The sequence below is a fragment of the Microbacterium phyllosphaerae genome (assembly GCF_050628115.1).
In the GTDB taxonomy this organism is placed as follows: domain Bacteria; phylum Actinomycetota; class Actinomycetes; order Actinomycetales; family Microbacteriaceae; genus Microbacterium; species Microbacterium phyllosphaerae_A.
Genome location: NZ_CP192502.1, coordinates 2,650,176 through 3,094,380 on the forward strand (window position 1 = coordinate 2,650,176; position 444,205 = coordinate 3,094,380).

Genomic DNA, 444,205 nt, shown 5'->3' on the forward strand with positions numbered 1-444,205 from the left:
AGCTCGAGGAGTGCTTCCTCGGTGAATGAGACCCAGGCGCGAAACGCCACTCTCAGCGCCGGGGTGTCCGGCGCGCCGAGCTCCTGGAACGCCTCGCGCAGGCGCGCGGCGTTCAACTCGCGCGATTCGTCGACGATCGCCCGGACCGCGGGGTCGCCGCTGGCCACACCCCGAACGAGCGACGAGAACGTGCCGCTGTGGTCTCTGACGAAGCCGGCGATGCGAAGAAGGGTGTCGCTGATCCGTTCGCGGGGTGGCAGGTCGAGGCGCGGTTCCGTGGCGAGGAGCAGGCTGTCCCGCGCGGTGGTGACGATCGCGCGTTCGACGCCCCGACGACTCTCGAAGTAGTGGAAGACGAGCGCCTTCGAGACGCCCGCTCGTACAGCGAGTTCGTCGATCGTGAGCTCTTCGAGCGGATGCTCAGCGAGGAAGCCCACGCCGATCGCGATCAGCTGCGCCCGGCGTTCTGCGGGGCTGAGGCGAGAGCGGCGCTCTGGGGGCATGTCTGAAGCCTACTGAGCGTCTAGGCGATGTCCCTGGGGTGGTCCAGACTGGGCGCATGAGCATCGAGGTGCGACCGGCGACCGAGTTCGGTGACGTGGCTGCTCTCGTCGGCCCGAAGAAGCCGACGTCGAACGTGTGCTTCTGCCTGAGCTATCGGATCGGCAGTAAAGAGAACAACGAGCTGCGGGGCTCCCAGCGCGCGGATCGGGTGCGTGAGCTCTGCCATCAGGACCCGCCTCCCGGCGTGATCGCCTACCTCGACGACGAACCGGTCGGGTGGGCGGCGGTGCATCCGCGCAGCGACACGAGTTTCGCTCGGAACAGACTGATCCCGAAGGTCGACGATCTCGACGTGTGGTCGCTGTGGTGCATCCGGGTCAGGCCGGGACACCGCAAGCAGGGCATCTCGCATGCGCTGATCGAGGGCGCCGTGGCCTACGCGACGAAGCGCGGTGCCCCGGCGATCGAGGGATATCCCGTCGACAACCGGGGTGAGAAGGTGAATCTCACCATGGCGTACGTCGGCACGCGAAGCCTGTTCGAGGCGGCGGGCTTCACCAGGGCCGCCGACACCGAGTCGGTGCTCGACGGCTTCCCCCGGGTGCTGATGAGACTCGATCTGACGAAGTCGAAGAAGTCGTCGAAGAAATCGTGAACCGCGTCGACGCTCAGAGGCAATACACAGTGTGAGCACAGACAGTGAGATCATCCGGCGGTCGCTGGATCAGCAGTCGGCCTTCGCCGAGCTGTTCGACCGACACGCCCGCGCGGTGAACGCTTTCGCGACCTATCGCATCGGTCGGAGTGCCGCCGAGGACGTGCTCAGTGAGACCTTTCTCGTGGCTTTCCGCCGCAGGGCGGACTTCGACGTGAGCAGGGAGTCGGCCCTGCCCTGGCTGCTCGGAATCGCCTCCACTCTGATCCGTCGGCACCGAGTGGTCGAGGCCAAGCACTGGCGGTCATTCGCCGCCGTGGCCGCCGGTGAGGAGCACGCGACGCTCGGCGGACTGGACGACGCGATGCGGCGGGTCGACGCGGAACGTGAAGTGCGTGCGCTCCGAGCGAGGATCGCTGCGCTCGCCCCCAAAGATCGGGAGACGCTGCTTCTGCACGCCTGGCACGGGTTGAGTTATGAGCAGGTCGCGGAGGTGCTGTCTGTGCCCGTCGGCACCGTGCGTTCGCGTCTGAACAGAGTACGCAGACGGTTGGATCCCGCTCGAAGGGTCCAGGCATTCGAGAAGCAGCAGAGCGGAGAAGTCCATGGACGTGTTTGAGAGGGTACAGCTGACCAAGCCTGTGAGAGAGGCCGAGGACCTCGATCTCAGTTCTGCACGCTTGCGCCTGATGAGCGCGATCGAGGCCGAGCGGCGTCCGGCGACGTCGCGGGCATCACGGCGGCCATGGATCATCGCGGGTGGGCTGGCGGGGGCGGCCGCCGCGGTGACCGTCGGGGTTCTCGTGGCGAACGGGTTGACGAGTCCGGCACCGACGATCGAAGCGGTACCGACGCGGGAGCCCGGAACGTCGCTGCAGCCGAGCGTGACGTCTGAGCCCTCTCCCGAGCCGCCGGCGGAGGAGACACCGGCCGAGGTGCTGCGTGGTGCGGCGGTGGCCGCGGCCGAGTTCGTGTCTCCGGCACTCGCGCCCGGCCAGTATCTCCGTCGTGAGTGGACGACTGAGGAGCTGTACGTGTATGAGGACGCCTTCGGTTCCTGGGCGACGCCTGGATGGGGAGGGTCGCGGGACACCGCGACAAGCGCGTGGCTGGTGGGTGCTCGCGGGACACAGTACATTCCTGCTGATCTGGCGAGCCGATGGTACGGGTCGATGGGGCGATCGGAGCTCCTGTCGAGCTTCGGCGACGGCGCAGAGGCCGAGGCAGGAGCTCAGGTGATCCCGGGGATGCTCGGATCGCGCCCTCAGGTCGAGCCCTATGACGTCTTCGCGCCGTGGTCCGTCGGCGGCGCAAGCGATCTCGCCTCCTTCTTCGCGGCGATGCCCGACGACCCAGAAGAAATGGTGAACTGGATCCGGGGTCAGGTGGAACCTGAGCGACCGGGAGGGGAGGACTTCGAGGTCGGCTGGACCCTCATCGGGTTGCTCTCGTACAACGCGGGTCCGCCGGAGGTCCGGGCCACGATGTACCGAGCGCTCAGTCTGCTCCCCGGATCAACTGTCGGCGAGGAACAGACGGGAGGAGCACGCACCCTCACGTTCGAGTCTCGTTTCGGGTGGGCGTCTGATCCCTCGGATTCCTCACTGACGCGGTTCACTGTGACGATCGACATGGCGACCGGCGACATCAGGGAGACGACGTACACGTCGGATGTGGGTGAGGGCATCGTTCCTGCCGAGGTCCCGAATTCTCGCATGATCTACGCGGTCAGCGTGGTGGACGGGCTCCCGTGATGACGATGCCGACATCGAGGCGGGCGGCGGACGCGCCGGCGCCCGATGTCGGACGCCGAAAGTAGAATCGAAGGCATGGCATCCGACTCCTTCGTCCACCTGCACGTGCACAGCGAGTACTCGATGCTCGACGGGGCGGCGAAGATCGCGGCGATGACCCAAGCCGCTGCGGATTACGACATGCCGGCCATCGCGGTGACCGATCACGGCAACACCTTCGCGGCCTTCGAGTTCTACAAGGCGGCCAACGCCGCGGGCGTCAAGCCGATCATCGGACTCGAGGCCTACGTCACCCCCGGCACGCACCGCAGTGACAAGACGCGCGTGCAGTGGGGGTCTCCCGATCAGAAGAGCGACGACGTGTCGGGTTCCGGCGCGTACACCCACATGACGATGTGGAGTGAGAGCACGCAGGGCATGCACAACCTGTTCCGGCTCAGCTCGCTGTCGAGCATGGAGGGCTACTACTTCAAGCCCCGAATGGATCGGGAGCTCCTCCAGACCTACGGCAAGGGACTGATCGCCACGACCGGATGCCCGTCTGGTGAGATCCAGACGAGGCTGCGACTCGGTCAGTACGACGCGGCTCGCGCGGCGGCAGCGGAGTTCCAGGATCTGTTCGGCAAGGAGAACTACTTCGCCGAGATCATGGATCACGGCCTCTCGATCGAGCGTCGGGTCATGACCGATCTGATCCGCCTCGCGAAAGACCTCAACATCCCGCTCGTCGGCACCAACGACTCTCACTACACCCACCAGCACGAGGCCGATGCGCACGCGGCGCTGCTGTGTGTGCAGTCCGGCTCGACGCTCGACGACCCGAACCGCTTCAAGTTCGACGGAGACGGGTACTACATCAAGACGGCCGCAGAGATGCGTCAGCTGTTCCGCGACCACCCCGAGGCCTGCGACAACACGCTGCTCATCGCCGAACGCTGCGAGGTCGAGTTCAACACCGCGGCGAACTACATGCCGCGCTTCCCGGTGCCGGACGGCGAGACGGAAGACAGCTGGCTCATCAAGGAGGTCGAAGCGGGTCTCCACTACCGGTACCCGAGCGGCATCCCCGACAAGGTGCGCAAGCAGGCCGAGTACGAGACCGACATCATCCTGCAGATGGGTTTCCCGGGCTACTTCCTCGTCGTCGCCGACTTCATCAACTGGGCGAAGGACAACGGCATCCGCGTCGGTCCCGGTCGTGGTTCCGGTGCCGGATCGATGGTCGCCTACGCCATGAAGATCACCGACCTCGACCCGCTCGAGCACGGCCTCATCTTCGAGCGTTTCCTCAACCCCGACCGCGTCTCGATGCCCGACTTCGACGTCGACTTCGATGATCGTCGTCGTGGCGAGGTCATCGACTACGTGACCAAGAAGTACGGCTCCGAGCGCGTCGCGCAGATCGTCACCTACGGCACGATCAAGTCGAAGCAGGCGCTGAAGGACGCCGGGCGAGTGCTCGGCTTCCCCTTCAGCATGGGTGAGCGACTGACCAAGGCCATGCCGCCGCCCGTGATGGGCAAGGACATGCCGCTCGACGGCATGTTCGACTCCGCGCACCCGCGCTACAAGGAGGCGAGCGAGTTCCGTGCGCTGATCGAGACCGACCCCGAGGCGAAGACGGTGTTCGATCGCGCCCTCGGGCTCGAGGGGCTGAAGCGGCAGTGGGGCGTCCACGCCGCCGGTGTGATCATGTCGTCCGAACCGCTGCTCGACATCATCCCGATCATGCGTCGCGAGCAGGACGGCCAGATCGTCACGCAGTTCGACTACCCGTCATGCGAGTCGCTCGGCCTGATCAAGATGGACTTCCTGGGGCTGCGCAACCTCACGATCATCTCGGACGCGCTCGACAACATCCGCACCAACAGGGGAGAGGAGCTCGACCTCGAGCACCTCGAGCTCGACGACCGCGGGGCCTACGATCTACTCGGTCGTGGTGAATCGCTCGGCGTCTTCCAGCTCGACGGCGGGCCCATGCGGTCGCTCATGCGTCTGATGCGTCCCGACAACTTCGGTGACATCTCGGCCCTCATCGCGCTCTATCGTCCAGGGCCCATGGGTGCGAACTCCCACACGAACTACGCGCTGCGAAAGAACGGCCAGCAGCCCATCACGCCGATCCATCCGGAGTTCACCGAATCGCTTGCGGACATCCTCGACGAGTCTTACGGCCTGATCATCTATCAAGAGCAGGTCATGGCCATCGCCCAGCGCGTGGCCGGATTCTCGCTCGGTCAGGCCGACATCCTCCGCCGAGCGATGGGCAAGAAGAAGAAGTCCGAGCTGGACAAGCAGTTCGAGGGCTTCCAGGCCGGCATGCACGCGAACGGCTACTCAGACGGAGCAGTCAACGCCATCTGGGAGATCCTGCTTCCGTTCTCGGACTACGCCTTCAACAAAGCCCACTCGGCCGCCTACGGCGTCGTGTCCTACTGGACCGCATACCTCAAGGCCCACTATCCCGCCGAGTACATGGCCGCACTGCTCACCAGCGTCGGCGACTCGAAAGACAAGATGGCGCTGTATCTGAACGAGTGCCGCCGGATGGGCATCAAGGTGCTCCCGCCTGACGTCTCCGAATCCATCAACTACTTCGCCGCCGTCGGCGACGACATCCGATTCGGGCTAGGCGCCGTGCGAAACGTCGGCAGCAACGTCGTCGAGGGCATCGTGAAGTCGCGCAAGGACGAGCGCTTCACCTCGTTCCACCACTTCCTCGACAAGGTGCCACTGCACGTCTCGAACAAGCGCACCGTCGAGTCGCTGATCAAGGCAGGCGCCTTCGACTCGATGGGCGACTCCCGCCGGGCACTGCTGGAGATCCACGAGGATGCCGTCGAAGCCGCCGTCGATCGCAAGCGGAACGAAGCGCAGGGCGCGATCGGCTTCGACTTCGACAGCCTGTACGACGGCATGGACGAAGTGGCGCCGGCCAAGGTTCCCGCGCGGCCGGAGTGGATCAAGAAGGACAAGCTCGCATTCGAGCGCGAGATGCTCGGCCTGTACGTCTCCGACCACCCGCTCGCAGGGCTCGAAGTGCCTCTCGCGAAGCATGCGTCGATCTCGATCCACAACCTCATCAATTCCGAGGAGATGCAGGACGGCGAACAGGTCACGGTCGCCGGGCTCGTCACCAGCGTCCAGCACCGCGTGGCGAAGGCGAGCGGCAACCCGTACGGCATGATCACCGTCGAGGACTTCAACGGCGAGGTGACGGTCATGTTCATGGGCAAGACCTACACCGAGTTCCAGCACATCCTCCAGCAGGACTCGATCCTGGCCGTCCGCGGACGCGTCTCGAAGCGCGACGACGGGCTCAACCTCCACGCGCAATCGGCATTCGCACCCGACGTCGGCTCATTCGATGCGGCAGGCCCGCTTGCACTCGTGTTGGCTGAGCAGAGAGCGACCGAGCGGGTCATGAACGAGCTCGCCGAGGTCCTGCGCCGGCACAACGGAGACACCGAGGTGGTGCTGCGCGTACATCGCGGCGGCACGGCGAAAGTGTTCGACGTGCCGATGCCCGTGAAGGTCTCCGCAGACCTGTTCGGTGATCTCAAGTCCCTCCTCGGACCGAGCTGTCTCGGCTGACCTGACCCCATACACGAGTCGCCCGATGACGTCCTCCCGGATGCACCGGGTAGTATCAGGACGCGTTCGGGTGCAGGGCGTCAGAGGCTCTGCACCGTGGCGAAAGGACCACCCCCATGAGCACGGAATCCCCCTTCCTGAACAATGACGGCTCGGATGCAGACGGCACAGTCGTGGCCTCCGAGTCCACGGTCGACGAGGTCTTCTCCGACGACGACGGCGTCCTCTACGACGACGAGGTGACGCCGGAGTTCGGCATCCTCGGGTTCACCCTGCGTGAGCTGCTGATCGTCGGCGTCTGGCTCATCGCATTCGTCTCCTCTTTCTTCCCACACGCCGTCGACGCCTCGATCTGGAGCACCGGCATCCAGTGGATCCTCCCGATCGGTGTGCCGACCGTCGCGGTCTTCCTGCTGATCCTGCGGCGCTTCTCGCCGGACGGCATCCGCCGGGTCGGATCCCTCGGGATCGACCAGTTCGCGTCCGTCGCCTTCTCCGTCGCAGCCGTCTTCTGGGTCGGAGCGCTGTGGAATGCAGTCGCCTTCGCCATCGAGTTCGGCATCTTCGCTCTCTCCTGGAGCGGCATCGTCCAGCTCATCGCGTCGCTGGCGCTCGTCACTCTCACAGTGTTCGCGCCACTGGTCCCTGGGCTCAGAGAAGACTTCCACGGCAGGCTCGTCACCCTCGCACACCGCAACGCGAACCCCGTGCGCCCGGTCATCCCGAGGCCGCGACCCGAGCCGGAACCGGTGGCGAACACGACCTCCGAGACGTTCTCGGAATCCGCCGGCGACTCCGCGGCGGGTGCGTCACTCGCCACGGCGGGGTACGCGTCCGACACGAACGCTCAGTATGCGTCCGATGAGACCGAGCAGTACGCGCCCGCATCGACCGAGCAGCACGCGCCCGCATCGACCGGGTACGAGCCAGACACGACCGGGTCACACGAAGCCGCCCCTCGCACCGAACCTGCGTCGCACACCACGCAGGCGTTCCCCGCGGGCGGCCTCGACGTCGAGCTCTCCGGGCAGCAGGCGACCGACGAGGTCGCCCGGCTCGACCTGGCCGACCACGTGCCCCTCGCCGCGCACGCATCCGGTGGCGGGACGGGCACCGAGCAGACGACGTCCGATGAGGACTACGCCCCGGCCTACTCTCGCAGCAGCCGAGGCCAGGAGCCCGAGATCGTCTCAGACACCGGAAGCATCGAGTCACTTCTGGGTGCGACGGCTCAGGACGTCTCATCTCCCGAGACCACAGCGTTCCCCGCCGTCGACGAACCCACCGACGTACCCGCGAACGACGCATACACTTCCCCTGCCGCGCAGCCGTTCTGGGTGCTCGCTCCGACCGAACGCGACGTGCACGACGAGCGAGGCGAGGCGATCTTCCAGATCGGTCCGAACGCCTGGGCTCTCGTCATCGAAGACCGTGGCGGTGCCTACGTCGTGCGACACGACGACGGTCGCATCGGCTACCTTCACGACATCGCAGACATCACGAAGGGCTGATCTTGCGCACGATCGATCTGCGGGGGCGCGAGCTCTCGCCGGCTGACATGCTCGCGGCCGTGCCGCGAGCCACCCAGGCACGTGCCGAGGCACTCGACACGGCGGCGCGGATCGTCGAGGACGTGCGTGCGCGCGGCGAAGAGGCGCTCCGCGAGCAGGCCGACAGGTTCGACCGCGTCTCCGGACACGAACTCCGAGTGCCGGCCCAGCACATCGCCGATGCCCTCGAGATCCTGGCACCGGAGGTCCGTGCTGCGCTCGAGGAGGCGATCCGTCGAGTGCGCATCGCCTCGGCCGCCCAGGTTCCCGCACCCCAGATCACCGAGATCGGTACCGGCGCCAAGATCACCCAGCGCTGGCAGCCCGTGCACCGTGCAGGCGTCTATATTCCCGGAGGCAAGGCGGTGTATCCGTCCAGCGTCATCATGAACGTGGTCCCGGCGCAGGTGGCCGGAGTCGAGCAGATTGCGCTCGCATCCCCTCCGCAGGAGGACCAGGACGGACGCGTCCACCCGACGATCCTCGCCGCGGCCGGACTTCTCGGCATCACGGAGGTCTATGCGATGGGCGGGGCGGGGGCCATCGGAGCATTCGCGCACGGTGTCGCCGGCATCGGTCTCGATCCGGTCGATGTGCTCTCGGGGCCGGGGAACAACTACGTCGCCTCGGCGAAGAGGGCTGTGGCCGGTGTCGTCGGCACCGATTCCGAGGCCGGGGCCACCGAGATCCTCGTCGTCGCGGACTCGGCCGCGGACCCGCGACTGATCGCCGCCGACCTCGTGAGCCAGGCGGAGCACGACGAGCAGGCGTCGGCGGTCCTCGTGACCGATTCGGAGGAGCTCGCAGACCGCGTGGTGTCCGAGGTCACCAGGCAGGCCGCCTCGACACGCCACGCCACCCGTGTGGCGGCAGCGCTCGACGGCCCGCAGTCCGCGGTCGTTCTCGTCGACGACCGAGCCATGGCCACCGCGTTCAGCAACGCATACGCGCCGGAGCACCTGGAGCTGCACCTCGACGATGCCGAGACCGCGGCCGCCGCGTTCACCAGCGCCGGTGCTGTCTTCGTGGGCGACCACACGCCCGTGAGCCTCGGGGACTACATGGCGGGCAGCAACCATGTCCTCCCCACCGGGGGACAGGCGCGCTATGCACCCGGCCTCGGCGCCTACACGTTCCTCCGCCCGCAGCAGGTGATCTCGTACGATCGCGCCGCCCTCGCCGAAGTCCGCGCCGGGGTCGTCGCACTCGCCAACACCGAAGTGCTTCCCGCGCACGGCGAGGCGATCGAGGCTCGTTTCACGGCGTAGGATCGGTCAGATGCACTGCCCCTTCTGCCGTCACTCGGACTCTCGGGTCATCGACTCCCGCACCAGCGACGACGGTCTGTCGATCCGCAGACGACGGCAGTGCCCCGAGTGCGGCGGTCGGTTCACGACGACCGAGACGGCGAGCCTCAACGTCATCAAGCGATCGGGCGTCATGGAGCCGTTCAGCCGCGAGAAGGTCATCTCCGGTGTGCGCAAGGCATGCCAGGGTCGGCCCGTGACCGAGGCCGACCTGGCCATCCTCGCTCAGAGGGTGGAGGAGGCCGTGCGGCAGACCGGCGTCTCGCAGCTCGACACGAACGAGATCGGCCTCGCGATCCTCGGTCCGCTCCGCGATCTCGACGAGGTCGCCTACCTGCGGTTCGCGAGCGTCTATCAGGCGTTCGACTCGCTCGAGGACTTCGAGAGCGCGATCACCGATCTCCGCGCCGACCACGTGAAGCCGGAGCCCGTCGACCGGTAATCTGGCAGGGATGTATCCGCTGCTCTTTCGCGCTGTCCTGTCGCGCTTCGACCCTGAGTTCGCCCACCACGCCGGGATGGCGGTGATCCGCGTACTCGGTGTGCCCCCGTTCTCCTGGGCGACGCGCGCGCTCACGAAGCCCGACCCGTCGCTGCGCGTCGAGGCGCTCGGGCTGACCTTCTCGTCGCCGTTCGGCATCGCCGCGGGCTTCGACAAGAACGCGATCGGTGTTCGCGGGCTCGCGGCGCTCGGATTCGGGCACGTCGAGGTCGGCACCGTGACGGCGATCCCGCAGGAGGGGAACCCCAAGCCTCGGCTCTTCCGGCTCGTCGCCGACCGGGCCGTCATCAACCGCATGGGCTTCAACAACGAGGGTGCGGATGCCGCCGCGCGGCGACTCGCGAAGTTGCGGAGGGGCGCCCCGGACACCGTGATCGGTGTCAACATCGGCAAGAGCAGGGTCGTCGACGTCGAGGATGCGACAGCCGATTACGTCGCGTCCGCGACCAGGCTCGCACCGCTCGCCGACTACCTCGCGGTCAACGTGTCGTCGCCCAACACGCCCGGCCTTCGAGGTCTGCAGGCCGTCGAGACCCTGGCTCCACTGCTGAGGGCCGTGCGCGCGGCATCGGGAGCCACGCCGCTGCTCGTCAAGATCGCCCCCGACCTCGCGGACGACGAGATCACGGCGATCGCGAAGCTCGCCGTCGACGAGGGACTTTCGGGGATCATCGCCCACAACACCACGATCAGCCGGGAAGGCCTCACCACCGACGCCGCGACGGTCGCGGCGGCGGGGGCCGGCGGCCTCTCCGGTGCGCCCCTCAAGGAGCGTTCGCTGCAGGTGCTCCGGCTCGTCCGTACCGCGGTCCCCGAGGACTTCTGTGTGATCGCCGTCGGGGGAGTGGAGACTCCCGCCGACGTGCAGGAGCGACTCGCCGCCGGGGCGACCCTCGTGCAGGGATACACGGCCTTCCTCTACCGGGGCCCGTTCTGGGGACGCGAGCTCAACAGGGGCCTGGTGCGCCGCTGAGATCACCGGAAACGCAGAAGAGGCGTCTCGTGCTCGTGAGAGCAGGAGACGCCTCTTCTGTATGAAGGGTGTCAGGCGGGGTAGTCGCCGCGCTTGACCTGAGCCTTCGGCAGGCGCATGAAGCGCATCTGCAGCGACCGCATTGCGGCGTACCAGCCGAGGCCGCGCTCCATGCGCTCCTGGCCGAACTTCGCAGCGATCTTGCGCTTGACGCGGAAGCCGAGGAGGACCATACCGCCGATCGCGAGGATCAGGTAGGCCATCATGACCAGGTAGGCCCAGCCGGCGATGGCGAAACCGCCGATCGCGAGGTTTGCGGGGAGCAGCGAGATGAGGATCACGAGCACCATCACGCCCATCACGAACTCCGCGGGGTGCCATCCGGCGTCCACGTAGTCACGCACCCAGCGGCGCTGCGGGCCCTTGTCGCGGGCGGGAAGGAACTTCTCCTCACCGGCGGCGAGACCTGCCTGCGCGCGGTTGCGCCGCTCGTTGAGCTCGGCGCGGGCTGCGGCCTTGGCCTCCTTGGTGTTCGCGACGAGAGGGCGTCGGCGTGCGGCCTCCTGCTCGGCCCGGGTCGGCGTCGGGCGTCCCTTACCCGAGCCTGGCGTCTCGGAGGCGTCGTCGTTCGTCGGAGGGGAGACAGGAGAAGTGGCCACGAGGTTCCTCGGTTCAGTGAAGGTGGATCACCTTAAGATTACTCGCATGACATCTCCTGCCCAGCCCGGTGACCAGAATCTGTCCAGCGACCGCGAACCCGCCGTCCTCGAAGCGGCATCGACAGGCTTCCCCGCGGCGCTGAGCGACCTCGGTCGGCTCGTGCGCATCCCCGGCATGGCCTGGCCGGCTTTCGACCAGACGCAGCTGGAGCGCAGCTCGGAGGCCGTCGCCGCTCTGGCGACCGACACCGGAGTGTTCGACGAGGTCCGCATCCTCCGGGCGGCTGTCCCCGGCACCGACGAGCACGGGCAGCCGGCGGTGCTCGCCACGCGTGCCGCGCGCAACGGCAAGCCCACCATCCTGCTCTATGCACACCACGACGTGCAGCCCCCCGGTGACGACGCGCTGTGGGAGACGCCGCCGTTCGAGCCGACCGTTCGCGACGGACGCCTGTACGGGCGCGGAGCGGCCGACGACAAGGCCGGGATCATGGCGCACATCGCCTCGATCCGCGCGGTCGCCGAGGTGATCGGCGACGACCTCGAACTGGGGATCGCGATGTTCATCGAAGGCGAAGAGGAGTACGGATCGCGTTCGTTCGCGCAATTCCTCGCGGACAACAAGGAGGCGCTCCGCGCAGACGCGATCGTGGTCGCCGACTCCGGCAACTGGGATTCGGTCACACCGGGTCTGACGGTGTCTCTTCGTGGGAACGCGCGGTTCACAGTGCGGGTGCGCACCCTCGATCACGCATCCCACTCGGGGATGTTCGGTGGAGCAGTGCCCGACGCGATGATGGCGACGGTCAAGATGCTCTCCACCCTGTGGAACGACGACGGATCGGTCGCGGTCGAGGGGATGACGGAGCGGGATGCTCCCACACCCGACTACGGCGAGGAGACCCTCCGCGATGAGGCTGGGCTCCTGCCGGGCACCTCGCCGATCGGAGGCGGTACGATCCTCAGCCGGATCTGGAACAAGCCGGCCGTCACCGTCATCGGCATCGACGCGACGAGCGTCGAGGCGGCGTCCAACACGCTCCTGCCCGAGGTGACGGTCGTCGTGAGCGCCCGAGTCGCCCCCGGCCAGTCCGGTGAGGAGGCCTACGCCGCCCTCGAGGCGCACCTGCGCGCGCACGCCCCGTTCGGCGCAGAGCTGACGTTCTCCGACGTCGACCTGGGCAACGGATTCCTGGTGGACACGAGCGGCTGGGCCGTCGCGCTCACGCGCGATGCGATGCGCGACGGCTACGGTGTCGCACCGATCGACCTCGGTGTCGGCGGATCGATCCCCTTCATCGCCGACCTCGTGCGGGAGTTCCCTGCCGCGCAGATCCTGGTCACCGGCGTCGAGGACCCCCACTCCAGGGCGCACAGCCCCAACGAATCCCTGCACCTCGACACCTTCCGCCACGCGGTCGCCACCGAGGCGCTTCTCCTCTCCCGCATGAACGACATCATCATCTGAGCCCGTTCCGCCCGCCGGAGGGTAAAATCGAGTCACCAGCCGTGCGAGCGCGGCCCGTCACAAGGAGCGACATGAGCGACACCACACTGACTGCAGCAGAGACCACCCAGGCGCACGGCGTGAAGCTGACCGACGCCGCGGCCACGAAGGTCAAGAACCTCCTCGAGCAGGAGGGCCGCGACGACCTGCGTCTGCGCGTCGCCGTCCAGCCCGGTGGATGCTCGGGCCTGATCTACCAGCTGTACTTCGACGAGCGCTACCTCGAGGGCGACGAGACTGTCGACTTCGACGGAGTCGAGGTCATCATCGACAACATGAGCGTTCCGTATCTCGACGGCGCATCGATCGACTTCAAGGACACGATCTCGGAGCAGGGCTTCACGATCGACAACCCGAACGCCGCGGGCAGCTGCGCCTGTGGAGACAGCTTCCACTGATCCGAACCCCTCCGCCAACCTGCGTGGTTGGCATGAATCAGGTGTGAGGTTGCCCTAGACTTGGGTGTGCCCTGTCCGCAATCTGAAAGGTGCATCGTGCCCTCGAAACGCCGCCTTCGTTGGGCCGCTCTTCCTCTGGGAGTAGCGGCAGCCGTGGCCCTGGCGGGATGTACTGCCACTGAGCTGAACGGTTACCTCCCTGGCTTCGTGGAGGGTGAGCCTGCGGCCACCAACCAGACCGAGCGCGTGTCCTCGCTCTGGGTGAACTCCTGGATCGTCCTCCTCGCCGTCGGCGTGATCACCTGGGGCCTGATGGCCTGGGCCGCGATCGCCTACCGTCGCCGCAAGGGACAGACCGGCCTGCCGGTGCAGATGCGCTACAACATGCCGATCGAGATCTTCTACACGATCGTGCCGCTCATCCTGGTGTTGGGGATGTTCTTCTTCACCGCTCGCGACCAGAGTGCGATCGAGGCGAAGTGGGATGACCCCGACGTCGAGATCACCGCGATCGCGAAGCAGTGGGCGTGGGACTTCCAGTACGACGGCGAAGAAGAGGACAACTCGGACGCCGTCTGGACCATGGGCATCCAGGCTCAGCCCGACGCCGCCGGCAACATCGACCAGGCGCAGCTTCCGACTCTGGTGCTGCCGGTGGACCAGAAGGTCACCATCAACCTGCAGTCGCGCGATGTCATCCACTCGTTCTGGATCATCGACTTCCTGTACAAGAAGGACATGTACATCGGGAAGGACAATTCCTGGTCCTTCATCCCGACGCGCGTCGGCGAGTACGCCGGCAAGTGCGCTGAGCTGTGCGGCGAGTACCACTCGATGATGCTGTTCAACGTGAAGGTCGTCGAGCAGGACGAGTACGACGCCTACCTCCAGTCGCTCGAGGAGGAAGGCAACACCGGCGACATCACGGATGCATACGACCGTCTGTCGAACTTCCCGGGCACCACCGCAACGACCGACTCCGAGGAAGGAGAGGAGTAAGCCATGTCGACAACTGAAGCCCCCCGCACCGACGAGGCGCCCCGCTCCCGACCCACGACTCTGCCCGCACGCCAGGCCGCTCTCATGAGCTCCTCGCGCGTCGAGCAGAAGGGCAACATCGTCGTCAAGTGGATCACCTCCACCGACCACAAGACGATCGGGTACATGTACCTCATCGCCTCGGTGCTGTTCTTCCTCCTCGGTGGTGTGATGGCCCTCGTCATCCGTGCAGAGCTGTTCGCTCCCGGGATGCAGATCATCCCGACGAAGGAGCAGTACAACCAGCTCTTCACGATGCACGGCACGATCATGCTGCTGATGTTCGCGACGCCGCTCTTCGCCGGCTTCGCGAACGCGATCCTGCCGCTGCAGCTCGGAGCGCCGGACGTCGCGTTCCCGCGTCTGAACGCCTTCGCATTCTGGCTCTTCCTCTTCGGCTCCACGATCGCCGTGGCCGGCTTCCTCACGCCTCAGGGTGCCGCGTCGTTCGGATGGTTCGCCTACCAGCCCCTCGCGAGCGCCTCGTTCTCGCCGGGTGTCGGTGGAAACCTGTGGATGGTCGGCCTCGGCATCTCGGGCTTCGGAACCATTCTCGGAGCGGTGAACTTCATCACCACCGTGATCACGATGCGTGCGCCCGGAATGACCATGTGGCGTATGCCGATCTTCTCGTGGAACACGCTCATCACGAGCCTCCTGATCCTGATGGCCTTCCCGGTGCTCGCCGCTGCGATCTTCGCCGCGGCAGCCGACCGAATCCTCGGCGCGCACATCTACGACCCGGCCAACGGCGGCGTCCTGCTCTGGCAGCACCTGTTCTGGTTCTTCGGTCACCCCGAGGTCTACATCATCGCGCTGCCGTTCTTCGGCATCGTGTCGGAGATCTTCCCGGTGTTCAGCCGCAAGCCGATCTTCGGATACAAGACCCTGGTCTACGCGACGATCGCCATCGCGGCGCTCTCGGTCGCGGTGTGGGCGCACCACATGTACGTCACGGGTTCCGTGCTGCTTCCGTTCTTCGCCCTGATGACGATGCTCATCGCGGTGCCGACGGGTGTGAAGATCTTCAACTGGATCGGAACGCTCTGGCGAGGGTCCGTGACGTTCGAGACGCCGATGGTGTTCGCGCTCGGCTTCCTCGTGTCGTTCGTCTTCGGTGGTCTGACCGGCGTCATCCTCGCGGCTCCGCCGCTGGACTTCGCGCTGTCCGACTCCTACTTCGTGGTCGCTCACTTCCACTACGTGGTCTTCGGCACGGTCGTGTTCGCGATGTTCGCCGGTTTCTACTTCTGGTGGCCGAAGTGGACCGGACGCATGCTCAACGAGCGCCTCGGCTACGTGCACTTCTGGATGCTGTTCATCGGCTTCCACATGACGTTCCTCATCCAGCACTGGCTGGGCGTCGACGGCATGGTCCGTCGCTACGCGGACTACTCGGCGGCAGACGGCTGGACCTGGCAGAACCAGGTGTCGACGATCGGTGCGATCATCCTCGGGGCCTCGATGCTGCCGTTCTTCCTGAACGTCTGGATCACGGCGCGCAAGGCGCCCAAGGTCACGGTCAACGACCCGTGGGGCTACGGGGCATCGCTCGAGTGGGCGACCTCGTGCCCGCCGCCGCGGCACAACTTCACGTCGATCCCGCGCATCCGCAGCGAGCGTCCTGCATTCGACCTGAACCACCCCGAGGCGGCGGAGTTCACGCCTGCCGCTCCCGGCGAGCGAGAGGGCCACTGAGCCATGCGCGACAACGTCATTCTCTGGTGGATCCTGACCGCGTTCTTCGCACTGGTCGGCGTCGTCTACACCGGCTGGCACATCCTGGCGACTCCGTCGGAGAACTTCGCCGAGCGGATCGAATGGGTCGGCACCGTCGCGCTGTTCTTCGCAGCCTTCATGGGCGCGCTGATCGCGTTCTACCTCGATCGCACGCACAAGGCGCAGAACGGTGAGCTGCCCGAAGACATCCTGACCAGCGACATCGATGACGGTGACCCTGAACTTGGCGAGTTCAGCCCGTGGTCCTGGTGGCCGATCGTGCTGGCCGGATCCGCTGCGGTGTTCGTCGTCGGACTCGCGGTCGGTCACTTCCTGCTCCCGATCGGCCTCGCGATCTTCGTGGTCGCGATCGTCGGCTGGGTGTACGAGTACTACCGCGGCAACTTCGCCCGCTGAGTGTCACGAAGAAGGCCCCTGGGATCCGTCCCAGGGGCCTTCTTCGTCGTATCCCCGCGCGCTGGCCCGCAGGTCGAGGGCCGGGCGATGTCTAGGCCTTCGTGCGCACCCGTGCCACGCCGGTGAGCGGATCGACCGGGCGGTGATGCACGCCGTCCGCGTCCTCCACCGGGTAGCCCTCGCGAACCCAGTACTCGAAGCCACCGATCATCTCGCGCACGTCGTACCCGAGAACGGCGAACTCCCTGGCGCCCTTCGCGCCTGCGTTGCACCCGGGGCTCCAGCAGTAGACGACGACAGAGGTGTGGGCGGGAATCTCGAGGGGTGCGCGGGTCGCGATCTCGCTGTAGTGCATGTGGATGGCTCCCGAGATGCGTCCCTGGCCCAGGCCTCGTCGGAGCGGACATCGATGACGACGACCTCCTCGCCGGCCTTCAGTGCGGCGTGGACGTCGCTGGCGTCGGTCTCGTAGGCGAGTTTGGCGGCGTAGTACTCAGCGCGTTCGATCATGATCCCAGCGTAGGGAGACGCCCTGGGGCGCGCCCTCATCATCCGGACGAAGGCGCATCGGATTCCGCCAATGTCTGAACGAGCGGTCAGAGTTCCACAGTCATCTGCAGGCGCCGCCCGTAACGATCGAGCGAGAGCGAGGCCTCTGTGTCCACGAGGCCGCGCTGGAACGGGGTCTCCGGGATGCTCTCGAGGAATCCGCACGAGGCGTAGAACGGAGCGTTCCAGGGGATCTCGGCATAGGTCCGCAATGACATCCGCGTGTAGCCGCGTTCGCGGGCTTCGTCGAGCGCGGCGTCGACGAGGCGGCGTCCATAGCCCTGTCGACCGGAGGAGGGGAGGACGGAGAGCTGCTCGAGGTGCGCGTGACCGTCGGCGTCGAGCACGTGCACGAAGCCGACGGGGGAGGAGTCTTCGGCGTCCTCGACCACCAGGACGAAACCGGGTGCACCGAGTCTCTCGGCGCCATCGCCGGCCGGTGGCCATTCGGGCGCCCCCAGGCTGTCGATCAGAAGCGCATCGGCGTGCGCTTCGATGGCGTGCAGGATCTCGGCATCCTCGGCGACGCCCGGCCGGATGACGCCGTTCATCGTGGGTCCTCCGCAACCGCTGCGATCGCTTCTATCTCGACCAGCTGGTGATCGTAGCCGAGTACCGTGACCCCCAGGAGGGTGCTCGGCACGTCGTGATCGCCGAAGGCGGCGTGTACGACGTCCCAGGCTGCCACCAGGTCCTTCTGGGACGACGAGGCCACCAGGACGCGTGTGCTGATGATGTCGGTGAGAGTCGCGCCGCTGGCGTGCAGCGCTGTGCGCAGCGTCTCGACGCAGCGTGCAGCCTGCGCGGCGTAGTCGCCGGGTGCTGTCGTGCTGCCGTCGTCTTCGAGTGGGCATGCGCCGGCGAGGAAGATCAGCCGGGATCCGGATGGTGCTGTGGCCGCGTAAGCATAGGGTGCTGCGGCGAGGTCGGCGGAACGGATGAGTTGGACTGCTGAGCTCATATACCGATCCTTCCACGCCCAGGTGGGAGCCTCCCGGACACGAAGAGGGCCCTGTCCGAAACGGACAGGGCCCACGCGGGGGAGCGGCGGTCTTACTCGCCGTCCTCCGACTTCTTCTTGCGGGGCTTCTTCACCGGCTCGGTCGAGATGACCGTGCTGGGGGTGTTCGGCGTCTCGTCGACGTGGGTCTCGCCCACGGTCAGAGGCGCGTCAGGGAAACCTGCACGCTCGTGAGCGCCCTGGATCTCTGCTGCCTCGGTCTCATCGTTGTGAGCCTCGACATGGTGCTGGTGAGCATCCGCGGCCTCGACCTCGGCCTGCGTGAGCGGGGCGAGACGGTCCTCGAAGAACCAGCGCGAGACGGAGGAGCGCAGGTTCTCGGTCCACGAGATGCGTCCCTTCGCATTCGGACGGACGACCAGCGGCTCGTAGCCGTCGACGTCGATGAGCTTCCAGCGGTCGTACTTGTCGACCGGCTGGTGCACCTCGATGAACTCGCCGCCGGGGAGGCGGACGATGCGGCCCGACTCGAAACCGTGCAGGACGATCTCGCGATCCTTCTTCTGCAGCGCGAGAGCGATGCGCTTCGTCACGAAGTACCCGAGCACGGGGCCGACGAACAGCAGTGCCTGGAGCGTGTGGATCACGCCTTCCATCGTGAGCATGAAGTGCGTCGCGATGAGGTCGGAGGAAGCCGCAGCCCACAGCACCGCGTAGAAGATGACGCCGGCCACGCCGATGGCGGTGCGGGTCGCCGCGTTGCGCGGACGCTGAGCGATGTGGTGCTCGCGCTTGTCGCCCGTGATCCACGCCTCGAGGAAGGGGTAGATCGCGACGAGCACGATGAACAACCCGAGCACCACCAGCGGCAGGAGGATCCCGAACGACCAGGTGTGGTCGAGGAACACGACGTCGAGGTTCGACGGCGCCAGTCGCAGCGCTCCGTCAGCGAATCCGATGTACCAGTCAGGCTGGGTACCGGCGGAGACGGGTGACGGGTCGTACGGGCCGTAGTTCCAGATCGGGTTGATCTGGAAGAACGTCGCGATCAGCACGATCGTGCCGAAGACGATGAACAGGTAGCCGCCCATCTTCGACATGTAAACCGGCATCATCGGGTAGCCCACGACGTTGTCGTTCGTGCGGCCGGGACCGGCGAACTGCGTGTGCTTGTTGACGATCATCAGCATCAGGTGCACGACGATCAGACCGATGACGAGCAGCGGCAGCAACAGGATGTGCAGCGTGTACAGGCGGCCGACGATGTCGGTGCCGGGGAACTCGCCGCCGAAGAGCAGGAAGGAGGTCCACGTGCCGATCAGGGGGATGCCCTTCACCATGCCGTCGATGATGCGGAGGCCGTTGCCCGACAGCAGGTCGTCAGGAAGCGAGTAGCCGGTGAAGCCCTCGGCCATCGCGAGGATGAACAGCACGAAGCCGATCACCCAGTTGAGCTCGCGGGGCTTGCGGAACGCACCGGTGAAGAAGACGCGCAGCATGTGCACGCCGATTCCGGCGACGAACACGAGCGCGGCCCAGTGGTGGATCTGGCGGACCAGCAGACCTCCGCGGAGGTCGAACGAGATGTGCAGCGATGACTCGAGGGCCGCCGACATCTCGATACCGCGCATCGGCGCGTAGGCACCGGTGTAGTGGGTCTCGACCATCGATGCCTGGAAGAAGAACGTCAGGAAGGTTCCGGAGAGGAACACCACCACGAAGCTCCACAGCGCGATCTCGCCGAGCATGAACGACCAGTGGTCGGGGAAGATCTTGCGTCCGAGCTCCTTGACGAAGCCGGAGATGCTGGTGCGCTCATCGATGTAGTTCGACGCGGCGCCGACGAATCGGCCGCCGAGAGGCGCCTTGTTGTCCTTGTCCTCTTTGGACAGCGTTGCGGTGCTCAATGGCGCTCCCAGAAGCTCGGGCCGACGGGCTCGGTGAAGTCACTGCGTGCGACGAGGTAGCCCTCGTCGTCGACGGTGATGGGCAGCTGCGGCAGCGGGCGTGCGGCCGGGCCGAAGATGACCTTGGCGTGATCCGTGACGTCGAACTGCGACTGGTGGCAGGGGCACAGAAGGTGGTGCGTCTGCTGCTCGTACAGAGCGACAGGGCAGCCGACGTGCGTGCAGACCTTGGAGTACGCGACGATGCCGTCGTAGGACCAGTCCTTGCGGTCCTCGGCCTCGATGAGCTGCTCGGGGCGGAGGCGCATCATCAGCACGATCGCCTTCGCCTTCTCCTCGAGGTAGCCGTCGTGGTGGCTGAGGTCTGCGAGGTCCTCCGGGATCACGTGGAACGCGGATCCGAGGGTGACGTCAGCGGCGCGGATGGGGGTTCCATCGGGGTCGCGCACGAGACGCTGACCCTTCTCCCACATCGTCTGCTTCAGCAGCACGACCGGGTCGCCCGCTGTGGGGTCGTCGGGAGTGCTGTGCGGAGCGAGGCCACGGAACAGGGTCACGCCCGGGATGATCGAGGCCACGATCGCTGCGAACAGCGAGTTGCGGATCATGGTGCGGCGGCCGAAGCCGGACTCCTCGTTGGCGGTCTCGAACGCCTCGATGACCGCTTCGCGCGTCGACTCCTTGCCACGGGTGGGGTGGCGGTACTCGATGTGCTCCTTGTCGCTCATGAGCGCCTTGGACCAGTGGATCGCCCCGATGCCGATCGAGAGCAGAGCCAGTGCGATGCCCAGACCGATGAAGAGGTTGTTCTGACGGATGTCGATGAGCGCGCCGCTCTCGATGGGGAAGAGCATGTAGGCGGCGACGGCCCAGATGCTTCCTGCCAGCGAGAGGTAGAACAGGGTGTAGACCGTGCGCTCCGCAGCCTTCTCAGCGCGCGGGTCCTTATCGGTCATCCGCTCGCGGTGCGGCGGCAGCCCGGGGTTCTGCACGGGATCGCTGACTGCGACACCCAGCCCCGGAGAGGGCTGGTAGGCCCTGTCAAGAGCCTGCGAGTCGTCGTCGTGTGCCATGGTGCTCCTCGTACGTTCCTCTTCGATGAATAAGCGTCAGTTGGACTTCGCCGTGATCCACACGGTGATGGCGACGAGCGCGCCGATGCCGAAGATCCAGACGAACAGGCCCTCGGAGACGGGACCCAGCGAACCGAGCGAGAATCCGCCGATCTGCACGGACTGCTGCTGGTAGAGCAGCGCCGAGATGATGTCGCGCTTGTCTTCGTCCGACAGGTTCATGTCGCCGAAGACGGGCATGTTCTGGGGACCGGTGACCATGGCCGCGTACATGTGCAGCGCGCTGGTCTCGGTCAGAGCCGGGGCGTACTTGCCCTCGGTGAGTGCACCACCGGCTGCCGCCACGTTGTGGCACATCGCGCAGTTGACGCGGAACAGCTCGGCGCCGTTCGCGACATCTCCGCCGCCGTCGAGGATGTGCTCCTCGGGGAAGGTCGGACCGGGAGCAGACTCCTGGACGAACGACGAGATCGCCAGGATCTGGTCCTCCGTGAACTGCGGCGTCTTCTGCGGGGCCTGGGGTCCCTGCATCTGCAGGGGCATGCGTCCGGTCGACAGCTGGAACTCGGTCGCGAGCTCGCCGACGCCGTAGAGGCTGGGCCCGTTCGCGGTTCCCTGCAGGTCGAGGCCGTGGCAGGTGGCGCAGTTCGCCGTGAACAGCTTCTCGCCGTCTTCGACGGTGAGGGTGCTCGCGGCGGTGGTCTGCGTGTCGGTCGCAGCGAAGGCTGCGGATGTTCCGGCGTACACGGCGCCGGTGATCATGAGGCCTGCTCCGATGAGTGCCACCGCAGCCAGGGGACTGCGACGGCCGTTCGAACGGCGCTTCTTCTCTCGTGCCATCTCGGGGATCAGCTCCGCTCTTATTTCAGGAAGTAGATAACGACGAACAGCACGATCCAGACGACGTCGACGAAGTGCCAGTAGTAGGACACCACGATCGAGGAGGTCGCCTCCTTGTGCCGGAAATTCTTGACGGCGTATGCGCGTCCGATGACGAGCAGGAACGCGATGAGGCCGCCGGTGACGTGCAGGGCGTGGAAGCCCGTCGTCAGGTAGAACGCGGATGCGTAGGAGTCGGCGCCGATCGGCATGCCCTCAGCCACGAGCTGTGCGTACTCCCACACCTGGCCGGAGACGAAGATCGCACCGAGCGCGAAGGTGAGGAAGAACCACTCGACCATGCCCCAGCCGAAGAGGCGACGGCGGCCGGCGCCGTTCTTCTGCCCCTTGGCGATGCGGTACGGCTGCAGGTCCTCTGCCGCGAACACGCCCATCTGGCACGTGAAAGAGGAGAACACCAGGATCGCCGTGTTGACGAACGCGAACGGGACGTTCAGCAGTTCGGTGCGGTCGGCCCAGAGCTCCGGTGAGGTGCTGCGGAGAGTGAAGTAGATCGCGAAGAGTCCCGCGAAGAACATCACCTCGCTGCCGAGCCACACAATGGTGCCGACAGCTACCGGGTTGGGGCGCTTGATCGTTCTTGCCGCCGGGGCATACGTCGCTGAGGTCGTCACCCTTCCATTATGGCCGATCCTCGGGCGTGATTCTCGCACCGGAGGCCCCCGATTCGCTGTCATGCGACTTAGGCAACCCTAAGAAAACGCTGCGAATCCTCGGTGAATCCGCGGGAAACTGGGGGTGCCGCGGGCGGGAGGGCCCGTGCGGAAGAGTCTGCACGTTTTCCCGGCGCCGATAGGATCGCACACATGGCTGATTCCCTGACCTGGTCCGACGTGCTCACCACTCTCCTGGAGCGCCGCGACCTCAGCGTCTGGGAGTCCACCTGGGCCATGCGTCAGATCATGCGCGGCGATGTGACCGAGGCGCAGCTCGCGGGATTCCTCGTCGCATTGCGGGCCAAGGGAGAGACCATCGATGAGATCGTCGGGTTCCGCGACGCGATCCTCGAGGCGGCTGTTCCGCTTCCCGTGTCGCCGAACGTTCTCGACATCGTCGGCACCGGCGGCGACCGGGTCGGCACGGTCAACGTCTCGACGACCGCAGCGGTGATCATCGGCGCGACAGGCGTTCCCGTCGTCAAGCACGGAAACAGGGCTGCCAGCTCCGCCTCCGGCTCATCGGATGTGCTGAGCGCGCTCGGGCTCGAACTCACCCTCGACCCTGCCGCGGTGTCGTCGATCCTCGATCGCACCGGCATCACCTTCGCCTGGGCGGGTGCCTTCCACCCCGGCTTCAAGCACGCGGGGGCCGTTCGCGCAGAGCTCGGAGTGCCGACGGTGTTCAACATGCTCGGTCCACTGTGCAACCCGGCCCGCGCCGAGGCGAACGCCGTCGGTGTGGCGCAACTCGAGCGCGTTCCGCTCATCACCGGTGTGTTCCGCACCCGCGGCGCGACGGCGCTGGTGTTCCGCGGCGATGACGGCCTGGACGAGCTGACCACCACCGGCCACAGTCGCATCTGGGAGGTCACGCGTGGAGACATCCACGAGCACGACCTCGATCCGCGCGACCTCGGCATCCCGGTCGCCGATCTCGCCGATCTGATAGGTGGCACCCCCGACCACAATGCGGAGATCCTGCGCAGGACGCTGGACGGCGAGATGGGCGCGGTGCGCGACATCGTGCTGCTGAACGCCGCGGCAGGGATCGTCGCGTTCGAGCTGTCGCAGGATGCCGCGCAGGTCCAGCGTCCGATCCTGGAGCGCCTGCGCGAGGGATACGAGCGTGCGGCCGCCGCGGTCGACGACGGCCGGGCCATCGCGAAGCTGGACGAATGGATCAGCGTGAGCCGAGAGCTCGCCTCCGCGTAGGGAAGACATATGGACCCCGTCGCCGCACTGCTCGAGATCGCGTCTCTGCTGGAGCGCGAACGGGCTTCGCGCTACCGGGCGAAGGCGTTCCGCCAGGCGGCGGCGACTCTGCAGCAGCTGCCAGAGGACGTCCGCGAGGACCCCACCCGGTTGCGCGCCGCCAAAGGCATAGGGGAGTCGACCTTCGGCGTCATCCGGCAGGCGCAGGCCGGAGAGGTTCCGGACTATCTCGTCGAGCTGCGCGGAGAGGTCGAGCCCGAGAAGGAGTCGCGACTGCGCGCCAGGCTCCGCGGTGACCTGCACGCCCACACGGACTGGTCAGACGGCACCACCCCCATCCCCGTCATGGCGGCGGCGGCGCGGGCGCTCGGGCATGAGTATCAGGCGATCACCGATCATTCGCCGCGTCTCCGGGTGGCCCGCGGGCTCTCCGCCGAGAGGCTCCGCGAGCAGATCCCGCTCGTGCGGGCGGAGTCAGGAGACGGGTTCACGCTGCTCGCGGGGATCGAGGTCGACATCCTCGAGGACGGCGCCCTCGACCAGGAGGACTCGCTGCTCGGCGAGCTCGACATCGTCGTCGCATCCGTCCATTCGAAGCTGCGCATGGAAGCGAGGCCGATGACGGCGCGGATGATCGCTGCCGTGTCGCACCCGCGAGTCAACGTGCTCGGCCATTGCACCGGCCGCCTCGTGCAGGGGGAGCGGGGCACTCGGCCGGAGTCGCAGTTCGACGCCCGCGCAGTCTTCTCGGCCTGCGCCGAGAACGGCGTCGCGGTCGAGATCAATTCCCGACCGGAGCGGCAGGACCCGCCTGACGAGCTGATCGCGATCGCCCTCGACGCCGGGTGCCTCTTCTCGATCGATTCGGATGCGCACGCGCCGGGTCAGCTCTCGCTGCTCGACCACGGCGCAGAACGCGCGGAGCGGGCCGGAGTGCCGACCTCCCGCATCATCACGACCTGGAGTCTCGATCGACTGCTCGCCTGGGCGAACTGACTCAGTCCTCTACGGTGGCCACTGCCGCGACGGCGCGGGCCATCGAAGATCCGAGGTTCCACTTCGCAGCGACCGCGGTCGCTGCATCCACCTCGGCCGGATCGAGCGGCCGCAGTGCCTCGGTCGGCGCCTCGATGTCGAGATCGGGGGCCACGGCGACGACGGTCGGGGCGACGTCGAGGTAGTCGGACGCTGCGAGTATCTTCGCTCGGACCCCGGCGCTCATGCCTTCTCCGGCTTCTGCCGCCGCGCGGATCCCGACGAGATCTCCGTGGGACTGCAGCAGGGTCGCTGCGGTCTTCTCGCCGACGCCGGCGACGCCGGGCAGACCGTCGGACGCATCGCCCCGCATCGTGGCGAAGTCGGCGTACTGCCCTGGGAGCACGCCGTACTTCGCGACGACCACGGCATCCGTCACGATCTCGAGGTTGCTCATGCCACGTGCCGTGTAGACGACACGGACATCCCTCGCGTCGTCGACGAGCTGGAACAGGTCGCGGTCGCCCGTGACGATGTCGACCGGCATGGTCGCGTGCGTGGCGAGGGTGCCGATGACGTCGTCCGCCTCGTGTTCGGCGACACCGATGATCGGGATGCCGAGGAGGCCGAGAGCCTCACGGATCAGCGGGATCTGGGCCTCGAGCGGGTCGGGCACCTCTTCGACGTCCGGCCCTGCCGCCACGACCTCGACCACTCGGTGCGACTTGTAGCTCGGGATCAGGTCGACCCTCCACTGCGGCCGCCAGTCGTCATCCCAGCAGGCGATCACGTGCGTCGGCTCGTACAGGGTGATGAGCTTCGCGATGATGTCGAGCAGGCCGCGGGCCGCGTTGATGGGGGAGCCGTCCGGCGCCGTCACCTTGTCGGGAACGCCGTAGAAGGCGCGGAAGTAGAGACTGGCGGTGTCGAGCAGAAGCAGCTTGTCGGCGCGTGGCATGCCGACAGTCTGTCAGCGCGCACGCCGCGCGTGGTATCTCATCCTTCGCACGGCCCCGAGATCTGATAGCCTTGACTGTCACTCGTGGCGTGCCTATGCATGCCCGGGCGGCAGAAACCAAATCAATCGCTGCAGAGCTCGTGATCGGCCGTGCGCGGCCGGAGCTTTCAGCCCGAGTCTCCATTCACAAGGACAACCCACTACATGACTACCGCAACGACCGCCCCGGCCACCAAGCAGGTCGCCATCAACGACATCGGATCTGCTGAGGACTTCCTGGCCGCGGTCGAGAAGACCCTGAAGTTCTTCAACGACGGCGACATCATCGAAGGAACGATCGTCAAGATCGACCGCGATGAGGTCCTGCTCGATGTCGGATACAAGACCGAGGGTGTCATCCCCTCGCGCGAGCTCTCGATCAAGCACGACGTCGACCCGAACGAGGTCGTCAAGGTCGGCGACGAGGTCGAGGCCCTGGTTCTCCAGAAGGAGGACAAGGAAGGCCGTCTGATCCTCTCCAAGAAGCGTGCTCAGTACGAGCGTGCCTGGGGAGACGTCGAGAAGATCAAGGAGAACGACGGAGTCGTCACCGGTACGGTCATCGAGGTCGTCAAGGGTGGACTCATCGTCGACATCGGCCTCCGTGGCTTCCTCCCGGCTTCGCTCATCGAGCTTCGCCGCGTCCGCGACCTCACGCCGTACCTCGGCCAGGAGATCGAGGCCAAGATCCTCGAGCTCGACAAGAACCGCAACAACGTCGTGCTCAGCCGCCGTGCGCTGCTCGAGCAGACGCAGTCGGAGTCGCGCACCACGTTCCTGAACAACCTGCACAAGGGTCAGGTCCGCAAGGGTGTCGTCTCGTCGATCGTCAACTTCGGTGCGTTCGTCGACCTGGGCGGCGTGGACGGCCTCGTGCACGTCTCCGAACTGTCCTGGAAGCACATCGAGCACGCCTCCGAGGTCGTCGAGGTCGGCCAGGAGGTCACCGTCGAGATCCTCGAGGTCGACCTCGACCGCGAGCGCGTCTCCCTGTCGCTGAAGGCGACGCAGGAGGACCCGTGGCAGGTCTTCGCCCGTACCCACGCGATCGGTCAGGTCACGCCGGGTAAGGTCACCAAGCTCGTTCCGTTCGGTGCGTTCGTGCGCGTCGCAGACGGCATCGAGGGCCTCGTCCACATCTCCGAGCTCTCCAGCAAGCACGTCGAGCTGGCCGAGCAGGTCGTGTCGGTCGGCGAAGAGGTCTTCGTCAAGGTCATCGACATCGACCTCGAGCGTCGCCGCATCTCGCTTTCGCTGAAGCAGGCGAACGAGGCCGTCGACGTCAACGGCACCGAGTTCGACCCGGCGCTCTACGGCATGCTCGCCGAGTACGACGAGGCCGGCGAGTACAAGTACCCGGAGGGCTTCGACCCCGAGACCGGTGCATGGAAGGAAGGCTTCGACACCCAGCGCGAGGCATGGGAGCAGGAGTACGCTGCGGCCCAGGCTCGCTGGGAGGCCCACAAGGCTCAGGTTGCCAAGGCAGCCGAGGCCGAGGCGGCCGCTGGCGACGACTTCGGTGGCCAGGTCTTCTCGAGCGAGGCCGCAGGCGCGGGCACGCTCGCTGACGACGAGGCTCTCGCGGCTCTCCGCGAGAAGCTCTCGGGCGGCAACGCTTAAGCATCACGCTCTGGAACGGGCCGTCATCCTTCGGGATGGCGGCCCGTTCCGCGTATGAGCCCGAGTTCGTGCGACGTGCCCGTCTACGTGACCGAACATTACGTCCGCATTCGTCACATTTCAGCGGGTTGGACAGCATGGGGGTATGACCTCTCTGCTCTCCGCGCCGGCCACGGCACGCGGCCCGGCGATCGCCGGCACCGCCCAGCCCGTGCGCCTGCGCGGGGTGGAGCGCAGCTTCCCCGTCGCCCGCGGTCGGCGTGATGTGCTCCGAGGGATCGACGTCGAGGTCGCAGCCGGCGAGATCGTCGCGATCGTCGGGCCGTCAGGATGCGGCAAGTCCACGCTCCTGCGTCTGGTCGGCGGGCTGGATGCGCCGACGAGCGGCAGCATCCTGCTCGACGACTCCGGCGTCGCCGATGTCGACGAGCGCACCGCGATCGCCTTCCAGGAGCCCAGGCTCCTGCCGTGGCGAACCATCGCGCAGAACGTCGAACTCGGGCTTCCCCGCGGTACCGCGCGGCGTGAGGGTCGCGAACGCGTACGCGAGCTGCTCGAACTCGTCGGTCTCGAGCAGGCCGCAGACCAGCGTCCGCGCGAGGTGTCGGGTGGAATGGCGCAGCGCGCCTCCCTCGCCCGCGCACTCGCCCGCAACCCCGGCGTCCTCCTCCTCGACGAGCCCTTCGGTGCGCTCGACGCGCTCACGCGACTGCGGATGCACGATCTCCTCCTGAAGATCCACGCCGCAGAGCCCACCACGGTCCTCTTCGTCACCCACGACGTCGAAGAGGCCCTGTACCTGGCCGATCGCGTGCTGCTGCTGCGCACGCTGGTCGGCGACGCCGAGACGCACGCGCCCTCCATCGCGCGCACGATCACGGTCCCCGGCATCCGCCCCCGCGACCGCGCCGATCGCGGCCTCGCGGACCTCCGCGCCGAGCTCCTCGAGGGACTCGGTGTCGACACCCACCACAGCACCGCCACCGAGGAGACCCGATGAGCACCATCACCCGCCGAATCATCCCCGCGATCGCCATCGCCGGGACGATGATGCTCGTAGCGTCCGGCTGCGTCGCCGGGGAGAACGCCACGGCCTCCGACACGTCGAGCGACGATGCCGCAGCGAGCGGCGAGTGGTCGTCCGACACACTGTCGATCGACTTCGCCACTTACAACCCGCTGAGCCTCGTGATCCGCGATCAGGGAATCCTCGAGGACATCCTGGGCGACGACGTCGACGTCGAATGGGTGCAGTCCGCCGGCTCCAACAAGGCGAATGAGCTGCTGCGCTCCGGGTCGATCGACGTGGGGTCGACGGCCGGCTCCGCCGCGCTCCTCGCCCGGGCGAACGGCTCGCCGATCCAGGTCATCGACATCTTCTCGCAGCCCGAGTGGTCGGCGATCGTCGTCGGCCCCGACAGCGACATCACCTCGGTCGAGGACCTCGCGGGCAAGTCGGTCGCCGCGACGAAGGGCACGGACCCCTACTTCTTCCTGCTGCAGTCGCTCGAGGAAGCCGGCCTCTCGGTCGACGACGTCGAGGTGCAGAACCTCCAGCACGCGGACGGGCGCGCAGCGCTCGACGGCGGCTCGGTCGACGCCTGGGCGGGCCTCGACCCGATCATGGCCGCGGCCGAGGTGGAGTCGGGCGACCAGCTCATCTACCGCAACGTCGACTTCAACACCTACGGATTCCTGAACGCCACCGAGGACTTCATCGAGAACCACGCGGACCTCGCGCAGGCGGTCGTCGACGCCTACGAGCAGGCGCGCGAGTGGGCCCTCGAGAACCCCGATGAGACGGCCGCGCTGCTGGCCGAGGTCGCGGGCATCGACATCGAGGTCGCGAAGACCGTCATCACCGAGCGCTCGAACCTCGACGTGAGCGGCATCCCGGGAGACGACCAGGTCGCGGTGCTCGAGAAGATCGCTCCCGTGCTCGTCGACTCCGGTGATGTCCAGGGCGGCAAGGACTCGGTCGACAAGGCGCTGGACTCGATCGTCAACGCCACCTTCGCAGAGAAGGCGGTCGGGGGCGAGTGAGTCTTCCCGACCAGCGCGTGGTGGTACCCGCGGACGCACGGGAGGCGCTCGACGCCGCTCGCGGCGTCCGTCGGCACGCGGAGGTGGGCGCGCGGCATGCGTGGGACCGTCCGGTGGTGCGCGTCATCGGCGGATTCTTGCTCCCCGCGGTCATCATCATCGCCTGGCAGGTCGTGACGACCACCGGACTCGTGGCGCCCTACCTCCTCCCGTCTCCGGAGTCCGTCTTCGCCGCCGGCGTCGAACTGGCCGATCGCGGTCTGCTCTGGACCCACATCGCGATCTCGGTGCAGCGCGTGCTGCTCGGCTTCGCGATCGGATCCGTGATCGGACTCGCGATCGCGGGGATCGTCGGGCTCTCGAGGATCGGCGACGTGCTGCTCAGTCCCACGCTCTCGGCGGTCCGTGCGGTCCCGTCTCTGGCCTGGGTGCCGCTCCTGATCCTCTGGATGCAGATCGGGGAGGAGTCCAAGGTGACGCTGATCGCCATCGGTGCGTTCTTTCCGGTCTACACGACCGTCGCATCGGCGCTCCGGCACGTCGATCCCCAGCTCGTCGAGGCAGGACGCTCGTTCAGCCTCCGCGGCTGGTCGCTGTTCCGCACCGTCCAGCTGCCTGCCGTCGTGCCGTCTGTGGTCGCGGGCCTCCGTCTCGCACTCGCGCAGGCCTGGCTGTTCCTCGTCGCCGCCGAGCTGATCGCCTCGTCGATGGGCCTCGGGTTCCTGCTCACGGACTCGCAGAACAGCGGACGTGTCGACAGGATCATCCTGTCGATCGTCCTGCTGGCACTTCTCGGCACGATCACCAACGCGCTTCTCGTGCTGGTCGAGAAGTATCTGCTCCGACGGTGGGTCTGACCGTGACGGAAGCACGTCTGCACGAGACCCGCACGTATCCGGCGTCCGCCGGCTTCGCCGCGACCGCGAACGTCACCGCCGAGGCGTACGCGCGGGCAGCGTCCGATCCGACCCTCTTCTGGGAGCAGGCGGCCGAGCGGCTCGACTGGGTCGAGTCGTGGCACACGGCTCACGAATGGGATCCCCCCGTGGGCGAGGCCGTTCCCGCAGCACGATGGTTCGTCGGCGGACGGCTCAACGTCGCGTACAACTGCGTCGACCGCCACGTCGAGGCCGGTCGCGGTGACAAGGTCGCGCTGCACTTCGAGGGCGAGCCGGGCGACCGCATGGCCGTGACGTACTCCGACCTCCAGGACAGGGTGTCGCGCGCGGCCAACGCGCTCATCGCACTCGGCATCCGGCCGGGCGACCGTGTCGTCATCTACCTCCCGGTGCTGATCGAGACGGTCGTGATCACCCTCGCCTGCGCGCGCGTCGGAGCCGTGCACTCACTGGTGTTCGGCGGCTTCTCCGCCGAGGCGGTGCGATTCCGGCTCGCCGACACCGGAGCCAAGCTGCTCGTGACGAGCGACGGCCAGTTCCGCCGGGGCAGCGCCACCGAGGTCAAATCGACGGCCGATATCGCGGCCGAGGACCTGCCCGATCTCGAGCACGTCCTCGTGCTCCGGCGCACCGGGCAGGATGTTCCCTGGACCGGGGGACGCGACGTCTGGTGGCACGATGTCGTCGACACCGCCTCGCCCCGGCATGAGCCCCAGGCGTTCGATGCCGAGCATCCGCTCTTCATCATCTACACGTCGGGAACCACCGGGAAGCCGAAGGGGCTCGTCCACACATCCGGTGGGTACCTCACGCATGCGAGCTGGGCGCATTGGGCGCATTTCGACGCGAAACCCGACGACGTGCACTGGTGCACCGCGGACCTCGCCTGGGTGACCGCCCACACCTACGAGATCTACGGTCCTCTCTCGAACGGCCTGACGCAGGTCATCTACGAGGGGACGCCGGACACACCGAACCGCGAGCGGCACCTCGAGATCATCGAGCGCTACGGCGTGACCGTGTACTACACCGCGCCCACGCTCATCCGCACGTTCATGACCTGGTTCGGCGCAGAGCTGCCGCAGGGGCACGACCTGTCGACGCTGCGTCTGCTCGGGACGGTCGGGGAGGCGATCAACCCGGAAGCCTGGATCTGGTTCCGCCGCAACTTCGGGCGCGACGAGCTCCCGGTGATCGACACCTGGTGGCAGTCCGAGACCGGGGCGGCGATGATCGCGCCGCTTCCGGGAGTGACGATGCTCAAGCCCGGCTCCGCATCCGTGCCGCTGCCCGGTATCGACGCGACCGTGGTCGACGCGAACGGCGATGAGGTCGCGCCCGGAGGATCGGGAACGCTCGTGGTGCGGCGCCCGTGGCCGGGGATGGCGCGCACCGTGTGGGGGAACCCGCAGCGATACCGTGATGCGTACTGGTCTGCCTACGCCGGACACGGCGAGCACGGCGGATACTACGTCGCCGGTGATGGGGCGACGCGCGATGCAGACGGCTACATCTGGATCCTCGGCCGCCTCGACGACGTCGTGAATGTGTCCGGCCACAGGCTCTCGACGATCGAGATCGAATCGGCGCTCGTGGCGCACGACACGGTGGGGGAAGCTGGCACCGCGGGCGTCGCAGACCCCGTCACCGGACAGGCCGTCGTCGCATTCGTCACCGCGTCAGGACGCGCAGAGGTCTCGACCTCGCAGCTGCGAGGACAGGTCGCCACGGCGATCGGACCCGTCGCCAAGCCGAAGCACATCGTCGTGGTCCCGGATCTGCCCAAGACCCGCTCCGGCAAGATCATGCGGCGACTGCTCGCACAGCTGTGGGAGGCGGAGCAGGACCGTCGCGCAGGACGCGCACCAGCACCCCTCGGGGACACGACATCTCTGCAGAATCCGTGGGCCGTCGACGACATCGCCGCCGTGCTCGAGACCACCGAACTGAGGACGCAATGACGGAAGAACACCGCTTCGGGTTTCGCACGAGGGCACTCCATGCCGGGGGAACACCGGATGCCGCGACGGGTGCGCGCGCCGTGCCGATCTACCAGACGACGTCATTCGTGTTCGAGGATGCGACGGATGCCGGCAACCTCTTCGCGCTGCAGAAGTACGGCAACATCTACTCGCGCATCGGCAACCCCACCGTCGCCGCGCTCGAGGAACGGCTGGCATCGCTCGAGGGCGGGATCGGCGCCGTCGCGACCGCGTCGGGCATGAGCGCCGAGTTCATCACGTTCGCCGCGCTCGTCGGCGCGGGCGACCACGTCGTCGCCTCGGCGCAGCTCTACGGCGGCACAGTGACCCAGCTGGACGTGACGCTGCGTCGGTTCGGCGTCGAGACGACGTTCGTCGCCTCCACGGATCCGGCCGACTACGCGGCGGCGATCCGCCCCGAGACGAAGGTCGTCTACGTCGAGATGATCGGAAACCCGTCGGGTGAGATCGCCGACATCGAGGGCCTCGCGGAGGTCGCGCATGCCGCCGGTGTGCCGCTTGTCGTCGACGCGACACTGGCCACGCCGTATCTCGCGCGTCCGCTCGAGCACGGCGCCGACATCGTCATCCACTCGGTGACGAAGTTCCTCGGCGGTCACGGGACGACGCTCGGAGGCGTCGTGATCGAGAAGGGCACGTTCGACTGGGGCAACGGGCGCTTCCCGCAGATGACGGAGCCCGTCGAGTCGTACGGAGGGATCAAGTGGTGGGACAACTTCGGCGAGTACGGGTTCCTCACCAAACTCCGCACCGAGCAGCTGCGCGACATCGGGCCGGCGCTGAGTGCGCAGTCCGCCTTCAACCTGCTGCAGGGTGTCGAGACTCTTCCGCAGCGCATCGACGCCCATCTCGCCAACGCGCGCATCGTCGCTGACTGGCTGGCGTCCGACCCCCGCGTGGAATACGTGACCTGGGCGGGGCTCGAGGGTCACCCGCATCACGAGCGCGCCGCGAAGTACCTGCCGCTCGGGCCGGGGTCGGTCTTCGCCTTCGGAGTCAAGGCCGAAGACGGTCGCGCGGCGGGGGAGACGCTGATCGAGAACCTCCAGCTGGCATCGCACCTCGCGAACATCGGTGACGCGCGCACGCTCGTCATCCACCCGGCATCCACCACCCATCGACAGCTCACGGAGTCGCAACTGGTGGCAGCCGGAGTGCGCCCCGACCTCATCCGGATCTCGGTGGGCCTCGAGGACGCGGACGACATCATCTGGGACCTGGACCAGGCACTCAGCACGGCGACGGGAGCGAACCGATGAGCGACACGGACATCGCGGGGGCAGACGCCTGCACGCTCCCCGCGCCTCAGGAGGCCGCAGCATGCGCGCTTCCCGGAGCCGCCCCGCTGCACCCTGAGCGCACGTGGGAAGGACCGAGCCAGCAGCAGCGATTCGGCATCCTCCGACGTGCGAAGTCCGTCGCCATCGTCGGCGCATCGAACAACCCCGCCCGCGCGTCGTACTTCGTCGCGACCTATCTGCTCTCGAGCACCGCTTACCACGTCTACCTCGTCAATCCGCGTGAGTCGTCCATCCTCGGGCAGCCCGTCTATGCGTCGCTCGCCGACCTTCCCGTCGTCCCCGACATCGTCGACGTGTTCCGTCGGCACGCGGATCTTCCCGGCGTCGCGCAGGAGGCGATCGACCTCGGCGCGCAGACGCTCTGGCTGCAGCTGGGGTCGTGGAATGAGGAGGCGGCCGCCCTTGCGGAAGACGCAGGGCTCTCAGTCGTGATGGATCGCTGCATCAAGATCGAGCACGCGCGGTTCCATGGCGGACTCCACCTCGCCGGGTTCGACACGGGCGTGATCAGCTCTCGGCGTCAGCTTCTCGGACGCTGAGCAGGGCCGGGTCGGAGCCTAGACTTGCCGCATGGCTCTCATCGCGCTCACCGGCGGCATCGCCTCCGGGAAGTCGACCATCGCACGACGACTGGCGGAGAGAGGAGCAGTCGTCGTCGACGCCGATCAGATCGTCCGCGACGTGCAGGCACCGGGGACTCCGGTGCTCGCAGCCATCGCCGAGACGTTCGGCGCAGAGGTCATCGCCGCTGACGACTCGCTCGATCGCGCCGCCCTCGGTGCGAAGGTCTTCGGGGACGCCGATCACCTGGCGCGACTGAACGCGATCGTGCACCCTGCGGTCCGCGCCGAGTCTCAGCGCCGGTTCGACGAGGCGATGTCGGCCGACCCCGAGGCGGTCGTCGTGTACGACGTGCCGCTCCTGGTCGAAGCGCGGGTCGACGATCCGTGGGACCTGATCGTCGTCGCGCACGCGCCCGTGGAAGAGCGCAGGCGTCGGCTCGTGGAGATCCGCGGGATGGCAGAACGGGCCGCACAGGAGCGGATCGACGCGCAGGTCTCCGATGAGCGCCGCCTGGCGATCGCCGACGTGGTCATCGACACGTCCGGATCGCTGGATCAGACGCTCGCGCAGACGGATGATCTCTGGGAGCGGATCAGCACGTCGTGACCTTCACCGGTCACGCCCCCGGATCGCCCGTATACCGACGCCTGATCGTCGGTCTGTTCTTCGCGGGCATCGCGACCTTCGCGCAGCTCTATTCGCCCCAGGCCGTGCTGCCGCAGCTGTCCACAGCTCTCGGGATCTCGCCGGCGAGCGCCGCGCTCAGCGTGTCGGCGGCGACGCTCGGGCTGGCGGCCGCCGTCATCCCGTGGTCGATGGTCGCCGACCGCATCGGGCGGGTGCAGGCGATGGCGATCGGCGTGCTCACGGCGACGGTGCTGGGGCTCCTGGCCCCACTCAGCGCGGGGATGGAGATGCTCCTGACGCTGCGCCTGCTCGAAGGAATCGCGCTCGGGGCTGTCCCTGCGGTCGCGCTCGCGTACCTGAGCGAAGAGGTCAGTCCGCGAAACGCCGCCGCCGCAGCGGGCAGCTATATCGCGGGAACGACGGTGGGCGGGCTCGTCGGCCGGATCGTGTCCGGCATCATCGGCGAGCAGGCGGGGTGGCGAGAGGGCATGTGGACGGTCGCGGGGCTGTGCGCGGTGGCGGCCGTGCTGTTCCTGTGGCTGACCCCGAAGGCGCAGGGATTCGTACCCGGACGATTCCGTGACGACGCCGGACCGGGGATGCTCACTCGTCTGCTGGCGCCGCTCCGCTCGGGGCGACAGCTCGCACTGTACGCCCAGGGCTTCCTGCTCATGGGAGCGTTCGTGGCCGTGTACAACTACCTCGGATTCCACCTCGCCGAGCCGCCCTTCGAGCTGCCGGCCTGGGTGGTCACATTGCTCTTCCTCGCCTATCTCGCCGGCACCGTCTCGTCGCCCTGGGCCGGTTCTCTGGCCTCTCGCTTCGGGCGATACCCCGTGCTGCTGGGGGCGATCGCCGTGATGGCCGCGGGAGCGGCCGCGATGCTCGCTCATGCCACTCCGATCGTGCTGATCGGGCTGCTTCTCTTCACCGGGGGGTTCTTCGGTGCGCACGCGGTGGCATCGGGGTGGGCACCGGCGGCGGCAGGCCCCGACAGCAGAGCGCAGGCCTCCTCGCTCTACTACTTCGGTTACTACGCGGGATCGAGCCTGTTCGGCTGGGCGCTCGGCATCGTCTTCGGCCAGATGGACTGGGTGTGGTTCATCGTCGTGGTCCTCGCCATGTGCGGCCTCGCAGCGGCCTCAGCGGTCGCGAAGCTGCGCGGATCGCCAGCCGCCGGTTCCTCGTGAGCACGGGCGGCGCCGCGGAAGCCTGAGGAGGAGGCAGCGTCCCTGAGAGGATGGGCGCATGCCTCTGAATCTCCTCGCCGCCTACGACGGACAGCTTCGGACCGATGCCGAGACCGCTCACGCACTCGCCGTCTCATCGCTCGGACCCCTCCGTCTCGCGGTGTTCCCGGGCGGACGCGGCTTCGTGTCGTACGCGGACCTGGACGGAGCGGATGCCGCGCGCGCGGCCGAGCTGGTCGACGCCGCGCTGGAGCGCTTCCGCGGCATGGCGGACATCACGAGCGTGGAGTGGAAGACGCGCGGCCACGACCATGCTCCTGGTCTGCACGATGCGCTCATCGCGCGAGGGTTCGTGCCGGAGGACACCGAGTCGATCATGATCGGCGAGGCGGCGCTGCTCGCCGAGGAGGTCGCGGCTCCCGACGGAGTGGAGCTGCGCCGCGCCCGCACCGAGGTGGAGGTGCTGGCCATGGAGGAGATGCAGGGCGCCGTCTTCGAGGATCCGCACTGGCGTGCACGGGCGGAGACGACTCTGCAGCGCATCCGCTCGGATGACACGGTGGAGCTGTGGATCGCCGTCGCGGACGGGGCGGTGATCAGCGCAGGCCGCCTCGAACCCGTGGCGGCGACGGACTTCGCGGGGCTCTGGGGCGGTGCGACGATCGCGTCGTGGCGCGGCCGGGGGATCTACCGCGCACTCACCGCGCGACGCGCACGCTCCGCTCTCGCTCGCGGCAAGCGGTACCTCCAGTCCGACTCGACGGAGTTCTCCCGGCCGATACTCGAGCGCGCAGGGCTGATCAAGGTGTCGACCACCACTCCCTACGTCTGGGCGCCGGAAGCGGACTGAGCAGCTCTCCGTTCGCTGCTGACGGACGCGCGACCCCGGTGTCGGTGGCCCGGCATACGCTGGAGGTATGCAACCCACGCGCAGTGTCCGTCCCTTCGAGGTCATCAGCGAGTACGAGCCCGCCGGCGACCAGCCGAAGGCCATCGCCGAGCTGGCGTCACGCATCAACGCCGGCGAGACAGACATCGTGCTGCTCGGTGCGACGGGTACCGGCAAGTCGGCCACCACCGCCTGGCTTGTCGAGCAGGTGCAGCGCCCGACGCTCGTTCTCGCGCACAACAAGACGCTCGCCGCCCAGCTCGCCAACGAGTTCCGCGAGCTGATGCCCAACAACGCGGTCGAGTACTTCGTCTCGTACTACGACTACTACCAGCCCGAGGCGTACGTCCCGCAGACAGACACCTTCATCGAGAAGGACTCGTCGATCAACTCCGAGGTCGAGCGTCTTCGTCACTCGACCACGAACTCACTGCTCAGCCGTCGCGACGTGATCGTCGTCTCGACCGTCTCCTGCATCTACGGTCTCGGTGCGCCTGAAGAGTACCTTCGCGCCATGGTCGCCCTCCAGGTGGGGGAGAGATACGACAGGGATGCGCTCATCCGGCAGTTCATCGCGATGCAGTACAACCGCAACGACGTCGACTTCTCGCGGGGCAACTTCCGCGTGCGCGGCGACACGATCGAGATCATCCCGGTGTACGAGGAGCACGCGATCCGCATCGAGTTGTTCGGCGACGAGATCGAGGCGCTGTACTCCCTGCATCCGCTCACCGGCGAGGTCATCGAGAAGCTCGACGCGGTCCCGATCTTCCCCGCTTCGCACTATGTCGCGGGAACCGACGTGATCCAGCGCTCCATCGGCACCATCGAGCACGAGCTGGAAGCGCGGCTCAAGGAGTTCGAGCGTCAGGGCAAGCTGCTCGAGGCGCAGCGTCTGCGGATGCGCACGACGTTCGACCTCGAGATGCTGCAGCAGCTGGGGTTCTGCTCGGGGATCGAGAACTACTCCCGGCACATGGACGGCCGTCAGCCCGGCGAGCCGCCGCACACGCTGCTCGACTTCTTCCCCGACGACTTCATGCTCGTGATCGACGAGTCGCACGTCACGGTGCCGCAGATCGGTGCGATGTACGAGGGTGATGCGTCGCGCAAGCGCACGCTCGTGGAGCATGGATTCCGTCTGCCGAGCGCGATGGACAACCGACCGCTGCGCTGGGACGAGTTCAAGAACCGCATCGGTCAGACGGTGTACCTGTCGGCAACCCCCGGCAAGTACGAGATGGGCATCGCCGACGGCGTGGTCGAACAGATCATCCGTCCGACCGGCCTCGTCGATCCGCACATCATCGTGAAGCCGTCGAAGGGGCAGATCGACGATCTCCTCGAAGAGATCCGGGTTCGCGTGGGTCGTGACGAGCGCGTACTCGTCACGACGCTCACGAAGAAGATGTCCGAAGAGCTGACCGACTTCCTCGGAGAGCACGGCGTGCGGGTGCGCTACCTCCACTCCGATGTCGACACGCTCCGTCGTGTCGAGTTGCTCAGCGAGCTGCGGGCGGGCGTCTACGACGTGCTCGTCGGCATCAACCTGCTCCGCGAAGGTCTCGATCTGCCCGAGGTGTCGCTGGTCGCGATCCTCGACGCCGACAAAGAGGGCTTCCTGCGCTCCGGCACGTCGCTGATCCAGACGATCGGTCGCGCGGCGCGAAACGTGTCGGGTGAAGTCCACATGTATGCCGACAAGATCACCGATTCGATGGCCAAGGCCATCGAGGAGACAGACCGTCGTCGCGAGAAGCAGGTGGCCTACAACCTCGAGCACGGCATCGACCCCCAGCCGCTGCGCAAGCGAATCGCCGACATCACCGAGGTGCTCGCTCGAGAGGGCGCGGACACAGCCGAGATGATGTCAGGGCGCGGCCGCGCGACCGGCAAGGGCAAGTCGCCGACACCGAACCTGCGTCGTACGGGAATCGCTGCCGAGGGTGCTCAGCAGCTCGAAGCCGTCATCCAGGACCTGTCCGACCAGATGCTCGCGGCCGCGGCCGAGCTGAAGTTCGAGCTCGCCGGGCGTCTGCGCGACGAGGTGCAGGACATGAAGAAGGAGCTGCGTGCCATGGAGAAGGCCGGGCACGCCTGAGTCCCAGGAGACGACGATGGATGCGTCAGGAGAAGAGCTCGCCGACCGAGTGCGCGCGCTGCTGACCCTAGACGGAGAGGTCGAGGAGAAGCGGATGTTCGGCACCCGCGCCTTCCTTCTCGACGGACACATCCTGGTCGGAGCCCGTAGTGGTGGCGTGCTCCTCGTTCGAGTGGATGAAGAGCACGGCGCGGCGCTGATCACCAGACCGGGCGTCGATACGGCGGTCATGGGACCCCGGACGATGGGAACCGGATGGCTCGATGTGTCGCCAGGAGCGCTGGTCGGCGATGACGATCTGGCGTTCTGGCTCGACGTCGCGCGCGAGGACGCAGCCCGCGAGGGCTGACCGCTCGATTTTCAGGGGCAGTGGACGAGCGTCTTCGGGCCTGAGCGATCGATCTCGTGCTCACTCATCGGGGCCCCGCAGAGCGGGCAGGCCCGTTCCGCTCTCTCGGCAGCGCTCGGGGGAGGCGTCTTCTCGTAGGGTCCGACCGACGCCGGGCCGGCGAACCGGATCAGATTCGAGTTGATCCAGGAGTACAGGCCACCCGCCTCGCGGATGCGCGAGCGAAGAGAAGGGCGATCACTGGAGCGTGCCATGTTGCTTAGTGTACTAACTATTAGTGCCGTTGTATAGTCGAGCCGTGACCGCTACGGATGATCTGCTCAAGCTGGACAACCAGCTCTGCTTCGCTCTGGTGACGGCCGCGCGCAACGTCGTCGCGATCTACCGGCCGATCCTGGAGCCGCTCGGACTCACGCATCCGCAATACCTGGTGATGCTCGCGCTGTGGGAGCGCGCGCCGCGCCAGCTCAATGATCTCGCCGCTGATCTCGCTCTCGAGCCGGCCACCGCGTCGCCGCTGGTCAAGCGCCTCGAGGCCGACGGGCTGGTCGCCCGGCAGCGCAGCTCGGAGGACGAGCGCCGCCTCGACATCACCCTCACGGATGCCGGACGTGCGCTCCGCGAGCGGGCGCTCGACGTTCCTCGTCAGGTGATGGCGGCGGTGGGCATGGATCTCGAGCAGATCGCGACCCTGCGCGACGGGTTGTCGGCTTTCGCGGGTCGCCGCCCGACCCCGGAGTGACCGCGTCATAGGGTGTGGGCATGCCGAGTGACCGCCCGACAACCGACGCGCGTCGGGGTGTTCGTCGGCTCGGGCTCGTGAGCGCCGTCGCCGCACTCTTTCTCATCGTGATGATCGCCGCGGCGATCCAGGGGGCGCCGACATTCCGTCCCTCGGAGCCGGTGCCGCCCGCGTCGGAACCGCCGGTTCCCACGACTGCGCCGGGCGCGACGGGGCTTCCGGAAGAGGTCGAGATCGATCCCACGAGTGCCGCGGTGGTGCAGGTGTTCGCAGTGATCCTGATGCTCCTCGTGGTCGCCGGTGTCATCGCGCTCCTCGTGATCATCGTTCGAGCGCTGCTGCGGGCCTGGCGCAACAGGCCGACGGAACGGCGCGATGGGGCAGACGTCGCGGCAGAGGTCGCCGAGGTGGCTGCGGTTCCCGAACCTGAGGTGGTGGTCGAAGCCATCCGGCGCGGCATCGCCGGGGCGCTGCAGGCCATCGACGAACGCGCGCTGCCCACGGACGCCGTGATCGCCGCATGGGTCGGCCTCGAAGAGAGTGCGGCGGATGCGGGGGTCACACGAGCTCCGAGCGAGACGCCGGGGGAGTTCGCACTCAGGGTCATCACGCGGCGCTCCGGCATCGACGACGACGCCTCGGAGCTGCTGACCTTGTTCGAGCGGGTGCGCTTCGGCGCCCACCAGGCCACCGAATCCGAGAGGCACGCCGCCCGCGCTGCGCTCCGCCGGATCGACGAGGTGTGGCGATGAGGTGGGGGCGCACCGTCACCGCCGCCGTGGCCGCGGTGGTCGCGGCACTGGTGCTCACCGGTTTCGGTTTCACCTGGCCTTTCGTGATCGGGTGGAGTCTTCTCGTGAGCGCGATCGCGCTTCTCGCGCAGCTCGTGGTGCCGCCAGAACCCAGCGTCGACGCCCCGCACATCGCCGTGGAGCCCGACCGTCGGCCGACCGAGATCTCCCGCATGGCCTGGGCGCTGAACACGCACACGGGGCTCGCCGGCACGCAGATCACGCGCCGCGTGCGGGAAGCCCTCCGGCAGCGCCTCCAGCGCCGCGGAGCAGACCCGGCGGACCCCGCGAAACGGTCGCTGGTCTCAGCGCTGATCGGCCCCGATCTCTGGGCTCGACTTGAAGGGCCTGGGACCACAATCGGCGACATCGAGCGAGCGCTCGACGTGATCGACGCTCTCAGCCCGGGTCCGTCCGCAGAGGTCACGACGACACCGGGCACACCGCCTTCATCCGGCGGCCGCGCGTCGCTGTAACCGAGACACAGGAGATGACATGACAACATCCACCGAGATCGCCGAGGCCGGCGCTCGAATCCTCGCCGCCGTGCGCACCGTCGTGGTCGGGATGGATGACCCGCTCGAGATCGCGCTCGCCTCGATCCTGGCCGGGGGGCATGTGCTCTTCGAAGACGTGCCGGGGCTCGGCAAGACCCTTGCGGCACGCAGCCTCGCTTCGGCGCTGGGGCTCTCGTTCCGCCGGCTCCAGTGCACCCCGGACATGCTCCCGGGAGATGTCACCGGGTCGTACGTGTACGCACCCGACTCCTCGGACTTCGTCTTTCGACCTGGGCCGATCTTCACCGGTCTCCTCCTGGCCGACGAGATCAACCGCACGACGCCGAAGACGCAGTCGGCGATGCTCGAGGCGATGGCCGAGCGGCAGGTCACAGTAGAGGGCAACAGCTTTCCGCTGCCCGCGCCGTTCCACGTGATCGCCACGTCGAACCCCATCGAGTACGAGGGCACCTACGCACTTCCTGAGGCGCAGCTCGACAGGTTCATGGTCAGGCTCTCAGTGGGGTATCCGGATGTGACAGGTGAGGCGCAGATCCTGCACAATCGCGTCGGTCGGCGGCAGGAGGCCACCCACGTCCCCGCCGTCATCGATGCGGAACGGCTGATCGCGCTCCAGGCCGTGGTCGAGGCCATACATGTCGACGGGGACATCGCGCGCTACTGCGTCGAGATCGCCCGCGCGACACGGACCGCGCCGAACGTCGAGGTCGGGGCCTCCCCGCGCGGCTCGCTCGGTCTGCTGCTGCTGGGTCGTGCCCTGGCCGCCCTGGACGGTCGGGACTTCGTGCGACCGGATGACATCAAGCGGATCGCCGTGCCCGTGCTCGCCCATCGCCTCACGCTGACTCCGCAGGCCTGGGCGCAGGGCGCATCGGCCGCCGAGGTCGTGCGAGCCGTCGTGGGTCAGGTGCCCGTTCCTCCGACAGTGAAGGAGCGCGTGTGACGAGACCATCGGTGCACGGTCGTTGGAGTCCGACGTTGGCCGTCGCCATCGCCGGGGCGATAGTGCTCGCCGTCACCGGGCTGCTGTTCTCGCGTCCTGACGTCGTCGCCATGGGGCTTCCCGTCGCGCTGTGGAGCGCCCTCGCCCTCGGCCGAGGAACCTCGGGTGTCGGGGCCGAGCCGAGCGTCTCTTCGCGTCCGAGCGCCGCTGGAGAACTGCTCACCGAGATCTCGGTGCAGAGCGACGCCGAGATGGTCGAGCTGCTCGTGGTGCAGTCCGAGCGCAGGACTCGCCGCGCGATCCTTCCCGGGGCCGGCGCCGGGGCCACGGTCCTCGCACGGAGCCGCGTCCTCCACTCGGGCCCCGCGCTCCCTGTGCAGGTCTCGACGCGCGGTCTCGCTCTCGAGGGCGCCGTGCTCTCGGAGCCCTCCGAGATCGTCAGGAGCAGACGCCAGGTCGCTCCGACACCCCGAGCGGTCGGGATGCTGCCGCTGCCGAGAAGTCTGACCGGTCTGCACGGTTCGCACGAGGGGCGGCGTCCGGGGCAGGGCGGCGACTTCCGAGACATCCATGCGTTCGCGCCCGGAGATGAGCTGCGTCGCGTCGACTGGCGCGCGACGGCGCGGATGGCGCGGAGGCCGGGTGATCTGCTGGTGCGACGCACGCACACGCTCAGCGACGCGTCCGTGGTGATCGCGATGGACACCTCGGAGGACCTCGGCGCGGTCGTGTCATCGTGGGGGAGCGGGGACTTCGAGCGCAGCGGCGTGACGTCGCTCGACAACGCCCGTGAGGCCGCTCGGGGACTCGCCGGCAGCGCCATCGGTGCCGGCGACCGCGTCGCCCTGCACGTCCTCGTGCATGGCGGACGATCGCTGCGCAGTGGCGGAGGCTCTCGTCATCTCGCACGTCTTGAGGCGGCGATCGCCGCGACGGGGCAGGCTCGCGACGATGCGGCCTTCCGCAGAACCCCGCATGTGCCGCACGGCTCGGTCGTCCTCGTGCTGTCGACGTTCTTCCAGGGGGCGGCCGCGCAGACCGCGCTGATGTGGCGGGCGAGCGGGCACCGCGTCGTCGCGATCGACGTGCTGCCGCGGCTCGATCATTCCCGCCTCACTCGTCCTCAGCTCATCGGTCTGCGGACGGTGCTGGCGGAGCGGGAGAATGTGTTCGCCGACCTGCACGGTGCGGGCATCGACGTGGTGACCTGGGCGGACGATCCGTCCTCCGCGCTGCGCGAGATCGCGAGGGCCAGGCGATGAGAACGCCGAATGACACGTTGCAGACCGCGCCCGCCATCTCCTGGATCGTGGTGCGGGTCGTGTTGATCGCGGTCGTCGCGGTCGGGGCGTTCGTGCTCAACCCCTTCGTGGGGTGGCAGTGGGTGGCGGTCATCCTGGCCGTGACCGCCGCGGTGGTCCCGCAGACGCTCGCCGCGTGGGGCGGGGCCGCGTGCATCATGATCGGGATGCTCCTGTCCGAGCCGGATCTCGGTCGGGCGATGCTGGCGGTGCTCGTCGTGCACGCGATCCACGTCTTGACGTCGCTGACCCTCGTGATCCCTCGCGGCTCACGGGTCGTGCTCGCCGCGCTGCGCCCGACCGCCATCCGTTTCGTCCTGGTGCAGGCGATCGCCCAGCCGCTGACGATCGCCGTCATGCTCGGCGTCGACGGAGTCGAGGGCACCGCGCCGTGGGCGGTCGTCGCCGGCGGCGGCGCGGTCGTCGCGGTCGCGGTGCTGCTGCTCGTGAAGGCGAATCCGCGCCGGTCAGACGTGCGGCGGCGGGTGTGAGGGCGTTCCTGTGAGCCCTCACGGAGCCAATGTCCGTGGCCCCTCGTAGACTTGATCAGTGCCTATCGTCCCGGTTGCAACCCCAGGAAAACTCAGTGTTCGCGGTGCCCGCGTCCACAATCTCAAGAACGTCGACATCGACATCCCACGCGACTCTCTCGTCGTGTTCACCGGCCTGTCCGGTTCGGGAAAGTCCAGTCTCGCGTTCGACACGATCTTCGCCGAAGGGCAGCGTCGCTACGTCGAATCGCTGAGCGCCTACGCGCGGCAGTTCCTCGGCCAGGTCGACCGACCGGACGTCGACTTCATCGAGGGGTTGAGCCCTGCCGTGTCGATCGACCAGAAGTCGACCAACCGCAATCCGCGGTCGACGGTCGGAACGATCACCGAGATCTACGACTACATGCGCCTGCTCTGGGCCCGCATCGGCATCCCGCACTGCCCCGAGTGCGGTGAGCGAATCCAGCGCCAGACCGTTCAGCAGATCGCCGACCAGCTCATGGAGCTGCCTGAGCGCACCCGGTACCAGATCGTCGCGCCCATCGTCTCGCAGAAGAAAGGCGAGTTCGTCGACCTCTTCCGTGAGCTCGGGGCCAAGGGATACTCGCGTGCGATCGTCGACGGCGACCTGATCCAGCTCGCCGAGCCTCCCACGCTCAAGAAGAGCTACAAGCACGACATCGCGGTCGTCGTCGACCGTCTCGTGGCTGCTGACGACATCCTCGGTCGCGTCACCGACTCGGTCGAGACGGCACTGGGGTTGGCCGGTGGCGTGGTGCAGGTGAACTTCGTCGACGAAGAGGGCGACGACGCCTGGCAGTCCTTCTCCGAGAAGCTCGCATGCCCGAACGGGCACGCGCTCTCGCTGACCGAGATCGAGCCGCGCACCTTCTCTTTCAACGCGCCGTTCGGCGCATGCCCGGCGTGCTCCGGCCTCGGCACGCGCATGTCGGTCGACATCGACCTGATGCTCGGCGATGAGGAGCTCTCCATCCGCGAGGGCGCGATCGTTCCGTGGACCACCCAGGGCAAGGGGCTCTTCCAGTACTACGAGCGGCTGCTCGAGGGTCTGGCCGACGACCTCAAGTTCTCGCTCGACACCCCCTGGCAAGACCTCAGGGTAGATGTGCAGGACGCGATCCTCCGCGGCGACAACTATAAGGTCACCGTCAAGTTCAAGAACCGGTACGGGCGCGAGATGCGCTACGCCTCCGGCTTCGAGGGCGTCGTCCCCTACATCGAGCGGCAGTACGCGCAGGCCGAGTCCGACACGCAGCGTTCGCGCTGGGGCGAGTACCTCCGCGAGGTACCGTGCCCGGTGTGCGACGGCAACAGGCTCAAGCCCGAGGTGCTCGCGGTGCAGGTGCACGGCCACTCCATCGCCGAGGTGTCGCACCTCAGCCTCGCCGACGCCCGTTCCTTCATGGAGACGCTGACGCTCACCGATCGTGAGGCCAAGATCGCGGCGCAGGTGCTGCGCGAGATCCGCCTGCGACTCGACTTCCTGCTGCAGGTCGGTCTGTCGTACCTCAATCTCAGCCGCTCGGCCGGTTCGCTCTCCGGCGGAGAGGCCCAGCGCATCCGCTTGGCCACCCAGATCGGATCCGGGCTCACCGGCGTGCTCTACGTGCTCGACGAGCCCTCGATCGGTCTCCATCAGCGCGACAACCGGCGTTTGATCGACACTCTGCTCAAGCTCCGTGATCTGGGCAACACGCTCATCGTCGTCGAGCACGATGAAGAGACCATCGAGGCGGCCGACTGGGTCGTCGACATCGGCCCCGGCGCCGGCGTCAACGGCGGCGAGGTCGTGCATTCTGGGCCGTATTCGGCTCTGCTCGACGCGCCGGACTCGATGACGGGGGAGTACCTTTCCGGTCGTCGCGAGATCCCCACCCCCGCGAAGCGTCGCAAGCTCGACAAGAAGCGCATGCTGAGCGTCGTCGGCGCCCGCGAGAACAACCTCAAGAACGTGAGCGTCAACTTCCCGCTCGGCGTCCTGACGGCCGTGACAGGGGTGTCCGGATCGGGCAAGTCCTCGCTGGTCAACGACATCCTCTACCAGGTGCTCGCGTCGCGGCTCAACGGTGCGCGCACCGTGCCCGGAAAGCACACGAGAGTCTCGGGGCTCGACAACCTCGACAAGGTCGTGCACGTCGACCAGGCGCCGATCGGCCGCACCCCGCGCTCCAACCCCGCGACATACACCGGTGTGTTCGACCGCATCCGCTCGCTGTTCAGCGAGACGCCCGAGGCGAAGGTCCGCGGCTACCAGCCGGGGCGCTTCAGCTTCAACGTCAAGGGCGGTCGCTGCGAGGCGTGCTCGGGAGACGGCACGATCAAGATCGAGATGAACTTCCTCCCCGACGTGTACGTCGACTGCGAGGTGTGCCATGGCAAGCGCTACAACCGCGACACGCTCTCGGTGCACTACAAGGGCAAGAACATCGCCGAGGTGCTCGAGATGCCGATCGCGGAGGCCGCGGAGTTCTTCGAGCCCATCCAGGCCATCCACCGGTATATGAAGACCCTCGTCGACGTGGGCCTGGGGTACGTGCGTCTCGGTCAGTCGGCGACGACTCTCTCCGGCGGTGAGGCGCAGCGCGTCAAGCTCGCCACCGAGCTCCAGCGCCGCAGCAACGGTCGCAGCATCTACGTGCTCGACGAGCCGACGACCGGTCTGCACTTCGAAGATGTGCGCAAGCTGCTCGAGGTGCTCAACGGTCTTGTCGACAAGGGCAACACGGTGATCGTCATCGAGCACAATCTCGATGTGATCAAGTCCGCGGACTGGGTCATCGATCTCGGACCGGAGGGCGGTTCCGGTGGCGGTGAGATCCTGGCGACCGGCACTCCCGAGCAGATCGCCCGGGTCGAGGACAGCCACACGGGTCAGTTCCTCGCCGAGATCCTGGGTGAGGGGCGCGCCGCGAAGAAGGCCAGCTGATGGCCGACGTGCTGCCGTACAAGCCGAGGGCCGGTGAGATTCCGACCAACCCCGGCGTGTACCGGTTCCGCGATGCCGACGGTCGCGTGCTGTACGTCGGCAAAGCCAAGAACCTGCGCCAGCGACTGTCGAACTACTTCGCTCCGCTGCGCACGCTCCACGAGCGCACCCGACGGATGGTGACGACGGCATCGTCTGTCGAGTGGACGGTCGTGTCGACCGACGTCGACTCGCTGCAGTTGGAGTACATGTGGATCAAGGAGTTCGATCCGCCGTTCAACGTGCGCTACAAGGACGACAAGTCGTACCCGTTCATGGCGGTCACCCTGGGAGATGAGGCACCTCGGGTGATCGTCACCAGAAATCGCAAGATCCCCGGTGCGCGGTACTTCGGCCCCTATCCCAAGGTCTGGGCGGTGCACGAGACGATCGATCTGATGGTCAAGGCCTTCCCCATCCGCACCTGCAGCGACTCGAGCTACAAGCGGGCCATGCAGACGGGGCGGCCATGCTTTCCCGGGCAGATCGGCAAGTGCGGCGGGCCGTGCTCGATGACCGTGACGATCGAAGAGCACCGCGCGATGGTCGACGACTTCGTCGCGTTCATGGCCGGTGGTGACGAGCGCTTCACGCGCGAGCTGACCACCAGGATGCTCGCGGCGTCCGCTGCAATGGACTACGAGGCCGCGGCCAAGTACCGCGACAAGCTCTCGGCGATCGAGGCCGTGCTCGGCAAGAGCGCGCTGGTGTTGGCGACCGACGAGGACGCGGATCTGTTCGGCATCGCGGAAGACGAACTCGCCGCCGCCGTGCAGCACTTCGTGATCCGCGGCGGCCGCGTGCGCGGTGTCCGCGCGATGACGATCGAGAAGGAGATCGACATCTCCGGTGCCGAGCTCGTCGACCAGGTGCTGCAGCGCGCGTACGGCGATGCGCAGGACGTGCCTCGGCGCATCCTCGTGCCGTCGCTTCCCGACGACGCGGCCGAACTCGAGGTGTGGCTCCGAGAGCGACGGGGCAAGAAGGTCGAGATCGCGGTCGCCCAGCGCGGTCAGCGCGCGGATCTGATGCGCACGGCGACGCTCAACGCCCAGCAGGCGCTGATCCGCTACAAGACCCGACGCACGAGTGACTACGTCGCGCGCACCCAGGCATTGACCGACCTGCAGGATGCGCTGGGCCTGACCGAGGCGCCCCTGCGCATCGAATGCTTCGACATCTCGCACCTCGGCGGCACCAACGTGGTCGCCTCGATGGTCGTCTTCGAAGACGGCCTTCCGCGCAAAGACCAGTACCGATCGTTCAACATCCCCGAGACGACCGACGACACCGACTCGATGTACCAGGTGCTCCGTCGACGCCTGGCATACCTCGATCGCCCCGAGGAGGCCGACGAGCCCGCAGCAGTCGTGGCGGTCGCGGGCGAGACCGACGACGGCCTCGAGGAGGTCGTCGTCGAGGTCAAGCGCAGACCGCGCTTCGCCTATCCACCCCAGCTGCTGCTCGTCGACGGCGGTCAGCCGCAGGTCGAGGCCGCAGCGCGGGCCCTCCGCGATGCCGGGCATACCGAGATCGCTGTGTGCGGCATCGCGAAGCGGCTCGAGGAGATCTGGCTTCCGGGCGAGGACTTCCCGGTCATCCTGCCGCGCACCAGCGAATCCCTCTACCTGCTCCAGCGGCTGCGCGATGAGGCCCACCGTTTCGCGATCACGCACCAGCGCAAGCGACGAAGGAACGACATCTCGTCGGTGCTCTCCGAGGTCCCGGGTCTCGGTGCATCCCGGATCAAGATACTCCTGAAGCACTTCGGATCCGTCACCGCACTCCGGGCCGCGGCGCCAGGAGAGATCGAAGAGGTGCAGGGGATCGGCCCCGTGCTCGCTCAGAACATCCATACGCATCTCTCCACTCGCTAGGCTGTGCATGCGGGGGAGAAGGAGTAACCATGGCTGACGGGGAAAAGGGCGAGTTCCTCATCGTCACGGGCATGTCGGGCGCTGGACGCACGACGGTGGCGAACGCACTCGAGGACCTCGGCTGGTATGTCGTCGACAACCTGCCGCCGCAGATCCTCCGCCCGCTGCTCGACCTCACCGACATGGGCGGCAATGCGCTGCCCAAGGTCGCCGCAGTGGTCGATGTCCGAGGACGCAATCTCTTCGACGACTTCCCCGGAGTCGCTCGCGCCCTGCGATCACGGGGGTCCGTTCGGGTGCTGTTCCTCGATGCCTCCGATGACGTGCTCGTCCGGCGGTTCGAGTCGGTGCGCAGGCCCCACCCCCTCCAGGGAGACGGCACGCTTCTCGACGGGATCCGCATCGAGCGGCACAAACTCGCTCCGATCAGGGAATCCGCTGATCTGGTCATCGACACATCTGCGCTAAACATCCATCAGCTCGCCACCCAGGTCTCCGATCTGTTCTCGGAAGAGGGTGCTGCTCGCCATCGCGTGACGCTGATGAGCTTCGGCTTCAAGTACGGGCTGCCGACGGACGTCGATCTGGTCGCAGACATGCGGTTCCTCCCGAACCCGTTCTGGAATGAGGAGCTGCGCGGACTCACCGGCAAAGACGAGCCCGTCAGGGACTATGTGCTGTCCCGCGAGGGCGCCACAGAGTTCCTCGACGCCTACACGGCAGCTCTCACTCCGGTGCTCGAGGGATATCAGCGCGAGAACAAGAGCCACTCGACGATCGCGATCGGCTGCACCGGCGGCAAACACCGCTCGGTCGCCATGGTGGAGGAGCTGGCTCGTCGGCTCGCCGCCGTCCCCGGCGTGGCCGTGAACGTGCGTCATCGAGACCTCGGCAGGGAATAGCAGGAGCCTCCGTCAGAGTAGGCTGGAGGTTTGCGTCGCGATCCGGCGCGTGAGCGTAGAGGAGTGTCGTGGCACTAACCACCGACGTCAAGGCTGAGCTGGTCAGCATCCGCAATGCACCCCCGACGGTGCGTGTCGCGGAGGTCACCTCGATCCTCCGGTTCGCCGGCGGATTGCACTCGATCGCCGGACGGGTCGCCGTCGAGGCGGAGGTGGATGCCGAGATCCTCGCGCAGCGCGTCGCCCGCGACCTCGCCGAGATCTACGGTGTTCGGCCCGAGATCGCCCAGGTGCAGTCAAGCACCGCCAACGACGGCGCCCGCTGGGCCGTCAGGGTCATCGCGTCGGGAGAGACCCTCGCACGCCAGACAGGGCTGCTCGACCAGCGTCGTCGCCCCGTCCGTGGCCTGCCCAACCGCCTGACCACCGGGTCTCGCGCCGAGATCGCCGGCCTCTGGCGTGGTGCGTTCCTCGCTGCAGGAACCCTCAGCGAGCCTGGTCGATCGGCCATGCTCGAGGTCGCCTGCCCCTCCTCCGAGGCTGCCATGGCGCTCGTGGGTGCCGCGCACCGTCTCGGCGTGGCCGCGAAGGCCCGCGAGGTACGCGGCATGCCGCGCGTCGTCGTCCGCGAGGGCGAGGCGATCCGCACGATCCTCAGCGAGATGGGCGCGCAGAAGACCGCCGTCACGTGGGAGGAGATGCGCCAGCGCCGCGAGGTCCGCGCTGGTGTCAACCGCCTGGTGAACTTCGACGACGCGAACCTGCGTCGCTCCGCGCAGGCCGCTGTCGCAGCCTGCGCGCGGGTCGAGCGAGCGCTCGAGATCCTCGCCGACGAGGTGCCCGACCACCTCAAGGTCGCCGGCGAGCTCCGTCTCGCGCACCGCGACGCGAGCCTCGACGAGCTGGGCCACCACGCCGACCCGCCCATGACCAAGGATGCCGTCGCCGGACGCATCCGTCGACTTCTCGCCATGGCGGACAAGCGTGCGCAGCAGGAGGGCATCCCCGGCACTGAGGCGGCGGTGCCCGCCGGACTCGACGTCTGAGCCCGTCCGTCGACATCAGCGAGGCGATCCCTGTCAAGGGGTCGCCTCGCTTCGTCATATGAGGGAAGGATCAGGGTCGGCGGCACGTTGTCGTCACTAGGATGAGTTAAGTCCGCTCTACGCCGCACCTCGGCGGCGCAGAGGATCGGCAAGCGCCGCGGCGCGGCGCGGATTGGATGAAAGCGACATGGCGATTTACACGCTCCCCGACCTTCCCTACGACTTCGCAGCCCTCGAGCCGCACATCAGCGGCAAGATCATGGAGCTGCACCATGACAAGCACCACGCGACCTACGTCGCCGGCGCGAACACCGCCCTCGAGCAGCTCGCCGAGGCCCGTGACAGCGGCAACCTCGCCAACGTGAACAAGCTCGAGAAGGACCTCGCGTTCAACCTCGGCGGTCACGTCAACCACTCGATCTTCTGGACGAACCTCTCGCCCACCGGCGGCGGACAGCCCGAGGGCGAGCTCAAGGCCGCCATCGACGAGTTCTTCGGCTCGTTCGAGAAGTTCCAGGCGCACTTCACCGCCAACGCCCTCGGCATCCAGGGCTCCGGATGGTCCGTCCTCAGCTGGGACTCGATCGGCCAGCGCCTGATCATCCAGCAGCTGTTCGACCAGCAGTCGAACACGGCAGCGGGCACCGTGCCGCTGTTCCAGCTCGACATGTGGGAGCACGCCTTCTACCTCGACTACCTCAACGTGAAGGCCGACTACGTCAAGGCCGCGTGGAACATCGCCAACTGGGAGAACGTCGCCCAGCGCTTCGAGGCAGCCCGCGAGAAGACGAACGGCCTGCTGGTACTGTCGTAATCGGGTCGCGTCCCGACGTGCCAAGTCTCGTCGGGACGCCATCTCAGCCAAAAACCCCCGCGCACCGCGCACGCACGATTGCTGCGCACAGCGCATGAGAAACAGGGAGACCTGAGTGTCTGTCAAGATCGGTATCAACGGCTTCGGCCGTATCGGACGCAACTACTTCCGCGCGGCTCTCGCGCAGGGAGCGGACATCGAGATCGTCGCTGTCAACGACCTCACCGACAACAAGACCCTTGCCCACCTTCTGAAGTACGACTCGGTGGGCGGCGTCCTCGATGCTGACATCAGCTACGACGACGAGAGCATCACGGTCAACGGCAAGGCCATCAAGGCGTTCGCAGAGCGCGACCCCGCCGGCCTCCCGTGGGGCGAGCTGGGTGTCGACATCGTCATCGAGTCGACCGGCTTCTTCACCAAGGCCGAGCTCGCCAAGAAGCACATCGAGGCAGGCGCCAAGAAGGTCCTCATCTCGGCACCGGGAACCGGCGTCGACGGCACGTTCGTCATGGGCGTGAACGAGGACACGTACAACCCGGAGACCGATCACATCATCTCCAACGCCTCGTGCACGACCAACTGCCTCGCACCGCTGGCCCAGGTCTTCAACGACGCGTTCGGCATCGACCGCGGCTTCATGATGACGGCTCACGCGTACACCGCAGACCAGAACCTGCAGGACGGCCCGCACAGCGACCTGCGTCGTGCCCGCGCCGCCGCCATCAACATCACCCCGGCATCCACCGGCGCTGCCAAGGCGATCGGCGAGGTCCTCCCCGAACTCCAGGGCAAGCTGAGCGGCTCGTCGTACCGCGTGCCGGTTCCCACCGGCTCGATCGTCGACCTCACGCTGATCACCGACCGTGAGAACCTCACGGTCGAAGAGGTCAACGAGGCGTACAAGAAGGCTGCAGCCGACGGCCGCCTCGCCGGCTTCCTGCAGTACAACGAAGACCAGATCGTCTCGAGCGACATCGTGCACAACCCGCACTCGTCGATCTTCGACGCCACGCTGACCAACGTCAGCGGCAACCTGGTCAAGGTCTCCAGCTGGTACGACAACGAGTGGGGCTACTCCAACCGCCTCGTCGACCTGACCGAGTACGTGGCCGAGCGTCTCTGAGACACCTCCCATGACTCTGCGCACCCTGGATTCACTGGGTTCGCTCGAGGGCAAGCGCGTCATCGTCCGTTGTGATCTCAACGTCCCCCTGCGGGATGCGATCATCACGGACGATGGCCGTGTCCGTGCCTCGTTGCCGACCCTCAATGCACTGATCAACGCGGGCGCCCGCGTCGTCGTGTGCTCGCACCTCGGACGACCCGACGGTGCGCCTGACCCGCAGTACAGCCTCGCGCCGGTCGCCCAGCGACTTTCGGAGCTGCTCGGCAAGCCGGTCGCGTTCGCGCGCGACACCGTCGGCGAGTCGGCGCAGGAGGCAGTCGCCTCGCTCGAGGACGGCGGCATCGTCGTCATCGAGAACCTGCGGTTCAACCCGGGGGAGACCTCGAAGGACGACGCCGAGCGCGGCGCCTTCGCGGCTCAGCTCGCAGAGCTCGGCGACGTCCTCGTCTCCGACGGCTTCGGTGTCGTGCACCGCAAGCAGGCGAGCGTCTACGACCTCGCCGAGCGGCTGCCGTCGGCTGCCGGACTGCTCATCGCAGCGGAGCTCGACGTGCTCGACCGCCTCACCGAGAACCCCGAGCGCCCGTACGCGGTCGTGCTCGGCGGGTCGAAGGTGAGCGACAAGCTCGGGGTCATCTCGCACCTGCTGCCGCGCGTGGATCGCATCCTCGTCGGCGGCGGGATGCTGTTCACCTTCCTGAAGGCACAGGGCCATGCCGTGGCATCCAGCCTCCTCGAAGAGGACCAGCTCGAGACCGTCCGCGGCTACATCGCCGAGGCCGAGAAGCGCGGCGTGGAGCTCGTACTCCCGACCGACGTGGTGGTCGCATCGTCGTTCGCGGCCGACGCCGACCACGAGGTCACGGCCGCCGATGCCATCGAGAGCACCGCTTTCGGTGCGTCGGGCATCGGTCTGGACATCGGTCCGGAGACGGCCGCTCGGTTCGCCGAGGTCATCCGCGGATCCAAGACCGTGTTCTGGAACGGCCCGATGGGCGTGTTCGAGTTCCCGGCCTTCGCGGGTGGCACCAAGGCCGTCGCGCAGGCGCTCACCGAGGTCGACGGTCTCAGTGTCGTCGGCGGTGGCGACTCGGCTGCGGCCGTGCGTCAGCTCGGCTTCACCGACGACCAGTTCGGTCACATCTCGACCGGCGGCGGCGCCAGCCTCGAGTTCCTCGAGGGAAAGAAACTACCCGGCCTGGAGGTGCTCGGATGGGCCTGAACGCCCGTACCCCGCTGATCGCGGGAAACTGGAAGATGAATCTCGACCACCTGCAGGCGGTCGCATTCGTGCAGAAGCTGCACTGGACGCTCAAGGATGCCAAGCACGAGGACGGCTCGGTCGAGGTCGCGGTGTTCCCGCCCTTCACCGACATCCGCAGCGTGCAGACGCTGATCGACGCGGACAAGATCCCCTTCGCGCTCGGTGCGCAGGACATCTCGGCACACGATTCCGGTGCATACACCGGTGAGGTGTCGGGAGCGTTCCTCGCGAAGCTCGACGCGAAGTACGTCATCATCGGCCACTCGGAGCGCCGCGAGTACCACGCGGAATCCGACGAGGTCGTCGCGGCGAAGACGAAGGCCGCGCTCAAGCACGGCCTCTCGCCGGTGATCTGCGTGGGCGAGACCGCGGAGGACCTCGAGAAGTTCGGCGCGAGCGCGGTTCCGGCCGGACAGCTCGAGGCTGCTCTGCAGGGGCTCTCCAAGGATGCCGACATCGTCGTGGCGTACGAGCCGGTCTGGGCCATCGGCTCCGGCCAGGCCGCCACGCCGCAGCAGGCGCAGGATGTCTGCGCTGCGCTGCGCACGGTGATCGCCAAGGTTCTCGGTGATGACGCTGCGGCGCGCACCCGGATCCTCTACGGCGGATCGGTCAAGTCGGCGAACATCGCGAGCTACATGCGTGAGCCCGATGTCGACGGCGCACTCGTCGGAGGCGCGAGCCTCGTGGTCGACGAATTCGCCGCGATCATCCGGTTCGAGAAGCACGTCGGCGTGTGAGTGTGGCGGGGCTCCGGCCCCGCCGCACCGTATACTTGACCGTTACCGGGGCAATCCTGCCCCAGCGAAAGGCTCTTCCTCGTGGAAATTCTCGAGTTCGTCCTGCAGGTGGTGCTGGGCATAACCAGCGTCCTGCTGACTCTCCTCATCCTCCTCCACAAGGGTCGCGGTGGCGGCCTGTCCGACATGTTCGGTGGCGGAATGACGTCGGCTGTCGGCTCGTCGGGTCTCGCTGAGCGCAATCTCAATCGTTTCACCGTGATCCTCGCTCTGGCGTGGTTCGTGTCGATCGTCGCGCTCGGTCTCATCACGAAGTTCGAGGTGATCTGATGGCTACCGGCGGCAATGCGATCCGAGGGACCCGTGTCGGTTCCGGCCCCATGGGCGAGCAGGACCACGGCTACCATGCCGACCGCATCGCGGTGTCCTACTGGGACGGACTCGGCAACGAGACGGTCCGCTACTTCGCGGCAGGTCTTCCTGAAGAGGAGATCCCCGAGACCATCGACCACCCGCAGTCCGGGCTGCCTGCCGGGCGCGACAAGGCCAACCCGCCTGCGCTGGCGAAGGCGGAGCCGTACAAGACGCACCTCGCGTACGTGAAGGAGCGTCGTACCGACGAAGAAGCAGTCCAGCTTCTCGAAGACGCGCTCACCCAGCTGCGTGAGCGTCGGGGCCAGTGACCTCGAGCTGATCTCAGAGAAGAAGCCGTCGCGATCTGATCGCGACGGCTTCTTCCGTATCCGGCGGCGGTCTCAGCGGCATCCGGCTGCGGCGTCGATGTAGGACTGCGGCGGGTACCCGTACGCCCAGACGCCGTTCGCGTCGTCCGTGAACCCCATGCCGATCGCCCACGCGGTGGCCCACTTCTCGATGCTGTCCTGCGTCGACGAGTCGTACATGTCCTCGCACTTGACGCTGATCGCGTGGCCGACCTCATGCGCGACGAGTGCCTTGCTGCGATCGGCAGGCCACTGCTCGGCCACCGAGTTCGAGAGCTCGATCACCGCGCGGTCGGGTTCATCCCACCACCAGGTCGTCAGACCGCCCATGCTCCCGTTCTCGCCGGCGCCGTTGACGATCTGGTTCCAGTCGAACTCGAGCAGGACACCGGGTGCCAGCGACCGGGCATACGCCTCGATCTCGAGCCGCACGCCCTGCAGAGGACCGGCCTTCTCGCTCAGCTCCGCGTTCTCGGAGGCGACGACCTGTGCAGCGGCATCCTGGAGAGCCACGAACGTGGTGACGGCGGAGTCGTCGAGAGCTGAGGCGCCGGCGGCAGTGGAGGCGGCATCACGCAGAGCGATGACGTCGTCGTTCTTGGCGGAGACGTGCGCGGCCTCGAACGAAGCGGCAGCGGTCGCGGCGGAGCCGAGGAACGCGAGACCGGCACCCGTCACCAGCGTCTCGGCCTCAGCGAGTGCGGGGGATTCCACGGCGAGCTCGGAGTCGAGATCCTCGAGATCCTGGATGTCGAGCCGGAGCGCCTCGGATGCGCCGAACAGCTCCCAGAAGAAGACGGGTTTCGATCCTTCATCCGGCAGCGCGGTGTCGAGCACCTGATCGGCGGACGCCGAGGTGTCGGCGGCCTCGGTGATCGACGCCGCCAGTGCCTCCTTCGCGGTCGGGTCTGCGAGCACACCCGAATCGCTGTTCAGCAGGAGGGTCGCGGTGTCAGAGGTCGAGACGAGCCGGTCGGAGGAGAGCGTGACCTCTGCGATCGTGTCCTGGGCCGCGGCTTTGGTGCCGTCGAAATCCGCGCGCGTGTCGTCGTACCCGAGATTCGCGGTGATCTGCACCGCTCCGACGGCAGCGACGGCGACGAGTGCGCCGAAGACGCCGATGAGGGGCCCCGTCCTCCTCCTGCGCGGCCGCGGTGCCTGCGGGAACGCGCTGACGATGTGCGCGGGGAGGACATGCCCTCCAGGTGAGTGCTCGAAGAATCCGAGGGGAGCAGACATTCGGTGGGGACCTCCGGTCGGGACCTGCGTATCTCGACTCTGCCAGAAGAAAGCCCGCTGAACGGGAAAACGTCGAAGGCCCCCGCGTCTGCGGGGGCCTTCGGAGTGAGGGGCTGACGAGAATCGAACTCGCATCATCTGTTTGGAAGACAGAGGCTTTACCACTAAGCTACAGCCCCGATATCGGCGTGGTCCGGGAGGACTGTGCCGACTCATCGATCATAGCGGACTGACGGAGGTGCTCGTGTCCGTTAGACTCGGTGGGGCTGAATCTGCATGCGGATTCCCCGGGGCGTAGCTCAGTTTGGTAGAGCGCCCGCTTTGGGAGCGGGAGGTCGCAGGTTCAACTCCTGTCGCCCCGACATGGCTTCAACGGCCTGACAGCCGCGATTCAGCGCGGAAATCACAAGGAGAGCACACCAGAATGGCGAACAGCACCGTCGAGAAGCTGACCCCGACCCGGGTCAAGCTCAGCATCACGGTCACCCCCGACGACCTCAAGCCCAGCATCGCGCACGCCTACGAGCACATCGCTCAGGACGTTCAGATCCCCGGCTTCCGCAAGGGCAAGGTCCCCGCTCCGATCATCGACCAGCGAATCGGTCGCGGCGCGGTCATCGAGCACGCGGTCAACGAGGGCCTCGACAAGTTCTTCCGCGACGCGACCGTCGAGCACAAGCTCCGCGTCGTCGGCCGTCCCGCCGCCGACATCACGCAGTGGCCGAATGAGAAGGACTTCTCGGGCGACCTGCTCGTCGACATCGAGGTGGACGTCCGCCCCGAGATCGAGATCCCCGCCTACGACGGCATCACCCTGACGGTCGACGCCGTCGAGGCCGACGAGGCTGCGCTCGACGCAGAACTCGAGAACATGCGCGCCCGCTTCGGCACGCTCGTTCCCGTCGACCGCCCCGCAGCGAAGGGCGACTTCGTCGAGCTCGACCTCGTCGCCACCATCGACGGCGCCGAGATCGATCGCGCCGAGGGCGTCTCCTACGAGGTCGGCTCCGGCGAGCTGCTCGAGGGCATCGACGATGCGATCGAGTCGCTCACCGCCGGTGAGGACACCACGTTCCGCTCCGCACTCGTGGGCGGCGACCACGCCGGCTCCGAGGCTGAGGTCTCCGTCACCGTCAAGGCCGTCAAGGAGCGCGAGCTGCCCGAGGCCGACGATGACTTCGCTCAGATCGCCAGCGAGTTCGACACGATCGCCGAGCTCCGCGCGAGCCTCGCCGAGCGCGTCTCGCAGCAGGGTGTCTTCACGCAGGGTTCCGCGGCGCGCGACAAGCTCGTCGAGACGCTGCTCGAGCAGATCGACATCCCCGTTCCGCCGAAGCTCATCGAAGACGAGGTGCACAACCACCTCGAGGGTGAGAACCGCCTCGAGGACGACGTGCACCGCGCCGAAGTCACCGAGGCCAGCGAGAAGCAGTTCCGCACGCAGGTGCTGCTCGACACGATCGCCGAGCAGGCCGACGTGCAGGTCTCGCAGGAGGAGCTCTCGCAGTACCTCATCCAGTCCGCGTCGCAGTACGGCATGGCTCCCCAGGAGTTCGTCGAGGCGCTGCAGTCGTCGAACCAGCTTCCCGCGCTGGTCGGCGAGGTCGCCCGCAACAAGGCCCTCGCGATCGCGCTCGGCAAGGTCAAGGTCGTCGACACGAACGGCAAGTCCGTCGATCTGTCGGACTTCGTCGTGACCGACGACGAGGCTGCGGCCGAGACCGAGGCTGTGGCCGACGAGAAGCCCGCGAAGAAGGCTCCGGCCAAGAAGGCGGCCGCGAAGAAGGCTGACGACACGGACGCTGCTGAGAAGCCGGCCGCGAAGAAGCCCGCTGCGAAGAAGGCCCCTGCCAAGAAGGCCGACGACGCCGAGGCTGCTGAGAAGCCGGCCGCGAAGAAGCCCGCTGCCAAGAAGGCTCCGGCCAAGAAGGCAGCCGATAAGGCTGAGTGATCGAACACGATCTCTGAGAAAGGGGCGGATGCTGCGGCATCCGCCCCTTTCTCGTGAACGGACGAGATGAGGAGCGAGGACATGACGAAGACCTGGGATGAGCGCATCGACGAGGTGTGGGCCGATGCGACGGGCGAAGAGGTCGGCGACGAGACCATCGCCCGAATCGACGCACTCGCTGCCGAGCGCGGTGCCGACGATGCGCGTGCGGAGTTCGAGCGGGCTGGCGCCAGGGACTCCGCCGGTCGCCCGGCGGAAGCGGTCCGGCTGTACCGTCGTGCACTCGCTCTGGGCCTCGACGACGAGCACCGTCCGCAGTGCGTGATCCAGCTGGCCAGTTCGCTGCGCAACCTCGGTGAGTTCGAGGAGGCTCTCTCGGTGATCCGCGCCGAGGAGGAGCTGTCCTCCCACGGCCCCTATCGCGATGCCGTGGCCACCGTCCACGCGCTGATCCTGGCGAGCTCTGGGCGGCCGGCGCACGGTCTGTCCGTCGCGCTGCTGGCTCTCGTCCCTCACCTGCCTCGGTACCACCGCTCGATGACCGCCTACGCGCACGAGATCGCGGAACTCGACGCCTGATATGCCGACGGCGAACACGGCCTGAGCGCTGCGTTGTCGCCGGTAGATTCGAATCACTGAAACACGGAATCAGGAGCTGACATGGCTGCAGAACCCCTCCTCGCTACGAGCGTCTTCGACCGACTGTTGAAAGACCGCATCATCTGGCTGGGATCGGAGGTGCGCGACGACAATGCGAACGAGATCTGCGCGAAGATCCTCCTTCTCGCCGCAGAGGACTCCGAGAAGGACATCTACCTCTACATCAACTCGCCCGGCGGATCGATCACCGCGGGCATGGCGATCTACGACACGATGCAGTTCGTCCCGAACGACATCGTCACCGTCGGAATCGGCATGGCCGCATCGATGGGTCAGCTGCTGCTGACCGCAGGCACGAAGGGCAAGCGCTACATCACCCCGAATGCCCGAGTGCTGCTGCACCAGCCGCACGGCGGCTTCGGCGGCACGTCGAGCGACATCCAGACGCAGGCGCAGTTGATCACCTCGATGAAGAACCGCCTCGCCGAGATCACTGCGGCGCAGACCGGCAAGTCGGTCGAGCAGATCAACGAAGACGGTGACCGCGACCGCTGGTTCACCGCCGATGAAGCGCTCGAGTACGGCTTCGTCGACCACATCCGCGACTCGGCCACCGACGTCGTCGGTGGCGGCGGAACCGACCAGGACATCAAGTAACGGAAAGCGAAAGGACTCTCATGTACGCACCCACCTTCCGCTCTGCCGGCGATCTGCCCTCCAGCCGCTACGTGCTTCCTCAGTTCGAGGAGCGCACGGCTTACGGCTTCAAGCGCCAGGACCCCTATAACAAGCTGTTCGAAGATCGCGTGATCTTCCTCGGCGTCCAGGTCGACGACGCGTCGGCCGACGACGTCATGGCCCAGCTGCTCGTTCTCGAGAGCCAGGACTCCGAGCGCGACATCACGATGTACATCAACTCACCCGGTGGCTCGTTCACCGCGATGACGGCGATCTACGACACGATGCAGTACGTCGCGCCGCAGATCCAGACCGTGGTGCTCGGTCAGGCGGCATCCGCCGCCTCCGTGCTGCTCGCGGGCGGCCACCCCGGAAAGCGTCTCGCTCTGCCCAACGCCCGAGTGCTCATGCACCAGCCGGCGATGGGCGAGGCCGGACACGGTCAGGCATCCGACATCGAGATCCAGGCGGCGGAGATCCTGCGCATGCGCACCTGGCTCGAGGAGACGATGGCCCGCCACACCGGCAAGCCGGTCGAGCAGGTCAACCGCGACATCGACCGCGACAAGATCCTGTCCGCCGCCGAGGCGCTGGACTACGGCATCGTCGACCAGGTGCTCACCTCGCGCAAGCGCGTGTGACCTCCTGCTGTTCTGAAAGGACGTCGGCCCCTCGGGGCCGGCGTCTTTTCTCGTGTACGCGGCGAATGTGCGACGCTTCAGCAGAAGAGTGCGCATATGAGCACACGGGTGCGCGAACGGTGATCGCGCCGTAAGCTGGACGCGGAAGGAGGATGCTGTGGAAGAAGAACTCACCATGGTCCGCGTCGCCGAGCTGTACTACGACGAAGACAAGACCCAGGACGAGATCGGCGCGCTCCTGAAGCTCTCCCGCTGGAAGGTGGGCCGTCTGCTCACTCAGGCGCGTGAGCGCGGCATCGTCCGGATCGAGATCGTGCATCCGCGAGCTCGGCGCCTCGGACTCGAGCGGCAGCTCGTCGAACGCCACGGTCTGAGGGCCGCCGTCGTCGTCCCCTCTCCCGACGGCGACGACGGAACGCTCGAACGCGTCGCTCAGGCCGCCGCCGACTTCCTCACCGCCATGCGTCCGGTTCCGCGCACCCTCGGCGTCAGCTGGGGGCGCACGCTCCGTGCCGTCGCCGAGGCGCTGCCCGACGGCTGGGCCACCGGCGTCACGGTCGTGCAGCTCAACGGGGGAGTGAGTCTCAACCGTCGCTCGGGCGGAGCCGCAGGCCTCGCCGTCACGATCGCCCAGCGCGCCTCCGGACATGTGTCCCTTCTGCCGAGCCCGGCGATCCTCGAACGGGTCGAGACCAAACAGGCGATCGAGGCCGACCGCACGGTCGCTGCCGTCCTCGAAGAGGCTGCCGAGGCACAGGCGTTCCTGTTCACGGCCGGTCCCTGCGACGCCACCTCGGCCCACGTCGAGAACGGTTACCTCTCGGCATCCGACGTCGAGGAGCTCGCCCGCCGCGGCGCCGTGGGCGACGTGCTCGGGCGTTACATCGACGCGGACGGCAACATCGTCGACCCGCAGCTCGACGCCCGGACGGTCGGAGTCGACCTCGGTCGACTGCGCGCCGCGAAGCGCTCGATCTTCGTCACCGCGGGTGACGCCAAGCATGACATCGCGCGTACAGTCGTGACCAGCGGCCTGTGCAGCGTCCTGGTGACAGATGAGACCACAGCACGAGCATTGTTGGAGGAACAATGACGACCCAAGAACTCAGCCGCAGAGCGGCGGTGGATGTCCTCGGCGGTGAGCCGGATGACGCCACGCTCCGCCGCTTCCTGCATGGACTCCCCGGCGTCGACGCCGTCGGCCTCGAGCAGCGCGCTGCCGGTCTCGGCACGCGATCGATCAAGACGACGTCGAAGGCCTGGGCCCTCGACACGATCATCAAGCTGATCGACCTCACGACCCTCGAAGGCTCGGACACGCCCGGCAAGGTGCGCTCGCTCGTCGCGAAGGCCAAGAACCCCGATGCCGCAGATCCGACGACCCCCAAGGTCGCCGCCGTCTGCGTGTACGGCGACATGGTCGGCGACGCGGTCGAGGCGCTCGGCGCACTGCACGGGGATCCGGACGACGGTCTGATCTCGGTCGCCGCGGTCGCCACGGCCTTCCCGAGCGGACGCTCGTCGCTGGCCATCAAGCTCGCCGACACGGCAGAGGCCGTCGCGGCGGGTGCGGACGAGATCGACATGGTCATCGACCGCGGGGCGTTCCTCTCCGGTCGCTACGGACTCGTGTACGACCAGATCGCCCAGGTGAAGGAGGCGTGCCGTCGTGCGGACGGCTCGTACGCCTCGCTCAAGGTCATCCTCGAGACCGGTGAGCTGAACACCTACGACAACATCAAGCGCGCGTCGTGGCTCGGCATCCTCGCCGGCGGCGACTTCATCAAGACGTCCACCGGCAAGGTGCAGCCCGCGGCCACCCTGCCGACGACGCTGCTGATGCTCGAGACGGTGCGCGACTGGCACCGCGGCACGGGAGAGCGCATCGGCGTGAAGCCCGCCGGCGGCATCCGCGCCTCCAAGGACGCGGTCAAGTACCTCGTCACCGTGGCCGAGACCGTGGGTGAGGAGTGGCTTCAGCCGCACCTCTTCCGCTTCGGCGCCTCGAGCCTGCTGAATGACGTGCTGCTTCAGCGTCAGAAGCTCACCACCGGCCACTACTCCGGCCCCGACTACGTCACGATCGACTAGGAGCCCCCGAATATGTCATTCCTGGAATACGCTCCGGCACCGGAGTCGAAGGCGGTCTTGAACCTCAAGGACAGCTACGGGCTGTTCATCGACGGCGAGTTCGTCGACGGCTCGGGCCCGAGCTTCACCACCATCTCGCCCTCCGACGAGACCCGCATCGCCGAGATCGCGTCCGCGAGCGATGAGGACATCGATCGGGCGGTCGCCGCCGCGCGTCGCGCCTACGACAAGACCTGGTCGAAGATGAGCGGTCGCGATCGGGGCAAGTACCTGTTCCGCATCGCCCGCCTCGTGCAGGAGCGGGCTCGTGAACTCGCCGTCGCCGAGAGCCTCGACAACGGCAAGCCGATCAAGGAGAGCCGCGACGTCGACGTTCCACTCGTCGCATCCTGGTTCTTCTACTACGCGGGCTGGGCCGACAAGCTCGACCACGCAGGGCTCGGAGCGAATCCGCGCGCGCTCGGCGTCGCCGGGCAGATCATCCCCTGGAACTTCCCGCTGCTGATGCTCGCCTGGAAGCTCGCCCCCGCCCTTGCCGCTGGGAACACCGTCGTGCTGAAGCCTGCCGAGACCACGCCGCTCACGGCGCTGATCTTCGCAGAGATCCTGCAGCAGGCCGATCTTCCCGCGGGTGTGGTCAACATCGTCACGGGCGCGGGTGCGACCGGCGCCTCTCTCGTGCGCCACCCGGATGTCGACAAGGTGGCCTTCACCGGCTCGACCGGAGTCGGTCGCGACATCGCCCGTGCTGTCGCCGGAACGAACAAGAAGCTCACGCTCGAGCTGGGAGGCAAGGCAGCGAACATCGTGTTCGACGACGCGCCCATCGACCAGGCCGTCGAAGGAATCGTCAACGGCATCTTCTTCAACCAGGGGCACGTGTGCTGCGCCGGAAGCCGACTGCTCGTGCAGGAGTCGATCCACGACGAGGTCATCGACCGCCTGAAGAACCGCCTCTCGACCCTGCGTCTCGGCGACCCGCTCGACAAGAACACCGACATCGGTGCGATCAACTCGGCGGCCCAGCTCGCCCGCATCCGGGAGCTCAGCGACATCGGCGAGGCCGAGGGCGCGGAGCGCTGGACGGCGGACTGCGCGATCCCCGACAAGGGATTCTGGTTCGCCCCGACGATCTTCACCGGAGTCGAGGCGTCGCATCGCATCGCCCGTGACGAGGTCTTCGGGCCCGTCCTGTCGGTGCTTACGTTCCGAACGCCGGCCGAGGCGATCGCGAAGGCGAACAACACCCCGTACGGTCTCTCCGCGGGCATCTGGTCCGACAAGGGCTCCCGTATCCTGGCGGTCGCCGACCGGCTCCGTGCCGGCGTGATCTGGGCCAACACGTTCAACCGTTTCGACCCGTCGAGCCCGTTCGGCGGTTACAAGGAGTCCGGATACGGCCGTGAGGGCGGACGTCAGGGTCTCACCGCGTACCTGAAGGGGGCCGCAGCATGAGCAAGCGACACGGTGCCAATGACCGACTCAGTGTTCCGAAGACGTACAAGCTGGCCATCGGCGGCGCGTTCCCCCGCAGCGAGTCGGGTCGCACCTACGAGGTGCTCTCGGCGAAGGGGGCGTTCCTGGCGAACGCCGCTCAGGGATCCCGCAAGGATGCCCGCGATGCCGTCGTCGCCGCCCGCGCAGCCGTCAAGGGCTGGTCGGGAGCGACCGCCTACAACCGGGGACAGGTGCTCTACCGTGTAGCTGAGGTGCTCGAGGGGCGCCGTGCGCAGTTCATCGACGAGATCGCCGCGCAGGAGGGCGTCTCGACGTCCGCAGCCGCCGCGCAGGTCGACGAGGCGATCGACCTCTGGGTCTGGTACGCCGGCTGGTGCGACAAGTACGCACAGGTCGCGGGCAACGCGAATCCCGTCTCCGGTCCGTATTTCAACATCTCGGTGCCGGAGCCGACCGGTGTGGTCGCGATCGTCGCACCGCAGGACTCCGCCCTGCTCGGTCTCGTCTCGGTCGTGGCTCCCGCGCTCGTCGCGGGCAACACGGTCGTCGTGATCGCGAGCGAACGGCATCCGCTCTCCGCCATCAGCCTCGCCGAGGTGCTCGCGACGAGCGACGTGCCGGGGGGAGTGGTGAACGTCCTCACCGGGTCTCCGGCCGAGATGGCGCCGTGGCTCGCCTCGCACCAGGACGTCAACGCCCTCGATCTGGCCGGTGCAGGGGATCTCGAGTGGATCGACATGCAGATCGCGGCGGCCGACACGCTGAAGCGCGTCCTCGCCCCTGGCGAGGTGGTGGCTTCGCCCGAGCGCATCGGAGCCTTCACCGAGGTGAAGACCGTCTGGCACACCAAGAGCATGGTCTGAACCCACCCGGAAGGCCCGCCCAGCGCATCGTTCGGGCGGGCCTTTCGCGTGCGAGTCGATACGGACTCGAGATGTCCTCCGCCGCGCCAATGCGTCCCGGTGTCGGATGCAGCGGTTAGGCTCAGTAGACGATCTCTGGATCCCCCCTAGGAGGACGCGCATGGCCCGTATCGGTGAAAGCGCTGACCTGTTCAAGTGCTCGTTCTGCGGAAAGAGTCAGAAGCAGGTGCAGCAGCTCATCGCTGGCCCCGGTGTGTACATCTGCGACGAGTGCGTCGAGCTGTGCAACGAGATCATCGAGGAGCGGATGGCGGAATCCTCCGCCGAGGGCAGTGCGGACTTCGAGCTGCCGAAGCCCCGCGAGATCTTCTCCTTCCTCGAGGAGTACGTCGTCGGTCAGGAGCCCGCGAAGAAGGCTCTCGCCGTCGCGGTGTACAACCACTACAAGCGCATCCGTGCACACGGCACGCTTCAGACAGCCGAGCAGAAGGCCGAGAGCGTCGAGATCGCGAAGAGCAACATTCTGCTCATCGGGCCGACCGGCTGCGGCAAGACCTACCTGGCTCAGACCCTCGCGAAGAAGCTCAACGTGCCATTCGCGGTCGCGGACGCCACGGCGCTCACCGAGGCGGGGTACGTCGGCGAGGATGTCGAGAACATCCTGCTCAAGCTCATCCAGGCAGCTGACTACGACGTCAAGCGCGCGGAGCAGGGCATCATCTACATCGACGAGGTCGACAAGATCGCCCGCAAGGCCGAGAACCCCTCGATCACCCGCGACGTGTCGGGCGAGGGCGTGCAGCAGGCGCTGCTCAAGATCATCGAGGGCACGGTCGCATCGGTACCCCCGCAGGGCGGGCGCAAGCACCCGCACCAGGAGTTCCTGCAGATCGACACGTCGAATGTGCTGTTCATCGTCGCCGGCGCGTTCGCGGGCCTCGAGGACATCGTGTCGGCGCGCGTCGGCAAGCACGGCATCGGCTTCGGTGCTCCGCTGCACGACAAGGGCAAGGACCTCGATCTGTTCAGCGAGGTGCTCCCCGAAGATCTGCACAAGTTCGGACTGATCCCCGAGTTCATCGGCCGTCTTCCCGTCGTGACATCTGTGTCGCCTCTCGACCAGGATGCTCTCATCGACATCCTCACCGGTCCCCGCAATGCGCTCGTCAAGCAGTACCAGCGCATGTTCGAACTCGACGGCGTTCAGCTCGAGTTCGAAGAGGGCGCGCTCCGCTCGATCGCCGATCTGGCCGTCGAGCGCAAGACCGGCGCTCGCGGACTGCGTGCCATCCTCGAAGACGTGCTGGGCCCGATCATGTTCGAGATCCCCTCGGCCGAAGACGTTGCGAAGGTCATCGTGACTCAGGCGGCCGTCGACGAGGGGGCACCTCCCACGATCGTGATGGAGCGCAAGCGCAAGAGCGCGTGAGTTCCGCTCCCTCGCCCTGGCGGGTGGTCGACAGCGAGACCGTCGTCGCCGACCGATGGATCCGTGTGCGCGCGGACGACTGCCGTGATGCGGGCGATCGTCGGATCGCGCCCTATTACGTGCTCGAGTACGGGGACTGGATCTCAGTGCTCGCGCTGGATGCCGACGGTGAAGCGATCATCGTCGAGGAGTACCGCCACGGAGCGGGGATCGTCGCGATGGGGACGATCGGAGGCGGCGTCGAACCTGGCGAAGCTCCGATCGAGGCAGCAGCCCGGGAACTCCGCGAGGAGACGGGCTACGAGCCGGGTGAGATCGTCGAACTCGGATCGACCTGGGCGAACTTCGGCAATCACACCAACCGCGTGCATCACTTCCTCGCCCGCGGCTGCGTCCGCGTCGCAGAGCAGGCGCTCGACGACAGCGAGGCGATCGCCGTGCACGTGGTGTCTCTCGACGGTCTAGGAGACCACCTCGCTCAGAGCTATCACCAGCTCACCTGGTACAAGGCGATGGAGCTGCTCGCCCGCTGAGACGAGGTGGATCGAGGTGGATCGAGGTGATCCTGCTCAGGTATCGAGCCCTCGACGCTTCAGCAGAGGGGCGATCTCGGCGTCGCGGCCACGGAACTCGCGGTACGCGTCGAGAGGGTCCTTCGATCCGCCGACCCCGAGGAGGCGCGCGCGGAATCGATCGCCGTTCTCGCGCGTGAGCCCGCCGTTCTCTCGGAACCAGTCGACGGTGTCGGCGTCGAGCACCTCGCTCCAGATGTAGGAGTAGTAGCCAGCGCTGTACCCGCCCGAGAACACGTGGGCGAAGTAGGTCGATGAATAGCGGGTCGGCACCACAGGGTCGTCAAGACCGATGTCGGCGAGCGCCGCGCTCTCGAACGAGGAGACGTCGGTGATCTCGGCGTCGGGCCCCACCCGATGCCACGCCTGATCGAGCCAGGCGGCCGCGAGGTACTCGCTCGTGTCGTGGCCCTGGTTGAAAGCCTCGGTCGCGCGCAGCCGCGCGACGATCGTCGGGTCGAGGGGCTCGTCGGTCTCGTGGTGATGCGCGTAGTTGTCGAGCACCTCGGGCCAGAGGATCCACATCTCGTTCACCTGGCTGGGGAACTCGACGAAATCACGGAAGACATTGGTGCCGGCGAAGTGCGGATACGTCACCACGGCGAAGAGGCCGTGCAGGGCGTGCCCGAACTCGTGGAAGAGCGTGGTGACCTCATCGAGGGTCAGCAGGGTCGGCTCTCCGTCGCCGGGAAGCGGCACGTTGAGGTTGTTGACCACGACCGGCAGCGTGCCGCGAAGATGCGACTGGCTCACGATGGGGTTCATCCATGCGCCGCCGCGCTTCGAGTCGCGCGTGTAGAGATCGAGCACGTACAGTCCGAGGGCGGCGCCGTCGGCGTTGTGCACCTCGAACACGCGCGCCCCCGGGTGGTAGGCCACCAGATCGTGCCGTTCGGTGAAGGTGACGCCGTAGAGCCGGTTGGCGGCGAAGAATACGCCGTCCTGCAGCACCCGCTCCGCCTCGAACCACGGTCGGAGGGCGCTCGTGTCGATGTCGTAGCGCGCGGTGCGCACCTTCTCGGTGTAGAACGCCCAATCGTGCGCCTCGACGGGGAAGGGGTCGCTCTCGGTCTCGTCGACGATCGTCTGCAGGGCTTGCCGCTCGGCACGGGCGTTGCGCGCGGCCGGGGCGGCGAGCTCACGCAGCATCCGCTCGACCGCCTCGGGAGTGCCTGCAGTCTCGTCGGCCGTGACGTATGCCGCGTGCGATGCGTAGCCGAGCAGTTCAGCGCGCTCTGCGCGGAGCCGCACGATCTCGCGCAGGACCGGGCGGTTGTCGTTGCCGTTGTCACGCGATGCGCGCATGCGGGACGCATCCATGATCCGTCGCCGCGCCTCGCGTTCACGCAGCTGCGCGAGATACGGGTGCCCCGTGAACAGGGGCAGCGAGATCAGGAATCTGCCGCCGAGGCCGCACTCCTCTGCGGAGCGAGAGGCGGCCGAGAGCTCTCCCGTGCTGAGACCGGCGAGCTCCTCGGCGGAGTCGAACACCACGGCCAGGTCGTTGGTATCGTTCAGCAGGTTGCGTTCGAACGTGTTGTTGAGCGTCGAGAGCTGCTGATTGAGCAGGGTGAGCCGCTCCTTCGCAGCGTCATCGAGGGCGGCACCCGCGTGCGTCATCTCACGGTGGTGCCGTTCGACGAGGTAGCGCTGCTCGTCGTCGAGGTCGAGCTCGGCGAGTTGCGCGTGCACCTGCTGCACGCGCCAGTACAGGGCGCCGTCGAGGGTGATCGCGTCCTGATGCGCGGCCATCAGGGGAGCGAGGTGCTCGTCGATCTCCTGGATCTCGGGCGTCGCATCGGCCGAGGTCACCGTGTAGAACGCATGCGCGACTCGGTCGAGCAGGTCGCCGGAGCGCTCGAGCGCTTCGATCGTGTTCTCGAAGGTGGGCATCGAGCGCACCATCGTGATCCGCGAGATCTCGCGAAGGTGCTCATCGAATGCGGCCTGAAACGCCGGAAGGTAGTGCTCGGGCCTGATCGCGGCGAAGTCGGGAAGACCGTAGGGGAGCGTGGACGGCTGCAGCAGCGGGTTCGAGGCGTCGGTCATCCTCTGAGCCTAGCCATCACCCGCTGGAGGGCCTCGACGACGAGGCGGACCGACTGCCGCCTCAGATTCTCGGGCCGCGCGAGCACGTCGATCATCCGGTGGGTGCTGACTCCTCGCAGCGGGAGCCGGACGATGTCGCGATCGTCGACCGTGCGGGTCGTGTAGCGCGGCAGCATCCCCAGCACTCCGCCGGCGGCGACGACAGCGGCGATCGCCCCGTAGTCGTTGATCCTGTGGCGGATCTCGACGGGGCGGCCGGCCACGGCGGACACCGCGCGCAGCACGTCGTCGGGGGAGTATCCGACACGGCTCGTGACCCACGGGCTGTCGACCACGTCGAAGGATGTCACCTGGCCACGCGCGGCGAGGGGATGGGATGCCGAGACGGCGACGTCGAGCGGCTCCCGCACGAGCGCCAGGCTGCGCACCCCGTCGGTGGGCCAGGGAGGCGAGTGCTCCATGCGGTGGGCGAGCACGAGGTCGTAGCGGGCGGTGAGAGCCGGGAAGTCGCTCTGCGCCACGTCCTCGTCTGTGAGCTGCACGGTCGGCGGCGCATCCGCCGCGTCGAGTTCTCGGATCAGCGGGCCGAAGAGCGCCTGTCCCACGCTGTGGAATCCGCTGACCGTGACGGTGCCGCTGCTGTCGCCCTCGAAGTCGTCCACCGCGCTGCGCGCTGCAGCCATGGCATCGATCGCGTCGGCGCCGGCCGTGGCGAGCACTTCGCCTGCGGCGGTCAGCGCCAGGCGACGCCCGTCTCTCCGCGTGAGCGGCGTGCGAAAGCTCCGCTGCAGCGCCGCGAGGTGCTGCGACACGGCCGAGGGGGTGACGTGCAGGTTGTCGGCGACGGCGGCGACGCTGCCCAGCGCGCCGAGCTCTCTGAGGATCTGCAGTTGATGGAGTTCCATGCTCACAGATTAGCGATTGCTACATTATCGATGCAGAGCTTCGGGATTGCTCTACATCGTCGCTCGCGATGGGATCGACGTATGAAGGCACTGTTCAAAGCGGAACGCGCAGCGGGCCTCGAGCTCGTCGATCGTCCTGAGCCCACAGCGGCGGCCGACGAGGTGGTGATCCGCGTGCTGCGCACGGGGATCTGCGGAACCGACCTCCACATCCGCCGGTGGGATGACTGGGCCGCATCTGCGATCGAGGCTCCGCTGATCCCCGGCCACGAGTTCTACGGAGAGGTCGTCGAGGTCGGACCGCTCGTGAATGACATCGCGGTCGGCGACCGCGTCTCCGGCGAGGGGCACATCGTCTGCGGCACGTGCCGCAACTGCCGGGCGGGGCGACGGCAGATGTGCATCCGCACGATCGGCCTCGGGCTGCAGCGAGACGGCGCTTTCGCCGAGTTCCTCGCCCTGCCGGCGACCAATGTCTGGGTGCATCACGCCGACGTCACGCCGGAGCTCGGCGCGATCTTCGACCCGCTCGGAAACGCCGTCCACACGGCCCTCGCCTTCCCGCTCGTCGGCGAGGACGTGCTCGTGACGGGATGCGGGCCGATCGGTCTGATGGCGATCGCCGTCGCCCGGCATGCCGGCGCACGGTTCATCGCGGCGACGGACGTGAGTGCTCCCCGTCTCGAGATGGCGCGTCTGATGGGCGCCGACGAGGTCGTCGACGTCTCGGTCCGCGACATCCGTGATGCCCAGCGCTGTCTCGGACTGCGCGAGGGATTCGACATCGGGTTCGAGATGAGCGGTGCGGCGTCGGCGCTGCCCGCGATGATCGACAACATGAACCACGGTGGGCGGATCGCGATGCTCGGTCTGCCCAGGGCCGGGTTCGACATCGACTGGGGCAAGCTCGTCACCCACATGCTCACGATCAAGGGCATCTACGGACGCGAGATGTTCGAGACATGGAACGCGATGGGGGCGATGCTGCAGACCAGCGCGACTCTGCGCGACTCGATCGGACGGGTGATCTCCGACGTGATCCCCGCCAGGGATTGGGAACAGGGTTTCGCCGCGGCAGAGTCCGCGGGAACGGGAAAGATCATCCTCGATTGGACGGAGCTGTGATGTACGGGACATTCAGGAAGCATGTGGCGGACGAACTCGACGGCATCGAGGCTGCGGGCCTCATGAAGCACGAGCGCGGCATCCGTGGACCGCAGAGCGCCGAGATCACGGCGGACGGCGCGGAGGTGCTCAACTTCTGCGCCAACAACTATCTGGGGCTCGCGGACGATCCTCGAATCCTCGAATCAGCGACCATGGCGCTGCAGGAGTGGGGCTACGGGCTCGCCAGCGTCCGCTTCATCTGCGGCACCCAGGAGCAGCACCTGGAACTGGAGCGCCGACTCGCGGGGTTCCTCGGAACGGACGATGCGATCCTGTACTCCTCGTGCTTCGACGCCAACGGGGGAGTCTTCGAGACGCTGTTCGGCGCCGAGGACGCGATCATCTCGGACGAGCTCAACCACGCGTCGATCATCGACGGGATCCGTCTCTCCAAGGCCCGTCGACTGCGGTACCGAAACCGCGACATGGCGGATCTCGAGGCGCAGCTGGCGGCGGCATCCGATGCCCGTTTCCGGGTGGTCGTCACGGACGGCGTCTTCTCGATGGACGGCTACATCGCACCCCTCGCCGAGATCTGCGACCTGGCCGAGCGCTACGACGCTCTCGTGTTCGTCGACGACTCTCATGCCGTCGGCTTCGTGGGGGAGGACGGCCGGGGCACGCCCGAGTTCTGTGGGGTCGCGGATCGGGTGGACATCTACACGGGCACGTTCGGCAAGGCGCTCGGTGGAGCATCCGGCGGCTACGTCGCCTCGCACGCCGACATCGTCGCTCTGCTGCGTCAGCGCTCCCGACCGTATCTGTTCTCGAACACGCTCGCGCCCGCGATCGTGGCAGGAACTCTGACCGCTCTCGACCTGGTCGAGGGATCGGCCGACCTCCGAGCGCGTCTGCGCGACAACGCCGCCCTGTTCCGCGAGCGGATGACGGCAGAGGGCTTCGACCTGCTGCCGGGGGAGCATCCGATCGTCCCGGTCATGTTCGGCGATGCGGCGCTCACGGCGCGAATCGCGACGGAGATGCAGGCGCAGGGCATTTACGTGACCGCGTTCAGCTTTCCTGTCGTGCCCCGCGGACTGGCGCGGATCCGCGTGCAGCTGTCGGCGGCGCACACGACCGAGCAGATCGAGAGATGCGTGTCCGCGTTCGTCGCCGCGCGAGCCGTCGTGAGCTGACGGATCCAAGGCAAAGACTTCTTTGCAAAAGAATGCTTGCAAAGAAGTCTTTGCAAGAGTATCTTTGCAGGCATGGCAGAAGAAGAGCAGTTGCGACGACTCGACTCCGGGGCGCTCAAGGCCCTGGCTCACCCGCTGCGTGTGCGGATCTTCGATCTTCTCAGCGCGCACGGGCCGCAGACGGCGAGTTCGCTCGCGTCGATGCTGGGGGAGACCTCCGGGTCCACCAGCTACCACCTGCGCACGCTCTCGGCGCATGACCTGATCCACGAGGTCGAGGGGCGGGGCACCGCTCGAGAGCGCTGGTGGGAGCTGCCCGAGGGACGCATCGACATCCCCGGTCCGAGCCAGAGCATGTCGCCCGCGAACCGGGCAGCGGCGCAGATCGTGTCGTCGGAGTTCTTCCGCCTGCGGCACGAGACCCTGATGTCCTACGTCAACCGGCCGGACACCGAGGTGCCGGAAGGCTGGAAGGACGCGGGCCTGATCGCCACGACCCTGCTCGAGATGACCCCCACGCAGATGGAGGATCTCAAGGACGAGCTCATGGGAGTCATCGAGAGTGCCGTCGGGCGATATCGCGGCCAGACCGGGCCAGACGTGCGCCGGGTGTCGATGCGCACAGAGCTCTTCGACCTTCCGGCGACCGGGCCGGTGCTCTCCGTTGCCGCTGAATCGAACGAGGGGGAATCATGACCAGCGCGACCATCCGCCTCGTCGCTCCGACGCAGGCGGAGCGACAGCTCCTCGGCCTCGCCGATCGCCTCACGGGATTCGTCGAGCGACGCATCACTCGTCGGGCCCAGAAGCGTGCCCTCGCGCTCGACCTCCTGCGCGAGCAGCAGACCAGGCGACAGGATCCCCGGGCGGTCGATCACATGCTCGCCCAGATCGGACTCCCTCGGCGCTGAGGCGTTCCGACCACAGCGAAGCCCCCTGCCGCAGGCGCAAGCAGGGGGCTTCGTCGTCAGAGCTCGGTCAGTCCTCGAATGGGCGGGCGATCACGTCACCGGAGCCGGTCTGCACGACCTCCCAGCCCGCATCGAGCTCGGCGGTCGCGCGGCCCTCGAGCCAAGTGAGCGTCCAGTGCCCCGTGAGACCGCGCGATTCGACCTCGGAGATCGCCGGCCGGAGCGCGGCGGGAACGGATGCCGGCGGCTCGGAGCCGGTGGCCCACCGCGTGCCCAGCTGCATCAGGCGCCCTCGACCGGGGCGAGCTCGATCGCGGTGACCGCGAACTCGTCACCCACGGCGAGTCCCAGCTCTGCGATGCGCCCGACGGCCGACAGGTCGGCGGCGGCTGCTCGCAGCGCCTCGTACTTCTCCGCCGGAGCCGTGATCATGGCGCTGGCGACCGGGGTCTTCTGCGATGCCTTGGCCTCGGTCTTCGCGCGACGGATGCTGATCAGAGCCTCGCTGGCCACGGACAGCACGGCGGGGTCGCCCTCGATGCCGAGCGGCTCGGGCCAGGATGCCGTGTGCACCGAGCCCTCTTCGAACCACGACCACACCTCTTCGGTCGCGAACGAGAGGATCGGTGCGAGCAGGCGCAGCAGCGTCGAAAGCGCGAGCCGCAGCGCGAGCGCGGCGGATGCCTGACCCACGTCGTTCTGGTTGTAGGCGCGCTCCTTCACGAGCTCGAGGTAGTCGTCGCAGAAGGTCCAGAAGAACGCCTCGGTGACTTCGAGCGCCTTCGCCTGGTCGTAGTTCTCGAACGCCCTGGTGGCCTCCGCGATCACGGCGTCGAGCCCGGTGAGCATCGAGGCGTCGAGAGCGTGGGTGACCTGCGCACCCTCGGGCACGGGGAACGACAGCACGAACTTCGCGGCGTTCAGCACCTTGATCGCCAGGCGGCGACCGATCTTGACCTGCGTCGGGTTCTGCGGGTCGAAGGCGGCATCCATACCCAGGCGGCTGGAGGCGGCCCAGTAGCGCACCGCATCCGATCCGTGGGTCTCGAGGATGTCCGCCGGCGTCACGACGTTGCCCTTCGACTTCGACATCTTCTTGCGGTCGGGGTCGACGATGAAGCCCGAGATGGCGGCGTTGCGCCACGGCGAGCGGCCGTCTTCGAGAGTCGAACGCAGCATGGTCGAGAACAGCCAGGTGCGGATGATGTCCTGACCCTGCGGGCGCAGGTCGAACGGGGCGGTGAGCTGCCAGAGCTCTTCATCGCGCTGCCATCCGCCGGCGAGCTGCGGGGTCAGAGACGAGGTCGCCCAGGTGTCGAGGATGTCGGCCTCGGCCTCGAAGCCGCCGGCCACTCCACGCTGATCCTCGGTGTATCCCGCAGGCACATCGGTCGTCGGATCGATGGGGAGGATCGCGTGATCGGGGGCGAGCACCCGGTCGTAGTCGCGGTCGCCGTTCTCATCGAGTCCGTACCAGAGCGGGATCGGCACGCCGAAGAAACGCTGCCGGGACACGAGCCAGTCGCCGGTCAGGCCGCCGACCCAGTTCTCGTAGCGCACCCGCATGAACTCCGGATGCCAGTCGAGCTCGGTGCCGTGCGCGAGCAGCTCATCACGGAGCTTCGCATCGCGGGCGCCGTTGCGGATGTACCACTGCCGCGTCGACACGATCTCGAGCGGACGGTCGCCCTTCTCGAAGAACTTCACCGCGTGGGTGAAGGGCTTGCCGACCGCAGTCATGTCGCCGGTCTGCTGCAGTTTATCGACGATCGCCTTGCGGGCCGAGAACACGGTCTTGCCGGCCAGCTCGGCCGTGTACCAGTCGATGGCCTCGGGGCTCGCCACGATCGACGGTGCGGTGGGCAGGAAGCGCCCGTCCAGACCGATGGTCGTCATGTTCGGCAGGTCGGCGCCGGTGGTGGTGCGCAACTCACGCCACCAGATGATGTCTGTCACGTCGCCGAAGGTGCAGACCATGGCCGCACCCGTGCCCTTGTCGGGCTGCGCGAGGTGGTGTCCGTGGATCTCGATCTCGGCACCGAAGAAGGGCGTCCGCACCTTCGTGCCGATCAGGTGCTTGTGCGGCCCCTCGGGGTGCGTCACGATCGCGACACAGGCGGGGAGCAGCTCCGGACGGGTGGTCTCGATCGTGATCGAGCCCGAACCGTCGGCGAAGGGGAAATCGATGGTGTGGTATGCGGCCTGCTGGTCGCGGTCCTCGAGCTCCGCCTGAGCGATGGCCGAGCGGAAGTCGATGTCCCACAGGGTCGGCGCGAGCGACTGGTAGGCCTCGCCGCGCTCGAGGTTGCGCAGGAATGCGAGCTGGCTCTGACGGATCGTGTCGTCGGAGATCGTGCGGTACGTCTGAGTCCAGTCGACGCTGAGGCCGAGCTGGCGGAACAGGGCCTCGAACTGCTTCTCATCTTCGAGGGTCAGGCGCTCGCACAGCTCGATGAAGTTGCGGCGGCTGATCGGCACCTGGTCGGCCGCGCGGCTGGACTTGTTGTCGCCACCCTCGAACGGCGGGGTGAAGTCGGTCTGGTACGGGAGGGTCGGGTCGCACCGCACGCCGTAGTAGTTCTGCACCCGGCGCTCGGTGGGCAGGCCGTTGTCGTCCCACCCCATCGGGTAGAAGACGTTCTTGCCGCGCATGCGCTCGAAGCGCGCCTTGACGTCGGTGTGCGTGTACGAGAACACGTGGCCGATGTGCAGACTGCCGGACGCCGTGGGAGGGGGAGTGTCGATCGAGTACACGCCCTCACGGCCGGACTGTGCGGCGCGGAGTCGGTCGAACAGGTAGGTGCCCTGCTCGGACCACGACTCACCCCACTTCGCTTCGAGGCCTTCGAGTACGGGCTTGTCGGGTATCACGGACATGGAGGTCTCCTCGAGCGATGTATGCGGCACTGTGTGAGCGTGCCTGAGTGTGGGTTGTGCCCACAGTCTAATCGCCCCGAACAGGTGGGGAATCCGTCACTCGCCCCAGACGGCCTCGACGATCGTGCGCGCATCATCGTCGTCGAGGATCAGCGTGGTCTCGGACGACCCGAAGAGCTCCAGGGTGGGGCTCGCCTGCACCGCGATCTGTTCGAGGTCGATGAAGTCGCCGTCGGCGTTCTGCACAGACATCCGGATCTCGTCGGTCGGGAGGTCGTTCTCGGTCAGGATGACGCGCAGGAAGGCCGCAAGGTCGTCCTCGTCGATGGTCTCCCTGTCGACGTCGATGCCCACGTTGAGGTAGAAGGTGAAACCGTCGAGGCCCTTGGCGGCGAACGAGTCGGTCACGCCACGACCGGATGCGGCGAGTTCTGCGGGAATGGTCTCCGCGAAGTCGCCGTCGGCGAGCTCCTTCGTGATGACGCCGCACCCCACGAGCGCGATTCCCACTGCGGCGATCAGAGCGATTCCGAGGACGCGCAGCCGGCGTGACGCAGAGCGATCACTCACCCCAGACGGCCTCGACGATCGCTGCCGCCTGGTCGTTCGTGACCGCCAGGTCGCCGTAGCTGGCCGCTCGCGTCTCGAGGTCCGGGCTGATCTGCTCCACCACCTCTTTCACGTCGATGGGTTCGCCGTCGACATCGTTCACGGAGAGCTTGATCTGATCGCTCGGCACATCGTTGTTCTGGAGCACGATCGTGAGTATCCCGGCGAGATCATCGGCCGTGAGCTCAGCGTGGTCGAGGTCCACCCCGACGATGAGGTTGAAGGTGAAGCCGTCGATTCCTTTCGCCGCGAACGAGTCGGTCACGCCGATGTCGGATTCGGCCAGGGCAGCGGGAATCGTCTCGGCGAAGTCTCCGTCGGAGAGTTCTTTCGTGATCGCTCCGCACCCGCTCAGCGCGACCATGGCGGCGCCGAAGGCGAGGATCGCGACTCCGCGGACGAGTCGGGTGACGCCGGTGGTGCTCATGTCAGCGTTCCACTCCTTGATAGACCTGGTGATCGACGACCGTACCACCGAGCCCGGCCAGATCCCATGGATCGGTGCCGTCGTTGGCCGCGTGGTAGCCACTTTCCCACTCGCTCACGGAGAGCGCGTACTCCTCGTTGTTGTGCGCACCGAAGCCGTGCAGCCCATCCGGATCCGGGAGCGTGATCTGATGAATGTTCGGCGGGAGGACGGTCACGGGTGTGTTCGGGATGTCGAACGGGGACTGGCCCGGCAGCCCTGGCACGCCGAGGAGGCTCCCATCCAGCATCGGCACGACGTCCGTGGCGTGCTGGAACGCGTAGACCGGTACGTTCGGCGGCACATGGAAGTTGTCGACGGGGGAGCCGTTGGTCACGACCCCGATCGGGTTGTAGGGGAAGGACGAGTCCGCGGCGAGGTTCGCCGCCATGATTCCGCCCTGACTGAAGCCGGTCAGCACGACGTCGGATCCCGCGGGGATCCCCGCCTGCTGCATCGCATCCAGCACCGCGCGCTCGTACTGAGTGCGGAAGAGCGGGTTGTCGAGCATCAGTGCGAGGTTGTTGTCTCGGTCGTTCATCGCGCCGCTCGAAGGACCGAACTCCCATGCCTGTGTCGACGGGAGCGATACAACCCAGTGCGTCGAGCCGTCGGGACCGACGACCTCTTTGATGTCGATCGCCGTGGAGCTCTCGCCGCCCATCGCGTCGGTCGTGCCGTTCACCGACACGAGATCCGACAGCGAGTCGAGCGAGGTGACCCCATGAGCCTCGTTCCATGCGAGGAGTTGCTCCTCGTTCAACGTCGACGGATCGATCTCGTTCACGCGCGCGTCATCGGTCAGGAAGTCGTGCAGGACGTTGCCGAACACCAACCCGAGCGGTCCACCGGTGAGCGCTCCGACCAGAGGCAGCATGTCCACGAGGAGGTCTCGGAGCGTCGCCAGTGCGTCTCCGATGAGGGGGACCAGCTTATACAGCAGCTGAGCGAGCGAGACGACGGCGCCCGTGAGGCTCTTGACCAGAGCGCCCGCAGAGGTGATGAAGTCGGCGGCCGACGACGCGAAGCGCTTGATGTCATCGATCTTCTTCAGCGGGTTGAGGCTGAAGCTGAAGAGATCGTCGGCGAATCGACTGAGGCTCCCGAGGAAGTCGCAGATCAGGACCCTCGTGGATTCGATGATCTGGCTGACCAGGCGCACGGCGCTTGCGGTGGCCCCGGTCCACTGCGCGGCGTCCTCGGCGACGGACAGCAGGTCGTCGTAGCGGGCCCGGAGCGCGCGGACCGTTCGTCCATCCATGTCCGCGAGTCTCGGCTCGGCGTCCCGCAGGGTCTCGACGACCCGGCGGAGGGACTTCTCGGCGTCCTCCCATCGCGAAGCGAATCCGCCGACCGTCCCCGGGTCGCCGAGGAGGTCGTCGAACCACTCGCGCAGCGGGGCGATGTACTGGATCAGCATCCCTGCGAAACCCGGGATGCTCGCGCAGTCCGCCTGCGATGCACTGGGCCCGGGCGCCCCGGTGGCCCAGGATCCGGAGCGCACCTGGCTGCTGATGCCGGCGATCGCGCTCACAGCTCGCCCTCGATCGAGCCGAACGCCTTGACGGCGCCGTCCTCGATCTCGCCGAACGCATCGACGATGCCTTTGAGTCCTGTGCCGGTCGCGTCGGCGAGCTCGGTGGCCGCCGTGAGCGTGGACTCGGATGCATCGGCGAGCGCGTCGATGGCCGGGCCGAGTAGCGGCCCGCACATCGCGCCGAAGGCCGACTGCCCGACGCCTCCTGCGGCCGTCTTCGCTGCGGCGCCGAGGAGTTCGGCGGCGGTGGTGAGTGACCTCACGTGTGCGCGAAGCTCATCCTCGTCGATGATGATCTGCTGGTTGGCTGCGGTCATCGTGATCGGTTCCCCCCGAATATGTGTCTGGTGTGGTCCGGCGTCAGCTGCCGCCGAGGACGCGCTGGCCGGCCAGGTCCGCGTCCGAGTACTGAGTCGCGAGGTCTCCGAGCGCGTCGGAGATCGCGACGACGAGCGCGGTGCGTTCGCGCATGAGTCCGTCGAACCTGCCCTGCGCCGAGTCGAACGCGAGCTGGGCCTCACCCGACCACGATCGACGAAGGATCCCCGCGTGGGCGGTGAGTTCCTCGAGCGCGGCGTCGATGCTGCGCGAGGCGACGCTGATCGCCTTTGCCGCCTTCGCCACCTGCGCCGGATTGACCTCGATGACGCCCATCAGCGGTACTCGATCGTGCTGCCGCCTGCCTGCGGGAAGGCGGTGTCGATGTCGTTGCGCACGGCCGCGACGAGCGGCGAGCTCTCGCCGAGAGTCAGGCTCATCGACGCGAGCACCTGCTCTGCGGCCGCGCGCTGCGCCTTCGCGATCGTCGCGGTGATGAGTCCGCCGAGTGCCGCGGCGTCGGTCGCCGTGCTGATCGATGACAGCTGCACGGATTCGATCCCGCCCGTGGGGCGCGCGGTGACCGTGACGCGACCATCCGCAGACGAGACCGTCGCCGTGGTCTCCTCGACCTCGTCCTCGAGCTTCGCCGACTCCGCCGCCAGGTCCTGCGCATGGGCGATCTGGGCATCGATCTTCGCGTTCAGCGCGGCGATCGTGTCCGAAAGTTCCTCGGTTGACACTGCTACCCCCTCCTCCGGTGTCCTCGCAGTATATGAGGAGGTGGTGAAGTGGTGAAGGCCGCGGAGCGCTCGTGTCGCCGAGGACGTCTTAGAATTGGATCGAGTCCAAGAACTGATGCATCCGCGTCGTCTCCCGCATTCCCTCCCGAGGAACAGCATGCCCATCTCCCTCCTGCGCCGCGCGATCCCGCTCGGTGCCACCGTCGCCGTAAGCGCTCTCCTGCTCAGCTCTTGCGCCGCTCCCTCCTCCGAATCCGACGGCGGAGAGCTCGTCTGGTCGATCGAGGGTGCAAACCTCTCGGCCGGTCACATGGACCCGCAGGTGAGCCAGCTCGACGTGTCGGGCATGGTGCAGCGCGCCGTGCTCGACTCTCTCGTGTTCCAGGAGGACGACGGCTCGTTCACCCCGTGGCTCGCGAAGGAGTGGACCGTCTCGGACGACAGCACCGAGTACACCTTCGTCCTCCGCGACGATGTGACGTTCACCGACGGCGAGCCCTTCGACGCCGAGGCGGTCAAGGCGAACTTCGACCGCATCGTCGACCCGGAGACCGAGTCGGCCCAGGCGGCGTCGATGCTCGGCGCCGACTTCTACGCAGGCACGGAGGTCGTCGACGACCACACCGTGAAGGTGAGCTTCACCCAGCCGTACGCGCCGTTCCTGCAGGCCGCCAGCACCCCGCAGCTCGGGTTCTATTCGCCTGCCGTGCTCGAGGAGTCCGCTGATCAGCTGAAGGCCGGAGGGCCCGACGTCACGGTCGGCACCGGGCCGTTCGTGCTCACGGAGTACACGCCCGACCAGGAGCTCGTGTACACCCGCAACGACGACTACGCCTGGGGCCCGCACGGCGAGGACGCACCGAAGGTCGAGACGCTGCGCGTCGAGATCCAGCCGGAGGCCTCCGTGCGCACCGGCGTGGTGCAGAGCGGCGAGGCGGATCTCGCGAGCAACATCCCGCCGAACCTCGCGGGGGATCTCGGAGACGGCATCACCGTCGATTCGATCGAGTACCCCGGCCTGCCCTATTCGCTGTACCTCAACGAGAAGTACGGCGTCTTCGCCGACGAGAAGGTCCGCCAGGCATTCGCTCGGGGCATCGACGTCGACGCGGCTGTCGATGAGATCTTCTTCGGACAGTTCCCACGGGCGTGGAGTGTGCTCGGGTCGACGACCCCCGGCTACGACGCCTCGCTCGAGGACAGCTGGCCGTTCGATGCCGCCGCAGCGAGCGCACTGCTCGACGAGGCGGGCTGGACCGAGCGCGACAGCGACGGCATCCGCATGAAGGACGGCCAGCGCCTGTCGGCGCGGTGGATCGCGTGGACTCCGGTGCCGGACGATCGCGCGGCGCTGGCGAACGCCATCCAGTCGGACCTCAAGGGCATCGGCTTCGAGGTCGTTCGCGAGGTGCTCGAACCGGGCGCCTACAACGAGCAGTACGGTCCGAAGACCTTCGATCTGACCGACTGGGGATTCTCGGGCGTCGACCCGGACTTCCTGCGCGCGCATCTGCACACGGACGGATTCCAGAACGCCTCGCAGGTCACGGATCCTGAGATCGATGCCCTGCTCGACCAGGCTGTCGCGTCCAGCGACCAGGATCAGCGCGACAGCATCTACACGCAGCTGCAGGAGTGGAACGCGGAGTACACGGCGATCGTGCCGCTGTACAGCCCGTCGGCCATCACCGCCGTCGGTGAGCGCGTCAGCGGTCTCGACTACGACCTATACGGGCGGCCCCTGTTCTTCGACGTGAGCGTCGGCTGACGCCTGGGTCGTCGAGCCTCCTCCGGTATTTTGCTGCGGTATCGTTCGTGAGCGAGCGCCGCGTACCGGAGGGTGCTCAGGAACTGTCGAGAGGGCGCGAACGGTGAAGGCAGCGCTCCTCCGCATCGCCGGCCTCGCGGCATCCGTCGTGATCGTGCTCTGGGGCGCGGCGACGCTGGTGTTCCTGGCGTTCCGCATCATTCCGGGTGATCCGGTCTCGGTGATGCTCGGACCGCAGGCCCAGGTCAGCGAGGCGGTGAAAGACGGCATCCGCGCAGAGCTCGGCCTCGACCGGCCGCCGCTCGAGCAGTATCTGAGCTTCATCGGTCAACTCGCCAGGGGAGACTTGGGGGAGTCGTACCAACTGCGGATGCCGGTGGCCGAGGTCATCGGCCGTCAGCTCGGGCCGACACTGCAGCTCTCGGCGCTCGCTCTCGTGATCGCGGTGCTGCTCGCGCTGGCCGTGGCCCTGCTGGTGCGCGGTCAGGCAGGGCGAGCCGTCGCGGCGGGCATCGAACTCGTCATCCTCTCGTCGCCGGTGTTCTGGATCGGTCTGATCCTGCTCAGCGTCTTCGCGTTCGGACTCGGGTGGTTCCCCGTCTCGGGTGCGCGGAATCCGGCGACGATCGTGCTGCCGGCCATCACGCTCGCGCTGCCGGTCGCGGCGCTTCTCAGTCAGGTCCTGCGCGACGGACTCGTGCAGGCCGAGCGGATGCCGTTCGCAGAGACCGTCCGGGCCCGGGGCGCGGGCCCGTCGTGGTTCACCCTGCGGCACGGGCTGAGGCACGGTGCCGCGAATGCGGTGACGCTGGCGGCCTACCTGACCGGATCGGTGCTCGGCGGGGCCGTGCTCGTCGAGACGGTCTTCGCCCGTGCGGGCCTCGGGCGGGTCACGCTCGCAGCCATCACCAACCGCGATCTGCCGGTGATCACGGGGATCATCCTGCTCAGCGCCATCGTGTTCGTGATCGTGAACCTCGTGATCGAGCTCCTGCATCCGCTCATCGACCCGCGTCTTCGCAAGGAACGCGGGGGTGCGCGATGAAGCGCGCGCAGGTCGTGCTGCTGTGGTGCGCGGTGGCCGTGCTGCTGGTTCTCGCGTTCGCCGCGGCCTTCCCCGGAGTCCTCGCCACGCACGACCCGCTCCAGACGGACGTGCGGGCATCGCTGCTGCCGCCGAGTGCCGAGCACCTGTTCGGCACCGATCAGAGCGGCCGCGACGTGTACTCGCGGGTGATCCACGGAGCCGGGCGCTCGATCGGGATCGGTCTGCTCGCGACCGGCATCGCGCTCGCTGCAGGACTCCTCATCGGCGCGCTCGCCGGACTCGCTCCACGGGGAGTCGACGCGGCGCTCATGCGGGTCAACGACGTGCTCATGGCCTTCCCCGAGTTCCTGGTAGCACTCGTCGTCGTGGCAGTGCTCGGACCAGGGCCGGTCAACATCGCGATCGCGGTGACGCTCGCCGCCGTCCCCGTCTACATCCGTCTCGCCCGCGTGCAGACCCGCACGCTTCGCGGCGCCGAGCACGTCGAGGCCGCACGCATCCTCGGGGTTCCTCCCGTGCCCGCCTTCGTCCGTCACGTGGTGCCGGGGGTGCTCGGCTCGTTGAGCGTGCTCGCGACGATCGGCATCGGATCGAGCATCCTCGCCGCGGCCGGACTCAGCTTTCTCGGCCTCGGTCCCTCGGAGCCGACACCCGAGTGGGGACTCATGCTCGCGGGTGGGCGCAACGTGCTGGGCCAGGCCTGGTGGATCGCCGTGTTCCCCGGCATCGCGATCACCGTGACCGTGATCGCGGCGACCGTCGTCGGCCGGGTCCTGCGTGCCAGAGCAGAGGGGCGGACCTCATGACCGCGGCGCTGGAGCTGACGGGCCTCCGCATCGACTTCGGTGGGGCGCCCGTGGTCGACGGGGTGTCGATGACCGTGTCGCGTGGTGAGTGCGTCGCCATCGTGGGCGAGTCGGGGGCAGGCAAGTCGCTCACCGCCCGGGCGCTGCTCGGACTGACACCCGCAGAAGCCCGCGTGCGCGTCGAGCGGCTGGTGGTCGACGGAACGGATGTCGCACGCTTCGGCGAGCGCCGCTGGCGGTCCCTGCGCGGCTCCGGCATCGCGCTCGTCTCGCAGGACGCTCTCGTCTCGCTCGACCCGCTGCAGCGGGTGGGATCGGAGATCGCCGAACCTCTGCGTCTCCATGGTCTCGTCTCCGGTCGGGTGGCGCTGCGCGACAGGGTCCAGGAACTGCTGCACCGGGTGTGGATGCCGGATGCCGTCCGCAGAGCGCGGCAGTATCCGCACGAGCTCTCCGGGGGTCTCAGACAGCGAGCGCTGATCGCCTCGGCCATCGCCGCGGAACCTGCGATCCTCGTCGCTGACGAGCCGACCACGGCTCTCGATGCGACCGTGCAGGCGAGGATCCTCGGACTTCTCCGCGAGATCGCGGACGCCGGCACGGCGATCGTATTCATCAGCCACGACTTCGCGGCCGTCCGTCGGATCGCTGACCGGGTGCTGGTCATGCGCGACGGCGCGGTGGTCGAGTCAGGGTCGGTGGCCGAGGTGATGGAGGCTCCGCAGCACGAGTACACGCGGCAGCTGATCGCCGCGACGATCCACGAGCCGAGAGCGCCCTCCAAAGGCGACCCCTCGCCCGTGCTCGTGGTGACAGGTGCGACAAGGACGTTCGGCGAGATCGCAGCGGTGAGCGCTGCGTCATTCGCCGTGCATGAGGGTCGCACGCTCGGGATCGTCGGGGAGTCCGGCTCGGGCAAGACGACGCTCGCTCGGATGATCGTCGGCGTCGAGCGGCCGGATGACGGGGGCCTGCGCTGGATCGGAGAGCGCCGCGTGCAGCTCGTCCATCAGAACCCGCTCGGCGCGTTCGACCCTCGGTGGACGATCGGTCGTTCGCTGAGGGAGGCGCTCGCCGCGGGCGGCGTCCCGCGCACACTGCGGGCCCGGCGTGTGTCCGAGCTTCTGGCCGAAGTCGACCTCGACCCCGTGCTGGCGAACCGCCGGCCCGCCGCCCTGTCGGGCGGGCAGCGTCAGCGCGCGGCCATCGCACGGGCGCTGGCGGCCGAGCCCGAGGTGCTGGTGTTGGACGAGCCGGTGTCGGCGCTCGATCCGTCCGTGCGCGAACGCGTGCTCCAGCTGCTGCTACGACTGCAGCGCGAGCGTCGGCTGACCATGATCTTCGTGTCCCACGATCTGGACGTCGTTGGAGCGGTCGCCGACGACGTGCTCGTGATGCAGGACGGCGTCATCGTCGAGCAGGGCGCGGTCGCCGATGTGTTTGCTTCGCCGCAGCATCCGTTCACGCAGGAGCTGCTCGAGGCGAACGGCCCCGTCAGTCCTTGACCTGGATGCCGATGCCCGCAGCGAGCACCGGGGCGAGCTGCTGCACCTGGAAGCTGCTCAGCGTCGTCCCGCGGAGGCTGTTCGCATCGAGGAACGCCGAGGCGTCGAGCCCGCGCAGGTCCACATGCGTGGCGCGCATGCCTCGCGGGTCGACCTCGTCGGCGCGCGTGTCGGTGAAGCGCACACGCGCGAGCTCGGCCTGGGGCATGTCGATCGTCCGGATGCTGCACGCGGTGATCTCGATGTCGGCCGCCCGCGCCCCGCCGAGGTTGAGATAGTCGATGCGCACGTCGCGGAGCTCCAGCTCGTCGATGCGCGCGCTGCTCAGATCGAGTGTGCCGATGCGGCCTCCGCTGATGCGGACACGGCGCACGCCGGCATCCCGCATCTTGAGCGAGGCGATGCGGACGTCCGTCATGTCGACGTCGATGAGCGTCGCTCCGGTCAGGTCGACGCTGTCGGCATCGGCCGTGATCGTGCACTGCTCGAGTGAGGCGTGGGCGAGATCTCCCGTGACCTCGAGATCGAGCCGGGCCGCGAGCAGATCGGCGCCACGCCGAGCCGTCGCGGGCTCGAACTCGAGTGGAAGGTCGGGAGGCGATACGCGGGGAGCCGCAGGGGATTCGGGGGAGCGGGCCATGCTTCGAGGGTAGGGGGTGGGGCAGACACTCCCTGGCTCGGCCGCTTCTTGCCTCGGCCGGCTGCACTTCGGAAGTCCATGTGCGCTCCGCGAGTCCGTCTGGATCGCAAACGGACCAGGGAGGCGCAGAAAGACTTCCGAAGCGTTCGGCTCTCGGCTCCTGCACGGACGGAGCACCGGAGGCGGCTGTCCACTGATCTCGCGTGATGGGTGCGCGATCGCGGATGCCAGCCTCGGGAGGCGCACGCCCCACACCGCGCGTACAATGGGAGCCAAGAGCTGTGATCCGGACATCACCGGGGAGCTCTCGGAAGAACGGTCGGCCTCGCAAGGGCCGACTCAGTAGAACCGAGCGGGGCAGGCCCGTCACAGCCGCAGTGAGAGTGGCTCCGCCGAGAGGCGCGGCACGCGAGGTGGTACCGCGGTCCCCGGAACGACAAGCCGGACGGATCGTCCTCGCAGCAGCATCCGCCACGACTCCTGCGAGACGACATGACCTACCCGCGCTCCTCCTTCGGCCCCGCCGCCGACCAGGCTGCCTCCGTCGCCCCGAGCCCTCGGTTCCCCCAGATCGAGCGCGACGTGCTCGACTTCTGGGAGACCGACCAGACCTTCCGCGCCTCGATCGAGCAGCGCGAGGGCGCTGACGAGTGGGTCTTCTACGACGGCCCGCCGTTCGCCAACGGGCTGCCGCACTACGGGCACCTGCTCACCGGCTATGCCAAGGACGTCTTCCCGCGATTCCAGACCATGATCGGCAAGAAGGTCGATCGCGTCTTCGGCTGGGACACCCACGGTCTGCCTGCCGAGCTCGAGGCCATGAAGCAGCTCGGCATCACCGAGAAGAGCGAGATCGAGGCCATGGGCATCGACGTCTTCAACGCGAAGGCGAAGGACTCGGTGCTCAAGTACACGCACGAGTGGCAGGACTACGTCACGCGTCAGGCCCGCTGGGTCGACTTCGAGCGCGGGTACAAGACCCTCGATCTCGGCTACATGGAGAGTGTGCTGTGGGCGTTCAAGACCCTGTTCGACAAGGGCCTCGCCTATGAGGGATACCGCGTGCTGCCGTACTGCTGGCGCGACGAGACCCCGCTGTCGGCGCACGAGCTGCGCATGGACGACGACGTGTACCAGAACCGACAGGATCCGTCGGTCACGGTCACGTTCCCCCTGACGGGCGCCAAGGCCGAGGCCCTCGGACTCACCGCCGTGCGCGCACTGGCCTGGACCACCACGCCCTGGACCCTCCCCACGAACCTCGCCCTCGCCGTCGGCCCCGACATCGAGTACGTCGTGCTCCCCGCCGGCCCCGGCGGAGCGGCCGACGTGCACCAGATCGCAGGAACGACGGATGCCGCGGTCGAGGCCTCGGCGCACCGCTACCTCCTCGCGCGCGAACTGCTCGGCGGCTACGTCAAGGACCTCGGCTATGAGAGCCTCGACGACGCGCTCGCCGCGGTCGACGCGACCGTGCGGGGCGCCGAGCTCGAAGACGTCACCTACGACCGCCTCTTCGACTACTACGCCGACGCCGAGACCTACGGCACCGAGAATGCCTGGCGCATCCTCGTCGACGACTACGTCACGGTCAGCGACGGCACCGGCATCGTCCACCAGGCCCCGGCCTACGGTGAGGACGACCAGCGGGTCGCCGGTGCCGCCGGCATCCCGACGATCCTGTCGCTCGACGACGGCGGACGCTTCCTGCCCAACGTCACCGACGTCGCCGGTCAGCTCTGGATGGACGCGAACACGCCGCTCATCCGTCTGCTGCGCTCCGAGGGCCGCCTCCTGCGGGAGCAGAGCTACGTGCACTCGTACCCGCACTGCTGGCGTTGCCGGAACCCCCTGATCTACAAGGCCGTGTCGAGCTGGTTCATCCGTGTCACCGACATCAAGGACGACCTGCTCGCCAACAACGAGCAGATCACCTGGGTCCCCGAGAACGTCAAGCACGGCCAGTTCGGCAAGTGGCTCGAAGGCGCACGCGACTGGTCGATCAGCCGCAACCGCTACTGGGGCTCGCCGATCCCGATCTGGAAGAGCGACGACCCCGAGTACCCGCGTGTCGATGCCTACGGCTCGCTCGAGGAGATGGAGCGCGACTTCGGCACGCTGCCGCGCAACCCCGAGGGCGAGATCGACCTGCACCGCCCGTACATCGACGATCTGACGCGTCCGAACCCCGACGACCCGACCGGCAAGAGCACCATGCGCCGCATCGAGGACGTCTTCGACGTGTGGTTCGACTCGGGCTCGATGCCCTACGCCCAGGTGCACTACCCGTTCGAGAACCAGGAGTGGTTCGACACGCATGCACCGGCCGACTTCATCGTCGAGTACATCGGGCAGACGCGCGGCTGGTTCTACGTCATGCACGTGCTGTCGACCGCGCTGTTCGACCGTCCGGCGTTCACCGGCGTCAGCTGCCACGGCATCGTCCTCGGCAACGACGGCTACAAGATGTCGAAGTCGCTGCGCAACTACCCGGACGTCTCCGAGGTGCTCGACCGTGACGGCTCCGACGCCATGCGCTGGTTCCTCATGTCGAGCTCGGTGCTCCGCGGAGGCAACCTCGCGGTGACCGAAGAGGGCATCCGCTCAGGCGTGCGCGAGTTCCTGCTTCCGCTGTGGAACTCGTGGTACTTCTTCGCGACGTATGCGAACGCGGCGAAGCCCGGCGGGTATGAGGCGACGTGGCGCACGGATTCCACCGATGTGCTCGACCGCTACATCCTGGCTCGTCTCGGCGACCTCGTGCGGGAGGTGCGAGCCGACCTCGAGGGACTCGACTCCACCACGGCCTCCGCGCGTCTGCGCGACTTCGCCGAGGTGCTCACCAACTGGTACATCCGCCGCTCGCGCGACCGGTTCTGGGAGGGATCGAACGCCGATGCGTTCGACACCCTCTATACGGTGCTCGAGACGCTGACCCGCGTCGCCGCGCCTCTCGTGCCGCTCATCAGCGAGCGCGTGTGGCAGGGACTCACGGGCGGGCGAAGCGTGCATCTGCAGGACTGGCCGGACGCCAGCGCGTTCCCTGCAGCGGACGAGATCCGTGACGCGATGGATGCCGTGCGCGAGCTGTCGAGCGTGGCCAACGCGCTGCGCAAGAAGGAGAAGCTGCGCGTACGGCTGCCTCTCGCCCGACTCACGGTCGTGTCGCCGCTCGCGGCGACGCTCGGCCAGTTCGAGGACATCCTGCGCGAGGAGCTCAACGTCAAGTCGGTCGAGCTCGTCGAGCAGTCCGACACGACCGCGGTGGACTACGGCATCAGCCATCGGCTCAGCGTCAACGCCCGTGCCGCAGGCCCGCGCCTCGGCAAGAACGTGCAGACCGTGATCAAAGCCGCGAAGGCGGGCGACTGGTCGGAGAGCGACGGAGTCGTCACCGCAGGCGGCATCGCGCTCGAGTCGTCGGAGTACGAGCTCGCTCTCGAGACCACCGGGCGTCCGGCGGGCGAGGCGCTCGCTCTCGTGCCGGCGGGCGGCTTCGTGCTGTTGGACACGCAGACCACGCCGGAGCTCGAAGCCGAGGGCCTGGCGCGCGACGCGATCCGAGTCGTGCAGGAGGCGCGCAAGAACGCCGATCTCGACGTGAGCGACCGCATCGTGCTCGCGCTCAACGTGAGTGCTGCCGACGCCGAGGCTCTGCAGACGCACGCCGAGCTGATCGCGGGGGAAACCCTCGCGGTGGGCTTCGCGGTGCACGCGACCGACGAGATCGCCGCACTGGTGCAGGAGGTGACGAGTCCGGGTGACGGTGTGTTCCGCAGCGGCGCCACTGCCCTCGGTGCCGACAAGCGCCCGATCATCGTCACGATCGACACGAACATCGAGGAGCCGAGCGCATGAGCGCACGAGACAGGGCGGATGCCGTCTACGAGACGCTCTTGGGCCGCGCCGGAGAGCGCTGGGTGCAGCCGCGCAAGGAGCGCACCGCACGCATCCTCGCGTTCCTCGACGATCCGCAGCGCACGTACCGCGTCGTGCACATCACGGGGACGAACGGCAAGACGTCGACGGCCCGGATGATCGAGAGCCTGCTCAGGGCGCACGGCCTGCGCACCGGACTCTTCACGAGCCCGCACCTCGAGCGCTTCACCGAGCGCATCATGATCGACGGTCAGCCGATCGACGATGCCGCGGTCGCCGATGCGTGGGATGAGATCGAGCCGTTCGTCGGGATCGTCGACGCCGAGCTCGAAGCCGCAGGCGAGGAGCCTCTCACGTTCTTCGAGCTGCTCACCGTGCTGGCCTTCGTCGCGGTTGCCGATGCCCCGGTCGACGTCCTCGTCCTCGAAGTCGGCATGGGCGGCGAGTGGGACTCGACCAACACCGCCGACGGCGACGTGGCGGTGTTCGCGCCGATCGACATCGACCACGCCGACCGCCTCGGTGGCACGATCGCCGAGATCGCCACGGTGAAGGCGGGGATCATCAAGGAGGGCGCAGCCGTCGTCTCGGCGCAGCAGCCGGACGAGGCCGCTGACGTGCTTCGGCGCGTGGCTGCGGAGAAGAACGCCACGATCGCCTTCGAGGGCGATGAGTTCGGTCTCACCGACCAGAAGCTCGCGGTCGGAGGGCAGCTCATCTCGATCCGCGGGCTCGCGGGGGAGTACCTCGAGGAGTACCTGCCGCAGTACGGCGCGCATCAGGGGCACAACGCCGCTCTCGCGGTCGCCGCAGTGGAGGCGCTCATCGGCGGTGGGCAGCAGCAGATCGCGGCCGACATCGTCTCGGAGGGGCTGCAGGGTGCGACGTCGCCCGGTCGCCTTCAGCTGCTCGGCATCTCGCCCACGGTGATCGTCGATGCGGCGCACAACCCGCACGGCGCCGCAGCCCTCGCACAGGCGATGGATGACAGCTTCGACTTCGACGAGTGGGGCGTCGTCCTCGGAGTTCTCGGCGACAAGGATGCGGCGGGCATCGTGACGAAGCTCGCACCGGCGGCGGCCCACGTCTTCGCCACGGCACCCGATTCGGATCGGGCGAGCGATGCCGATGCGATCGCCGATCTCGTCGAAGCCGCAGGGCAGCGAGCGACCGTGCATCCGACGCTCGCCGAGGCTGCTGATGCCGCCCGCGAGTGGGCGGCATCGTCGGACCGCCGCGCCGTGGTCATCGCCGGATCCGTCGTGCTGGCAGGCGAGGCCATCTCTCTCGCGGAGGAAGAGGATTGGAAGTCGGGGTGGCGCGCATGAGTGCGGCGTCGGCATCTTCTCGGCCGCCTCGTGCACCGCGTCCGCCTCGGACTCTGGTGCAGAAGCTCGCGCCGATCGTGCTCGGATTCGAGTCGATCGTCGTGTTCCTCGCCGGGCTCACGGTCTTCGGCCTGAAGACGCTTCCACCGGGCATCCCGCAGTGGTGGGGGATCGTCGGCGGAGGGATCGTCGGGCTCGCCTGCATCGCTGTCGCGGGGATGATCACGAAGCCCTGGGCGATCACCGCGGGCTGGGTGATCCAGGTCGTCATCGCGCTGGGCGCGATCCTCGTTCCCGCCATCCTGTTCGTCGTCGTGATTTTCGGCGGCATGTGGGGATATGCGACGATCATGGGGGCTCGATTGGACGCACGACGTCCTGCCGTGCCCGCGACCGAGACTCAGACAGAGAGTGAATGACATGGCCACCGAAGAAACCCTCGTCCTCGTCAAGCCCGATGGTGTCGCTCGCGGCCTCACCGGTGCGATCCTGGCGCGCATCGAGTCGAAGGGCTACGCGCTCGTCGACATCCGTCTGGTCGAACCCGACCGCGACCTCCTCGCCGAGCACTATGCGGAGCACGAGGGAAAGCCGTTCTACGAGCCGCTCCTCGAGTTCATGCTCTCGGGTCCGTCGGTGGCGATCCGCCTCGCAGGCAACCGTGTGATCGAGGGCTTCCGCTCGCTCGCGGGCACCACCGACCCGACGACCGCGGCACCCGGTACGATCCGCGGCGACTTCGGCCGCGACTGGGGACTCAAGGTCCAGCAGAACCTCGTGCACGGCTCGGACAGCCCCGAGTCCGCCGCACGCGAGCTCGGCATCTGGTTCGACTGACTTCCGCGCAACGATGAAGCCCGCCGCGCGTTCCCGTGCGGCGGGCTTCATCGTTGCGGCAACGGCGGATCAGAAGATGATGCGCGCCATCTCGCCGAGGAAGTCGAGACCCTGCAGCTGGGCCATCATGATGATGACGGCATACGCGAGGATCGTGGCGAGCGGGACCCAGACCATGAGCTTGTCGGCGCGTTCCTGAGCCTTCTCGCTCTTCGTGAAGGTGCCGTTGCGGGTCAGATGCAGCATGGTCGCGAAGAACGTCGGGATCGTGACGGCCCAGGTGACCATGCACCAGGGGCACAGCACGCCGAGGTTGGGCGCGTAGAGGCTCTGCCCGATCAACCAGCACACCAGGCCGAAGGCGAACGTGATGCCGGCGCCGAAGGCGCCCCAGAACCAGCGGGGGAAGCGCGCACCCGCCAGGATGGCGACGCCGACGACGAGCGGTGCGATCCATCCGGAGAGCCCCATGAGAGGGTTCGGGAATCCGAACACCTCGCCCTGCCAGGAGCCGAGGTTCTTGCTGCACTGGATGAACGGACTGACATCGCAGGCGAGTGCGTCGGTCGGGTTCTCGAGCAGCACGAACTTCTCGACCGTGAGCTGGAAGGCGGCGAACCAGCCGACGACGCTCGCGATGATCAGCCAGACGGCATAGATGACGGGGCGGGTGCGCTGCTCGCTCATATGTGGATTATCCCAGTGATCACTATGGATCGGGCGTGAGACGAGCCGGAGAAAACGACGCGAGCACGCGACGATGCCGCGAACCGGCCCACTTGGTGCGATAATGCCGGTTTTGCCGAAAAGGCCCTCGTAATTCTGAAATTGGAGAACTCTCCCGGGCCAACAGTACCAAGGGTGGTCCACAGATCGTGGCCCACTCCATGGCCCACTGACACGGTTGACGTCATCAGCTAGAGCGCGGGCGTCGCGCTCGCTGTGAAGCCGCAGGCCGGACAGAGCTGGACGATCACATCGTCCACCAGGGAGCCCTCCAACGGCGTGCCATCAGTTGGGCAGGTGTAGCGATCCTCGTACGGGCGCTTTACGTTCTTCCTCAGGATCGAGACGAACCGATCCGCGAAGCTCCCGAGGACCTGATAGTCCCGGATCAGGTCCAGGATCTCCTGGTAGGAGAACCTGTCGTATTCGACGTGACGTTCGCCCGGCTTCATGGATCGCTTCATCACCATGACGGCGTCGTCCCGCCACATCCAGACGCCGTGCACGAGATGATTCCGCGTTTCAACCAGAGCCGCTAGGCGATCTGCTAGTTGCTCTGTGACCGGGGGGTAGACAGTAATCCCTCGTACGGCGGCGACTAGCCGTTTCCCACTCGCCGCCCAGTCCGGGGTTGACTGCCCGAGATGGGTCGCGTCCGGGTTGGCCAACACCACAGCCTCCCCGAGCACGTCGTCCAACCATGCGGAGTAGAACGTCAAGCGACCGAGGAGCACGGCGACCGCATCGGGCAGCGGAATCCACTCGTCCGGAACAGCAGGTTCGACCATGACTAGACGCTATCGGCAGAGGTCCTCGACCTGGCCGACTAGTCGTCGGACATGATCTTTCCGTTGTCTTCCATCCACACGCGCTTGCCCAGGCTCACCCGCGTGGCGACGTTGGTGAGATCCGGATCAGTCACGTTGGCACCGTTCCCCACTGCGGCCCAGCGGGCGCTCAGCGCGTTCTTGATGACCTCAACGTCCTGACCGGAGTACTCGGTGGAGATCCCATCGAGCACCGCCTTCAGCTTGTTCAGTTGCTCCTGCATCTGGCGCGGGAAGTCGGGGTTCATCTGGAAGTCCATGGGGGCCGCCTCTCTGTGTAGCCCGGACGTTACTCCCAGCCACCGGCAACCGTGCGAGACCCGCCGCGAGCGCGGATCTGGGGATAACCCTGTGGACATCTAGCGCGTATGCAGCAGTAAATTCGAATTACTACGAAGTACGCGCTAACCTGGGATTTTCGTCCTTCCGAGCGGGTCGATCAGCAGGTAGTCTCAGCGTGAACCCGTCCAGAGGCAGGCATGGAAATGCCGCCTCAGTCCTGGCAGACACGAGGCGGCAGAGAATTGGATTTCCGATGTCCAGCGTACCCGCCGACGCCGACCCCCGCACCCCTCGAAGGGTGCCCATCCTGTACAGGTCCGATGACCCCAGGTTCGGAGGTCAGCACCCGCAGCCGCGCAAGCTGACCCTCTTGGAGATGCAGCGCGACGTTAGCGCGACCACGTCAAATAAGGTGCGGGCGCGCGTCGAGCTGACAGGCATGCAGAGCACGTCAGATAACCCCTCTTCCCAGGGGGAAGGTAGAGCTACCGACGCGGGGACGCTCTGGACCTTCTCTGCGTTGTCCACGAGAGCCCGCACAGCCGGACGGCAGCAGCGGCGAGCGCTCCGGTTCCCCGCTCTCCGTCCCATGTACGCGAAAGAACGCCGCGACCTGAACGGCTTCGTAGCGCGCAAGGCGAAGAGCTACCGCGGTGATGTGTGGGCGTACCTGACCAACTGGGGCTACCGGACCTTGAACGATCTCGACGGCGCTGGATTCGCACCACCGTCGCATGCTGACCTGGCCGACCTCTTCGAACGCCGAGTTCTGGAACGCGGGAGAACCTTCTACCCGCTGTACTCCAACCGCGGTCGCGGCATCAGCACCCCCGACGTCGAGACGATGGCCGAAGCCGCAGCGACAGCGGTCCTGAGGGACTGGTCGCCTGACTGGATTCGCGAAATGAGGGAACGCGGACGGCGCGGGGGCAAGAAGTCGAAACGACCACCGACGTGGACCAACGAGGACCTCGACAGACTCGCATCACTGGAGGGCATGACTGTCGCTGAGCAGGCGTCAGAGATGAGCGTCTCGATGAGCACCGTGGACCGCATGCGGCGGGCGCTCCGGCAGCGTTAGCGCGACCGAGCAAATAAGCGCGGCGGCATCCGTCGTTCGAATCACTCGGAGCACGGTGCGGCCGATACTCGGGATGTCATGAGTACTTCAGCGATCACCCCAGCTCGGCCCCGTCGCGGGCGTCCCTGTGGTGTATGCAGCCTTCCCGCTGAGCAGCGCACTGCGCTGGAGAGTGCTCTCGCCGCGGGGGCCTCGATTTCCAGCATTGCCAGGCAGCCATGGGCTCCTGGCCGAGACAGCATCCGCGGGCACATCGCAGCCGGTCACCTTCCCCAGCAGCTCCAGGGTGCCGTGGAACGTCAGTACGGCTTGGACTCCAGCAGCATCGCGGCTCGCGTCGTGGACGCAGCACAGCGAGCGCGAGAGACGGCCCTCGAAGCTCTGGAGAGCAACAACCACACCATCGTGCTCCGAGCCGGTGACGCCGAGGTGCGAGCCCTGAGCATGTTGTCGGCCATGGGCGAGACCAGCGAGCAGGAGATCCAGCTCCGAACGATGTTCCGTGACGTCGCCACCGCAGTCATTCGAGTGGCGCGTCGAGACCCGGCGACGGCGGAGATCATCGCCGCAGAGCTGGATCGGATGCACCGTCCGGCCATCGCGGACGACATCCGCGATCAGTTCCCCGATTCGGAAAATGAGGTTAGCGCGTGACGAACACATATGAGACTGAGCCCGCTGGAGTCGCCCGACTCCGTGAGGCCCGTGAACGACTGGCCGCAGCCCGCGAGCAGACCGAGGCGGCGAGCGCAGCAGCACCGCTTCCCGTTGTGCCCGGTGACACCTTCCACGCCGTCCTGGGCGGGTGCACGATCTCGACCGGCGCGGGATTCATGGCTTCTGCTCACATCACCCGTGCAGGCGAGAACATCATCGTCACTCAGAAGATGATCGATGCGAGTTTCAGTGCGTCCGGTCGCTCCTGGATGGCGCTCCTGGGCGACGACGGCGCACAGGTCGAGCGCTGGGGAGCTGTCCGCTTCCGTCTTGGCCAGGCACCCGCTGACGCGCCCACGTGGAACAACCATGGCGACGTCGAATGGACCCGAGCACGCAAGGCAGCGAAGGCCGAAGCGTGGGCGCACCCGACCGCAGAGGCCCGTGCAGCCGCTCTCGCAGCCGTGAACGAACGGTTCGGCCCCCTTGCATCGACAGCTACCTACTGGGTGCAGGAAGACCCGTTTGCCGCAGCAGCCGCAGCGCAGCAGAAGGCCCTGGATGAGGGCGGGATCAGATTCTCCCAGCACGTCGAAGCACGAGAGGCCGGAGTCAAGGGGGAACGACGATGAGCGGCCCGGCATATGGCAACAAGAACCGAGCCATCCACCGCGCCGTCGTGGACCTCGCAGCGTCCTACCTCGATGCCGAGGGCATCACGGCAATCACGAAGCGTCGTGCATCGACCATCTCGGATGCCCTAGCCGACGACATCGTCTTCGCGCCGGATCTCGCCGTCGAAGGCGTTCACCTCGACGTGTCCAGCAAGCTCACCCACAAGCTCGCGGAGGATCTGGAGAGCGCCCAGAGGGCCGCAGCGATCAACGGCACCCTCGCGGCTGGATTCGTGCAGTGGCGGGGTGACAAGGAGATCGATCAGGCGTACGTCGTGACCTCCCTGGCTCATTTCGCGAAACTCATCCGCGGCGACCATCTGACGCCGCCCTAACCTCGATCTCCTCATCGCCGGTTCCTTGGACCTTGCTCGGACCTTCGCCAGCGATGAGGCGCGGATACGGGTGACTCGAAACACCCCCGCACAAGGGGACCGCCCGACCGCGTCGCGAACGGCGGTCCCCGCCCCCTCAACTCCGACCGGCCCGCATACAGCACGGGACCGCCCGCGGGCCGGTCGGACTCTGAACCCCGACCCCCGCGTGTTTCACACACCAACAACTAGGTGGGCTGACAGGAAGGCGCGCGGGGGCCGGTCCAATCCCACTTCTCGGAGGACGCCATGACCAGCCGTCACGGACGCAAGATCCACCCGTTTCGCACATCGGGTGTCAATGAACCCGGGTACTCTCGTCCAGCTCAGCAGCCCACGCAGCAGCCCGCACGTGAGCCTGAGAGGCCGAAGAGTCACTTCCTCACGATTGGGCACGGCCACAACGCTCAGCGCGTCCAGGCGCGTCTAGACGCCGCCACTGACGTCACTCTGGGCGATCCGCCCCGCATCGCCGCAGCGCACCCCGCGGTGACCGTACATCTCGACAGCGTGCCGTTCCGTCTGCCCCTCGGCTGGGCGTTCTCCGCCAGCTCACCACGGGGCAAAGATGTGCTGTACGCCCTCGATGACAAGCGCGTGTTGCACGTGCTCATCGTGGATGGAAACGGCGACGTTCGCGAGATCCAGGGCATGCCCGCGGATCTCATTGCAGACCTCATCGCCTACCGCTTCCCAAGGCGTGGACGATGAGCGCGTCCGGGGGCCGCATGGGCGGCGCTCCAGGCAGCGCTGGCTTCGGCGTGCCACCGGACGCCAACGTCGCGGCGTTCGACCATGCGATTCTCCCGTCCTGTAGATAGCCGAGCCGATAAGGTCGGCGCATGAAAGAAACGCCGCTCGACATCGCCCCTGGCGACATCGTCTACCTCGCTCTCGCTAACCCCCTGAGGTTGGACGATGATGGCGGGGGTGAAGACCTTCGCTATGAGATCCGTGTGCAGGTTGATTCGGCGACGGTGCTTGGTCTCACGTGCCGGAACTCGTGGATCGAGCCCGGACCAATCGTGCCCTCAGCGTTCGAAGACGCCGAGTACATGGGTGGCGGCGGAAAATTGGAGTTCTTCCCGTGGTCGGCGGTTGTCCGCATGAGCTTGCTCTACACGTTTGCGGAGTACGAAGAGAAGTGGGATGGGCGGCGGTAGCTGTCCGATGTCCTGATTTCGGACAGTCGTTCCATCGGCACAGAATCGAGTCCCCGCAGGTCCTCGAAAGTGTCGCAGAAGTATGTCCGAAAAATATCTGTCCACTATTGACGAATGCGCCGAATATCGGACAGACTGATTCCATGACCACTTCTAGCACCGCTCGCACCTTCGGCTACGTTCGCGTCTCCACTCGTCGCCAGACGGTCGATCAGCAGATGGACGCGCTCCTAGCCGCTGGCGTTCCCGCCGACAACATCTACGGCGACGTCATCTCGGGGGCCAAGTGGGATAGAGACGGCCTGTCCTCCCTGCGCAAGCTGATGCGCTCCGGCGACACCCTCGTCGTCGTCGCTCTCGACCGACTGGGCCGCTCGCTCTCCGAGATGGTCAAGCTCTTGGAGTGGATCGTGTCCGAGGGCATCGAGCTTCGCTCTCTCCGCGAGGGGATCGACCTCACCACGCCCACGGGCCGCATGCTCGCAGGGATCTTCGCCAGCCTGGCCGAGTACGAGCGAGCCCTCATTCTGGAGCGGGCTGAGGCCGCACGGGATGCAGCTCGTGCCCGTGGGCGTCAGGTGGGACGCCCGAAGAGCATGACCGCTGAGCAGATCGAGAAGGCGCGCGCGCTCCTCGCCGCCGACTGGAGCCGCGTCCGTGTCGCCAAGGAACTGGGCGTCTCTCGCGCCAGTCTCTACAGGGAGATCCCGGCCTGATCGCGATGAGTCACTATGCCGTGACTAGCTCGCATTTGTCGATCCATCGAGCGAGGATGCTCAGCGTCGCGAGTTGCTCCAGAGCCTCCTGCTTGGGCAGGTCCTCCGTCGAGTGGGTCGCTGTGTTCCTGATTGCAGCGAAGGCACCCTGCGCCATGTTGAGCATCCCGACCCGCATGGACTTCACTGTCAGATCCTCATCCTTCCCAGGCCATCGGAGGCGTGGCTTTCCTTCCTGGGCGGGAGAGAGCGAGAAGGCCTGTGCGACAAGCTCACCGTCTCCCAGCTCGTAACGCCCCGTGAGGTCCTTCACGTGCCCGCTCAGGGCGGTAGCGGCCCGCTGGACGGCATCCGAGTAGTGGCCGGACTCCCAGCGCCCTGAGGCAGCTTTCCAGATCGTCGGATGCAGCGCGTCGGCCTTCATCGAAGGGGCCGTCGTACCCAGCTTCGCGCGAGTCTCGGCACGTGTCTTCACTACGGCGAGCGCGTGCTCAGCGAACTCGATACCCTCCTCCAGCCAATACGCCTTATCGGATCGCTTCATCAGGCTCGGAACGTCGGTGCGACCTAGAACGCGCTTGATGATCGCGTGCACCTGGGGGGAGGCGTCTCGCAGCTCGCCATAGTGCTGGTCAGACTCGCGCGTGAATCCGTACGTCGTGTTCGCCCCGTTGTAGAAGCCGCGAATCCTTGCCGCGCGAGCGGTCTCGATCCACCACTCCAGGCGTTCCTTTACCCACTGCTCATCCATGTTCTGGTTGCTCCTCAGCGACGACGCCGGATGAACGCCTTCAGGGCGGCCTCATAGCGCTTGCTCACGGCTTTTGTGATCTCGAACTCGATACGCATGGTCAAGTTGACGTTCTCACCTGCCAACAGCCGAGCCGAGATCCCGTCCATGTTCTGGTGGTATGACGCCACGAAGGCGTAGATGGCCTCGATGGGTTGGCTCGCGTATTCCGCCAGCGCCTGAAGCAGCTCGCGTCCGTCATCGCTCTGCGCCGCGGTGCTCCGAATCCGATGCGACCAGTCCAGGAGAGCCTGGTAGACCGCGATCATCCGGGACGCCAAGTGTTTGATGAGGCCGGGGTCGCCCTGCACTCCTGGCGGACCGAAGGCCGCGACCTGAGCTGGACCGAGTAGAAGATCCTCGATGCTCTGCGCCAGGGCGAGCAATTGAGCCTGTTGCGACTGAACGAACGCGACTAAAGAGTCTTCGGGGATGGTGTTCGTGGGCAGCGCGAATCGAATGCGGTGATCGTTGAAGGCGTCCTGGCGTGCATCGACTCCATCGCGCAGCCAATACGCGAGAGCCATGTACTCCCACGCCGGGGGCCGCTCGCCCAACATCGTCGCGAACTCTGTATCCGTCCGCGGAACGCGACCGTTGAACTTCCGCTCGCCGGAGGTCGCAGGAACACCCAGCTTCGCCTTCAGCGCGTTGGCCACGCCCGTGGGCGTCTCTCTGAGCCCGTCCAGATAGCCGATGGTGGATCTCACACCGGGGAGTTCGGTCGAGTCCAGGCGGACGGGTAGAAGATACGGCGATGATGCCTGCATGGCCCGTGCGAGCACGCTCCGGCGTTCCAACCGAGTCCACGGTTTGGCGGCGTAGTGCACAGAGACGAACATCATCGCGTATCGCGCACGGCGCTCGTAGATGTCCGCAAAGAACTCCGGTAGATCCGCGCCCCACATCTCCGACTTCGCGTCCTCGTCGTAGAAGACGGTGAAGCCGGACGCTTTGATCTGTGCAACTACCGCCTCCACGAAGGCGCGGTCTTCTCCGGCGAACGTGACCGCAACGTCGTAGTCGTGAGACATATGTGATTCCCCCTTGTGCGTATCCCGAGGCTACTAGGCGGCACGTTGGGGGCTGATCTCAGTGTTCGCGTCGAGCACGAGGCCGAGCATTGGACTCAATCGTCGGCGGACGCCTCCAAGATCGCCAAAGCCTTGATGCGCACCTTCCGACGTCGCTCGATTGCTCGTCGCATGCGCGCGGCATCCTCGGGATCTGTTGCCGGATCGAGTGCAGCGCGCTCCTCCTCATGATGCCGCTCTGCTTGCTCATGGGCTTCGCTGGCAGCACGAGCAAGCTCGATCAGCAGTTCCACGTCGTGCCGCAGCGCGTAGTTGAACTCCAGCTCCAGCTCGTCGCAGATGGCCTGCGCGCGTTCGGCGCTCGTCATTGCTTCTCGTCGGATGATCTCGTCAAAGTCCAAGGGCGCGCTCATGCGAATGCCGCCTCCATCGCCTTGACCACGGCGCGGTCCCGATCACGAGAAGCGTGCTGATAGCGCAACGCCGTCCTCATGTCGCTGTGTCCACCCCTCTGCATGATCTCAGCGAGGGTAGCGCCGTACTGGCCGAACGTCGTGAGCGCGAGGTGTCGGACGTCGTGGATAGTCATGGCCTCTAGCCCGCGGGATTCTCGGATGCTCTTAAACAACCGCCGCGCGAAGTCATAGTGCATGCGACCTCCGCGGCTGTGAACAAAAAGAGGCTGATCTCCCACCCGGTTCGAGCTGGCGATGTGCACCTGGATGGCCTCCAGGGCCTTCTGGGGGAGCGCAAGGATGCGCACCTGGTCCGGGTGGGCCTTCGTGCCTTCCATGCGCGTGGTGCCGACCATGTGACTCTTGATCGTCACGTCTCCGTGGTTCAAGTCGATGTCCTCGACGTTGAGCGCCAGGGCTTCGCCGACTCGACAACCAGAGCCCACCAAGAGCCACAGGAAGGCACGTTCCTGATCGGTTGCCGCCGCGTCGTGGAGGACGTGGAAGTCCGCCATCGACCATGTCGGCCTCCGCTTCGACTTGGCAGCGCTCACCTTCTCAACCACGCACGGGTTGGAGTCGATCTCACCCATGATGACCGCGCGCCGCATGATGAGCGAGAGCACGGAGTACCGCTGTGCGTTGCTCGGGGAGTCCACCGGCAAGACAGTGTTGAACCATCGGTCCACGTCTCTGGACTTGATGTCTCGGAGCTTGGTCTGGCCGAAGGTCGGGATGATCCATCGCTGGAGCATCAGGTTGTAGTTCTTCCACGTGTTGTGGGTGACTCGGCGCTTCCGGTCCAGGAGAGTCCGCTCAGCGAAGGTGACGAAGAGTTCACCGCCTCGGGTGCGGTCCTCGATGATCTTGGGCTTCTGGCCTCGGGAGATCTCCAGCTTCGCCTGGGCGACGGCCAGGTCTCGCTCTTCCTTGGTGTCGAAGTACCCCAGGTCGATGCGCTTCTTCTGTGTCGGGTCCCAGACCCTCCCGCGGGGCTTTTCTGTGCTCATAATGTTGCTCCTCTCTGACCGTGCTACGCCGTTGAGAGAGCTGCGAGACACCTTCTGCGCCACCGACTTTGGTCCACCCGCTGTGGCCCACCGCCCCGACATGCCATGAGATGACTGGGAAGTAGGACGAACGGGTGCAGCGTGCGATAATGGCCTGTGATGCATCGCTCGACGTTGTCGTTGTGGGCATCGACGCAGACTTCGGGGCCGTATGCCCCTCGCGACCAGAGCCATGAGCCGGTCGCACACCGAATGAGTTCGCGGCACCTGTAGGAGCCGCATGAGATTTGGCGGACACGAAGTGTCCGCCACGAGGAGCACGCCAGAGATGGCCGACGAGAACAATGACTACGACGCCCCTACCCTCGATTTCTCTGCGGATGCTGACGCACCCGAAGAGGTAGTCGCCGACGCTCCGGAGGCTGGCGGCACGCCGGACGCCGCGGAGAGCGGCGAGGGCGAGGCATCCGCCGCGGAGGAAGTTCCTGCTGTGGAGGATGCTCCTGCTGTGGAGGACGCTCCTGCTGTCGAGGACGCTCCTGCTGTCGAGGACGCTCCTGCTGCTGAGGAAGCTCCTGCTGCGGAGGAAGCCCCTGCTGCTGAGGAAGCTCCTGCCGCGGAGGACGCTCCCGCTGCTGAGGATGTTCCCGCAGCGGACGAGAAGCCCGCGGGCGAGAAGGCTCCCGAGCCCGAGGCGCCCCAGGTGATCACCGCGGTGTCGCTGGGGCTCCTCCCCGAGGTCTTCGTCTCGCAGGTCTCGACCCAGCTCCACTTCTACGCGCCCGAGGTCGTGCCGCTGCCGGCACGCCCCGGTCGCGAGCGCGTGTTCGACCGCATCGCCGAGCGCGAGCCCGACGACTCCGCATCCGGCCGTCGTGGCCGTCGCCGTCGCGGAGGCTCGGACGACGCAGACCAGCGCGAGCCGCGCGAACAGCGTGACGAGCCCCGCCAGCCGCGTCAGCGCGTCGTCGAGTACATCACCGAGCCGAAGGCGATCAAGGGTTCGACCCGTCTCGAGGCCAAGAAGCAGCGCCGTCGTGACGGTCGTGACGCCGGTCGTCGTCGACCGGTCGTGACCGAGGCCGAATTCCTGGCTCGCCGCGAGTCGGTCGACCGCAAGATGGTCGTCCGATCGAAGAACGGTCGCACGCAGATCGGCGTGCTCGAAGACGGTGTGCTCGTCGAGCACTACGTCGCCCGCAACCAGGACGCGTCGCTGATCGGCAACGTCTACCTCGGCCGCGTGCAGAACGTCCTCCCGAGCATGGAGGCCGCGTTCGTCGACATCGGTCGCGGCCGCAACGCCGTGCTGTACTCGGGCGAGGTCGACTGGGACGGCGTGGAGACCGGGAACCAGCCCCGTCGCATCGAGCTGGCCCTCAAGGCCGGCGACCGCGTCCTCGTGCAGGTCACCAAGGATCCGGTGGGCCACAAGGGTGCGCGTCTGACCAGCCAGATCTCGCTCCCCGGCCGCTACCTCGTGTACGTGCCCGGCGGTTCGATGAACGGCATCAGCCGCAAGCTGCCGGACAACGAGCGCACGCGCCTGAAGCGCATCCTCAAAGAGGTCCTGCCCGAGTCCTCCGGCGTGATCGTCCGCACGGCGGCCGAGGGTGCCACCGAAGACCAGCTGACTCGCGACGTGCAGCGACTGACCTCCCAGTGGGAGCACATCCGCAAGCAGGTCGAGAACCAGCAGGCCCCAGCACTGCTGCACGCCGAGCCGGATCTCCTGGTCAAGATCGTGCGTGACGTCTTCAACGAGGACTTCACGAAGATGCTGATCCAGGGCGAGGAATCGCAGCGCACGATCCGCGCGTACCTCGAGAGCGTCGCCCCCGACCTGCTCGAGCGCGTGGAGTCGTACGAAGAGGAGACAGACCCGTTCGACGCGTTCCGCATCACGGAGCAGATCGAGAAGGCCCTCGACCGCAAGGTCTGGCTGCCCTCGGGCGGCTCGCTGGTCATCGACCGCACCGAGGCCATGACGGTCGTCGACGTCAACACGGGCAAGTTCGTCGGCTCTGGGGGAAACCTCGAGGAGACCGTCACCAAGAACAACCTCGAAGCCGCAGAGGAGATCGTCCGCCAGCTCCGGCTGCGCGACATCGGCGGCATCATCGTCGTCGACTTCATCGACATGGTGCTCGAGTCGAACCGCGACCTCGTGCTGCGCCGCCTGATCGAGTGCCTGAGTCGAGATAGGACCAAGCACCAGGTGGCCGAGGTCACCTCGCTCGGTCTCGTGCAGATGACCCGCAAGAAGCTCGGTCTCGGCCTGCTCGAGACCTTCAGCGAGGCATGCGACGTGTGCGCCGGTCGCGGTGTCATCGTGCACCACGACCCCGTCGTGAAGCACCGGACGAGCAGCAACGGCAACGGCAACGGCAGCAGTGGTTCCTCGTCGAACCGTCGCCAGCGCGGTGGCAACGGGCAGAACCAGAGCCAGAGTCAGAACCAGGCCCCGGCCGCGGTGACGACCCACAGCATTCCCGAAGGCGCGAAGTCAGCCCTCGCGCAGATCGCAGCGTCGACTCGTGCTCCCAGCGCCGAGGAAGAGGCTGCAGCCGATGTCGTAGCCGCGGCTCCGGTCGAGGCGTCCGCTCCGCAGGAACGCGCGAAGAAGCCCCGCAAGAAGCGGGGTGCCGATCGCAACTCTCCGAAGTCCCCGGCTGAGGCGCTGCTCGACTCGGTGCTGGACGCGCTTCCGGAGCCGAAGGCTCCTGGGCAGGGACGCGGTCGTCGCCGCGTCTCGACGGCTGCTCTCACCGGAACGCCGGTCTCGGTGAACTCCGAGCCGTCAGCGCCGGTCGCGGGCGGGGATACGCAGTCCTGACGCGATGAGTCTGCGCACCAGCTCCTTGCCGCCGACGTGTTGCGCGCCGGCGGCGATGAGCCGGGGGACGAGCTCTTCCGGCACGTCGTAGTGGTCGAGGTCGAATGCCCGCGCAGGCACGTCGTGCGACCTCGCGAAGGAGTGGAGCTCGTCCAGGTTGTCGTCGCTGACGAGGTGAGCCCACAGCCGCCCGTGCGCGGGCCAACGGGGGTCATCGACGAGAACGGTCATCTCGTCAGCCTATGGCCGGACACACCGGACGGCGCGTTTTGCCACAGTGTCCCGGATCCGGTAAAGTAGTCCCTTGGTGCGTATGCCGCGTCGTCCTGGACGGTCGATGCGGAGAGTCTTGCGTTCGTACCCGTCGCCCCCCGCGACGCATGCAAGCAACAGTCTTCCCGTGAGATCTCGGAGCTGCGAGCTCCCCAACGAAACAGGTATGAAGTGGTTTACGCAGTAGTGCGCGCCGGTGGGCGGCAGGAGAAGGTCGAGGTCGGCACGATCGTTCAGCTCGACCGTGTCAAGGCTGCCCAGGGCGAGAAGATCGAGCTGGCCGCAGTGCTGCTCGTCGACGGCGCCACGGTGACCACCGACGCTGACTCGCTGGCGAAGGTCAAGGTCACGGCTGAGGTCATCGGCAACCTCCGCGGCCCGAAGATCATCATCCAGAAGTACAAGAACAAGACCGGCTACAAGAAGCGCCAGGGCCACCGTCAGGAGCTCACGCGCGTCAAGATCACCGGCATCAAGTAAAGACCGAGGAGACCAGGACATGGCACATAAAAAGGGCGCAAGCTCCACCCGTAACGGTCGTGACTCCAACGCTCAGCGACTTGGCGTCAAGCGTTTCGGTGGACAGCAGGTTCTCGCCGGCGAGATCATCGTCCGCCAGCGCGGCACGCACTTCCACCCCGGCGTGAACGTCGGCCGTGGTGGCGACGACACGCTGTTCGCTCTGGCCGCCGGTGCGGTCCAGTTCGGCGCGAAGGGCGGCCGCAAGGTCGTCAACATCGTCGCCGCTGCTGAGTGATCACAGCACGACAGTAGACATCCGATTCGGGGCGGGCTTCGGCCCGTCCCGAATTTCTGTTTGAGGCCGAATTTCTGTTTCAGGCCGACTTCGGTTCTAGGCCGAAATCATCATTGAGGAGTGGGACATGGTCAGTTTCGTCGACACCGTGACGCTGCATCTGCGCGCGGGCAAGGGCGGCAACGGCTGTGTCTCGGTGCACCGCGAGAAGTTCAAGCCGCTGGGTGGCCCCGACGGCGGTAACGGCGGCGACGGCGGCGACGTCGTCCTCGTCGCTGACACCCAGACGGGAACGCTTCTCTCTTACCACCACTCGCCGCACCGCAGCTCCGGCAACGGCGGGCCCGGCATGGGCGACCACCGCGCGGGATTCATGGGCGAGGACCTCGAGCTTCCCGTTCCCGTCGGCACCGTGGTGAAGAACCCGGCCGGTGAAGTGCTGATCGACATGATCGAGCCCGGTGAGCGGTTCGTCGTCGCGAAGGGCGGATACGGCGGCCTCGGCAATGCGGCTCTCGCGACTCCGAAGCGCAAGGCGCCCGGATTCGCACTGCTCGGCACACCCGGCACCGAGGGCGATGTCATCCTCGAGCTCAAGACGGTCGCCGACGTGGCCCTGGTGGGCTACCCCTCGGCCGGCAAGTCGAGCCTGATCGGCGCGATCTCTGCCGCTCGTCCGAAGATCGCCGACTACCCGTTCACCACGCTCCATCCGAACCTCGGAGTCGTCCAGGCGGGAGACTCGCGCTACACCGTCGCTGACGTCCCCGGTCTGATCGAAGGCGCGAGCGAAGGACGAGGCCTCGGTCTCGAGTTCCTGCGCCATGTCGAGCGCTGCACGGCTCTCCTGCACGTGCTCGACTGCGCGACGCTCGAGCCGGGACGCGACCCGATCTCCGACCTCGACGTGATCCTCGGCGAGCTCGCGGCGTACGAGGTCCCTGAAGGTCAGACGCCTCTGCTCGAGCGCCCTCAGCTCATCGCGCTGAACAAGATCGATGTGCCTGAGGCCCGTGACCTCGCCGACCTCGTGCGCCCCGACCTCGAGGCACGCGGCTTCCGAGTGTTCGACATCTCCACCGTCTCGCATGAGGGGCTGCGTCCGTTGACCTTCGCGCTCGGCGACATCGTCGACGCGCACCGTGCCGAGCTCGCGGCCAACGAGACGCCGCGCGAGCGTGTCGTCCTCCGCCCGAGGGGCCCCAAGAAGGGGTTCGAGATCCGTGTCGAGGGCGGCACCTATGGCAACCTCTACCGCATCCTCGGTGAGAAGCCGGTGCGCTGGGTCCAGCAGACCGACTTCCAGAACGAGGAAGCCGTCGGATTCCTCGCCGACCGTCTCGAGAAGCTCGGCGTCGAGGATGAGCTGTTCCGCCTCGGTGCGGTACAGGGATCGACCGTCGTCATCGGCGAGGGCGACAGCATCGTCTTCGATTGGGAGCCGACCATGACCTCCGCTGCAGAGCTCATGGCCGCTCCGCGAGGCACCGACCCTCGTCTGGCACCGAACAGCCGTCGCACCACCTCCGAGCGTCGCGAGACCTACTACGAGCGCATGGACGCCAAAGCCGAGGCCCGCGCCGAGGTCGAGGCTCAGCGCGTCGCGGCGTACCGCGAGGACGGGGAGTGACCGCTCGCACCAGGGCGGACCTCGCCACCGCCTCGCGCATCGTCGTGAAGGTGGGGTCGTCCTCCATCAGCGGAGAGTCGTCCTGGCGCATCCCCGTGCTGGTGGAGGCGCTGGCCGCGGCTCATGCGCGCGGCGCCGAGGTCATCCTGGTGTCGTCCGGAGCGATCGCCACCGGCATCCCGTTCCTGCGTCTCGACGCGCGACCCACCGATCTCGCGACGCAGCAGGCCGCGGCAGCCGTCGGCCAGAACATCCTCGTCTACCGCTATCAGGAGTCGCTTCGTCCCTTCGACATCGTCGCGGGGCAGGTGCTGCTCACCACCGGCGACCTCGAGAATCCGACTTCGCGTTCGAATGCGCGTCGGGCCATGGAGAGGCTGCTCGGTCTGCGCATCCTCCCGATCGTGAACGAGAACGACACGGTCGCGACTCAGGAGATCCGCTTCGGAGACAATGACCGCCTGGGCGCGCTCGTCGCGCAGCTCATCGAGGCTGACGCTCTCGTGCTGCTCAGCGACATCGAGTCGCTCTACACGAAGCCTCCGTCCGATCCGACGGCCGAGCCGATCGACGTCGTCGCACCGGATGCCGACCTCTCGGGCCTCGAGTTCGGCTCGACGGTCGTCAACAGCGTCGGCACCGGGGGAGCGGCCACCAAGGTGTCGGCTGCGCGGCTCGCCGCGGCCTCCGGGATCGGCGTGCTCGTGACCAGCGCAGACCTGGTCGATCAGGCTCTCTCGGGTGCCGACATAGGGACCTGGTTCGAGCCGGCGCTCTCCTAGACTGGGCGGATGACCGACCAGACTCCGCAGGTGCGCCTGGAGCGCGCCAAAGAGGCGTCCCGCGCCACCGCCGCGCTTACCAGCGACGACAAGGCGCGCGCTCTCGAGGCGATCGCCGTCGCCCTCGAACACAGCGCGCTCAGGATCATCGAGGCCAACGCACTCGACATCTCGCGGGGTCGGGCCGACGGCATCGGAGATTCGCTGATCGACCGGCTGCGCCTCGACGAGAAGCGCGTCACAGCCCTCGCCTCGGCGGTGCGTGACGTCGCTGCGCTGCCGGACCCCGTCGGACGAGTGGTCGGCGGACACAGGATGCCGAACGGCGTCGCGCTCGAGCAGGTCAGGGTGCCGTTCGGGGTCGTGGGAGCGATCTACGAGGCGCGCCCCAACGTCACGGTGGACATCGCCGCGCTCGCGCTGCGGTCGGGCAACGCCGTCGTGCTGCGCGGAGGCAGCGCCGCGCGCGACTCGAACACCGTGCTCGTGCAGATCATGCGGGATGCTCTGGAGAGTGCGGGTGTCACAGCCGAGGCCGTGCAGACGGTCGACGACTTCGGGCGCGACGGCGCCAAGGCGCTCATGCACGGGCGGGGATTCATCGACGTGCTCATCCCTCGCGGCAGTGCAGGACTCATCGAGACGGTCGTCACGGAGTCGACGGTGCCCGTCATCGAGACCGGTGCAGGCAATGTGCACATCGTGCTCGACGAGAGCGCGCCGGAGGACTGGGCCAGCGACATCGTCGTGAACGCCAAGGTGCAGCGTCCCAGCGTCTGCAATGCGGTCGAGACGGTACTCGTGCTGCGCCAGGCCGCTCCTCGGCTGGTGCCTTTGGTCGCGAGCGCCCTGCAGAGCGAGGGCGTCGCGATCCACGGCGACGACATGGTCGCCGGACTCGTCTCGAACGTGATCCCCGCGACCGAGGAGGACTGGGAGACGGAGTACCTCAGCCTCGACATCGCGATCAAGGTCGTCGACACGCTCGACGACGCGATCGCGCACATCCGTCGATACAGCACCGGGCACACGGAGTCGATCGTGACCACGGACACACGCAATGCGGAGCGCTTCCTCGCCGAGGTCGACTCCGCCGTGGTGATGGTCAACACCTCGACCCGCTTCACCGACGGAGGCGAGTTCGGGTTCGGCGCTGAGGTGGGCATCTCGACCCAGAAGCTGCATGCGAGAGGGCCGATGGGGCTTTCCGAGCTGACCAGCACGAAATGGCTGGCGCGCGGGTCGGGGCAGATCCGCGGCTGAGGGCTAGACTAGGGGACGCTGTGGCTCCTCGTGAGTCATGCCCGCCAGCCACGAAACGGAGTCAGGATGAACCTCGTCGCACAGATCGCGATGGCCGCTGCCGAAACCGAGCATCACGGCAATGTCCAGCTGGAGACGCTGATCTTCGGCGTGATCGCGATCATCGCGTTCGCTTTCCTCGGCCTCGTCACGCTGTCGTACAAGAACGTCGCCAACCGTCACTCCGCCAAGGCCGAGGCCTGGGCGGCGAAGCACGGCAAGGACGGCCACGAGGCAGGGCACGGCCACTAGGCCCCTATGGACGACACGACCTCGCGTCCCGCGCGCATCGGTGTGATGGGCGGAACTTTCGACCCCATCCACCACGGGCACCTGGTCGCCGCCAGCGAGGTCGCGCACTCCTTCGATCTCGACGAGGTCGTCTTCGTCCCGACGGGACGCCCCTGGCAGAAGCCCGAGGTCACCCCGAGCGAGCACCGCTACCTCATGACGGTCATCGCCACGGCATCCAACCCGCAGTTCACCGTCAGCCGGGTCGACGTCGACCGCGAGGGCCCCACCTACACGATCGACACTCTGCGCGATCTGAAGAAGAGCCGGCCCGACGCCGAGCTGTTCTTCATCACCGGGGCCGACGCCGTAGCGCAAATTCTCAGTTGGAGGGACCATGATGAACTGTGGGAGTTGGCCCACTTCGTCGCGGTCTCACGTCCAGGACACGTCCTGAGCACTGACGGCCTCCCGAGCGACAATGTCAGCCAGCTTGAGGTGCCGGCGCTGTCCATCTCGTCGACGGCCTGCCGTGCGCGGGTCCGTGAGGACGAGCCGGTCTGGTACCTCGTCCCCGACGGAGTCGTTCAATACATCGCGAAGCATCATCTGTATCGGAGCAAGGCATGAGTACATCGGATCGGCAGGATCAGGGTCCGCTGACGCGCAAGCAGCTGCGTGAGATCCGGTTGACTGGTTCCACGCCTGTCATCACCCCGGAGGAGGCTGCGGCGGCCGCCGTCGCGGCACCGCCCGCTCCGCCGCTGCCCAGCGCAGACGAGCCGGTCGAGCAGGACGAAGCGTCGAGCGCTCCCGTCGCAGATGCTGTGGCTCACGACGAAGCGGTTGTCGCCTCCGGCGAAGCGGTTGCGACGTCAGGCGAAGGCGCTGCCACGTCGGACGAAGCGGGTGCCGTTCCGCTGACGCGACGTCAGGTTCGCGAGCGCGAGCTCGCCAAGACAGGTTCCGTTCCGGTCGACGGTGGAGATGAGACCGATGGCGCGGCCGCGGAGGATGCCCCCGCCGATGACGCTCCGGCAGAGACCGCCGCCACGGCAGAGCCTCTGCTCGACAATCCGGCTCTCGCGGCCGCGGTACCCGTGTATACCCCGACCGTGCCGGCAGACGACATCGACGATGCTGATGACGAGGTCGACGACGAGGTCGCTCACACCCCGGTAAGCGCCTCGACGAGTGTCGACTCCTCCGGAGAGATCCCTCTCGCTCCCGCTGCGGGAGAGCCGGCCGACGAGACGGACTCCGAAGCGGATGCCGCGGCCGCCGTCGCAGAGCTCGGCATCGAGGTCGACTCTGCGGACGAGCACGACGAGATCGACCCCGATGATGTCCTCGCTGACGTCGACCGCAAGGATGACGCCGACCTCTCGGACGGCGAGCACCCGACGGTGAACCCGGCGTTCGGCCAGGGTCTCCTCAGCGAGGAGGCCGACATCCGCAAGCCCTTCTCGCCGTCGTTCGACGAGCTGCTCACGGTCGGCGACTCGACCGGTTCGCAGCACCTCGCTCCGAACACGCTGATCTTCAATCCCTCCCCGGGCGACGGCTCGCTGTCCGGTCCTGTCGCCTCGACCGGTGAGATCCTCGTGACCGGCTCCTATGAACTTCCCAAGGGCCTCGGCTCGCAGGGCCACGCGCACGGCACCACCGACGGCAAGGACGTCGACGCCGTGCTCATCGACGGCGAACTGCCTCCGGCATCCTCGCCCACGCCGATCGCCGCCAGCGCGGCCGTCAGCACCATCAAGCCCGCAGGCGAGGTCATCCGCCCACCCGCCCCCGAAAAGGGCAACAAGCTCATGCTCATCCTCGCGATCGTGGCGGGTGGTCTTGCGCTCGCGCTGGGCGTGTCCCTGATCGTCGCCTTCACCACGAATGTGTTCTGATGCAGTCACCTGAAAACGCCGTTGAGATGCTCCAGCTCGCGGCAGACGCCGCCGTCTCGAAGGGCGGTGAGGATCTCGTCGCGCTGAACGTGTCGGAGCCGCTGCCCCTCGTCGACATCTTCCTGCTCGTCACCGGAAACAGCGAGCGCAACGTCGCCGCTATCGCCGATGAGATCGAGGACAAGCTGATCGAGGCAGGGCACAAGCGTGTCCGTCGCGAGGGTCGTGCGGAGGCCCGTTGGGTGCTCCTCGACTTCGGCGACCTGATCGTGCATGTCTTCCACCAGGAGGAGCGGGTCTACTACGGCCTCGAGCGCCTGTGGAAGGACTGCCCCGTGGTCCCCTTCGAGCTCGCCGACCCCGCCGCTGCAGACCGCAGCTGACATGAGCGTCCACCTGATCACCGGTGCCGGGTCCGGCATCGGTGCCGTACTGGCGCGCCGTCTGCTCGACCGGGGTGATCAGGTCGTGGTGCTCGCACGCGATGCGGGTCGCGCCAAAGAGATCACCGCTGCGCTTCCTGGGTCCTCTGCGATCGTCGGCGACCTCGCTCAGCCGGGTCGGTTGTCGTGGGCGTTGTCCAAGCAGGCGGCTCTTCCCGAGCGCATCGACTCACTCGTACATGCGGCGGGAGTCGTCGACCTCGGATCGGTGGCAGACCTGCCGGCGAACCTGTGGGAGCGTCAGCTCGCGGTGAACCTCGTGGGACCGGCAGAGCTCACGCGGCTGCTGCTGCCCGTGCTGCGCGTCTCGCGCGGCCGTGTGGTCTTCGTAAACTCGGGTGCCGGTCTGCACGCGCATGCGGGCTGGTCGGCCTACGCGGCTTCGAAGCATGGTCTCAAGGCGCTGGCAGACTCGCTACGCGCCGAAGAGGCCGAGCACGGAGTCCGAGTGACCTCGATCTACCCTGGGCGCACGGCGACCCCCATGCAGGAACGGGTGCATCAGCAGGAAGGTCGTGATTACGACCCGAAGCGTTTCATATCGGCGGATTCGGTTGCGACGACCATCCTGACCGCGCTCGATCTTCCCGATGACGCCGCCCTGACAGACCTGACGATTCGCCCGACGGGCTGACCTCGAGGCTGGTTCCGCCTTCCGACCCTGTCAAGGGGGTATCCGCCACAGCGTCCACGATGGATGATCTGCTGGGGGAGAGAAGTCTTGGAGGGCTGTTGAATGTCTGGAGATCCAGAGCCTAGATATGTGCTGCGTCGTGTCACCGCATCGGAATGGGTGATCAACGACCGGCGGTACGACACAGATGATCCACGGCACGTCGTTGCCTGCGTCTACGAGGCGGATGGCGGGGTCGAGGTCGTTCGACTGCGCGACCTGCCACTCGAGGCCCGCTATGCGAACGCGTCAGAGGTGCTCGAAGCCGTCGCGCGCGCCAAGGATCCGAGCAGAGCGACGCGGCCGATCGTCATTCCGTCTCATCCTCCGCTCTTCGCGAGCTGAAGGCGTCGAGCGGCGGGATCCGGTAGCGAACCCCGCCGCGCGCTGAGTTCAGGCTCCGTCGTCGGACGCCGGTCGTTCTGCAGCGAGGCGATCGGCCTCGGCGCCGTCGACCTGATCGGCATCGACGTCCGTGTCGAGGACGGCTTCGCCGTCGACCTCGCGCTCGGGAACGCCTGTGGGGTCGCCGTCGTCAGGCAACGGGACCAGTGGTGGGGTCGGTGTGGACATGATGGACTCCTCTCGTGTCATCGTGACCACACGCTAGGGCGCCCGGTGCTTGACCAGGGAGCGGGTTGACCACGCAGCTCACGAGGAGTAAGTCAGCGCCGAATGACGCCGCGGTGCAGGACGCTCCGGGGCGTCCCGATCAGACCTCTTCCGGGCGCTTCTTCCGGAACGGGCGGGCCGGGGTGTGCGGGCCGTCCCACACGGTGATGATCCCCCAGGCGACAGCGGCGATCGGCACCGAGAGGACGGCACCGACGATTCCGCCGAGGATCGTCCCCGTGGTCAGGGCGAGCAGGATGACGAGGGCGTGGAGTTTGAGCGAACGAGCCATCACGACGGGCTGCAGGAAGTTGCCCTCGAGTTGATTCACGAGCACGACGATTCCGACGACGATGAGGGCCGCGACAGGGCCGTGCGTGACGAGGGCGACGAGAGCCGCGAGGATCCCGGCGGCCGTCGCACCGACGAGCGGGATGAACGCCGTCAGGAAGACGATCACGGCGAGCGGGATCGCCAGCGGGATCTGAAGGATGGCGAGGCCGATCCCGATGCCGAGGGCGTCGGCGGCCGCGACGATGGACGTCCCGCGGATGTAGCCGCCGAACACGTCGACCGTCTTGTCACCGATGCGGCGGGCCCGCTCGTAGGACTCTCCGGTGAAGGGGCGGAGCAGGAACTCCCAGATGCGCGGTCCGTCTTTGAGGAAGAAGAAGAGCACGACGATCATCAGGGCCAGGCCCGTGAAGAAGCTCGCGGTCGCCGAGACGCCTGCGAGGGCTCCGCGCCCGAAGGAGGCGCTGGTGAGGAACTCTCCGGCGCTCGCCCAGACGTCGTCGAGATCGATCGCCGAGATGTCGAAGGGCAACGTGCCCAGCCACGCCGTCACCTGGGCGATGCCGTCGGTGGTGGATTCGACGAGGTCATCCCACTGGGAGCGAACGGTGAGGACGATCACCCACACGATGCCCCCGAGGATCGCGAGGATGCCGATCAGTGCGATCCACGTCGCCAGGATCGACGGGACTCCCTTGCGTCGCATCAGAGCGACGAGAGGATGGATCGCGGAGGCGAGGATCAGCGCGATCGTGACCGGGATGAAGACCAGCGACAGCTGGGTGATCACCAGGACGCCGACGGCGACGAGCGCGAGCACCGCCAGCGTCTGCAGACTGCGGGTCGCGGCGAGCCCAAGGCCTCTGGACCAGAGGCCGGGCTCTCGGGGCGCTGCGACGCGGTCTGGCAGGGGCTCAGGTCGTCGAAAAAGTCCCAGCACTCGTGTTCTCCCGCTCTTCAGGGATCGCCGCTTCGGCGATCGATGGCCTCGTATGTCTATCCGGGACGCCCGGGGGAAGACAAGCCCCTGGCGTTCGGGTGCACACCCCAGTCTGTCGCGTTCACCGGGCGACACTGCACGCGACGACGCCGTATGGCGCAATTCGCATCGAGTCGTCGCGTAACAGAAGCCCGGTTCGCGACTCTCTATAGATGTGAGGGCGATATGACGCGCGGTCGTGCGTCGTCGTCGGATGAGAGGAGTGCCGCCGATGAGTGTGCTGACCAGGACGCGGTTACGGCATCGATTCCGTGCGGAGGCGATCATGCGGTCGGCGGTCAGGGACTTCGCAACGGTCGGCCTGCCAGTCGACCCGCTCGTCGCTGGCATAGAGCTGGGGGAGGAGGGCGCGTTGGCCGCCCACCTCGATGTCGCCGATCGAACGCTGCGTGTCTGCGCCGAGCAGCATCAGCGGCTCGCTGTCGCAGTCGCGTCGTTCCTGCAGGAGGGCGAGTTCCTCCGCGGGAATCGGTGGCCGACCATTCCCGGGTTGGGTCTGCTCCGGCCGATGGTGCAGGGGGACCGCGCCGTCTGGGCTCTGCCGGACGGGGACGTCCTCTGCGACATCGGCGAGCTGTTCGAGCCCGTTCCGTAAAGCGGACCTGCCGGCTGCGGCACGGCACGGCGCGGCACGGGCGCAACCGCGTGCGGATACAAGAAAACCCGCGATCTCTCGCGGGTTTCGTTGTGGACCTGGGGGGACTCGAACCCCCGACCCCCTGCATGCCATGCAGGTGCGCTACCAGCTGCGCCACAGGCCCAGAACTGCTTCCTGACTGCTCGAAGCAACTTGAACAGAGTACTACACGGATCGCGCGCAACACCAATCGGGGCCTGGCTCCCGGGCGCGTCGCCTTAGGGTGGACGGCATGATGAAGATCACCGCTGTCACTCGAGACGACTTCAAGGAATGGTCCTCGCTCTGGGGCGGCTACCTGACGTTCTACGGAGCGGATATCGCCGACGCTGTCACGAGGCACACTTTCGACCGCATCGTCGGCGACCGCGAGATCCACGGCGCCATCGCGCGTGACGACGCTGGCCACGCGATCGGCATCGTGCACTGGCTCACCCACTCGGCCACGTGGAGCGACGTGGACTACTGCTATCTCGAGGACCTGTTCGTCGCCCCAGAGTCGCGCGGGTCGGGCGCCGGACGGGCGTTGATCGCCCACGTGCGCGACTGGGCGGAGGCGCAGGGCTGCGCCAAGGTCTACTGGCTCACGCAGGAGGGCAACACCACGGCGCGGACGCTCTACGAACGCGTGGCGACGCACACCGGCTACACGCACTACCAGATCGCGCTCTGACAGCGTCGGAACAACCATGCGCCCCCAGGCGTTGACATCACCGTGAGCATCCTGGACAGCGTCGTGATCGGCGCCGGTCAGGCCGGTCTGTCGGCCTCCTTCCATCTGACCCGTCTCGGCATCTCCCACGTCGTGCTCGACTCCGACGCCGAGCCCGGCGGTGCCTGGCGGCATCGGTGGGATGCCCTGACGATGCGCGACGTGCACGGTGTGGCCGAGTTGCCGGACGATGCGCCCCCTCCGCGCGACGCGCAGCGGGCGAACATCGCGGTTCCGGCATACTTCGCCGCATATGAGCGTGAGCATCACCTCCCGGTGGTGCGCCCCGTGCGCGTCGACCGGGTGACGGACGAGGACGGGATCCTCGTGGTGCACGCGGGGGACCGGCAGTGGCGCGCGCGCACGATCGTGAATGCCACGGGCACCTGGACGCATCCGTTCCTGCCGCACTACCCGGGAATGGAGACATTCCTCGGGGAGCAGCTGCACACCGTCGACTACCCGGGGCCCGCGCACTTCGTGGGTAAGAGGGTGCTCGTCGTCGGCGGCGGGGCCTCAGCAGTCCAGTTCCTCGGAGCGCTGGCCCCGCTCACCGACACCCTGTGGGTGACCCGCACGGAGCCTGTCTGGCGAGGTGACGACTTCACCCCGGAAGCCGGGGCGGCGGCGGTGGCTCTCGTCGAGAAACGGGTGGCGCAGGGCCTCCCGCCCCAGAGCGTGGTGAGCGTGACGGGCCTGATGCTGCGGCCGCAGGAACGCGAGGCCGAGCGTCTGGGGGCCTACGCCGCACGTCGCCCGATGTTCGCGCGCATCGAGCCGGACGGCGTCCGCTGGGCCGACGGGTCGTTCGAGCGCGTCGACGTGATCCTGTGGGCGACCGGGTTCCGTCCCGCGATCGCCCACCTCGCGCCGCTGTACCTGCGCAGTGCGGCGGGCGGCATCCAGCTCGACCGCGAAGGACGCGGAACGACTGCGGTGCGGGACCCTCGCATCCAGCTCGTCGGCTACGGTCCGTCCGCGAGCACGATCGGAGCGAACAGGGCGGGGCGCTCGGCGGCGAAGGGCGTGCAGCGCGCGCTGGCCGGGGCATCCGTCCGCACCGTGTGATCAGACGGGATCCTCGGCGCCCATTGCGCGATCCGTCGGCAGGTCCTCGCTACGCTGAGGGCATGATCCGCATCGTCGTCCTGGTCATCTGGCTGCTGCTGTCGGCATGGCTCGTCATCTGGACCGGCGAGGGCCTGTTCGGCATCGATCAGCGCGACTCGATCCTGCCCTTCTCCGGCGAGGACACGCTGGGTGGGCCGATCATCATCGGCGTCGCCTGGGGGCTGATCCTCACCTTCGGAGGCACGATGTCGGGCCTCGGTCGCCGCAAGCGGGTGCGGGGGGAGTCGCAGGTCGGCGTGGGCCGCATCGTCGAGATCTCCCGCACCGGTCTCACCGTCAACGATGTGCCGCAGTACGACCTGTTCATCCGGGTGACGCCGAAATCGGGCGAGGACTTCGTCGGACAGCTGCGGATGCTCGTCGACCCCGGTGATCTCTCCTCTCTCCAGATCGGACAGCCGATCCCCGTGAGGTACAGCGTCACCGACCAGGACACGGTCGAACTCGCCGACGTCACCGATGCGGCTGTGCGCGACGCGTTGCTGCAGTGGCGGATCGATCGCGGGCTCATCGACCCTCGTCTGGTGAAGGCGCGAACGACGGGCACGCAGGTGCCCGCGTCGGTGCTGGCGGTGCGACCGACCGGGCGGCGCCTCGAGGGCCAGAGCGAGCTCGAGCTCAGGGTGCTCATGGCGCCAGAGGGTGCCTCGACGTGGGAGACCGACACGACGGTGTTCGCGTACCCCGAGGCGATCTCGCGTTTCCAGGTCGGCGCGCCGATCTGGGCGTTCTACCGCCGGGAGGATCCGCAGACCGTGGCCGTGACGATCGAGAAGGAAGCCGGACGATGAATATCCTCGACACACTGATCTGGCTTATCAACTTCCCCGCGGCGCATGGATACGCGATGGTGTTCATCGCGGGCTTCTCCATTCTCGGTCTCTTCGCCATGTCCTTCTCAGGTTCGGCGCCCGGAGTGTCGTTGCGGCGTGTCCGCGAGCGCGAAGGGCTGCTCCACGGCGAGGTCGCCACACGGGGGCAGGCGGCGGGCACCGCGCGGCGCATCGTGTTCCGCACCCTCGCCTTCATCATGCTGGCGAACCTCGTGGTCGGCATCCTCAGTCTCACGGGGGTGCCGATCACGCGCGCCTACATCCACGAGCACGGTCAGCCGACGACCGGCACCGTCGACGGCGACTGGGTGACGTTCACGACCCCGAACGGAGTGGAGTACACGATCGAGAGCAACTTCTTCACTCCGGCCGTGTACCCCGATCGTGATGCGTACCTGCCCTCCGGAGAGCCGGTCGTGGTCCGCTACCTCCCCGGGCACCCGCAGGCCTTCGTCATCGACAGCTCGCAGGGCCCTCGCTGACCGCATCCCCGAGCCGGTGTCGACAGAGGCGCGTAGGGTGAAGGCATGTCGCGAATCATCGTCTTCGGCGGCCACGGCCGCATCGCCCTGCTGCTCGCTCCTCTCCTCGTCGCCCGCGGTGATGAGGTCACATCGGTCATCCGCAACCCGGATCACGTCGCCGAGGTCGAAGAGACGGGAGCCCGGGCGCTGGTCGCAGACGTCGAGACCCTCGGCACGGCCGAGCTCGCGGACATCATCCGAGGTCACGACGCCGTGGTCTGGTCAGCGGGTGCCGGCGGCGGATCCGCGGAACGCACCTATGCGGTCGACCGCGATGCCGCGATCCGCACGATGGATGCTTCGGCCGAGGCCGGAACCGGACGCTATGTCATGGTGTCGTGGATCGGCTCGAAAGCCGACCACGGTGTCGCGGAGGACGCGGACTTCTTCCCCTATGCGGACGCGAAGTGGGCGGCCGACGAGCATCTGCGCAGCACCGAACTCGACGGCACGATCCTCGGACCCGGAACCCTCACGTTCGACGAGCCGACCGGCCGCATCGTCCTCGATCCCGAGGGCAAGGGAGAGGTCTCCCGTGCCGACGTGGCGGCCGTGATCGCCGAGTCCGTCGGCAACCCGTCGACCTTCGGTCGCACGATCCGGTTCGGGAACGGCTCCGCCGAGTCGGCTGTGCTGATCGCCGACGCTCTCAGCGCCTGACGCCATGTTCCGGCGACGCGCCTGGGCGGTCGGAGCAGTGGCGGTCGCGGGGCTCTGCGCACTGACGGCCTCTTCGACAGCATCCGCCCAGGTCGCGGGCGTCACCGAGGTGGCAGTCGCGGCGACGGTGCCCATGGTGGCCGCCGATGCAGCCGGGCCTGAGGAGCGCGCCGAGACGCTGGTCGGGCGGATGACGACGGCCGAGCAGGCGGCGAGCATCGTGATGGGGCACATTCCGACGACGGATGCGGCGGCCGTGAACGCCTACATGGCGCAGGGCCTGGGTGGATTCATCCTGATGGGCGCCAACATCCCGGCGACGGATGCCGAGCTCGCGACACTCACCGCATCTCTGACGGTCGACCCCGGGCTTCCTCCGCTCATCGCGATCGACCAGGAGGGCGGCATCGTCTCGCGTCTGCCTGCCGACGACTACGCCGCGTCGACGACTCTGAAGTCGCTGCCTGTCGCCGACACCGCTGCAGCGTTCTCGGCCCGGGCGGCGCTGGTCGCGAAGTCGGGGATCACTGTCGACTTCGGGACGGTCGCGGATGTGACCGCCGATCCGTCGTCGTTCATCTACGGCCGGGCGCTCGGCACGGATCCGCAGTCGTCGGCCGAGAGGGTCGCCGCCGCCACCGCTGCCCAGGAACCCGTCGTGGCGTCGACGCTCAAGCACTTTCCCGGGCACGGTGCGGCTCCGGGCGACTCGCACCATGCGATCCCCTCGACGGCCGAGACGCTCGACGAATGGCGCGCGAAGGATGCCGTGCCGTTCGTGGCCGGTATCGACGCCGGGGCGTCTCTGCTGATGTTCGGCCATCTCGCGTACACGTCGGTGGATCCGGCACCCGCGTCGCTCTCCGCACGGTGGCACGAGATCGCCCGCGACGAACTGGGGTTCGACGGAGTGATCGTCACCGACGACCTCGGGATGCTGCAGTCCTCAGGGCTTCCTGAGTATGCCGACCCGGTGGCCAACGCCATCGCGGCGGTCGCGGCGGGCAACGATCTCGTTCTCATGATCGCCGGGTCGACAGCTGACACGGCGGGGCAGATCGTCGCGGGGATCACCGCGGCGGTCGACTCGGGAACGCTCCCGGCCGAACGGCTCTCCGACGCCGCGACAAGGGTGATGGCGCTCAGGCTGCAGTCCAGTGCGGCGAGCGCTGAGTGGACGCTGTGCGCGGAGTGCGAGCCCGCCGGCTGACGTCAGGCGCTGACTGCCACGGGATGGGCTGAGCCGAGCCAGGCCTGCAGGAGCTCGGCGCGAAGGCGCGTGCCGCGCACGGCGAACCCGCGCTGCTGTCGCACGTACTCGGCTTTGCCTTCGGCGGTTTCGATGGGCACCGGCACCACCTCCCAGGCGGACAGATCGTAGGGGGCGGCCTGCATGTCGAGCAGCCGGATGTCGCGAGCGAGCTCGAACGCGTCGAGGAGCAGCTCCCCGGGGACGAGGGGACCGAGCTTCAGAGCCCATTTGTACAGGTCCATACCGGCGTGCAGGCAGCCGGGCTGCTCGAACAGGGGCTGATCTTCGCGTGTCAGCTCGGTGCGGTTGCGGGGTACGGCCTCGGGCGTGAAGAAGCGGAACGCGTCGAAATGCGTGCACCGCAGGTCGTGGTTCTCTACGACCGCGTCCGTGGCGGCCTGTCCGAGCCGCAGGGGAACGGGATGCCGGTGCTCGTCGGCCCGGTACACCATTGCCCACTCGTGCAGACCGAAGCAGCCGAACTGTCCGGGGCGCGAGGCGGTGCGCCGCAGCATCCGCTCGATGAGGGCTGCGAGTTCGGACTTCTCATTCGCGAACATCGAGGCATCCGGGATCGCGCTGTCGGCGTCGGCACCGGGGGAGTACCAGCGCCAGCTCAGCCGCTCGGCGGCCTGCTCGAGCTGCACGCCTGCACCGGGGTGCCACCGCCGCAGCTGGGCGGGCTTGTAGTTGTAGTACGTGAAGAGGAAGTCCCAGACCGGGTGCTTCTCGCGCCGGGATGCTCGCTCCCGGTGCGCTGAGGTGAGAGCATCCGCCCGAAGCAGGTGCGCGTGCTCACGCTCCAGCCACTCGTGTCGGGGGAGAGAGACGGTCATGTCAGCGGAGGATGCCGGCTTCGCCGAGCAGATCGCGCAGCCCTGCGCCGTCCTCGGCGCTCACCCAGGGGGCGACGTCTTCGGAGTGCGGCTCGTGGCCAGCGCGTCCACCGGCGAGCACGGCCTCGGCGGGCAGCAGGCGACGGATCGCGACACCGGCCACCGAGTCGGGATGCTCGTCCATGAACTCCGAGTAGATCGACTCGTCGTGCTGCCCGTCGTCGCCGATGAGCAGCCACTTGACGTGCGGGAACTCCGACGCGAGGCGTCGCAGGTTGGTGAGTTTGTGCTCGCGTCCGCTGCGGAACCAGCGGTCGTGCGTGGGGCCCCAGTCGGTGAGGAGCATGGAGCCTGCCGGGAACAGGTGGCGTCCGAGGAAGCGACGGAGCGTCGGGGCGACGTTCCATGCTCCGGTGGAGAGGTAGATCATCGGGGCGCCGGGGTGCTCGCGCAGCACCTGGTCGAGGAGCACGGCCATACCGGGAACCGGGATGCGGGCGTGTTCGTCGACGACGAAGGAGTTCCAGGCGGCGATGAAAGGACGAGGGAGGGCCGTCACCATGACGGTGTCGTCGACATCAGAGACGATTCCGAAGTGCGTCGACGCCGCGACGATGAACGCCGTGGCCTCGACGGGCTCCTGCCCCTCGACGGAGAAGGTGAACGTCTGCCATCCGGGCTCGAGATCCACGTGGACCACAGAGTCGATCACACCGCCGCGGTCGGCGACGACGTCGTGCACCGAATCGCCGATCCGCACGGCCACCTTCGCGAAGCTGACAGGGATCCCGACGAAGCTCCGCCAGCCGCGCACGCTCGCCGGTTCTCCGTCTTTCGTGCTGCGCTGCGGCGGCACGATCAGCACGCGTCCCACGACGCGCACCCATCCGGGGCCGCCGTAGCCGGGGAACGGAAGGATGGTCGCGGTGCGACCGCGACGGCGCGCTCGCTTCTCACGCCACACGTGGAGGCGGTGTTCGAGACGCGCGAACCAGTGGATCCGGGGCGCCGGGGGTGACGAAGCCATTGCTTCAGTCTTTCACGTCGGTCGCGTCCTCCGTGTCGGAGATGTCGAGGTGACGCGCCTCGAGCCGGGAGAGGACCTTCTTGGCGACGAAGACCGCGAGCAGGAACAGGGCGATGATGCCCACGAAGATGTAGCCCGCGTAGTGCACGCGGTCGGCGAGCTCGTCGAAGCTCCCGGCGGCGAGAGACGTGATGCTCACGTATGCCGTCGCCCAGATCAGGCAGGCAGGCGCCGTCCACGCGAGGAAGCGGCGATACGAGTAGTGGCTCATGCCCACAGTGAGGGGGACGAGCGAATGCAGCACGGGGAGGAATCGCGAGAGGAAGATGGCGATGCCGCCTCGGCGGGCGAGATACCGCTCGGCGCGTATCCAGTTCGCCTCACCGACCCGACGCCCGACCCAGGATGCGCGGATGTGCGGACCGATCCAGCGTCCCAGCCAGAACCCTATGCTCTCGCCGATCAGAGCACCGACCACGACGGCGATGACCATCGCCACCGCCTCGGGCAGGCTGGTGATGCCGATCGATGCGACGAGGACGACCGTGTCGCCGGGGAACACCAGGCCGATGAGGACGCTGGTCTCCAGCAGGACTGCGAACCCGGCCACGAGAGTCCGAGCGACCGGGTCGATCGATCGCATGAACTCGATCAGCCACGGCACCAGGTCGTCCACCCCTTGAGAATACGGGAGACGCCGCGGCCTAGGCTGAGAACGTGCCTGAACGTCTGAGCACCCGCGTCCTGGCGGACGGGGTGGACCCCGCAGCGCTCTTCCTCGCGCTCGAGCGGGTGGAGGCGGACGTCTTCTGGCTCGACGCCGGTGCATCCGCATCCGAGGGGTGGAGTTTCATCGGAACGGGCGAGCCGTCCGCGTTCCCCGAAGATGTTCGGCTGGATGCCTCCGCGGCGGACCGGTCTGCCGCGGTCGGAGATGTCGCGCATCCTCCGCTGCGAGGCGGCTGGGTCGGCTGGTACGACTACGAGACCGGTGCCCGAACCGCGGGTGCCCCGGCATCCGAACCCGACCAGTCCGCAGGAGGCGCCTGGGTACGCATCACCCGCTTCGCCGCCTTCGACCACTCGACAGGGCGCATCTGGGCCTGCGCAGCGGAGGCGGATCTGGACGAATGGGCGGCGTTCGTCACGGAGCAGGGCTCCACGGACCTGCAGGACGCCTCCGCGCTCGCCGCGGAACCGCGACGAGTGGACGCCAGACACACTCCGGACGAATACGCGGCCATCATCGAACGGTGTCGCGAACTGATCCGAGCGGGGATCGCCTACCAGCTCTGTCTGACCACCCGGTTCACGGTTCCCGGGGAGCACGATCCCGTATCCGTCTACCGTCGGCTGAGATCCGCGACGCCCGCGCACCACGGAGGTTTCGTGAGGATCGGCGGACGCGCCCTGCTCAGCGCGAGCCCGGAGCAGTTCCTGCACGCCGACGGCGGAATCATCCGCACCCGTCCCATCAAGGGGACGCGACCGCGCAGTGACGACCCGGAGCAGGATGCCGCGCTCGCCGCGGAGCTCGCGACAGACGTCAAGGAGCGCGCCGAGAACGTCATGATCGTCGATCTCATGCGCAACGACCTCTCACGGGTGTGCGAGCCGGGGTCGATCCGCGTCGACGCGCTGTGGGCGGTCGAGAGCTATCCGGCCGTCCACCAGCTCGTCAGCACCGTGAGCGGCACGGCGGCAGTCGGCACCACGGCGGGCGCGCTGTTCGCGGCCTCCTTCCCCGCCGGGAGCATGACCGGCGCCCCCAAGCTGTCGGCGATGACCCGGCTGCACGAACTCGAGGGCGGGCCCCGAGGGGTCTATGCCGGATGCTTCGGATACATCGGCGACGACGGCTCGCTCGATCTGGCGATGGTCATCCGCAGCATCGTCATCGACGCGGGGAGCGCGGTGATCGGAGCGGGCGGCGGGATCACGTGGCGCTCGGTCGCGGCATCCGAGGTCTCAGAGGTGGCGACCAAGGCGCGAGCACCCCTTGCGGCCCTCGGCGCGGAAATGCCTGCGGCCTGGGCTTCCGATATCCTGAACTGATCCCCTTTTCCCTTCAGATTGGTCGTGCGTTCGTTGTCTGAGAACCTGTCCACCTCTCCCGTCGACGAGGAGACCTCCTCGGCGCACGCTATCCAGGCCAAGTGGCAGAAGTACTGGGCGGAGAACGAGACGTTCCTCACCGGCGGCGACGACGACAAGCGGCCCCGCCGCTACGTGCTGGCGATGTTCCCGTACCCGTCCGGCGACCTGCACATGGGGCACGCCGAGAACTACCTGTACTCCGACATCGTGGCCCGTTTCTGGCGCCACCGCGGGCACAACGTGCTCAACCCGATCGGGTGGGACTCCTTCGGGCTGCCGGCCGAGAACGCGGCGATTCGCCAGGGAGCCGACCCGCGCGAGTGGACGTACCAGAACATCGCCCAGCAGAAGCAGGCGTTCCAGAACTACGGCGTCTCGTTCGACTGGTCGCGCGTGCTGCACACCTCCGACCCCGAGTACTACCGCTGGAACCAGTGGCTGTTCCTGAAGCTGCACGAGCGCGGCCTGGCCTATCGCAAGAAGAGCGCCGTCAACTGGTGCCCGAACGATCAGACGGTGCTCGCGAACGAGCAGGTCGTCGACGGACGCTGCGATCGCTGCGGCGCCGAGGTCGTGAAGAAGAAGCTCACCCAGTGGTACTTCAAGATCACGGACTACGCCGACCGACTGCTCGACGACCTGAACCAGCTCGAGGGCTTCTGGCCGCACAAGGTGCTGCAGATGCAGCGCAACTGGATCGGCCGCTCGGTCGGCGCCGACGTGGACTTCCGCATCGAAGGCCGCGATGAGCCGGTCACGGTGTTCTCGACGCGTCCCGACACGCTGCACGGTGCGACGTTCTTCGTCGTGGCGCCCGACTCCGACCTCGCGAGCGAACTCGCCAGGGATGCTTCTGTCGAGGCGCGCGAGCGGTTCGAGAAGTACCTGGGTGATGTGCAGAAGACCACCGATGTCGACCGTCAGGCGACCGACCGTCCGAAGACCGGTGTCTTCCTCGAGCGGTTCGCGATCAACCCGGTCAACGGCGAGAAGCTGCCGGTGTGGGCTGCGGACTACGTGCTCGCCGACTACGGTCACGGCGCGGTGATGGCCGTGCCCGCACACGACCAGCGCGACCTCGACTTCGCCCGTGCCTTCGACCTGCCGGTCAAGGTCGTCGTCGACACGACGGCGCCGATCACCGGTGCGATGCCGGTCATCGAGGTCGACGATGAGGGTGTGCCGATCGACACGGGGGCCGCTCTCGACGAGCAGAACCCGGCATCCACCGGCATCGCCCTGACGGGTGAGGGCCGGATGATCAACTCCGGCGCCCTGAACGGTCTCTCCAAGCGCAACGCGATCGCCCGTGCGATCGAGCAGCTCGAAGCCTCGGGGACGGGTCGCGCGGCGAAGAACTATCGCCTCCGCGACTGGCTGATCTCGCGCCAGCGCTTCTGGGGCACGCCCATCCCTATGCTGCATGCCGAGGATGGCCGGATCATCCCGGTGCCCGAGGACCAGCTGCCGGTGAAGCTGCCCAGTGTCGAAGGGCTCGACCTGAAGCCCAAGGGCTCGTCGCCGCTGGGCGCAGCCGAGAGCTGGGTGCGCACGGTCGACGCCGCGAGCGGCGACCCCGTGCTGCGCGACCCCGACACCATGGACACATTCGTGGACAGCTCGTGGTACTTCCTGCGCTTCCTCTCCCCGAACAGTGACACCGTGGCGTTCGACCCGGCTCAGGCCGCCCGCTGGTCGCCGGTCGACTCGTACATCGGCGGGGTCGAGCATGCGATCCTGCACCTGTTGTACGCGCGCTTCATCACCAAGGTCCTGTTCGACATGGGTCTGATCGACTTCACGGAGCCGTTCTCGAACCTCATCAACCAGGGGATGGTCCTGCTCGACGGCGCGAAGATGTCGAAGAGTAAGGGCAACCTGGTGCTGTTCGAGGAAGAGCTCGACGCGTACGGCGCTGACGCGCTGCGCGTGGGTCTCGCGTTCGCAGGGCCGGTGGAAGACGACAAGGACTGGGCCGACGTCTCGACGACCGGCGCGCAGAAGTTCCTCGCCCGCGCGCTGCGGATCGCCCGTGAGGTGGCGTCTCCCGTCGACGTGGTGTTCGCCGGGGGAGATGCGGCGCTGCGTCGGGCCACGCACAAGCTGCTCGCCGATGCGCCCGCACTCGTCGAGCAGACGAAGTTCAACGTGCTGGTCGCCCGCCTGATGGAGCTGGTGAACATCACCCGCAAGACCATCGACGGTAGTGCGGGTGCTGCGGATCCGGCTGTCCGCGAGGCCGCCGAGACCGTCGCCGTGATGCTCGACCTGATCGCGCCGCACACCGCGGAGGAGATCTGGGAGATCCTCGGTCACGAGCCTTCCGTGGGCCTCGTCACCTGGCGTTCGGCCGACCCCGCTCTGCTCGTCGAAGACACCGTGACGGCTGTCGTGCAGGTGGGCGGCAAGGTCCGCGCCCAGCTGGAGGTGCCCGCGCGCATCGGCGAGGCCGAGCTCGAGGCGCTGGCACGCGCCGACGAGCGCGTCATCCGTTCGATCGGTGACCGCGAGATCGTCAAGGTGGTCGTGCGCGCTCCCAAGATCGTCAGCATCGTCGTCAAGGGCTGACCGCCCGCGTCGTCGCACACGACGCACCGGCTCTGCACATCAGGCCGCCCGCGGGGGTTCTCCCCGTCGGGCGGCCTGATGCATGAGAGGCCCCCGATCACTCGCCTAGCGTTGCGGGATGCCCGAATCCGCCGCTCCGTCGCCTCCGCCGCGTCGGTTGCGATTGGGCGTCGGCGCGGCGATCGTGCTGGCACTCGTCGTGCTGTCGGCGGCCGTCGGACTCGGGCTGATGCGAGGTCAGGCGGCGCCGACCGAATCAGTGCCGCTGGCCACCGAAGGAGCGGCGGGCGGGGGCTCGTCGGGGGAGCTCTACGTGCATGTGCTCGGCGCCGTGGAGCATCCGGGCCTCTACGTCCTCGATCTCGATTCTCGGTTGGTCGATGCGGTGGCGGCTGCGGGGGGAACGACCGACGTCGCCGACCTGACTGCGATCAACCTCGCGCGTGTGCTCGCGGACGGCGAGCAGATCATCGTGCCGACTGTCGGCGCGGTGGTGGACGGGCCGGGGGCTGTGACGCCCTCCGACGACAGGGTCGACCTGAACACGGCGGATCAGGCAGCGCTCGAGACGCTGCCGCGCATCGGCCCCGCCCTGGCCGAGCGGATCATCGCCTGGCGCGACGAGAATGGGAGGTTCCAGTCCGTCGACGACCTCCTCGCCGTGCCGGGGATCGGCGAGAAGCTGCTCGCCGGCATCCGCGACGGCGTCCGAGTGTGAAGCGCGACCTGCGTCAGTGTCGGACGAGCCGTGGATGAGCGCTTCGATAGGCTCCGCCTATGACACTGCATCGAACTCGTGCATTCTCTCGCCATGCCGCCCTCGTGGTCGGCGCTCTCCTCGTGCTCGTCGGAGTCACCGCGTGCGCGGCCGACGGCGGACCTGGCGATGGCGGCTCGAGTGCGGAGCCCGCAGCGTCGGAGACGCCCACCACGGCCCCGACAGCCGAACCCTCGAGCGCCGCGGACGATGAGGTGACGTGCAATGCGTTCGGTGACGTGCAGACGATCCTGCACAACGCTCAGGCAGCGTTCTACGACGAGCGCATGACCGAGCGAGAGCTGGACGGCTGGACTGCGCTCGCATCGCGCGTTCTCGGCAACATCCCCGCTGCAGAAGAGGGGCGCGTCGCCACGGCATTGACGGCTGTCCAAGATGCGGTGCCCGCCGTGCAGGCACCCCTGGGGCCGAGCAACATCCTTTCGCGCGAGTGGGATGTCCCGGGCGCTGAACTGCTGGCAGCCTGCGAAGCCGCAGGATTCCCCGTCATCACCAACGGGTTCATCGGAGGCTGAGCCACCACCGCCTGCACCACAGGACGCCGAGGGTGCGACACGCTGCGAGTGACTGCGAGCCGCGACTTCATGGCATCGTCAGCGACGAAGCGGTGTGGCGCTACTCGAATATCCTGCGTCACTCAAGACCGCGTGTGCGGCACGTTCGCCCGATGCGAGGGCGCCTTGAATCGACGCGGTGTCGCGGTGGTCGCCGGCGACGTACAGCCGTTCCGCGTAACGCGGCGACCGTGCTGCACCGAGGGGCGCCGGTTGGGCCGGGAGCGCGTCGGTGATGTCGTCGCGCCGGATCAGCTCCCATTCGCTGATGTCCGAACCCCAGATCCCACTCAGGTGGCGGCGGACCTCGAGCTCCTCGGCGGGATCGCCACCGCGTGGCAGCAGGCAGGTCGCGGCGATGAGGTGGCGTCCGGCCGGGGCGTACGAGGGTACGGTGTGCGTCATCACGACGGTGTTCACGACGGGGCCGTGGCCCCGGCCGTCGACGGTCAGCAACGCGGATGCGGTCGGAGGTTCGGCGGCGGCGAACCACCACGTCTGCAGACCGTTCGTCGCCGGCCGGGCGAGCTCGGTGAGGTCGGTGACCGCATCGGGGCCGACCGCGACGACCACCCGAGCTGCGCTGACGGAGTCGCCCTCGCTCACCTCGACCCTGATCTGCTCTCCGAGCGCTGTAATACGCCCCGCTCTGACGCTGAGACGGACGTCGGTGCCCGTCGTGCGGGCATGCGCGGCAAGCTGCTCGGGGACCGCAGCGATCCCTTGTGCGGGTAGGCCTGGGCAGCCGAGCACGAAGTACCGCACTAGCAGCCGGGCGAATGTGTTCGACGTCTCTCCGCGGCTCTCCGCCAGAACCCCGGAGAGGAACGGCTCGAGCACCGCGGTGCGGAGCGGACCGCGGAGGCCCACGGCATCCCATCCCTCGCGCACGGCGACATCGTTGCGGGCGAGACGCGAGAGCGGATGCACCAACGCCGGCGTGGCCCAGCGGGCGAGCGCGACGGCATCCCGAGTGTTCACGAGGCCGCTGCGCAGCGAAGCGGCGATCGACTGGGGGTATCGGAGCGGATGCCGCAGCTCGGCCATGCCCTCCGCCGTGCGGACCCGCACACCCACAGGGAAGCTTCCCAGGGCGAGCGCGTCGAGATCGACGCTGCGCCGGAGCGCGGGATAGGCCGGGTTGAGCACCTGGAACCCGCGGTCCAGCCGAAACCCATCGACGATGTCCGTGCGCTGGCGCCCTCCGACCGCATCCGCGGCCTCGAGGACGACGACATCGAGCCCGCGTGCCGAGAGCAACCCGGCGCAGCGGAGCCCCGCGAGTCCGGCGCCGATCACGATCACGTCAGGCATTCGCGACGACCTCCCTCGTCGGATCGCCCGCGTCGTGAGGATCCCGAAGCGTCGACTCCATGCGACCAGCGTACGACGGGATGCCGGGCGAGCGGACGCCCGCACCGAGTCAGCCCGCGCACCGAGCTGTGACACATCAAGAGCCTCGCCCGCCGCTTCTGCACATCGGGCCGTCGATGCACTCTGTCCACAGTGAGAGTGTCTGCATCCGAGGGGGCGCGTGCCCTGACCATATGTTCTTCTGATGCGAGGATCCGCGAAGAGCATGTGCATCCGGTGGAAAGGCGCCGTCATCATCCGTGACGGCGAGGCCGGATGACGCGTGATCTGCGCCTCTTGCCCGTGGCCGGATGCGTGTGGGTGTCGGCACTCCTGTGCGTGTTCGTCCCTGCTTCGGCGGGGTGGTGCGCGCTTGCGGGTGCGGTCGGTGCGGTGACCGTGGGTGTGGTCGTTCTGAGAAGGGCAGACCGTGTCGCGTCACGGGCGGCTCTGCTGGTGGTCGTGCTTGCGGCGACCGCGGCGGTCTCATTCAGTGCGATGGCGTCGCTGCCCGGGCGTGACGACGCAGCATCGTGGGACGGTCGCGTGGTCGAGCTGACCGGGGAGGTCGCCTCGTCGGCGTCGGTCGGTCGGGACGGGCGCCTGTGGGCGGAGGTGCAGCTCACGGGGATCGGGTCGCCGGGGTCGGTGCGGGCGGCCTCGGCGCCGGTGCGGATCGGCATCGACCCGGCTGACGGCTTCGATCTCGGCGCGACCGTCAGGGTCACGGGCGAGGCGGCGGCGACGGAGCCGGGGGAGAGATCGGCGCTCGTCGTGTTCGGGAATACCGCGGCGGTCGAGGCCGCCGCATCGGGGGTGTTCGCGGTGGCGGCCGATGCTCGAGGAGCGTTCATCGAGCGCTCGTCACGGCTGCCCGAGCCTGGAGCCGGGCTGCTTCCCGGCCTCGCTGTGGGCGACACCCGCGCGGTGTCTACCGAGCTCAACGACGATATGCGCACCAGCGGGCTCAGCCACCTGACGGCGGTCTCCGGGGCGAACTGCGCGATCGTCGTCGGTGCCGCGTTCTGGTTCGCGGCGTTGTGCGGAGCGGGCCGTGCATGCAGAGTGGTCTTCGCTGCCCTCGTGCTCGCCGGGTTCGTCGTGCTCGTCACACCGGAGCCGAGCGTGATCCGCGCCGCGGTGATGGCCGGAGTCGCGATGCTTTCGCTGTTGCTCGGGCGGCCGAGTGCGGGGGCCGGGATGCTCGCGCTCAGTGCTGTCGGCATTCTGATCGCCGATCCCTGGCTCGCCTCGACGCCGGGGTTCGCGCTGTCGGTCGCCGCCTCAGGGGCGCTGATCATGCTCTCGCCGTCGCTGACTCGAGGCCTCGCGCGGTGGATGCCGCAGCCACTGGCACTCGCGATCGCCGTGCCGACCGCCGCACAGCTTGTCTGCGGACCGGTGATCGCTCTGTTCGCAGAACAGCAGTCGCTCGTCGGACTCGTGGCGAACCTGCTGGCTGCGCCGGCTGCGCCTATCGCCACGATCATCGGACTGCTTGCGTGTCTCGCGGCACCCGTTCCGGTGATCGCCGAACTTCTGGCGGCGTCCGCGTGGCTGCCCGCGGCGTGGATCGCCGAGACCGCGACCCTCGCGGCCGGGCTGCCGTTCGCGCAGATCATGATGGAGCCGGGCATAGGCAGTGCCGTGCTCGTCTCTGTCGTGAGCGGAGCGATCGGAGTCATCCTCGTGGACGGGTTCCGCAGGGCAAAGATCGTCCGGGGCGTGGCTTCAGGGGTTCTCGCGGTGGTGCTCGCCCTGGCCGGCGCCCACGTCGTTCTGAACGGACCGCTGGCGAGTGCGACCAACCCGGACGGCTGGTCGGTGGCCGCGTGCGATGTCGGTCAGGGGGATGCTCTCGTCATCAGATCCGAGGGGCGCATCGCGCTGATCGACACCGGCCCCGCCCCCGAGCCCGTGGCCGCCTGCCTTCAGGCGCTCGGCATCGACCGGATCGATCTACTCGTTCTCACACACTTCGACCTCGACCACGTGGGTGGCGTCGACGCCGTGCATGGGCGAGTCGACACGGTTCTGCACGGACCCACGGGTGAGAGCGGCGACGAGAGGATGCTGCAGCGCCTTGCCGAGGGTGGGGCGACGGTGACGGCGGCGGCGGCAGGGCTTCATGGCGAGCTCGGAGCGGCATCCTGGCAGGTGCTCTGGCCGCAGCGTGGATCCGCGGCCTTCCCGCCGGGAAACGACCAGAGCGTGGTGCTCGAAGTCGGAGGTGGCGAGGTACCGCGATCGCTCTTCCTCGGAGACCTGTCGGCAGAAGCGCAGCGGATGCTGTCGCGCACCGCGCACATTCGCGGGAGCTACGCGGTGGTCAAGGTCGCGCATCACGGGAGCGCCGATCAGGATGCCCAGCTCTACGACGACCTGCATCCGCTCGTGGCGCTGTTCAGTGCGGGCGTGGACAACGACTACGGCCATCCGCGCGATGAGACGCTCGCCTCGCTCGCGGCCACCGGTGCGCGCGTGCTGAGGACCGATCGACAGGGGCGACTCCTCGTCGGTCTCGAAGACGGCGCACTGCAGCTCTGGACCGAGAAGCAGCCGCCATGACCGCGAGATCGACGTCGGCGGCCCCCGGTAGGCTGAGAACATGGCTGCTTCTCGTACCCCCTCCCGCGGCGGTGCGAAGTCGGCCAAGGTCGCTCAGGTCTCGTGGCGAGATCCGCGCCCCGCACCCGTCGTCCTGGTCTTCGGGCCCGAAGAGGTCTGTGCGGAGCGCGCGATCGCCGGGATCCGCGACTACCTGCGCACCGAAGATCCGGCGCTCGAGATCACCGACGTCCGCGCTGACGATTACGCGCCGGGCACGCTTCTCTCGCTCACCTCGCCGTCACTCTTCGGCGAGCCACGTCTCGTGCGTGTGTCGGGAGTCGAGAAGTGCTCGGACGCCTTCCTCCAGGAGGCCGTGTCGTACCTCGATCACCCGCAGGAGGGCGCCACCGTCATCCTGCGGCACACCGGTGCGAGCGTCCGCGGCAAGAAGCTGCTCGACGCGCTGCGCGCCGGCACGGGCGACGGGATCGAGATCCCGTGCCCCGCGATCAAACGCGACGGCGATCGTGTCGACTTCGCGGCGGGGGAGTTCTCAGCGGCCAAGAAGCGCATCGCGCCCCCTGCGCTGCGCGCCCTGGTCTCAGCTTTCGCCGACGACCTCACCGAACTCGCGGCCGCGTGTCAGCAGCTGATCAACGACGTCGAGGGTGACATCACCGAAGACGTCGTCACCAAGTACTATGGCGGGCGTGTCGAGGTGTCGGCGTTCGTCGTCGCCGACACGGCGATCGCGGGGCGCTACGGCGAGGCCCTCGTCGCGCTGCGGCATGCACTCGCCTCAGGAGCCGATCCCGTGCCGATGGTGGCGGCCTTCGCGATGAAGCTGCGCACCATGGCTCGCGTGGCCGGCAATCGCGAGCCGAGCAGACAGCTCGCGCAGCGTCTCGGCATGAAGGACTGGCAGGTCGATCGCGCGAAGCGCGACCTCGCCGGATGGAACGAACGCTCCCTCGGAATGGCCATCCAGGCGACGGCCCGCGCAGACGCCGAGGTCAAGGGCGCATCGCGCGACCCCATCTTCGCCCTCGAGCGCATGCTCACGGTCATCGCCACTCGGCAGCCGTTCGGAGAGTGAACGTCCTCGCCCTCCGGGGCGACAGGGTCGCGACCGACACAGCTCGGCCAAAAGCTCGCCGCATGCCCTGGGTGCGCGAAAGAGCCCGCCCCGCGAACGGGACGGGCTCTTGTCACACCCTCAAACGGGGATCGGCTCAGAGAGCGGAAACCTGCTTGGCGATGGAGGACTTGCGGTTCGCAGCCTGGTTCTGGTGGATGACACCCTTGCTGACGGCCTTGTCGAGCTTGCGGGAAGCAGCCTTCAGAGCAGCCTCGGCTGCGGCCTTGTCGCCGGAGACGACAGCGGCGCGCGTCGCGCGGATGTGCGTCTTCAGCTCGCTCTTCACGGCCTTGTTGCGCTCGTGAGCCTTGTCGTTGGTCTTGTTGCGCTTGATCTGCGACTTGATGTTTGCCACGTGTGGACGCTTTCTGTACGGAGTTGTTAGGAAATGCCGGCAGAAGAAGAGGGCTTCCACGCGGCGGTCGTGAGGGAAGAACCCACACGCAAGCCAAGAACCAACTCTACCAGCAACTGGCCGATTCGCCCTAAACGGTGCTCGGTCCATGCGTGACGACGGAAACGACATGCGGCGGAGATATCGAGACTCGGTCGCGCACAGCACGGCACCGGGTGCACAATCATCAATATCCCGACATTCTCGTCGTGACATCGACGTCAAGGAGCGCCATGAGTTCTGCCCTCCCGCCCTGTTCCCGCGCGATAGCGACGACCCCGCAGGCAGCGCAGGGGTGAGCGCCCTGAAGAAGGTCGGCGCGCGATGGATGACGGTGTTCACCCTCGCGTGGCTGGCGATCTGGACGGTGCAGCTGACTCCCGTGCAGCTGCTCCTTCCGCTGCAGCTCAACACCTCGGATGACGACTGGATCAGCGGAGTCGTCTCGTCCGGTTTCGTGCTCGGTATCGGGGGACTCGCGGGCATCATCGCCGGGCCCGTCGCGGGTGCGCTGTCCGACCGTGCAGGCGTCGGCAGGCGTCGTCGGCGTCCGTGGGCGATCGGCGGAGTACTCCTCACGGCCGTGTTCCTCGTCGTCACCGGATTCAGTGAGGGCGCCTGGGCCGTCGGAGGAGCCTGGGTCGGGGTGACGATCGGCGTGGCCGTGTCATCGGCCGCGTTCACCGCCTTGATCGCCGACCAGCTTCCCGCGACGCAGCGCGGCGCGGCATCCGCAGCCGTGGGCTCGAGCCAGGCGGTGGGAATCGTGCTCGGCGTCGGACTCGTCGTGCTCCTCGGCCTCGGGATCCGCGACGGCTATCTGCTGCTCGCCGCGGTGATCGCGGTGATCGGCACAGGTGCCGCCCTGATCCTGCCGGATCCGCCCGCTCCTGTCGGGGCAACGGCGATCAGCCCTGCAGTGATCGAGAAGGACCGTCGATTGCTGGCATCCCTTCGCGATCGGGATTTCTCGTGGATGCTGTGGGGGCGCCTGGTCACCAACATCGGCAACGCGCTCGGCACCGCTCTGTTCCTCTTCTTCCTGCTCCACGGCCTGCACCAGGAGACGGTCGTCGCGCAGGACAACCTGCTGCTGCTGATCGTCGTGTACACGCTGTTCGTCGTCCTCGCGTCGGTGCTCACCGGCATCGTGTCCGACCGCACCGGCAACCGACGCACCCTCACGGTCCTGGCCACGCTCGTGCAGGCGGCGTCTGGAGTCGTGATCGCCGTCGTGCCGACCTTCGAGGCGACCATGATCGCCGCCGCGCTCATGGGACTCGGCTACGGGGCGTTCTCGACCGTCGGCCTGGCCTTCGCCGCCGACCTGCTGCCGGACGAGAAGGACCACGCCCGAGACCTCGGGATCGTCAACGTGACGGCCGCGCTCGGCCAGCTGATCGGCCCTGTCCTCGGTGCGGGTCTCGTGGCGCTCGTCGGCGGCTTCTGGCTCGTCTTCGTCGCAGCCGCAGTGCTGTCGCTCGTCGGCGGCGCACTCACCGCTCTGGCGCGACAGCCTGCTCGTCAGAACCAGGATCACCGTCTGCCTCAGGACCAGACTCCGTCGCAGGACCAGGCGCCGTCTCGGGAGCCGTGAGTCGGGCTTCTATCGTCGCGACGGCCAGCCGCACGACGGCATTGAAGATCTCCGGCCGCATCGCCGTCACGAGATGCGTCGTGCGAGGAACGATGATGAGCTCGGCGTGGGGCGCGAGCCGCTGGAACAGCGCCTCGTTGACCCGCAGCTGGTCCCACTGGCCGTTGACGAACCACAGCGGCACCCTGATGCGGCCGACCGCTGTCGCGAGGTCCAGTGCCGAGAGGTTGCGCAGCGCGGTGTCCTGCGTGTCGAGCGCATAGCCGCCGGCCGCGAAGTCGGAGCGCGTCGCTTCGGGGATCGTCGCCTCGAGGATCCGCTCGGTGAGCCACATCCCCCGGTCGGGCAGGCGATCGACTGCTCTGGCGATGACGCGGTAGGCGGCGAGACCGGCGCCACGGGGGAGCGAGGTGCATGACGCCGCGATGAGCCCCGCCACCTGTGGTGTCTGCGCGCCGCCGACATAGGCGAGCGACAGCAGACCACCCATCGAGTGCCCCACGAGCAGCACGGGGCCGCGCGTCGCGGCATCGCGCACGGCGGCGTCGATCGTGTGCAGCGCCTCGTGCAAAGTGAAGTCCTCCGCCATCCGGGTGCCGTGCCCTGGCAGATCGACGGCGACCGCCGCAATGCCCTGCTCCTCGAGGAACGCGAGCTGCGATCGCCACATGGTCGCAGACGTGCGGATGCCGTGCACGAAGACGATCTGGACGCTCACGCGTTCAGCATAGAGAAAGCGGGGCCGGTGGATGAACCACCGACCCCGCATCCCGAAGAACTGATCGAGTCAGTCTTCGCAGGAATTACTTCTCGTATCCCACGTTCTCCACCGGCGTGATGCCGAAGAGGTCGAGACCCACGTAGGGCTCGGGCGTGAGGTTGGCGAGGCCTTCCTTGACGGTCCAGATCTCCGGACCGTTGAGGACCGGGATGATGCCCCAGGTCTTCGCAAAGATCTCGGACTCCATCTCCATGGCCTTCTTGGTCTGCTCGACCGGGTCGGAGATCGTCTCGAGCTCCTCGTGGATCATCGTGTCGATCTCCTCGGTGCCGGTTCCCGACAGGTTCAGGCCGCTGTCCGAGCAGTACAGCTGGCAGAACCAGGCGGCACCGAACGGGTCGGACGACGTGAAGTTGAGGAAGAAGATGTCACCGTTCTGCGTGGTGTAGTCCTCGGCGAAGTCAGCGGACGGACGGGTGTCGATCGTCACCTCGACGCCGACCTCCTTCAGCTGCTGCTGCACGGCGAGTGAACGGGCCCGGGCGGTCTCCGTGTCGGAGTGAACCGGGAAGACGAGCGACAGGCGCACGCCGTCCTTCTCGCGGACGCCGTCGGAACCTGCGACCCAGCCGGCGTCATCGAGGAGCTTGTTGGCACCCTCGGTGTCGCCGTCCTTGCGGCCCGCCTCTTCCAGCGCGTTGACGTAGTTCGGCTGGAACGAGAACAGCGTGAGGGACCCGGCGGGCTCCTCGGTGTAGTTCAGACCGTTGAAGACGATGTCCTTGACCTGCTCGATGTTGATCGCCTCAAAGACGGCCTTGCGCACGTCGAGATCCGCGAGTGCGGGGTTCGAGGAGTTGAGCGTGAAGATCGCGTTCGCGGTCGCCTGACCCTTGTAGGTCTTGACGCCCTCGAGGCCCTCGACCTGAGCGAGCAGCTCGGCGCTGCCGGTCTCGGCCATGTCGACCTCGCCGTTGCGCAGAGCGTTGACCGCAGCGGTCGGCTCCATCTGGATGAAGGAGACCTTGTCGAGCAGCGGAGCGTTGCCCCACCACTTCTCGTTCGGGACGAGAGTGACGACGCCACCGGTCTTGTCGAAGTTGTCGACCGTGTAGGGGCCAGCGCCCCACTCCGGGTGCCAGTCGCCGAGGAACGCCGTGTTGAAGAGCTCAGGCGTGTTGACGGCGGGGTGCAGGAGCTGCGAGTAGACCATCTCGGGCCAGGCGAACTCGCCCTTGAAGGTGACGATGACGTCGCGGTCGTTCTCGCCGGCCTCGACGGACTCGATCTCCTTCCAGCCGTCGGTCGCGTTCGGCTGGTACTCCTCGTTCTCGCCGTTCTGGGCTTCCCAGGTGGCCTTGAACGCGGTGACGTCGATCGGCGTGCCGTCGTTCCAGACAGCCTTCTCGTTGACCTTGAAGTGCAGGACGGTCTTGCCGTCTTCGACACCGAAGGAGTAGTCGTCGAGGTACGCGTCGTTCTTCTTGACCGTGCCGTCAGGATCCATCAGCAGGATCTGCGGGCGGAACCACGTGCCGACCTGGGTGACGCGAGCGTCGCCGTCGCTGTGGAAGTAGTTCAGCTGCTCGGCGATGTTCGAGATCGGGATGCGGAGTTCGCCACCCTCTGCGAGGTTCTCGCGGGGCTGCGGGTTGTAGTCCGCGCCCTCGACCGTCTGAGGGGTGTCGCCCTCGCCGTTGCCGCCGCCGTTACCTGCCGGTGCACACCCGCTCATGACGAGTGCGAAGGCGGCGCCGAGAGCAGCGATGCCCATCAGCTTCTGATGCCGTTTCATGGTACTCCTTAGTGCCTGTCGGCCTTACTTGGGATAGGGGCAGACTAACCCCGCATGTCGCGGGCGAAACCCCAGGGACACGGAACCGTTATCGGACTGTGCACAATTGTGCGCAGGTCAGCTGACGGCGACGGCCTCGGCGTCGAAACCCTCGACGGGGAGGATGATCCGCTCACGCGTGCGCTCGATGTCGGGATCCGGAATCGGGATCGCCGACAGCAGCGCCTTCGTGTACGGATGCTGCGGATCGTCGAACACCTGATCGACATCGCCGTGCTCGACGAACGATCCCTTGTACATGACCGCGACGCGATCGGCGATGTGGCGGACCACGGCCAGATCGTGGGCGACGAAGAGGTACGACAGGCCGAGCTTGGCCTTGAGCTCGTCGAGCAGGTTGATGACACCGGCCTGGATCGAGACGTCCAGAGCCGACACCGGCTCGTCGAGCACGACGATCTTGGGGTTCGTCGACAGTGCGCGGGCGATGCCGATGCGCTGCCGCTGTCCACCTGAGAAAGCCTGCGGGAAGCGGTCGCTGTGTGCCGGGTCGAGACCGACGAGTCCCATGAGCTCCTCGACGCGGTCGAACACGTCATCCTTGCTCATGCCGATCGCGAACATCGGCTCGGCGATGATGTCCCAGACCGTCATGCGGGGGTCGAGCGCGCCCATCGGGTCCTGGAACACGATCTGCAGGTCACGGCGGAGCTTGCGCTCCTCCGAACGGCTCTTGATGTCTGCGACGCTCGTGCCGCCGATACGGATGTCGCCGTCCTCCTGGGCGACGAGATCCATGATCTGGAGCAGGGTGGTGGTCTTGCCACTGCCGGACTCGCCGACGATCGCGAGCGTCTCTCCCTGACGGATGTCGAAGCTGATGCCCTTGACCGCTCGCACCTCGCCGACCTTGCGCTTGAAGAAGGCGCCCTTCATCAACGGGAACGTCTTGTTCAGATTGACGGCCTCGAGAGTGATCGGTCGTTCCTCGCGCGGCACCTTGGCGAGCGAGCTCTCGGGGATCTCCGGGACGGGGAACACCGGCAGTCCGCCGATCTTCCCGTCGTCATCGATGTCGTTCGCACGGATGCACGCGACGGAGTGATTCGCATGGCCACTCGTGGTGACGGGCAGCAGTTCGGGCTCGCGCTCACGGCACGCGTCGATGGCGATCGGGCAGCGCGCAGCGAACGGGCACGCATCCGGCAGGTTGATCAGCAGAGGCGGGTTGCCCTTGATCGGGATCAGCGGCACCTTCTCGGTCTTGTCGACGCGAGGGATCGCTCCGAGAAGACCGATCGAGTAGGGCATCCGGGTGCGGTAGAACAGCTCGCGCACCGGGGCCTGCTCGACGGGCTTGCCCGCGTACATCACGAGCACGTCGTCGGCGGTCTTCGCGACCACGCCCATATCGTGGGTGATGATCATCATCGCGGCGCCCGTTTCGGCCTGCGCCTTCTCCATGAGCTCGAGGATCTGCGCCTGGATGGTGACATCGAGCGCGGTGGTCGGCTCGTCGGCGATGATCAGCTTCGGGTCGTTGGCCATCGCGATCGCAATCACGACGCGCTGGCGCATTCCGCCGGAGAACTCGTGCGGGAACGCCTTCATGCGGCGCTCGGCCTCGGGGATACCGACGAGCTTCAGCAGCTCGACTGAGCGGTCCCAGGCCTCCTTCTTCGACAGTCGGCGGTGCACGGTGAGCGCCTCGATCAGCTGGTCGCCGATCGTGAACACCGGGGTGAGCGAGGTGAGCGGATCCTGGAAGACCATCGCCATGCCGTTGCCGCGGATCACCGAGAGCTGCTTGTCGGTCTTGCCGAGCAGCTCCTGGCCGTCGTAGACGATGGAGCCGGTGACCTTGGCGTTATCGTCGAGCAGGCCCATGATCGCGAGTGACGTGACGGACTTGCCCGAGCCGGATTCGCCGACGATGCCGAGCGTCTTTCCCGCTTCGAGGTCGAACGAGACCCCGCGCACGGCGTCGACACGGCCCGCCTCGGACGGGAAGCTGACCTTGAGGTCGCGGACAGACAGGACAGTACTCATGCGCGACCTCCAGCCGCCGAGGTCGGATCGAGGGCGTCGCGCAGACCGTCGGCGATGAGAGCCATCGAGACGGTGAGCAGCGTCAGCGCCGCCGCGGGGAAGTAGAACAGCCACGGCGCGCTCACGAGCGTGCTCGAGCCGTAGCCGATGAGGGCACCGAGCGAGACATCCGGCAGCTTCACGCCGAAGCCGAGGAACGAGAGCGCGGTCTCGGTGAGCACGGCCGAGACGACGCCGAGCGTGAAGTTGATCACGAGCAGCGAGCCGATGTTCGGCAGCATGTGACGGACGACGATGCGCATGCCCGAGAGCCCGGCGTACCGAGCGGCGTGCACGTACTCGCGCTCGCGGATCGAGAGCGAGAGCGTCCAGATGATGCGCGCGGGGAAGAACCAGCCGACGACGAAGATCATCACGAGCGAGATCACGAGCCAGTTTCCGCCGGCGTCGTTCGAGATCATCGCGAGGATCAGGAAGTTGGGTACCACCATCATGAAGTGGATGATCGCGAGCATGATCCGCTCGTACCGGCCGCCGAAGTAGGCGGCAGTGGCGCCGATGAGCGCGGAGACGACGGTGGTGCCGATCGCGACGAGCGCGGCGATCATCATGGACCGCTGGAGGCCGACGGCCACCTGGGCGAAGTTGTCGTTGCCCGAACCGTTCGTTCCGAACCAGTGCTCGGACGAGGGGGCCTGGCGCAGTGCGAGGAAGTCGAGGTCGGTGTGCGAATAGGGAGCGATGAGAGGCCCGACGATCGCGAACACCACCAGCAGAGCCAGGATCACGACGCCGATCAGCGCGCCGCGGTTACGCATGAACCGACGCGTGTACAGCGTCATCATGGAGGTCCGCTTGCGGTTCTTCGGACGTTCGGGCTTCTCCGCGATGTCGGGGGAGACCCCGATGCTTTCCAGAGCCATCAGCTCACCCGCACTCTCGGATCGAGGACGACGACGGCGATGTCCGCGAGGATCGCGCCGATCGCCGTCATCAGGGCGCCGAATGCCGCGACCGCGACCACGCCGTGGATGTCGTTGTTGTTGAGGGTCTGGATGAAGTAGCGACCCATACCGTTCCAATTGAAGATCGTCTCCGTCAGCACCGCGCCGGTGAAGACCGCGGGGATCGTGAACGCGACCTGCGTCGTGACCGGGATCAGCGATGTCCGCAGCGCGTGCTTGCGGATCGCCTGCTGCTTGGTCAGGCCCTTCGCCCGTGCGGTGCGCACGTAGTCGGCCTTGATGTTGTCGAGCAGCAGCGAGCGCTGCAGGAAGTGGATGCCTGCATACCCGGTGAGCACGAGGCCCAATGTGGGGAGCGTCAGATGCTGCAGCACATCTATGAGGACGGGGAAGAAGCCCTCCACCCCCTGACTGGACGAACCCACCACGTAGAAGACCGTCGTGCCGACGGCGTTGTTGAAGTTGATCGCCAGGAGTACCAGAGCGAAGCCGGCGACCACCGTCGGGATGTTCATCGTGATGATGCTGGTGCCCTGACCGATCCGGTCGGCGAGCTTGTACTGCCGCGAGGCGGTGTACACGCCGAGGGCGATGCCGAGGATCGTCGTGATGATCGTCGCACCGAGCACGAGCTCGGCACTGATCCAGACGCGGTAGGCGACCTGCTCGTTGACCGACTCACCTGTGGGGCTGAGGCCCCAGTTCCAGTGGAAGAGGATGTTGGAGAACCAGGTCCACCACCGCTCGATGAGAGGTACCGACTCGCTCAGGTTGCGAGGACGCAGCAGGCTGTCGATCTGGTCGGCCGACAGGGGAGGACGCCGCCCGACGTAGTTGTTCTCCGGGTCGAGATAGAGCCACGCGAGGAAGTAGGTGATGTTCGTCGCGATGACGATCATCAGCACCCAACCGAACAGGCGGCGCAACAGATACTTGATCAAGGTGATGATTCTTTCTCTTCTACAGACGCGCGCGGGATCCGCCGACGCAACGCTGAGCCGGGAAGACAGTCAATCACCATCTGCCGATCTGCGCGACACGACGCCTGCACTTGGTCTGTGACGGAGTCTTATCGCTCACGGGATCCGGTGTCACGGATGGCTCCCGGGCAACCTCGGCAGAATATCACCGGATCGGGCGAAGCGAGCATAAGCCTCGCCTCACCGTAGAATCGACGGGACATGTCACCACGCGCCCTCACTCCTCTTCAGCCTGCCGCGACGCCTGCGAAGCAGATCCGCAATTTCTGCATCATCGCGCACATCGATCACGGCAAGTCGACCCTCGCCGACCGCATGCTCCAGATCACCGGCGTGGTCTCGGACCGTGACATGCGCGCCCAGTACCTCGACCGCATGGACATCGAGCGCGAGCGCGGCATCACCATCAAGAGCCAGGCCGTGCGGATGCCGTGGGAGATCGATGGGCAGACCTTCGCGCTCAACATGATCGACACCCCCGGCCACGTCGACTTCACCTATGAGGTGTCACGCTCTCTCGCCGCATGCGAGGGAGCCATCCTGCTCGTCGACGCCGCACAGGGCATCGAGGCGCAGACCCTTGCGAATCTCTATCTGGCGCTCGAGAACGATCTGCACATCATCCCGGTGCTCAACAAGATCGATCTGCCGGCCGCTGACCCCGACAAGTACGCCAAGGAACTGGCATCCCTCATCGGTGGCAAGCCCGAAGACGTGCTGCGCGTCTCGGGCAAGACCGGTGTAGGGGTCGAGGAGCTGCTCGACCGCCTGGTCAAGGAGATCCCCGCGCCCGTCGGCGACGCCGAGGCGCCTGCCAGAGCCATGATCTTCGACTCCGTCTACGACGCCTACCGCGGTGTCGTCACCTACGTCCGCATGATCGACGGCAGCCTGTCGCCCCGCGAGCGCATCCAGATGATGTCCACGGGCGCCACCCACGAGGCGCTCGAGGTCGGCGTGTCGAGTCCCGAGCCGGTGCCCACCAAAGGGCTGGGCGTCGGCGAGGTCGGCTACCTCATCACCGGCGTGAAGGACGTGCGGCTCTCCAAAGTCGGCGACACCGTCACGACGGCACGCAAGCCCGCGACCGAGGCCCTCGACGGCTACACCGATCCGAAGCCGATGGTGTTCTCGGGGGTCTACCCGATCGACGGCAGCGACTACGCGGAGCTCCGCGAGGCGCTCGACAAACTCAAGCTCTCCGACGCCTCGCTGCAGTACGAGCCTGAGACGTCGGTCGCCCTCGGGTTCGGCTTCCGCTGCGGTTTCCTGGGACTCCTGCACCTCGAGATCATCACCGAGCGGCTCGAGCGCGAGTTCGGCCTCGACCTCATCACCACTGCACCCAGCGTGATCTACGAGGTGCTCACGAGCGACACGGGCGAGACCGTGACGGTCACGAACCCGAGCGAGTACCCCGACGGGCGCATCGGCTCGGTGTCGGAGCCCATGGTCAAGACGGCCATCCTGCTGCCCAAGGACTACGTCGGCACTGTGATGGAGCTGTGCCAGTCGCGTCGCGGAGCGCTGCTGGGCATGGAGTACTTCTCCGAGGAGCGCGTCGAGCTCCGCTACATGATGCCGCTCGGTGAGATCGTCTTCGACTTCTTCGACCAGCTCAAGTCCAAGACCCAGGGCTACGCCTCGCTCGACTACGAGCCCGCCGGACAGCAGGAGGCCGACCTCGTCAAGGTCGACATCCTCCTGCAGGGTGACAAGGTCGACGCGTTCAGCTCGATCGTGCACCGCGACAAGGCCTACGCCTACGGCACGCTGATGACGGAGCGACTGCGCAAGCTGATCCCTCGCCAGAACTTCGAGGTGCCGATCCAGGCCGCCATCGGCGCCAGGATCATCGCCCGCGAGACGATCAGGGCGCTGCGCAAGGACGTGCTCGCGAAGTGCTACGGCGGTGACATCAGCCGCAAGCGCAAGCTCCTCGAGAAGCAGAAAGAGGGCAAGAAGCGCATGAAGATGGTGGGCCGTGTCGAGGTGCCGCAGGAGGCGTTCATCGCCGCGCTCTCCGGCGACGTCGAGGGCAAGGACAAGAAGTAGGACCCTGCGGGTCGGGGTGTTCCCGGCGCGTGGACGGTGATCGTCCAGGAAACGGGAAGTAGGCTGGAAATCATGCGGCGCGGGACTTTCCGAGACGACACGGTGGACTATGCGGCCGTGGGTGCGACCCACGCGCCCGATCTGATGCAGTACCCGCCGGAGCGCAGCCTCCCGGCGGAGAACTCCTGGCGGATCGGCAGCGGCATCGAACGCTTCCAGTCCGCCGGCGAATCGCTCCTGACCTGGACGGCGCAGCGCGCCTCGGGCTTGAGCATCGAGGATGTCCGTCCGGCTCCGGGCCCCGCGTACGCCGGGGTGAGCTTCGATGCGGAGGGCAATCCGATCGCCCCGAGCAAGACCGACGTCGAGCAGCGCTTCGATGCCGAGGGCACTCCGTTCGCAGGGCCGGGGATGACCCTTCGTCTGCACGGACGCGTGAGCGGGATGCGCGCGGATGCCGAACTCCGTGTGATCTCGGTCACCGAAGAGAAGCGCCGCATCGGATTCGTGCTGGGCACGGTCGGCGGCTCCGTGGTGCGCGGTGAGGAATCCTTCGACATCGACTGGCGCGAGGACAACGACGAGGTGTGGTTCTCGGTGCGCGCATTCGATGCGCCGAACTCCCTGCTGTACCGCGTCGTCCCCGCGCTCGTGAAGCGCCGTCGCCGCGAGCTGTTCGCACGCTATCTGCGGGCGATCTCGCCGCTCTACGCGACTCCGGTCTGATGGCCACGGTTCTCTGATGGCCACGATTCTCTGATGGTCACGGTTCTCTGATGGCCGGTCCCCTTCCGCTGGGCGATCCGGCACCGGCAGACGGGCGCCTTCCGTCCGATCTCGCGATCGACCCGGCTGCGCCGTTCTCGGCCTATCTGCACGTCCCCTTCTGCCGGGTGCGCTGCGGCTACTGCGACTTCAACACCTATACGTCCGGCGAGCTTCGCGGTGCGAAGCAGGAGGACTACGCCTCGACGCTGATCACCGAGATCGACCTGGCGAAGCGCGTTCTCGCGAATGCGGGCGCGCTGCGCCCCATGGACACCGTGTTCTTCGGCGGAGGCACGCCGACTCTCCTGCCAGCGGGAGATCTCGCCCGGATGCTCGGTGCGGCGACCGACGCATTCGGTCTGACGGACGGCGCCGAGGTCACGGTCGAGGCGAACCCCGACACGGTGACGCCCGAGGTCGCCCGCACACTCGCGGATGCCGGTGTGACGAGGCTTTCGATCGGCATGCAGTCGGCAGTGCCGCATGTGCTCGCCGCTCTCGACCGCACCCATCGCCCCGAGAATGTGACGACGGCGGTCGCCGCGGCGAAGGATGCAGGCCTCGCCGTGAGCGTGGACCTCATCTACGGCGCCCCCGGTGAGTCGCTCGGTGATTGGGAGGCGTCGCTCGATGCGGCGCTCGCACTCGAGTCGGACCACATCTCGGCCTACGCGCTGATCATCGAGGACGGCACGAAGCTCGCGCGACAGATCCGCCGAGGCGAGGTGCCGACGCCGGACGACGACCTGCAGGCCGACATGTATGAGCTCGCCGATGCGCGTCTCGCAGCGGCGGGCTTCGACTGGTACGAGATCAGCAACTGGTCGCGCACCGTCGAACAGCGCTCGCGACACAACCTCGCGTACTGGCGGGGGAGCGACTGGTGGGGCTTCGGCCCCGGCGCGCACAGCCACGTCGCAGGGCTCCGGTGGTGGAACGTGAAGCACCCGGCCGCCTATGCGCAGCGTCTCGCCGCCGAGGAGTCGCCGGCCGCCGGAACCGAGCGTCCTGATGCGGAATCGAGGACCCTCGAGCGAGTTCTGCTGCTGAGCCGCATCCGCGAGGGGATCGCGGTCATCGACCTGCAGCCGGACAAGCGCGCGCGTGTCGCCGGCCTGATCGCGGACGGCCTCGTCGACCCCGCCGCCGCGGTGCGCGGGCGCGTGCAGCTCACAATTCGTGGGCGTCTGCTCGCTGACGCCGTGGTGCGAGAGCTCACGGACTGACCGCGGGTCGGGTCGCTACGGCAGCAGGTCGAGTGCCGCTGTGCGTCGCTGTGCGACGGTGGAGGTCTGGGTGTCGAACAGTCGCGTCATCCGTTCGGAGTCGAACCGCGGCCACCCCGGGTCACCGGTCTTGATGAAGGCGATCCACGCCGAGTGCATCTCGTCTGCGAGGTCCTGCGGCGCATCGGCACCGGCGAGCCGTTGTGCTTCTGGGTCGCCGAGGCGGTCGAACACGAAGCCCAGCTCGAGAGCGTGGGCTGCACGCAGGTCGCGGACGGCGCTCTGCCAGGCGAATTCGTAGACATAGGTCGGCGCCGTCCGCGCGTGGGCCAGTCGGGTCAGCGGCGCGCGCAGCATGATGTCCGTGGCGAGCTGGCCGAAGATCTCGCCCGTGGAGGCTCCGGGGAAGGCCGCACGGTAGGCCGCGACGGCCGCCCTCGGGATCCGCAAGGCGAGTCGCGCGAGCAGCAGCTTCGCCGGACTGACTCCGGCGAGAGCCGCCGGAGGGAACCAGAGGCGATATTCGTCTGTGTTGCTCCCGATGAGCAGCGGGACGTCGGCGTCGGCGAGGCCCTCGTGCGGCGAGTGGGGAAGGGACTCGGCATCCACTGCGAACTGGAATCCCGGGGCCCCGCCCAGCGGCGACGAGCCGGCGGCCTGTCGCCTGCGCGCATGGAGCAGCTTCGCGGGAGATGCTCCGAGGAAGCCAGCGCGGTCGGCTCTGATGCCGAGCCGCTTCGCCAGCTGCGCCGTGACGCGGCCCGCCTTCTTCGCGGTCTGGGCCTCGAGCGGTCCGGATTCGATGATCGCCCGCGCGATCAGCGAGCGCGACGAGGGGTTCGCGAGGAGACCGGCGACGATCGCGCCCCCGGCGGACTCGCCCATGGCCGTGATCTGCGACGGATCGCCGCCGAACGAGGCTATCTCGCCGTGCACCCAGGCGAGCGCCGCCGCGGCGTCCTGCAGTCCGAGATTCCGCGGAGCGCCGTCGAGCACCGAGAAGCCCTCGGAGCCCAGACGGTAGTTGATGGACGCGAAGACGATCCCGGCCCGGGCGAATGCTGCCCCGTCATAGAGGGGGAGTGCGGCGGCTCCCCGTTCGAGCGCGCCGCCGTGGATCCAGAGGACGACCGGTGCGCCCGCGGCGTCCTCCGGTGCCCAGATGTTGACCGAGAGGATCTCGTCTCCCGGGATCTCGACCGAACCCAGGAGCTCGCCGATCGCCCCGGGGTACGGATGCTGAGGGGCCGTGGGGCCAAATGCAGTGGCGTCGCGCACGCCCTCCCACGCGGGAGCGGGCTGCGGTGCGCGGAAGCGGTTCGGCCCGAACGGGGCAGACGCGTACGGAATGCCCAGATAGCGATGCACTCCGTCGAGCGCTTCGCCCCGCACGATTCCGGCGGAGACGGTGGCCTGCGGCGCGACACTCATACCCGTCATCGTAGGGGGATCAGCGCGGCGCCCGCCTCGGCGGGTAGAATTGGCACTCGTACCCAGTGAGTGCCAGAGGGAGGGAGTTGCGATGGTCAGTGAAAGAGGCCTCCAGGTTCTCCGCGCGATCGTGCAGGACTACGTCGAGACGCATGAGCCCGTCGGCAGTCGATCGATCGTCGACCGCTACTCGTTCGGTGTGTCCGCGGCGACGATCCGCAACGACATGGCACTGCTCGAAGACGAAGAGCTCATCGCGGCACCGCACACGTCATCGGGTCGAGTGCCGACCGACAAGGGCTACCGCGTCTTCGTCGACCATCTCGCGCAGCTGCGTCCGCTCACGGTCGCACAGCGCACGGCGATCGAGTCGTTCCTGACTGCGCCCTCCGACCTCGACGACCTGATGGTGCGCACCGTCCGTGTGCTCACTCAGCTCACGGGCCAGGTCGCACTCGCTCAGTACCCGTCGTTCGCGCGGGCGCACCTCACGCACCTCGAGCTCGTCGCGTTGTCGCCCAACCGGCTGCTGATCGTCCTCGTCACCGATGCGGGTGGGGTCTCTCAGCGCATGGCGCCGCTGCCGGTCGACGTCGACGAAGCCGACATGGCGATCCTCCGTGCGCGACTGTCGGCGCTCATCACCGGGCAGGCGGTGAGCGATGCGGCCGAGCGGCTGCAGAATCTGCTCGCCGCGGACGAGCACCCGAACGATGTGGCACTCCGTACGCTCGCGAGCATCATCATCGATGAGCTGGGTGCGTTCCGCCAGGAGCGCCTGGTGATGGCGGGAGCTGCGACCCTCGCCCGCCGCGAGCAGGACTTCCGCGGCAGCATCCACCCTCTGCTCGAGGCGATCGAAGAGCAGGTCACCCTGCTGCGCCTGATGAGCGAGATGGAGGCGGACTCTCACGGCCTCGCGGCCAGCATCGGAACGGAGAACGCCTCGTTCGGCCTCGGTGAGGCATCGATCGTGGCCAGTGACTACGCCGCGCCCAGCGGCATGGCGCGTGTCGGCGTGATGGGGCCGACGCGCATGGACTATCCGAGCAATCTCGCGGCTGCGCGGGCTGTGGCCCGCTATCTCTCGCGAATGCTCGATGAAGACGAGGCGTCCCGCTGACGCGGACGCCCAGAGAACAGCACACGCAGAAGGGCCATTGTGGCAGACCACTACGAGGTACTCGGCGTCTCCCGTGACGCCTCCACCGACGAGATCAAGAAGGCGTACCGACGCCTCGCTCGCCAGCTCCACCCGGACGTGAACCCGGGTGAAGACGCAGCGGAGAAGTTCAAACTCGTGACGCACGCGTACGACGTGCTCAGCGACGACGATTCGCGTCGTCGCTACGACATGGGCGGCGGAGACGGCGCGGCCGGGAACTTCGGCGGGTTCGGCGGCTTCGGCGACATCTTCGAGACCTTCTTCGGCGCGGGTCAGGGCGGCGGCAGGGGAGCGCGACCGCGTTCCCGCCGTGAGCGCGGGCAGGACGCCCTCGTTCGGGTGTCGCTCGAACTGGGCGACGTCGTGTTCGGTGCGCATCGCGACATCGAGGTCGACACTGCGGTCCTGTGTGAGACATGCAACGGATCGTGCTGCCAAGAGGCAACCTCTCCCGTGACCTGCGACATCTGCGGAGGGTCCGGTCACGTGCAGCGCCAGGTGCGCAGCCTGCTCGGCAACGTCGTGACGTCCCAGCCGTGCGGCACCTGCGAGGGCTACGGGACGACCATTCCCTACCCCTGCGGCACCTGTGGTGGGCAGGGGCGGGTGCGCTCGCGTCGCACGGTCTCGCTCGACATCCCTGCCGGTGTCGAGACGGGGCTGCGTCTGCAGCTTCCCGGCTCCGGCGAGGTGGGCAAGGCCGGCGGCCCCAACGGCGACCTGTACGTCGAGGTCACCGTCAATCCGCATCCGTCCTTCAGCCGTGACGGCGACGACCTGCTGGCGACGCTCGAGGTCTCGATGCCCGACGCGATCCTCGGCACCGAGACCACGATCCAGGGACTCGACGGCGAGGTCGACCTCGAAGTCCGCTCGGGCGTGCAGTCGGGCGACGTCCTGACGATCAAGGGCCGCGGCATCACTCCGCTGCGAGGCAGCCAGCGCGGCGATCTGCGGGTCGGCGTCCAGGTGGTCACCCCGACCAAGCTCGATTCCGCGCAGCGGGCGCTCATCGAGGACTTCGCGAAGAAGACGAAGGCGCCAGGCCCCCAGCTGGCGCAGTTCCAGCAGGGACTCTTCTCGAAGCTCCGCGACCGCTTCCGTTCGCACTGACCCGGACGGCGCTCATGGCTCTGCACTTCCTCGTCGAATCGTCATCGGATGCGGCGGTCGGCGACCTCGTGTCGCTCACCGGAGCCGAAGCCAAGCATGCCGCGGTGGTCCGCCGTCTCCGCGTCGGTGAGGCGGTGACCGTCGGCGACGGCGCGGGGGTGTGGCTCACCGGTGTCGCCGAGGAGGTCTCGCCCTCCCGTGTCGACGTGCGTGTGTCCGAGCGATCGGCAGACCCTGCGCCGACGCCTCGCCTCGTGCTCGTGCAGGCGCTGGCCAAGGGCGACCGCGACGAGCTCGCGGTGCAGGCCGCCTGCGAGCTCGGCGTCGACGAGATCGTGCCGTGGCAGGCGGGCCGCAGCATTTCGCGGTGGGAGGGCGCCAAGGCGGTCAAAGGCCGAGAGCGCTGGGCGACCATCGTCCGCGAGGCAGCCAAGCAGGCGCATCGTGCATGGGTTCCTGAGGTGTCGGCTCCGGCATCGACCGCAGATCTCGTGAAGCGTGCGTCGTCCGAGCGCGTGCTGCTGCTCGACCCGGGGGCGACCAGGCGGTTGTCGGAGCTCGCGCCCGACGGCCGCGACCTCGTGCTCGTGGTCGGACCGGAAGGCGGCATCTCGGACGACGAGCTGACGAAGCTGTCCGACGCCGGTGCCGAGCGCGTGCTGCTCGGGGACACGGTGCTGCGCACCTCGACAGCGGGCCCGGCGGCCATCGCGGTCCTGTCCGTGGCACTCGGTCGCTGGTGAAGACGGGCCCGTCCGCGTTGCGATCAGTAGACTGGGAGCATGTCCGAGCCCTCGATCTTCACGCGCATCCTGAACGGTGACATCCCCGGCGAGATCCTGCTCGACACCGGTCGGGTGTTCGCGATCCGTGACATCAACCCGCAGGCGCCGCTGCATGCGCTCGTGATCCCCAAGACCGAGGACTATCGCGACGTCACCGAGCTCGCGGCGGGCGACCCCGGTCTGCTTGCGGAGATCGTCGCAGCGGCCGCGCAGCTCGCGTCCGAGCACGCGAACGGCGAGTACCGCCTCATCTTCAACAACGGCGCGAGCGCCGCCCAGTCCGTCTTCCACGTGCACGCCCATGTGCTCGGCAACATCGAGGAGAACAAGCTCGTTGGCTTCTGACGAAAACGATTCCGTGACCGCATCCGACACCGCCGTCGAGAAGATCTACGCCGACGGTGTCGCCATGGTGCAGCTCCTCGGCCCCCAGGACCGACTGCTGCGGATGCTCGAGAAGGAGCACCGAGACGTCCAGGTGCTCGTACGCGGCAACGAGATCACGCTCACGGGCGCGGCTGACGCCGTCGCGAAGGCGAAGACACTCGTCGACGAGCTGATGACCATGACGAAGGCCGGCCACGACCTCGCTCCGAGCGATGTGACCAGCTCGGCGCGCCTCCTGCGCAACGACGGCGGTCCCCGCCCGAGCGAGGTGCTCGGCGAGGCCATCCTGTCGACCAGGGGCAAGGTCATCCGCCCCAAGACCCTCGGCCAGAAGGAGTACGTCGACGCGATCGAGGAGAACACGATCGTCTTCGGCATCGGCCCGGCCGGTACCGGAAAGACCTATCTCGCTATGGCGAAGGCCGTCCAGGCGCTGCAGCGCAAGGAGGTCACCAGGATCATCCTCACGCGTCCTGCCGTCGAGGCCGGCGAGCGTCTGGGATTCCTGCCCGGCACTCTCACCGACAAGATCGACCCGTACCTGCGCCCGCTCTACGATGCGCTGAACGAGATGATGGACCCCGAGATCGTCCCTCGCCTGATGGCGACGGGGACGATCGAGGTGGCACCGCTCGCGTACATGCGCGGTCGCACGCTCAACGACTCGTTCGTCGTGCTCGACGAGGCGCAGAACACGACGCCCGAGCAGATGAAGATGTTCCTGACGCGTCTCGGCTTCGGCTCGAAGATGGTCGTCACGGGTGACATCACCCAGGTGGATCTTCCCCAGGGCTCGTCGGGACTGCGTCTCGTGACGCGTGTGCTCGACGGCATCGACGACATCCACTTCGCCCGCCTCACGAGTGAGGACGTGGTGCGTCACTCTCTCGTCGGCCGCATCGTCGACGCGTACAGCGAGTACGACGAACGCCGCACCGCTCAGCGCTTCGAGCGCGAGCAGGCTGCCGAGTTCGCCAATCGCGCCGACCGCCGAGGCGCACAACGACCAGGACCCCGGGACCGGATGCCGAAACGCGGCCTCTCCTGATGAAACGAGCACAGCCATGATCGAGATCAACAACGAGTCGGCCATCGACGTCGACGAGACGGTGCTGCAGCGACTGACCGACTTCAACCTCGCGCAGATGCATGTCAGCCCTGACGCCGAGGTCGCGATCGTACTCGTCGACGAGGGTGCCATGGAAGCCCTCCACGTGCAGTGGATGGACGAGCCCGGCCCCACGGACGTGCTCAGCTTCCCCATGGACGAGCTGCGCCCCGGCACCGAGGATCGCCCGACGGCGCCCGGACTGCTCGGAGACATCGTGCTGTGCCCTCAGGTCGCCGAGGCACAGGCCCAGGCTGCCGGCCACACGCTGATGGACGAGCTGATCCTGCTCACCACTCATGGGCTGCTCCACCTGCTCGGCTTCGACCACGCGGAGCCCGACGAGGAGCGCGAGATGTTCGGACTGCAGAAGGAGCTCATCCAGGGCTTCGCCGCGGCTGAACGTCGACGATGACCGCGGCCCTCCTTCTCGCCGGCGCTGTTCTGCTGGTCGCGTTCGGCGGCCTCATGGCAGCGATCGATGCGGCCTTCGGCGTCACATCGCGCTCCGACATCGCCGAGATGGGCACAGAAGGGCGCAACTCCCGGCAGCTCGCCCGTATCGCTGCCGACCCTGATGCTCACGTCAATGCCGTCGCGTTCATCCGCGTTCTCGCCGAGACGGCGGCAGCGGTGCTCGTCACGGTCGCCTTCAGCATCCTGTTCGACAACATCTGGTGGGCGATGCTCGCCGCGGCGCTGCTGATGACGGGCATCAGCTTCGTGCTGGTCGGGGCGAGTCCCCGATCCTTCGGCCGTCACCATGCCGAGGGGATGCTGCGCGCGAATGCGCCGGTGGTCCGCGGGCTGCGCGTCATCCTCGGGCCGCTCGCCCAGGGGCTCGTCGTGCTCGGCAACCGGGTGACCCCAGGGCGCGGGCGCAGCTCGTTCACGTCGGAGGAGCAGTTGCTGAGCATGGTCGACGAGGCTGCCTCGAACGACCTGATCGAGGCGGACGACCGCGATCTCATCCACTCCGTCTTCGACTTCACCGACCAGTTCGTGCGTGCGGTGATGGTGCCCCGAACCGAGATGGTGACAGTCGACGCGACCGCGACGACGAGTGAGGCCATGGCGCTGTTCCTGCAGCGCGGCGTCTCGCGCATGCCCGTGGTCGACGATGACGCCGATGACGTCGTCGGAGTGCTCTATCTCAAGGACCTCGTGCTGTTCGCCTTCCGCGACGAGAACGCCTGGCGAGCGGCATCGATCCGTCCGATCTCGCGGCCGGCGACCTTCGTCCCCGAGTCCATGCGCGCGGAGACGCTCCTGCAGCAGATGAAGCGGGATGCCGTGCACGTGTGCCTGGTGATCGACGAACATGGCGGAATCTCGGGACTCGTGACGCTCGAGGACCTCATCGAGGAACTCGTGGGCGAGATCTCCGACGAGTACGATCAGGTGTCGGCGGAAGTCGTCGAACTCGGCGACGGACGCTACCGCGTGAGCGCGAGACTCTCGCTGGAGGACGTCGGCGATCTCTTCGGCCTCGAGCTCGAGGACGAGGACGTCGACTCCATCGGCGGTCTGCTCGGCAAGGCGCTCGGACAGGTTCCGCAGCCGGGAGCCACGGCGACGGTCGACGGACTGACGCTCACCGGCGGAGCCTCCAGAGGGCGAGGCCGTGGAATCGCGACGGTCTTCGTCGAACGAGCAGAGCACGATGCGGAATCGACCGCAGATGAGAGAGATGACGACGATGACTGAGCAGACGCGAAGCGGATTCGTGACCTTCGTGGGGCGGCCGAACGTCGGGAAGTCGACTCTCACGAACGCGCTGGTCGGCGAGAAGATCGCGATCACGAGCGAGAAGCCCCAGACCACACGACGGGCGATCCGCGGGATCGTGAACCGCCCGGAGGGGCAGCTCGTCATCGTGGACACCCCCGGCATCCACAAGCCCCGCACCCTGCTGGGCGAGCGGCTCAACGATCTCGTCGAGCAGGTTCTCGGCGACGTCGACGTGATCGGATTCTGTGTGCCCGCGACCGAGAAGGTCGGCCCTGGCGATCGTCGCATCGCCGCGTCGCTCGACGGATATCGCCGTGCCAAGAAGATCGCGATCGTCACGAAGACCGATGCGGCCAGCCGCGATGACATCACCGAACGGCTCATGGAGGTCGATGCGCTTCGCGAGGACTGGGACGCCGTGATCCCGATCTCCGCGCTCACGAACGACCAGCTCGAGGTGCTCGCCGACGAGGTGCTCTCACTCATGCCCGAGGGCCCGGCGCTCTATGGCGAGGGCGTCACCACCGACGAGTCGGAGGAGGACCGGATCGCGGAGATGATCCGCGAGGCGGCGCTCGACGGCGTCCGTGACGAGCTTCCGCACTCGATCGCTGTCGTGATCGACGACATCGCGGCGCGCGAGGGCACCGACCTGACGGACGTGCACGCATCGATCGTCGTCGAGCGCGACAGCCAGAAGGCGATCATCATCGGCCACAAGGGCAAGCGCCTCGCCGACGTGGGGCGTCGCGCACGCGTCGGCATCGAGGAGCTTCTCGGTACTCGGGTCTTCCTGGGACTGCACGTGAAGGTCGCGAAGGAATGGCAGCGCGACCCGAAGCAGCTGGGTCGTCTCGGCTTCTGATGGCGCGCCACTGGATCGCCACCTCGTGGGGCTCGCCGGACACCTGGCAGTTCGTCGAATATGAGGTGCCGCGTCCGGGCCGCGGCGAGGTCTCCATCCGGGTGCACGCTGCCGGAGTGAACCCGGCGGACGCGAAGCACGTCGCCGCGGCCAGGCCAGGCGCCGAACTGCCCGTGCCGATCGGCTACGAGATCTCGGGTGAGATCACGGCGCTCGGACCGGACACGAGGATCGGGTCGGGTGACGCCGCGGTCGGCGACGAGGTCATCGCGTTCCGCGTGACGGGCGGGTACGCCACCGAACTGACGATCCCGGCAGGGAAGGCGTTCGCGAAGCCGACCACTCTGACGCATCCCGAGGCGGCCAACCTGCTGCTCGCCGGCACCACGGCGGCAGAGATGCTGGCCGTGACGGATGTCGTTCCTGGCGAGACGATCCTCTTGCACGGCGCATCCGGCGCCGTCGGAGTGAGCGTCCTGCAGCAGTCGGCGCGTGGTGGCATCCGCGTGATCGGCACCGCCAGCGCCGGCAGATTCGACGTCGTCGAACGATTCGGCGGCATTCCCGTGAGCTACGGATCCGGCCTCGCAAACCGGGTCAGGGATGCCGCTGCCGGCGCCCCCATCTCTGCGGGTCTCGATGCCGTAGGTACTGACGAAGCGGTCGACGTGTCGCTCGAACTCGTCGCCGACCCGCGCCGCATCGTGACGATCGCCGCATTCGCGCGTGCGCAGGCCGACGGCATCCTGGCGATCGCCGGCTCGATGCCCGACAGCGCGCGGTTCCGGGATGCCGTGCGAGGAGAGCTGGTGGCGCTCGCGCAGGCGGGAGAACTGGTCGTCCCGCTGGCGAGGACCTTCCCGCTCGAGGATGCACCGGCGGCGCTCGCGCTCCTCGCCGACGAGCATCCCGGCGGCAAGCTCGCGCTGATCCCGCCGGGATAGACGGACACGTGCAGCAATCCTGCTACGATGGCCGCATGCCTTTCGGCGGTCTGCTTCTTCTTAGCTGCCGCGACGAGTCCTAAAGCTAGGGCCTTCCTCGTCGCGGCGCTTGTGTTGGCCCGTTCACATTTCTGACGAAGAGAAGAAGCCCCATCATGCAGAACACTCAGCGCCCGTCTGCGATGCCGATCCACAAGTATCGGCCGTACCACGAGCAGATCGCGGTCAACCTGCCTGACCGCACCTGGCCCGATGCCCGCATCACCGAGGCCCCGCGCTGGTGTGCGGTCGACCTCCGCGACGGCAACCAGGCGCTCATCGACCCGATGTCGCCCGAGCGCAAGCGCGTGATGTTCGAGCTGCTCGTCAGCATGGGCTACAAGGAGATCGAGGTCGGGTTCCCGTCGGCGAGCCAGACCGACTTCGACTTCGTCCGCCAGCTCATCGAAGAGAACCTGATCCCGGACGACGTCACGATCCAGGTCCTGACGCAGGCGCGTGAGCACCTGATCGCCCGCACCTACGAGTCGATCGCCGGGGCCAAGCAGGCCATCGTGCACCTGTACAACTCGACGAGCGTCCTGCAGCGCGAGGTCGTGTTCCGCACCGACAAGCAGGGCATCATCGACATCGCCCTCGAGGGCGCACGCCTGTGCCGTCAGTACGAGAAGACGGTCCCCGACACGAAGGTGTACTACGAGTACTCGCCCGAGAGCTACACCGGCACTGAACTCGAGTTCGCCGTCGACGTCTGCAACCAGGTGATCGAGATCTTCGAGCCCACCGCGGATCGCAAGGTCATCATCAACCTCCCCGCCACCGTCGAGATGGCCTCGCCGAACGTCTACGCCGACTCGATCGAGTGGATGAGCCGCAACCTCGCTCACCGCGAGAACGTCATCCTGTCGCTGCACCCGCACAACGACCGCGGCACGGCGATCGCGGCGGCCGAGCTCGGCTACATGGCCGGCGCCGACCGCATCGAGGGCTGCCTGTTCGGCAACGGAGAGCGCACAGGCAACGTCGACATCGTGGCGCTGGGCATCAACCTCTTCACGCAGGGCATCGACCCGCAGATCGACTTCAGCGACATCGACCAGGTCAAGCGCACGGTCGAGTACTGCAACCAGCTGCCGGTGCCCGAGCGCAGTCCGTGGGCCGGTGACCTCGTCTTCACCGCTTTCAGCGGATCGCACCAGGACGCGATCAAGAAGGGCTTCGAAGCGATGGCTGCCCGTGCCGAGGCCGAGGGCGTCACGGTCGACGACATCGAGTGGGCCGTTCCCTACCTGCCCGTCGATCCCAAGGATCTCGGTCGTTCCTACGAGGCTGTGATCCGCGTGAACTCGCAGTCCGGCAAGGGTGGCGTCGCCTACCTGCTCAAGGCCGACCATGCGATCGACCTGCCGCGGAAGCTCCAGATCGAGTTCTCGGGAGTCGTGCAGACCAAGACCGATGCCGAGGGCGGCGAGGTCACGAGTGAGCAGATCTGGTCGATCTTCACTGACGAGTACCTGCCCGCCGCCGACACCGAGGCCAAGTGGGGTCGGTTCGAGCTGCTCTCGACGCAGACCCGCAGCGACATGTCGGGTGACGTGGTGCTCGACGTGACCCTGCGGGACGACGACCAGCAGGTGGCCGTCGCCGGGAACGGCAACGGGCCGATCGCGGCGTTCATCGAGGTTCTGCGCGGTCAGGGCTTCGACATCACGCTCTACGACTACGTCGAGCACGCTCTCAGCGCCGGTGGCGACGCGCAGGCCGCGGCCTATGTCGAACTGCAGGTCGGCGACCAGCGCCTGTGGGGCGTCGGCATCGACGGCGACATCTCGACCGCGTCGCTCAAGGCGATCGTGTCATGCGTCAACCGCTCCATCCGCACTCGTGAGCAGGAGCTCGCGGCGGTCTGATCTCCCTTGCAGGCGCCCCCTCGGTCAGCGACCGAGGGGGCGCCTCGTCGTCCGCGGGATGCTTCGGGTCACTCAGCGCTGGGCTTGATGATGGGGATCACACCCGTCTCGGCCGCCACCTTGCGACGGTAGATGCGACGCTGTTCGGGAAGCGAGACGTCGAAGGTGACGGCGAGGATGCGGATGACGCTCGTCACCGCGATGCCGATGACCGCTGCGAGGGTGATGGGCATGCCCAGTGCGACTGCGATGACGATGAACGTGCACCCGGCGCCGGCTGCGACCGCGTAGAGCGAGCCGACGTGCATGATGGCGGTCGGCAGACCCATCAGCATGTCGCGGAGCACGCTGCCGCCGACGGCCGCACAGACGCCGATGAACACGGCTGGGACCTCGGGGATGCCGAACGCGAGCGCCTTGCTCGTCCCGAAGGCGCCGAACATCCCGATCACGACAGCGTCGAGCACGACGATCGCCGTGTTCAGCCGCGTGAACAGCCCGGCAAGGAGCATGCCGAGCAGCGCCGCTCCGCCCGCGGTCACCAGGTACCACTGGTTCTGCAGCGTCGCCGGAGTCTGACCGAGCAGGATGTCGCGGATAAGACCGCCGCCCATCCCGATCATGATCCCGATGATCGAGACGCCGAGCCAGTCGAGTCGTCGCTGCCCCTGGAATCCCGAGGCGAACATCGCGCCCTGCACGCCTCCGAGGCCGACGCCGAGCAGGTCCGCCCAGAGCGGAATGATGAAGAGCGGTTCGGTCACGCCCCTATTCTCCCGCACGGAGGATAATCGAACGGTGCCCACTTACCGAGACGAAGCGGTGATCCTGCGCACCCACAAGCTGGGTGAGGCGGATCGCATCGTCACGATGCTCTCGCGGCGTCACGGCAAGATCCGAGCCGTGGCGAAGGGAGTGCGCCGCACGTCATCGAAGTTCGGCTCGCGCCTCGAGCCGTTCATGGTCGCCGATGTGCAGCTTTACCAGGGCCGCACCCTCGACATCGTGCAGCAGGCGGAGTCTCTCGGATCCTACGGATCCGACATCGCGGCGCACTACGACCGGTTCACGTCGGCCAACGCGATGGTCGAGACCGCCGATCGTCTGAGCGACTCCGAGGCGACGCCGGACCAGTATCTGCTCCTGGTCGGTGGTCTCCGGGCGCTGTCCCGCGGGGAGCACTCTCCGCGCAGCATCCTCGACTCGTATCTGCTGCGCGTGATGGCGCTGTCGGGGTGGGCGCCGTCGCTGGGCGACTGTGCCCGGTGCGCCGCTCCCGGCCCACACGCCCACTTCGTCGGCCAGCTCGGCGGGGCGGTGTGCGTGAACTGCGCGCCCGCCGGCAGCCCGAAGGTCGCCGAGAAGACCCTGTCGTTGCTCCGATCGCTGATGGCCGGCGATTGGGAGACGATCGATGCCGCGCCTCACGCCGACAACGCAGCCGCCTCAGGTCTCGTCGCGGCATACGCCCAATGGCACCTGGAGCGCGGCATCCGCTCGCTCGCGCACCTCGTGGCCGACATCCCCCGAGAAGGAGCACGGTGAGCCCGAAGCCCTACACCCACAAGGATGCAGTGGCGTACCGCCCGCTCGACTGGACGGGCGTGTATCCGCCGGCCTTCCGTGCAGTGCCCGAGCACGTCGCGATCGTCATGGACGGCAACGGACGCTGGGCGAACCGCCGCGGTCTCAATCGCGTCGAGGGGCACAAGGCGGGGGAGGAGGTGCTCCTCGATGTGGTCGCCGGAGCGATCCAGGCCGGTGTGAAGCACCTCTCCGTGTACGCGTTCTCGACCGAGAACTGGGCGCGATCCCCTGAAGAGGTGCGCTTCCTGATGGGGTACAACCGCGATGTGCTTCATCGCCGACGCGATCAGCTCAACGAATGGGGTGTGCGTGTCCGCTGGGCCGGCCGAAAGCCGCGTCTCTGGGGCAGCGTCATCAAGGAGCTGCAGTATGCCGAGCAGCTGACCAAGGACAACGACGTGCTCACGCTCACCATGTGCGTGAACTATGGCGGGCGGGTGGAGCTCGTCGACGCGATGCGGTCGATCGCCGCCGACGTCGCGGCCGGCAAGGTCAAGCCGAATGCGATCAGCGAGAAGATGATCCGCCGCAACCTCTACGTGCCCGACATGCCGGACGTCGACCTGTTCTTGCGCAGCTCGGGTGAGCAGCGCACTTCGAACTTCCTGCTGTGGCAGGCGGCCTATGCCGAGATGGTGTTCCTCGACACGCTCTGGCCCGACTTCTCCCGCGAGGAGCTGTGGCGCTCGATCGGCATCTACCTGTCACGCGACCGTCGCTTCGGGGGCGCGATCGACACGCCTGACGCGCCTGCCTGAGCGCGCAGCCACCGTTCTGTCTCTCGAGGGTGGCGCAGCCTGACTATCGTCAGATGCGGGTGGTCGCCTGTGACGTCCGGCATCCGTTCCGCCCACTTGTGCAGGGTCTTGGTCTGCCACGCGATGATGTTCTCTTCGGGGTCTCCGGAGAACATCCTCCAGATCGGCTTCTCGACATTGTCGTTCCACATCCGGGTGCGCAGGATGCTGCGCCCGATCGTCCGCCGCAGCAGGCGCGTGCGGACCACCCGGTACGGGTAGTCCAGCCAGATCACGAGTTGCGCACGCGGGGCGAGGATCGCGTCTGTGCCCTTGCTCGTGTACTGCCACTCGGTGACCCAGCGATCCTCTGCGGCGAAGGCGCGCACGTCGTCGATGAACGACGGACGCGGTGTCCAGTTCTCGCCGTGGAACAGCCCGTCGATCTCGACGTGGCGCAGATCCCACATCTCGGCCGCGCGTCGAGCGAGCGTCGTCTTGCCCGATCCTGTCACCCCGGCGATGAGGACGCGCTCTGGGCGGCGAGGCAGCGGATCGTCGGCGGAGAGCATCCGAGAATCCTACCGACGGAATAGCCCATAGGTGCATGCGGTTGGATGTCAGTGTGAGTGAAGCCATCTCGATTGACATCTGGTCCGACATCGCCTGCCCCTGGTGCTACATCGGCAAGCGCAACCTCGAGAAGGGACTCGAAGCCGTAGCAGGCGACGACGACGCCCCGCAGGTGAACATCACCTTCCACTCGTTCGAGCTCTCGCCCGACACCCCCGTCGACTTCGACGGCGACGAGATCGACTTCCTCGCCGGCCACAAGGGGATGCCGCGTGAGCAGGTCGAGCAGATGCTCTCTCACGTCACAGGAGTCGCCGAGGGCGCAGGGCTCGCGTACCGTTTCGACCTGCTGCAGCACACGAACACGGTCAAAGCCCATGAGCTGCTGCACTTCGCGAAGGCTCAGGGCGTGCAGCACGAGATGGAAGAGCGCCTCATGTCGGCCTACTTCACCGAGGGCAAGCACGTCGGCCGCATCGACGACCTGGTCGAGCTCGCGGTCGAGGTCGGGCTCAACCCCGACGACACCCGCGAGGCACTCGTCTCAGCGCGCCACCTCGCGGATGTCCGCCAGGATCAGGCGCAGGCACAGGCCTACGGCATCCAGGGCGTCCCGTTTTTCGTGATCGACGGGCAGTACGGCATCAGCGGAGCGCAGCCGCCCGCAGCGTTCGAGAACGTCCTGCGTGACCTCTGGGCCAAGCGCGGCGAGGCTGAGGCCGAGCCTGAGGCTGCAACAGCCGTCTAGCGGGTCAGCGCGTCGAGCCAGACGGCTCGGTGCGCGCCCACGTAGTCGACGACAGCGGCCCAGTGCGTGCCGTGGCCATCCGCGAACATGGATGCCCACGGCTCGCGGCGCTGCTGGTGGCGGTGGTGAGCAGATCGAGCATCGCCTCGGCTCGCTGACGCATCGCAGATGGCAGTCTTCTGCGGAGATCCAGGTCGGCGCCGTAGCCGTCCACGAACGCCCGCAGGCAGGTCGCCGCCCGCGCGGGGGAAGCATCGGTGGCCGACAGCGTGAAGCTCTGCGCCGCATATGCGAGGTCCCAGAGACGAGTGCTCGGTGCGGCGGCATCCCAGTCGATGAAGACCCACCGGTCTCCGACGACGAGGTTCCAGGGCGCGAGGTCGTTGTGGCACACGAGATCCGCACCGGGAGCAGCGATCGCCGTCTCCCACGTGATGTCGGCCGGAGGGGAGAAGTCCGCGCTCGCGTCATGCATTGCCCGGATCATCGCCCCGACTCTGCGCAATTCGTCGCAGGACAGCGGGGGCGCATCGATTGCGAGGCGTCCTGGCACGTACTCGATGATCTGACGTGCGGCGGCGTCCCGGCCGAGGGGCGAGGGAGCATCGACGCCGCGCTCGCGCACGTGCACCATCAACGCATGGACGCCGGGCGTCGCAGCGGTCCAGATCTTGCGGACCGTATCGCCGACTCTCACGACGGGGCCGCTCGCGTTGCCACCCGAGAGTTCGTGCTCGTGATCCACGTCCCGCTACCGCCCGTCCGGATCGCGAGTGACGCCGCGGTCGTCTAACGGGTCAGCGCGGCTTCGATCGCGCCGACGATCTCGGGGTCGTTCGGCTTCTGCTTCGGGCGGAACCGGACGACCTCGCCGTCGGGCAGCACGAGGAACTTCTCGAAGTTCCACTCGACACGGCCTGCCTTGCCGCCGGCATCCGGAGTCTCCTTCAGGGACTTGTAGAGCTCCGTGGCGTTCTTGCCGTTGACCTTCACCTTGTCGTTGATGGGGAAGGTCACTCCATAGGTGGTGGAGCAGAACTCGAGGATCTGGTCGACCGAGCCGGGCTCCTGACCGAAGAACTGGTTGCACGGGAACCCGACGACGCTGAACCCGCGGTCGCTGTAGAGGCGCTGCAGTTCTTCGAGCTGCTCGTACTGCGGGGTGAGCCCGCACTTCGAGGCGACGTTGACGACGAGCACCACATCGGCGCCGAGATCATCGAGCGTCTTCTCGTTGCCGTCGGCGTCTGTGAAGGGGATGGAACGGACTGCGGGATCGGTCATATTCACAGCTTAGGTCGATGCGCCGAGACGGGCTCCGTGTCTGGGAGAATGGGAGGGACATGACTCTCGCCACCGCTTCCGCTCGCACCCTCAACATCGGTCCGATCGCCCTCGACGTACCGGTCGTCCTCGCACCCATGGCGGGTATCACCAACACCGCGTTCCGTCGGCTCTGCCGCGAATACGGCGCAGGGCTCTACGTGAGCGAGATGATCACCTCTCGTGCGCTCGTCGAGCGCAACGAGACGACGATGCGCCTGATCCGCCACCACGAGTCCGAGACGCCGCGCTCGATCCAGCTCTACGGCGTCGATCCGCACACCATCTCCGAGGCGGTCCGCATCATCGTCGCCGAGGATCACGCCGACCACATCGACCTGAACTTCGGGTGCCCCGTTCCCAAGGTCACGCGCAAGGGCGGGGGAGCGGCGCTGCCTTGGAAGAGCTCCCTCTTCTCGCAGATCGTCACGCAGGCCGTGAAGGCCGCAGGCGACGTGCCGTTGACCATCAAGATGCGCAAGGGCATCGACCCCGACCACCTGACTTTCCTCGACGCCGGCCGCGCAGCCGAAGACGCGGGCGTCTCCGCGATCGCGCTGCACGCCCGCACCGCGAGCGAGTTCTACTCCGGCTTCGCCGACTGGAACGCGATCGGCGAGCTCAAGCAGGCCGTCACCAGTGTCCCTGTGCTCGGCAACGGAGACATCTGGTCCGCTGACGACGCGGTGCGCATGATGCAGCAGACTGACTGCGACGGCGTGGTCGTCGGACGCGGATGCCTCGGCAGGCCCTGGCTCTTCGGCGAGCTCGCCGAAGCATTCGGCGCCGAATCGCACCCGGTCGACGCGACGCTCGGCTTCGTCGCCGACGCCTTCCGCCGCCACGCCGAGCTGCTCGTCGAGTTCTTCGAAGACGAGGACCGCGGATGCCGTGATGTCCGCAAGCACGTCGCCTGGTACTTCAAGGGCTATCCGGTCGGGGGAGACATCCGCACCGGGCTCGCGACGGCATCCAGTCTCGCCGAGATCGACGAGCTGCTCGGTCAGCTCGATCACACGGCACCCTACCCGGGTGCGGATGCCGAGGGGCAGCGTGGCCGTTCGGGTCGTCCGAAGCGTCCGGCGTTGCCGGACAAGTGGCTGGAGTCGCGCGAGCTCGCGGCGTCGGCATCCGAGATGATGCGAGGGGCGGAGATCGAGAACAGTGGCGGTTGATCCTCAGGACTCGGCGCGCGGGCGCTCGGACGGATACGACCCGCGCGACGCCGAGCGATTCTTCGCCGAGACGCATCGATCCGAACGCGACGATTTCGCCCGCGACCGCGCGCGTGTGCTGCACTCCGCCGCGCTGCGCCGCCTGGCCGCCAAGACGCAGGTTCTCAGCCCCGCCAGCACGGCTGACTTCGCTCGCAACCGCCTCACCCACTCGCTCGAGGTCGCCCAGGTCGGCCGCGAGCTCGCGACCGCGCTCGGCGTCTCCGCTGACGTGGTCGACACCGCATGCCTCAGTCATGACCTCGGACACCCGCCCTTCGGGCACAACGGCGAGCGGGCGCTCAACGAGTGGGCGGAGCCCATCGGCGGTTTCGAGGGCAACGCGCAGTCGCTGCGCATCCTCAGCCGTCTCGAGGCTAAGGCCATCGACGATGACGGGCGCTCGGTCGGGCTCAACCTGACCAGGGCCAGCCTCGATGCGACCTGCAAGTACCCGTGGACGGTCGACAGCCCCGTGCCCGACCCCGGCGGTCGGCTCAAGTTCGGCGTGTACCCCGAAGATGAAGAGGTCTTCCGGTGGATGCGCGACGGCGTCCCCGGACGACGTCGGTGCATCGAGGCCGAGATCATGGATCTCTCCGACGACATCGCCTACTCGGTGCACGATTTCGAGGATGCGATCGTCAACGGCTACGTCGACGTCGCGCAGCTCTCCGACCCTGGCCAGCACGAGGCGCTGATCGACCGCATCCAGCAGTGGGTGGGCTACGACTTCACGCGAGACGAGCTGGCCGATGCGCTGTACCGCCTCGCCTCCCAGCCGATGTGGCTGCAGTCGTTCGACCGCTCGCGTCACGACCTCGCGCGGCTCAAGAACCTCACGAGCGACTTCATCGGTCGCTTCGCCCGCGCCGCCGTCTCCGCCACCCGCGAGGCGTACGCCGGGCCGACGCTCGTGCGCTACAACGCGCATGTCGTGGTGCCGCGGGTGATCGAAGCCGAGATCGCTGTGCTCAAGGGCATCATGGGGCAGGCCATCGTCACGATCGACGCGCGCAAGGGCGTCTACAAGGAGCAGCGACGCGTGCTCAAGCGGCTCGCCGACGCGCTGTGGTCGACCGATACGCTCTGGTCCGCCGGAGCGGATGTGCTCGAGCCCGCGTTCTCTGCCGACTTCCGCGCCGCGACGACCGACGGCGAACGCGCGCGAGTCATCGTCGATCAGATCGCGAGTCTCACCGACCAGAGTGCGATCGACTGGCACAACAGGCTCGTCGGCGAGATCGATCCCGCGGAGGTGGGCATCTGGACGCCGCGTCATGCGCGACCGGGTGCTCGTCAGCATACGCCGCGGCAGGCGGTCGTCGAAGGGGCCGGCTGATGCCCCGCATCCGCCAGGCCGACGTCGACGAGGTCAAGGCCCGCACCAACATCGCCGACATCGTCGGAGAGCGCGTCGCGCTCAAATCGGCCGGAGTCGGATCCCTCAAGGGGCTCTGCCCTTTCCACGATGAGAAGAGTCCGAGCTTCCATGTGCGGCCCCAGGTCGGCTACTACCACTGCTTCGGATGCGGTGAGTCCGGCGACGTGTACTCGTTCCTCCGCGAGATGGACCACGTCAGCTTCACCGAGGCGGTCGAGCGCCTCGCGGGCCGCATCGGCTACGCCCTGCACTACGAGGACGGCGGTTCGGCTCCCGAGACGAGCGGGCGCAGTCGTCTGTACGCCGCGAACACCGCCGCCGCGGAGTATTTCCGCGGACAGCTGCTGACGGCGGATGCCGAGGCAGGACGCCGCTTCCTCGGGGAGCGCGGCTTCGATGCCGGCGCTGCTGCGCACTTCGGCGTGGGATTCGCACCTCGAGGCTGGGACAAGATGCTGAAGGCGCTCACGGCGCAGGGTTTCACTCGCGATGAGCTGAGCGCCGCAGGGCTGGTCTCGACCGGCCAGCGCGGTGTCTACGACCGATTCCGCGGGCGTCTCGTCTGGCCCATCCGCGATGTGTCCGGTCAGACGATCGGGTTCGGCGCGCGCAAGCTCTTCGACGACGACCAGGGCCCGAAGTACCTGAACACCCCCGAGACGCCGATCTACAAGAAGGCGCAGGTGCTGTACGGGCTCGACCTCGCCAAGCGCGACATCTCGCGTGGTGACCCGCGCCGCGTGGTGGTGGTCGAGGGGTACACCGACGTCATGGCCTGTCACCTCGCCGGTCTCACGACCGCGATCGCGACCTGCGGCACGGCGTTCGGCACCGACCACATCAAGGTGCTGCGTCGGGTCATGGGCGACGACAACGCCTCGGGTGAGGTCGTCTTCACGTTCGACGGTGACGAGGCGGGACAGAAGGCCGCGTTGCGCGCGTTCACCGAGGACGACCGCTTCAATGCGCAGACCTTCGTCGCGGTCGCCCCTGACGGCCTCGATCCCTGTGATCTCCGACTCCAGCGTGGCGATGCCGCCGTGCGGTCTCTGATGGAGACGAAGCAACCGATGTTCGAGTTCGCGATCGACCGCAAGCTCTCGGGCTTCGATCTCTCGACGGTCGAAGGACGCGTGGGCGCGCTGCGCGCTGCGGCGCCGATCGTCGCCGAGATCCGCGATCGGCTGCTTCGCCCCGGGTACGAGCGGGTGCTGGCCAGGCGACTCGGTATGGACCCGACCGAGGTGCACAACGAGGTCGAGCGCGCGTCGCGTGGCGGATCGCAGACGGCGCGTCACGAGTCGACCCGGCACGAGGTGACGATCGACCCCACGACCGGTGCGCCGGCCGTCGCCCCTGTGACGCTGGCCAGCCTGCCGCGCACGGCCGATGTCGCCGTCGAGCGGGATGCGTTGATGGGCGCCCTCCAGTACGGGCATCAGATCGACCAGGCGCTGCTCGGCCGCGCGCTCGGCAGTCCATTCCGCACACCCGGGCTCGACGCAGTGCGTGAGGCTGTCGCAGCCGCACCCGACCGCACTCGCGCAGGCTGGGTGACCGACGCCGTGAACTCGGTGCGTGAACCGTATCGGTCACTGGCGGGTGAGCTGCTCATGACGCCGTTCCCCGCGCGGAACGAAGCCGGAGCCGTCGCATCGACCACGGATCTCGCGCGCAGGCTCATCATGCGCAGCCTCGAACACGAGAAGCAGGAACTCCTCGGTGCGGTGCAGCGGGTCCCCGCGGATTCCGACGGCGGGCGTGCGCTGCGAATGCGGCTGCGTGACATCGACGTGGAGCGTCAGCGGTTCGCCGAGTCGTAACGGCAGCTGCCCAGCACGGCAGGGCAGGATGGAGGAATGTTCTCCCGGCCCGAATCGACCAACGCGATCGACAGCTCCGACCTGGTCATCGACCGCATCGGGCACAGCGGTGCGACCCGTGCGATCGATGGTGTGAGCTTCTCGCTCGCACCCGGCGAGCTCATCTGCGTCGCGGGGCCCACAGGGTCCGGAAAGTCCACGCTGGTCGCTGCCCTTGCCGGATCCACGGATCCTTCCGTGCGCGTCGTCGGAGGCAGCGCCCAGGTCTGCGGCGTCGACATCCGTCGTCCAGGGCGCAAGCACCGCCTGCTGACCTATCGCACCGGGTTCGTGCCGCAGGGTGCGGGAGCCGATCTGCCGCCGCAGCTCACGGTGAACGAGGTCATCGCCGAGCCGATCCTCATTCGCGAGAAGCGCGTCAACACCAAGGCGCTGTCGATCAGGGTGGCGACGCTGCTCGACGAGCTGCACCTGCCGCTGGGCACCGCCGCGAAATTCCCCTACGAGCTCAGCGCGGGGATGCGGCAGCGCGTCGCGATCGCGAGATCGTTCGTGCTCGAACCCCGCGTGCTCATCGCCGACGAGATCCTCGCCAACCTCGACCTGGAGGTTCGTCCCGTCGTCTTCGATGCGATCACACGGCGCCGCAAGGAGCAGGGGATGGGTGCGTTGCTCGTCACCAACGACGCCGACTTCATCCGAGAGCTGAACGCCGAGACGCTCATGCTCCGCGGTGGCCACGTCGTCGCTCGCGGGGTCGGAAAAGACCTCCTGTGGGCGCCGAACGCGGAGGCGGATTCGCAGCACTGAGGGTGCCTGCGGGCGACACGCCCGATGTGCGGCCCGTGTCACGAGCACGCTCCGGAGTTTGCTAGGATTGACGAGTTGCCCGCGCAGCGGAGCACATTCCTCGGTAGCTCAATTGGCAGAGCAGCCGGCTGTTAACCGGCAGGTTCTTGGTTCGAGTCCAAGCCGGGGAGCCAATGAAAAGCCCCTCTTCGGAGGGGCTTTTCCCTTTCCCTCGCCGTCGTGCGTGGGACGGATCGCACACTGCGGCGGGCAGTCGCCCTCTGACACGAAAGAAGGCCCCGTCGATGACGGGGCCTTCTTTCGTGTCAGCGTCGGATCAGCGAGCTGCGCCCTTGAGCGAGCCAGTGGTCTGACCGGCCGGGTCCGAGATGACGCACTGCACGATGCGGTCGTTCAGCTCGTCCCAGGTCTGCTGGGTCGGCGTGATCGGATAGACCTCGAGCACGGAGTCGTTGAACGCGATCCCGACGAAGCTCGTGTAGGCATCTCCGATGCACTCCTGTGAGGCTGCGTCGACGCTCTCCTCGGAGAACTCGCCGTCGTCCATCGTGATCTCGTAGTAGACCTCTTCGTCGTGCGGCTGGTCGCACGGGACGACGTCCGCATCTTCGATCAGGCCGGTGGCGCTGGCCATCTTGCAGTCGCCCAGCTTGAGCGCGAAGATGTCGATGTTCGAGCTTTCGGTGACCTGCCCGGTGTCCTCGTCGCGGTCGGCGTCTCCCGAACCGCCACCCAGGATCCCGTTCAGCGCGCTACATCCGGTCAGTGCGACCGACAGCGCCACAGCAGAACCTGCAAGCGCCAGTGCGCGTCGCGTGCGCAGTTTCATCATGATTTCCCCTCCCAGAGCCTCTTGGTGCGTGGTATGTCGGAATACCACCTCAAGCACGCTATCCGGCTCGGAGTCTGTGATGCAACTCCGAGAAGCCTTTGATTGGGCTGAAAGGTTAGGTCAGCCTTCCAGGTCATCGACTCCGGGCATCCAGCTGGCGCCGCCCTTGCCCCAGCCGCGCTTCTTCGCGATCTTCTGCACGGTCTTCCAATCGCCGTCCGAGAGACGATCGATGTAGAGGATGCCGTCGAGGTGATCGAACTCGTGCTGCATGATCCGCGCGCGCCAGCCGTCGACCGCGATCTCGACCGGTGCACCGTCCAGATCCACACCTGTGACGCGCACACGCTCGGAGCGGCGCAACGGGAATCGCTCACCCGGGAATGAGAGGCACCCTTCCGACTCGAGGTCGTCGTCCGGCTCTCCCGGCTCCAGCGGCACCATCCAGAGCTCGGGGTTGATGATGACGCCGCGCCACGGCTGGTCGTCATCGTCGACGTAGGCATACGTGTAGAGGCGCAGCGGCACTCCGACCTGGGGCGCCGCCAGACCGACGCCGGGAGCCGTGTCCATCGTCTCGAACATGTCGGCCACGAGTGTGCGGATGTCGTCGGAGATCTCCTCGACGACGGAAGCGGGGGAGTGCAGGACGGGATCGCCCATGATGCGAATAGGAAGAACAGCCACGCCATAACCCTACTCGGCGCACATCGCCGGGTAGGGTCGTAGGGTGAGCATCTCCGTATGGACAGCTGGGGCGGAAGACGTCACCGACCAGCTGGTAGGCGCGTTCCAGAACCCGGGACTGCTCCTCGGCATCCCCCTCGCACTCGCAGGCGCGGTCTTCATGTCGCTCGGCGCTCAGTATCAGCACCGCGGCGTCGAGAAGATGGAGCGGCTGAGCGGTGCGGACGGAGCATCGGGTCTGTCGATGGCCCAGGTGCGCGGGCTGCTGACGAGGCCCTCCTGGCTCGTCGGCACTCTGATGCTGGGCCTCGCCATCGTCTGTCAGCTCGCAGCTCTGACCGTCGCGCCTCTGATCGTCGTGCAGCCGCTCGGTGCGATCGCGCTGGTCATCACCACCCTGCTCAACGCTCGCATCTCGGGGCACTCACCGACCAAGCAGTCCATCACGGCGATCATCTGCTGCGTCGGGGGAATCTTCCTCTTCGTCTTCTTCGCGGCGATATTCGCCACAGAGAAGGACGTCACCGACACCGAGCTGTTCACGATCCTCGCGATCCTGCTCGTCGTGATCATCATCCTCGGCGCCTGCTGGCTCGTGCTCCGTCACCGGATGCGCGCGCTCTTCTACATCGTCGGCGCCGGAATCCTCTACGGCTTCGTCGCGACACTCGCGAAGGTCGTGATCAAGCGCGTCCAGGCCGGTGACTTCGAGTGGATCACGCTCGTCTGCGTGATCGCACTGATCGCCGCAAGCGCCGTCGGCGCCTACTTCGTGCAGACGGCGTACAGCTCTGGTCCGCCCGACCTCGTCATCGCCGGGCTCACCGTCGTCGACCCGCTGGTCGCCGTGCTGATCGGCATGGTCGTGCTCGGCGAAGCCGCAGCCGCGCCGCCGTGGGTTCTCGTCATCTTCGGCATCGCCGGTGCGATCGCGGTGTGGGGCGTCGTCGGGCTGGCTCGATATCACCCACAGGTCCTCAGCGACAGCCAGGACCTCGGCATCATCCGCGGAAGCGATGAGCATGCGAAAGGCCCCGAGGCGAAGAACCCCGAGGCCTGATCACATCGGCTCAATAGGCCGGATCGATGAGATCCGGTGAGACCTCCGAGGCTGCCGCCTCGTCGACGAAGAACACCGTGCGCTTGCGCCCCTTGGCGCCCGCTGCGGGGACGTTCGTGTAGCTGGCCCCGGCGAGAGCCAGACCCAGCGCTGATGCCTTGTCGGCGCCCGTGAGCACGAGCCAGACGCGCTTGGAGGAGTTGAGTACCGGGCGGGTCAGCGTCACACGCTCCGGCGGAGGCTTGGGGGAGTCGCGCACGGGCAACGCCGCGGCATCCGTCACGGTGACCTCGATGCGGTCAGGGAACAGCGACGCGATGTGGCCGTCGGGACCCACGCCGAGGAAACACACGGCGAACGAAGGCCACGGATGCTCGTCGGTGCCGAATCTCGCGAGCTCAGCGGCATACGCGTCGGCGGCCTGGTCGAGGGTCAGTCCCTCGCCTGCGGCCGCGACCTCGTGCACGTTGTCGACGGGGACGGGGATGTGGTCGAGCAATGCCTCACGCGACTGCAGCGCGTTGCGATCGGCATCGTCACGGGCGACGAACCGCTCGTCACCCCACCAGAAGTGAACGAGCGACCAGTCGATCTGCGAAGCCCGCGGATCATCGCGGGTGGCGCGCAGGACCGCACCACCCATCGAGCCGCCCGTGAGGGCGACATGGGCGATGCGGCCGTTGCGCGTGCGCGCACGTAGACGCGTGAGGAATCTGTCCGCCACCCTCGCGGCGAGTGCTGCGGGGGTGGATTCGACCACGACCCGCTTCTCTGCGGACGCTGTCTGCGACGACATCATTCTCCTGTCTCGGGCGGACCCAGCTTCTCCCAGCCCTCGGTGATCACTCGACCGTACAGGACGTCGGGGTCAAGGCGACGCAGCTCCTCGGCGAGGCATTCCCGCAGAGTGCGGCGAGGGAGGTGCAGATCGTGGTCCGGCTGATCCGGCTGGGTGAGCACGGCGACACCAGGGGTCGGGCGCTCGAGCAGTATGTCGCCCGAGGCGCGGCGGAGACGCACCGACTTGATGCCCTCCTGCCAATGCTCCGGGTCTTCGTACGACCACTCGACCGGAATCTCGAGAGCCATCTGCAGCCAGGCGGCGAGCAGGGCTGTCGACGGTGAGGCGGACCCGCCACGCACCTCGACACCGGTGACCTCTTCGAACGGAGGCTGGTCGAGCACAGCGGCGAGCTGCTCGCGCCAGTGCGTGAGGCGCGTCCAGGCGAGATCGGTGTCGCCGGGTGCGTGCGAATCACCGAGTGCCGCGAGACGCTCTCGCACATCGGGCGCCGTGGCGGCATCCGTGATCCGGCGTTGCGCGATCTTGCCCAGCGGTGAGTCGGCAGGAGAGGTCGGAGCCTCTTCCGGCCACCAGGCCACCACGGGAGCATCCGGAAGGAGGAGCCCGGTGACGAGGCTCTCTTCGTTGCTGGCCGCGTCGCCGTAGGCGCGGAGCACGACGACCTCGCTCGCTCCGGCGTCACCGCCGACGCGGATCTGCGCGTCGAGGCGAGCGTCGCCTTCGCCGGTGGTGAGCACGATGACACGCATCGGGTGCTCGCGAGAGGCGTCGTTGGCCGCATCGATCGCCGCCTCGGCGACGCCGTTGCGCGCCGAGATGATCAGAGTGAGAACGCGGCCGAGGGCGACAGCGCCGCCCTCTTCGCGGACCTTGACCAGCTGCTTGGCGACCTGGCTGACCGTCGTGTCGGGAAGGTCGATGATCACGGGCGTCTCCAGACTCGTCCATCACGGGCAAGGAGGTCGTCGGCGGATGCCGGACCCCACGAGCCGGGTGCGTACTGATCGACCGGACCGCCGACGGCAGCCCAGTACTTCTCCACCGGGTCGAGGATCTTCCAGGAGAGCTCGACCTCTTCGTGGCGCGGGAACAGTGGCGGGTCGCCGAGCAGGACGTCGAGGATGAGTCGCTCGTAGGCCTCGGGGCTCGCCTCGGTGAACGCATGGCCGTAGCCGAAGTCCATCGTGACGTCGCGCACGTTGGTCCCATTGCCTGGGACCTTGGATCCGAAGCGGATCGTGACACCCTCGTCGGGCTGCACGCGGATCACCAGGGCGTTCTGGCCCAGCTCCGACGTGTTCGAGCGACCGAAGAGGTGCTCGGGCGCCTTCTTGAAGACGACCGCGACCTCGGTGACACGGCGTCCGAGTCGCTTGCCGGTGCGCAGATAGAACGGCACGCCTGACCAGCGGCGGGTGTCGATCTCGAGCTTGATCGCGGCATACGTCTCGGTCGCGGACTCGGGGTTCATGCCGTCTTCGTCGAGGAAGCCGGTGACCTGCTCGCCACCCTGCCATCCGCCGGCGTACTGGCCGCGGGCAGTCGCGAGGGAGAGATCGTCGGGCACGTGCACCGCGGCGAGGACCTTCTCCTTCTCAGCGCGTAGGTGCTCGGCCGAGAGGCTGATCGGCTCTTCCATGGCTGTGAGAGCAAGCAGTTGCAGCAGGTGATTCTGGATGACATCGCGAGCGGCGCCGACACCGTCGTAATAGCCGGCACGGCCGCCGACGCCGATGTCCTCGGCCATCGTGATCTGTACGTGGTCGACGTAGTTGCGGTTCCAGATCGGCTCGTACAGCTCGTTCGCGAAGCGCAGCGCGAGGATGTTCTGGACCGTCTCCTTGCCGAGGTAGTGGTCGATGCGGAAGATCGAGTCCGCTGAGAACGCGACCTCGAGGGCGGCGTTGAGCTCGCGCGCGGATTCGAGGTCGTGCCCGAACGGCTTCTCGATGACGACGCGACGCCAGCGCTCGTCGTCATCGTCGTTCTCACCGACGAGACCCGAGTCCTTGAGCTGCTTCGCGACCAGCGGGAAGTCCTTCGGCGGGATCGACAGGTAGAACGCATGGTTCCCCATGGTGCCGCGCTCGACGTCGAGCTGGTCGACCGTCTCGCGGAGCTTGCGGAACGAGTCGGCGTTGTCGAACTCTCCCGAGACGAACCGGATGCCCTGCAGCAGCTGCGCCCACGTCTCCTCGCGGAAAGGGGTGCGCGCGTACTGCTTCACGGCGTCGTAGACGACCTGAGCGAAGTCCTGGTCCTCCCAGTCCCGACGGGCGAAGCCGACGAGAGCGAATCCGGGCGGCAGGAGTCCGCGGTTGGCGAGGTCGTAGACCGCGGGCATGAGCTTCTTGCGTGACAGGTCTCCGGTCACACCGAAGATCACGAGCGCGCTGGGCCCCGCGATCCGGTTGAGACGGCGATCATCGGGGTCACGCAGCGGGTTGTGCCCGCGCGAGATGGGAACAGACATCGGTGGGGGATTCTCCTGGCTGTTACTTCTGTGCTGCTTCGAAGAGGGTGAGGACGTCGGCCGACGAATCGGTGATCGTCAGGGAGACGACCGGACGGCCGTGCTCGGCGAGGACACCGGCATCGCCGGCGGCCTGCGCTTCGATGAGCTGCCCGAACGTGAAGGGCCTCTCGGGGATCTCGAGGTCGACCTCGGTGCGCTCCAGGATCTGCAGGAACACCCCCTGAGCGGGTCCGCCCTTGTGATACTGACCCGTGGAGTGCAGGAAGCGCGGTCCCCATCCGAACGTCGTGGGGCGACCGGAATCGGCGGCCACGAGTTCGCGGAGGCCCTGCAGCTGGGGGACGTCGAGCCGGTTCACGTACGCCTGGATCGAGACGTAGCCGTCTGCCGGCAGCTGAGCCCAGAGCGCATCGAGCACGCCTTCGACGGTGCCGGATGCCGCGAGAGCGGGATCGGACACGCGCACCTCGACACCGTTCTCGACGAACGCGGGCACGGTCGGCTCGGGGCGTGCGTCCAGCAGGCCGCGAGCCGCCACCTTGGCGGACTCGACGTCGGGCTGGTCGAACGGGTTGATGCCGAGCAGATACCCCGCGATCGCCGTGGCGTATTCCCACACGACGAGCTGAGCGCCCAGCGATCCGCTGACCAGGATCTCTCCCTCGTGCCTCTCGCGGAGGTGGAACTCGTTCGCGTCGTCGACCAGACGCACGATCTGCAGGTCCGACGGCTTCGAATCGAGCTCCGGTGACACAGGAAGGAGGACGACGGGCAGGATGCCGGTGCTGTCCTTGCCCGTGGACTCGGCGATGAGCTGCTCGATCCAGTCGGGCAGACCGTTGATGTGCGTGCCGTCGGTGATCAGACCCAGCTTGTCGCGGCGGGGCGACGTGGCGGAGATCGCCGCAGCGAGCCGCAGCGCCGGGTTGTCGGCGGAGTCGATCGCGACCTCGAGAAGCGAGGCGTCGGCTTCGTTCAGGAGCTCGTCGATGTCGGCTCCGGCGAGCCCGGACGGGACGAGACCGAAGGCGGTGAGCGCCGAGTAGCGCCCTCCGACGTTCGGGTCGGCGTTGAAGACGCGGTACCCCGCCTCGCGAGCCGAGACGTCGAGCGGTGAACCGGGGTCGGTGACGACGACGATGCGCTCGACCGGATCGATGCCCACATCGCGGAACGCGGCTTCGAACGTGCGACGCTGCGAGTCGGTCTCCACCGTGGAGCCGGACTTCGAGGACACCACGAGCACGGTGCCTTCGAGGCCCTCGTCCAGTGCGGCGAGCACCTGGCTCGGCGCGGTGGAGTCGAGGATCGTGAGCGGGACGCCGGCGGTCTGGGCGATCACCTCAGGCGCGAGCGACGATCCGCCCATGCCGGCGAGCACGACTCGCGTCACGCCCTTCGCATGGAGATCGGCGCGAAGGGCCGCGATCTCGGCGACCAGCGGGCGCGAGACCGAGACCGCGTCGATCCATCCGAGGCGGATCGACGCCTCGGACTCGGCTGCCGGACCCCAGAGGGTCGCATCGCCGCCGGTGACGCGGGAGGCGATGAGGTCGTGGACGAGAGCGGGAACCGTCTCGTCGATCGCGACCCGAGCCGCGCCCGAAGCGTGGATCGCGAATGTCATCGCTGCGCCTCGAGGCCCTCTGCCACCTGCGTGAGCAGGTCGTGCCAGGAGTCGATGAACTTGGCGACGCCCTCGTCTTCGAGCACCTGGGTCACGTCGGTGAAGTCGATTCCGAGGTCGGCGAGGCCGGCGAAGACGGCGCGTGCCTCTTCGTAGCCACCCGTGATGGTGTCACCCGTGACCACGCCGTGGTCGAAGGTCGCCTCGAGCGTCTTCTCGGGCATCGTGTTGACGACGTCCTTCGCGACGAGCTCGGTGACGTAGAGGGTGTCAGGCAGAGCCGGGTCCTTGACGCCGGTCGATGCCCAGAGCGGACGCTGGGCGTTCGCGCCGGCCGCAATCAGGTCCTGAGCACGCTTCTCGGCGAACTTCTGCTCGAAGAGCTCGTAAGCCAGGCGCGCGTTGGCGAGCCCTGCCTTGCTCTTGAGCGCCTCGGCCTGGTCGGTGCCGATCGCGGAGAGACGCTTGTCGGTCTCGGTGTCGACGCGCGACACGAAGAACGAGGCGACCGAGTGGATGGTCGACAGGTCGATGCCCGCGCTGTGTGCGCGCTCGAGACCGGACAGGTACGCCTCGATGACCTCGGCGTAGCGCTCCAGGCTGAAGATCAGGGTCACGTTGACGCTGATGCCCGATGCGATCGCCTCGGTGATGGCCGGAAGCCCTGCCTTCGTCGCGGGGATCTTGACGAGGAGGTTCGGACGGTCGACCTTGGCCCAGAGCTGCTTGGCCTGTGCGACGGTGCCCTCGGTGTCGTGCGCGAGGTCGGGGGAGACCTCGATCGAGACCCGGCCGTCGGCGTGGCCGGAGGCCTCCCAGACGGGGCGGAAGACGTCGAGCGCTGCCGCGACGTCCTGAGTGGTCGCGGCGAAGACGGCCTCTTCGGCCGTCGCGCCGGACGCGGCGAGCTCGGTGACCTGCGCGTCGTACGACGTGTTGTTCTTGTCGGTGATCGCGTTCGCGAAGATCGTCGGGTTGGTGGTGACGCCGACGACGTTGCGGGTCTCGATCAGCTCGGCCAGGTTGCCGGAAGAGATGCGGGTGCGCGACAGGTCGTCGAGCCAGATGCTGACACCGGCTGCTGCGAGGTCTGCGGTGGGGGTGCTCATGCGTTCTCCTTGATGGTCTCGCGTGCGGCCGCGATGACGGCCTCTGTGGTGATGCCGAACTTCTCGAACAGGGTCTTGTAGTCGGCGGAGGCACCGAAGTGGTCGATGCCGACCGAACGGCCGCGGTCGCCCACGATGCCGCGCCAGCTGAGGACGGAACCCGCCTCGACAGAGACGCGGGCGGTGACGGACTTCGGCAGGACCGACTCGCGGTACGCCTCGTCCTGCTCGTCGAACCACTCCAGCGACGGAGCGGAGACGACGCGGACGCCCACGCCCTCCTCGGCCAGGGCCGCACGGGCGTCGACCGCCAGCTGGACCTCGGAGCCGGTCGCGATGATGATCACGTCGGGGGTGCCGTTCGGAGCCTCGGCGAGCACGTATGCGCCCTTCGAGACGCCGTCGGTCGAGGCGAAGACGTCGCCGTCGGCCGCACCCTGGCCGCGCTCGAACACCGGGATGTTCTGACGGGTCAGGGCGATGCCGGCCGGGCCCTCGTGGCGGCGCAGGATCTCGAGCCAGGCGGCCGAGGTCTCGTTGGCGTCGGCGGGGCGCACCAGCGTGAAGTTCGGGATGGCGCGGAGCGTGGCGATCTGCTCGACCGGCTGGTGCGTCGGGCCGTCCTCGCCGAGCGCGACGGAGTCGTGCGTCCAGACGAAGATGCTGGGGACGTTCATCAGCGCTGCCAGACGCACCGGCGGGCGCATGTAGTCGCTGAAGATGAGGAATGTGCCGCCGAAGGCGCGGGTCGGGCCGTGCAGCACGATGCCGTTGACGATCGCGCCCATGGCGTGCTCGCGGATGCCGAAGTGCAGCACGCGTCCGTAGGGGTCACCCGACCATTCGTGGGTGGACCACTCGGCGGGGATGAAGGACTTCGAGTCCTTGATCGTGGTGAGGTTCGACTCGGCGAGGTCGGCCGATCCACCCCAGAGCTCGGGGAGCTCTGCGGCGAGTGCGTTGATGACCTGGCCGGATGCCGCGCGGGTCGAGACGTCCTTGCCGCTGGCGAAGACGGGGAGAGCCGATGCGATGTCGGCCGGGAGCTCCTTGGCCTCGAGGCGGTCGAGGAGCGCCTTGCGCTCGGGATTGGCCGCGGCCCACGCATCGAACGACGTCTGCCATGCGGCACGCGTCTCGGCTGCGCGGTCGGCGAGAGACCGGGTGCGGGCGATCACGTCGTCGGCGATGGCGAAGTGCTCTTCGGGGTCGAAGCCAAGGACCTTCTTGGTCGCTGCCAGCTCGTCGCCACCGAGGGCCGAACCGTGGATCTTGCCCGAGTTCTGCTTGCCGGGCGACGGCCAGCCGATGATCGTCTTGAGGATGATGAGCGACGGCTTCGAGGTCTCGCCCTTCGCGGCCTCGATGGCGGCGTTCAGCTCGGCCACGTCTTCGACGTACTCGCCGGTCTTCTTCCAGTCGACGGTCTGGACCTGCCAGCCGTAGGCCTCGTAGCGCTTCGCGACGTCTTCGGTGAAGGCGACGTTGGTGTCGTCCTCGATCGAGATCTGGTTGGAGTCGTAGATCGCGATCAGGTTTCCGAGCTCCTGGTGTCCGGCGAGCGAGGAGGCCTCGCTCGTGACACCCTCCTGAAGGTCACCATCGCCGGCGATCACGTAGACGAAGTGGTCGAACGGGCTCGTGCCCGCAGCGGCCTCGGGGTCGAACAGACCGCGCTCGTAGCGGGCGGCGTATGCGAAGCCGACCGCCGAAGCGAGACCCTGGCCGAGCGGGCCCGTGGTGATCTCGACGCCCTTGGTGTGGCCGTACTCGGGGTGTCCGGGAGTGAGCGAGCCCCAGGTGCGAAGCGCCTTGAGATCGTCGAGCTCGAGACCGAAGCCCCCGAGGTAGAGCTGCACGTACTGCGTGAGAGAGGAGTGCCCGACCGAGAGGATGAAACGGTCACGACCCAGCCAGTCGGTGTCGGTCGGGTCGTGGCGGAGAACCCGCTGGTAGAGGAGATACGCGGCTGGAGCGAGGCTCATCGCGGTGCCGGGGTGGCCGTTCCCGACCTTCTCCACGGCATCCGCTGCCAGAAGACGCGCGGTGTCCACCGCACGTCGGTCGATCTCATCCCACTGCAATTCCGACACTGTGAAGCCCTTCTGCAACTGTTCGAGAGCGTCCGGAGTGCACATTCGCAGACCGCAACGTTACGGAGGGGTGTGTGATGTGCGCCGGGCGCGCGAGTCATTTCAGCATAGCGCCGTGGTGTGACCCGTTACCCAGTCTTACAACGCGCCACCGGCCCAGGAATTCCATGGCGGAGAGGGTGTGTCGCCCACTCCTGGGACCGGGGATCAATGTGTGCGGAACGCGGTCTCGCCACGTCCCGCGCGAGTCCCCGGGGCGGGGCGAGGCGGGCCGCCGACGTGCCCTAGACTGGGAAACGCTGTCGTGACGCGTGTGGAGGAGGCGATCGAGATCTCGACGATGTCTGATCAGACCGTTGTGAAGAAGTCCATCGGTCGTACCGTGAAGGCGTACGTCGCCCTCACCAAGCCGCGTGTCCTCGAGCTGTTGCTGGTGTCGACCGTCCCGGTGATGTTCCTCGCCCAGGGGGGACTGCCCGACATGTGGCTGGTGCTCGCCACGGTGATCGGCGGCTCGCTGAGTGCCGGTTCGGCAGCGGCGTTCAACATGTACCTCGATCGAGACATCGACGCGCACATGCACCGCACGGAGAACCGTCCGCTCGTGACGGGAGAGATCACCCCTCGGGGCGCTCTGATCTTCTCCTGGACCCTCGCCGTGCTCTCGACGGTCTGGCTCTGGTTCACGACGAACTGGCTGGCGGCCACTCTGTCGGCAGTCGCGATCTTCTTCTACGTCGTGATCTACACGATGATCCTCAAGCGCCGCACCGAGCAGAACATCATCTGGGGCGGCATCGCCGGATGCTTCCCGGTTCTCATCGGCTGGGCGGCCGTCACCGGTTCGCTCGACTGGCCGGCGTTCATCCTCTTCGCCCTGATCTTCCTCTGGACGCCGCCCCACTACTGGCCGCTCTCGATGAAGTACAAGGACGACTACGACGACGTCGACGTGCCCATGCTCGGAGTGACCCGCAACGCCTCGCAGGTCGGCCTCCAGGTCATCCTGTACGCCTGGGCGACCATCGCCTGCTCGCTGCTGCTGATCCCCATCGCGAACATGGGGCTCGTCTATACCGTCTCCGCCCTCGTGTTCGGCGGGTGGTTCATCTACGAGTCGCACCGCCTGTATAACCAGGCTGTGCGGGGGAACGAGGCGCGGCCGATGCGAGTCTTCCACGCCTCGATCACCTACTTGACGCTGATCTTCGTGGCCGTCGCGGTCGACCCGCTGCTTCCGTTCTGAGGCTCGTCGTTCTCGACGATCGTCTCGTCCTCCGACGAGACGAGGGTGGGGTCGTCATCCGCGGCCGGCTCGATCGCCTCGTCGGCGTCAGCCTCTGACGTCCAGTCGATGGGCTCGACGACCACCGGCGCGGTCGCGGGCATGAGTGCCTGCACCGCCGTGAGAGCGATCGCGATCAGGAGTCCGATGACTCCGGCGCCCAGGAGTGCCGCGCCGACCACGACGAGCGACTGGCCGACATAGACCTCGATGCCCGTGGCTGTGCCGTCGAGGAGAGTACTCGTCATCGTGCCGACCTGCCCGGCGATCAGCCATCCGCCGACGCCCGCCGAGGCGAGCGAGAGCACGAGGAGGAGCCAGAAGCCGATGCTGCGTGTCAGTGACTTGTTCATGTCTGCCACGGTGCACGACGAACTGATGAGCCTCTGATGTCGGAGCTATGCATCCACTGTGCCGGTCGCCCGGCCGGCGGCCGTCGTCACTCCCGAGCGGAGACCGGCTTCTTCAGGTGCAGCACCACGACCGTGTAGGCGGCGGCCGACAGTGAAGCGAGCACCATGTGGATGCCGACGAGCAGCGGGGGGAGCCCCTCACGCGCCTGCCAGATGCCGACGCCCACCTGCACGAGGATCGCGAGCACGAGGACGAGCAGCCACTTGCGAGGTTCGAGCCGAAGCGCCCACGCCGAGATCGTCAGAGCGGCGACGAGAGCGGCGAGGATGTATCCGGGCCACGAGTGCACGTGGGCGAGGATCGTGGCGTCGAATCCGTGCCGCAGCACGTCGGCGTCACCGGAGTGCGGCCCGGAGCCCGTCGTCAGAACACCGAACACGATCGTGACGGCCAGTGCCAGACCGGTGACGTGGCTGAGGATGGCGAACCACTTCGGGACGGCGCTCACCCTGGGTCCGGCTGCAGCGTAGAGCCGCACCAGGAACGCAGCCGTGACGCACACGAGCAGCAGTGACGAGACGTAGTGGAACCCGACGATGAAGGGGTTCAGGCCGGTGAGGACGGTGATTCCGCCCACGAGCGCCTGTGCCACGACTCCGACGAGGACGACCCAGGCGAGGACGACGAGATCACGGCGCTCCGACGCGAGCCTGAGTGAACGGATCATCGCGGCGATCACCGTGACGAGCAGAGCGCCCATGGCGAAGGGCGTCGCGGGAAGGGAGAACAGAGAGACCAGCCCGAAGACGACCGCCGCGGCGACGATGCCACTCGCGGCGAAGCGCAGAGCGGAGAACACGAGGCGTCTGCCGCCGACACGCGCCAGCACGAGCAGGAGCACTGCGAGTGCGATGATGCCGACGACGCCCGTCATCACGCGATTGCCGAACTCGATGATCCCGTGTATTCCCTGATCGGCATAGATCGGCACCAGGGACTCAGGAGTGCACAGAGGCCACTCCGAGCATCCGAGCCCGGAGCCGGTGAGGCGCACCGCGCCTCCGGTGCCGATGATGATGGTCTGCGCGAGGAACGAGAGCCAGGCGCACACGCGCAGCATCCGTCCCCACAGGAGCGCGGCCGTCGAGGTCGTCTGCGGTGCATTCGTGGAGGAGGAGATCGTCGTCTCGGGCATAAGTCTCTCCGAACCGCGCCGGACACGGCGAGCGGCCCTGTCTTCAGGCGGAACCTGTAGAATCGGATTGTTGTGATGAGCGCTGACCGCGCTGAAGCATCGCTAACAGTTTAGGCGCGATGGATGCGCCGGTGATGAGGGCCCACCAACGGCACCCGCTCCCGCAGACTCGACGGGGATCAGGTGTGTCGGGGCGGATGACACCGTTTTGGGACCTGTGAGGAGAGTGTGTGATGTCGGATGTGCTGATCGACCGCCCGGAGCTTGACGGCCTGGGGGTGTACGAATTCGGGTGGCATGACGAAGATGCTGCCGGAGCCATCGCCAAGCGCGGTATCTCCGAAGAGGTGGTCCGTGGGATCTCGGCGCTCAAGCATGAGCCCGAATGGATGCTGAAGACCCGTCTCAAGGGATACCAGCTCTTCGGACGCAAGCCGATGCCGACCTGGGGTGCAGACCTCAGCGAGATCGACTTCGACAACATCAAGTACTTCGTGCGCTCCACCGAGAAGCAGGCGCAGTCGTGGGAAGACCTTCCCGCCGAGATCCGTGAGACCTACGAGCGTCTCGGCATCCCCGAGGCCGAGCGTCAGCGTCTCGTGGCCGGCGTCGCGGCTCAGTACGAGTCCGAGGTCGTCTACCACCAGATCCGCGAGGACCTGGAGGAGCAGGGTGTCATCTTCATGGACACCGACACGGCGCTTCGCGAGCACCCCGAGTTCTTCGAGGAGTACTTCGGCACCGTGATCCCGGCCGGCGACAACAAGTTCGCGGCCCTGAACACCGCCGTGTGGTCGGGCGGATCGTTCGTCTACGTCCCCAAGGGCGTGCACGTCGAGATCCCGCTGCAGGCGTACTTCCGCATCAACACCGAGAACATGGGCCAGTTCGAGCGGACCCTGATCATCGCCGACGAGGACAGCTACGTCCACTACATCGAGGGCTGCACGGCCCCGATCTACAAGTCGGACTCCCTGCACTCGGCCGTCGTCGAGATCATCGTGAAGAAGAACGCCCGCGTTCGCTACACGACGATCCAGAACTGGTCGAACAACGTCTACAACCTCGTCACCAAGCGTGCGGTCGCGCACGAGGGAGCGACGATGGAGTGGGTCGACGGCAACATCGGCTCCAAGGTGACGATGAAGTACCCGTCGATCTACCTGATGGGCGAGCACGCCAAGGGCGAGACCCTCTCGGTCGCGTTCGCGGGCCCCGGCCAGCACCAGGACGCCGGCGCGAAGATGATCCACATGGCTCCCTACACGCAGTCGTCGATCGTCTCGAAGTCGATCGCGCGTGGCGGCGGGCGTGCCGGGTACCGTGGCGAGGTGCGAGTGGACGCCAACGCGCACCACTCCGCGAACACCGTGCGCTGCGACGCCCTGCTCGTCGACACCAAGTCGCGCTCCGACACCTACCCGGCGATCGACATCCGTGTCGACGACGTGCAGCTGGGCCACGAGGCCACGGTCTCGAAGGTCAGCGAAGAGCAGCTCTTCTACCTCCAGTCCCGCGGCATGCCCGAGGACGAGGCGATGGCGATGATCGTGCGCGGCTTCATCGAGCCGATCGCACGGGAGCTGCCGATGGAGTACGCGATGGAATTGAACAAGCTCATCGAGATGGGCATGGAAGGATCGGTCGGCTGAGATGACGGCCCAGACGACGACGCCCACGGCGTCGCATCATTCGAGCGCGCATGTCGACCCGGCCGCGCAGGTCGCGGACGCCGGATTCGTTCCGGTTCAGACGCGTTCCGAGCGCCCGCATTCGTTCGAGCCGGCGGACTTCGGTGCGCCTACCGGCCGCGAGGTCAACTGGAAGCACACGCCCGTCGCGAAGCTCTCGCCCCTCTTCGAGGTCGCGGGCTCCGCTGACGGAGTGAGCTACACGTTCGGCGCAGGAGAGCAGTATGTCTCCGCTCCGCTCGCCGCCGGCCACGCTCCCCGTGGCGAGGTCTTCCTCGCCGAGGACATCACCGCGGCCATCGCGTGGCAGGGCTCGCCCGAAGCGCTGCACATCCGCATCCCTCGCGAAGAGGAGGTCGCAGAGCCGATCCTCGTGTCGATCGACGGTCTCGGTGCAGAACTGCGCGCCGATGCCCACATCGTGATCGAGGCGCTCGAGCACAGCTCAGCGACCGTCGTGCTCCAGCACACCGGAGTCGCGCAGTACTCGCAGAACGTCGAGATCATCGTGCGCGACGGAGCGAAGCTCACCGTCATCAGCCTGCAGCAGTGGCAGGATGCGGCGGTGCACACCTCGTCGCATCAGGCGCGAGTCGACGCGGATGCCACCCTCAAGCACTTCGTCATCAGCTTCGGCGGCGGCGTCGTGCGCGTGAACCCGAGCGTCGAGCTCGCGGGTGCCGGATCGGAGGGCTACCTCTACGGTCTGTCGTACGCCGATGCGGGTCAGCACCTCGAGAGCCAGGTGTATCTGCACCACAAGGGCGCGCACACCAAGGGCGACGTGCTCTACAAGGGTGCGCTCCAGGGCGAGGGCGCGCACAGCGTCTGGATCGGCGACGTGCTGATCGGCGCCGACGCGACGGGCACCGACTCGTACGAGGCGAACCGCAACCTGGTGCTCACCGAGGGCGCTCGTGCCGACTCGATCCCGAACCTCGAGATCGAGACCGGAGACATCCTCGGTGCCGGCCACGCCAGCGCCACAGGTCGTTTCGACGACGAGCAGCTGTTCTACCTGCAGGCTCGTGGCATCAGCGAAGAGGAAGCCCGCCGTCTCGTGGTGCTCGGATTCCTCACCGACATCGTCCAGCGCCTGGGCATCCCGGCTCTGGAGACCGAGCTGCTCGACGCTATCGAGACGGAGCTCGCCGAGGTGAACGCGTGAGCGCCGAGCGCGTGTGCGGCGTCGCGGAACTCGAGCAGGACATGCCGATCCGTGTCGAGCCGAACGGCGTGCCGATCACCGTGATCAAGGACTCCGAAGGCGTCATCCACGCCATCGGAGACACCTGCACGCACGGCGACATCTCTCTCGCCGAGGGCTTCGTCGAGGGTGACACGGTGGAATGCTGGGCCCACGGCTCGGCGTTCTCGCTGCTCACCGGCAAGCCCCAGAATCTCCCCGCTTATGAGCCCGTTCCGGTCTACGTCGTCGAGATCGACGGCGACGACGTGCTCATCGACCCGACTGTGACGAAGGAAGTCTGAATGTCTGTTCTTGAAATCCGCGACCTGTACGTGACGGTCGAGACGGATGCTGGCACCACCCCGATCCTCAACGGCATCAACCTCACCATGAACACCGGTGAGACGCACGCGATCATGGGCCCCAACGGCTCGGGCAAGTCGACGCTCGCTTACACGATCGCCGGACACCCGAAGTACACGGTGGCCTCGGGCTCGATCACCTTCGACGGCCAGGACGTGCTCGAGATGAGCGTCGACGAGCGCGCTCGCGCCGGACTGTTCCTCGCCATGCAGTACCCGGTCGAGATCCCTGGCGTCACGGTGACGAACTTCCTCCGCACCGCCAAGACGGCTCTCGACGGCGAAGCGCCCGCGATCCGCGGCTGGACCAAGGACGTCAAGGCGGCCATGGCGAACCTCCGTATGGACCCGAAGTTCGCGCAGCGCAACGTCAACGAGGGCTTCTCGGGTGGCGAGAAGAAGCGTCACGAGATCCTCCAGCTCGAGGTGCTCAAGCCGAAGTTCGCGATCCTCGACGAGACCGACTCCGGTCTCGACGTCGACGCGCTGAAGATCGTCTCCGAGGGCGTCAACCGTGCCAAGGAGTCGACCGGCCTCGGCGTCCTGCTGATCACGCACTACACGCGCATCCTCCGCTACATCCGTCCCGATTTCGTGCATGTCGTCGTCGCGGGCAAGATCGTCGAAGAGGGCGGCCCTGAGCTCGCAGACCGGCTCGAGGACGAGGGATACGACCGTTTCCTCGACCCCGCAGCCCCCATCGAGGCGTAGGCTGATCGGCATGACAGCCACCCTCACGGACCAGAAGTACGACGAGGTCACCGAGGCACTCAAAGACGTCATGGACCCGGAGCTCGGGATCAACGTCGTCGACCTCGGCCTCATCTACGACCTCGCGTGGGATGACGAGAACGACGCTCTCGTCATCCACATGACGTTGACCAGTGCCGGCTGCCCCCTGACCGACGTCCTCGAAGACCAGACCGCACAGGCTCTGGACAGCGTCGTCGACCGCTTCCGCATCAATTGGGTGTGGATGCCGCCGTGGGGTCCGGAGAAGATCACCGACGACGGCCGCGACATGATGCGCGCCCTCGGCTTCGCCATCTGAGGATGCTCGAGGTCAAGGCTCTGCCTCTGGCCGAGCTCCGCGAGCGGAGCAGCGAGAAGTGGCGGGAGTATCCCGCCGATGTGCTTCCGCTGTTCGTCGCGGAGACCGACTTTGCCCTCGCACCCGAGATCTCGGCGGCGCTCCACCGCGCCGTCGAGACGGGGGACACCGGGTACATCGCGTCGCGGACGCCGTTGCCTTCCGCCTACGCGGCATTCGCCCGGCGACGCTTCGGATGGGACGTCGATCCTGCGCGCATGCGCAGTACCGCTGACGTCAGCATGGGCATCGTGGAGATCCTCCGTCGCGTCACCCAGCCCGGGGAGCGCGTCGTCGTCACTCCTCCCGTGTATCCGCCGTTCTACGATCTGGTCTCCGAGGCCGGCGCCGAGGTGTCGCGTGTTCCGCTGCGTGACACGGGCACGGCGTGGGAGCTCGACCTCGACGGCATCCGTGCCGCGTTCGAGGACGGCGCGACCGCGATGCTGCTCTGCAACCCGCACAACCCGACGGGGACGGTCCACAGCCGCGACTCTCTCGCCGCGCTGGCCGAGATCGCCGACGAGTTCGGCGCGTCCGTGATCTCCGACGAGATCCACGCGCCGCTCGCGCAGCCCGGCACCGGCTTCACGCCGTTCCTCGACACCGGCGAGGCGGCCGAGCGGGTCGGATTCGCGGTCGTCAGCGCCAGCAAGGCGTTCAATCTCGCCGGCCTCAAATGCGCCCTGATGGTGACGGCTTCCGACGCCACGAGCGAGGTCGTGCGCGGCCTGCCGATCGAGGTCGTCTGGCGTACCGGGCAGTTCGGTCTTCTGGCCGCGGTCGCCGCGTTCTCGGAGGAGAGCGACGAGTGGCTCGACGGACTGCTGAGGACGCTCGATGCGAATCGAGTGCTTCTCGAGGATCTGCTGGCATCGACCCTGCCCGAGGCGCGCTATCGGATTCCGGATGCGGGCTACCTCGCCTGGATCGACCTCTCCGGCCTCGGATGGGGTGAGAATCCGGCGCGCCGAATCCTCAAGGAGGCCAGGGTCGCGCTGCACTTCGGCCCGGCCTTCGGAGACGAAGGAGCGGGCTATGTGCGTCTGAACTTCGGTACGAGCCCCGAGATCATCACCGAAGCCGTCGAGCGCATCGCGGCGCTCGTTCAGAGGTGATCGCGCGGAGGTGAAGACGCGGTAGGCGACGGCGTCACTTGAGCCGTCGGTCGCCCGCCTCGTGGTCGACCGTGCCTCTCGCCAGCGCTGTCACTCCGAGGTCGAAGATCCGATCCAGCCCCGCGGTGACGTCGACCGCGTCGCCTGCGGGGAGCGCGCCGTGGCTGTCGGCGTGCATGCGCTGCTGCACGAGCGTCGCGTGACCGAGGATGAAGTGCAGGAGGGCGACCGCCCGCTCGTGGGAGTCCTCGGCTCCGACGCGGTGCAGGGAGTCCTCGAGCGCGGTCTGCGCCTGCGAGGAGCCGAGCTGCAGTGCGTAGGTGCTGAGTACGAGCTCTGCGCCGTCGCGATAGGTGAACAGGGCATCACGGATGCTGCGCGCTGTGGTCAGCACATCGGCGTCATCCCGCGGGATGGTCGACGTGATGCGGTCGGCGAGATCGGCGAGCAGCTCCTGCTTGCTCGTGAAGTGCCAGTAGAGCGCGCTCGGCTGGACATCCAGCCTGCTCGCGATCCTGCGCATCGAGAGGTCGGCGAGACCGACCTCGTCGAGGAGCGCCAGGGCCGCCCGGGCGACGCCATCGCGATCATGGCGGGTCGAGTTGTGATCGGGGCTCATCTTCTCACTATAGTGAACACCGTTCAGGTGAACAGTGTTCAGGAAGGTGTCGGATATGACGCAGCAGCGAGGCGACCTCGGTCGCGAATTGGCCAGAGCAGCGATCTTCGCCGCCCTCATCGTGGTTCTCGGGATGGTGACGATACCGATCCCCGGTGGTGTGCCCATCACCGCGCAGACTCTCGGGGTGATGCTCGCCGGTGCCGTCCTCGGTCCTCGGCTCGCTCCGCTCTCGATCCTGCTCGTGCTCGCTCTCGCGGCCGTGGGTCTTCCGGTACTCGCCGGAGGGCGCGGAGGCCTCGGGGTGTTCGTCGGTCCGACGGCCGGGTACCTGCTCGGATGGGTGGCCGGAGTCGTCGTGATCGGACTGATCGTGCGCCGAGGCAGGCTCACATGGTGGCGCATCGCACTCGGCACAGTGATCGGCGGCATCCTGGTCGTGTATCTGTGCGGGATCCCGGTCACCGCGCTGGTCCTCGGCCTCGACCTCACGTCGACCGCCGTGGCGGCCCTGGTGTTCCTGCCCGGCGATCTGCTCAAGGCCGCGGCGGCTGTGGCGCTGACGCTCGCGCTGCGGCGCGCATACCCGAGGGCTTTCGGCGCTCACAGAGCTCTCGTGGCGGCGCCCGCCCGTGCGGCCTGACGCGAGCGTCGCACGCATCGCGCTCGACGGGGTGACCGTCGAGCGCGAGGGCCGACGGATCCTTCGCGATATCAGCGTCGATCTCACGGCGCCGCGCATCGCGGTCGTCGGCGCGAACGGATCGGGCAAGTCGACCTTCGCGCGGCTTCTGAACGGTCTCGTCGTGCCCACGTCGGGGCAGGTGAGCGTGCACGGATTCGATACGCGACGTGACGTCGCGGCGCTACGTCGCCGCGTGGGCTTCGTGTTCACCGACCCGCAGGCCCAGATACTGATGCCGACGCCCGCCGAGGATCTCGCGCTGTCACTGCGTGGCCTGCCCAGGGCGGAGATCGATGCGCGGGTGGCCGATGCGCTCGCTGAGCACGGACTCGCGGATCGGGCGCTCGTCGCGGCATCGGACCTCTCCGGTGGTCAGAGACAGCTCCTCGCACTCGCATCGGTGCTGATCGCCCAACCGCAGCTGATCGTCGCCGACGAGCCGACGACCCTGCTCGATCTGCGCAATGCCCGGCGCATCGCAGACCTCCTGCTCGCTCAGACGGCGCAGGTCGTGATCGTCACCCACGATCTCGACCTCGCGGCACGCTGCGACCACGCGGTGCTGTTCGACGACGGCGCTGTCGTGGCCGCAGGCGAGCCGGGTGCCGTGATCGCCGAGTATCGGCACCTGTGCCGATGATCCAGACGTACAGGCCGGGCGCGAGCGTCGTCCATCGGATGTCTGCGGGAGCCAAGCTCGCGATCTTCGCCGCACTCGCGATCGGTCTGTCCGCCTATCCGCATGATGTCTGGAGCATCGGCGTCACGGTGATCGGCGTCTGCGCGCTCTTCGCCCTCGCCCGCCTGCCGATGCGCGTGCTGGCCGCTGAGGCGTGGCGCCTCCGCTGGTTCGTGCTCGTCCTCGGAGCAGCACTGTGGATCTTCGTCTCACCGCTCGCGGCCTGGATCAGCACTGCACGCGTCATCTCGCTCGTGCTGCTCGCCTCTCTGCTCACGATCACGACGCGAATGGGTGATCTCCTCGGCGTGCTGCACCGGATGCTCCTTCCGCTGCGCCGTCTCGGGGTCGATGCTGACGCCGTCTCGATGGCGATCTCGCTCACGATCACGATGATTCCGGTGGTGGCATCCTTCGCCCACGAGGTCAGTGACACGCAGCGGGCGCGAGGTGCTCGGCTGGGCATCCGGGGCGTCGTGCCCCTTCTCGTCCGCACGCTACGGCACGCGGACGACGTGGGCGACGCTCTTGCCGCGCGCGGTCTCGTGTGAGCGCCGAGCCAGTCGAAGTGCCCAGAGCATCCCGCAGACGGCGACGGTCGCGGTCAGCACGGTCGTTCCGATCAGCAGTAGCAGGACGACAGCGGTGAGTCCCACTGTCACGGCGCCGAGCACGCGGCGAGGCGACTCCGTCAGCACGGGAGACGGCCGGGTCTCGACACGGGTGAGCGCGACCGCGACCGCGGCGGTGAGGGTGAGCGCGGTCGCGAGCCAGAGCGGACGGGAGAGCCACCATCCGATGCTGCTCGGCTCAGGGAGCGCCAGGCCCGTCGTCAGCGCCGCGACAGCCGAGAGGCCGGCCATGCCGAGAAGCACCGGCATGTGCCAGAGGTAGATCGTCATGGTGCGCCGGTTGACGAACGCGGCGAAAGCCGCCGCTCGCGGGCGTCGACTGAACGCCTCGATGCGGCCGCGGAACAGCGACACAGCGCTCAGGTGCACGACGCCGACGAGCAGGAGCGCGCCGGTGGGCGGGTTGATGTTCGCGATGAGGTCGGGGGAGTAGGTGCCGCTCATGAACGTCGCGACGAGCACGGTCGCCGCCACTGCGCCACAGGCGGCTCTGCAGTGCCTGCTCAGCCGCTCGATCGTTCCGTCCGCGAGGAAGAATCCGATCTGCTGCAGGGCGAGCCACACGAAGGCGAGGTTGAGGAACCCCAGGCCGTCGACACCTGTCAGTGCTCGGAGCCCGTCGACCGCGAGTGATGCAGCCACCAGCGCCGCCAGAGCCGACTTCGGTGCCCTGTCATGGGCACTCGCGAGCATCGGGAGCAGTGCCTGGCAGAGCAGGAAGACGCCGAGGAACCAGAGTGGCTGACCGTAGCGGAACCCGGCGACCGTCACGAACTCGGCGGGTACACCGGCGAGACTCAGCACTGCGAGCGCTATGCCCACGATAGCGATCGCGAACACGGCCGGCCGGAGAAGCCGGTGCACACGGGCGGCCACGAAGCCGGATGCGGTGCCGCCACGCTCTCGCTGCCGCCGCTGGGCGAGGAAGCCCGCGAACCCGCCGATGATGAAGAACAACGGCATGACCTGCAGCATCCAGCTCACCGGCACGATCCACCCGGCGCCGTCGCTGGCATTCTCGAAGACGGGGGCGCCGTCGACGACGGTGACACCCACCATGATCGCGTGCAGCAGAACGACGCCGACGACGCAGACTGCGCGCAGGAAGTCGATCGCGGAGTCTCGACCACTCGGCAGCGGGGCCTGCAGAGCGGTGAGCGGGGGTGCCTCGACGATGGCCATCGTTCCTCCTCGGATGGGGTGTCCGAGGAGCGTATGAAGACGGTGTCGGGTGCCGGATCACCCCGTGGGGCTGTTCGCACCCCTACCGCGGGGTGATCTCTCCGTGGTGTTCACGACGCGGGCTCGACGAGCCCGGTGTCGTACGCGAGGATCACGGCGTGCACGCGGTCGCGCAGCCCGAGTTTGGCGAGTACCTTGCCGACGTGAGTCTTGACCGTCTGCTCGGCGATGAAGAGGTCTCCTGCGATCTCGCTGTTGGATCGACCGCGGCCGATCAGCACCAGCACCTCGCGTTCGCGTTCGGTGAGGTCGGCCAGAGCGGCGGCTGCACGAGGCGTGCGCGGCCGGCGGCCGGCGAACTGCTCGATCATCCGCCGGGTCACGCTCGGCGCGAGCAGTGCGTCGCCGCCTGCGACCACTCGCACGGCGTGGACGAGCTCTTCGGGGAGAGCGTCCTTCAGCAGGAATCCGCTTGCGCCGGCCTCCAGGGCGTCATAGACGTAGTCGTCGATGTCGAAGGTCGTGAGCATGAGGATCCGGGGCACGTGGGCAGCGGGGTACCCGGGGCCGAGGATGCGCCGCGTCGCCTCGATGCCGTCGAGCTCCGGCATCCGCACGTCCATGAGGATGACGTCGGGGTCGAGCCGGGCGGCGAGGGTGACGACCTCGGCGCCGTTGGCCGCCTGGCCTGACACGCGGATGCCCTCGTGGGCGTCGAGGAGTGCCGCGAAGCCCGCTCTGACCATGGCCTGGTCGTCGGCGATGAGGACGTTGATCGTCACGGGGTCTCCTCAGGAGATGCAGTCGTTTCAGTGTGCGGATCAGGGTCGCGGAGTGGCAATGACGCCGCCACCTCCCACCCGCCGTCGGCGGTCGGCTCGGCCGCGAAGGAGCCTCCGAGCAGCTCGACGCGCTCGCGCATACCGCGAAGTCCGTATCCGCCGCCGGTCGCTGCAGGGGAAGCGGCGGCGCGCCCGTTGCGCACGCGGATGCGGACCGCGTCGGCATCCGCCTGCACCCGGACGGTCACCGGCGCGCCCGATGCGTGCCGCACGGCGTTGCTCAGAGCCTCCTGTGCGATCCGGAACGCGGCGATCTGCACGGCCTGCGGTGCGTCTGCGACGGCGCCCGTGATCTCCAGCCCGACTGTGACTCCTGCGCGTCGAATGGTGTCGACGAGCGCGGGGATGTCGTCGATGCGCTGCTGCGGGGCGAGCTCGGCTGTCTGATCCTCGGTGCGCAGGACGCCGAGCATCCGTCGCATCTCGGTGAGGGACTCCCGTGCGGTCGCTGCGATGCTGTCGAACTCGGTGGACGCGGCGTCGCCGATCTCGGGAAGGCGGTATCGCGCAGTGGAGGCCTGCACCTGGATCACCGACATGCTGTGCGCGATCACGTCATGGAGCTCACGCGCGATCCGGGTGCGCTCCTCGACGAGTCCGCGGCGGGATTCCTCGAGCGCGGAGTGCTCGCGCTCCCGCGTGAGCTCGGCCGACACGCGCATCCGGCCGGCGACCAGGATGGCGACCAGGAACATCGCCGCGGTCACGGAGGTGGTGACGATGAGGTCGGCGGTCACGCTGCCGGCCGTGGGCGCTGTGGCGACGGTCTCGGGGCGCAGCAGTGGAGCCGTGAGAGAGAGGACGACGCCGACCACGAGAGGGAAGGCGCCGAACCTGGCGCCGTGGATGAAGGTCACGACGCCGACGAAGAGCACGAAGGTCAACAGCGCGGGAACCGACCACGGCCACGGTGACTCGGTCGCGAGCGTCGGAACGACGAGCAGGGGAAGCGTGAAGGCGGACGCGCAGAACGCCGCGATCGCCCATCGGGGGTGGGCCAGCGCCAGCAGCGGCGACCCGCAGAGGGCCGCGCCCAGGATGAAGGACAGCGGGAGAGGAGTGCCGGAGAGAACGGTCTGGATCGGCACCAGCACGGCGAACAGCGCGAGGCACGCAGCGCCGAGTGCCGCCAGAGCGGCGGTGCGGCGGCTGATGCGGGGAGCGCGCTGGGTGCGCGATCGACGACGTGCCATGCCTGTCATCCTGCCAGTTGCGCCACGGGTGCACGTCGCCGACGGGCGGCCGTGACCCGGTCGATGATCAGTCCGATGACGAGTGCGACGACGATCCCGATCCCGGCGCTGAGAAGCGGCTGCTCCTTGACCCACGCGCCGGCGAGCATTCCGATGGTGAGGCTCAACGCACTCCAGCTGATGCCGGCCACGACGCTCAGGGGCAGAAACCGCCGCCATGAGAATCGGAGGGCGCCGGCGGACATGTTCACGGCGACCCGACCGACCGGGATGTAGCGGGCACCCAGGATGAGGGCGGCGCTGCGCTGCTCGAGTGCGCGTTCGGCGTGAGTGAATGCGGCCGCCACCCGGGGGCGACGCATCCAGGCCCATCGCGTGGTGCCGAGGCGCCGTCCGAGCGCGAAGGCGATGTTGTCGCCGATCGCGGCGCCCAGTGCAGCGACCAGACCCAGGGGGATCAGAGCCCAGAGTTCGCCCGTCGACGCCAGCACCGCCGCTGCGGCGACCAGGACGGTCTCGCTCGGCACCGGTGGGAAGAACCCGTCGATGACGGTCACCGCGAGCAGCACGACGTACAGCCAGGGCGAGGCGACGGTCTGCATGATGAGCTCGTTGATAACATCCACCCCAGAAGGCTAGGAAGCAGGTGGCACGTGGGGCATCACCCTGAGGTATCGACCGCATCCACCCTGAGAGGTAGATCAGTCGACCGCCCGATACGCGTCGGCGGGATCACGGTGCATGGGCTCGTGGTCGATGGCGAGACGCGCTGCGAGCACTATCGCGGTGCGCTCGACGTCATCGCGATCGAGTTCGCCTGCTGCGGTGAGTGGTATCCGTGCCATCTCTGCCACGAGGCGGTCGCCGGTCATGAGGCGCGGCAGTGGGGACGCCGTGAGCGCGCGTCGCAGGCGGTCCTGTGCGGTGTGTGCGGGTCGCTGCTGAGTATTCACGCCTATCTCGACGCGCAGGGGTGTCCCGAGTGCTCAGCCGGGTTCAATCCGGGATGCCATCTGCACCACGGTCTCTACTTCGACTGAACGCCGTGCGTCGACTGAACACCCAGCCGAGCGATCTATACTGGGAGTTTGGCCGCTCGGCCGATTCCCCCTGAACGAACGGACATCCTGCTGTGCTTGCCGTGCACGAACTCGAGATCCGCGTGGGCGCACGCCTCCTGATGGAGAATGTGTCGTTCCGTGTGAGCGACGGAGACAAGATCGGTCTCGTCGGCCGCAACGGCGCAGGCAAGACCACGCTCACCAAGGTGCTCGCGGGTGACGTGCTCCCGTCGGGCGGCAGCGTGACCCGGTCGGGCGAGCTCGGCTACCTGCCGCAGGATCCCCGTTCGGGCAACCCCGAAGACCTCGCACGTACCCGCATCCTCGACGCGCGCGGACTCGGTCAGCTCAACCTCGGGATGAACGAAGCGGCACTCGCGATGGGATCAGACGACCCCGCGGTCGCCGAGAAGGCGATGAAGCGCTATGCGCGCCTGACCGAGGAGTTCGAGGGGCAGGGCGGGTACGCGGCTGAGGCTGAGGCGGCATCCATCGCGAACAACCTGTCGCTGCCCGACCGCATCCTCGACCAGCCGCTGTCGACGCTGTCCGGTGGTCAGCGCCGTCGCATCGAGCTGGCCCGCATCCTGTTCTCCGATGCCGAGACGATGATCCTCGACGAGCCGACCAACCACCTCGACGCCGACAGTGTGGTGTGGCTGCGTGAGTTCCTCAAGAACTACAAGGGCGGGCTGATCGTGATCAGTCACGATGTCGAACTCGTCGGCGAGACCGTCAACCGCGTCTTCTACCTCGACGCGAACCGCCAGATCATCGACACCTACAACATGAACTGGAAGAACTACCTGCGTCAGCGGGTGGCCGACGAAGAGCGCCGCAAGAAGGAACGCGCCAACGCTGAGAAGAAGGCCACGACCCTGCAGCTGCAGGCGGCCCGCTTCGGTGCGAAGGCGTCGAAGGCCGCTGCCGCTCATCAGATGATCGCGCGTGCCGACAAGCTGCTCGCAGGCCTCGATGACGTCCGCCAGGAAGACCGGGTGGCGAAGCTGCGCTTCCCGAAGCCGGCTCCCTGCGGCAAGACCCCGATGATGGCGACCGGACTCTCGAAGTCCTACGGGTCGCTCGAGATCTTCACCGACGTCGACCTCGCGATCGACCGCGGCTCCAAGGTCGTCGTACTCGGACTCAACGGTGCCGGAAAGACGACCCTGCTGCGCATGCTCGCGGGCGTCGACCAGCCCGACACCGGTCAGCTCGAGCCGGGATACGGCCTGAAGGTCGGGTACTACGCGCAGGAGCACGAGAACCTCGATGTGAATCGATCGGTCCTCGAGAACATGGTGTCGGCCGCACCGCACATCACCGAGATGGAAGCGCGCAGGGTGCTCGGCTCGTTCCTGTTCACGGGCGATGACGTGCTGAAGCCCGCCGGCGTGCTCTCCGGAGGCGAGAAGACCCGTCTCTCCCTGGCGACCCTCGTGGTCTCATCCGCGAACCTGCTGCTGCTCGACGAGCCCACGAACAACCTCGACCCCGCGTCGCGCGAGGAGATCCTCGGTGCTCTCGCGCATTACGAGGGCGCTGTCGTGCTCGTGTCGCACGACCCGGGAGCGGTGCAGTCGCTCAATCCCGAGCGCGTGCTGATCCTGCCGGACGGCGTCGAGGATCTCTGGAGCCAGGAGTACCAGGACCTCATCGAGCTCGCCTGACCTGCGCCGTCCTCGGTCGGTGGCATAGTCGATAGCGTGACGGACGAACAGGAACTGGACCTTCTCGCGCTCAATGAGTGGTTGAAAGGCAGGCACGCTCTCACCGGGGTCGCCCCGGTCTGGGATCTCGGTGCGCTGCCCGATGAACCGAGCGCGCTCTTCGCCAGCTGGCTGCGCGAGGCATCCGACGCCGGAGTGGCGGAGCCGCACACCGTCACCCTCGCGACCGTGGATGCGGACGGCGTTCCCGATGCCCGCACGCTCATCCTGAAGGGGATCGACGAGCGCGGGTGGGCTTTCGCCAGCACGAGATCTTCCCGAAAGGGCGCGCAGCTCGCCGCCGTACCCGCGGCGGCGTTGAACTTCTGGTGGCAGCCCCAGGTGCGTGCTGTACGAGTGCGCGGACGCGTCGAAGAGGCCACGGCCGAGGAGAGCGCGGCCGATCTCGCCGCGCGCTCCGCATCCGCGCGTGCCGACATCGCGGCCGGCGACTGGACGCTCTGGCGACTGATCCCGAGCAGGGTCGAGTTCTGGCAGGGATCGAGAGACCGACGTCATACACGTGTCGTCTACGACGCGACGGAGGGGAGTTGGACGCGAACGCTCATCGCCGGAGCCGCGGAACAGCTGACGGAGGGCTGTGGAGCGTGAAGGGCTTCGAGGTCGTCGAGATCGGTGCCCTCGACGAGTGGCGCCAGCATCATGGAGGGTTCGACGCGGCGCGTTCGCGTGACGGACGCCGGGTCGTCGATCACGAGCTGACGATGCAGTACATCGGCCTCACCGCGAACGCTCTGGCCCCTGGCGAAGAGGCCGGCTACTGGCACGTCCACTCACGCGTCGAAGAGCTCTACGTCTTCCTCGACGGTCGAGGACAGATGGGACTTGACGACGAAGTGGTCGAAGTCGGTCCGGGCACCGTGATCCGCGTCGGCCAAGGCGTCGCCCGTACCTGGCGTGCTCGAGCCGACAGCGCCGGCGAACTGCGCTGGCTCTGCATCCGAGCAGGCGGGGCGGAGCTCCCGCACCTGCCTGATGACAGTTCTCGTCTGCCCGAGAAGCCGATGCCGTGGGACTGAGGCGTGTCAGCGCGCGTCGAGGAGCTCGTCCTCGACATCCGCATCCTTGTCGCGGCGCCGAGACTTCGTGATCGGAGCGGGCACGCCCTCGACCTCTTCACGGTGCTTCACGATCTCGGTGCGGATGATGTAGCCGATGAACACGAAGCCCATGAGCGCGAACAGGATCCATTGGATCGCGTAGGACAGGTGCGGACCCGGGTCGTCGGTGGGGGAGTCGAAGCCGCCCAGCGTGCCTTCTCCTGCCGGCTTCTCGCTGACGATCTGCCCGTAAGCGCTGGTGATCACGTCGCCGTCGACCAGCTCGGCGATCGATGGCAGGTTGATCGTCGGCACCTGGCCCTCGGGCGCGCCTCGTCCGGATGCCGGAAGCTGTTCGCCCGGACGCAGTCGCACGATGACCTCGACCTCGCCCGCCGGGGGAGCAGGAACCGCGTCGGGGGAGTCACCGTCGCCTGGAGGCACCCACCCTCGGTCGACGATGAACACGCGGCCATCGACGTCGCGGAACGGCACCAGCACTTCGAAAGCGCTCGTGCCGCCGTGCGGGCGGTTGCGGACGAGGAGCTGCTCGTCGGCGACGTACTCGCCGGTGAGAACGATCGGGTGCCACACATCATCGGGGTCGAGTGATCCATCGGTGCCGATGAGATCGGCGAGCGGTACGGGATCCGCGTCGTAGTTCTTCTCGACCAGAGCGATCTGCTCGGATCTGGTCTCGTTCCGGTCGAACTGCCAGTTGGACAGGACAGCGCAGGCGATCGCGAAGCCGATCGCGATCAGCACGTACACGGTCCATCGACCCATTCGGGCACTCATGAGGGGACACCATCTCTCACGGTCACGGGGAAATCCCTTGCTGCCAGGTAATCGCGAAGGAAGCCGACGTGCTCGGCGCAGGCGAGCCAGATTTTCTCGCGGTCAGCGGCGTGGATGCGCGGATTGCGCCACACCACCTGCATGGTCGCGGCGTTCCGGCATCCGGCCCGCGAACACTCCAGTCCACTCACTCGCGATCCTGGCGGCTTTCGTGAATGGTGAACACACCGGGGGCGGCCTCCGGTGCGACCGGGAGCGTCTCGGCCGGCGCGGGAGCTTCGAGCTCCTGCACCGGCGACTCTGCGGTGGTGTCGGTGCTGTCGCTGCCGGCGTTCGCGAAGACGACCGCGATATAGGGCAGCACGGCCGCAGCGAGAGCGAAGACCCAGGTGTACCAGCCGTAGGGCTGGACGAACATCATCAATGCGAAGCACACGATTCTGATCGCCATCGTGAGGACGTACCGGCGCACACGATGGTCTGCCTCGTCCTGCGGCGACTGCGGCAGGGAGGTGACAGCAGGGACCGGGTGCTTGCTCTTCACGATGACACCAGCCTACGCCGGTGCGGGCACGACGGCGCGCCCTGTCGCGCCTCGAGCGAGAGTCAGGAGGAGAAGATGAACGGCAGCGTGAAGGCGCCGAAGAACACGAAGCTGATGATGGTCATGACGATCGTGATGACCAGGAAGCCGACCATTATGTAGCCCATGATCAGACCGGCGAAGGCCATTCCGCGACCACCGATCGCCGGGTTCGCCTTGGTCTGGCGCAGCGCCATGTGGCCGGTGATGACGGCGACGATCGACGCGAGCAGCGGGATGAGCGCCCAGAAGAGGACGACGCCCGCGATGCCGCAGATGAGGGAGGTGACGGCGAGCCCGCTCGCCGGGCGCGCGGGGGGATAGACCGGAGCGGCATAGGTCGGATATCCGGCACCGGGCTGACCGGACGCAGGAGCACCGTACTGCTGCGGGGCTGCACCGTAGGGCTGGATGGCTGCGGCGCCGTAGGCCTGCTGTGCCGGAGCCGCGCCGTAGGCCTGTGGTGCCGGTGCCGGTGCCGCGCCGTAGGCCTGCTGTCCCGATGCGAACGACGGAGCAGCCCCGGGGTAGGACTGCGTCGGCTGCGTGGCACCGGGGTACGACGGAGACTGTGGAGCCGCGGGGCCCGAACGGTAGGGCGCTGCGGGCGGCGCGGGGGCGAGGGGCGGAGCCGGGGGCGGCGTCGGCTGCTGTCCGCCCGGAGGGGTGGAGATGCTGTTGTCGCTCACGGTGATGCCTTTCGTCGAGATCAGCGTCCCAGTCGGGGCCGGGACTGTCAAACGCGAACACGGTCGGGTCACGGCATCATCGGTAGGATCGATGACGACCCGGCCCCGACCCTCACCGGCCAGATCAGGAGTGGAAAATGAGTTCTCGCGTCGTCCTCGTCACCGGCGGCAACCGTGGCATCGGCCGTGCGATCGCCGAACGATTCGTCCGCGACGGATACCGCGTCGCCGTGACGGCGCGCAGCGGTGAAGGCCCCGAAGGCACGCTGACGGTCCGCGCTGATGTCACGGACGCCGCAGCTCTCGACGCCGCGTTCACCGAGGTCGAGCAGCAGCTCGGACCGGTCGAGGTCGTCGTCGCGAACGCGGGCATCACCAAGGACACCCTTCTGCTGCGGATGAGCGAGGACGACTTCGACAGCGTCGTCGCGACCAACCTCGGCGGCACCTTCCGCGTCGTCAAGCGCGCCTCTAAGGGGATGCTCCGTGCGCGCTTCGGCCGCGTGATCCTGATTTCCAGCGTCGTCGGCTTGTACGGCTCGGCGGGCCAGGTGAACTACTCGGCGTCGAAGAGCGCGCTCGTGGGCTTCGCCCGCTCGCTCACGCGCGAGCTCGGCGGGCGTGGCATCACGGCGAATGTCGTCGCGCCCGGGTTCATCGAGACCGACATGACGGCGGAGCTCCCCGAAGAGACGCAGAAGCAGTACAAGGCGAACATCCCGGCTGGCCGCTTCGCGACTCCCGACGAGGTCGCCGGCGTCGTCACCTGGCTCGCCGGGGACGACGCGGGCTACATCTCCGGCGCCGTCATCCCGGTGGACGGCGGACTCGGGATGGGGCACTGAGTCGAGCGCAGGGCACTGCCTCAGCGGCGCGTGACCGCCGCATCGATGAGGTCGGCCAGCCTGCTCGGCACCGAGAACTGCGGCCAGTGACCTGAGCCGATGCGCACGACCTCGGCGTCGGCGATCGCCCGGAACTCATCGGCGTACGGGCCCCACTGCTCGAGCTCTGATTCGAGCGTCTCTCGGTCCATGCCGCCCATGAGCAGCGTCACGGCGACGGAATGCCGAGCCCCGGGGCCGAGCGTGATCTCGTCTGTGGGCACCCTGGCCGGCACGCTTCGGGTGAGGGGCGCGGTGCGAGCGCGAGTCTCTTCGTCGAGATCGTCGACGTCTTCGGCCGGGAAGTAGTCCCAGCCGGGGAAGGGGATGACGCCGTCGACCACCTCGAACTCGCTGATGCCGAACCCTGACGGCGGCGGCACGGTGTCGACGAACACGGCTCGGGTCACGACGTCGGGGCGCGCGTCGGCGACGCCCCAGGCGACGTTGCCGCCACCGCTGTGCCCGACCACCACGACAGGCCCGCCGACCGCGTCGACCGCGGTCACGGCGGCGTCGACCCACTCGGAGATGCCGATCTCGGATGAGTCGGCGGCAGAGGCACCGACGCCGGGCATCGTCAACCGATGCACGGTGTGACCGGCGCGCTCGAGATCTGCGGCCACGTCGCTCCAACTGGAGGCATCGAGCCAGAGGCCCGGGATGAGGATGATGTCCATGTCCCGACGCTAGACCGGGCCACGGACATACGCTACGGAAGCAGTGCGATGACCTCGGACAGATCCTGGGGGCCGATGACCAGACTCGCGGCGGCACGCACGGCCGGCTTCGCGTTGAACGCGAGTCCGAGCCCGGCGACCGACATCATCTGCAGATCGTTGGCGCCGTCGCCGATCGCTATCGTCGCGTGGCGCGGTACTCCGAGCTCGTCCGCCCAGGCCTGCAGCGACGCGGCCTTGGCGGCGGCGTCGACGATCTCACCGTCGACTCGGCCGGAGAGGGCACCGTCTGCGACCTCGAGGCGGTTCGCGCGCCAGCGGTCGACGCCGAGCTCCGGGGCGACGTCATCGAGGATCTCGTGGAAGCCGCCCGAGACGACGCCGACGACACCGCCGCGCTCATGGACGGCGGCCGTGAGCGCGCGCACGCCGGGGGTCGGCTCGATGCGGGCGCGTACCCGGGCGAGACCGGACACGGGCACGCCCGCGAGAGCGGCCACGCGTGAGCGCAGGCTCGCCGCGAAGTCGATCTCGCCGCGCATGGCGGCCTCGGTCGCGGCCTGCACCTCTGCACGTCGTCCGGCCTCGTCGGCGATCAGTTCGATCACCTCGTTGCGGATGAGGGTGGAATCGGCATCGAGTACGACGAGGAAGCGCGCGGAAGTCACGCCTCAGAGCCTATCGACAGCCGTGACGGTCGACGCGCGGCGCGATTCGCGACGGCGCGGTCAGCGTTCGATGAACAGGCCCTTGCCGACCACAGTGATGCCGGATTCCGTCACGGTGAAGCCTCGGGCGAGATCTCGCTCTCGATCGACGCCCACTGTCGCGCCGTCGGCGAGGACCACGTTCTTGTCGAGGATCGCACGATGGACGCGAGAGCCCGCACCGACTCTCACCCCGTCGAAGACCACGGAGTCGGTGATGGTCGAGCCGCCGCCGGCGAGCGTCCAGGGGCCCACGACGCTGCGCTCCAGGTGGGTGCCCGAGAGCACGGATCCGAGCGACACGATCGAGTCGATCGCGTTTCCGATGCGGCCCACCGAATCGCGCACGAACTTGGCGGGCGGTGAGTTCACCGCCTGCGAGTGGATCGGCCACTCCATGTTGTAGAGGTTGAAGATCGGAAGCGTGGAGATCAGATCCATGTGGGCGTCGAAGAAGGAGTCGATCGTGCCCACGTCCCGCCAGTACGAGCGATCGCGGGGAGAGGAACCGGGGACGTCGTTCTGCTTCATGTCGTAGTACCCGGCCTCGCCGCGGTCGACGAAGTACGGCACGATGTCGCCACCCATGTCGTGCCCGGAGGTCGGCGATTCGCCGTCGGCTTCGACGGCGGCGATCAGAGCGTCTGCGTCGAAGATGTAGTTGCCCATCGAGGCGAGCACCTCGTGAGGCGAGTCCTCGAGGCCCGCGATGTCGGTCGGCTTCTCGAGGAACTGCTTGATGCGTCCTGTCTCGGTGTCCGCATCGATCACACCGAACTGCGAGGCCATCGCGAGGGGCTGACGGATGCCGGCAACCGTGGCCTTCGCGCCGGATTCGATATGGGCTTCGAGCATCTGGCGGAAGTCCATGCGGTAGACGTGATCGGCACCGATCACGACCACGATGTCGGGCTTCTCGTCGTTGATCAGGTTGAGGCTCTGAAGGATCGCGTCGGCGGAGCCGGAGAACCAGCGCTTGCCGAGTCGCTGCTGTGCGGGAACTGACGTCACGTACGAGTCGAGCAGAGCCGACATGCGCCACGTCTGCGAGATGTGGCGGTCGAGGCTGTGCGACTTGTACTGCGTGAGGACGACGATCTGGCGAAGGCCGGAGTTTATGAGGTTCGAGATCGCGAAATCGATCAATCGGTACTGTCCGCCGAAGGGCACTGCAGGTTTCGCGCGATCAGCCGTGAGAGGCATGAGACGCTTTCCCTCGCCGCCGGCGAGGATGATGCCGAAGATCTTCTTTGGTGCGGACATGCACCAACCATAGAGGCGAATCGGCCCGGCGAACTAGCATCTGGACAACTGAGTCACTACCGTCTAGACATGCGCGTCGAGATGATCACGAAGGAATACCCGCCGGAGATCTACGGGGGCGCCGGCGTCCACGTCGCCGAGCTCGTCACGGCGCTGCGGCAGAATATCGATGTACAGGTTCGAGCCTTCGGTTCTCCTCGCGACGAGGTGGGCACCTTCGCCTATCGGACCCCTTCTGAACTCGCCTCCGCGAACGCCGCGCTGCAGACGCTCGGCACCGATCTCGAGATCGTCGCGGCGATCTCCGACGCCGACCTCGTGCACAGCCACACCTGGTACGCGAACTTCGCCGGGCACATCGCCTCGCAGCTCCACGGGATTCCTCATGTGCTCACCGCGCACAGCCTCGAGCCGCTGCGCCCGTGGAAGGCCGAGCAGCTCGGCGGGGGATACGCGGTGTCGAGCGGCATCGAGAAGCTCGCCTACGAGAACGCGGCAGCGGTCATCGCGGTCAGTGCGGGGATGCGCGCCGACATTCTCCGCAGCTACCCCTCAGTCGACCCGGCCAAGGTGCGCGTGATCCACAACGGGATCGACGTCGAGCGGTGGCGCCCGGTGCACAACCCCGCCTTCCTGGAATCCGTCGGGATCGACCCAGCGCGCCCGTCCGTCGTCTTCGTCGGGCGCATCACCCGGCAGAAGGGGCTGCCCTATCTGCTGCAGGCCGCTCGTCTGCTCCCGCCCGAGGTGCAGCTCGTCCTGTGCGCCGGAGCCCCGGACACCCCCGAGATCATGGCGGAGGTGCAGGAGGGTGTGAAGCTCCTGCAGCAGACCCGCGACGGTGTCGTCTGGATCGAACGGATGCTGCCGCGCGACGAGCTCTCGGCGATCCTCACCGCCGCGACCACCTTCGTGTGCCCGTCGGTCTACGAGCCGCTCGGCATCGTGAACCTCGAGGCGATGGCCTGCGGGGCCGCGGTCGTCGGCACGGCGACCGGCGGCATCCCCGAGGTCGTCGCCGACGGCGTCACCGGACGGCTCGTGCCGATCGAGCAGCTGCAGGACGGCACGGGTACGCCCGTCGACCCCGAACGCTACATCGCCGATCTGGCCGGAGTGCTGACGGAGGTGACCTCCGACCCGGAGCGTGCGCGGGCGTACGGCGAAGCCGGGCGAGAGCGTGCGCGGGACGAGTTCAGCTGGGGGGCGATCGCCGACACCACGCGCGCGCTGTACGCGGAGCTGACCTCCTGAGCCGATAGGCTGGAGGCATGTCGAGCGCTCTGGAATTCACCGACGTCGTCGTGCGCCGTGAGGGCCGCAACATCATCGATCACGTGACCTGGCAGGTCGACGACGATCAGCGATGGGTGATCCTCGGACCCAACGGCGCCGGCAAGACGACACTGCTTCAGTTGGCCGACACGCTCATGCACCCGACCTCCGGAACCGTGACGGTGCTGGGGGAGACCCTCGGTCGAACCGACGTGTTCGAGGTGCGTCCGCGCATCGGCTTCGCCTCGTCGGCGATGGCGAAGCGCGTACCCCGCGACGAGACGGTGCTGAACACCGTCCTCACCGCCGCGTACTCGGTGCTCGGCCGCTGGAACGAGAACTACGAGGACATCGACGAGCGCCGCGCACTGCGCGTGCTGGGCGACTGGCGTCTCGAGCACCTGGCGGACCGCACGTTCGGCACGCTGAGCGACGGCGAGCAGAAGCGCGTGCAGATCGCCAGGGCCGTCATGACGGACCCCGAGCTGCTCCTCCTCGATGAGCCGACCGCTTCGCTCGACCTGGGGTCGCGCGAAGAGCTGCTGGCTCTGCTGAGCGGCTACGCCTCGTCGCCGACCACCCCCGCGATGCTGATGGTCACCCATCACGTCGAGGAGATCCCCGTGGGCTTCACGCACGTGCTGCTGATGCGCGAGGGGCGCATCGTCGCCGCCGGCCCCGTCGCCGAGACGCTCACGGCCGAAACGCTGACCGAGACGTTCGGCATGCCCATCGTGCTCACCGGCGAAGACGGCCGCTACGCCGCGCGCGCGGCATCCTGATCACGATCTGATAGAATCGATCCTTGGTGCTCTCTGCACCGCAGACTTCCCTCGTCCCTGGCACAATCCAGGGCAGCAACTAAGGAATCCCATGAAGACTGACATTCACCCCGAGTACAAGGCTGTCGTGTTCCGCGACCTGGGCTCGGGAGAGACGTTCCTCACCCGTTCGACCGTGACGGGCGACAAGACCATCGAGCTCGACGGCGTCGAGTACCCCGTCATCGACGTCGAGATCTCGTCGGCTTCGCACCCGTTCTACACGGGCAAGCAGCGCATCATGGACTCGGCCGGCCGTGTCGAGAAGTTCAACCAGCGCTTCAAGGGCTTCGGCGGATCGACCAAGTAACGATCGCCGCACTCGAAGGCCCCGTGTTCCTCGGAACATGGGGCCTTCGTCGTACGGTGGCGAGCGTCAGATGTCGATCACGATGCGTTCGCCGTCGATTCTGCTGTGAGGGTCGCCGGCAGAGGGCGCGGGAGCAGTACGCGTGGTCTGCCGGTCGCGTTCCAGGCCGGCCTCATGCGCCGAGGGCATCCAGACCGCCTCGAACGATCCGCCCATCCCGCCGCCGGCACTCTCGTACTTCTTCTCGAGAGGTGCTTTCGCGTAGGTCGCCACGATCACGACGACGATCGCGATCACGACGACGAGGAGGATCGCGATCGTGAGGAGCATCCCGAGGGTGTCGGCCATGAGTCCAGGCTATTCGGCGCGTGCCGCGTGGGCATCCGCCTGCAGGATGATTCCGGAAGAGGAGCCTCAGCGGATGCGGCGACCGTGCGCGAGGTCGAAGAGGTGGGTCAGCACAGGACCGGAGCGCACACCGTTGTGCTCGTGCTCGCTGGTCACCCAGAGCTTCACGCCGGGCAGCAGCTGAGCGGTCTCGAGCGAGTACTCCATCGGCACGTAGACGTCGTTCACGTACACCGCGGCAGCACCCGTCGCACCGGAGGTGGCGATGGCGACGTCGTCGTAGATCCGCGGCCACTCGAACTCCGCCAGCGCGAGCGTGACGTCACGCCACGGCTGGAATGCCGGCACCGTCTCGGTCCATTCGCGTCGGATGTGCTCGCCCGTGAACAGGGTGACGTCGTCGCGGAAGTCCTGGGGCTCGGTGCGTTCCGCCGACCACTGTGTGGCGTGCCCGCTCGCGTAGCTCGACTCGTGGAAGGCGAAGTAGAGAGGGTTGCGGCCGCCGTACGGCATCGCGTGCATCAGGTCGTGGCGGAAGGCGTTCGACGCGGGATCGCGCTCGAGCAGCGACCACACGGTCTGCCACCCGTCGTTCGTACCGAGCGCGGAACCCACGGAACGCAGCCGTGACGGGGAGACCACTTCACCGTCGGGGAGCACGATATCGCCCGCCCCTGCACGATCGACCAGGCGGCGCATGGCGTCGCGGTGCTCGGGGAACCGACGGTAGTACCGCTCGGAGGCCGAGCGCATCTTGTCGTAGCAGAGCGCGTAGACCTCGTCGGGGTGCCGGTCGACCGTGCTGAGTCCACCGGTGATGAAGACGTCGGCGATCGAGTCCGCGTCGGTGGACAGGTAGGCCAGGGTCGTGAAGCCCCCGAAGGATTGGCCCAGAACGCTCCACGTCTCGGCCGCGAGGTGCTCGCGCATCGCCTCGCAGTCGCGGACGATCGAATCCGCGCGCAGATGGGTGAGGTACTCGGCGACCTCGGCGGAGCCTCGTTCGAGGTCGGCGTCTCCGACCGGCGTCGACAGCCCGGTGCCTCGCTGATCGAGCATCACGACCCGATAGTGCGCGAGTGCCTCATCGAGCCAGGCCGGGGAGGTGGACGAGTGGAACGGGCGCGGAGCCTCGTGACCGGGGCCGCCCTGCAGGAAGACCAGATAGGGGAGTCGCTCGCCGCCCTCGCGTGCGACGACGCGGGCGAAGACATCGATCGTGCGGGTGTCGGCCGGATCTCCCCAGACGAGAGGGACGGTGAGCGTGTGCTCTTCGACGGTGAGGTCGAGCAGGCGGCGGATGGTGGTGGTCATGTCACATCACATTCCCGATATAGGAGTACTTGACGAACACCTCGGAGGCGATGCCCGCCTCCTGGAGCACGCCCTGCACCGCGTTCATCATGTAGTTCGAGTCCCACCCCATGTACAGGTGGTGGGATTCGTCGAGCTGGTCCCACTGGCCCTTCCACGCCATCCCGTCGTAGACGGGTCCGCCGTGGGAGGCGCAGTACGAGACGGCGGCAGCACGCGTGTCTGTCCACGCGCGACGGAAGACCCGATTGAAGAGATACCGGACGTCGAAGACCTCCCACCGCTCGCCGCGGTACTCGACGTACTCGAACTCCCGTTCCCAGCCCGCCGGCCAGCCGCGCCGGCGGACGGCATCGAGGATGGGGGTCAATCCGTCGTCGTCGATCTCGGGCAGGGCCGGACGCGCCCAGATGCGCAGCAGATCGGCGGTGAGGCGGACAGTGCGGTCCGAGATCGCCGCAGTTCCCCAGGTCTCGATGCGCTCGAGCGCCCTCGTCTCGGAGACCGTGCTGCGTGCGTACGCCGAGTCGCGCTTGACCGCGAACGACTCGCCGAACACGCGCTCCGCGAGGTGCTGCTCGAGCAGGGTGAGGTTGCCGAGAGTGGGGGCGAGTGCCCTGTGAGCGTTGCGCTCGTCGTCCGAGTAGTCGATCCAGGGGCGCACGACGTCGCCCGACCAACTGTCGCTCGGCACGGTCGGAACGATGTGCTCGACGTCGAAGTCGAGCACATCGTCGACGCCCTCCAAGCGCCCGAGCACATAGGCGGGATGCGGCAGCTCGCTGTACTTCAGCACCGCACTCACCCGCTCGTCCGACGGAGTTATACGGGCGAAGGCCCGGGCCAGCGCGTCCCGGCCGTCGGAACGGGCCCGGCAGAGACGCGCGACGAGTCGCTCGTTGGGAAGGTTCACGAGCGTGCGACGCAGATACATGGTCTGGATCCACTCGAGCGTCTCGATGAGCTCGTCGCGTCCGATGAGCCCGCGCGAATGGTCGCTGTACACGCTCAGCACGAGGGGGTAGGACGCGCGGCCGAAGGTGTTCACGAACCGCAGCTGCCGCGCGATCTCGAAGTCCTTCTCGAGAGAGGGATCGAGCAGGATGCCGTAGATCTCGGCGTAGTGCCGCCAGACCTCGGCATCCGCCTGCAGATGATCGAGATCGACGCGCGGGAACGAGTGCCGGAATGCGCTGTACACGCCGTGCTCGCCGTTCGCGGCGACCTCGCGGCCCGTCGTCATGACGAGGTAGTGCCGCCAGAAGGCGCCGATGGTCTCTCCGGTGTGGCGTTCTATCGGCAGCCAGAACCGCGTCTCGACATCGAGCTGCTCGGCGTGGGTGAGGCCCATCAGGATGTAGTTGTGGATCAGTTCGTGATCACGCAGCGGTTCGCCGGTGGAGTTCAGGCTCTCGAAGATCTGCTGCGCGTTCGCCTCTGCGCCCAGGGTGATCGACACATGCTCGAGCCTCTGCAGCCCCCGCCAGATCAGCGGAGCCTCGTCGGCGTGCACCTGGCTGCGGAAGAAGGCGTAGTTGTCGTCGAAGCGCGACTCGCGGTCGGCGTTGTCGCCTCGCTCGAGCACCACCGACTCGTACAGCTCCGCCCAGGCGTCGTGGGGGCGCAGCTTGGTGCGGGTGGAATCGTCGGGGCGCACGAGAACGCGATCGAGTTCTGCGGCGAGCTCGGGGGAGGAGTCCTGCACCGCGTGCCGCAGCGCCGCGACGAGCAGCATGAGCGTCGTGATGCGCTGCTGGCCGTCGATCAGCACGAGGTCGGTGTCGGCGTCGGAGTCGTCCGCGGCCGACAGGATCGAACCGATGAAGTGTCGATGGGACTCGTCTTCGCGGGCGACGGCTCGGACATCCGAGAGCAGCTGCTCGCATCCGCCGATGTCCCACCGGTACTGACGCTGATACACCGGTACGACGATGGTCGTGGAGTCCTCTGCGAGCCACTCGATCGTGTTGACAGCTGTCGCCTCGACGTTGGTCGCAGTGCTCATGCTGGTGTCTCGTCCTCCCGTAACGCCCGGCGCCGAGGAGTCGCCAGGCGCCCGGTTCAGTCTATTCGCTTATTCACGGCGGCCCCCGGCGGCGCTCCAGAGGCGCCCTGTTAGGCTTGCCTTATCAGGGCCTGTTAAAACGTGCTGGCCCCCGATGAAAGGACATGACCTAGATCATGGGATACATCAAATCGAAGGCGCTCGAAGACAAGGGCTTCGTCGTTCTCGACAGCTACGACCAGGAGCTCGACCCCAAGGAGTGGCTCGACATCGAGTACAACGACTGGAAGTCGTCGGGGGACACCCGCTTCGCGCCTCTCGCCAGCGCCAAGGGCGAGATCGAGTGCAACGGCTTCTGGAACCACAAGCCGCCGCGCACCGACAAGGACGGCGTCTGGATCGACGAGCAGACCTCCAAGGCCCCGAACCTGACGCGTCGCGCGCAGGAGCCGGGTGCCAACGTCGGTCGCTGCCGCGTGATCGAGCTGCAGCCGACCCCTTACGGCGAGTGCCTCTACAACCTCCACCAGGACGACAACAACCGTCTGAACCCCGACGGCACCGGCTGGGTCGTCCGCGGCTTCTTCAACCTCAGCGACGACAAGGACAGCTTCTTCGTCCTCCGCGAGAACCGCACCGACCCGAGCATCGAGTACCGCATCGCTCTGCCGGCCGGAGCGCAGCTGATCGTCGACACGCAGCGTCTGTGGCACGCGGCGACCCACGTCGGCACCGAGCCCCGGTACTGCCTCATCACGTCGTGGACGTCGGGCCCCGAGCTCGACGCCTACATCGAGAAGTACAACGGCACCCAGGACGTCCCGAACGTCGAGGTCCCGCAGGACGTGCTCGAGGCCGGATACGCCGAGCAGGCTCGTCGTGACGCCGCCCGTGCCGCGTACTACGCGGCCAAGGGCCAGCAGGTCAAGCAGGCGATGAGCGAGGCCTGAGCCTCATCCGATCGAGGACCGGCGACGGTCCGAAGGCCCCGGTCTCACGACCGGGGCCTTCTCCGTGGAATCACATGCTTGTGATTTCGCCTGGTCTGGGCGAGAATAGCCCCATAACCGCATATTCACGCCAGTTCTCGTTGTTTCAGGTCGTTGGGGAAGACGCACCTGATGAAACGGAGAGATCATGGCGACGGCTTACGCACGCGGAGTGGTTTTCGTCCACTCTGCACCTCGCGCGCTCTGCCCGCACCTGGAATGGGCGGTAGGACGCGCCATCGGTCGCGCGGTGAACTTCGACTGGAGCGACCAGCCGGTGCTCGACGGTGCACGCCGTGCCGAGTTCTACTGGGACGGTCCGGTCGGCACCGGCGCGGCACTCGCCACTGCGATCCGCGGCTGGGAGCACCTCCGCTTCGAGGTGACCGAGGATCCCACCCCCGGCAGCGACGGCGGACGCTGGCTGCACACTCCGGATCTCGGGATCCACTATGCGCAGACCGACATGGCGGGCAACATCGTCATCGGTGAGGACCGCATCCGCTACGCGATGGAGATCGCCGCGGGAAGTGCCACTGAGCTGCAACGGGAACTCGACATCGCCCTCGGCTCGGCCTGGGACGAGGAGCTCGAACCGTTCCGTCACGCCAGCGACGACGCCAGGGTCGTCTGGCTGCACAAGGTGGGCTAGCCCCGATACCGCACAGACCTGGAGCGGGAAGGCGCGAGTATCGGATGCCGGTGAGTGATCCCGGACGCTGAGAAGGCGAATTCCTGTTCCACATGACGAGGACCCCGCCCCTGGATCAGGGACGGGGTCCTCGTCTGCACTCAGATGACGGCCGTGCTCGCCATCTCCCGGCGCGCGGATGGTCCACCGGCCATGACGTCGTTCCAGGCGAGCTGCAGCCGCCGCATCGCATCGGCCGTCCGCTCGGGGGGAAGCGTGATCGGAATGCGCAGTCGTCTCTCCAGGACTCCTCCGGTCGAGAATCGGGGGCCAGGCGGCAGGATGAGCCGGTGGTCGCGCGCGGCGAGGGAGAGCGCCGTCGAGATCGGCGCTCCGAGATCGAGCCAGGTGGAGAGCCCGCCGTGCGTCGGAGGCGCCGACAGACCGCCGACGGATGCGAGGCCGTGCATGACTGCTTCTCGCCCCGCCCGCAGCCTCGTCGCGACGTGAGCGGTGAGCGCCGGCATGTCCTGGAGCAGCTCGACCGCGATGCACTGCTCGAGGAGCGCGGTGCCCAGCTCGAAGGAGGGCCGGGTCGCGAGCAGCCGTGTGATGAGTGAGCGCTCGGCGCGGATCCAGCCGATGCGGAGTCCGCCCCAGGCGATCTTGGACATCGATCCGATCGTGATGATCTGCGGACCGTACGCGGCCATCGGCAGGGGTGACCACCCTCGATCGATGTCGAGCTCGGCGGTGGTCTCGTCTACGACGACGTGCGTCCCCGAGTTCCGGGCGGTCGTCGCGATGCGGGATCGTGCGGCGTCGCTCAGAGTCGCCCCGGTGGGGTTGTGGAAGTCGGGGATGAGGTACGCGACGTGCGGGCGGCTGCGCAGGAGGGTGTCGCTGAGGTGGCGCTCGTCCCAGCCCGTGACGTCCACAGGTGTGGGGAGCAGCCGGTACCCGTGCCGGTGGAGGGCTTCGAGAGCGTGGGGAAACGTCGGCTGCTCCACCAGGGCTCGTTCTCCCCGTCGGCCGATCGTGGCGAGGACGAGGTGGAACGCATTGAGCGCGCCTGACGTGATGATGATCTCGTCGGCATCCGTCTCCACCCCGCGTTCGGTGAAGCGCCGCGCGACCGCCTCGCGCAGTTCGGGGAGCCCCCGCAGCGAATAGCCGCTCGTGCCTCGGAGCGCGGCGAGCCGGGGGAGTGACCTCACCGTGGCGTCGTACAGGCCCGGCGTCGAGTCCATCGAGGCGATGGAGAGGTCGATGGCGTCGTCGTCGTCCGTGCTCGGGGAGGCGGGTGTCGAGTGCGGCAGGGCGACCCGCGTGCTGCCGCCGTGCAGCCGGGACACATAGCCGTCCTCTTCGAGGAGGCCGTAGACCCGGGTCGTGGTCGACCTTGAGCGGCGTAGTTCCAGCGCGAGAGCCCGCTCGCTGGGCAATCGCTCGCCGACGGTGAGTCGACCGTCGAGGATCAGAGCGCGGATCTGCCCGGCGAGCGACGTGGCCGTGGCCCCGGCGACGTTCCGCGCGCCCAGCTGCTCGACCAAACGTGATGTCATCACTCCAGCATGCCGCAAAGTGGACTGGTTGGAGCAGGCCACTTTTCACCGACTGGCCTCGGCGTCGCGCAGAGCGACGGGGCCACCATGGAACAATGCGCTTCCGTTCCGCCTTCCTCCCTATCGCCGCCACCAGCCGGCGCGACATCGTCGAGCGGGTCGTCCAGCTGCTCGTGGGCCTCTTTCTCTACGGCGTCGCCCTCGGGCTGATGGTGCGCGGCGGCATCGGCGTCGCACCGTGGGACGTGCTCGCGCTCGGGATCTCCGGGCAGTCCGGTATCGGGTACGGCGTCGTCACCGTGCTCGTGTCGGTGCTCGTGCTGGCGCTGTGGATCCCGCTCCGCCAGCGCGTCGGCCTCGGCACGCTGCTGAATGCACTGCTCGTGGGGCCGAGCGCCGACCTGGCCCTCTTCGTGATCCCCGCACCCTCGTCGATCTGGATCGGCGCGCCGATGTTCGTGGCAGGGCTGCTCCTGCTCGCGTTCGCGACGGGCCTCTACATCGCCGCGGACTTCGGGCCAGGGCCGCGGGACGGGCTCATGACCGGACTCGTGGCGCGCACGGGCCGCCCGGTCTGGCTGGTGCGCACCCTCATCGAGGGCAGCGTGCTGCTGATCGGCTTCCTTCTCGGCGGCCCGGTCGGCGTGGGAACGGTTCTCTTCGCCTTCGGGGTCGGTCCGCTCGTCGGCTGGTTCCTGCCCTGGACCACACGTCTGCGCGCGGCTCGATCACGGCAGCTCGCGCGCACATAGCTGCGACAGGGCGAAGACGAGAAAGGCCCCCGGGATCACCCGGGGGCCTTTCTCTCGTGTCTGCGAGTCAGTCGACGCTCGCGAAGACCGCGACGGCATTGTGCCCGCCGAAGCCGAACGAGTTGCTGATCGCGTAGAGCTTGCCGTCGCCGAGGGGCTGCGCCTCGCCCGAGAGCTTGAACGGCACGGCCGGGTCGGGTTCGGTCATGTTGATCGTCGGCGGAGCGACGCGGTCACGGAGCGCGAGGAGCGAGAAGATCGCCTCGAGAGCTCCCGTGCCACCGAGCAGGTGACCCGTCGACGCCTTCGTGGCCGACACCGGGATCTCATCGATCCGGTCGCCGAAGACCTTCTTGAGTGCGACGTACTCGTTGGGGTCGCCGACCGGCGTCGATGTCGCGTGAGCGTTGATGTGAGCGACCTGGTCGGCGGTGATGCCGGCCTCCTCGAGGGCCTGGGTGACCGCGCGTGCCGCCCCGTTGCCCTCGGGGTCGTTGCCCGTGATGTGGTACGCGTCGGCGGTCACTCCACCGCCGAGGACGTAGCCGTAGATCTTGGCGCCGCGAGCCTCGGCATGCTCCTCGGTCTCGAGGATCAGCACCGCGGCGCCCTCGCCCATGACGAAGCCGTCACGGTCGATCGCGCCGGGGCGGGATGCGGTGGCAGGGTCGTCGTTGCGGCGCGACAGCGCCTGCGCGGAGGCGAAGGAAGCCATGGTGATCGGGTGGATCGCCGATTCCGTGCCACCCGCGATCACGACGTCCGCGAGACCGTCCTGCAGGTGGTGGAACGCGTGGATGATCGACTCGGTGCTGGAGGCGCACGCGCTCACGACGGTCTGGGCGTAGGCACGAGCCTGGAACTGCAGCGACAGGTTGCCTGCTGCGGCGTTCGGCATCAGCATGGGCACGGTCAGCGGCATCACTCGGCGGGGGCCCTTCTCGCGCAGGGTGTCCCATGCGTCGAGGAGGGTCCAGAGACCGCCGATTCCGGTGGCGAAGTCGACGCCGAGGCGCTCGGGAGCGACCTCGGGGGATCCTGCGTCCGCCCAGGCCTCACGCGCGGCGATGAGGGCGAACTGGGAGGAGGGGTCGAGCCGCTTCGCCTCGTGGCGGGGCAGGACCTCTTCGGGGCGGACGATCGCCTCAGCGGCGAAGGTGACGGGCAGTTCATACTGCTGAACCCAGTCGTGTTCGAGGGTGCGGGTTCCGGACTGTCCTGCGAGCAGGTTGGTCCAGTTGTCGGGAGCTGTCCCGCCGATGGCGGACGTGGCGCCGATGCCGGTGACGACGATGCGCTTGGTCATGTGTGGTTCCTTGTCAGGCGGGTCGAGCAGAAGGCGGGCAAGGCGGAGGATGCCACGCCCCGCATGCGCGGGGGTGGCATCCTGCGTGGATTACTCCTGGCCGGCGACGATGAAGTTGACGGCGTCTCCGACGGTCTTGAGGTTCTTGACCTCGTCGTCGGGGATGGTGACGCCGAACTTCTCCTCGGCGTTGACGACGATCGTCATCATCGAGATCGAGTCGATGTCGAGGTCGTCGGTGAACGACTTCTCGAGGGCGACCTCGGAAGCGTTGATGCCGGTCTCGTCGGTGATCAGCTCTGCGAGGCCAGCGAGGACCTCATCGTTGGTGAAAGCCATGTGGTCTTCCTCTTTCTTACGGGTTGTGTATCGGAACCGTGGAACAGTCTAGGGAAGGTCGGCGCGTTCTCAGGGGAGGACGACGACCTGAGCGGCGAACACGAGGCCCGCGCCGAAGCCGATCTGCAGCGCGAGGCCACCCGAGAGCTCGGGGTGCTCGGCCATGAGGCGGTGGCTGGCGAGCGGAATCGACGCAGCCGAGGTGTTGCCGGTGGTCTCGATGTCGCGTGCGATGACCGTGGACTCCGGCAGCTTGAGCTGTTTGGCGAACTCGTCGATGATGCGCATGTTCGCCTGGTGCGGGATGAACGCCGCGATATCGGTCGGCTCGACGCCGGCCTTGTCGAGCGCCTCGCGAGCGACCTTGGCCATCTCCCATACCGCCCAGCGGAAGACCGTCTGACCCTCCTGGCGCAGCGTCGGCCACGGCACCTCGCCGTCGCGGAACTCGGTGAGAGTGCCGTTCATGCCGACGGCGTCAGCCTTCGATCCGTCAGAGCCCCAGACCGCAGGGGCGATCCCCGGCGTGTCGCTCGGACCGATGAGCGCGGCACCCGCGCCATCTCCGAGCAGGAACGAGATGCTGCGGTCGGCGGGGTCGACGATGTCCGAGAGCTTCTCGGTGCCGATCACGAGGGCGTAGCGCGCGGCGCCCGACCTGATCAGCGCATCGGCCTGGGTGACCGCATAGGCGTATCCGGCACAGGCGGCGTTGACGTCGTAGGCGGCCGCCGGGTTCGCGCCCACGCGGTCGGCGACGATCGCGGAGACCGAGGGCGACTGCTTGGGGTTGCTGATGGTGGCGACGATGACGAGATCGACCTGGTCGGCCGAGATGCCGGACTTCTCGATCGCCTCAGTGGCCGCGGTGGTCGCGAGATCGATCGCATCCGTGCCCTTGTCGGCCCGGACACGGGTCACGATGCCGGTGCGCTGGCGGATCCACTCGTCGCTCGAGTCGATCGGGCCGATGAGGTCGTCGTTCGGGACCGCGTTCTCACCACGGGCTGCGCCGTAGGAGTAGATCCGGGTGTACGCGGGACCGGTGACCTGGTTCAGGGTGGGGCTCATGCGGCTTCTCCGTTCAGCAGCGCGACGGCCGCATCGAGGTCATCGGGGGTCTTGACGGCGACTGTCGGCACGCCGCGCAGGCCGCGCTTGGCGAGCCCGGTCAGCGCACCCGCAGGAGCGAGCTCGATCAGGCCGGTGATGCCGTGATCGGCGAAGGAGGCCATGCACAGGTCCCAGCGCACGGGCGAGGAGACCTGGTCGACGAGGTAGCTCAGCGCCTGCGCACCCTCGGTGACGACCGAGCCGTCGCGGTTCGTCCACAGGGCGATGTCGGGGTCGGAGGGGGTCACTGTCGACACGGCGTCTCGCAGGGCTGCGACCGCCGGCCCCATGAACGACGTGTGGAACGCGCCGGCCACCTGAAGGGGGATGACGCGGGTGCCCTTGACTGGCTCGGTGGCGAGGGCGTCGAGCCCTGCGAGCTCACCGGCAACCACGAGCTGGCCGCCGCCGTTGTAGTTCGCAGGGGAGAGACCGAGCTCGCTCAGGCGCGTGAGGATCGTCTCCTCGTCGCCGCCGAGGACGGCGCTCATACCGGTCGGGGTCTGCGCTGCGGCATCCGCCATGGCTCGTCCGCGGATGCCGACGAGCCGCATCCCCGTCTCGGCGTCGATCACGCCGCTGCCCACGAGCGCGGCGATCTCGCCGACCGAGTGGCCCGCGATACCGTCTGCACGCCGGCCCGCACGGGCCGTCAGGGCGTTCGCGGCGATGAGCGAGGCGGCGACGATCAGCGGCTGGGCGACGCGCGTGTCGCGAATCGTGTCAGCATCCGATACTGTCCCGTGCTGCTGGAGGTCGACCTCCGCGGCCTCGGAGTAGGCGGCGAGGGCCTCCGTCACGCCGTCCAGCTCGAGCCAGGGGGAGAGGAAACCGGGGGTCTGCGAGCCCTGTCCTGGGCATACGACGACAATCACCACCCCAGTCTGCCAACGATCTGCGCGAAGTGGTGGATGATCCATCACAAGATTCCGAAGATCCCTTGTGTGTGGCGTACAGCAGATCGGTGTATGCCGCCCCGATCAGCGGGAGGGGCGCCGCATCGGCGGGCGACGGCGGACCTGATCGGCCGCGCCGATGGAGCCGAGGATGAGGGCCGTCTGCAGGATCAGAGCCTCGCGCGGACCCGTGGCATCCCAGCCGATGACCTCGCTGACGCGCTTCAGGCGGTAGCGGACGGTGTTGGGGTGCACGAACAGCTCGCGTGCGGTGGCCTCGAGCGATCGGCCGTTGTCGAGGTAGCTCCACAGCGTCGTGACGAGATCGGTCGAGTGCGCCTGCAGCGGGCGATAGATCCGCTCGATCAACGTCTGCTTCGCGAGGGGATCGCCCGCGAGTGCGCGCTCGGGCAGGAGGTCGTCTGCGTCGACAGGTCGTGGAGCGCTGCGCCAGGCCCGGGCGACGGCGAAACCTGCGAGTGCGGCACGCGCGCTCTGGCTCGCATCGACGAGCGCCGCGACGGCGGGACCGAGGACGACGTATCCGGGACCGAACGAAGGCTCGAGCCGGGACGCGATCTCCTCGAAGCCGAGTTCCTCCTCTTCACCCTCGGACGGCTCTTGGCCCGCGATGCGGGCTCGACCGATGACGAGAACGAGGCGTGAGCCCTGCACCCCGATGAGAACGTCCACCGCGAGCTTGCGCGCCGTGCGACGAACGAGGTCGACGTCGAACTGCGGGGGAGTCGTGCCGACCAGCACCGCGACCTCGCCGTGGCCGTGCCAGCCGAGAGCGGCGATCCGGCTCGGCAGCTCTTCGTCGGCTTCACCCGTGAGGATCGAGTCGACCACGAGCGCTTCGAGTCGCGCATCCCACAGGCCGCGGGCCTCTGCGGCACGGGCGTAGACGTCCGCGGCGGCGAAGGCGACGTCGCGCGAATACAGCAGGATCGCCTCTCGGAGGTCGTTGCCTCGACCGGCGACCCGTTCTTCCGTCACCTCGACCGTGACGCGGATGAGCTGCAGAGTCTGCTGCAGGCTGACACTGCGCAGAAGCTCGCGTGGTGCCGCGGCGAAGATGTCCGCGGCGATCCAGGGGGTCGAGGTCGGATCCTCGTACCACTGGATGAAAGAGGTGATGCCGGCCTGAGCCACCAGCCCGACCGCAGAGCGGCGGGCTGGTGGCATGTCGGCGTACCAGGGAAGGGTGTCCTCGAGGCGCTTGATCGTCACCGAGGCGATGTCACCGGAGATCCGGCGCAGCCAGGTGAGCGTCGCGGTCTTGTCCATACCGCGCGAAGAGGAACCCGTCACCGATGGCTCAGCTTTCGCCGCCCGCGTTGCCGCTGGTGCCGGCGTTCACGTCGTGCAGGCTGTACTTCTGGATGGCCTGCGCGGCGAGAGAACGGTCGACGACCCCGTCTTCCGCGAGCGACTGCAGCGTGCGGACGACGATCGAGGGACCGTCGATCTTGAAGAAGCGACGGGCTGCCGCACGAGTGTCGGAGAATCCGAATCCGTCGGCACCGAGCGTCGCGAAACGCTGCGGGACCCATGGGCGGATCTGGTCCTGCACGGCGTGCATGAAGTCGCTCACGGCGACGACGGGACCTTCGGCGCCCTGCAGCTTCTGCGTGAGGTACGCGGTGCGGGGCTCTTCTTCGGGGTGCAGGAAGTTGTGCTCGTCGGCGGCCAGGCCGTCGCGGCGCAGCTCGGTCCAGGAGGTGACCGACCAGACGTCGGCGATCACACCCCAGTCGTTCTTCAGCAGCTGCTGCGCCTCGAGGGCCCAGGGGAGTCCGACGCCCGACGCGAAGAGCTGTGCACGGGGCCCCTCGCCCTCGCCGACCGAGACGCGATGGATGCCACGCACGATGCCGTCGACGTCCACGTTCTCGGGTTCGGCGGGCATCACCATCGGCTCGTTGTAGAGCGTGATGTAGTACATGACGTTCGGGTCTTCGTGATCGCCGCCGTACATGCGCTCGAGACCTGAGCGCATGATGTGCGCGATCTCGTAGCCGTAGGCCGGGTCGTACGATACCGTCGCCGGGTTGGTGGCGGCGAGCAGGTGCGAGTGGCCGTCGGCGTGCTGCAGGCCCTCACCCGTGAGGGTGGTGCGGCCGGCGGTGGCGCCCATGATGAACCCGCGGGCCATCTGGTCGCCGGCGGCCCACTGGGCGTCGCCGGTGCGCTGGAATCCGAACATCGAGTAGAAGAGGTAGATCGGGATCAGCGGCTCGCCGTGCGTGGCGTAGGAGGTGCCCGCCGCGGTGAACGCCGCGAGAGCGCCCGCCTCGTTGATGCCGACGTGCACGATCTGGCCCTGCGGGCTCTCCTTGTAGGCGAGGAGGAGCTCACGGTCGACCGACGTGTAGTGCTGGCCGTTCGGGTTGTAGATCTTCGCCGACGGGAAGTAGGCGTCCATTCCGAACGTACGAGCCTCGTCCGGGATGATCGGGACGATGCGGTGGCCGAAGTCCTTCGAGCGCAGCAGGTCCTTCAGCAGACGGACGAACGCCATGGTCGTGGCGATCTCCTGCGTACCGGAGCCCTTCTTGGGCAGCGCGTATGCGGTGTCGTCGGGGAGCGAGAGCCCGACATGCGTGGAACGGCGCTCCGGCAGGTAACCGCCGAGAGCCTGACGGCGCTCGAGCATGTACTGGATCGTCTCGTCCTGCGGACCCGGGTTGTAGTACGGGGGCAGGTACGGGTTCTCCTCGAGCTGCGAATCCGTGATCGGGATGTGCATCGCGTCACGGAACGTCTTGAGGTTGTCCAGCGTCATCTTCTTCATCTGGTGGGTCGCGTTGCGGCCCTCGAAGTGCGGACCGAGGCCATAGCCCTTGACGGTCTTCGCGAGGATGACGGTGGGCTTGCCCTTGTGCTCGGTCGCGGCCTTGAACGCGGCATAGACCTTGCGGTAGTCGTGGCCACCGCGCTTCAGGTTCCAGATGTCGTCGTCGGAGTAGTCCTTGACGAGGGCTGCGGCGCGCTCGTCGCGGCCGAAGAAGTGCTCGCGGACGTACGCACCGGACTCGGCCTTGTACGTCTGGTAGTCGCCGTCGGGGGTGACGTTCATGAGGTTGAGGAGCGCGCCCTCGCTGTCGCGGGCGAGCAGGTCGTCCCATTCGCGACCCCAGACGACCTTGATGACGTTCCAACCGGCACCGCGGAAGAACGACTCGAGCTCCTGGACGATCTTGCCGTTGCCGCGCACAGGGCCGTCGAGGCGCTGCAGGTTGCAGTTGACGATGAACGTGAGGTTGTCGAGGCCCTCGTTGGCTGCGACCTGCAGCTGGCCGCGGCTCTCGACCTCGTCCATCTCGCCGTCACCGAGGAATGCCCAGATGTGCGACTGCGACGTGTCCTTGATACCGCGGTTCTCGAGGTACTTGTTCGACATCGCCTGGTAGATGGCGTTGATCGGGCCGAGACCCATCGAGACCGTCGGGAACTGCCAGTACTCCGGCATCAGACGCGGGTGCGGGTACGACGGGATGCCGTGCGGTGCGTGGGACTTCTCCTGGCGGAAGCCGTCGAGCTGGTCTTCGCTCAGGCGGCCCTCGAGGAAGGAGCGCGCGTAGGTTCCGGGGGAGGCATGACCCTGGATGAAGATCTGGTCGGCGCCACCGGGGTTGTCGGCGCCCTTGAAGAAGTGGTTGAAGCCGACCTCGTAGAGAGCGGCCGACGACGCGTACGTCGAGATGTGGCCACCGACGCCGATGCCGGGGCGCTGGGCGCGGTGCACCGTGATCGCGGCGTTCCAGCGGATCCACGCCCGGTAGCGGCGCTCGATCTCTTCGTCACCGGGGAACTCGGGCTCGTTCTCGGCAGCGATCGTGTTGATGTAGTCGGTGGTCGGGACCATCGGCACGCCCAGGTGCAGCTCCTTCGAGCGCTTGAGCAGGCTGAGCATGATCTCGCGGCCACGACCGTGGCCCTTGGCGTCGACGAGCTCGTCGAGCGACTGCTGCCACTCGCCCGTCTCTTCCGGATCGCTGTCGAGGGGGCCCTGGGAATACGGATCCTGGTCGTGCACAGTCACGGGGGAGCCTTTCGTCAAGCTGGCAGGTCATGCCATTGAAACGGGAAGCGACGCGGGCAGCCTTGTCGGCTGTGCACAACGCGTGCCTCCCTCACCCTATCCCCCTTCCACGGCATCAGCGCGCACCGGGGCATCTGTAGACTGGGACGCACCAGGGCCTTTAGCTCAGCTGGTAGAGCGCCACGTTTACACCGTGGATGTCGTCGGTTCGATCCCGGCAGGGCCCACCGTCACCTGATCGTCCGTCGGACGTTCCCCGTGCCCCGCGCAGATGACGACGGCGCACCCGGACGCTGAGCCCGGATACGCCGTCGAAGATGCTGACGCGGTTACTGCTGGATGAAGGCCAGGATGTCGGGGTTGATCACATCGGCATGCGTCGTCAGCATGCCGTGGGGGAACCCGGGGTAGATCTTCAGAGTCGAGTCGCTCAGCAGCTCGGCCTGCTTCACCGATGCGTCCTTGTAGGGCACGACCTGGTCGTCGTCGCCCTGGATGACGAGGACCGGCACGGTGATCGCCTTGAGGTCTTCTGTCTGGTCGGTCTCGGAGAAGGCCTTGATCCCCTCGTAGTGGGCGAGGGCGCTGCCCGTCATCCCCTGACGCCACCAGTTGTCGACGACAGGCTGCGACAGCGTGACACCCTCTCGGTTGAACCCGTAGAAGGGTCCTGCGGCGACCGCCTGGAAGAACTCGGCACGGTTCGCCGCCAGAGCCTCGCGGAAGCCGTCGAAGACCGCGATCGGGGTGCCCTCGGGGTTGGCGTCCGTCTGCACCATCAGCGGGGGGACGGACGACACGAGCACGGCTTTGGCGACGCGGCCCTGGGGCTGTCCGTACTGGGCGACGTAACGCGCGACCTGGCCTCCGCCGGTCGAGTGCCCGATGTGGATGACGTCGCGAAGGTCGAGGTGCTCGACGACGGCAGAGGCATCGCTGGCGTAGTGGTCCATGTCGTGGCCGGTGCCGATCTGCGACGACCGCCCGTGCCCGCGCCGATCGCTGGCGATGACGCGGTAGCCCTTGTCGAGGAAGTACAGCATCTGCGCGTCCCAGTCGTCCGACGAGAGCGGCCATCCGTGGTGGAACATGATGGGCTGCGCGTCGGGGCTGCCCCAGTCCTTGTAGTAGATCTCTGCGCCATCATCCGTGGTCACGAACGCCATGATCAGCCTCCAGGTTTCCGCCGTCCGGAGAGTCGGACGACTGTCGATCGCCCCACGTCTGCTTCGTGGGAGCGCGACCACGCTAACCCGCGCGACCACGCTGCCGGCTCGACATCTGTCCAGGATCCGTCCGGGACTCTTCGACATCTGTCCGGTGCCGATCCGTGTTCTCTCGATAGCCTCTCCACCATGTCGAACTCTCGCATCTCGCACGGTGCGGGATTCTGGGTGGTCGCCTACGCGTTCCTGCTCGTGATGGCGTATGCGACGGTGCCCACACCGCTCTACCCGCTCTACCAGGAGGCCGACGGCTTTCCGGTCTCGGTGATCACGCTGATCTTCGCGGCCTTCGCCGTGGGCGTCGTGCTCAGCCTCTTCCTGCTCGGGCACGTCAGCGACTGGATGGGTCGGCGGCGGATGCTGGTGATCGCGATCCTGATCGCGGCTCTCAGCGCGGTGCTCTTCTTGCTGTGGCACGAGGTGCCCGGTCTTCTCGTAGCGCGGCTGGTGAACGGCGCGAGCGTAGGCATCCTCACCGCCACCGCCACCGCGCATCTCGGCGAACTGCGCGCACATGCCAGACCGACCGAGAACGTCATCGTCGCAGCGTCCGTCGCCGGTGCCGCGAATCTCGGGGGATTGGCGCTCGGGCCGCTGATCGGAGGGCTGTTCGCCGAGTTCCTCCCCGCGCCGCTCGTACTGCCGCACGCGGTCTTCCTCGTCGTGCTCATCGCAGCCGCGATCGCCGTCGCGTGCGTTCCCGAGACCGTGGCACCCCCGAGCGAGCCACGGCGATACCGGCCTCAGCCGATCGCCGCGCCGCCGAGCTCGAGAACCGCGTTCGTGGCCGCCGGGTTCGGCGCGTTCGCCGGCTTCGCCCTCTTCGGGTTGTTCACCTCGCTCGCACCGACCATCCTCATCAGCACGTTCGGCGAGCACGACCACCTTCTCGCTGGGGTCACGGCGTGCTCGGTGTTCGCCTCCGCGGCATCCGGGCAGGTGGCGCTGGCACGCGTGCCACTGCGGATCCAACTGACCGTCGCAGCGGTCTGCTGTGCGCTCGGCCTCATCGCTGTCGCGGCGGGAACGTTGCTGCCGTCACTGCCGATGTTCCTCGGAGGAGGCGTCGTGGCAGGCGTGGGCGTCGGGCTGTTGTTCAGATCGGCGGTCGCCACAGCATCCGGTCTTGCAGAGCCGGGGCGCCGTGGCGAGACGCTCGCGCTGATCTTCCTGATCGCATACTGCGGGCTCGCACTGCCGGTGCTCGCCATCGGAGTCATCCTCACCTTCGTGCCGCAGACGACCGTGCTGCTCGTGTTCATCTCCATCGTCCTGCTGGCGACGGTCTCAGCAGCGATGGTCATGCGCCGCGCGATCGTCCGTCCGGCGTCTCGCGCGCTGGATTGATCGCCCGGACCGATCGACGACGAAACCGCCCTGTAACCGGCGCGCCATCATCGCGACGAGAAGACCTGCCAAGCTGACATCAGCGAAAGGCGGACGTCGTGACCGAACCCTCACCCTTCGGGCTGCTGCTGCGGTCGCTGCGAGTGGGCCATGACCTGACCCTCGAAGCGCTCGCCGCGCAGTCCGGCGTGAGTGTGCGCACGATCGGCGACCTCGAACGAGGCGCGAGCTCCTCTCCGCAAAGTCGCACGGTCGACGCTCTGGCTGATGGACTCGGCCTGGATGCGGCCGAACGTCATGCCTTCCTGCGTGCGGCGCGTGCCCGTCCCCGGGCCGCCCTCGCGACCGACGGCCCTGGCGCGATCTCCCCGCACAGGGTGTTCGACTTCTCGGGGCGCGATGCCGAGATCGATGAAGCGCTCGAGATCCTGTACGGACCGCTGGCCTCCGACACCCAGCGCCCGGCCCTGATCATCAGCGGGGCTCCGGGAATCGGCAAGACGACCGTGGCGATCGAGATACTCGAGCGCGGGCGGTCGAGCGGCCACCCCGCGGTCTTCCTCGGGCTGGACGGCTTCAGTTCGTCGCCCCTCAGTCCGCTTCAGGTGATGACCGCCATGTTGCGCCAGCTTCCCGGGGCCGAGCAGAAACCGCCCGCGGATCTCGGCGAGGCGCGAGCACGATGGCGGGCAGCCGTCGAGACCGCCCCGGTCACGGTGCTCCTCGACAACGTCGCGAACGAGGCGCAGATCCGTCCGATCCTGTCGATCTGCGCCGGCGATGTCGTCGTCGTGACCTCTCGTCGCAGTCTCGCCGGCCTCGAGGGCGTGCGGCGACTGCGTCTCGGACCGCTTCGACGGGAGGAGAGCACAGCGTTCCTGCATCGGCTGATCCCGCAGGCTGCGAGCCGCGATGATGCTCTGGGCGAGGTGGCGGGCCTCTGCGACGACATCCCCCTGGCGCTGCGCGTGGTCGGCAATCGCATCGCCAGTCGGCCCGCATGGACGGTCGACGACCTGCTCGGTCGGTTGCGCACGTCGGAGGACCGGCTGCGCCTTCTCGTCGCCGGCGATCTGGCGGTGGAAGCGGCCATCTCGCTCTCCTACGACGAGCTCGACCCTCGCACCGCCGCCCTGTTCCGCTGGATCTCCCTCATCGACGGCCGGACGTTCGGCGCACATCTCGCCGCTGCGGCGGTGCGTTCGTCTGATCTCGCGGAGGTCGAATCGCGATTGGACGATCTCACGGATCTGGGGATGCTCGAAGCGCGCGGCGGCGATCGCTACCGGCTGCACGACCTGATGCGGCTCTTCGGGCGGAGCAAGCTGCGCGCATCGGTCGGACCGGACGAGATCGCGCGTCGCGGTGACCACATACGCTCCTGGCTTCTCGGAACCCTGGAGCGCGCGGGCGCCTGGTACGAGCCGCAGAGAGAGCCGACCGCGCTCGGGCGCACCGGCCGCGGGTTCGTCGACGCAGAGGCTGCCGCAGAGTGGATCCGCACCGAAGCCGAGCACTGGTGGCCGGCATACACGGAGGCCGCCGAGGTCGGAGAAGACGAGACGGTCTGCGACGTCGCCGATGCGCTGCACTGGTACTCGGACATCTGGATGACGTGGGGCAACTGGCACCGGTTCTACTCCCTCGCGGCGAGCGCCGCGCAGAGCCTGGGGGATCCGTTGAAGGAAGCCGCCCAGCTCGGGTATCTCGCGTGGGCCGAGATCGTCGAGGTCGGCGATCGGGAGAAGGCGGTCATCACCGCACGCACGGCGCTGGCCGCAGCGCTGCGGGCCGGCGACTCTGCTCAGAAGGGATGGGCGCAGTATTACATCGGATGGGCGAGTTGGACTCTGGATCGTCTCGTCGACGCGGATGCGGCTGCCGTCGCCGCCATCGACGAGTTCAGCGCCGCGCACGAGACCACGGGGCTGGAGAATGCCCAGGTGCTGTCTTCCATGATCAAGGGCAAGCGCGGTCAGTTCCTCGAGTCCATCGCGGCGACGGAGGCCACCCTCGCCCGAGTCCGGTCCGCTGAGACCACTGACAGCATCACCAGCATCGTCACCCAGTACGCGGCGTGTCTCGACCTGATCGATGCCTACGTCGCCGTCGGACGATTCGAGGATGCGATCCGGATCGGCGAGCTGGGCATCGCCATCGCTCGCGCTCTGAAGGACGACACCCGGGTGCTGCTGATGATGCGCCGACACATCCGGGCACTCATCCACGCGGGCGAGGGAGAGGCGGCCATCGCCGAGGCGGATGAGGCCCTGCGCCTTCTCGGGCCGGGCAGCAGTGAGGCCTTCATCTTCGCCAGAGTGCGCCGGGAGGTGTCGCTGATCGGCATGCCGGAATCATCCGGATCGGCCCCGGATCCGGTGTGACCGCCGGATGCGAGATCGGCATCACAGTCGACCGGTGGATTCCCAGAGCCGTATGAGCTTGAGCGCCAGGTGCAGGGTGCTGCGCTTCACCCCGTCCTCGAGCGCATCCTTGACCACCGGCGGCATGCGCTCGAGACGGTAGTAGAGGGTCGTGCGGTGGACGAAGAGGATCTGGCACGCGGCGACCACGTTGGCACCGACGTCGAGGTACGTCTCGACGGTGAGGCGCTGGCTGTCGTCTGTCTGGGAGTACAGGACGTGCGCGGCCGGCGAGATGATCCTGAGGGCGTCGGGATCTGCGGATGCGGAGGCGAGCAGCCGCCAGCCACCGAGCTCGCTCGCATCGACGGACGGGTGGAACTGGGGGAGGGCTGCGGCGAGAGAGGCGGCGACCGCCGCCTCGTCGGCGGCGCTGCGGAGATCTGTCGCACCTCGCGCAGGCGATGCCGATCCGATTCCGAGGATCCTCAGTCCGCGTCGGGCGGCTTCCTGCAGGATAACGTCGGCGAGGTCGCTGTCGGCCGGCTGCCCGACCAGCACGACCACACCGCCTTCGAGCGTGATGAAGTGGGCGGGGACAGGACGCAGATGGGCGAGGTGGCGGCCGAAGGCGATGCGGTCGACGTCTGTGACGGCGGAATCGATCAGGATCGCGCGCACCACGGTCCCCGCGTCGCGGTTCACCCACCTCTGCCCGAGTGCGCGCGAATAGGCGTCTCGGCGCACTGACGCCTCGGCGTCCAGCAGGTCACGCAGGATGGACTCGCGATCCGCCCTCGAGGAGCCGAGGTCACGACGAAGGGTGATCCGGACGAGCGCGGATGCCGCATCGACGGATTCGAAATCGCTCGCCGTGAGGGCAGACCCCGCGCCCAGATCGATCAGGATGAACGCGATGGCAGCACCGTCGTCCTGCACCGGGACGGAGAGGAGCGACACCGAGGCTTCGTCCGCAGGTGCAGCCGCACCGGGCTCGTGGATGACCACCCGACGGCTCAGGGATGCTCCGAGCTGGAGCGCGATCTCATGGAGAGCCGCGGAGTGGGCGTCGGTCGTCGTGTCGCTGATCGTCATGGGTTCGCTCCTGTGCGGGGGATGGGCTCACCGTGTCGCTCTGCATCGATGGGGGACTTCCGTCATCGAACTCGAGTACGTCTCATGCAACTCCCCTGCGCGCGTACACACCAGGCGGAAAGCAGGCAGAAGTGGAGATGCCCGGTATTCGACTCCTGTCGCACGGTCGTCGCCGCCTCAGTTCTTAGATTCGTCTCACACGGACGAACGACCGCGAGGAGGCGAGATGACGGCGACCAGCACGGTCGTGCTCGTGCACGGCGCCTTCCTGGACGCCTCTGGGTGGTGGCCGGTCGTGCTCCGTCTGCTCGACGCTGGACACCGGGTGCTCGCCCCGGCCGTGGTCGGTCGCAGCTTCCACGGCGATTGCGACTACATCCGGGCGTTCGTCGAGCGCGTCGACGGAGAGGTCCTACTCGTCGGGCACGGCTACGGCGCAGCGGTGATCACCGTGGCGGGCGAGGCGAACAACGTCACCGGACTGCTCTTCATCGCGGGCTTCGCGCTCGATCGCGGAGAGAGCATCGACGAGCTGTGCAGCCTGTTCGCCCCGACCGAGGCATCAGCGCATCTTGCACCTGCTCTGTTCCCGGATGACGGCGGAACCGTCCGCACTGAGCTCACCGTCGCCCCTGATCGCTTCGCCCATCTGCTCGCCGAGGGCCTGCCCTCCGACGAGTCGGGAGTTCTCGCCGTGTCGCAGCGGCCGATCGCCGACTCGGTCTTCGCCGAGCGCGCCCTGCAGGCCGCCTGGAGGACGAAGCCCAGCTGGGGTGTGGTGGCGACCGAGGATCGCATGGTCGACCCGCAGGTGCAGCGCTTCGGATATCGGAGGGCGGGCTGTCGAACGGTGATGGCACTCGACGGGCCGCACCTGGTCATGCAGACCCACGCCGCGGACATCGTGGGGCTCATCGACGGCATCCTTCGGGAGGTCGCGACCCATGGCTGAGCTGCTGGTGGCATCGGCGGACGGCCGCATCGGATGGCGCGCGGGTTTCGCCCCTCTCGCCGAGCCCATCTTCCGTTTTCGATCAACCCCACGCACGAGCAGAGAAAGGTCTTCACATGGTTCCCGACGATCAGCCCACCCCTCGTCCCGAGGTCCCCTCACTGGGCAACCCTGATCTGCCGCAGGAGGGTGAAGTGAACATCGCCGACCGCCCGCAGAGCAACACGATGACCGGCCGCAGAACGAGGTCATCGAGTCGCAGTTCCCGAACCAGATGCACGCGCCGGCCACCGACATCAGCACGCAGCCGTTCTTCTGGTCGTCTTTCAACATCTCACCCCGCCGGGTGCAGCGCGGCGGCTGGGCGCGGGAGCTGACCAAGCAGGACTTCCACATCTCCGACGAGATCGCCGGAGTGAACATGTATCTCGAGCCGGGCGGTATCCGCGAACTGCACTGGCACCAGACCGCCGAATGGGCCGTGATGACCCGCGGCAAGGCACGGGTCACCACCCTCAGCCGCTCGGGTCTCCCTGCGGTGGAGGACGTGGAGGAAGGCGATCTGTGGTTCTTCCCCGCCGGCACCCCGCACTCCCTGCAGGGACTCGGCCCCGACGGCGCGGAGTTCGTGCTCGCGTTCGACGACGGCGACCAGTCCGAATCGAACACGCTGCTGCTCACCGACTGGTTCGCCCACACCCCACCCGAGGTGCTCGCCAAGAACTTCGGCGTCGCCCAGGAAGTCTTCTCCGACGTCCCCCTGCACAACCTCTGGATCTTCCCCGGCGAAGAGCCACCCGCGCTCGACGTCGACCAGGCCGCCGCGGGCGTCGAGTGGGGCATGGAACCCGTCATCTTCCGCCTCTCGCGGTCGAAGCCGCTGTACGAGAACTCCGGCGGCAGCATCCAGATCGCCGACTCCACCAACTACGCCTACTCCAGCACCGTCGCCGCGGCGCTGGTGACGGTCGAGCCGGGATCGATGCGGGAACTGCACTGGCACCCGAACGCCGACGAGTGGCAGTACTACCTGCGCGGATCCGCCCGCATGACCGTGTTCAACACCGGCCCGCACGCGAACACGACCGATTTCCGGGCGGGCGATGTGGGTGTGGTGCGCAAGAATCTCGGCCACTACATCGAGAACACCGGTGACGACGTGCTGCAGTTCCTCGAGGTGTTCCGCACCGATAAGTATGAGGAGATCTCGCTCGCGAACTGGCTCTCGCACGTGCCACCGCAGCTCGTCTCCGCGCACCTGAACATCGATCCCGCGGTGCTGGCGACGTTCCCCCGCGGAGCTCAGGGCATCACGCCTCTGCGCTGATCAGAGCGCAGCGACCTCGGCCAGGTATCGGTGGATGAGGGTGACCGCCATCGCGCCTTCGCCCACCGCCGATGCGACGCGCTTGACGGAGTTGGCTCGGACGTCGCCGGCGGCGAAGACCCCGGGAACGGACGTCTCGAGATAGTAGGGCGCGCGCTCGAGGGCCCATCGATCCAGGTCGCCGGGGGAGAGGTCGACGCCGGTGAGCAGGAAACCGCGCGCGTCGAGCCGCACATCGGTGGTCTGCGCCCATTCCGTGTTGGGCGCTCCTCCGATGCAGACGAACAGGTGCGTGGCCGCCACCCGCGCGGTCACACCGGCCCGGTCGAGGGTGATCTCGCGCAGGTGGTCGTCTCCATCGACGGCGACGACCCGGGTGTTCACGAGGACGGTGACGTTCGGCTGCACGGCGAGTCGGTTGAGCAGATACGCCGACATGGTCGACGAGAGCGACGGCCCGCGCACGAGCACCGTGACGTGCGCGGCGTGCGCTGCGAGATTCATCGCGGCCTGCCCTGCGGAGTTCGCGCCGCCGACGACGTAGACGTGAAGACCGATGCAGGCGGAGGCCTCGCTGGTGCCGGCACCGTAGTAGACCCCCGCGCCCTCGAGATCGTGCGCCCGAGGCAGATCGAGTCGACGCCACTGCACCCCGGTCGCGCACAGGGCCGCGCGGGCGTGGATCTCGGAGCCGTCGGCCAGCCGCGCCCGCACATCGTGGTCCGTGAACGTGCGGTCGACCCCGTGACGCATGAGCACGAGGTCAGCCCCGAACGAGACTGCCTGCCGGCGTGCACGTTCGGCGAGATCTGCCCCGGAGATTCCTCCGGGGAAGCCGAGGTAGTTCTCGATGAGGCTGCTGAAGCCCGCTTGTCCGCCCACGGCATCTCGTTCGATCACCGCGACGGAGAGACCCTCCGACGCCGCGTAGACCGCAGCCGAGAGTCCTGCAGGACCCGCGCCGTGGATGATCAGGTCGTACGTCGAGCGGGACGGCGGGTTCACCCAGCCCAGAGCCGCCGCGACCTGGTCAGGGGTCGGGTCCTCGAGAATCGTGCCATCAGAGAGGACCACGAGAGGGAGAGCCCTGCCGGCGAGATCGACACCCGCCGCTGCTGCGGATCCTGGCGGCACCATGATCGAGAGGAACGGGACCTCGCTGCGGGTCAGATAGTCGCGCAGGGCGTAAGCATCCGGCCCGTCGGCATCCGCGACGACGCGAAGAGGCTGTGTGCCGTCTCCGGGCGCGGTCATGCGTTCCCGGCGAGCTGCTCTTCCCAGTCCGCCGGCACCCGCTCAGCGGGTCCGGGGGTGGTCTGCGACCGCGGATGGCTGCGAGGGGGAGCGAGGACAGGACCGTCGAAGACGGTCTCGGTGCCGAAGTCCCAGAACCAGTCCTCGCCGGGCTCGAAGCTCTGGATGACTCGATGGCCGCTCGTATGCGCGTGCGTGGTGCCGTGCTTGTGCAAGGAGTCGTCGCAGCATCCGACGTGCCCGCAGAAGGCGCACCGGCGCAGGTGCAGCCACCACGAGCCGATCTTCTCGCAATCCACGCAACCCGGCCCCGAGGGGGGAACGTCCACCCGGATGAAGTCGTCGACGTCGCTCATGGGTGCATCTCCTGTCGTCGGTATGTCGTCGGGGTCATGATGTCGGGATTCCGTGCCGTACTCAAGGGTGCCCGACGGAACGCCCCTGCTCCTTCGACACCAGTCGAAGCCCTGCTCGTCGACATCCTCTACGTTCGTGGGGGTGAGCACCTCTTCCTCCCATCGGGTCCCGATCGAATCGCAGAAGGTCGATGCGCCGCTGACCTCCAGCGCGACCTTCCTCGTGCTGCAGATCGCAGACGGAGCGGATGCCGCCTCGGCCGTGCGTGACGCGATCAGCGGCATCGACGACATCGTGAAGAACGTGGGATTCCGTGATCTCGATGCGATGCTGTCGTGCACGGTCGGCATCGGCGCCGCAGCATGGCCGCGACTCACCGCGCGCCGGGCTCCGGCCGAGCTGCACCCCTTCGCACCCGTGGTGGGTCCTGTGCACACCGCGCCGGGCACCCCCGGGGATCTCCTCTTCCATATCCGTGCGAACCGCCAGGATCTCGTCTTCGAGTTCGAGCGCCAGCTGCTCGACGTGCTGGGCGACGCCGTGACCGTGGTCGACGAGACCTCGGGGTTCCGGTACTTCGACGTGCGCGACCTGCTCGGATTCGTCGACGGGACGGCGAACCCGGTCGGCAACGCCGTCGTCGAGTCGACGCTCATCGGCGCCGAGGACGGAGACAACGCGGGCGGCAGCTATGTCGTGGTCCAGAAGTACCTGCACGATCTCGGTCAGTGGCAGTCGCTGGCGACCGAGCAGCAGGAGGCGATCATCGGTCGGCGTAAGGCGGACAACGTCGAGCTCGACGATGCGGCCGTCGGGCAGAAATCCCACAAGACCCTGGCCACCATCGTGGTCGACGGTGTCGAACACGACATCCTGCGCGACAACATGCCTTTCGGCAGCCCGGGCTCGTCGTCGTTCGGCACCTACTTCATCGGATACTCGCGCTACCTCTGGGTCATCGAGAAGATGCTCGAGAACATGTTCATCGGCGACCCGTCCGGCGCGTACGACCGACTCCTGGACTTCTCCCGGGCCACGACCGGCAGCACCTTCTTCGCGCCGTCCGCGGACTTCCTCGGCGGGCTCGCCGACGAGCCGTCGCCCGCGTAGCATCGCGGACCGCCCCGTCTGCCGGGCGAAGGGCCCCTCCCATCTCCCGCCGCACGCGCGTACCGTTGATACATGGGAAGACTCTTCTACGGAGCCGCTCAGCCGCCGATCCTCATCGAGGACCGTGCGTTGGCTCACCTCAAGATCGTGCTGACGACGAAGCTGCGCCGCAACGAGAGCTTCACCCTGTCGTGGATCCACAAGGACGGCGAGGCTCCCGGTCGATCAACCATCTGGCTGCATCCGTCGATCCCGCTGCGCTTCGTGTTCGACGAGACGGAGGCGCCGACGCTGAACCGTCGGTGGATCGAGGAGCTCTCTCAGACGCTCAGCAGCACGGGCGGCGTCTGTCTGACTGCAGAGATCATCGATCCCACCGAGCATGAAGGTGCAGCCGAGATAGGCAGGTGACAGGCACGCTCACAGGGTGAGTCGTCGATCGACGATCTGCTGTGCGACGTCGTGCAGACGCGCGCCGACAGAGCGGGCGTGTCTTCTGAGGATGGTGAACGCGTCGTCGATCGAAACGCTCCGCTGAAAGGACAGCGCGCCCTTCGCCTGCTCTATCACGATCCTGCTGTCGAGCGCGTGCTGAAGCTGCACGGCGCGGTCGGCATGCGCGCGGAGCGTGCGATGCTGCACAAGACCGATGGTCGCGAACTCACCGAGCGCTTGAGCGACGGCCGCGTCCTGGTCGGTGAGCACACCGACCCTGTCGAAGAAGAGGTTCAGCGCACCGAGGTGCTGACCGCGCAGGGTGAGCGGCACCGCGTAGCCGGCGCGCAGGCCGCGCCCTGCCGCGAGGGGAGCGAACTCGGGCCACCGATCGGCACTGGACAGCAGATCAGCGGTCTCCACGATTCGTCCTGACCGGAAGCTGTCGAGGCAGGGCCCCTGCTCGATGCCGAGCTCCGCCTCCTCCACATCGCTCGCTCGCTCGCTCGTTGACCCCAGTACGTGAAGCCGCCCTCCGGCATCGGCGAGGACGATGCCCGCGTCGACCGCGGGGGTGAAGCTCGTCGCAGACTCGACCAGGAGGTCCATCGTGTCGATGACGTCGTAGTCCGGGTCCAACGCGTCCGCCAAGCGGCGGAACACTGTGGTCAGGTCGTTGCGAGAGCGCGGGTCGGCGTTCATCTCGAACGGCATTCGAATCCGCTCCTCAGCGCGCGCCCGCGCCCGCGCCCACGGCCTGGCCCTGCGCTGCGCTGACGTTCTCGGGTTCGTGAACGAGGTAGAGCCCGGACGGCGCGTTCGCGGTGAATGCGAGGGCATCGATCCAGTGCCGATTGAGGTCCGGAACCCCGCCGCCGGCATATTTGAAGACCAGGTTGCAGCCCGCATGCATCCAGACGGAGGTGCGCCCGCCCCCGACGCTGGCATCTTCCCGCCAGGTGAACAGGAACGGTTCACCGCGTCGCAGCTTGGTCGTGATGACGACCTGCAGATGATGAAGAGCGCGGTCATCGACCTCGACCTTCTGGTCTCCCTCGTACAGGAACCTGCCCATGATCGGACATCCTTTCTTCGATCTCCTTCTGAACCCAGAGGTAGTGCCGGGCGGCGTGAGTTGCAAGGCCCTTGCAGACCGCAGTGGAACGACATCCACGACCTGCTCGTTGTCGACTCGCCTTCGTGGGTGCGCGGGCTCGCCTCGCATCGGCAGATGGGACGCCTGACGTACGACAGCACGCTCGACCCGATCATCGTCGACGACGTGACCCTCGCTCACATGAGGATCATCGTCGGAACGAAACTGCCGCGACAGGAGAGCTTCGTGATGTCCTGGACACCGGGAAGCGATTCCCGCGACGGTCGTCTGACCGCGTGGATCCATCCGAGCAACCCGCTCGGTCTGGCATTCGACAGCGCTGAGCCGATCCGAGTGGATGCCGGGCGCGTTGCCGCGATGATGAACAGCCTCAACGCTCACGGAGAACTGCCGATCGAGGAGATGTAGCGGCGCGATCGTTTCCGCTACAGGGCGATCATTCGGGTGTCAAGAGAGGCGAAGTTCTCTGCACGATCCTGAGAATGAACCGCATGAACCCCACATCCCCAGGCTCGACCGCATTTCTCTCATCCTCCGAAGCCAGACTTGCGCAGACCCTCCGCAGCATCGACTATCCGGCCACCAAAGACGATCTGCTGAGGATCGCGGTCGTCGATCATCTCGACGTGTCGACCATCGACGCAATCCACGAACTCCCTGCTCGCGACTACCACGGGGTGTCGGAGGTACTGAAGACACTCGACGCCATCTGACAGCCTCGGCACGGGCTCGAAACCGGGGAAGCCGAGTTGTCAATACCCTGCAAGCTGTTCCGCCGCTTTTCTAGCCTGGCAGCATGTCCGAGCTCACCGGTGCGCCACTGACGCTCACGTGGCCGCACGAAGCCGATACTTCGTCGCCGTCTCGAGTCGTCGAGCCTGAATCGCAGGGGGTGAATGATGGGCAGGTTCACTTATGAAGGCTTGATCCGGGTCGAGATCGAGGACCGTGCCCTGACCCATCTGCAGCTGGTGATCACCGCGAAGCTCCGCCGTGGTGAGGCCTTCAACTTCAGCTGGCGCGAGGATCAGAGCACCGAGAGAGGGCGTACAACCGTGTGGTTGCACCCTGGCAGCACGCTCGTGTATCGGTTCCTGGGCAGCAGACAGCCGTCGATCAACCGGCGATGGGTCGACGCGCTCGCATTCACTGCGAATGCCTCGACCGGGCTGTACCTGGTCGCGGAGCCGGACGATCTGGCATCGGGCGAGAAGCTCGGCGTGCCCGCCGACCTGTAGCTGAGGCAGGGATGACTCGGGCGCGGGAAGAGGTGAGGACGATGGAGATGGAAGCATGGATACTGGCTGCCAGCGCGGCGCTGTTCATCGGCGGCGTGTTGAAGGTGGTGATCCTGATGACGATCCGAGAGCGGAGAGACCGGCACGAGAATCGCCACGTCTCGTCACCCTGACTCCGGTAACCTCATGCGCATGGCCACCGCAACGACGCAGACCCCGAAACGCGAGGCATTCGGCTCGCGCAACGTCTTCATCCTCTCGGCGATCGGATCCGCCGTCGGGTTAGGGAACATCTGGCGGTTCCCCTATGTGGCGTACGAAGGCGGCGGTGGTGCTTTTCTCATCCCGTACCTCTGCGCGCTGCTGACCGCGGGAATCCCGCTCCTCTTCTTCGACTACGCGATCGGCCACCGCTTCCGTGGATCCGCTCCTCTCGCGTTCCGTCGTCTGCACCGCAGGGCAGAGCCGCTCGGCTGGTGGCAGGTGCTCATCTGCGTCGTCATCGCGGTCTACTACGCGGTGATCATCGCGTGGGCGGCCATGTACACCTGGTTCTCCGCACAGCTGACGTGGGGGCCAGGCAACGAGAACGACTTCTTCTTCATCGACTTCCTGCGGTCGGCAGACGTCGCCGATGTGGGCATCTCGACGGACTTCGTGCCGCAGGTCGGCATCCCGCTCATCGTGGTCTGGTTGATCGTGATCGTGATCATGGCGCTGGGCGTGAAGCGCGGCATCGGCCGGGCGAACATGATCCTGATGCCGCTGCTCACCGTGATGTTCGCGATCCTCGTGGTGCAGTCGCTGTTCCTGCCGGGCGCGATGGACGGTCTGAACGCCTTCTTCACCCCGAACTGGGAGGCGCTGGGCGACCCGGCCGTCTGGGCATCGGCCTACGGCCACATCTTCTTCTCGCTGTCGGTGGCCTTCGGCATCATGGTGACCTACTCGTCGTACCTGAAGCGCAAGACCGACCTCACCGGTTCCGGTCTGGTCGTCGCGTTCGCCAACTCGGGCTTCGAGATCCTTGCAGGAATCGGCGTGTTCGCGGCCCTCGGCTTCATGGCGCAGGCGCAGGGCACCGAGGTTGCAGGTGTCGCGTCGTCGGGCATCGGATTGGCCTTCATCGCCTTCCCGACGATCGTCTCGCAAGCGGCGGGTGGCTCGATCATCGGCGTCCTCTTCTTCGGAGCGCTGGTCTTCGCGGGTGTCACGTCGCTCATCTCGATCCTCGAAGTGATCGTCGCCGCACTGCAGGACAAGCTGGGCTGGGCGCGCATCCGTACGACCCTCACGGTGTCGATCCCGCTCGCCGTCATCTCGATGGCGCTGTTCTCGACGACCACAGCGCTCTCCGTGCTCGACACGGCCGATGCGTTCGTCAACGCCTTCGGGATCATGGCTGTAGCCCTCGTCGCGGTGATCGTCGTCGCGTGGCTGCTGCACAAGCTGCCGGCCCTCGTCGATCACCTCGATCGCCGATCGAGCTTCCGGGTCGGTCGGGTGTGGATGCTGCTCGTCGGCGTGCTCGCGCCGCTGGTGCTCGGCTACCTGCTCGTCACCGAGCTGATCTCGAAGATCTCCGAGCCGTACGGAGGCTATCCGGGCTGGTTCATCGGTGTGTTCGGCTGGGGCATGGTCATCGCGCTCGTCGTGATCGCACTGGTCCTGTCCGCCCTGCCCTGGAGCGGGCGCTCGCATGCCAAGGACGATCCCGAGTACGACGAGTTCCTCACCGAGGAAGAGTACGAACCGGATGCCGAGACGTCGTCGATCCCGCTGATCACGGCCCCGGAACCGGACGCGACGGCGAAGGGAGCGGGCGCATGACCACGACAGCGATCGTCATGATGATCATCGCGATGGTCACGATCTGGGGCGGCCTCGTCGCCGCCGTCGTGAACCTCGCTCGTCACCCCGAGGCAGCGGATTCGGAGCCGGCGCCGCCCGTCGAGCTCTGACCGGCTTACCCGCACGGGGAGCGGGAATCAACCCGCTCCTCACGTTCCTCGATCCTGACTACTTTCTCTTCCAGAAGCACTGGCGACGGAAGAGGAGCCCATGAGCAGGACGCGGCCGAGATTCGATATCGACGAGTGGAGCATCGGTGCCGACGGCATCGACGTCGAGAACCTCGCCCATGAGGAGTCCGTCTTCGGACTCTCGAACGGTCATGTGGGCTGGCGGGGGAACCTCGACGAAGGCGACCCGCGCGGCGTCGCGGGAAGCTATCTGAACGGTCTGTTCGAAGAGCATCCGATGCCGTATGCCGAAGAGGGATACGGCTACCCCGAGTGCGGTCAGAGCGTGATCAACGCGGCCAACGGCCAGCTCGTCCGGCTGATCGTCGGGGACGAGCCGTTCGATGTTCGACGCGGAATCCTCACGTCGCACACCCGTCGTCTCGACTTCCGTGCGGGAACTCTCGAACGCGAAGTCGACTGGACCAGTCCGACCGGCCAGCGGGTGCGGATCCGCTCGACGAGGATCGTCTCTTTCGTGCACCGCTCCGTCGCAGCGGTGCACTACCGTGTGCAGGCGCTCGGCGGTCCGACGGACGTCACCGTCATCTCCGAGCTGCTGGCGAACGAGCCGCTGCCGATCACCCACGATGACCCCAGGGTCCAGGAGCTGCTGAGCGAGCCGCTCGAGGGGGTGGCCTCGGCCGCCGACGCGGGTGCCGCCACCCTCGTGCACCGCACGAGGAAGAGCGGGCTCACGACCGCTGTCGCGATGGACCATCGCGTGAGCGGTTCTCCCCGAGGCGAGCCGAGCGTCGAGACGGACGTCGATGCGACGGGCGACCGTGCGCGCACCACGGTTCACGCATCCCTGGCTGCCGGAGAGACGCTAGAGATCGTCAAGATCGTCGGTCATGAGTTCTCGTCCGACCTGTCGACCGCCGCCCTGCGCGACCGGGCCGAGACGGCGGTCGGCGGCGCCCTGCGGGCCGGATGGGAAGCACTGGTCGCCGATCAACGGGCGCGGCTGGACGACTTCTGGGAGTGCGCCGATGTGCGGGTCGACGGCCCGGCACGGCTGCAGCAGGCTGTTCGATTCGCGCTCTTCCAGGTCTTCCAGGCGTCCGACCGCATGGAACTGCGATCCGTTCCGGGCAAGGGGCTGACCGGTTCCGGCTACGAGGGGCACACCTTCTGGGACTTCGAGGCGTTCGTGCTCCCCGTCCTCACCTCGACCCTCCCGCACGCCGCCGCACAGGCGCTGCGGTGGCGACACTCCGTGCTCGACCGCGCTCGTGACAGGGCGGCGCAATTGCATCTGAAGGGTGCCGCATTGCCGTGGCGAACCATCGACGGCAGAGAGTCGTCGGGGTACTGGCCGGCGAGCACGGCCGCGTTCCACATCAACGCCGATGTGGCCGGAGCGGTTCTGCACTACGTGAGGGCGACGGGCGATGTCGACTTCGAACGGGAGGCCGGCCTCGAGATGCTCGTCGAGACCGCTCGGCTCTGGGTCTCGCTCGGCCGGTGGGACGCGCACGGCGGCTTCCACATCGACGGCGTGACGGGCCCGGACGAGTACTCGGCCATCGCGAACGACAACGTCTTCACGAACCTCGCGGCTCAGAGGAATCTTCGAGGGGCGGCGGCCGCTGCCCGACAGCATCCGGAGGTCGCGTCGGAGCTCGAGATCGCAGACGGTGAGATCGCGCGGTGGGAACTCGCTGCCGCGGCGATGACGGTGCCCTTTGATGACGAAAAGGGCGTGCATCCGCAATCCGCCGGCTTCACCGACCTCGAACGGTGGGACTTCGAGTCGACCGCCCCGGACGAGTACCTGCTGCACGACCACTTCCCGTACTTCGATCTCTACCGCAAGCAGGTCGTGAAGCAGGCCGATCTGGTGCTCGCCCTGTTCTTCTCGCATGAGTCGTTCACCGCGGAGCAGAAGGAGCGTGCGTTCGAGTACTACGAGGCGATCACCGTGCGAGATTCATCGCTGTCGGCGGCGGCGCAGGCCGTGGTCGCCGCAGAGGTCGGCCACCTGGAACTTGCGCTGGACTATCTCGCCGAGGTTGCGACTCTCGATCTCGACGACCTTCATGGCAACACCGGTCAGGGGCTTCATGTCGCCGCACTCGCGGGAGTCTGGACGGCCATCACCGCGGGCTTCGGCGGGATGCGCGACAGCGACAGCGGCCTGCGGTTCTGCCCGCGTCTTCCGTCCGAGATCGACGGGCTCGAGTTCGGGGTGCGCATCCACGGCTGCATCCTGCGTGTCGATGTCCGCCAGGCGGAGGCCACCTATCGGCTCGCCTCGGGCGACCCGCTCACCATCACCCACTACGACGAGCAGGTGACGCTCGACGCCGGACATCCCGTCACCAGAGGGATTCCACCACTGCAGTCGCGGGGGCCGCAGCCACGGCAGCCTCGAGGACGAGCGCCCCGACCGGCGCTCGAAGCGTTCAGTGGCTGACGTGGCACAGAGAGAGGAGACAATCATGTCGGATCGAACCATCGGTCGCGCATCGATGCGAATGGCGTTCTGGTCATGGACGCTCATCATCGTGGGCGGGCTGGCGACCATGATCGCCCTGCCTGTGACGGGGAGGTGAACGAGCTGCGTCGCTTCGTCAGAGACGGGGGACTCAGCCTCGTCTTCCTCGCGATCTTCGCGCTCAGCCTGATCGGGCAGTCGATCGCAGGACACGCCTACAACAACCAGGAGCTGGCTCAGCATGGCCAGCCGCCCACCCCGTATCTGGAGTTCATCACCTCGTCGGACTTCCTCGTCGATGTGGCGGAGAACTGGCAGTCGGAGTTCCTGCAGTTCTTCCTCTTCATCCTCGCGACCATCTGGTTCATCCAGCGAGGATCACCTGAGTCCAAGAAGCCGGGCGACGAGGGAGTGGGGTCGGACGCCGATCAGCTCGTCGGAGAGCACGCGCACGTCGACTCTCCGCGCTGGGCGAAGGTGCACGGACTGCGCGGGTGGATCTACTCCAACTCGCTTCTGCTCGCGATGGGAACGATCTTCCTGCTCTCGTGGCTCGCCCAGTCGCTCGCCGGGCATGTCGTCGCCAACGAGCAGAACGCGCAGCACGGCCTGCCACCGGAGACGTGGATCGACTATGTCGTCTCGGCGGAGTTCTGGAACCGCACGCTGCAGAACTGGCAGTCGGAGTTCCTGGCCGTCGGCGCGATGGTCGCCTTCTCGATCTACCTGCGTCAGCGCGGCTCCAGCGAGTCGAAGCCCGTCGGGGTGCCGCATCACGTGAGCAGCGTCGAGTCCGAGTAGCGAGGGCCTTCTCTCGTCGATCGTCAAGCCCCTGTCTGCAGCGAAGTCGCAAGGGTTTCCTGGCACGAAACCGATCGACAGGAGCGGATGATGAAGCACGTGAAGTATGCCGAGAAGTCGGTTCTCGTGGGTGATGACGCGGCGGACACGCTGATGGACTACGCGCGAGTGCTGGCGAGCGAGGGGAGCGCCGACACGGTGACCCTGCGGGTCGTCAGCCCGGACGGGAACATCGTCGACGCATCTTTCCTGCTCACGCCGAGCACTGAGCTCATGGTCGAGTCGACCAACTCCCAGCTCGAGGAGCCGGACAACTGGGAGCCCGTGCAGGAGATGCGCGACCGCATCGCGTCGTCGCGCTCCACCGTCGTGACCGAGACGGAGCCCCCGTGGCTCCTCGAGAGCAGCGAGGAGATCTAGCCGCGCGGGGGTCAGGCCTTCCGCCACTCGTGCGACTCGATGCTCGCGCCGGCCTGCGGCCCCATCTGCAGCATCCCTCCGTCGATCACCACCGACGCCCCGGAGATGTAGGCGGCCGGAGGCGACGTGAGGAACGCGATCAGCGCAGCGACCTCGCGCGCGTCCCCCGGGCGTCCCAGCGGGATGCCGGGGCGGTCCTGCGTGTGAGGATCCACATCCGTCTGCCCGGTCATCGGGGTCGCGATCTCGCCGGGGGCGACGCTGACCGCGCTGATCCCCGCCGAGCCCAGCTCGAGGGCGAGGTTCTTCATAAGTCCGTCGAGTCCGTGCTTCGCGGCGTCGTACGCGCTCGACCCGACCATCGGCTGATGCGCGTGCACGCTGGTCACGGCGATCAGACGGCCGCCGTTGCCCGCCGCGACCATCGCGCGCGCGGCGCGCTGCAGGCAGACGAAGGCACCGGTGAGGTCGGTGTCGATGACGTGCTTCCAGTCATCCAACGCGAGGTCGAGGAACGGGGTCGACGTCCCGGTCCCCGCATTGTTCACGAAGACGTCGAGGCCGCCCAGCTCCGCGATCAGGCCGTCGATCAGGTCGCCGCACGCAGGGATGTCGGCGACGTCGAGCTGCCCTGTGATCGCGCGCGCCCCGTGGGTGCGCACCTCCTCGGCGGTCTGCTCGGCGCCCGCCTGATCGGAATGCCACGTGATCGCCACGTCCATCCCGGCGGTGGCGAGCGCCACCGCCGTGGCGCGGCCGATTCCCGAATCGCCGGCCGTGACGATCGCCCTGCGGGGTGTGTGGTCAGTCATGTCGACTCCTCTCGTCGATGAATCATCCAGGTCGCGGTCAGCCCGCCGTCTTCTCGTATGCGCGCATCGCCGCGTCCTGCGCGTCAGCCAGGGCATCCTCGATGGACTTGTCGCCGAGCAGCGCCGCAGTGATGGCGTTGTTCAGCTCGTTCTGGATCTCCTGACCGGCAGGCGACGAGCCGAACGACTCTCCGTACTCGACTACGTCGTAGTAGGTCGAGATCACCTGATCGAATCCGGCGTTGCCGCTCTCGGCGACCCACTGATCGCGGATCTCCTGGTCAGATGCCGGCGACCCGGTGAAGAGGCCGGTGTTGATGCCGCCATCCTGCTCGCGGACCTCGGCGCGCGCCTCGCCGGCCGCGTTCCAGGCCTCGTCGGAGGTGAGTTCCACCATCCAGGCGCAGGCAGCTGCGGGGTTCTCCGCACCGACCGGGATCACGAACGCCGTGCCTGACGCGACCGAGAAGGGCTCGCCGTCCGATGAGCGGAACGGGACCGCTTCGAGCTCGAGCTGGTCGACATACGGGGAGAGCACGTTGGGGTACCACTGGGCGTTGACCTGCCCGCCGACCTGCCCCGCCACGTACTGGTTGTTGTCGCCGAAGGTGTCGAAGGAGTCGGTGAAGCTCTTCACCGACGCGAATCCGCCCTGGGCGTCCGTGATCTCCTTCAGCATCTCGAGACCTGCGACGTTGCTCGGATCGTCGAGCGTGGGAGCTCCGTCTTCATCGTTGAGCTGCCCGCCCATCGCCAGCACCCAGAGCCCGCCCTGGCCGGTCGCGACCGGGTCGAAGCCCAGGCGGGTCGGCACTCCGCCCGACTCCTGGTAGATCTTCTCGATCGCTCCCATCAGGGCATCCGGCTTCGACGTATCGAACTCCTCGGCCGAGACACCGGCCTCGGCGAGCACCGCCTTGTTCAGCAGGATCGCCGGCGGCTGGTAGAACTGCGGCACGGCCCACACGCCGTCCTCGTACGTCACGTCGTCGACGACGAAGGGATACCAGTGATCCCGTGGCGAGACATTGTGCGCCTCGAAGCACGCGTCCAACGGCATGATCAGATCCTGTGCCGCATACGTCGTGACGTAGCGTCGGTCCATCTGCACGACATCGGGCACATCGCCGCTCGCGATGCGGGTGGTGAACTTCTGCGCGTCGAACGCCGTGGCGTCGAGGTCGACCTCGACATCCGAGAGCTGCTCGGCGGCATAGTCCATGCGCGAGGTGCCGACGTCATCGGCGTTCTCGAAGCCCCAGGCCTTCAGGGTTCCGGTGGCGTCCGCGCCGAAGTCGACCGACTCTGCGGCGCTCTCGCCGCTTCCCCCACCGCACCCGCTGAGCAGCAGAGCGGATGCCGTCACGGCTGCGGCGGCTCCGAGGATTCGTGTCTTCATGTCGTTCTCCATTCATGTGGGGGCGGATACCCGCCCTGCGAGATCGGGATCAGCCCTTGCGCCCCTGCGTCGCGACGCCCTCGATGAAATACCGCTGGGCGAAGGCGAAGAGCAGCAGCATCGGCAGGGTCACGATGAGCGATGCCACCATCACGTACTGGTAGTCGCCGTGACCGCCGGCGGTCGGGCTGTACTTCGTCATCGCGTAGGCGATGCCGAGAGGCGCGGTGAACTCGTCGACGGACCCGGCGTTGAGGTAGATCAGCGAAGCCTGCAGGTTGTTCCAGCTGGCCTGGAACTCGAAGAGGAACACGATCACGAACGACGGGATCGAGAGCGGCATCGCGATGCGCCAGAACAGGCCCCAGGCGCTCGCTCCGTCGAGTCGCGCAGCCTCGAACAGCTCTCGGGGAAGTCCGAGGAAGAACTGGCGCTGCAGGAAGATGTAGAAGGCGGAGCCGAACAGGTTCATACCCCACAGCGGAACCCAGGTGCCGAGCATGCCGGTCTGCTTCCAGATGAGGTAGACCGGGATCATCGTCACCGCTCCCGGCAGCATCATCGTCGCCAGCACCAGTCCGAACAGCAGCTTGCGGCCCGGGAATCGGAAGTAGGCGAACCCGAAGGCCACGATCGAGCTCGAGATGGCGACGGTGCCCGCAGCGAGCAGGGCGATGGCGACGCTGTTCCACACCCAGCTCAGCAACGGCAGCTGATTCCACACCTCGATGTAGTTCTCGGGAACGAAGGTGCGCGGGAAGAGACTGTTGTCGAACACCTCTCCCCGGGGCTTCAGGCTCGCGGCGATCAACCAGACGAAGGGGTAGAGGAACAGCAGGCCGAAGCCGATCAGAACGATCGTGAGCAGGATGCGTGCGAGCAGGCTCTTCGGTCGTGCGAGGCGTCGACGTCTGCGCGGCTGCCCGGGGGTCGTGACCGAGACCGTGTCGGTGCGGGGCTCCGGCCCGGGAGGCGGGGTGAGCGGGACAGGTCGGATCGTCGTCGACATCAGCGGTCTCCCTCGTAGTAGACGAAGCGGTTGCCGACCTTCACCTGGATGAGCGTGATCAGCATGATGATCACGAACAGCAGCCAGGCCATCGCGGCCGCGAAGCCGAAGTCGAACTGGCGGAAGGCCTGCTGGAACAGGTAGATGGCATAGAACAGCGACGCCTCGGGGGAGGCGTTGCTCTGATCTCGCCAGAAGAGCAGATAGGCCTGGTCGAAGATCTGGAAGGCCGCGATCGAGAGGACGATGACGTTGAAGAACATGGCTCCCGAGATCATTGGCAGAGTGATCGAGAAGAACCGGCGGATGGGCCCGGCCCCGTCGAGCGACGCCACCTCGTAGAGCTCGATCGGCACGTTCTTGAGCGCGGCGAGGAAGATCACCATCGTTCCGGCGACCGTCCAGAGCGTCATGATGACGATGCTCGGTTTGACCCATGCCGGGTCGACCAGCCACTGCGGCCCCGAGATGCCGAACACGCGGAGAAACTGGTTGATCGCCCCCGAGTTGCCGTTGAGCAGGAGGAAGAAGACGGCGGCCGTGGCGACGGCGGGGGTCATCTTGGGCAGGTAGTAGAGCACCCGGAAGAAGCCGGCACCGCGGCCCACCCGATTGAGCAGCAGCGCGAGGACGAGCGCGAAGATGATCTCGAGAGGCACGGCCATCACGACGTAGAACAGCGTGTTGGCGAGCGAGAGCCCGACCCGAGGGTCGTCGAAGAGCTCGGCGTAGTTGGCGATGCCGATCGGACGTGCCGAGTTGGTGGCGAGGTTGTAGTTGCTGAACGAGATGTAGAGGCTGTACGCCATCGCACCCGCCGTGAAGATCAGGAATCCCAGGATCCATGGCGAGATGAACAGGTATCCGGCCAGGACCTCACGCCTGTTGTACGGATCGCGTTGCGCGCGCTGCCGGGATGCGGTCTTCATGAGAGGAGAAGTTAGACGCGCAGGGAGAAACCGGCCCGGGGCTTGTCACCGAACGGTTGTTGTGCAACTCTCGGACTTCGTAGATGCCTCCATCGCGCCGCCCGTCGGCTGGCGGTATCGTGAAGAGCATTATGAGTGAGTCATTCGACGATGCGCTGAGCGATCTGGAGCGCTCCGGTCGTCAGCTGGACGCGCTCAGTGGTTTCTTCATCGATCGGTTCCCGGTCACGGGTGCCGCGGTCTCGACCGTAGGGGACGTGCTCGGGAGCGAGACGATCTCCGCGACCGACGACGTGGCGGCACGCCTGGATGAGCTCCAGTTCGACCTCGGTGAAGGCCCGTGCTGGGAGGCCATGCGCACCTCTGCCGCTGTCCTCGAGCCCGACTTCCGGCACCGCGGCGTCTCTCGGTGGCCCGCCTTCGCGTCGGCTGTGGAGGACGACGCGGAGGTCGCGTCGATGTTCGCCTTCCCGCTGTCGGTCGGCGAGATCAAGATGGGGGCGGTCGATCTCTACTCGGCAGAGCCGGTCGCTCTCACCCCGGGCGAGTGCACTCAGGCGCGCGCCATGGCCGACGTGGTGAGCCGGCATGTGCTGAGGGACGCTCTGTCGGCCTTCGCGGACAACGACGCGCAGACGGGAATCTACTCTCGGCGAACCGTGCACCAGGCCACGGGCATCGTCCTCGCACAGCTCGACATCGGTCCGGACGACGCGCTGCTCATGCTCCAGGCGCGGGCTTTCTCGACCGGAAAGCGCGTCATGGAGGTCGCGCAGGCGGTGGTCGACGGTACTCTCCGCTTCTCGCGCACGTCAGGCGGAATCGAGGCGGGGTCATGACCGCGCCCACGCGCGAGGCTCGGCTGCTGGAGCTCTTCGCCATGCTCGCGGACACGATGGTCGACGACTACGACGTCGTGGACCTGCTGCAGACACTCGTGGATGCGTGTCAGGAGCTGCTGGACGCGAGTGACGCCGGCATCCTTCTCGCCGACCCCGCGGGTGATCTCGAACTCGTCGCATCCACGAGCGAGGCGACGGAACTCGTCGAGGTGATCCAACTCGGTGCGGAGGCGGGACCCTGTGTCGAGTGCTTCGTGACGGGGACGGCGGTATCGGTTCCCGACATAGCCGCCGGTTCAGGGAAGTGGCCGGTGTTCCGCCAGGCGGCGCTGGAGAACGGCTTCGCGGCTATCGAGGCGATACCGATGCGGCTGCGGAACACGACGATCGGCACCCTCAACCTTCTCCGATCCGACACCGGGTCGCCGCCCGCGGAAGACCTCTCCGCGGCGCGAGCGTTCGCTGATGTGGCCACGATCGGGATCCTGCACGAGCGGAGCCTGCGAGAGCAGGAATCGCTCTCGTCCCAGCTGCAGACCGCACTGAACAGCCGGGTGATGATCGAGCAGGCCAAGGGCGTGGTCTCGTTCACTGCGGGGGTGTCGATCCCCGACGCCTTCACGCTCATGCGCACCTTCGCCCGTGATCACGGCCTGCGTCTGAGCGAGGTGGCTGAGCGCATCGTGCGCCGCGACATCAGGTTTGAATCACCCGAAGCCTGAAAACGCAAGGGGGGTCGACCTCGCGGAGGAACGGGCCTAGCGTGGAATCGCTGCCCCGGACCCGGTAGCGAATGCAACCGTCAACAGTTCCGGGAGTGATCATGAAGTCCCTCATCACCCAGGTCGGCACCTACCTGACCGGCGACGCGACCGCAGACGCGGTGCTGGAGTACTGGAAGGCCCTGGCGGAGGAGCGGCGATCGGATGTGGTCGAGATTCCGATCGGCGGCCCCGCGGGCGGTCGGTCGAGTGTGCGGGTGACGCTCGGAGCCATGCTGCCGATCGCCGTGGTGCACGCGGAGCTCTCACCGCAGATCGACGACGACGATAAGGCAGCCGCCGGGATCCGGGCTCGCGCGCACGCGCTCACGCCGACTGCGACGAGCGCATTCGACTCCGCTGACGTGCCCCAGGTGTTCGACCCGGAGTGCGAATCGGACCTGGTCTGAGCCCGCGCACGCGAGCGAGCTAGTCGCCGTCGGAGGCCCACTCCAGGCGGGAGAGAGCGCCAACATCGAGCGAGTATCGCCCGTCGATCAGAAGACAGGTCAACAGGGTGTGTCCGCATCCGCGACACAAGAGGATCACGCCGGCCGGATCCAGTTCTGCGACGGCGTCGCCGAGCACGGCTTTGCGATCGCAGCGCGTGCAAGTGGCCCGAGCACCGGTCATGTCCCTGCCGAACAGTTCGAGCAGGATCCCGCCGGCGGCGTTGCCGTCGACTCTCGTGCGATGGCCGGGGTGGGCAGCGTCCATCAGGCACCTCCGAAACGCTCGGTACGGATGCGGTCGGGCGGATGCCCCACAGCGACCAGCAGATCTGCGACCGCCTCGACGAAGCCGGTCGGCCCGCAGACGTACACCGAGGGGCGCTGCGCAGCGGGGATGGTCGAGGCCTCGAGCGTCGCGGCATCCACCCTGCCCGCGGGGCGAGCGAAGCCGACCGGTGCCGAGCGGCTGTACGCCCAGTCGACGCTGAAGGCGTCGTCGGCGAGATCGCCCAGTTCGGCCGCGTAGAACGCGTCGTCCGCGGAGCGCACCGCGTACAGGAGCCGCATCGGTGCGGAGCTGGCCGAGCGCGCATGTTCCCGGGCCATCGCGAGGAGGGGCACTATCCCTGACCCGCCCGCGATGAGCTGAACGGGCTCATGCTGGGCCGGGGTCCACACGAAGTAGGCGCCGATCGGACCGCGGACCTCCAGCTCGTCGCCGGGCCGGACATCCTCGACGAGATACGGAGAGACCTCGCCCTCCGGCACCTCGTCGACGGCCAGCTCGAGCACGTGGCCCTCCCCGGACGATGCGAGCGAGTACGACCGCACGGCCTGATAGCCGTCCTCAGCGGTCAGGCGCACATCGACGTGCTGGCCGGCGAGGTTCCCCGGCCAACCGTCGACCCGCAGGGAGAGCACCCGGCCATGCGGGGTGGCTCGTCGGACCTCGATGACACTGGCGACAAGCCACAGCGACGACGAGGTCACCAGTAACGCTCCTCTTTCCACGGATCGCCGTACATGTTGTACCCGTTCTGCTCCCAGAATCCGGGTTCGTCGTTCTCGAGCAGATCCACGCCGTGGACCCACTTCGCGGATTTCCAGAAGTAGAGGTGCGGGACGAGAAGTCGGGCGGGGCCGCCGTGCTCTGCTGCGAGGGGCTCACCCTCGAACTCGAATGCGATCCACGCCCTGCCGCCGGTCAGGTCGGCGCGGGGAACATTCGTCGTGTACCCGCCGTAGGAGAAGACCCGGGTGAAGTCGCCTTCTCCGGCACCCTGCAGCAGATGATCGAGCGAGACTCCGCGCCACTGCGTGCCCAGCTTCGACCACCGCGTCACGCAGTGGATGTCGGTGGTGATCGTATCGATCGGGAGCGCCTGCAGGTCATCCCACGACCAGGTGCGGCGAATGCCGTCGAGCCCGACGACCGCGAACTCCCAGGTGTCGGTCGCGACTCGGGGTGTCGGTCCGGCCGAGAGCACCGGGAAGTCCTCGGTGAGGTACTGACCCGGGGGGAGCCGGTCATCCGACTCGCGTCGCCGGGCGCCGAAGCCGCGGGAGATCACAGCCATGATCGCCTTCTTTCGTTGGTCCCACTCATTCCACCCGATCGATCGGGCGGTCGCCTCCTGCAGGTGTCGAACGCGGCACGCGCGGGTCGCCCCGAGTCTAGGACCGTCGGGCGCGGTGTCGCACCTGTCGTGGACGACTGGCGCACGAGAAGATGGTCGGCATGACGGCGAACGCAGATCCCGAACGGCTCTGAGCAGTGCGCGGGTCGCAGAGTCGACGATCCGGAGAACGCAGGCTGACCGTGCGCGGGATGCGGTTCCGCGTGATCGAGAGCCGGGCGGATGACGCGACCGAGACGATCGTGCTGATCCACGGCATCGGGATGTCTCACCGTTACTTCGCGCGACTGCACCACGTACTCGCTCGGTCGGTTCGCGTCGTCTCCCTCGACCTGCCGGGTTTCGGGGGCCTTCCCAAGCCCGCCCACGACATCACCGTGGAAGAGATGGCCGACGCCATCGGAGAGCTCATGCCCGAAGTGAGCGGCGGCCCGGTGATTCTCGTCGGCCACTCGATGGGAGTCCAGTGGGCAGTCGAGACCGCGGTTCGCCATCCGGCGCGGATCGCCCGAGTGGTCGCGATCGGGCCGGTCGTCGACGACGCGCATCGCAGCCTCGGCGCACAGGCGCGTGCGCTGGCTGTCGACACGTTGGGGGAGACCCCGGCCACGAACGTCATCGTCTTCAGCGACTACGTGAGGTGCGGCCCGCGCTGGTATCTGCGACAAGCTGCTCACATGCTGCGTTATCCCACCGAGGATCGGGTTGGGAGTCTCACCGTGCCGCTGCTCGTCCTCCGCGGAGCGAAGGACCCGATCGCCGGTGCCGCATGGTGCGATCGCCTCGCGTCCAACGCCCGCGACGCGGACATCGTCGCGATTCCCGGCAGACATCACGTCGTACAGCGATCTGCGCCGGATGCGGTTGCAGACAGCATTCTGGAACCGACACCGGGATGGCGGTCGGGGCGACCGCCGGGGTCGCCGCGCCGATAGCGCTCCTTCGATCAGCGCGATGTCAAGACCGTCTCCGACGAGAGTCGGGATTCGTAGCGTGGCCGCATGAATCGCACTCGATCCTTCACGGAGGTGGCACCCGGCTTCTTCTGCGTATCGGTCGCCGAGGTGAACTGCTACCTGATCAAGGCAGTCGATGGGCTCACGCTCGTCGACGCAGGACTGCCCGGCAGTCGACGACCGCTGCACGCGCTGCTCGAACACCTGGGCGCCCGCGAGTCGGACATCGACGCGGTGATGCTGACCCACGGGCACTTCGATCACGTAGGAGTCGCGTCGAGCATCCGCGCTCACGGGGCGACGGTGCTCGTGCATTCCGCGGACGCGCGCCTCGCCCGGCATCCGTACAGCTATCGACCTGCGAGTCCGCGGGTGCCGTATCTGCTCTCGCACCCGCGCGGCATCCCCGTGATCGCTCGGATGGCGGCGCACGGGGCGCTCGGCGTGCGCGGCGTGGACGCCCTCGGTCGGATCCACCACGGGCAGCCCGTCGACGCCCCCGGTGCGCCGACCGCGCTCTGGACTCCCGGTCACACGGCAGGGCACTGCGCCGTGTTCTTCGAGGACGAGGGGATCCTGCTCTCGGGCGACGCGCTCGTGACCCTCGATCCCTACACCGGCGAGGCAGGTCCCCAGATCATCGCGCGCGCCGCGACCGCCGACACCGCACGGGCGCTCGCCTCGCTCGACACACTCGCCGAGACGTCGGCTCAGCTCGTGCTGCCCGGACACGGCGTGCCCTGGCGCGACGGGATCGCGGCGGCGGTCGCGGAAGCCGCACGACGCGGCGCCCACTGAAGACGGGCGCCGCGCCATCCGTGCTCAGCGCGATCGACGGGCGCGCTGCACCGCTGCCGCAGTCGCCGCGACGGTGAGGATCCACGGGCTGGCGACGATCTCGCTGAACCGGTCATAGGCGAATCGACGGGTCACGCCGAGACCCCGTGCAGCGGCTGGGCGGTGCCGAACACGGGAGGGAGCAGGAGGGCGTCCTCGGAGCTCAGCCAGTCGGGGACGACGGAAGGGCCCACGTCTGCGAACGGGTCGCGCACGAACTCCGCCGCGTTCGGATTCACGTTGTGGCAGTTCGAGAAGAGCCCGCGACTGCAGAAGAAGCACGAGCCGCAGCAGATTGAAAGGAACCATGACCCGATCGCCGCGCTCCAGGGTCTGGACCGAGGAGCCCACCTCTTCGACGACGCCGACGATCTCATGCCCGAAGGTGTGACCGCTGCGCGTGTCAGGCATCATGCTGTCGAAGTACGCTCCTCCGACTCGCTATCTGGTTCTCCGTCGGCCCCACCGGTCGGGGTCGGCCCGCAGCGCCGACCCCGACCGGATGTCGTGGCCTCACTCCTTGTTCGTCATGTCGTGAACCGCTCCCGCCACCTTCTCAACCACGTTGGGCAGCTCGGTCGTGCCGTAGAAGCGCGAGTCGGGGTGCGTGGGCGGAGGCATCGGCGCGGTGGTCGTCGGACCCTCGTGATAGCTGAACTCGCCGTGGCCGTCAGGGGTGGGTCCGCTCGCCCAACTGCCCTCTGCGGCTGCGGGACCGTCACTGAAGTTCAAGTACTGGTACGAGACGTCGCGATGCTCCTTCGACAGGGGGAAGTTGCTCGGGACGGGAAGGGTCTCGGCGCCTTCGGCCTTGAGCTCCTCGACAGCAGCGAGCCACTGGTTCTGGTGCATGGTGTCTCTCGCGAGCAGGAAGCTCAGAAGATCGCGCACTCCGTGATCGTCCGTCATGTGGTACAGCCGGGCGACCTGTACGCGGCCCTGCATCTCGGCGTTCGCGTTGGCGGTGAAGTCCGCGAGCAGATTCCCGCTCGACGTGATGTACGAGCCCTGCCATGGATTGCCGTTGCTGTCGACGGGTCGCGCTCCCGCGCCCGCGACGATGCCCTGCTGGACGTCGGTGCCTCCGATGATCGCGGCGACCGTCGGGTCGTCCTGGACGGCATCCTCGGTGATACCGAGCGGCGACTTCTCGAGCAGCTGCGCGATCATGATCGCGAGCATCTCGACGTGACCCATCTCTTCGGCACCGATGCCGAAGACCAGGTCGCGGTACTTGCCGGGGATATGCATGTTCCACGCCTGGAACTGATACTGCATGGCCACCGTGATCTCGCCGTACTGACCACCCAGGACCTCCTGCAGTTTTCGGGCGTAGACGGCATCCGGGGCTTCGGGTGTGGCGGTGAACTGAAGTTCTTGACGATGGAAGAACATGGCTGCCTTTCTGGTCGGATCGTGATGGGTGCCCATGAGACGCGTTCGCGTCGGCCGAGGAACACGGGCTTCACAGACCGCCGGACGGCGAGGATAATCCGGCAGCCGATGATCCGATTCGCCGAATCTTCGAAAATTGGTTCGTGCGTTTTTTACTCATAAACGTGATGTTCGTGCTAGCTTCACTCGTAAAACAGTTGATCAAGCCACGGAGTCACATTGCTGAGTAATTCTGGTGTTTTCGCTGATCTCAGCACCATTGCCGACGCACCCCCCACCCCCGATCGGCTCGCGCGTGAGAACATGCCTCTCGCCACCTTCCTCGCGGTCGAGAAGGCGCGGTCGGCGACCCACGTCGATCTCGACGATCTGCTCTCCGCCGCACGACTGGGCCTCGCCCGCGCGGCGATGACGTACGATCCGTCCCGCGGCATTCCGTTCGGAGCCTTCGCCAGCAGTCAGATCAACTGGGCGATGCTCTCGGAGATGCGGCGAGCAGATCCCGCCGGCGAACGCGGCCGCGACAAGATCGAACGGGTGCGCGTGGCTGCAGAGACCGTGCTCGCCCGCACCGGGCGTACGGCTACCCTTGCCGAGCTCGCAAAGGAGTCCGGACTCGAGGTCGATGCCGTCGCCGAGATGATGCAGCTCGACGAGATGGTGCGAACCGCCATCAGCTTCGAGGAGCACTTCGATGCCGAGACCGGTCGCCAGGCGGTGGATCTGACCGACAGCGTGATCCTCCCCGAGCACGCGGTCGAGCAGTCCGAGACGCGCGCGATGGTCAATCGCGTGGTCGACGCTCTTCCTGCGGCGATGCAGCAGGTCGTGCGCGGCATCTATCTCGAGGATCGGATGGTCAAGGACATCGCCGAGGAGCTCGCAGTCAGCCACGCCTACGTGTCGAAGCTGCGCTCGCGCGGCCTCGCCCTCGTGCGCGAGGCGATGGAGGCCTGGGAGAACGGCACGACGGGTGACCGCTCGACCAAGGCGAAGACCGAGTTCTTCGAGGCGCTGTTCGGCCCCGCCCGCGTCGACGCGCGCGATCGATCGAGTGAGCTCCTCGTCGCGAGCTGAGCCGACGTCAGAATCTTGACGATCCGTGGTTACGCCGGCGGCGCATGTCGCGAATATCGGTTGTGCAGGTCCACGGATGGACCCGCATTCGGTCCCATAACCACGGAGGAATTCTCATGGGTCTTCAGATCGCAACCAACGTCGGTGCACTCAACGCGTACCGCAACCTGTCCGTCAACCAGAACGACGTCTCGAAGTCGCTCGAGAAGCTCTCGAGCGGTCTGCGCATCAACCGCGCAGCCGATGACGCCGCCGGCCTCGCCATCTCCGAGGGCCTGCGTTCGCAGGTCAACGGCCTGAACGTCGCGGCCCGCAACGCCCAGGACGGCATCTCGGTCATCCAGACCGCAGAAGGCGCCCTGACAGAGGTCCACTCGATCCTGCAGCGTGTCCGCGACCTCGCTGTGCAGGCGGGTTCGGACTCGAACAACGTCGAGTCGCGTGACGCCATCAAGACCGAGATCAACACGCTCGGCGAGGAGCTCACCCGCGTCGCGGCCAGCACGAACTTCAACGGGATCAAGCTGCTCGACAGCGCGAGCACGCTGACGTTCCAGGTCGGCGCAGGCTCGGAGGCCGCAGAGGACCAGATCGCGGTCACCCTGACCAACTTCTCGGGCCTCGGTGCGACGATCAGCGGCCTGACCGTCGATTCCGCAGCCACCGCTCTCGCGGCGATCGCTACGGTCGACACGCAGATCACGGGTGTCTCGACGGCTCGCGCCGGTCTCGGTGCGGTGCAGAACCGCTTCGAGTCGACGATCAACTCGCTGCAGGTCTCGGCCGAGAACCTCGCGGCAGCGAAGAGCCGCATCGCGGACACCGACATGGCCGCCGAGATGGTCAAGTACACCGCCTCGAACATCCTGCAGCAGGCCGGCACCGCCATGCTCGCGCAGGCGAACCAGTCGGGCCAGGGCGTCCTGCAGCTTCTCCGTTGAGTCGCTGCGCCTGAGGCGCATCGGGCGCCCGGGCGGAGTCACCTCCGCTCGGGCGCCTTCCTGTAGGACACCTTGACCGCATCGCACGGAAGACGACCGGGATGAAACTCGACGGACTGGTATCAGGGCTCAAGACCGAAGAGCTCATCAAGGCGCTGATGGACGTCTCGGCGATCCCGAAGACGCTGATCACGAACAAGATCACAGACCGCAACTCGATCATCACGAACCTCCAGTCGCTCAACACCACGCTGCAGGACCTCGTCACGAAGGCGAAGACCGCAGCGGGTGCGACGTCGCTGGCCTCCTTCACCGCGTCCTCCTCATCGGACACCGTCACGGTCACGGCCGGCGAGAAGGCCAGCGCGTTCTCGACCGCGGTTGTCGTCGATGCCGTCGCCACCGCACACTCGGTCGTGACCGCCGCGGGAGGATCCACCGCATGGGGTGGCACGTTCACGCTCGTCGGATCCGACGGCGAGTCCGTCGAAGTGACTCCGGTGGGCACCGGCCCGCAGGATCTCGCCAAGGCGATCAACGCCTCGAAGGCTGGAGTCAGCGCCACTGTCGTCCCGGCCGGGACGGATGCCGACGGCAAGCCGCTGTCGCGCATCCAGCTGACGTCGATCGAGACCGGGGCTGCCGGCGAGTTCACCGTGCACAGGGGCACGGCCGCCGAGGTCGCCGCGGGGACCTCGACGGACCTCGGGAAGGCGCCGGGTGCCGCAACCATCACGCAGGGCGCTGACGCCCGCATCCGTCTGTTCGCCGGCACGGCCGCCGAGCAGACGCTGAACAGCGCCAGCAACACGATCAGCGTGGGCGAGGGCATCGAGGTCACGGTGACGACCGCGAGCGCCGACCCCGTGACGGTGACCGTGGCGCGGGATGCGAAGAAGCAGACCACGACGGCGGAGACGTTCGTCAAAGAGATCGCGGCGCTCCTGACTCGCATCGACAAAGGATCGACGGCGACGGTCGGAGCAATCGGGGAGACCACCACACTGGGCGTCTTCACCGGCGACAGCACGGTCCGAAATCTTCGCGGTGCACTCACGAGCGCGATGCAGCATCCGGTCGACGGCGTCTCGCCGTCGACGATCGGAATCTCGATCAGCGACAAGGGCGTGCTCTCCTTCGATGCCGAGAAGTTCGCGAAAGCGCTGGCTGAGGATCCGGAGAAGACACAGGAGCTGTTCTCGTCGATCGCCGGTCGTGTGGAGGGCGTGACGACGCAGTACTCCGACAAGTACGACGGTCTGCTCACCCAGCGAATCACCGGCCAGGAGGCCGAGGTCAAGACGCTCAAGACCCAGGTCGAGCGGTGGGACATCCGACTCGAGCAGCGCCAGGCCACTCTCGAGCGCACCTACGCGCAGCTGGAGGTCCAGCTCTCGAAGCTGCAGTCGCAGTCGTCCTGGCTGACCAGCCAGCTCGCCGGACTCTCGTCGTCCTCGGACTCCTGACCCCCTCCGGCACCCAGACCCCGTCTTCCTGACACCCCACCGAATCGGAGCTCGCACTCATGGCACTCACCTCCCTCGACCGGGCCAAGCAGCAGTACCTGGAGCAACAGGTGGCCTCGGCGACGCCTGAGCGTCTGCTCACCCTGCTCTACGATCGGCTGCTGGTCGACATCGACCGCGCGGCATCCGCGCAGGATGCCGAGGACTGGCCGGGCGCGGGCCCGCACCTCACTCACGCGCAATGGATCGTGTCTGAGCTCAACGGCTCGCTCACCGACGTCTGGGACGGTGCAGAGGAACTGCGCGGTGTCTACACCTACCTCACCGGCCGCCTGATCACGGCGAACATCTCGCGCGACCGAGCCGCGACCGCGGAGTGCCGGGACCTCGTCGCACCTCTGCGTGACGCGTGGCACGCGGCGGCCGAGATCACGACCGCGGCCGCGCCACGCGTCTCGGCTCTGGGCTGAGACGACGTGCCCGACAACCTGACCGAGTGGCTCGTGGTTCTCGAGCAGTTCGAGCGTGCGCTCGATGCCGCAGACGAGACGCTCGACCCGCAGGCCTTCGAACCGCCGTCCGGCCCGATACCCGATGAGCTCAGGGCCCGTGCCGAGGCGGTGCTGACCCGACAGCAGCTCATGATCAGCGGACTCACCGCGTCGCGCGCCCACGTGGCGCGCGAGATCGCTGCGCTGCGCCGCGTCCCCAGCGGACGAGACGACGTCCCGATCTACCTCGACGTCGAGGGGTGAGCGTTCGCGGTTACGGCGAGCACCGACTGTCGCGATAGTCCACACAGAGCACGGATCGCTCGACGATTGGCCAGGGATCGGCCTCTCCACCAACATCCGGAGTGCCCCCGTGCTCGAATCCGTCACCTCTTCCGCGCTGATCAGCGCTCTCGACGGGCTGGCGTTGCGCCAACGCTCGATCGCCGAGAACATCGCCAACATCAACACCCCCGACTATCAGTCCAAGCGCGTCCAGTTCGAGGACGAGCTGCGATCCGCTGTCGAGAACGGATCCGGCACGGTCGCCGCCACCGTCGAGCGGTCGCTCGAGCCGACCAGACTGAACGGCAACAACGTCAATCTCGACACCGAGACGCTGTCGAACATCGACACGGTGCTGCGCTTCCAGTTCGCCAGTCAGGCGATCGGCGGCCAAGCCGCATCGATCACGAAGGCGATCGGGCAGGCCTCCGCATGACGTTCGACGCCATCGGCATCGCCGGCACGGGCCTGACAGCGCACCGCAAGTGGCTCGATGCGCTCAGCGACAACATCGCCAACGTCAACACCGCGACCCCCGCAGGCCAGGAGGCCTTCCGCGAGAAGTTCGTCACGGTGCAGGCGGGCACCGACAGCCCCGGCGTCTATGTCGCGGGCGTCGTCGAGTCGGAGGCCGAGGGCAAGCTCGTCTACGACCCCGAGCACCCGTACGCGAACGAGGACGGATACGTGCAGTACCCCAATGTCGAGCTCGGAGACCAGATGAGCATGCTCATCCTCGCGCAGCGCGGGTACGAGGCGAACGCAGCCGTCGTGGATCGCGCCAAGACGACCTACGAGGCCGCGCTGCAGATCGGACGCAACTGATGAGCGGCGCCGTCGAGGCGGTCTCAGCCGCAGGCGTCACCCCGCTCGCACCCCTCAGCTTCGAGACCGGTCCCGAGGTCGCGGGCGCGTCGTCGGCGGCGGGTGCCTTCGCGACCTCCCTCACGGGTGCCGTCGAGAACCTGCAGCAGCTGCAATCGACATCGAACGAACTGGCCGTGCAGGCCGTCACAGGCGATCTGCAGGACATCCACCAGGCGATGATCGCCTCCACCCGGGCGTCGGTGACACTCGACCTCGTGGTCGCCGTCCGTGACCGCAGCGTGTCGGCGTTCAACGAGATCATGAGGATGCAGGCCTGATGCCGAAGATGCTCACGGGATACTACGACCGCGCGAAGCAGGTCGTAGGAGGATTCTCGCTCGCTCAGCGCACGATCGCCATCATCGGCGTCGCGCTGCTCGTCATGGGAGCGATCGCGCTGGGGTCGTGGCTGACCAAGCCGCAGATGAGCCCTCTGTTCACCGGCCTGAGCGCGGGCGATGCCTCGGCCGTCGTCGAGCAGCTGAAGTCCGCCGGCGTCGGCTATGAGCTCACCGAGGGCGGCGCGACCATCCTCGTCCCGGACGATCAGGTCTACGCGCAGCGGCTCGCTGCGGCATCCGCCGGTCTTCCCGGCGACACCAGTGAGGGGTACACGCTGCTCGACAAGATGGGCGTGACCGCGAGCGAGTTCCAGCAGTCGGTCACCTACAAGCGGGCGATCGAGGGGGAGCTGGCCGGCACCATCGGCGCGATGGAGGGAATCTCCACCGCATCCGTGCAGCTGGCGATCCCCGAAGAGAGCGTCTTCGTGTCGGAGCGGCAGAGCCCGACGGCATCGGTCTTCGTGAAGACCCGCAGCGGGGCGACTCTCAGCGATGAGAAGATCGAGGCGATCGTGCACCTCACCAGTGCCGCGGTGCCGGGCATGACGCCCGAAGACGTGGCGGTCACCGATCAGGACGGCAGGGTGCTGTCGGCTGTGGGGACGGGGCTCACGGGCTCCTCGTCGAAGCAGGCCACCGAGCACGAGGCGAAGGTCGCTGCATCCGTCAGCAAGATGCTCGAGACGATCGTCGGCGCGGGCAACGCCACGGTCACGGTGTCGGCCGACGTCGCGAACTCGACCTCTGAGCGCATGGATGAGACCTATTCCGCACCCGAGGGAGATCTGAGCGCGTCCGAGCAGACCAAGACCGAGACGTACACCGGCGGTCAGGGCGGCGGCACCGGCGTGCTCGGCCCCGACAACATCGCGGTACCCAACGGCGCGGACGGGAACGGCGCCTACGAGTTCGAGGAGACCTCGCGCAGCAACGCCGTCAACAAGTCGACCGAGAAGACGATCACCCCGGCCGGCGAGGTCACGAGGCAGACGGTCAGCATCGCGCTGAACCGCGGAACCGTCACGGGTGTGACGGCGAACCAGATCGAGTCCCTCGTCGCATCGGCCGCCGGGATCGACGTCGAGCGCGGCGACGAGATCGCGGTCGAGTTCGTCGAGTTCAACGAGTCGGGAGCGACGGCTGCGCAGACCGCTCTCGCGGCTGCGGAGGCCGAGCGCGACTCGCAGTTCCAGCAGGAGCTGCTGAAGTCGGCGATCATCGGCGGCTCGATACTCCTCGCGGTGATCATCCTGATCGTCTTCCTGGTCGTGCGCCGTCGGATGAAGCGACGGGTGCTGTACACCGACGAGGGGCCGATCGAGTACTTCGCCACCGTGACCGAGAGCGAGGAGCAGAAGCTCAAGTCGCTTCGTGGTCTGAAGGATGCCGATGCGATCGCTCCGACGGCACCGACGAACCTGCTCCCGTCGGCGACGGTGGACCTCGACGACGAGCCGGAGCCAGACAAGGTTCTCGTCGAGCGTCGGCGGCGCGAGATCGACGACCTCGCCAAGCGCGAGCCTGACTCGATCGCCAGCGCCCTGGCCGAGCTGATGGATGAGGCGAGGGTATGAGCCTGCTGACCGATGTGCTGGACGCCCAGGCCGACACGGTCGAGGTCTCGACCGCCGCCGACACAGTCACCGTCCCGGTTCAGGAGATGAGCGGACTGCGCAAGGCCGCGATCGTCCTGATGAACATGGACCGCGCAGCCAGTGCGGATGTGCTGCGTCATCTCGGTGAGGAGCGCTCCGAAATGCTGGCCGCTGAGCTGACGCAACTCGGCGGAGTGGACGTCGCCTCGACCGCGCGCGCACTCAGCGAGTTCCGACGCATCGCCATCGGCGGGGCGGTGCCGTCTCGCGGCGGACAGGAGCTCGCCACAGGCCTGCTCGAGACCGCCTTCGGGCGCGAGAAGGCTGTGGGAATGGTCGGACGAGTGATGTCGCAGGGGTCGGTCTCGTTCGACTTCCTGAACGCCGCCGACCCGGCGCAGCTCGCGACGGTCATCGAGGGGGAGCTCCCGACGACGGTCGCGGTGGTCCTCGCGAACCTCCGGGCCGATCGGGCGGCGGCCGTGCTCGCGGCTCTGCAGGATCCGCTGCGCACCGACGTCGCCCAGGCGATCGCCACGATGGGCACGGCCACGCAGGAGGCGATCTCGATCGTGGCGGACTCGCTGCGTTCGCGTACCGGCGTGTTCGCCATGCGCGACAACCACGAGTCGATCGGGGGGGTGCAGCCGCTGGTCGAGATCATCAACCGCTCGGACACCGCCCTCGAGAAGTCCCTGCTCGCGAGCCTGGAGGGGCGGGATCTGGCACTGGCCGAGGACATCCGCAGCCGCATGGTGACGTTCGCCGACATCGCCCGCCTCGAGGATCGTGACGCTCAGCGGGTGCTGCGCGGCATCGACCTGCGCATGCTCGCCCTGGCGCTGAAGGGTGCGGACGAGCAGATCACCGACAAGGTGAAGGGCAACATGACCGAGCGCAACCAGGAGAACCTGGCGGAGGAGACGCGTGTGCTCGGTCCTGTGCGGATGCGCCAGGTCGACGAGGCCCGCGCCGAGATCGTGCGCATCATCCGTGAGCTCGAGGCCGCGGAGGAGATCACGATCTCTCGCGAGGACGAGGATGAGCTCATCGAGTGATCGCGCGGCCCCGAGCGATTCAGCGCACCTGGTTACCGCCGCGAAGCACTGTCGCGATAGTCGGCAGAGAGCACGGATAGCTCGCCCTTCGGGCCACGGACAGGCCTCGTCATCTGATCCCGAGGTGTCCACCGTGCTCGATTCCGCCTTCACACCCCTGGTGGTGCCGCGCGTGGGCGAGACGCCGATCGACATTCGCAGCGAGGCCGATCGTGCACGGACTCGCGGATACGCGGACGGGTTCGCGGAGGGACGCCGACTCGCGCTCGACGAGGCAGAGCTGGCGCAGCACGCGCATCAGCAGCGTATGCAGGAGCTGCAAGAGCTGTACCTGCATGAGCGAGGCTCCGCGTTGCGGGCGCTGGAAGCCGCGCAGGCACTCCTGAACCACCGGATCGACGAGGTGAGCCTGCTCACGGCGGATCGGATCGAAGAGCTCGCCGTGGAGCTCGCCACGACCATCCTCGGGGCCGAGCTCTCGGATCCGGCACGATCGGCAGCACACGCGGTGCGACGCGCGATCGCGGAGATGCCACTCGACCGATGGACTCGCGTGTCGTTCAGCGAGCAGGACGTGCAGACGCTCCAGTCGGATCCTCCGTCGATCGATCCGTTGCGGGGGATCGACATCGTCGGCTCCCACGCGGTGGACCCGGGAGGCGCGATCGTCGAGATCGAGCACGGCGCGGTCGACACGAGGATCACGGAGGCCCTCGCCCGCGCTGCGGCAGCACATCGCGGCGCTGATGAGCTCGGTGACGAGGTGATCGTGTGACCACCACCACGACGAGGTCATGGCAGCGGGTCCTCGACGCCGCAGAGCCCGAACGCTCAGGCACGGTGAAGGCCGTGCGAGGGCTCGGCGTCGAGGTGCTCGGCATCGATGCTGCCGTGGGCGACCGCATCCGCATCGATGCGGCGCACGGCCGATCGGTCGATGCGGAGATCGTCGCCGTCGACGGCGCTTCTGCACGATGCATGCCGCTCGGCCGCCTCGACGGCATCACGGCCCGCGCCCGCGTGCGCCACGGAGGAGCACCGCTGCAGGTACCGACCGGTCGCGCTCTGCTTGGGCGCGTGCTGGACGGTCTCGGTCGCCCCATCGACGGCAAGGGGCCGCTCGAGCGGACGACGACTCTCGTCTCGCTCGACCATGACGCTCCGAGCATCATGGATCGTCAGCGCATCGACAGCCAGCTCGGCCTGGGCGTGCGGGTGCTCGACACCATGACGCCGGTGGGCACAGGACAGCGACTCGGACTCTTCGCCGGTTCCGGTGTGGGAAAGTCGTCGCTCATGTCGATGATCGCCCGCGGCTCGACCGCAGACGTCAACGTCATCGCTCTCGTGGGCGAGCGCGGCCGCGAGGTGCGGGAGTTCCTCGAAGACGATCTGGGCACTGCAGGACTCGCCCGCTCGGTCGTGGTGGTGGCGACGTCAGACCAGCCGGCCATGGCTCGACTGCGGTCCGCGTTCGTCGCGACGCGCATCGCCGAGGGTTTCCGGGACGACGGGCTCGACGTCGTGCTCATGATGGATTCGCTGACCCGTGTCGCGATGGCTCAGCGCGAGATCGGCCTGAGCGCAGGTGAACCACCCGCGACACGCGGCTACCCGCCGTCGACGTTCTCGGTTCTCGCCCGACTGCTGGAGCGCGCAGGAACTGGGCAGGTCGGATCGATCACGGGTCTCTACACGGTTCTCGTCGACGGTGACGACCACAACGAACCGATCGCGGATGCCGCGAGGGGAATCCTCGACGGTCACGTCGTGCTCGATCGAGCGCTGGCCATCCGCGGACACTTCCCTGCCGTCGACGTGCTGGGTTCCGTCTCGCGCGTCGTCTCGAAGATCACCACCGCCGAGCAGCGTCAGGACGCCGTGACGCTGCGGAGCGTGCTGGCCGCCCGCCGCAGCGCCAACGACCTGATCGACATCGGCGCCTATCGGCCGGGGGCGAATCCGCTGGTGGATGCCGCGCTCACGCATGAAGCCGCAATCTCGCGCTTCCTCATGCAGCGGATGGACGATCTCACGGCATCCGACGATTCCTGGCGGCAGCTCGCCGCCCTCACCACCGATTTCGGAGGACTCACCCCATGACCTTCCCCCTGGCCGGTCTTCTCCGGGTGCGCGGCGCCCAGGAGCGTGTCGCCGCCGAGCGGCTCTCCCGCGCGAGTGCCGAGCGAGCGCAGGCCGAGGCCGCAGAGCAGAACGCGGTCTCGAGCCTCGCCGACATCAGCGCGCAGATCGACGACCCCCGAGCGCTGATGGCCATGGCCGCTGCCAGAGCCGCCGGTCGCAGCACCCTCAGCGACCTGCAGGCACTCGTCGACATGAGGCGAGACGCCGAGACCGAGGCGAAGTCCGCCCACGTCGATGCCCGCCGCGAGCTCAAGGGTCTCGAGCGCCTCGAGAGCACGCACCGGGTCGAATCCGCCAAGGCGGACCTTGCCGCTGAGCAGACGGCTCTCGACGAGATCGCCGTGGTGCGCACCTCGGCCTCACGCCGAGAGGGGAGCGCAGCATGAGCGGCCTCGCGTCCGTGATCGCGCGCGTCGACGCGATCGAGAGCCAGATCGTCTCCCTCGACCCCGCGGCTCGGGCGGCGCCCGCGACCGCGACCGAGTCGACCGCGGAGACCAGTGCAGCGAACGCGGCGACGTTCTCCGGCGTGCTCGAAGCGGCGAAGGCGGTCGCGTCCTCCGAGACGACGACCCCCGCATCTGTGGCGGGTGCTGCGAAGGATGTCACGACGAGTGCCGAGAACGCCGAGCTCGTCTCCGCTCTGCAGACGCTGTTCTCTGCGAACACATCGGGCTCGGCCGGATCTGCGGCGTCGATGCAGAAGCTCATCGAGATGCTCGGATGACCGCGGTGAGCCTGTTCGCGGTCTCGCTCGGCGCCCCGACCGACGGTGACGCCGCAGGGCGCACCGCCGGAGACTCCGGATCGCTGTTCGGAGAAGCGCTGACCGCCGCAGGGCAGACGCTCGTCGGTGCCGAAGCCGAATCCGCGACGTCTCCGGGTGTCGAGGGGCAGAGCGACGCGGCTCCAGGCGACGGACGGCCGGATGCTGCATCTGACACCTCGCTCGAGGGGGATGCCGCATCCACGGCCCTGCTCCAGCTCACGGCCCAGCTGCGTCCCGTCGAGCCGGGCGCACAGTCGACGGTGGACTCGGATGAGCCCGAGGAAGGCTCCGACGATTCGCTGCTCGCAGCGGTCGCGGGCGTCGAGGTGTCCACGGCGCCGGCAACGGAGCAGTCGCTCGTCTCGGTGCAGGCGGAGGGCGAGCCCGTACCCGCAGCCGTAGTCGCAGTCGCAGCCGCAGTCGCAGCCGTGGCCGCAACCCCGACCGCCGGGGCCGTTGCCGTGCCGGTCGGCGGTACCGACGGCGACGCCGCATCCTCTGCTCCGGCACTCGCATCCTCCACGTCAGCCCCCGACGCACCCGGGGCGCAGCCCTCGCCCGGAGCGCAGCCCCCGGGCGCGTCCGCTGAGCGGCATGCTCCGGCTCCCTCTCCTGACGTCGCGGTGGCGTCCTCCGGGGTCGCCGGAGCCGGGAACAACGCGTCGGCGACCAACGCGCCGTCGACCGAGACCTCCGCGCGGATCGAGTCCGTTGAGCGCGTACCGCCGAGCCAGCCCGCCCCGAGCACCGCACCCGTCGCTCCGCCCCAGACCTCCGTGACCTCCGCGCCCCCGGCGCCTGCTCCGGAGGCAGCGCCCGCGAACCGCGCCGTCGCCACCCAGGTCTCGCCGGTGGTCGTGAGTGTCGCACAGCGACCGATGGGCACCCATCACCTCACCATGACGGTGAACCCCGAAAGCCTCGGACCGGTCACCGTGCGTGCGCACATCAGCGCGAGCGGTGAGGTGCAGGTCGAGCTCAGCGGTGCCACTGATGCCGGACGCGATGCCCTGCGCGGCATCCTCGTCGATCTGCGCCGGGACCTGGCCGCAGTGATGCCGCACGCCACGCTGAGCGTCACTCAGAGCTCCGCGACTGATGCGAACGGCGACCGCAACGGCCAAGGCGCGGGCGCCGCCGGAGACCAGGGCAGCGGCGACCGCGATGCTCATCGCGGACGTTCGGAACAGCGCCCCGATGCCGAGCGAGGCCCCGACCTTCCCCACCTCATCCAGACCACCACATCCCACGCCGGCGTCGGCGCGGGCCTCGACATCTTCGCCTGAGAGGACGACCCCATGACCGTCGACGCAGTGAGCGCTCCGAGCTCGATCTACACAGGAGGCACGACCGACCCCGCCGCGCGCAAGCAGGTGCTGGACGGCGAGGTCTTCCTCAAGCTCCTGGTGACCCAGCTCACCCACCAGGATCCGTCGAGTCCGATGGACACCAACGAGATGATCTCGCAGACCACCCAGCTGGCCATGATGGAACAGCTCACCGCCCTCGCCGACAACGGCGCCGAGGCCTTCGCCCTGAACATGCGTCAGGCCGCGAGCGCGCTCATCGGCCAGGAGGCGAGCTACAAGGATGCCGACGGCAAGACCCTCTCGGGCGTCGTCACCAAGGTGTCGTTCGACGGCCCGATCCCGCAGGTGACCATCGGCGACAAGACCGTCGCCCTCGACGCCATCACCGGCGTCACCTCCCCGACCACCCCTGTCGTGCCGAACCCGGCCGCAGCCTGACCTCCGTCTCACCCAGGAAGAGAGAATCACATGCTTCGCTCGCTCTACTCCGGCATCTCCGGACTCCGCTCGCACCAGACCATGCTCGACGTGACCGGCAACAACATCGCCAACGTCAACACGGCGGGCTTCAAGGGGTCGTCCGTGCTGTTCCAGGACTCGCTGTCTCAGCTCATCGGCAATCCGGGCATCCCCGACGACGAGGTCGGCGGCCGCAACCCCGCGCAGGTCGGCCTCGGTGTGCAGGTCGCCGGAGTGCGCACCAACTTCGCGCAGGGTTCGGCGCAGGCCACCGGACGCGGGGGAGACCTGATGATCTCGGGTGACGGCTTCTTCGCCGTCCGTTCGGGCGGAGAGACGCTGTACACCCGTGCAGGCGGCTTCTCGTTCGACCCCACGGGCAAGATGGTCACCGCCGACGGCGCCGTCGTCCAGGGCTGGTCGGCGCAGAACGGCGTCGTCAACACCGGTCAGGCGACGGGGAACATCGTGCTGCCGCTCGACGCGGTCTCACCGGCGAAGGCGACGACCGGCGCCACCGTCACCGGCAACCTCCCCTCGACCGCAGCCGACGGTGACGAACTCGTCCGCGACGTGACCGTGTACGACGCACAGGGCACCCCGTCGACGCTGAGCCTGACGTTCACGAAGACCGCGACCGGTTGGGATGTCACCGAGCCCGTGAGCGGAGCGACCGGTTCGCTGACGTTCACCGACGGCAAGCAGGCAGGAGCCGGTCTCACGCTGGCGGCCGGCGCCGTGAGCGTCGACCTCGGTGCGGTCACCGGGTACGCCAGCATGTCGACCGTCGCCGTCTCGGAGCAGAACGGCTCGGCGGCAGGCTCGCTGAAGTCATACAGCATCACGGGTGACGGATCGATCGTCGGCACGTTCAGCAACGGCGCCACCCAGACGCTCGGAAAGATCGCGATGGCGACCTTCGCGAATCCCGAGGGACTCGAGAAGGCCGGAGGCACGGCATACCGGGTCTCCGTGAACTCAGGAGCCGCGCGCATGGGAGAGCCGGGGCAGGCAGGTTTCGGCAATCTGGTGTCTGGCGCGCTGGAGATGAGCAACGTGGATCTCTCGCAGGAGTTCACCAACCTCATCGTCGCGCAGCGCGGCTTCCAGGCCAACGCGCGCATCATCACCACGAGCGACGAGGTCCTGCAGGAGCTCACCCAGCTGAAGCGCTGACTTCGACGAGCATTCAGAAACTCCGTGCTCGACGCCGTTTCCGGCAGGCTCCCCGCCGCGTGCGGGGGCCTTCGGAAACGGCGTCGCCGGGCCGTCGCGAGCGGAGACGTCAGGGGAGCATCTCGGCCTGGATTCGCCGATCGAGGTCGTCCAACTCGGCGAGAAGCTCCGCGGCCACCCAGACACGGTCTCGCTTGCGGCCGGTGATCTCCTGGATGAAGCCCCTGTCCGCAAGCTGAGCTATAGCCCTGTAGGTCTGCTGTTCAGAAGATCCCGAACGTCGATCTATCTCGGCTGCCGACATCACGGGATGGTCGTAGAACGCGGGGATCAACGCGGCGACAGCGGATCCGGCGCGCGGGCGGAGCTCGGCATCCCACTCTGCAGGCAGCGCCTTGATGCGGGCGATGGACTCACGTGAGCACAGGGCAGCGGCGCGCACCGACCTTGCGAAGAGATCGATGAGAGGCGTGGGATCGCCGCGCCGGTAGGCACCGAGGGCTGCGAAGTAGTCATCGCGTCTTGCGAGAAGCCCGCTCGCGAGAGGGACCACGGCGTTGCGGGTGACCCCGCGACGGTGCAGCGCCGCCGATACGAGTGCTCGGCCGATGCGTCCGTTGCCGTCGGTGAACGCGTGAATGGATTCGAACTGCGCATGTGCGATCGCGGCCTGGACCATCACGGGGATGTCATCTCTGTTGAGGTAGACGATCAGGTCATCCATCAGCGCGGGAACGCGTTCAGGCGCCGGTGGGACGTGCAGTGCATCGCGCGGCGAGTGGTCGCTTCCGCCGATCCAGTTCTGCGTGTCGCGGAGGCGACCCGCATAGGTCCGTTCGAGCGGGTCGTCCTGCATCAGGGCACGATGGGCGTCCAGAAGATCATCGAGCCCGAATCGACCGCGTTCAGCGACTCCCGAGACGAGACTGTGCAGCGCTGTGCTCGCGGCGACCATGCTCGTAGCCGAGGCGTTCGACCGATTTCCGGCCAGCGCCCTGGCGTAGTCGGTGGCGGTCGCCGTGATTCGCTCGATCTTCGACGAGGCCACTGATTCGGTGTGCATCATGAAACGGCTCAGCGCCGCGGAATGTCCTTCGGCGTCGGTGTCGGCCTGCGCGACGGCGAGGAGCGATTGCTCCGACAGGACGAGAGTCGACATGGGGGGAACGAATTCGAGCTCCCCGATCATTGGAGGGATCGAGGCGTCGATCGATGCCATCGTCCGATCAGCGCGCGTACCGCCCCGCGTGCGCTGATGCCAAGCCAGCGTCTCGAAGCCATGTGCAGGCCACGTCGGCGCGGGCACGGGGGATTCAGTGTTCACAACACCGATCATCGCACTTCTTACTAAGGTTTAGGCCCGCTAAACACGAATAGATGCGGCGTGCTCGTCTACGGCACCGTCGAGGGACGCGGCCCGCCCCTGGTTACCGGGGGCGGGCCGCGTCGCGATAGTCGGGGCAGACTTCCCCCTCTCGTCCGAAGCCCGGAGACCCTGCGATGATCATCGTCACCCGCCTCGACCGCACCCGGTTCGCGGTGAACCCCGACCTGATCGAGCGCATCCACTCGTCGCCGGACACGACTCTGCACATGGTCGACGGCAAGGTCTACGTGATCGAGGAGACGCTGGACGCCGTGATCGACCTGATCGTCGCGTACCGGGCACGCGTCCTCGGCGCGGCCCACGCGCTGACCCCGCAGACGGGGGCGTGACAATGGATCCCGCGTTCATCATCGGCGTCATCCTGGCGTTCGGCGCCCTCGTCGCGATGATCACGATGGAGGGCGCGAGCTTCGAGGCGCTGCTCATCCCCGCCCCGATGATCCTGGTGCTCGGCTCCACCATCGGCGTGGGAATCGCGAGCCATACGCTGCGCGACACCATCCTCGCGGTGAAGAGCCTCGGGCGCATGGTGCGCGGGCCGAAGATGACTCCGGAGGCGGTGATCCCGTTCCTGGTCGGCTACGCCGAGAAGGCACGTGGCGAGGGCCTCCTCGCGCTCGAGCAGGAGCTCGACGGTGCCCCGGACGCGTTCACCCGCCAGGCGCTGCAGGCGCTCGCTGACGGCACGGATGCCGAGGATCTGCAGATGGTGATGGACGACGAGATCGCGGCCACCTCGTCTCGCAACCGAGTCGCCTCGAAGTTCTTCGGTTCTCTGGGAGGCTACGCGCCGACCATCGGCATCGTCGGCACGGTCGTCTCGCTCACCCACGTGCTCGAGAAGCTCGACGAGCCCGACCACCTCGGCCCCATGATCGCCGCCGCGTTCGTGGCCACGCTGTGGGGTCTGCTGTCGGCCAACTTCATCTGGAACCCGATCGCCGGTCGACTCAATCGCATCGGTGCGGTCGAGCTCGAGCGGATGACGCTCGTGTCCGAGGGCATGCTGGCCATCCAGGCGGGAAGCGCACCGCACCTGCTGCAGGAGCGCCTCGAGGCGCTGTCGAGCGTCAAGCCGAAAGCCAAGAAGCAGAAGCGGGAGCAGGAGTCTTCCGTGGAGGACATCCTGTGAGCCCGGCCCGCCGCGCGCGTGGCCGCGGGCATGAGGACGACTCGCACGACGAGCCGGATGAGCGCTGGGCCGTGTCGTATGCCGACATGGTGACGGTACTGATGTGCCTGTTCATCGTGCTGTTCGCAGTCTCGAACGTCGACAAGACGAAGTTCGAACTGCTCGCCAACAGTCTCGCGACGGGATTCGGCCAGGAGAGCACCGAGGGCGGAGCCGACAGCGCTGAGGGACTGATCGTCCCGCCCGAGCTGCAGGATGACGACGGCGTGGTCGACCTCGCCGCCCGCGCCGCGGCCGAGTACGAGTCGCTGGAAGATCTGCGTGATCGCATGAGCGCCGCGCTGGCCGCCCAGGGGCTCCAGGACACCGTCTCGTTCGTCATCGACGACCGCGGGCTGCAGGTCGGGCTGGTGGGCGCTGAGACGTTCTTCGCCGACAACAGCACCGAGCTCTCGGCGAAGGCGGATGCCGTGCTCAACGCGATCGGCGACGTGCTGGTCACGGTCGACAACCAGGTCAGTGTCGAAGGGCACGCCGACCACCGGGTGTCGGCCGCCCCGTTCGCGACCAACTGGGAGCTTTCGGGCGGACGCGCCACGCAGGTGGCGCGATTCCTCGTCGAGCACGAGGGCGTCGGTGGGCCGCGGGTGAAGGCGACCGCGTTCTCTGACACGCGCCCCATCGTGCAGGGCGACAGTCCGCAGGCCCTGGCCAGCAACAGGCGCGTCGACATCGTCGTCGAGTCCACCGAGGAAGAGCAGGTGCGAGCGCTGATCCCGGCCCTCGCGGCCGCCGCAGGGGCGAGCTGAGCACCCGTGAACACCACCGTCGAGGAGACCCCCATGACCGCACCCGCCGTGCTCGATGACCCGGCCATGCGCTACCCCGCGTACGATTTCGGCCGCCCCGCCCAGCTCGGACGCGAGAGCACGCGGCACCTGGAGGCGGCATTCGAGTCGTTCGCGCGCCTCTGGTCGTCGCAGCTGACGGCGAAGATCCGCGTGCGCGCCCACCTGACGCTCGAGTCCGTCGACCTGGTGTCGTACGAGGAGTACGCCGATACGCTGCCCGGCACGACCGCCATGGTGGCGGGTGCCTTCGCGGATCGCGAAGAGCCGTGCGTGGTGCAGTTCGGTCTCGACAGTGCGCTCCTGTGGGTCGTGCAGATGATGGGCGGTCGCAGCACCTCGCTGCCCGAGGCGCGGACGTTCACCCCGATCGAGCTGGCACTCGTGCGCAACCTGATGGAGGGCACGTTCGAGCACCTCCACGCGAGTCTCGACGCGCTGCTCCCCGGGGCACCGCGGTTCAGCGCCGTGCACTACAACCCGCAGTACATGCAGGTGATCGCAGGGACCGCCGCGGTCATCGTCGCGCGGTACACGATGCGGCTGGGCGATGCCGAGACGACGGCGACGGTCATGCTCCCGGCATCCGCTGTCGTCGACCGCCTCGCCGCGACGGGCTCGGATGCGAGCGCCGCCCACACTGCGCAGCAGACCCTGGAGCAGCTGCGCAGCACGCCGATGGAGATCACGCTGCGCCTTGCGCCCATCACGATCGGCACGGGTGAGGTGCTCGACCTCGCTCCCGGCGATCTGCTGCGCCTGCCGCATCCTGAGACCAGACCGTACGAACTCGTGGCAGGGGGCACCCCGATCGCCCTCGCCACCCCTGGGAGCAGAGGCTCGCGCCTCACCTGCAAGATCACGACCACCCCTGAGGAGACCCACTGATGAGCACCTTCCACGAGACCGCCATCGCCGCGGCTGTCGCCGGCAAGCTGCCGTTCGGCTACCCCGTCATCCCCGCGCCCTCGACCGACCCCGGCGCCTCCGGTGAGGCGATCGCTGTCACCTTCGCGGGGAGCCCCGGGGCCCGCCTCGCGATCCAGGTCGTCGATCCGTCGCAGCTCGAGGACGGCTCGAAGGACGCACCCCTGGCAGATCGCCTGCATCCGATCTTCGAGGCGGCCGTCGCCGTGCTCGGCAGCGGCGCCCTCGGCGACGGTGAACTGGTCGACGCCGGAGAGGTCTTCACCGACGCCGGCACCCAGGTGTTCGACATGATCGACGCCGCGGGCAGCGTCGTCGCACGGGCCGCGGTGAGGATCGACGGAGCTCGCGCCGCCGCCGCATCATCCGGACCGCAGCGTCTGAGCCGCATCGCCGGTGTCGAGATGGAGCTGGTGGTCGAGATCGGTCGCACACGGATGCCGGTGCGCGACGTGCTGTCGCTCGAACCCGGCCGTGTCGTCGAGCTCGACCGTGCGGCGGGATCACCTGCCGACATCAAGCTCAACGGTCGCCTGATCGGGCACGGCACCGTCGTGGTCGCCGAGGGTGACTTCGCCATCCGCGTCGAGCGCATCCTCGACGGCGCAGAGGCCGTCTGACCCATGGACGACATCCTCGTCGCGCTGCGTGCGATCGTCGCCCTGGGGGCGGTGCTCGGCCTGCTGCTGTTCCTCAGCCGTCGACTGCAGAAGTCACAGGCGAAGGGCGTGAGCCCGCTTGCGGGGCTGATGCCGAAGAAGCTCGCGAGACTCACCGAGCTCAGGCCGTCTCGCCCGGCGGCGGGCCCGAAGTCGCGGCCCGAGAAGATCACAGTCGTCGCGCGGTCGGGCATCGGCGGGAAGGCGCAGCTCGTGGTCGCCGAGTTCGGGGGCATCCGCTACGTCCTCGGTGTGACCGAGCACGGGATCAACGTCGTCGACACCCAGGAGGCACCTCCCGTCGAGGAGGAATCGACGGTGGCCGAGTCACCGGTCGCCGACGACCTGTCGAACGACATCGTCGACAGGGCGCTGAAGTCCGTCGCCTGACGCCGACCGGCTCTGCGCGACCGCTTCACGGTTACGGGCACGCCGTCGTGTCGCGATAGTCGGCTGAGAGCACGGATCGCTCGAACCCCTGGCTACGGATCGGCCACGTCACCCATCTTCGGAGTGCCGCCGTGCCCGTATCCGCCGCCGCTGCCACCACGCCGCTCGCGCGTGCGCCGCGCCTGCCGCGACGCGCGTGGATGCTGATCGCGGCAGCCCTCGGTGTCGCGGCCGTCCTGCTGGTGCTCGACGCGACGGGCGCGCACGCGGCATCCGCTCTGGTCCCCATGGAGACCGGTGACGGCGAGGGGGTGACGATCAACGGCATCAACGGAACGCCGTCCGACAGCATCATGACGCTGCTCGGGATCACGGTCCTCAGCGTGGCCCCTGCGCTGCTGCTCATGATGTCGAGCTTCACCAAGATCTTCGTGGTGCTCGCTCTCACCCGCAACGCGCTCTCGCTGCCCTCGATCCCCCCGAACCAGGTGCTGGCGGGTCTCAGTCTCTTCCTGACCCTGTTCATCATGTGGCCGGTGCTGACCGACATCAACGCCGTCGCCGTCAGCCCCTTCACGGAAGGGCAGATCGATTTCGGCCGCGCGTTCGAGCTCGCGCAGGAACCGCTGCGCGAGTGGATGCTCTCCTACACGCGTGAAGAGGACATCGCCCTGATGTACCGGGCCGCGCAGATGGACAACCCGACCGACCCCGCCAGCATCCCGCTGCAGACCCTCGTGCCGGCCTTCATGATCAGCGAGCTGCGGGCCGCCTTCCTGATCGGGTTCATCATCTTCGTCCCGTTCCTCGTCATCGATCTGGTCGTCGCCAGTGCGCTGATGTCGATGGGAATGATGATGCTCCCGCCCGTGATGATCTCGCTGCCGTTCAAGATCCTGCTGTTCCTGCTCATCGACGGCTGGGGCATGGTCATCACCGCACTCGTGCAGTCCTACAACGGGGGCGGCTGATGAACCCGGAAGCAGTCATCGACATCGGACAGGCGGCGCTCATCGTCGGCGCGAAGCTCTGCGCCCCGCTTCTGATCACGGCGCTCGTGGTCGGGTTCGCGATCTCGCTGCTGCAGTCGATCACCCAGGTGCAGGAGATGACCATCTCGTTCGTGCCCAAGCTCGTCGCCGTGGGCATCGCGCTGCTGATCAGCGGGCACTGGATGATCGCCGAGATGATCGCCTTCTCGAACGAGATGTTCGCGCGGATACCGTCGCTGCTGAACGGCGGCTGATGAACATCCCCATCGACTTCACCTGGCTCGAGGCCACGTCGCTCGCGTGCGTGCGCATCACGGCCTTCCTGGTGCTCGCGCCGCCGTTCAGCCACGGCACGATCCCGATGAGGGTCAGGGCGATGCTGGGCGTCGGGCTCGCCCTCGCCGTGTCGCCGGTGGTGACCGCGGGCTACGAGCGTCTCGACACCGGGGGATTCATGCTCGCTCTGGCAGGCCAGGCCCTCACGGGGGCGCTGCTCGGATTCCTGGTGATGGTGCTCTTCAGCGCCATCCAGGGCGCCGGCCATCTGGTCGACACGTTCGGCGGTTTCCAGATGGCGCAGGCGTTCGACCCGGGCATGGCCATCAACGGCGCCCAGTTCACGCGGCTCTTCCAGATGACCGCGATCATGCTGCTCTTCGCATCCGACGGGTACCAGCTCGTGCTCGGCGGTCTGTTCCGCTCGTTCGATGCCGTGCCGGTGACCGGGATGATCGACCTGGGCAAGCCTGCGGAGGCGCTGGTGGGAGCCGCCGGGCAGATGATGCTCAGCGCCGTGCAGATCGCGGGTCCCCTGCTGATCGTGCTCTTCCTCGCCGACGTGGGCCTCGGTCTCGTCAGCCGGGTCGCACCCGCACTGAACGCGTTCGCGATGGGCTTCCCGGTCAAGATCGGTCTGACGCTGCTGCTCGTGGGCTTCGTCTACGCCGCGCTTCCCAGTGTCGTCGCGGTCATCGCCGAGGACGCGGCGAAGCTCCTGCTGGGGGTGACCAGATGAGCGAGACCGACAGCGGCGAGCGCACCGAGAAGGCGACCGACCGTCGCCTCAAGGAGGCACGCAGGAAGGGCCAGATCGGCCGAAGCCAGGACTTCACCGCGTGGGTGTGCATCGCCGCCGCCGCGGTGATGATGGTGCCGACGATCTCGTCGGGCACGCAGGTGCTCACGGAGCTGTTCCTGGCCGTGACCCCGGTGGCGAGGAACCCCACAGACGGGGCCGCACTGGATGTACTGGGTTCTGCGATCTCCTCGCTCGGCGGCATCCTGCTGCCGATGCTGGTGGTCGTGCTGCTCGCCACCACGGCGACGGCTGTCGCCCAGGGCGGCATCCACCTGCGCGGCGTGACGATGCGCACCGAGCAGTTCGACATCGTGTCGGGTCTCAAGCGCGTGTTCGGCCAGCAGGCTCTGTGGGAGGGCGCGAAGGCGCTCCTCAAGACGGCGGCCATCGGCGTCGCACTGTGGATCGTCGTATCGGGTCTCGTGCCCGTGCTGATGGCGAGCGGCAGCCACAACATCACCTGGCTCCTCGAGCAGGCCGCCGGGGGAGCGGTGGCGCTGCTGCAGGTCGCCGTGGCCGTGGGCATCCTGTTGGCGGCGATCGATGTCGCCGTGGTCATGCGACGCAATCGCAAGCACACGCACATGACCAGGAACGAGGCGAAGGACGAGCACAAGAAGAGCGAGGGAGATCCGCTCGTGCGCTCCCAGCGCCGGTCGCGGCAGCTCGCGATGAGCCGCAACCGGATGATCGCCGCGGTCGGCGACAGCGACGTCGTGTTGGTGAACCCCACGCACGTGGCTGTGGCGCTGCGATACGAGCCGGGCAAGTCCGCCCCGCGGGTCGTGGCGAAGGGCGCGGGCATCGTCGCGCAGAAGATCCGCGAGAAGGCCGAGGAGGCCGGTGTCCCGATGGTCCGCGACATCCCGCTGGCGCGCGCCCTGCACTCGGCATGCGACATCGGTCGCGAGATCCCCGAGGAGCTGTACACCGCCGTGGCGCAGGTACTCGCCTTCATCGAGCACCTCAAGCGTCGCGGATCGGCGCGGGGCACTCACACGATGCCCTTCGACAGCACCAGGGATCGCGGCCTCTGAGTCGCCGGATCCGCACCTGAACGAGTAGAGAGAAAGAGAACACGCATGATCGGTCAGATCCTGTCCAAGGGTGCGGTGCCCGTGGGTGTCGTGGGCATCATCCTCCTGCTCATCATCCCGATCCCGACGGGACTGCTCGACGTCCTCATCGTGCTCAACATCTCGTTCGCACTGCTGATCCTCCTCACTGCGATGTTCGTGAAGAAGCCGCTCGATTTCTCGGTGTTCCCGAGCCTGCTGCTGGTCGCCACCCTGTTCCGCCTCGGCCTCAACGTCGCCTCCACCCGTCTCGTGCTCAGCGAGGCGCACGCAGGCCAGGTGATCCAGGCGTTCGGACAGATCACGATCAGCGGATCGCTCGTGATCGGTGCGGTGATCTTCCTGATCCTCACCGTCATCCAGTTCGTCGTGGTGACGAAGGGTGCCGAGCGTGTCGCCGAGGTCGGCGCGCGCTTCACCCTCGACGCCATGCCCGGCAAGCAGATGGCCATCGACGCCGACCTCAATGCCGGGCTCATCACCGATACCGAGGCGCGTCGGCGTCGGGCCGAGGTGGCCGCAGAGGCCGACTTCTACGGCGCGATGGACGGCGCGTCGAAGTTCGTGAAGGGCGACGCGATCGCGGGCATCGTGATCGTCGTCATCAACTTCGTCGGCGGCATCATCATCGGCATGGTCCAGCACGGCATGGAGATGGGGGACGCGCTCGAGACCTACAGCATCCTCACCATCGGCGACGGCCTGGTCACGCAGATCCCCGCGCTGCTGATGGCGGTGTCGACCGGCATGATCGTGACCCGCGAGAACGCGGAGAGCGAGATGGGGCAGGCCGCGGGCCGGCAGCTCATGCAGTCTCGCAACGCGCTGGTCATCACGGGTCTCGCGGCCATCGCGATGGGGTTCATCCCTGGGATGCCGCTGGTGGTGTTCCTGGCGATCGGCTGCGTACTGCTGTTCGCCGCATCCCGGGTCAAGGCGAATGAGGATCGCGACGCCGCGCTCGAAGCCGACGCGCTGCAGCAGGAGGCCGTCGAGGCTGGCGTCGAGGGGCCCGAAGAGCTGATGGACCGGATGCGCGTGCACGCCCTCGAGATCTCGCTTTCGCCCGACATCGTCGATCTGGCCTCCGGGGGAGCGGGTGACCTGCTCACTCGAGTGAAGTCGCTGCGGCGAAAGCTCGCCCTCGACATCGGCATCCTGATGCCGCCGGTGCGCACGAGAGACAACATCGACCTGCCTGCTCAGACCTACTCGATCCTGATCGCAGGGGTCGAAGCGGGCCGCGGATCCGTGCCGCGGGGTCACGTGCTCGCGATCGGCACGGGGCTGGAGCAGCTGCCGGGGTCCGCGGTCGTCGATCCGGTCTTCGGTCTCGAGGGCAAATGGGTGCCCGCCGAGATGTCGCACGCCGCCGACATGGCCGGCGCCACGGTGATCGACCGCGCGAGCGTCATCATCACCCACCTCTCCGACATCGTGCAGAGCCAGGCCGACCGACTGCTCTCGCTCGAGGACGTGCGTCAGCTGACCGAGCATCTCAAGCAGTCGAGCCCTGCGACGGTCGAAGAGCTGACGCCGGCCGTGCTGTCGCTCGCCGGCATCCAGCGGGTCCTCGCAGGCCTTCTGGCCGAGAGGGTGCCGATCAACGACCTCGCCCGCATCTATGAGGCTCTCGCTCTGCGCGGAAAGACATCGACCGAGACGGCGGGCCTGATCGATGCGGCACGAGCGGCTCTGGGTCCCGCGATCGCCGCACGATTCGCCGAAGACGGACGCATCCGTGTGGTGATGTTCGAGCCGATGCTCGAGCAGCAGATGCTCGAGGGGATGCGCGTGATCGACGGGAACCCGCAGATCGTGCTGACGCCGGAGGCGACGATGCACGTGCTCGAGAACGTGCGCCGAACGGTCGCCGAGCTCGAACAGGTCGGGCCGGAACCGGTGCTCGTCTGCGCGCCGTCGCTGCGCCAGGCCGTGCGCCGGATGGTCTCGTCGCAGGTGAGTGGACTCCCCGTGCTCTCGTACGACGAGGCTGCAGCAGGAGGACTCGCCACCGATGTGGTCGGGGTGGTCCGGATGACACAGTCCGCTCTGCCGAGTGCCGCTGTGTAGCACCAGAATCTGCTCATTTACGAGCCGAGTGCGATACGTTTGTGAGCAGAGGGCGCACGGGCGCTCACGCCATGGAAGGCAGACGACGCATGCTGGTACTCACGAGACGCGCCAACGAGAGCATCGTGATCGGTGATGACATCACCGTGACGATCCTGGCGGTGACGCCGAGCGGAGTCCGCGTCGGCATCGACGCCCCGCGCGACAAGCGCATCAACCGCGCCGAGATCGTCATCGCGGTGAGCGACGCGAACCAGGAAGCCCTCCAGGCGTCGTCGGGCGACTCCGCCGAGTCGCAGCTGTTGGGCGCGCTCGGGCGCGCCGGCACCGCGTCCTGACCCGTCCTCTCGCCGTTCTCCCTCACGCTCGGAGTTACTGCGCAGGGGGTTGTCGCGATAGTCGTGGATGTGACGGGCGATCCCGTCACGGAAACCGTGACATGACGAGGTGACGAATCGTGGCCGCTCACGACCTGAGCATGCAACTGATGCGAGAGCGCGATCTGCTGGAGGTGCTGCTCTTCAAGCTCGACGAACAGCAGATGCTGCTGGCGACCGGGCGCAACCGCTGGATCCATCATGCGGCGAACGAGATCGAGCGCGTGCTCGCGGCGATGCCGACGGTCGCACTCTCGCGTGACACGCTCGTCATCTCCGTGGCGGACGAATGGGGAGTGCCCGAGGCGACGACGCTTCGCGAGCTGATCGACGCCGCACCGACCGATGCATGGCGCGAGGTGCTCTCCGGCCACCTGGACGCCATGACCGCCCTCGCCGACGAGATCGGCGACATGAAGAAGGTCAACGAGCAGCGTCTGCGCACAGCCATCCGGGTCACGCAGGAGACCATCGCCGGGCTCGGCGTGCCCACCGGCGAGTACGACCCCCAGGGTGGCGTCGTCCGAGACGGTGACGCCCGACTCCTCGACACGAGGCTGTGAGGCGCCGTGTCTTCGTTCGCAGGGCTCCGTCTCGCCGAATCCGCTCTCTCCGCCGCCCGCGCGGGGATGACCGTCACCGGGCAGAACATCGCCAATCAGACCACCCCCGGCTACACCCGTCAGCGAGTCGACCAGGTTCCGATCTCGGCCCCGGGCCAGACCGGACTGTGGCCGTCCGGGCTCGGCATCGGCGGCGGTGTCAGCGTCACCGGCATCGCCCGGCTCGGGGATGACATCCTCGACGCCCGGGTGCGCGACGCTCTGTCCACCTCCGGGTTCTGGGCGGCGAGGGCGACGGCCGCCGGTCAGGCGGAGGCCGTGATGGCCGAACCCACCAAGGACGGCCTCGCCGCGAATCTGAACCGGTTCTGGGCCGGTTGGTCCGACCTCACCAACACCCCGGATTCGGCGGCCGCGCAGGTCGTGCTCACCAACGCGAACGTGCTCATCGGGCAGATCGCGGCCGGATACCAGTCGATCGCGGGGCAATGGGCCGACCAGCGTGGTCAGGTCGACAGTCAGATCGCCGACGTCAACGCCATGGCAGGGCAGGTGGCCACCCTCAACGGCCAGATCCGAGACGCGCTGCAGTCTGGCCGCAACGCCAACGAGCTGATCGATCAGCGCAACGTCCTCGCTCAGCAGCTGTCGACCGCGGTCGGAGCCAAGGGCAACGTCGAAGCCGACGGAACCCTCACCCTCCGCATCGACGGGAACGCGCTCGTCAGCGCGGACCGCAGTCGCGCGCTCGTCGCGAGCGGGCCACGGGACATCGCGGACGCCGGACGCGTCAGTGTGGCGTGGGCTGATCGCCCCGGTCTGCCGGTGACGATCACGGGTGGGCTGGTCGGCGGCACCATCAGCGCGCTGGCTCCTGCGGCCGACGGCGGCACGCTTGCCGGAGTCGCCGCGGCGTACAACGAGACAGCCACCGCTCTCGCGACCGCCGTGAACGACGTCCACCGTACGGGTGTCACCCCGTCGGGCGCCGCAGGCGGGGACTTCTTCTCGATGAGCGGCACCGGACCCGCAGCCCTCGGGCTGGGCGTGGTTCCCACAGGCCTCGACGACCTCGCTCTCGCCGCGCCTGGCGCGGGCGCGAAGGACACCACGATCGCCGACCGCATCAGTGCTCTGGGTGCATCCGCGACGGGACCGAGCAAGACGTGGTCGAGCTTCGTCACGGGCTTCGCGGTCGCGGTCGCGGGTGACGTACAGCGCGCCGATATCGCCGACATGGGTGCCGTGGCCGCCGTCACCGCCCAGCAGTCGAACGCCTCGGTAGACGGCGACGAGGAGACGATCAACCTCCTGACCTACCAGACCGCCTACCAGGCAGCGGCTCGCGTGCTCACTGCCGTGGACGAGGCGCTGGACCTTCTGATCAACCGCACCGGCCTCGTCGGCCGCTGACTCTGGGGAGAGCCATCATGATCGGTCGCATCACGAGCAACACCATGACGCAGCAGTCGCTGCGGACATTGCAGACGAACCTCGCGGATCGCGAGAGGCTGCAGAACCAGGCCGCCTCGCAGCGCGCCTTCCGCTCGCCGAGCGAGGATCCGGCCGCGGCCGCGACGGCGCTCGGCGTGCACGGCGACCAGTCGCGAGTCGCGCAGTTCGCGCGCAATCTCAGCGACGGGATGGCGTGGGTCACCACGGTGGACACCGCTCTCGGAGCGAGCGCCGACCTGCTCAACCGTGCCAGGGACCTCACCGCGCAGGGCGCGAACTCGGGTGCGCTCAGCCCGACGGCTCGCGAGTCCATCGCGCAGGAACTGGAGTCGATCAGTGCCGAGCTGCTGGCGAAGGCGAACACCACCGTCCTCGGTCGCAGCGTCTTCGCCGGCACCAGCGATTCGGGCGCGGCGTTCGATCCGGGGACCTTCACCTTCAATGGCAGTCCGGGAGCCGGAGTGCAGCGGCGCATCAGCGATAACGAGACGGTCCGCGTCGACTTCGACGGCTCGCAGGCGTTCGGCGACGGGGCGAACAGCGCGTTCGCGCTGCTCAACGACATCGCTGCCGAACTGCGCGGTGGTGGGGAGGTCGGCCCCCGCCTCGCCGACATCGACGGACGTCTGAAGGACGTCATCGCGGCCAGGGGCGCGACCGGCGCACGCCAGGTGCAGCTCGAGCGGGCCTCGTCTCAGAACCTCGCGACATCGATCGACCTCGAAGCGCGACGCGCCGAGGTGGAGAACGTGGACAGCCTCGAGGTTCTCGTGCGGCTGCAGTCGGCCGAGCTCGTGTTCCAATCCGCGCTGCAGGTGACCGCGAAATCGCTGCAGACCAACCTCCTGGAGTTCATCCGATGACCGCGACGACCATTGAGACGACGGGCTCCGCCGTCGAGTTCACCACTCCGATGCACGGCCTGAGCCCGTATAGGGCGTTCACGCTCGATCAGATCGCCGGCGCGCAAGGGCTGTATGCGTTGCGTGCCGCGGATGCCGACGTGCGACTGTTCCTCCTGGATCCGCTCTCGGGCGACTACGGGTATGCACCTGCTCTGCCGGCCGATGTGCTGTCCGAGCTCGGCGCCGCCGACGACTCGGAGATCCGCGTCTTCGTGGTGGCTAATCCCGCCGACGACGGGGTCTACATCAATCTCCGAGCGCCGGTCCTGGTGCACCGCGAGACAGGTCGGGCCGCGCAGGTCATCCTGGACGACCAGGCGTACCCGATCCGCGCGCTCCTCGGCGACTGAGACCGCAGCGCGAACACCCAGTGATCGGCGTGCCACGACGAGCCGCCGACCAGAACGCACAGGAGAGATGACGTGGTCGATCTGCGATCCAAGATCCATGGTGCCGGGGCGACCCAGGCGGTGAACCTCGTGGTGATGGCCTTTCACGGCCGCGTCGCGTCCGACGCCGAGGGCGTGGTCACCGCGCACTACCTCGACGCTCGGGTGCACCCGGGCGATCGCAGGGCTCCCGGGCAGACGAGTCTCGCGCTCGTGTCGAAGAAGGGTGCGAGCTCGACGACGGGCTTCGCGAACTCGACACGGTACACACCGCTGCAGCTGGCGTCGATCGAGCAGGCGGCGGCCGACAACGTCACCGACCTGACCGATGCGTCGGGGGAGGTGGTCGGCAGAGCATTCGGTGTCAGGGCGGACCTGCTCATCAACAGCGGAGAGGTCGTCGTGAACACGAGGACGCTGGCACCCACTGAGCTGTCTGTCGGGGAGGATGCGGACGGTCGCGACATCCGCGCGCAGATCACCGACTCGGTGGCGGCTGCGCGGCGGGCCCGCGATGCTGCGCGTACGCTCGTGAGCGAGCCGGAGGGTGCTGCACTCTCGCGCGGATAGCCGAGGGAGAGCGGTGATCGTCGCAAAAGCAAAGAAAACCGAGATTCACCGCATATACCAAGGAAGAGCCTTTAGGCTCTGAGAGCACAGGCTGGGGTACTGGCAGATCCCGGCGTCGTCGCAGGAGATGGGAAACCTGCGCGCGCCGCGGATGCGGCTGGTAGGGGTACAGCGCAAGAAGCCCGGTGACGGGCGACATTCCATGGGACGGAAGACGACATGAGCACATCAAGGACGCTCGAGACGAACAGGGTCAGCAAGCGCGAGTTCGTGCAGCGATTCGCGCGACGAGGGGGCATCTCGGTCCCGGCCGCGCAGACGGCGTACAACGCCATGATCGACGAGCTGCTCGACCTGGTCGGCCGGGGGAACACGGTGACTCTCACCAACTTCGGCAAGTTCTACCCGCAGACGCACAAGGGGCATCGCGTGCAGTTCGCGAAGGACGAAGGAGACGCTGAGGTCAATGACTACACGGTGTTGAAGTTCTCCGCGACGCGAGAAGTGAACCGACGCGTGAAGGTGAACGACTAGCCATCGTTATCTGAACGTAAACGAGAATCCCCGAAGGTTTCGGCCTTCGGGGATCTTTCTTGCCCATCGCGCCCCTAGCATGTAGTTGAATGTAGTTCTGGCCGCTGGGGAGGGGCCTCGCTGTGAGTCGCTGGGGAGGGCTTGCTCTTACAGTGGAAGAGACGGAATTCGATGCCGATGCGCGCACGGAACCAGCTCGTGGTCGACCACCTGCACATCGTCGGTGCGGCGACGGCATTTGTGGCGTCCCGCCTCACCCAGGTCTCTCGTGATGACCTCGCCTCGGCCGGTGCGTTCGCGCTCGTCCGCGCGGCGGAGAAGTTCGATGCGACTCTCGGTGTCCCGTTCGGCGCCTTCGCACGCGGGCGCGTCAACTGGGCGCTGAAAGACGAGCTGCGGTCGATGGACTGGGCCCCGCGCGACATCCGCGTGCGCGCGAGGGAGACGACGAAGGTGCGCCAGACGCTGTCGGCGGCTCTCGGGCGCACTCCCACCGTCGCGGAGATCGCGGCGGCCATGGGGGTGGACACGGGATCCGTGCGCGAGGGACTGGCCGATGCCGAGCGTATGCTCCTGAGCCTCGACGCCCCGGATGCGCCCGAGATCGTCTGGACCGGATATCTCCCCGAGGAGCAGGCGATCGCATCCGAGCGTGACCAGTTCCTCCGGCGAGCCGTCGACGCGCTCCCGGAGCGCAAGCGCGAGATCATCCGCGCGATCTATTTCGAGGACCGCAGCGTGAAGGAGCTGGCGGACGAGTTCGGCGTCTCGCATGCCGCCGTGTCGCAGCAGCGCGCCGAGGCGGTGCGGATGCTCCGTGATGCCCTTGACCGTCACTACGCCGATGCGCCTCTCGGCGAGACCGCGCCGACGTCACGCTCCTCCGCGTCGGCGCTCGAGGCGTATTTCGAGCGGCTCGCGAGCGGAGGTCAGCGTTTCACGCGGGCGATCCTGTCGCACGCCGTCGGCGCCTGACCGCCCGCGCCGCGCGATCCTCGGCATCCGCCTTTCGGCCTCCGTTCAGAGACCGAAGCCGTAGCTGGCCTGCCCGACCAGGATGAGGCTGACGGTGGTCGGGTAGACCTCGGGCTCCTCGTCTTCGTCGTCGAGCAGGTCGAGCTTGTGGATCGGCACGAAGATGCTGCCGTCCGGCTCGAAGATGAGGTCCTTGGGCACGAACGAGGCGAAGATCGAGCGCGTCGAGTTGCGCAGTTCGTAGGTGCGCCCCACGTCGCCGCGCTCGAAGAGGTTCATCTCGACCTCGTCCGACCAGACCTTTCCGTCAGGGAACCGGGCTTCGATCCGGTAGGTGCTCGGCTCGACCGACTTGATGTTCAGGTCCTCGACGATCTCCGAGAACAGCGTGTCGGGCTGCTCGAGCTCGAACGCGATGGCGCGGAGGTGGTCGTAGTTCAGCCGCGCTCGGCGGGAGAACAGCGCCACGTTCTCGATCTCGTCGGGGTCGGCGTTCGGGGCCTGGTCGATCAGGTACTGCCTGACCTCGTCGGGCCCGGGGTACTCGAAGCGCATGTGGTAGTGGAATCGTCCTGGCCGGTTGACGATGTAGGTGCTGACGTCGGCTATGTCGTTCACCGTGAGGCAGTAGATGCGCTTCACCGACGAGAGTCCGTCGAACAGCGACAGGAACTGGTTCTGTCTGTTGCTTCCGTCTCCGACGCCACGGCGCCCGGCGGGGAAGATCTTCTCGAACTCGTCGAAGATGATCAGACACTCGTCGAGCGTGTCGAGGAAGTCGACGATGCCGTCGTTGTCCTCCGAGACGATCACGACCGGGAGGCACTGCTCACGCGCCTCCTCGGCGACCATGCGCAGGAAGAGCGTCTTGCCGATGCCCTTGTCGCCCGACAGCATCACTCCCAGACTGCGGTCGGTGAGCGCGTAGGAGCGGAAGATCTTGTCGACCTTCCTGTCGCGACCGCCGTAGATGCGCTCTGTGCCGACGGTGAGGTCGTCGATCTTGATGAGGCTGAAGCCCTCTTTCGAGGTGAAGTGCACCCGATAGGTGCCGAGAGGGAACACCTGATGCGTGCGGACGGCGTCGTCGTAGACGCGGACGTGTCCACCCGTCTCGATGTAGGTGCTGGTCAAGGTCCTCCTCCTTCGCTCCCCGTTGTACATATCGGTCGAGATCTGCGCGTCGTAAGGCGATCGGGGAGAGATTTTCGCAGTAGCCTGAGCGGATAGCTGGCGTGGGGACGTCCGGGGTCTGGGGGCCGTCATGGGTGGGTACGCAGGGGTGGAGCAGCCGGTCGACGGTTCGATCGTCATCATGGTCGAGGCGGCGCCGCAGGGATTGATGCAGTACACGCTCGATCCGGATGCGCGACAGCCCGTGTGGAGGGCCATCCTCATCGCTCATGACGATGCCGTCATCGGCGCTGCGACGTCTCCGGAGCAGACAGCCGACCTGCTCGTGCGCGGCAGTGTCGAGTGCATCCGACGGAGCATTCCCAGCCTCGATGTCGGCGGGTTGACCATGCGCCCCGAGGTCGGGCCGAACGACAACGCCCAGATCGTGGCCGCGGGTGATGCGAGGTTCCTACGATCCGAGTGGGATGCGGTGGTCCGCGAGGCCGAGCAAGAGGTCGACGAAGCGTAGCGAGCGCGCCTCAGCGCTCGACGAGGTAGGCGTCGACCATCAGCGACCCGCGGATGTCACGCAGCGCCCCGATCACGCGTTCCACGCCGCGCGCAGTGACTGACGGCATCTGCAGGTCGTGAGGCCCCAGGGGTTCGAGCTTTCCGGTGCGGATGCGGATGACCTCCCAACCGGCGGCTCGCAGGGCGCGATCCTTGCGCAGGTCGGCGTCCTGGCGCTTTCCGACGTGCTCGAGTCCGTGTCGGCCGACCGTGTCGTATTCGATCGCGACCCGCAGCTCGGGCAGGAGGATGTCGGGCCAGACCTCGGTGTGCCGGAAGAACGGCCGGGAGACCTTGACGGCATTGAAGCCGGTGGCGACGCGGAGCCGGGACTCGAGCGCCGCGCGCAGCTTCGCCTCGGCGGCCGACGCCGGTGCCGGGGCGCACACGCTCAGAAACGCCTCGCCGACGGGGAGGTCGGGGGTCTTCGCGCACAGCGTCGTGGGCGGCTTGGGTCGCCTCGGGATCGCGCGCGCTTCGCCGAGGACCACCGGCTTCGGCCGGGCGAGAGCCGAGCACTCCGGGCACCAGGACGACTGCCGTCGCACTCGCCCTGGGCGCTCGCGCTGTTCGGTGGGCGTGGCTGCGAAGCGGTGCCCCATCCGGCATTCCCAGCACAGCAGCACGTCGGCCGCGAGCGGCACCTGCGACAGCGCGATCCCGTGGTTGAGCTCGGGGTGGTACTGGCGGATCAGCTCGGGATACGCCGCCCAGGCCGCACGGTAGGTGCCCTTCTCATAGGGCACGTCGCGTCCGCGCGAGAACTGGCGTCTCGCCCACCACGATTGCACGGGTTCGGTCACGCGAGGACGCTACCCGCGGCCGCCGACATCGCGAGGAAAGACCGGACGTGGCAGACTCGCGGAGACGGACGAGTCCGGGACACGGACAGAGGGAGCAGCCATGGCACAGCGGATCGTGATCAGCGGTGCATCGGGTCTGATCGGCACAGCGCTCGCTTCATCGCTCCGGGCCGATGGCGCGGACGTGACGACTCTCGTGCGCCGAACGCCTCGTGCGCCTTCCGAGGTCGAATGGTCGCCCGGCGAGCGCGAGCTCGACCCGGACGTCCTGGCGGGGGCGGACGCCGTCGTCGCGCTCGGCGGCGCGAGCGTCGGCCGACTTCCCTGGACGCGCCGGTATCGCCGCGAGCTCGTGGAATCCCGCCTCACGACGACTCGCACACTCGCGACAGCCGTCCGCACGCTGCGTGACGACGCTCCGGCGTTCGTATCTGCATCCGCCGTCGGCTACTACGGTTCCGCGCCGGGGGAGACCCTGACCGAGGAGTCGCTCGCGGGTGACACGTTCCTCGCACAGCTCTGCGTCAGGTGGGAGCAGGAGGCGCGGCGCGCGGGGGAGCAGACCAGGGTCGCGCTGCTGCGCACCGCCCCGATCATCCACCGTCAGGGCGTGCTGAAGCCGCTGATCCAACTGACCCGATTCGGTGTGGCCGGCCCGATCGGTCCTGGCACCCAGATCTGGCCGTGGATCTCGCTCGACGACGAGGTGCGCGGCATCCGGCATGTGATCGACGCTCGTCTCGAGGGACCGATCAACTTCACCGGCCCCACGCGGGCGTCGGCGGACGACATCGGTCGGGCGCTCGCGAAGAGGATGCATCGCCCGTACTGGATCCCCGCGCCCAGCTTCGCGCTCCGTCTCGCGCTGAGCAGGTCCGCCGCCGACTCGCTGCTCCTGTCGGACGCGGACGTGCGGCCGACGGCGCTCGAGCGATCGGGCTTCGAGTTCACGCACACGACCGCGCAGCAGGCGGTCGACGCGGCGCTCTGATCGCACCCGCTCGACCGCCCTGCCGGATCAGTGCCCGTGCGGGTCGCGTCGGTTGAGTGTCTCCACGACCTGGTCGTAGTCGCCCCGCGCTTCGCCGTAGCGCAGGAACTTCACGTTCTCGACCTGGATCTCGGTCGCCTCCGGTCGCGTCTCGATCAGCCCGACGACCTCGTCGACGAAGTCATCGAGAGGCATCGCGAAGTCGCTGGACTCCTGGCCGGGCATCAGCGACGTGCGCACGGCCGGCGGCTCGAGCTCGAGCACCTTCACGGTGCTGCCGTCGAGCTGCAGGCGCAGCGACTCGCTGAGCATGTGGATGGCCGCCTTCGTGGCGTTGTACGTCGGCGTCACTCGCAGCGGCGCAAAGGCCAGGCCTGACGAGACCGTCATGATCGTCGCGTCGGGAACGGTGTGCAGGTGCTCGATGAACGCAGCGATCAGGCGGATCGGGCCGAGCAGATTGGTGGTCACTGTCGCCTCCGCGGTCTCGAGGAACCCGGCCGGTGTCGTCCAGTCCTCGGTGCGCATGATGCCCGCCATCGTGATGACCACGTTGAGGGTCGGATGGTCGGCGAGCACGGTCTGCGCCGCGGCGCGGATGCTGTCGGCGTCCGCCGTGTCGATCGTGACCGTGTCGATGCCGGGGTTCTCGGTGGCGATCCGATCGAGCAGCTCGGTACGGCGTCCGCCGACGATGACCGTGTTGCCGCGCTCGGCGAACTTCTGGGCGAGAGCGAGCCCTATGCCGCTGGTCGCCCCGGGGATGAAGATGGTGTTTCCGCTGATGTTCATGACTCCACTCTTCGGCGGAGGGGGTCGGCTCGCCAGAGAGCGCTCATCCAGGGATCCGCGATCCCTGGATGAGCGCCGGCGCACACGGGATACTCGAGAGGTGGACAGAGAAGCGCTGGCAGAATTCCTCGTGAGCCGCAGGGAGCAGCTGAAGCCGGCGGATGTCGGTCTCGGCGCCGGAGCGCGACGTCGCACACCGGGCCTGCGTCGAGAAGAGGTCGCGCAGCTGGCGGCGATGTCCACCGACTACTACGCCCGTCTCGAACAGCAGCGAGGGCCGCAGCCGAGTGTGCAGATCCTCGCATCGCTGGCGAGGGCGCTGCGGCTCACTCCGGATGAGCGCGACTACCTGCACCGCATCTGCGGGCACAGTGCACCTGACCGCACGATGTTCACCGACTACGTGCACCCCGGCATGCTGCGGGTGCTGGATCGCCTCGACGACACACCGGCCTTCGTGGTGTCCGTGCTCGACGAGGTGCTCATCCAGAACGACGCCGCGCGTGCTCTGCTCGGCGACTCGAGCGGCTTGGAGGGACTCGAGCGCAGCGGGATCTACCGGTGGTTCGCCCACCCCGATGACGAGCGCGGCCGTTACCCGCTCGCTGACCACCCTCGGCACAGCCGCGTGCTCGTCGCCTCGCTGCGGGCGGCCTATGGGGCGCTCGGCGAGCACTCGCGTGCCGGCGACATCGTCCGGGAACTCGCTTCCCGGAGCGCCGAGTTCGCGGAGCTCTGGGACGTGCACGAGGTGCGCAGGCGGTTCGAGGACCACAAGGTGCTCATCCACCCCGAGATCGGCCCGATCGAGGTCGACTGCCAGGCGCTCTTCACCGAGGACGAGTCTCAGGCACTCATCGTGCTGACCGCCGCGCCTGGCAGCGATGCTGCGAGCAAGCTCGAGCTTCTCAGAGTGCTCGGGACGCAACGGGTCTGATGGGCACCCAGCACGCCACACGGCTGCGGTAGGTGGCGAACTCGGACCCGAAGCGGGACTCGAGATCGGCCTCCTCGAGCGGTCGGACGACCGTGTTCCAGAGGATCGAGCCGAACAGCGAGTAGGCGACGACCATCCACGACCCGAGCAGGAGGCCGACTGCGACCCCCTGCGCGATGCCGGCCACGGCCATCGGGTTGCGTACGCACCGGTAGGGTCCGGTGATCACGAGTCGGTGCGCCATCTGCGACGGAAGCGGTGTCCCCTCGCCCTTCACCGACATCGACACCGCAGACCAGATCCCGAGTGCCGTCGCGCAGACGAGCAGCACGCCCCCGGCGATCCGCACGCCGAGAGGGAGGTCGATGCGGAGCATCCAGCGCGCCTCGACCAGCGACACGACGACGGGGATCGCCAGGAGGAAGGTTCCCCAGAAGAACAGCGTCTGCAGGCCTGTGCGGGCGAGCAGCCGACCGGTGCCGACCCGATCGGCGGATCGGAACGCGAGCGGGCCTATGACCATCCACTCCACCGGAGCCCTGCCGAGGAGCAGGATGATCCCCGACACGGCGCTCGCTCCGGCGGCGACGACCATCAGCAGGGCGCCCCACCCGGCGAGCGAGGTGAGCGTGGCATAGACGCACATCGCGGCTGCGACCAGTGCCGCCCAGGGCGCGACCACCCAGAGCGCCCAGCGGAACCCGGCGGCGACGAGCGCTGACGCGACGACGAAGAGCGGGATGTCGAGCATCGCCACGGGTGCGACCGGAAGGTCTCCGAGCGTGGCTCGACGGACGGCGTCCGACAGCGGGACTGCGATCCACCACAGTGCTCCCGCGACGGCCTGGAGGGCGAAATACACCCGTGCCGTCATCGGAGTGATGCGGCTACCTGCGATGACGGGCATGGGGCCAGTCTACGAGCGGGTTTCGATCACGACTCCTCGTGCGTGGCCGGGTCGGCGTCGAAGAGGCGGCCGTCGGGGCGACCGAGCGCGGTGATCGCCTCGACCTCGGCGGCGGAGAGCACGATCCCGCCCGCCGCGAGGTTCGACGCCTGATGCTCGAGAGACGTCGCCTTCGGGATCGCGACGGTCTCGCGGGCGACATGCCAGGCGAGGACTGTCTGCGCGGGGGAGATCCCGTGCGCGGCGGCGACCTCGCCGATCACCCGCTCCTGGATCAGCTCCTTGGCTCGTCCCAGCGGACTCCAGGCCTCTGTGATGATCCCGTGCTCGCGGTGATACGCCAGCTGCTCGTCCTGCGGGAAGTAGGGGTGGACTTCGATCTGGTTCACGACCGGGCGCACGCCGGTCTCGCGCTCGATGCGCTCCAGGTGCTCGGGGAGGAAGTTCGACACGCCGATCTGCTTCACAGTGCCGCGCTCCTGTGCCTCGATCAGTGCCTCCCAGGCCTGCACGTATTCGTCCTGGTGCGGGTTCGGCCAGTGGATCAGGTGCAGGTCGATCGCGTCGACGCCGAGACGCGAGCGGCTCTCCTCGATGCTGGCACGTGCCTTCTCGCGCGGGTGATGACGACCGGGAAGCTTCGTCGTGATGATGATCTCGGCACGTTCGACGTCGGCCGCGCGCACTCCGCGGCCGACGGACCCCTCGTTCTCGTAGTTGAAGGCCGAGTCGAGAAGGCGGTAGCCGGCACCGATCGCCGTGGCCACGGAGTCCGCCCCCGCATCGCCTTCAAGGGCGTAGGTGCCGAAGCCGAGCGCGGGAAGAGCGAAGCCGTTGTGTGCGGTGAATCGAGGAAGAGCCGTCATGCCGCCAGCGTACGCTTGTGGCATGACGGGAGTGCGAAGTGCGGCGGTCGATGACGACGGTGTCCCCGGTGACATGAGCCGGTGTCCGTGCGGTTCGGGTGACGTCTTCGGCGGATGCTGCGGTCCGCTGCTCGCAGGGTCTCCCGCCCCGACGGCCGAGCGTCTGATGCGGTCTCGATTCACGGCCTTCGCACTGCACGATGCGTCGTATCTCCGCGCCAGCTGGCATGCGTCGACACGCCCGGCGGCGATCGACTTCGACGACGACCTGGTCTGGAAGCGGCTCGTGATCGTCGATCGCGTCGCAGGCGGTCCCTTCGACCGTGAGGGCGTCGTCGAGTTCGAGGCGTTCTTCCGAGAGGGCGCGGAGCGCGGTTCTCTGCACGAGCGCAGCCGCTTCGTGCGGGAGGGTCGATCGTGGCTGTACCTCGACGGGGAGGTCGGGTGATGCACGCGACCGCGCAGCGACTAGATTTGAGAGCGTGAACGCCAGCCCAGAACACCAGCGCATCCTGCTCGACGTCGCCGACCTGGACCGGCGCATCGCGCAGGCGGAGCGCGCGCGCACCAAGCCCACGCAGGCGGCTCGGATCACCGAGCTCGTCGCGATCCGCCAGGAGCAGCTCCGCGAGCTGACGAGCCTGACCGGCGCGCGTGACGACGTGCGCACCGAGCTGACTCGACTCGAATCCGATGTGAAGCTCGTCGAGCAGCGCCGGGCCCGCGACGCGGACCGTCTCGCCGTCGCGACCAACCCCAAGGACGCACAGGCGCTCGAGCACGAGATCGCCAGCCTCACGAAGCGCCAGAGCGACCTCGAGGACATCGAGCTCGACGTCATGGGACGAGTCGAGGACGCCGATGCGGCGGTCGCCGCCCAGCAGGCTCTGCTCGCGACGACCACTGCCGAGGGCTCGGCGCTCACCGCGCAGGCCAAGGCCGACGTCGCATCGGCCACCGAGCTCGGCGCGCAGCTGACGCGCGACCGTGAGGCCGTGACCGCGGGGCTCCCCGCACCGCTGCTCGCCGAGTACACGCGCCGTGCCGCCAACAGCGCGGGCGCCGCTCTTCTCACGCGCGGCACCTGCGAGGGCTGCCGCATGTTCCTTCCGGGAACCGACCTGAACGACATCCGCAACGCGGCGGACGACCTCGTCGTCTCATGCCCCGAGTGCGGCTGCATCCTCGTCCGCACCGAGGAATCCGGGCTGTGATCTCCGCGCCGCGCGCGCGACGGCGGTGAGCTCGCAGCGGCACACCGAACGGCGTGTGGCGTTGCTGGCCCGAGCCGGCGGATACACGGCGGTGGAACTCGCCGCCGACGATTCCGAGGTCGGACGCGTCGAGCTCGCGGCGTCCGACATGCCGCGGTGGGTGTCCGATCAGGAGGCGACGAATCCGCCGCGCTGGGTGATCCGCAGCGCGAGAGAGATCTATCCCGTGCTGCTCGAAGCGGGCGTTCTCCTCGGCCGCTCGCATGACCTGCTGCTCTGCCACGCCATCCTCCGCGACACCGACAAAGTGGCGAGACCGCTCGCACCCTCCTCGTCGTGGGTGCGGCGTGAGCCTGTCGACGAAGCGCCGGCTCTCTTCGACGTCGTAGAGGAGAGCGAGTCCGGCGACCCCGTGGGCGACGCGCTCGAGCAGTACCGAGAGCAGCGCCGCGTGCTCCGCGACGGCAAGGACGGGCGGCTGACGCTGCTGACCTCTGCGGAATCGGCGGGGGGACTGATCGCCGAGGAGATGCGCGCCGCGGGTCTGCCGTGGAACGAGGCGGCGCACGACGCGATCCTCACCGAGATCCTCGGCACGCGCCCTGCCGCAGGGGGCCTGCCCAGCCGGATGGTGGCGCAGGGAGAGCGGGTGCGTGCGATCCTCAGCGACCCAACCCTGAATCTCGAGAGCCAGCCCAAACTGCTCCGCGCACTGCACCGGGTGGGCGTGCAGGTCGAGTCCACCGGCCGATGGGAGCTCGCCCAGCACAGCCATGCGGTCATCGAGCCGTTGCTCGCGTACAAGAAGCTCTCGCGGCTCCTCAGCGCCAACGGGTGGGCCTGGCTCGCCGAGTGGGTTCACGAGGGCCGCTTCCGGCCGATCTACATCACCGGCGGTGTCGTGACCGGGCGCTGGGCGTCTGCCGGCGGCGGTGCGCTCCAGCTGCCGCGCAACCTCCGCGCTGCAGTGCGGGCGGATGAGGGATGGACGCTCGTCATCGCCGATGTCGCGCAGCTGGAGCCGCGGATGCTCGCGGGCATGGCGGGCGACCGGGCGATGGCGAAGGCCGCCCAGGGCAAGGACCTCTACGCCGGCGTCGTGGAGTCCGGAGCCGTCGCCACTCGTGAAGAGGCGAAGTACGCCGTGCTCGGTGCGATGTACGGAGCGACCACGGGCGACAGCGGCCGCCTCGTGCCGCGCCTGCGCAAGGTGTATCCGCGGGCCATGGCCCTCGTCGACAAGGCCGCACGCTTCGGAGAGGACGGCGGAGTCGTCTCGACCTGGCTCGGACGATCCTCGCCTCGTCCGTCCACGCAATGGGAGGCGATGCAGGCACGGGCGACCGATGCCGACGCCGATCCGGCAGACATTGCCCTCGCGCGACGTCGCGCGCGCGACTGGGGCCGGTTCACCCGCAACTTCGTGGTGCAGGGGACGGCGGCCGAGTGGTCGCTGATCTGGCTCGCCGAGATCAGACACCGCCTGCAGTCGCTGCCCGATGCGGAGCGGCCGGCGACGGCATCCGGAGTCTTCCGCTCGCGCGCTCATCTCGCCTTCTTCCTGCACGACGAGGTGATCCTGCACGTTCCGACCGATCAGGCGGAGGCGGCGGCCGATGCCGTGCGCGAGGCCGCGGCGGTCGCCACCCGACGCCTCTTCGGTGGCTTCCCGATCGACGTGCCGCTCGATCTCCGCATCGCGGAGTCGGCTGAGAAGTAGTCGCGCCCCGACGTAGACTGGGACTGCGAATGGGTCGACTGGACGGCCGCGTGGCGGGTGACCGCACCGAGGAACGTCCGGGCTCCTCAGGGCAGGACGGTGGGTAACGCCCACCCGGAGCAATCCGCGAGAAAGTGCCACAGAGAGCAGACCGCCCCGCAAGGGGTAAGGGTGAAAGGGTGGTGTAAGAGACCACCGGGGGCCATGGTGACATGGCCCGCCAGGTAAACCTCGTCCGGAGCAAGGTCAGACAGAGGATGTTGACGCGGCTCGCCGAGTCCTCGGGTAGACCGCTAGAGTGCCACGGCAACGTGTCGCCGAGAGAGATGGCCGTCGAAGGGGCGAAGAACCCCGGAACAGAACCCGGCGTACAGGTCGGCCCATTCGCCCAGACATGCAGAAGGCCCCGCTGATGCAGCGGGGCCTTCTGCGCGGTCGAGGGCCTTCAGTCGCCGGCGAGGGACGCCGCGCCGATGATGCCCGAGTTGTTGCGGTGGATCGCCGGGACGATCGGCGTCTTGAGGTCGAGCAGCGGCAGGAAGTCCCCTGCGTTCTTCGACACGCCGCCGCCGACCACGAACAGGTCAGGGCTGAACAGGAATTCGATGTGCGAGTAGAACTTCTGCAGACGCTCGGCCCAGTCCGCCCAGCTGAGTCCTTCGCGCTCGCGGGCCGAGGTGGCCGCGTAGGTCTCGACGGACTCGTACTCGCCGAAGTTCAGGTGACCGAGCTCGGTGTTCGGAAGCAGCACGCCGTCGTAGAGGAACGCCGACCCGATGCCGGTGCCGAGGGTCGTGAGAAGGGTGAAGCCGCGAACGTCGCGCGCCGCGCCGTGGCGGGCCTCGGCGACGCCGGCCGCGTCCGCGTCGTTCACGAAGACGATGTTGCGCCCGAGCCCGTCGCGGAAGAACCGCTCAGCGTCGAAATCGACCCATTCCTTCGAGACGTTGGCGGCGGAGAGCGTCTTTCCGCGCTTGACGATGGCGGGGAACGCCACGCCGAGGGGGAGAGTCGAGTCGTGCACGTCGAGCGTCTTCAGAACAGTCTTCACGGCCTCGAGGACGTCTTGGGGAGATGCGCCCTCAGGAGTGGGGACACGCACCCTGTCGGAGGCCATGATGCCGTGCTCGAGGTCGACCAGACCTGCCTTGATACCCGTGCCGCCGATGTCGACGCCGATCGCTTTTGCCATGCTCGATAGCTTAGCGACCGACGCCAGCGCAGATAGGATCGATGACACCACGTGATGAAGGGGATCTGCCATGTCGAACGGCGATGAGAAGTACTGGTACAACCTGGAGACCGGTCAGGTGGAGTTCGGCATGATCTCGCCGTCCGCCGATCGGGTCGGTCCTTTCGACACCGAGCATGAGGCCGCCCATGCCCCGGAGAAGATGCAGGAGCGCTCGCGCGCCTGGGCCGACGAGGAAGCAGCCGAGAGCGGCTGGGACGCCGGCATCGGCAAGGGCGCAGAGTAACCGTGGACAAGCAGAGGGATTTCGTCCTCCGGACGATCGAGGAGCGCGGCGTCAAGTTCGTGCGCCTGTGGTTCACCGATGTCATCGGCACGCTCAAGTCGGTCGCGATCGCCCCGGCCGAGGTCGAGGGAGCGTTCGCCGAGGGAATCGGCTTCGACGGTTCGGCCATCGAGGGACTCACCCGCAGCTACGAGTCCGACCTGCTCGCGCAGCCGGACCCCACCACCTTCCAGACACTGCCGTGGCGCGGAGAGATCGACCCCACCGCCCGGATGTTCTGCGACATCACCACACCAGACGGTCGCCCTGCGGTCTCCGACCCCCGGCACGTCCTCAAGCGCACGCTCGCCAAGGCAGCCGATGCAGGGTTCACGTTCTACACGCATCCCGAGATCGAGTTCTATCTGCTGAAGTCCTCGTCGTTCGGTCCTGAGGGCCCTGTTCCGGTCGACTCGGCCGGCTACTTCGACAACGTTCCGGGCGGAACCGCGCACGACTTCCGTCGTCGTTCGGTGCGGATGCTCGAGGACCTCGGCATCTCGGTGGAGTTCAGCCACCACGAGGGCGGCCCCGGTCAGAACGAGATCGACCTCCGCTACGCGGATGCGCTGACGATGGCCGACAACGTGATGACCTTCCGCACGGTCATCAAAGAGGTCGCGATCGAGCAGGGCGTCTACGCCACCTTCATGCCCAAGCCACTGAGCGGACACCCGGGAAGCGGCATGCACACGCACATGTCGCTGTTCGAGGGCGAGCGCAACGCGTTCTACGAAGAGGGCGCCAAGTACCAGCTCTCGAAGACCGGCCGTCACTTCATCGCCGGGCTCCTGCGTCACGCGAACGAGATGGCGGCGGTCACGAACCAGTTCGTGAACTCGTACAAGCGTCTCTGGGGCGGCGATGAGGCTCCGAGCTTCGTCACGTGGGGCCACAACAACCGTTCGGCCCTCGTGCGCGTTCCGATGTACAAGCCGAACAAGGGCGGCTCGTCTCGCGTGGAGTACCGCGCGCTCGACTCCGCGGCCAACCCCTATCTCGCCTACGCTCTCATGCTCGCGGCCGGCCTCAAGGGCATCGAGGAGGAGTACGAACTGCCTCCCGAGGCCGAGGACAACGTGTGGTCGCTCAGCGACGCCGAGCGCCGTGCTCTGGGCTATTCGGCACTGCCGGCGAGCCTCGACCACGCGCTCGAGTACATGGAGAGCTCCGAGCTCGTCGCCGAGACACTGGGGGAGTCGGTCTTCAATTACGTGCTGCTCAACAAGCGCAAGGAGTGGGAGGCGTACCGTGGCCAGGTCACGCCGTTGGAGCTGAAGAACAACCTCGAGCTTCTCTGAGCGTCGCGCATGGCCCGTTCGGACGACTCCGTCTCTCTCTCCGCGCTGGCCAGGCTCGGGTTCGCCGAACTCAGTGAGGCCGCGGCCAACCTCGCGGAGCTGGCGACCCTGCTGGGCGTCGAGCGATCGCTCCTGCTCGGTGAGGCCGACGGTGCCGACCCCGATGCCGCGGTCGAGGGGATGCTGCGCGTGGCGCGGCGCGACCCCGCCCCGCTGGCCACGTTGTTCGACGATGCGCAGTCGCGTCGACGGGTCTGGCGGGTGTTCGGCGCATCTCAGGGTTTCGCGGACTTCTTCCTGAGGCACCCGGATGAGATCACGGTGCTGGGAGAGGCCACGAGCGAGCTGCCGTCGGCAGACCAGCTGCGCGAGCGGTTGCTGGACGCGGTGGGGGCGCACGACGGGTTCGCCGAGTCCGCAGACGATGCGGCGGTGGTGACGCTGCGCGTCGCGTACCGGCGCAATCTTGCCGAGATCGCCGCTTTCGACCTCACGGCGCACAGTCCCGTGCGAATCGTGGGCGACGTGGCATCGGCGCTGGCCGACATCGCGGGGGCGGCGCTCGAGGCCGCACTCGCGGTCGCCCGCCGGCGTCTCGCAGACACCCTGAGCCGGGAGCAGGTCGCGGCCACGCAGCTCGCGATCATCGGCATGGGCAAGGCGGGTGCGCGCGAGCTGAACTACGTCAGCGACGTGGATGTCATCTTCGTCGGTGGCACGACCGACGAAGAGATCGTGTCCGAGGCGCGGGCGATCGACATCGCGACGCGCCTCGCCCGAGAGACGATGCGCGGGCTCAGCGGCATCGAGGTCGAGCCGCCGCTGTGGGAGGTCGACGCGGCGCTGCGCCCCGAGGGCAAGCAGGGCGCTCTGGTGCGGTCGCTCGCTTCGCACCTGGCCTATTACGACCGCTGGGCCAAGAGCTGGGAATTCCAGGCCCTGCTGAAGGCTCGGCCCCTCGCGGGCGACCCCGACCTGGGCGCGGACTACATCGCCGCCGTACAGCCCAAGGTCTTCTCCAGCGCCGCTCGAGAGAACTTCGTCGACAGCGTGCAGCGCATGCGCGAGCGCGTCATGGAGCACATCGATCCGGAGGACGCCCCTTACCAGCTCAAACTCGGTTCGGGCGGGCTGAGGGACATCGAGTTCACCGTGCAGCTCCTGCAGCTCGTGCACGGTCTCACAGACCCCCGGCTGCGGACGAGGGGAACCCTCGAGAGCATCGATGCCCTGGTCGAAGGCGGCTACATCGGTCGAGCAGATGCCGCGTCGTTCGCCGACGACTACTGCATCCTGCGGCTCATGGAGCACCGTCTGCAGCTCCGAGAGCTCAGCCGCACCCACCTGATGCCGCGGACGCCTGCGGGGCTCCGCGTGCTGGCGCGCAGCACGGGGCTGGGCGAATCAGGTGAGGCGATCTGGGCGCGGTGGGAAAGCGTGCGCCGTGAGGTTCGCGACATCCATACCCGGCTGTTCTACCGCCCCCTGCTCAGCGCCGTCGCTGCGCTTCCCGAAGAGGAGCGCACTCTGTCCACCGCGCAGGCGCACGACCGGCTGATGGCCATCGGGTTCCGCGACCCGGCCGGTGCCCTCCGCCATATCGGAGCGCTGACCACCGGTCTCAGCCGGAAGGCGACCATCCAGCGACACCTGATGCCCGTCATGGTTCGCTGGTTCGCCGACGGCAGCGATCCCGACTACGCCCTCATCGCCTTCCGCCGGATCAGCGAGCGACTCGGCGACACGCCCTGGTTTCTCCGGATGCTCCGCGACTCCTCCGGCGCCGCGGAGAGTCTCACCAGGCTCCTGTCGTCGTCGCGGTACGTCGGCGAGCTCATGGAGTGGATCCCCGAATCCGTCGCGTGGCTCGACAGCAGCGATCTGCTTCGTCCGCGCAGCGGTGCCGCGATCGACGAGGAGGCGCGCGCGATCCAGACCCGCCACGAGAGCGTCGGCGACGCGTTGCAGGCTGTCCGCGCCCTCCGTCGCCGCGAGCTGCTGCGCACGGCCATGGGCGGCGTGCTCGACGTGCTCTCGATCGAGCAGGTGGCGACCTCGCTCACCGAGATCACCGACGCCACCATCCAGGCTGCGCTCCGCGCCGTCCGCCGCGAGCTGGTTCCGCCGGAGGACGAGGCGCTCGACTTCGCCGTGATCGGCATGGGGCGTTTCGGCGGCGCGGAGCTGGGTTTCGGGTCGGATGCCGACATCCTCTACGTCTACGACTCCAACGGCGTCGACCCGCAGCGTGCCCAGACTCTCGCGACACGCATCGTCTCCGGGCTGCGCGAACACCTCACGGATCACCGGGTGCCGCTGGATCTCGATGCGGATCTGCGCCCTGAAGGACGCAACGGGCCGGTCGTGCGATCTATCGACGCCTACGCCGAGTACTACCGGCGCTGGTCGCTGTCGTGGGAGGCGCAGGCGCTGCTGCGCGCACGCGGTGTGGCAGGCAGCGCGACGCTCATCGAGAAGTTCACGGCCCTCGCCGACAGCATCCGGTATCCCGCTGAGGTGGATCTGCAGGGCACCAGGGAGATCAAGCGCATCAAGGCGCGCGTCGAGGGAGAGCGGCTGCCCCAGGGCGTCGATCCGCGGCGACATCTGAAGTTGGGCCCCGGCACCCTGAGCGACGTCGAGTGGTTGGTCCAGCTGCTCCAGCTGCAGCATGCGCACGAGGTGCCCGAGTTGCGGACGACATCGACGCTCGGCGCACTCGAGGCGACGGTCGCCGCGGGGTTCGTTCCTGCCGAGTCGGCTGATCTGCTTCGCGACGCGTGGCTCCTGTCGAGCCGACTGCGTTCGGCCATCACTCTGTACACGGGCAAGACGAGCGACGTGCTGCCGACCGACCCGCGTGAGCTCGACGCGATCGGCCGGCTGCTCGGCTATCCCGACCGCTCGGCGAGTGTGCTCGACGACGACTACCTCGGCGTCACCCGCCGTGCGCGAAGGGCGTTCGAGCACCTCTTCTACGGCTAGGCAGGCGGTGCGGGTCAGGGGTGGGCGCGTCATTTGCTTTTCGCCTGCTCGTCGCTCAGGCTGAGCGCATGACGATCTCGAAGCTCGGTGTGATCTGGAACCCCTCGAAAATCGATGAGGGCAAGCTGCGCACCGCCGTGTCCGACACATTCACCTCGGATGTCGAGTGGTGGGAGACGAGCGTCGAAGACCCCGGTCGCGGAATGGCGGCTCAGGCCGTCGAGGCCGGCTGCGACGTCGTGGTCGCGGTCGGGGGCGACGGCACGGTCCGAGCGGTGGCCGAAGCGCTCGCGGGCACCGAGACGGCGCTCGGAATCGTCCCGCAGGGGACCGGCAATCTCCTGGCACGCAACCTCGAGATCCCTCTCAACAACATCCCTGCGGCGCTGAAGCGCGTCCGCGACGGCGAACCGCGGAAGATCGACATCGGCTGGGTCGACCTGGACGGCACCGAACATGTGTTTGTCGTGATGGTCGGCTTCGGGATCGATGCGCAGATGCTCGTCGAGACCGATGACGACCTCAAGGACAGAGCGGGCTGGCTCGCCTACGTCGAGGCGATGGGTCGTGCCCTCGCCGGCACAGAGATGACCGACATCACGGTGACGCTCGACGACGGCGACGCGCAGGAACTACGTGGCCACACCATGCTGATCGGGAACTGCGGGATGGTGCAGGGCGGCATTCGCCTGCTTCCCGATGCCGTGCTCGACGACGGACTGCTCGACATGTTGCTCGTGAGCGCAGACGGACCGCTGCAGTGGCTCGACACTGTGCGGACGTTCGTCTGGGAGAACGGTATCCGTCGCATCCTCGGAAGCGTCGACGAGGCCGTCAGCAGCGAGTCCACGCGTCACATCTCTGCAGAGAAGGCGACGGTCGTGCTGTCGTCGCCGCTGGCCTTCGAGATCGATGGCGAAGAGGTCGGCGAGGTTTCGAAGTTCTCCGTGCGGGTTCAGCCCGCAGCCCTCATCGTTCGCTGAGCGTTCCCGGAGGCACGACCTTGCGGTCCTGCGTCGGGAACACGACCTTCTGCACGATGATGATGACGCTCGCTGCGACCGGGATCGCGACCAGCGCGCCCAGGATGCCGCCGAGCGCTCCGCCGGCGACCGCCGCGATCACGACGAGCGCGCCGGGCACGGCCACAGCCTTGTTCATGATCCGAGGGGACAGGATGTATGCCTCGATCTGCATGTAGACCAGGTAGTAGATGAAGGCGATCAGTGCGGTGACCGGGCTCACGATCAGGCAGATCAGCGAGTTGATGATCGACGCACTCAGCGTTCCGACGAGGGGGATCATCGAGCCGATGAAAGCGATCAGGGCAAGCAGCGCCGGCACCGGTGCGCCGATGATGCTCAACACGATCAGGCTCAGGACGCCGTTGACCAGCGCGAGGCTCGCCTGGCCGATCACATAGCGCCCGACAGCACCCGACACGTCGTCGAGGAGGCCGCTGAACGTGTCGCGCTGGTAGGCGGGGACGAAGCGCGCTGCCACCTTCTTGATGCTGCGCAGCGACGCCATGAAATAGAGCGTGAGGATGAGCACGATCGTCACGCCCGTGAACCCTCCCGCGATGCCGGCGCCTACGGCGAAGACGCCGCCGCCGATGTCTGCTAGGTTGCCTGGATCCTGCAGGAACGACAGGATGCCGTTCGCGGCGTCCTCGAAGGTCGAGCCGAACTGGTCGTTGAGGTCCTTGAACCAGGCCGAGGCCATGATGTCCTTGACCATCTGCGGACCGTTCTCGATCAGGTTCGCGATCTGCTCCACGAGGATCGGGACGATGGCGAGGATGATGCCTGCGAACGCGAGCACGACTCCCGCCACCACGATGGCGACGGCTGCGGGCCGGGGGAGCTTGCGCTCGAGGAACGAGACGATCGGATCGAGTCCGAGCGCGAGGAAGATCGCGACGCCGATGTAGACCAGCACCGTGGCGAGCTGATTGACGATGCCACCGAGCATGAGCGCGACGAGAACACCGAGCGCTCCGAGCAGGCCGTACATGAAAGGGTTGATGCGTGCGATAGCGGCGGCCGCCGTCTTCGGCTGCGCCGGGGGAGTCTCGGTCGTGTGCCTCAGCAGCTGCTTCTCGGTCTTCCGGCGCATGGCGTCGTCCCCTCTGTAGTTCCCGACCTCTCAGTGCACCACCCGCAGCCCTTCGAAGCAAGCGCGACACGGTCACGGACGCGGCCGGGAAACGGGTGCGGGATGTCCGAGGTGCGTGGGATCGTTCGGACATGCAGAACCTCACGCTCAGACGGTGGTCCGCCGACGACCTCGGTCTGCTCCGCATCGCGAACACCCCCGAGATGACGGCGCACCTGAACGGGGTGGAGACCGAAGAACAGCTGGTCGAGCGCAACGAGCGATATCTGCGCCTGTGGCGAGCAGGCGAGGCGAGGATGTTCGTCATCCAAGACGAGCATCATCGCGAGCTGGGCTCCATCGGATTCTGGCATGCCGACTGGCGAGGCGAGCCAGCGTTCGAGGCCGGCTGGTTCGTGGTTCCCGAAGCCCAGGGCAGGGGAGTCGCCTCGCGCGCACTGCAGCTTCTCACCGAGGATGTCCGAGCGCACCGTGGCGATCGGCGGTTGCTCGTCGCCTTCCCGTCCGTCACGAACCCCGGCTCGAACGGCGTCTGCAGGCGCAACGGTTTCACGCTGGCAGGCACGTTCAGCGCGCCGTTCCGCGGCGCCGAGCTGACGATGAACGAGTGGGTCCTACTCCTCGAGGCATGAGCGCGCCGAGCCCGAGTCTCATATCCGCATCGTACGATGCCTCGGGCGAGAGCCTTCGTACGGTGGGTGGTACGACGTATCGCAAGTGCCAGTAGCCCACCACGGCGTCGCGCTACGAATCCGCTCGCCCCTGGGGTGCGCTGTCCTCCGAATGGCTGACAGCGCTCAGTGGATGTTCTTCCATACGATGTGCGTATGAAAAGCGTTCGAGGAATATGTGTGTCGGCGATGTGTGTGGCCGCGGTCGCCGTGCTGATCTCGGGGTGTGCGACGACGTCTGAGACTGACACGGCTCCGAGCTCATCGTCCTCGCCACAGTCATCAGAGACCGCGGAACCGACTCCGAGCGCGACGGCGACCGAAGAGTCACGGTTCACGGATGCCGAACTCGCTCAGACCTGCATCGATGCGACGGTCAGCGTGTTCGCGCCCGACGTGGAGTTCGACATCGATGCCACCCGAATCGAGCACCGTATCGTAGAGCCGGAATGGCTTGTTCTGGTTCCGGCCTCTACGGGCGGACAAATCGCAGAATCGCAATGCACCATCGGCGGGACCCCGTTGGCGCCGGTCATCGAGATGTCATCGGGATCCATCGATCCACTTCCAGAGGAGCAGATCCAGCGTCTGATCCGCGGTGAGAACGAAGGCGGCACCGAATAGACCTTCGCCGCGACATGAGAAGAGCCCGCCAGGACGGACCTGGCGGGCTCTCTGTGTGTCTGAGGGTCAGACGCCGAAGTACAGCTCGTACTCGAACGGGTGCGGGCGCTGAGCCATCGGCAGGATCTCGTTCTCGTACTTGTACGAGATCCAGGTCTCGATGAGCTCCTCGGTGAAGACGCCGCCCTCGAGGAGGAACTGGTGGTCTTCCTTCAGGGCCTCGAGCGAATCCAGCAGAGAGTTCGGAACCTGGGGGATGTTCTTGGCCTCCTCGGGAGGAAGCTCGTAGAGGTCCTTATCGACGGGCTCGTGCGGCTCGATGCGGTTCTTGATTCCGTCGAGGCCGGCCATGAGCTGCGCGGCGAAGGCGAGGTACGGGTTGCCCGAGGCGTCAGGCGCGCGGAACTCGATGCGCTTGGCCTTGGGGTTCGAGCCCGTGATCGGGATGCGGATCGCAGCCGAGCGGTTTCCTGCCGAGTAGACCAGGTTGACCGGCGCCTCGAATCCCTTGACCAGACGGTGGTAGCTGTTCAGGGTCGGGTTCGTGAAGGCGAGCACTGCGGGGGCGTGCGCGAGCAGACCGCCGATGTACCAGCGAGCGATGTCGCTGAGCTGGCCGTAGCCGGCCTCGTCGTAGAAGAGCGGCTTGCCGTCGTTCCACAGCGACTGGTGCGTGTGCATGCCCGACCCGTTGTCGCCGTACAGCGGCTTCGGCATGAAGGTGGCGACCTTGCCCCACTCTTCAGCGGTGTTCTTGACGATGTACTTGAACTTCAGGATGTCGTCCGCCGAGTGCACCATCGTGTCGAAGCGGTAGTTGATCTCCTGCTGGCCCGCGGTGCCGACCTCGTGGTGCGAGCGCTCGAGGATGAATCCGGCGTCGATCAGCTTCAGGGTGATGTCGTCGCGCAGGTCAGCGGTCTTGTCGACCGGGCTGACGGGGAAGTAGCCGCCCTTGTACGGGGTCTTGTTGGCGAGGTTTCCGCCTTCTTCCTCGCGACCGGTGTTCCACGCGGCCTCTTCGGAGTCGACCTTGTAGAAGCTCTCGCCGGCGGTGACCGAGTAGCGCACGTCGTCGAAGATGTAGAACTCTGCCTCGGGGGCGAAGACCGCGGTGTCGGCGATGCCGGTCGAGGCGAGGTACTTCTCTGCCTTCTTGGCGACCTGACGCGGGTCCTTCGAGTAGATCTCACCCGTGCGCGGGTTGTAGATGTCGAAGACCATCACGAGGGTGCTCGCCTCGCGGAAGGGGTCGACGTAGGCCGTGGTCACGTCCGGGATGAGCTGCATGTCGGATTCGTGGATGCTCGCGAAGCCTCGGATCGAGGATCCGTCGAACAGCTGACCGTTGACGAAGAAGTCTTCGTCGACGGTGGAGGCGGGGATGTTGAAGTGCTGCTGGACACCAGGGAGATCAGTGAATCGGATGTCAAGGAACTTGACGTCGTTCTCCTTGATGTAGGACAGCACCTCGGACGAATCTTTGAACATGTACGACTCCTGGATTGCGGATCGATGGCTTCACGGCCATTGTGCACAGTACGTGCGGGGCGTTACCCCACGGTATCCGCTTTGTTTCCGGCATGTTACGCGCCGGTAGGCTTGATACGTGACGGATGCTGTGAACACGTACCCCGGAGAACGACTCGGAATGCCGCAGACGGGGACCGGCAGCATCGCCCGCCCCGGACGGCGGATCGGTGCTCTGCTGATCGACTACCTCGCGGCGACGATCATCGCGACGGGCTTTCTCGGATACGACCAGTTCGCGCTTCCCGGTGAGGCGGGGCTGACACAGTTCGCCCCCATGGCGGTCTTCGCCGTGCTGCAGATCCTGTTCATACCGACAGCCGGTGGAAGCCCCGGACACCGCATCCTCGGCATGCGGGTCGTGCGTCTTGACGGCGGATGGGTGGGGCTGTGGCGTCCGCTCGTGCGCACGCTGCTGCTCGTGGTCGTGATTCCGGCCGTCATCTGGGATGCCGATCAGCGTGGTCTTCACGACAAAGCGGCAGCGCTCGCGCTCATCCGCGCCTGAGCGCAGTCATTCCCTGCCGCGGTTGCGGCGTCTGGCCTCGCGAGGCGCGCGTCCTCCGAGGAACGAGCGCGCGGGGTCCACGACGTAGCCCTGGCGGAGCGCTTCGCGGCCGATGAGCATCCGGAATCCCATCTCATCGCGATTGCTGAGCGTCACCTCGGCGAGCACCTCGCGGTCGTGCAGTCTGATGAGCATCTCGACCACGAGTCGTTCCTGCGCGTGTCCGGACGAGCTGCGGATCGCACGGCGATCATGCACGGGGGATTCGACGACAACCGCGTCCTCCTGGCTGTCCTGCCAAGGCTTCACCCGGAAGCGAACCCACGACACGCCGTCGCGCTCGAACTCCTCGATCTCGAACGCATGCAGTGAAGAGGTGCGCGCGCCGGTGTCGATCTTGGCTTTCAGCCAATCGACGCCGAGATCGGGCAGGCTCACCCATTCTCGCCACCCGATAAGAGTGTTTGAATGGGATGACTTACTCACCCGACCATCCTGGCAGGAAATCCCCCGTGAAGATCGCAGTGCTCTCCCGTGCGCCGCAGGCGTACTCCACCCAACGACTGCGTGCTGCCGCGCTCCAGCGTGGTCACACCGTCAAGGTGCTGAACACGCTGCGCTTCGCGATCGATCTCACGGCCGATGAGCCGGATCTGCACTACCGCGGGCGTCAGCTCAGCGACTACGACGCGATCCTGCCGCGCATCGGCAACTCGATCACCTACTTCGGCACCGCTGTGGTTCGCCAGTTCGAGCAGATGGACGTGTACACGCCCAACACCGCGAACGGCATCTCGAGCGCGCGAGACAAGCTCCGCGCCAACCAGATCCTCTCTCGCCACAACATCGCGATGCCGCCCACCGCGTTCGTGCGCAACCGCGCCGATGTGCGTCCGGCGATCGAGCGCGTCGGCGGTGCCCCCGTCGTCATCAAGCTGCTCGAGGGCACGCAGGGGATCGGCGTGATTCTCGCGCCGCAGGTCAAGGTGGCCGAGGCGATCATCGAGACGCTGCACTCCACGAAGCAGAACGTGCTCATCCAGAAGTTCATCTCGGAGAGCCGCGGACGCGACATCCGTGCACTCGTCGTGGGGGATCGCGTCGTCGCGGCGATGCGTCGCTCGGCGGCGGGAGACGAGTTCCGCTCCAATGTCCACCGCGGCGGATCCGTCGAGGCCGTCGAACTCGATCCGATCTATGAGCGCGCGGCTGTGCGATCCGCCCAGATCATGGGACTGCGCGTCGCGGGTGTCGACATGCTCGAGGGCGACGACGGTCCTCTGGTCATGGAGGTCAACTCCTCTCCGGGTCTGCAGGGCATCGAGACCGCGACCAAGCTCGACGTCGCCGGAGCGATCATCGACTACATCGCCGGTCAGGTCGCCTTCCCCGAGATCGATGTGCGTCAGCGCCTCACGGTGTCCACGGGCTACGGCGTCGCCGAGCTCATGGTGCATGGCGCGGTCGACCTCGTCGGCAAGACGCTCGGTGAGGCGGGTCTGTGGGAGCGCGACATCACGGTGCTCACGCTCCACCGTGGGGTCTCGGTCATCCCGAACCCGCGTAAGCACGTCGTCCTCGAGGCGGATGATCGCCTGTTCTGCTTCGGCAAGCTCGACGAGATGCGCTCGATGGTTCCGGAGCGCCGCCGTCGCCGCGCCAAGGTGCGCAGGCTTCCGCGCCAGCCGCTCTCGGAGTGAACGAAGAAGCGCGGCCGCTCCTCATCCGAGGCGCGGCCGCGCTTCTGTCGTCTGCCGGGTGGATCAGCGAGGGCGCTGCGCCCTGACTTTGGTCGGGTCGATCCCCTTGGGGATCGGCAGCGACGAGATCGACTGCGACACCGACTCGATGCGCCGGATGACGGCACCCATCGTCGCCTTGTCGATCACCTTGGGAAGCTTCTTGATGGTCTTGGCGAGGTCGGCGATCGCCACGTCGTCATCGCCGTGCCCGACGTAGATAACGGTCACGGGAACCCCGTGGGCCACTCGGGCGGCCTTGCTGCGCTCATCGTTGACCAGGCGCGTCAGGCGTCCGCGAGAGCCTTCGCCGACCACCACGACGCCGCCGCGGCCGACGGTGCGGTACACCGCATCCTGCGTCTTCGGGTTGATGCCGACCGGGGTCTCAGAGCCCTGCCAGTTGCGCCCGAGGCTGGTGCTGATCACGTGCCCCGTGGCGCCGGGCATGCCGTCGATCTTCTGGTACATCGCCGAGGTCGACAGGCGGGTCATCAGGAACATCGCGCCGAGGATGCCGAGCATCAGGCCCGAGATGCCCCAGAGGATGAGCGTCCACACCTGGAACGGCGGGATGAGGTAGCCGACGATGAGTCCGATCAGGACACCGAGCACCAGCAGCGCGATCTGCGCCCAGGGAAGCCAGGGGTAGATCTCTCTCGTGAACTTGAAGAGGGACTTGATCTGGGAGAAGAACCCCGGACGCTTCTCGGGCGCGGACGAACGGTTTGCCATGTCCATAAGAATACCGACTCCGGGCTGCGCTCATGTCGTCGTTCGCGTCAGGCGGATTCGTGTACCGCGCACCCGTCCTGCACCGTGGGGAAAGAACTCGGATCCGTTCACATCGCCCACTTCGAACCCACGGTCGTCGAGCGATGCGATGACATGGGGGCATGACAGTCGCAGAAGTGCCCGTTCGCGGAGCGTCGTCGGTGCCCGGAGCGCATCGGGTGATCAGACAGCTCGACGCCGATGAAGGCCCGTATGCAGGAGCGCTGGTCACGCGCGGTGAGTCTGTGGCGGTGCAGATCCATTGCGAGACGCTCGCGGGATGGGCGGGCTGGGAGCACGCAGGTGACGAGCATGTCGCGGGGCCGGTCGACATCGTGCGGCGCCAGGACGGCCACGACGTCCTGCTTCCCTGGTGCACGGAGCGGATCGGCGCCTTTCTCGGGCGCAGAGCAGCCGCCGACGTCGCGTTCGCCGCTGGTGAGTTGACCACTGTGGTGGCGAGTCTTCTGCGAGGTCTCGGTGAACTCGCTCGCGCCGACGGGCCGGCGGTCACCGGAGAATGGTGGTTGACGCAAGACGGGCGTCCGATGTTCGTGATCGGAGCGGGAGACGATGCGCGGTCCGCCTCGTCGCGTCTCATCGACCGGATGCAGCGCGATTGCGCCGACCGTTCGCTGAGCCGTCTGCTGGGTGAGATCAGAGACGGGCTGCACAAGAGCGGTGAACGTCCGTCGATGCCGGCTCGACAGCTCGAGCGGTGGGAGGCGGAGCTGTTCGCGACCGCAGCCTCGCGGCCGCTCAAGCGCGACGTGCATGCGCCCGAGAAGGCGCGTGGTCTCGACGTCGCACACCGGGTCGCACCATCGATGCCCGGGACGAGGCGCGAGGCGCGTGGAGGGGGGTCGCACCACACGATGGATCGCGGATCCCGTGGTGCGATCGATCGCGTGAGCGAGTGGGCGAGGCGACGGCTGGAGGAGGTCCGGACTGCGCTTGAGGACCGAGTGATCCGGCGGGATGTGAAGAAGGGAGGGGGCACGTCGTCCACGCGCGAGAAGAAGCCCTCAGAGGGCGCATCCGGCGTTGTCGCGCCTCGGCCCCGGCGCCTCGGACGCAGACTGGTCGTGGCGGGCGCAGCAGCAGCGGTCGTGCTCGGTGGAGGTCTGCTCTGGCCGGGCGGTGCGACTGGGGAGCCGGCGGCCGGGAGAAGCCGACCGTCACCGGCGGCGAGTCGGAGTTCTACCGCTCCGCAGACGACGGGGCCGGTATCTCCGATCCCGTCCCCAGAATCGACAGATCAGTCCACACGAGCCGAGGATCCTGTGGCGGCGGCGCGGGCGCTTCTGCTCGCCATCGGGCGCTGCGCCGAGACGGGCGACCTGGCGTGCTCCGGCGCGGTGGCTGCCGGTTCGTCCGGGATCGTAGAGGCGCTCACAGGGGCGGCATCGGCGGAGAAGGTGCCGGAGCTGGCCGCGGTCGACGAGTACGGTGATGTCGCGGTGATCCGTGTCTCGTCGATCGCGGTGGTGGGTGAGGGGGCGGAGCCGCGGCGGATCGAGCAGATGGTCGTGGTCGTGCGGGTCAATGAGAAATGGCTGGTCCGCGACGCCTACGACGTCGCGGACCAGCCAGGGTGATGCTGTGGTCAGGCTCCGAGCTGAGCGGCGAACTGAGCCGACTCGAGGCGGGCCTTGACGGCGCCCAGGAAGCGGGCGGCGTCGGCACCGTCGATGATGCGGTGGTCGTACGAGAGCGCGAGGTACACGTACGAGCGCACGGCGATCGCGTCTGCGCCGCCGACCTTGACCAGACCGGGGCGCTTGACGACCGTTCCGGTGCCGAGGATCGCGGACTGCGGCAGGAAGACGACGGGGGTGTCGAACAGCGCGCCGCGCGAACCGGTGTTGGTCAGCGTGAACGTTCCGCCGGCGAGCTCGTCGGGCTTCAGCTTGTTGTCACGCGTGCGAGCGGCGAGGTCAGCGATCTCGTGGGCGATCTCTGCGATGTTCTTCGACGCGGCATCGCGCAGAACCGGCGTGAGCAGGCCGCGCTCGGTGTCGACCGCGATCGACACGTTCTCCGACTCCGGGTAGACGATGTTCTCCCCGTCGACCGTGGCGTTCACGATCGGGAAGGCGCGCAGCGCCTCGGCGGCGGCAAGAGCGAAGAACGGCAGGAAGGAGAGCTTGTCGCCGGTCTTCTCGAGGAACGAGCCCTTGACGCTGTCGCGGTACTCCGCGAGAGCGGTGACATCGACCTCGACCACGGTGGTGAGCTGAGCGGTCTGCTGCATCGACTCGACGGCGCGCTTGGCGAGGACCTTGCGCAGCCGCGACATCGGCTGTGTGGTGCCACGCAGCGGCGAGACCTCGAGCGGAGCCGGCGCGGCAGGTGCGGCGGCCGCAGCGGGTGCGGACGAGGCGCTTTCGGCGGCCTTGAGGACGTCTTCCTTGCGGATGCGTCCTCCGACGCCGGTACCGGTGACGCTGGCGAGGTCGACACCCTGCTGCGAGGCCAGGCGGCGAACGAGCGGGGTCACGTACAGGTTGTCGCTCTCCGTGGGAAGGGAGAGCTTCGGCTCGGCTGGTGCCGAAGCCGCAGCGGGTGCGGGCTCCGACGGTGCGGCCGGAGGAGCCGGGGCGACAGGTGCGGCGGCAGCCTCGGCAGCGGGAGCCTGAGTCACGGGGGCCTCAGCCGCCGGCGCGGCCGGAGCCTCGGCGGGGGCGGAAGGAGTCTCTGCGGGAGCGGCCGGAGCCTCTGCCGCGGGAGCAGGAGTCTCGGCGGCCGCCGCGGGAGCAGCACCGGAGCCGACACGGGCGAGCACGGCGCCGACGGCGACCGTCTCGTCTTCAGCGGCCACGATCTCCTGAAGCACGCCGGCGACGGGCGAGGGGATCTCGGTGTCGACCTTGTCGGTGGAGATCTCCAGCAGGGCCTCGTCGACCTCGACCGTGTCACCGATCTGCTTGAGCCAGCGGGTGACGGTGCCCTCGGTCACGCTCTCGCCCAGCTCGGGGAGGACGATGTCGGTGGCGTCGCCCGCCGGAGCGGCGGCCGGTGCGGCCTCGGCGGGAGCAGCAGGTGCGGGCTCTGCCTGGGCGGCGGGTGCCTCGGCCTGCGGCGCGGCGGGCTCCGGTGCCTGCTCGGCCTCCGGAGCGGCAGCGGCAGGAGCATCATCGGTAGGAGCCGAATTGCTGCCGTCGCCGATGCGCGCGAGCAGCGCGCCGACCTCGACGGTCTCGTCTTCGGCGACGAGGATCTCTTCGATCACACCGGTGATGGGCGAGGGGATCTCGGTGTCGACCTTGTCGGTCGAGATCTCGAGCAGGCCCTCATCCGCCTGAACGGTGTCTCCCACCTGCTTGAGCCAGCGGGTGACCGTACCCTCTGTGACGCTCTCGCCGAGAGGGGGGAGGACGACGGATGTGCTCATGACTGAGTCTCCTTCAAGAAGTTAAATGACGCGTGTCTAGCTTAGTGAACTGTTCACCGGTTGGTGTTCAGAGGGCGTGCAGTGGCTTTCCGGCGAGAGCGAGGAAGGCTTCGCCGAGTGCTTCGCTCTGAGTGGGATGAGCGTGGATCAGGGGTGCGATGTCCTCGGGGTGGGCTTCCCACGCGACAGCCAGCTGACCCTCGGTGATGAGTTCGCCCACACGGTCGCCGAGCAGGTGGACGCCGACGACAGGACCATCCTTGAGGCGCACGACCTTGACCAGACCGCTCGTTCCGATGATCTCGCTCTTGCCGTTGCCGGCGAGGTTGTACTCGTATGCGACGACGGCATTCGCACCGTGCTCGGCGACGGCTGCCTCCTCGGTCACGCCGACCGACGCGACCTCGGGGCTCGAGTAGGTGACCTTCGGGATCTGGATGTCGGGGATGTTCGCGGGGGAGAGGCCTGCGATCCGCTCCGCGACTGCGATGCCCTGCTGGAAGCCGCGATGTGCCAGCTGCAGACCCGGCGTGATGTCGCCCACGGCCCACACTCCGGGGACGCCGGTGCGCAGATCCTGATCGACCGTGACGAATCCGCGGTCCAGGTCGACGCCTGCCTCTTCGAAGCCCAGGTCAGCCGTGACAGGACCGCGGCCGACCGCGACCAGGAGATAGTCCGCGGAGAACTCCTTGCCGTCTTCGAGCGTGACCGTGACCGATCCGTCGTCCTGCGTGGCGGTCTGGAACCGGATGCCGAGCGAGTACTGGATTCCGCGGCGGCGGAAGGCACGCTCGAGGCCCTTGCTCATCGCGATGTCCTCGTTGGGGACGAGATGCGGGAGTGCTTCGATGATCGTGACCTCGGAGCCGAACGAGCGCCATACGCTCGCGAACTCGACACCGATGACACCGCCGCCGAGGATCAGCACGCGCTCGGGGATGACGTCCAGAGCAAGCGCCTGCTCACTCGTCAGGATCCGCCCACCGATCTCCAGGCCGGGAAGGGTGCGGCTGTAGGACCCTGTGGCGAGGATCACGTCCGTGCCGATGTAGACGTCGTCTCCCACGCTGACCGAGCGGTCGGTGTTGAGGCGGCCCATGCCGGCGACTGTCGTGATGCCGCGGGCCTTGACGAGACCTTCGAGGCCCTTGTACTTCTTCGCGACGATGCCCTCGCGGTAGGCGCGCACGCCGGCGGGGTCGATCCCCTCGAGCGTCGCGGAGATGCCGACGTGAGCGGCGTCCCGGACGTGCTCCGCCACCTCTGCGGCGTGGAGAAGCGCCTTGGTGGGGATGCATCCCCGGTGCAGGCAGGTGCCGCCGACCTTGTCCTTCTCGATCAGTGCGACGGACTTGCCGAGTTCGCTCGCTCGCAGTGCTGCGGCGTATCCGCCGCTTCCGCCGCCCAGGACGACGATGTCGAAGGTGTGGGTGGTCATGATCATGCCTCCGTGTGGGATGCTTCGGCGAACGCGATGATCGATCGGACCATCGCGCCCGTGGGGCCCTTGTCGGTGAAGCCGTACGGCGCACCGTTGTGCTCGCCGGATCCGGCGATGTCGAGGTGCACCCAGGGGATGCGAGGGGCGTCCTTCTCGTCGGCGACGCGTCCGACGAAGCGTCGCAGGAAGAGCCCTGCATACGATGCGCCGCCCATGCGGTCGCTCATGTTCGCGTTCTGCATGTCTGCGATGGGGGAGTCGAGCGAGTCCTCCATGTGCTCCGGCAGAGGCATGTGCCAGGCGAGCTCGTCTGCGGCCCGTGCGGCGCTCAGGAACTCGGCGACCGCGTCATCGGCGCCGAACACACCGGTGTGACGGTGGCCCAGCGCCATGACGATCGCGCCGGTGAGCGTCGCGACGTCGATGATCACGTCGGGGTTCTCGCGGCTCGCGGCGACCAGGCCGTCCGCCATGACCAGTCGCCCCTCGGCATCCGTGTTCGGGACCTCGACGGTGGTGCCGTCGAGCATTCGGATGACGTCGCCGGGGCGCAGCGCGCGACCGGACGGCATGTTGTCGGTGATGCAGAGCCAGGCCGTGACGTGCACGGGAAGACCGAGCGCGGCGATCGCACGCAGCGCGGCGACGCTCGTCGCCGCGCCTGCCATGTCGAACTTCATGCCCACCATCGATGCCGCGGGCTTGAGCGAGAGCCCGCCGGTGTCGAACGTGATCCCCTTGCCGACCAGCGCGATGTGGCGGGTGGCGTTCGCGGGTGCGTAGTCGAGTCGTACGAGACGCGGAGGACGGTCCGACCCCTGGGCGACGCCGAGGATTCCGCCGAAGCCCTGCGCGGCGAGTGCATCCTCATCGAGGATCTCGACGGTGACGTCGAGGCCCTCGACGCTGTCCGCCGCGCTCTGCGCGAGCTGGGTGGGGCTCTGCCACTCGGCAGGCACGAACACGAGATCCTTCACGAGGGCGACGGCCTCGCCGACCGCGACTGCTCGAGAGAGTTCCTCATCGTCGAGATCCGCATGCAGCACGACCGACGAGGCACGGCTCTTGCCGGCCTCGCGTCGGTAACTGTCGAATCGGTAGCCGCCGAGCACAGCGCCTTCTGCCGCCGCGGAGGCGAACTCCTCGAGTCCGGGAGCGAGCCCGAGTGAGACGTTCTCGAAACCGGTGAGCGAGCGAAGTGCTGCGCCGACCGCGTTCCGGACGGCAGCGGCATCGGCGGTGCGTCCGACACCGACGACGGCGAACGGCAGGTCTGTGACCTCCGGGGCGTACACGCGGGCGAACGCCGACGGCGAGCCCGTGAAGCCGATGCCCTTCAGAGAGGCGGCGAGTCCCGGGTGGTCCGACAACGACTCTGTGGAGTCGGAGATGTCGGGGATGACGAGCACTGCGGCGTCTGCAGCGCTTCCGGGGAACTGATCTGAGGTGCGCGAGAGCGCGGGAAGCGTCATGACTCCATCCTAGGGAAGCCTGCAGGGGGAGACGCGGAGCGAGTGTTCGCTCTCAGCATGACGGCCACCGCCCGCCCGTCGGAACCTGCTCGTAGCATGGACTCATGCCCTTCTCCGGAGAGATCCATGAACGTGTAGCGAACGCGCCGGCGGTGCCGCGCGGGCTGCCCCTTGTCCTGCTCCTGACGGGTTTCACCGATGCGGGCAGCGCTGTCACAGGTCTCATCGAGCACCTTCGCGAAACGACCTCTCCCGAGCCGATCGCGGTGTTCGACAACGACGTGCTCCTCGACTACCGCGCGCGCCGCCCCGTGATCTCGTTCGATCAGGATCACCTCACGGAGTTCCGTCCCGCACGGCTCGAGCTGTCGCTCGCGACCGATGCCCTCGGCCAGAAGTTCCTGCTCCTCGCGGGCTACGAGCCCGATTTCGCCTGGAACGAGTTCGCCCGCACCGTGCTCGACCTCGCCGACGAGTTCGAGGTCTCGGGTCTCAACTGGGTCCACTCCATCGCGATGCCCGTGCCCCACACCCGTCCGATCGGCACCACGGTCAGCGGCAACCGTCGCGAGCTCACGGTCGCGCACTCCGTGTGGCGTCCGCGCACGCAGGTGCCGGCGACCGCAGGGCATCTGCTCGAGTTCCGCTTCGCCGAGCACGGCGCCCGCGTCGTCGGCTTCGTCCTGCTCGTGCCGCACTACCTCGCAGAGACCGAGAACCCGGAAGCCGTGATCGCGGCCGCCGAGAAGCTCATGGCCGCCACCGGCCTCGTGATCCTGCTCGACGAGGTGCAGGAGCGACGCCAGGACTATCTGACGAGGGTCGACGAGCAGGTGCTCGGCAACGACGAGCTGCAGCAGATGGTGCAGGGCCTCGAGCGCCGCTACGACGCGTACATGGCCGGCCGCGACCCGGAGGACGGCTCGTACGACGAGGGTGGATTCAACGAGCGCGACCTTCCGAGCGCCGACGAACTGGCCGCCGAACTCGAGCGCTATCTCGCCTCGCGTCCCAGCGGCGATGAGGACAAGCCCGGCCGAGGCTGACGTCGGGGTCGACATCGGGTCGTGAACTTCGGCCGAATGCACCGGCATGTCCACACGTGTGCGATACTAGGACTCTGACCCGTTGTCAATCGATCTTTCCGGAGATCTGACTTGACAAGGGTCTTACTAGTGTCCGAAATGCTCCGGGGCCTGCGAGCGGCCCCGTGAAAGGCGAAACGTGACTCCTGCCACGACGAAGAAGACCCGGACGACGAAGAAGACCGCCGACGCTCCCGAGGTCGACGCCCCGGTCGAGGAGGCCGCTGAGAAGCCGGTTCCCAAGACCGCCGCGCAGCGGGCCGCTGCCAAGCGCGCGCCCGCCAAGAAGAAGAAGGCCGATGACATCGTCGAAGACGACGAGACTCCTCCGCCCGCAGAACCCGATGAGGACGACGAGGACTCGAAGCCCAAGTTCACCGAGCCTCTGCCGACCGGCGCCATCGTCATCTCGTCGAACGACGACGAGGACGTGCCGGTCTACTCCACACAGATCACCGGTGCGACGGCCGATCCTGTCAAGGACTACCTGAAGCAGATCGGAAAGGTCGCCCTGCTGAACGCGGCCGAAGAGGTCGAGCTCGCGATGCGCATCGAAGCCGGTCTGTTCGCCGAGGAGAAGCTCTCGACGATGACCGCCGCCGAGAAGGCCGGTCAGCTCGGACTCGACCTGCAGTGGGTCGCCCGTGACGGCCAGCGCGCGAAGAGCCACCTGCTCGGAGCCAACCTGCGTCTCGTCGTCTCTCTCGCCAAGCGCTACACCGGTCGCGGCATGCAGTTCCTGGATCTGATCCAGGAGGGCAACCTCGGTCTGATCCGTGCAGTAGAGAAGTTCGACTACACCAAGGGTTTCAAGTTCTCGACGTACGCCACCTGGTGGATCCGCCAGGCGATCACGCGCGCCATGGCCGACCAGGCCCGCACGATCCGCATCCCGGTGCACATGGTCGAGGTCATCAACAAGCTGGCCCGCGTGCAGCGCCAGATGCTGCAGGACCTGGGCCGTGAGCCCACGCCGGAAGAGCTCAGCCGCGAGCTGGATATGACGCCCGAGAAGGTCGTCGAGGTTCAGAAGTACGGTCGCGAGCCCATCTCGCTGCACACGCCCCTCGGTGAGGACGGCGACAGCGAGTTCGGTGACCTCATCGAGGACACCGAGGCCGTCGTCCCTGCGGACGCGGTCGGCTTCACGATGCTGCAGCGCCAGCTCGAGCAGCTGCTCGACTCGCTCTCCGAGCGTGAGGCCGGTGTCATCCGGATGCGCTTCGGACTCGGCGACGGTCAGCCCAAGACGCTGGACCAGATCGGCGACACATTCGGCGTCACGCGCGAGCGCATCCGTCAGATCGAGTCGAAGACGATGGCGAAGCTGCGCCACCCGAGCCGCTCGCAGTCGCTGCGGGACTACCTCGAGTGATGCAGGCGAACGAGGGCAAGGCGCTCGAGACGAGCGTCGACGGCAAGAGCTACGCACGTATCCCGCTGCGCACCCGCGTCGTCATGCCTGATGACGACCTCGACTCCGTCATCACGGAGTACGCGAAGGATGCCGTGCAGCCGGGAGACCTGCTGTTCGTGACCGAGAAGATCGTGGCGATCACGCAGGGACGCTCATACCGTCTCGACGAGATCACTCCGCGTCCGCTCGCGCGCTTCCTCTCGCGGTACGTCGTACGCACGTCCTACGGCATCGGTCTCGGCATGCCGGAGACCATGGAGATGGCGCTGCGAGAGTGCGGCACCCTGCGCATCCTCTTCGCGGCCGGTGTCTCGGTGATCACGAAGGCCTTCGGCCGTCGCGGCGACTTCTATCGCATCGCGGGAGACAAGGCCCGCGCGATCGACGGACCCACGAAGAACACGATCCCGCCCTACAACCAGGCGGTCGTGCTCGGGCCGAAGAACCCGCGCGAGGTCGCTCTCCGCGTCCAGAAGCTGGTCGGCGGACAGGTGGATGTCGCGGTCGTCGACATCAACGACATCGGTGGCAACATCCTGGGCTCTACCCTCGACCGGGCGGGTGAGCGCCGGCTCGTGCAGATTCTGGGCGACAATCCACTCGGACAGGCGACGCAGTCGACGCCGATGGGAATCGTCCGCGAGGTCTGATCTTCGCTCGTGGTACTGACAGCAAGAAGGCCCGGATGCTCAGCATCCGGGCCTTCTTCGCACCTGAGTCGGTCAGAACCCGATCGCGGCCTGGTAGCGAGGCTTGTGGCCCGTGCGGATGCCCGTGACGCTCGGCTTGTTCTCGTACACGCCGGCTCCCCAGTTGCCCTCGACCAGGACAGGCCCTTCGGGGGTGACCACGACGTCCCACCCGACGTACTGCACCTGTGGCACGACGCGAGCCACCTGGTCGACGAACTCCCTGACCTCGTCCATCATCGGCAGCTGGAAGTCGGCGATCGGGAAGCCCGAGTCGGGGTGCGTCACGTGCACGTGACCGTGCGAGTCGTAGCCCGAACCGACGGAGTGCCCGTTCTCGTCGAGCATCGTGTAGAAACCGCCGAAGCTCATCTGGTCGCTCACCGCTCCGCGCCCGAACTTCTGCGCCATGGCGAGGATGTGCGTCTTCTCGCCGTCGAAGAACGCGGTGATGCGCGTGGTGTTCACCGTGCCGGGGCAGACGGCCGCGAGGTCGGCGTGCTGACGGATGACCTCTTCGACCAGCACCTGCTTCTTCGACAGCAGCTCCGCGTGGAAGGCACTCCAATCGGTCACGTCTGCTGCGTGGTAGCGGTGCACCCCGGTGCCGGCCTGACCGTGCGTCTCCTTGACGACGATCGTGCCCTGGCGCTCCGTGAAGGCGCGCAGCTCGTCGGAATTGCCCTCCGTGATGAGCATCCACTCACGCTTGAGGAACGCGTCGAAGACGGCGTTGAACTCGGCCTTGTCGTGGAAGAGGTGCCGGTAGTCGGGGTGGTCGTACTTCTGCGAGATCTCGTTGGAGACCGGGTGCGTCATGAAGGTGTCGCGCTCGGCCCTGGTGAGGATCGCGAAGTCGTAGTCGATGTAGTCCTGGAATCCGACGTTGTGCCGACCCGCCGACCACAGCATGTCGACCACCACGAGAGGCACCGCCTTGCCGTGCTGGGCGGATGACTCCTTGGCCCTCTCGATCACCGAGGCGACGTCGATGCGGCGGGCGCGCGTCACCAGATAGCGGACGCGGGGCACGAGGGAAAAGCGTGACATGGATCTCCAAGGTCGGGGTCTCCTCCAGTCTACGGGGGGCACGCAGGGCATCCTGAGAAGGCGGAGCTAGGCTGGAACCGTGTGTGAGAAGACATCCAGCTCCCGTCCGCGGGCGATGATCTCGCGGTCGGCCCTGGCCACGTCCGCGTCCGCAGCTGTCGATGCCGGAGGCCGAATCGCGGATCTCCGCAGGGATGCCTGGGGTCATGGAGTGCTCGCGATCGCGCACGCCGTGACGGGGGCCGGCGCTGCCGCCGTGCTGGTGGACCACGCCGAAGAGGTCGAGATACTGCGACTCGAGGGCATCGAGGCGGTCACGGACGGCGCGGCCGACATCGATCCGTTCCTGCTCTACGGACTGCCCGATGCCGAGGGGACGCTGCGCACGACCCCCGTGATGCGCCTCGCCGGACGGATCCTCTCGACGAAGCCGCTGAAGGCCGGAGACGCGGTCTCGTACGGCTACACGCATCGGGCATCGCGCGACACCACAGCGGCACTCATCACCGGCGGATATGCGCAGGGGATCGTGCGGGCGCTCGGCAACGCGGCCCACGTCGAGGTCGAAGGCGTGCAACGGCCGATCATCGGGCGCATTGCGATGGATGTCTGCGTGATCGATCTGCAGAGTGCCGCCGACTCCCGGCCCGGCGTCGACGCCACCTACTTCGGCGGGCTGGGACCTGCCGGCCCGGGGCTCGCGCGCTGGAGCGCTGTGACCGGACTCACGATCGCCGAGCTCATCACCGTGGCCGGATCGCACGCGGAGCGGGGGTGGGAGGCATGAGCCGCCCGGAACTCCGCATCCGCACCGATCGGTTCGTGTCGAACATCGCCGCCGTGCGCGAGCGCATCGCTCCGTCGGCACTGATGGTGGTCCTCAAGGACGACGCGTACGGACACGGGCTCCGCTGGGCGGTCGAGGCAGCACAGAGCGCAGGCGTCGAATGGTACGGCTCCTATGACGTCGGCAGCGGTGTCGAGGCGCGGCGCGTACTGGGCGAGAGCGGGCGCGTGCTCGCCTGGGTCACGTCGACCGATCCCGAGATCGCCGAGGCGCTGCGTCAGCGGATCGACCTCGGCGTCGGCAGCGCCGAGTATCTCGAGCGCGTCGTCGCGCGGGCCCAGCACCTCGGCCTCCGCGCCCGGATCCATCTCAAGATCGACACGGGGCTGCACCGCAACGGACTGCTTCCGCAGGAGTGGGCGCAGACGATCGCGCGCGTCCGTGCCGGCGAGGACGCAGGGCAGCTCGAGCTCGTCGGAATCTGGAGCCATCTGGCCGAAGCCAGCGACGCCGAGGACGATGAGGCGCAAGCGGCGTTCCTCGAGGCGGTCCGCGTGGTCGAGGAATCCGGAGACACCCCCGAGGCGCTGCACCTGACGGCATCCGCGGCATCCTGGTGGCGCCCCGAGCTGCGCGGTTCCGTCTCTCGGATCGGCGCGTTCTGCTACGGCGTCCGCTCGGCCGACGGCCCGGACCTCGAGGGGATCCTGCCCGTGGCCGAGCTCGTGGCGACGGTCATCGAGGTGAGCGAGCAGCACGCGGTGATCGCGATCGGCTCTTTCGACGGCATCCCGTCCACGCTCGTGGGTGTGAATGTGGGCACGCCGGACGGACCGCGCGAGCTGATCCGCATCGACATGACGACGTCGGTGGTCGCCTCATGGCCTGGCATGCAGGTGGGTGACACCGTGCGGCTCTTCGGGGCGGGGGAGCAGGGGGAATCCAGCGCGACCACCCTCGCCGAGAGGATCGACACGGTCGGGGAGGAGATCCTCACCCGGCTCACTCCTCGCGTGCGACGTGTCGTCATCGATTGAGGACGCGTCGAGTATCGGCGAGCTGGACCGCTCAACGAAAGCGGAGCCCGTCGCATGACGGGCTCCGAGGCGGATCAGACCGAATGGCTCAGTCGATCAGACGAGCGGTCTCGTCGTGCCAGCTCGTGGCGATGCTGCGGAGCTTCTCTTCGTACTTGCGTCCGTGGTGGGCGCAGAAGAGCAGTTCGGAGCCGTTGACCTCGGCCGCGATGTAGGCCTGAGCGCCACACGAATCACAGCGATCCATGGCGGTCAGGCGGAACTCGACGGCGGAGGTCTCACGTTCAGTCGTTGCGTTCATCTCGGTGCCTCCTTGAGAGTGTCGGGTTCGCTGGTTGGGCGTGATCAATGTAACCACGCTGTGGCTGTAGTAATGCCCGGTTTGCGGCGTGTTTCGCTCAGCGCGTACGCGCTGCAGTCGCAGTGTCCCCTGCGGGGAGTGTCTGCGGGCACAGGGGATGCATCGCGAATAGACTCGGAGATTGTGACCGCCGAGTATTCCGCCCATCATCTCCAGGTGCTCGAAGGGCTCGAGGCCGTCCGCAAGCGTCCCGGTATGTACATCGGTTCGAACGGATCCCCGGGCCTGATGCACTGCCTCTGGGAGATCATCGACAACGCCGTCGACGAGGCCGTCGCGGGCAACGGTTCGAAGATCGACATCATCCTGCACGAGGACGGCAGCGTCGAGGTCCATGACCGCGGCCGCGGAATCCCCGTCGATGTCGAACCCCGGACCGGTCTCACCGGCGTCGAGGTCGTGTTCACGAAGCTGCACGCCGGCGGCAAGTTCGGCGGCGGATCGTACGCCGCATCCGGTGGTCTGCATGGTGTCGGTGCCTCGGTGGTCAACGCGCTGTCCGAGCGTCTCGACGTCGAGGTCGACCGCGGCGGCAAGACGTACGCGATGTCGTTCCATCGCGGCGAGCCTGGACTCTTCGCCGACTCAGGGGAGAAGCGACCGGACGCGAAGTTCACGCCGTTCCAGGACAAGAGCGAGCTCAGGGTCGTCGGCAAGGCGCCGCGCGGTACCAGCGGCACGCGCATCCGTTACTGGGCTGATCACCAGATCTTCACGAAGGATGCGGCGTTCCAGCTCAACGATCTGGTGAACCGCGCTCGACAGACCGCGTTCCTCGTCCCCGGCCTCGAGCTCGTCATCCGCGACGAGCGTGCGGCGAACGGATCCGAGGTCGAGGGCCAGGCGATCGAGACCTCGTACCGGTACGACGGCGGCATCTCGGAGTTCGTCGAGTACCTCGCGAACGACGCTCCCGTCACCGACACCTGGCGCATTCAGGGCGAAGGCACCTTCAAGGAGACCGTCCCCGTTCTGCAGGCCGACGGCCACATGATCGCGACAGAGGTCGAGCGCGTCTGCGCCGTCGACATCGCGATGCGTTGGGGAACGGGCTACGACACGACCACACGGTCATTCGTCAACATCATCGCCACCCCCAAGGGCGGCACGCACCAGCAGGGATTCGAGCAGGAGCTGCTCAAGGTGCTGCGCGCACAGGTCGATCAGAACGCGCGACGGCTCAAGGTCGGCAGCAACGACAAGCTCGAGAAAGACGACGTCCTCGCCGGCCTCACCGCGGTGCTCACGGTGAACGTCCCCGAGCCGCAGTTCGAGGGGCAGACGAAGGAGATCCTCGGTACACCGGCCGTGCGCCAGATCGTGGCGCAGGTGATCCGCAAGGATCTCGCGGCGCGCTTCGGCTCGACCAAGCGAGACGACAAGAGCCAGGCGACGCAGCTGCTCGACAAGATCGTCGCCGAGATGAAGGCCCGCGTCTCGGCTCGCGCGCACAAGGAGACCCAGCGACGCAAGAACGCCCTTGAGTCGTCGACCCTGCCGACAAAGCTGGTCGATTGCCGCACGAACGAGGTCGAGCGCAGCGAGCTGTTCATCGTCGAGGGAGACTCGGCGCTCGGCACGGCCAAGAATGCGCGCAACAGCGAGTTCCAGGCCCTGCTGCCGATCCGAGGCAAGATCCTCAACGTGCAGAAGGCGTCCGTCGGCGACATGCTGTCGAACACGGAGTGCGCGTCGATCATCCAGGTCATCGGTGCGGGGTCAGGTCGGAGCTTCGACATCGACGCCGCGCGCTACGGCAAGGTGATCCTGATGAGCGACGCCGATGTCGACGGTGCGCACATCCGTACGCTGCTCCTCACGCTCTTCTACCGGTACATGCGTCCGCTCATCGAGCACGGACGCGTGTTCGCCGCGGTGCCGCCGCTGCACAGGGTGATCGTGATGAACCCTGGATCGAAGCCGAACGAGACGATCTACACCTACAGCGAGCAGGAGATGCACACGCTCCTGGCCAAGCTGCGCAAGGCCGGCAAGCGCTGGCACGAGCCGATCCAGCGCTACAAGGGTCTGGGTGAGATGGACGCCGAGCAGCTCGCGAACACCACGATGGATCGTGGCGGACGGCTTCTGCGCCGCGTGCGCATGGAGGATGCCGAGGCGGCGGGTCGCGTCTTCGAGCTGCTGATGGGCAACGAGGTCGCTCCGCGCCGCGAGTTCATCATCGACTCCTCCGACCGCCTGTCGCGGGAGTCGATCGACGCCTGATCGTCAGCGCGCGAGCGACAGCGCGGCTCGGTAGACATCGATCAGAGCATCCAGGTGGGTGTCCTGCGCGACCTGTTCGCGGCGGGAGATCGCGGCCGTGCTCATCGACCGGACGGCGGCCGGGTCGTCGCGCAGCGCGCGGAGTGCATGTGCGAGCCCCGTCGCGTCCGGGGTCTCGGTCACGATTCCGCCGCCGTCGGGGAGCATCTCGGCGAGGTCCGGGTCGGTGACGATCACCGGCAGCCCCGATGCGATCGCCTCGAGGATGACCATCGGCTGGTTGTCGAAGTCGAGCGAGGTCGACACCAGGACATGCGCCTGACGCATGGCGCCGAGCACCCGGGACTGGGGGACTCCGCCGTGCACCGTGAGGCGCCCGGCCGGCAGACCCGCCGCGGCATCCGCGACAGTGCGACGCGCGACGCCGTCACCGAACATCTCGGCGCGGACGCCGGGCGAGTGTCGAAGGGCGTCGACGAAGACCTGAGGCCGCTTCTCGGGTGACAGCCGGCCGCACCACACCACTCGGAGCTCGTCGTCCGATGCGATGATCCTCGGCGTCGGTGAGCCGACCCTGTCGAGCACACTCGACTCGAGCCCGTTGGACAGCACGGTGAGCGGTGTCTGCACGCCCTGGGCGACCAGTTTCGCCGCGAAATGCGCCGACGGCACTATCACCTGGTCGGCATGGTTCGCCTGACTCACCATGAGCCGCCACATCCGCTGGGCCATCCGCGTCTTCGCGTACGCGGCGGTCGAGTCGATGCGTGCTCGGCCGTGGCTCAGACGTCGTCGATGCATGGCTGCGAGCAGCGCCGTCGTGACGGAGGGCAGCGGAAGCACGGATCGCGTGTAGACATCGATGCGCCCGTGCATGGTCTGCACGATCGGGATGCCGAGGGCCCGCGCGGCGTCGAACCCGGCCAGCGCCGCGAACATCTCGGTGTGCACGTGGACGATCTCGATCCCGCGCGCGCTCAGACCGTCGCGCAGGGCCTTCGCCGCGGCTGTCGGCGTCCACGTGAACGGATAGCCGTCCGGGGCGAAGCCGCGCGCCGTGGGCAGCCGCACGATGTGCGGATCGGCACTGGGCTCGGCCAGGGGAGCGAACACGAAGACCTCGTGCCCGGCGTGCTCCAGTGCCTCCTTGTGCGCCTTGATCACGGTCTGCACGCCGCCCAGAGTCGGCAGGTAGTAGTCGGTGACCATGGCGATGCGCACTCGACCACAATAGGGCGGCTAGGGTGATGTGCATGTCCGGAGCCCGTGTGCTGGTGACGGGGGCGAGCGGGTTCCTCGGCGGCTACGTGGTGCCCGAGCTTCAGCGCCACGGGTTCGAGGTCTTCGCAGCGGGGCGCAACACGTCAGCCCTCGCCCAGGTCGCGGACACGGAGCACCGGGTCTCGGGCGATCTCGCTTCGCTCCGCGCCCGCGATCTGCCAGTGAATGCCGTGATCCACTGCGCGGCGCTGTCGACGCCCTGGGGTCCGTGGAAGGACTTCCGCGAGGCGAACATCGAGGGCACGGGTCATGTCGTCGAGTTCGCCCGCCGCAACGGCGTCCGGCGTATCGTGCACGTGTCGTCTCCGAGCGTGTACGCCGGGGCCCGCGACCGCGTCGCCATCCGCGAGCCCGACGTCGATCGCAGCAACCGTCTCAACGGCTACATCCGCTCGAAGATCGCGGCTGAGGACCTTCTGCTCGAGGCGCTCGATGCCGCGAAGATCCCCGAGCTCGTGATCGTGCGCCCTCGGGGGCTCATCGGAGTGGGGGATCCGAGCCTCGTGCCGAGACTGCTCGATGTGCACACGCGGATCGGCGTGCCCCTCTTCGACGGCGGCGACAACCTCATCGACGTGACCGCGGTCGAGAACGTCGCTGCGGCGCTGCGACTCGCGGTGACGGAGGGGAACGGCGCCGGAGGGGTGTACAACATCTCGAACGGCGACCCACGGCGGTTCCGCGAGCTGCTGACGACGCTGCTCGAGCTGATGGGGCAGACGCCTCGGTTCCGTCCGATGAGCCGACGGGTCGCATGGACCCTCGCCTCCGCTCTGGAAGGAGTGTGCGCGGTGCTTCCCGGTCGGCCGGAGCCTGCGCTCACCCGCTATACGCTCAGCACCATCGCCTACTCGCAGACTCTCGACATCACGCGCGCGCGCGAGGAGCTCGGATACCGCCCCGAGGTGACGCTGGACGATGCCCTCGTCACGGTCGCCGCCCATCTGAGGGCGAGCGCGTGACCGCCCGACTCCGCCACTACGTCTGCGGGAGCACTGCGCACGATATCGGTGCGATGTTCCACGGCGCGTCGCATGGAGTCCGCGAGTTCCCGTCCGGGGTGTTCCTGTACGACGGCGCAGACGGACGGCGCGTGCTGTTCGACACCGGTTACGCGACGGGCGAGTGGCACACCGGCTGGCGCGGTGCCGTCTACCGGCGCCTGCTGCCGCCGATCGTCGACGATGCGGATGACGTCGCCGCACGCCTCAGCGCCGACGGCGTCGAGCCGGCATCCGTCTCGCATGTCGTGCTGTCTCACCTGCATCCGGACCATGTCGGGGGAGTCCGTCGGTTTCCGCACGCCACTTTCGTCCTGAGCGCCGGACACGAGCGGACGCTCTCGGCACCGCGTCTGCGCACGGGAGTGCTCCCGGGGCTGTTCCCCGAGTGGTTCCCTGGCGCGGACCGCAGCGTGCTCGACGTCGACGCATTCTCGACGGTCGAGATCCGCGGCGTCGCAGTGCGCGCTCACGACCTCTTCGGCGACGGCTCATACCTGGTCGTCGATCTCCCCGGCCACGCCGACGGGCACCTGGGCGCGCTGATCGAGCACCGAGTGCTACTTGCGGGGGATGCGGCCTGGGGAACCGATCTGATCGAGGCCTCCGAGGGTCTGAAGATGCTGCCCCGGCTCGTCCAGCACGATGCGGATCGGTACGCCGCCACAGCGCGCGTTCTCGGCGACCTCGCATCCACCGGCATCCGGGTCGTGTGCAGCCATGACCCGCTCGGCGCGAAGGAGCTGCTGGGCTGATGACCAAGTTCGCGATCCTGCGTGAGTTCGTCGCGGTGCGGTGGTTCCGGCCGCTGCGCACGAGGTCGGCCGTCGAACGACGTCAGCGTCGCCTGCTGCGGTCGCACCTCAGCTTCCTGCGGCAGCGCTCACCGTACTTCCGCGAGCAGCTGGCGAGCCGGCCCTTCTCTGAGCTTCCGTTCATGGACAAGAGCGTCATGATGAGCCGCTTCGACGAGATCAACACCGTGGGCGCCGGACGCGACGAGGCGCTCGCCCTCGCGATCGAGAACGAGCGCTCCCGAGACTTCGAGGCGGATCTGGGTTCGAACTCGGTCGGGCTCTCGAGCGGGACGAGCGGCCACCGCGGCCTCTTCGTGGTAAGCAGCGCCGAACGCGATGCCTGGGTGGGGACGGTGCTCGCCCGCACACTCCCTCGAGGGAATCTGCTCGGACATCGGATCGCCCTGTTCCTCCGGGCGGACAACAGTCTCTACGAGTCGGTCGGTTCGCGAGCGGTGTCGTTCCGATACTTCGACGTGTACTCCGACATGGACGAGAACATCGCCCGGTTGCAGGAGTACCGCCCGACCATCCTCGTCGCCCCGCCGTCTGTCCTGAGACTGATCGCGCGCGCAGCCGATGCCGGGGCCTTCGACGTCGTGCCCCAGCGGGTGTACTCGGTGGCCGAGGTGCTGGAGATCGCCGACGAGCAGCGCATCAGGCAGTCGCTCGGACAACATCTTCTGCACCAGCTGTACCAGTGCACGGAGGGGTTCCTCGCGCACACCTGCGAGCGCGGCGTCATCCACCTGAACGAGGACAACATCCTCGTCGAGCGCGAGATGCTGGATGCCGAGCGATTCACGCCGATCATCACCGACCTCCGCCGACGTGCGCAGCCGATCGTGCGGTACCGGCTGGGCGATGTCCTCCGCGAGCGGGATCGACCATGCCCGTGTGGCAGCGCGCTCATGGCGATCGAGCGCATCGAGGGCAGGGAGGGCGACACGCTGGTCTTCCGGGGACTCGACGGGCGTGACGTCCCGGTCTTCGCCGATGTGATCACCCGTGCGCTTCTCTACGCCGACGGCTTCGACGAGTACCGCATCACCCAGATCGGCGCGTCGCGGCTGCAGATCGCGCTGGACGCGGTCGATGATCGGTCTCGGCGCCGCGTCGAAGACGAGGTGGGAGCGCTGGCCGACAGACTCGGATGCGAGCGACCCGAACTCACGTTCGTGGACTTCGTGCGAGATGGGTCGGTGAAGCTGCGCCGGGTGGTGCAGGAATGGGGGGACCGGAGATGGTGAGGAACTGCGAGATCGTCGGATGGGGCACGTCGCTCCCCGCCCGCACGGTGCGATTCGACGACGAGACGCGGTATCGCATCGAGGACGACGTGTCGCATCTCGACATGCTGACCGAGGCGTGCGAGCGCGCGCTCGCACACGCGGGAGTCACTGCGGATCAGGTCGACCTCGTGCTCGGTGCCTCAGCTGCCGGGATCCAGCCGATCCCGTGCACGGCCGCGCTCGTACTCGAAAGACTGACTCTCACCGGTCACGCTGCGGCCTTCGACGTCAACTCGACCTGCACGAGCTTCATCACGGCTCTCGACGTCGCCTCGCGGTACCTGCACGCCGGCGACCACGACACGATCCTCGTGTTCGCGGGCGACGTGGGAACGCGGTTCCTGAATCCCGAACAGCGTGAGAGCTTCGAGCTCTTCAGCGATGCCGGCGCGGCTGTGGTGCTCCGCCGCTCCGTGGACCCTGACCGAGGCGTGATCGCGAGCGCTCAGCGCACCTGGCCCGCCTATGCGCACGACACCGAGATCAGGGGAGGACTGTCCGGGTCGCCTGCACAGGCCTATGCCACGGCAGACCCCGCGGACTACCTGTTCGACATGAACGGACGCCGTGCACTGCTCGGGATGATGCGCGTGCTGCCGGAGTTCTTCGACGCCTTCCACCGGAACTCGGGGATCTCCTACGACGATGTCGCGCTCTGGGTGCCCCACCAGGCGTCGGCCGCGCTCGGACCGATGCTCGATCGCCTCGGGATCCCGGCCGAACGCCGTATCGACGAGGTCAGGGAGTTCGGCAACATGGTTTCGTCATCGGTGCCGTTCATGCTCGCCCGCGCGCTCGAGAGCGGTCGGGTCGGTGCCGGTGACACGGTGATCCTCTGCGGCACGGCCGCCGGGCTCACAGCCAACATCCTGGCACTCCGACTCTGAGCTGCGAGCGGGAGCGCCGGGACGCGGGGACCGCACCCGCTGCTCACACCAGGGTGCGGCCGATGCTCCCGATCACGCCGTCGATCGGCTGACCCGAGGCATCACGTCGCGCGCCCGCCTCGGGGAGCTTGCGCACGGCCCCCGTCGGATCGACGGCCTGTGCCGGACTCGGCCCCACCCAGGCGACCGTCAGACGGTCTTCGCCCTTCAGGAACGCGTGCGCCCGCACGCCACCGGTCGCCCGGCCCTTCGCGGGGTACTCGGAGAACGGCGAGACCTTCGCACGCCCCGGTTCGGTTCCCGGAAGGCTGCTGTCGCCTCCGGACACGGTGGCGACCACGGCATCGGATTCGGGGCTCACCGCACCGAAGAAGAGGACCGAGGCACCTGCGCCCAGCTTGATGCCGGCCATGCCCCCCGCCGGTGCGCCCTGTGGTCGGACCGCCGATGCGGAGAACCGGAGCAGCTGGGCGTCGGTCGTCACGAAGACGAGGTCGTCGACGTCCTGCGCAGCCACCGCACCCACCACCGTGTCACCGGGCTTCATGCCGATGACCTCGAGATCGGGGCGCACGGGCAGCGTCGACGGGACGATCCGCTTGACCGTGCCCTGTGCGGTGCCGAGCGCGATCGGCGTGTCGCTGTCGAAGCGGACGAAGCCCAGGATGCGCTCTCCGCGGGTGGTGATCCCGAGGTAGTCGCGCAGCGGGGCCCCTGCGGCCAGCTGCACGGACGACGACGGCACCGAGGGCAGGTCCACGGGGGAGAACCGCAGCACGCGACCCTCCGTCGTCAGCGCGCCGATCTCGGCACGGACCGTGGTCTCGGCCGTCGTCAGGATCGCGTCGTGCTTGCTGCGACGGGGCGGCAGGGAGAGCTCCTGGCCCTCGCCGAGATCCACCCGCACCGCTCTACCGGTCGTCGAGAGGACGAGCACGGTCGGCGCGTCCGCGATCTGCAGATCGACCGCGGCGCCCTTCGTCGCACGGGGCTTCGGGGGAGCGGCGTTCATCAGGAGCGTGCGGCGAGGAGTGCCGTACGCGTCTGCCGCGGCATCCAGTTCCTTCGCGACCGCTGCGCGGAGCAGCACGTCGCTGCCGAGGAGCTCACGCAGCGCGGCGATCTCGGCCAGCAAGGCGTCGCGCTCGGTCTCGAGTTCGATCCGCGAGAACTTCGTCAGTCGGCGCAGACGCAGCTCGAGGATGTACTCGGCCTGCAGCTCGCTGAGGTCGAACACCGAGCGCAGTCGCGTACGCGCCTGCTCGGAGTCGTCGGACGATCGGATGACCTGGATGACCTCGTCGATGTCGAGGATTGCAATGAGCAGACCCTCGACGAGGTGCAGCCTCTCTTCGCGCCGTGCGAGCCGATACCGGCTGCGTCGAGTGATCACCTCGAGACGGTGAGCCACGTAGACCCGCAGCATCTCCTTCAGGCCCAGCGTGCGGGGCTGTCCGTCGACCAGGGCCACGTTGTTGATGCTGAACGAGTCTTCGAGCGGCGTCAGCCGGTAGAGCTGCTCGAGCACCGCGTTGGGGTCGAACCCGGTCTTGATGCCGATCGCGACGCGGAGACCGTGGTTGCGGTCCGTGAGGTCGGTCACATCACTGATGCCCTGCAGCTTTTTCGCCTGCACCGCATCACGGATCTTCTCGATCAGTCGCTCGGGGCCGACCATGTACGGCAGCTCCGACACGATGATGCCGGTTCGGCGCGGCCCGAGAGGTTCGACGGAGACCTTGCCTCGCACCTTGAGCGCGCCGCGCCCGTTCGTGTACGCGTCCTTGACGCCGTCGAGACCCATCAGGATGCCGCCGGAGGGGAAGTCGGGCCCCGGTACGAACTCCATGAGCTCTTCGGTCGTGGCGTCGGGGTTCTCGAGCAGGTGAGTGGCGGCGGCGACGACCTCGATCAGGTTGTGCGGCGCCATGTTGGTGGCCATGCCGACCGCGATGCCGCTCGCACCGTTGACGAGGAGGTTCGGGAAGGCGGCCGGAAGCACGGAGGGCTGCTGGAACTGGCCGTCGTAGTTCGGGATGAAGTCGACGACGTCCTCGTCGAGGTTCTCGGTGAGCGCCATCGCCGGCGACGCCAGGCGCGCCTCGGTGTAGCGCGCGGCGGCGGGGCCGTCGTCGAGTGAGCCGAAGTTGCCGTGGCCGTCGACGAGCGGAACGCGCAGAGCCCATTCCTGGGCCAGTCGCACGAGGGCATCGTAGATCGCGGTGTCGCCGTGCGGGTGCAGCTTTCCCATGACCTCGCCGACGACGCGGGCGCTCTTCACATGACCGCGGTCGGGACGCAGCCCCATCTCGGCCATCTGGTACAGGATGCGGCGTTGCACGGGCTTCAACCCGTCGCGGGCATCGGGCAGTGCCCGCGAGTAGATCACCGAATACGCGTATTCGAGGAAGGAACCCTGCATCTCGGTTTCGAGATCGATGTCCTGGATTCTCTCCGGGGCGAGCTCGGGAGGCGGGGTCTTCGGCATGGCCATCCTGAATGGGTGCGAGGCTGAGGGCGTACGGGAGCCTGTGTCAGACTGGCTCGGATGCCCATCATTCTACCGTCCGAGTCGCTCGCAGTCCGGAGCGTCGTCGGGGTGGCGGACGACGCGTTCGCCGCTCTGCGCGGCGAATCCGCGACCCTTCCGCGGGCCGAATCCGTCGTGCTCGTGCTGATCGACGGACTCGGTGCGATCAGCCTGCGCGCTCACGCGGGGCACGCCCGCGCTCTGACCGCGGGAATGGCGAAGAAGGATGTGGCCCATTCGGTCTTCCCCTCGACCACCGCGGCGGCTCTCACGAGCATCCTCACGGGCGTATGGCCGGGAGAGCACGGGCTCGTCGGCTACAGCGTGCTCGACCCCGCGCAGGACGCTCTGGTCAATCAGCTCACGGGCTGGGAGTCCGAAGGGATCGACCCCGCGACCTGGCAGGCTGCGCCGACGATCTTCGAGCGCGCCCGTGCCGAAGGGCGACCGACCTTCGCGGTCGGGGTGGCCGCCTATGCCGGAAGCGGGTTCACGCGGGCGACGCTGCGCGGTGCCGACTTCGTCGCCGCACGGACCCCAGCCGAGCGGATCCAGGTCGCGTACGATCTGGCCGAGCGCCACCCCGGTTCGCTGGTCTACTGCTACCTGCCGGAGGCGGACAAAGCGGGTCACAGGTATGGCCTCGATTCGGTGCAGTGGGTGTCGGCTCTCGAGGAGATCGACGCCGCGATGTCCCGGCGAGTGCCGCCGGGAGTCGGAGTGCTCGTCACCTCGGACCACGGCATGGTCGATGTACCTGCGCACCGGCAGGTCGTGCTCGAAGCCGAGCACCTGGCAGGAGTGCGTCACATCGGCGGGGAGCCGCGGATGCTGCATGTCTATGTCGACCCCGATGTCGATGCCGGGGCTGTCGTCGATCGTTGGACGAGGGACCTCGACGGACGTGCAGACGTCGGCACCCGTCAGGAGGCGATCGCATCCGGACTGTTCGGCCCTGAGGTGACGGCTGCTGCCGCATCACGGATCGGCGACGTCCTCGTCATCGCGCGCGGAAACGGGGCGGTCTACGACGGGACGGCGCACGATCAGCGCAGCCGCGGGATGATCGGTCAGCACGGCGGTCTCACACCGGAGGAACGTCAGGTGCCCCTGCTTCGGTTCGGTGCCTTCGCCCGCTGAACCGCGCTCCGAATCGGCCCGCAGAGCCGTGCGGCGCTCGCGTCCGATCCGCGGACTCTACTCGTCGGTGCGTGCGCCGAAGACGATCTCATCCCACGAGGGCATGGCGTTTCGCCGCTTGCGTCGGCCGGAGTTGTCGTTCGTCGGTTCAGGAGCGACCTCGGGTTCGTCGTCCTCTTCGGGAGCCGAGCTCTCGAAGGCGTCGAACAGCGCGATCGGACTGCGGTCGTCCTGGTCTTCTTCAGACGACTCCAGGATCGGCGCGGTCTCGCGCTGTCCGCGGCGACGTCGGAGCGCCTCCAGCAGGTCGGCGGTCTCGGGGCTCGTGGTCGCCGACTCGGGTGCGCGCTTGATTGCGGCATCCTGCACCGCCGCGGTGGAGCGCTCGGGGGCGGCCACGTCCTCGACGTCGGCCTCAGGGGCAGCGATCAGTCTCGGTCCGAAAGCACCGGAGTCGAAGCGACTGTCGTCCTTGTACGGCGAGGCCTGGCGCTCGGCTTCGACCGCTCGCAGTCGGGGGATGAGACCTTCGGGGAGCGAGCCCTGGCGAGAGAGCTGCGTCGCATCGGCGTTGAGCGGCGACAGAGCGCTGCGGCGCGGATCGAAACTCCAGCGCGCATCATGCTCGACCTCGTTCGCGGCGAACTCGAGCTTGATGATCCAGCCGCTCTCGTCCTTCCAGCTCGCCCAGCGTTCGGCGGACGCCTCGATCTCGGAGAGCTTGGCGCGGATGGCGGTTCCGAACGTCGGCTGCGCGTCGGGTTCGACATCGCTGCCGATCAGCACGGGAACGGCGAGAGCCTGGCCGATGACATGCTCGCGCTCAGCCAGCACGGGGCCTTCGAAGCGGACGACGTCCTCGACGCTGATGCCGAGGAGCTCTGCCACCTCGGGGGCCGTGAGTCCGGCACGGATCTGCGCCTGGATGTCGCGCGGGCTCGCGGCGAGTCGTTGAGCGGTCGGCTCGCTCTGTCTCGTCGCCCGTCGGATCTCGCGGTGCAGGACGTCGTCGATGGGCAGCGCGAAGCGCTCGCCCGACTCGGTCGCGAGTACGAGCAGACCTGCTTCTGTGCCGACGATGGTGACGTTTTCCATGCGAATGCCCCTCTGATGGGTGTGGGTTCATGGTGTCACGCGGGGCGGCTCTCAGCCGGGAATACTCTGGGCGTGCCGTGAGTTTGGTCTGTCGCACGCACCGGCATTTGCTTATTGCCTCGCAGTCGTGCAAACTATGGCCGCCGATTACCCCGACGGCGCACCACCCACTCGCATGAAAGTGGAGATTCACCACATGGCAACCGACTACGACGCTCCCCGCAAGAGTGAAGACGACTCCGAGTCGATCGAAGCCCTCAAGGAGCGTGTGCCGGACAAGAGCTCCGGCTCTTCGGGAGACGAGGATGCGGACAACCCGTCCAGCTTCGATCTTCCCGGAGCCGATCTTTCCGACCTCGAGCTCGATGTCGTCGTGCTGCCCGCGCAGCAGGACGAATTCACCTGCATGAACTGCTTCCTCGTGAAGCACCGTTCTCAGCTCGATCACGAGGGCTCCTCCGGCCCCATCTGCAAGGAGTGCGCCGCCTGAGCGCACTCGACCGAGATTCCGCGCGCCCCCGACCTCTCGGTCAGGGGCGCGTCGTCTTTTGTCCGTGGGGGCGGGTGTCGTCAGCCCCGGGAGGCGAGGATCGCCGCCGCGAGGCGGTCGGGCGTCCTGGTCGAGACGGTCCAGGTGTCGACCGGGTCGTCGGGGTCGATGTTGGGCACCACGACGACGCCGTCCACACCGCCGCGGATCATGTGCCACCCACGGGCGGGCAGGCCGGGGCCGCGTGCCTGGCGCGCCTCTTCGCCGCTCAGCGCCGTCGGCGTGCCGAGGTGTCGAGTCTCGATGTGCGCCCGTCCGGCGCGGAGGACGCCGCCCTCGACCGACACGACGGGCGTGAGGGCGATGAAGGCGATCACGAGCAGAGCCGAGACCGCGGCGCCGACGATCAGCGCGATCGTGGAGCCGACGGGGACGAAGATGAGGGCGACCATCGGGCCCGCGAGTGCGACCGTCACCAGCAGCCACAGGCTGGGGGACAGTCTCTCGCGGTAGCGGGTCCGCGCGTCAGGAGCGATGTTCTGCATTAGCCTCGTGGGGTGACTGATTCCGTTGATGTCCCCATTATCGCCTCTGTGGTGCCCGGTTACGCCCACCCCGGCGATGCCGGAGCCGATCTGGTGGCGGCGGAGGCCGTTCATCTGGGCCCGGGGGAGCGCGCCCTCGTGGCGACGGGTGTGCGCATCGCACTGCCCGAGGGATACGCGGCATTCGTGGTTCCGCGCAGCGGCCTCGCGGCCAAGCACGGCATCTCCATCGTCAACTCGCCAGGCACGGTGGATGCCGGCTACCGCGGCGAGATCAAGGTGAGCCTGATCAACACCGACATCCGCAGCGCGTACGATGTGGCCGTCGGCGACCGCATCGCGCAGCTGATCGTCATGCCCGTGACGCGAGCCACGTTCATCCCGGTCGAGGAGCTGCCCGACAGCGTCCGCGGCGAAGGTGGCTTCGGTTCGACCGGCTACCAGGCAGGATCCCATTCCCCTTCGGCAGGACAGATCAATGACTGACAACAACGCGACTCCCTCGAAGTCGGCACCCGACGACCGCGCGACTCAGGGGCCGTTCGACGATTCCGAGGCGAACCCCGTCCGCCCGTACATCGACCTCGGCGGAATCAAGATCCTTCCGCGCGAAGGCCTGAATCTCCGGCTGGAGGTCGAGGAGCAGTCCAAGCGCATCGTCGCCGTCGGTCTCGACTACGCCGACTCCTCGCTGCAGGTGCAGCCCTTCGCCGCACCGCGCTCCGGCGGACTGTGGGACGAGACGCGAGTGCAACTGCGTGATCAGGTCCGCAGCCAGGGTGGTCGTGTCGAGGAGCGGGACGGCCCTCTCGGAAAGGAGCTGCTCGCCGAAGTGCCGGCCGCCGCGAACGAGGGCTCGGAGCTGCGGCTCGCCCGGTTCATCGGCATCGACGGTCCTCGCTGGTTCCTCCGCGGCGTGATCGGCGGCGCCGCCGCATCCGATCTCGAGGCGGCTGCGAAGGTCGAGGATCTCTTCCGGTCGATCGTGGTGGTCCGCGGTGGGGCTCCGATGCCTCCGCGCGACCTCATTCCGCTGAAGATGCCCGCGACTCCCGGCTCCGCGTGACCAGCCCGGAGCCCGAGCGCGAGCAGAGCGCATCGGACATCGTCGGCGCCGCCCTCGGTGGCGCCGCCCGGCGTGCAGGACTCGACCCGAACGAGAGCGGCGCGACCCACAAGATGGTCTGGTCCGCGATCGGCGGGTGGCGTGGCATCCTCGAATCCGTCTTGCCGAGCCTCGCGTTCGTCATCCTCTTCACGATCCGCCCGGAGCCGCTGATCCTTCCCCTGGGCGTGTCCGTGGGGCTCGCGGCCGTGTTCACGATCGTGCGGCTGGTGCAGAAGTCCCCGCCGTCCGCGGCCATCGGCGGTCTGGTGGCCGCGGCCGCAGCCGCGGCGCTCGCTCTGTGGACAGGGCGAGGTGAGGACAACTTCGTCCCCGGCCTGATCACGAACGCCGCTTACGGCACGGCGATGCTCGTCTCCGCGTTGATCGGGTGGTCGCTCATCGGCCTCGCGGTCGGGTTCCTCATGGGGGAGGGCACCGCCTGGCGCGGCGATCGTCGCAAGCGCCGGGCCTTCTTCTGGCTCGGAGTCGCGTGGGCCGCACTGTTCTTCGCTCGGCTGGCCGTGCAGCTCCCGCTGTATATCGCCGGGGATGTCACGGCACTCGGCACGCTCAAGCTCATCATGGGTCTACCGCTGTTCGCACCGCTGATCGCGGTCACGTGGCTCGTCGTGCGAGCGCTCTACCCGCGCGCGTCGGATGCCGAGGCGACATCGCAGTCGTGATAGATTTATCTTGACATCAAGATAAATTGCAGGCTTTCGCCCGGAGGCCGAGCAGAGCAGACTGGTTAGGTCTGCCTTGCTAGCCGCAGGGGCTCGCTGGCGAGCAAGATGGAGGCGCCTGTCGCTCCCATCCGAATAGAAGGAGACGGATTCGTGTCCACGGTGAACAGCTTCGGTGCCAAGAGCACCCTGACGGTCGGCAGCACCGACTACGAGATCTTCCGCATCGACACGGTGCCCGGTTTCGACAAGCTCCCCTTCAGCCTCAAGGTCCTCCTTGAGAACCTGCTTCGCACCGAGGACGGCGCGAACGTGACGAAGGCGCAGATCGAAGCCCTGGGTTCGTGGGATGCTGCGGCAGAGCCGAGCACCGAGATCCAGTTCACGCCGGCCCGCGTGGTCATGCAGGACTTCACCGGTGTTCCCTGCATCGTCGACCTCGCCACCATGCGCGAGGCCGTGACGGCGCTCGGCGGCGACGCGAACAAGATCAACCCGCTCTCGCCTGCCGAGATGGTCATCGACCACTCGGTGATCGCCGATCTCTTCGGTTCCGAGAATGCGCTCGAGCGCAACGTCGAGATCGAGTACGAGCGCAACGGCGAGCGCTACCAGTTCCTCCGCTGGGGCCAGACGGCCTTCAGCGACTTCAAGGTCGTCCCGCCGGGAACCGGCATCGTGCACCAGGTGAACATCGAGCACCTGGCCAAGGTCATCTACGACCGCGACGTCGACGGCGTGCTGCGTGCGTACCCCGACACCTGTGTCGGCACCGACTCGCACACCACGATGGTCAACGGCCTGGGCGTGCTCGGCTGGGGCGTCGGCGGCATCGAGGCCGAGGCCGCGATGCTCGGTCAGCCCGTGTCGATGCTCATCCCGCGTGTCGTCGGCTTCAAGCTGTCCGGCGAGATCCCCGCCGGTGTCACGGCGACAGACGTCGTGCTCACCATCACCGACCTGCTGCGCAAGCACGGCGTCGTCGGCAAGTTCGTCGAGTTCTACGGCGAGGGCGTGGCATCCGTGCCACTGGCCAACCGTGCCACGATCGGCAACATGTCGCCGGAGTTCGGCTCCACGGCCGCGATCTTCCCGATCGACGACGTCACGCTCGACTACCTGCGCCTGACCGGTCGCAGCGACGAGGCCGTAGCGCTCGTCGAGGCGTACGCCAAGGAGCAGAAGCTCTGGCACGACGCCTCCCACGAGCCCACCTTCAGCGAGTACCTCGAGCTCGACCTCGGCACCGTCGTGCCGTCGATCGCAGGCCCGAAGCGCCCGCAGGACCGCATCCTCCTCTCCGAGGCGAAGTCGCAGTTCGAGCAGGACATCCTCGCTTACGCCGCGCCGTCGACGTCCGACGACGTCGTCGATCTCGAGTCGAAGCACTCGTTCCCCGCATCCGACCCGGGCAATGCGCCCGGGGAAGAAGAGCCTCGCACCACTCGACCTGTGCACATCAACAGCGGCGCTCCGGCCAACGCGTCCAAGCCCGTGCCGGTCACCACGCCCTCGGGGGAGAAGTACATCCTCGACAACGGTGCTGTGACGCTCGCAGCCATCACGTCGTGCACGAACACCTCGAACCCGTCGGTCATGATCGCCGCTGGTCTCGTCGCCCGCAAGGCGCTCGAGAAGGGCCTGAAGCAGAAGCCGTGGGTCAAGACGACGCTCGGCCCCGGCTCGAAGGTCGTCACGGACTACTACGAGAAGTCCGGACTCGACAAGGACCTCGAGGGTCTCGGCTTCTACACCGTCGGCTACGGCTGCACGATCTGCATCGGCAACTCGGGTCCGCTGATCGAAGAGGTCTCCGCGGCCATCAACGACCACGACCTCGCCGTGACCGCCGTGCTCTCGGGCAACCGCAACTTCGAGGGTCGCATCAGCCCCGACGTGAAGATGAACTACCTCGCCAGCCCGCCGCTGGTCATCGCCTACGCGCTGGCAGGCTCGATGCACTTCGACTTCGAGAACGACGCGCTCGGCAAGGGAACAGACGGGGAGGACGTCTTCCTGAAGGACATCTGGCCCACCCCGGCCGAGGTCCAGGAGCTGGTCGACTCGTCGATCTCGCGCGAGCAGTTCATCAAGCAGTACGCGACCGTCTTCGACGGTGACGAGCGCTGGCGCAGCCTGCCCACCCCGGATGACGACATCTTCCAGTGGGACGAGAACTCGACCTACGTGCGCAAGGCGCCGTACTTCGACGGCATGACGATGGAGCTCACCCCGGTGCGCGACATCGAGGGCGCGCGCGTCATGGCGACCCTGGGCGACTCGGTCACCACCGACCACATCTCGCCCGCCGGAAACATCAAGGCCGGCACGCCCGCCGCTCAGTACCTCACCGAGCACGGCGTCGACCGCAAGGACTTCAACTCCTTCGGTTCGCGTCGAGGCAACCACGAGGTCATGATCCGCGGAACGTTCGCGAACATCCGCCTGAAGAACCTGATGGTCTCGGCCGTCAACGACGGTCAGGTCGTCGAGGGTGGATACACCCGTGACTTCACCCAGGCGGGCGGCCCGCAGTCGTACATCTACGACGCGAGCATGAACTACCAGGAGCAGGGCACCCCGCTCGTCATCTTCGGCGGCAAGGAGTACGGCTCCGGCTCGTCGCGTGACTGGGCAGCCAAGGGTACGAGCCTGCTGGGCGTCAAGGCGGTCATCACCGAGAGCTTCGAGCGCATCCACCGCTCGAACCTGATCGGCATGGGCGTCGTCCCGCTGCAGTTCCCGGCCGGCGAGAGCTGGGAGTCGCTGGGTCTCGACGGCACCGAGGTCGTCTCGATCACGGGTCTCGAGGAGCTCAACAACGGCACCACCCCGAAGACGGTCCGCGTGACCGCCACCCCGACCGACGACTCGCCCGAGGGCAAGCAGGTCGTGGAGTTCGACGCGGTCGTCCGCATCGACACCCCCGGTGAGGCGGACTACTACCGCAACGGCGGCATCCTGCAGTACGTGCTGCGTTCGCTGGTCTGATCGCACAGTCGGAAAGGGCTCGGTTCTTCGGAACCGGGCCCTTTCCGTGTGCCAGGGCCGGTGTCAAGGGGGAGCCGCTCTCCGAGCTTTCCCGGATGCCCGGGGTAGGATCGAGCAGGCGTTCGTACCGGAATCGGATGCCTCCAACGGTGCCTATGAGGAGGTGCAGATGCCGATTCTTCCGAGCATCTCAGGACCCCGTGACCTCGACTCGCTGTCCGAGGATCAGCTCATCGAGCTCGCGGGTGAGATCCGCGAGTTCCTCGTCGAGAACGTGTCGCGCACCGGCGGGCATCTCGGCCCGAACCTCGGTGTGGTCGAGCTGACGATCGCCCTGCACCGCGTCTTCTCGTCTCCCGACGACCCGTTCATCTTCGACACCGGCCATCAGTCGTACGTGCACAAGCTGCTCACCGGGCGTCAGGACTTCTCGTCGCTCCGCGTCCGCGGAGGGCTCGCCGGCTATCCGCAGCGCTCCGAGAGCCCGCACGACGTCGTCGAGTCGTCCCACGCATCCAGCTCGCTGAGCTGGGCCGACGGCGTCTCGCGCGCACTGACCGCGACCGGACGTGCAGACCGCCATGTGGTCGCAGTCGTCGGAGACGGGGCCCTGACCGGCGGCATGACCTGGGAGGCGCTCAACAACATCTCCGACGACAACGACCGCAACCTCGTCATCGTGGTGAACGACAACGGGCGATCGTACGCGCCGACCATCGGCGGGATGTCGCGATACCTGAACCGTGTGCGCACCGCTGCGGCGTACAAGGAGCTGCATCACAAGTCGGATCGCCTCTTCCGTGCCTTCGGACCCGTCGGCCGCGCGGTCTTCCGTGGCGTGCGGGGTGGCACGCATGGGTTCCTCTCGCGCTTCACGAACAACGAGGCGCTGTATTCCAATCTCGACATCAAGTACCTCGGCCCCGTCGACGGACACGATCTTCCCGCGCTTCTCGAGACCCTCGAACTGGCGAAGTCGTTCGGCGCACCCGTCATCGTGCACACCATCACCGAGAAGGGCCGGGGCTACCAGCCTGCGCGAGATGACGAGGCCGATCAGTTTCATGCCGTCGGACGCATCGATCCGACGACCGGTGAGACGCTCTCGTCGGGAGGGACCGGGTGGACCGATGTCTTCTCCGACGCGCTCGTCTCGGTAGGGGAGCGACGCTCGGATGTCATCGCGATGACTGCGGCCATGCTGCGCCCGACAGGGCTCGCTCCGTTCGCCGAGCGATTCCCCGATCGTGTGTACGACGTGGGGATCGCCGAGCAGCATGCCGTGGCCTCCGCGGCGGGTCTCGCCTTCGGGGGTCTGCACCCCATTGTGGCGCTGTACGCGACGTTCATGGGCCGCGCGTTCGACCAGGTGCTGATGGATGTGGCACTCCACCGTGCGGGCGTCACATTCGTCCTCGACCGGGCGGGCGTCACGGGTCCTGACGGTCCGAGTCACCACGGCATGTGGGATCTCGCGATGCTGCAGATCGTCCCGCACATCCGCATCGCGGCTCCGCGAGACGGCGCGCGCCTCCAGGAAGCACTCGACGAGGCAGTGCTCGTCGAGGACGCCCCGACCGTGATCCGCTTCCCCAAGGGCGATGTCGCGCCAGAGCTGCCGGCGCTCGAGCGTCTGCACGACGGCGTCGACGTGCTCGCCCGCGGCGAGTCCGAAGACGTGCTGCTCGTGGCGATCGGGCCGTTCGCCGCGCTGGCGATGGATGTCGCCGAGCGTCTGCGCGCCCAGGGAATCGGAGCGACGGTCATCGACCCTCGCTGGGCGATCCCCGTGCAGCCCTCGATCGTCAGCATGGCCGCGCGTCATCGCCTCGTCATCACGCTCGAAGACGGGATCCGCGTCGGGGGCATCGGCACGCGCGTGCGCCAGGTGCTCCGCGAGGCGGGCATCGACACGGCGGTCGACGAGCTGGGCCTGCCGGACGAGTTCATCGATCACGCCTCGCGCGATCAGATCCTCGCGGATGCCGGTCTCACGGCGTCGAAGATCGCGCAGGACGTCGTCGCCCAGGTGCTCGGCACTCGTATTCCGGTCGCTCGCCAGTCGGGGGAGACCGGTACGGTCGATCTTCCGCTGCACGAGCGGAGCTGATCGCGGCAGCCCCCGTGAGCGCCCGCCCGGTCAGTTGAGGGCGTGGAGCGCCGCGACCGCTTCGGCGCCGCGGTCGGTGTCGCGGAGCGCGGTTGCGAGCAGATAGCCGTCGGTGAGAGCGTCGCCCGTGACCATGACGCGCACGAGCTCGACGCCGCAGGAGCGTCGCACCTCCTCGGCGCTCGCGGTGATCACGCGGGTGTTGATCTCGTCGTTGTGCGGCAGCTCCGCACCGTCGAGGCCACGGATGACGTCTCTCAGCGCTGCGCCGACGATGTTCGACGCACGCTCGTTCACATTCACCACGTCGAGCTCGAACACGCGCAGATCTCGGCCGGTCGGCAGTGGTCTCCACTCGAAGGATGCGTGCACCCGGTGCTGGTGCCCACTGGCTCCGGTCATCTCACGGGCGGGCAGGTCGGTCGCGCGGCAGCGGACGTCGATGAGCCTGTACCAGTAGAACAGCGGGAAGGCCCCGTGCGAACCGGGATCGAGTACGACGACCTCACCGACCGCGCCGCCGCGTGAGGTGGGACGTCGCTGCGGTCGGTTGCGGATGATCGGCTTGCCGTTGCGGGTGCGGATCGCCGCCCACCCCTCATCCACCGTGACGACGAAGATCTTCAACAGGGCCGGGACGACCAGCAGGATCGTGAGAATAGCCGTGCCGGTCTTGAACAGACCCGACATTCCCTTGCCGCCGAGCATCGTGAGGAGCATGTCCATGCCACCACTGTGCCGCGTCCTGCTTCTGCACACGGCCATTGGCCGCTCTCCGATGCCGGTGTTCACACGCTGTTCCGTCGTCGTTATCTCCGACGCCGCGAGGTGGATACGCCACGGGCGAGGAAGACGCCCGACGCGCCTCAGCCGAGGTCCGCGAGCGCCTCCGCGAGCAGTGCTTCGGTCATGGGCCTCGCCCGCTCGCGGTCGGCGTCCACGAGACCGACCCGGGTACGCCGATCGAGTATGTCCTCCACGGTCATCGCACCCTCGGCGCGCACGGCGAACTCGACCTGTGCACGCGTCACCGTGCCGTCGGCGTCGGAACCGGGGTGAGACGAGTTCGGCGCCGTGTCGGTGAGCCGGAGGGAGGCCGTCCGACTCGGCGCGGCATTCAGGTCGTTCGCGCGTGCCGCGAGGTCGACGGCGTCCTCCGCCATCCGCCGATACGTCGTCAGCTTGCCTCCGAGGACGTTGACGAACCCGGCCTCGGAGACGGCGACCAGGTGGCGGCGGGAGATGTCAGCGGTCGAATCGGCGCCTGTATCGACCAGCGGGCGGAGGCCTGCGAACGCCCCGCGCACCCGGTCCTGCCCGACGGGCTCCGCGAGCACCCGGTTGAGGGTCGAGAGCAGGAAGGAGATCTCGCCCTCCGTCGGGGTGGCGATCCGCGGAACGGGGCCCGGAGCGTCCTCGTCGGTCAGGCCGACGATCACCCGGCCGCTCTGCTGCGGCAGGGCGAACACATAGCGGCTGATCGAGCCCTCATGCGGGATGGTCAGCGCCGCGGACGGGTGTCCGAGGTCGGCGGCGTCCAGGACGATGTGGGTTCCGCGGCTGGGGCGCATCGTGATCGACTGGTCGAGGGTCCCGGCCCAGACCCCTGTGGCGTTGATCACCGAGCGCGCTCGGATGCCGAGGCTCTCGCCGGTCAGCGCGTCTTCGGCGATCGCCCCGTCGCTGCGGAGCTCGCGTGCGCGGACCCGGGTGAGGATGCGCGCTCCGAGAGCCGCGGCGGTGCGTGCGACCGTCACGACCAGTCGCGCATCGTCGACGAGCTGTCCGTCGTACGAGAGCATGCCGCCCCGAAGTCCTCGGCGGTCGAGCGCCGGGACCAGACCGTGGGCGGCGCGCGCGGAGACCAATCGCGGTCCGGGCAGCACCGCGCGTGGTGTGCGGGCCCGCATCCGCAGCAGATCCCCCATCGCCATGCCCGCGACGCCGGCCGCGCGCTGTGCGGAGGTCACGCCGACGGCGAAGGGCAGCAGCTGGCCCAGCGGTCGGATGAGATGCGGTGCGATGACCGTCATCAGCAGGTGCCGCTCGTGAGCGCTCTCCTTCGCGGTCGCGACATCACCGGTGGCGAGATAGCGAAGGCCGCCGTGCACGAGCTTCGAACTGAACCGGCTCGTGCCGAATGCGAGGTCATCCGCTTCGAGCAGCGTGACGGTCAGCCCTCGGGATGCGGCGTCGAGAGCGACACCTGTGCCGGTGATCCCGCCGCCGATCACGAGGACGTCGACGGTCTCGTCGGCGGCCCGAGCAAGGTCTGCGGCCCGACGCGCGACGTTGAGGTCGGGGGAGTGAGTGCTCATGGCCGGAGCAGCCCGTCGAGTGCGGCGCGCAGCTCCCGCTCCCACGATTGCTCCGAGATGAGCTCCGAGACGGTGCCGTGCGACAGCACCGCGGACTGCGCGATGAGCAGCAGCATCACCGCGATCGCGTTCGGCTCGCCCGCCCTGACGCTCCCGCCCTGCTGCGCGGTCCGGATCGCCGCGGCGAGCCACTGCAGGATCAATCGCTGGCTCGATCCGACTCGCTGCAGCGTGTAGCGGGTGAAGACCTCGGGCTCGTCCGCGAGCAACCGCCCGTAGACCTCGTCGGAGCGGAAGGCCGCCGAGAAACGGAGCACATCGTCGACCAGGTCGTGTCGTGTGAGAGTCTCTGTCGGGAACTGCGAGACGATGCCGGCGACCCGGCGGAGAAGGGCGGAGCGCACGACGTCGTCGGCGTCGTTCCAACTGCGGTAGATCGTCGGACGACTGTGGCCTGCGCGCCGTGCGAGCTCCGCGATGGTGACTCCATGCACCCCTCTGCGACTGATCAGCTCGTCAGCCGCGTCGAGGATGCGCGACTGGGTGGCATCCCAGAGCGGAGGTTGCGCGAACCGCGCCTCTGCAGTCACTTGACGTTCTTCCATGATCTGTCACACTGTAACGCATGGGTCAGGAGAACGGCAGAGTCGCCGCACGATCGGAGATGCGATGGAACGGCTGGGGCGACCCCTCGAAGGCCGATGATCTGCCCCGGGCTGTGCGGGCGCTTCTCCCTCTTCTGCTCGGACGTATCCGCAGGCCGGCTCCGCCGGCCGACCTCGAGGATGTGATCCTCGACGCCCCCGCGCTGACTCCCGACGACATCACGGCGTTCGCCGGCGTCGTCGGCGATGAGCACGTCGACGTGTCGGACGAAGCTCGGATCCGCCATGCGGGAGGCCGCTCCACGCCGGACCTGCTGCGCAGGCGACTGGTGCATCAGGTGACCCCGGATGCCGTCGTCCTTCCTGCCGAGCACGACGAGGTCGCTGCCGTGCTCTCCATCGCTGCCGGCCGCGGGGTCGCGGTGATCCCTTTCGGCGGCGGGACGAGCGTGGTCGGGGCCCTCGATCCGCAGCGCGGTCGCCACCACGCCGTGATCAGTCTTGATCTGCGCCGACTCACGGGTCTTCTGCACGTCGACGAGGTCAGTGGCGAAGCAGTCCTCGCTGCGGGAACCACCGGGCCTGAGGCAGAGGCGCTGCTCGGCGCGCATGGATACGAGCTCGGCCATTACCCGCAGAGCTTCCGCTACGCGACGATCGGCGGGTTCGCGGCGGCTCGGTCGTCGGGGCAGAACTCTGCGGGTCACGGTCGCTTCGACACGATGGTCACGGGGATCCGGGTGGCGACGCCGACCGGCGACATCGATCTCGGGCGGTCTCCGGGGTCTGCCGCGGGGCCCGACCTGGTCCGCGTGTTCCTGGGCTCCGAAGGCATCTTCGGGGTGATCACCGAGGTCCGCGTCCGCATCCATCCGATCCCGCGTGAGCGTGTTCTCGAGTCTTGGACCTTCCCGGATTTCGCGGCGGGTACCGATGCCCTCAGAGCCGTGGCGCAGCGCGGCGGCGGCCCGACGGTCATCCGACTTTCCGACGAGGCGGAGACCGCGGTCAGCCTGGCGCAGGTCGGCCGGATCGGCAAGGCGCTCTCGAAGGGCGCTGCGGTCGTCACCGTGTACGAGGGCGAAGGCATCGTCGAGCGCCGGGCGCGCGCGTCCGCGCTGCTGGCTGCTGCCGGTGGAGTCTCCTCCGGGGAGGGAGCGGCAGAGGGATGGCTGGACGGACGCTTCGACGGTCCCTACCTGCGCGACGCACTGCTCGATGCCGGGGTCTTCTGCGAGACCCTCGAGACGGCGACCACCTGGGCCAACCTCTCCACGCTGAAGGCGGCGGTCACGGCGGCCCTCCGCGACGGACTCTCGGATGCAGGGGCAAGGTCCTACGTGATGTGCCACGTCTCTCACGTCTACCCGACGGGCGCTTCGCTGTACTTCACCGTGCTGGCCGGCATCAGGTCCGACTCGCTGGAGGTCTGGGCTCGGGTCAAGGCGCGCGCGAACGACGCGATCATCGCGAGCGGCGGCACGATCAGCCACCACCATGCCGTCGGTCGAGACCATGCACCGTGGTTGGAACAGGAGATCGGCGACACCGGCGTGCGGATCCTGGCCGCGATCAAGCGAGAGCTCGACCCCACCGGGATCCTCAACCCCGGTGCTGTGATCTCCGCTGATCGGATGCGCTGAGGTGGCCGATCACATCGCCGTGCTGTCGAATCCCTCTGCGGGCAAGGGGCGCGCCGGGCGTGAGGCCGACTCGGCTCTGGCCCATCTGCGGGCTCGCGGCGCGGACGTTCGTGTGTTCACAGGGCACTCCGCGGCGTCGAGTCTCGTGCTTGCGGCGCAGGCTCTCGATGAAGCGCCTCGGGTGCTGGTGATCGTCGGGGGAGACGGCACGCTCTCGGGCATCCTCGACCTGCTCTGCGAGAGCGTCGTCCCCGTCGCGCTGGTGCCGGCCGGGACCGGGAACGACCTCGCGCGGGCGCTGGGGCTACCGCGCCACGACCCGGTCGCCGCGGCGGAGCTCGCGCTCTCCGGAGTCGCCAGGGCGATCGACGTCGGAGAGATACGCTCCGGCGGCCGAGTCGCGCCGTTCCTGACGGTCGCCGCTCTGGGCTTCGACGCGAAGGTCAGCGATCGCACCAACCGGCTGCGCTGGCCCCATGGCGTGCTGCGCTACTACCTCGCTCTCGTGATCGAACTTCTGCGCCTCCGCCCGATGGAGTTCACGGTGTCCGTCGACGGCTCGGCCGCCATCGCGGCTCCTGGCACACTCGTGGCCGTCGGCAACACCGAAAGCTACGGGGGCGGCATGCCGGTATGCGTCGGCGCGGCAGCCGACGACGGTCTCCTCGACCTCGTGCAGGTCGCGCCGCTGAGCCGCCTTCGCCTGCTGCGGCTGTTCCCGCTGCTGCTCCGAGGCACCCACCTGTCGCGTCGTGAGGTGGTTCACAGACGCGCCCGTTCCGTGACGGTGAGTGCACCGGGACTCGTCGTGTACGCCGACGGAGAGCGGATCGGTGCGGATGAGTGCACGATCGGGATCCGCGCGGCCGCGCTCACCGTCCTGGTGCCTGCAGCGAAGGAGACCTCCCATGACTGACACCGGCAGGAGGGCGCGGGAGAGCGTTGCGTTGGACGAGGACGTGATCGTGATCGGCTCGGGGTTCGGAGGATCCGTCTCCGCGCTGCGGCTCGTCGACAAGGGGTATCGCGTGCGGGTCTTCGAGGCGGGGCGCCGCTTCGAAGACGAGGACTTCGCGAAGACCAGCTGGGATGTGCGTCGCTATCTGTGGGCGCCGGCGTTCGGCTGCTACGGCATCCAGCGCATCCATCGCCTGCCGCACGTGATGATCCTCGCGGGAGCCGGCGTCGGCGGAGGGTCGTTGAACTATGCGAACACGCTCTACCAGCCGGGCGGCACCTTTTTCACCGACCCCCAGTGGAGCGCACTCGCGAACTGGGATGCCGAGCTGTCGCCGCACTACACGACGGCGAAGCGGATGCTCGGCGTGGTCGAGCGGTACCCCCATTCCGGCCCCGTCGAGCGCATCATGGCGGGTGCCGCAGAGGATCTCGGCGTCGGCAGCACGTTCCGACGCGCACCGGTGGGCGTGTGGTTCGGGAAGCCGGGGGAGCGCACGCCCGATCCGTTCTTCGAGGGAGAAGGCCCCGATCGCACCGGCTGCACACTCTGCGGCAACTGCATGGTCGGATGCCGTGTCGGAGCGAAGAACACCCTGATGAAGAACTACCTCGCACTGGCGGAGCGCCGAGGCGCGGTGATCGAGCCGCTCCGCACCGTCACCGAGGTGCAGGAGCTCGTGGGCGGCGGATTCGCCGTGACGAGCGAGCGCAGCGGTGCCTGGCTGCGTCGTGATCGCCGCACCGTGCGCGCCGGTCAGGTCGTGCTGGCCGCGGGCACCTGGGGCACGCAGCAGCTGCTGCATCGGATGAAGCTCTCGGGTGCTCTTCCCCGTGTGTCCGACGCTGTCGGGCGACTCACGAGAACCAACTCCGAGGCGCTCGACGGCGCGATCGCGACGCGGGTTCCTGCTTCTCTCGACCTCGCGAAGGGCGTCGCCATCACGACCTCCTTCCACGTCGACGAGCGCACCCACGTCGAGAACGTGCGTTATGGACCGGGCTCGAATCTGATGGGAGCGCTGGCGTCGATCATGGTGCCAGGTGATGTGCCGCTCGGCCGCCGACTGGGCGGTCTCGTCGGTCGGTTCCTCCGAGCGCCGATCCGTCAGCTGCGCCTGGGATCTCTCCGGCGCTGGAGCGAGCGCGGCATCATCGCCCTCGTCATGCAGACCGTCGACAACTCGCTCACCCTGTCTCTGCGGCGCCGATTCGGACGCCTCGTGATGACGAGCAGGCAGGGGCACGGTGAGCCGAACCCGAGCTACCTGCCGCAGGCGCACCGCGCGGCTGCGGCGATCGCCGCGCGCATGCAGAAGGAGGGTGGTGTGTCCGCCGAGGCACGGGGCTCCTGGCCCGAAGTCTTCGGCATCCCCCTCACCGCGCACTTCCTCGGCGGCGCCGTGATCTCGGCGTCTCCCGCGACCGGGGTCGTCGATCGGTACCACCGCGTGTGGGGCCATCCGGGGCTGCACGTCGTCGATGGGGCGGCGGTGCCCGCGAATCCGGGCGTGAACCCGTCGTTGACGATCACGGCGCTCGCGGAGCGGGCGATGTCGTTCTGGCCGCGCTGCGGCGACGTCGACGAGCGTCCCGTTCAGCAGGCATGACGAAGGGGGCCGCGCCGAGCGCGACCCCCTTCGACGCTTCCGATCAGCGGCCCTCGATACCGCGGATCTGCGGTGTGTGGAACTCTCCGCCGAAGGCGCGCTCCGAGGCGCCCTCGCGGTCGAGGTAGGGTGAGGCCCCACCGTCGATGAACGGCCAGCCGGCGCCGAGGATCAGGCACAGGTCGATGTCCTCGACCTCGGGCACGACCTCCTCATCGAGCATGAGCTTGATCTCGCTCGCGAGACCGTCCTGCACCCGCTGCAGGATCGTCTCGGCCGACGCGGGCGTCTTGCCGACGGCGGGCTTCAGCAGCTTCTCGGCCTGCTTCGTCCAGCCGGTCACCCGACCGCCCTTGTCCTTCTCGATCACCGCGTCGAGCTCCGCGAGAGCGTGGAAGTTCTCGTTCGCGTAGAAGCGCTCCGGGAACGCATCCGCCATCGTGTCCTGCACGTGCGCGGCGACCTTCCATCCGACCAGGTCGATCAGCTGGAAGGGTCCCATCGGCAGTCCGAGAGGCGCGAAGGCCTTCTCGACGTCCGTGATCGGAGTGCCCTCGTACACCGCGCGGGCGGCCTCGCCCATGACCTTGGCCAGCAGCCGGTTCACCACGAATCCGGGAGCATCCGCGGTGAGCACCGCGTTCTTGCCCAGGTTCTTCGCGACCACGAACGCGGTCGAGAGCGCCGCTTCCGAGGTCGTCGACGTCTTCACGATCTCGATCAGCGGCATCACCGCGACCGGGTTGAAGAAGTGGAAGCCCACGAGGCGCTCGGGGTGAGCGAGCTTCGCGCCGATCTCCTCGACCGAGAGCGACGAGGTGTTGGTCGCCAGGATCGCGTCCTCGGCGATGATCTTCTCGATCTCGCCGAACACCTGCTGCTTGACGCCGACCTCCTCGAACACGGCCTCGATGACGAAGTCGCAATCCGCATACAGGCTCTTGTCGGTCGTGCCGGTGACGAGCGCACGCAGCTTGTTCGCGGAGTCCGCGTCCAGGCGGCCCTTGCCCTCGAGCTTGCCGATCTCCTCGTGGATGTAGGCGACACCCTTGTCGACGCGCGCCTGGTCGAGGTCGGTGATCAGCACCGGCACCTGCAGCTTGCGCACGAACAGCAGAGCGAACTGGCTCGCCATGAGCCCCGCGCCGATGATGCCGACCTTGGTGACCTTCTTGGCGAGCGCCTTGTCCGGCGCGCCGACGGGCCGCTTCGCTCGCTTCTGCACGAGGTCGAACGCGTACATGGACGCTGCGAACTGGTCGCCCGTCACGAGTTCGGCGAGAGCCTCATCCTCGCGAGCGAAGCCCTCGGCCTTGGTGCCGCTCTTCGCCCTGTCGAGCAGCTCGAGCGCGGCGTACGGCGACTTCGGAACGGTGCCGATCTTCGACTCGAGCATGCCACGCGCCATCTTGATGGCGATCGGCCACTTGGTGAGTCGCTCGATCTTGCCCGGCTCGTTCTTGCGCTCGACCTTCTTGCCGCCGAGGACGGCGTCGGCCCACGCCAGCGAGTTCTCGAGGTAGTTCGCCGCGGGGAAGATCGCGTCGACGATGCCCAGATCGAAGGCCTGCTGAGGCTTCAGCATCCGGTTCTGCTTGAGCGGATTCGAGATGACGACCTCGAGGGCGTTCTCGATCCCGATCAGGTTCGGCAGCAGGAAGGCGCCGCCCCAGCCGGGGATGATGCCGAGGAAGACCTCGGGCAGAGCGATCGCCGCGGCGGACGCGTCGACCGTCCGGTAGCTGGAGTTGAGCGCGATCTCGAGGCCGCCGCCGAGCGCCAGCCCGTTCACGAAGGCGAACGAAGGCACGCCGAGCTCGCCGAACTTGCCCAGCACCTTGTGGCCGAGTTGCGCGATCAGGCGCGCGTTGTCACGCGAGCCGACCTTGCTGATGTCCGAGAGGTCGGCCCCTGCGGCCAGGATGTACTGCTTGCCGGTGATGCCCACGGCCTGGATCTCTCCGGCGGCGGCGCGAGCGGCGAGGCCGTCGAGCGTCTGGCCGAGAGCGGTGAGCGTCGCCGGTCCCAGGGTGTTCGGACGCGTGTGGTCTCGTCCGTTGTCGAGGGTGATCAGGGCGAGCACCTTGCCCGATGCGAGGCGGATGTCACGCACTGGCGAGTGCGTGATCACCTCGCCGTCGGTGAGGGCCTGGATGGGGGAGAAGTCGACGTTCGCGTACTGTTCGGAAATCGAGTGTGCCATCGGCGCTTACTTCCTCTTCTTGCCGTCGAAGTGCGGGTTCTCCCAGATGACGGAGCCGCCCTGGCCGAGACCGACGCACATGGCCGTCAGGCCGTAACGCACGTCGGGACGCTCGGCGAACTGCGCCGCGAGCTGGATCATCAGACGCACACCGGATGCCGCGAGCGGGTGTCCGAGTGCGATCGCGCCGCCCCATTGGTTGACGCGGGGGTCGTCATCGGCGATCCCGAAGTGGTCGAGCAGCGAGATGACCTGGATCGCGAAGGCTTCATTGAGCTCGAACAGCCCGATGTCTGCGATCGTGAGCCCGGCCTTCTTGAGCGCCTTCTCGGTCGAGGGGATCGGGCCGATGCCCATGATCTCGGGCTGGACGCCCGCGAACGCGAACGAGACCATGCGCATCTTCGGGGCGAGGCCGAACTCCTTCACGGCACCACCACCGGCGAGCAGCGACATCGTCGCGCCGTCGGTGAGGGGCGACGAGGTTCCTGCCGTCACACGACCGTGCGGTCGGAACGGCGTCTTGAGCGCGGCGAGGTCTTCCATCGTCGTCTGCGGGCGTCGGCCCTCATCCTCCGTGGCGAGACCCCAGGCTCCGTCTGCGGTCTTGGTCGCGACGGACACGAGGTCGGGCTGGATCTTGCCGGCGTCGTACGCGGCCTGCACCTTGTGCTGGCTGAGCATGCCGAACCGGTCGGAGCGCTCCTTGGTGAGGTGCGGGAACCGGTCGAAGATGCGCTCGGCCGTGACACCCATGTTCAGGGCGCCGGGGTCGACCATGCGCTCCGCGACGAAGCGTGGGTTGGGGTCGGCGTTGCCGCCGATCGGGTGATGGCCCATGTGCTCGACGCCGCCGGCGAGGGCGAAGTCGTACATCCCCACACCGATGGACGCGCCCATGGTCGTGACGCTGGTCATCGCTCCCGCGCACATGCGCTCCACGGCGAGGCCGGGAACCGTCTGCGGAAGCCCTGCGAGGATCGCCACCGAGCGGCCGAGGGTGAGTCCCTGGTCTCCCGTCTGGCTGGTCGCCGCGATGGCGACGTCGTCGATGCGATCAGCAGGGACGGCTGCGTTCCGCTCCATCAGGCCGATGGTCGCCTTCACGGCGAGGTCATCTGCGCGGGTGTTCCAGTACATGCCCTTTTCGCCGGCGCGCCCGAAGGGGGTGCGCACTCCATCGACGAAGAAGACGTCCGAGATCTCGGCCACTCTGCCTCCAAGTTTGTGCGGTGGCCTCAGTCTAGGGAGGGCCGGAAACCGGGAGGAATCGGTTGGATCGAACCTACGAAGCGGGTGTGGGCGTCTCGTTCGGGGCTTGCACTGCTTCTACAAAGGCATCGGCGATCTTCTGTGCGGTCTGTGCAATCTGCCACGGGCGCGCGCCGAGGGCCGCGAGCGCATCGCCGATGGCCTCGGGCGTCGTGCCCGGCACATCCCACGCCACGCGGCGAAGGTAGTCGGGAGTCAGCAGGTTCTCGGTCGGCATCCCCAGCTCCTCTGCCGTCGCCTCGATCACGGGGCGTGCGGCCTTGAGGCGCGCATCGGCCTCGGGGTTGCGGTCCGACCATGCCCGAGGCGGCGGGAGCGCGTCGCTGGGCACACGCTCGCGCGGGAGATCCTCGGTGGTGCGCCCGTCGACCATCGCCTGCCACCAGCGGTCGAGCTGCGTACGGCTGGCACGGCCCTGGAAGTCCTTGACTCCGGCGAGCGCCTGCTTGCTCTGCGGGTTCGCGAGAACCGCCGCGATCAGCGAGCGGTCGGGCACGAGGCGACCGGGAGAGACGTCCTGGTCCTGTGCGAAGGCCTCCCGTGCCTGCCAGAGCGACCGGGCGACCGCGAGGTTGCGGGATCCGCGGACCTGGTGGAGCCCGCTCAGCCGGCGCCAGGGATCCTCGCGAGGCGGCTTGGGGAGGCGCGTGAGGGTCGCCGCGAACTCCTCGGCCGCGTACTCGGTCTTGCCCTGCTCCTCGAGCTCGGCCTCGAGCGCCTCGTAGACGTCGATCAGGTGCAGCACGTCGAGGGCCGCGTACTCGAGCCAGCTCGCGGGGAGCGGTCTGGTCGACCAGTCGGCGGCCGAATGCTCCTTCTTCAGCGTGATGCCCAGGGTGTTCTCGACGACGGCGGCGAGACCGACGCGTTCGTGTCCGAGCAGACGAGAGGCGAGCTCGGTGTCGAAGATCGAGTGAGGGAGCAGATCGAGCTCGCGCAGCGAGGGGAGGTCCTGGCTCGCGGCGTGGAAGATCCACAGCACGTCGCCGATCGCCTCCTGAAGCGGGCTGAAGTCGCCGAGCGGCGGCGGGTCGAAGAGGAAGACCCCTGCATCCCTGCGGAACACCTGCACGAGGTAGGCGCGCTGGGAGTATCGGAATCCGGATGCCCGCTCGACGTCGACGGCGACAGGACCTGTGCCTGCGGCCAGTACGGCGCATGCCGCACGGAACTCCGAGACGTCGGAGATCACGGAGTATTCAGTCACGTGCTGCCTTTCGCGCGCCGATCACGGCGATGCCCTCGGAACCGGGCGGAAGACCCGCCAGCATTCCGACCAGTTCGACCCATGCTTCGACGTGGGGTGTGAAGGGGCCCTCGGGTGTCCAGGACGCCCTCAATTCTATCTGTGCGCCGTCGCCTTCGTCCGCGAGACCGCCGAAGCCCTTCGAGAGCGTCTTGGTGGAGGTCCCGGACGCGGAGTGGTATCCGGCGCCTCGGGAGTCGAGTGCGTCGACCAGCCACGACCACGTGACGTCCGCGAGCAGCGGGTCGGTGCCGATCTCGGTCTCGAGCGGTGCCTGGGCGAAGATCACGATCCGCCACGCTCCCTCCCACGCGGAAGGCGTGTCCGGATCGTGCAGCAGCACGAACCGGCCGGTTCCGTATGCGGACTCTCCCTCGTCATCCGGGCGGACGTCGGCGGCGAGCGCGACGGCGTGCGGGGCTAGGCCTTGAGGGGTGGGGATCTCACGGATGGTGATGTCCGCGCGGAACGCGATATCACGCAGCTCGGCCACTGCGGCGTCGAAGATCGTCCCGGCATCGGGGTGTGCGGTCACGGCAACAGGCTAGAGTCAGGAAGCGATGAAGAGTCTCAGGCACGCCGTTGCGCTCCTTGTCCCTGCACTGCTCGCGCTCGGGGCGGCGATGGCCCTGCTCGTGCTCAGCATCGCCAGACGGGTGGTGATCCCGGCGAAGCGCCCCGCGGATGCGGAGATCCTCGCCGTGGACACCGGCGCCCAGACGATCGAACTCACCCGTACGCGCGACACCGAGCTGCCGGGCCGATACGGGCTCTTCACGTCGGGCACCTACGGCTACGTCAAGCTGGGTGCGGTGCTGAGCGCCGACGCGACGACCGTGCGCCGAAAGCTGCTGACGCAGATCGAACCAGGGGCTCGCGTCGACCGCAATGCCGCGTTCAGCGGCTGGTACTACTCCACACCGAGCGAGCTTCACCTGCGGCGGGAGAACGTGCTCATCGGATCGCCCGCCGGGCCGTGCCCTGCATGGTTCTTCCCGGCGGAGTCGTCGACCTGGGTCATCCAGGTGCACGGCCGAGGCGTCACGCGGGCCGAATGCCTTCGTGCGGTGCCTGTGCTGCACGCGGCCGGCTTCCCGAACCTCGTCGTGTCCTACCGGAACGACGGTGAGGCGCCTCGCAGTCGCAGCGGCGCGTACGCCCTCGGAGCATCGGAATGGCGCGACGTCGATGCCGCCGTCTCCTACGCGCTGCGACACGGTGCCGATCGCGTGATCCTGATGGGATGGTCGATGGGCGGGGCGGTCGCCCTGCAGACCGCCGTCTCCTCGGGCAACCGCGACCGCATCGCGGGTCTCATCCTCGAGTCGCCCGTGGTCGACTGGCGCACAGTGCTGCGTTTCCAGGCACGGGAGGCCGGCATGCGCGCGCCGCTGCCCGACCTCGCGATGAGCGCTCTCTCGGTGCCGCTCACGGCGCGGCTCAGCGGTGCAGACGATGCGATCCCGTTCGATCGTCTCGACATGGTCGCCCGCGCCGAGGAGCTGGCGGTGCCGATCCTGATCCTGCACAGCGACGACGACGGGTTCGTCCCCGCCGATGCCTCGCATGCGCTGCAGGAGGCCAGGCCCGACCTCGTGACGATGCCCCGGTTCACGGTGGCGCGCCACACGAAGCTGTGGAACTACGACCAGGCGGGGTGGAGCGACGCGATCACCGGTTGGCTCCGCGCACAGGGGTTCAGCGCTTCTGTCTGACCTGCTTCTTCGCCCGCATCAGCATTCCGGTCATGCCGCCGATCCGCAGCGGTGAGACAGCTCTCGTGAGTCCGATCGACTGCGGATAGTCGTCGGGGATCGCCAGCACTTCGTCTGCCGTCAGACCTGAGATGCCCTGCACGAGGATGCTCGCGAAGCCGCGGGTCGTCGGTGCCTCCGGCGGAGCCGTGGCATGCATCGTGACGACGCCGTCGTTCACCTCCACGTAGATGTAGACGGGCGACTGGCACTCGGCCACGCGCTCGCACATCTCTGGATGGTTCGCGACCTCCTCCGAGACCTCGGGCAGCTCGTCCGCGTACTCCAGCAGGAGCAGCAGACGATCTGCCTCAGGGGTCTCGAGGAATCCGTCGCGGATCTCGGCGAGGGTGTCAGGAATTTCGCTGGTGCTCATCCCTGTCATTGTCACACGGTCAGAGGGAACCGGGCTCCGCGCCGGTCACGATCGGGACGCGCACCGCACTGCCCCACTCGGTCCACGATCCGTCGTAGTTGCGCACGTTCTCGAAGCCCAGCAGGTGCTTGAGCACGAACCAGGTGTGGCTGGAACGCTCGCCGATCCGGCAGTACGCGACGACGTCGTCGCCGTCGGCGAGTCCCGCGCCGTCGCGATAGATGGCGTCGAGCTCGGCACGCGAGCGGAACCCGCCGTCCTCGGCGACTGCCTTCGCCCACGGCACGCTCTGCGCGGTCGGGATGTGGCCGGCGCGCAGCGTGCCCTCTTCGGGGTAGGCCGGTGCCGTGGTGCGCTCACCGCTGTACTCCTCGGGGGAGCGGACATCGATCAGAGGGCTGCCGATGTGGGCGAGCACATCGTCCTTGTAGGCGCGGATGACCGAGTCGTCGCGCTCCACGATCGGATACTCGGTCGGCGCGGGTGTCGGTGCGTCACGCGTGATCTCCCGGCCCTCGGAGATCCAGCGGTCGCGGCCGCCGTCCAGCAGCCGCACGTCCTCGTGGCCGAAGAGCGAGAAGACCCAGAGTGCGTAGGCGGCCCACCAGTTGTTCTTGTCGCCGTAGATCACGACGGTGTCGTCGCGCGAGATGCCTTTGCGACTCAGGAGCTTCGCGAAGCCTTCGCCGTCGACATAGTCGCGCACGACCGGGTCGTTGAGCTCGGTGTGCCAGTCGACCTTCACCGCACCGGGGATGTGGCCGGTCTCGTACAGGAGCACGTCCTCGTCGGACTCCACCACGACCAGACCCGGGATCCCGAGCCGCTCCGCGAGCCACTCGGTGGTGACGAGGCGGCCTGGCTCGGCGTACTCGGCGAACTTGGACGAAGTGGTGTCGAACTCGATGGCCACAGGGATCTCCTCAGACGGTGAGCGGCGATGATGCAGGGCTTTGACGGCGTAATGTTGAGCCGATACTTCGACGATAGATCCACGCCGTGCGCCCTGCACCCGATTCGTAAGACTTCGACACAGGTGCGCCCCCGATACAGGACCGTGATGACCGACACGCCCAGCCGCACGGGCATCGTGCACCTGACCGATCGCCAGCCGACCGTCACCGGTCCCGAGATGCTCGCGAGCCTCGTTCCGCCGCCGCAGTTCGACGGGGCCACTTTCGACAGCTATCGGGCGGACGAGGCCTATCCCTCACAGGAGGAGGCGAAGGAGACGCTCATCCGTTTCGCCGGGCGCGGCGCTCCGGTCAAGCGCGGTGGGTTCTTCAGTCGTGCGAAGAAGGAGCCCGAGATCAAGCCGGGCGTCTATCTCGACGGCGGCTTCGGCGTCGGCAAGACGCACCTGCTCGCGTCCATCTATCACGCGATGCCGGCGCGGAGGAAGTACTTCGGGTCGTTCATCGAGTACACGGCTCTCGTGGGCGCACTCGGCTACAAGAACACCGTCGATCTGCTCAAGGGCGCGGATCTGCTCTGCATCGACGAGTTCGAACTCGACGATCCGGGCGACACGATGGTGATGACCCGTCTCATCGGCGAGCTCGTGCCGACAGGCACCAAGCTCGCGGCGACCTCGAACACGCCGCCCAACGCGCTCGGCGAGGGTCGCTTCGCGGCGCAGGACTTCCTGCGTGAGATCCATGCCATGTCCGACAGCTTTCAGACGATCCGCATCGACGGGGTTGACTTCCGGCAGCGCGCGCTCGACGGGCATGCCGTCGTCAGCGAGTCCGGTGAGTACGAGAAGGCCGTCGAGGCGGGCGCTGCCGCGGGAATAGCATCCGACGACTCCTTCGCCGACGTCATCCGCCACCTCGCACGCGTTCACCCCTCTCGGTACCTGCGTGTCATCGCAGGACTCGATCTCGTGGGCCTGCGGGACGTGCACGTCCTGACCGATCAGTCGGAGGCGCTGCGGTTCGTCGCCTTCGTCGACCGCGTCTACGACGCGCAGATCCCGATCGTCGCGACCGGTGTGAGCCTCGACCAGGTCTTCGCCGACGAGATGCTCGGTGGGGGATACCGCAAGAAGTATCTGCGCGCTATCTCCAGACTCAATGCACTTACACATGCGGATCGCAGTGTCGCGTAACGCGATGTTCACACACAGAGCCGCTCTGTAACGCCAGCGCAACAAACCTCACGCATTCCGGAAATCGGGCCTCGTCACACTGAAGCTCTCAGTTTCCCGAATGTGAGGTTTGACTATGGATGCTCCAGGCAACATCTCCTGGGCGATCACCGCGACCGCCCTCGTACTGCTCATGACGCCCGGCGTCGCCTTCTTCTACGGCGGCCTCGTCAAGGCCAAGAGCGTCGTCAGCATGATGATGATGAGCTTCGGCTCGATCGGTCTCGTCGCAGTGCTCTGGATCCTCTTCGGATTCTCGATGAGCGCCGTCGACAGCCCTACCGCCTTCGCAGGCAACCCCTTCGCCGACTTCGGCCTCTCGAGCCTGGCGGCCGGTGAGGGCTCGAACGTCGCACTCCTCGGTGTCGCCTACGGCGCCACCTTCGCGATCATCACGGTCGCCCTGATCTCGGGTGCGATCGCCGACCGCGCCAAGTTCGGCAGCTGGCTGATCTTCGCCGGCGTGTTCGCGACCGTCGGATACTTCCCGGTCGCTGCTTGGGTCTGGGGCGGCGGTTGGATCATGAACCTCGGCACCACGCTCTTCGGCGAGGACAGCGGTATCGGCGTGATCGACTACGCCGGTGGAACCGCGGTGCACATCAACGCGGGTGCTGCGGCTCTCGCTCTCGCGCTCGTCCTCGGCAAGCGCATCGGCTTCCAGAAGGGCATCCTCAAGCCGCACAACGTGCCGCTGACGCTCCTCGGAGCAGCGCTGCTGTGGTTCGGCTGGTTCGGTTTCAACGCCGGTGCGGAGTGGCTCGCGGAGGACATGGGCGGCGTCGGACTCATCGGTCTGAACACCCTCGGCGCCACGGCGGCCGCGATCCTCGGCTGGATCCTGATCGAGCGCATCAAGGACGGCAAGGCCACCTCGGTGGGTGCGGCATCCGGTGCGGTCGCCGGTCTCGTCGCCATCACCCCGGCGTGCGCCAACCTGACGCCCGGCTGGTCGCTGCTGCTCGGTGCCGTCGCCGGTATCGTCTGCGCACTCGCCGTCGAGATGAAGTTCCGTCTCGGCTTCGACGACTCGCTCGACGTCGTCGGCATCCACCTCGTCGGTGGTCTCATCGGAACCCTCTACCTCGGCTTCTTCGCGACCGACACCGGACTGTTCGTCGGTGGCGACGCCCGCCAGCTCGCCGTCCAGGCGATCGCCGCACTCGGCGTGCTGATCTACTCCTTCGTGGTGGCCTTCATCATCGGCTTCGCGATCGAGAAGACGATCGGCTTCCGCATCACGAGTGAAGACGAGATCGCAGGCGTCGACCAGGTCGTCCACGGCGAGGAGGGCTACGCGCTCGCTGACGCCTGAACTGCCGTTAGGGTGACCGTGTGAGCAACACCGACGGCATCCTGGCACGACTCGCGGAGATCCTCTTCACAGCACTGGGATCTGACCGGGCGTCTCGGACGAAAACTCGTCCGAGACGCCCGGTCTCGCGTCTGCGCACCTCCGACGAGGTCCATGAGTCGGCTTCGCGCACCGAGCGGGGCCGGGGGCCTCGGGTCGAGACCGTACGCATCGACCCCGACCGCATCGACGACCTCCGCATCGGATATGCGCCCGACCGGGACGGCGCGCCCGATGCGGGCGAGATCATCTGGACCTGGGTGCCGTACGAGGAGAACGACGGTCGCGGCAAGGACCGGCCGGTGCTCGTGATCGGACGGGAGTCCGCAGACCGCGTCTACGCGGTGCGGATGACGAGCAAGGCGCACGACGGCGACCGCGACTACCTGTCGATCGGCTCGGGCGGCTGGGACTCGCAGGGGCGGGAGTCCTGGGTCGACATCGAGCAGCTCTACAGCGTGCACGAGACCGGGCTCCGGCGTGAGGCCGCGGTGCTCGACCGATCACGCTACGGTCGGGTCGCCTCCGCGCTCACGCGCCGATACGGGTGGACGAACGCCTGACCGCCGGGAGGCGTCTCTCGGTCCGGATCCTGCTGAGTGCCCACACGAGCGCGCCCGATGCGAGCAGGGCGAGGAGCAGTCCCGCTACGTGGGTCGCAAGCGATGCCGCGCCTCGCTCCGGGAGCAGGAAGCCGTACGGGACCCATCCGTCGGTGGCCCCGCGCACGAGGACGACTCCGAGCCAGACCACCGGATAGGGGAGCACCACCCAGAGGCGGCGCCAGGGCAACGGCGAACGGTCGTCGACGAAGATCCAGTCGAGCACGAGCAGGATCGGGAAGATCGTGTGCAGGGTCGCGCTCACCCAGGGCGGCGCGCTCCCCGTGCCGGGGACGAGGACGTTGTAGACGATCCCCACGATGATCATGCAGGCGACCGCCACAGCGCGCGCCGATGTGAGAGGTGACGGCACCACTTTGCCGCGCAGCGAGATCAGGCCCGTCACGATGAGGATGCCGGCGGTCAGCAGACTCGTCAGGTTGGTGAAGTAGCCGAAGTAGTCGACGAGACTCGCACCCTGACGCGATATCCCGATCACGTAGGTGTAGAGCAGGATGCCCGTCACGCACGTTCCGACCGCGAGCCTCAGCGCGGAGACGGTGCGAACGGGCGGTGGCGTCGACGTCATCCGTCCAGCGTAGGAGGGGGACGTGGGCAATCCGTTTCGCCGGGGGCTGCGAACCATCTGTGAGTCGCAGCACGCGACGACACCACAGGAGGAATCATGCGTTTCATCCCCACCAAGGTCCATGGAATTCTCGACTACATCGTCGGAGTGGCACTGATCGCTGCTCCGTGGCTGTTCGGCTTCGCGAGCATGGGCGGCCCTGCCGTGATCATCCCGATCGTGCTCGGTGTCGGACTCATCGTCTACAGCCTGTTCACGAAGTACGAATGGGGTCCCTTCGGCTTCATCCCGATGCCCGTCCACCTCGTCTTCGACATCGTCGCGAGCCTGTTCCTGGCGCTGTCACCGTGGATCTTCGGCTTCTCGACCGAGGCACCGAACGTCTGGGTGCCGCATGTCGTCGTCGGCGTCGCAGTGATCATCGTGGTGCTGTTCTCGCAGCCGCAGCCCGCGAAGGTCAAGGCCGCACGCGCCTGACCCGCTGAACTCTGAAGCCCCGCACGGAAAGTCGGCCCCGTGCGGGGCTTCAGTTCTGCAACGCCAGGCTCACCCAGCGTGCGTAGAGCTGCCAGGGGTCGGCCACAGTGCGAAGCCCGGCGATGTGTGACTCGAGCTGCGGGGTGAGGGTGAACCATTCGCCACCCTCGCGGATCTCGGCGAACTCCCGATGCCGCGCCTGCTCCACCGCGCGGCCTCCCTGCTCGAACGCCAGCAGCTCCTCGTGACGGATGCTCGCGAGTCGCTGGCGGGGGCGTCTGCTGGTGCCGATCTTCACCCGACGGTCGTATCGGATGTAGTACACGACCTCGATCACCGGGCGCGGGAGGTCGGGGTCGGGGGAATCGCCGTAGCGCCACCCGCACCAGGCGCACATCAGGGCTGCCGCCACTCGCACAGCGTCGCGATGACCGCAGAGTGCACAGGGGCTCGGCAGTCGGATCGTCTTCACCGTCAGCACGCTACCGGCGGCCACAGACGTCGGACTTCGATCGACACCCCCTTCGACAACCCCTTCGGCATCGCCTGAGGCACGCCCGCGGGCGGCGATTCCGCATGCCGAGCGCCGCCCACGATTCGCTTCAGCGCGGGACGACGAGCGGGGTGCCCGTGTGCGGGTCGGGGATGATCGAGCAGCCCAGTCCGAACACCTCCTGGACGCGCTCGGACGTCACGATCGACGCGGGGTCGCCGGAGGCGACGATCCGACCGTCGCGCATCATGATCATGTGGTCCGCGAACCGCGCCGCCTGGTTGAGATCGTGCAGCACGGCGACGATCGTGCGTCCCTGCTGGTGCAAGCCGTGGAAGAGCCGCAGCAGGTCATATTGGTGCGCGATGTCGAGGAAGGTCGTCGGCTCGTCGAGCAGCATGGTCGGAGACTCCTGCGCGAGGAGCATCGCGACCCACACCCGTTGCCGCTGTCCTCCGGAGAGCTCGTCCACGAGTCGGCCGGCGAGCTCCGTCGTCCCGGTCGCGGCGAGTGCGGTGGCGACAGCCGTCTGGTCGTCATGCGACCACTGCCGGAGGATCGTCTGGTGCGGATGGCGCCCGCGCGCCACCAGGTCGGAGACGCGGATGCCGTCGGGGGCGATCGAGGTCTGCGGAAGCAGGCCGAGGCGTCGCGCGATCTCCTTGGTGGGGAGCTCGGTGATCGCACGACCGTCCAGCAGCACGTGGCCGCTCCTGGGCTTCAGGAGTCGGGCGAAGGCTCGCAGCAGAGTCGACTTGCCACAGGCGTTCGGCCCGACGATCACGGTGAAGGCGTCTGCGGGGATGTCGACGCCGAGGTGCTCGGACACGACACGGCCGTCGTAGCCGATCGTGAGGTCTTCCGCGCGCAGCCGCGCAGTGGACGTGTCGATGACGGTCATCGCTTTCTCGCTTCCTTGATGAGCAGCCACACCAGATAGACGCCGCCGAGGCAGACCGTGACGATTCCGACGGGGATCTGGGTGGGCGCGAACAGCCGTTGCGCCAGCACGTCGCTGGATACCAGCAGCAGGGCGCCGACCGCGGCCGAAGCCGTGAGGGTCACGCTCGCTGATCCGGTGAGACGGCGCGCGATCTGCGGGGCGGCGAGTGAGATGAACGCGATCGGCCCCGCCATCGCCGTCACGGCTGCGGTGAGGCAGACGCCGAGGACGATGAGGGTCAGCCGTGTCCCGCCGGTGCGGACGCTGAGCGCCGAGGCCGTGTCGTCTCCGAGCTCGAGCAGATGCATCCGATCGGCGAGCGTGGCCACGGCGATGCCGATCGGGACGATGACGCACGCGGCGATGGCGACCTGTTCGGCGGTGATGACGTTGAGCGACCCCGCGCCCCATGCACTCGCGAGCATCGCGATGCGCAGGTCGGCATTGAGGATGATCCACGTGTTCACCGACGCGAGCATCGAGGCGACGCCGATGCCGACGATGATGAGCCGGAAGCCCGTGAAGCCGCGACGGAACGCGAGCAGGTAGACGAGCAGAGCCGTCACCGCGCCGCCCGCCAGTGCAGCCGCAGCGGTCGAGGCGACGCTGATGCCCATGGTGGTGATCACGATGAGCGCACCGGTGTAGGCGCCGGCGTCGAAGCCGATGACGTCGGGGCTGCCCAGCGGATTGCGTGTCAGCGACTGGAAGATCGCACCGCCGATGCCGAGGGCGACGCCGAACACCAGAGCCGCGAGGACACGGGGGAGTCGCCACTCGATGATCACGAGTTCGGCGCGCGGCTCGCCGAAGCCGAGGAGCGTCATGAGCACTTCTCCCGGAGAGAACGGGGCGTCGCCGAGAGTCAGGGCGAAGACGCCGACGGCGACGGCGGCGAGCAGCGCGGCCACCGTCACGACGGTGGCGCGGACCCCGATGCGACGCGAGAAGACATCGGTCCGCGGCGTGAAGACCCGGCGACCGGCATCGACCTCGGTCGACCGAGGGAGCAGAGCGGTCACAGTCCGCTCACCTTCTTCCTGCGGACGAGGGCGATGAGCACGGGGGCACCGATCAATGCGGTGACGACGGAGACGGGGAGCTCTCCGGTGCGAAGGACCAGGCGGCCCACGACGTCTGCGGTCAGCAGGAGCAGGGGAGCGGCGAAGACGGTGCCCAGGAGGATCCACCCCTGATGCGGCCCGACGAACCAGCGGACGGCGTGCGGAACCATCAGGCCGACGAAGGCGATGGGCCCGGCCGCGGCAGTAGCGGCCCCGCAGAGCAGCGTGACCGCGAGGATCGACAGCACCCGCGTGAGCACGACGCGCGAGCCGAGAGCGGTCGCCAGGTCGTCGCCCAGCGCCAGGGCGTTGAGCGAGGGCGCAAGAGCGAAGGCGAGCACGAGTCCGAGCAGGAGGAAGGGGAGAACCGTGTAGACATCCGGGGTGAGCGCCGACAGTGATCCTGCGTTCCACGAGCGGATCGAGTCGAAGGCTTTCGGATTCAACAGCCCGATCGCTGCGACCACACCTCCCATGACGGCGCCGAGCGCGACGCCGGAGAGCGTCATGCGCATCGGGTCGGGCGCTGTGCGGCCCGCCGAGCCGATGAGGTAGACGAGCACGGTCGCGACGATCGCGCCCGCGAATGCGAACCAGATGTACCCGCTGGCGGCGGTGACTCCGAAGAACGCCACACCGATCGTGACTCCGAGGCTGGCGCCCGCGTTGACTCCGAGTATCCCGGGGTCTGCGAGCGGATTGCGGGTGAAGCCCTGGATGAGCGCTCCAGCGATGCCGAGAGCGGCTCCGACCGCCAGACCGATCAGGGTGCGGGGGACGCGCATGCCCTGGACGATCGCGCCGGGGTCGCCTGCTCCTGTCGTCAGTCCGCTCCAGACCTCGTCGACGCTGATGCGCTGGGAGCCGAGGAAGATGCTGGCGACAGAGGCGATCGCGAGTGCGATGGCGAGGACGAGGACGACCAGGCCCCGGCGCGTGGCCGAGACCTGGGTCGCCTGCTCCTCGGAGAGAACGGCGGTCATGAGTCGGCGATCACAGACCCAGCTTCTCGAGCTCGGCCTCGTAGGCCTCCTCGATGTCCTCCGCGGGGCGGGACTCGTCGTCCCACATCGCCATCAGGCGTGCGTGAGTGGATTCGTCGAGGGACTCGTACCTCTCACGCCACGCTTCGGCGTTCTCTGTCCAATAGCCGATCACCTTGTATGCGGCGGCGGGGAGCTTGAGCTCGTGCCGCAGGTGTTTGCGCACGCCACGGGTCGCCTTGGTCTCTCCGGCGACCCAGACGTATCCGGGGCCGCGGGGAAGCTCGGACGCTCGGAGGATCTCCTCGATCCGGGTGGGGGCATGGCCGTTGCCGCCGTGCACCCAGTGCAACTCGACGCCCTCCGCGGGCGTGAGGTCCAGCTCGTCCTCGGGCGTGGAGACCTCGAGCACCACGCGGGTGCGGATGCCCGACGGGGCGTTCTCGGCGAGGCGCGCGGCAGCGGGGAGCCCGGTCGCGTCGGCGATCAGCAGCTGCCATTCGATGTCGGCGGGCGGGTCGTACAGCCCCTTCGGGGTGTTGACACCCACCACGTCGCCCGGCTTCGCATGCAGGGCCCAGGCCGCGGCGACGCCGCCGTCGTGCACGACGAAGTCGATCGTGAGCTCGCCGGCCGCAGCATCCCACCCCCGCACCGTGTAGGTGCGCATCGGTGCTGGCTCGACGCCCTCGGGGAAGTCCCAGTAGCCGTCATCCGTGGGGAAGGGGAGGTTCGGCTCGTGCTGGCCCTCGGTGGGGAAGAACACGCGGAAGTACTCGTCGCCGACTTCGGTCGAGACGAATCCGTCGAGTCCGTCTCCGCCGAACACGATGCGGACCATTCCGGGGCTCAGACGCTCGACGCGCTGGACGACGATGCGGTGGATCAGGTTGACGGTCATCCGAGCAGCGCCTTCTCGACGACGGTGAGGAACGCGTCCATGCCGCTGGGCGAGCCGTAGATCATCTCGTAGTTGTACGGGAAGTAGGCGCCGTCCTGAACGAACGACAGATTCTGCCAGAGCTGGTTCTGCTGCAGCGCGGCGTCGTCCTCGATCCAGACCGTGCCGTCCTCGTCGGCTCCGGTGAAGACGACGTCGATGCCCTCGAGCTGGCCCACCTGCTCGGGGCTGAGCTCGGTGTAGTCGTCGCTCGCGGGGAGTCCCTCGTCGGTCGCGTTCATGAGCTCGTGCATCTCGAGGCCGAGGTCGGCGAACACCAGGCACGGCACGCCGTAGCAGGAGGTGGTGACCTGACCCTCGAAGTAGCCGACGTCGGCGACGACGGGGTGGATGTCGGCGGCATCGAGGCGCGCCTTGATGTCGGCGACGCGCTCCTCGTACTGGTCGACCCACGCCTGCCACTGGTCTTCGCGGCCGAGATCGGATGCCGCCTGCGCGACCACATCGCGCCAGTCCCCGCCGTCGAAGGCGTTGTACGTGTAGGTCGGCGCGATCTTCTGCAGCTTGCCGTCGAGGTCCTCCTCGTAGCCCAGGCCGTTCAGGATGAAGTCCGGGTCGGCCTCGAGCACGGCTTCGAGGTTGAACTCGGGGAAGTTGCCGAAGGTCTCGAGTCCTTCGAGCTCCGCCTGAGGGAAGAAGTCGGGGAATGCGGTGAAGTCGTCGCGGATCGGCTGGGTATCGGCGAGCTCGAAGCCGAGGGTGATGAGGATGTCGAGATCGGTCGTGTAGAAGCCGAGAGCGGACTGCGGCTCGGCGGGGATCTCGATGTCGATGCCGGCGGGAGTGGTGAGCTCGACCGTCTCGGCATGGCCGGAGGAGCCGGCTGCGGTGGAGCCGGCGCAGGAGGTGAGCAGGAGGCCGGTCGCGGCGAGCGCGACGAGCGAGAGGGGCGTGGAGCGCATGGATCGTCTTCCAGGAGTCAGTTCGGGAGGGCGCCAAGAAGGTTAGCTAAGGCTTGGCTTACCTAGTATGAACTGGCTCCGTGTCGCCCAGATGCCAGCCCCTGTCGCGCTCAGGCCGACTTCTTGATCGCTTCACTGCGCACGGAGGCGAACTCCCCGGGCGTGCGACCGAGCTCACGCCGGAACGCCTGCACGAACGCACTCGGCGTCGCGTATCCGGAGCGGCGGCTGACATGCGCGACGGTGTGGTCGGCTGCCAGCCATTCGATGGCGCGGCGCATGCGCGCGCGAGTGCGCCAGGTCGAGAAGCTCAGGCCCGTCTCGGCGACGAAGAGTCGCGACAGGTTGCGGGCGCTGGCGCCCACGTGGCGCCCCCAGTCCTCGATGGATCGATCATCGGCGGGGTCCGAGAGCAGCGCTTGCGCGACGAGGCGCGTTCTCATGTCGAGAGGGAGCGGGAGGTCGATCGTCGACACCTCGACCGGTTCGAGCAGGCTCAGCGCCAGCTCCTCGGCGTGCACGCGCGGCGAGGCCGAGAGGTACGGGGGTGCTTCGAGCCTGTCGAGCACCGCGCGGACCACCTCGGGAATCGCGACGGCTGTCGTGCGTGCGGCGATCGGGTGGATGTCGGCATCGATGAATGTGCAGCGGAACGCGGTGCCTGCTGCCGCCACCACCCGGTGGGTTACGCCGGCGGGGATCCAGAGCCCGAGGGACCCGGGAATGGCGAAGTAGCCGTCGTCCGTCTCGGCTGTCAGCGCTCCTCGTGTGCCCCACAGCAGTTCGTGCTGATCGTCATGCGAGTGCGCGTCCCACTCGACGTGATCCGCGAGTTCGAACGAGTGAGTCCCGATGCGCCAGACGGCGGACTCGTCGGGGTGCTGTCCTGTCAGCGACATCGTCTCCCCGCCTGTCTCGCGGTCGTGGTTAGGTCACCCTAAGTTACCACGACGAGCGTGCCTGCTCAGCGCGCGGTGAACGACACCCCGGCGCTGAGCAGCTGCAGTCGGGCGGCGAGCAGGTCGGCATCGAGGGTCGCGCCGGAGATCTGGAACTCGCCGGCGAGCTCCTCGGCGACCGTCGGGGCGCTGATGACGCCGATGAAGTCGACGAGCGCGATCTGGTTGCCCGGCGCCGTCGCTGTGGCCGCTTCCCTGGTCCACGCGGCGAACTCCTCGGCGGCAGGGTCGGACAGCGTCACGGCCACGACATCGCCGCTCACCTCGACCTCGGCGATGGCGTTTCCGACGAGCCGCGCGGAAGAGGGGAGGAGCAGCTGGGTCAGCATCGCTTCGTCGCAGGCGAGGACGTGCCCCGCGACGGGGATCGGGCCGAACCGCAGCGCGTCGCACGGGGGAGTCACCGAACCGTCGCCGGGGTCTGCGCCTCCGGTCGCCGGGTACACGGCGTCGACGGCGTAGAAGCCCTCGGCGGCGGGGGTCGAGATGGCGCGAGCGAACGCGTCGATGTCGTCGCTCGTGACATCCGCGCCGAACGTCACGGTGAGATCGTCGTCATCCGTCTCGGTGATGTCGACCACCTCGATGCCGGCGTTCTCGCCGTAGAAGGCGAGCGCGGTGCGGCCAGCGGCGAGAGTCGTCGAGTCCAGGTCGCGCTCGGCGCTGACCTGGACGACGAGCTCTTCGCCGGATTCCGATCCCGATGCCGGCGACGACTCGGACGGCGCGGGGGTATCGGGCGTCGTGGGTTCGGATTCGCCGGCGAGGACGCCTCCGAAGCTGAGCAGGAGCACGATCGCGACCGCCCAGACGACGCTGAGGATCGCGCCGATGGCGACGGCAGTGGTCGCCACTACCGTCGGCGAGCCGGCGGCCTTCGACTTCACCCGAGCGACGAGCCCGAGGACGAAGCCGAACAGCGGAAGGATGAACGCGAAGGCGAGCGCCACGATCGACAGCGTGCTGGATCGCGTATCTCCGGTGGAGACGTGCGGGGAGTCGGTCATGGGGGCTCTCTTTCTTCGCGGGGAAGGCGGACGACGGCCACATGCGGACCCGTGGGGCGGCTCGTGTATACGAGAAAGCCCCGCACAACTCTAGTTGTGCGGGGCTTGTATCTGTGGGCGATACCGGACTCGAACCGATGACCTCTTCCGTGTGAAGGAAGCGCGCTACCAACTGCGCCAATCGCCCATACCCGTGGGGTACGTCAACCGATACTACCGGACGGTCCGAGGCGTTGCTGACCACGCTGAGAGACACGCGCGAGATTCGCTTCCGGTTTGGACAGTCGGGAATCATCGGCTAATGTTTCATAAGTGCCCGGGACAACAACCGGGAACAACGCGGATGTAGCGCAGTTGGTAGCGCACAACCTTGCCAAGGTTGGGGTCGCGAGTTCGAGTCTCGTCATCCGCTCAAGTGCAGGGGCCTTCTTCGGAAGGCCTTCGGCACGTGGGGTCAATCCACACGGTGGCGTGGCCGAGCGGCTAGGCACCGGCCTGCAAAGCCGTTTACACGGGTTCGAATCCCGTCGCCACCTCTCACAAACTGAATAGCCCCCTTGGGCGCGATTGGCGCAGCGGTAGCGCGCTTCCCTGACACGGAAGAGGTCACTGGTTCGATCCCAGTATCGCGCACAGACGAAAACCCCCGGCTCATCCGGGGGTTTTTTCGTATCCGGTGCGCTTCAGACCGATGGGGGCCGGCGCCACTGCATAGCCAAGCAAGTCTTTCGCTTGGCTAGACACCTTGATATATTGGACGAGTGGCCATGACTTCGGCCACTCGCCGGCTGATCCCCAGCGCCGGCACAGCGCCCCGCGAATTCCCCAGGTTCGCCGGGGCGCTTCTCTGTTCGGGGCGCTGACTCTGTGATCGCGCACCGGGTGCACCACGATTGTCTGCGTGCGACGGTCAGTCTGCCTGCACGAGGATCTTCGCGCCGGCGCCGGCGCCGGCGCCGGCGATCAGCGTCGTGCCGCCATCGACGCCGCTGCGCGAGGCGGCGTGCCACGCGACCGACGTCGGCTCGACGAGGGCGCCCATGCGCAGGTCGACATTCTCGGACCCGCAGATCGCGTCGGTGTGGAGATCTGTACCGCGCTCAGCTGGCGGGCTGAGCGGATCGCTTGACGACGTCGTACGCGGCGAGCGCCGCCTTGCGCGTGGCGGCGAGGTCGACGATCGGCTCGGTCGGCGCATCCGATGCCCACTCCGAGATGTACAGGCCGTGCGGATCGAACTTCTTGGCCTGGAGCTCGGGGTTGAACACGCGGAAGTACGGTGCCGCGTCGGCCCCCGACCCGGCGACCCACTGCCAGTTGAACGGGTTGCTCGCACCGTCGGCGTCGACGAGCGTGTCCCAGAACCACTCCTCGCCGCGCCGCCAGTTGATCAGCAGGTTCTTGACGAGGAACGACGCGGTGACCATGCGCACGCGGTTGTGCATGAAGCCGGTGTGCCAGAGCTCTCGCATCCCGGCATCCACCAGAGGCACGCCGGTGTCGCCGTGCTGCCACGCAGCCAGCTGGGCCGCGTCGAGGCGCGGCCAGGGGAACGCGTCGAACTGGCGACGAAGGTTCACCGTCGCCAGATCAGGGGAGTGGAACACGGTGTGCCACGCGAACTCGCGCCAGCCCAGCTCTGAGAGGAATCCCGCGGCACCGTGCGCGTCGACCGCTTCGTGCCAGACGGTGAACGGGCTCAGCTCGCCCCAGCGCAGTCGCGGCGAGAGCAGTGAGGTGGCGCCGGCGGACGGTTCGTCCCTCGCTCGGTCGTACGTGCCGATGTCGTCGTGCAGGAAGGTTCTCAGCCGGGCCCGTGCGGCAGGCTCGCCGGGCTCCCACGTCTCGCGGAGGCCCCCGGCCCAGTCCGGTCGCGTCGGCAGGAGGCCCCAGTCGTCGAGGTCGTCGGAGGCGGGGCGGGGCGATGCCCCGTCGAGGCTCCGCGGCGCGGGGAGCGGCGCGCGGGGCGCGGGCAGCGCGAGGCAGGCGCGCCAGAACGGCGTGAACACCGAGAAGTGGGTGCCGCTCCCGGTCTTCACCGTCCAGGGTTCATGCAGCAGGGAGCCGGCGAAGGATGCGACCTCGAGCCCGTCATCGCGGAGCGAGGTCTTCAGTGCCGCGTCGATGTCGCGCTCGGCTCCTCCGTACCGCCGATTCCAGAACACGGCGCCTGCTCCGGCATCCGCCACAGCCTCACGCACGACGCGCTCGGCCGGTCCACGACGCAGCGTCAACGTCGCCCCGAGCTCACGCAGTCGCCCGCTCAGCGAGTCGAGCGAGTGGTGCAACCACCAGCGCGCAGCGCCGCCCAGCGGACGGATGCCGGGGGATTCCTCGTCGAGCACGTAGAGCACGACGATCGGCTCGTCGCGATCGATCGCTGCCCGCAGTGCCGGGTTGTCGGCGAGGCGGAGGTCGTCACGGAGCCACACGATCGAGGGGGAGGACATGGCTCCATTCTCGCCCGTGCGATGGAATCGGCGGGCAGGGGTTGCGTGCCGCCGACCTCAGCGGCTACGCCGCCGGCCGCGGCCCGCGGGAACAGGATCGGGAGCAGTCGCCCAGAGGGCCCAGAGCACGAGCAGCGGCTGGAGGAACAGCCGCCCGACGCGCCGAGCCTCGGTGTCGAGACCGGGTGTCGAGCGGTGGGTGCGCCACTGGTGCACGTTTCCCGGCAGGACAGCGATGAAGAACGCGGCGGTCGCGACACCGATGCGCCGCCTCTCCTTGGGCAGCGCGACCAGCCCGACCGCGAGCGCGACCTCGGCGGCGCCGGACGCGATCACGATCGCGTCCTTGTCCAGACGGGTGGCCTTCGTGGCCCAGTCCGGAACGACGACCCGGAAGCCGCGGGTGCTCACGAAATGGACGATGCCGATCGCCCCCAGGGCGAGTGCGAGGATCCAACGCGCCAGTGCTCTGATCATCCGCTCACGCTACCCCGGCGGCATCCGAGGGCACTCTGTTCGCCGGGGCGCGTCGCACCGGGTCAGTCGGCAGCGAGCAGGCGATCAGCCTCCCACCCGCGATACGCGTCTGCGATCTCAGGGGAATGCGTGTGATGCAGGTAGTGCTCGCCGTCGAGGGAGATGACCCTCCCGTCGTCGACCTCCGCCGCCTGACGCTCGTGCAGGTCGATCCAGTCCGGATTGCCGGCGTTGTCGGCGACCACGAACAGCAGGACGGGGAGTCCGACGTCAAAACCGGTGCCCGCGGCATCCGCGAAGTTGGTCCGGATGTGCGTCATCTCGTCGAGGTACGTGGGGGTGAGCGAGTTCCGATTGCTGATCAGGGACATCTGCTCGCGCGTGTCGTCGTCATAGTCGAGGCCGTCGAGCCCGTCGCCGGTCACATGCGTGACGAGGCGGATCAGACCGAGGTTCTTCGCCGCGGCCAACAGGCCGGTGGGGAAGACCGTGTCCATGTTCGGCTGCCCCGGCACGCTGGTGTCGATCCCGACGAAGGCCGTCACCTCGTCCGCATACCTCTTCGTGTACTCGATCGCATAGAGGCCCGCGATCGAGTGCCCCATCAGCACGTAGCGGTCGACCTCGAGCGACTGCAGCGCCCGGTGGACCTCCTCGACGATGTTGTCGGTCGTCCGCGCCCGCTCGGTGCCGTCGCTCAGACCGTAGCCGAACGGCTCGACGACGATGACGCGGTGATCCTGCGCGAGGTCTGCGACCAGGGGCCCGAAGTCGAGGGCCGGCGAAGCGGTGCCGAAGCCGGGGAGTAGCACGACGTCCTGATCGCCCTCGCCGGTGATGACCACGTTCATCGACCGTCCGTCGACGGACACGGTCTGGCCGTAGGACTCGATGCGGTTCTTCTCCGTCTCGGTCGACACGGCGTTCACCACTGTCGTGGTCGTCAGCCCTACCGCCAGCACGGTGCCGATGGCCCCCGCCATGATCAGGGCTCTTCTGAGGGACTTGCGCACGATTGCCTTCCCGGCGCGCACGGGTGTCGGGAGGGTGGCGCGCCTGTCCTTCCAGCCTGGATCGTGCGATCCGCGGGCGCGTCAGCCCGGCGTGGACACCTCGGTACCGCGTTCGCAGTATGCGGGAGTCATCCGTCGGGCGGATCCGGAGCGGGCGCAGACACGAAATACTGGAAGCATGCCGACCACCCGTGCCACCCGAGACGGGTTCCGGATGAGCGATGTCCTCGTAGTCGCGCTGATCGTGATCTTCGCCGTCCTGCCGTTCCCCGACGAGACCTTCCGGACCACGGGGATGCTCCTCATCCCGGCGCTCGCGCCGGCCGTGATCATCCCCTTCAGGCGCCGGTGGCCGCTCGCCGCGCTGGGCGTCAGCCTGGCGTGTGTGGTCGCCGTCGCCGCGGCCGGGTCGATCTCGCCGAGCGCTCTCCTCGCAGTCGCGATCGCCTGCTATGCGGTGCTCGATGGTCTCGGGCGTCGGATCGGTCTGCTCGCCCTCGGTGCGTCGGTCGTGGTCGCCTTCTTCGCGGACGGATGGGCGCTCGAAGGCGATCTCTTCGATTCGACGGCTCTGCAGTTCATCCTGATCATCGTCCTCGGGGGAGCGCTGGGGGATACCGCCCGGTCACGACGGGAGTTCGCCGTGGCGATGACCGAGCGCGCAGAGCGGGCCGAGCGCAATCGTGACGACGAGGCGCGCAGACGGGTGGCGGAAGACAGGGTGCGGATCGCCCGAGACCTGCACGACGTGGTCGCGCATCAGATCGCCGTGATCAGCCTGAACGCGGGAGTCGCCTCGTCTTCTCTCGAGACCCGACCCGAGCGTGCACGTGAGGCCCTGACGACCGTGCGCAGCGCCTCACGGACGGTTCTGGCCGACATCGGCGGACTCATGACGCTTTTGCGCGCCGACACCGACGCCGACACCGACACAGCCGAGCGCGAGGGTGAGCTCCGCCCGCAGAGCGGGCTCACCGACCTGGATGCGCTCCTCGCCGGTTTCCGTGCTGCCGGACTCCGCATCGATCTGCGGAGTCCTCACCACAGCCTCTCTCTGTCGCCGGCCGGCGATCACGTCGCCTATCTGGTGCTGCAGGAGGCCCTCACCAACGCGCACAAGCACGGCCGCGGCGGTACCGCGACCGTCGCCCTTCGTACCGAAGGGGCCGCGGTGCACCTGACGATCGTGAACCCGACCGCGAGCGAGTCGTCGGATCCTCCCCGTGCGGGCCACGGGCTGCGCGGACTGCAGGAACGCATCGCCGCTGTCGGAGGTGCCGTGCACTTCGGCAGCGAGGGCGGGGTCTTCTCGCTCGAGGTGTGGATCCCGACCGAGGCGGCCGCGAAGCCATGACGATCTCGGTGCTCGTGGTCGACGACCAGCCTCTTGTGCGGCATGCCGTGCGGGACATCCTCGTCGACGGGGGTCTTCGCGTCGTCGGGGAGGCGTCCAACGGCCGGGATGCGGTGCGTGCGGCGATCGCGACCGCGCCGGACGTCGTCCTGATGGACATCCGCATGCCCGAGCTCGACGGGATCGCCGCCACGGCGCTCATCTGCGTGGATGCACCGGCGGCCGCAGACGCGGGTGCCTCGAACCGGCCGCGAGTGCTGATCCTGACGACCTTCGAGGACGACGAGAACGTCGTCGCAGCGCTGCGCGCGGGCGCGAGCGGATTCATCGGCAAGGGCGCCGAACCCGACGAGATCGTGCGCGCGGTGCGCACCGTGCATCAGGGCGAGGCACTGCTCTCATCATCCGCGACCCTGGCGCTGATCGAGCGTGCGGTGCGTCGTGGCGGAGCGCCGCGTTCGGAGCGCTGGGAGGCCGTGCTCACTCCGCTGACGCCACGGGAACGCGAGGTTCTCGAGCTCGTCGCCGAGGGGCTCACGAACCATGAGATCGCCACCCGACTGACGATCTCACCCCACACCGCGAAGACCCACGTGAACCGGATCATGGCGAAGGTCTCGGCGAGCGACAGGGCGCAGCTCGTGATCCTCGCCTACGAGTCGGGGCTGGTGACAGCCGGAGGGTGACCCTCGGGTCGCGGGTCTTTGCCACACTGGGTGCATGACCGTCCTGCGCATCAGCATCCTCTTCGTGCTCGCCGCCGTCGCCGAGATCGGCGGAGCCTGGCTGATCTGGCAGGCGGTCAAGGAGAACCGGGGGTGGCTGTTCGCGGTGCTCGGGGTCATGGCGCTCGGCGCGTACGGCTTCATCGCGGCGCTGCAGCCCGACGCCAACTTCGGACGGGTGCTGGCCTCGTACGGCGGCGTGTTCATCGCGGGATCCCTGGCATGGGGGATCATCGTCGACGGCTTCAAGCCCACGATCTGGGACTGGGTCGGCTCGGCGATCGCGCTGGTCGGTGCGGCGATCATCATCCTGGCGCCGACAGCGGCGGACTCCGCGACCGAGGCGGTGTCGTAGCGGTCAGCAGCCCCCAGGCATGCGAGTAACCTGGATCCAGACCCAGATGGAGTGTGCAGTGCCTGAAAATGCTCAGCCGAAAGACGGCTTCGCCCTGTTCTCTGACCGTTCAGTCGTCGCGATGCGCGTCAACGGAACCCTCAAGGACCTCGCCGCGACAGTGACGGATGCCGACGAGGTCGAGCCGGTCACGATCGACAGCCCCGACGGACTCAACATCCTCCGTCACTCGGCGGCGCACGTGCTCGCACAGGCGGTGCAGCGGATCAACCCGCAGGCGAACCTCGGCATCGGCCCGCCCATCACCGACGGCTTCTACTACGACTTCGGCGTCGACACTCCGTTCACGCCCGAGGACATCAAGGCCATCACGAAGGAGATGCAGCGCATCGTCCGTGAGGGCCAGCGCTTCGTGCGCCGCGTCGTCACCGACGACGAGGCACGGGCGGAGCTCGCAGACGAGCCGTTCAAGCTCGAGCTCATCGGTCTCAAGGGAGGCAAGGAGGCGGCAGAGGGCGCATCCGTCGAGGTCGGCGAGGGCGAGCTGACGATCTACGACAACACGACCCGCGACGGCGAGGTCGTCTGGAAGGACCTCTGCCGCGGGCCGCACCTGCCCAACACCCGCATGATCGGCAACGGCTGGGATCTCACCCGCATCGCCGCCGCGTACTGGCGCGGCAGTGAGAAGAACCCGCAGCTGCAGCGCATCTACGGCACGGCGTGGCCGTCGAAGGACGAATTGCGCGAATACCAGCACCGTCTCGAGGAGGCCGCCAAGCGCGACCACCGACGCTTGGGCAAGGAACTCGACCTGTTCTCCTTCCCCGAGGAGATCGGCTCGGGCCTCTCGGTCTGGCACCCCCGCGGCGGTGTCGTCCGCGGCGAGATGGAGCAGCACGCGCGCAAGCGCCACATCGAGGGCGGCTACACCTACGTGTACACCCCGCACATCTCGAAGGAAGATCTCTTTCTCACCTCGAACCACCTCGTCACGTACAAGGAGGGCATGTACCCGCCGATCGTCATGGACGAGGAGCGCGACGACGAGGGCAACATCACCAAGCAGGGCCAGGACTACTACCTGAAGCCCATGAACTGCCCGATGCACATCCTGATCTACAAGGAGCGTGCGCGCAGCTACCGCGACCTGCCGCTGCGGTTCGCCGAGAACGGCACCGTCTACCGTAACGAGCTGTCGGGCGCGTTGCACGGCCTCACCCGCGTGCGCGGGTTCACCCAGGACGACTCGCACCTCTTCGTCACGCCCGAGCAGCTCGAGGGCGAGGTCTCGAAGGTCCTCGAGTTCATCCTGTCGATGCTGCGCGATTTCGGTCTCACCGACTTCGAGCTCGAGCTGTCGATGAAGGACGACGAGAAGTCGAAGTGGATCGGCTCCGAGGAGTTCTGGGAGTCGTCGACGGATGCTCTGCGTCGCGTCGCCGTGGCATCCGGGCTGAAGCTCACCGAGGTCCCCGGTGAGGCGGCCTTCTACGGACCGAAGATCGACCTGAAGACGCGTGATGCCATCGGCCGCACCTGGCAGCTTTCGACGGTGCAGGTCGACCCGAACCTGCCCGAGCGCTTCGAGCTCGAGTACATGGACAAGGACGGACAGAAGAAGCGTCCGATCATGATCCACCGCGCGCTGTTCGGCTCGATCGAGCGGTTCTTCGCCATCCTGCTCGAGCACTACGCGGGCGACTTCCCCGTGTGGCTGTCTCCCGTGCAGGTCGTGGGCATCCCCGTGGCCGACGAGTTCGCCGACTACCTGGGCGAGATCGTCCAGACGCTCCGCACGCAGGGCGTGCGCGCCGAGCTCGACGCCTCCGACGACCGGATGCAGAAGAAGATCCGCACGCACACGACCGGCAAGGTCCCGCTGCTGCTGATCGCGGGCGAGAAGGACCGCGACGCGGGCACCGTCTCGTTCCGTTATCGTGACGGCACGCAGGAGAACGGCGTGCCGATTGCCGACGCCGTGGCGCGAATCCGCGCCGCGATCGACGCGCACACGCTCGTGCAGACAGCAGGGGATCTGGTGTGACGACGCCGCCTGCATCGTGGGAGGACGCCGGCGAGTTCCCCGGCGTCCCCGACGAGTTCCAGCGGCTGTGGACCCCGCACCGGATGGCGTACATCCAGGCGGGCCCCGAGCCGCTGCGCGAGGAGTGCCCGTTCTGCGAGGCTCCGAAGTTCCCTGATGTCGAGCGGCTGATCGTCGCGCGGGGCGAGACGGCCTACGTGCTGCTCAACCTGTTCCCCTACAACTCGGGTCACCTTCTGGTCTGCCCGTATCGCCACATCGGCACCTACGACCAGGCCACGCCCGAAGAGGTCGCCGAGATCGGGGCGCTGACCCAGATCGGCATGAGAGTCCTCCGGGAGGTGTCGCGCTGCGACGGGTTCAACCTCGGGATGAATCAGGGTGCCGTCGCCGGTGCCGGGGTCGACGGCCACCTGCACCAGCACATCGTGCCGCGGTGGACGTCGGACGCCAACTTCTTCCCGATCATCGCCAAGACCAAGGCGTTGCCCCAGCTGCTCGGCGAAGTGCGAGAAGCCGTGGCGAACGCCTGGCCGAACTCCGGTCGTTGAGCGAGGAGCGCAGCGACGAGACGAAACGCGCAGCGCTCGCTCGCTCCGCTCAGCGCACCTGGCGTGCGGTGAAATGCATCCTCGGGTTCGCATAGAACTCCTGCGCCTCGACGAGCTGCAGCTCTCGAGCACCGGACTCGAGGGTCGCGGCGAGCAGGTCGAACACGCTCGACGCCGTGCGCTCGAGCGCCGTCTTCGCGTCGCCGGTCGCCACATAGTGCGCGGTGAAGAGCGCGGCGGTGACATCGCCGGAGCCGTTGGCCTTCATCGGCAGCCGGGGCGTCTGCACGATCCAGGCGCCCGCAGAGTCGGCGACGAGCATCTCGATCGTGCCCTCTTCGCGGTCGGGGCGCTCGACGCTCGTGACGAGCACGGTGCGCGGTCCCATGGCCATCGCCAGGTCGACAGAGGCGAGCGTGGACTCGAGTGTGTCCGGTTCGGTCCCGGTGAGGAAGCCGAGCTCGAACTGGTTGGGAGTGATGATGTCGGCGGCAGGCACGACCTTCTCGCGCAGCAGGATCGGGATCGCCGGCGCCACGAAGCATCCGGACTTCGCATTCCCCATCACGGGGTCGCAGGCGTAGACCGCGTCGGGGTTCGCCGCCTTGACGCGGGCGACGGCGTCGATGATGACGTCTCCGATGCCTTCGCCGCCCTGATAGCCGCTGAGCACGGCGTCGATCTCGCCGAACACGCCGCGCTCCTCGATGCCTGTGAGGACCTCGCGCACATCGTTCGGATCGATCATCGGGCCGCGCCAGGCGCCGTATCCGGTGTGGTTCGAGAAGTTCACCGTGTAGACCGGGAGAACCTCGACGCCGATGCGCTGCAGCGGGAAGACCGCGGCCGAGTTGCCGACATGGCCGTATGCGACGGCGGACTGGATGGAGAGGACCTTCATTCCCCGATCCTTTCAGTGAGGGCGGGAGTGCTCCCGCGGTGTGGGGTGATCGTGCGGTGGGTGATCGTGCAATGGGTGATCATGCGGTGGGTGATCGTGCAGCGGGTCATCGCGTGGCGTGTCATCGTGCGGCCGAGACGAGGTCGGCGACGAGCGTCGCGGTGTCGTCTTCGGACAGGTCGTGAACCGTGAGGCGCAGGTGGCGCGACGGGTCGGCGCGCTCGTCGAGGGCGAAATCGTCGCCGGTGCGTGCGAGCCAACCGCGGCGCATGAGCCGCTCGGCGACGAGCCGCGCGGGCTTCGGCAACTCGATCCACAGACTCAGGCCGTCGGTGGTGGGGGAGTCGAGGCCGTGCTCGCGCAGGCGCGCGGCGAAGGCCTCGTTGCGCACGGCGTAGTGCTCGCGGGCGTCTGCGATGCGTGAGAGCACCGCGTCGTCGGTCAGCTGTGTGAGCGTGAGTCGCTGCAGCAGGTGGCTGACCCAGGTGGTCCCGGGGCTCAGGCGCATGGCGAGGCGCTCGGCCGTGGTGGCATCCGTCGCCGCGATGGCGAGGCACATGTCGGGCCCGAGGAACTTCGATACTGAACGCACCAATGCGAACCGGCGGTGATCGGGGCCGATCAGCGATTCGTAGGTGCGCTGCGACAGCATCGAGAAGTGATCGTCCTCGATGATCAGCACGTACGGGTGCTCGGCGAGCACGGCACGCAGTTCCGCCGCGCGAGAGGACGTGAGGCTCGCCCCCGTCGGGTTCTGCGCTCGGGGTGTGCAGATCACGGCGCGGACGCCGGCGTCCAGGGCGGCGCGCAGCCCCTCGACCGTCATCCCCTGATCGTCGACAGGCACGGGTACGGCCCGATATCCGCCGAGCCGGACCGTGTGGATGCTCGCCAGGAAGCAGGGGTCCTCGAGCGCCACGGCGTCGTCGCGCATCAGCGCTTGGGCGAGCAGGCGCTCGACGGCGTCGACGGCGCCGCTCGTGACGGTGATGCCGAAGTCGAGGTGACCGAGATCCTGCGCGACCCATCCGCGCGCCCAGTCATCGAGTCCGCGGTCGATCACGGGCTCGCCGTAGAGCACAGGACGACCGGCCACGGTGGCCAGCGCCGGCGACGGATCGGGGATCAGCCGGGGGTCGGGGTTGCCCGTCCCGACGTCGCGCAGCACGGTGTCTGAGGCGTAGCCCTCCTGGGCGACCGATTCGAGCCCGGCGATGACGGTGCCGGCGCGCCCTCGCGAGATGACGAGCCCGGCCTGGGCGAGCTGTCGGTAGGCGGCGACCGCGGTGTTGCGGTTGACGCCGAGGAGGGTGGCGAGCTCGCGCACGGGAGGCAGGGGACTGCCGGCGCGCAGCACACCGCGGTCGCGCAGGCCGCGCACACTGTCGGCGATGTCCGCTGCGGTCGTTCCGGTGATCTGGTCGCTCATGTCTCCTCATCACCGATTCTAGGTCGTTCCGGACAGTGCTACTGTTTGGCCTAGATCAAACGAGACATCGTTCGACACATTCATGCACATCGTGCTTCCCCGACAGGAGCTCTCATGACCGAACAGACCACCACCGGATCCTCGCGCGTCAAGCGCGGTCTCGCCGAGATGCTCAAGGGCGGCGTGATCATGGACGTGGTCACCGCCGACCAGGCGAAGATCGCCGAAGACGCGGGTGCCGTCGCCGTCATGGCACTCGAGCGGGTTCCCGCCGACATCCGCGCGCAGGGCGGCGTCTCGCGCATGAGCGACCCCGACATGATCGACAGCATCATCGCGTCCGTGTCGATCCCCGTCATGGCGAAGGCGCGCATCGGCCACTTCGTCGAAGCGCAGGTGCTGCAGGAGCTCGGCGTCGACTACATCGACGAGTCCGAGGTGCTCTCTCCCGCCGACTACGTGAACCACATCGACAAGTACGGCTTCACGGTGCCCTTCGTCTGCGGTGCCACCAACCTCGGCGAGGCTCTCCGCCGCATCAACGAGGGCGCGGCGATGATCCGCTCCAAGGGCGAGGCCGGCACGGGGGACGTCTCGGAGGCGATGAAGCACATCCGCAAGATCCGCGGCGAGATCGCCGCTCTCACGGCACTTCCGAAAGACGAGCTGTTCGTCGCGGCGAAGGAGCTGCAGGCGCCCTACGAGCTCGTCGCCGAGATCGCCGAGACCGGCAAGCTCCCGGTCGTGCTCTTCGTCGCGGGTGGCGTGGCGACACCGGCGGACGCCGCGATGATGATGCAGCTCGGCGCCGACGGCGTGTTCGTGGGATCGGGCATCTTCAAGTCGGGAAACCCCGCGGAGCGCGCCAAGGCGATCGTCAAGGCGACCACGTTCTTCGACGACGCGAAGGTGATCGCCGAGGTCTCGCGCGGACTCGGAGAGGCGATGGTCGGCATCAACGTGTCCGATCTCCCCGCCCCGCACCGCCTGGCCGAGCGTGGCTGGTAGTCCACGGGTCGGGGTCCTCGCTCTGCAGGGCGACGTGCGCGAGCACGCCGCCCTGCTCGCGGGCCTCGGCGCCGAGGTCGCGCTGGTGCGGCGGCCGGCGGAGCTGGCGGCCGTCGACGGCCTCGTCGTCCCCGGTGGCGAGTCGAGTGTGATCGACAAGCTGTCGCGCATCTTCGGGATGCAGGAGCCGATCCGCGCTGCGATCGCGGCGGGGCTTCCGGTGTACGGCACATGCGCCGGGCTGATCCTGCTCGCGGACGAGGTGCTCGACGGCATCGAGGGGCAGCAGTCGTTCGGCGGCATGGACGTGAGTGTTCGCCGCAATGCCTTCGGGCGTCAGACCGAGTCGTTCGAGATCGGCCTCGACGTGCCGCTGCTGGGTGATGTGCCGGTGCACGCGACATTCATCCGTGCGCCGATCGTCGAGCGCGCAGGCGACGGGGTCGAGGTGCTCGCCTCGCTCCCGGACGGCGGGATCGTGGCGGTGCGCCAGGGGGCGCTTCTCGGAACCAGCTTCCACCCCGAGGTCGACGGTGAGACCCGGTTCCACGAGCTGTTCCTCGAGGGCGTCCGGGAACACGCCTCCGGGCGCTGACACCGTCCCCCTGCGACCCGCCCGGAACCAGGGACTGACGAACGGCGGCCCGAGGTCGGACTATTCTCGATCGAGTGACTGGATCCAGGGCTGAGGCCGCATATGCGCGTGCCGTCACCGCATTCAGCACCCCGACCCTCGATCTCCTGCACGGTCGGTTCGCCCCGTTCGTCGTGGCGTCCCTCTCCCTCCTGTTCAACGCCGACCGGGCGTCGGTCGCAGTCGCGGACGCGCACGCCGAATTGGCCGAGGTGCTCGACGAGCTCCGCGCCGCGGGGTACGACGAGGATGACCGGAGACTGCCCTCGGGGAGCGGGCGCGACGTGTGCCGGAACTGGGTGCGACTCGGCTGGCTGATCCAGCAGATCGACGATGACGTCGAGGTCTACCGCCTGTCTGCTCACGCGGTCGCCGCACTCGAGATCTCGGGACGCACCGGCGGAGGGCGCACTCGCGTGTCGAACTCCCGCGTCCGCACCCTGCTGGATGCCGTGGACCATCTGTCGGTCAGCGCCGAGGTCGACCCGGTCCGCCGCCTGTCGCGCCTGTATGCGGAGCGCGAGCTGCTCGATGCCGAGATCGCTCGCATCCACGATTCCGGGCACGCGTACCCTGCGGACGACGAGGAACTCCTCGAAGAAGCGGAGAACGTGCTGCACCTGGCACGCGAGCTCCCCGCCGACTTCACTCGGGTCGCTGAGTCGCTCAGAGCGATGCAACGCGACGTCGTCGCCCACCTCCGGAGGGACGAGAGGCCGACGAGCGAGGTGCTGCGCGAGTACCTCCAGCGTGCGCAGGACGTGATGCAGTCGACTCCTGAGGGGCGCGCCTTCGCCGGGGCCCTGCGCCTGATCGGCGACCCCGACCGCATCGACGCGCTCACAGAGCAGCTCCGCGGCCTCCTCGACCAGCCCTTCGCACGCATGCTCGACGGTACGCAACGTGCCGAGCTCGACGCGATCGCGCGACGCGTGGAACTCGGCGTCGAGGAGGTGCTGGCCGCACAGCGCCGCGCCTCGCACGTCATCACCGGACAGGTGAAGACCCACGATCCGCTTCGCGATCGCCAGATCGACGACCTCCTCCGAGACGTCATCGCAGGACTCCACGGGTGGTCAGGTCCCGCGGCCGTCGTCGACCCGGTGCGCAGCATGCCGCTGATCGATCTCGGGCATCTGCGTCAGACCACCAGCGACATCCGTCCTCCGCGCGCTCCGGCACCGCTCACCGATGCCGACGACGTCGACTTCCTCGATCACGACACACGGGCGTGGGGCGGTCCGCGATATGCGGAACTCGAGGCGTACGTCGCAGGTCTCGGTTCGGACTTCGACCTCGCAGAGGCGTTCCGCGCGGTGCCTGACGCGGCTCGACGACCGGTCGATCTGCTCGGTCTGCTCGAGATCGCGCACCGGAACGGTCTCGCCGACGGTGACGGCATCTCGACGGTCGAAGCTCTGCGACCCGACGGGACGACTCGCCGATTCGCCTTCGGCACCGTGACCGCCCGCAGCACGAAAGAGGATGCAGATGAGTGACGACGACCTCACCACAGCCGTCGCGGACGAGGGGTTCATCGCTCCCACGGCGATGGAGGACGACCTCGAGGCGCACTTCCCTGGGGACCGCGGCACGCTCGACCCCGAGATCAGGCGGGTGCTCGTGCACCTCCTCCAGCGCCGCTTCATCTCGATGGAGCGCAACCGCCGGGAGTGGACGCTGCTGCTCGAGCATCAGCAGGTGATCGAGTCGCGCCTCAACGACATCTACCTCCGGCTGATCATCGATCACGCGCGCGGGTTCGCGTACAAGCAGCAGTTGCGCTCCGATGAGGTCGAGATGCCCGTCCTGTTGAAGGATGCTCCGTATTCGCGTGCCGAGACGCTCGTCCTGGTGCACCTGCGGACGGTGTATCAGCGCGAGTCGGCGTCCGGCGAAGGGTCCGTGCGGATCGACATCGAGGACGTCGAGCAGACGGTCCTCAGCTATTTCGCCGACGTCGACGGCGGAACCGCGAAGCAGCAGCGGGCGATCCGCAGTGCGCTGGACCGCTTGGACCGAGAGGGCATCGTGCAGGAGGAGACCAGCGGACGGTATCGGATCACCGCACTCGTCGAGGTGGTGCTCAGCGCCGAGACGCTCAAGGAGCTGCGGGAGTGGCTGCGAGCCCAGGCGGTGGTGACGCGATGACGATGATGGACACGCTCTTCGGGATGATCCCCGCGAGCTCCCGAGGTCAGCAGTGGGTCGCGGAGGAGTTGCAGCTCATCAACTGGGGCGGCTACGACGGCGGGCCGCACCGGGTGCGGTTCTCACCCGATGCGACTCTGCTGTGCGGCGGTTCGGGGTCGGGAAAGTCCACGCTCATGGACGGCTACATCGCCCTGATGATGCCCCACACGACTCCGTTCAACGGTGCCTCCAACGGTGGGGTCACGGGGCGCCCGCGGGGAGAGGAGCAGCGGAACATCCTGTCGTACGGTCGGGGGAAGATCGACGAGTCCCGCACCGACGAGGGCACGAAGCTCCGCGTGCTGCGCGGCGACGGCGAAGACACGTGGAGCGCCGTCTCGATGACCTGGTTGGACCACGACGGCTCGCGCTTCACGGCGGTACGCGGGTGGTACATCCCCGCCGACGCCCGAACGCTCGAGGACACCACGAGGCTGCGCGCCACGATCGACGGGGCCTTCGACCTCACACAGCTCGAGCGCGCGGCCGTGCAGCGGCTCAGTGACGCATCGGTGCGCGCCGCCGGGCTCGATCCCGTCGCGACCGATCGTGAGTTCTCGGCGCGACTGCACGCGGTGCTCGGCATCGGCGCCGCCGGCTCCGGAGCGAAGGCGATCAGCCTCCTCGCCCGGATCCAGGCCGGGCAGCAGATCACCACCGTCGACGATCTGTACAAGAAGCTCGTGCTCGAGGAACCTGAGACGATGGCGACCGCGGACGCGGTGGTCGCTCACTTCGACGAGCTCGAGAGCACGCGCACGCGGATGCTGGTCGCCAAGCAGCAGGTGGCGGCTCTCGAGCCGATCCGGGGGATCTCCGAGCGAATCGAGGCGGCTGCGGAGCGGATGCGGGTCGTGGACGAGGTCGGGGTGTTCTCCGAGTCGACCTCGCTCGCGGCTCTGTGGAGCGCCGAGCGTCGCCTGGACCTGCTGCGCGAGGTGGAGACCGACCTGCGCGACCGGACCCAGGCCCTCCAGCTCGCGGTCAGAGAGAAGAGCGCCCTCATCGCCGCTGCCGAGGTCGAGCGCGAAGGACTTCTCGACGTCCTGCGGCAGTCGGGAGGCGATCGCCTGGAGACCGCTCAGCGCGAGCTGCGCGGCGTCGAGCGTCGCCTCGAGGACGTCCAGCGCGAGCGCACCCGCTTCGACGCCGTCGCGGCCGAGCTCGGCGCTGAGGTGAACGACGCCCCCGGGTTCGAGGACCTGCTCGCCCGCCTGGGTCGCGAACTTCCGCAGACGGGGCTCCGAGGTGCTCGCGCGGCCTTCGCCGACGCCGAGTCCGCGCGCAGAACGGCCCTGACAGAGCTCGCCCGAGTGCAGGCCGAGAGAGACCGCACCCGAGAGCTGCGGGGAAGCATTCCCGCGCATCTGCACGAGTCACGGGCGCTGCTCGCCCAGGCTGCGGGGCTCACGCTGACGGATCTGCCCTTCGTCGGCGAGCTGATCGAGGTTCGCACCGAGTTCGAGCCCTGGCGAGACGCGTTCAACCTCGCCCTCGGAGGGTTCGCGCGCACAGTGCTCATCGACGTCTCGAACCTCGAGCGATTCCGCGCCGCCATCGACACGGTGCGCACCGCCGAGCGCATCAGCTATGAGGGCGTGCACACCGGTCTCGCCGAGTCTACGACGGCGGACCCGCGCACGCTTCCCGGCCGTCTCGATCACCGTTCCACCCCCTTCACCGGATGGCTCCAGCAGCGACTCCGCGAGCGGTTCGAGTACGTGTGCGTCGACTCCTCGGCCGAGCTCGCCGAGCACCCTCGTGCGCTGACGCTCTCGGGACAGGTGTCGCAGGGCGACCGCGGGTCGCACGGCGGGCACGGCCGCGCGAACATGCTCGGGTTCTCGAACGCACGTCGTCTGCGGGAGCTCGACGAGCAGATCAGCGAGCTGGAGAGCCGACGGGATACTGCGGCCTCGGCTGCTGCCGAGGCCGAGGCCGGTCTCGATCGGATCGAGGCCACAGCGAAGGCGCACGCGAAGATCGAGGACCTCACCTGGGATCAGCTCGATGTCGAGGCCGTGTCGGCGGAACGCGCACGCTGGCTCGCAGTCGAGGCGGAGGTCACCGACGAGAACCCGGAGATCGCCGAGCTGCGCTCTCGTGCCGAGGACCTCCGCAAGCGTGCGGGCCGTCTGCGGGATGAGAAGTCCCGTCTCGGCGGCGATCTCACGCTCGCCCAGGATCGTTGGGTCGAGGTGACCGACCAGGTCGACGCATGTCAGCGGATCGTCGATGCGGCGGAGGCGTCCGAGGTCACGGTCGAGGATCGGCACCGATCCTTCCTCGACGCGCGCTTCCTCGGTGCGGACTCGGCCGTCAGCGTCACCGCGTCGGAGCGACTCGCCCACCTCGACTCCGCGTTGCGCACTGCGGCGACGAGGCTGATGGAGGATCGCACGTCGGCAGCCGCGGCGCACGCCGACCAGCGTGAGCAGATGCGACGCCTGATGACGGGATTCCTCGAGCGCTGGGACACCCTCACGATCCTGCCCGACCCGGACGAGTCCGTCGCCGAGTTCGAGGGGATCCTCGAGGCGCTCGAGACCAACGGCCTGCACGAGTTGGAGGCCGAGTGGCGAGACAGCCTGCTCAAGCTCTCCGGAAACGATCTGACGAGTCTCGATTCGACTCTCGGACGCTCGGTGCGCGAGATCAAGAACCGCATCGACCCGATCAACAGGATCATGGAGGACCTGCCGTTCTACGACGACGAGCACCGCCTGCAGATCACCCCGCGCGAGAACCAGTCCGAGGCGCGCAGACGATTCCGCCGGGAGCTGCGCGACGTGCGGAGCCTCATCGAGGCAGCGACGACGGATGCCGATCGTGAGAGCGTCTACCGGAGGATGAGTCGCCTCATCGGTCGGATGCGGCGGACCGCGCCGGACTTCGCCGAGCTCATCGACGTACGCAACCACGTCAGGGTGAGTGCCGAACGAATCCATGCCACGACGCGGGAGCACGTCGCACTCTACGATCACATCGGTGAGAAATCGGGCGGAGAGTCGCAGGAGCTCGTCGCGTTCATCGTGGGCGCCGCGCTGCGCTACCAGCTCGGCGACGCGGGAGCTGCACGTCCGCGGTACGCGCCGGTGTTCATGGACGAGGCCCTCATCAAGGCCGACGCCCACTTCACGAAGCGTGCGATCGGCGCCTGGCGGGGACTCGGCTTCCAGCTCGTGATCGGCGCGCCGAACGACAAGTACAGCGCGATCGAACCGCACGTCGACGTCGAGTACGACATCCTGAAGGACACCCGCGGTCGCTCGTGGGCGCGGCCCAAGGTCGGGCTGCCGGCCGAGGGCGAGTGATCGGACAGGGCGCTGCTCACCCGGCCACAAGGGTCCGGATCGCACCGACCGTGCGGTCGATGTCGTCTCGGGTCGTCGCCCACGACGACATCGAGCAGCGCAGCGCTGCGCGACCTCGCCATTCGGCGCCGGTGAGAGCGGCCGTGCCCTCGACGAGGACGGCCACGCCCAGGGCGCGGGTCGCATCGTCGTCGTCGAGTCGGAACATGACCTGCGTGTAGTCGACGGCGTTGAGGATGCGGATGCCGTCGATCGTGGCGAGCCCCGCGGCCATCGCGACCGCGTTCTCGTGCAGTCGGTCGATCAGTCGGGAGATTCCGTCCCGCCCCATGCCGCGCATCGCTGCCCAGGCGGGGACGCCGCGCGCGCGACGCGACAGCTCGGGGGTGACGTCCCACGGATCCAGGCTCGTGTAGATCAGGTAGTCGCCGCCGGTGCGGAACGCGGCGATCGAGTCGGCGGGGTCGCGCACGATGGCCATCCCGCAGTCGTAGGGCACGTTGAGGGTCTTGTGCGCATCGGTGGCCCAGGAGTCGGCGTCGGACATGCCCGTCGTGAGCGGCCGCAGCGACTCTGATGCCGCGGCCCACAGGCCGAACGCCCCGTCGATGTGCACCCAGGCGCCGTGCTCGTGAGCGATCGGCACGAGGGCGGCGAAGTCGTCGAACGCGCCGGTATGCACTTCGCCGGCCTGAAGACAGACGATGGTCGGTCCTGAGCCGGTGTCGAGGACTCGGCTCAGTGCTTCGGGGCGCATGCGCCCCTCGCCGTCGGATTCGACGACGGTGATCTCGCTCCGGCCGATCCCGAGAAAGCGGGCCGCTCGGTCGATCGACCCGTGGCGGTCGGCGCCCACGACGAACCGGATCGGCGGAGATTCCCGCAGCCCCTGTTCGCTGAGGTTCCACCCCGCTCGGGCGAGCACGGCGTTGCGGGCCGTCGCGAGGCAGGTGAAGTTCGCCATCTGGCCTCCCGTGACGAAGCCGACGCTCGCAGTCCCGGGCAGGCCGAGGATGTCGAGCATCCACCGCCCGGCCACGCGCTCCATCGCCACGGTCGTCGGAGTGAGCAGCGCCGAACCCGAGTTCTGGTCCCATGCCGAGACGAGCCAGTCGGCGGCGAGAGCGGCGGGGTGCGTGCCGCCGATCACGAATCCGAAGAAGCGCCCGCCGGGGATCGCGACGAGGCCGGGATCCGCCCGTGACACGATCTCGTCGATGACGGCCCGGGTGTCCATCCCCTCGGCGGGCAACGGTCCGCCGAACTCGTCGAGCATCTCCGCGAGAGTCGCACGCGGCCACACCGGTCTGTCCTCCAGAGAGCCGAGGAACTCGAGTGCGGCGCGGTGAGCGGCGTCCAAGCCGCGGATCCTGTCATCATCGACGCTGTCGTCCATGAGTCAGGACTACACCCGGGATCCTCCTCACGCCAGAGGGATGCCTTCCGCCGTCGTGCCCGTGAGCAGGCTCGTCAGCCACCGGAGCGCGGGAAGTGCCTGCTGTCTCTGGAACGCGCGCAGGCCCGGCAGCTGGGGGACCTCGGGCTGCGCCTGGTTGAACCAGAGGAATGATGCGAATCCCGAGATGACAGGGAGCAGAGCGTGCTGCGCCGGTGCGCCGTGCACCTCGAAGATCCGCCACGCGTCCTCGCATCGCGGACCGCCCGATGCCTCGACGCTGGGGAGGAAGCAGGGGAGATCGACCCAGGGTGCGCCGCGGCGGGCGTGCGGCCAGTCGAGAAGACGCGCCTCACCCTCGCAGATCAGGATGTTGTCGGCTCGGAGATCGTCGTGCACGACGGCGTCGCCGTGGAGAGCGTCACGGACACCCTTCTCGACCTCCATCAGAACCGGAACCTGCGCGCGCAGAGGCGACGGCAGCCCGGAGAGCAGGAGCGGATCCTCCGCGATCTGCGCCCAGCGCGTGAAGCCCGGGATCATCCTGTCTTCCGCCCGCTCCATCTGCTCAGGAGCGGGAGTGCCGGACAGTCGAGCCATGCTCGCAGCGACCGCGTCGAGATCGCCGCTGGTCCAGGGTGCTCCCGGGTGCCGGCCGTCGATCGCCTCCAGCACCAGCGCCGCACCGGCATCCGTCTCGATCGTCGTGAGCACTGAGGGTCCCAGATGCGGCGGGAGCATCGAGACGGCGCGGATCTCCTCCCGGAGGAATTGCAGGGAGTCGGTGTGCCAGTCGACACCGCATGCCTTGACGAAAGCGCGGCCGACGGTCGTCACGACGACGCCGGCGTACGAGGCGCTGAAGCCGCCGTGTGCCGGGGAGTCGGAGACGAACCGGCCGCCGATCGCTCCGATGACCGCCGATCGGAGGGCGGGGGGCAGCGACGCCCACTCCGGGCGGAGGCGGTCGGCTCCTGAGGTCATGCTCGCGTGAGTCCTCTGCGGTCGGCTGATCCGATCGACGCTATCAGCGGTCGGCCGGTGTACGTCGACACGTGTGCAGCCGCATTGCGCGTGCATGGTTCGATAGAATGGACGATGCCCTGGGCCGAGCCCACGGGCGGATACGACGAGCGGAGACTTATGTCCGGGCATTCCAAGTGGGCCACCACGAAGCACAAGAAGGCCATCATCGACTCCAGGCGCGCCAAGTCCTGGGCCAAGCTCATCAAGAACATCGAGGTCGCCGCCAAGCTCGGCGGAGCCGACCTGCAGGGAAACCCGACGCTGTTCGACGCCGTGCAGAAGGCGAAGAAGACGTCCGTCCCGAAGGACAACATCGACCGCGCGGTGAAGCGCGGAGCGGGCATCGGCGGCGAAGCCGTCGAGTACACCTCGATCATGTACGAGGGCTACGGACCCAACGGTGTCGCGATGATGATCGAGTGTCTGACCGACAACAAGAACCGCGCAGCGGCCGAGGTGCGCACGGCGCTCAGCCGCAACGGCGGCACTCTCGCCGACCCGGGCAGCGTCGCCTACAACTTCAGCCGCAAGGGTGTCATCGTCGTCGGCTCCGAGGGGACGACCGAGGACGACGTCATGATGGCCGCCCTCGAAGCGGGCGCCGAAGAGATCGAACCCCACGCAGAGGGCTTCGAGATCATCACCGAGGCGACCGATCTCGTGACCGTCCGCAGTGCTCTGCAGGAGGCCGGCATCGACTACGAGTCCGCCGACGTGGAGTTCGTGCCGAACCTCAAGGTCGAGATCGACGCCGACACCGCGCGCAAGATCTTCCGCCTCATCGACGCGCTCGAGGACAGCGAGGACGTGCAGAACGTCTTCACCAACTTCGATCTCACCGCCGACGTGCAGGCAGAGCTCGAGAACGACGACGCGTAGGCGCGGCGAGCGTCCGCAGGCGATGACGACGCATAGCCTGGGGGAGTGACCTCCTCGCTTCGTGTGCTCGGCATCGACCCCGGCCTCACCCGCTGCGGTGTGGGGGTCGTCGACGTCGACGGGTCGCGCCGCGGCACGCTCGTGCACGTCGGCGTCATCCGGTCGGCGCCCGATCTGCCGATCGGTGAGAGGCTCGCCCTCGTCGCGGCGGGCATCCGAGAGGTCATCGCGGCGCACGACCCGGATGCCGTGGCTGTGGAGCGTGTGTTCGCTCAGCAGAACACCCATACCGTGATGGGCACGGCGCAGGCGAGTGGCGTGGCACTGCTGCTCGCCGCCGAGGCGGGCCTTCCCGCTGCCACGCACACTCCGAGCGAGGTGAAGGCGGCCGTCACCGGATACGGCTCGGCGGACAAGCGGCAGGTGCAGTCGATGATCGCGCGGATCCTGCGTCTGGATGCTCCTCCTCAGCCCGCCGACGCCGCGGATGCCCTCGCCATCGCACTGTGCCATGCCTGGCGTCGAGGAGCCGCCGGTGCGCCGGGGCAGGGGGCTCTCACGCCCGCCCAGCGCGCCTGGGCCGACGCGGAGCGTGTCGCTCGAACATATATACGACCGGGTGCGTAGGCTGAGGGGATGATCTCCTCGCTGCACGGCGCCGTCCTCCATTCGACCGCCGATCAGGTCATCATCGATGTCGGAGGCGTCGGGTTCTCGGTCGCGGTCCCCGCAGACGTGGCCCACACCGCGACAGTCGGCGAGAGGCTGCTGCTGCACACGAGTCTGATCGTGCGCGAGGATTCGCTGTCGCTCTTCGGCTTCGCCGACCGCAGTGAACTCGAGATCTTCGGGCTGCTGATCAGCGTGACGGGCGTCGGGCCGAAATCCGCGCTCGGTGTGCTGTCGCATCTCACCGTGGATCAGATCGCCGACGCCGTGACGGCCGAAGACGACGCGCCGTTCCGACGCGTCTCCGGGATCGGACCGAAGACGGCCAAGCTCATCGTGCTCCAACTCGCGGGCAAGGTGCACCCGGTGGGCTCGTCGTCGAAGCAGGCGGCGAGCGGGCCCGTCGATGTGGTCGATCAGGTGACCGCGGCTCTGGTCGGCCTCGGGTGGTCCGAGAAGGTCGCCGCCGAGGCAGCAGCGCAGACTGCCGCAGAGGCCACCGACGCCGAGCGGGCGACCGTCGCACCGCTGCTGCGACGCACCCTGGCGCTTCTGGGACCGGCCCGTGTCTGAGGCCCTCGACGCCACGGAGCCCTCCGACGACACGGAGCTCGCGATCGAAGGCGCACTGCGCCCGACGAGTCTCGGCGAGTTCGTCGGCCAGCAGAAGGTGCGCGGTCAGCTGCAGCTGCTCCTCGACGCCGCGCGCATCCAGAACCGGCCTCCCGACCACATCCTGCTCGCTGGCCCTCCCGGTCTCGGCAAGACCACGCTCGCGATGATCGTCGCTCATGAGAGCGAGCGCCCCCTCCGTCTCTCGAGCGGCCCCGCGATCCAACACGCCGGCGATCTCGCGGCGCTGCTGTCGAGCCTGGTGCCCGGCGAGGTGCTGTTCATCGACGAGATCCACCGCATGGCGCGCTCCGCGGAAGAGATGCTGTACCTCGCGATGGAGGACTTCCGCATCGACATCATGGTGGGCAAGGGTGCGGGCGCGACGAGCATCCCGCTCGACCTCGCGCCGTTCACGCTGGTCGGCGCGACGACCCGTTCGGGCCTGCTGCCCAATCCGCTGCGCGACCGCTTCGGCTTCACCGGCCATCTGGAGTTCTACGACGAGCCCGAGCTCGAGCGGGTCATCGCCCGTTCGGCGCAGATGTTGGGAGTCGACGTCCCCCGTGATTCGCTCTCCGAGATCGCACGTCGGTCGCGCGGCACGCCCCGCATCGCGAACCGTCTGCTGCGGCGTGTGCGGGACTACGCCCTCGTGCACGGGGGAGGGGCGGCCTCGTTCGACGGCGTGCAAGCGGCGCTGGAGCTCTACGACGTCGATCCCATCGGGCTCGACAGGCTCGACAGGGCCGTTCTCGAGGCCCTCGTGCGACGGTTCCGCGGAGGCCCCGTGGGCCTGAGCACGCTCGCGGTGGCGGTCGGAGAAGAGGCCGAGACGGTCGAGAGCGTCGTCGAGCCGTATCTCGTGCGGATCGGTTTCCTCGGGCGGACGCCCCGCGGCCGCGTCGCGATGCCGGAAGCCTATGCGCACCTCGGCGTGGTGCATCCGGACGGGGCGCTTCGCCTTGATGACCTATAATCGCTGAAGACTTCCCCCGATAGAACTGCGCGCCCGTCTTCTGGTGCGCGCACCTGAGAAAGGCCCCCAGTCACCATGCCCATGGAAATCCTCCTCTTCGGCCTTCTCGCCGTGCTCGTCGTCTTCATGTTCGTCAACGGACGCAAGCGCCAGAAGCAGATGAAGGCGGAGCAGGAAGAGAAGGCGACCAAGACGGTTCCCGGTGTCAAGGTCCTGATGCAGGGCGGCATCTACGGCACGATCGTCGCCTACGACCACGATGACCTCGACTCGCCCGCTCTCGTCGAGATCGCTCCCGGCACGGTCATCGAGGTGCACAGCCAGGCCATCCTCCGCATCGTGGAGCCCAAGGACGCCGTCATCGACGAGGCCGACGACTCGGTCGTCGTGGTCGACGATGCACCTCTCGACGACGCTCCGGCGATCGAGACCACCGAGGAGACCCGTCGTCGTCTCGAGCGCGACGCCGACGACAAATAGTCTTCACCGCTGCACCACCTCGGCACTCCGGCATCTAAGAAAGCTGATCACACGTGGCCACTTCTTCCCCGGTCCGTCACGCCTGGCGAGTCCTTCTCGGTCTCGTCCTGGTGACGGGCCTCCTCTTCGGCATCAACGCACTGGGCGTCTACGTCTTCAAGCAGAGCTCGTGGGCACCTGAGCTCGCGCTCGACCTGCAGGGCGGAACGCAGATCGTGCTCAGCGCCGAGACCGAGGACGGAGCAGCGCCCTCGTCGGAGCAGCTCGACCAAGCCGCGGCGATCATCCGTCAGCGCGTCGACGCGTCGGGTGTGGCAGAGGCCGACATCACCACCGAAGGTGGCCGCAACATCGTCGTCCAGATCCCGGGCGTCGCCGACCAGCAGACTCGTGAGCGCATCCAGTCGAGCGCTCAGCTCGAGTTCCGCCCGGTGCTGTACACGACCGCCGGCGCGAACACCTTCGTGGGCGAGGACGGCAACGAGACCGCGTTCCCGACGCCGGACGACTCGGTCAGCGACACTCCGACCGCCGAGCCGACCGACGCGAGCGACATGTCGTGGGTGACCGACAGGCTCGCCGCCGAGTTCCAGGCCTACGACTGCGCCAACCCTGAGAACGACCCCTCCAGCGCTCCGCAGGACGAACCGCTCATCGCCTGCGATCCGACCGGGGGAGCCAAGTACCTGCTCGGCCCGACGGAGCTCACCGGAACGGCGATCACGGATGCCACCGCGGGCCGTGACCCGAAGTCCGGCGCGTGGTTGGTGCAGCTCACCATGAACGGCGACGGCACAGAGGCGTTCGGCAAGGTCAGCACGCGTCTGAACCAGAACCGTCTCGACAATCTGTCGCCCCGCGACCAGTTCGCCTTCGTCCTCGACGGCACCGTGATCAGCGCGCCGGTGATGAACGGCCAGATCCTCGACGGCCGCCCCAGCATCTCGGGCAGCTTCACGCAGGAGACAGCCACCACCCTCGCCGACCAGCTCAAGTTCGGAGCACTGCCGCTGAGCTTCACGGTGCAGAGCTCCGACACCATCTCGGCGACCCTCGGCACCCAGCAGCTGCAGATCGGTCTGATCGCAGGACTCATCGGTCTCGCCCTCGTCGCGATCTACTCGCTCATCGTCTATCGAGCGCTCGGATCCGTTATCATCGCGTCGATCGCCGTGATGGCGGTGCTCACCTACGTCATCATCTGCATCCTGGCCTGGCGACTCGGCTTCCGCCTCTCGCTTGCGGGTGTCGCCGGTCTGATCGTGTCGATCGGATTCACGGCCGACTCGTTCATCGTGTACTTCGAGCGAATCCGAGACGAGCTCCGCGACGGCAAATCGATCACCTCGGCGGTCGAAGACGGCTGGGGCAGAGCCAAGCGCACGATCTACATCTCGAAGTCGATCAACATCCTCGCCGCCGTCGTCTTGTACATCCTCGCGGACGCCACGGTGAAGGGCTTCGCGTTCACGCTCGGCCTCACGACCCTCATCGACGTGTTCATCTTCGTGATCTTCACGCACCCGGTGATGCAGCTGCTGGCGAGGACCAAGTTCTTCGGTGGCGGTCACAAGCTCTCCGGTCTCGACCCCGAGTCGCTCGGCGCCGTCTATCGCAGCCGTTCGCAGTTCCGTCAGGTCTCGACGGCCACGGCCGGCAGGGGAGCGAAGAACGCCCGTTCACGCGGCGAGGCAGATCGCCGTCAGACCATCGCAGAGCGCAAGCGCGCCGAAGCACTCGCCGGTGACAGATCCACCAGCACCGGAAGTGAGGGGGACGCGTGATGGCTTCCATGAACGAGTTCGGCAACAACCTCTACACGGGCAAGACGTCTTTCCCGTTCGTCGGCAAGCGCCGCCTGTGGTTCATCATCGCGATCATCCTGGTCGCGGGCTCCGCTCTCGTGCCGCTGATCCGCCCGATCCAGTTCTCGATCGAGTTCACCGGCGGGTCGCAGTTCACGGTCCAGGCGCCGGACTCCACCGAGCAGCAGACCGCGACGGATGCCGTCCAGTCCGTCGTGCCGGGGGCGGCGACCAAGGTCGTCGTCGTCAGCGGCAGCGACATCCGCGTCCAGACCGATCAGATGAGCGCGGAGGAGACGCAGCAGGTCTCCGACGCCCTGGCAGAGGCCTACGGCGTGGAGCCCGAGAGCGTCACGTCGTCGTTCATCGGACCGGCCTGGGGTGAGAACGTCACCAAGCAGTCGCTGTGGGGCCTCGCGATCTTCCTCGCGCTGACCTTCCTGATCCTCGCGATCTACTTCCGTACCTGGAAGATGTCCGCCGCGGCGATCATCGGACTCCTCGACGTTCTCGTCATCACGGTGGGCGTCTACGCCCTGGCCGGCTTCGAGATCTCGCCCGCGGCCGTGATCGGCTTCCTGACGATCCTGTCGTACTCGCTGTACGACACCACCGTCGTGTTCGACAAGATCCGAGAGAACACGACGGAAGACGGCGAGAACTCGGCGAGGCTCTTCGGAGAATCGGTCAACCTCGCCGTCAACCAGACGCTCGTGCGCTCGATCAACACCTCCGTGGTCGCCGCACTGCCGGTCGGCGCGGTGCTCTTCATCGGAGCCTTCTGGCTCGGTGCCGAGTCGCTGACCGACATCTCACTGTCGATCTTCGTCGGCATCCTGGTCGCGACGTATTCGACCCTGTTCGTCGCTGCGCCGCTGTACTCGCTCTTCCGTGAGAACGAGCCGCAGATCAAGGCCCGTGATGAGAAGGTGCGCGAGGCTCGCGAGAAAGCCGCAGTAGAGGTCTGATCGTTCCCGCTCTGCGGGCCGCGCCCCGCAGAGCACGCGTAAACTGATGTGATTCGGAGGTGAGCGGATGGCGGAACCGCAGACGGCGTCGCAGGGATCGAGCCTGAGACGACTGGTTCCCCGTATCTTCTCCCGCGCGCCCAGGGTCAACGACCTCGACAACCTCATCCGGACGGTGCGGGCCAACCATCCGAAGGGTGATCTCGCGGTCATCGAGCGCGCCTACACCGTGGCGAAGGACAAGCACACGGGGCAGCAGCGCCAGAGCGGCGAGCCGTACATCACGCACCCGCTTGCGGTCGCGCAGATCCTCGCAGAGATGGGCCTCGGGCCGCGCGCGATCGCCGCAGCGCTTCTGCATGACACCGTGGAGGACACCGGCTACGCGCTGACCGACCTCACGGCCGAGTTCGGCGACGAGGTCGCCATGCTCGTCGACGGCGTGACCAAGCTCGACAAGGTCAAGTACGGCGAGAGCGCGCAGGCCGAGACGGTTCGCAAGATGATCGTCGCGATGTCGAAGGACATCCGCGTACTCCTCATCAAGCTCGCCGACCGCCTGCACAACGCGCGCACCTGGGGCTTCGTCCCGCCCGAGAAGGCGGCGAAGAAGGCCAAGGAGACGCTCGAGATCTACGCGCCGCTGGCCAACCGCCTCGGCATCCAGGCGATCAAATCCGAGCTCGAAGATCTCTCGTTCGCGGTGCTGCATCCGAAGATCTACAACGAGATCCACAATCTGATCGCTCAGCGCACCCCGCAGCGCGAGAAGTATCTCGCCCAGGTCGTCGAGGAGATCGACGAAGACCTCCGCGATCTGCGCATCCGCGGCAAGGTCGTCGGGCGTCCGAAGCAGCTGTATTCGGTCTATCAGAAGATGGTGGTCCGAGGCCGCGAGTTCGACGACATCTACGACCTCATCGGCATCCGCGTGCTCGTCGCGTCCGTGCGCGACTGCTACGCCGTCCTCGGCGCTATCCACGCGCGCTGGACGCCGCTTCCCGGGCGCTTCAAGGACTACATCGCGACCCCGAAGTTCAACCTCTACCAGTCCCTGCACACGACGGTGATCGGTCCGTCCGGGCGCACGGTCGAGATCCAGATCCGCACGCACGAGATGCACCAGCAGGCGGAGTACGGTGTCGCCGCGCACTGGATGTACAAGGAGCGGATGAACGGCGGCAAGGCCGAGGTCCGTGCGTCGGACAGCGACATGGCCTGGCTCGCACACATCTCCGACTGGCAGGCCGAGACCGCCGACCCCGGTGAGTTCCTGGACTCCCTCCGCTTCGAGATCGGGGCGAAGGAGGTCTATGTCTTCACACCCAAGGGGCGTGTCGTCGGCCTCCCCGCAGGAGCGACTCCGGTCGACTTCGCGTACGCCGTGCACACCGAGATCGGCCACCGCACGATGGGCTCGAAGGTCAACGGCCGCCTCGTGCCGCTGGAGTCCGAGCTCAAGAGCGGTGACGTCGTAGAGGTCTTCACGTCGAAGAACCCCGATGCAGGTCCGAGCCAGGACTGGCTCGGCTTCGTCAAGAGCACCCGCGCCAGGAACAAGATCCGCGGATGGTTCACGAAGGAGCGGCGCGAAGAGGCGATCGAACAGGGCAAGGAGGCCATCGCCCGCGCGATGCGCCGCCAGAACATGCCCCTGCAGCGCTTGATGAGCCAGGACTCGTTCGCCGAGGTCGCCCACCAGCTCCGCTACGAAGACGTCTCGGCGCTGTACGCCGCGGTCGGCGAAGGCCACGTGTCGACGCAGTCGGTGCTCGAGAAGGTCACGGCGCTCGTCGCGGCGACCGACCCGGCCACCGGACCGATCGACCTCCCGGGCAGCATGCCGAGCCGCGAGCCGCGTGCCGGCGACTCGGGTGTGCTGGTGCGGGGCGCCTCCGACATCCTCGTCAAGGTCGCCAAGTGCTGCACACCCGTTCCCGGTGACGAGATCGTGGGCTTCGTGACACGCGGAAGCGGCGTCTCGGTGCATCGCACCGACTGCCCCAACGTCAAGGCCCTCGCCGGGGAGGAGGATCGCTTCGTCGAGGTGTCCTGGGCGCCGACGACGAAGAGCGTCTTCCGCGTGCAGATCCAGGTCGAGGCGCTCGACAGGTCCGGCCTGCTCTCGGATGTCACCCGCGTGCTCAGCGAGCACCACGTCAACATCCTCTCGGCGACGGTCAGCACCACGGACGAGCGCCTCGCGATCAGCCGCTTCGTGTTCGAGATGGGCGACGCCGTGCACCTCGATCGGGTGCTGAACGCCGTTCGACGCATCGATGCGGTCTACGACGTTTATCGCGTCACATCGTCCTGACCAGCAGCCTCTCGAGGGCTCCGCGGCCGGCGCGCTTTCCCGGTACCCGCGACAGCGCCTCCAGATCACAGAGCGCTTCAGAGACCAGCTGCGGATCGACGTGCGACAGCAGCACCATCCAGCGCCGCAGCGATTCGTCGCGATAGAGCCCGAGTGCGAGGTCGGTCATGGTGCGCGCGGGCGTCATGACCGGCACTCCGCCGATCCAGACGAGATCGGATGCGGGCAGTGCGGTGTCGTGCAGGGTGACACGGGCGGGCACCGCAGGTCTGATCCGCCTCTGCACCGCTCGTCTGATGTGGTGGCGTGCGGGGGGAGCGTCACCGGCACCGTGGATCCAGGCCGCCGTCGGCCCTGACGCCGCGGTTTCCGCGGGAATGAGACAGGCGACCGCGGCGGCTCGCGCGCTCGCGTTCTCGATCAGATCGGCGGGGATGTACCCCTCACCGAGTTCTACGAGGTGACCGTCGAGCCGAGCGGCGCTGAGCTCGGGGACGGTCAGCCGGCCACCGGGCAGATACAGGAACGCGGGATGCATCCCGCCAGTCTGGCGCGTTGCATCCCGCGTTCGAGTCGATCCGTGGATCTGTGGAGAGGGTCAGCCTCCGAGGGCGCTGAGCCAGGTGCGGCGTGCCTCGAGAGCATCCGCTGCGGTCTTGGCCGCCTTCTTGTCACCCGACTTCTCTGCCGCGGCGAGCTCGGCCTCGAGCTTTTCGATGGCTTCGAGCAGCTGCGAGCTCATGTCGTTGGCGCGTGCCTTGGTCTCGGGGTTGTTCTTCTTCCAGTCGACCTCTTCGCGAGCCTTGAGCGCCTGTTCGATCGTCCGCAGGCGATCATCGAGTGCACGCTCCTTCTCACGCGGGAAGATGCGACCGAGCTCGTCCCACTGGCGCTGGATGCCGGTGAGCAGCGCGCGGGCGCGCTTGATGTTCGGCTCGTCGGCGACTGCCTTGGCCTCTTCGAGGAGTGCCTGGCGTGCCTCGATCTTCGGACCGGATTCGGCCTCTTCCGCGGCGGACTGCTCAGCGCGTGCTGCGTACAGTGCGTCACCCGCGGCCTTGAACCGTGCCCAGAGAGCGTCGTCCGCCTTGCGGCCTGCACGGCCAGCGGCCTTCCACTCGTCGAGGAGGTTCCGGTAGGACGGGATGCCGTCGACGCCGCGCGGAGCGAGGGCCTCGGCGCGTTCGACCAGACGGGTCTTCGCGTCTCGGGCGCTCTTGTGCGTGTCGTCCAGCTCTGAGTAGAAGGCGCGGCGGGCCTTGTCGACGGTGCCGCGCGCGTCACGGAATCGCTTCCAGAGCTGCTGCGACACGCTCTTCGACAGGCGAGGACCGTTCTGCTGATGTGCCTGCCAGGCGTCGAAGAGCTCGCCGAGCTCGGCCGTGACCTGCTTCCACTGCACCTTCGACAGATCGCGCGCGGCGATAGCCTCGGCGCGCTCGACCAGGGCTGTGCGCTCGGCGACGGCCTGGTCGACGAGCTCCTTGGCCTTCTGGGCCTCCTGCGCGGTCGCCTCCGACAGCGACGCGGTCAGCGTGTTCAGCCGTTCGCGGAGTCCGGCGAGGTCACCGACCGCTGCGGCATCCGTCGCCTCGTCGACCAGATGACCGGCCTGCTTCACGAGATCGCCGGCGGACGCACCGCCGGACTGGTGCCGCTGCTCGAGGGCATGGACTTTGAAGGCGATGTCGTCGTACTTGCGCACGAAGTAGGCGAGCGCCTCGTCGGGGGTGCCGTCGGGGTACTGCCCGACGACGCGCCAGTCTTCGCCCTCGCGGACCTCGACCGTGCCGTCTTCGGACACGCGACCCCACTTGGCGACGTCTGCTGCGGTCGAGGCGCTGACAGTCGCGGCGGTGGCAGCCGGAGCGGCAGCGGCAGGCTTGGGCAGCTTCCGCGGCAGCGGAGCGGCGGGTCGGGTGGGAACGGGGGGAGTCGGCTTCGACGGCTCTGTGGCAGACACGGTGATTCTCCTTGCGCGGTAGGGCCCGCGGGAGGCGGAAAGGACGACCTTCAGCCTAGTACGCCAGGGAGCATCCGATGTGGTGACCGCTTCTCACAATGGCCGTTACCGATCTGTGAGCAGAACGTTCGACGCAGGAAACACTGCGCGTCACATGCGGGAAACACCGTGCTCCTATCGTCGCCTTCACGACGTCCCCCCGGCGAATGGAGCAGCATGAACGAGGCCATCCTCACCACGGAGGAGATCGTGGTCGTCGGAGCAGGCATGGTGGCGCACCGATTCGTCGAGAGCCTCATCAGCAGGGCTGAGAAGCCGATGCATGTCACGGTGATCGGTGACGAGGGGCTCCATCCCTACGACCGAGTGGGGTTGACAGGGTTCTTCGCGGGTGTGACGCCTGAAGGGCTGGAGCTCGACCGCTCCGTGTTCGACGACTTCCGCGTGCGCTTCATGGCCGATGACCGCGTCCTGCGCATCGATCGATCAGCGCAGACGGTCACCACTCGTTCGCGCCAGACGATCCCGTACGACACTCTGGTGCTCGCGACGGGTTCCTACGCCGCGAAGGTGGCCGTCGACGGTGCGGACCTCCCCGGATGCTTCGTCTACCGGACCCTCGACGACGTGCAGCGTCTCAAGCAGTTCGTCGAGCGGCGAGGCCGCGCGCTCGGACGCCCGCTTCGCGGCGCCGTGATCGGCGGAGGGCTTCTCGGTCTGGAGGCAGCGGGTGCGCTCCAGGGGATGGACGTCGATTCGACGGTCGTCCAGTACTCCGACCGTCTGATGTCGGCGCAGCTCGACTCGGCGGGTGGAGGGATGCTCAAGCGTCTGCTCGAGGCGCGTGGCATCTCGGTGCGCACGCAGTCGCGCACGACTCGACTGGATCCGGATGCTACGGGAGCCGTCACCGCGCTGGAATTCCAAGACGGTTCGGTCGAGCGGGCGGACGTGGTCGTGTTCACCGTCGGTGTGCGTCCTCGTGACGAGCTGGCTCGAAATGCCGAGATGCACGTGGACCCCCGCGGCGGCGTCATCATCGACGAGCGGTGCTCGACCTCCGACCCGCACATCCTGGCGATCGGCGAGGTGGCGAGCTTCGGCGGCCGGTGCGTCGGACTGGTGGCACCGGGATACGCCATGGCCGAGGTCGCTGCGACGCGACTGCTCGGCGGCGACGCGGCATTCCCCGGCTACGACGACTCGTCGAAGCTGAAGCTCTCCGGCGTCGACGTCGCGAGCTTCGGGGACGCGATGGCGACGACCCCGGATGCTCTCGACGTCGTCTACGCGGATCCGGTGGCCGGCGTATACAAGAAGCTCGTCCTCTCGGATGACGCGCAGACCCTGCTCGGCGGCATCCTCGTGGGCGACGCGTCCGCATACGGTGCGCTGCGCCCGATGGTCGGTTCGAGGCTCGGGGCCGACCCCGCCGCCTACCTCCTGCCCGAAGGGGGCAACGAGGCGCCGGGCGGCGAGCTGCCGGACGAGGCCGTGGTGTGCTCGTGCTCGAACGTGACGGCCGGCCGCATCCGCAAGGCGGTGCACGAGGAGGGCTGCACGGACGCAGCAGCGGTGAAGGGGTGCACCAAGGCGGGCGCCACCTGCGGATCGTGTGTGCTGATGGTCAAGAAGGTCGTCGGGCAGGAGCTCACGAAACTCGGCCAGAGCGTCTCTCACGCACTGTGCGAGCATTTCGATCTGTCGAGACGGCAGCTGTTCGACGCCGTCCGGGTCGCACAGCTGACCACGTTCAGCGGGATCGTAGAGCGGTTCGGTCGGGGGCGTGGCTGCGACATCTGCAAGCCGGCGATCGCGAGCATCCTCTCGGTGCTGGTCGGTGCGCACGTGCTCGACGGCGAGAACGCGACGCTGCAGGACACCAACGACCACGTGATGGCGAACATGCAGAAGGACGGCACCTACTCGGTCGTGCCGAGGATGGCCGGAGGCGAGGTCACCCCGGAAGGGCTCATCGCCATCGGCCAGATCGCGAAGGACTTCGCCCTCTACACGAAGATCACCGGCGGCCAGCGGATCGACATGTTCGGTGCACGGTTGGAGCAGCTGCCGGTCATCTGGCAGCGGCTGGTCGACGCCGGCTTCGAGTCGGGACAGGCCTACGGCAAGTCGCTGCGCACGGTGAAGTCCTGCGTCGGGTCGACCTGGTGCCGCTACGGGGTCCTCGACGCCGTGGGGATGGCGGTCAAGCTGGAGCTGCGGTATCGGGGTCTGCGCGCGCCGCACAAGCTCAAGCTCGGCGTGTCGGGGTGCGCCAGGGAGTGCGCGGAGGCGCGGGGCAAGGACGTGGGGGTCATCGCGACGGAGACCGGCTGGAACATGTACGTCGGGGGCAACGGAGGGTTCTCTCCTCGGCATGCCGAGCTTCTGGCCTCCGACCTCGACGACGACGGGCTGATCCGTGCGATCGACCGGTTCTTCATGTACTACATCCGCACCGCTGACAGACTGCAGCGCACGGCGCCGTGGTGCGAGGAGCTGGAAGGCGGTCTCGAAGGCCTCCGGAGCGTGATCTTCGACGACAGCCTCGGCATCTGCTCCGACCTCGACAAGGCGATGGCGCAGCACGTCGACCGCTACGAGGACGAATGGGCGGCGACGCTCCGCGACCCGGTGAAGCTCGAGCGGTTCCGCTCGTTCGTGAACGCCGCGGACACGCCCGATCCGTCTCTCGCCTACGTGGCTGAGCGTGGACAGATCCGCCCGGCGACCCCGGAGGAACGACGTGGCGGCGGCGTCCTGATCGCCGGCACCGCACTGGAGGTTCGCAGATGACCATCACGACCGCTGCCGGACGCGGGGTGCGGGTGTGCTCCCTCGGCGACCTGGAGACCGAGCGGGGTCGCGCCGCCCTCATCGAGGGGGAGCAGGTGGCGCTCTTCCTGCTGCCGAACGGCACCGTTCACGCGGTCGACAACCTCGATCCCTTCAGCGGAGCGCATGTGATCTCCCGCGGGATCGTCGGCACCAGAGGCGATGCGCCGACTGTCGCCTCGCCGTTGCACAAGCAGGTGTTCGACCTGCGCACCGGCGAGTGCCTGGAGACGCAGGGCAAGGTCGGCGGTGCGTTGGCGGTCTGGCCGGTCGAGGTCGACGGCGAGGACGTCTACGTCGGCATGCCCGAGAGAGCTGCATCATGAGGCGCGCGCGGGTGGGCAGGGTCGACCTGATCGGCGGAGGCCCGGGGCCTGCTGATCTCATGACCGTCCGCGCTCACCGTCTGCTGATGGCCGCCGATGTGGTCGTCGCCGATCGTCTCGGCCCCTTCGAGGAGCTGCGCGACGAACTGGCACCGCACGTCGAGGTGATCGACGTCGGCAAGCGTCCGGGCGACCATCCGGTGCCGCAGCACGAGATCAATGCGCTGCTGGTCGAGCGGGCGCTCTCGGGCTTCAGGGTGGTGCGTCTGAAGGGAGGCGACCCGTTCGTGCTCGGACGGGGCGGCGAGGAGGTGCTCGCCTGCGAGGCCGCAGGAGTGCCAGTCACCGTCACGCCCGGCGTCAGCAGTGCGATCTCGGTGCCGCAGGCCGCGGGGATCCCGGTGACGCATCGGGGCGTCGCGTCGGCTGTGCACATCGTGAACGGGCACGGCGACCTGTCCTCGGGCGCGCTCGCATCGCTCGACGATCCGACGGTCACGACGGTGGTGCTGATGGGGGTGGCCGCGCTGCCGAGGCTGGTGGCCGCCGCCGCGGCTCATCACGTCTCCGGCGAGACGCCGGTGGCGATCGTCGAGAACGGGCACACCGAGAGACAGCGCACGATCCGCAGCACGATCCGCGACGTCGTCGAGGACGCCGCCGCGGCGCAGGTCGTCAACCCGGCGGTGATCGTGATCGGCGAGGTCGCTCGCGCGGGGCTGCTTCTGCCGACGACGGCCATGATCGCCGAGAGCATGACATGACGACCGCGCGCACCCTCGACTCCGCACTCGCCGGCTGCACGATCATCGTGGCAGCCGATCGTCGTTCCGTGGATCTCGCGACCGCACTCGAACGCCGGGGGGCCGTCGTCCACCGGGCGCCGGCGCTGAGCATCGTCACCAACGCGGATGACGCCGAGCTGCTGGCACGCACCGAACGCGTGATCGCCGCGCCGCCAGACATCGTGATCGCCACCACGGGCGTCGGATTCCGGGGGTGGATGGACGCCGCCCACGAGCACGGGCTGGATGCGCAGCTCGACGATGCCCTGCAGGGTGCCCACTTCGTCGCCCGCGGGCCGAAGGCGCACGGCGCGATCCAGCAGGCCGGCTTTGCCGCAGACTGGGTCGCCGAATCCGAGACGTCAGCAGAGGTCGGCGAGTACCTGCTCGCGTCCGGGGTGGTCGGCAAACGGATCCTCGTCCAGCATCACGGCGCAGGCTCCGACGGACTCGACGAGCTGCTCGAGGCGGCCGGGGCGGACGTGCTGAGCATCACCGTCTACCGGTGGGGCCCGCCTCCGAACCCCGAGGTGGTGCGACGCTCGGCGCTGCAGGCTGCCGAGGGCGAAGCCGACGCCGTGCTGTTCACCTCGGCGCCCGGGGCGGCATCGTGGATCGCTGTGGCCGAGCAGGCGGGCGCGCTCGACGCCATCAGACGGCGTGCGGAATCGGGCAGGTTGCTGCTGGCATCGGTCGGCCCCATCACCGCCGCCCCATTGCATGCGGCGAACCTGCGCACCACGATCGCCGACCGAGGACGTCTCGGTTCGCTCGCGCGAACGGTCATCGCACATTTCGGTGGCGGACGGGCGCCGTCCCTGCCGACGGATGCCGGACGTGTGGAGGTCCGAAGCGGCGGAGTGCTCGTCGGGGGCGACTTCATTCCGCTCTCGCGGTCCGCGGCCGCCCTGATCGAAGCCCTTGCCTCTGCCGGTGGTCGAGTGCTGTCCCGAGCCGAGCTCGGGAGCGTGCTGCCCGGAGCCGAGCGCAACGCTCACGCCGTCGAGGTGGCCGTCGCGAGACTCCGGGAGGCGCTCGGCGGGAACGAACTCGTCCACACGGTCGTCAAACGCGGCTATCGCCTCGCGGTCACCGAGGACTGAGGGCGACCCACGGATCGGACCCGCGTCTGTCGCTCGACGGACGCGTCTGGGCTATTCGACCGGCGCGTCGGTGCTATTCGACCGGTGCGTCGGTGGGGACGGGCTCGGGGACGGTGGTATCCGTCGGGAGCGGAGCCTCGGTCGGCTCGACGCTGGGAGTGGGCTCGGGTGCCGGCGGATTCGCCTGCGCGTAGGCCACCTGGCTGCCGATGGCGGCCACCACGATCAGGGAGCCGACGATGCTCGCGATCGTGTTGTCGCGCACGCGACGGCGGATCTGCCCGTCGTGCCAGGCCCTGCGGGCGGTGTGGAGACGCACGCGCTCCGCTTCGGTGCGCGACTGCGCGCTCTTCGACCCGCGTCCGGCCATTGCGTGCTCCCTTACTGGACGTGAATGTGCAGCGTCGCCTGAGAGCCTACCGTCGCGCTCGGCGCATGCTGATCCTGCCCGCAGTGTCGGTGCGCCGCGTTAGCCTGGACGGATGACCTCCGCCGCCGCACTGCTCTCCGGGCAGACGCCCCTCGCGGTGCGCATGCGCCCCGTCTCCCTCGACGAGGTGGCCGGGCAGAAGCATCTGCTGCGGGCGGGTTCGCCGATCGTGGCCCTCGCAGATCCGGCGGCGACCTCGCCCGGGGCGGTCTCGATCATCCTCTGGGGGCCACCGGGCACCGGCAAGACCACTCTCGCCCAGGCCATCGCACGGTCGTCGGGGCGTCGGTTCGTGGAGCTCTCCGCCATCACCGCCGGTGTGAAGGACGTGCGCGAGGTGATGCAGGAGGCGATCACGCAGCGCGACCTGTACGGGCAGACGACGATCCTCTTCCTCGACGAGATCCACCGCTTCACCAAAGCGCAGCAGGACGCACTGCTTCCCGGGGTCGAGAACGGCTGGGTGCTGCTGATCGCGGCGACGACCGAGAACCCCTCGTTCTCGGTGATCTCCCCGCTGCTCTCCCGTTCGCTGCTTCTGACCCTGCAACCGCTCACCGACGACGACATCGGGCTCCTCGTCGACCGGGCCGTCACCGATGCGCGCGGGCTCAACGGTGCGGTCACCCTCGCAGACGACGCGCGCGCCGCGCTGATCCGGCTCGCCTCCGGTGATGCCCGGCGGGCGCTCACCGGGCTCGAGGCCGCGGCCGCCGTCGCCCTGTCCAACGGCGAGGACGGTGCGGTGCCTGCCGCGACCGCCGATGACGTGGCTCAGGCCGTCGACAAGGCGCTGCTGCGTTACGACCGCCAGGGCGACGAGCACTACGACGTGATCAGCGCGTTCATCAAGTCGATCAGGGGATCCGACCCGGATGCGGCGCTGCACTATCTCGCTCGGATGATCGAGGCGGGGGAGGACCCGCGCTTCATCGCACGGCGTCTGGTGATCTCGGCCTCCGAGGATGTGGGGCTCGCCGATCCGCAGGCGCTCACGATCGCGGTCGCGGCCGCCGACGCTGTCGCCTTCATCGGCATGCCCGAGGGGCGGATCCCGCTCGCGGAGGCCACGGTCTATCTGGCGACCACCGCGAAGTCGAACGCCGCGTACACCGGTATCGACGCGGCGATCGCCGACATCCGCTCCGGCGGGTTCGGTCGGGTGCCGCTGCATCTGCGCGACGCCCACTACCCGGGGGCCAAGCGACTCGGTCACGGGCGTGGGTACGTCTATCCCCACGACAGCGAGTTCGGCATCCTCCCGCAGCAGTATCTGCCGGACGAACTGCAGGGCAGGCGCTACTACGAACCCAAGAACCTCGGAGCGGAGCGCGACATCTCGGCGCGTCTCGAACGCATCCGTCGCATCCTCGACGGGCGCTGAGTCGGGATCTGTTAGACTGGATCGGCTCGAAACCGAGTTTTCGGGCATCTCCTCGTTCACACCACACCTTGCTGGCGCCCCGGCGTGCGCTCCAAGGCAGAACGCGGACGATACGTCCGTGAGTCGTGAAAGACGCGACCACGTCATCGGAAGGAAAACTTCGTGACCACGAAGTCCCAGGACCGCCGCAAGGTTCGTCTGAGCCGTGCCCTCGGCATCCCGCTCACCCCGAAGGCCGCCCGCTACCTCGAGAAGCGTCCCTACGCTCCGGGTGAGCACGGCCGCACCAAGCGCAAGGCTGACAGCGACTACGCCGTCCGTCTGCGTGAGAAGCAGCGTCTGCGCGAGCAGTACGGCATCCGCGAGAAGCAGATGCGCAACACGTTCAACGAGGCTCGTCGTCAGGATGGCCTGACCGGTGAGAACCTGGTCGAGCTCCTCGAGATGCGTCTCGACGCTCTCGTCGTGCGTTCGGGCTTCGCCCGCACCACCGCGCAGGCTCGTCAGCTCGTCGTGCACCGTCACATCCTCGTCGACGGCCAGCTCGTCGACCGCCCGTCCTTCCGCGTGAAGCCGGGTCAGCTCATCCACGTCAAGGCCAAGAGCGAGGGCACCGAGCCCTTCCAGGTCGCAGCAGCCGGCGGTCACGCCGAGGTCCTGCCTCCCGTTCCCGGCTACCTCGAGGTCGAGCTCGACAAGCTCCAGGCTCGCCTGGTTCGTCGTCCGAAGCGCGCCGAGGTCCCCGTGACCTGTGAAGTGCAGCTCGTCGTCGAGTACTACGCAGCTCGCTGAGTTCAGCTTTTCCGCAGAAGGCGTCGGGGTTCACCCGACGCCTTCTGTCGTTTCCGCATACGATGGAGGCACCGCGCCTTCGCGGGTCAAGGGCAAGGATGGCGACATGAAGAACGTGCTGTGGTTCCTGATCGGAGTGATCGGCGGTTTCGTCGCGGCTCATTTCATGAACAAGGACCCGCGCGGTCACGACATCCTCGCCGAGGTCGACGCGCGGATCAACGAGTTCACCGCGATCATCGGCGACTCCTACCGCGACGAGAAGGCACGTCTCACCGACCCCGCTGACGACTGACACCGCCTCATCGCACGCGGTCACGTCGTCTCGTTCACACTCAGCACGCAAGGACACCTGGCACCCCTATGAAAACTGCGGAGATCGCGCAGCGCTACCTCGATTACTTCGAGAAGAACGACCACTTCATCGTCCCCTCGGCCTCTCTGGTCAGCGACGACCCGTCCCTGCTGTTCACGGTCGCCGGAATGGTGCCGATGATCCCGTACCTCACGGGCGTCGTTCCCGCACCGCATCCGCGCATCGCGGATCTGCAGAAGTGCATCCGCACCAACGACATCGAAGAGGTCGGCAAGACCGCGCGTCACGGCACCTTCTTCCAGATGATGGGCAACTGGTCGTTCGGCGACTACTTCAAAGAGGGCGCGATCCGCTACGCGTGGGAGCTGCTGACCACCTCAGAGGCCGACGGCGGCATGGGATTCGATGAGAAGGACCTCTGGGTCACCGTCTACGAGACGGATGACGAGGCCGAATCCATCTGGCGCGACATCATCGGCCTGAAGCCCGAGCGCATCCAGCGCCTCGGGCGGGCCGACAACTACTGGAACACCGGCCAGCCCGGCCCCGGCGGCCCGGACTCCGAGATCTTCTTCGACCGCGGTCCCGCCTACGGCAAGGACGGCGGCCCTGCGGCCGACGACTCGCGGTTCCTGGAGATCTGGAACCTCGTGTTCATGCAGGACTTCATCGAGAACATCCGTGGCAAGACGGAGTTCGACATCGTGGGGGAGCTGCCCCAGAAGAACATCGACACCGGCATGGGACTCGAGCGCGTCGCGTTCCTCAAGCAGGGCGTCGAGAACATGTACGAGACCGATCAGGTGCGCCCGGTTCTCGATCGGGCCGTCGAACTCTCCGGTCGCCGCTACGGCGCCGTGCACGAAGACGACGTCCGCTTCCGCGTCGTCGCCGACCACGTCCGCTCGTCGTTGATGCTGCTCTCCGACGGAGTCCGGCCGTCAAACGAGGGTCGCGGATACATCCTCCGACGCCTGATGCGCCGCACGGTGCGCTCGATGCGTCTGCTCGGCGTCGACGAGCCGGTCTTCCCCGAGCTCTTCGCCACCTCGCGTGACGCCATGAAGTCGGCGTACCCCGAGCTCGAGAAGGATTGGTCGACGCTGTCGGTCGCGGCCTTCGCCGAGGAGGAGACCTTCCGGCGCACCCTCGCTTCCGGGTCGACGATCCTCGACCTCGCGCTCGACGAGACCAAGAAGGGCGGAGCGACGACGCTCAGCGGCCCCGAGGCGTTTTTGCTGCACGACACCTACGGCTTCCCGATCGACCTCACCCTCGAGGTGGCGGAAGAGGCCGGACTCGACGTCGACCGCGCGGCATTCGACGCCCTGATGCAGGAGCAGCGCTCCCGTGCCAAGGCCGATGCACGCAACCGCAAGCGCCAGCTCGCCGATGTCTCGGTCTACCGCGACCTGCGCGCGCTCGGCGAGACCGGGTTCGACGGCTACTCCGAGCTCGAGGTCGACTCGCGCATCCTGGGCATCCTCGTCGACGGCCAGCCGGCTCGCAGCGCCTCCGAGGGCCAGATCGCCGAGGTCGTGCTCGCCGAGACGACGCTCTACGCGGAGTCGGGTGGACAGGTGGCCGACAAGGGCGTGATCGTCGGACCCGGATTCGAACTCGAGGTGCTCGACGTGCAGCGCCCGGTTCCCGGTCTCATCAGCCACACCGTCGAGGTCACGCGCGGCGTCGTCGCGGTCGATGACGCCGCCACCACCGTGGTCGACGCGGCGAACCGCCGCGCCGCTCGGCAGGCGCACTCCGCGACGCACCTCGTGCACGCCGCGCTGCGCGACACGCTGGGCCCGACCGCCACACAGGCGGGTTCGCTCAACCGCGCCGGCTACATGCGCTTCGACTTCTCGTGGTCGCAGGCGCTGTCTGCTGACACCCGCACCGAGATCGAGGAGATCACCAATCGCGCGGTCAACGATGCCCTCGAGGTCTCGACCCGCATCCTGACCCTCGACGAGGCGAAGGAGGCGGGCGCCATGGCGCTGTTCGGCGAGAAGTACGGCGACGTCGTGCGCATGGTAGACATCGGAGGGCCCTGGTCGCGTGAGCTCTGCGCGGGCACCCATGTGAGTTCGAGCGCCGAGATCGGTCTCGTCAGCGTCGTCGGCGAGTCTTCGGTCGGAGCGTCGAACCGTCGCATCGAGGCCCTTGTCGGCCAGGACGCGTTCCGCGAGCTGGCCGCCGAGCGCGCTCTCGTCTCGCAGCTGACCAGCTCGCTCAAGACCCCGCGCGACCAGCTCGCCGAACGCATCGCCGATCTCTCCGCGAGCCTGAAGGCGGCAGAGAAGCGCATCGCGCAGTTCGAGTCCAAGGAGCGCGCAGGTCAGGTCCCGGCCATCGCGGAGTCCGCGGGACGTGTCGGAGGCTTCCGGGTCGCCGCACAGTCTCTCGGTGAGGTCGCCTCGGCCGACGACGTACGTGAACTGGTGCTCGGAGTGCGCGATCGCCTCGGATCGGACGCTGCGGTCGTCGCTCTCGGCGCCGTGGTGAACGGTCGTCCTGTGGTGGTGGTCGCGACGAACGACGCCGCCCGCGTGGCAGGTGCGAAGGCGGGTGCGCTGGCGAAGCGCGCGGCTTCCGTGCTCGGCGGCGGCGGCGGCGGACGTGACGACGTCGCCCAGGGCGGCGGCACGGATGCGGCGGCGCTTCCGGCTGCTCTCGAGGCCGTGTCTCAGGAGCTGCAGTCAGCGTGAGCGGGTTCCGCCGCGGCGTGCGGCTCGGTATCGACGTCGGACGTGCACGTGTCGGGGTCGCTCGCTGCGACCCCGACGGCATGCTCGCTGTGCCGGTGGAGACCGTGCAGCGCAACGACTCGGCGATCGACCGGATCGCGGAGATCGCGCAGGACTTCGACCTGCTCGAGTTCGTGGTCGGGCTTCCGGTCAATCTGCAGGGTGCCGATACGGCTTCGACGACCGATGCGCGGGGGTTCGCGGCGGCGCTGCAGTCGCGCACCGGGACGCTCGTCCGTCTCGTGGACGAGCGTCTGAGCACGGTCACCGCACACGCCGCATTGCGTTCTTCGGGCAGATCTCAGAAGAATTCTCGTAGCATTGTGGATCAGATCGCCGCAGTGATCCTGCTGCAGCAGGCGATCGACACGGAGAAGAGCACCGGAAACCCGCCCGGTGACACGATTCCGCTCGATGAGGAGTCCCCACGCTAATGCCCGAACGTGAGAGTTCTTCACCTCAGCACGATCCGGACGCCCGCCTCGGCGACCTGTTCGGGAACCTTCCCGATCCGTCGCGGCAGAGCCCGACGGTCGACAACACGCCGCCGGCTCCCGGTTCGCGCCGAGCCGCCCGCGAGGCCGCCGCGGCGCAGACGCCCGGTGGCGAGGGGGCTGCACCTGCGTCCGAATCGCAGGAACCTCGCTCGGACGCCGAAGCGGCGACTCGCGCACTTCCCGTGACCGGTCCCGCGCCGCAGTCGGACGCGCACGCCGCCGACTCGGTGACGCGCCGCGGCGACCAGGACTCGACAGCTCGCATGGGTGTGCACGCCTCCGACGCAGATCACGTCGACGCGCCCGTGCCCACAGGCGCACAAGCAGGCGTTCCTGCGACCGGAGCTGCCGCAGGTGCTACGGGTTCCGGCGGACGGCTCGAGGATCTCTTCCACGCGCACACCGATGAGGATTCCGGCAGCCGCTCTCCGAAGAAAAAGAAGCGCCGCACCGGATGCCTCGTCGCGCTCATCATCGTGCTCGCCGTGATCGGCGGGATCGTCGGCACCGGCTTCTGGGCCTGGAACACGTACGGCGACAAGATCAGCGACGCCCTCGGGTGGGGTGAGCCGGCCGACTGGGAGCCCGGTATCGCCTCCGGCGAGGTGCTCGTCACCGTCCAGGAAGGCGACACCGGTTCACCCGTGTCGACCGCGCTGTACGAAGCGGGTGTGACCCGCACCGACGAGGTCTTCTACGACTACCTCGTCAAGGAGAACATCGCCGTCACGTTCTACCCTGGCATCTACCGGCTTCAGGAGAAGATGACGGCCGAGGCCGCGCTCGAGGCCCTTCAGGACCCGGCGAACAAGCTCGAGAACTCGGCGAGCGTCGGAGAGGGCGCGACGATCGAGTCGTCGCTTCCCGGTATGGCGGAGTCGCTCGGGATGCCGATCGAAGACCTCCAGGCCGCGGTCGACGCCGACCCGGCGACCTACGGAGTGACCGCGCAGAACCTCGAGGGGTGGCTGTTTCCTGCGGTCTACACGTTCGATCCCGGCGTCACAGCGACGCAGGTGATCCAGCGCATGGTCGATCGCACCAAGGAGTCGCTGGATGCCGCGGGCGTCCCCGCCGAAGACGCGCAGCGTGTGCTGACCATCGCGTCGATCATCCAGCGCGAGGGCCTCACGGCGGACTTCCCGAAGGTCTCGCGGGTGATCCAGAATCGCCTGGACATCGACATGAAGCTGCAGATGGACTCGACCGCGCAGTACGGCTACGGCTCGCTGCACGAGGGCGTCGTCTCGAGTTCGGCAGAGGCGCTCGAGGATCCTAACGACTGGAACACCTACGTGCACACGGGTTTGCCGATCACGCCGATCGCCAGCCCGAGCGACGCCGCGATCGATGCGGCGATGCACCCGGCTGACGGTCCGTGGCTGTACTTCGTCACCATCAACCTCGCCACGGGCGAGACCCAGTTTTCGGTGACGTACGAGGAGCACCTCCAGGGCGTCGAGAAGTGGGAGAAGTGGTGCCAGGAGAACCCCGACGGGGGATGCTCGGCCGGATGACGCCTCGGCATCTCGCGGTGTGGGGCGACCCGATCGCACACTCGAAGTCGCCGCGGCTGCATGCGGCCGCGTACGGCGTGCTCGGCCTCGACTGGGAGTACACACGACGGCAGGTCGACGAGGACGGTTTCGGCGGCGCCCTCGCGTCCCTCGACGACTCCTGGCTCGGTCTCTCGCTGACGATGCCGCTGAAGGAGCAGGCCCATCGGGCGGCGACCATTCGGGACACGCACGCCGAGCTCACCGGCGCCGTCAACACACTGCTCCTGACGGATGTCGTCCAGGGCTTCAACACCGATGTCGGCGGGATCATCGACGCCCTCGGCGAGCACGGCCTCGTCGACGTGGATCGGATCCGTGTCCTCGGTGCCGGTGCGACCGCGGCATCCGCAGTCGTCGCCTGCGTCGAACTCGGCGCCCGGTCGATCGAGGTGCGCGCGCGTCGTCCCGAGCGTGCTGCGACACTCGTCGCACTCGGCGAGCGACTCGGAGTGGATGTGACCGCTGACGCGTTCGACGCGGACGCCGACCAGGTCGATCTCACCGTGGCGACCCTTCCGAGCGGCTCGGCCCTCGACCATGGGACGGCCGCGCGTCTCGGAGAGGGCGGGGGAGCGCTGTTCGACGTCGCATACGCGCCGTGGCCATCCGCACTCGCCACCGCCTGGACCGGCGGCGAGGCGATCTCCGGCGAGGGGATGCTGCTGTGGCAGGCCGTGCGGCAGATCCGGATCTTCGTGCACGGAGATCCGACCGTCGCGCTGCCCGGCGAAGACGCCGTGGTCTCCGCCATGAGAGCGGTTCTGTAACCGCCGACGACATGCGGAACGAGTCGGGGCGAAACGCGTGGGAGACTAGAGCAATGCTCCGCGTGCTCACGGCCGGCGAATCGCACGGCCCAGAACTCATTGCCGTCATGGAGGGTCTGCCCTCGGGCGTCCCCGTGTCCTCCGAGGCGATCCAGGCCGATCTCGCACGTCGCAAGCTCGGCTACGGCCGCGGCTCGCGCATGAAGTTCGAGCAGGACGAGCTCACCATCTCCGGCGGCGTCCGCCACGGCAAGACGCTCGGCAGCCCGATCGCCCTGCGCATCGGGAACACCGAGTGGCCGAAGTGGATCGAGGTCATGAACCCCGAACCCACCGAGATCACCGACAAGTCGAGGGGTCGGAGCGCGCCGCTCACCCGACCGCGCCCCGGCCATGCCGACCTCGTGGGCATGCAGAAGTACGACTTCGACGAGGCTCGGCCGATCCTCGAGCGCGCCAGCGCGCGCGAGACCGCCGCGCGTGTCGCACTCGGTGCGATCGCGCGATCGTTCCTGGGCGAGCTCGGCATCCGTCTCGTGAGTCACACGCTGTCGATCGGTCCCGTGCAGGTGCCGGCAGGTTCTGCGCTCCCCACGCCCGATGACGTCGAGACGCTCGACGCCGACCCGCTGCGCTGCTTCGATCCGGCGACGTCCGCACTCATGGTCGCCGAAGTCGACGACGCCAAGAAGGACGGCGACACCCTCGGCGGCATCGTCGAGGTCCTCGCCTACGGCCTGCCGCCCGGGCTGGGCTCGCACGTGCACTGGGACCGCCGTCTCGACGCGCGTCTCGCGCAGGCGCTCATGAGCATCCAGGCGATCAAGGGCGTCGAAGTCGGCGACGGCTTCGAGACGACCCGTCGTCGCGGTTCCGCCGCTCACGACGAGCTGTTCGCCACGGCCGACGGCATCTCGCGCGGCTCGGACCGTGCGGGAGGCACCGAAGGCGGCATGTCGACCGGCACCGTCCTGCGCGTCCGTGCGGGCATGAAGCCCATCGCGACCGTGCCGCACGCCCTCCGCACGATCGACATCGCCTCCGGCGAGGATGCCACGGCCCACCACCAGCGCTCGGACGTCTGCGCTGTGCCCGCCGCCGGCGTCGTGGCCGAAGCCATGGTCGCCGTCGAGCTGGCGAACGCGGTGCTCGAGAAGTTCGGAGGCGACAGCATCCGCGAGACGCGCCGCAACCTCGACGGGTACCTGGCCGGCATCCCGGCCGAACTGCAGACGACCCCGGCGTCCGAGGCGGCGCTCATCGCGCATGACGAGCGAGGCTGAGCAGCTGACGCTGGTGCTCGTCGGTCCGATGGCGGCGGGCAAGACCAGCGTCGGTCGCCGCGTCGCCAAGAAGCTCGGTGTGCCGTTCATCGACACCGACAAGCGCGTCGTCGCCGCCCACGGCCCGATCCCCGGGATCTTCGCCGAGCACGGCGAGGCGCACTTCCGATCGCTCGAACGGGCGGAGGTCGCCGTCGCATTGAGTGCGGGAGGCGTGATCTCGCTCGGCGGCGGTGCGGTGACGGATGCCGGAACGCGGGCGCTGCTGCGCGAGCATCCGGTCGTCTTCCTGACCGTGTCGCCGGAAGTCGTCGTGCACCGCATCAATGCGGGCGGCCGTCCGCTGCTCGCGGGTGACGATCCGGTCGGGCGCTGGACGCAGATCTTCGAAGAACGTCGAGGCTGGTACGACGAGGTGGCGTCCGTGACGTTCGACACATCGCGCCGCCCCATGCAGCGCATCGCCGACGACATCGTGGCATGGAGGAGAGAACGAGCATGAGCACCACCACCATCAGCGTGACGGGGGAGACCCCCTACGACATCACCATCGGACGGGGGATCCTCGACCAGGTCTCCGCAGCCCTGGATCCGGCCGTGCGCAAGATCCTCGTCGTGCACCCTCCGACGCTCGCGGCCCGTGCCGCGGAGCTGCGCGATCGGCTGCTCGCGGACGTCGAGAACGGACCTCGCGAGGTGCTTCTGGCCGAGGTGCCGGATGCCGAGCAGGGCAAGCGCATCGAGGTCGCGGCGTTCTGCTGGCAGGTCATGGGGCAGGCCGACTTCACCCGTACGGATGCCGTCGTGGGCTACGGCGGAGGCGCGGTCACCGACCTCGCCGGCTTCGTCGCGGCGACCTGGCTGCGCGGCGTGCAGGTCGTCCAGGTGCCGACGACCGTGCTCGGACTGGTCGACGCATCGGTCGGTGGGAAGACGGGGATCAACACCGCAGAGGGCAAGAACCTCGTCGGCGCGTTCTGGGCTCCGCGCGCGGTGATCGGAGACCTCGACGAGCTCTCGAGCCTCAGCCCGAACGAGGCCACGGCCGGGTTCGCCGAGGTCGCGAAGGCCGGTTTCATCTGGGCGCCCGAGATCCTCGACATCATCGAAGCCGACCCCGCTCGGGCCGTCGACACCACGACCCCCGAGTTCCGGCGCGCGGTCGAACTCGCGATCGACATGAAGGCGAAGGTCGTCTCGGATGACTTCCGCGAGGCGGGGCAGCGCGAGATCCTCAACTACGGTCACACCCTGGGTCATGCGATCGAGCATGCCGAGCGCTACCGCTGGCGCCACGGCGCGGCCGTCTCGATCGGGATGCTGTACGCCGCGGAGCTGTCACGACTCGCCGGACGACTCTCGGACGACACCGCCGAGCGCCACCGCACGATCCTCGAGTCGCTCGGTCTTCCGACCGGTTACCGCGCCGGTGCATGGCCGCAGCTGCTGGCCACGATGCAGCGAGACAAGAAGAGCCGCGGCGGCATGCTGCGGTTCATCCTGCTCGACGACATCGCGAAGCCCACTGTCCTGCAGGCTCCCGATGAATCTCTGCTGTTCGCCGCATACCAGGAGATCGGCGAATGACCCGCCGCATCCTCCTCGTCAACGGTCCGAACCTCAACCTGCTCGGCAGCCGTGAACCCGAGGTCTACGGCACGGCGACGCTCGCGGACGTGGAGCGCCTGACCACCGAGGCCGCCGCCGCGGTGGGCTTCGAGGTGCGCGTCATCCAGAGCAACCACGAGGGTGTGCTGATCGACGCGATCCACGCCGCCCGGGAGGACTGCACGGCGATCATCATCAACCCGGGAGGCCTCACCCATACCTCCGTGTCGCTCCGGGACGCACTCACCGGAGTCGCGATGCCCTTCGCCGAAGTGCACATCTCCGACGTGTACGCCCGCGAGGAGTTCCGGCACCATTCCTACCTCCACGACGTCGCCGCCGTCCGTGTGATCGGAGAGGGCGTCGACGGGTATGCGAGCGCTGTGCGGCAGCTCGCAGCGCTCATCCCGTAGAATCGACTGTCGGCCCACCCAGTCCACCGGGACGTGAACGGCCCCCAGACTCTAGAAACGGAAAGTCCAGCGCATGGCATCTACCGCAGACATCAAGAACGGCGTCGTCCTCAGCATCGAGCGGCAGCTCTGGAGCGTCGTCGAGTTCCAGCACGTCAAGCCGGGCAAGGGCGGCGCGTTCGTCCGCACCAAGCTCAAGAACGTGATGAGCGGCAAGGTCGTCGACAAGACGTTCAACGCCGGGGCGAAGATCGAGATCGAGAACGTCGACCGTCGCGATTACACCTACCTGTACACCGACGGTGACGGCTACGTGTTCATGGACCAGACCGACTTCGACCAGATCACCGTGAGCGCGGCGACGGTCGGCGACGCGAAGAACTTCCTGCTCGAGAACCAGCAGGTCACGATCGCGCTCAACAACGGCAACCCGCTCTACATCGACCTGCCGGCATCCGTGATCCTCGAGATCACGTACACCGAGCCGGGTCTGCAGGGCGACCGTTCGTCGGCGGGCACGAAGCCGGCGACCCTCGAGACCGGGTATGAGATCCAGGTTCCGCTGTTCGTCGAGACCAACACCAAGGTCAAGGTCGACACGCGCACGGGCGACTACCTCGGTCGCGAGAAGTAAGGCGTGAGCGCCCGCACGAAGGCGCGCAAGCGCGCACTCGACATCCTGTTCTCGGCCGACGTCCGTGGCGACGAGGTCGCGGTGACGTTGGCCGCCGAGGCCCAGCGCGCGGCGAGCGAGCCTGCCCGTGAGGCCTCCTGGCTGTACGCCCGCGAGGTCGTCGACGGCATCATCGACCACCGTGACGAGATCGACGAGCAGATCACCACGCACAGCCGCGACTGGAAGATCGAGCGGATGCCTGCTGTCGATCGCGCTCTGCTGCGCATCGGCGTCTGGGAGATCCTGTTCAACGACGCGGTGCCCACCGCGGTCGCCATCGATGAGGCGGTCGAGCTCGCCAAGGAGTTCTCGACCGACGATTCGGGTGCGTTCGTGCACGGCGTGCTCGCACGCGTCTCTCGCGCAGCCTGAGCGAGGCATCAGGCCGCAGCGACCTCGATGTCCGGGGCCGCGGGAAGGATGGGGCCATGCCCGCGCCGCACGTCGACCTCCGCGACCTCATGCAGATCACGGATGTGGGTGGGTATCAGCGTGGCCTGGCCTACTTCCGTGCGGGCAATGTGCTCGACGTCGTCTGGCATGAGGATCTCCTCGAACTCGAAGGCCACGTCAGCGGCAGTGGCGATGCCCAGTACCAGACCGAGATCGTGTTCCTGTCATCGAACGGCACGCGGCGGGTCCGCACGACGCGCTGCTCGTGCCCGGTGCGCAGCGGGTGCAAGCACGTCGTCGCGACACTGCTCGCATCGAATGTCCACGAGTACACGGAGCAGGCCGCAGCGCTGAAGAGGCCAGCAGAGCCGATCGACGCTCCCGCGCCGGTGCCGGCTGCGGCGACGCCGTCGTGGCGCAGTCTGCTCGACCCGGCCGTCGCACGGCATCCGCAGCCGTTGGCGCTCGGAGTCGAGTTGCGTCATCGGGAGTCCAGGTCCGAGAACCACTGGGGTCCACGCCCGGTGCGCGCGGCGACTGCACGGGATCTCGCACGGCCCACCGGCGAGCTGCTGCTCGCGATCCGTCCGCTGATGCGCAGCGCGCAGACGGGATCCTGGATCCAGGGCGGCGCGGGATGGGATGCCGTGCGCCGGGATGCCGCCCAGTTCGGCCGCATGCAGAACCGCTGGTTCGGCGACCTGCTGAGCATCTCCCGCGATTCACTGCTCTCCGGCAACGCCGGCGACTGGCTGGTGCTCGATCAGGTCGAGTCGCCGCTGCTGTGGGGCCAGCTCCGCTCGGGTGCGGAGCTCGGAATCCCTCTCGTCGCGAGCCAGAAGAGCGCATCCGTGCGCCTCGCCACGTCGGCGGAGGTGTCGGCGCGCATCACACGTGTCGACGACGGTGCGCTGTCCGTCACCGCCGAGGTTCAGATCGACGGCGCTCCCGTCGCCGCATCCGTGGTGCACCCGATCGGCCGCACCGGCGTCTACTCGGCGGGACTGATCGGCCCTCGCATCGAGATCGTGCTCGCGGAGGCACCCCTGAGCGAGCAGATCCGCGCGCTGCTCGCCGCTCCCGATGCGATCGTCGTCCCGGCCTCCGATGAGCAGGCGTTCATCTCCGACGCCTACCCGCTGCTCGCGAGGCGCGGTGTGGTCCGTACGGTCGGCGCCGTCTCGCTGCCTGAGGTGCCGGATCCGAAGCCCGTCCTGACGATCACTTACGAACGCGGCGACGTCGTCAGCTATTCGTTCGAATGGTCGTATGGCCGATTCGGTCGGGTGCCGTTCGCCTGGACGGACGCAGCCGTGCGCGACGCCGCCGCGGAGACCAGCTCGCGAGCACGGATCGAGGAGGCCTGGCAGGAGTTCCGGGCGACGAACTTCCGGCCGGCCGGCTCGTTCCACGACATCGATGCCGCGGCGTTCGTCGCCGAAGGCGTCCCCGCCCTCGAGGCGGTGGGCGTGAGGGTCGAATCGGTCGGCGCCCCCAAGGAGTACCGCGAGCTGACCGGCGTCCCAGAAGTGAAGGTCACGACGGTCGAGACGACGGACTCGGACTGGTTCGATCTCGGCATCCTCGTGACCATCGACGGCAGGCGGATCCCGTTCGGTCCGTTGTTCACCGCGCTGAGCAAGGGCCGCAAGAAGCTGCTGCTCGCCGACGGCGGGTACTTCTCGCTCAACCACCCGGCTCTGGATCGCCTGCGCGACCTGATCGAAGAGGCCGGTGAGCTGCAGGAATGGGAGACCGGGCCGCGGATCAGCCGATACCAGACCGATCTCTGGGAGGAGTTCGAAGACCTCGCAGACGAGGCAGAGCCCGCGGTCAACTGGCGTGCCACGGCCGAGGGGCTCCGTCAGGCCACCGGCGTTCCCGAGACGCCGGTGCCCGCGGGCGTGCAGGCCGAGCTGCGCCCCTATCAGAAGACCGGTTTCGACTGGCTCGCGTTCCTGTGGCGGCACCGGATGGGCGGCATCCTCGCCGACGACATGGGTCTCGGCAAGACGCTGCAGCTGCTGACCTTCATCCAGCACGCGAAGGATCAGGGCGAGACGCGTCCGTTCCTGGTGCTCGCTCCCACTTCGGTGCTGAGCACGTGGCGTTCTGAGGCAGCTCGGTTCACTCCTGGGCTGCGGGTGTCGATCGTCGACAGCACCAGCGGCAGGCGCGCGGACGCTCTCCGCACCGCGGCGGAGACAGCCGACCTCGTCGTGAGCTCCTACACGGTCGCCCGACTCGACGAAGAGGAGTTCCGCACCGTCGAGTGGGCGGCACTGATCCTTGACGAGGCCCAGTTCGTCAAGAATCCGAAGACGCGTCTGCACCGGGCCATCGCGACGTTCCGATCCGACGTGACTTACGCGGTGACCGGCACTCCCATGGAGAACAGCCTGTCGGAGCTGTGGTCGCTGCTGTCTCTCGCGGCTCCCGGACTGTTCCCGTCTGCACGAAAGTTCCGGGACCGCTACATCCAGCCGATCGAGAAGGGCAAGGTCCCCGAGAACGAAGAGGGCGGCGACTATCGCGCCCGGCGCCTCGCCCAGCTCCGTCGTCGTGTCAGGCCCCTCATGCTGCGGCGCACCAAGGAGCTCGTCGCCTCGGATCTGCCGGCGAAGCAGGAGCAGCTGCTCGAGGTCGAACTGAGCCCCGAGCATCGGGCGCTCTACGACGTGGTGCTGCAGCGCGAGCGGCAGAAGGTTCTCGGGCTCCTCGACGATCTCGACCGCAACAGGTTCATCGTCTTCCGTTCTCTGACTCTCCTCAGGATGCTGAGCCTGGCTCCCGGTCTGGTCGACGAGGCGGATGCGGAGATCGGATCGAGCAAGCTCGACACGCTGCTCGAGAGGGTGATCGAGCTGCAGGCAGAGGGTCACCGGGCGCTCGTCTTCAGCCAGTTCACCTCCTTCCTCGATCTCGCGGCCGCACGCCTCGAGGCGGCAGGCATCCCGTACGCGCATCTCGACGGATCGACGCGGCATCGGGAGCAGGTCATCGACGCGTTCAAGGCGGGGGAGCAGCCGGTGTTCCTGATCAGCCTGAAGGCCGGAGGTTTCGGTCTGACGCTCACGGAGGCCGACTACGTCTTCCTGCTCGATCCGTGGTGGAACCCGGCTGCGGAGGAGCAGGCGATCGACCGCACGCATCGGATCGGGCAGACCAGTCAGGTGTTCGTGTACCGGATGATCTCGACCGGAACGATCGAGGAGAAGGTCCTGCAGCTTCAGCAGCGCAAGGCCCGTCTCTTCACCGCCGTCATGGACGACGACGAGCTGTTCGCGCAGTCCATCACGGCCGACGACATCAAGGGTCTCTTCGAGGATCGGTGATTTGTTCCGGCCCGGTCACCGCCTCCGCTCAGGGGCCCATCGGTAGAATCGAACGGTTCACTTCAGGAGGAATGCATGCGGATCACGGGACTCGGCCACGCCGGGATGTTCATCGAGACGGTCGGCGGGAACATCATCTGCGACCCCGTTCTCGGGCCCTCGTTCTTCGGCTCCTGGTTCCCGTTCCCCGACAACAGGGGGCTCGACTGGGAGCGATTCGGACGTGAGGCGGACTTCCTCTACATCTCACACCGCCACCGCGACCACTTCGACCCGAGGCTGCTCGAGCGGTACATCCGCAAGGACATCGAGGTGCTCCTGCCCGAGTACCCGATCGATGACCTCGAGAAGGACATCAGGGCGCTCGGCTACACGAACATCACCTACGCGCCCGCCGGCGAGATCATCGAGCGCGGCGAGCTGAAGATCATGATCACGCCGCTGCGCGCCCCGAGCGACGGCCCGATCGGCGACTCGTCGCTGAGCGTCGACGACGGCACCGCGTCGATCCTCAACCAGAATGACTCGCATCCTCTCGATCTCGACACGCTCCTGCACTTCGGGAAGCCCGATGCATACTTCACGCAGGTGTCCGGGGCCATCTGGTGGCCCATGGTCTACGACCTGCCGATGGATGCGAAGCAGAACTTCGCGAAGCTCAAGCGCGACGCCCAGAACAAGCGAGCGATGTATTACATCGACAAAGTGGATGCCCCGCACGTCTTCCCGATGGCAGGGCCGCCCATGTTCCTCCGTGACGATCTCTTCGACTTCAACGGGATCGGCCGCAACGGCGAGTCCATCTTCACGGATCAGAAGCAGTTCCTCGCGCACATGAACGAGCTGTCTCCGCAGTACGACGGTCACCTGTTCGTCCCCGGCACGGTCGTCACGGTCGACGGAGGAGACGTGGCCACGGAGCAGTCGCTCTACACAGAGGCGGAGCTCGCCCACATCTTCGACGAGAAGTGGGACTACCTCGAGGAGCAGCGGTCGTCGCGGCAGCAGGAGATCCGGGACGAGGAGGCGTCGCGCGCCGAGGTCCTTCCCGCCGCCGAGATCCTCGAAGCACTCAAGGGCTGGTGGGAGCCGCTGTTGAAGAAGTCGCGCACCATCCGTCTCGGCGTCGGCGGGTGCGTCCGGTTCAAGATCGGCGACCTCGACATGGTCGTCGACTTCCCCCGGGCCAAGGTGCGCGAGTATGCCGGCGAGGAGTGCATCTACTGGTACACGATCCCCGCCGATCTCGTCTCGACGAACATCCGCGACCATGAGATCGACTGGTCGAACTCGATCTTCCTGTCGATGCAGTTCCAGGTCGGACGCAGCGGCAAATTCAACGAGTTCCTCACGACGTTCCTCAAGTGTCTCTCGGTCGACCGCATCGAGTACGTCGAGAACTGGTATCAGGAGCAGACCGACCAGACCGAGGATGCCGAAGTCGGCGACTGGATCGTGCAGCGTCGCTGCCCGCATCTGCGCGCCGACCTCACGAAGACCGGGAAAGTCGACGAGGACGGCATCCTGACGTGCAGCATGCACGACTGGAAGTGGGACCTGAAGACCGGTCGCTGCCTCTCGACCAGCGGTCACCCGATCCGCTCGACGAAGATCGACGAGGTCACCGACGCCGTGCTCAGCGAGGCAAGCTGACGTGCCGCGTTCCCCGCACCCGCAGGGTTCCGGCCGTGACGCACGCACGTCGCGGCTCGAGTACAAGGGACCATGGCGCGGTGCTCGGTGGATCGTGCGCTCCGATTCTGAGCGCCTCGTGCGGATCGCCGCCGACTTCCTCACCGAGGAGGGATTCGAGGCCCGAGCCGACGGCTTCGCCGAGAGTCTGCGCGAGCGCGGCTCGGAGTGGACGGCGACAGCCCTCGAGATCGGTGACGAGAAGCGTTCGCATCGCAGCTGGTGGCGCGGCCTTCTGACCGACGAGCTGCCGTTCCCCATGCCGCACGCGCTCCAGCATGTGCTTCCGCCGACGTTGGTCGTCGCCTCCGCGCGCCCGGTGGCCGCCGGCGTCGCGGAACTCGTCGTCTTCCCTCACATGTCCGCACGCGGTGACGCCACCCATGCGCGGGCGGCGGCGCCGCGGGTCGCCGCAGCGCTCGAGCAGATCACCGCGGCGGCGGGAGCTGAGGGAGCGATGCTCTCGCACGAATCCCTGCGCGGTATCGCGAACGACGGATCGCCCGCCTCCCAGGCGGTCGTCCGCGACGTTCTCGGCTGGCGCTGACCGCGCGCTAGACTGGACGCATCAAGCAACCTTTAACACCGTCCTGTGAGGCGGAGAAGGGAGCGGCTGATGAGTGCACGCACCGTTCTGCACGAAGCCGATATCTCGCGGGCTCTGACCCGCATCGCACACGAGATCCTCGAATCCAACCGAGGGGCTGAGAACCTCGTCCTGCTGGGCATTCCGACCCGCGGAGTCACTCTCGCCCGTCGCCTCGCCGCCGTCATCGGCGAGATCGCAGAGACCTCAGTGCCGGTGGGAGCGCTCGACGTCACGATGTTCCGTGACGATCTCGCCAAGCACCCGACCAGGTCGCCGCGGCCGACGGACATCCCCGTCGGCGGGATCGACGGACGCACCGTGGTCCTCGTCGACGACGTGCTCTTCTCGGGACGCAGCATCCGTGCCGCTCTCGACGCGTTGCAGTCGATCGGTCGCCCTGCGGTCGTGCGCCTGGCGATCCTCGTCGACCGCGGCCACCGCGAGCTGCCGATCCGCCCTGATTTCGTCGGCAAGAACATCCCCTCGTCCCGGCAGGAGCGCGTCAACGTGCGCCTCACCGAAGACGACGGCGCCGAAGAGGTGACGATCGAAGCATGAGACATCTCCTCGACACCCGCACCCTCGACCGCGAGACCGCTCTGCGCATCCTCGACGTCGCCGAGGACATGTCCGACACGCAGTCGCGCGAGGTCAAGAAGCTCCCGACGCTGCGCGGCAAGACCGTCGTCAACCTGTTCTTCGAGGACTCGACGCGCACCCGCATCTCGTTCGAGGCGGCCGCGAAGCGCCTCTCGGCCGATGTGATCAACTTCGCTGCGAAGGGCTCCAGCGTCTCCAAGGGCGAGAGCCTGAAGGACACGGCCCAGACGCTGCAGGCGATGGGGGCGGATGCCGTCGTCATCCGCCATCCCGCCTCCGGCGCCCCGCAGACGCTCGCCACGAGCGGCTGGATCTCCGCCGGCGTCGTCAACGCCGGCGACGGCACGCATGAGCATCCGACGCAGGCGCTGCTCGACGCGTTCACGATCCGCAAACGGCGTTTCGGCGCGGACAGCCGGGGCCGTGATCTGGCCGGAGTCCGCGTCGTCATCGTCGGGGACGTGCTGCACTCGCGGGTCGCGCGATCCAACGTCTGGCTGCTCGCGACCCTCGGTGCCGAGGTCACGCTGGTGTCCCCGCCGACCCTCGTCCCGCAGAACGTCTCGCTCTGGCCCGCCAAGGTCGTGTACGACCTCGATCAGGCGCTGGCGCAGGGGCCGGACGCAGTGATGATGCTGCGCATCCAGCTCGAGCGGATGAACGCCGCGTATTTCCCCACTGAGCGGGAGTATTCCAGAAGATGGGGTCTTGACGCACTGCGAGTCGCGGGCCTTCCTGACGGTAGCATTGTGATGCACCCCGGACCCATGAACCGGGGGTTGGAGATCTCCTCCGAAGCCGCCGATTCCCCACGATCCACCGTGCTGGAACAGGTGACGAACGGGGTGTCCATCCGGATGGCAGTGCTGTACCTGCTCCTTGCAGGAGAACGAGACGACGAACGAGGGGGAGACCAGTGAGCGAGACCCTCGTCATCACCGGCGCACAGCTTCTCGGTGCGAAGAGCGCCGACATCATCGTCGAGAACGGGGTGATCTCCGAGATCGGCGCAGGGCTCAGTCGCTCGGGCGCCCGCGTCATCGACGCGGCGGGTCTGGTCGCCCTCCCGGGGCTGGTCGATCTGCACACGCATCTGCGTGAGCCCGGATACGAGGCGTCCGAGACGATCCTCACCGGAACCCGCGCGGCGGCGGCCGGTGGCTTCACGGCCGTCTTCGCGATGCCGAACACGTCGCCGGTCGCAGACACGGCCGGAGTCGTCGAGCAGGAGCTCGCACTCGGGGAGGCCGCAGGCTACGCCACGGTCCAGCCGATCGGCGCGGTCACCGTCGGGCAGAAGGGCGAGCGGCTCGCCGAGCTGGGCGCGATGGCGACGTCGCGCGCCCAGGTGCGCGTCTTCAGCGACGACGGCTTCTGCGTCTTCGATCCGCTGATCATGCGGCGCGCGCTCGAGTACGTGAAGTCCTTCGACGGCGTCATCGCCCAGCACGCGCAGGATCCTCGCCTCACCGAGGGCGCCCAGATGAACGAGGGCACCGTGTCGGCGGAGCTCGGACTGGCCGGATGGCCCGCGGTGGCTGAGGAGTCGATCATCGCCCGCGATGTGCTCCTCGCTGAGCACGTGGGCTCGCGCCTGCACGTCTGCCACCTCTCGACCGCGGGTTCGGTGGACATCATCCGCTGGGCCAAGAAGCGCGGCATCAATGTGACCGCCGAGGTCACCCCTCACCACCTGCTGCTGACCGACGAGCTCGTGCGCGGGTACGACGCCCGGTACAAGGTCAACCCGCCCCTGCGCCGCGAAGAAGACGTGCTCGCCGTGCGCGAGGGCCTCGCGGACGGCACGATCGACATCGTCGCGACCGACCACGCGCCGCACCCGAGCGAGCACAAGGCATGCGAGTGGCAGGCCGCCGCGAACGGCATGGTGGGCCTCGAGAGCGCCCTGCGCGTCGTGCACCAGTCGATGGTGCAGACCGGCCTGATCGGCTGGGAGGACGTGTCACGGGTGATGAGTGCGGCACCCGCGCGGATCGGTCGGCTCTCAGGGCACGGCACGCCTCTCGAGGTCGGTGCTCCCGCGCAGATCGCGCTCTACGACGCCTCGGTCGCCGGGGTGTTCACGGAGTCCGATCTGCACGGCCGCAGCGTGAACTCGCCCTACCTCGGGCGTGACCTGCCCGGACGGGTCGAGTACACCGTGCACCGCGGGGTCGTGACGGTCGCCGGCGGCGCCGTCGTCGAGGAGCTGAACGCATGAGCGCCAGGGACATCGCCATCGCGATCACGATCGCCGTGGCCGCGCTCGTCCTGCTCGCGATGTTCACCGCATGGCGACGACGACTTCGACGCGACTCCGGCCTCACGGCGCCGCTCGGGGTTCCCGAGCACGCCGAGGTCCTCGACCGCCACGAGGTGCTGTACGTGTCGACCACGAAGCACGACCAGCCGCTCGAGCGACTGACGCTGTCGCCTCTCGCGTACCGCGCGCGAGGCGAGGTCGCGGTGACCGACCGTGGTCTGGCGCTGTGCCTCGACGGCGCACCGACTGTCTTCCTGGCCGCGTCTCGTCTCGAGAGCGTCGGCCGTGCGACGGTCACGATCGATCGCGTGGTCGAGCCCGGTGGCCTGGTCCGTGTGGCCTGGAGCACCGACGACGACACGATCGTCGACTCCTACCTCCGTCTGACCGACGGAGATCCCCAGAACTTCATCTCAGAACTGCAGCGACTCGTCCCCGCCTCCGGCGCCTCGGACGACACCGCCGCCCCCGACACAGGAGCAACGTCATGACAGCCCTCCCCGAACCCGCCGTCCTCGTCCTCGAAGACGGGACCCGCCACACCGGCCGCGCGTACGGCGCACTGGGAACCACGATCGGCGAGGTCGTCTTCGCCACCGGCATGTCCGGCTACCAGGAGACGCTCACCGACCCGTCCTATGCCGGACAGATCGTGCTGCAGACCGCACCGCACATCGGCAACACCGGCATGAACGACGAGGACCCCGAGTCCCGACGCATCTGGGTGGCCGGCTACATCGTGCGCGACCCCTCGCGCGTCGTCTCGAACTGGCGCGCGAACGCCTCGCTCGACGAAGTGCTCGTGCAGGACGGGATCGTCGGCATCAGCGGCATCGACACCCGGTCGATCACCCGCCACATCCGATCGGCCGGCTCGATGCGCGGCGGCATCTTCTCGGGAGAGGCCGCTCAGCTCGACGCCGAGGAGCAGTTGCGCATCGTGCGTGAAGCGCCTCAGATGGCCGGTCAGAACCTGTCGGCGCAGGTCTCTGTCGATGTCGCCACCGTGACGACGGCCATGGGCGAGCGGGTGGGCAACCTCGCAGTCCTCGACCTCGGCGTCAAACAGGCCACGATCGACAACCTCGCCGCGCGTGGCTTCGAGGTGCACGTGCTGCCGCAGAGCGTCACGATCGACGACATCCGCTCGATCGATCCGGTCGCGGTCTTCTACTCGAACGGCCCCGGCGACCCTGCAGCATCCGGGGATCACGTCGAGCTGCTTCGCGCGGTCCTCGATGACGGTCTTCCCTTCTTCGGCATCTGCTTCGGAAACCAGCTGCTCGGTCGCGCACTCGGCCTCGGCACCTACAAGCTGCCGTTCGGTCACCGCGGCATCAACCAGCCCGTGCTCGACAAGTCGACCGGTCGAGTCGAGATCACCGCGCACAACCACGGCTTCGCGGTGGAGGCCCCTCTCGAGGGCTCCTTCGACAGCCCGAACGGCTACGGCAAGGTCGAGGTCAGCCACGTCGGACTGAACGACAAGGTCGTGGAAGGTCTCCGGGCTCTCGACATCCCCGCGTTCTCCGTGCAGTACCACCCGGAGGCGGCCGCAGGCCCCCACGACGCCAACTACCTCTTCGACCGGTTCCGCGACATGGTCATCGCCAGCAAGAAGGACGCCAAGTAATGCCCAAGCGCGACGACATCAACTCCGTTCTCGTCATCGGCTCCGGCCCGATCGTCATCGGTCAGGCGTGCGAGTTCGACTACTCCGGCACCCAGGCGTGCCGTGTCCTCCGCGAGGAGGGTGTGCGGGTCATCCTGGTCAACTCCAACCCGGCCACGATCATGACCGACCCCGACTTCGCCGACGCGACGTACATCGAGCCGATCACCTGGCAGGTCATCGAGACCATCATCGCCAAGGAGCGCCCGGATGCCATCCTGCCGACCCTCGGCGGTCAGACCGCGCTGAACGCCGCGATCGAACTGCACAACCACGGCATCCTCGAGAAGTACGACGTCGAGCTGATCGGCGCGAGCTTCGAGGCGATCAACAAGGGCGAGGACCGTCAGATCTTCAAGCAGCTGGTGCTGGATGCCGGCGCAGACGTGGCGCGCAGCATCATCGCGCACACCATGGACGATCTGCTCGAGGGTGCGGCTGAGCTCGGCTACCCGCTCGTCGTCCGCCCGTCGTTCACCATGGGCGGTCTCGGTTCCGGATTCGCCTACGACGAGCAGGACCTGCGCCGTATCGGCGGTGCGGGGCTCCGAGACTCGCCGACCACCGAGGTGCTCCTGGAGGAGTCCATCCTCGGCTGGAAGGAATACGAGCTCGAGCTCATGCGCGACACCGCCGACAACACGGTGGTCGTCTGCTCGATCGAGAACGTCGACCCGGTCGGCGTGCACACGGGAGACTCGATCACGGTCGCCCCGGCGCTGACGCTGACCGACCGCGAGTACCAGAAGCTCCGCGACATCGGCATCGACATCATCCGCGCCGTCGGGGTCGACACCGGCGGATGCAACATCCAGTTCGCCATCGACCCCAGCAACGGCCGCATCATCGTGATCGAGATGAACCCGCGCGTCTCGCGTTCGAGCGCCCTGGCCTCGAAGGCGACCGGATTCCCGATCGCCAAGCTCGCCGCCAAGCTCGCGCTCGGCTACCGCCTCGACGAGATCCCGAACGACATCACCGGCGTCACCCCGGCGAGCTTCGAGCCCACGCTCGACTACGTCGTCGTCAAGGTTCCGCGTTTCGCGTTCGAGAAGTTCCCGGCCGCAGACGCCACGCTCACCACGACCATGAAGTCCGTCGGCGAGGCCATGGCCATCGGACGCAACTACGCGACCGCCCTCCAGAAGGCGCTCCGCTCGCTCGAGAAGCGCGGCTCCAGCTTCCACTGGGGCATCGAGGAGCGTTCGGTCGAAGAGCTGCTCGAGACCTCGAAGGTGCCGACCGACGGACGCATCGTCACACTGCAGCAGGCGCTGCGCAAGGGCGCGACCGTCGAGCAGGCATTCGACGCCACGGCGATCGACCCGTGGTTCATCGACCAGATCGTGCTGATCAACGAGGTCGCCGAGATCGTCGCCGCAGCGCCCGAGCTCGATGCCGCGACACTCCGATACGCGAAGGAGTACGGCTTCTCCGACGCGCAGATCGCCGAGCTGCGAGGCGAGAAGGAGGCGGAGATCCGCGGCGTGCGCCATGGCCTCGGCATCCGTCCGGTGTTCAAGACCGTCGACACCTGCGCCGGCGAGTTCCCGGCTCTCACGCCGTACCACTACTCGAGCTACGACTTCGAGACGGAGGTCACGCCGTCGGATCGCACCAAGGTCGTGATCATCGGATCGGGCCCGAACCGCATCGGCCAGGGGGTCGAGTTCGACTACTCCTGCGTCCACGCGTCATTCGCCCTCTCGGATGCCGGCTTCGAGACCATCATGGTCAACTGCAACCCCGAGACCGTGTCGACCGACTACGACACGTCGGACCGGCTCTACTTCGAGCCGCTCACGCTCGAGGACGTGCTCGAGGTCCTCGATGCGGAATCCGCCAGCGGAACCATCCTGGGCGTTGTCTGCCAGCTCGGCGGACAGACCCCGCTGGGGCTCGCGAAGGGCATCGAGGCAGCCGGCTACCAGGTGCTGGGCACCAGCCCCGAGGCCATCGACATCGCCGAAGAGCGCGAGCTGTTCTCTCAGCTTCTCGACAGCGCGGGCCTCATCGCCCCCCGCCACGGCACCGCTGTGGACGCGGACGGCGCGGTGGCGGTGGCGGAGGAGATCGGATACCCGGTGCTCGTGCGCCCGAGCTTCGTGCTCGGCGGACGCGGGATGGAGATCGTCTACAGCTCCGATTCGCTGCGCGAGTACTTCGTGCGCACGGCGGGCGAGGTCATCATCGAAGAGGGCAAGCCGCTACTCGTCGACCGGTTCCTCGATGACGCGATCGAGCTCGATGTCGATGCCCTCTACGACGGCACCGAACTGTTCATCGGCGGAGTGATGGAGCACCTCGAAGAGGCCGGCATCCACTCGGGCGACTCGAGCTGCACCCTTCCTCCCGTCTCACTCGGGCGCACCGACATCGACCGTGTCCGCGAGGCGACGCTGGCGATCGCGAAGGGCGTGGGCGTCCGTGGTCTGCTGAACGTGCAGTTCGCGATCAGCGCCGGTGTGCTCTACGTGATCGAGGCGAACCCGCGCGCGAGCCGCACGGTGCCCTTCGTCTCGAAGGCGCTGGGCATCCCGATGGCCAAGGCCGCGAGCCGTGTGATGGTGGGATCGACGATCGCGGAGCTGCGCGCCGAGGGCATGCTGCCCGAGCAGGACGGTTCGCGCGTGCCCCTCGACGCTCCCGTGTCGGTCAAAGAGGCCGTGCTGCCCTTCAAGCGGTTCCGCACCGCAGACGGCAAGACGGTCGACTCGATCCTCGGACCGGAGATGCGCTCGACAGGTGAGGTCATGGGCATCGACCGCGACTTCCCGACGGCGTTCGCGAAGAGCCAGGCGGCCGCCTACGGCGGGATGCCGACCTCGGGCACAGTGTTCATCTCGGTCGCAGACTCCGACAAGCGAGCGGTCATCCTTCCGGCGCACCGCCTGCAGCAGCTCGGTTTCACGATCGTGGCGACGGAGGGCACAGCCGAGATCCTGTCGCGCAACGGCATCGCCGTGACCGTCGTCGAGAAGTACAGCGAGACCCAGGAGTCGGGGGCCACGAACATCGTCGACCTGATCAACGAGGGTGCGATCGACATCGTCGTGAACACCCCCTCGGGGGGAGCGGCGCGTGCGGACGGCTACGAGATCCGCGCGGCAGCGGTCGCAGCCGACAAGGCGCTGTTCACCACGATGGCCGTCCTCGGCGCAGCGGTGAGCGGAATGGACGCGGCGCACGAGGGCTTCCAGGTCAAGAGCCTGCAGGAGTACGCGCTCGACCGGAAGGCCGCTTTGTGAGCGCACGCTTCGGTGAGCGGGTCCGTGCCGCACTGTCGGCGCACGGCCCGCTCTGCGTGGGCATCGACCCGCATGCGTCGCTCCTGCGGTCCTGGGGACTCACGGATGACGCTCGCGGGGCGCGTGATTTCGGGCTGCGGACGGTCGAGGCCGCCGCAGGCCGGGTCGGCGTGGTGAAACCGCAGGTATCGTTCTTCGAGCGCTTCGGCTCCACAGGGATCGCCGCCCTCGAAGACGTCCTCTCCGCGGCACGCACCGCCGGTCTGATCGTGATCGCCGACGCGAAGCGCGGCGACATCGGATCCACGATGGATGCGTATGCCGAAGCCTGGCTCACGCCGGGGTCTCCAATGGAGGCCGACGCGCTCACGGTGAACCCGTTCCTCGGCGTGGGGGCGCTGGACGGCGCGTTCGCCCTGGCACAGCAGCACGACAAGGGGCTGTTCGTCCTCGCGGCGACCAGCAACCCTGAGGCAGAAGGGCTGCAGCGCGCGGTCTCGGAGACGGGACGCGCGGTGTCGGCAGACATCATCGCCGTGGTCTCGTCCCGCAATGCGGAACAGTCGAGCGCGGGGGAGTGGGGGAGCTTCGGCTTCGTCATCGGCGCCACGGTCGACTGGGCCGATGCGGGCATCGCCGGTTTCGCGCCGACGGCCCCCATCCTGGCGCCCGGGTTCGGGACGCAGGGTGCCGCCCCCGCCGATCTCCACCGCCGCTTCGGCGCGATGAGCGCAGCGGTCATCGCCAGCGAGAGCCGCAGCATCCTCTCGGCAGGGCCCGCCGGCCTCGTCGCCGCCATCGACGCTCGCGTCGCAGAGTACAGGGAGGCCGGCCGTGGCTGAGTCTCGTCCGGTCCCAGAGGTCGATCGCGCCGCCGCCGCCCGCAAGGCCGTCGAGCGGCGACGTGCACGTGCCTCGCTCAAGCGCGATCTGACCATGCGCGTCGTGACCCCGCAGACAGTCCTCGACCGCGCGAGCGCCGATCCGGACTCGGTCGAGGGCTCGATGCGCATCACCGACTTCCTGCTCGCCCTCCCGGCGATCGGCGCGGGCAAGCGCGACCGCATCCTCGACGAGCTGCACATCTCGCCGGTCAAGCGACTGGGCGGTCTGGGCGTCCGTCAGCGCGTCGCGCTCTCGCAGTGGCTCGACTCGCGTTTCCCCGTGCTCGAGCCGCGCGGCGCCCGCAGCCGCCTGCTCGTCCTGGCGGGGCCCACTGCGGTGGGCAAGGGCACGGTCGCCGCTCACATCCGCGAGAACAATCCCGAGATCCATCTGTCGGTCTCGGCCACGACGCGGCCGGCGCGCCCCGGTGAGGTCGACGGGGTTCACTACTACTTCGTCGAAGACGCCGAGTTCGACCGGCTGATCGCCGAAGACGAGCTGCTCGAATACGCCGTCGTGCACAACCGCTCGCGCTACGGCACTCCCCGGGCGCCGATCGACGCTGCTCTTGCCGAGGGCAAGACGGTTCTGCTCGAGATCGATCTGCAGGGCGCGCGTCAGGTCCGCAAGGCCGAGCCCGCCGCGACCCTGATCTTCCTGCTCCCGCCGACGTGGGACGAACTCGTGCAGAGACTGGTCGGACGTGGCACCGAAGGCGCCGAGGAACGGGCTCGTCGCCTTCGCACCGCGAAGGTCGAATTGGCCGCGCAGAACGAGTTCGACCACCTGATCGTGAACGAGGACGTCGCCACCGCTGCCGCAGAGGTCGTAGAATTGTCTTCGAGCTCTGCGCGCTGAGCATCTTCGCGCGCCCGCTACACCGTCTTCGCGACGATCCCGTCGCCTGATCAGGAGGTCCCACCATGGCCGGACACCACACCAACGGAATCATCGATCCCCCGATCGACAACCTGCTCGACCGTGTCGACTCGAAGTACGAGCTCGTCATCTACGCCGCCAAGCGCGCGCGCCAGATCAACGACTACTACTCCGACCTGCACGAGGGAAACCTCTTCGACAACGTCGGTCCGCTGGTCGACTCCTCGGTCGAGGACAAGCCGCTGACGATCGCTCTGCACGAGATCAACGAGGACAAGCTCCGCCTCCGTCACGTCGAGTGACGTCCGATGACCGCACCGCCGGCTGATGTCGGCGGTGCGGTCCATCATGGGGTCCACCCCCTTCTTACCGTCCGACCCCGTTCTGGAGCCCTGATGAGCGCCCTGCGTCTGTTCACGTCCGAGTCCGTCACCGAAGGGCACCCGGACAAGATCTGCGACCAGATCTCGGACAGCATCCTCGACGGGCTCATCGCGAAAGACAGGGATTCCCGGGTCGCGGTCGAGACCCTCGTCACCACGGGACTTGTGCACGTCGCCGGCGAGATCCGCACCGAGGCCTACGTGGACATCCCGACCATCGTCCGCCAGGTGGTGAACCGCATCGGCTACACGTCGAGCGAAACCGGCTTCGACGGCGATTCCTGCGGCGTCAGCATCTCTGTCGGCGAGCAGTCGACGGACATCGCGCACGGCGTCGACAACGCGCAGGAGCACCGGGACGGCGGATCGATCGATCCTCTCGACGGTCTCGGCGCGGGCGACCAGGGCATCATGTTCGGGTTCGCCACCAACGAGACGCCTCAGCTCATGCCGATGGCGGCGTGGACGGCGCACCGCATCGCGGAGCGGTTGACCGAGGTGCGTCGGTCAGGGGTGCTGCCGTTCCTGCGTCCTGACGGCAAGACGCAGGTCACGCTCGGGTACGACGGCTTCACTCCGAAGACCGTCGATGCCGTCGTGCTCTCGACGCAGCATCACCCCGACATCTCGCAGGACGAGCTGAAGGCGCAGGTGCGCGAGCACGTGATCGACCCGATCCTCGCGTCCACTGGGCTCGATCTCGACGACATCACGTACTACATCAACCCCGCGGGCCCGTTCGTCACAGGCGGACCCAAGGGTGACGCCGGTCTCACCGGACGCAAGATCATCATCGACACCTACGGCGGCGCCGCTCGACACGGTGGCGGTGCCTTCAGCGGCAAGGACCCGTCCAAGGTCGACCGCTCGGGCGCCTACGCCACCCGGTGGGTCGCGAAGAACGCGGTCGCCGCGGGACTCGCCGACCGTCTCGAGGTGCAGGTCGCGTACGCGATCGGCGTCGCTCGTCCTGTCGGCCTCTACGTCGAGACGTTCGGCACGGGCAAGGTCTCCGACGAGGTCATCACGCGAGCGATCAGCGAGGTCTTCGATCTGCGTCCGCAGGCGATCATCGAGCAGCTCGACCTGCTTCGCCCGATCTACGCGCAGACCGCCGCTTACGGACACTTCGGGCGCGAGCTGCCGGAGTTCACGTGGGAGCGCACCGACCGCGCTGAAGAGCTGCGACGCGCTGCCGGCCTCTGACAGGTGGCCTGATGCCATCTGACGGGCCGCTGCCATCCGACGAGCCGCTGCCATCCGACGGGCGTGAGACCTCCGACCGGCCGGAGCCGACGCCTTCCGACGGCCAGGCGCCTGATGACAGCGCTCCGACCACGACGACGCAGAGCCGACGCATCGCGCGGGTACTCCTGGATTCGCCGCTCCCGCAGCTCGACCGACTCTTCGACTACGCGCTGCCGGACGAGCTCGGCGACGTTCCGGCGGGAGTCCGCGTGCGCGTGCCTCTCCGCACGGCAGGCCGGGTGATCGACGGCTACGTCATCGAGATCGACACCGAAGACGACGCGGATCGACCGCTGTCCGAAGTCGACGGCATCGTGTCTCAGGTGTCGGTGCTGCCCGACCGGCTGTACCGTCTCGCGCGCCGTGCCGCAGATCGAGCGGCGGGTTCGGCATCCGACGTGCTCCGACTCGTCATCCCGAAGAGACAGGTGCGTGTCGAGAAGGCCTGGAAAGCGGACTCGCCCTCGGTCGTCCCGACCGACGAGGCCCTCACGGGCGCGGTCGGACTGATCGCGTCGTACGACGGTCTCGAGGAGGTGCTGGAGTCCGGCGGGCGTGCCGCCGTCGAGGCGATCCCGGTGCACCACGACGGCGCGCCCGGCTGGGCGGCGCTGCTCGCGTCGTCGGCGGCACGCATGCTCGCTGCCGGAAGGTCGAGCATCCTGGTCGTTCCGGATCACCGAGATCTCGATCAGCTCCTCGCCGTGCTCGCCACCGCCGTCCCCGCCGAAGCCGTCGCCCGGTACGACTCACGGCAGACCAACCCCGATCGCTATCGATCATTCCTCCGCTCTCTGGAAGACGCACCGAGCATCGTCGTCGGCAACCGCTCCGCCGTGTACGCCCCCGTGCGAGCCGGGCTCGTCGCCCTGTGGGACGACGGGGATCCGCTGTTGGGGGAACCGCTCGCGCCCTACATCAACGCGAGAGACTCGGCGCTTCTCCGTCAGGAGCAGGAGGACTCAGCGCTTCTCTTCGTCGGGCACACGCGCACCACAGACGTCGAGCGTCTGGTCGCGCACGGCTGGCTGCAGGATGTCCGCGCTGCGCGCCGGGTCCTCCCGAGAGTGGTGCTGAGCACACCTCAGGAGATGGATGCGCCCACGGCGCAGCGGATGCCCTCGTCCGCGTTCCTCTCGGCCCGCAACGCCGCCGCGGAGGGCCCAGTCCTGGTGCAGGTCTCCCGCCCCGGGTTCGCGCCGTCGCTGGTCTGCGCCGAGTGCCGGGCCCCTGCCCGCTGCGCTCACTGCGGGGGCCCTCTGGGTGCCAAGCATCGCGGGGCCGTCCCCGTCTGCGCCTGGTGCGGGCGCGGCGCGCGTGCCTGGACCTGCCCTGTGTGCTCATCGACGAAGCTGCGCCTCGCCTCGTCGGGCAGCGAGCGCACTGCCGACGAACTGGGCAAGGCGTTCCCCGGCATCCGTGTGATCGTGGCCGACAGCGCACACCCTGTGGAGCACGTCGCGGACAAGCCGTCGCTCGTGGTCGCGACGCGCGGAGCAGAACCGCTGGCTGAGGGCGGCTACCGGGCGGTCGTCCTGCTCGACGGTCCGCGGATGCTGCAGGCCCCCGATCTCCGCATCGGAGAGGCCTGCCTGCGCTGGTGGTCCAATGCCGCAGCCCTCGCGGCTCCCGGTGCCCCGATCCACCTCGTCGGAGTCGACGGATCTATCGCTCGGGCACTCGCCACGTGGAACCAGTCCGGTTACGCGCGGTCCGAGCTCGCCGAGCGCGCACCGCTGCATATGCCGCCGGCCACTCGCGTGGCGCTCGTCGAAGGCACCACGGCAGCCGTCGCCCGCGCACTGGCGTCGCTGCAGGAGCTCAAGCTCCCGACCGATGCGGTTCTCGGTCCTGTGCCGATCGAGTCCGACGACCATCCGCCCCGTGTCCGTGCGCTCGTGCGCTTCGAATACGGCTCAGGGGCGAAGGTCGCGACGACGCTCCGTGCCTCGGTCGTCGCCGAGGCCGTGAGCGCTCGTCGAGGCAAGGGCAAGTCGACTCGGAGCGCGCTCTCGGTTCGGCTCGATATCCTCGACCCAGAGCTCTGATCGCGACCAACCCCGTCAGCCCTCTCCCGATCCACCCCCGCATCCCTCCGGAGCACCTTCATGCGTCTCGTCTTCGCCGGCACACCGTCGGCAGCCGTTCCCACCCTCCGTCGCCTCGCGACGGAGCACGACATCGCCGCGGTCGTCACACGACCCGACGCTCCGCTGGGCCGCAAGCGGGTGCTGACGCCGTCGCCGGTCGCCCAGGTCGCCGCTGAGCTCGGTCTGCCGATCATCAAGGCTGCGCGCCTGGACGCAGAGGCCACGGAGGCCATCGCTGCCCTCGCCGTGGATCTCGGCGTCATCGTCGCTTACGGCGGACTCGTTCGCGAGCCGCTGCTCTCGACCCCCGCGAAGGGCTGGATCAATCTGCACTTCTCGCTCCTGCCGCAGTGGCGAGGAGCCGCTCCGGTGCAGCGGGCCCTGATCGCCGGCGACGAACAGCTCGGCGCCAGCGTCTTCCAGCTCGTCCCCGCGCTCGATGCGGGTGACGTCTTCGCCACTCGCGTCGTCGACGTCGCCGCGGAGGCGACGGCCGATGCGGCTCTCGAGGCCCTCGCGGTCGACGGCGCGGATCTGACGTCCGAGGTAGTCGCCGCGATCGCCGACGGCACCGCTCGGTCGGTGCCGCAGGAGGGCGAGGCGACGCTGGCGCCGAAGCTCACCCTCGACGACGGACGGCTCGAGTGGAGTGAGCCGCTCGCCCGTGTCTTCGCGCGCTTCCGCGGGGTGACTCCCGAACCCGGGGCGCACACGAGCGTCGACGGCCTGAGGCTGAAGATCCTCGAGGCGGCACCCGCGGTCGACGGTCCGGAGCTGGAGCCGGGCGAGATCATCGCGACCAAGACGGCGCTGCTCGTAGGAACGGCATCAGCGCCCCTGTCGGTGACGCGGGTGCAGCCCGCAGGAAAGGGCGCTATGAACGCGGTCGACTGGTGGCGTGGTCAGCGCGACACCGAGAACGTGCGAGCTGGAGCATGAGCGGCGAGCAGAGCGACCGTCCGCGCCACGCCGGACGCAGCGGAGACCCCCGAGGCCGGTCGCAGGGACGCCGTGGTTCGTCGCAGGGCGAACGCGGTCAGTCCTCCTCGGGCACCCCGCAGTCGCGCGGTGCCCAGCAGCGAGGCCCGCAGCGCACTGGCCCGCAACGCACGGTGCAGCCGGCCCGTCGGGTCGCCTACGACGTGCTCCGTGCGGTGACGGAGTCGGATGCGTACGCGAACCTGATCCTGCCCTCGGCGATCGCCGAGGCGCGGCTGAACCCACAGGATGCGGCGCTGGCCACCGAACTCGCGTATGGCACGCTCCGGCGTCGCGGCACCTACGATGCGATCATCTCGTCCGCCGCCGACCGTCCTGCCGAGGAGATCGATCCGGCGGTGCTGGATGCTCTCCGACTGGCGACCCATCAGCTGCTCGCGACCAGGGTCGCCTCGCACGCCGCCGTGAACGAGTCCGTGAACCTGGTCGCCGAGGTGCAGGGCCGGGGCGCCTCGAGCTTTGCGAACGCCGTCCTCCGTAGGATCTCGCGCGAGACGCCAGGGGAGTGGGAGCAGCGCATCGAGGCCTCCGCCCGTTCGGATGACGAGCGACTCGCTCTGCGGTCGGCGCATCCGGTGTGGGTGATCCGCGCTCTGCGCCGCGCGCTGGCGGCCGAGGGCAGGGCCGATGAGCTCGACGACCTCCTCCACGCGGACAATGCCTCGCCCGAGGTGACGCTCGTGGCGCTGCCCGGTCTCGCCGAACCGGGCGAGCCGCGACGGCCCTATGCACCGACGGCGTACGGCTCGCCGGGCGGAGACCCGCATCGGGTGATCTCCGAGTCCGGGGGCACCGTGCGCGTGCAGGACGAGGGGTCCCAGCTGGTCGCTCTCGCACTGGCCGGGGCCACGCCGATCGCGGAGGGCGAGCGATGGCTCGACCTCTGCGCAGGCCCGGGCGGCAAGACCGCGCTGCTCGCGTCGATCGCCCGAGGGCACGAAGTGACACTCGAGGCCAACGAGGTCGTCCCGGCGCGCGCACGGCTCGTGCGCAACGCGCTGAAGGCCGTGCCCGGAGACGTCGTGGTGCACGAGGAGGACGGCCGTTCTTTCGGCGCCTCGCACAGCGGCGTGTTCGATCGCATCCTCGTCGATGCTCCCTGCACCGGTCTCGGGGCGCTGAGAAGGCGCCCTGAGGCGCGGTGGCGCAAGAGTCCGGCCGACGTCGCCGAGCTGGTTCCGCTGCAGGTCGAGCTCCTGAGCTCCGCGCTCGACGCGCTCGCCCCCGGTGGCATCGTCGCCTACGCGACCTGCTCTCCGCATCTCGCCGAGACCACGGGCGTGGTGCAGGAGGTGCTCAGAGGACGCAGCGACATCACGGAACTCGATGCGCGAGCAGTGATCGCCGGCGTCTCCGAAGCGCCGATCGACCTCGGGCGCGACGGGTCGGGGCGCGTGCAGCTGTGGCCGCATCGTCATGGCACCGACGCCATGTTCCTCGCGCTCCTGCAGCGCAGTGCGACAGAGCCGAGCGGCGCGAACGCCGAAGAAGGAGACTAGAGACGTGGATCTTCCCCGCGCACCGCGCATCAACCCCAGCATCCTCGCCGCCGACTTCGTGAACATGCAGCGTGATCTCGCGAAGATCGCCACGGCCGACTTCGCGCACGTCGACGTCATGGACAACCACTTCGTTCCGAACCTCACCTTCGGACCGCAGATGGTCGAGAGGATCCAGGCGACCAGCCCGATCCCGCTCGACGTGCACCTGATGATCACCGACCCCGAGCGATGGGCCCCCGGCTACGCGGAGCTGGGAGCGGCGAGCGTCACGTTCCACCTCGAGGCGGCCGCCGACCCTATCTCGCTCGCCCGCACGCTTCGCAGCATGGGCGCTCGCGCGGGCGTCGCGATCAAGCCCGACACACCCGCGGAGGGCCTGTACAGCGTCCTCGAGGAGTTCGATCAGATCCTCGTCATGACCGTCGAGCCCGGTTTCGGTGGTCAGGGCTTCATGCCCGAGACGATGCCGAAGCTCCGGGCCCTCGCCGATGAGGCGAAGCGACGAGGGTCGAACGTCTGGCTGCAGGTCGACGGCGGCATCTCGGATGCGACCATCGAGGCGGCTGCGTCCGCGGGGGCCGACACATTCGTCGCCGGGTCCGCCGTGTACGGCGCGGATGACGTCGAAGCGGCCGTCACTCGGCTCAGGGACCGCGCCAGAGCCGCTAGCCTGGAATCGTGAAGACTTTCGACGAGCTGTTCGCCGAGCTCAGCCTCAAGGCCGAGACCCGACCCGAGGGATCGGGGACGGTCGCAGAGCTCGACGGCGGTGTGCACACGATCGGCAAGAAGATCGTGGAAGAGGCCGCTGAGGTCTGGATGGCCTCCGAGTACGAGTCCGATGAGGCCGCGGCCGAGGAGATCTCCCAGCTGCTCTACCACGTGCAGGTGATGATGATCGCGAAGGGCCTGAGCCTTCAGGACGTCTACCGACATCTGTGAAGCGCTCCGCCCCACTCGCTTCGATCTGAAGGCATCCCATGCTGCGCATTGCTGTTCCCAACAAGGGCTCTCTCTCCGAGACGGCCGCCGACATGCTCGCGGAGGCCGGCTATGCCGGTCGTCGTGATCCCAAGACCCTCCACGTCGTCGACACCGACAACGACGTCGAGTTCTTCTACCTCCGCCCCAAGGACATCGCCACCTACGTCGGCTCGGGGGCCATCGACGTCGGCATCACGGGGCGCGATCTCCTGCTCGACGCCCGGATGCCGGGTGCACGCGAGATCGAGGCGCTCGGATTCGCCGGGTCCACGTTCCGCTTCGCTGCGCCCTCCGGCCGCTACACCGACGTCTCCGAGCTCGACGGGCTCCGTATCGCCACCTCGTACCCCGGGCTGGTCGACGCCTTCCTCGACGAGCGCGGCATCGCGGTCGACCTCGTGCCGCTCGACGGCGCGGTCGAGTCGGCCGTGCGCCTCGGCGTCGCCGATGCCGTCGCGGATGTCGTCGAGACCGGCACCACACTCCGTCAGGCGGGGCTCGACGTCTTCGGTCCTGTCATCCTCCAGTCCGAAGCCGTCCTGATCGCCGGTCCGCAGGACGCCGAGGGGTCCGAGACGCTGCTGCGTCGCCTGCGCGGAGTGATGGTCGCCCGCCGCTTCGTGATGATCGACTACGACCTGCCGCTGGCGCTCCTCGACGACGCGGTGAAGATCGCCGGGGGCATCGAGTCGCCGACCGTCTCGCCGCTGCGCGACCCGGAGTGGGTCGCGGTTCGCGTGATGGTGGCGCGGGCGCGCGTCAACCCCGTGATGGACGCGCTGTACGCGCTCGGCGCCCGCGCGATCCTCGTCACGGCGATCCACAACGCGAGGCTCTGATGACCCTCGCGAGCCGAGTCATCCCGTGTCTGGATGTCGCCGACGGGCGCGTCGTCAAGGGCGTCAACTTCGAGAACCTCCGTGACATGGGCGACCCTGTCGAGCTCGCGCGGCACTATGCGGCGCAGGGCGCGGACGAGATCACCTTCCTCGACGTCACAGCGACCGTCGATGCCCGCGCGACGACGTATGACGTGGTGCAGCGCACGGCGGAGCAGGTCTTCGTGCCGCTGACGGTAGGCGGGGGAGTGCGCAGCGTCGACGACGTGGCGCGTCTTCTCTCGGTCGGTGCCGACAAGGTCGGCGTCAATTCCGCCGCGATCGCACGACCGGAGCTCATCGGCGAGATCGCCGATCGCTTCGGTGCGCAGGTGCTCGTGCTCTCGCTCGATGTCAAGCGTGCAGACACGACGCACTCGGGATTCGTGGTCACGACGCACGGTGGACGCACACAGACGACTCTCGACGCGCTCGACTGGGCGCGGGAAGCCGCAGAACGCGGTGCCGGCGAGCTCCTGGTCAACTCGATCGACGCCGACGGCACGCGCGACGGCTTCGATCTCGAACTGGTGAAGCTCATGCGCGAGGCGGCATCCGTGCCGGTGATCGCATCCGGCGGAGCGGGCAGGGCCGATGACTTCGCACCTGCCATCAAGGCCGGGGCTGATGCAGTGCTGGCCGCGAGCGTGTTCCACACCGGCGCTCTCACCGTCGGCGATGTGAAGGACGCGTTGCGCGCCGAGGGAGTGATCGTCCGATGACCGACATCGAGGAGCGTATCGCTCAGGTCGCGTTCAACGCCGACGGGCTCGCCCCCGTCATCGTGCAGCAGTGGGACACGGCAGAGGTCCTCATGCTCGCGTGGGTCGATGCCGAGGCGCTGCGCAGGACCCTCACATCGGGTCGCGCCGTCTACTGGTCGCGGTCACGTCAGGAGTACTGGCGCAAGGGCGACACCTCCGGCCACATCCAGGTCGTGCACGAGGCCCGCCTCGACTGCGACGGCGATGCGATCCTGCTTCGCGTCGACCAGACCGGGCCCGCCTGCCACACCGGCACACGGACCTGCTTCGACTCGAACGACCTCGAGGCCGTCGATGGGGGAGCCTCCGCATGACCTTCGCCCGTCGAGGCCGCTCCATCGCCGTCTCCGGCTTCCTGCTTTCCGGGGCGATCGGCATCATCTCGTCGACCCAGACCTGGCTGACCGTAGAGCGTGCGGATGCCGGCGAGGCGATCCTGGTTCCGGGAGCCTCCGCGCTGCCGCTTCTCGCACCGCTGAGCCTGGCCGTGCTCGCGCTCGGCATCGCCCTGTCGATCGTCGGCCCGGTCGTCCGTCTCGTCTTCGGCGTGCTCGGTACTGCCAGCGCCCTGTTCCTCGGATGGACGACCTTCCAGCTGTTGCTCTCCGAGCCGTTGAGCGCGGTCGGACCGACGGTCACCGAGACCACCGGCCTCGCGGGGAGCTCGGCGATCGCCGACGTCGTCGCGGGCATCGAGCTCTCGGCCTGGCCGGTGATGACGCTGATCGGGTGGGTCGTCCTGCTGGCAGCCTCACTCGTGGTCCTGCTCACCTGGCGTCGCTGGAAGACGGGCGGACGCCGCTACCGCACGGATGCCGCGCACGTCGAAGCCGCTGCAGGCCCTGTGGACGCGATCGATTCGTGGGACGACCTGTCTCGCGGAACCGACCCCACACGATGACCCCGATAGACTTGAACCGACCCACCACGTCGTCCCCCGGAGGAGACCATGACCAACCCGATCGCTGACCCCGGCCACGGACACTCGCCGGCAGCATGGACCGCCGTGATCATCATGCTTGCGGGCTTCACGATCGGCACGCTGGCATTCTGCCTCGCCGAGTTCAGCCCCGTGTGGGTCGCCCTGATCTGGGTCGGCGCCGCGATCGTCCCGATCGGCGCGCTCGTGGGCTGGCTGCTCGCGAAGGCCGGTTACGGCGTGAAGGGCCCCAAGTACTCGCCGAAGGCGCACTAATGGTCCTCGCCGACCTCACGGCCGGCGCAGTCGCTGACGCAGAACGTCGCGCACTCACTCGGCCGCTGGCCGAGGTCGAGCGCGATGCTCTGGCGCGCCCCGCCGCAAAAGACGCACTCTCCTTCCTCGCTCCTGCCGAGCGGGTCAAGATCATCGCCGAGGTAAAGCGCGCGAGCCCGTCTCGTGGCGCCCTCGCCGAGATCCCCGACCCTGCGCTGCAGGCGTCGCTGTACGAGACCGGGGGAGCCTCGGCCATCAGCGTCCTCACCGAGGAGCGCCGGTTCGGCGGCAGCCTGGCCGACCTCGAGGCGGTCACCGCCCGCGTCTCACTGCCGGTGCTCCGCAAGGACTTCATCGCGAACCGCTACCAGGTGCTCGAGGCGCGTGCCGCGGGTGCTGACCTCGTGCTGCTGATCGTCGCCGGACTCGAGCGCGCAGTCCTCGACGACCTCTTCGGCTTCATCACGCAGCTCGGCATGACCCCTCTGGTCGAGACTCATTCGGCCGACGAGCTCGAGGTCGCGATCGACCTCGGCGCGCCTCTGATCGGGGTCAACGCTCGCGACCTCAAGACCCTCGAGCTCGACCGCGACCTGTTCGGCCGCCTGGTCGAGCGCATCCCGGACTCTGCGGTCAAGATCGCCGAGTCCGCCGTGCTCACCCCCGCAGACGTCACGCACTACCGCTCTGCGGGTGCCGACGTCGTCCTGATCGGTGAGGCGCTCGTCACGGGCGACCCGGTCGCCACTCTCAAGAGCTTCCTGGAGGCGTGATGAGCCTGCGTGATCAGCATGGTCCACTGTTCGGCGACTACGGCGGACGGTACATGCCCGAATCGCTGATCGCCGCGATCGACGAGCTCTCCGCGGCCTACGCCGACGCGATCGCCGACCCGGCCTTCCGCTCCGAGCTGTCGTCTCTGCTCAGCTCCTACGCGGGACGCCCGTCGCCGCTGACCGAGGTCGCGCGGTTCGCCGAGCACGCCGGCGGTGCGCGGGTCTTCCTCAAGCGCGAGGATCTCAACCACACCGGCTCGCACAAGATCAACAACGTGCTGGGTCAGGCGCTGCTGACCAAACGCCTCGGAAAGACGCGCGTGATCGCCGAGACGGGCGCAGGCCAGCACGGAGTCGCCACGGCCACCGCGGCCGCGCTCTTCGGGCTCGAGTGCACGATCTACATGGGCGAGGTCGACACCGAGCGCCAGGCGCTCAACGTCGCGCGGATGCGCCTGCTGGGCGCCGAGGTCATCGCCGTCACGTCGGGATCCCGCACGCTGAAGGACGCCATCAACGACGCCTACCGCGACTGGGTCGCGACCGTCGAGAACACCAATTACATCTTCGGCACCGCCGCTGGCCCGCACCCGTTCCCCGCGATGGTGCGCGACTTCCAGAAGATCATCGGCGAGGAAGCCCGCCAGCAGCTGCTCGACGAGGTCGGACGCCTGCCCGACGCGGTCGTCGCGTGCGTCGGCGGAGGGTCGAACGCGATCGGCATGTTCGATGCCTTCCTCGACGACGAGGGCGTCAGGCTCTACGGCGTCGAGGCCGCAGGCGATGGCGTCGACACGCCCCGTCACGCCGCGTCGATCGAGCGCGGACGACCGGGCATCCTGCACGGCGCGAAGACCTACGTGCTGCAGGACGAGGACGGACAGACGATCGAGTCGCACTCGATCTCGGCCGGGCTCGACTACCCGGGCGTGGGTCCGGAGCACTCCTGGCTCGCCGACATCGGACGAGCCGAGTACATTCCCGCCACCGACGACGAGGCCATGCAGTCGCTGCGACTGCTGAGCCGCACCGAGGGCATCATCCCCGCGATCGAGTCGGCGCACGCGCTGGCCGGCGCGCTGCGAATCGGGCGTGAGCTCGGGCCGGATGCCGTGATCGCGATCTGCCTGTCGGGCCGGGGAGACAAGGACATGGACACCGCTGCACGGTACTTCGACCTCTACGACGCCGAAGCGCTGGCGCACGACGTTGCCGAGGAGAGCGCCGAAGAGCAGGCGGCGTCGAAGGGGGAGCCGGAGCTGTGAGCCGCGTAGAACAGGCGATCGCCGCCGCACACGAGGCGGGTCGCAGCGCATTCGTCGGGTACCTCCCCGTGGGTTTCCCCGATCTCGAGACCAGCATCCAGGCAGCGATCGCCCTCGCCGAGAACGGCGTGGACATCATCGAGCTCGGCCCGCCGTACAGCGACCCCGTGATGGATGGCGCCGTGATCCAGGAGGCCACGACCGCCGCGCTCGCGAACGGGTTCAAGATGAAGGACCTCTTCACGGCAGTCCGGGCCATCACCGCCGCCACCGATGTCCCCGTGCTGGTCATGACGTACTGGAACCCGGTGTTCCAGTACGGTGTCGATCGCTATGCCGACGATCTGCTGGCGGCCGGCGGGGCGGGGCTCATCACTCCCGACATCACCCCCGATGTCGCAGGCGAGTGGATCTCCGCGAGCGAGCGGACCGGTCTCGACCGCGTCTTCCTCGCGGCCCCCACCTCGACCGATGAGCGTCTCGCACTCGTCGTGAAGTCATCGACGGGCTTCGTGTACACCGTCTCGACCATGGGCATCACGGGGGAGCGCACCGAGCTCGATCGGGCGGCGCGCACCCTGGTCGGTCGCCTCCGTGAACACGGCAGCATCCGCGCCTGCGTCGGCATCGGCATCTCGACCGCCGAGCAGATCGCCGGTGTCTCCGAGTATGCGGACGGCGCCATCGTCGGCACTGCACTCGTCCGAGCCCTTCGCGACGGGGGCATCCCCGCCCTCGCGGAGGTCACCCGAAACCTGGCCGTCGGCACGTCGTCGTCGCGCCCCGCACACGAGAACTAGAATCGCAATCATGTCCCTCGCGCTCCACAGCACCTTCAGCGGCGTGCTCGCCAGCATCCCGAGTCCTCCGGTCTCGTACATCGACCTCGGCCCGCTCCGGATCCACTTCTACGCGCTCTGCATCATCGCCGGCATCATCGCCGCCGTGCTGCTGACCAATCACCGCCTCACCAAGCGCGGGGCAGAGCCGTGGGTCGTGATCGACATCTCGATCCTCGCCGTTCCGATCGCGATCATCGGCGCGCGCATCTTCCACGTGCTCACGCACCCGAACTTCTACTTCGGCGAGGGCAAGAACACCTGGAACCCGTTCGAGCCAGGCTCCGTGTGGGCGATCTGGGAGGGCGGCATCGCCATCTTCGGCGCGCTCATCGGCGGCGCGATCGGCGCCTACCTGGGCTGCCGCTGGACCGGCATCCGCTTCTGGACCTTCGCCGACGCACTGGCACCCGGACTCCTGCTCGCGCAGGCCATGGGCCGGTTCGGCAACTGGTTCAACAAGGAGCTCTACGGACTCCCGACCGACCTGCCGTGGGGTCTCGAGATCCCCTCCGACAACTCGGCGTTCCCCCCTGGCCTTCCCGAGGGCACACTCTTCCACCCGACGTTCCTCTACGAAGTGATCTGGAACGTCCTCGGGGTCATCGTGCTCCTGTGGCTGAGCCGCAAGGCGACCGCCTTCCAGTGGGGCAAGCTCTTCGCCATCTACCTCATCTGGTACAGCGCCGGCCGTGTCGTGTGGGAGTCGATCCGCATCGATCCGAGCGAGATCATCCTCGGGCTCCGCAGCAACGTGTGGGCTGCGATCATCGGCATCGTGGTGGGTCTCGCAATCCTCGTGGTGCAGTCGCGCCGTCATCCCGGACTCGAGCCTTCGCCGTACCAGCCCGGTCGCGGCCGGAAGGACCTGGACGCTGATGTAGAATCGCAGGACAATACCTCCGATTTCGTGGACGTGAGTGAGCCTCCGTCCGAAGAAGTCGCCGCAGGAGCCAGCGCCACAAGCACCGCTCCCACGGACACGGAAGGCGCTCGATAGCCGACCGGTCCGTGCGGACCCCATCGCATCCACCCGGCCAATGACGTCCCCGGGTCATCTGAAGATCTGAGGACGGTACTGGTGTATTTTCAGCCTCCCTACGGCGCCTCCGGCGCTTACCCGCCGAAGCAGGGCATGTACAACCCGGCGTTCGAGAAGGACGCCTGCGGCCTGGCTATGGTCGCGACCCTGCGTGGCGAAGCAGGCCACGACATCATCGCGCTCGCGCTCGAAGCGCTGCGCAACCTCGAGCACCGCGGTGCGATCGGCTCCGACGCCGGCACCGGAGACGGTGCGGGCATCCTCACGCAGATGCCCGACGCGTTCCTGCGAGCGGTCACCGATTTCGAACTGCCCCCGGTCGGCGAGTACGCCGCGGGTCTGGCGTTCCTCCCGCGTGACTCCAGCGAACGCCGCCAGCAGAAGGCCGGCATCGAGAAGATCGCCCGCGCCGAGGGCCTGCGCGTCCTCGGATGGCGCGAGGTGCCCACGGTCAACGACAACCTCGGAAAGCTCGCCGACGAGGCACGCCCCGCCTTCGAGCAGCTCTTCGTGAGTGCGGGCGGCGCCACGCACTCACAGGCCCCGCTGACGGGCATCGCCCTCGACCGCGTCGCCTACCGTCTGCGCAAGCGCGCCGGGCACGAGCTCGGCGCCTACTTCGTATCGCTGTCGGCCCGCACCCTCGGGTACAAGGGCATGGTCACGACCTTGCAGCTCGAGCCGTTCTACCCCGACCTGCAGGACGAGCGCTTCATGTCCGAGCTCGCGGTGGTGCACTCGCGCTACTCGACGAACACCTTCCCGTCATGGCCGCTCGCTCAGCCGCTGCGCATGCTCGCACACAACGGCGAGATCAACACGGTCGGCGGCAACCGCAACTGGATGCGCGCACGTCAGTCGCAGCTCGAATCCGAGCTGCTCGGCGACGTCGCGCCCCTGCTGCCGATCTGCACCGACGGCGCGAGCGACTCGGCGTCCTTCGACGAGGTGCTCGAGCTGCTCACGCTCACGGGACGCAGCCTGCCGCACGCCATCATGATGATGGTTCCCGAAGCTTACGAGAAGCAGTCCGACATCTCGCCTGAGCTGCGCTCGTTCTACGAGTACCACTCGAACCAGATGGAGCCGTGGGACGGCCCCGCAGCCCTCATCTTCACCGACGGCACGGTCGTCGGTGCGACGCTCGACCGCAACGGCCTTCGCCCGGGCCGCTGGACCGAGACGACAGACGGACTGATCGTGATCGGCTCGGAGACCGGTGTGCTCACGTTCGAGCCCGAGCGCATCAAGCGCCGCGGGCGTCTGCAGCCCGGCAAGATGTTCCTGGTCGACACTGCGCAGAAGCGAATCATCGAAGACGAAGAGGTCAAGCACGACCTCGCCACGATGCACCCCTGGCAGGAGTGGCTGGATGCCGGATCGGTGCGTCTCGCCGATCTCCCCGAGCGTGAGCACATCGTGCACCCGCCGGCATCGATCACCCGTCGTCAGCGCACTTTCGGCTACACCGAAGAAGAGGTGCGGATCCTCCTCACCCCGATGGGGCAGACAGGAATGGAGCCGCTGGGCGCCATGGGATCGGACACCCCGATCGCCGTGCTCAGCAAGCGTCCGCGCCTGCTCTTCGACTACTTCACGCAGCAGTTCGCGCAGGTCACCAACCCGCCGCTCGACTCGATCCGCGAAGAGGTCGTCACCAGCCTGAAGCTCGGCCTCGGCCCCGAGAGCAACCTGCTCACCTGGGGTCCCGACCACACCCGCACGGTGTCGCTCGACTTCCCGGTGATCGACAACGACGAGCTGGCGAAGATCCGCCACATCGACAAGGCGATGCCCGATCGCTCCAGCGTGACGATCAAGGGCCTCTACCACTTCGACGCCGGGTCGAACACGCTCGAGAAGCGTCTGACCGAGATGTGCGACGAGGTCGACGAGGCCATCGAACAGGGTGCCGAGTTCATCATCCTGTCTGACCGCGACTCGAACAAGGATCTGACCCCGATCCCGTCGCTGCTCATGGTCTCCGCCGTGCACCACCACCTGATCCGTCGTGAGAACCGCATGAAGGTCGGTCTGATCGTCGAGGCCGGTGACGTCCGCGAGGTCCACCACGTCGCGACCCTGATCGGCTACGGTGCGTCGGCGGTGAACCCGTACCTCGCGATGGAGACGGTGGAGCATCTCGTGCGCACCGGCTACATCACGGGCATCAGCCCGGAGAAGGCCGTGCGCAACCTGATCTACGCGCTCGGCAAGGGCGTGCTGAAGATCATGTCGAAGATGGGCATCTCCACGGTCTCCTCGTACGCCGGGGCTCAGGTGTTCGAGGCCGTCGGTCTGAGCGAGGAGTTCATCGACCGCTACTTCACGCGCACCGAGTCGAAGCTCGGTGGCATCGGCATCCAAGAGATCTTCATCGAGAACCAGGCGCGTCACGACTACGCCTATCCCGAAGACGAGGCGGCTCGTGCCCACGAGCGTCTGTGGACCGGTGGCGAGTACCAGTGGCGTCGTGACGGCTCGCCGCACCTCTTCAACCCCGAGACCGTGTTCAAACTGCAGCACGCCACACGTGAGCGCCGCTTCGACATCTTCCGCGAGTACACCAAGCTCGTCGACGACCAGGCTGCCGAGCTCAAGACGCTGCGTGGACTGTTCACGCTGCGCACCGGGACCCGCAAGCCCGTGCCTCTCGACGAGGTCGAGCCGGTGTCCGCGATC

General features: G+C 67.7%; 442 protein-coding genes, 9 tRNA genes, 1 other RNA gene and 2 pseudogenes (2 of these 454 only partly in view). 306 read left to right on the top strand and 148 right to left on the bottom strand.

Annotated features, from left to right (window positions below; all coding sequences use genetic code 11):
• Positions 1-503: the 5' portion of a TetR/AcrR family transcriptional regulator gene (locus ACQ4LY_RS12545; RefSeq protein WP_431071959.1), read on the bottom strand. Its footprint begins 97 nt before the window's first position; the window shows 503 of its 600 coding nt (coding positions 1-503); its start codon is at positions 501-503; its stop codon lies off the left edge, out of view.
• Positions 504-559: 56 nt separating this feature from the next.
• Between ACQ4LY_RS12545 and ACQ4LY_RS12550 the strand changes: the two genes are divergently transcribed.
• The 8 genes from ACQ4LY_RS12550 to ACQ4LY_RS12585 all read left to right on the top strand — a co-directional run bounded on the left by ACQ4LY_RS12550 (position 560) and on the right by ACQ4LY_RS12585 (position 10,839).
• Positions 560-1,159 carry a GNAT family N-acetyltransferase gene (locus ACQ4LY_RS12550; RefSeq protein ID WP_431071961.1) on the top strand — a complete coding sequence of 200 codons (600 nt, stop codon included), beginning with the start codon at positions 560-562 and terminating at the stop codon, positions 1,157-1,159.
• Positions 1,160-1,190: 31 nt separating this feature from the next.
• The gene (locus ACQ4LY_RS12555; protein WP_431071963.1) at positions 1,191-1,778 is read left to right on the top strand and encodes an RNA polymerase sigma factor; all 588 of its coding nucleotides are present in this window, start codon (positions 1,191-1,193) and stop codon (positions 1,776-1,778) included.
• Positions 1,779-1,848: 70 nt separating this feature from the next.
• Positions 1,849-2,913: a hypothetical protein gene (locus tag ACQ4LY_RS12560; RefSeq protein ID WP_431071965.1), complete on the top strand. Its 1,065-nt coding sequence runs from the start codon at positions 1,849-1,851 to the stop codon at positions 2,911-2,913.
• Positions 2,914-2,988: 75 nt separating this feature from the next.
• Positions 2,989-6,507 (top strand): DNA polymerase III subunit alpha, encoded by a 3,519-nt coding sequence (dnaE, locus tag ACQ4LY_RS12565; protein WP_431071967.1) that lies wholly within the window; start codon positions 2,989-2,991, stop codon positions 6,505-6,507.
• A 116-nt stretch (positions 6,508-6,623) separates the two neighbouring features.
• Positions 6,624-8,018, top strand: coding sequence for a hypothetical protein (locus ACQ4LY_RS12570; RefSeq protein ID WP_431071969.1), 1,395 nt, complete (start codon positions 6,624-6,626; stop codon positions 8,016-8,018).
• Positions 8,018-9,325, top strand: a complete 1,308-nt coding sequence (gene hisD, locus ACQ4LY_RS12575; RefSeq protein ID WP_431075682.1) for a histidinol dehydrogenase — start codon at positions 8,018-8,020, stop codon at positions 9,323-9,325. Before ACQ4LY_RS12570 ends, hisD begins: the two co-directional genes overlap by 1 nt.
• Positions 9,326-9,335: 10 nt before the next feature.
• Positions 9,336-9,806: a transcriptional regulator NrdR gene (gene nrdR / locus ACQ4LY_RS12580; RefSeq protein ID WP_056307011.1), complete on the top strand. Its 471-nt coding sequence runs from the start codon at positions 9,336-9,338 to the stop codon at positions 9,804-9,806.
• 10 nt (positions 9,807-9,816) lie between these two features.
• A complete protein-coding gene (locus tag ACQ4LY_RS12585) occupies positions 9,817-10,839 on the top strand; it encodes a quinone-dependent dihydroorotate dehydrogenase (RefSeq protein WP_431071971.1) in 1,023 nt (340 codons plus the stop codon).
• 71 nt (positions 10,840-10,910) lie between these two features.
• Here ACQ4LY_RS12585 and ACQ4LY_RS12590 read toward each other — a convergent pair whose 3' ends face one another.
• A complete protein-coding gene (locus ACQ4LY_RS12590; protein WP_056307014.1) occupies positions 10,911-11,498 on the bottom strand; it encodes a DUF3043 domain-containing protein in 588 nt (195 codons plus the stop codon).
• A 46-nt stretch (positions 11,499-11,544) separates the two neighbouring features.
• Here ACQ4LY_RS12590 and ACQ4LY_RS12595 point away from each other — a divergent pair, with 46 nt between their 5' ends.
• The 5 genes from ACQ4LY_RS12595 (at position 11,545) to ACQ4LY_RS12615 (ending at position 16,577) form a co-directional block, all read left to right on the top strand.
• The gene (locus ACQ4LY_RS12595) at positions 11,545-12,966 is read left to right on the top strand and encodes a dipeptidase (RefSeq protein ID WP_431071973.1); all 1,422 of its coding nucleotides are present in this window, start codon (positions 11,545-11,547) and stop codon (positions 12,964-12,966) included.
• 71 nt (positions 12,967-13,037) lie between these two features.
• Positions 13,038-13,403: an iron-sulfur cluster insertion protein ErpA gene (gene erpA, locus ACQ4LY_RS12600; protein ID WP_056307018.1), complete on the top strand. Its 366-nt coding sequence runs from the start codon at positions 13,038-13,040 to the stop codon at positions 13,401-13,403.
• A gap of 96 nt (positions 13,404-13,499) precedes the next feature.
• Positions 13,500-14,402, top strand: coding sequence for an aa3-type cytochrome oxidase subunit II (gene ctaC / locus ACQ4LY_RS12605; RefSeq protein ID WP_431071975.1), 903 nt, complete (start codon positions 13,500-13,502; stop codon positions 14,400-14,402).
• 3 nt (positions 14,403-14,405) lie between these two features.
• Positions 14,406-16,139, top strand: coding sequence for an aa3-type cytochrome oxidase subunit I (gene ctaD, locus ACQ4LY_RS12610; protein ID WP_056307022.1), 1,734 nt, complete (start codon positions 14,406-14,408; stop codon positions 16,137-16,139).
• A gap of 3 nt (positions 16,140-16,142) precedes the next feature.
• Positions 16,143-16,577 carry a cytochrome c oxidase subunit 4 gene (locus ACQ4LY_RS12615; RefSeq protein ID WP_341958106.1) on the top strand — a complete coding sequence of 145 codons (435 nt, stop codon included), beginning with the start codon at positions 16,143-16,145 and terminating at the stop codon, positions 16,575-16,577.
• 91 nt (positions 16,578-16,668) lie between these two features.
• Here the strand turns inward: ACQ4LY_RS12615 and ACQ4LY_RS12620 are convergent.
• From ACQ4LY_RS12620 to ctaE, 7 genes and pseudogenes are all read right to left on the bottom strand, one after another.
• Positions 16,669-17,087 (bottom strand): annotated as a pseudogene (locus ACQ4LY_RS12620) (rhodanese-like domain-containing protein).
• Between the two features lie 86 nt (positions 17,088-17,173).
• A complete protein-coding gene (locus ACQ4LY_RS12625) occupies positions 17,174-17,677 on the bottom strand; it encodes a GNAT family N-acetyltransferase (protein WP_431071978.1) in 504 nt (167 codons plus the stop codon).
• Positions 17,674-18,087 carry a RidA family protein gene (locus ACQ4LY_RS12630; RefSeq protein WP_431071980.1) on the bottom strand — a complete coding sequence of 138 codons (414 nt, stop codon included), beginning with the start codon at positions 18,085-18,087 and terminating at the stop codon, positions 17,674-17,676. The genes ACQ4LY_RS12625 and ACQ4LY_RS12630 overlap by 4 nt, the downstream gene beginning before the upstream one ends.
• A 92-nt stretch (positions 18,088-18,179) precedes the next feature.
• Positions 18,180-19,994, bottom strand: coding sequence for a cytochrome bc1 complex cytochrome b subunit (gene qcrB / locus ACQ4LY_RS12635; RefSeq protein WP_431071982.1), 1,815 nt, complete (start codon positions 19,992-19,994; stop codon positions 18,180-18,182).
• Positions 19,991-21,067 carry a cytochrome bc1 complex Rieske iron-sulfur subunit gene (qcrA, locus tag ACQ4LY_RS12640; protein WP_431071984.1) on the bottom strand — a complete coding sequence of 359 codons (1,077 nt, stop codon included), beginning with the start codon at positions 21,065-21,067 and terminating at the stop codon, positions 19,991-19,993. Before qcrA ends, qcrB begins: the two co-directional genes overlap by 4 nt.
• 36 nt (positions 21,068-21,103) lie before the next feature.
• Positions 21,104-21,907 carry a cytochrome bc1 complex diheme cytochrome c subunit gene (qcrC, locus tag ACQ4LY_RS12645; RefSeq protein ID WP_431071986.1) on the bottom strand — a complete coding sequence of 268 codons (804 nt, stop codon included), beginning with the start codon at positions 21,905-21,907 and terminating at the stop codon, positions 21,104-21,106.
• 20 nt (positions 21,908-21,927) lie between these two features.
• Complete coding sequence (ctaE, locus tag ACQ4LY_RS12650) at positions 21,928-22,581, bottom strand: aa3-type cytochrome oxidase subunit III (RefSeq protein ID WP_431071988.1); 654 nt, start codon at positions 22,579-22,581, stop codon at positions 21,928-21,930.
• Between the two features lie 192 nt (positions 22,582-22,773).
• Here ctaE and trpD point away from each other — a divergent pair, with 192 nt between their 5' ends.
• Both trpD and ACQ4LY_RS12660 read left to right on the top strand, forming a co-directional pair.
• Positions 22,774-23,838, top strand: a complete 1,065-nt coding sequence (gene trpD / locus ACQ4LY_RS12655; protein WP_431071990.1) for an anthranilate phosphoribosyltransferase — start codon at positions 22,774-22,776, stop codon at positions 23,836-23,838.
• A gap of 9 nt (positions 23,839-23,847) precedes the next feature.
• Complete coding sequence (locus ACQ4LY_RS12660; protein ID WP_431071992.1) at positions 23,848-24,834, top strand: PHP domain-containing protein; 987 nt, start codon at positions 23,848-23,850, stop codon at positions 24,832-24,834.
• A 1-nt stretch (position 24,835) separates the two neighbouring features.
• Here the strand turns inward: ACQ4LY_RS12660 and ACQ4LY_RS12665 are convergent, their stop codons facing one another.
• Complete coding sequence (locus ACQ4LY_RS12665; protein WP_431071994.1) at positions 24,836-25,771, bottom strand: 5'-3' exonuclease; 936 nt, start codon at positions 25,769-25,771, stop codon at positions 24,836-24,838.
• A gap of 204 nt (positions 25,772-25,975) precedes the next feature.
• Between ACQ4LY_RS12665 and rpsA the strand changes: the two genes are divergently transcribed.
• From rpsA to ACQ4LY_RS12725, 12 genes are all read left to right on the top strand, one after another.
• Positions 25,976-27,430: a 30S ribosomal protein S1 gene (rpsA, locus tag ACQ4LY_RS12670; protein ID WP_053096692.1), complete on the top strand. Its 1,455-nt coding sequence runs from the start codon at positions 25,976-25,978 to the stop codon at positions 27,428-27,430.
• Between the two features lie 145 nt (positions 27,431-27,575).
• The gene (locus ACQ4LY_RS12675) at positions 27,576-28,430 is read left to right on the top strand and encodes an ABC transporter ATP-binding protein (protein ID WP_431071996.1); all 855 of its coding nucleotides are present in this window, start codon (positions 27,576-27,578) and stop codon (positions 28,428-28,430) included.
• Complete coding sequence (locus tag ACQ4LY_RS12680) at positions 28,427-29,473, top strand: aliphatic sulfonate ABC transporter substrate-binding protein (protein WP_431071998.1); 1,047 nt, start codon at positions 28,427-28,429, stop codon at positions 29,471-29,473. The genes ACQ4LY_RS12675 and ACQ4LY_RS12680 overlap by 4 nt, the downstream gene beginning before the upstream one ends.
• The gene (locus tag ACQ4LY_RS12685) at positions 29,470-30,330 is read left to right on the top strand and encodes an ABC transporter permease (protein WP_431072000.1); all 861 of its coding nucleotides are present in this window, start codon (positions 29,470-29,472) and stop codon (positions 30,328-30,330) included. The genes ACQ4LY_RS12680 and ACQ4LY_RS12685 overlap by 4 nt, the downstream gene beginning before the upstream one ends.
• A 2-nt stretch (positions 30,331-30,332) precedes the next feature.
• Positions 30,333-32,333, top strand: a complete 2,001-nt coding sequence (acs, locus tag ACQ4LY_RS12690) for an acetate--CoA ligase (RefSeq protein WP_431072002.1) — start codon at positions 30,333-30,335, stop codon at positions 32,331-32,333.
• A complete protein-coding gene (locus ACQ4LY_RS12695) occupies positions 32,330-33,634 on the top strand; it encodes an O-acetylhomoserine aminocarboxypropyltransferase/cysteine synthase family protein (protein WP_431072004.1) in 1,305 nt (434 codons plus the stop codon). Before acs ends, ACQ4LY_RS12695 begins: the two co-directional genes overlap by 4 nt.
• Positions 33,631-34,215, top strand: coding sequence for a CoA-binding protein (locus ACQ4LY_RS12700; RefSeq protein ID WP_431072006.1), 585 nt, complete (start codon positions 33,631-33,633; stop codon positions 34,213-34,215). Before ACQ4LY_RS12695 ends, ACQ4LY_RS12700 begins: the two co-directional genes overlap by 4 nt.
• A gap of 31 nt (positions 34,216-34,246) precedes the next feature.
• A complete protein-coding gene (coaE, locus tag ACQ4LY_RS12705; protein ID WP_431072008.1) occupies positions 34,247-34,846 on the top strand; it encodes a dephospho-CoA kinase in 600 nt (199 codons plus the stop codon).
• Positions 34,843-36,057, top strand: coding sequence for an MFS transporter (locus ACQ4LY_RS12710; RefSeq protein WP_431072010.1), 1,215 nt, complete (start codon positions 34,843-34,845; stop codon positions 36,055-36,057). Before coaE ends, ACQ4LY_RS12710 begins: the two co-directional genes overlap by 4 nt.
• Before the next feature lie 58 nt (positions 36,058-36,115).
• Complete coding sequence (locus ACQ4LY_RS12715) at positions 36,116-36,907, top strand: GNAT family N-acetyltransferase (protein WP_431072012.1); 792 nt, start codon at positions 36,116-36,118, stop codon at positions 36,905-36,907.
• 67 nt (positions 36,908-36,974) lie between these two features.
• Complete coding sequence (gene uvrB, locus ACQ4LY_RS12720; protein ID WP_431072014.1) at positions 36,975-39,047, top strand: excinuclease ABC subunit UvrB; 2,073 nt, start codon at positions 36,975-36,977, stop codon at positions 39,045-39,047.
• Positions 39,048-39,063: 16 nt separating this feature from the next.
• Positions 39,064-39,396, top strand: coding sequence for a TfoX/Sxy family protein (locus tag ACQ4LY_RS12725; protein ID WP_431072016.1), 333 nt, complete (start codon positions 39,064-39,066; stop codon positions 39,394-39,396).
• Between the two features lie 11 nt (positions 39,397-39,407).
• On the opposite strand, the gene ACQ4LY_RS12730 is transcribed toward ACQ4LY_RS12725, so the two are convergent.
• Complete coding sequence (locus ACQ4LY_RS12730; RefSeq protein ID WP_431072018.1) at positions 39,408-39,650, bottom strand: hypothetical protein; 243 nt, start codon at positions 39,648-39,650, stop codon at positions 39,408-39,410.
• A gap of 44 nt (positions 39,651-39,694) precedes the next feature.
• Here ACQ4LY_RS12730 and ACQ4LY_RS12735 point away from each other — a divergent pair, with 44 nt between their 5' ends.
• The 16 genes from ACQ4LY_RS12735 to ACQ4LY_RS12810 all read left to right on the top strand — a co-directional run bounded on the left by ACQ4LY_RS12735 (position 39,695) and on the right by ACQ4LY_RS12810 (position 55,623).
• Positions 39,695-40,138, top strand: a complete 444-nt coding sequence (locus tag ACQ4LY_RS12735; protein ID WP_056516593.1) for a MarR family winged helix-turn-helix transcriptional regulator — start codon at positions 39,695-39,697, stop codon at positions 40,136-40,138.
• Positions 40,139-40,158: 20 nt separating this feature from the next.
• Entirely contained in the window at positions 40,159-40,890 is a 732-nt protein-coding gene (locus ACQ4LY_RS12740) for a DUF4129 domain-containing protein (RefSeq protein WP_431072020.1), read from the top strand.
• Positions 40,887-41,405, top strand: a complete 519-nt coding sequence (locus ACQ4LY_RS12745) for a hypothetical protein (RefSeq protein WP_431072021.1) — start codon at positions 40,887-40,889, stop codon at positions 41,403-41,405. Before ACQ4LY_RS12740 ends, ACQ4LY_RS12745 begins: the two co-directional genes overlap by 4 nt.
• 19 nt (positions 41,406-41,424) lie before the next feature.
• Positions 41,425-42,390 carry an AAA family ATPase gene (locus tag ACQ4LY_RS12750; RefSeq protein ID WP_431072023.1) on the top strand — a complete coding sequence of 322 codons (966 nt, stop codon included), beginning with the start codon at positions 41,425-41,427 and terminating at the stop codon, positions 42,388-42,390.
• On the top strand, positions 42,387-43,652 hold the full coding sequence (locus ACQ4LY_RS12755; protein ID WP_431072025.1) for a DUF58 domain-containing protein: 1,266 nt from the start codon (positions 42,387-42,389) through the stop codon (positions 43,650-43,652). Before ACQ4LY_RS12750 ends, ACQ4LY_RS12755 begins: the two co-directional genes overlap by 4 nt.
• Positions 43,649-44,182 (top strand): hypothetical protein, encoded by a 534-nt coding sequence (locus ACQ4LY_RS12760; RefSeq protein ID WP_431072027.1) that lies wholly within the window; start codon positions 43,649-43,651, stop codon positions 44,180-44,182. Before ACQ4LY_RS12755 ends, ACQ4LY_RS12760 begins: the two co-directional genes overlap by 4 nt.
• Positions 44,183-44,240: 58 nt before the next feature.
• Positions 44,241-47,129 (top strand): excinuclease ABC subunit UvrA, encoded by a 2,889-nt coding sequence (uvrA, locus tag ACQ4LY_RS12765; RefSeq protein WP_056307078.1) that lies wholly within the window; start codon positions 44,241-44,243, stop codon positions 47,127-47,129.
• Entirely contained in the window at positions 47,129-49,045 is a 1,917-nt protein-coding gene (gene uvrC / locus ACQ4LY_RS12770) for an excinuclease ABC subunit UvrC (RefSeq protein WP_431072029.1), read from the top strand. Before uvrA ends, uvrC begins: the two co-directional genes overlap by 1 nt.
• A gap of 29 nt (positions 49,046-49,074) precedes the next feature.
• On the top strand, positions 49,075-49,947 hold the full coding sequence (rapZ, locus tag ACQ4LY_RS12775) for an RNase adapter RapZ (protein WP_431072031.1): 873 nt from the start codon (positions 49,075-49,077) through the stop codon (positions 49,945-49,947).
• Between the two features lie 68 nt (positions 49,948-50,015).
• Complete coding sequence (whiA, locus tag ACQ4LY_RS12780; RefSeq protein WP_311244346.1) at positions 50,016-50,993, top strand: DNA-binding protein WhiA; 978 nt, start codon at positions 50,016-50,018, stop codon at positions 50,991-50,993.
• A gap of 187 nt (positions 50,994-51,180) precedes the next feature.
• Positions 51,181-51,807 carry a superoxide dismutase gene (locus ACQ4LY_RS12785; protein WP_056307086.1) on the top strand — a complete coding sequence of 209 codons (627 nt, stop codon included), beginning with the start codon at positions 51,181-51,183 and terminating at the stop codon, positions 51,805-51,807.
• A gap of 115 nt (positions 51,808-51,922) precedes the next feature.
• Complete coding sequence (gene gap / locus ACQ4LY_RS12790; protein ID WP_053096657.1) at positions 51,923-52,933, top strand: type I glyceraldehyde-3-phosphate dehydrogenase; 1,011 nt, start codon at positions 51,923-51,925, stop codon at positions 52,931-52,933.
• A 10-nt stretch (positions 52,934-52,943) separates the two neighbouring features.
• On the top strand, positions 52,944-54,158 hold the full coding sequence (locus ACQ4LY_RS12795) for a phosphoglycerate kinase (protein WP_431072035.1): 1,215 nt from the start codon (positions 52,944-52,946) through the stop codon (positions 54,156-54,158).
• Positions 54,149-54,940, top strand: coding sequence for a triose-phosphate isomerase (tpiA, locus tag ACQ4LY_RS12800; RefSeq protein ID WP_056307090.1), 792 nt, complete (start codon positions 54,149-54,151; stop codon positions 54,938-54,940). The genes ACQ4LY_RS12795 and tpiA overlap by 10 nt, the downstream gene beginning before the upstream one ends.
• A gap of 81 nt (positions 54,941-55,021) precedes the next feature.
• Positions 55,022-55,270: a preprotein translocase subunit SecG gene (gene secG / locus ACQ4LY_RS12805; RefSeq protein WP_053096652.1), complete on the top strand. Its 249-nt coding sequence runs from the start codon at positions 55,022-55,024 to the stop codon at positions 55,268-55,270.
• Entirely contained in the window at positions 55,270-55,623 is a 354-nt protein-coding gene (locus ACQ4LY_RS12810) for an RNA polymerase-binding protein RbpA (RefSeq protein WP_056307093.1), read from the top strand. The genes secG and ACQ4LY_RS12810 overlap by 1 nt, the downstream gene beginning before the upstream one ends.
• A 72-nt stretch (positions 55,624-55,695) precedes the next feature.
• On the opposite strand, the gene ACQ4LY_RS12815 is transcribed toward ACQ4LY_RS12810, so the two are convergent.
• Complete coding sequence (locus ACQ4LY_RS12815) at positions 55,696-56,901, bottom strand: hypothetical protein (protein ID WP_431072038.1); 1,206 nt, start codon at positions 56,899-56,901, stop codon at positions 55,696-55,698.
• Between the two features lie 108 nt (positions 56,902-57,009).
• Positions 57,010-57,080 (bottom strand) — tRNA-Gly (locus tag ACQ4LY_RS12820).
• A gap of 109 nt (positions 57,081-57,189) precedes the next feature.
• Between ACQ4LY_RS12820 and ACQ4LY_RS12825 the strand changes: the two genes are divergently transcribed.
• The 11 genes from ACQ4LY_RS12825 to ACQ4LY_RS12875 all read left to right on the top strand — a co-directional run bounded on the left by ACQ4LY_RS12825 (position 57,190) and on the right by ACQ4LY_RS12875 (position 67,145).
• A tRNA-Pro gene (locus ACQ4LY_RS12825) sits at positions 57,190-57,263 on the top strand.
• 62 nt (positions 57,264-57,325) lie between these two features.
• On the top strand, positions 57,326-58,852 hold the full coding sequence (gene tig / locus ACQ4LY_RS12830; protein WP_431072040.1) for a trigger factor: 1,527 nt from the start codon (positions 57,326-57,328) through the stop codon (positions 58,850-58,852).
• Positions 58,853-58,933: 81 nt separating this feature from the next.
• Positions 58,934-59,431: a tetratricopeptide repeat protein gene (locus tag ACQ4LY_RS12835; RefSeq protein WP_431072042.1), complete on the top strand. Its 498-nt coding sequence runs from the start codon at positions 58,934-58,936 to the stop codon at positions 59,429-59,431.
• Between the two features lie 81 nt (positions 59,432-59,512).
• Entirely contained in the window at positions 59,513-60,109 is a 597-nt protein-coding gene (locus tag ACQ4LY_RS12840; RefSeq protein WP_042540775.1) for an ATP-dependent Clp protease proteolytic subunit, read from the top strand.
• A 20-nt stretch (positions 60,110-60,129) separates the two neighbouring features.
• Positions 60,130-60,771, top strand: a complete 642-nt coding sequence (locus ACQ4LY_RS12845; RefSeq protein WP_056307101.1) for an ATP-dependent Clp protease proteolytic subunit — start codon at positions 60,130-60,132, stop codon at positions 60,769-60,771.
• 157 nt (positions 60,772-60,928) lie between these two features.
• Positions 60,929-61,864: a sugar-binding transcriptional regulator gene (locus tag ACQ4LY_RS12850; protein WP_056307103.1), complete on the top strand. Its 936-nt coding sequence runs from the start codon at positions 60,929-60,931 to the stop codon at positions 61,862-61,864.
• Positions 61,861-62,862: a deoxyribose-phosphate aldolase gene (deoC, locus tag ACQ4LY_RS12855; protein WP_431072045.1), complete on the top strand. Its 1,002-nt coding sequence runs from the start codon at positions 61,861-61,863 to the stop codon at positions 62,860-62,862. The genes ACQ4LY_RS12850 and deoC overlap by 4 nt, the downstream gene beginning before the upstream one ends.
• 12 nt (positions 62,863-62,874) lie before the next feature.
• On the top strand, positions 62,875-64,317 hold the full coding sequence (locus ACQ4LY_RS12860; protein WP_431072047.1) for an aldehyde dehydrogenase family protein: 1,443 nt from the start codon (positions 62,875-62,877) through the stop codon (positions 64,315-64,317).
• The gene (locus tag ACQ4LY_RS12865; RefSeq protein ID WP_431072049.1) at positions 64,314-65,183 is read left to right on the top strand and encodes an aldehyde dehydrogenase family protein; all 870 of its coding nucleotides are present in this window, start codon (positions 64,314-64,316) and stop codon (positions 65,181-65,183) included. Before ACQ4LY_RS12860 ends, ACQ4LY_RS12865 begins: the two co-directional genes overlap by 4 nt.
• 160 nt (positions 65,184-65,343) lie before the next feature.
• A complete protein-coding gene (clpX, locus tag ACQ4LY_RS12870; protein WP_431072050.1) occupies positions 65,344-66,612 on the top strand; it encodes an ATP-dependent Clp protease ATP-binding subunit ClpX in 1,269 nt (422 codons plus the stop codon).
• On the top strand, positions 66,609-67,145 hold the full coding sequence (locus ACQ4LY_RS12875; RefSeq protein ID WP_431072052.1) for an NUDIX hydrolase: 537 nt from the start codon (positions 66,609-66,611) through the stop codon (positions 67,143-67,145). The genes clpX and ACQ4LY_RS12875 overlap by 4 nt, the downstream gene beginning before the upstream one ends.
• 36 nt (positions 67,146-67,181) lie before the next feature.
• On the opposite strand, the gene ACQ4LY_RS12880 is transcribed toward ACQ4LY_RS12875, so the two are convergent.
• Together ACQ4LY_RS12880 and ACQ4LY_RS12885 are read right to left on the bottom strand one after the other, a co-directional pair.
• A complete protein-coding gene (locus ACQ4LY_RS12880) occupies positions 67,182-69,233 on the bottom strand; it encodes a M3 family metallopeptidase (protein ID WP_431072054.1) in 2,052 nt (683 codons plus the stop codon).
• Positions 69,230-70,138 (bottom strand): LysR family transcriptional regulator, encoded by a 909-nt coding sequence (locus ACQ4LY_RS12885; protein WP_431072056.1) that lies wholly within the window; start codon positions 70,136-70,138, stop codon positions 69,230-69,232. Before ACQ4LY_RS12885 ends, ACQ4LY_RS12880 begins: the two co-directional genes overlap by 4 nt.
• Before the next feature lie 81 nt (positions 70,139-70,219).
• On the opposite strand from ACQ4LY_RS12885, the gene tdh reads away from it, so the two are divergent.
• From tdh to ACQ4LY_RS12905, 4 genes are all read left to right on the top strand, one after another.
• Positions 70,220-71,263: an L-threonine 3-dehydrogenase gene (tdh, locus tag ACQ4LY_RS12890; protein ID WP_431072058.1), complete on the top strand. Its 1,044-nt coding sequence runs from the start codon at positions 70,220-70,222 to the stop codon at positions 71,261-71,263.
• Positions 71,263-72,441, top strand: a complete 1,179-nt coding sequence (locus ACQ4LY_RS12895; protein ID WP_431072060.1) for a glycine C-acetyltransferase — start codon at positions 71,263-71,265, stop codon at positions 72,439-72,441. The genes tdh and ACQ4LY_RS12895 overlap by 1 nt, the downstream gene beginning before the upstream one ends.
• A 72-nt stretch (positions 72,442-72,513) precedes the next feature.
• Entirely contained in the window at positions 72,514-73,137 is a 624-nt protein-coding gene (locus tag ACQ4LY_RS12900; protein WP_431072062.1) for an ArsR/SmtB family transcription factor, read from the top strand.
• Positions 73,134-73,352 (top strand): hypothetical protein, encoded by a 219-nt coding sequence (locus tag ACQ4LY_RS12905; RefSeq protein WP_056307130.1) that lies wholly within the window; start codon positions 73,134-73,136, stop codon positions 73,350-73,352. Before ACQ4LY_RS12900 ends, ACQ4LY_RS12905 begins: the two co-directional genes overlap by 4 nt.
• 67 nt (positions 73,353-73,419) lie before the next feature.
• Here ACQ4LY_RS12905 and ACQ4LY_RS12910 read toward each other — a convergent pair whose 3' ends face one another.
• The 8 genes from ACQ4LY_RS12910 to ACQ4LY_RS12945 form a co-directional block, all read right to left on the bottom strand.
• A complete protein-coding gene (locus ACQ4LY_RS12910) occupies positions 73,420-73,635 on the bottom strand; it encodes a hypothetical protein (RefSeq protein ID WP_056307132.1) in 216 nt (71 codons plus the stop codon).
• Positions 73,635-76,229 carry a valine--tRNA ligase gene (gene valS, locus ACQ4LY_RS12915; protein WP_431072064.1) on the bottom strand — a complete coding sequence of 865 codons (2,595 nt, stop codon included), beginning with the start codon at positions 76,227-76,229 and terminating at the stop codon, positions 73,635-73,637. Before valS ends, ACQ4LY_RS12910 begins: the two co-directional genes overlap by 1 nt.
• Positions 76,230-76,325: 96 nt before the next feature.
• Positions 76,326-76,799 carry a hypothetical protein gene (locus tag ACQ4LY_RS12920; protein WP_431072066.1) on the bottom strand — a complete coding sequence of 158 codons (474 nt, stop codon included), beginning with the start codon at positions 76,797-76,799 and terminating at the stop codon, positions 76,326-76,328.
• Positions 76,792-77,265, bottom strand: a complete 474-nt coding sequence (locus tag ACQ4LY_RS12925; RefSeq protein WP_431072068.1) for a hypothetical protein — start codon at positions 77,263-77,265, stop codon at positions 76,792-76,794. Before ACQ4LY_RS12925 ends, ACQ4LY_RS12920 begins: the two co-directional genes overlap by 8 nt.
• Position 77,266: 1 nt before the next feature.
• Entirely contained in the window at positions 77,267-78,838 is a 1,572-nt protein-coding gene (locus tag ACQ4LY_RS12930) for a hypothetical protein (protein WP_431072070.1), read from the bottom strand.
• Positions 78,835-79,158 (bottom strand): hypothetical protein, encoded by a 324-nt coding sequence (locus ACQ4LY_RS12935; protein WP_431072072.1) that lies wholly within the window; start codon positions 79,156-79,158, stop codon positions 78,835-78,837. The genes ACQ4LY_RS12930 and ACQ4LY_RS12935 overlap by 4 nt, the downstream gene beginning before the upstream one ends.
• Before the next feature lie 43 nt (positions 79,159-79,201).
• Complete coding sequence (locus tag ACQ4LY_RS12940) at positions 79,202-79,495, bottom strand: WXG100 family type VII secretion target (protein ID WP_431072074.1); 294 nt, start codon at positions 79,493-79,495, stop codon at positions 79,202-79,204.
• The gene (locus tag ACQ4LY_RS12945) at positions 79,495-79,902 is read right to left on the bottom strand and encodes a YbaB/EbfC family nucleoid-associated protein (protein WP_431072076.1); all 408 of its coding nucleotides are present in this window, start codon (positions 79,900-79,902) and stop codon (positions 79,495-79,497) included. The genes ACQ4LY_RS12940 and ACQ4LY_RS12945 overlap by 1 nt, the downstream gene beginning before the upstream one ends.
• Positions 79,903-80,059: 157 nt before the next feature.
• Here ACQ4LY_RS12945 and ACQ4LY_RS12950 point away from each other — a divergent pair, with 157 nt between their 5' ends.
• The 4 genes from ACQ4LY_RS12950 to ACQ4LY_RS12965 all read left to right on the top strand — a co-directional run bounded on the left by ACQ4LY_RS12950 (position 80,060) and on the right by ACQ4LY_RS12965 (position 85,029).
• Positions 80,060-81,670 carry an ABC transporter substrate-binding protein gene (locus ACQ4LY_RS12950; RefSeq protein ID WP_431072078.1) on the top strand — a complete coding sequence of 537 codons (1,611 nt, stop codon included), beginning with the start codon at positions 80,060-80,062 and terminating at the stop codon, positions 81,668-81,670.
• A 103-nt stretch (positions 81,671-81,773) separates the two neighbouring features.
• A complete protein-coding gene (locus ACQ4LY_RS12955) occupies positions 81,774-82,715 on the top strand; it encodes an ABC transporter permease (RefSeq protein ID WP_431072080.1) in 942 nt (313 codons plus the stop codon).
• Positions 82,712-83,524: an ABC transporter permease gene (locus ACQ4LY_RS12960; protein ID WP_431072081.1), complete on the top strand. Its 813-nt coding sequence runs from the start codon at positions 82,712-82,714 to the stop codon at positions 83,522-83,524. The genes ACQ4LY_RS12955 and ACQ4LY_RS12960 overlap by 4 nt, the downstream gene beginning before the upstream one ends.
• On the top strand, positions 83,521-85,029 hold the full coding sequence (locus ACQ4LY_RS12965) for an ATP-binding cassette domain-containing protein (protein ID WP_431072083.1): 1,509 nt from the start codon (positions 83,521-83,523) through the stop codon (positions 85,027-85,029). Before ACQ4LY_RS12960 ends, ACQ4LY_RS12965 begins: the two co-directional genes overlap by 4 nt.
• On the opposite strand, the gene ACQ4LY_RS12970 is transcribed toward ACQ4LY_RS12965, so the two are convergent.
• Positions 85,019-85,669 carry a pentapeptide repeat-containing protein gene (locus ACQ4LY_RS12970; protein ID WP_431072085.1) on the bottom strand — a complete coding sequence of 217 codons (651 nt, stop codon included), beginning with the start codon at positions 85,667-85,669 and terminating at the stop codon, positions 85,019-85,021. The genes ACQ4LY_RS12965 and ACQ4LY_RS12970 overlap by 11 nt on opposite strands.
• 492 nt (positions 85,670-86,161) lie before the next feature.
• Between ACQ4LY_RS12970 and ileS the strand changes: the two genes are divergently transcribed.
• The 4 genes from ileS to ndk are packed head-to-tail and all read left to right on the top strand — an operon-like array spanning position 86,162 to position 91,713.
• A complete protein-coding gene (gene ileS / locus ACQ4LY_RS12975) occupies positions 86,162-89,527 on the top strand; it encodes an isoleucine--tRNA ligase (protein ID WP_431072087.1) in 3,366 nt (1,121 codons plus the stop codon).
• Positions 89,524-90,876: a bifunctional folylpolyglutamate synthase/dihydrofolate synthase gene (locus ACQ4LY_RS12980; RefSeq protein ID WP_431072089.1), complete on the top strand. Its 1,353-nt coding sequence runs from the start codon at positions 89,524-89,526 to the stop codon at positions 90,874-90,876. The genes ileS and ACQ4LY_RS12980 overlap by 4 nt, the downstream gene beginning before the upstream one ends.
• 56 nt (positions 90,877-90,932) lie before the next feature.
• Positions 90,933-91,295: a DUF4233 domain-containing protein gene (locus ACQ4LY_RS12985; RefSeq protein ID WP_431072091.1), complete on the top strand. Its 363-nt coding sequence runs from the start codon at positions 90,933-90,935 to the stop codon at positions 91,293-91,295.
• Between the two features lies 1 nt (position 91,296).
• Positions 91,297-91,713, top strand: a complete 417-nt coding sequence (gene ndk, locus ACQ4LY_RS12990) for a nucleoside-diphosphate kinase (protein WP_045254652.1) — start codon at positions 91,297-91,299, stop codon at positions 91,711-91,713.
• 69 nt (positions 91,714-91,782) lie between these two features.
• Here the strand turns inward: ndk and ACQ4LY_RS12995 are convergent, their stop codons facing one another.
• The 3 genes from ACQ4LY_RS12995 to ACQ4LY_RS13005 form a co-directional block, all read right to left on the bottom strand.
• Positions 91,783-92,400, bottom strand: a complete 618-nt coding sequence (locus ACQ4LY_RS12995) for a vitamin K epoxide reductase family protein (protein WP_431072094.1) — start codon at positions 92,398-92,400, stop codon at positions 91,783-91,785.
• A gap of 230 nt (positions 92,401-92,630) precedes the next feature.
• A complete protein-coding gene (locus tag ACQ4LY_RS13000) occupies positions 92,631-93,227 on the bottom strand; it encodes a hypothetical protein (RefSeq protein ID WP_431072096.1) in 597 nt (198 codons plus the stop codon).
• 38 nt (positions 93,228-93,265) lie between these two features.
• Positions 93,266-93,526 (bottom strand): hypothetical protein, encoded by a 261-nt coding sequence (locus ACQ4LY_RS13005; protein WP_431072098.1) that lies wholly within the window; start codon positions 93,524-93,526, stop codon positions 93,266-93,268.
• Positions 93,527-93,801: 275 nt separating this feature from the next.
• Between ACQ4LY_RS13005 and ACQ4LY_RS13010 the strand changes: the two genes are divergently transcribed.
• The 7 genes from ACQ4LY_RS13010 (at position 93,802) to ACQ4LY_RS13040 (ending at position 98,213) form a co-directional block, all read left to right on the top strand.
• Complete coding sequence (locus ACQ4LY_RS13010) at positions 93,802-94,629, top strand: hypothetical protein (RefSeq protein ID WP_431072100.1); 828 nt, start codon at positions 93,802-93,804, stop codon at positions 94,627-94,629.
• Between the two features lie 339 nt (positions 94,630-94,968).
• The gene (locus ACQ4LY_RS13015; protein WP_431072102.1) at positions 94,969-95,283 is read left to right on the top strand and encodes a hypothetical protein; all 315 of its coding nucleotides are present in this window, start codon (positions 94,969-94,971) and stop codon (positions 95,281-95,283) included.
• On the top strand, positions 95,280-95,918 hold the full coding sequence (locus ACQ4LY_RS13020; RefSeq protein ID WP_431072104.1) for a hypothetical protein: 639 nt from the start codon (positions 95,280-95,282) through the stop codon (positions 95,916-95,918). The genes ACQ4LY_RS13015 and ACQ4LY_RS13020 overlap by 4 nt, the downstream gene beginning before the upstream one ends.
• Positions 95,915-96,295, top strand: coding sequence for a hypothetical protein (locus ACQ4LY_RS13025; RefSeq protein ID WP_431072106.1), 381 nt, complete (start codon positions 95,915-95,917; stop codon positions 96,293-96,295). Before ACQ4LY_RS13020 ends, ACQ4LY_RS13025 begins: the two co-directional genes overlap by 4 nt.
• Before the next feature lie 288 nt (positions 96,296-96,583).
• The gene (locus ACQ4LY_RS13030) at positions 96,584-97,045 is read left to right on the top strand and encodes a hypothetical protein (protein WP_431072108.1); all 462 of its coding nucleotides are present in this window, start codon (positions 96,584-96,586) and stop codon (positions 97,043-97,045) included.
• A 131-nt stretch (positions 97,046-97,176) separates the two neighbouring features.
• Positions 97,177-97,497, top strand: a complete 321-nt coding sequence (locus ACQ4LY_RS13035) for a hypothetical protein (RefSeq protein ID WP_431072110.1) — start codon at positions 97,177-97,179, stop codon at positions 97,495-97,497.
• Positions 97,498-97,640: 143 nt separating this feature from the next.
• Complete coding sequence (locus ACQ4LY_RS13040; protein WP_431072112.1) at positions 97,641-98,213, top strand: recombinase family protein; 573 nt, start codon at positions 97,641-97,643, stop codon at positions 98,211-98,213.
• 13 nt (positions 98,214-98,226) lie between these two features.
• On the opposite strand, the gene ACQ4LY_RS13045 is transcribed toward ACQ4LY_RS13040, so the two are convergent.
• From ACQ4LY_RS13045 to ACQ4LY_RS13060, 4 genes are all read right to left on the bottom strand, one after another.
• The gene (locus ACQ4LY_RS13045) at positions 98,227-98,964 is read right to left on the bottom strand and encodes a TIGR02391 family protein (protein WP_431072114.1); all 738 of its coding nucleotides are present in this window, start codon (positions 98,962-98,964) and stop codon (positions 98,227-98,229) included.
• Positions 98,965-98,978: 14 nt separating this feature from the next.
• Positions 98,979-100,037, bottom strand: a complete 1,059-nt coding sequence (locus ACQ4LY_RS13050; RefSeq protein ID WP_431072116.1) for a toll/interleukin-1 receptor domain-containing protein — start codon at positions 100,035-100,037, stop codon at positions 98,979-98,981.
• Between the two features lie 95 nt (positions 100,038-100,132).
• A complete protein-coding gene (locus tag ACQ4LY_RS13055) occupies positions 100,133-100,450 on the bottom strand; it encodes a hypothetical protein (protein WP_431072118.1) in 318 nt (105 codons plus the stop codon).
• The gene (locus ACQ4LY_RS13060) at positions 100,447-101,502 is read right to left on the bottom strand and encodes a tyrosine-type recombinase/integrase (protein WP_431072120.1); all 1,056 of its coding nucleotides are present in this window, start codon (positions 101,500-101,502) and stop codon (positions 100,447-100,449) included. Before ACQ4LY_RS13060 ends, ACQ4LY_RS13055 begins: the two co-directional genes overlap by 4 nt.
• 328 nt (positions 101,503-101,830) lie before the next feature.
• Between ACQ4LY_RS13060 and ACQ4LY_RS13065 the strand changes: the two genes are divergently transcribed.
• Positions 101,831-104,338, top strand: a complete 2,508-nt coding sequence (locus ACQ4LY_RS13065) for an Rne/Rng family ribonuclease (protein WP_431072122.1) — start codon at positions 101,831-101,833, stop codon at positions 104,336-104,338.
• On the opposite strand, the gene ACQ4LY_RS13070 is transcribed toward ACQ4LY_RS13065, so the two are convergent.
• Positions 104,303-104,569 carry a DUF4031 domain-containing protein gene (locus tag ACQ4LY_RS13070; protein WP_431072124.1) on the bottom strand — a complete coding sequence of 89 codons (267 nt, stop codon included), beginning with the start codon at positions 104,567-104,569 and terminating at the stop codon, positions 104,303-104,305. The two genes, ACQ4LY_RS13065 and ACQ4LY_RS13070, sit on opposite strands and share 36 nt — an antisense overlap.
• Positions 104,570-104,782: 213 nt before the next feature.
• Between ACQ4LY_RS13070 and rplU the strand changes: the two genes are divergently transcribed.
• From rplU to ACQ4LY_RS13125, 11 genes are all read left to right on the top strand, one after another.
• Entirely contained in the window at positions 104,783-105,091 is a 309-nt protein-coding gene (gene rplU, locus ACQ4LY_RS13075; RefSeq protein ID WP_028501602.1) for a 50S ribosomal protein L21, read from the top strand.
• A gap of 19 nt (positions 105,092-105,110) precedes the next feature.
• Positions 105,111-105,368, top strand: coding sequence for a 50S ribosomal protein L27 (rpmA, locus tag ACQ4LY_RS13080; protein WP_028501603.1), 258 nt, complete (start codon positions 105,111-105,113; stop codon positions 105,366-105,368).
• A gap of 127 nt (positions 105,369-105,495) precedes the next feature.
• On the top strand, positions 105,496-106,998 hold the full coding sequence (obgE, locus tag ACQ4LY_RS13085; protein WP_431072127.1) for a GTPase ObgE: 1,503 nt from the start codon (positions 105,496-105,498) through the stop codon (positions 106,996-106,998).
• Positions 106,995-107,780 carry a glutamate 5-kinase gene (proB, locus tag ACQ4LY_RS13090; protein ID WP_056516726.1) on the top strand — a complete coding sequence of 262 codons (786 nt, stop codon included), beginning with the start codon at positions 106,995-106,997 and terminating at the stop codon, positions 107,778-107,780. Before obgE ends, proB begins: the two co-directional genes overlap by 4 nt.
• Before the next feature lie 9 nt (positions 107,781-107,789).
• Positions 107,790-109,043 (top strand): glutamate-5-semialdehyde dehydrogenase, encoded by a 1,254-nt coding sequence (locus ACQ4LY_RS13095; protein WP_431072130.1) that lies wholly within the window; start codon positions 107,790-107,792, stop codon positions 109,041-109,043.
• Positions 109,044-109,109: 66 nt separating this feature from the next.
• Positions 109,110-109,334 (top strand): hypothetical protein, encoded by a 225-nt coding sequence (locus tag ACQ4LY_RS13100; RefSeq protein WP_431072132.1) that lies wholly within the window; start codon positions 109,110-109,112, stop codon positions 109,332-109,334.
• A 6-nt stretch (positions 109,335-109,340) separates the two neighbouring features.
• Complete coding sequence (gene nadD / locus ACQ4LY_RS13105; RefSeq protein ID WP_056307178.1) at positions 109,341-109,943, top strand: nicotinate-nucleotide adenylyltransferase; 603 nt, start codon at positions 109,341-109,343, stop codon at positions 109,941-109,943.
• A complete protein-coding gene (locus tag ACQ4LY_RS13110; protein WP_431072134.1) occupies positions 109,940-111,217 on the top strand; it encodes a hypothetical protein in 1,278 nt (425 codons plus the stop codon). Before nadD ends, ACQ4LY_RS13110 begins: the two co-directional genes overlap by 4 nt.
• The gene (rsfS, locus tag ACQ4LY_RS13115; RefSeq protein ID WP_431072136.1) at positions 111,217-111,600 is read left to right on the top strand and encodes a ribosome silencing factor; all 384 of its coding nucleotides are present in this window, start codon (positions 111,217-111,219) and stop codon (positions 111,598-111,600) included. Before ACQ4LY_RS13110 ends, rsfS begins: the two co-directional genes overlap by 1 nt.
• Position 111,601: 1 nt before the next feature.
• Positions 111,602-112,294 carry an SDR family oxidoreductase gene (locus tag ACQ4LY_RS13120; RefSeq protein ID WP_431072138.1) on the top strand — a complete coding sequence of 231 codons (693 nt, stop codon included), beginning with the start codon at positions 111,602-111,604 and terminating at the stop codon, positions 112,292-112,294.
• A 102-nt stretch (positions 112,295-112,396) separates the two neighbouring features.
• Complete coding sequence (locus ACQ4LY_RS13125) at positions 112,397-112,678, top strand: hypothetical protein (protein ID WP_431072140.1); 282 nt, start codon at positions 112,397-112,399, stop codon at positions 112,676-112,678.
• Between the two features lie 48 nt (positions 112,679-112,726).
• Here ACQ4LY_RS13125 and ACQ4LY_RS13130 read toward each other — a convergent pair whose 3' ends face one another.
• Together ACQ4LY_RS13130 and ACQ4LY_RS13135 are read right to left on the bottom strand one after the other, a co-directional pair.
• Complete coding sequence (locus ACQ4LY_RS13130; protein WP_431072142.1) at positions 112,727-112,906, bottom strand: hypothetical protein; 180 nt, start codon at positions 112,904-112,906, stop codon at positions 112,727-112,729.
• 139 nt (positions 112,907-113,045) lie between these two features.
• Positions 113,046-114,176: an AI-2E family transporter gene (locus ACQ4LY_RS13135; RefSeq protein ID WP_431075683.1), complete on the bottom strand. Its 1,131-nt coding sequence runs from the start codon at positions 114,174-114,176 to the stop codon at positions 113,046-113,048.
• Positions 114,177-114,504: 328 nt separating this feature from the next.
• Between ACQ4LY_RS13135 and ACQ4LY_RS13140 the strand changes: the two genes are divergently transcribed.
• Positions 114,505-114,834: a hypothetical protein gene (locus ACQ4LY_RS13140; RefSeq protein WP_431072144.1), complete on the top strand. Its 330-nt coding sequence runs from the start codon at positions 114,505-114,507 to the stop codon at positions 114,832-114,834.
• Positions 114,835-114,927: 93 nt separating this feature from the next.
• On the opposite strand, the gene ACQ4LY_RS13145 is transcribed toward ACQ4LY_RS13140, so the two are convergent.
• Positions 114,928-115,000: transfer RNA gene (locus ACQ4LY_RS13145), tRNA-Ala, on the bottom strand.
• A 108-nt stretch (positions 115,001-115,108) separates the two neighbouring features.
• On the opposite strand from ACQ4LY_RS13145, the gene ACQ4LY_RS13150 reads away from it, so the two are divergent.
• The 6 genes from ACQ4LY_RS13150 to ACQ4LY_RS13175 all read left to right on the top strand — a co-directional run bounded on the left by ACQ4LY_RS13150 (position 115,109) and on the right by ACQ4LY_RS13175 (position 119,946).
• Positions 115,109-115,549 (top strand): GNAT family N-acetyltransferase, encoded by a 441-nt coding sequence (locus ACQ4LY_RS13150; RefSeq protein ID WP_431072146.1) that lies wholly within the window; start codon positions 115,109-115,111, stop codon positions 115,547-115,549.
• Positions 115,550-115,591: 42 nt separating this feature from the next.
• On the top strand, positions 115,592-116,656 hold the full coding sequence (locus ACQ4LY_RS13155; protein WP_431072148.1) for an NAD(P)-binding domain-containing protein: 1,065 nt from the start codon (positions 115,592-115,594) through the stop codon (positions 116,654-116,656).
• Positions 116,657-116,718: 62 nt separating this feature from the next.
• Positions 116,719-117,510: a hypothetical protein gene (locus tag ACQ4LY_RS13160; RefSeq protein WP_431072150.1), complete on the top strand. Its 792-nt coding sequence runs from the start codon at positions 116,719-116,721 to the stop codon at positions 117,508-117,510.
• Entirely contained in the window at positions 117,507-118,034 is a 528-nt protein-coding gene (locus ACQ4LY_RS13165) for a hypothetical protein (protein WP_431072152.1), read from the top strand. The genes ACQ4LY_RS13160 and ACQ4LY_RS13165 overlap by 4 nt, the downstream gene beginning before the upstream one ends.
• 45 nt (positions 118,035-118,079) lie before the next feature.
• Positions 118,080-118,736: an SDR family oxidoreductase gene (locus ACQ4LY_RS13170; protein ID WP_431072154.1), complete on the top strand. Its 657-nt coding sequence runs from the start codon at positions 118,080-118,082 to the stop codon at positions 118,734-118,736.
• A 4-nt stretch (positions 118,737-118,740) separates the two neighbouring features.
• A complete protein-coding gene (locus tag ACQ4LY_RS13175; RefSeq protein WP_431072156.1) occupies positions 118,741-119,946 on the top strand; it encodes a glycoside hydrolase family 3 N-terminal domain-containing protein in 1,206 nt (401 codons plus the stop codon).
• A gap of 2 nt (positions 119,947-119,948) precedes the next feature.
• On the opposite strand, the gene ACQ4LY_RS13180 is transcribed toward ACQ4LY_RS13175, so the two are convergent.
• Genes ACQ4LY_RS13180 through ACQ4LY_RS13190 form a run of 3 tightly spaced genes read right to left on the bottom strand, consistent with a single transcriptional unit; the run spans position 119,949 to position 122,527 of the window.
• Positions 119,949-120,824: a 3-methyladenine DNA glycosylase gene (locus ACQ4LY_RS13180; RefSeq protein ID WP_431072158.1), complete on the bottom strand. Its 876-nt coding sequence runs from the start codon at positions 120,822-120,824 to the stop codon at positions 119,949-119,951.
• 1 nt (position 120,825) lies between these two features.
• The gene (locus ACQ4LY_RS13185) at positions 120,826-121,851 is read right to left on the bottom strand and encodes an App1 family protein (RefSeq protein WP_431072160.1); all 1,026 of its coding nucleotides are present in this window, start codon (positions 121,849-121,851) and stop codon (positions 120,826-120,828) included.
• 4 nt (positions 121,852-121,855) lie between these two features.
• A complete protein-coding gene (locus tag ACQ4LY_RS13190) occupies positions 121,856-122,527 on the bottom strand; it encodes a DedA family protein (RefSeq protein ID WP_431072162.1) in 672 nt (223 codons plus the stop codon).
• 41 nt (positions 122,528-122,568) lie between these two features.
• Between ACQ4LY_RS13190 and ACQ4LY_RS13195 the strand changes: the two genes are divergently transcribed.
• The 4 genes from ACQ4LY_RS13195 to ACQ4LY_RS13210 all read left to right on the top strand — a co-directional run bounded on the left by ACQ4LY_RS13195 (position 122,569) and on the right by ACQ4LY_RS13210 (position 127,809).
• On the top strand, positions 122,569-123,906 hold the full coding sequence (locus ACQ4LY_RS13195; protein WP_431072164.1) for an anthranilate synthase component I family protein: 1,338 nt from the start codon (positions 122,569-122,571) through the stop codon (positions 123,904-123,906).
• A gap of 33 nt (positions 123,907-123,939) precedes the next feature.
• Positions 123,940-126,516, top strand: coding sequence for a leucine--tRNA ligase (leuS, locus tag ACQ4LY_RS13200; protein ID WP_431075684.1), 2,577 nt, complete (start codon positions 123,940-123,942; stop codon positions 126,514-126,516).
• A gap of 118 nt (positions 126,517-126,634) precedes the next feature.
• Positions 126,635-127,234, top strand: a complete 600-nt coding sequence (locus tag ACQ4LY_RS13205; protein ID WP_431072166.1) for a helix-hairpin-helix domain-containing protein — start codon at positions 126,635-126,637, stop codon at positions 127,232-127,234.
• A 59-nt stretch (positions 127,235-127,293) separates the two neighbouring features.
• Positions 127,294-127,809 (top strand): hypothetical protein, encoded by a 516-nt coding sequence (locus tag ACQ4LY_RS13210; RefSeq protein WP_431072168.1) that lies wholly within the window; start codon positions 127,294-127,296, stop codon positions 127,807-127,809.
• A 78-nt stretch (positions 127,810-127,887) separates the two neighbouring features.
• On the opposite strand, the gene ACQ4LY_RS13215 is transcribed toward ACQ4LY_RS13210, so the two are convergent.
• Positions 127,888-129,162, bottom strand: coding sequence for an FAD-dependent oxidoreductase (locus ACQ4LY_RS13215; protein ID WP_431072170.1), 1,275 nt, complete (start codon positions 129,160-129,162; stop codon positions 127,888-127,890).
• A gap of 315 nt (positions 129,163-129,477) precedes the next feature.
• Between ACQ4LY_RS13215 and ACQ4LY_RS13220 the strand changes: the two genes are divergently transcribed.
• Together ACQ4LY_RS13220 and holA are read left to right on the top strand one after the other, a co-directional pair.
• Positions 129,478-131,769, top strand: coding sequence for a ComEC/Rec2 family competence protein (locus ACQ4LY_RS13220; protein WP_431072172.1), 2,292 nt, complete (start codon positions 129,478-129,480; stop codon positions 131,767-131,769).
• Positions 131,770-131,809: 40 nt separating this feature from the next.
• On the top strand, positions 131,810-132,847 hold the full coding sequence (holA, locus tag ACQ4LY_RS13225) for a DNA polymerase III subunit delta (RefSeq protein ID WP_431072174.1): 1,038 nt from the start codon (positions 131,810-131,812) through the stop codon (positions 132,845-132,847).
• Positions 132,848-132,983: 136 nt separating this feature from the next.
• Here holA and rpsT read toward each other — a convergent pair whose 3' ends face one another.
• Positions 132,984-133,244: a 30S ribosomal protein S20 gene (rpsT, locus tag ACQ4LY_RS13230; protein WP_053096545.1), complete on the bottom strand. Its 261-nt coding sequence runs from the start codon at positions 133,242-133,244 to the stop codon at positions 132,984-132,986.
• A gap of 334 nt (positions 133,245-133,578) precedes the next feature.
• On the opposite strand from rpsT, the gene ACQ4LY_RS13235 reads away from it, so the two are divergent.
• A complete protein-coding gene (locus ACQ4LY_RS13235; protein WP_431072176.1) occupies positions 133,579-134,880 on the top strand; it encodes an MFS transporter in 1,302 nt (433 codons plus the stop codon).
• Here ACQ4LY_RS13235 and ACQ4LY_RS13240 read toward each other — a convergent pair.
• The 5 genes from ACQ4LY_RS13240 to ACQ4LY_RS13260 form a co-directional block, all read right to left on the bottom strand.
• Complete coding sequence (locus ACQ4LY_RS13240; RefSeq protein WP_431072178.1) at positions 134,780-135,598, bottom strand: alpha/beta fold hydrolase; 819 nt, start codon at positions 135,596-135,598, stop codon at positions 134,780-134,782. The two genes, ACQ4LY_RS13235 and ACQ4LY_RS13240, sit on opposite strands and share 101 nt — an antisense overlap.
• An 85-nt stretch (positions 135,599-135,683) precedes the next feature.
• Complete coding sequence (locus tag ACQ4LY_RS13245; RefSeq protein ID WP_056307228.1) at positions 135,684-137,396, bottom strand: ABC transporter family substrate-binding protein; 1,713 nt, start codon at positions 137,394-137,396, stop codon at positions 135,684-135,686.
• 117 nt (positions 137,397-137,513) lie between these two features.
• Complete coding sequence (locus ACQ4LY_RS13250) at positions 137,514-139,445, bottom strand: ABC transporter ATP-binding protein (RefSeq protein ID WP_431072181.1); 1,932 nt, start codon at positions 139,443-139,445, stop codon at positions 137,514-137,516.
• Positions 139,442-140,368: an ABC transporter permease gene (locus tag ACQ4LY_RS13255; protein ID WP_431072183.1), complete on the bottom strand. Its 927-nt coding sequence runs from the start codon at positions 140,366-140,368 to the stop codon at positions 139,442-139,444. The genes ACQ4LY_RS13250 and ACQ4LY_RS13255 overlap by 4 nt, the downstream gene beginning before the upstream one ends.
• Positions 140,368-141,351, bottom strand: coding sequence for an ABC transporter permease (locus ACQ4LY_RS13260; protein ID WP_056307232.1), 984 nt, complete (start codon positions 141,349-141,351; stop codon positions 140,368-140,370). The genes ACQ4LY_RS13255 and ACQ4LY_RS13260 overlap by 1 nt, the downstream gene beginning before the upstream one ends.
• 240 nt (positions 141,352-141,591) lie before the next feature.
• On the opposite strand from ACQ4LY_RS13260, the gene lepA reads away from it, so the two are divergent.
• The 3 genes from lepA to hemW all read left to right on the top strand — a co-directional run bounded on the left by lepA (position 141,592) and on the right by hemW (position 145,439).
• The gene (lepA, locus tag ACQ4LY_RS13265; protein ID WP_431072185.1) at positions 141,592-143,445 is read left to right on the top strand and encodes a translation elongation factor 4; all 1,854 of its coding nucleotides are present in this window, start codon (positions 141,592-141,594) and stop codon (positions 143,443-143,445) included.
• Between the two features lie 72 nt (positions 143,446-143,517).
• Positions 143,518-144,171 carry a DUF1990 family protein gene (locus ACQ4LY_RS13270; protein WP_431072187.1) on the top strand — a complete coding sequence of 218 codons (654 nt, stop codon included), beginning with the start codon at positions 143,518-143,520 and terminating at the stop codon, positions 144,169-144,171.
• 50 nt (positions 144,172-144,221) lie between these two features.
• Positions 144,222-145,439, top strand: coding sequence for a radical SAM family heme chaperone HemW (hemW, locus tag ACQ4LY_RS13275; RefSeq protein ID WP_431072189.1), 1,218 nt, complete (start codon positions 144,222-144,224; stop codon positions 145,437-145,439).
• 15 nt (positions 145,440-145,454) lie between these two features.
• Here the strand turns inward: hemW and ACQ4LY_RS13280 are convergent, their stop codons facing one another.
• Entirely contained in the window at positions 145,455-146,870 is a 1,416-nt protein-coding gene (locus tag ACQ4LY_RS13280; protein WP_431072191.1) for a carboxylesterase/lipase family protein, read from the bottom strand.
• 91 nt (positions 146,871-146,961) lie between these two features.
• Here ACQ4LY_RS13280 and hrcA point away from each other — a divergent pair, with 91 nt between their 5' ends.
• The 10 genes from hrcA to leuA all read left to right on the top strand — a co-directional run bounded on the left by hrcA (position 146,962) and on the right by leuA (position 156,878).
• Positions 146,962-147,993: a heat-inducible transcriptional repressor HrcA gene (gene hrcA, locus ACQ4LY_RS13285; protein WP_431072193.1), complete on the top strand. Its 1,032-nt coding sequence runs from the start codon at positions 146,962-146,964 to the stop codon at positions 147,991-147,993.
• A 39-nt stretch (positions 147,994-148,032) separates the two neighbouring features.
• Positions 148,033-149,148, top strand: coding sequence for a molecular chaperone DnaJ (gene dnaJ / locus ACQ4LY_RS13290; protein ID WP_431072195.1), 1,116 nt, complete (start codon positions 148,033-148,035; stop codon positions 149,146-149,148).
• Between the two features lie 14 nt (positions 149,149-149,162).
• Positions 149,163-149,891 (top strand): 16S rRNA (uracil(1498)-N(3))-methyltransferase, encoded by a 729-nt coding sequence (locus ACQ4LY_RS13295; protein ID WP_431072197.1) that lies wholly within the window; start codon positions 149,163-149,165, stop codon positions 149,889-149,891.
• A gap of 39 nt (positions 149,892-149,930) precedes the next feature.
• Positions 149,931-150,278 (top strand): HIT domain-containing protein, encoded by a 348-nt coding sequence (locus ACQ4LY_RS13300; protein WP_056307247.1) that lies wholly within the window; start codon positions 149,931-149,933, stop codon positions 150,276-150,278.
• A gap of 64 nt (positions 150,279-150,342) precedes the next feature.
• Positions 150,343-151,368: a PhoH family protein gene (locus ACQ4LY_RS13305; RefSeq protein ID WP_235559979.1), complete on the top strand. Its 1,026-nt coding sequence runs from the start codon at positions 150,343-150,345 to the stop codon at positions 151,366-151,368.
• Positions 151,369-151,384: 16 nt separating this feature from the next.
• Complete coding sequence (gene ybeY, locus ACQ4LY_RS13310; protein WP_056307252.1) at positions 151,385-151,843, top strand: rRNA maturation RNase YbeY; 459 nt, start codon at positions 151,385-151,387, stop codon at positions 151,841-151,843.
• On the top strand, positions 151,840-153,135 hold the full coding sequence (locus ACQ4LY_RS13315; protein WP_431072200.1) for a hemolysin family protein: 1,296 nt from the start codon (positions 151,840-151,842) through the stop codon (positions 153,133-153,135). Before ybeY ends, ACQ4LY_RS13315 begins: the two co-directional genes overlap by 4 nt.
• Positions 153,128-154,024 (top strand): GTPase Era, encoded by an 897-nt coding sequence (era, locus tag ACQ4LY_RS13320; protein WP_431072202.1) that lies wholly within the window; start codon positions 153,128-153,130, stop codon positions 154,022-154,024. The genes ACQ4LY_RS13315 and era overlap by 8 nt, the downstream gene beginning before the upstream one ends.
• Complete coding sequence (locus tag ACQ4LY_RS13325) at positions 154,024-154,968, top strand: NADP-dependent oxidoreductase (RefSeq protein ID WP_431072204.1); 945 nt, start codon at positions 154,024-154,026, stop codon at positions 154,966-154,968. Before era ends, ACQ4LY_RS13325 begins: the two co-directional genes overlap by 1 nt.
• A 155-nt stretch (positions 154,969-155,123) precedes the next feature.
• Positions 155,124-156,878, top strand: a complete 1,755-nt coding sequence (leuA, locus tag ACQ4LY_RS13330; RefSeq protein ID WP_431072206.1) for a 2-isopropylmalate synthase — start codon at positions 155,124-155,126, stop codon at positions 156,876-156,878.
• 68 nt (positions 156,879-156,946) lie between these two features.
• On the opposite strand, the gene ACQ4LY_RS13335 is transcribed toward leuA, so the two are convergent.
• Positions 156,947-157,642, bottom strand: a complete 696-nt coding sequence (locus ACQ4LY_RS13335) for a trimeric intracellular cation channel family protein (protein WP_056516839.1) — start codon at positions 157,640-157,642, stop codon at positions 156,947-156,949.
• 34 nt (positions 157,643-157,676) lie between these two features.
• On the opposite strand from ACQ4LY_RS13335, the gene recO reads away from it, so the two are divergent.
• Complete coding sequence (recO, locus tag ACQ4LY_RS13340) at positions 157,677-158,423, top strand: DNA repair protein RecO (RefSeq protein WP_431072208.1); 747 nt, start codon at positions 157,677-157,679, stop codon at positions 158,421-158,423.
• The gene (locus ACQ4LY_RS13345) at positions 158,420-159,223 is read left to right on the top strand and encodes an isoprenyl transferase (protein ID WP_431072210.1); all 804 of its coding nucleotides are present in this window, start codon (positions 158,420-158,422) and stop codon (positions 159,221-159,223) included. The genes recO and ACQ4LY_RS13345 overlap by 4 nt, the downstream gene beginning before the upstream one ends.
• On the opposite strand, the gene ACQ4LY_RS13350 is transcribed toward ACQ4LY_RS13345, so the two are convergent.
• Positions 159,163-159,774 carry an AAA family ATPase gene (locus ACQ4LY_RS13350; protein ID WP_431072212.1) on the bottom strand — a complete coding sequence of 204 codons (612 nt, stop codon included), beginning with the start codon at positions 159,772-159,774 and terminating at the stop codon, positions 159,163-159,165. The two genes, ACQ4LY_RS13345 and ACQ4LY_RS13350, sit on opposite strands and share 61 nt — an antisense overlap.
• 53 nt (positions 159,775-159,827) lie before the next feature.
• Here ACQ4LY_RS13350 and ACQ4LY_RS13355 point away from each other — a divergent pair, with 53 nt between their 5' ends.
• Positions 159,828-160,523: a DsbA family oxidoreductase gene (locus ACQ4LY_RS13355; RefSeq protein ID WP_431072214.1), complete on the top strand. Its 696-nt coding sequence runs from the start codon at positions 159,828-159,830 to the stop codon at positions 160,521-160,523.
• Between the two features lie 4 nt (positions 160,524-160,527).
• On the opposite strand, the gene ACQ4LY_RS13360 is transcribed toward ACQ4LY_RS13355, so the two are convergent.
• A complete protein-coding gene (locus ACQ4LY_RS13360; protein ID WP_431072216.1) occupies positions 160,528-161,268 on the bottom strand; it encodes a phosphotransferase in 741 nt (246 codons plus the stop codon).
• Positions 161,269-161,312: 44 nt separating this feature from the next.
• Positions 161,313-161,807, bottom strand: a complete 495-nt coding sequence (locus tag ACQ4LY_RS13365; protein ID WP_056307270.1) for a glutathione peroxidase — start codon at positions 161,805-161,807, stop codon at positions 161,313-161,315.
• A gap of 59 nt (positions 161,808-161,866) precedes the next feature.
• On the opposite strand from ACQ4LY_RS13365, the gene dusB reads away from it, so the two are divergent.
• The 5 genes from dusB to ACQ4LY_RS13390 all read left to right on the top strand — a co-directional run bounded on the left by dusB (position 161,867) and on the right by ACQ4LY_RS13390 (position 167,250).
• Positions 161,867-163,021 (top strand): tRNA dihydrouridine synthase DusB, encoded by a 1,155-nt coding sequence (dusB, locus tag ACQ4LY_RS13370; protein ID WP_120493552.1) that lies wholly within the window; start codon positions 161,867-161,869, stop codon positions 163,019-163,021.
• Positions 163,011-164,402, top strand: coding sequence for a deoxyguanosinetriphosphate triphosphohydrolase (locus ACQ4LY_RS13375; RefSeq protein ID WP_431072218.1), 1,392 nt, complete (start codon positions 163,011-163,013; stop codon positions 164,400-164,402). Before dusB ends, ACQ4LY_RS13375 begins: the two co-directional genes overlap by 11 nt.
• Positions 164,402-166,267, top strand: a complete 1,866-nt coding sequence (dnaG, locus tag ACQ4LY_RS13380) for a DNA primase (RefSeq protein WP_431072220.1) — start codon at positions 164,402-164,404, stop codon at positions 166,265-166,267. Before ACQ4LY_RS13375 ends, dnaG begins: the two co-directional genes overlap by 1 nt.
• 36 nt (positions 166,268-166,303) lie before the next feature.
• Positions 166,304-167,077, top strand: a complete 774-nt coding sequence (locus tag ACQ4LY_RS13385; protein WP_056307278.1) for an ATP-binding cassette domain-containing protein — start codon at positions 166,304-166,306, stop codon at positions 167,075-167,077.
• Positions 167,078-167,174: 97 nt separating this feature from the next.
• Positions 167,175-167,250: transfer RNA gene (locus ACQ4LY_RS13390), tRNA-Asn, on the top strand.
• A 143-nt stretch (positions 167,251-167,393) separates the two neighbouring features.
• Here ACQ4LY_RS13390 and ACQ4LY_RS13395 read toward each other — a convergent pair.
• Positions 167,394-167,909, bottom strand: coding sequence for a septum formation family protein (locus ACQ4LY_RS13395; protein ID WP_341957800.1), 516 nt, complete (start codon positions 167,907-167,909; stop codon positions 167,394-167,396).
• A 120-nt stretch (positions 167,910-168,029) separates the two neighbouring features.
• A complete protein-coding gene (gene def / locus ACQ4LY_RS13400) occupies positions 168,030-168,596 on the bottom strand; it encodes a peptide deformylase (RefSeq protein WP_431072223.1) in 567 nt (188 codons plus the stop codon).
• Between the two features lie 49 nt (positions 168,597-168,645).
• Here def and ACQ4LY_RS13405 point away from each other — a divergent pair, with 49 nt between their 5' ends.
• Positions 168,646-169,656: a DMT family transporter gene (locus tag ACQ4LY_RS13405; protein WP_431075685.1), complete on the top strand. Its 1,011-nt coding sequence runs from the start codon at positions 168,646-168,648 to the stop codon at positions 169,654-169,656.
• 10 nt (positions 169,657-169,666) lie between these two features.
• Here the strand turns inward: ACQ4LY_RS13405 and pgl are convergent, their stop codons facing one another.
• Genes pgl through tkt form a run of 6 tightly spaced genes read right to left on the bottom strand, consistent with a single transcriptional unit; the run spans position 169,667 to position 177,766 of the window.
• Positions 169,667-170,452: a 6-phosphogluconolactonase gene (pgl, locus tag ACQ4LY_RS13410; protein ID WP_431072225.1), complete on the bottom strand. Its 786-nt coding sequence runs from the start codon at positions 170,450-170,452 to the stop codon at positions 169,667-169,669.
• Entirely contained in the window at positions 170,452-171,387 is a 936-nt protein-coding gene (locus ACQ4LY_RS13415) for a glucose-6-phosphate dehydrogenase assembly protein OpcA (RefSeq protein ID WP_431072227.1), read from the bottom strand. The genes pgl and ACQ4LY_RS13415 overlap by 1 nt, the downstream gene beginning before the upstream one ends.
• A complete protein-coding gene (gene zwf / locus ACQ4LY_RS13420; protein ID WP_431072229.1) occupies positions 171,384-172,934 on the bottom strand; it encodes a glucose-6-phosphate dehydrogenase in 1,551 nt (516 codons plus the stop codon). Before zwf ends, ACQ4LY_RS13415 begins: the two co-directional genes overlap by 4 nt.
• A 22-nt stretch (positions 172,935-172,956) precedes the next feature.
• Positions 172,957-174,564: a glucose-6-phosphate isomerase gene (locus ACQ4LY_RS13425; RefSeq protein ID WP_431072231.1), complete on the bottom strand. Its 1,608-nt coding sequence runs from the start codon at positions 174,562-174,564 to the stop codon at positions 172,957-172,959.
• On the bottom strand, positions 174,561-175,673 hold the full coding sequence (tal, locus tag ACQ4LY_RS13430; RefSeq protein WP_431072233.1) for a transaldolase: 1,113 nt from the start codon (positions 175,671-175,673) through the stop codon (positions 174,561-174,563). Before tal ends, ACQ4LY_RS13425 begins: the two co-directional genes overlap by 4 nt.
• Positions 175,670-177,766 carry a transketolase gene (gene tkt, locus ACQ4LY_RS13435; protein ID WP_431075686.1) on the bottom strand — a complete coding sequence of 699 codons (2,097 nt, stop codon included), beginning with the start codon at positions 177,764-177,766 and terminating at the stop codon, positions 175,670-175,672. The genes tal and tkt overlap by 4 nt, the downstream gene beginning before the upstream one ends.
• Before the next feature lie 331 nt (positions 177,767-178,097).
• Here tkt and ACQ4LY_RS13440 point away from each other — a divergent pair, with 331 nt between their 5' ends.
• Positions 178,098-179,012, top strand: a complete 915-nt coding sequence (locus tag ACQ4LY_RS13440) for a heme o synthase (RefSeq protein WP_396653402.1) — start codon at positions 178,098-178,100, stop codon at positions 179,010-179,012.
• Here ACQ4LY_RS13440 and ACQ4LY_RS13445 read toward each other — a convergent pair.
• On the bottom strand, positions 178,958-179,404 hold the full coding sequence (locus ACQ4LY_RS13445; RefSeq protein WP_431072235.1) for a hypothetical protein: 447 nt from the start codon (positions 179,402-179,404) through the stop codon (positions 178,958-178,960). The genes ACQ4LY_RS13440 and ACQ4LY_RS13445 overlap by 55 nt on opposite strands.
• An 86-nt stretch (positions 179,405-179,490) precedes the next feature.
• Positions 179,491-180,600, bottom strand: coding sequence for a COX15/CtaA family protein (locus ACQ4LY_RS13450; protein ID WP_431072237.1), 1,110 nt, complete (start codon positions 180,598-180,600; stop codon positions 179,491-179,493).
• Between the two features lie 233 nt (positions 180,601-180,833).
• On the opposite strand from ACQ4LY_RS13450, the gene sufB reads away from it, so the two are divergent.
• From sufB to ACQ4LY_RS13480, 6 genes are read left to right on the top strand one after another with little or no spacing between them, the layout of a single operon-like run.
• Positions 180,834-182,252 (top strand): Fe-S cluster assembly protein SufB, encoded by a 1,419-nt coding sequence (sufB, locus tag ACQ4LY_RS13455; protein WP_053096457.1) that lies wholly within the window; start codon positions 180,834-180,836, stop codon positions 182,250-182,252.
• 1 nt (position 182,253) lies between these two features.
• Positions 182,254-183,459, top strand: coding sequence for a Fe-S cluster assembly protein SufD (gene sufD / locus ACQ4LY_RS13460; protein WP_431072240.1), 1,206 nt, complete (start codon positions 182,254-182,256; stop codon positions 183,457-183,459).
• Positions 183,456-183,782: a non-heme iron oxygenase ferredoxin subunit gene (locus tag ACQ4LY_RS13465; RefSeq protein WP_053096453.1), complete on the top strand. Its 327-nt coding sequence runs from the start codon at positions 183,456-183,458 to the stop codon at positions 183,780-183,782. The genes sufD and ACQ4LY_RS13465 overlap by 4 nt, the downstream gene beginning before the upstream one ends.
• The gene (gene sufC / locus ACQ4LY_RS13470; RefSeq protein WP_431072242.1) at positions 183,783-184,553 is read left to right on the top strand and encodes a Fe-S cluster assembly ATPase SufC; all 771 of its coding nucleotides are present in this window, start codon (positions 183,783-183,785) and stop codon (positions 184,551-184,553) included. It abuts the gene before it with no gap.
• 10 nt (positions 184,554-184,563) lie between these two features.
• Positions 184,564-184,893, top strand: a complete 330-nt coding sequence (locus ACQ4LY_RS13475; RefSeq protein ID WP_045280093.1) for a metal-sulfur cluster assembly factor — start codon at positions 184,564-184,566, stop codon at positions 184,891-184,893.
• A 2-nt stretch (positions 184,894-184,895) separates the two neighbouring features.
• The gene (locus ACQ4LY_RS13480) at positions 184,896-186,050 is read left to right on the top strand and encodes a MalY/PatB family protein (RefSeq protein ID WP_431072245.1); all 1,155 of its coding nucleotides are present in this window, start codon (positions 184,896-184,898) and stop codon (positions 186,048-186,050) included.
• A 34-nt stretch (positions 186,051-186,084) separates the two neighbouring features.
• Here ACQ4LY_RS13480 and ACQ4LY_RS13485 read toward each other — a convergent pair whose 3' ends face one another.
• Positions 186,085-186,669, bottom strand: a complete 585-nt coding sequence (locus ACQ4LY_RS13485; RefSeq protein WP_431072247.1) for a TetR family transcriptional regulator — start codon at positions 186,667-186,669, stop codon at positions 186,085-186,087.
• Positions 186,670-186,724: 55 nt separating this feature from the next.
• On the opposite strand from ACQ4LY_RS13485, the gene ACQ4LY_RS13490 reads away from it, so the two are divergent.
• The 3 genes from ACQ4LY_RS13490 to ACQ4LY_RS13500 are packed head-to-tail and all read left to right on the top strand — an operon-like array spanning position 186,725 to position 188,584.
• The gene (locus ACQ4LY_RS13490) at positions 186,725-187,312 is read left to right on the top strand and encodes a biotin transporter BioY (RefSeq protein WP_431072248.1); all 588 of its coding nucleotides are present in this window, start codon (positions 186,725-186,727) and stop codon (positions 187,310-187,312) included.
• Positions 187,302-187,994, top strand: a complete 693-nt coding sequence (locus tag ACQ4LY_RS13495) for an energy-coupling factor ABC transporter ATP-binding protein (protein ID WP_431072250.1) — start codon at positions 187,302-187,304, stop codon at positions 187,992-187,994. Before ACQ4LY_RS13490 ends, ACQ4LY_RS13495 begins: the two co-directional genes overlap by 11 nt.
• Positions 187,991-188,584: an energy-coupling factor transporter transmembrane component T family protein gene (locus ACQ4LY_RS13500; RefSeq protein ID WP_431072252.1), complete on the top strand. Its 594-nt coding sequence runs from the start codon at positions 187,991-187,993 to the stop codon at positions 188,582-188,584. The genes ACQ4LY_RS13495 and ACQ4LY_RS13500 overlap by 4 nt, the downstream gene beginning before the upstream one ends.
• On the opposite strand, the gene ACQ4LY_RS13505 is transcribed toward ACQ4LY_RS13500, so the two are convergent.
• The 5 genes from ACQ4LY_RS13505 to ACQ4LY_RS13525 form a co-directional block, all read right to left on the bottom strand.
• Positions 188,531-189,847 carry an acyltransferase family protein gene (locus tag ACQ4LY_RS13505; RefSeq protein WP_431072254.1) on the bottom strand — a complete coding sequence of 439 codons (1,317 nt, stop codon included), beginning with the start codon at positions 189,845-189,847 and terminating at the stop codon, positions 188,531-188,533. The genes ACQ4LY_RS13500 and ACQ4LY_RS13505 overlap by 54 nt on opposite strands.
• A 110-nt stretch (positions 189,848-189,957) precedes the next feature.
• Positions 189,958-190,629, bottom strand: coding sequence for a response regulator (locus ACQ4LY_RS13510; RefSeq protein ID WP_431072256.1), 672 nt, complete (start codon positions 190,627-190,629; stop codon positions 189,958-189,960).
• Positions 190,626-191,882 carry a sensor histidine kinase gene (locus tag ACQ4LY_RS13515; RefSeq protein WP_431072258.1) on the bottom strand — a complete coding sequence of 419 codons (1,257 nt, stop codon included), beginning with the start codon at positions 191,880-191,882 and terminating at the stop codon, positions 190,626-190,628. The genes ACQ4LY_RS13510 and ACQ4LY_RS13515 overlap by 4 nt, the downstream gene beginning before the upstream one ends.
• Before the next feature lie 5 nt (positions 191,883-191,887).
• Positions 191,888-192,508: a DedA family protein gene (locus ACQ4LY_RS13520; RefSeq protein ID WP_431072260.1), complete on the bottom strand. Its 621-nt coding sequence runs from the start codon at positions 192,506-192,508 to the stop codon at positions 191,888-191,890.
• A gap of 75 nt (positions 192,509-192,583) precedes the next feature.
• Positions 192,584-192,727: a hypothetical protein gene (locus ACQ4LY_RS13525; protein WP_431075763.1), complete on the bottom strand. Its 144-nt coding sequence runs from the start codon at positions 192,725-192,727 to the stop codon at positions 192,584-192,586.
• Here ACQ4LY_RS13525 and ACQ4LY_RS13530 point away from each other — a divergent pair.
• The 4 genes from ACQ4LY_RS13530 to ACQ4LY_RS13545 all read left to right on the top strand — a co-directional run bounded on the left by ACQ4LY_RS13530 (position 192,689) and on the right by ACQ4LY_RS13545 (position 195,692).
• Positions 192,689-192,922 carry a CHY zinc finger protein gene (locus ACQ4LY_RS13530; RefSeq protein WP_431075687.1) on the top strand — a complete coding sequence of 78 codons (234 nt, stop codon included), beginning with the start codon at positions 192,689-192,691 and terminating at the stop codon, positions 192,920-192,922. The two genes, ACQ4LY_RS13525 and ACQ4LY_RS13530, sit on opposite strands and share 39 nt — an antisense overlap.
• A 92-nt stretch (positions 192,923-193,014) precedes the next feature.
• Positions 193,015-194,613 carry an ABC-F family ATP-binding cassette domain-containing protein gene (locus ACQ4LY_RS13535; protein ID WP_431072262.1) on the top strand — a complete coding sequence of 533 codons (1,599 nt, stop codon included), beginning with the start codon at positions 193,015-193,017 and terminating at the stop codon, positions 194,611-194,613.
• Between the two features lie 36 nt (positions 194,614-194,649).
• On the top strand, positions 194,650-195,264 hold the full coding sequence (locus tag ACQ4LY_RS13540) for a pyridoxamine 5'-phosphate oxidase family protein (protein WP_431072264.1): 615 nt from the start codon (positions 194,650-194,652) through the stop codon (positions 195,262-195,264).
• Positions 195,261-195,692, top strand: coding sequence for a cupin domain-containing protein (locus ACQ4LY_RS13545; protein ID WP_431072266.1), 432 nt, complete (start codon positions 195,261-195,263; stop codon positions 195,690-195,692). Before ACQ4LY_RS13540 ends, ACQ4LY_RS13545 begins: the two co-directional genes overlap by 4 nt.
• Before the next feature lie 6 nt (positions 195,693-195,698).
• On the opposite strand, the gene ACQ4LY_RS13550 is transcribed toward ACQ4LY_RS13545, so the two are convergent.
• From ACQ4LY_RS13550 to ACQ4LY_RS13565, 4 genes are all read right to left on the bottom strand, one after another.
• Entirely contained in the window at positions 195,699-196,511 is an 813-nt protein-coding gene (locus ACQ4LY_RS13550) for an SURF1 family cytochrome oxidase biogenesis protein (RefSeq protein ID WP_431072268.1), read from the bottom strand.
• Complete coding sequence (locus ACQ4LY_RS13555; protein ID WP_431072270.1) at positions 196,508-196,702, bottom strand: hypothetical protein; 195 nt, start codon at positions 196,700-196,702, stop codon at positions 196,508-196,510. Before ACQ4LY_RS13555 ends, ACQ4LY_RS13550 begins: the two co-directional genes overlap by 4 nt.
• Positions 196,699-197,055: a DUF3099 domain-containing protein gene (locus ACQ4LY_RS13560; RefSeq protein WP_431072272.1), complete on the bottom strand. Its 357-nt coding sequence runs from the start codon at positions 197,053-197,055 to the stop codon at positions 196,699-196,701. The genes ACQ4LY_RS13555 and ACQ4LY_RS13560 overlap by 4 nt, the downstream gene beginning before the upstream one ends.
• A gap of 62 nt (positions 197,056-197,117) precedes the next feature.
• Entirely contained in the window at positions 197,118-197,783 is a 666-nt protein-coding gene (locus tag ACQ4LY_RS13565; protein ID WP_431072274.1) for a DUF4190 domain-containing protein, read from the bottom strand.
• 137 nt (positions 197,784-197,920) lie between these two features.
• On the opposite strand from ACQ4LY_RS13565, the gene ACQ4LY_RS13570 reads away from it, so the two are divergent.
• Positions 197,921-198,628 carry a beta-ketoacyl-ACP reductase gene (locus ACQ4LY_RS13570; RefSeq protein ID WP_042537549.1) on the top strand — a complete coding sequence of 236 codons (708 nt, stop codon included), beginning with the start codon at positions 197,921-197,923 and terminating at the stop codon, positions 198,626-198,628.
• 20 nt (positions 198,629-198,648) lie between these two features.
• Here ACQ4LY_RS13570 and ACQ4LY_RS13575 read toward each other — a convergent pair whose 3' ends face one another.
• The 3 genes from ACQ4LY_RS13575 to glgC are packed head-to-tail and all read right to left on the bottom strand — an operon-like array spanning position 198,649 to position 201,317.
• The gene (locus ACQ4LY_RS13575) at positions 198,649-199,347 is read right to left on the bottom strand and encodes an alpha/beta fold hydrolase (RefSeq protein ID WP_431072276.1); all 699 of its coding nucleotides are present in this window, start codon (positions 199,345-199,347) and stop codon (positions 198,649-198,651) included.
• Between the two features lie 32 nt (positions 199,348-199,379).
• A complete protein-coding gene (gene serB / locus ACQ4LY_RS13580) occupies positions 199,380-200,015 on the bottom strand; it encodes a phosphoserine phosphatase SerB (protein ID WP_431072278.1) in 636 nt (211 codons plus the stop codon).
• 60 nt (positions 200,016-200,075) lie between these two features.
• Positions 200,076-201,317 carry a glucose-1-phosphate adenylyltransferase gene (glgC, locus tag ACQ4LY_RS13585; protein WP_056307331.1) on the bottom strand — a complete coding sequence of 414 codons (1,242 nt, stop codon included), beginning with the start codon at positions 201,315-201,317 and terminating at the stop codon, positions 200,076-200,078.
• A 69-nt stretch (positions 201,318-201,386) separates the two neighbouring features.
• Here glgC and glgA point away from each other — a divergent pair, with 69 nt between their 5' ends.
• The 3 genes from glgA (at position 201,387) to ACQ4LY_RS13600 (ending at position 203,723) form a co-directional block, all read left to right on the top strand.
• Positions 201,387-202,571, top strand: a complete 1,185-nt coding sequence (gene glgA / locus ACQ4LY_RS13590) for a glycogen synthase (RefSeq protein ID WP_431072281.1) — start codon at positions 201,387-201,389, stop codon at positions 202,569-202,571.
• Between the two features lie 17 nt (positions 202,572-202,588).
• The gene (locus tag ACQ4LY_RS13595; RefSeq protein ID WP_431072283.1) at positions 202,589-203,374 is read left to right on the top strand and encodes an ABC transporter ATP-binding protein; all 786 of its coding nucleotides are present in this window, start codon (positions 202,589-202,591) and stop codon (positions 203,372-203,374) included.
• Between the two features lie 91 nt (positions 203,375-203,465).
• Positions 203,466-203,723 carry a type B 50S ribosomal protein L31 gene (locus tag ACQ4LY_RS13600; RefSeq protein WP_056307337.1) on the top strand — a complete coding sequence of 86 codons (258 nt, stop codon included), beginning with the start codon at positions 203,466-203,468 and terminating at the stop codon, positions 203,721-203,723.
• A gap of 66 nt (positions 203,724-203,789) precedes the next feature.
• Here the strand turns inward: ACQ4LY_RS13600 and ACQ4LY_RS13605 are convergent, their stop codons facing one another.
• The 3 genes from ACQ4LY_RS13605 to ACQ4LY_RS13615 all read right to left on the bottom strand — a co-directional run bounded on the left by ACQ4LY_RS13605 (position 203,790) and on the right by ACQ4LY_RS13615 (position 207,390).
• The gene (locus tag ACQ4LY_RS13605) at positions 203,790-204,071 is read right to left on the bottom strand and encodes a hypothetical protein (protein ID WP_431072285.1); all 282 of its coding nucleotides are present in this window, start codon (positions 204,069-204,071) and stop codon (positions 203,790-203,792) included.
• 66 nt (positions 204,072-204,137) lie between these two features.
• On the bottom strand, positions 204,138-205,385 hold the full coding sequence (locus tag ACQ4LY_RS13610; protein ID WP_431072287.1) for an alpha/beta fold hydrolase: 1,248 nt from the start codon (positions 205,383-205,385) through the stop codon (positions 204,138-204,140).
• A 1-nt stretch (position 205,386) separates the two neighbouring features.
• A complete protein-coding gene (locus tag ACQ4LY_RS13615; RefSeq protein WP_431072289.1) occupies positions 205,387-207,390 on the bottom strand; it encodes a DUF262 domain-containing protein in 2,004 nt (667 codons plus the stop codon).
• 176 nt (positions 207,391-207,566) lie between these two features.
• Between ACQ4LY_RS13615 and ACQ4LY_RS13620 the strand changes: the two genes are divergently transcribed.
• Positions 207,567-208,340 carry a hypothetical protein gene (locus ACQ4LY_RS13620; protein ID WP_056516963.1) on the top strand — a complete coding sequence of 258 codons (774 nt, stop codon included), beginning with the start codon at positions 207,567-207,569 and terminating at the stop codon, positions 208,338-208,340.
• Positions 208,341-208,527: 187 nt separating this feature from the next.
• The gene (locus ACQ4LY_RS13625; protein ID WP_431072291.1) at positions 208,528-209,031 is read left to right on the top strand and encodes a DUF3145 domain-containing protein; all 504 of its coding nucleotides are present in this window, start codon (positions 208,528-208,530) and stop codon (positions 209,029-209,031) included.
• A 140-nt stretch (positions 209,032-209,171) separates the two neighbouring features.
• Here the strand turns inward: ACQ4LY_RS13625 and ACQ4LY_RS13630 are convergent, their stop codons facing one another.
• A complete protein-coding gene (locus ACQ4LY_RS13630; RefSeq protein WP_431072293.1) occupies positions 209,172-210,575 on the bottom strand; it encodes a PLP-dependent aminotransferase family protein in 1,404 nt (467 codons plus the stop codon).
• A 95-nt stretch (positions 210,576-210,670) separates the two neighbouring features.
• Between ACQ4LY_RS13630 and ACQ4LY_RS13635 the strand changes: the two genes are divergently transcribed.
• Entirely contained in the window at positions 210,671-211,327 is a 657-nt protein-coding gene (locus tag ACQ4LY_RS13635) for a YczE/YyaS/YitT family protein (RefSeq protein WP_431072295.1), read from the top strand.
• 67 nt (positions 211,328-211,394) lie between these two features.
• On the opposite strand, the gene ACQ4LY_RS13640 is transcribed toward ACQ4LY_RS13635, so the two are convergent.
• From ACQ4LY_RS13640 to aceE, 6 genes are all read right to left on the bottom strand, one after another.
• Entirely contained in the window at positions 211,395-212,633 is a 1,239-nt protein-coding gene (locus ACQ4LY_RS13640) for a beta-ketoacyl-[acyl-carrier-protein] synthase family protein (RefSeq protein WP_431072296.1), read from the bottom strand.
• 90 nt (positions 212,634-212,723) lie between these two features.
• Entirely contained in the window at positions 212,724-212,972 is a 249-nt protein-coding gene (locus ACQ4LY_RS13645) for an acyl carrier protein (protein ID WP_017202249.1), read from the bottom strand.
• Positions 212,973-213,041: 69 nt separating this feature from the next.
• A complete protein-coding gene (locus ACQ4LY_RS13650; RefSeq protein WP_431072299.1) occupies positions 213,042-214,043 on the bottom strand; it encodes a beta-ketoacyl-ACP synthase III in 1,002 nt (333 codons plus the stop codon).
• Positions 214,040-214,960, bottom strand: coding sequence for an ACP S-malonyltransferase (locus tag ACQ4LY_RS13655; RefSeq protein WP_431072301.1), 921 nt, complete (start codon positions 214,958-214,960; stop codon positions 214,040-214,042). The genes ACQ4LY_RS13650 and ACQ4LY_RS13655 overlap by 4 nt, the downstream gene beginning before the upstream one ends.
• Positions 214,961-215,065: 105 nt before the next feature.
• Positions 215,066-216,271: a PucR family transcriptional regulator gene (locus tag ACQ4LY_RS13660; protein ID WP_431072303.1), complete on the bottom strand. Its 1,206-nt coding sequence runs from the start codon at positions 216,269-216,271 to the stop codon at positions 215,066-215,068.
• Positions 216,272-216,302: 31 nt separating this feature from the next.
• A complete protein-coding gene (aceE, locus tag ACQ4LY_RS13665) occupies positions 216,303-219,029 on the bottom strand; it encodes a pyruvate dehydrogenase (acetyl-transferring), homodimeric type (protein ID WP_431072305.1) in 2,727 nt (908 codons plus the stop codon).
• Between the two features lie 154 nt (positions 219,030-219,183).
• On the opposite strand from aceE, the gene ACQ4LY_RS13670 reads away from it, so the two are divergent.
• Positions 219,184-219,256 (top strand) — tRNA-Val (locus tag ACQ4LY_RS13670).
• A gap of 102 nt (positions 219,257-219,358) precedes the next feature.
• Here the strand turns inward: ACQ4LY_RS13670 and ACQ4LY_RS13675 are convergent.
• The gene (locus tag ACQ4LY_RS13675; protein WP_431072307.1) at positions 219,359-220,195 is read right to left on the bottom strand and encodes an alpha/beta fold hydrolase; all 837 of its coding nucleotides are present in this window, start codon (positions 220,193-220,195) and stop codon (positions 219,359-219,361) included.
• Positions 220,196-220,384: 189 nt separating this feature from the next.
• Here ACQ4LY_RS13675 and ACQ4LY_RS13680 point away from each other — a divergent pair, with 189 nt between their 5' ends.
• Positions 220,385-221,602 carry an MFS transporter gene (locus tag ACQ4LY_RS13680; RefSeq protein WP_431072309.1) on the top strand — a complete coding sequence of 406 codons (1,218 nt, stop codon included), beginning with the start codon at positions 220,385-220,387 and terminating at the stop codon, positions 221,600-221,602.
• Between the two features lie 98 nt (positions 221,603-221,700).
• Complete coding sequence (locus ACQ4LY_RS13685; protein WP_431072311.1) at positions 221,701-223,986, top strand: helix-turn-helix domain-containing protein; 2,286 nt, start codon at positions 221,701-221,703, stop codon at positions 223,984-223,986.
• A 21-nt stretch (positions 223,987-224,007) separates the two neighbouring features.
• On the opposite strand, the gene ACQ4LY_RS13690 is transcribed toward ACQ4LY_RS13685, so the two are convergent.
• Positions 224,008-225,060, bottom strand: coding sequence for a PucR family transcriptional regulator (locus tag ACQ4LY_RS13690; protein ID WP_431072313.1), 1,053 nt, complete (start codon positions 225,058-225,060; stop codon positions 224,008-224,010).
• A gap of 226 nt (positions 225,061-225,286) precedes the next feature.
• On the opposite strand from ACQ4LY_RS13690, the gene ACQ4LY_RS13695 reads away from it, so the two are divergent.
• Both ACQ4LY_RS13695 and ACQ4LY_RS13700 read left to right on the top strand, forming a co-directional pair.
• Complete coding sequence (locus ACQ4LY_RS13695) at positions 225,287-226,012, top strand: alpha/beta hydrolase (protein WP_431072315.1); 726 nt, start codon at positions 225,287-225,289, stop codon at positions 226,010-226,012.
• A 274-nt stretch (positions 226,013-226,286) separates the two neighbouring features.
• Entirely contained in the window at positions 226,287-227,339 is a 1,053-nt protein-coding gene (locus ACQ4LY_RS13700) for a cupin domain-containing protein (protein ID WP_431072317.1), read from the top strand.
• Here ACQ4LY_RS13700 and ACQ4LY_RS13705 read toward each other — a convergent pair whose 3' ends face one another.
• Positions 227,340-228,593 (bottom strand): FAD-dependent oxidoreductase, encoded by a 1,254-nt coding sequence (locus tag ACQ4LY_RS13705; RefSeq protein WP_431072319.1) that lies wholly within the window; start codon positions 228,591-228,593, stop codon positions 227,340-227,342. It abuts the gene before it with no gap.
• Entirely contained in the window at positions 228,590-228,949 is a 360-nt protein-coding gene (locus ACQ4LY_RS13710; protein WP_431072321.1) for a UBP-type zinc finger domain-containing protein, read from the bottom strand. Before ACQ4LY_RS13710 ends, ACQ4LY_RS13705 begins: the two co-directional genes overlap by 4 nt.
• Before the next feature lie 142 nt (positions 228,950-229,091).
• Between ACQ4LY_RS13710 and ACQ4LY_RS13715 the strand changes: the two genes are divergently transcribed.
• Both ACQ4LY_RS13715 and ACQ4LY_RS13720 read left to right on the top strand, forming a co-directional pair.
• Positions 229,092-230,060: a Dyp-type peroxidase gene (locus ACQ4LY_RS13715; RefSeq protein ID WP_431072323.1), complete on the top strand. Its 969-nt coding sequence runs from the start codon at positions 229,092-229,094 to the stop codon at positions 230,058-230,060.
• 72 nt (positions 230,061-230,132) lie between these two features.
• Entirely contained in the window at positions 230,133-230,471 is a 339-nt protein-coding gene (locus ACQ4LY_RS13720; RefSeq protein WP_431072325.1) for a hypothetical protein, read from the top strand.
• A gap of 9 nt (positions 230,472-230,480) precedes the next feature.
• On the opposite strand, the gene ACQ4LY_RS13725 is transcribed toward ACQ4LY_RS13720, so the two are convergent.
• Both ACQ4LY_RS13725 and ACQ4LY_RS13730 read right to left on the bottom strand, forming a co-directional pair.
• Positions 230,481-231,209: a GAF and ANTAR domain-containing protein gene (locus tag ACQ4LY_RS13725; RefSeq protein WP_431072327.1), complete on the bottom strand. Its 729-nt coding sequence runs from the start codon at positions 231,207-231,209 to the stop codon at positions 230,481-230,483.
• A gap of 13 nt (positions 231,210-231,222) precedes the next feature.
• Entirely contained in the window at positions 231,223-231,570 is a 348-nt protein-coding gene (locus ACQ4LY_RS13730; RefSeq protein ID WP_431072329.1) for an ATP-dependent DNA ligase, read from the bottom strand.
• A gap of 156 nt (positions 231,571-231,726) precedes the next feature.
• Between ACQ4LY_RS13730 and ACQ4LY_RS13735 the strand changes: the two genes are divergently transcribed.
• The 9 genes from ACQ4LY_RS13735 (at position 231,727) to ACQ4LY_RS13775 (ending at position 238,532) form a co-directional block, all read left to right on the top strand.
• A complete protein-coding gene (locus ACQ4LY_RS13735) occupies positions 231,727-232,020 on the top strand; it encodes a hypothetical protein (protein WP_431072331.1) in 294 nt (97 codons plus the stop codon).
• Between the two features lie 74 nt (positions 232,021-232,094).
• The gene (locus tag ACQ4LY_RS13740) at positions 232,095-232,325 is read left to right on the top strand and encodes a DUF2795 domain-containing protein (protein ID WP_431072333.1); all 231 of its coding nucleotides are present in this window, start codon (positions 232,095-232,097) and stop codon (positions 232,323-232,325) included.
• A gap of 186 nt (positions 232,326-232,511) precedes the next feature.
• On the top strand, positions 232,512-232,850 hold the full coding sequence (locus ACQ4LY_RS13745) for an ATP-dependent DNA ligase (protein ID WP_431072335.1): 339 nt from the start codon (positions 232,512-232,514) through the stop codon (positions 232,848-232,850).
• 41 nt (positions 232,851-232,891) lie between these two features.
• Positions 232,892-233,023: a hypothetical protein gene (locus ACQ4LY_RS13750; protein ID WP_431072337.1), complete on the top strand. Its 132-nt coding sequence runs from the start codon at positions 232,892-232,894 to the stop codon at positions 233,021-233,023.
• 19 nt (positions 233,024-233,042) lie between these two features.
• On the top strand, positions 233,043-234,680 hold the full coding sequence (locus tag ACQ4LY_RS13755) for a sodium-dependent transporter (protein ID WP_431072339.1): 1,638 nt from the start codon (positions 233,043-233,045) through the stop codon (positions 234,678-234,680).
• A complete protein-coding gene (locus ACQ4LY_RS13760; protein ID WP_431072341.1) occupies positions 234,677-234,811 on the top strand; it encodes a methionine/alanine import family NSS transporter small subunit in 135 nt (44 codons plus the stop codon). Before ACQ4LY_RS13755 ends, ACQ4LY_RS13760 begins: the two co-directional genes overlap by 4 nt.
• Before the next feature lie 100 nt (positions 234,812-234,911).
• A complete protein-coding gene (locus tag ACQ4LY_RS13765) occupies positions 234,912-237,290 on the top strand; it encodes a glycoside hydrolase family 65 protein (protein WP_431072343.1) in 2,379 nt (792 codons plus the stop codon).
• A 144-nt stretch (positions 237,291-237,434) separates the two neighbouring features.
• Positions 237,435-238,112 carry a DUF6766 family protein gene (locus ACQ4LY_RS13770; protein ID WP_295101365.1) on the top strand — a complete coding sequence of 226 codons (678 nt, stop codon included), beginning with the start codon at positions 237,435-237,437 and terminating at the stop codon, positions 238,110-238,112.
• A gap of 90 nt (positions 238,113-238,202) precedes the next feature.
• Positions 238,203-238,532: a hypothetical protein gene (locus ACQ4LY_RS13775; RefSeq protein WP_431072345.1), complete on the top strand. Its 330-nt coding sequence runs from the start codon at positions 238,203-238,205 to the stop codon at positions 238,530-238,532.
• A gap of 11 nt (positions 238,533-238,543) precedes the next feature.
• On the opposite strand, the gene ACQ4LY_RS13780 is transcribed toward ACQ4LY_RS13775, so the two are convergent.
• Genes ACQ4LY_RS13780 through ACQ4LY_RS13795 form a run of 4 tightly spaced genes read right to left on the bottom strand, consistent with a single transcriptional unit; the run spans position 238,544 to position 242,681 of the window.
• Positions 238,544-239,344, bottom strand: coding sequence for an SDR family oxidoreductase (locus ACQ4LY_RS13780; RefSeq protein WP_431072347.1), 801 nt, complete (start codon positions 239,342-239,344; stop codon positions 238,544-238,546).
• A gap of 37 nt (positions 239,345-239,381) precedes the next feature.
• Complete coding sequence (locus tag ACQ4LY_RS13785; RefSeq protein ID WP_431072349.1) at positions 239,382-240,743, bottom strand: ABC transporter substrate-binding protein; 1,362 nt, start codon at positions 240,741-240,743, stop codon at positions 239,382-239,384.
• 49 nt (positions 240,744-240,792) lie between these two features.
• A complete protein-coding gene (locus ACQ4LY_RS13790; protein WP_431072351.1) occupies positions 240,793-241,752 on the bottom strand; it encodes a carbohydrate ABC transporter permease in 960 nt (319 codons plus the stop codon).
• The gene (locus ACQ4LY_RS13795) at positions 241,752-242,681 is read right to left on the bottom strand and encodes a carbohydrate ABC transporter permease (protein ID WP_431072353.1); all 930 of its coding nucleotides are present in this window, start codon (positions 242,679-242,681) and stop codon (positions 241,752-241,754) included. The genes ACQ4LY_RS13790 and ACQ4LY_RS13795 overlap by 1 nt, the downstream gene beginning before the upstream one ends.
• Before the next feature lie 131 nt (positions 242,682-242,812).
• Between ACQ4LY_RS13795 and ACQ4LY_RS13800 the strand changes: the two genes are divergently transcribed.
• From ACQ4LY_RS13800 to ACQ4LY_RS13810, 3 genes are all read left to right on the top strand, one after another.
• On the top strand, positions 242,813-243,520 hold the full coding sequence (locus ACQ4LY_RS13800) for a GAF and ANTAR domain-containing protein (protein WP_431072355.1): 708 nt from the start codon (positions 242,813-242,815) through the stop codon (positions 243,518-243,520).
• Positions 243,517-244,245, top strand: coding sequence for a GAF and ANTAR domain-containing protein (locus tag ACQ4LY_RS13805; protein WP_431072357.1), 729 nt, complete (start codon positions 243,517-243,519; stop codon positions 244,243-244,245). Before ACQ4LY_RS13800 ends, ACQ4LY_RS13805 begins: the two co-directional genes overlap by 4 nt.
• Positions 244,246-244,346: 101 nt before the next feature.
• Positions 244,347-244,694: a hypothetical protein gene (locus ACQ4LY_RS13810; protein ID WP_431072359.1), complete on the top strand. Its 348-nt coding sequence runs from the start codon at positions 244,347-244,349 to the stop codon at positions 244,692-244,694.
• Between the two features lie 19 nt (positions 244,695-244,713).
• Here ACQ4LY_RS13810 and ACQ4LY_RS13815 read toward each other — a convergent pair whose 3' ends face one another.
• Genes ACQ4LY_RS13815 through ACQ4LY_RS13825 form a run of 3 tightly spaced genes read right to left on the bottom strand, consistent with a single transcriptional unit; the run spans position 244,714 to position 246,313 of the window.
• Positions 244,714-245,001, bottom strand: a complete 288-nt coding sequence (locus ACQ4LY_RS13815) for a DUF6510 family protein (RefSeq protein ID WP_431072361.1) — start codon at positions 244,999-245,001, stop codon at positions 244,714-244,716.
• Positions 245,001-245,726: a ferredoxin reductase gene (locus ACQ4LY_RS13820; protein WP_431072363.1), complete on the bottom strand. Its 726-nt coding sequence runs from the start codon at positions 245,724-245,726 to the stop codon at positions 245,001-245,003. The genes ACQ4LY_RS13815 and ACQ4LY_RS13820 overlap by 1 nt, the downstream gene beginning before the upstream one ends.
• Entirely contained in the window at positions 245,723-246,313 is a 591-nt protein-coding gene (locus ACQ4LY_RS13825; protein WP_431072365.1) for a sulfite oxidase-like oxidoreductase, read from the bottom strand. The genes ACQ4LY_RS13820 and ACQ4LY_RS13825 overlap by 4 nt, the downstream gene beginning before the upstream one ends.
• Positions 246,314-246,564: 251 nt before the next feature.
• Here ACQ4LY_RS13825 and ACQ4LY_RS13830 point away from each other — a divergent pair, with 251 nt between their 5' ends.
• Both ACQ4LY_RS13830 and ACQ4LY_RS13835 read left to right on the top strand, forming a co-directional pair.
• On the top strand, positions 246,565-247,308 hold the full coding sequence (locus ACQ4LY_RS13830) for an alpha/beta fold hydrolase (RefSeq protein WP_431072367.1): 744 nt from the start codon (positions 246,565-246,567) through the stop codon (positions 247,306-247,308).
• 66 nt (positions 247,309-247,374) lie between these two features.
• Positions 247,375-248,127 carry an MBL fold metallo-hydrolase gene (locus ACQ4LY_RS13835; RefSeq protein WP_431072369.1) on the top strand — a complete coding sequence of 251 codons (753 nt, stop codon included), beginning with the start codon at positions 247,375-247,377 and terminating at the stop codon, positions 248,125-248,127.
• A gap of 161 nt (positions 248,128-248,288) precedes the next feature.
• Here ACQ4LY_RS13835 and ACQ4LY_RS13840 read toward each other — a convergent pair.
• A pseudogene (locus tag ACQ4LY_RS13840) lies at positions 248,289-248,589 on the bottom strand (alcohol dehydrogenase catalytic domain-containing protein); the annotation flags it as partial.
• A 90-nt stretch (positions 248,590-248,679) separates the two neighbouring features.
• Entirely contained in the window at positions 248,680-249,561 is an 882-nt protein-coding gene (locus ACQ4LY_RS13845; RefSeq protein WP_431072371.1) for a manganese catalase family protein, read from the bottom strand.
• Positions 249,562-249,864: 303 nt separating this feature from the next.
• On the opposite strand from ACQ4LY_RS13845, the gene ACQ4LY_RS13850 reads away from it, so the two are divergent.
• From ACQ4LY_RS13850 to ACQ4LY_RS13930, 17 genes are all read left to right on the top strand, one after another.
• Positions 249,865-250,638 (top strand): sigma-70 family RNA polymerase sigma factor, encoded by a 774-nt coding sequence (locus ACQ4LY_RS13850; protein ID WP_431072373.1) that lies wholly within the window; start codon positions 249,865-249,867, stop codon positions 250,636-250,638.
• A 116-nt stretch (positions 250,639-250,754) separates the two neighbouring features.
• Entirely contained in the window at positions 250,755-251,579 is an 825-nt protein-coding gene (locus ACQ4LY_RS13855) for a flagellin (protein WP_431072375.1), read from the top strand.
• Positions 251,580-251,680: 101 nt separating this feature from the next.
• On the top strand, positions 251,681-253,045 hold the full coding sequence (fliD, locus tag ACQ4LY_RS13860; protein WP_431072377.1) for a flagellar filament capping protein FliD: 1,365 nt from the start codon (positions 251,681-251,683) through the stop codon (positions 253,043-253,045).
• Positions 253,046-253,104: 59 nt separating this feature from the next.
• The gene (gene fliS / locus ACQ4LY_RS13865) at positions 253,105-253,515 is read left to right on the top strand and encodes a flagellar export chaperone FliS (RefSeq protein WP_311244213.1); all 411 of its coding nucleotides are present in this window, start codon (positions 253,105-253,107) and stop codon (positions 253,513-253,515) included.
• A gap of 6 nt (positions 253,516-253,521) precedes the next feature.
• Entirely contained in the window at positions 253,522-253,800 is a 279-nt protein-coding gene (locus ACQ4LY_RS13870) for a hypothetical protein (protein ID WP_431072380.1), read from the top strand.
• Between the two features lie 109 nt (positions 253,801-253,909).
• Complete coding sequence (locus tag ACQ4LY_RS13875) at positions 253,910-254,257, top strand: flagellar basal body rod protein FlgB (protein ID WP_431072382.1); 348 nt, start codon at positions 253,910-253,912, stop codon at positions 254,255-254,257.
• Entirely contained in the window at positions 254,254-254,646 is a 393-nt protein-coding gene (gene flgC / locus ACQ4LY_RS13880; protein ID WP_431072384.1) for a flagellar basal body rod protein FlgC, read from the top strand. Before ACQ4LY_RS13875 ends, flgC begins: the two co-directional genes overlap by 4 nt.
• Positions 254,646-254,966 carry a flagellar hook-basal body complex protein FliE gene (gene fliE, locus ACQ4LY_RS13885; RefSeq protein ID WP_431072386.1) on the top strand — a complete coding sequence of 107 codons (321 nt, stop codon included), beginning with the start codon at positions 254,646-254,648 and terminating at the stop codon, positions 254,964-254,966. The genes flgC and fliE overlap by 1 nt, the downstream gene beginning before the upstream one ends.
• Complete coding sequence (gene fliF, locus ACQ4LY_RS13890; protein WP_431072388.1) at positions 254,966-256,606, top strand: flagellar basal-body MS-ring/collar protein FliF; 1,641 nt, start codon at positions 254,966-254,968, stop codon at positions 256,604-256,606. The genes fliE and fliF overlap by 1 nt, the downstream gene beginning before the upstream one ends.
• A complete protein-coding gene (gene fliG, locus ACQ4LY_RS13895; protein WP_431072390.1) occupies positions 256,603-257,685 on the top strand; it encodes a flagellar motor switch protein FliG in 1,083 nt (360 codons plus the stop codon). Before fliF ends, fliG begins: the two co-directional genes overlap by 4 nt.
• Positions 257,686-257,818: 133 nt before the next feature.
• Positions 257,819-258,460, top strand: a complete 642-nt coding sequence (locus ACQ4LY_RS13900) for a FliH/SctL family protein (protein ID WP_431072392.1) — start codon at positions 257,819-257,821, stop codon at positions 258,458-258,460.
• Positions 258,457-259,788, top strand: coding sequence for a FliI/YscN family ATPase (locus ACQ4LY_RS13905; protein WP_431072394.1), 1,332 nt, complete (start codon positions 258,457-258,459; stop codon positions 259,786-259,788). Before ACQ4LY_RS13900 ends, ACQ4LY_RS13905 begins: the two co-directional genes overlap by 4 nt.
• Entirely contained in the window at positions 259,785-260,216 is a 432-nt protein-coding gene (locus ACQ4LY_RS13910; protein WP_431072396.1) for a hypothetical protein, read from the top strand. The genes ACQ4LY_RS13905 and ACQ4LY_RS13910 overlap by 4 nt, the downstream gene beginning before the upstream one ends.
• Positions 260,213-260,557: a hypothetical protein gene (locus ACQ4LY_RS13915; protein ID WP_431072398.1), complete on the top strand. Its 345-nt coding sequence runs from the start codon at positions 260,213-260,215 to the stop codon at positions 260,555-260,557. Before ACQ4LY_RS13910 ends, ACQ4LY_RS13915 begins: the two co-directional genes overlap by 4 nt.
• Positions 260,554-261,885 (top strand): hypothetical protein, encoded by a 1,332-nt coding sequence (locus tag ACQ4LY_RS13920; protein WP_431072400.1) that lies wholly within the window; start codon positions 260,554-260,556, stop codon positions 261,883-261,885. Before ACQ4LY_RS13915 ends, ACQ4LY_RS13920 begins: the two co-directional genes overlap by 4 nt.
• A 12-nt stretch (positions 261,886-261,897) precedes the next feature.
• On the top strand, positions 261,898-262,347 hold the full coding sequence (locus ACQ4LY_RS13925) for a flagellar hook capping FlgD N-terminal domain-containing protein (RefSeq protein WP_431072402.1): 450 nt from the start codon (positions 261,898-261,900) through the stop codon (positions 262,345-262,347).
• A 30-nt stretch (positions 262,348-262,377) separates the two neighbouring features.
• Positions 262,378-263,544 carry a flagellar hook protein FlgE gene (locus ACQ4LY_RS13930; RefSeq protein ID WP_431072404.1) on the top strand — a complete coding sequence of 389 codons (1,167 nt, stop codon included), beginning with the start codon at positions 262,378-262,380 and terminating at the stop codon, positions 263,542-263,544.
• Between the two features lie 109 nt (positions 263,545-263,653).
• Here the strand turns inward: ACQ4LY_RS13930 and ACQ4LY_RS13935 are convergent, their stop codons facing one another.
• Positions 263,654-264,703 carry a Fic family protein gene (locus tag ACQ4LY_RS13935; protein WP_431072405.1) on the bottom strand — a complete coding sequence of 350 codons (1,050 nt, stop codon included), beginning with the start codon at positions 264,701-264,703 and terminating at the stop codon, positions 263,654-263,656.
• 341 nt (positions 264,704-265,044) lie between these two features.
• On the opposite strand from ACQ4LY_RS13935, the gene ACQ4LY_RS13940 reads away from it, so the two are divergent.
• From ACQ4LY_RS13940 to ACQ4LY_RS14030, 19 genes are all read left to right on the top strand, one after another.
• Positions 265,045-265,260 carry a flagellar FlbD family protein gene (locus tag ACQ4LY_RS13940; protein WP_056307401.1) on the top strand — a complete coding sequence of 72 codons (216 nt, stop codon included), beginning with the start codon at positions 265,045-265,047 and terminating at the stop codon, positions 265,258-265,260.
• Positions 265,261-265,262: 2 nt separating this feature from the next.
• A complete protein-coding gene (locus tag ACQ4LY_RS13945; RefSeq protein ID WP_056517384.1) occupies positions 265,263-266,063 on the top strand; it encodes a motility protein A in 801 nt (266 codons plus the stop codon).
• Positions 266,060-266,872 (top strand): OmpA/MotB family protein, encoded by an 813-nt coding sequence (locus tag ACQ4LY_RS13950; protein WP_431072407.1) that lies wholly within the window; start codon positions 266,060-266,062, stop codon positions 266,870-266,872. Before ACQ4LY_RS13945 ends, ACQ4LY_RS13950 begins: the two co-directional genes overlap by 4 nt.
• A gap of 33 nt (positions 266,873-266,905) precedes the next feature.
• Entirely contained in the window at positions 266,906-267,799 is an 894-nt protein-coding gene (locus ACQ4LY_RS13955) for a flagellar motor switch protein FliM (protein WP_431072409.1), read from the top strand.
• Positions 267,799-268,458 carry a FliM/FliN family flagellar motor switch protein gene (locus ACQ4LY_RS13960; RefSeq protein ID WP_431072411.1) on the top strand — a complete coding sequence of 220 codons (660 nt, stop codon included), beginning with the start codon at positions 267,799-267,801 and terminating at the stop codon, positions 268,456-268,458. Before ACQ4LY_RS13955 ends, ACQ4LY_RS13960 begins: the two co-directional genes overlap by 1 nt.
• 3 nt (positions 268,459-268,461) lie before the next feature.
• Entirely contained in the window at positions 268,462-268,887 is a 426-nt protein-coding gene (locus ACQ4LY_RS13965) for a flagellar biosynthetic protein FliO (RefSeq protein ID WP_431072413.1), read from the top strand.
• Positions 268,888-269,087: 200 nt separating this feature from the next.
• Positions 269,088-269,858, top strand: a complete 771-nt coding sequence (gene fliP, locus ACQ4LY_RS13970) for a flagellar type III secretion system pore protein FliP (protein WP_431075688.1) — start codon at positions 269,088-269,090, stop codon at positions 269,856-269,858.
• On the top strand, positions 269,858-270,133 hold the full coding sequence (gene fliQ, locus ACQ4LY_RS13975; RefSeq protein WP_056307414.1) for a flagellar biosynthesis protein FliQ: 276 nt from the start codon (positions 269,858-269,860) through the stop codon (positions 270,131-270,133). Before fliP ends, fliQ begins: the two co-directional genes overlap by 1 nt.
• Positions 270,133-270,894 carry a flagellar biosynthetic protein FliR gene (locus ACQ4LY_RS13980; protein ID WP_056307416.1) on the top strand — a complete coding sequence of 254 codons (762 nt, stop codon included), beginning with the start codon at positions 270,133-270,135 and terminating at the stop codon, positions 270,892-270,894. The genes fliQ and ACQ4LY_RS13980 overlap by 1 nt, the downstream gene beginning before the upstream one ends.
• A complete protein-coding gene (locus tag ACQ4LY_RS13985; protein WP_431072416.1) occupies positions 270,891-271,994 on the top strand; it encodes an EscU/YscU/HrcU family type III secretion system export apparatus switch protein in 1,104 nt (367 codons plus the stop codon). The genes ACQ4LY_RS13980 and ACQ4LY_RS13985 overlap by 4 nt, the downstream gene beginning before the upstream one ends.
• 45 nt (positions 271,995-272,039) lie before the next feature.
• Complete coding sequence (locus ACQ4LY_RS13990) at positions 272,040-274,106, top strand: flagellar biosynthesis protein FlhA (RefSeq protein ID WP_056307420.1); 2,067 nt, start codon at positions 272,040-272,042, stop codon at positions 274,104-274,106.
• 89 nt (positions 274,107-274,195) lie between these two features.
• The gene (gene csrA / locus ACQ4LY_RS13995) at positions 274,196-274,444 is read left to right on the top strand and encodes a carbon storage regulator CsrA (RefSeq protein WP_431072418.1); all 249 of its coding nucleotides are present in this window, start codon (positions 274,196-274,198) and stop codon (positions 274,442-274,444) included.
• Between the two features lie 119 nt (positions 274,445-274,563).
• A complete protein-coding gene (flgN, locus tag ACQ4LY_RS14000; protein ID WP_431072420.1) occupies positions 274,564-275,046 on the top strand; it encodes a flagellar export chaperone FlgN in 483 nt (160 codons plus the stop codon).
• Positions 275,047-275,052: 6 nt separating this feature from the next.
• Positions 275,053-276,459, top strand: coding sequence for a flagellar hook-associated protein FlgK (flgK, locus tag ACQ4LY_RS14005; protein ID WP_431072422.1), 1,407 nt, complete (start codon positions 275,053-275,055; stop codon positions 276,457-276,459).
• Between the two features lie 17 nt (positions 276,460-276,476).
• Complete coding sequence (gene flgL / locus ACQ4LY_RS14010; protein WP_431072424.1) at positions 276,477-277,364, top strand: flagellar hook-associated protein FlgL; 888 nt, start codon at positions 276,477-276,479, stop codon at positions 277,362-277,364.
• Entirely contained in the window at positions 277,361-277,756 is a 396-nt protein-coding gene (locus ACQ4LY_RS14015) for a flagellar assembly protein FliW (protein ID WP_431072426.1), read from the top strand. Before flgL ends, ACQ4LY_RS14015 begins: the two co-directional genes overlap by 4 nt.
• A 72-nt stretch (positions 277,757-277,828) precedes the next feature.
• Complete coding sequence (locus tag ACQ4LY_RS14020; protein ID WP_431072428.1) at positions 277,829-278,365, top strand: hypothetical protein; 537 nt, start codon at positions 277,829-277,831, stop codon at positions 278,363-278,365.
• A 219-nt stretch (positions 278,366-278,584) separates the two neighbouring features.
• On the top strand, positions 278,585-278,899 hold the full coding sequence (locus ACQ4LY_RS14025; protein WP_056307433.1) for an HU family DNA-binding protein: 315 nt from the start codon (positions 278,585-278,587) through the stop codon (positions 278,897-278,899).
• Positions 278,900-279,076: 177 nt separating this feature from the next.
• Positions 279,077-279,874, top strand: coding sequence for a sigma-70 family RNA polymerase sigma factor (locus tag ACQ4LY_RS14030; protein WP_431072430.1), 798 nt, complete (start codon positions 279,077-279,079; stop codon positions 279,872-279,874).
• Positions 279,875-279,919: 45 nt separating this feature from the next.
• On the opposite strand, the gene ACQ4LY_RS14035 is transcribed toward ACQ4LY_RS14030, so the two are convergent.
• Positions 279,920-281,008: an AAA family ATPase gene (locus ACQ4LY_RS14035; RefSeq protein WP_431072432.1), complete on the bottom strand. Its 1,089-nt coding sequence runs from the start codon at positions 281,006-281,008 to the stop codon at positions 279,920-279,922.
• Between the two features lie 130 nt (positions 281,009-281,138).
• Here ACQ4LY_RS14035 and ACQ4LY_RS14040 point away from each other — a divergent pair, with 130 nt between their 5' ends.
• Positions 281,139-281,519, top strand: coding sequence for a hypothetical protein (locus ACQ4LY_RS14040; protein ID WP_431072434.1), 381 nt, complete (start codon positions 281,139-281,141; stop codon positions 281,517-281,519).
• A 10-nt stretch (positions 281,520-281,529) separates the two neighbouring features.
• Here ACQ4LY_RS14040 and ACQ4LY_RS14045 read toward each other — a convergent pair whose 3' ends face one another.
• Complete coding sequence (locus ACQ4LY_RS14045; protein WP_431072436.1) at positions 281,530-282,363, bottom strand: zinc-ribbon domain-containing protein; 834 nt, start codon at positions 282,361-282,363, stop codon at positions 281,530-281,532.
• A 100-nt stretch (positions 282,364-282,463) separates the two neighbouring features.
• Between ACQ4LY_RS14045 and ACQ4LY_RS14050 the strand changes: the two genes are divergently transcribed.
• Entirely contained in the window at positions 282,464-283,354 is an 891-nt protein-coding gene (locus ACQ4LY_RS14050; protein WP_431072438.1) for a TIGR01777 family oxidoreductase, read from the top strand.
• A gap of 27 nt (positions 283,355-283,381) precedes the next feature.
• On the opposite strand, the gene ACQ4LY_RS14055 is transcribed toward ACQ4LY_RS14050, so the two are convergent.
• Entirely contained in the window at positions 283,382-284,146 is a 765-nt protein-coding gene (locus tag ACQ4LY_RS14055) for an SDR family oxidoreductase (protein ID WP_431072440.1), read from the bottom strand.
• Between the two features lie 100 nt (positions 284,147-284,246).
• On the opposite strand from ACQ4LY_RS14055, the gene ACQ4LY_RS14060 reads away from it, so the two are divergent.
• Positions 284,247-285,083 (top strand): helix-turn-helix transcriptional regulator, encoded by an 837-nt coding sequence (locus ACQ4LY_RS14060; RefSeq protein WP_431072442.1) that lies wholly within the window; start codon positions 284,247-284,249, stop codon positions 285,081-285,083.
• Here the strand turns inward: ACQ4LY_RS14060 and ACQ4LY_RS14065 are convergent.
• A complete protein-coding gene (locus tag ACQ4LY_RS14065; RefSeq protein WP_431072444.1) occupies positions 285,055-285,990 on the bottom strand; it encodes a methyltransferase family protein in 936 nt (311 codons plus the stop codon). The two genes, ACQ4LY_RS14060 and ACQ4LY_RS14065, sit on opposite strands and share 29 nt — an antisense overlap.
• 26 nt (positions 285,991-286,016) lie before the next feature.
• On the bottom strand, positions 286,017-286,856 hold the full coding sequence (locus ACQ4LY_RS14070; protein WP_431072446.1) for an aldo/keto reductase: 840 nt from the start codon (positions 286,854-286,856) through the stop codon (positions 286,017-286,019).
• A 22-nt stretch (positions 286,857-286,878) separates the two neighbouring features.
• On the opposite strand from ACQ4LY_RS14070, the gene ACQ4LY_RS14075 reads away from it, so the two are divergent.
• The 4 genes from ACQ4LY_RS14075 (at position 286,879) to rnpB (ending at position 290,177) form a co-directional block, all read left to right on the top strand.
• Complete coding sequence (locus ACQ4LY_RS14075) at positions 286,879-287,304, top strand: YchJ family protein (RefSeq protein WP_431072448.1); 426 nt, start codon at positions 286,879-286,881, stop codon at positions 287,302-287,304.
• Between the two features lie 34 nt (positions 287,305-287,338).
• On the top strand, positions 287,339-288,070 hold the full coding sequence (locus ACQ4LY_RS14080; RefSeq protein WP_431072450.1) for a zinc ribbon domain-containing protein: 732 nt from the start codon (positions 287,339-287,341) through the stop codon (positions 288,068-288,070).
• A 25-nt stretch (positions 288,071-288,095) separates the two neighbouring features.
• Entirely contained in the window at positions 288,096-289,790 is a 1,695-nt protein-coding gene (locus ACQ4LY_RS14085; protein ID WP_431072452.1) for a bifunctional 3'-5' exonuclease/DNA polymerase, read from the top strand.
• A 30-nt stretch (positions 289,791-289,820) separates the two neighbouring features.
• Positions 289,821-290,177: RNase P RNA component class A (rnpB, locus tag ACQ4LY_RS14090), an RNA gene on the top strand.
• A gap of 58 nt (positions 290,178-290,235) precedes the next feature.
• Here the strand turns inward: rnpB and ppgK are convergent.
• The gene (gene ppgK / locus ACQ4LY_RS14095) at positions 290,236-290,982 is read right to left on the bottom strand and encodes a polyphosphate--glucose phosphotransferase (RefSeq protein ID WP_056517137.1); all 747 of its coding nucleotides are present in this window, start codon (positions 290,980-290,982) and stop codon (positions 290,236-290,238) included.
• Positions 290,983-291,052: 70 nt separating this feature from the next.
• On the opposite strand from ppgK, the gene ACQ4LY_RS14100 reads away from it, so the two are divergent.
• From ACQ4LY_RS14100 to ACQ4LY_RS14115, 4 genes are all read left to right on the top strand, one after another.
• Positions 291,053-291,268: a hypothetical protein gene (locus ACQ4LY_RS14100; protein ID WP_056307461.1), complete on the top strand. Its 216-nt coding sequence runs from the start codon at positions 291,053-291,055 to the stop codon at positions 291,266-291,268.
• 2 nt (positions 291,269-291,270) lie between these two features.
• Positions 291,271-292,608 (top strand): type I glutamate--ammonia ligase, encoded by a 1,338-nt coding sequence (gene glnA / locus ACQ4LY_RS14105; protein WP_042541155.1) that lies wholly within the window; start codon positions 291,271-291,273, stop codon positions 292,606-292,608.
• Positions 292,609-292,617: 9 nt separating this feature from the next.
• Positions 292,618-295,593, top strand: coding sequence for a bifunctional [glutamine synthetase] adenylyltransferase/[glutamine synthetase]-adenylyl-L-tyrosine phosphorylase (locus ACQ4LY_RS14110; RefSeq protein WP_431072455.1), 2,976 nt, complete (start codon positions 292,618-292,620; stop codon positions 295,591-295,593).
• A gap of 68 nt (positions 295,594-295,661) precedes the next feature.
• A complete protein-coding gene (locus ACQ4LY_RS14115; protein WP_431072457.1) occupies positions 295,662-296,576 on the top strand; it encodes a diacylglycerol/lipid kinase family protein in 915 nt (304 codons plus the stop codon).
• Here ACQ4LY_RS14115 and ACQ4LY_RS14120 read toward each other — a convergent pair.
• Positions 296,563-297,711 carry an AI-2E family transporter gene (locus ACQ4LY_RS14120; RefSeq protein WP_431072459.1) on the bottom strand — a complete coding sequence of 383 codons (1,149 nt, stop codon included), beginning with the start codon at positions 297,709-297,711 and terminating at the stop codon, positions 296,563-296,565. The genes ACQ4LY_RS14115 and ACQ4LY_RS14120 overlap by 14 nt on opposite strands.
• Positions 297,712-297,842: 131 nt before the next feature.
• Between ACQ4LY_RS14120 and ACQ4LY_RS14125 the strand changes: the two genes are divergently transcribed.
• Together ACQ4LY_RS14125 and ACQ4LY_RS14130 are read left to right on the top strand one after the other, a co-directional pair.
• Entirely contained in the window at positions 297,843-298,343 is a 501-nt protein-coding gene (locus ACQ4LY_RS14125) for a GNAT family N-acetyltransferase (protein ID WP_431072461.1), read from the top strand.
• A gap of 195 nt (positions 298,344-298,538) precedes the next feature.
• Positions 298,539-299,006 (top strand): hypothetical protein, encoded by a 468-nt coding sequence (locus tag ACQ4LY_RS14130; RefSeq protein WP_431072463.1) that lies wholly within the window; start codon positions 298,539-298,541, stop codon positions 299,004-299,006.
• A 66-nt stretch (positions 299,007-299,072) separates the two neighbouring features.
• On the opposite strand, the gene glnA (ACQ4LY_RS14135) is transcribed toward ACQ4LY_RS14130, so the two are convergent.
• Positions 299,073-300,497 (bottom strand): type I glutamate--ammonia ligase, encoded by a 1,425-nt coding sequence (gene glnA, locus ACQ4LY_RS14135; protein ID WP_056307474.1) that lies wholly within the window; start codon positions 300,495-300,497, stop codon positions 299,073-299,075.
• Positions 300,498-300,657: 160 nt separating this feature from the next.
• Between glnA (ACQ4LY_RS14135) and ACQ4LY_RS14140 the strand changes: the two genes are divergently transcribed.
• Entirely contained in the window at positions 300,658-301,044 is a 387-nt protein-coding gene (locus ACQ4LY_RS14140; RefSeq protein WP_431075690.1) for an RDD family protein, read from the top strand.
• 6 nt (positions 301,045-301,050) lie between these two features.
• Here ACQ4LY_RS14140 and ACQ4LY_RS14145 read toward each other — a convergent pair whose 3' ends face one another.
• The gene (locus tag ACQ4LY_RS14145) at positions 301,051-301,530 is read right to left on the bottom strand and encodes an ATP-dependent zinc protease family protein (protein ID WP_431072465.1); all 480 of its coding nucleotides are present in this window, start codon (positions 301,528-301,530) and stop codon (positions 301,051-301,053) included.
• Positions 301,531-301,556: 26 nt separating this feature from the next.
• Between ACQ4LY_RS14145 and ACQ4LY_RS14150 the strand changes: the two genes are divergently transcribed.
• On the top strand, positions 301,557-302,744 hold the full coding sequence (locus ACQ4LY_RS14150; protein WP_056307480.1) for a RimK family alpha-L-glutamate ligase: 1,188 nt from the start codon (positions 301,557-301,559) through the stop codon (positions 302,742-302,744).
• A gap of 63 nt (positions 302,745-302,807) precedes the next feature.
• Here the strand turns inward: ACQ4LY_RS14150 and ACQ4LY_RS14155 are convergent, their stop codons facing one another.
• Positions 302,808-303,518, bottom strand: coding sequence for a DUF4191 family protein (locus ACQ4LY_RS14155; RefSeq protein ID WP_056311620.1), 711 nt, complete (start codon positions 303,516-303,518; stop codon positions 302,808-302,810).
• Between the two features lie 161 nt (positions 303,519-303,679).
• On the opposite strand from ACQ4LY_RS14155, the gene ACQ4LY_RS14160 reads away from it, so the two are divergent.
• A complete protein-coding gene (locus tag ACQ4LY_RS14160; protein WP_431072468.1) occupies positions 303,680-305,155 on the top strand; it encodes a hypothetical protein in 1,476 nt (491 codons plus the stop codon).
• 8 nt (positions 305,156-305,163) lie between these two features.
• On the opposite strand, the gene sucB is transcribed toward ACQ4LY_RS14160, so the two are convergent.
• The 3 genes from sucB to ACQ4LY_RS14175 form a co-directional block, all read right to left on the bottom strand.
• On the bottom strand, positions 305,164-306,951 hold the full coding sequence (gene sucB, locus ACQ4LY_RS14165; RefSeq protein ID WP_431072470.1) for a 2-oxoglutarate dehydrogenase, E2 component, dihydrolipoamide succinyltransferase: 1,788 nt from the start codon (positions 306,949-306,951) through the stop codon (positions 305,164-305,166).
• A 67-nt stretch (positions 306,952-307,018) separates the two neighbouring features.
• Positions 307,019-308,392, bottom strand: a complete 1,374-nt coding sequence (gene lpdA, locus ACQ4LY_RS14170) for a dihydrolipoyl dehydrogenase (protein ID WP_431072472.1) — start codon at positions 308,390-308,392, stop codon at positions 307,019-307,021.
• A 2-nt stretch (positions 308,393-308,394) separates the two neighbouring features.
• A complete protein-coding gene (locus ACQ4LY_RS14175; protein ID WP_431072474.1) occupies positions 308,395-309,867 on the bottom strand; it encodes a leucyl aminopeptidase in 1,473 nt (490 codons plus the stop codon).
• A 104-nt stretch (positions 309,868-309,971) separates the two neighbouring features.
• Here ACQ4LY_RS14175 and ACQ4LY_RS14180 point away from each other — a divergent pair, with 104 nt between their 5' ends.
• The 3 genes from ACQ4LY_RS14180 to ACQ4LY_RS14190 all read left to right on the top strand — a co-directional run bounded on the left by ACQ4LY_RS14180 (position 309,972) and on the right by ACQ4LY_RS14190 (position 313,019).
• Positions 309,972-310,913, top strand: coding sequence for a proteasome assembly chaperone family protein (locus ACQ4LY_RS14180; RefSeq protein WP_431072476.1), 942 nt, complete (start codon positions 309,972-309,974; stop codon positions 310,911-310,913).
• A gap of 178 nt (positions 310,914-311,091) precedes the next feature.
• Positions 311,092-312,327: an RNA polymerase sigma factor gene (locus ACQ4LY_RS14185; protein ID WP_056307492.1), complete on the top strand. Its 1,236-nt coding sequence runs from the start codon at positions 311,092-311,094 to the stop codon at positions 312,325-312,327.
• Positions 312,327-313,019 (top strand): coenzyme F420-0:L-glutamate ligase, encoded by a 693-nt coding sequence (locus ACQ4LY_RS14190; RefSeq protein ID WP_431072478.1) that lies wholly within the window; start codon positions 312,327-312,329, stop codon positions 313,017-313,019. Before ACQ4LY_RS14185 ends, ACQ4LY_RS14190 begins: the two co-directional genes overlap by 1 nt.
• 72 nt (positions 313,020-313,091) lie before the next feature.
• Here ACQ4LY_RS14190 and ACQ4LY_RS14195 read toward each other — a convergent pair whose 3' ends face one another.
• Complete coding sequence (locus ACQ4LY_RS14195; RefSeq protein WP_431072480.1) at positions 313,092-314,108, bottom strand: sugar-transfer associated ATP-grasp domain-containing protein; 1,017 nt, start codon at positions 314,106-314,108, stop codon at positions 313,092-313,094.
• A 79-nt stretch (positions 314,109-314,187) separates the two neighbouring features.
• Between ACQ4LY_RS14195 and ACQ4LY_RS14200 the strand changes: the two genes are divergently transcribed.
• On the top strand, positions 314,188-314,895 hold the full coding sequence (locus ACQ4LY_RS14200) for an alanine racemase (protein WP_431072482.1): 708 nt from the start codon (positions 314,188-314,190) through the stop codon (positions 314,893-314,895).
• Complete coding sequence (locus tag ACQ4LY_RS14205; RefSeq protein ID WP_431072484.1) at positions 314,892-315,932, top strand: alanine racemase; 1,041 nt, start codon at positions 314,892-314,894, stop codon at positions 315,930-315,932. Before ACQ4LY_RS14200 ends, ACQ4LY_RS14205 begins: the two co-directional genes overlap by 4 nt.
• Positions 315,933-316,020: 88 nt before the next feature.
• Here ACQ4LY_RS14205 and ACQ4LY_RS14210 read toward each other — a convergent pair whose 3' ends face one another.
• Complete coding sequence (locus ACQ4LY_RS14210) at positions 316,021-316,233, bottom strand: DUF7455 domain-containing protein (RefSeq protein WP_042540282.1); 213 nt, start codon at positions 316,231-316,233, stop codon at positions 316,021-316,023.
• 183 nt (positions 316,234-316,416) lie between these two features.
• Here ACQ4LY_RS14210 and ACQ4LY_RS14215 point away from each other — a divergent pair, with 183 nt between their 5' ends.
• A complete protein-coding gene (locus ACQ4LY_RS14215) occupies positions 316,417-318,519 on the top strand; it encodes a DNA gyrase/topoisomerase IV subunit B (protein ID WP_431072487.1) in 2,103 nt (700 codons plus the stop codon).
• A gap of 3 nt (positions 318,520-318,522) precedes the next feature.
• Here ACQ4LY_RS14215 and ACQ4LY_RS14220 read toward each other — a convergent pair whose 3' ends face one another.
• Complete coding sequence (locus ACQ4LY_RS14220; protein ID WP_431072489.1) at positions 318,523-319,740, bottom strand: glycosyltransferase; 1,218 nt, start codon at positions 319,738-319,740, stop codon at positions 318,523-318,525.
• A gap of 32 nt (positions 319,741-319,772) precedes the next feature.
• On the opposite strand from ACQ4LY_RS14220, the gene ACQ4LY_RS14225 reads away from it, so the two are divergent.
• Genes ACQ4LY_RS14225 through ACQ4LY_RS14240 form a run of 4 tightly spaced genes read left to right on the top strand, consistent with a single transcriptional unit; the run spans position 319,773 to position 323,777 of the window.
• Positions 319,773-320,762 (top strand): NAD-dependent epimerase/dehydratase family protein, encoded by a 990-nt coding sequence (locus ACQ4LY_RS14225; RefSeq protein ID WP_431072491.1) that lies wholly within the window; start codon positions 319,773-319,775, stop codon positions 320,760-320,762.
• Positions 320,759-321,556, top strand: coding sequence for an MBL fold metallo-hydrolase (locus ACQ4LY_RS14230; RefSeq protein ID WP_431072493.1), 798 nt, complete (start codon positions 320,759-320,761; stop codon positions 321,554-321,556). The genes ACQ4LY_RS14225 and ACQ4LY_RS14230 overlap by 4 nt, the downstream gene beginning before the upstream one ends.
• On the top strand, positions 321,556-322,848 hold the full coding sequence (locus ACQ4LY_RS14235; RefSeq protein ID WP_431072495.1) for a F390 synthetase-related protein: 1,293 nt from the start codon (positions 321,556-321,558) through the stop codon (positions 322,846-322,848). Before ACQ4LY_RS14230 ends, ACQ4LY_RS14235 begins: the two co-directional genes overlap by 1 nt.
• Positions 322,842-323,777: a 3-oxoacyl-ACP synthase III family protein gene (locus ACQ4LY_RS14240; protein ID WP_431072497.1), complete on the top strand. Its 936-nt coding sequence runs from the start codon at positions 322,842-322,844 to the stop codon at positions 323,775-323,777. The genes ACQ4LY_RS14235 and ACQ4LY_RS14240 overlap by 7 nt, the downstream gene beginning before the upstream one ends.
• Before the next feature lie 43 nt (positions 323,778-323,820).
• Here ACQ4LY_RS14240 and ACQ4LY_RS14245 read toward each other — a convergent pair whose 3' ends face one another.
• Positions 323,821-326,265 carry a DNA gyrase/topoisomerase IV subunit A gene (locus tag ACQ4LY_RS14245; protein ID WP_431072499.1) on the bottom strand — a complete coding sequence of 815 codons (2,445 nt, stop codon included), beginning with the start codon at positions 326,263-326,265 and terminating at the stop codon, positions 323,821-323,823.
• A 60-nt stretch (positions 326,266-326,325) separates the two neighbouring features.
• On the opposite strand from ACQ4LY_RS14245, the gene ACQ4LY_RS14250 reads away from it, so the two are divergent.
• On the top strand, positions 326,326-327,447 hold the full coding sequence (locus tag ACQ4LY_RS14250) for an alkaline phosphatase family protein (RefSeq protein ID WP_431072501.1): 1,122 nt from the start codon (positions 326,326-326,328) through the stop codon (positions 327,445-327,447).
• Positions 327,448-327,504: 57 nt separating this feature from the next.
• On the opposite strand, the gene sepH is transcribed toward ACQ4LY_RS14250, so the two are convergent.
• The gene (gene sepH / locus ACQ4LY_RS14255; protein WP_431072503.1) at positions 327,505-328,542 is read right to left on the bottom strand and encodes a septation protein SepH; all 1,038 of its coding nucleotides are present in this window, start codon (positions 328,540-328,542) and stop codon (positions 327,505-327,507) included.
• Positions 328,543-328,738: 196 nt separating this feature from the next.
• On the opposite strand from sepH, the gene ACQ4LY_RS14260 reads away from it, so the two are divergent.
• On the top strand, positions 328,739-329,032 hold the full coding sequence (locus ACQ4LY_RS14260) for a DUF4193 domain-containing protein (protein WP_056307515.1): 294 nt from the start codon (positions 328,739-328,741) through the stop codon (positions 329,030-329,032).
• An 80-nt stretch (positions 329,033-329,112) separates the two neighbouring features.
• Here ACQ4LY_RS14260 and ACQ4LY_RS14265 read toward each other — a convergent pair whose 3' ends face one another.
• A complete protein-coding gene (locus tag ACQ4LY_RS14265; protein ID WP_431072506.1) occupies positions 329,113-329,577 on the bottom strand; it encodes a DUF3093 domain-containing protein in 465 nt (154 codons plus the stop codon).
• A 12-nt stretch (positions 329,578-329,589) separates the two neighbouring features.
• Here ACQ4LY_RS14265 and dut point away from each other — a divergent pair, with 12 nt between their 5' ends.
• The 5 genes from dut to dxs all read left to right on the top strand — a co-directional run bounded on the left by dut (position 329,590) and on the right by dxs (position 336,469).
• The gene (gene dut, locus ACQ4LY_RS14270; protein WP_431072508.1) at positions 329,590-330,063 is read left to right on the top strand and encodes a dUTP diphosphatase; all 474 of its coding nucleotides are present in this window, start codon (positions 329,590-329,592) and stop codon (positions 330,061-330,063) included.
• Positions 330,056-330,643: a DUF3710 domain-containing protein gene (locus tag ACQ4LY_RS14275; RefSeq protein WP_431072510.1), complete on the top strand. Its 588-nt coding sequence runs from the start codon at positions 330,056-330,058 to the stop codon at positions 330,641-330,643. Before dut ends, ACQ4LY_RS14275 begins: the two co-directional genes overlap by 8 nt.
• A complete protein-coding gene (locus ACQ4LY_RS14280) occupies positions 330,640-331,368 on the top strand; it encodes a DUF3159 domain-containing protein (protein ID WP_431072512.1) in 729 nt (242 codons plus the stop codon). The genes ACQ4LY_RS14275 and ACQ4LY_RS14280 overlap by 4 nt, the downstream gene beginning before the upstream one ends.
• 108 nt (positions 331,369-331,476) lie before the next feature.
• Positions 331,477-334,359: an aconitate hydratase gene (locus ACQ4LY_RS14285; protein WP_431072514.1), complete on the top strand. Its 2,883-nt coding sequence runs from the start codon at positions 331,477-331,479 to the stop codon at positions 334,357-334,359.
• Positions 334,360-334,528: 169 nt separating this feature from the next.
• Positions 334,529-336,469: a 1-deoxy-D-xylulose-5-phosphate synthase gene (dxs, locus tag ACQ4LY_RS14290; protein ID WP_431072516.1), complete on the top strand. Its 1,941-nt coding sequence runs from the start codon at positions 334,529-334,531 to the stop codon at positions 336,467-336,469.
• A 30-nt stretch (positions 336,470-336,499) separates the two neighbouring features.
• On the opposite strand, the gene ACQ4LY_RS14295 is transcribed toward dxs, so the two are convergent.
• The 3 genes from ACQ4LY_RS14295 to ACQ4LY_RS14305 form a co-directional block, all read right to left on the bottom strand.
• Positions 336,500-337,195, bottom strand: coding sequence for an SPFH domain-containing protein (locus ACQ4LY_RS14295; protein WP_431072518.1), 696 nt, complete (start codon positions 337,193-337,195; stop codon positions 336,500-336,502).
• Between the two features lie 140 nt (positions 337,196-337,335).
• A complete protein-coding gene (locus tag ACQ4LY_RS14300; protein WP_431072520.1) occupies positions 337,336-338,787 on the bottom strand; it encodes a glycerol-3-phosphate dehydrogenase/oxidase in 1,452 nt (483 codons plus the stop codon).
• Positions 338,784-339,392 (bottom strand): TetR/AcrR family transcriptional regulator, encoded by a 609-nt coding sequence (locus ACQ4LY_RS14305; RefSeq protein WP_431072522.1) that lies wholly within the window; start codon positions 339,390-339,392, stop codon positions 338,784-338,786. The genes ACQ4LY_RS14300 and ACQ4LY_RS14305 overlap by 4 nt, the downstream gene beginning before the upstream one ends.
• Positions 339,393-339,412: 20 nt before the next feature.
• Between ACQ4LY_RS14305 and ACQ4LY_RS14310 the strand changes: the two genes are divergently transcribed.
• The 3 genes from ACQ4LY_RS14310 to ACQ4LY_RS14320 are packed head-to-tail and all read left to right on the top strand — an operon-like array spanning position 339,413 to position 343,602.
• Positions 339,413-341,035 (top strand): FAD-binding oxidoreductase, encoded by a 1,623-nt coding sequence (locus tag ACQ4LY_RS14310; RefSeq protein WP_431072524.1) that lies wholly within the window; start codon positions 339,413-339,415, stop codon positions 341,033-341,035.
• A 1-nt stretch (position 341,036) separates the two neighbouring features.
• Positions 341,037-341,951, top strand: coding sequence for a YegS/Rv2252/BmrU family lipid kinase (locus ACQ4LY_RS14315; RefSeq protein ID WP_431072526.1), 915 nt, complete (start codon positions 341,037-341,039; stop codon positions 341,949-341,951).
• The gene (locus ACQ4LY_RS14320; RefSeq protein WP_431072528.1) at positions 341,944-343,602 is read left to right on the top strand and encodes a GMC oxidoreductase; all 1,659 of its coding nucleotides are present in this window, start codon (positions 341,944-341,946) and stop codon (positions 343,600-343,602) included. Before ACQ4LY_RS14315 ends, ACQ4LY_RS14320 begins: the two co-directional genes overlap by 8 nt.
• Before the next feature lie 43 nt (positions 343,603-343,645).
• On the opposite strand, the gene ACQ4LY_RS14325 is transcribed toward ACQ4LY_RS14320, so the two are convergent.
• The 4 genes from ACQ4LY_RS14325 to ACQ4LY_RS14340 form a co-directional block, all read right to left on the bottom strand.
• Positions 343,646-345,805: a 3-hydroxyacyl-CoA dehydrogenase NAD-binding domain-containing protein gene (locus tag ACQ4LY_RS14325; RefSeq protein ID WP_431072530.1), complete on the bottom strand. Its 2,160-nt coding sequence runs from the start codon at positions 345,803-345,805 to the stop codon at positions 343,646-343,648.
• Between the two features lie 6 nt (positions 345,806-345,811).
• Positions 345,812-347,017, bottom strand: a complete 1,206-nt coding sequence (locus ACQ4LY_RS14330) for a thiolase family protein (protein WP_311245196.1) — start codon at positions 347,015-347,017, stop codon at positions 345,812-345,814.
• 73 nt (positions 347,018-347,090) lie between these two features.
• Positions 347,091-348,284 carry a ribonuclease D gene (locus ACQ4LY_RS14335; RefSeq protein WP_431072532.1) on the bottom strand — a complete coding sequence of 398 codons (1,194 nt, stop codon included), beginning with the start codon at positions 348,282-348,284 and terminating at the stop codon, positions 347,091-347,093.
• Positions 348,277-348,858 carry a DUF3000 domain-containing protein gene (locus ACQ4LY_RS14340; protein WP_431072534.1) on the bottom strand — a complete coding sequence of 194 codons (582 nt, stop codon included), beginning with the start codon at positions 348,856-348,858 and terminating at the stop codon, positions 348,277-348,279. The genes ACQ4LY_RS14335 and ACQ4LY_RS14340 overlap by 8 nt, the downstream gene beginning before the upstream one ends.
• A 25-nt stretch (positions 348,859-348,883) precedes the next feature.
• Here ACQ4LY_RS14340 and ACQ4LY_RS14345 point away from each other — a divergent pair, with 25 nt between their 5' ends.
• Complete coding sequence (locus ACQ4LY_RS14345; RefSeq protein WP_431072536.1) at positions 348,884-350,038, top strand: alpha/beta hydrolase; 1,155 nt, start codon at positions 348,884-348,886, stop codon at positions 350,036-350,038.
• Here ACQ4LY_RS14345 and ACQ4LY_RS14350 read toward each other — a convergent pair.
• Both ACQ4LY_RS14350 and ACQ4LY_RS14355 read right to left on the bottom strand, forming a co-directional pair.
• Positions 350,022-350,453 (bottom strand): SufE family protein, encoded by a 432-nt coding sequence (locus ACQ4LY_RS14350; protein WP_431072538.1) that lies wholly within the window; start codon positions 350,451-350,453, stop codon positions 350,022-350,024. The genes ACQ4LY_RS14345 and ACQ4LY_RS14350 overlap by 17 nt on opposite strands.
• Positions 350,454-350,472: 19 nt before the next feature.
• Positions 350,473-351,366: a sulfurtransferase gene (locus tag ACQ4LY_RS14355; protein ID WP_431072540.1), complete on the bottom strand. Its 894-nt coding sequence runs from the start codon at positions 351,364-351,366 to the stop codon at positions 350,473-350,475.
• 147 nt (positions 351,367-351,513) lie between these two features.
• Between ACQ4LY_RS14355 and zapE the strand changes: the two genes are divergently transcribed.
• The 3 genes from zapE to ACQ4LY_RS14370 all read left to right on the top strand — a co-directional run bounded on the left by zapE (position 351,514) and on the right by ACQ4LY_RS14370 (position 354,519).
• Positions 351,514-352,563: a cell division protein ZapE gene (gene zapE / locus ACQ4LY_RS14360; protein WP_431072542.1), complete on the top strand. Its 1,050-nt coding sequence runs from the start codon at positions 351,514-351,516 to the stop codon at positions 352,561-352,563.
• A 115-nt stretch (positions 352,564-352,678) separates the two neighbouring features.
• Positions 352,679-353,917, top strand: coding sequence for an ammonium transporter (locus ACQ4LY_RS14365; protein WP_056307558.1), 1,239 nt, complete (start codon positions 352,679-352,681; stop codon positions 353,915-353,917).
• Between the two features lie 20 nt (positions 353,918-353,937).
• Complete coding sequence (locus ACQ4LY_RS14370) at positions 353,938-354,519, top strand: type II toxin-antitoxin system PemK/MazF family toxin (protein WP_431072545.1); 582 nt, start codon at positions 353,938-353,940, stop codon at positions 354,517-354,519.
• Here ACQ4LY_RS14370 and ACQ4LY_RS14375 read toward each other — a convergent pair.
• A complete protein-coding gene (locus ACQ4LY_RS14375; protein WP_431072547.1) occupies positions 354,488-355,147 on the bottom strand; it encodes a Pr6Pr family membrane protein in 660 nt (219 codons plus the stop codon). The genes ACQ4LY_RS14370 and ACQ4LY_RS14375 overlap by 32 nt on opposite strands.
• Before the next feature lie 96 nt (positions 355,148-355,243).
• Here ACQ4LY_RS14375 and ACQ4LY_RS14380 point away from each other — a divergent pair, with 96 nt between their 5' ends.
• Complete coding sequence (locus ACQ4LY_RS14380; protein WP_056307564.1) at positions 355,244-355,624, top strand: SPW repeat domain-containing protein; 381 nt, start codon at positions 355,244-355,246, stop codon at positions 355,622-355,624.
• Between the two features lie 49 nt (positions 355,625-355,673).
• On the opposite strand, the gene ACQ4LY_RS14385 is transcribed toward ACQ4LY_RS14380, so the two are convergent.
• The 9 genes from ACQ4LY_RS14385 to ACQ4LY_RS14425 all read right to left on the bottom strand — a co-directional run bounded on the left by ACQ4LY_RS14385 (position 355,674) and on the right by ACQ4LY_RS14425 (position 363,123).
• Positions 355,674-356,096, bottom strand: a complete 423-nt coding sequence (locus ACQ4LY_RS14385) for a GIY-YIG nuclease family protein (protein WP_431072549.1) — start codon at positions 356,094-356,096, stop codon at positions 355,674-355,676.
• 130 nt (positions 356,097-356,226) lie between these two features.
• Entirely contained in the window at positions 356,227-357,018 is a 792-nt protein-coding gene (locus ACQ4LY_RS14390; RefSeq protein WP_431072551.1) for an ABC transporter ATP-binding protein, read from the bottom strand.
• Positions 357,015-358,082, bottom strand: a complete 1,068-nt coding sequence (locus tag ACQ4LY_RS14395; protein ID WP_431072553.1) for a FecCD family ABC transporter permease — start codon at positions 358,080-358,082, stop codon at positions 357,015-357,017. The genes ACQ4LY_RS14390 and ACQ4LY_RS14395 overlap by 4 nt, the downstream gene beginning before the upstream one ends.
• Positions 358,079-359,107, bottom strand: a complete 1,029-nt coding sequence (locus tag ACQ4LY_RS14400) for an iron chelate uptake ABC transporter family permease subunit (RefSeq protein ID WP_431072555.1) — start codon at positions 359,105-359,107, stop codon at positions 358,079-358,081. Before ACQ4LY_RS14400 ends, ACQ4LY_RS14395 begins: the two co-directional genes overlap by 4 nt.
• Positions 359,108-359,117: 10 nt before the next feature.
• Entirely contained in the window at positions 359,118-360,008 is an 891-nt protein-coding gene (locus ACQ4LY_RS14405) for a siderophore-interacting protein (RefSeq protein WP_431072557.1), read from the bottom strand.
• Positions 360,005-360,970 carry an ABC transporter substrate-binding protein gene (locus ACQ4LY_RS14410; protein ID WP_431072559.1) on the bottom strand — a complete coding sequence of 322 codons (966 nt, stop codon included), beginning with the start codon at positions 360,968-360,970 and terminating at the stop codon, positions 360,005-360,007. The genes ACQ4LY_RS14405 and ACQ4LY_RS14410 overlap by 4 nt, the downstream gene beginning before the upstream one ends.
• 110 nt (positions 360,971-361,080) lie before the next feature.
• Positions 361,081-361,869, bottom strand: a complete 789-nt coding sequence (locus tag ACQ4LY_RS14415; protein ID WP_431072561.1) for an AraC family transcriptional regulator — start codon at positions 361,867-361,869, stop codon at positions 361,081-361,083.
• A 65-nt stretch (positions 361,870-361,934) separates the two neighbouring features.
• A complete protein-coding gene (locus ACQ4LY_RS14420) occupies positions 361,935-362,936 on the bottom strand; it encodes a SecDF P1 head subdomain-containing protein (protein ID WP_431072563.1) in 1,002 nt (333 codons plus the stop codon).
• A 114-nt stretch (positions 362,937-363,050) separates the two neighbouring features.
• Positions 363,051-363,123, bottom strand: a tRNA-Val gene (locus ACQ4LY_RS14425).
• A 152-nt stretch (positions 363,124-363,275) separates the two neighbouring features.
• Here ACQ4LY_RS14425 and ACQ4LY_RS14430 point away from each other — a divergent pair.
• The 3 genes from ACQ4LY_RS14430 to ACQ4LY_RS14440 all read left to right on the top strand — a co-directional run bounded on the left by ACQ4LY_RS14430 (position 363,276) and on the right by ACQ4LY_RS14440 (position 363,569).
• Positions 363,276-363,348 (top strand) — tRNA-Gly (locus tag ACQ4LY_RS14430).
• A gap of 53 nt (positions 363,349-363,401) precedes the next feature.
• Positions 363,402-363,472, top strand: a tRNA-Cys gene (locus ACQ4LY_RS14435).
• 25 nt (positions 363,473-363,497) lie between these two features.
• A tRNA-Val gene (locus tag ACQ4LY_RS14440) sits at positions 363,498-363,569 on the top strand.
• 277 nt (positions 363,570-363,846) lie between these two features.
• Here the strand turns inward: ACQ4LY_RS14440 and ACQ4LY_RS14445 are convergent.
• The 4 genes from ACQ4LY_RS14445 to ACQ4LY_RS14460 form a co-directional block, all read right to left on the bottom strand.
• A complete protein-coding gene (locus tag ACQ4LY_RS14445; RefSeq protein ID WP_431072565.1) occupies positions 363,847-363,978 on the bottom strand; it encodes a hypothetical protein in 132 nt (43 codons plus the stop codon).
• A gap of 58 nt (positions 363,979-364,036) precedes the next feature.
• Entirely contained in the window at positions 364,037-365,386 is a 1,350-nt protein-coding gene (locus ACQ4LY_RS14450; RefSeq protein WP_431072567.1) for a cryptochrome/photolyase family protein, read from the bottom strand.
• Between the two features lie 57 nt (positions 365,387-365,443).
• Positions 365,444-365,863, bottom strand: a complete 420-nt coding sequence (locus ACQ4LY_RS14455) for a DoxX family protein (RefSeq protein WP_431072569.1) — start codon at positions 365,861-365,863, stop codon at positions 365,444-365,446.
• 62 nt (positions 365,864-365,925) lie between these two features.
• Positions 365,926-366,876: an alpha/beta hydrolase gene (locus ACQ4LY_RS14460; protein WP_431072571.1), complete on the bottom strand. Its 951-nt coding sequence runs from the start codon at positions 366,874-366,876 to the stop codon at positions 365,926-365,928.
• 178 nt (positions 366,877-367,054) lie between these two features.
• Here ACQ4LY_RS14460 and ACQ4LY_RS14465 point away from each other — a divergent pair, with 178 nt between their 5' ends.
• From ACQ4LY_RS14465 to ACQ4LY_RS14485, 5 genes are all read left to right on the top strand, one after another.
• Positions 367,055-368,230, top strand: coding sequence for a sensor histidine kinase (locus ACQ4LY_RS14465; protein WP_431072573.1), 1,176 nt, complete (start codon positions 367,055-367,057; stop codon positions 368,228-368,230).
• Positions 368,227-368,916 (top strand): response regulator, encoded by a 690-nt coding sequence (locus tag ACQ4LY_RS14470; protein WP_431072575.1) that lies wholly within the window; start codon positions 368,227-368,229, stop codon positions 368,914-368,916. The genes ACQ4LY_RS14465 and ACQ4LY_RS14470 overlap by 4 nt, the downstream gene beginning before the upstream one ends.
• A 34-nt stretch (positions 368,917-368,950) precedes the next feature.
• Entirely contained in the window at positions 368,951-369,310 is a 360-nt protein-coding gene (locus ACQ4LY_RS14475) for a YnfA family protein (RefSeq protein WP_431072577.1), read from the top strand.
• Positions 369,311-369,431: 121 nt separating this feature from the next.
• Complete coding sequence (gene thrS, locus ACQ4LY_RS14480) at positions 369,432-371,357, top strand: threonine--tRNA ligase (RefSeq protein WP_431075691.1); 1,926 nt, start codon at positions 369,432-369,434, stop codon at positions 371,355-371,357.
• Complete coding sequence (locus tag ACQ4LY_RS14485) at positions 371,354-371,908, top strand: HIT family protein (RefSeq protein ID WP_431072579.1); 555 nt, start codon at positions 371,354-371,356, stop codon at positions 371,906-371,908. The genes thrS and ACQ4LY_RS14485 overlap by 4 nt, the downstream gene beginning before the upstream one ends.
• A 49-nt stretch (positions 371,909-371,957) precedes the next feature.
• Here ACQ4LY_RS14485 and pdxY read toward each other — a convergent pair whose 3' ends face one another.
• A complete protein-coding gene (gene pdxY / locus ACQ4LY_RS14490) occupies positions 371,958-372,809 on the bottom strand; it encodes a pyridoxal kinase PdxY (protein WP_431072581.1) in 852 nt (283 codons plus the stop codon).
• Positions 372,810-372,930: 121 nt separating this feature from the next.
• Positions 372,931-374,238, bottom strand: coding sequence for an aminotransferase class I/II-fold pyridoxal phosphate-dependent enzyme (locus tag ACQ4LY_RS14495; protein WP_431072583.1), 1,308 nt, complete (start codon positions 374,236-374,238; stop codon positions 372,931-372,933).
• 114 nt (positions 374,239-374,352) lie between these two features.
• On the opposite strand from ACQ4LY_RS14495, the gene pdxS reads away from it, so the two are divergent.
• From pdxS to ACQ4LY_RS14520, 5 genes are all read left to right on the top strand, one after another.
• A complete protein-coding gene (gene pdxS / locus ACQ4LY_RS14500) occupies positions 374,353-375,246 on the top strand; it encodes a pyridoxal 5'-phosphate synthase lyase subunit PdxS (RefSeq protein WP_056307605.1) in 894 nt (297 codons plus the stop codon).
• Entirely contained in the window at positions 375,236-375,841 is a 606-nt protein-coding gene (gene pdxT, locus ACQ4LY_RS14505; RefSeq protein ID WP_431072585.1) for a pyridoxal 5'-phosphate synthase glutaminase subunit PdxT, read from the top strand. Before pdxS ends, pdxT begins: the two co-directional genes overlap by 11 nt.
• Positions 375,842-375,915: 74 nt before the next feature.
• Positions 375,916-377,379 carry a DUF3375 domain-containing protein gene (locus ACQ4LY_RS14510; protein ID WP_431072587.1) on the top strand — a complete coding sequence of 488 codons (1,464 nt, stop codon included), beginning with the start codon at positions 375,916-375,918 and terminating at the stop codon, positions 377,377-377,379.
• On the top strand, positions 377,372-378,031 hold the full coding sequence (locus ACQ4LY_RS14515; RefSeq protein ID WP_431072589.1) for a DUF4194 domain-containing protein: 660 nt from the start codon (positions 377,372-377,374) through the stop codon (positions 378,029-378,031). The genes ACQ4LY_RS14510 and ACQ4LY_RS14515 overlap by 8 nt, the downstream gene beginning before the upstream one ends.
• Positions 377,998-381,387, top strand: coding sequence for an ATP-binding protein (locus ACQ4LY_RS14520; protein WP_431072591.1), 3,390 nt, complete (start codon positions 377,998-378,000; stop codon positions 381,385-381,387). Before ACQ4LY_RS14515 ends, ACQ4LY_RS14520 begins: the two co-directional genes overlap by 34 nt.
• A 16-nt stretch (positions 381,388-381,403) precedes the next feature.
• Here ACQ4LY_RS14520 and ACQ4LY_RS14525 read toward each other — a convergent pair whose 3' ends face one another.
• Both ACQ4LY_RS14525 and ACQ4LY_RS14530 read right to left on the bottom strand, forming a co-directional pair.
• The gene (locus ACQ4LY_RS14525; RefSeq protein ID WP_431072593.1) at positions 381,404-382,783 is read right to left on the bottom strand and encodes a pyridoxal phosphate-dependent decarboxylase family protein; all 1,380 of its coding nucleotides are present in this window, start codon (positions 382,781-382,783) and stop codon (positions 381,404-381,406) included.
• Positions 382,784-382,810: 27 nt separating this feature from the next.
• Positions 382,811-383,767 (bottom strand): phosphotransferase, encoded by a 957-nt coding sequence (locus tag ACQ4LY_RS14530; RefSeq protein WP_431072595.1) that lies wholly within the window; start codon positions 383,765-383,767, stop codon positions 382,811-382,813.
• 159 nt (positions 383,768-383,926) lie between these two features.
• On the opposite strand from ACQ4LY_RS14530, the gene ACQ4LY_RS14535 reads away from it, so the two are divergent.
• The 8 genes from ACQ4LY_RS14535 to ACQ4LY_RS14570 all read left to right on the top strand — a co-directional run bounded on the left by ACQ4LY_RS14535 (position 383,927) and on the right by ACQ4LY_RS14570 (position 392,518).
• Positions 383,927-384,688 carry a YebC/PmpR family DNA-binding transcriptional regulator gene (locus tag ACQ4LY_RS14535; protein ID WP_056510015.1) on the top strand — a complete coding sequence of 254 codons (762 nt, stop codon included), beginning with the start codon at positions 383,927-383,929 and terminating at the stop codon, positions 384,686-384,688.
• Positions 384,689-384,733: 45 nt separating this feature from the next.
• Positions 384,734-385,315, top strand: a complete 582-nt coding sequence (ruvC, locus tag ACQ4LY_RS14540; RefSeq protein ID WP_431072597.1) for a crossover junction endodeoxyribonuclease RuvC — start codon at positions 384,734-384,736, stop codon at positions 385,313-385,315.
• Positions 385,316-385,324: 9 nt separating this feature from the next.
• Positions 385,325-385,930: a Holliday junction branch migration protein RuvA gene (ruvA, locus tag ACQ4LY_RS14545; RefSeq protein ID WP_431072599.1), complete on the top strand. Its 606-nt coding sequence runs from the start codon at positions 385,325-385,327 to the stop codon at positions 385,928-385,930.
• Positions 385,923-386,948: a Holliday junction branch migration DNA helicase RuvB gene (gene ruvB / locus ACQ4LY_RS14550; protein WP_431072601.1), complete on the top strand. Its 1,026-nt coding sequence runs from the start codon at positions 385,923-385,925 to the stop codon at positions 386,946-386,948. Before ruvA ends, ruvB begins: the two co-directional genes overlap by 8 nt.
• A gap of 75 nt (positions 386,949-387,023) precedes the next feature.
• Complete coding sequence (locus ACQ4LY_RS14555) at positions 387,024-387,428, top strand: preprotein translocase subunit YajC (RefSeq protein ID WP_321163951.1); 405 nt, start codon at positions 387,024-387,026, stop codon at positions 387,426-387,428.
• A gap of 53 nt (positions 387,429-387,481) precedes the next feature.
• A complete protein-coding gene (gene secD / locus ACQ4LY_RS14560) occupies positions 387,482-389,212 on the top strand; it encodes a protein translocase subunit SecD (protein ID WP_056307624.1) in 1,731 nt (576 codons plus the stop codon).
• Positions 389,212-390,201 carry a protein translocase subunit SecF gene (gene secF, locus ACQ4LY_RS14565; RefSeq protein WP_431072603.1) on the top strand — a complete coding sequence of 330 codons (990 nt, stop codon included), beginning with the start codon at positions 389,212-389,214 and terminating at the stop codon, positions 390,199-390,201. Before secD ends, secF begins: the two co-directional genes overlap by 1 nt.
• Before the next feature lie 67 nt (positions 390,202-390,268).
• Positions 390,269-392,518: a RelA/SpoT family protein gene (locus tag ACQ4LY_RS14570; protein WP_056307627.1), complete on the top strand. Its 2,250-nt coding sequence runs from the start codon at positions 390,269-390,271 to the stop codon at positions 392,516-392,518.
• Here the strand turns inward: ACQ4LY_RS14570 and ACQ4LY_RS14575 are convergent.
• Together ACQ4LY_RS14575 and ACQ4LY_RS14580 are read right to left on the bottom strand one after the other, a co-directional pair.
• Entirely contained in the window at positions 392,505-393,056 is a 552-nt protein-coding gene (locus tag ACQ4LY_RS14575; protein ID WP_431072606.1) for a type IV toxin-antitoxin system AbiEi family antitoxin, read from the bottom strand. The genes ACQ4LY_RS14570 and ACQ4LY_RS14575 overlap by 14 nt on opposite strands.
• 60 nt (positions 393,057-393,116) lie before the next feature.
• Positions 393,117-394,481 carry a DUF349 domain-containing protein gene (locus tag ACQ4LY_RS14580; protein ID WP_431072607.1) on the bottom strand — a complete coding sequence of 455 codons (1,365 nt, stop codon included), beginning with the start codon at positions 394,479-394,481 and terminating at the stop codon, positions 393,117-393,119.
• Between the two features lie 216 nt (positions 394,482-394,697).
• On the opposite strand from ACQ4LY_RS14580, the gene nirB reads away from it, so the two are divergent.
• The 4 genes from nirB to ACQ4LY_RS14600 are packed head-to-tail and all read left to right on the top strand — an operon-like array spanning position 394,698 to position 399,530.
• Positions 394,698-397,277: a nitrite reductase large subunit NirB gene (gene nirB / locus ACQ4LY_RS14585; RefSeq protein ID WP_431072609.1), complete on the top strand. Its 2,580-nt coding sequence runs from the start codon at positions 394,698-394,700 to the stop codon at positions 397,275-397,277.
• Positions 397,274-397,642: a nitrite reductase small subunit NirD gene (nirD, locus tag ACQ4LY_RS14590; protein WP_431072611.1), complete on the top strand. Its 369-nt coding sequence runs from the start codon at positions 397,274-397,276 to the stop codon at positions 397,640-397,642. The genes nirB and nirD overlap by 4 nt, the downstream gene beginning before the upstream one ends.
• Positions 397,643-397,653: 11 nt before the next feature.
• A complete protein-coding gene (gene cobA / locus ACQ4LY_RS14595) occupies positions 397,654-398,406 on the top strand; it encodes a uroporphyrinogen-III C-methyltransferase (RefSeq protein ID WP_431072613.1) in 753 nt (250 codons plus the stop codon).
• On the top strand, positions 398,403-399,530 hold the full coding sequence (locus ACQ4LY_RS14600; protein ID WP_431072615.1) for a uroporphyrinogen-III synthase: 1,128 nt from the start codon (positions 398,403-398,405) through the stop codon (positions 399,528-399,530). The genes cobA and ACQ4LY_RS14600 overlap by 4 nt, the downstream gene beginning before the upstream one ends.
• A gap of 73 nt (positions 399,531-399,603) precedes the next feature.
• Here the strand turns inward: ACQ4LY_RS14600 and ACQ4LY_RS14605 are convergent, their stop codons facing one another.
• Positions 399,604-399,900 (bottom strand): hypothetical protein, encoded by a 297-nt coding sequence (locus tag ACQ4LY_RS14605; RefSeq protein ID WP_120492925.1) that lies wholly within the window; start codon positions 399,898-399,900, stop codon positions 399,604-399,606.
• A gap of 112 nt (positions 399,901-400,012) precedes the next feature.
• On the opposite strand from ACQ4LY_RS14605, the gene ACQ4LY_RS14610 reads away from it, so the two are divergent.
• From ACQ4LY_RS14610 to gltB, 41 genes are all read left to right on the top strand, one after another.
• Complete coding sequence (locus ACQ4LY_RS14610) at positions 400,013-401,344, top strand: replication-associated recombination protein A (protein ID WP_082477819.1); 1,332 nt, start codon at positions 400,013-400,015, stop codon at positions 401,342-401,344.
• Between the two features lie 162 nt (positions 401,345-401,506).
• Positions 401,507-402,136 (top strand): 30S ribosomal protein S4, encoded by a 630-nt coding sequence (rpsD, locus tag ACQ4LY_RS14615; protein WP_052677824.1) that lies wholly within the window; start codon positions 401,507-401,509, stop codon positions 402,134-402,136.
• Between the two features lie 106 nt (positions 402,137-402,242).
• Complete coding sequence (locus tag ACQ4LY_RS14620; protein ID WP_056307637.1) at positions 402,243-402,431, top strand: hypothetical protein; 189 nt, start codon at positions 402,243-402,245, stop codon at positions 402,429-402,431.
• A gap of 68 nt (positions 402,432-402,499) precedes the next feature.
• Entirely contained in the window at positions 402,500-405,160 is a 2,661-nt protein-coding gene (alaS, locus tag ACQ4LY_RS14625) for an alanine--tRNA ligase (RefSeq protein ID WP_431072619.1), read from the top strand.
• Positions 405,157-405,633 (top strand): Holliday junction resolvase RuvX, encoded by a 477-nt coding sequence (ruvX, locus tag ACQ4LY_RS14630; protein WP_431072621.1) that lies wholly within the window; start codon positions 405,157-405,159, stop codon positions 405,631-405,633. The genes alaS and ruvX overlap by 4 nt, the downstream gene beginning before the upstream one ends.
• Positions 405,633-407,213, top strand: a complete 1,581-nt coding sequence (gene mltG / locus ACQ4LY_RS14635; RefSeq protein WP_431072623.1) for an endolytic transglycosylase MltG — start codon at positions 405,633-405,635, stop codon at positions 407,211-407,213. Before ruvX ends, mltG begins: the two co-directional genes overlap by 1 nt.
• Positions 407,210-408,022 carry a shikimate dehydrogenase gene (locus tag ACQ4LY_RS14640; protein WP_431072625.1) on the top strand — a complete coding sequence of 271 codons (813 nt, stop codon included), beginning with the start codon at positions 407,210-407,212 and terminating at the stop codon, positions 408,020-408,022. The genes mltG and ACQ4LY_RS14640 overlap by 4 nt, the downstream gene beginning before the upstream one ends.
• A 53-nt stretch (positions 408,023-408,075) precedes the next feature.
• Entirely contained in the window at positions 408,076-409,305 is a 1,230-nt protein-coding gene (gene aroC, locus ACQ4LY_RS14645) for a chorismate synthase (RefSeq protein WP_431072627.1), read from the top strand.
• A complete protein-coding gene (locus ACQ4LY_RS14650; RefSeq protein ID WP_431072629.1) occupies positions 409,289-409,807 on the top strand; it encodes a shikimate kinase in 519 nt (172 codons plus the stop codon). Before aroC ends, ACQ4LY_RS14650 begins: the two co-directional genes overlap by 17 nt.
• A complete protein-coding gene (aroB, locus tag ACQ4LY_RS14655) occupies positions 409,804-410,892 on the top strand; it encodes a 3-dehydroquinate synthase (RefSeq protein WP_431072631.1) in 1,089 nt (362 codons plus the stop codon). Before ACQ4LY_RS14650 ends, aroB begins: the two co-directional genes overlap by 4 nt.
• The gene (aroQ, locus tag ACQ4LY_RS14660) at positions 410,889-411,326 is read left to right on the top strand and encodes a type II 3-dehydroquinate dehydratase (RefSeq protein ID WP_431072633.1); all 438 of its coding nucleotides are present in this window, start codon (positions 410,889-410,891) and stop codon (positions 411,324-411,326) included. The genes aroB and aroQ overlap by 4 nt, the downstream gene beginning before the upstream one ends.
• Positions 411,327-411,399: 73 nt before the next feature.
• Positions 411,400-411,960, top strand: coding sequence for an elongation factor P (efp, locus tag ACQ4LY_RS14665; RefSeq protein ID WP_056307658.1), 561 nt, complete (start codon positions 411,400-411,402; stop codon positions 411,958-411,960).
• A 3-nt stretch (positions 411,961-411,963) separates the two neighbouring features.
• Positions 411,964-412,374, top strand: a complete 411-nt coding sequence (gene nusB / locus ACQ4LY_RS14670) for a transcription antitermination factor NusB (protein ID WP_311245143.1) — start codon at positions 411,964-411,966, stop codon at positions 412,372-412,374.
• A gap of 56 nt (positions 412,375-412,430) precedes the next feature.
• Positions 412,431-415,730, top strand: coding sequence for an SNF2-related protein (locus tag ACQ4LY_RS14675; RefSeq protein WP_431072635.1), 3,300 nt, complete (start codon positions 412,431-412,433; stop codon positions 415,728-415,730).
• Between the two features lie 75 nt (positions 415,731-415,805).
• Positions 415,806-417,383: a Rieske 2Fe-2S domain-containing protein gene (locus ACQ4LY_RS14680; RefSeq protein ID WP_431072637.1), complete on the top strand. Its 1,578-nt coding sequence runs from the start codon at positions 415,806-415,808 to the stop codon at positions 417,381-417,383.
• Position 417,384: 1 nt separating this feature from the next.
• Positions 417,385-417,969, top strand: coding sequence for a hypothetical protein (locus ACQ4LY_RS14685; protein WP_431072639.1), 585 nt, complete (start codon positions 417,385-417,387; stop codon positions 417,967-417,969).
• Positions 417,970-418,038: 69 nt separating this feature from the next.
• A complete protein-coding gene (gene pyrR, locus ACQ4LY_RS14690) occupies positions 418,039-418,569 on the top strand; it encodes a bifunctional pyr operon transcriptional regulator/uracil phosphoribosyltransferase PyrR (protein WP_431072641.1) in 531 nt (176 codons plus the stop codon).
• The gene (locus tag ACQ4LY_RS14695) at positions 418,566-419,531 is read left to right on the top strand and encodes an aspartate carbamoyltransferase catalytic subunit (RefSeq protein ID WP_431072643.1); all 966 of its coding nucleotides are present in this window, start codon (positions 418,566-418,568) and stop codon (positions 419,529-419,531) included. Before pyrR ends, ACQ4LY_RS14695 begins: the two co-directional genes overlap by 4 nt.
• Complete coding sequence (locus ACQ4LY_RS14700) at positions 419,528-420,832, top strand: dihydroorotase (RefSeq protein ID WP_431072644.1); 1,305 nt, start codon at positions 419,528-419,530, stop codon at positions 420,830-420,832. The genes ACQ4LY_RS14695 and ACQ4LY_RS14700 overlap by 4 nt, the downstream gene beginning before the upstream one ends.
• Entirely contained in the window at positions 420,829-421,365 is a 537-nt protein-coding gene (locus tag ACQ4LY_RS14705; RefSeq protein ID WP_431072646.1) for a hypothetical protein, read from the top strand. Before ACQ4LY_RS14700 ends, ACQ4LY_RS14705 begins: the two co-directional genes overlap by 4 nt.
• Entirely contained in the window at positions 421,362-422,507 is a 1,146-nt protein-coding gene (gene carA, locus ACQ4LY_RS14710; protein ID WP_431072648.1) for a glutamine-hydrolyzing carbamoyl-phosphate synthase small subunit, read from the top strand. Before ACQ4LY_RS14705 ends, carA begins: the two co-directional genes overlap by 4 nt.
• Positions 422,507-425,794, top strand: a complete 3,288-nt coding sequence (carB, locus tag ACQ4LY_RS14715) for a carbamoyl-phosphate synthase large subunit (RefSeq protein WP_431072650.1) — start codon at positions 422,507-422,509, stop codon at positions 425,792-425,794. The genes carA and carB overlap by 1 nt, the downstream gene beginning before the upstream one ends.
• Positions 425,791-426,636 carry an orotidine-5'-phosphate decarboxylase gene (pyrF, locus tag ACQ4LY_RS14720; protein ID WP_431072652.1) on the top strand — a complete coding sequence of 282 codons (846 nt, stop codon included), beginning with the start codon at positions 425,791-425,793 and terminating at the stop codon, positions 426,634-426,636. The genes carB and pyrF overlap by 4 nt, the downstream gene beginning before the upstream one ends.
• Complete coding sequence (gene gmk / locus ACQ4LY_RS14725) at positions 426,629-427,537, top strand: guanylate kinase (protein ID WP_431072654.1); 909 nt, start codon at positions 426,629-426,631, stop codon at positions 427,535-427,537. The genes pyrF and gmk overlap by 8 nt, the downstream gene beginning before the upstream one ends.
• Before the next feature lie 65 nt (positions 427,538-427,602).
• A complete protein-coding gene (rpoZ, locus tag ACQ4LY_RS14730) occupies positions 427,603-427,860 on the top strand; it encodes a DNA-directed RNA polymerase subunit omega (protein WP_431072656.1) in 258 nt (85 codons plus the stop codon).
• Positions 427,861-427,953: 93 nt separating this feature from the next.
• Complete coding sequence (gene metK, locus ACQ4LY_RS14735) at positions 427,954-429,147, top strand: methionine adenosyltransferase (protein WP_431072657.1); 1,194 nt, start codon at positions 427,954-427,956, stop codon at positions 429,145-429,147.
• Between the two features lie 11 nt (positions 429,148-429,158).
• Entirely contained in the window at positions 429,159-431,237 is a 2,079-nt protein-coding gene (locus tag ACQ4LY_RS14740) for a primosomal protein N' (RefSeq protein ID WP_431072659.1), read from the top strand.
• Positions 431,238-431,297: 60 nt separating this feature from the next.
• Entirely contained in the window at positions 431,298-432,218 is a 921-nt protein-coding gene (fmt, locus tag ACQ4LY_RS14745) for a methionyl-tRNA formyltransferase (RefSeq protein ID WP_431072661.1), read from the top strand.
• Positions 432,215-433,777 (top strand): RsmB/NOP family class I SAM-dependent RNA methyltransferase, encoded by a 1,563-nt coding sequence (locus tag ACQ4LY_RS14750; protein ID WP_431072663.1) that lies wholly within the window; start codon positions 432,215-432,217, stop codon positions 433,775-433,777. The genes fmt and ACQ4LY_RS14750 overlap by 4 nt, the downstream gene beginning before the upstream one ends.
• A 4-nt stretch (positions 433,778-433,781) precedes the next feature.
• Positions 433,782-434,462, top strand: coding sequence for a ribulose-phosphate 3-epimerase (gene rpe / locus ACQ4LY_RS14755; protein WP_431072665.1), 681 nt, complete (start codon positions 433,782-433,784; stop codon positions 434,460-434,462).
• On the top strand, positions 434,459-434,722 hold the full coding sequence (locus ACQ4LY_RS14760) for a phosphoribosyl-ATP diphosphatase (RefSeq protein WP_056307688.1): 264 nt from the start codon (positions 434,459-434,461) through the stop codon (positions 434,720-434,722). Before rpe ends, ACQ4LY_RS14760 begins: the two co-directional genes overlap by 4 nt.
• Positions 434,723-434,760: 38 nt before the next feature.
• Positions 434,761-435,603, top strand: a complete 843-nt coding sequence (hisG, locus tag ACQ4LY_RS14765) for an ATP phosphoribosyltransferase (protein ID WP_056509944.1) — start codon at positions 434,761-434,763, stop codon at positions 435,601-435,603.
• The gene (gene hisF / locus ACQ4LY_RS14770; protein WP_431072668.1) at positions 435,603-436,364 is read left to right on the top strand and encodes an imidazole glycerol phosphate synthase subunit HisF; all 762 of its coding nucleotides are present in this window, start codon (positions 435,603-435,605) and stop codon (positions 436,362-436,364) included. Before hisG ends, hisF begins: the two co-directional genes overlap by 1 nt.
• The gene (gene hisI / locus ACQ4LY_RS14775) at positions 436,361-436,720 is read left to right on the top strand and encodes a phosphoribosyl-AMP cyclohydrolase (protein ID WP_431072670.1); all 360 of its coding nucleotides are present in this window, start codon (positions 436,361-436,363) and stop codon (positions 436,718-436,720) included. Before hisF ends, hisI begins: the two co-directional genes overlap by 4 nt.
• Positions 436,717-437,307, top strand: a complete 591-nt coding sequence (locus ACQ4LY_RS14780) for a Trp biosynthesis-associated membrane protein (protein WP_431072672.1) — start codon at positions 436,717-436,719, stop codon at positions 437,305-437,307. The genes hisI and ACQ4LY_RS14780 overlap by 4 nt, the downstream gene beginning before the upstream one ends.
• A 48-nt stretch (positions 437,308-437,355) precedes the next feature.
• Positions 437,356-437,601: an HGxxPAAW family protein gene (locus tag ACQ4LY_RS14785; protein ID WP_056307697.1), complete on the top strand. Its 246-nt coding sequence runs from the start codon at positions 437,356-437,358 to the stop codon at positions 437,599-437,601.
• Positions 437,601-438,374, top strand: coding sequence for an indole-3-glycerol phosphate synthase TrpC (gene trpC, locus ACQ4LY_RS14790; RefSeq protein ID WP_431072675.1), 774 nt, complete (start codon positions 437,601-437,603; stop codon positions 438,372-438,374). Before ACQ4LY_RS14785 ends, trpC begins: the two co-directional genes overlap by 1 nt.
• Positions 438,374-439,642, top strand: coding sequence for a tryptophan synthase subunit beta (trpB, locus tag ACQ4LY_RS14795; protein ID WP_431072677.1), 1,269 nt, complete (start codon positions 438,374-438,376; stop codon positions 439,640-439,642). Before trpC ends, trpB begins: the two co-directional genes overlap by 1 nt.
• The gene (gene trpA, locus ACQ4LY_RS14800; protein WP_431072679.1) at positions 439,639-440,442 is read left to right on the top strand and encodes a tryptophan synthase subunit alpha; all 804 of its coding nucleotides are present in this window, start codon (positions 439,639-439,641) and stop codon (positions 440,440-440,442) included. Before trpB ends, trpA begins: the two co-directional genes overlap by 4 nt.
• A gap of 10 nt (positions 440,443-440,452) precedes the next feature.
• Complete coding sequence (gene lgt, locus ACQ4LY_RS14805; protein WP_431072681.1) at positions 440,453-441,481, top strand: prolipoprotein diacylglyceryl transferase; 1,029 nt, start codon at positions 440,453-440,455, stop codon at positions 441,479-441,481.
• Positions 441,482-441,616: 135 nt separating this feature from the next.
• On the top strand, positions 441,617-444,205 hold the 5' portion of the coding sequence (gene gltB, locus ACQ4LY_RS14810; protein ID WP_431075692.1) for a glutamate synthase large subunit. Its footprint extends 1,935 nt past the window's final position; 2,589 of the gene's 4,524 nt are visible here — the first part of the coding sequence; it begins with the start codon at positions 441,617-441,619; its stop codon lies off the right edge, out of view.

What these genes read in the sequence shown, in the direction of transcription:
- pyrR (WP_431072641.1), top strand. Translation starts at nt 418,039, where the DNA reads ATGAGTGCACGCACCGTTCTGCACGAAGCCGATATCTCGCGGGCTCTG.
- ACQ4LY_RS12700 (WP_431072006.1), top strand. Translation starts at nt 33,631, where the DNA reads ATGAGCGACACGGACATCGCGGGGGCAGACGCCTGCACGCTCCCCGCG.
- ACQ4LY_RS13620 (WP_056516963.1), top strand. Translation starts at nt 207,567, where the DNA reads ATGGGATACATCAAATCGAAGGCGCTCGAAGACAAGGGCTTCGTCGTT.
- ACQ4LY_RS14305 (WP_431072522.1), bottom strand. Translation starts at nt 339,392, where the DNA reads ATGGAAGAACGTCAAGTGACTGCAGAGGCGCGGTTCGCGCAACCTCCG.
- ACQ4LY_RS14235 (WP_431072495.1), top strand. Translation starts at nt 321,556, where the DNA reads ATGACCAAGTTCGCGATCCTGCGTGAGTTCGTCGCGGTGCGGTGGTTC.
- ACQ4LY_RS14555 (WP_321163951.1), top strand. Translation starts at nt 387,024, where the DNA reads ATGCCCATGGAAATCCTCCTCTTCGGCCTTCTCGCCGTGCTCGTCGTC.
- ACQ4LY_RS14260 (WP_056307515.1), top strand. Translation starts at nt 328,739, where the DNA reads ATGGCAACCGACTACGACGCTCCCCGCAAGAGTGAAGACGACTCCGAG.
- ACQ4LY_RS14610 (WP_082477819.1), top strand. Translation starts at nt 400,013, where the DNA reads ATGACCTCCGCCGCCGCACTGCTCTCCGGGCAGACGCCCCTCGCGGTG.
- rsfS (WP_431072136.1), top strand. Translation starts at nt 111,217, where the DNA reads ATGCAGTCACCTGAAAACGCCGTTGAGATGCTCCAGCTCGCGGCAGAC.
- ruvA (WP_431072599.1), top strand. Translation starts at nt 385,325, where the DNA reads ATGATCTCCTCGCTGCACGGCGCCGTCCTCCATTCGACCGCCGATCAG.
- ACQ4LY_RS13675 (WP_431072307.1), bottom strand. Translation starts at nt 220,195, where the DNA reads ATGGCGTTCGTGACCACGGATGATGGCGCAGAGATCTACTACAAGGAC.
- tdh (WP_431072058.1), top strand. Translation starts at nt 70,220, where the DNA reads ATGAAGGCACTGTTCAAAGCGGAACGCGCAGCGGGCCTCGAGCTCGTC.
- ACQ4LY_RS12935 (WP_431072072.1), bottom strand. Translation starts at nt 79,158, where the DNA reads ATGACCGCAGCCAACCAGCAGATCATCATCGACGAGGATGAGCTTCGC.
- hisG (WP_056509944.1), top strand. Translation starts at nt 434,761, where the DNA reads ATGCTGCGCATTGCTGTTCCCAACAAGGGCTCTCTCTCCGAGACGGCC.
- ACQ4LY_RS13270 (WP_431072187.1), top strand. Translation starts at nt 143,518, where the DNA reads ATGCGGCGCGGGACTTTCCGAGACGACACGGTGGACTATGCGGCCGTG.
- ACQ4LY_RS12835 (WP_431072042.1), top strand. Translation starts at nt 58,934, where the DNA reads ATGACGAAGACCTGGGATGAGCGCATCGACGAGGTGTGGGCCGATGCG.
- valS (WP_431072064.1), bottom strand. Translation starts at nt 76,229, where the DNA reads ATGTCCGTGATACCCGACAAGCCCGTACTCGAAGGCCTCGAAGCGAAG.
- nirD (WP_431072611.1), top strand. Translation starts at nt 397,274, where the DNA reads ATGACCATCACGACCGCTGCCGGACGCGGGGTGCGGGTGTGCTCCCTC.
- zapE (WP_431072542.1), top strand. Translation starts at nt 351,514, where the DNA reads ATGACCGACACGCCCAGCCGCACGGGCATCGTGCACCTGACCGATCGC.
- ACQ4LY_RS14140 (WP_431075690.1), top strand. Translation starts at nt 300,658, where the DNA reads ATGCCGCAGACGGGGACCGGCAGCATCGCCCGCCCCGGACGGCGGATC.
- secF (WP_431072603.1), top strand. Translation starts at nt 389,212, where the DNA reads ATGGCTTCCATGAACGAGTTCGGCAACAACCTCTACACGGGCAAGACG.
- ACQ4LY_RS13640 (WP_431072296.1), bottom strand. Translation starts at nt 212,633, where the DNA reads ATGACCAAGCGCATCGTCGTCACCGGCATCGGCGCCACGTCCGCCATC.
- ACQ4LY_RS13705 (WP_431072319.1), bottom strand. Translation starts at nt 228,593, where the DNA reads ATGACCGCGCCCGGAGACGGCACACAGCCTCTTCGCGTCGTCGCGGAT.
- ACQ4LY_RS14495 (WP_431072583.1), bottom strand. Translation starts at nt 374,238, where the DNA reads ATGAGCGACCAGATCACCGGAACGACCGCAGCGGACATCGCCGACAGT.
- ACQ4LY_RS12660 (WP_431071992.1), top strand. Translation starts at nt 23,848, where the DNA reads ATGGACCCCGTCGCCGCACTGCTCGAGATCGCGTCTCTGCTGGAGCGC.
- ACQ4LY_RS13735 (WP_431072331.1), top strand. Translation starts at nt 231,727, where the DNA reads ATGGGACGCCTGACGTACGACAGCACGCTCGACCCGATCATCGTCGAC.
- dnaG (WP_431072220.1), top strand. Translation starts at nt 164,402, where the DNA reads ATGCCCCGCATCCGCCAGGCCGACGTCGACGAGGTCAAGGCCCGCACC.
- aroC (WP_431072627.1), top strand. Translation starts at nt 408,076, where the DNA reads ATGCTCCGCGTGCTCACGGCCGGCGAATCGCACGGCCCAGAACTCATT.
- ACQ4LY_RS12885 (WP_431072056.1), bottom strand. Translation starts at nt 70,138, where the DNA reads ATGGAACTCCATCAACTGCAGATCCTCAGAGAGCTCGGCGCGCTGGGC.
- ACQ4LY_RS14320 (WP_431072528.1), top strand. Translation starts at nt 341,944, where the DNA reads ATGACTGACACCGGCAGGAGGGCGCGGGAGAGCGTTGCGTTGGACGAG.
- qcrC (WP_431071986.1), bottom strand. Translation starts at nt 21,907, where the DNA reads ATGGCACGAGAGAAGAAGCGCCGTTCGAACGGCCGTCGCAGTCCCCTG.
- ACQ4LY_RS13315 (WP_431072200.1), top strand. Translation starts at nt 151,840, where the DNA reads ATGACCGCGGCCCTCCTTCTCGCCGGCGCTGTTCTGCTGGTCGCGTTC.
- ACQ4LY_RS13700 (WP_431072317.1), top strand. Translation starts at nt 226,287, where the DNA reads ATGCACGCGCCGGCCACCGACATCAGCACGCAGCCGTTCTTCTGGTCG.
- ACQ4LY_RS13125 (WP_431072140.1), top strand. Translation starts at nt 112,397, where the DNA reads ATGTCTGGAGATCCAGAGCCTAGATATGTGCTGCGTCGTGTCACCGCA.
- ACQ4LY_RS14420 (WP_431072563.1), bottom strand. Translation starts at nt 362,936, where the DNA reads ATGACCGACTCCCCGCACGTCTCCACCGGAGATACGCGATCCAGCACG.
- tig (WP_431072040.1), top strand. Translation starts at nt 57,326, where the DNA reads ATGGCGAACAGCACCGTCGAGAAGCTGACCCCGACCCGGGTCAAGCTC.
- ACQ4LY_RS14600 (WP_431072615.1), top strand. Translation starts at nt 398,403, where the DNA reads ATGACGACCGCGCGCACCCTCGACTCCGCACTCGCCGGCTGCACGATC.
- ACQ4LY_RS13680 (WP_431072309.1), top strand. Translation starts at nt 220,385, where the DNA reads ATGTCGAACTCTCGCATCTCGCACGGTGCGGGATTCTGGGTGGTCGCC.
- ACQ4LY_RS13745 (WP_431072335.1), top strand. Translation starts at nt 232,512, where the DNA reads ATGGGCAGGTTCACTTATGAAGGCTTGATCCGGGTCGAGATCGAGGAC.
- metK (WP_431072657.1), top strand. Translation starts at nt 427,954, where the DNA reads ATGAGCGCCCTGCGTCTGTTCACGTCCGAGTCCGTCACCGAAGGGCAC.
- clpX (WP_431072050.1), top strand. Translation starts at nt 65,344, where the DNA reads ATGGCCCGTATCGGTGAAAGCGCTGACCTGTTCAAGTGCTCGTTCTGC.
- ACQ4LY_RS13095 (WP_431072130.1), top strand. Translation starts at nt 107,790, where the DNA reads ATGACCGACCAGACTCCGCAGGTGCGCCTGGAGCGCGCCAAAGAGGCG.
- ACQ4LY_RS13765 (WP_431072343.1), top strand. Translation starts at nt 234,912, where the DNA reads ATGAGCAGGACGCGGCCGAGATTCGATATCGACGAGTGGAGCATCGGT.
- lgt (WP_431072681.1), top strand. Translation starts at nt 440,453, where the DNA reads ATGTCCCTCGCGCTCCACAGCACCTTCAGCGGCGTGCTCGCCAGCATC.
- ACQ4LY_RS13025 (WP_431072106.1), top strand. Translation starts at nt 95,915, where the DNA reads ATGAGCGGCCCGGCATATGGCAACAAGAACCGAGCCATCCACCGCGCC.
- leuA (WP_431072206.1), top strand. Translation starts at nt 155,124, where the DNA reads ATGCAGAACACTCAGCGCCCGTCTGCGATGCCGATCCACAAGTATCGG.
- holA (WP_431072174.1), top strand. Translation starts at nt 131,810, where the DNA reads ATGGCTGCTTCTCGTACCCCCTCCCGCGGCGGTGCGAAGTCGGCCAAG.
- ACQ4LY_RS12745 (WP_431072021.1), top strand. Translation starts at nt 40,887, where the DNA reads ATGAGGTGGGGGCGCACCGTCACCGCCGCCGTGGCCGCGGTGGTCGCG.
- ACQ4LY_RS14050 (WP_431072438.1), top strand. Translation starts at nt 282,464, where the DNA reads ATGGCACAGCGGATCGTGATCAGCGGTGCATCGGGTCTGATCGGCACA.
- efp (WP_056307658.1), top strand. Translation starts at nt 411,400, where the DNA reads ATGGCATCTACCGCAGACATCAAGAACGGCGTCGTCCTCAGCATCGAG.
- ACQ4LY_RS13010 (WP_431072100.1), top strand. Translation starts at nt 93,802, where the DNA reads ATGTCCAGCGTACCCGCCGACGCCGACCCCCGCACCCCTCGAAGGGTG.
- ACQ4LY_RS14245 (WP_431072499.1), bottom strand. Translation starts at nt 326,265, where the DNA reads ATGCCGAAGACCCCGCCTCCCGAGCTCGCCCCGGAGAGAATCCAGGAC.
- ACQ4LY_RS13245 (WP_056307228.1), bottom strand. Translation starts at nt 137,396, where the DNA reads ATGAAACGGCATCAGAAGCTGATGGGCATCGCTGCTCTCGGCGCCGCC.
- ACQ4LY_RS12965 (WP_431072083.1), top strand. Translation starts at nt 83,521, where the DNA reads ATGACCGCGGCGCTGGAGCTGACGGGCCTCCGCATCGACTTCGGTGGG.
- ACQ4LY_RS14070 (WP_431072446.1), bottom strand. Translation starts at nt 286,856, where the DNA reads ATGACGGCTCTTCCTCGATTCACCGCACACAACGGCTTCGCTCTTCCC.
- ACQ4LY_RS13780 (WP_431072347.1), bottom strand. Translation starts at nt 239,344, where the DNA reads ATGACTGACCACACACCCCGCAGGGCGATCGTCACGGCCGGCGATTCG.
- ACQ4LY_RS13130 (WP_431072142.1), bottom strand. Translation starts at nt 112,906, where the DNA reads ATGTCCACACCGACCCCACCACTGGTCCCGTTGCCTGACGACGGCGAC.
- alaS (WP_431072619.1), top strand. Translation starts at nt 402,500, where the DNA reads ATGAAAACTGCGGAGATCGCGCAGCGCTACCTCGATTACTTCGAGAAG.
- ACQ4LY_RS14250 (WP_431072501.1), top strand. Translation starts at nt 326,326, where the DNA reads ATGCCCATCATTCTACCGTCCGAGTCGCTCGCAGTCCGGAGCGTCGTC.
- ACQ4LY_RS13755 (WP_431072339.1), top strand. Translation starts at nt 233,043, where the DNA reads ATGGCCACCGCAACGACGCAGACCCCGAAACGCGAGGCATTCGGCTCG.
- pdxY (WP_431072581.1), bottom strand. Translation starts at nt 372,809, where the DNA reads ATGAAGGTCCTCTCCATCCAGTCCGCCGTCGCATACGGCCATGTCGGC.
- aroB (WP_431072631.1), top strand. Translation starts at nt 409,804, where the DNA reads ATGAGCACCACCACCATCAGCGTGACGGGGGAGACCCCCTACGACATC.
- ACQ4LY_RS13575 (WP_431072276.1), bottom strand. Translation starts at nt 199,347, where the DNA reads ATGGACATCATCCTCATCCCGGGCCTCTGGCTCGATGCCTCCAGTTGG.
- ACQ4LY_RS12905 (WP_056307130.1), top strand. Translation starts at nt 73,134, where the DNA reads ATGACCAGCGCGACCATCCGCCTCGTCGCTCCGACGCAGGCGGAGCGA.
- rapZ (WP_431072031.1), top strand. Translation starts at nt 49,075, where the DNA reads ATGGCTGACGGGGAAAAGGGCGAGTTCCTCATCGTCACGGGCATGTCG.
- csrA (WP_431072418.1), top strand. Translation starts at nt 274,196, where the DNA reads ATGCTGGTACTCACGAGACGCGCCAACGAGAGCATCGTGATCGGTGAT.
- ACQ4LY_RS13920 (WP_431072400.1), top strand. Translation starts at nt 260,554, where the DNA reads ATGACCGCGGTGAGCCTGTTCGCGGTCTCGCTCGGCGCCCCGACCGAC.
- uvrB (WP_431072014.1), top strand. Translation starts at nt 36,975, where the DNA reads ATGCAACCCACGCGCAGTGTCCGTCCCTTCGAGGTCATCAGCGAGTAC.
- ACQ4LY_RS14310 (WP_431072524.1), top strand. Translation starts at nt 339,413, where the DNA reads ATGGGTCAGGAGAACGGCAGAGTCGCCGCACGATCGGAGATGCGATGG.
- ACQ4LY_RS12695 (WP_431072004.1), top strand. Translation starts at nt 32,330, where the DNA reads ATGACGGAAGAACACCGCTTCGGGTTTCGCACGAGGGCACTCCATGCC.
- ACQ4LY_RS14400 (WP_431072555.1), bottom strand. Translation starts at nt 359,107, where the DNA reads ATGACCGCCGTTCTCTCCGAGGAGCAGGCGACCCAGGTCTCGGCCACG.
- carB (WP_431072650.1), top strand. Translation starts at nt 422,507, where the DNA reads ATGCCCAAGCGCGACGACATCAACTCCGTTCTCGTCATCGGCTCCGGC.
- ACQ4LY_RS13205 (WP_431072166.1), top strand. Translation starts at nt 126,635, where the DNA reads ATGCCCGAATCCGCCGCTCCGTCGCCTCCGCCGCGTCGGTTGCGATTG.
- ACQ4LY_RS13570 (WP_042537549.1), top strand. Translation starts at nt 197,921, where the DNA reads ATGAGTTCTCGCGTCGTCCTCGTCACCGGCGGCAACCGTGGCATCGGC.
- ACQ4LY_RS12940 (WP_431072074.1), bottom strand. Translation starts at nt 79,495, where the DNA reads ATGGGCGTCATCGAGGTCAATCCGGCGCAGGTGGCGAAGGCGGCAAAG.
- ACQ4LY_RS13325 (WP_431072204.1), top strand. Translation starts at nt 154,024, where the DNA reads ATGGCGCGCCACTGGATCGCCACCTCGTGGGGCTCGCCGGACACCTGG.
- ACQ4LY_RS12665 (WP_431071994.1), bottom strand. Translation starts at nt 25,771, where the DNA reads ATGCCACGCGCCGACAAGCTGCTTCTGCTCGACACCGCCAGTCTCTAC.
- thrS (WP_431075691.1), top strand. Translation starts at nt 369,432, where the DNA reads ATGCGCGTCAACGGAACCCTCAAGGACCTCGCCGCGACAGTGACGGAT.
- ACQ4LY_RS13825 (WP_431072365.1), bottom strand. Translation starts at nt 246,313, where the DNA reads ATGGCTGTGATCTCCCGCGGCTTCGGCGCCCGGCGACGCGAGTCGGAT.
- ACQ4LY_RS14705 (WP_431072646.1), top strand. Translation starts at nt 420,829, where the DNA reads ATGAGCGCCAGGGACATCGCCATCGCGATCACGATCGCCGTGGCCGCG.
- ACQ4LY_RS13785 (WP_431072349.1), bottom strand. Translation starts at nt 240,743, where the DNA reads ATGAAGACACGAATCCTCGGAGCCGCCGCAGCCGTGACGGCATCCGCT.
- ACQ4LY_RS14175 (WP_431072474.1), bottom strand. Translation starts at nt 309,867, where the DNA reads ATGACGCTTCCCGCGCTCTCGCGCACCTCAGATCAGTTCCCCGGAAGC.
- ACQ4LY_RS13775 (WP_431072345.1), top strand. Translation starts at nt 238,203, where the DNA reads ATGAAGCACGTGAAGTATGCCGAGAAGTCGGTTCTCGTGGGTGATGAC.
- rpoZ (WP_431072656.1), top strand. Translation starts at nt 427,603, where the DNA reads ATGGCCGGACACCACACCAACGGAATCATCGATCCCCCGATCGACAAC.
- fliG (WP_431072390.1), top strand. Translation starts at nt 256,603, where the DNA reads ATGAGCCTGCTGACCGATGTGCTGGACGCCCAGGCCGACACGGTCGAG.
- ACQ4LY_RS14190 (WP_431072478.1), top strand. Translation starts at nt 312,327, where the DNA reads ATGCAGGCGAACGAGGGCAAGGCGCTCGAGACGAGCGTCGACGGCAAG.
- ACQ4LY_RS14350 (WP_431072538.1), bottom strand. Translation starts at nt 350,453, where the DNA reads ATGAGCACCAGCGAAATTCCTGACACCCTCGCCGAGATCCGCGACGGA.
- ACQ4LY_RS13695 (WP_431072315.1), top strand. Translation starts at nt 225,287, where the DNA reads ATGACGGCGACCAGCACGGTCGTGCTCGTGCACGGCGCCTTCCTGGAC.
- ACQ4LY_RS12715 (WP_431072012.1), top strand. Translation starts at nt 36,116, where the DNA reads ATGCCTCTGAATCTCCTCGCCGCCTACGACGGACAGCTTCGGACCGAT.
- ACQ4LY_RS13855 (WP_431072375.1), top strand. Translation starts at nt 250,755, where the DNA reads ATGGGTCTTCAGATCGCAACCAACGTCGGTGCACTCAACGCGTACCGC.
- ACQ4LY_RS13935 (WP_431072405.1), bottom strand. Translation starts at nt 264,703, where the DNA reads ATGTCGACTCTCGTCCTGTCGGAGCAATCGCTCCTCGCCGTCGCGCAG.
- fliP (WP_431075688.1), top strand. Translation starts at nt 269,088, where the DNA reads ATGCTGATCGCGGCAGCCCTCGGTGTCGCGGCCGTCCTGCTGGTGCTC.
- ACQ4LY_RS14195 (WP_431072480.1), bottom strand. Translation starts at nt 314,108, where the DNA reads ATGTCACGCTTTTCCCTCGTGCCCCGCGTCCGCTATCTGGTGACGCGC.
- ACQ4LY_RS14750 (WP_431072663.1), top strand. Translation starts at nt 432,215, where the DNA reads ATGAGCGGCGAGCAGAGCGACCGTCCGCGCCACGCCGGACGCAGCGGA.
- ACQ4LY_RS13255 (WP_431072183.1), bottom strand. Translation starts at nt 140,368, where the DNA reads ATGGCTCTGGAAAGCATCGGGGTCTCCCCCGACATCGCGGAGAAGCCC.
- sucB (WP_431072470.1), bottom strand. Translation starts at nt 306,951, where the DNA reads ATGAGCACATCCGTCGTCCTCCCCCCTCTCGGCGAGAGCGTCACAGAG.
- lpdA (WP_431072472.1), bottom strand. Translation starts at nt 308,392, where the DNA reads ATGACCACCCACACCTTCGACATCGTCGTCCTGGGCGGCGGAAGCGGC.
- ACQ4LY_RS14155 (WP_056311620.1), bottom strand. Translation starts at nt 303,518, where the DNA reads ATGGCAAACCGTTCGTCCGCGCCCGAGAAGCGTCCGGGGTTCTTCTCC.
- fliQ (WP_056307414.1), top strand. Translation starts at nt 269,858, where the DNA reads ATGAACCCGGAAGCAGTCATCGACATCGGACAGGCGGCGCTCATCGTC.
- ACQ4LY_RS14300 (WP_431072520.1), bottom strand. Translation starts at nt 338,787, where the DNA reads ATGAGCACTCACTCCCCCGACCTCAACGTCGCGCGTCGGGCCGCAGAC.
- tpiA (WP_056307090.1), top strand. Translation starts at nt 54,149, where the DNA reads ATGGGCCTGAACGCCCGTACCCCGCTGATCGCGGGAAACTGGAAGATG.
- ACQ4LY_RS14375 (WP_431072547.1), bottom strand. Translation starts at nt 355,147, where the DNA reads ATGACGTCGACGCCACCGCCCGTTCGCACCGTCTCCGCGCTGAGGCTC.
- ACQ4LY_RS13365 (WP_056307270.1), bottom strand. Translation starts at nt 161,807, where the DNA reads ATGACCGATCCCGCAGTCCGTTCCATCCCCTTCACAGACGCCGACGGC.
- ACQ4LY_RS13425 (WP_431072231.1), bottom strand. Translation starts at nt 174,564, where the DNA reads ATGACATTCGCGATCCACGCTTCGGGCGCGGCTCGGGTCGCGATCGAC.
- ACQ4LY_RS12960 (WP_431072081.1), top strand. Translation starts at nt 82,712, where the DNA reads ATGAAGCGCGCGCAGGTCGTGCTGCTGTGGTGCGCGGTGGCCGTGCTG.
- ACQ4LY_RS14680 (WP_431072637.1), top strand. Translation starts at nt 415,806, where the DNA reads ATGCGGATCACGGGACTCGGCCACGCCGGGATGTTCATCGAGACGGTC.
- ACQ4LY_RS12840 (WP_042540775.1), top strand. Translation starts at nt 59,513, where the DNA reads ATGGCTGCAGAACCCCTCCTCGCTACGAGCGTCTTCGACCGACTGTTG.
- ACQ4LY_RS13210 (WP_431072168.1), top strand. Translation starts at nt 127,294, where the DNA reads ATGACACTGCATCGAACTCGTGCATTCTCTCGCCATGCCGCCCTCGTG.
- ACQ4LY_RS14575 (WP_431072606.1), bottom strand. Translation starts at nt 393,056, where the DNA reads ATGCATCCCGCGTTCCTGTATCTGCCCGGTGGCCGGCTGACCGTCCCC.
- ACQ4LY_RS12680 (WP_431071998.1), top strand. Translation starts at nt 28,427, where the DNA reads ATGAGCACCATCACCCGCCGAATCATCCCCGCGATCGCCATCGCCGGG.
- ACQ4LY_RS13800 (WP_431072355.1), top strand. Translation starts at nt 242,813, where the DNA reads ATGAGTGAGTCATTCGACGATGCGCTGAGCGATCTGGAGCGCTCCGGT.
- ACQ4LY_RS13170 (WP_431072154.1), top strand. Translation starts at nt 118,080, where the DNA reads ATGTCGCGAATCATCGTCTTCGGCGGCCACGGCCGCATCGCCCTGCTG.
- ACQ4LY_RS13630 (WP_431072293.1), bottom strand. Translation starts at nt 210,575, where the DNA reads ATGACATCACGTTTGGTCGAGCAGCTGGGCGCGCGGAACGTCGCCGGG.
- ACQ4LY_RS13990 (WP_056307420.1), top strand. Translation starts at nt 272,040, where the DNA reads ATGATCGGTCAGATCCTGTCCAAGGGTGCGGTGCCCGTGGGTGTCGTG.
- hisF (WP_431072668.1), top strand. Translation starts at nt 435,603, where the DNA reads ATGACCCTCGCGAGCCGAGTCATCCCGTGTCTGGATGTCGCCGACGGG.
- ACQ4LY_RS14110 (WP_431072455.1), top strand. Translation starts at nt 292,618, where the DNA reads ATGGCCCGTTCGGACGACTCCGTCTCTCTCTCCGCGCTGGCCAGGCTC.
- ACQ4LY_RS13750 (WP_431072337.1), top strand. Translation starts at nt 232,892, where the DNA reads ATGGAGATGGAAGCATGGATACTGGCTGCCAGCGCGGCGCTGTTCATC.
- ACQ4LY_RS13945 (WP_056517384.1), top strand. Translation starts at nt 265,263, where the DNA reads ATGGATCCCGCGTTCATCATCGGCGTCATCCTGGCGTTCGGCGCCCTC.
- ACQ4LY_RS12900 (WP_431072062.1), top strand. Translation starts at nt 72,514, where the DNA reads ATGGCAGAAGAAGAGCAGTTGCGACGACTCGACTCCGGGGCGCTCAAG.
- ACQ4LY_RS12570 (WP_431071969.1), top strand. Translation starts at nt 6,624, where the DNA reads ATGAGCACGGAATCCCCCTTCCTGAACAATGACGGCTCGGATGCAGAC.
- carA (WP_431072648.1), top strand. Translation starts at nt 421,362, where the DNA reads ATGACAGCCCTCCCCGAACCCGCCGTCCTCGTCCTCGAAGACGGGACC.
- fmt (WP_431072661.1), top strand. Translation starts at nt 431,298, where the DNA reads ATGCGTCTCGTCTTCGCCGGCACACCGTCGGCAGCCGTTCCCACCCTC.
- sufB (WP_053096457.1), top strand. Translation starts at nt 180,834, where the DNA reads ATGTCGGATGTGCTGATCGACCGCCCGGAGCTTGACGGCCTGGGGGTG.
- era (WP_431072202.1), top strand. Translation starts at nt 153,128, where the DNA reads ATGACTGAGCAGACGCGAAGCGGATTCGTGACCTTCGTGGGGCGGCCG.
- fliS (WP_311244213.1), top strand. Translation starts at nt 253,105, where the DNA reads ATGGCACTCACCTCCCTCGACCGGGCCAAGCAGCAGTACCTGGAGCAA.
- glgA (WP_431072281.1), top strand. Translation starts at nt 201,387, where the DNA reads ATGCGCGTCGAGATGATCACGAAGGAATACCCGCCGGAGATCTACGGG.
- ACQ4LY_RS12980 (WP_431072089.1), top strand. Translation starts at nt 89,524, where the DNA reads ATGAGCGCACGAGACAGGGCGGATGCCGTCTACGAGACGCTCTTGGGC.
- ACQ4LY_RS14380 (WP_056307564.1), top strand. Translation starts at nt 355,244, where the DNA reads ATGCGTTTCATCCCCACCAAGGTCCATGGAATTCTCGACTACATCGTC.
- ACQ4LY_RS13305 (WP_235559979.1), top strand. Translation starts at nt 150,343, where the DNA reads ATGGTGCAGCTCCTCGGCCCCCAGGACCGACTGCTGCGGATGCTCGAG.
- ACQ4LY_RS12970 (WP_431072085.1), bottom strand. Translation starts at nt 85,669, where the DNA reads ATGGCCCGCTCCCCCGAATCCCCTGCGGCTCCCCGCGTATCGCCTCCC.
- ACQ4LY_RS14650 (WP_431072629.1), top strand. Translation starts at nt 409,289, where the DNA reads ATGACGAGCGAGGCTGAGCAGCTGACGCTGGTGCTCGTCGGTCCGATG.
- ACQ4LY_RS12675 (WP_431071996.1), top strand. Translation starts at nt 27,576, where the DNA reads ATGACCTCTCTGCTCTCCGCGCCGGCCACGGCACGCGGCCCGGCGATC.
- ACQ4LY_RS13805 (WP_431072357.1), top strand. Translation starts at nt 243,517, where the DNA reads ATGACCGCGCCCACGCGCGAGGCTCGGCTGCTGGAGCTCTTCGCCATG.
- ACQ4LY_RS14015 (WP_431072426.1), top strand. Translation starts at nt 277,361, where the DNA reads ATGACCGCGACGACCATTGAGACGACGGGCTCCGCCGTCGAGTTCACC.
- ACQ4LY_RS13550 (WP_431072268.1), bottom strand. Translation starts at nt 196,511, where the DNA reads ATGAGTGCCCGAATGGGTCGATGGACCGTGTACGTGCTGATCGCGATC.
- ACQ4LY_RS12895 (WP_431072060.1), top strand. Translation starts at nt 71,263, where the DNA reads ATGTACGGGACATTCAGGAAGCATGTGGCGGACGAACTCGACGGCATC.
- ACQ4LY_RS13985 (WP_431072416.1), top strand. Translation starts at nt 270,891, where the DNA reads ATGAGCGAGACCGACAGCGGCGAGCGCACCGAGAAGGCGACCGACCGT.
- hemW (WP_431072189.1), top strand. Translation starts at nt 144,222, where the DNA reads ATGGCCGGTCCCCTTCCGCTGGGCGATCCGGCACCGGCAGACGGGCGC.
- ACQ4LY_RS13815 (WP_431072361.1), bottom strand. Translation starts at nt 245,001, where the DNA reads ATGGACGCTGCCCACCCCGGCCATCGCACGAGAGTCGACGGCAACGCC.
- ACQ4LY_RS13940 (WP_056307401.1), top strand. Translation starts at nt 265,045, where the DNA reads ATGATCATCGTCACCCGCCTCGACCGCACCCGGTTCGCGGTGAACCCC.
- ACQ4LY_RS13395 (WP_341957800.1), bottom strand. Translation starts at nt 167,909, where the DNA reads ATGATGAAACTGCGCACGCGACGCGCACTGGCGCTTGCAGGTTCTGCT.
- ACQ4LY_RS12760 (WP_431072027.1), top strand. Translation starts at nt 43,649, where the DNA reads ATGAGAACGCCGAATGACACGTTGCAGACCGCGCCCGCCATCTCCTGG.
- ACQ4LY_RS12730 (WP_431072018.1), bottom strand. Translation starts at nt 39,650, where the DNA reads ATGGCACGCTCCAGTGATCGCCCTTCTCTTCGCTCGCGCATCCGCGAG.
- ACQ4LY_RS14605 (WP_120492925.1), bottom strand. Translation starts at nt 399,900, where the DNA reads ATGGCCGGACGCGGGTCGAAGAGCGCGCAGTCGCGCACCGAAGCGGAG.
- ACQ4LY_RS13930 (WP_431072404.1), top strand. Translation starts at nt 262,378, where the DNA reads ATGCTTCGCTCGCTCTACTCCGGCATCTCCGGACTCCGCTCGCACCAG.
- mltG (WP_431072623.1), top strand. Translation starts at nt 405,633, where the DNA reads ATGCCCGAACGTGAGAGTTCTTCACCTCAGCACGATCCGGACGCCCGC.
- ACQ4LY_RS13830 (WP_431072367.1), top strand. Translation starts at nt 246,565, where the DNA reads ATGCGGTTCCGCGTGATCGAGAGCCGGGCGGATGACGCGACCGAGACG.
- ACQ4LY_RS14620 (WP_056307637.1), top strand. Translation starts at nt 402,243, where the DNA reads ATGAAGAACGTGCTGTGGTTCCTGATCGGAGTGATCGGCGGTTTCGTC.
- ACQ4LY_RS13845 (WP_431072371.1), bottom strand. Translation starts at nt 249,561, where the DNA reads ATGTTCTTCCATCGTCAAGAACTTCAGTTCACCGCCACACCCGAAGCC.
- ACQ4LY_RS14390 (WP_431072551.1), bottom strand. Translation starts at nt 357,018, where the DNA reads ATGACCGTCATCGACACGTCCACTGCGCGGCTGCGCGCGGAAGACCTC.
- ACQ4LY_RS14530 (WP_431072595.1), bottom strand. Translation starts at nt 383,767, where the DNA reads ATGACCTCAGGAGCCGACCGCCTCCGCCCGGAGTGGGCGTCGCTGCCC.
- ACQ4LY_RS14285 (WP_431072514.1), top strand. Translation starts at nt 331,477, where the DNA reads ATGGAGGCGCCTGTCGCTCCCATCCGAATAGAAGGAGACGGATTCGTG.
- fliE (WP_431072386.1), top strand. Translation starts at nt 254,646, where the DNA reads ATGAGCGGCGCCGTCGAGGCGGTCTCAGCCGCAGGCGTCACCCCGCTC.
- ACQ4LY_RS14450 (WP_431072567.1), bottom strand. Translation starts at nt 365,386, where the DNA reads ATGTCCTCCCCCTCGATCGTGTGGCTCCGTGACGACCTCCGCCTCGCC.
- ACQ4LY_RS14225 (WP_431072491.1), top strand. Translation starts at nt 319,773, where the DNA reads ATGTCCGGAGCCCGTGTGCTGGTGACGGGGGCGAGCGGGTTCCTCGGC.
- ACQ4LY_RS13740 (WP_431072333.1), top strand. Translation starts at nt 232,095, where the DNA reads ATGAACCGCATGAACCCCACATCCCCAGGCTCGACCGCATTTCTCTCA.
- ACQ4LY_RS13625 (WP_431072291.1), top strand. Translation starts at nt 208,528, where the DNA reads ATGGCGACGGCTTACGCACGCGGAGTGGTTTTCGTCCACTCTGCACCT.
- ACQ4LY_RS13150 (WP_431072146.1), top strand. Translation starts at nt 115,109, where the DNA reads ATGATGAAGATCACCGCTGTCACTCGAGACGACTTCAAGGAATGGTCC.
- ACQ4LY_RS13955 (WP_431072409.1), top strand. Translation starts at nt 266,906, where the DNA reads ATGACCGCACCCGCCGTGCTCGATGACCCGGCCATGCGCTACCCCGCG.
- ACQ4LY_RS14695 (WP_431072643.1), top strand. Translation starts at nt 418,566, where the DNA reads ATGAGACATCTCCTCGACACCCGCACCCTCGACCGCGAGACCGCTCTG.
- ACQ4LY_RS13120 (WP_431072138.1), top strand. Translation starts at nt 111,602, where the DNA reads ATGAGCGTCCACCTGATCACCGGTGCCGGGTCCGGCATCGGTGCCGTA.
- ACQ4LY_RS13185 (WP_431072160.1), bottom strand. Translation starts at nt 121,851, where the DNA reads ATGGCTTCGTCACCCCCGGCGCCCCGGATCCACTGGTTCGCGCGTCTC.
- ACQ4LY_RS13300 (WP_056307247.1), top strand. Translation starts at nt 149,931, where the DNA reads ATGTCCGAGCCCTCGATCTTCACGCGCATCCTGAACGGTGACATCCCC.
- ACQ4LY_RS13915 (WP_431072398.1), top strand. Translation starts at nt 260,213, where the DNA reads ATGAGCGGCCTCGCGTCCGTGATCGCGCGCGTCGACGCGATCGAGAGC.
- ACQ4LY_RS13040 (WP_431072112.1), top strand. Translation starts at nt 97,641, where the DNA reads ATGACCACTTCTAGCACCGCTCGCACCTTCGGCTACGTTCGCGTCTCC.
- ACQ4LY_RS14160 (WP_431072468.1), top strand. Translation starts at nt 303,680, where the DNA reads ATGACAGTCGCAGAAGTGCCCGTTCGCGGAGCGTCGTCGGTGCCCGGA.
- ACQ4LY_RS14780 (WP_431072672.1), top strand. Translation starts at nt 436,717, where the DNA reads ATGACCTTCGCCCGTCGAGGCCGCTCCATCGCCGTCTCCGGCTTCCTG.
- ACQ4LY_RS14785 (WP_056307697.1), top strand. Translation starts at nt 437,356, where the DNA reads ATGACCAACCCGATCGCTGACCCCGGCCACGGACACTCGCCGGCAGCA.
- ACQ4LY_RS13980 (WP_056307416.1), top strand. Translation starts at nt 270,133, where the DNA reads ATGAACATCCCCATCGACTTCACCTGGCTCGAGGCCACGTCGCTCGCG.
- ACQ4LY_RS12750 (WP_431072023.1), top strand. Translation starts at nt 41,425, where the DNA reads ATGACAACATCCACCGAGATCGCCGAGGCCGGCGCTCGAATCCTCGCC.
- sufC (WP_431072242.1), top strand. Translation starts at nt 183,783, where the DNA reads ATGTCTGTTCTTGAAATCCGCGACCTGTACGTGACGGTCGAGACGGAT.
- ACQ4LY_RS14115 (WP_431072457.1), top strand. Translation starts at nt 295,662, where the DNA reads ATGACGATCTCGAAGCTCGGTGTGATCTGGAACCCCTCGAAAATCGAT.
- ACQ4LY_RS13385 (WP_056307278.1), top strand. Translation starts at nt 166,304, where the DNA reads ATGTTCTCCCGGCCCGAATCGACCAACGCGATCGACAGCTCCGACCTG.
- ACQ4LY_RS13910 (WP_431072396.1), top strand. Translation starts at nt 259,785, where the DNA reads ATGACCTTCCCCCTGGCCGGTCTTCTCCGGGTGCGCGGCGCCCAGGAG.
- ppgK (WP_056517137.1), bottom strand. Translation starts at nt 290,982, where the DNA reads ATGGCAAAAGCGATCGGCGTCGACATCGGCGGCACGGGTATCAAGGCA.
- ACQ4LY_RS13810 (WP_431072359.1), top strand. Translation starts at nt 244,347, where the DNA reads ATGAAGTCCCTCATCACCCAGGTCGGCACCTACCTGACCGGCGACGCG.
- ACQ4LY_RS13710 (WP_431072321.1), bottom strand. Translation starts at nt 228,949, where the DNA reads ATGAGCGACGTCGACGACTTCATCCGGGTGGACGTTCCCCCCTCGGGG.
- ACQ4LY_RS13160 (WP_431072150.1), top strand. Translation starts at nt 116,719, where the DNA reads ATGATCCGCATCGTCGTCCTGGTCATCTGGCTGCTGCTGTCGGCATGG.
- ACQ4LY_RS13050 (WP_431072116.1), bottom strand. Translation starts at nt 100,037, where the DNA reads ATGTCTCACGACTACGACGTTGCGGTCACGTTCGCCGGAGAAGACCGC.
- ACQ4LY_RS14065 (WP_431072444.1), bottom strand. Translation starts at nt 285,990, where the DNA reads ATGCCCGTCATCGCAGGTAGCCGCATCACTCCGATGACGGCACGGGTG.
- ACQ4LY_RS13525 (WP_431075763.1), bottom strand. Translation starts at nt 192,727, where the DNA reads ATGGCACGGATACCACTCACCGCAGCAGGCGAACTCGATCGCGATGAC.
- ACQ4LY_RS14525 (WP_431072593.1), bottom strand. Translation starts at nt 382,783, where the DNA reads ATGGACGACAGCGTCGATGATGACAGGATCCGCGGCTTGGACGCCGCT.
- ACQ4LY_RS14210 (WP_042540282.1), bottom strand. Translation starts at nt 316,233, where the DNA reads ATGAACGCAACGACTGAACGTGAGACCTCCGCCGTCGAGTTCCGCCTG.
- ACQ4LY_RS13730 (WP_431072329.1), bottom strand. Translation starts at nt 231,570, where the DNA reads ATGGGCAGGTTCCTGTACGAGGGAGACCAGAAGGTCGAGGTCGATGAC.
- ACQ4LY_RS13165 (WP_431072152.1), top strand. Translation starts at nt 117,507, where the DNA reads ATGAATATCCTCGACACACTGATCTGGCTTATCAACTTCCCCGCGGCG.
- ACQ4LY_RS14130 (WP_431072463.1), top strand. Translation starts at nt 298,539, where the DNA reads ATGAAAAGCGTTCGAGGAATATGTGTGTCGGCGATGTGTGTGGCCGCG.
- ACQ4LY_RS13070 (WP_431072124.1), bottom strand. Translation starts at nt 104,569, where the DNA reads ATGACCGTTCTCGTCGATGACCCCCGTTGGCCCGCGCACGGGCGGCTG.
- ACQ4LY_RS14455 (WP_431072569.1), bottom strand. Translation starts at nt 365,863, where the DNA reads ATGATCAGAGCACTGGCGCGTTGGATCCTCGCACTCGCCCTGGGGGCG.
- uvrC (WP_431072029.1), top strand. Translation starts at nt 47,129, where the DNA reads ATGGCCGACGTGCTGCCGTACAAGCCGAGGGCCGGTGAGATTCCGACC.
- ACQ4LY_RS13295 (WP_431072197.1), top strand. Translation starts at nt 149,163, where the DNA reads ATGGCTCTGCACTTCCTCGTCGAATCGTCATCGGATGCGGCGGTCGGC.
- ACQ4LY_RS13005 (WP_431072098.1), bottom strand. Translation starts at nt 93,526, where the DNA reads ATGGACTTCCAGATGAACCCCGACTTCCCGCGCCAGATGCAGGAGCAA.
- ACQ4LY_RS13250 (WP_431072181.1), bottom strand. Translation starts at nt 139,445, where the DNA reads ATGAGTACTGTCCTGTCTGTCCGCGACCTCAAGGTCAGCTTCCCGTCC.
- ACQ4LY_RS13490 (WP_431072248.1), top strand. Translation starts at nt 186,725, where the DNA reads ATGACGCAGCAGCGAGGCGACCTCGGTCGCGAATTGGCCAGAGCAGCG.
- ACQ4LY_RS13795 (WP_431072353.1), bottom strand. Translation starts at nt 242,681, where the DNA reads ATGAAGACCGCATCCCGGCAGCGCGCGCAACGCGATCCGTACAACAGG.
- ACQ4LY_RS14100 (WP_056307461.1), top strand. Translation starts at nt 291,053, where the DNA reads ATGTCGAACGGCGATGAGAAGTACTGGTACAACCTGGAGACCGGTCAG.
- sufD (WP_431072240.1), top strand. Translation starts at nt 182,254, where the DNA reads ATGACGGCCCAGACGACGACGCCCACGGCGTCGCATCATTCGAGCGCG.
- ACQ4LY_RS13110 (WP_431072134.1), top strand. Translation starts at nt 109,940, where the DNA reads ATGAGTACATCGGATCGGCAGGATCAGGGTCCGCTGACGCGCAAGCAG.
- ACQ4LY_RS14120 (WP_431072459.1), bottom strand. Translation starts at nt 297,711, where the DNA reads ATGCGCCGGAAGACCGAGAAGCAGCTGCTGAGGCACACGACCGAGACT.
- fliD (WP_431072377.1), top strand. Translation starts at nt 251,681, where the DNA reads ATGAAACTCGACGGACTGGTATCAGGGCTCAAGACCGAAGAGCTCATC.
- ACQ4LY_RS13140 (WP_431072144.1), top strand. Translation starts at nt 114,505, where the DNA reads ATGCGGTCGGCGGTCAGGGACTTCGCAACGGTCGGCCTGCCAGTCGAC.
- ACQ4LY_RS13595 (WP_431072283.1), top strand. Translation starts at nt 202,589, where the DNA reads ATGTCGAGCGCTCTGGAATTCACCGACGTCGTCGTGCGCCGTGAGGGC.
- pdxS (WP_056307605.1), top strand. Translation starts at nt 374,353, where the DNA reads ATGACCGAACAGACCACCACCGGATCCTCGCGCGTCAAGCGCGGTCTC.
- sepH (WP_431072503.1), bottom strand. Translation starts at nt 328,542, where the DNA reads ATGGAAAACGTCACCATCGTCGGCACAGAAGCAGGTCTGCTCGTACTC.
- ACQ4LY_RS14030 (WP_431072430.1), top strand. Translation starts at nt 279,077, where the DNA reads ATGCGCGCACGGAACCAGCTCGTGGTCGACCACCTGCACATCGTCGGT.
- ACQ4LY_RS14125 (WP_431072461.1), top strand. Translation starts at nt 297,843, where the DNA reads ATGCAGAACCTCACGCTCAGACGGTGGTCCGCCGACGACCTCGGTCTG.
- erpA (WP_056307018.1), top strand. Translation starts at nt 13,038, where the DNA reads ATGAGCGACACCACACTGACTGCAGCAGAGACCACCCAGGCGCACGGC.
- pgl (WP_431072225.1), bottom strand. Translation starts at nt 170,452, where the DNA reads ATGTCGTCGCAGACAGCGTCCGCAGAGAAGCGGGTCGTGGTCGAATCC.
- ACQ4LY_RS13690 (WP_431072313.1), bottom strand. Translation starts at nt 225,060, where the DNA reads ATGACGATCAGCGACACGACGACCGACGCCCACTCCGCGGCTCTCCAT.
- ACQ4LY_RS12550 (WP_431071961.1), top strand. Translation starts at nt 560, where the DNA reads ATGAGCATCGAGGTGCGACCGGCGACCGAGTTCGGTGACGTGGCTGCT.
- qcrA (WP_431071984.1), bottom strand. Translation starts at nt 21,067, where the DNA reads ATGGCACACGACGACGACTCGCAGGCTCTTGACAGGGCCTACCAGCCC.
- ACQ4LY_RS13790 (WP_431072351.1), bottom strand. Translation starts at nt 241,752, where the DNA reads ATGTCGACGACGATCCGACCTGTCCCGCTCACCCCGCCTCCCGGGCCG.
- fliF (WP_431072388.1), top strand. Translation starts at nt 254,966, where the DNA reads ATGCCGAAGATGCTCACGGGATACTACGACCGCGCGAAGCAGGTCGTA.
- coaE (WP_431072008.1), top strand. Translation starts at nt 34,247, where the DNA reads ATGGCTCTCATCGCGCTCACCGGCGGCATCGCCTCCGGGAAGTCGACC.
- rpsA (WP_053096692.1), top strand. Translation starts at nt 25,976, where the DNA reads ATGACTACCGCAACGACCGCCCCGGCCACCAAGCAGGTCGCCATCAAC.
- ACQ4LY_RS14465 (WP_431072573.1), top strand. Translation starts at nt 367,055, where the DNA reads ATGCCGACCACCCGTGCCACCCGAGACGGGTTCCGGATGAGCGATGTC.
- ACQ4LY_RS14410 (WP_431072559.1), bottom strand. Translation starts at nt 360,970, where the DNA reads ATGCGCTCCACGCCCCTCTCGCTCGTCGCGCTCGCCGCGACCGGCCTC.
- nadD (WP_056307178.1), top strand. Translation starts at nt 109,341, where the DNA reads ATGGACGACACGACCTCGCGTCCCGCGCGCATCGGTGTGATGGGCGGA.
- ACQ4LY_RS13660 (WP_431072303.1), bottom strand. Translation starts at nt 216,271, where the DNA reads ATGGACAAGACCGCGACGCTCACCTGGCTGCGCCGGATCTCCGGTGAC.
- zwf (WP_431072229.1), bottom strand. Translation starts at nt 172,934, where the DNA reads ATGTCTGTTCCCATCTCGCGCGGGCACAACCCGCTGCGTGACCCCGAT.
- ACQ4LY_RS13645 (WP_017202249.1), bottom strand. Translation starts at nt 212,972, where the DNA reads ATGGCTTTCACCAACGATGAGGTCCTCGCTGGCCTCGCAGAGCTGATC.
- ACQ4LY_RS13215 (WP_431072170.1), bottom strand. Translation starts at nt 129,162, where the DNA reads ATGCCTGACGTGATCGTGATCGGCGCCGGACTCGCGGGGCTCCGCTGC.
- ACQ4LY_RS12740 (WP_431072020.1), top strand. Translation starts at nt 40,159, where the DNA reads ATGCCGAGTGACCGCCCGACAACCGACGCGCGTCGGGGTGTTCGTCGG.
- ACQ4LY_RS13610 (WP_431072287.1), bottom strand. Translation starts at nt 205,385, where the DNA reads ATGACCACCACCATCCGCCGCCTGCTCGACCTCACCGTCGAAGAGCAC.
- ACQ4LY_RS13835 (WP_431072369.1), top strand. Translation starts at nt 247,375, where the DNA reads ATGAATCGCACTCGATCCTTCACGGAGGTGGCACCCGGCTTCTTCTGC.
- ACQ4LY_RS12615 (WP_341958106.1), top strand. Translation starts at nt 16,143, where the DNA reads ATGCGCGACAACGTCATTCTCTGGTGGATCCTGACCGCGTTCTTCGCA.
- aroQ (WP_431072633.1), top strand. Translation starts at nt 410,889, where the DNA reads ATGACCCGCCGCATCCTCCTCGTCAACGGTCCGAACCTCAACCTGCTC.
- ACQ4LY_RS12625 (WP_431071978.1), bottom strand. Translation starts at nt 17,677, where the DNA reads ATGAACGGCGTCATCCGGCCGGGCGTCGCCGAGGATGCCGAGATCCTG.
- ACQ4LY_RS12810 (WP_056307093.1), top strand. Translation starts at nt 55,270, where the DNA reads ATGGCTACCGGCGGCAATGCGATCCGAGGGACCCGTGTCGGTTCCGGC.
- ndk (WP_045254652.1), top strand. Translation starts at nt 91,297, where the DNA reads ATGGCCACCGAAGAAACCCTCGTCCTCGTCAAGCCCGATGGTGTCGCT.
- ACQ4LY_RS12845 (WP_056307101.1), top strand. Translation starts at nt 60,130, where the DNA reads ATGTACGCACCCACCTTCCGCTCTGCCGGCGATCTGCCCTCCAGCCGC.
- ACQ4LY_RS13480 (WP_431072245.1), top strand. Translation starts at nt 184,896, where the DNA reads ATGCTCGAGGTCAAGGCTCTGCCTCTGGCCGAGCTCCGCGAGCGGAGC.
- ACQ4LY_RS13280 (WP_431072191.1), bottom strand. Translation starts at nt 146,870, where the DNA reads ATGAGTGTCGCGCCGCAGGCCACCGTCTCCGCCGGAATCGTGCGGGGC.
- ACQ4LY_RS12860 (WP_431072047.1), top strand. Translation starts at nt 62,875, where the DNA reads ATGTCATTCCTGGAATACGCTCCGGCACCGGAGTCGAAGGCGGTCTTG.
- nrdR (WP_056307011.1), top strand. Translation starts at nt 9,336, where the DNA reads ATGCACTGCCCCTTCTGCCGTCACTCGGACTCTCGGGTCATCGACTCC.
- ACQ4LY_RS14265 (WP_431072506.1), bottom strand. Translation starts at nt 329,577, where the DNA reads ATGCAGAACATCGCTCCTGACGCGCGGACCCGCTACCGCGAGAGACTG.
- ACQ4LY_RS14040 (WP_431072434.1), top strand. Translation starts at nt 281,139, where the DNA reads ATGGGTGGGTACGCAGGGGTGGAGCAGCCGGTCGACGGTTCGATCGTC.
- ACQ4LY_RS13960 (WP_431072411.1), top strand. Translation starts at nt 267,799, where the DNA reads ATGAGCACCTTCCACGAGACCGCCATCGCCGCGGCTGTCGCCGGCAAG.
- ACQ4LY_RS13060 (WP_431072120.1), bottom strand. Translation starts at nt 101,502, where the DNA reads ATGAGCACAGAAAAGCCCCGCGGGAGGGTCTGGGACCCGACACAGAAG.
- ACQ4LY_RS14535 (WP_056510015.1), top strand. Translation starts at nt 383,927, where the DNA reads ATGTCCGGGCATTCCAAGTGGGCCACCACGAAGCACAAGAAGGCCATC.
- trpB (WP_431072677.1), top strand. Translation starts at nt 438,374, where the DNA reads ATGAGCCTGCGTGATCAGCATGGTCCACTGTTCGGCGACTACGGCGGA.
- ybeY (WP_056307252.1), top strand. Translation starts at nt 151,385, where the DNA reads ATGATCGAGATCAACAACGAGTCGGCCATCGACGTCGACGAGACGGTG.
- ACQ4LY_RS12795 (WP_431072035.1), top strand. Translation starts at nt 52,944, where the DNA reads ATGACTCTGCGCACCCTGGATTCACTGGGTTCGCTCGAGGGCAAGCGC.
- ACQ4LY_RS13065 (WP_431072122.1), top strand. Translation starts at nt 101,831, where the DNA reads ATGGCCGACGAGAACAATGACTACGACGCCCCTACCCTCGATTTCTCT.
- flgC (WP_431072384.1), top strand. Translation starts at nt 254,254, where the DNA reads ATGACGTTCGACGCCATCGGCATCGCCGGCACGGGCCTGACAGCGCAC.
- hisI (WP_431072670.1), top strand. Translation starts at nt 436,361, where the DNA reads ATGACCGACATCGAGGAGCGTATCGCTCAGGTCGCGTTCAACGCCGAC.
- ACQ4LY_RS14475 (WP_431072577.1), top strand. Translation starts at nt 368,951, where the DNA reads ATGACCGTCCTGCGCATCAGCATCCTCTTCGTGCTCGCCGCCGTCGCC.
- ACQ4LY_RS13760 (WP_431072341.1), top strand. Translation starts at nt 234,677, where the DNA reads ATGACCACGACAGCGATCGTCATGATGATCATCGCGATGGTCACGATC.
- ACQ4LY_RS13725 (WP_431072327.1), bottom strand. Translation starts at nt 231,209, where the DNA reads ATGCCGTTCGAGATGAACGCCGACCCGCGCTCTCGCAACGACCTGACC.
- ACQ4LY_RS13500 (WP_431072252.1), top strand. Translation starts at nt 187,991, where the DNA reads ATGATCCAGACGTACAGGCCGGGCGCGAGCGTCGTCCATCGGATGTCT.
- ACQ4LY_RS12995 (WP_431072094.1), bottom strand. Translation starts at nt 92,400, where the DNA reads ATGAGCGAGCAGCGCACCCGCCCCGTCATCTATGCCGTCTGGCTGATC.
- deoC (WP_431072045.1), top strand. Translation starts at nt 61,861, where the DNA reads ATGACGACCCAAGAACTCAGCCGCAGAGCGGCGGTGGATGTCCTCGGC.
- dnaE (WP_431071967.1), top strand. Translation starts at nt 2,989, where the DNA reads ATGGCATCCGACTCCTTCGTCCACCTGCACGTGCACAGCGAGTACTCG.
- ACQ4LY_RS14055 (WP_431072440.1), bottom strand. Translation starts at nt 284,146, where the DNA reads ATGAACATCAGCGGAAACACCATCTTCATCCCCGGGGCGACCAGCGGC.
- ACQ4LY_RS14445 (WP_431072565.1), bottom strand. Translation starts at nt 363,978, where the DNA reads ATGGGCGCCCTCGTCGAGCCGACGTCGGTCGCGTGGCACGCCGCCTCG.
- ACQ4LY_RS12815 (WP_431072038.1), bottom strand. Translation starts at nt 56,901, where the DNA reads ATGTCTGCTCCCCTCGGATTCTTCGAGCACTCACCTGGAGGGCATGTC.
- ACQ4LY_RS13850 (WP_431072373.1), top strand. Translation starts at nt 249,865, where the DNA reads ATGCCTCTCGCCACCTTCCTCGCGGTCGAGAAGGCGCGGTCGGCGACC.
- ACQ4LY_RS14180 (WP_431072476.1), top strand. Translation starts at nt 309,972, where the DNA reads ATGCCCTTCTCCGGAGAGATCCATGAACGTGTAGCGAACGCGCCGGCG.
- ACQ4LY_RS12865 (WP_431072049.1), top strand. Translation starts at nt 64,314, where the DNA reads ATGAGCAAGCGACACGGTGCCAATGACCGACTCAGTGTTCCGAAGACG.
- ACQ4LY_RS14075 (WP_431072448.1), top strand. Translation starts at nt 286,879, where the DNA reads ATGACGGGAGTGCGAAGTGCGGCGGTCGATGACGACGGTGTCCCCGGT.
- nirB (WP_431072609.1), top strand. Translation starts at nt 394,698, where the DNA reads ATGAACGAGGCCATCCTCACCACGGAGGAGATCGTGGTCGTCGGAGCA.
- ACQ4LY_RS14675 (WP_431072635.1), top strand. Translation starts at nt 412,431, where the DNA reads ATGCCCGCGCCGCACGTCGACCTCCGCGACCTCATGCAGATCACGGAT.
- ACQ4LY_RS13605 (WP_431072285.1), bottom strand. Translation starts at nt 204,071, where the DNA reads ATGGCCGACACCCTCGGGATGCTCCTCACGATCGCGATCCTCCTCGTC.
- lepA (WP_431072185.1), top strand. Translation starts at nt 141,592, where the DNA reads ATGTCACCACGCGCCCTCACTCCTCTTCAGCCTGCCGCGACGCCTGCG.
- ACQ4LY_RS13965 (WP_431072413.1), top strand. Translation starts at nt 268,462, where the DNA reads ATGGACGACATCCTCGTCGCGCTGCGTGCGATCGTCGCCCTGGGGGCG.
- ACQ4LY_RS14365 (WP_056307558.1), top strand. Translation starts at nt 352,679, where the DNA reads ATGGATGCTCCAGGCAACATCTCCTGGGCGATCACCGCGACCGCCCTC.
- ACQ4LY_RS13475 (WP_045280093.1), top strand. Translation starts at nt 184,564, where the DNA reads ATGACAGCCACCCTCACGGACCAGAAGTACGACGAGGTCACCGAGGCA.
- ACQ4LY_RS12950 (WP_431072078.1), top strand. Translation starts at nt 80,060, where the DNA reads ATGCCCATCTCCCTCCTGCGCCGCGCGATCCCGCTCGGTGCCACCGTC.
- ACQ4LY_RS14515 (WP_431072589.1), top strand. Translation starts at nt 377,372, where the DNA reads ATGAGTGACGACGACCTCACCACAGCCGTCGCGGACGAGGGGTTCATC.
- ACQ4LY_RS14470 (WP_431072575.1), top strand. Translation starts at nt 368,227, where the DNA reads ATGACGATCTCGGTGCTCGTGGTCGACGACCAGCCTCTTGTGCGGCAT.
- ACQ4LY_RS12585 (WP_431071971.1), top strand. Translation starts at nt 9,817, where the DNA reads ATGTATCCGCTGCTCTTTCGCGCTGTCCTGTCGCGCTTCGACCCTGAG.
- ACQ4LY_RS13485 (WP_431072247.1), bottom strand. Translation starts at nt 186,669, where the DNA reads ATGAGCCCCGATCACAACTCGACCCGCCATGATCGCGATGGCGTCGCC.
- ACQ4LY_RS14205 (WP_431072484.1), top strand. Translation starts at nt 314,892, where the DNA reads ATGAGCCGCCCGGAACTCCGCATCCGCACCGATCGGTTCGTGTCGAAC.
- ACQ4LY_RS14325 (WP_431072530.1), bottom strand. Translation starts at nt 345,805, where the DNA reads ATGGCACACTCGATTTCCGAACAGTACGCGAACGTCGACTTCTCCCCC.
- ACQ4LY_RS13000 (WP_431072096.1), bottom strand. Translation starts at nt 93,227, where the DNA reads ATGGTCGAACCTGCTGTTCCGGACGAGTGGATTCCGCTGCCCGATGCG.
- ACQ4LY_RS13180 (WP_431072158.1), bottom strand. Translation starts at nt 120,824, where the DNA reads ATGACCGTCTCTCTCCCCCGACACGAGTGGCTGGAGCGTGAGCACGCG.
- ACQ4LY_RS14570 (WP_056307627.1), top strand. Translation starts at nt 390,269, where the DNA reads ATGGCGGAACCGCAGACGGCGTCGCAGGGATCGAGCCTGAGACGACTG.
- ACQ4LY_RS12630 (WP_431071980.1), bottom strand. Translation starts at nt 18,087, where the DNA reads ATGAGCTCAGCAGTCCAACTCATCCGTTCCGCCGACCTCGCCGCAGCA.
- hrcA (WP_431072193.1), top strand. Translation starts at nt 146,962, where the DNA reads ATGGTCAGTGAAAGAGGCCTCCAGGTTCTCCGCGCGATCGTGCAGGAC.
- ACQ4LY_RS12725 (WP_431072016.1), top strand. Translation starts at nt 39,064, where the DNA reads ATGGATGCGTCAGGAGAAGAGCTCGCCGACCGAGTGCGCGCGCTGCTG.
- rpmA (WP_028501603.1), top strand. Translation starts at nt 105,111, where the DNA reads ATGGCACATAAAAAGGGCGCAAGCTCCACCCGTAACGGTCGTGACTCC.
- tal (WP_431072233.1), bottom strand. Translation starts at nt 175,673, where the DNA reads ATGAGCACCCCCACCGCAGACCTCGCAGCAGCCGGTGTCAGCATCTGG.
- ACQ4LY_RS13175 (WP_431072156.1), top strand. Translation starts at nt 118,741, where the DNA reads ATGTTCCGGCGACGCGCCTGGGCGGTCGGAGCAGTGGCGGTCGCGGGG.
- obgE (WP_431072127.1), top strand. Translation starts at nt 105,496, where the DNA reads ATGGTCAGTTTCGTCGACACCGTGACGCTGCATCTGCGCGCGGGCAAG.
- ACQ4LY_RS14345 (WP_431072536.1), top strand. Translation starts at nt 348,884, where the DNA reads ATGAAGAGTCTCAGGCACGCCGTTGCGCTCCTTGTCCCTGCACTGCTC.
- ACQ4LY_RS13720 (WP_431072325.1), top strand. Translation starts at nt 230,133, where the DNA reads ATGGGAAGACTCTTCTACGGAGCCGCTCAGCCGCCGATCCTCATCGAG.
- ACQ4LY_RS13650 (WP_431072299.1), bottom strand. Translation starts at nt 214,043, where the DNA reads ATGAGCCCCACCCTGAACCAGGTCACCGGTCCCGCGTACACCCGGATC.
- glgC (WP_056307331.1), bottom strand. Translation starts at nt 201,317, where the DNA reads ATGTCCGCACCAAAGAAGATCTTCGGCATCATCCTCGCCGGCGGCGAG.
- ACQ4LY_RS13925 (WP_431072402.1), top strand. Translation starts at nt 261,898, where the DNA reads ATGACCGTCGACGCAGTGAGCGCTCCGAGCTCGATCTACACAGGAGGC.
- ACQ4LY_RS14240 (WP_431072497.1), top strand. Translation starts at nt 322,842, where the DNA reads ATGGTGAGGAACTGCGAGATCGTCGGATGGGGCACGTCGCTCCCCGCC.
- ACQ4LY_RS14295 (WP_431072518.1), bottom strand. Translation starts at nt 337,195, where the DNA reads ATGGACATGCTCCTCACGATGCTCGGCGGCAAGGGAATGTCGGGTCTG.
- glnA (WP_056307474.1), bottom strand. Translation starts at nt 300,497, where the DNA reads ATGTTCAAAGATTCGTCCGAGGTGCTGTCCTACATCAAGGAGAACGAC.
- ACQ4LY_RS12560 (WP_431071965.1), top strand. Translation starts at nt 1,849, where the DNA reads ATGAGCGCGATCGAGGCCGAGCGGCGTCCGGCGACGTCGCGGGCATCA.
- ACQ4LY_RS13100 (WP_431072132.1), top strand. Translation starts at nt 109,110, where the DNA reads ATGAACCTCGTCGCACAGATCGCGATGGCCGCTGCCGAAACCGAGCAT.
- flgL (WP_431072424.1), top strand. Translation starts at nt 276,477, where the DNA reads ATGATCGGTCGCATCACGAGCAACACCATGACGCAGCAGTCGCTGCGG.
- ACQ4LY_RS13600 (WP_056307337.1), top strand. Translation starts at nt 203,466, where the DNA reads ATGAAGACTGACATTCACCCCGAGTACAAGGCTGTCGTGTTCCGCGAC.
- ACQ4LY_RS12595 (WP_431071973.1), top strand. Translation starts at nt 11,545, where the DNA reads ATGACATCTCCTGCCCAGCCCGGTGACCAGAATCTGTCCAGCGACCGC.
- ACQ4LY_RS13055 (WP_431072118.1), bottom strand. Translation starts at nt 100,450, where the DNA reads ATGAGCGCGCCCTTGGACTTTGACGAGATCATCCGACGAGAAGCAATG.
- ACQ4LY_RS12925 (WP_431072068.1), bottom strand. Translation starts at nt 77,265, where the DNA reads ATGAGCACCACCGGCGTCACCCGACTCGTCCGCGGAGTCGCGATCCTC.
- ACQ4LY_RS12785 (WP_056307086.1), top strand. Translation starts at nt 51,181, where the DNA reads ATGGCGATTTACACGCTCCCCGACCTTCCCTACGACTTCGCAGCCCTC.
- trpC (WP_431072675.1), top strand. Translation starts at nt 437,601, where the DNA reads ATGGTCCTCGCCGACCTCACGGCCGGCGCAGTCGCTGACGCAGAACGT.
- ACQ4LY_RS14415 (WP_431072561.1), bottom strand. Translation starts at nt 361,869, where the DNA reads ATGTCGCTGACAGGACAGCACCCCGACGAGTCCGCCGTCTGGCGCATC.
- ACQ4LY_RS12880 (WP_431072054.1), bottom strand. Translation starts at nt 69,233, where the DNA reads ATGACCGACGCCTCGAACCCGCTGCTGCAGCCGTCCACGCTCCCCTAC.
- ACQ4LY_RS13450 (WP_431072237.1), bottom strand. Translation starts at nt 180,600, where the DNA reads ATGCCCGAGACGACGATCTCCTCCTCCACGAATGCACCGCAGACGACC.
- ACQ4LY_RS13505 (WP_431072254.1), bottom strand. Translation starts at nt 189,847, where the DNA reads ATGGCCATCGTCGAGGCACCCCCGCTCACCGCTCTGCAGGCCCCGCTG.
- ACQ4LY_RS13220 (WP_431072172.1), top strand. Translation starts at nt 129,478, where the DNA reads ATGACGCGTGATCTGCGCCTCTTGCCCGTGGCCGGATGCGTGTGGGTG.
- ACQ4LY_RS14275 (WP_431072510.1), top strand. Translation starts at nt 330,056, where the DNA reads ATGACTGACAACAACGCGACTCCCTCGAAGTCGGCACCCGACGACCGC.
- ACQ4LY_RS14640 (WP_431072625.1), top strand. Translation starts at nt 407,210, where the DNA reads ATGACGCCTCGGCATCTCGCGGTGTGGGGCGACCCGATCGCACACTCG.
- ctaD (WP_056307022.1), top strand. Translation starts at nt 14,406, where the DNA reads ATGTCGACAACTGAAGCCCCCCGCACCGACGAGGCGCCCCGCTCCCGA.
- dusB (WP_120493552.1), top strand. Translation starts at nt 161,867, where the DNA reads ATGACTCTCGCCACCGCTTCCGCTCGCACCCTCAACATCGGTCCGATC.
- ileS (WP_431072087.1), top strand. Translation starts at nt 86,162, where the DNA reads ATGACCTACCCGCGCTCCTCCTTCGGCCCCGCCGCCGACCAGGCTGCC.
- ACQ4LY_RS14405 (WP_431072557.1), bottom strand. Translation starts at nt 360,008, where the DNA reads ATGACCGTCAACCTGATCCACCGCATCGTCGTCCAGCGCGTCGAGCGT.
- ACQ4LY_RS13035 (WP_431072110.1), top strand. Translation starts at nt 97,177, where the DNA reads ATGAAAGAAACGCCGCTCGACATCGCCCCTGGCGACATCGTCTACCTC.
- ACQ4LY_RS13045 (WP_431072114.1), bottom strand. Translation starts at nt 98,964, where the DNA reads ATGGATGAGCAGTGGGTAAAGGAACGCCTGGAGTGGTGGATCGAGACC.
- ACQ4LY_RS12910 (WP_056307132.1), bottom strand. Translation starts at nt 73,635, where the DNA reads ATGCAGCTGGGCACGCGGTGGGCCACCGGCTCCGAGCCGCCGGCATCC.
- ACQ4LY_RS13350 (WP_431072212.1), bottom strand. Translation starts at nt 159,774, where the DNA reads ATGCTCTCCGCCGACGATCCGCTGCCTCGCCGCCCAGAGCGCGTCCTC.
- ACQ4LY_RS14025 (WP_056307433.1), top strand. Translation starts at nt 278,585, where the DNA reads ATGAGCACATCAAGGACGCTCGAGACGAACAGGGTCAGCAAGCGCGAG.
- ACQ4LY_RS13030 (WP_431072108.1), top strand. Translation starts at nt 96,584, where the DNA reads ATGACCAGCCGTCACGGACGCAAGATCCACCCGTTTCGCACATCGGGT.
- ACQ4LY_RS13635 (WP_431072295.1), top strand. Translation starts at nt 210,671, where the DNA reads ATGCGCTTCCGTTCCGCCTTCCTCCCTATCGCCGCCACCAGCCGGCGC.
- trpD (WP_431071990.1), top strand. Translation starts at nt 22,774, where the DNA reads ATGGCTGATTCCCTGACCTGGTCCGACGTGCTCACCACTCTCCTGGAG.
- ACQ4LY_RS13515 (WP_431072258.1), bottom strand. Translation starts at nt 191,882, where the DNA reads ATGGCACGTCGTCGATCGCGCACCCAGCGCGCTCCCCGCATCAGCCGC.
- ACQ4LY_RS13445 (WP_431072235.1), bottom strand. Translation starts at nt 179,404, where the DNA reads ATGAACAAGTCACTGACACGCAGCATCGGCTTCTGGCTCCTCCTCGTG.
- ACQ4LY_RS13615 (WP_431072289.1), bottom strand. Translation starts at nt 207,390, where the DNA reads ATGAGCACTGCGACCAACGTCGAGGCGACAGCTGTCAACACGATCGAG.
- ACQ4LY_RS14740 (WP_431072659.1), top strand. Translation starts at nt 429,159, where the DNA reads ATGCCATCTGACGGGCCGCTGCCATCCGACGAGCCGCTGCCATCCGAC.
- dxs (WP_431072516.1), top strand. Translation starts at nt 334,529, where the DNA reads ATGCCGATTCTTCCGAGCATCTCAGGACCCCGTGACCTCGACTCGCTG.